This window comes from Pseudomonas sp. NPDC078700 (assembly GCF_044542375.1).
Taxonomy (GTDB): domain Bacteria; phylum Pseudomonadota; class Gammaproteobacteria; order Pseudomonadales; family Pseudomonadaceae; genus Aquipseudomonas.
This window is the reverse complement of the sequence record NZ_JBITUI010000002.1, coordinates 1-461,373: the sequence shown is the minus strand read 5'-3', so window position 1 is coordinate 461,373 and position 461,373 is coordinate 1. Positions and strand designations below refer to the sequence as shown.

The 461,373-nt window shown below is 54.4% G+C and carries 404 protein-coding genes, 5 tRNA genes, 3 rRNA genes and 4 pseudogenes (1 of these 416 only partly in view); 228 read left to right on the top strand and 188 right to left on the bottom strand.

Annotated features, from left to right (window positions below):
- From ACIGCM_RS07965 to msbA, 3 genes are all read right to left on the bottom strand, one after another.
- Positions 1-136: the beginning of an acyl-CoA dehydrogenase family protein gene (locus ACIGCM_RS07965; protein WP_397501505.1), read on the bottom strand. 1,148 nt of this gene lie to the left of the window's left edge; the window shows 136 of its 1,284 coding nt (coding positions 1-136); the start codon lies at positions 134-136; the stop codon falls past the left edge of the window.
- A 122-nt stretch (positions 137-258) separates the two neighbouring features.
- Complete coding sequence (hldE, locus tag ACIGCM_RS07960) at positions 259-1,680, bottom strand: bifunctional D-glycero-beta-D-manno-heptose-7-phosphate kinase/D-glycero-beta-D-manno-heptose 1-phosphate adenylyltransferase HldE (protein WP_397501504.1); 1,422 nt, start codon at positions 1,678-1,680, stop codon at positions 259-261.
- Positions 1,681-1,719: 39 nt separating this feature from the next.
- Positions 1,720-3,507 (bottom strand): lipid A export permease/ATP-binding protein MsbA, encoded by a 1,788-nt coding sequence (msbA, locus tag ACIGCM_RS07955; RefSeq protein ID WP_397501503.1) that lies wholly within the window; start codon positions 3,505-3,507, stop codon positions 1,720-1,722.
- Between the two features lie 113 nt (positions 3,508-3,620).
- Here msbA and ACIGCM_RS07950 point away from each other — a divergent pair, with 113 nt between their 5' ends.
- Entirely contained in the window at positions 3,621-4,250 is a 630-nt protein-coding gene (locus ACIGCM_RS07950) for a toluene tolerance protein (protein ID WP_397501502.1), read from the top strand.
- A gap of 10 nt (positions 4,251-4,260) precedes the next feature.
- Here ACIGCM_RS07950 and ACIGCM_RS07945 read toward each other — a convergent pair whose 3' ends face one another.
- The 13 genes from ACIGCM_RS07945 to glnE all read right to left on the bottom strand — a co-directional run bounded on the left by ACIGCM_RS07945 (position 4,261) and on the right by glnE (position 20,564).
- Positions 4,261-5,349 (bottom strand): O-antigen ligase family protein, encoded by a 1,089-nt coding sequence (locus tag ACIGCM_RS07945; protein WP_397501501.1) that lies wholly within the window; start codon positions 5,347-5,349, stop codon positions 4,261-4,263.
- A gap of 155 nt (positions 5,350-5,504) precedes the next feature.
- On the bottom strand, positions 5,505-6,374 hold the full coding sequence (locus ACIGCM_RS07940) for a glycosyltransferase family 2 protein (RefSeq protein ID WP_397501500.1): 870 nt from the start codon (positions 6,372-6,374) through the stop codon (positions 5,505-5,507).
- A 277-nt stretch (positions 6,375-6,651) separates the two neighbouring features.
- Positions 6,652-7,788, bottom strand: a complete 1,137-nt coding sequence (locus ACIGCM_RS07935; protein ID WP_397501499.1) for a glycosyltransferase — start codon at positions 7,786-7,788, stop codon at positions 6,652-6,654.
- Positions 7,772-9,529, bottom strand: a complete 1,758-nt coding sequence (locus ACIGCM_RS07930; protein WP_397501498.1) for a carbamoyltransferase — start codon at positions 9,527-9,529, stop codon at positions 7,772-7,774. The genes ACIGCM_RS07935 and ACIGCM_RS07930 overlap by 17 nt, the downstream gene beginning before the upstream one ends.
- 97 nt (positions 9,530-9,626) lie before the next feature.
- Positions 9,627-11,081 carry a lipopolysaccharide kinase InaA family protein gene (locus ACIGCM_RS07925; RefSeq protein WP_397501497.1) on the bottom strand — a complete coding sequence of 485 codons (1,455 nt, stop codon included), beginning with the start codon at positions 11,079-11,081 and terminating at the stop codon, positions 9,627-9,629.
- The gene (locus tag ACIGCM_RS07920; protein ID WP_397501496.1) at positions 11,078-11,824 is read right to left on the bottom strand and encodes a lipopolysaccharide kinase InaA family protein; all 747 of its coding nucleotides are present in this window, start codon (positions 11,822-11,824) and stop codon (positions 11,078-11,080) included. Before ACIGCM_RS07920 ends, ACIGCM_RS07925 begins: the two co-directional genes overlap by 4 nt.
- Positions 11,821-12,555, bottom strand: coding sequence for a lipopolysaccharide kinase InaA family protein (locus ACIGCM_RS07915; protein WP_397501495.1), 735 nt, complete (start codon positions 12,553-12,555; stop codon positions 11,821-11,823). Before ACIGCM_RS07915 ends, ACIGCM_RS07920 begins: the two co-directional genes overlap by 4 nt.
- Positions 12,555-13,376, bottom strand: coding sequence for a lipopolysaccharide core heptose(I) kinase RfaP (rfaP, locus tag ACIGCM_RS07910; protein ID WP_397501494.1), 822 nt, complete (start codon positions 13,374-13,376; stop codon positions 12,555-12,557). Before rfaP ends, ACIGCM_RS07915 begins: the two co-directional genes overlap by 1 nt.
- Positions 13,373-14,494 (bottom strand): glycosyltransferase family 4 protein, encoded by a 1,122-nt coding sequence (locus ACIGCM_RS07905; protein WP_397501493.1) that lies wholly within the window; start codon positions 14,492-14,494, stop codon positions 13,373-13,375. Before ACIGCM_RS07905 ends, rfaP begins: the two co-directional genes overlap by 4 nt.
- Complete coding sequence (gene waaC / locus ACIGCM_RS07900) at positions 14,494-15,495, bottom strand: lipopolysaccharide heptosyltransferase I (RefSeq protein WP_397501492.1); 1,002 nt, start codon at positions 15,493-15,495, stop codon at positions 14,494-14,496. Before waaC ends, ACIGCM_RS07905 begins: the two co-directional genes overlap by 1 nt.
- Complete coding sequence (gene waaF, locus ACIGCM_RS07895; RefSeq protein WP_397501491.1) at positions 15,495-16,529, bottom strand: lipopolysaccharide heptosyltransferase II; 1,035 nt, start codon at positions 16,527-16,529, stop codon at positions 15,495-15,497. The genes waaC and waaF overlap by 1 nt, the downstream gene beginning before the upstream one ends.
- 101 nt (positions 16,530-16,630) lie before the next feature.
- Positions 16,631-17,554: a branched-chain amino acid transaminase gene (locus tag ACIGCM_RS07890; RefSeq protein ID WP_087518424.1), complete on the bottom strand. Its 924-nt coding sequence runs from the start codon at positions 17,552-17,554 to the stop codon at positions 16,631-16,633.
- Between the two features lie 70 nt (positions 17,555-17,624).
- Positions 17,625-20,564, bottom strand: coding sequence for a bifunctional [glutamate--ammonia ligase]-adenylyl-L-tyrosine phosphorylase/[glutamate--ammonia-ligase] adenylyltransferase (gene glnE / locus ACIGCM_RS07885; protein WP_397501490.1), 2,940 nt, complete (start codon positions 20,562-20,564; stop codon positions 17,625-17,627).
- 264 nt (positions 20,565-20,828) lie between these two features.
- Between glnE and aceE the strand changes: the two genes are divergently transcribed.
- Complete coding sequence (gene aceE / locus ACIGCM_RS07880) at positions 20,829-23,474, top strand: pyruvate dehydrogenase (acetyl-transferring), homodimeric type (RefSeq protein WP_397501489.1); 2,646 nt, start codon at positions 20,829-20,831, stop codon at positions 23,472-23,474.
- Positions 23,475-23,485: 11 nt separating this feature from the next.
- The gene (gene aceF, locus ACIGCM_RS07875) at positions 23,486-25,420 is read left to right on the top strand and encodes a dihydrolipoyllysine-residue acetyltransferase (RefSeq protein WP_397501488.1); all 1,935 of its coding nucleotides are present in this window, start codon (positions 23,486-23,488) and stop codon (positions 25,418-25,420) included.
- Between the two features lie 86 nt (positions 25,421-25,506).
- On the opposite strand, the gene ACIGCM_RS07870 is transcribed toward aceF, so the two are convergent.
- Positions 25,507-26,037, bottom strand: a complete 531-nt coding sequence (locus tag ACIGCM_RS07870; RefSeq protein WP_397501487.1) for a hypothetical protein — start codon at positions 26,035-26,037, stop codon at positions 25,507-25,509.
- Positions 26,038-26,115: 78 nt separating this feature from the next.
- Here ACIGCM_RS07870 and ACIGCM_RS07865 point away from each other — a divergent pair.
- The 3 genes and pseudogenes from ACIGCM_RS07865 to msrA form a co-directional block, all read left to right on the top strand.
- Positions 26,116-26,500: pseudogene (locus ACIGCM_RS07865) on the top strand (diguanylate cyclase); the annotation flags it as partial.
- Between the two features lie 71 nt (positions 26,501-26,571).
- Positions 26,572-28,779, top strand: a complete 2,208-nt coding sequence (locus ACIGCM_RS07860) for a putative bifunctional diguanylate cyclase/phosphodiesterase (protein WP_397501973.1) — start codon at positions 26,572-26,574, stop codon at positions 28,777-28,779.
- A gap of 80 nt (positions 28,780-28,859) precedes the next feature.
- Positions 28,860-29,507, top strand: a complete 648-nt coding sequence (gene msrA / locus ACIGCM_RS07855) for a peptide-methionine (S)-S-oxide reductase MsrA (protein WP_397501486.1) — start codon at positions 28,860-28,862, stop codon at positions 29,505-29,507.
- A gap of 238 nt (positions 29,508-29,745) precedes the next feature.
- Here the strand turns inward: msrA and ACIGCM_RS07850 are convergent, their stop codons facing one another.
- Positions 29,746-30,588: a 23S rRNA (adenine(2030)-N(6))-methyltransferase RlmJ gene (locus tag ACIGCM_RS07850; protein WP_397501485.1), complete on the bottom strand. Its 843-nt coding sequence runs from the start codon at positions 30,586-30,588 to the stop codon at positions 29,746-29,748.
- Between the two features lie 157 nt (positions 30,589-30,745).
- Between ACIGCM_RS07850 and ACIGCM_RS07845 the strand changes: the two genes are divergently transcribed.
- From ACIGCM_RS07845 to selO, 5 genes are all read left to right on the top strand, one after another.
- The gene (locus tag ACIGCM_RS07845) at positions 30,746-31,924 is read left to right on the top strand and encodes a YbfB/YjiJ family MFS transporter (protein WP_397501484.1); all 1,179 of its coding nucleotides are present in this window, start codon (positions 30,746-30,748) and stop codon (positions 31,922-31,924) included.
- Between the two features lie 110 nt (positions 31,925-32,034).
- Positions 32,035-33,837 carry an acyl-CoA dehydrogenase gene (locus ACIGCM_RS07840; RefSeq protein ID WP_397501483.1) on the top strand — a complete coding sequence of 601 codons (1,803 nt, stop codon included), beginning with the start codon at positions 32,035-32,037 and terminating at the stop codon, positions 33,835-33,837.
- Between the two features lie 226 nt (positions 33,838-34,063).
- Entirely contained in the window at positions 34,064-35,809 is a 1,746-nt protein-coding gene (locus ACIGCM_RS07835) for a potassium/proton antiporter (protein WP_397501482.1), read from the top strand.
- Between the two features lie 33 nt (positions 35,810-35,842).
- A complete protein-coding gene (mscK, locus tag ACIGCM_RS07830) occupies positions 35,843-39,265 on the top strand; it encodes a mechanosensitive channel MscK (protein WP_397501481.1) in 3,423 nt (1,140 codons plus the stop codon).
- 236 nt (positions 39,266-39,501) lie between these two features.
- Positions 39,502-40,962, top strand: coding sequence for a protein adenylyltransferase SelO (selO, locus tag ACIGCM_RS07825; protein WP_397501480.1), 1,461 nt, complete (start codon positions 39,502-39,504; stop codon positions 40,960-40,962).
- Between the two features lie 11 nt (positions 40,963-40,973).
- Here selO and ACIGCM_RS07820 read toward each other — a convergent pair whose 3' ends face one another.
- Positions 40,974-41,681, bottom strand: a complete 708-nt coding sequence (locus tag ACIGCM_RS07820) for an aspartate/glutamate racemase family protein (RefSeq protein ID WP_397501479.1) — start codon at positions 41,679-41,681, stop codon at positions 40,974-40,976.
- 231 nt (positions 41,682-41,912) lie between these two features.
- Here ACIGCM_RS07820 and ACIGCM_RS07815 point away from each other — a divergent pair, with 231 nt between their 5' ends.
- The 4 genes from ACIGCM_RS07815 to ACIGCM_RS07800 all read left to right on the top strand — a co-directional run bounded on the left by ACIGCM_RS07815 (position 41,913) and on the right by ACIGCM_RS07800 (position 45,641).
- Positions 41,913-43,703 (top strand): SLC13 family permease, encoded by a 1,791-nt coding sequence (locus ACIGCM_RS07815; RefSeq protein WP_397501478.1) that lies wholly within the window; start codon positions 41,913-41,915, stop codon positions 43,701-43,703.
- 72 nt (positions 43,704-43,775) lie between these two features.
- On the top strand, positions 43,776-44,207 hold the full coding sequence (gene trxC / locus ACIGCM_RS07810; RefSeq protein WP_397501477.1) for a thioredoxin TrxC: 432 nt from the start codon (positions 43,776-43,778) through the stop codon (positions 44,205-44,207).
- Between the two features lie 106 nt (positions 44,208-44,313).
- Positions 44,314-44,757 (top strand): PaaI family thioesterase, encoded by a 444-nt coding sequence (locus ACIGCM_RS07805; RefSeq protein ID WP_397501476.1) that lies wholly within the window; start codon positions 44,314-44,316, stop codon positions 44,755-44,757.
- 86 nt (positions 44,758-44,843) lie between these two features.
- Positions 44,844-45,641: a universal stress protein gene (locus ACIGCM_RS07800; protein ID WP_397501475.1), complete on the top strand. Its 798-nt coding sequence runs from the start codon at positions 44,844-44,846 to the stop codon at positions 45,639-45,641.
- Positions 45,642-45,741: 100 nt separating this feature from the next.
- Here ACIGCM_RS07800 and ACIGCM_RS07795 read toward each other — a convergent pair whose 3' ends face one another.
- On the bottom strand, positions 45,742-46,512 hold the full coding sequence (locus ACIGCM_RS07795; protein ID WP_397501474.1) for a ParA family protein: 771 nt from the start codon (positions 46,510-46,512) through the stop codon (positions 45,742-45,744).
- A gap of 326 nt (positions 46,513-46,838) precedes the next feature.
- Here ACIGCM_RS07795 and ACIGCM_RS07790 point away from each other — a divergent pair, with 326 nt between their 5' ends.
- From ACIGCM_RS07790 to ACIGCM_RS07685, 22 genes are all read left to right on the top strand, one after another.
- Positions 46,839-47,549 carry a beta-ketoacyl synthase chain length factor gene (locus tag ACIGCM_RS07790; RefSeq protein WP_397501972.1) on the top strand — a complete coding sequence of 237 codons (711 nt, stop codon included), beginning with the start codon at positions 46,839-46,841 and terminating at the stop codon, positions 47,547-47,549.
- Positions 47,522-48,337, top strand: a complete 816-nt coding sequence (locus ACIGCM_RS07785) for a lysophospholipid acyltransferase family protein (RefSeq protein ID WP_397501473.1) — start codon at positions 47,522-47,524, stop codon at positions 48,335-48,337. Before ACIGCM_RS07790 ends, ACIGCM_RS07785 begins: the two co-directional genes overlap by 28 nt.
- Entirely contained in the window at positions 48,312-48,572 is a 261-nt protein-coding gene (locus ACIGCM_RS07780) for a phosphopantetheine-binding protein (protein ID WP_397501472.1), read from the top strand. The genes ACIGCM_RS07785 and ACIGCM_RS07780 overlap by 26 nt, the downstream gene beginning before the upstream one ends.
- A gap of 13 nt (positions 48,573-48,585) precedes the next feature.
- Entirely contained in the window at positions 48,586-48,843 is a 258-nt protein-coding gene (locus ACIGCM_RS07775) for an acyl carrier protein (RefSeq protein ID WP_397501471.1), read from the top strand.
- Complete coding sequence (locus ACIGCM_RS07770; RefSeq protein WP_397501470.1) at positions 48,840-49,385, top strand: hypothetical protein; 546 nt, start codon at positions 48,840-48,842, stop codon at positions 49,383-49,385. Before ACIGCM_RS07775 ends, ACIGCM_RS07770 begins: the two co-directional genes overlap by 4 nt.
- Positions 49,382-51,046 carry an AMP-binding protein gene (locus ACIGCM_RS07765; protein ID WP_397501469.1) on the top strand — a complete coding sequence of 555 codons (1,665 nt, stop codon included), beginning with the start codon at positions 49,382-49,384 and terminating at the stop codon, positions 51,044-51,046. The genes ACIGCM_RS07770 and ACIGCM_RS07765 overlap by 4 nt, the downstream gene beginning before the upstream one ends.
- A complete protein-coding gene (locus ACIGCM_RS07760) occupies positions 51,039-51,773 on the top strand; it encodes a glycosyltransferase family 2 protein (RefSeq protein WP_397501468.1) in 735 nt (244 codons plus the stop codon). The genes ACIGCM_RS07765 and ACIGCM_RS07760 overlap by 8 nt, the downstream gene beginning before the upstream one ends.
- Entirely contained in the window at positions 51,770-52,711 is a 942-nt protein-coding gene (locus ACIGCM_RS07755; RefSeq protein WP_397501467.1) for a glycosyl transferase, read from the top strand. Before ACIGCM_RS07760 ends, ACIGCM_RS07755 begins: the two co-directional genes overlap by 4 nt.
- Positions 52,692-54,236: a histidine ammonia-lyase gene (gene hutH, locus ACIGCM_RS07750; protein ID WP_397501466.1), complete on the top strand. Its 1,545-nt coding sequence runs from the start codon at positions 52,692-52,694 to the stop codon at positions 54,234-54,236. The genes ACIGCM_RS07755 and hutH overlap by 20 nt, the downstream gene beginning before the upstream one ends.
- Entirely contained in the window at positions 54,226-54,651 is a 426-nt protein-coding gene (locus ACIGCM_RS07745) for an acyl-CoA thioesterase (RefSeq protein ID WP_397501465.1), read from the top strand. Before hutH ends, ACIGCM_RS07745 begins: the two co-directional genes overlap by 11 nt.
- A complete protein-coding gene (locus ACIGCM_RS07740) occupies positions 54,648-55,253 on the top strand; it encodes an outer membrane lipoprotein carrier protein LolA (RefSeq protein ID WP_397501464.1) in 606 nt (201 codons plus the stop codon). The genes ACIGCM_RS07745 and ACIGCM_RS07740 overlap by 4 nt, the downstream gene beginning before the upstream one ends.
- Positions 55,243-57,603: an MMPL family transporter gene (locus tag ACIGCM_RS07735; protein ID WP_397501463.1), complete on the top strand. Its 2,361-nt coding sequence runs from the start codon at positions 55,243-55,245 to the stop codon at positions 57,601-57,603. Before ACIGCM_RS07740 ends, ACIGCM_RS07735 begins: the two co-directional genes overlap by 11 nt.
- Positions 57,590-58,834 (top strand): NAD(P)/FAD-dependent oxidoreductase, encoded by a 1,245-nt coding sequence (locus tag ACIGCM_RS07730; RefSeq protein WP_397501462.1) that lies wholly within the window; start codon positions 57,590-57,592, stop codon positions 58,832-58,834. The genes ACIGCM_RS07735 and ACIGCM_RS07730 overlap by 14 nt, the downstream gene beginning before the upstream one ends.
- Positions 58,835-58,845: 11 nt before the next feature.
- Positions 58,846-59,571 carry a class I SAM-dependent methyltransferase gene (locus ACIGCM_RS07725; protein WP_397501461.1) on the top strand — a complete coding sequence of 242 codons (726 nt, stop codon included), beginning with the start codon at positions 58,846-58,848 and terminating at the stop codon, positions 59,569-59,571.
- Between the two features lie 17 nt (positions 59,572-59,588).
- Complete coding sequence (locus ACIGCM_RS07720; RefSeq protein ID WP_397501971.1) at positions 59,589-60,101, top strand: DUF3261 domain-containing protein; 513 nt, start codon at positions 59,589-59,591, stop codon at positions 60,099-60,101.
- On the top strand, positions 60,101-61,300 hold the full coding sequence (locus ACIGCM_RS07715) for a beta-ketoacyl-[acyl-carrier-protein] synthase family protein (RefSeq protein ID WP_397501460.1): 1,200 nt from the start codon (positions 60,101-60,103) through the stop codon (positions 61,298-61,300). Before ACIGCM_RS07720 ends, ACIGCM_RS07715 begins: the two co-directional genes overlap by 1 nt.
- On the top strand, positions 61,297-61,764 hold the full coding sequence (locus ACIGCM_RS07710) for a hotdog family protein (RefSeq protein ID WP_397501459.1): 468 nt from the start codon (positions 61,297-61,299) through the stop codon (positions 61,762-61,764). Before ACIGCM_RS07715 ends, ACIGCM_RS07710 begins: the two co-directional genes overlap by 4 nt.
- A complete protein-coding gene (locus ACIGCM_RS07705) occupies positions 61,757-62,485 on the top strand; it encodes a 3-ketoacyl-ACP reductase FabG2 (RefSeq protein WP_397501458.1) in 729 nt (242 codons plus the stop codon). The genes ACIGCM_RS07710 and ACIGCM_RS07705 overlap by 8 nt, the downstream gene beginning before the upstream one ends.
- Positions 62,485-63,732 (top strand): beta-ketoacyl-ACP synthase, encoded by a 1,248-nt coding sequence (locus tag ACIGCM_RS07700; RefSeq protein ID WP_397501457.1) that lies wholly within the window; start codon positions 62,485-62,487, stop codon positions 63,730-63,732. The genes ACIGCM_RS07705 and ACIGCM_RS07700 overlap by 1 nt, the downstream gene beginning before the upstream one ends.
- A gap of 69 nt (positions 63,733-63,801) precedes the next feature.
- Complete coding sequence (locus tag ACIGCM_RS07695) at positions 63,802-64,242, top strand: excinuclease (RefSeq protein WP_397501456.1); 441 nt, start codon at positions 63,802-63,804, stop codon at positions 64,240-64,242.
- A 317-nt stretch (positions 64,243-64,559) separates the two neighbouring features.
- Positions 64,560-64,814, top strand: a complete 255-nt coding sequence (locus ACIGCM_RS07690) for an AbrB/MazE/SpoVT family DNA-binding domain-containing protein (RefSeq protein ID WP_397501455.1) — start codon at positions 64,560-64,562, stop codon at positions 64,812-64,814.
- Positions 64,811-65,158 (top strand): type II toxin-antitoxin system ChpB family toxin, encoded by a 348-nt coding sequence (locus tag ACIGCM_RS07685; RefSeq protein WP_397501454.1) that lies wholly within the window; start codon positions 64,811-64,813, stop codon positions 65,156-65,158. The genes ACIGCM_RS07690 and ACIGCM_RS07685 overlap by 4 nt, the downstream gene beginning before the upstream one ends.
- A gap of 156 nt (positions 65,159-65,314) precedes the next feature.
- Here the strand turns inward: ACIGCM_RS07685 and hemE are convergent, their stop codons facing one another.
- From hemE to ACIGCM_RS07630, 11 genes are all read right to left on the bottom strand, one after another.
- The gene (gene hemE, locus ACIGCM_RS07680) at positions 65,315-66,382 is read right to left on the bottom strand and encodes a uroporphyrinogen decarboxylase (RefSeq protein WP_397501453.1); all 1,068 of its coding nucleotides are present in this window, start codon (positions 66,380-66,382) and stop codon (positions 65,315-65,317) included.
- Between the two features lie 217 nt (positions 66,383-66,599).
- Positions 66,600-68,018, bottom strand: a complete 1,419-nt coding sequence (locus ACIGCM_RS07675) for an FAD-dependent oxidoreductase (protein WP_397501452.1) — start codon at positions 68,016-68,018, stop codon at positions 66,600-66,602.
- 109 nt (positions 68,019-68,127) lie between these two features.
- Positions 68,128-72,576: a glutamate synthase large subunit gene (gene gltB / locus ACIGCM_RS07670; RefSeq protein WP_397501451.1), complete on the bottom strand. Its 4,449-nt coding sequence runs from the start codon at positions 72,574-72,576 to the stop codon at positions 68,128-68,130.
- Between the two features lie 243 nt (positions 72,577-72,819).
- Positions 72,820-74,373, bottom strand: a complete 1,554-nt coding sequence (locus ACIGCM_RS07665) for an SPOR domain-containing protein (protein WP_397501450.1) — start codon at positions 74,371-74,373, stop codon at positions 72,820-72,822.
- A 10-nt stretch (positions 74,374-74,383) separates the two neighbouring features.
- Positions 74,384-75,487, bottom strand: a complete 1,104-nt coding sequence (gene aroB, locus ACIGCM_RS07660) for a 3-dehydroquinate synthase (RefSeq protein WP_397501449.1) — start codon at positions 75,485-75,487, stop codon at positions 74,384-74,386.
- A 51-nt stretch (positions 75,488-75,538) separates the two neighbouring features.
- Entirely contained in the window at positions 75,539-76,057 is a 519-nt protein-coding gene (aroK, locus tag ACIGCM_RS07655) for a shikimate kinase AroK (protein ID WP_397501448.1), read from the bottom strand.
- A 4-nt stretch (positions 76,058-76,061) separates the two neighbouring features.
- Positions 76,062-78,143 carry a type IV pilus secretin PilQ gene (gene pilQ / locus ACIGCM_RS07650; protein WP_397501447.1) on the bottom strand — a complete coding sequence of 694 codons (2,082 nt, stop codon included), beginning with the start codon at positions 78,141-78,143 and terminating at the stop codon, positions 76,062-76,064.
- 54 nt (positions 78,144-78,197) lie between these two features.
- Positions 78,198-78,722, bottom strand: a complete 525-nt coding sequence (gene pilP, locus ACIGCM_RS07645; protein WP_397501446.1) for a type 4a pilus biogenesis lipoprotein PilP — start codon at positions 78,720-78,722, stop codon at positions 78,198-78,200.
- Positions 78,719-79,342 (bottom strand): type 4a pilus biogenesis protein PilO, encoded by a 624-nt coding sequence (gene pilO / locus ACIGCM_RS07640; protein ID WP_397501445.1) that lies wholly within the window; start codon positions 79,340-79,342, stop codon positions 78,719-78,721. Before pilO ends, pilP begins: the two co-directional genes overlap by 4 nt.
- Positions 79,339-79,911 carry a type 4a pilus biogenesis protein PilN gene (pilN, locus tag ACIGCM_RS07635; protein WP_397501444.1) on the bottom strand — a complete coding sequence of 191 codons (573 nt, stop codon included), beginning with the start codon at positions 79,909-79,911 and terminating at the stop codon, positions 79,339-79,341. The genes pilO and pilN overlap by 4 nt, the downstream gene beginning before the upstream one ends.
- Positions 79,911-80,975, bottom strand: coding sequence for a pilus assembly protein PilM (locus ACIGCM_RS07630; RefSeq protein ID WP_397501443.1), 1,065 nt, complete (start codon positions 80,973-80,975; stop codon positions 79,911-79,913). The genes pilN and ACIGCM_RS07630 overlap by 1 nt, the downstream gene beginning before the upstream one ends.
- Positions 80,976-81,156: 181 nt before the next feature.
- On the opposite strand from ACIGCM_RS07630, the gene ACIGCM_RS07625 reads away from it, so the two are divergent.
- Positions 81,157-83,637, top strand: a complete 2,481-nt coding sequence (locus tag ACIGCM_RS07625) for a penicillin-binding protein 1A (protein WP_397501442.1) — start codon at positions 81,157-81,159, stop codon at positions 83,635-83,637.
- 189 nt (positions 83,638-83,826) lie between these two features.
- On the opposite strand, the gene ACIGCM_RS07620 is transcribed toward ACIGCM_RS07625, so the two are convergent.
- The 3 genes from ACIGCM_RS07620 to rpmE form a co-directional block, all read right to left on the bottom strand.
- The gene (locus ACIGCM_RS07620; protein WP_397501441.1) at positions 83,827-85,095 is read right to left on the bottom strand and encodes a malic enzyme-like NAD(P)-binding protein; all 1,269 of its coding nucleotides are present in this window, start codon (positions 85,093-85,095) and stop codon (positions 83,827-83,829) included.
- Positions 85,096-85,245: 150 nt separating this feature from the next.
- Entirely contained in the window at positions 85,246-86,049 is an 804-nt protein-coding gene (locus ACIGCM_RS07615; RefSeq protein ID WP_397501440.1) for a thermonuclease family protein, read from the bottom strand.
- Between the two features lie 26 nt (positions 86,050-86,075).
- Positions 86,076-86,288: a 50S ribosomal protein L31 gene (rpmE, locus tag ACIGCM_RS07610; protein ID WP_339487007.1), complete on the bottom strand. Its 213-nt coding sequence runs from the start codon at positions 86,286-86,288 to the stop codon at positions 86,076-86,078.
- Between the two features lie 165 nt (positions 86,289-86,453).
- Here rpmE and ACIGCM_RS07605 point away from each other — a divergent pair, with 165 nt between their 5' ends.
- The 10 genes from ACIGCM_RS07605 to ACIGCM_RS07560 all read left to right on the top strand — a co-directional run bounded on the left by ACIGCM_RS07605 (position 86,454) and on the right by ACIGCM_RS07560 (position 99,760).
- Complete coding sequence (locus tag ACIGCM_RS07605; protein WP_397501439.1) at positions 86,454-88,673, top strand: primosomal protein N'; 2,220 nt, start codon at positions 86,454-86,456, stop codon at positions 88,671-88,673.
- Between the two features lie 153 nt (positions 88,674-88,826).
- The gene (argS, locus tag ACIGCM_RS07600; protein ID WP_397501438.1) at positions 88,827-90,566 is read left to right on the top strand and encodes an arginine--tRNA ligase; all 1,740 of its coding nucleotides are present in this window, start codon (positions 88,827-88,829) and stop codon (positions 90,564-90,566) included.
- A complete protein-coding gene (locus tag ACIGCM_RS07595) occupies positions 90,567-91,235 on the top strand; it encodes an SPOR domain-containing protein (RefSeq protein WP_397501437.1) in 669 nt (222 codons plus the stop codon).
- Between the two features lie 163 nt (positions 91,236-91,398).
- Positions 91,399-91,932: an ATP-dependent protease subunit HslV gene (gene hslV / locus ACIGCM_RS07590; protein ID WP_397501436.1), complete on the top strand. Its 534-nt coding sequence runs from the start codon at positions 91,399-91,401 to the stop codon at positions 91,930-91,932.
- Between the two features lie 32 nt (positions 91,933-91,964).
- Positions 91,965-93,305, top strand: a complete 1,341-nt coding sequence (gene hslU / locus ACIGCM_RS07585) for an ATP-dependent protease ATPase subunit HslU (protein WP_397501435.1) — start codon at positions 91,965-91,967, stop codon at positions 93,303-93,305.
- 250 nt (positions 93,306-93,555) lie between these two features.
- Positions 93,556-93,930: a gamma-butyrobetaine hydroxylase-like domain-containing protein gene (locus ACIGCM_RS07580; protein ID WP_397501434.1), complete on the top strand. Its 375-nt coding sequence runs from the start codon at positions 93,556-93,558 to the stop codon at positions 93,928-93,930.
- A 342-nt stretch (positions 93,931-94,272) separates the two neighbouring features.
- Positions 94,273-95,952, top strand: a complete 1,680-nt coding sequence (phaC, locus tag ACIGCM_RS07575) for a class II poly(R)-hydroxyalkanoic acid synthase (protein ID WP_397501433.1) — start codon at positions 94,273-94,275, stop codon at positions 95,950-95,952.
- Between the two features lie 139 nt (positions 95,953-96,091).
- Entirely contained in the window at positions 96,092-96,949 is an 858-nt protein-coding gene (phaZ, locus tag ACIGCM_RS07570; RefSeq protein ID WP_397501432.1) for a poly(3-hydroxyalkanoate) depolymerase, read from the top strand.
- Between the two features lie 278 nt (positions 96,950-97,227).
- Positions 97,228-98,910 (top strand): class II poly(R)-hydroxyalkanoic acid synthase, encoded by a 1,683-nt coding sequence (gene phaC / locus ACIGCM_RS07565; protein WP_397501431.1) that lies wholly within the window; start codon positions 97,228-97,230, stop codon positions 98,908-98,910.
- Between the two features lie 235 nt (positions 98,911-99,145).
- On the top strand, positions 99,146-99,760 hold the full coding sequence (locus ACIGCM_RS07560; RefSeq protein WP_397501430.1) for a TetR/AcrR family transcriptional regulator: 615 nt from the start codon (positions 99,146-99,148) through the stop codon (positions 99,758-99,760).
- A 64-nt stretch (positions 99,761-99,824) separates the two neighbouring features.
- Here the strand turns inward: ACIGCM_RS07560 and ACIGCM_RS07555 are convergent, their stop codons facing one another.
- The 3 genes from ACIGCM_RS07555 to ACIGCM_RS07545 all read right to left on the bottom strand — a co-directional run bounded on the left by ACIGCM_RS07555 (position 99,825) and on the right by ACIGCM_RS07545 (position 101,648).
- Positions 99,825-100,664: a phasin family protein gene (locus ACIGCM_RS07555; protein ID WP_397501429.1), complete on the bottom strand. Its 840-nt coding sequence runs from the start codon at positions 100,662-100,664 to the stop codon at positions 99,825-99,827.
- Between the two features lie 10 nt (positions 100,665-100,674).
- The gene (locus ACIGCM_RS07550) at positions 100,675-101,115 is read right to left on the bottom strand and encodes a phasin family protein (protein ID WP_397501428.1); all 441 of its coding nucleotides are present in this window, start codon (positions 101,113-101,115) and stop codon (positions 100,675-100,677) included.
- Between the two features lie 254 nt (positions 101,116-101,369).
- Entirely contained in the window at positions 101,370-101,648 is a 279-nt protein-coding gene (locus ACIGCM_RS07545; RefSeq protein WP_397501427.1) for a polyhydroxyalkanoic acid system family protein, read from the bottom strand.
- 144 nt (positions 101,649-101,792) lie between these two features.
- Here ACIGCM_RS07545 and ubiE point away from each other — a divergent pair, with 144 nt between their 5' ends.
- From ubiE to ACIGCM_RS07500, 9 genes are all read left to right on the top strand, one after another.
- On the top strand, positions 101,793-102,563 hold the full coding sequence (gene ubiE / locus ACIGCM_RS07540) for a bifunctional demethylmenaquinone methyltransferase/2-methoxy-6-polyprenyl-1,4-benzoquinol methylase UbiE (protein ID WP_397501426.1): 771 nt from the start codon (positions 101,793-101,795) through the stop codon (positions 102,561-102,563).
- Positions 102,563-103,180, top strand: a complete 618-nt coding sequence (locus ACIGCM_RS07535; RefSeq protein ID WP_397501425.1) for an SCP2 domain-containing protein — start codon at positions 102,563-102,565, stop codon at positions 103,178-103,180. Before ubiE ends, ACIGCM_RS07535 begins: the two co-directional genes overlap by 1 nt.
- Positions 103,177-104,766 (top strand): ubiquinone biosynthesis regulatory protein kinase UbiB, encoded by a 1,590-nt coding sequence (ubiB, locus tag ACIGCM_RS07530; RefSeq protein WP_397501424.1) that lies wholly within the window; start codon positions 103,177-103,179, stop codon positions 104,764-104,766. Before ACIGCM_RS07535 ends, ubiB begins: the two co-directional genes overlap by 4 nt.
- 62 nt (positions 104,767-104,828) lie before the next feature.
- Entirely contained in the window at positions 104,829-105,230 is a 402-nt protein-coding gene (gene hisI, locus ACIGCM_RS07525; protein WP_397501423.1) for a phosphoribosyl-AMP cyclohydrolase, read from the top strand.
- Positions 105,223-105,555 (top strand): phosphoribosyl-ATP diphosphatase, encoded by a 333-nt coding sequence (locus tag ACIGCM_RS07520; RefSeq protein WP_397501422.1) that lies wholly within the window; start codon positions 105,223-105,225, stop codon positions 105,553-105,555. Before hisI ends, ACIGCM_RS07520 begins: the two co-directional genes overlap by 8 nt.
- Positions 105,556-105,581: 26 nt before the next feature.
- Positions 105,582-105,815: a twin-arginine translocase TatA/TatE family subunit gene (tatA, locus tag ACIGCM_RS07515; protein ID WP_397501421.1), complete on the top strand. Its 234-nt coding sequence runs from the start codon at positions 105,582-105,584 to the stop codon at positions 105,813-105,815.
- A 129-nt stretch (positions 105,816-105,944) separates the two neighbouring features.
- Positions 105,945-106,406 (top strand): Sec-independent protein translocase protein TatB, encoded by a 462-nt coding sequence (gene tatB, locus ACIGCM_RS07510; RefSeq protein ID WP_397501420.1) that lies wholly within the window; start codon positions 105,945-105,947, stop codon positions 106,404-106,406.
- Complete coding sequence (gene tatC, locus ACIGCM_RS07505; RefSeq protein ID WP_397501419.1) at positions 106,403-107,233, top strand: twin-arginine translocase subunit TatC; 831 nt, start codon at positions 106,403-106,405, stop codon at positions 107,231-107,233. Before tatB ends, tatC begins: the two co-directional genes overlap by 4 nt.
- Positions 107,230-107,937 (top strand): 16S rRNA (uracil(1498)-N(3))-methyltransferase, encoded by a 708-nt coding sequence (locus tag ACIGCM_RS07500; RefSeq protein WP_397501418.1) that lies wholly within the window; start codon positions 107,230-107,232, stop codon positions 107,935-107,937. The genes tatC and ACIGCM_RS07500 overlap by 4 nt, the downstream gene beginning before the upstream one ends.
- Before the next feature lie 15 nt (positions 107,938-107,952).
- On the opposite strand, the gene ACIGCM_RS07495 is transcribed toward ACIGCM_RS07500, so the two are convergent.
- Positions 107,953-108,450 (bottom strand): winged helix-turn-helix transcriptional regulator, encoded by a 498-nt coding sequence (locus ACIGCM_RS07495; protein WP_397501417.1) that lies wholly within the window; start codon positions 108,448-108,450, stop codon positions 107,953-107,955.
- A 102-nt stretch (positions 108,451-108,552) separates the two neighbouring features.
- Here ACIGCM_RS07495 and ACIGCM_RS07490 point away from each other — a divergent pair, with 102 nt between their 5' ends.
- The gene (locus tag ACIGCM_RS07490; protein ID WP_397501416.1) at positions 108,553-109,284 is read left to right on the top strand and encodes an SDR family oxidoreductase; all 732 of its coding nucleotides are present in this window, start codon (positions 108,553-108,555) and stop codon (positions 109,282-109,284) included.
- 36 nt (positions 109,285-109,320) lie between these two features.
- Positions 109,321-109,905: a 2-hydroxychromene-2-carboxylate isomerase gene (locus tag ACIGCM_RS07485; RefSeq protein WP_397501415.1), complete on the top strand. Its 585-nt coding sequence runs from the start codon at positions 109,321-109,323 to the stop codon at positions 109,903-109,905.
- 248 nt (positions 109,906-110,153) lie between these two features.
- Here ACIGCM_RS07485 and dtd read toward each other — a convergent pair whose 3' ends face one another.
- Together dtd and pip are read right to left on the bottom strand one after the other, a co-directional pair.
- Positions 110,154-110,591, bottom strand: a complete 438-nt coding sequence (gene dtd / locus ACIGCM_RS07480; protein WP_397501414.1) for a D-aminoacyl-tRNA deacylase — start codon at positions 110,589-110,591, stop codon at positions 110,154-110,156.
- Complete coding sequence (gene pip, locus ACIGCM_RS07475; RefSeq protein ID WP_397501413.1) at positions 110,588-111,559, bottom strand: prolyl aminopeptidase; 972 nt, start codon at positions 111,557-111,559, stop codon at positions 110,588-110,590. Before pip ends, dtd begins: the two co-directional genes overlap by 4 nt.
- 80 nt (positions 111,560-111,639) lie before the next feature.
- Here pip and ACIGCM_RS07470 point away from each other — a divergent pair, with 80 nt between their 5' ends.
- Positions 111,640-112,074, top strand: coding sequence for a hypothetical protein (locus ACIGCM_RS07470; RefSeq protein ID WP_397501412.1), 435 nt, complete (start codon positions 111,640-111,642; stop codon positions 112,072-112,074).
- Between the two features lie 36 nt (positions 112,075-112,110).
- Here the strand turns inward: ACIGCM_RS07470 and ACIGCM_RS07465 are convergent, their stop codons facing one another.
- The 6 genes from ACIGCM_RS07465 to ACIGCM_RS07440 all read right to left on the bottom strand — a co-directional run bounded on the left by ACIGCM_RS07465 (position 112,111) and on the right by ACIGCM_RS07440 (position 118,361).
- Positions 112,111-112,674 (bottom strand): lipocalin family protein, encoded by a 564-nt coding sequence (locus tag ACIGCM_RS07465; protein WP_397501410.1) that lies wholly within the window; start codon positions 112,672-112,674, stop codon positions 112,111-112,113.
- Positions 112,675-112,681: 7 nt separating this feature from the next.
- A complete protein-coding gene (bamE, locus tag ACIGCM_RS07460) occupies positions 112,682-112,936 on the bottom strand; it encodes an outer membrane protein assembly factor BamE (RefSeq protein ID WP_397501409.1) in 255 nt (84 codons plus the stop codon).
- Between the two features lie 67 nt (positions 112,937-113,003).
- Positions 113,004-113,606: a DUF924 family protein gene (locus tag ACIGCM_RS07455; protein WP_397501408.1), complete on the bottom strand. Its 603-nt coding sequence runs from the start codon at positions 113,604-113,606 to the stop codon at positions 113,004-113,006.
- Positions 113,607-113,609: 3 nt separating this feature from the next.
- The gene (locus tag ACIGCM_RS07450; protein ID WP_397501407.1) at positions 113,610-114,617 is read right to left on the bottom strand and encodes a class 1 fructose-bisphosphatase; all 1,008 of its coding nucleotides are present in this window, start codon (positions 114,615-114,617) and stop codon (positions 113,610-113,612) included.
- Between the two features lie 80 nt (positions 114,618-114,697).
- On the bottom strand, positions 114,698-116,599 hold the full coding sequence (estP, locus tag ACIGCM_RS07445) for an esterase EstP (RefSeq protein ID WP_397501406.1): 1,902 nt from the start codon (positions 116,597-116,599) through the stop codon (positions 114,698-114,700).
- Positions 116,600-116,723: 124 nt separating this feature from the next.
- A complete protein-coding gene (locus ACIGCM_RS07440) occupies positions 116,724-118,361 on the bottom strand; it encodes a histidine kinase N-terminal 7TM domain-containing protein (protein WP_397501405.1) in 1,638 nt (545 codons plus the stop codon).
- Positions 118,362-118,714: 353 nt separating this feature from the next.
- On the opposite strand from ACIGCM_RS07440, the gene ACIGCM_RS07435 reads away from it, so the two are divergent.
- Positions 118,715-119,116 carry a YkgJ family cysteine cluster protein gene (locus tag ACIGCM_RS07435; protein ID WP_397501404.1) on the top strand — a complete coding sequence of 134 codons (402 nt, stop codon included), beginning with the start codon at positions 118,715-118,717 and terminating at the stop codon, positions 119,114-119,116.
- Positions 119,117-119,163: 47 nt separating this feature from the next.
- On the opposite strand, the gene cptA is transcribed toward ACIGCM_RS07435, so the two are convergent.
- The 3 genes from cptA to thiI all read right to left on the bottom strand — a co-directional run bounded on the left by cptA (position 119,164) and on the right by thiI (position 124,588).
- Positions 119,164-120,903: a phosphoethanolamine transferase CptA gene (gene cptA, locus ACIGCM_RS07430; protein WP_397501403.1), complete on the bottom strand. Its 1,740-nt coding sequence runs from the start codon at positions 120,901-120,903 to the stop codon at positions 119,164-119,166.
- A gap of 228 nt (positions 120,904-121,131) precedes the next feature.
- Entirely contained in the window at positions 121,132-122,943 is a 1,812-nt protein-coding gene (typA, locus tag ACIGCM_RS07425) for a translational GTPase TypA (protein WP_397501402.1), read from the bottom strand.
- Positions 122,944-123,133: 190 nt separating this feature from the next.
- Entirely contained in the window at positions 123,134-124,588 is a 1,455-nt protein-coding gene (gene thiI, locus ACIGCM_RS07420; RefSeq protein WP_397501401.1) for a tRNA uracil 4-sulfurtransferase ThiI, read from the bottom strand.
- A gap of 329 nt (positions 124,589-124,917) precedes the next feature.
- Between thiI and glnA the strand changes: the two genes are divergently transcribed.
- The 6 genes from glnA (at position 124,918) to ACIGCM_RS07390 (ending at position 131,811) form a co-directional block, all read left to right on the top strand.
- Positions 124,918-126,324 carry a glutamate--ammonia ligase gene (gene glnA, locus ACIGCM_RS07415; RefSeq protein WP_397501400.1) on the top strand — a complete coding sequence of 469 codons (1,407 nt, stop codon included), beginning with the start codon at positions 124,918-124,920 and terminating at the stop codon, positions 126,322-126,324.
- Positions 126,325-126,790: 466 nt separating this feature from the next.
- Entirely contained in the window at positions 126,791-127,351 is a 561-nt protein-coding gene (locus ACIGCM_RS07410; RefSeq protein ID WP_397501399.1) for a DUF4124 domain-containing protein, read from the top strand.
- Positions 127,351-127,965 carry a DUF4124 domain-containing protein gene (locus tag ACIGCM_RS07405; protein WP_397501398.1) on the top strand — a complete coding sequence of 205 codons (615 nt, stop codon included), beginning with the start codon at positions 127,351-127,353 and terminating at the stop codon, positions 127,963-127,965. Before ACIGCM_RS07410 ends, ACIGCM_RS07405 begins: the two co-directional genes overlap by 1 nt.
- 195 nt (positions 127,966-128,160) lie before the next feature.
- Positions 128,161-129,246: a nitrogen regulation protein NR(II) gene (glnL, locus tag ACIGCM_RS07400; RefSeq protein ID WP_397501397.1), complete on the top strand. Its 1,086-nt coding sequence runs from the start codon at positions 128,161-128,163 to the stop codon at positions 129,244-129,246.
- Complete coding sequence (gene ntrC / locus ACIGCM_RS07395; protein ID WP_397501396.1) at positions 129,243-130,679, top strand: nitrogen regulation protein NR(I); 1,437 nt, start codon at positions 129,243-129,245, stop codon at positions 130,677-130,679. The genes glnL and ntrC overlap by 4 nt, the downstream gene beginning before the upstream one ends.
- Positions 130,680-130,926: 247 nt before the next feature.
- Positions 130,927-131,811, top strand: a complete 885-nt coding sequence (locus ACIGCM_RS07390) for a LysR family transcriptional regulator (RefSeq protein WP_397501395.1) — start codon at positions 130,927-130,929, stop codon at positions 131,809-131,811.
- Positions 131,812-131,848: 37 nt separating this feature from the next.
- Here ACIGCM_RS07390 and ACIGCM_RS07385 read toward each other — a convergent pair whose 3' ends face one another.
- A complete protein-coding gene (locus ACIGCM_RS07385; protein ID WP_397501394.1) occupies positions 131,849-132,949 on the bottom strand; it encodes an alkene reductase in 1,101 nt (366 codons plus the stop codon).
- Between the two features lie 450 nt (positions 132,950-133,399).
- Entirely contained in the window at positions 133,400-133,840 is a 441-nt protein-coding gene (locus ACIGCM_RS07380) for a hypothetical protein (RefSeq protein WP_397501393.1), read from the bottom strand.
- On the opposite strand from ACIGCM_RS07380, the gene trmL reads away from it, so the two are divergent.
- The gene (gene trmL / locus ACIGCM_RS07375; protein WP_397501392.1) at positions 133,839-134,318 is read left to right on the top strand and encodes a tRNA (uridine(34)/cytosine(34)/5-carboxymethylaminomethyluridine(34)-2'-O)-methyltransferase TrmL; all 480 of its coding nucleotides are present in this window, start codon (positions 133,839-133,841) and stop codon (positions 134,316-134,318) included. The genes ACIGCM_RS07380 and trmL overlap by 2 nt on opposite strands.
- Positions 134,319-134,390: 72 nt before the next feature.
- Here trmL and secB read toward each other — a convergent pair whose 3' ends face one another.
- From secB to ACIGCM_RS07360, 3 genes are read right to left on the bottom strand one after another with little or no spacing between them, the layout of a single operon-like run.
- Entirely contained in the window at positions 134,391-134,879 is a 489-nt protein-coding gene (gene secB, locus ACIGCM_RS07370; RefSeq protein WP_397501391.1) for a protein-export chaperone SecB, read from the bottom strand.
- Between the two features lie 36 nt (positions 134,880-134,915).
- A complete protein-coding gene (gene grxC / locus ACIGCM_RS07365; protein WP_397501390.1) occupies positions 134,916-135,167 on the bottom strand; it encodes a glutaredoxin 3 in 252 nt (83 codons plus the stop codon).
- A gap of 1 nt (position 135,168) precedes the next feature.
- Positions 135,169-135,582 carry a rhodanese-like domain-containing protein gene (locus tag ACIGCM_RS07360; protein ID WP_397501389.1) on the bottom strand — a complete coding sequence of 138 codons (414 nt, stop codon included), beginning with the start codon at positions 135,580-135,582 and terminating at the stop codon, positions 135,169-135,171.
- A gap of 140 nt (positions 135,583-135,722) precedes the next feature.
- On the opposite strand from ACIGCM_RS07360, the gene gpmI reads away from it, so the two are divergent.
- From gpmI to ACIGCM_RS07345, 3 genes are all read left to right on the top strand, one after another.
- Complete coding sequence (gene gpmI / locus ACIGCM_RS07355; RefSeq protein ID WP_397501388.1) at positions 135,723-137,261, top strand: 2,3-bisphosphoglycerate-independent phosphoglycerate mutase; 1,539 nt, start codon at positions 135,723-135,725, stop codon at positions 137,259-137,261.
- A gap of 112 nt (positions 137,262-137,373) precedes the next feature.
- The gene (locus tag ACIGCM_RS07350) at positions 137,374-138,630 is read left to right on the top strand and encodes a murein hydrolase activator EnvC family protein (protein ID WP_397501387.1); all 1,257 of its coding nucleotides are present in this window, start codon (positions 137,374-137,376) and stop codon (positions 138,628-138,630) included.
- Positions 138,631-138,662: 32 nt separating this feature from the next.
- Positions 138,663-139,976 (top strand): S41 family peptidase, encoded by a 1,314-nt coding sequence (locus tag ACIGCM_RS07345; RefSeq protein ID WP_397501386.1) that lies wholly within the window; start codon positions 138,663-138,665, stop codon positions 139,974-139,976.
- A 137-nt stretch (positions 139,977-140,113) separates the two neighbouring features.
- Here the strand turns inward: ACIGCM_RS07345 and ACIGCM_RS07340 are convergent, their stop codons facing one another.
- The 7 genes from ACIGCM_RS07340 to hisB all read right to left on the bottom strand — a co-directional run bounded on the left by ACIGCM_RS07340 (position 140,114) and on the right by hisB (position 145,018).
- Positions 140,114-140,869, bottom strand: coding sequence for a substrate-binding periplasmic protein (locus ACIGCM_RS07340; protein ID WP_397501385.1), 756 nt, complete (start codon positions 140,867-140,869; stop codon positions 140,114-140,116).
- A gap of 122 nt (positions 140,870-140,991) precedes the next feature.
- Complete coding sequence (locus ACIGCM_RS07335; RefSeq protein ID WP_397501384.1) at positions 140,992-141,747, bottom strand: substrate-binding periplasmic protein; 756 nt, start codon at positions 141,745-141,747, stop codon at positions 140,992-140,994.
- A 134-nt stretch (positions 141,748-141,881) separates the two neighbouring features.
- Positions 141,882-142,652, bottom strand: a complete 771-nt coding sequence (gene hisF, locus ACIGCM_RS07330; protein WP_397501383.1) for an imidazole glycerol phosphate synthase subunit HisF — start codon at positions 142,650-142,652, stop codon at positions 141,882-141,884.
- A 57-nt stretch (positions 142,653-142,709) separates the two neighbouring features.
- The gene (gene hisA, locus ACIGCM_RS07325) at positions 142,710-143,447 is read right to left on the bottom strand and encodes a 1-(5-phosphoribosyl)-5-[(5-phosphoribosylamino)methylideneamino]imidazole-4-carboxamide isomerase (RefSeq protein ID WP_397501382.1); all 738 of its coding nucleotides are present in this window, start codon (positions 143,445-143,447) and stop codon (positions 142,710-142,712) included.
- Positions 143,448-143,525: 78 nt separating this feature from the next.
- Positions 143,526-143,786 carry a DUF2164 domain-containing protein gene (locus ACIGCM_RS07320; protein ID WP_397501381.1) on the bottom strand — a complete coding sequence of 87 codons (261 nt, stop codon included), beginning with the start codon at positions 143,784-143,786 and terminating at the stop codon, positions 143,526-143,528.
- Positions 143,787-144,425 (bottom strand): imidazole glycerol phosphate synthase subunit HisH, encoded by a 639-nt coding sequence (hisH, locus tag ACIGCM_RS07315; RefSeq protein WP_339490895.1) that lies wholly within the window; start codon positions 144,423-144,425, stop codon positions 143,787-143,789.
- The gene (gene hisB, locus ACIGCM_RS07310; RefSeq protein WP_010488624.1) at positions 144,425-145,018 is read right to left on the bottom strand and encodes an imidazoleglycerol-phosphate dehydratase HisB; all 594 of its coding nucleotides are present in this window, start codon (positions 145,016-145,018) and stop codon (positions 144,425-144,427) included. The genes hisH and hisB overlap by 1 nt, the downstream gene beginning before the upstream one ends.
- A gap of 242 nt (positions 145,019-145,260) precedes the next feature.
- Here hisB and ACIGCM_RS07305 point away from each other — a divergent pair, with 242 nt between their 5' ends.
- The 13 genes from ACIGCM_RS07305 (at position 145,261) to ACIGCM_RS07245 (ending at position 157,317) form a co-directional block, all read left to right on the top strand.
- Complete coding sequence (locus ACIGCM_RS07305; RefSeq protein WP_397501380.1) at positions 145,261-146,364, top strand: NAD(P)/FAD-dependent oxidoreductase; 1,104 nt, start codon at positions 145,261-145,263, stop codon at positions 146,362-146,364.
- Between the two features lie 66 nt (positions 146,365-146,430).
- Positions 146,431-148,635, top strand: coding sequence for an AsmA family protein (locus ACIGCM_RS07300; protein WP_397501379.1), 2,205 nt, complete (start codon positions 146,431-146,433; stop codon positions 148,633-148,635).
- Positions 148,632-149,699 (top strand): A/G-specific adenine glycosylase, encoded by a 1,068-nt coding sequence (gene mutY, locus ACIGCM_RS07295; RefSeq protein WP_397501378.1) that lies wholly within the window; start codon positions 148,632-148,634, stop codon positions 149,697-149,699. Before ACIGCM_RS07300 ends, mutY begins: the two co-directional genes overlap by 4 nt.
- Positions 149,696-149,968, top strand: coding sequence for an oxidative damage protection protein (locus ACIGCM_RS07290; protein WP_339490890.1), 273 nt, complete (start codon positions 149,696-149,698; stop codon positions 149,966-149,968). Before mutY ends, ACIGCM_RS07290 begins: the two co-directional genes overlap by 4 nt.
- Positions 149,969-150,101: 133 nt before the next feature.
- A tRNA-Phe gene (locus ACIGCM_RS07285) sits at positions 150,102-150,177 on the top strand.
- Between the two features lie 433 nt (positions 150,178-150,610).
- On the top strand, positions 150,611-151,384 hold the full coding sequence (locus ACIGCM_RS07280; protein WP_397501377.1) for an ABC transporter ATP-binding protein: 774 nt from the start codon (positions 150,611-150,613) through the stop codon (positions 151,382-151,384).
- 16 nt (positions 151,385-151,400) lie between these two features.
- Entirely contained in the window at positions 151,401-152,153 is a 753-nt protein-coding gene (locus ACIGCM_RS07275; protein WP_397501376.1) for an ABC transporter substrate-binding protein, read from the top strand.
- A 53-nt stretch (positions 152,154-152,206) separates the two neighbouring features.
- Positions 152,207-152,902, top strand: a complete 696-nt coding sequence (locus ACIGCM_RS07270) for an ABC transporter permease (RefSeq protein ID WP_397501375.1) — start codon at positions 152,207-152,209, stop codon at positions 152,900-152,902.
- Complete coding sequence (locus tag ACIGCM_RS07265; protein ID WP_397501374.1) at positions 152,899-153,588, top strand: ABC transporter permease; 690 nt, start codon at positions 152,899-152,901, stop codon at positions 153,586-153,588. Before ACIGCM_RS07270 ends, ACIGCM_RS07265 begins: the two co-directional genes overlap by 4 nt.
- A gap of 48 nt (positions 153,589-153,636) precedes the next feature.
- Positions 153,637-154,854 carry a methyltransferase gene (locus tag ACIGCM_RS07260; RefSeq protein WP_397501373.1) on the top strand — a complete coding sequence of 406 codons (1,218 nt, stop codon included), beginning with the start codon at positions 153,637-153,639 and terminating at the stop codon, positions 154,852-154,854.
- Positions 154,855-155,132: 278 nt separating this feature from the next.
- A tRNA-Thr gene (locus ACIGCM_RS07255) sits at positions 155,133-155,208 on the top strand.
- 532 nt (positions 155,209-155,740) lie between these two features.
- Positions 155,741-156,904, top strand: coding sequence for a GGDEF domain-containing protein (locus ACIGCM_RS07250; RefSeq protein WP_397501372.1), 1,164 nt, complete (start codon positions 155,741-155,743; stop codon positions 156,902-156,904).
- 227 nt (positions 156,905-157,131) lie between these two features.
- The gene (locus tag ACIGCM_RS07245; RefSeq protein WP_397501371.1) at positions 157,132-157,317 is read left to right on the top strand and encodes a DUF2986 domain-containing protein; all 186 of its coding nucleotides are present in this window, start codon (positions 157,132-157,134) and stop codon (positions 157,315-157,317) included.
- Between the two features lie 215 nt (positions 157,318-157,532).
- Here ACIGCM_RS07245 and ACIGCM_RS07240 read toward each other — a convergent pair whose 3' ends face one another.
- The 3 genes from ACIGCM_RS07240 to ACIGCM_RS07230 all read right to left on the bottom strand — a co-directional run bounded on the left by ACIGCM_RS07240 (position 157,533) and on the right by ACIGCM_RS07230 (position 161,680).
- Positions 157,533-159,302: an acyl-CoA dehydrogenase C-terminal domain-containing protein gene (locus ACIGCM_RS07240; protein ID WP_397501370.1), complete on the bottom strand. Its 1,770-nt coding sequence runs from the start codon at positions 159,300-159,302 to the stop codon at positions 157,533-157,535.
- A gap of 87 nt (positions 159,303-159,389) precedes the next feature.
- Positions 159,390-160,907, bottom strand: a complete 1,518-nt coding sequence (locus ACIGCM_RS07235) for a 3-hydroxyacyl-CoA dehydrogenase (protein WP_397501369.1) — start codon at positions 160,905-160,907, stop codon at positions 159,390-159,392.
- Between the two features lie 2 nt (positions 160,908-160,909).
- Complete coding sequence (locus ACIGCM_RS07230; protein ID WP_397501368.1) at positions 160,910-161,680, bottom strand: enoyl-CoA hydratase; 771 nt, start codon at positions 161,678-161,680, stop codon at positions 160,910-160,912.
- A 282-nt stretch (positions 161,681-161,962) separates the two neighbouring features.
- Between ACIGCM_RS07230 and ACIGCM_RS07225 the strand changes: the two genes are divergently transcribed.
- From ACIGCM_RS07225 to ACIGCM_RS07210, 4 genes are all read left to right on the top strand, one after another.
- Positions 161,963-162,781, top strand: coding sequence for an IclR family transcriptional regulator (locus ACIGCM_RS07225; protein WP_397501367.1), 819 nt, complete (start codon positions 161,963-161,965; stop codon positions 162,779-162,781).
- A gap of 12 nt (positions 162,782-162,793) precedes the next feature.
- Entirely contained in the window at positions 162,794-163,948 is a 1,155-nt protein-coding gene (locus ACIGCM_RS07220) for an acyl-CoA dehydrogenase family protein (protein WP_397501366.1), read from the top strand.
- A 1-nt stretch (position 163,949) separates the two neighbouring features.
- A complete protein-coding gene (locus ACIGCM_RS07215; protein ID WP_397501365.1) occupies positions 163,950-165,491 on the top strand; it encodes a class I adenylate-forming enzyme family protein in 1,542 nt (513 codons plus the stop codon).
- A gap of 297 nt (positions 165,492-165,788) precedes the next feature.
- Positions 165,789-166,622, top strand: coding sequence for an SDR family NAD(P)-dependent oxidoreductase (locus ACIGCM_RS07210; protein ID WP_397501364.1), 834 nt, complete (start codon positions 165,789-165,791; stop codon positions 166,620-166,622).
- 45 nt (positions 166,623-166,667) lie between these two features.
- Here the strand turns inward: ACIGCM_RS07210 and ACIGCM_RS07205 are convergent, their stop codons facing one another.
- Positions 166,668-167,255, bottom strand: a complete 588-nt coding sequence (locus ACIGCM_RS07205; RefSeq protein ID WP_397501363.1) for a TetR/AcrR family transcriptional regulator — start codon at positions 167,253-167,255, stop codon at positions 166,668-166,670.
- Positions 167,256-167,575: 320 nt separating this feature from the next.
- Between ACIGCM_RS07205 and ACIGCM_RS07200 the strand changes: the two genes are divergently transcribed.
- The 4 genes from ACIGCM_RS07200 to ACIGCM_RS07185 all read left to right on the top strand — a co-directional run bounded on the left by ACIGCM_RS07200 (position 167,576) and on the right by ACIGCM_RS07185 (position 171,227).
- Positions 167,576-169,057 carry a flavin-containing monooxygenase gene (locus tag ACIGCM_RS07200; protein WP_397501362.1) on the top strand — a complete coding sequence of 494 codons (1,482 nt, stop codon included), beginning with the start codon at positions 167,576-167,578 and terminating at the stop codon, positions 169,055-169,057.
- Between the two features lie 32 nt (positions 169,058-169,089).
- On the top strand, positions 169,090-170,538 hold the full coding sequence (locus tag ACIGCM_RS07195) for an aldehyde dehydrogenase family protein (protein WP_397501361.1): 1,449 nt from the start codon (positions 169,090-169,092) through the stop codon (positions 170,536-170,538).
- 114 nt (positions 170,539-170,652) lie between these two features.
- Positions 170,653-171,027 carry a hypothetical protein gene (locus ACIGCM_RS07190; protein WP_397501360.1) on the top strand — a complete coding sequence of 125 codons (375 nt, stop codon included), beginning with the start codon at positions 170,653-170,655 and terminating at the stop codon, positions 171,025-171,027.
- Positions 171,024-171,227, top strand: a complete 204-nt coding sequence (locus tag ACIGCM_RS07185; RefSeq protein ID WP_397501359.1) for a helix-turn-helix transcriptional regulator — start codon at positions 171,024-171,026, stop codon at positions 171,225-171,227. The genes ACIGCM_RS07190 and ACIGCM_RS07185 overlap by 4 nt, the downstream gene beginning before the upstream one ends.
- Positions 171,228-171,572: 345 nt before the next feature.
- Here ACIGCM_RS07185 and ACIGCM_RS07180 read toward each other — a convergent pair whose 3' ends face one another.
- From ACIGCM_RS07180 to ACIGCM_RS07170, 3 genes are all read right to left on the bottom strand, one after another.
- Positions 171,573-173,201, bottom strand: coding sequence for a methyl-accepting chemotaxis protein (locus tag ACIGCM_RS07180; protein WP_397501358.1), 1,629 nt, complete (start codon positions 173,199-173,201; stop codon positions 171,573-171,575).
- A 276-nt stretch (positions 173,202-173,477) separates the two neighbouring features.
- Entirely contained in the window at positions 173,478-174,749 is a 1,272-nt protein-coding gene (locus tag ACIGCM_RS07175) for an SLC13 family permease (protein ID WP_397501357.1), read from the bottom strand.
- 231 nt (positions 174,750-174,980) lie between these two features.
- Positions 174,981-176,039 carry a tartrate dehydrogenase gene (locus ACIGCM_RS07170; protein ID WP_397501356.1) on the bottom strand — a complete coding sequence of 353 codons (1,059 nt, stop codon included), beginning with the start codon at positions 176,037-176,039 and terminating at the stop codon, positions 174,981-174,983.
- A 121-nt stretch (positions 176,040-176,160) separates the two neighbouring features.
- On the opposite strand from ACIGCM_RS07170, the gene ACIGCM_RS07165 reads away from it, so the two are divergent.
- The 3 genes from ACIGCM_RS07165 to ACIGCM_RS07155 all read left to right on the top strand — a co-directional run bounded on the left by ACIGCM_RS07165 (position 176,161) and on the right by ACIGCM_RS07155 (position 179,609).
- Positions 176,161-177,090, top strand: coding sequence for a LysR family transcriptional regulator (locus ACIGCM_RS07165; protein ID WP_397501355.1), 930 nt, complete (start codon positions 176,161-176,163; stop codon positions 177,088-177,090).
- A 167-nt stretch (positions 177,091-177,257) separates the two neighbouring features.
- Entirely contained in the window at positions 177,258-178,358 is a 1,101-nt protein-coding gene (locus ACIGCM_RS07160) for a sugar diacid recognition domain-containing protein (RefSeq protein ID WP_397501354.1), read from the top strand.
- Between the two features lie 111 nt (positions 178,359-178,469).
- Positions 178,470-179,609 carry a glycerate kinase gene (locus ACIGCM_RS07155; RefSeq protein WP_397501353.1) on the top strand — a complete coding sequence of 380 codons (1,140 nt, stop codon included), beginning with the start codon at positions 178,470-178,472 and terminating at the stop codon, positions 179,607-179,609.
- Positions 179,610-179,626: 17 nt separating this feature from the next.
- On the opposite strand, the gene ACIGCM_RS07150 is transcribed toward ACIGCM_RS07155, so the two are convergent.
- Positions 179,627-180,607: a LysR substrate-binding domain-containing protein gene (locus ACIGCM_RS07150; protein WP_397501352.1), complete on the bottom strand. Its 981-nt coding sequence runs from the start codon at positions 180,605-180,607 to the stop codon at positions 179,627-179,629.
- Positions 180,608-180,742: 135 nt separating this feature from the next.
- On the opposite strand from ACIGCM_RS07150, the gene ACIGCM_RS07145 reads away from it, so the two are divergent.
- Positions 180,743-181,954: a cation:dicarboxylate symporter family transporter gene (locus ACIGCM_RS07145; RefSeq protein ID WP_397501351.1), complete on the top strand. Its 1,212-nt coding sequence runs from the start codon at positions 180,743-180,745 to the stop codon at positions 181,952-181,954.
- Between the two features lie 88 nt (positions 181,955-182,042).
- On the opposite strand, the gene ACIGCM_RS07140 is transcribed toward ACIGCM_RS07145, so the two are convergent.
- The 3 genes from ACIGCM_RS07140 to ACIGCM_RS07130 all read right to left on the bottom strand — a co-directional run bounded on the left by ACIGCM_RS07140 (position 182,043) and on the right by ACIGCM_RS07130 (position 185,783).
- Complete coding sequence (locus tag ACIGCM_RS07140) at positions 182,043-183,641, bottom strand: argininosuccinate lyase (protein ID WP_397501350.1); 1,599 nt, start codon at positions 183,639-183,641, stop codon at positions 182,043-182,045.
- An 84-nt stretch (positions 183,642-183,725) separates the two neighbouring features.
- On the bottom strand, positions 183,726-184,967 hold the full coding sequence (locus tag ACIGCM_RS07135) for an OprD family porin (RefSeq protein WP_397501349.1): 1,242 nt from the start codon (positions 184,965-184,967) through the stop codon (positions 183,726-183,728).
- 213 nt (positions 184,968-185,180) lie between these two features.
- Entirely contained in the window at positions 185,181-185,783 is a 603-nt protein-coding gene (locus ACIGCM_RS07130) for a TetR/AcrR family transcriptional regulator (protein WP_397501348.1), read from the bottom strand.
- 131 nt (positions 185,784-185,914) lie between these two features.
- Here ACIGCM_RS07130 and ACIGCM_RS07125 point away from each other — a divergent pair, with 131 nt between their 5' ends.
- From ACIGCM_RS07125 to dctM, 7 genes are all read left to right on the top strand, one after another.
- Positions 185,915-186,616, top strand: coding sequence for a haloacid dehalogenase type II (locus tag ACIGCM_RS07125; protein WP_397501347.1), 702 nt, complete (start codon positions 185,915-185,917; stop codon positions 186,614-186,616).
- 49 nt (positions 186,617-186,665) lie between these two features.
- Positions 186,666-187,517, top strand: a complete 852-nt coding sequence (gene yghU / locus ACIGCM_RS07120) for a glutathione-dependent disulfide-bond oxidoreductase (protein ID WP_397501346.1) — start codon at positions 186,666-186,668, stop codon at positions 187,515-187,517.
- Positions 187,518-187,612: 95 nt separating this feature from the next.
- Positions 187,613-189,436 carry an ATP-binding protein gene (locus tag ACIGCM_RS07115; protein ID WP_397501345.1) on the top strand — a complete coding sequence of 608 codons (1,824 nt, stop codon included), beginning with the start codon at positions 187,613-187,615 and terminating at the stop codon, positions 189,434-189,436.
- Between the two features lie 108 nt (positions 189,437-189,544).
- Positions 189,545-190,930 (top strand): sigma-54-dependent transcriptional regulator, encoded by a 1,386-nt coding sequence (locus tag ACIGCM_RS07110; RefSeq protein WP_397501344.1) that lies wholly within the window; start codon positions 189,545-189,547, stop codon positions 190,928-190,930.
- A 335-nt stretch (positions 190,931-191,265) separates the two neighbouring features.
- Positions 191,266-192,252 carry a C4-dicarboxylate TRAP substrate-binding protein DctP gene (gene dctP, locus ACIGCM_RS07105; protein WP_397501343.1) on the top strand — a complete coding sequence of 329 codons (987 nt, stop codon included), beginning with the start codon at positions 191,266-191,268 and terminating at the stop codon, positions 192,250-192,252.
- 129 nt (positions 192,253-192,381) lie between these two features.
- Positions 192,382-193,011 (top strand): TRAP transporter small permease, encoded by a 630-nt coding sequence (locus ACIGCM_RS07100; RefSeq protein ID WP_397501342.1) that lies wholly within the window; start codon positions 192,382-192,384, stop codon positions 193,009-193,011.
- Positions 193,011-194,294: a C4-dicarboxylate TRAP transporter large permease protein DctM gene (gene dctM / locus ACIGCM_RS07095; protein ID WP_397501341.1), complete on the top strand. Its 1,284-nt coding sequence runs from the start codon at positions 193,011-193,013 to the stop codon at positions 194,292-194,294. The genes ACIGCM_RS07100 and dctM overlap by 1 nt, the downstream gene beginning before the upstream one ends.
- A 531-nt stretch (positions 194,295-194,825) precedes the next feature.
- Here the strand turns inward: dctM and ACIGCM_RS07090 are convergent.
- Positions 194,826-196,463, bottom strand: coding sequence for an acyl-CoA synthetase (locus tag ACIGCM_RS07090; protein WP_397501340.1), 1,638 nt, complete (start codon positions 196,461-196,463; stop codon positions 194,826-194,828).
- A 275-nt stretch (positions 196,464-196,738) separates the two neighbouring features.
- Between ACIGCM_RS07090 and ACIGCM_RS07085 the strand changes: the two genes are divergently transcribed.
- Positions 196,739-198,646 carry a beta-ketoacyl synthase gene (locus tag ACIGCM_RS07085; RefSeq protein WP_397501339.1) on the top strand — a complete coding sequence of 636 codons (1,908 nt, stop codon included), beginning with the start codon at positions 196,739-196,741 and terminating at the stop codon, positions 198,644-198,646.
- A 98-nt stretch (positions 198,647-198,744) separates the two neighbouring features.
- Here ACIGCM_RS07085 and cysQ read toward each other — a convergent pair whose 3' ends face one another.
- Both cysQ and nudE read right to left on the bottom strand, forming a co-directional pair.
- Positions 198,745-199,566 carry a 3'(2'),5'-bisphosphate nucleotidase CysQ gene (cysQ, locus tag ACIGCM_RS07080; protein ID WP_397501338.1) on the bottom strand — a complete coding sequence of 274 codons (822 nt, stop codon included), beginning with the start codon at positions 199,564-199,566 and terminating at the stop codon, positions 198,745-198,747.
- Positions 199,563-200,129 (bottom strand): ADP compounds hydrolase NudE, encoded by a 567-nt coding sequence (nudE, locus tag ACIGCM_RS07075; RefSeq protein WP_397501337.1) that lies wholly within the window; start codon positions 200,127-200,129, stop codon positions 199,563-199,565. Before nudE ends, cysQ begins: the two co-directional genes overlap by 4 nt.
- A 134-nt stretch (positions 200,130-200,263) precedes the next feature.
- Here nudE and yrfG point away from each other — a divergent pair, with 134 nt between their 5' ends.
- On the top strand, positions 200,264-200,926 hold the full coding sequence (gene yrfG / locus ACIGCM_RS07070) for a GMP/IMP nucleotidase (protein ID WP_397501336.1): 663 nt from the start codon (positions 200,264-200,266) through the stop codon (positions 200,924-200,926).
- 146 nt (positions 200,927-201,072) lie between these two features.
- Here the strand turns inward: yrfG and lysM are convergent, their stop codons facing one another.
- Positions 201,073-201,513, bottom strand: coding sequence for a peptidoglycan-binding protein LysM (gene lysM / locus ACIGCM_RS07065; protein ID WP_089360338.1), 441 nt, complete (start codon positions 201,511-201,513; stop codon positions 201,073-201,075).
- 184 nt (positions 201,514-201,697) lie between these two features.
- Between lysM and ACIGCM_RS07060 the strand changes: the two genes are divergently transcribed.
- The 5 genes from ACIGCM_RS07060 to ACIGCM_RS07040 all read left to right on the top strand — a co-directional run bounded on the left by ACIGCM_RS07060 (position 201,698) and on the right by ACIGCM_RS07040 (position 207,226).
- Positions 201,698-202,585, top strand: a complete 888-nt coding sequence (locus ACIGCM_RS07060) for a LysR family transcriptional regulator (protein WP_397501335.1) — start codon at positions 201,698-201,700, stop codon at positions 202,583-202,585.
- A 118-nt stretch (positions 202,586-202,703) separates the two neighbouring features.
- Positions 202,704-203,537, top strand: coding sequence for a formate dehydrogenase accessory sulfurtransferase FdhD (gene fdhD, locus ACIGCM_RS07055; RefSeq protein WP_397501334.1), 834 nt, complete (start codon positions 202,704-202,706; stop codon positions 203,535-203,537).
- Positions 203,534-205,870 carry an FdhF/YdeP family oxidoreductase gene (locus tag ACIGCM_RS07050; protein WP_397501333.1) on the top strand — a complete coding sequence of 779 codons (2,337 nt, stop codon included), beginning with the start codon at positions 203,534-203,536 and terminating at the stop codon, positions 205,868-205,870. Before fdhD ends, ACIGCM_RS07050 begins: the two co-directional genes overlap by 4 nt.
- A gap of 269 nt (positions 205,871-206,139) precedes the next feature.
- On the top strand, positions 206,140-206,616 hold the full coding sequence (locus tag ACIGCM_RS07045) for a hypothetical protein (RefSeq protein ID WP_397501332.1): 477 nt from the start codon (positions 206,140-206,142) through the stop codon (positions 206,614-206,616).
- A gap of 196 nt (positions 206,617-206,812) precedes the next feature.
- Complete coding sequence (locus ACIGCM_RS07040) at positions 206,813-207,226, top strand: glycine zipper domain-containing protein (protein ID WP_397501331.1); 414 nt, start codon at positions 206,813-206,815, stop codon at positions 207,224-207,226.
- Positions 207,227-207,303: 77 nt separating this feature from the next.
- Here ACIGCM_RS07040 and ACIGCM_RS07035 read toward each other — a convergent pair whose 3' ends face one another.
- The 4 genes from ACIGCM_RS07035 to ACIGCM_RS07020 form a co-directional block, all read right to left on the bottom strand.
- Positions 207,304-207,741 (bottom strand): acyl-CoA thioesterase, encoded by a 438-nt coding sequence (locus ACIGCM_RS07035; RefSeq protein ID WP_397501330.1) that lies wholly within the window; start codon positions 207,739-207,741, stop codon positions 207,304-207,306.
- Between the two features lie 39 nt (positions 207,742-207,780).
- Positions 207,781-208,944, bottom strand: a complete 1,164-nt coding sequence (locus ACIGCM_RS07030) for an iron-containing alcohol dehydrogenase (RefSeq protein ID WP_397501329.1) — start codon at positions 208,942-208,944, stop codon at positions 207,781-207,783.
- Positions 208,945-209,006: 62 nt separating this feature from the next.
- Positions 209,007-210,797, bottom strand: coding sequence for an acyl-CoA dehydrogenase C-terminal domain-containing protein (locus ACIGCM_RS07025; protein WP_397501328.1), 1,791 nt, complete (start codon positions 210,795-210,797; stop codon positions 209,007-209,009).
- Complete coding sequence (locus tag ACIGCM_RS07020; RefSeq protein WP_397501327.1) at positions 210,794-212,032, bottom strand: 3-hydroxyacyl-CoA dehydrogenase NAD-binding domain-containing protein; 1,239 nt, start codon at positions 212,030-212,032, stop codon at positions 210,794-210,796. The genes ACIGCM_RS07025 and ACIGCM_RS07020 overlap by 4 nt, the downstream gene beginning before the upstream one ends.
- Before the next feature lie 102 nt (positions 212,033-212,134).
- On the opposite strand from ACIGCM_RS07020, the gene ACIGCM_RS07015 reads away from it, so the two are divergent.
- Both ACIGCM_RS07015 and ACIGCM_RS07010 read left to right on the top strand, forming a co-directional pair.
- Entirely contained in the window at positions 212,135-213,031 is an 897-nt protein-coding gene (locus tag ACIGCM_RS07015; protein WP_397501326.1) for a LysR family transcriptional regulator, read from the top strand.
- A gap of 78 nt (positions 213,032-213,109) precedes the next feature.
- A complete protein-coding gene (locus ACIGCM_RS07010; RefSeq protein WP_397501325.1) occupies positions 213,110-213,364 on the top strand; it encodes a hypothetical protein in 255 nt (84 codons plus the stop codon).
- A gap of 6 nt (positions 213,365-213,370) precedes the next feature.
- Here the strand turns inward: ACIGCM_RS07010 and ACIGCM_RS07005 are convergent, their stop codons facing one another.
- A complete protein-coding gene (locus ACIGCM_RS07005; RefSeq protein WP_397501324.1) occupies positions 213,371-213,808 on the bottom strand; it encodes a DUF3465 domain-containing protein in 438 nt (145 codons plus the stop codon).
- Positions 213,809-213,977: 169 nt separating this feature from the next.
- Here ACIGCM_RS07005 and ACIGCM_RS07000 point away from each other — a divergent pair, with 169 nt between their 5' ends.
- The 4 genes from ACIGCM_RS07000 to ACIGCM_RS06985 are packed head-to-tail and all read left to right on the top strand — an operon-like array spanning position 213,978 to position 217,439.
- Positions 213,978-215,123, top strand: a complete 1,146-nt coding sequence (locus ACIGCM_RS07000) for an MlaE family lipid ABC transporter permease subunit (RefSeq protein ID WP_397501323.1) — start codon at positions 213,978-213,980, stop codon at positions 215,121-215,123.
- A complete protein-coding gene (locus ACIGCM_RS06995) occupies positions 215,120-215,908 on the top strand; it encodes an ABC transporter ATP-binding protein (RefSeq protein WP_397501322.1) in 789 nt (262 codons plus the stop codon). The genes ACIGCM_RS07000 and ACIGCM_RS06995 overlap by 4 nt, the downstream gene beginning before the upstream one ends.
- Positions 215,908-216,822 (top strand): MlaD family protein, encoded by a 915-nt coding sequence (locus tag ACIGCM_RS06990; RefSeq protein WP_397501321.1) that lies wholly within the window; start codon positions 215,908-215,910, stop codon positions 216,820-216,822. Before ACIGCM_RS06995 ends, ACIGCM_RS06990 begins: the two co-directional genes overlap by 1 nt.
- Positions 216,819-217,439 (top strand): ABC-type transport auxiliary lipoprotein family protein, encoded by a 621-nt coding sequence (locus tag ACIGCM_RS06985; RefSeq protein WP_397501320.1) that lies wholly within the window; start codon positions 216,819-216,821, stop codon positions 217,437-217,439. Before ACIGCM_RS06990 ends, ACIGCM_RS06985 begins: the two co-directional genes overlap by 4 nt.
- Here ACIGCM_RS06985 and ACIGCM_RS06980 read toward each other — a convergent pair.
- The 6 genes from ACIGCM_RS06980 to ACIGCM_RS06955 all read right to left on the bottom strand — a co-directional run bounded on the left by ACIGCM_RS06980 (position 217,436) and on the right by ACIGCM_RS06955 (position 224,373).
- Positions 217,436-219,364, bottom strand: a complete 1,929-nt coding sequence (locus tag ACIGCM_RS06980; protein ID WP_397501319.1) for an ATP-dependent DNA helicase RecQ — start codon at positions 219,362-219,364, stop codon at positions 217,436-217,438. The genes ACIGCM_RS06985 and ACIGCM_RS06980 overlap by 4 nt on opposite strands.
- Before the next feature lie 831 nt (positions 219,365-220,195).
- Positions 220,196-221,539, bottom strand: coding sequence for a DUF1329 domain-containing protein (locus ACIGCM_RS06975; RefSeq protein WP_397501318.1), 1,344 nt, complete (start codon positions 221,537-221,539; stop codon positions 220,196-220,198).
- 396 nt (positions 221,540-221,935) lie between these two features.
- Positions 221,936-222,607 (bottom strand): tRNA (guanosine(46)-N7)-methyltransferase TrmB, encoded by a 672-nt coding sequence (gene trmB, locus ACIGCM_RS06970; RefSeq protein WP_397501970.1) that lies wholly within the window; start codon positions 222,605-222,607, stop codon positions 221,936-221,938.
- A 162-nt stretch (positions 222,608-222,769) separates the two neighbouring features.
- Positions 222,770-223,564 carry a thiazole synthase gene (locus ACIGCM_RS06965; RefSeq protein WP_397501317.1) on the bottom strand — a complete coding sequence of 265 codons (795 nt, stop codon included), beginning with the start codon at positions 223,562-223,564 and terminating at the stop codon, positions 222,770-222,772.
- A 103-nt stretch (positions 223,565-223,667) separates the two neighbouring features.
- Positions 223,668-223,868, bottom strand: coding sequence for a sulfur carrier protein ThiS (thiS, locus tag ACIGCM_RS06960; RefSeq protein WP_397501316.1), 201 nt, complete (start codon positions 223,866-223,868; stop codon positions 223,668-223,670).
- A gap of 127 nt (positions 223,869-223,995) precedes the next feature.
- Complete coding sequence (locus ACIGCM_RS06955; protein ID WP_397501315.1) at positions 223,996-224,373, bottom strand: DUF423 domain-containing protein; 378 nt, start codon at positions 224,371-224,373, stop codon at positions 223,996-223,998.
- A gap of 67 nt (positions 224,374-224,440) precedes the next feature.
- Here ACIGCM_RS06955 and mtgA point away from each other — a divergent pair, with 67 nt between their 5' ends.
- Positions 224,441-225,175 carry a monofunctional biosynthetic peptidoglycan transglycosylase gene (gene mtgA, locus ACIGCM_RS06950; RefSeq protein ID WP_397501314.1) on the top strand — a complete coding sequence of 245 codons (735 nt, stop codon included), beginning with the start codon at positions 224,441-224,443 and terminating at the stop codon, positions 225,173-225,175.
- A gap of 12 nt (positions 225,176-225,187) precedes the next feature.
- On the opposite strand, the gene ACIGCM_RS06945 is transcribed toward mtgA, so the two are convergent.
- The 5 genes from ACIGCM_RS06945 to ftsY all read right to left on the bottom strand — a co-directional run bounded on the left by ACIGCM_RS06945 (position 225,188) and on the right by ftsY (position 229,931).
- The gene (locus ACIGCM_RS06945) at positions 225,188-225,805 is read right to left on the bottom strand and encodes a hypothetical protein (RefSeq protein WP_397501313.1); all 618 of its coding nucleotides are present in this window, start codon (positions 225,803-225,805) and stop codon (positions 225,188-225,190) included.
- Between the two features lie 57 nt (positions 225,806-225,862).
- Entirely contained in the window at positions 225,863-226,717 is an 855-nt protein-coding gene (gene rpoH / locus ACIGCM_RS06940; protein ID WP_397501312.1) for an RNA polymerase sigma factor RpoH, read from the bottom strand.
- Between the two features lie 111 nt (positions 226,718-226,828).
- Positions 226,829-227,845 carry a permease-like cell division protein FtsX gene (ftsX, locus tag ACIGCM_RS06935; protein ID WP_397501311.1) on the bottom strand — a complete coding sequence of 339 codons (1,017 nt, stop codon included), beginning with the start codon at positions 227,843-227,845 and terminating at the stop codon, positions 226,829-226,831.
- Positions 227,845-228,513, bottom strand: coding sequence for a cell division ATP-binding protein FtsE (gene ftsE, locus ACIGCM_RS06930; RefSeq protein WP_010489490.1), 669 nt, complete (start codon positions 228,511-228,513; stop codon positions 227,845-227,847). Before ftsE ends, ftsX begins: the two co-directional genes overlap by 1 nt.
- A gap of 92 nt (positions 228,514-228,605) precedes the next feature.
- Positions 228,606-229,931: a signal recognition particle-docking protein FtsY gene (ftsY, locus tag ACIGCM_RS06925; RefSeq protein WP_397501310.1), complete on the bottom strand. Its 1,326-nt coding sequence runs from the start codon at positions 229,929-229,931 to the stop codon at positions 228,606-228,608.
- Positions 229,932-230,295: 364 nt separating this feature from the next.
- Between ftsY and ACIGCM_RS06920 the strand changes: the two genes are divergently transcribed.
- The 4 genes from ACIGCM_RS06920 to ACIGCM_RS06905 are packed head-to-tail and all read left to right on the top strand — an operon-like array spanning position 230,296 to position 234,728.
- Positions 230,296-231,651, top strand: a complete 1,356-nt coding sequence (locus ACIGCM_RS06920) for a M16 family metallopeptidase (protein ID WP_397501309.1) — start codon at positions 230,296-230,298, stop codon at positions 231,649-231,651.
- Positions 231,644-233,107, top strand: coding sequence for a M16 family metallopeptidase (locus tag ACIGCM_RS06915; RefSeq protein ID WP_397501308.1), 1,464 nt, complete (start codon positions 231,644-231,646; stop codon positions 233,105-233,107). The genes ACIGCM_RS06920 and ACIGCM_RS06915 overlap by 8 nt, the downstream gene beginning before the upstream one ends.
- The gene (rsmD, locus tag ACIGCM_RS06910; RefSeq protein WP_397501307.1) at positions 233,107-233,706 is read left to right on the top strand and encodes a 16S rRNA (guanine(966)-N(2))-methyltransferase RsmD; all 600 of its coding nucleotides are present in this window, start codon (positions 233,107-233,109) and stop codon (positions 233,704-233,706) included. The genes ACIGCM_RS06915 and rsmD overlap by 1 nt, the downstream gene beginning before the upstream one ends.
- Positions 233,707-233,735: 29 nt before the next feature.
- Complete coding sequence (locus tag ACIGCM_RS06905; protein WP_397501306.1) at positions 233,736-234,728, top strand: hydrolase; 993 nt, start codon at positions 233,736-233,738, stop codon at positions 234,726-234,728.
- Here ACIGCM_RS06905 and ACIGCM_RS06900 read toward each other — a convergent pair.
- Entirely contained in the window at positions 234,725-235,384 is a 660-nt protein-coding gene (locus ACIGCM_RS06900; protein ID WP_397501305.1) for a TetR/AcrR family transcriptional regulator, read from the bottom strand. The genes ACIGCM_RS06905 and ACIGCM_RS06900 overlap by 4 nt on opposite strands.
- A gap of 257 nt (positions 235,385-235,641) precedes the next feature.
- Here ACIGCM_RS06900 and ACIGCM_RS06895 point away from each other — a divergent pair, with 257 nt between their 5' ends.
- The 6 genes from ACIGCM_RS06895 to ggt all read left to right on the top strand — a co-directional run bounded on the left by ACIGCM_RS06895 (position 235,642) and on the right by ggt (position 242,153).
- A complete protein-coding gene (locus tag ACIGCM_RS06895; RefSeq protein ID WP_397501304.1) occupies positions 235,642-237,072 on the top strand; it encodes a coniferyl aldehyde dehydrogenase in 1,431 nt (476 codons plus the stop codon).
- A 58-nt stretch (positions 237,073-237,130) separates the two neighbouring features.
- Positions 237,131-237,676, top strand: a complete 546-nt coding sequence (locus tag ACIGCM_RS06890) for a twin-arginine translocation signal domain-containing protein (RefSeq protein ID WP_397501303.1) — start codon at positions 237,131-237,133, stop codon at positions 237,674-237,676.
- Positions 237,677-237,727: 51 nt separating this feature from the next.
- On the top strand, positions 237,728-239,323 hold the full coding sequence (locus ACIGCM_RS06885; RefSeq protein WP_397501302.1) for a GMC family oxidoreductase N-terminal domain-containing protein: 1,596 nt from the start codon (positions 237,728-237,730) through the stop codon (positions 239,321-239,323).
- A 147-nt stretch (positions 239,324-239,470) separates the two neighbouring features.
- Positions 239,471-239,950, top strand: coding sequence for a pantetheine-phosphate adenylyltransferase (gene coaD / locus ACIGCM_RS06880; RefSeq protein WP_397501301.1), 480 nt, complete (start codon positions 239,471-239,473; stop codon positions 239,948-239,950).
- A gap of 153 nt (positions 239,951-240,103) precedes the next feature.
- Entirely contained in the window at positions 240,104-240,355 is a 252-nt protein-coding gene (locus ACIGCM_RS06875; protein ID WP_397501300.1) for a YfhL family 4Fe-4S dicluster ferredoxin, read from the top strand.
- A 103-nt stretch (positions 240,356-240,458) separates the two neighbouring features.
- Positions 240,459-242,153 (top strand): gamma-glutamyltransferase, encoded by a 1,695-nt coding sequence (gene ggt, locus ACIGCM_RS06870; RefSeq protein WP_397501299.1) that lies wholly within the window; start codon positions 240,459-240,461, stop codon positions 242,151-242,153.
- Positions 242,154-242,244: 91 nt separating this feature from the next.
- On the opposite strand, the gene ACIGCM_RS06865 is transcribed toward ggt, so the two are convergent.
- Positions 242,245-242,772 carry a dihydrofolate reductase gene (locus tag ACIGCM_RS06865; protein ID WP_397501298.1) on the bottom strand — a complete coding sequence of 176 codons (528 nt, stop codon included), beginning with the start codon at positions 242,770-242,772 and terminating at the stop codon, positions 242,245-242,247.
- A gap of 231 nt (positions 242,773-243,003) precedes the next feature.
- On the opposite strand from ACIGCM_RS06865, the gene ACIGCM_RS06860 reads away from it, so the two are divergent.
- From ACIGCM_RS06860 to ACIGCM_RS06850, 3 genes are all read left to right on the top strand, one after another.
- The gene (locus ACIGCM_RS06860) at positions 243,004-244,053 is read left to right on the top strand and encodes a glycerophosphodiester phosphodiesterase (protein ID WP_397501969.1); all 1,050 of its coding nucleotides are present in this window, start codon (positions 243,004-243,006) and stop codon (positions 244,051-244,053) included.
- Positions 244,054-244,142: 89 nt separating this feature from the next.
- Positions 244,143-245,516 carry a DUF2868 domain-containing protein gene (locus tag ACIGCM_RS06855; protein ID WP_397501968.1) on the top strand — a complete coding sequence of 458 codons (1,374 nt, stop codon included), beginning with the start codon at positions 244,143-244,145 and terminating at the stop codon, positions 245,514-245,516.
- Positions 245,509-246,903, top strand: a complete 1,395-nt coding sequence (locus ACIGCM_RS06850) for a GTPase/DUF3482 domain-containing protein (protein WP_397501297.1) — start codon at positions 245,509-245,511, stop codon at positions 246,901-246,903. The genes ACIGCM_RS06855 and ACIGCM_RS06850 overlap by 8 nt, the downstream gene beginning before the upstream one ends.
- 65 nt (positions 246,904-246,968) lie before the next feature.
- Here the strand turns inward: ACIGCM_RS06850 and ACIGCM_RS06845 are convergent, their stop codons facing one another.
- The 10 genes from ACIGCM_RS06845 to ACIGCM_RS06800 form a co-directional block, all read right to left on the bottom strand.
- Positions 246,969-248,033, bottom strand: coding sequence for a transporter substrate-binding domain-containing protein (locus ACIGCM_RS06845; protein WP_397501296.1), 1,065 nt, complete (start codon positions 248,031-248,033; stop codon positions 246,969-246,971).
- 144 nt (positions 248,034-248,177) lie between these two features.
- Positions 248,178-249,338 carry a TIGR03364 family FAD-dependent oxidoreductase gene (locus ACIGCM_RS06840; protein ID WP_397501295.1) on the bottom strand — a complete coding sequence of 387 codons (1,161 nt, stop codon included), beginning with the start codon at positions 249,336-249,338 and terminating at the stop codon, positions 248,178-248,180.
- 210 nt (positions 249,339-249,548) lie between these two features.
- Complete coding sequence (locus tag ACIGCM_RS06835) at positions 249,549-250,568, bottom strand: putative 2-aminoethylphosphonate ABC transporter substrate-binding protein (protein ID WP_397501294.1); 1,020 nt, start codon at positions 250,566-250,568, stop codon at positions 249,549-249,551.
- Positions 250,569-250,615: 47 nt separating this feature from the next.
- On the bottom strand, positions 250,616-251,443 hold the full coding sequence (gene phnX, locus ACIGCM_RS06830; protein WP_397501293.1) for a phosphonoacetaldehyde hydrolase: 828 nt from the start codon (positions 251,441-251,443) through the stop codon (positions 250,616-250,618).
- Positions 251,444-251,460: 17 nt separating this feature from the next.
- Positions 251,461-253,182, bottom strand: a complete 1,722-nt coding sequence (locus tag ACIGCM_RS06825; RefSeq protein ID WP_397501292.1) for a putative 2-aminoethylphosphonate ABC transporter permease subunit — start codon at positions 253,180-253,182, stop codon at positions 251,461-251,463.
- Position 253,183: 1 nt separating this feature from the next.
- On the bottom strand, positions 253,184-254,227 hold the full coding sequence (locus tag ACIGCM_RS06820; protein ID WP_397501291.1) for a putative 2-aminoethylphosphonate ABC transporter ATP-binding protein: 1,044 nt from the start codon (positions 254,225-254,227) through the stop codon (positions 253,184-253,186).
- 135 nt (positions 254,228-254,362) lie between these two features.
- Positions 254,363-255,226, bottom strand: coding sequence for a LysR family transcriptional regulator (locus ACIGCM_RS06815; protein ID WP_397501290.1), 864 nt, complete (start codon positions 255,224-255,226; stop codon positions 254,363-254,365).
- Positions 255,226-256,020, bottom strand: coding sequence for a thymidylate synthase (locus ACIGCM_RS06810; protein ID WP_397501289.1), 795 nt, complete (start codon positions 256,018-256,020; stop codon positions 255,226-255,228). Before ACIGCM_RS06810 ends, ACIGCM_RS06815 begins: the two co-directional genes overlap by 1 nt.
- Positions 256,017-256,820: a prolipoprotein diacylglyceryl transferase gene (gene lgt / locus ACIGCM_RS06805; protein WP_397501287.1), complete on the bottom strand. Its 804-nt coding sequence runs from the start codon at positions 256,818-256,820 to the stop codon at positions 256,017-256,019. Before lgt ends, ACIGCM_RS06810 begins: the two co-directional genes overlap by 4 nt.
- Before the next feature lie 21 nt (positions 256,821-256,841).
- Positions 256,842-257,624, bottom strand: coding sequence for a sulfite exporter TauE/SafE family protein (locus ACIGCM_RS06800; RefSeq protein WP_397501286.1), 783 nt, complete (start codon positions 257,622-257,624; stop codon positions 256,842-256,844).
- A gap of 123 nt (positions 257,625-257,747) precedes the next feature.
- Between ACIGCM_RS06800 and ACIGCM_RS06795 the strand changes: the two genes are divergently transcribed.
- Positions 257,748-258,113 (top strand): hypothetical protein, encoded by a 366-nt coding sequence (locus ACIGCM_RS06795; protein WP_397501285.1) that lies wholly within the window; start codon positions 257,748-257,750, stop codon positions 258,111-258,113.
- Positions 258,114-258,129: 16 nt separating this feature from the next.
- Entirely contained in the window at positions 258,130-258,876 is a 747-nt protein-coding gene (locus ACIGCM_RS06790; protein ID WP_397501284.1) for an NRDE family protein, read from the top strand.
- A 40-nt stretch (positions 258,877-258,916) separates the two neighbouring features.
- On the opposite strand, the gene ptsP is transcribed toward ACIGCM_RS06790, so the two are convergent.
- On the bottom strand, positions 258,917-261,196 hold the full coding sequence (ptsP, locus tag ACIGCM_RS06785) for a phosphoenolpyruvate--protein phosphotransferase (protein WP_397501283.1): 2,280 nt from the start codon (positions 261,194-261,196) through the stop codon (positions 258,917-258,919).
- 19 nt (positions 261,197-261,215) lie between these two features.
- Positions 261,216-261,695 (bottom strand): RNA pyrophosphohydrolase, encoded by a 480-nt coding sequence (locus ACIGCM_RS06780; RefSeq protein WP_339489764.1) that lies wholly within the window; start codon positions 261,693-261,695, stop codon positions 261,216-261,218.
- Positions 261,696-261,836: 141 nt separating this feature from the next.
- On the opposite strand from ACIGCM_RS06780, the gene ACIGCM_RS06775 reads away from it, so the two are divergent.
- Complete coding sequence (locus ACIGCM_RS06775; RefSeq protein WP_397501282.1) at positions 261,837-262,490, top strand: HAD family hydrolase; 654 nt, start codon at positions 261,837-261,839, stop codon at positions 262,488-262,490.
- 188 nt (positions 262,491-262,678) lie between these two features.
- Here ACIGCM_RS06775 and ACIGCM_RS06770 read toward each other — a convergent pair whose 3' ends face one another.
- Both ACIGCM_RS06770 and ilvA read right to left on the bottom strand, forming a co-directional pair.
- Entirely contained in the window at positions 262,679-263,119 is a 441-nt protein-coding gene (locus ACIGCM_RS06770) for a DUF2269 family protein (RefSeq protein ID WP_397501281.1), read from the bottom strand.
- A gap of 12 nt (positions 263,120-263,131) precedes the next feature.
- The gene (ilvA, locus tag ACIGCM_RS06765) at positions 263,132-264,646 is read right to left on the bottom strand and encodes a threonine ammonia-lyase, biosynthetic (RefSeq protein ID WP_397501280.1); all 1,515 of its coding nucleotides are present in this window, start codon (positions 264,644-264,646) and stop codon (positions 263,132-263,134) included.
- A 188-nt stretch (positions 264,647-264,834) separates the two neighbouring features.
- Between ilvA and rpiA the strand changes: the two genes are divergently transcribed.
- Both rpiA and ACIGCM_RS06755 read left to right on the top strand, forming a co-directional pair.
- Positions 264,835-265,506 (top strand): ribose-5-phosphate isomerase RpiA, encoded by a 672-nt coding sequence (rpiA, locus tag ACIGCM_RS06760; protein WP_397501967.1) that lies wholly within the window; start codon positions 264,835-264,837, stop codon positions 265,504-265,506.
- A gap of 72 nt (positions 265,507-265,578) precedes the next feature.
- The gene (locus ACIGCM_RS06755; RefSeq protein ID WP_397501279.1) at positions 265,579-265,911 is read left to right on the top strand and encodes a YegP family protein; all 333 of its coding nucleotides are present in this window, start codon (positions 265,579-265,581) and stop codon (positions 265,909-265,911) included.
- Between the two features lie 87 nt (positions 265,912-265,998).
- Here the strand turns inward: ACIGCM_RS06755 and ACIGCM_RS06750 are convergent, their stop codons facing one another.
- The 5 genes from ACIGCM_RS06750 to ACIGCM_RS06730 form a co-directional block, all read right to left on the bottom strand.
- A complete protein-coding gene (locus tag ACIGCM_RS06750; RefSeq protein WP_397501278.1) occupies positions 265,999-266,907 on the bottom strand; it encodes an SdiA-regulated domain-containing protein in 909 nt (302 codons plus the stop codon).
- Positions 266,908-267,044: 137 nt separating this feature from the next.
- Entirely contained in the window at positions 267,045-267,392 is a 348-nt protein-coding gene (locus ACIGCM_RS06745) for a YgiW/YdeI family stress tolerance OB fold protein (protein WP_397501277.1), read from the bottom strand.
- An 88-nt stretch (positions 267,393-267,480) separates the two neighbouring features.
- Complete coding sequence (locus ACIGCM_RS06740; RefSeq protein ID WP_397501276.1) at positions 267,481-268,338, bottom strand: SdiA-regulated domain-containing protein; 858 nt, start codon at positions 268,336-268,338, stop codon at positions 267,481-267,483.
- A gap of 169 nt (positions 268,339-268,507) precedes the next feature.
- Positions 268,508-269,173 (bottom strand): fumarylacetoacetate hydrolase family protein, encoded by a 666-nt coding sequence (locus tag ACIGCM_RS06735; protein ID WP_397501275.1) that lies wholly within the window; start codon positions 269,171-269,173, stop codon positions 268,508-268,510.
- 79 nt (positions 269,174-269,252) lie between these two features.
- Entirely contained in the window at positions 269,253-270,647 is a 1,395-nt protein-coding gene (locus tag ACIGCM_RS06730) for an FAD-binding oxidoreductase (protein ID WP_397501274.1), read from the bottom strand.
- Positions 270,648-270,834: 187 nt separating this feature from the next.
- Between ACIGCM_RS06730 and serA the strand changes: the two genes are divergently transcribed.
- Positions 270,835-272,064 (top strand): phosphoglycerate dehydrogenase, encoded by a 1,230-nt coding sequence (serA, locus tag ACIGCM_RS06725; RefSeq protein ID WP_397501273.1) that lies wholly within the window; start codon positions 270,835-270,837, stop codon positions 272,062-272,064.
- Between the two features lie 109 nt (positions 272,065-272,173).
- On the opposite strand, the gene ACIGCM_RS06720 is transcribed toward serA, so the two are convergent.
- The 3 genes from ACIGCM_RS06720 to ACIGCM_RS06710 form a co-directional block, all read right to left on the bottom strand.
- Positions 272,174-272,536, bottom strand: coding sequence for a DUF4399 domain-containing protein (locus ACIGCM_RS06720; protein ID WP_397501966.1), 363 nt, complete (start codon positions 272,534-272,536; stop codon positions 272,174-272,176).
- Positions 272,537-272,681: 145 nt separating this feature from the next.
- The gene (locus tag ACIGCM_RS06715; RefSeq protein WP_397501272.1) at positions 272,682-273,173 is read right to left on the bottom strand and encodes a DUF523 domain-containing protein; all 492 of its coding nucleotides are present in this window, start codon (positions 273,171-273,173) and stop codon (positions 272,682-272,684) included.
- 36 nt (positions 273,174-273,209) lie between these two features.
- On the bottom strand, positions 273,210-273,833 hold the full coding sequence (locus ACIGCM_RS06710; RefSeq protein ID WP_397501271.1) for a 2OG-Fe(II) oxygenase: 624 nt from the start codon (positions 273,831-273,833) through the stop codon (positions 273,210-273,212).
- A gap of 85 nt (positions 273,834-273,918) precedes the next feature.
- Here ACIGCM_RS06710 and ACIGCM_RS06705 point away from each other — a divergent pair, with 85 nt between their 5' ends.
- Positions 273,919-274,686: a hypothetical protein gene (locus ACIGCM_RS06705; protein ID WP_397501270.1), complete on the top strand. Its 768-nt coding sequence runs from the start codon at positions 273,919-273,921 to the stop codon at positions 274,684-274,686.
- A 15-nt stretch (positions 274,687-274,701) separates the two neighbouring features.
- Here ACIGCM_RS06705 and ACIGCM_RS06700 read toward each other — a convergent pair whose 3' ends face one another.
- Positions 274,702-275,637: an alpha/beta hydrolase gene (locus ACIGCM_RS06700; RefSeq protein ID WP_397501269.1), complete on the bottom strand. Its 936-nt coding sequence runs from the start codon at positions 275,635-275,637 to the stop codon at positions 274,702-274,704.
- A 120-nt stretch (positions 275,638-275,757) separates the two neighbouring features.
- On the opposite strand from ACIGCM_RS06700, the gene ACIGCM_RS06695 reads away from it, so the two are divergent.
- Positions 275,758-276,336: a DUF6436 domain-containing protein gene (locus tag ACIGCM_RS06695; protein ID WP_397501268.1), complete on the top strand. Its 579-nt coding sequence runs from the start codon at positions 275,758-275,760 to the stop codon at positions 276,334-276,336.
- Positions 276,337-276,365: 29 nt separating this feature from the next.
- Here ACIGCM_RS06695 and ACIGCM_RS06690 read toward each other — a convergent pair whose 3' ends face one another.
- Positions 276,366-277,385 carry an AraC family transcriptional regulator gene (locus ACIGCM_RS06690; protein ID WP_397501267.1) on the bottom strand — a complete coding sequence of 340 codons (1,020 nt, stop codon included), beginning with the start codon at positions 277,383-277,385 and terminating at the stop codon, positions 276,366-276,368.
- 142 nt (positions 277,386-277,527) lie between these two features.
- Here ACIGCM_RS06690 and ACIGCM_RS06685 point away from each other — a divergent pair, with 142 nt between their 5' ends.
- The 4 genes from ACIGCM_RS06685 to ACIGCM_RS06670 all read left to right on the top strand — a co-directional run bounded on the left by ACIGCM_RS06685 (position 277,528) and on the right by ACIGCM_RS06670 (position 282,048).
- Positions 277,528-279,909 carry a penicillin acylase family protein gene (locus tag ACIGCM_RS06685; RefSeq protein ID WP_397501266.1) on the top strand — a complete coding sequence of 794 codons (2,382 nt, stop codon included), beginning with the start codon at positions 277,528-277,530 and terminating at the stop codon, positions 279,907-279,909.
- 73 nt (positions 279,910-279,982) lie between these two features.
- Positions 279,983-280,423, top strand: a complete 441-nt coding sequence (locus tag ACIGCM_RS06680; RefSeq protein ID WP_397501265.1) for a YtoQ family protein — start codon at positions 279,983-279,985, stop codon at positions 280,421-280,423.
- A 142-nt stretch (positions 280,424-280,565) separates the two neighbouring features.
- Complete coding sequence (locus ACIGCM_RS06675) at positions 280,566-281,402, top strand: AraC family ligand binding domain-containing protein (RefSeq protein WP_397501264.1); 837 nt, start codon at positions 280,566-280,568, stop codon at positions 281,400-281,402.
- Positions 281,403-281,451: 49 nt separating this feature from the next.
- On the top strand, positions 281,452-282,048 hold the full coding sequence (locus ACIGCM_RS06670) for a LysE family translocator (protein WP_397501263.1): 597 nt from the start codon (positions 281,452-281,454) through the stop codon (positions 282,046-282,048).
- A gap of 14 nt (positions 282,049-282,062) precedes the next feature.
- On the opposite strand, the gene ACIGCM_RS06665 is transcribed toward ACIGCM_RS06670, so the two are convergent.
- Both ACIGCM_RS06665 and ACIGCM_RS06660 read right to left on the bottom strand, forming a co-directional pair.
- A complete protein-coding gene (locus ACIGCM_RS06665) occupies positions 282,063-282,773 on the bottom strand; it encodes a Type 1 glutamine amidotransferase-like domain-containing protein (protein ID WP_397501965.1) in 711 nt (236 codons plus the stop codon).
- 196 nt (positions 282,774-282,969) lie between these two features.
- Positions 282,970-283,848, bottom strand: coding sequence for a LysR substrate-binding domain-containing protein (locus ACIGCM_RS06660; RefSeq protein ID WP_397501262.1), 879 nt, complete (start codon positions 283,846-283,848; stop codon positions 282,970-282,972).
- Positions 283,849-284,127: 279 nt separating this feature from the next.
- Between ACIGCM_RS06660 and ACIGCM_RS06655 the strand changes: the two genes are divergently transcribed.
- The 4 genes from ACIGCM_RS06655 to ACIGCM_RS06640 all read left to right on the top strand — a co-directional run bounded on the left by ACIGCM_RS06655 (position 284,128) and on the right by ACIGCM_RS06640 (position 289,183).
- On the top strand, positions 284,128-285,651 hold the full coding sequence (locus tag ACIGCM_RS06655) for a GMC family oxidoreductase (RefSeq protein ID WP_397501261.1): 1,524 nt from the start codon (positions 284,128-284,130) through the stop codon (positions 285,649-285,651).
- Complete coding sequence (locus tag ACIGCM_RS06650) at positions 285,648-286,994, top strand: aldehyde dehydrogenase family protein (RefSeq protein WP_397501260.1); 1,347 nt, start codon at positions 285,648-285,650, stop codon at positions 286,992-286,994. The genes ACIGCM_RS06655 and ACIGCM_RS06650 overlap by 4 nt, the downstream gene beginning before the upstream one ends.
- Positions 286,995-287,137: 143 nt before the next feature.
- The gene (locus ACIGCM_RS06645) at positions 287,138-288,235 is read left to right on the top strand and encodes an extracellular solute-binding protein (protein ID WP_397501259.1); all 1,098 of its coding nucleotides are present in this window, start codon (positions 287,138-287,140) and stop codon (positions 288,233-288,235) included.
- Between the two features lie 279 nt (positions 288,236-288,514).
- On the top strand, positions 288,515-289,183 hold the full coding sequence (locus tag ACIGCM_RS06640) for an FMN-dependent NADH-azoreductase (RefSeq protein ID WP_397501258.1): 669 nt from the start codon (positions 288,515-288,517) through the stop codon (positions 289,181-289,183).
- Here the strand turns inward: ACIGCM_RS06640 and ACIGCM_RS06635 are convergent.
- The gene (locus ACIGCM_RS06635; RefSeq protein WP_397501257.1) at positions 289,180-290,100 is read right to left on the bottom strand and encodes a LysR family transcriptional regulator; all 921 of its coding nucleotides are present in this window, start codon (positions 290,098-290,100) and stop codon (positions 289,180-289,182) included. The genes ACIGCM_RS06640 and ACIGCM_RS06635 overlap by 4 nt on opposite strands.
- Before the next feature lie 266 nt (positions 290,101-290,366).
- The gene (locus tag ACIGCM_RS06630) at positions 290,367-291,401 is read right to left on the bottom strand and encodes an AraC family transcriptional regulator ligand-binding domain-containing protein (RefSeq protein WP_397501256.1); all 1,035 of its coding nucleotides are present in this window, start codon (positions 291,399-291,401) and stop codon (positions 290,367-290,369) included.
- 159 nt (positions 291,402-291,560) lie between these two features.
- Between ACIGCM_RS06630 and ACIGCM_RS06625 the strand changes: the two genes are divergently transcribed.
- From ACIGCM_RS06625 to ACIGCM_RS06610, 4 genes are read left to right on the top strand one after another with little or no spacing between them, the layout of a single operon-like run.
- On the top strand, positions 291,561-292,376 hold the full coding sequence (locus ACIGCM_RS06625; protein WP_397501255.1) for a class II aldolase/adducin family protein: 816 nt from the start codon (positions 291,561-291,563) through the stop codon (positions 292,374-292,376).
- 32 nt (positions 292,377-292,408) lie between these two features.
- Positions 292,409-294,055, top strand: a complete 1,647-nt coding sequence (locus ACIGCM_RS06620; protein ID WP_397501254.1) for a GMC family oxidoreductase — start codon at positions 292,409-292,411, stop codon at positions 294,053-294,055.
- Positions 294,052-294,528 (top strand): MaoC family dehydratase, encoded by a 477-nt coding sequence (locus ACIGCM_RS06615; protein ID WP_397501253.1) that lies wholly within the window; start codon positions 294,052-294,054, stop codon positions 294,526-294,528. The genes ACIGCM_RS06620 and ACIGCM_RS06615 overlap by 4 nt, the downstream gene beginning before the upstream one ends.
- A 35-nt stretch (positions 294,529-294,563) precedes the next feature.
- Complete coding sequence (locus tag ACIGCM_RS06610) at positions 294,564-295,163, top strand: Crp/Fnr family transcriptional regulator (RefSeq protein ID WP_397501252.1); 600 nt, start codon at positions 294,564-294,566, stop codon at positions 295,161-295,163.
- A gap of 55 nt (positions 295,164-295,218) precedes the next feature.
- Here the strand turns inward: ACIGCM_RS06610 and ACIGCM_RS06605 are convergent, their stop codons facing one another.
- Positions 295,219-296,934 (bottom strand): AMP-binding protein, encoded by a 1,716-nt coding sequence (locus tag ACIGCM_RS06605; RefSeq protein ID WP_397501251.1) that lies wholly within the window; start codon positions 296,932-296,934, stop codon positions 295,219-295,221.
- A gap of 47 nt (positions 296,935-296,981) precedes the next feature.
- On the opposite strand from ACIGCM_RS06605, the gene ACIGCM_RS06600 reads away from it, so the two are divergent.
- Both ACIGCM_RS06600 and ACIGCM_RS06595 read left to right on the top strand, forming a co-directional pair.
- A complete protein-coding gene (locus ACIGCM_RS06600; protein ID WP_397501250.1) occupies positions 296,982-297,275 on the top strand; it encodes a hypothetical protein in 294 nt (97 codons plus the stop codon).
- Between the two features lie 140 nt (positions 297,276-297,415).
- Complete coding sequence (locus ACIGCM_RS06595) at positions 297,416-298,843, top strand: coniferyl aldehyde dehydrogenase (protein WP_397501249.1); 1,428 nt, start codon at positions 297,416-297,418, stop codon at positions 298,841-298,843.
- A gap of 217 nt (positions 298,844-299,060) precedes the next feature.
- Here ACIGCM_RS06595 and ACIGCM_RS06590 read toward each other — a convergent pair whose 3' ends face one another.
- Positions 299,061-301,445 carry a sulfatase-like hydrolase/transferase gene (locus ACIGCM_RS06590; RefSeq protein ID WP_397501248.1) on the bottom strand — a complete coding sequence of 795 codons (2,385 nt, stop codon included), beginning with the start codon at positions 301,443-301,445 and terminating at the stop codon, positions 299,061-299,063.
- Between the two features lie 414 nt (positions 301,446-301,859).
- On the opposite strand from ACIGCM_RS06590, the gene ACIGCM_RS06585 reads away from it, so the two are divergent.
- The 5 genes and pseudogenes from ACIGCM_RS06585 (at position 301,860) to argE (ending at position 306,477) form a co-directional block, all read left to right on the top strand.
- A complete protein-coding gene (locus tag ACIGCM_RS06585) occupies positions 301,860-302,549 on the top strand; it encodes a GNAT family N-acetyltransferase (RefSeq protein ID WP_397501247.1) in 690 nt (229 codons plus the stop codon).
- Positions 302,550-302,836: 287 nt separating this feature from the next.
- Positions 302,837-304,199, top strand: a pseudogene (locus ACIGCM_RS06580) (flavin-containing monooxygenase).
- Positions 304,199-304,618, top strand: coding sequence for a RidA family protein (locus ACIGCM_RS06575; protein WP_397501246.1), 420 nt, complete (start codon positions 304,199-304,201; stop codon positions 304,616-304,618). The pseudogene ACIGCM_RS06580 and the gene ACIGCM_RS06575 overlap by 1 nt, the downstream one beginning before the upstream one ends.
- Positions 304,615-305,292, top strand: a complete 678-nt coding sequence (locus ACIGCM_RS06570) for a DUF1028 domain-containing protein (protein WP_397501245.1) — start codon at positions 304,615-304,617, stop codon at positions 305,290-305,292. The genes ACIGCM_RS06575 and ACIGCM_RS06570 overlap by 4 nt, the downstream gene beginning before the upstream one ends.
- Before the next feature lie 24 nt (positions 305,293-305,316).
- The gene (gene argE, locus ACIGCM_RS06565) at positions 305,317-306,477 is read left to right on the top strand and encodes an acetylornithine deacetylase (RefSeq protein WP_397501244.1); all 1,161 of its coding nucleotides are present in this window, start codon (positions 305,317-305,319) and stop codon (positions 306,475-306,477) included.
- 276 nt (positions 306,478-306,753) lie between these two features.
- Here the strand turns inward: argE and ACIGCM_RS06560 are convergent, their stop codons facing one another.
- A complete protein-coding gene (locus ACIGCM_RS06560; RefSeq protein ID WP_397501243.1) occupies positions 306,754-307,677 on the bottom strand; it encodes a LysR family transcriptional regulator in 924 nt (307 codons plus the stop codon).
- Positions 307,678-308,045: 368 nt separating this feature from the next.
- On the opposite strand from ACIGCM_RS06560, the gene ACIGCM_RS06555 reads away from it, so the two are divergent.
- From ACIGCM_RS06555 to ACIGCM_RS06535, 5 genes are all read left to right on the top strand, one after another.
- Positions 308,046-309,536, top strand: a complete 1,491-nt coding sequence (locus ACIGCM_RS06555) for an aldehyde dehydrogenase (protein WP_397501242.1) — start codon at positions 308,046-308,048, stop codon at positions 309,534-309,536.
- Between the two features lie 13 nt (positions 309,537-309,549).
- On the top strand, positions 309,550-310,932 hold the full coding sequence (locus ACIGCM_RS06550) for an aspartate aminotransferase family protein (protein WP_397501241.1): 1,383 nt from the start codon (positions 309,550-309,552) through the stop codon (positions 310,930-310,932).
- Between the two features lie 136 nt (positions 310,933-311,068).
- On the top strand, positions 311,069-312,052 hold the full coding sequence (locus ACIGCM_RS06545; RefSeq protein ID WP_397501240.1) for an ABC transporter substrate-binding protein: 984 nt from the start codon (positions 311,069-311,071) through the stop codon (positions 312,050-312,052).
- 53 nt (positions 312,053-312,105) lie between these two features.
- Entirely contained in the window at positions 312,106-312,909 is an 804-nt protein-coding gene (locus tag ACIGCM_RS06540) for an ABC transporter permease (RefSeq protein ID WP_397501239.1), read from the top strand.
- Positions 312,897-313,733, top strand: a complete 837-nt coding sequence (locus tag ACIGCM_RS06535) for an ABC transporter ATP-binding protein (protein WP_397501238.1) — start codon at positions 312,897-312,899, stop codon at positions 313,731-313,733. The genes ACIGCM_RS06540 and ACIGCM_RS06535 overlap by 13 nt, the downstream gene beginning before the upstream one ends.
- A gap of 72 nt (positions 313,734-313,805) precedes the next feature.
- Here the strand turns inward: ACIGCM_RS06535 and ACIGCM_RS06530 are convergent.
- The 10 genes and pseudogenes from ACIGCM_RS06530 to ACIGCM_RS06485 form a co-directional block, all read right to left on the bottom strand.
- Positions 313,806-314,234 (bottom strand): annotated as a pseudogene (locus tag ACIGCM_RS06530) (methyl-accepting chemotaxis protein); the annotation flags it as partial.
- 108 nt (positions 314,235-314,342) lie between these two features.
- Positions 314,343-315,125 (bottom strand): annotated as a pseudogene (locus ACIGCM_RS06525) (PAS domain-containing protein); the annotation flags it as partial.
- A gap of 388 nt (positions 315,126-315,513) precedes the next feature.
- A complete protein-coding gene (locus ACIGCM_RS06520; protein ID WP_397501237.1) occupies positions 315,514-316,392 on the bottom strand; it encodes an ABC transporter permease subunit in 879 nt (292 codons plus the stop codon).
- A complete protein-coding gene (locus ACIGCM_RS06515; RefSeq protein WP_397501964.1) occupies positions 316,389-317,270 on the bottom strand; it encodes an ABC transporter permease subunit in 882 nt (293 codons plus the stop codon). The genes ACIGCM_RS06520 and ACIGCM_RS06515 overlap by 4 nt, the downstream gene beginning before the upstream one ends.
- Positions 317,271-317,296: 26 nt before the next feature.
- The gene (potA, locus tag ACIGCM_RS06510) at positions 317,297-318,439 is read right to left on the bottom strand and encodes a polyamine ABC transporter ATP-binding protein (RefSeq protein WP_397501236.1); all 1,143 of its coding nucleotides are present in this window, start codon (positions 318,437-318,439) and stop codon (positions 317,297-317,299) included.
- 54 nt (positions 318,440-318,493) lie between these two features.
- Entirely contained in the window at positions 318,494-319,597 is a 1,104-nt protein-coding gene (locus ACIGCM_RS06505; protein ID WP_397501235.1) for a polyamine ABC transporter substrate-binding protein, read from the bottom strand.
- A 333-nt stretch (positions 319,598-319,930) separates the two neighbouring features.
- Positions 319,931-321,025, bottom strand: coding sequence for a polyamine ABC transporter substrate-binding protein (locus ACIGCM_RS06500; RefSeq protein WP_397501234.1), 1,095 nt, complete (start codon positions 321,023-321,025; stop codon positions 319,931-319,933).
- A gap of 163 nt (positions 321,026-321,188) precedes the next feature.
- Positions 321,189-322,562, bottom strand: coding sequence for an aspartate aminotransferase family protein (locus ACIGCM_RS06495; protein WP_397501233.1), 1,374 nt, complete (start codon positions 322,560-322,562; stop codon positions 321,189-321,191).
- 60 nt (positions 322,563-322,622) lie between these two features.
- Entirely contained in the window at positions 322,623-323,981 is a 1,359-nt protein-coding gene (locus tag ACIGCM_RS06490; protein ID WP_397501232.1) for a glutamine synthetase family protein, read from the bottom strand.
- 44 nt (positions 323,982-324,025) lie between these two features.
- A complete protein-coding gene (locus ACIGCM_RS06485; RefSeq protein WP_397501231.1) occupies positions 324,026-324,778 on the bottom strand; it encodes a gamma-glutamyl-gamma-aminobutyrate hydrolase family protein in 753 nt (250 codons plus the stop codon).
- Positions 324,779-325,055: 277 nt separating this feature from the next.
- Between ACIGCM_RS06485 and ACIGCM_RS06480 the strand changes: the two genes are divergently transcribed.
- The 8 genes from ACIGCM_RS06480 to aguA all read left to right on the top strand — a co-directional run bounded on the left by ACIGCM_RS06480 (position 325,056) and on the right by aguA (position 332,941).
- The gene (locus ACIGCM_RS06480; protein WP_397501230.1) at positions 325,056-326,435 is read left to right on the top strand and encodes a glutamine synthetase family protein; all 1,380 of its coding nucleotides are present in this window, start codon (positions 325,056-325,058) and stop codon (positions 326,433-326,435) included.
- Between the two features lie 296 nt (positions 326,436-326,731).
- Entirely contained in the window at positions 326,732-327,787 is a 1,056-nt protein-coding gene (locus tag ACIGCM_RS06475; RefSeq protein WP_397501229.1) for a polyamine ABC transporter substrate-binding protein, read from the top strand.
- 157 nt (positions 327,788-327,944) lie between these two features.
- Entirely contained in the window at positions 327,945-328,556 is a 612-nt protein-coding gene (locus ACIGCM_RS06470) for a LemA family protein (RefSeq protein WP_397501228.1), read from the top strand.
- A 1-nt stretch (position 328,557) separates the two neighbouring features.
- On the top strand, positions 328,558-329,418 hold the full coding sequence (locus tag ACIGCM_RS06465) for a TPM domain-containing protein (protein ID WP_397501227.1): 861 nt from the start codon (positions 328,558-328,560) through the stop codon (positions 329,416-329,418).
- On the top strand, positions 329,418-329,921 hold the full coding sequence (locus ACIGCM_RS06460) for a TPM domain-containing protein (RefSeq protein WP_397501226.1): 504 nt from the start codon (positions 329,418-329,420) through the stop codon (positions 329,919-329,921). The genes ACIGCM_RS06465 and ACIGCM_RS06460 overlap by 1 nt, the downstream gene beginning before the upstream one ends.
- Before the next feature lie 82 nt (positions 329,922-330,003).
- Entirely contained in the window at positions 330,004-330,642 is a 639-nt protein-coding gene (locus ACIGCM_RS06455; RefSeq protein ID WP_397501225.1) for a TetR/AcrR family transcriptional regulator, read from the top strand.
- Between the two features lie 233 nt (positions 330,643-330,875).
- Positions 330,876-331,754 (top strand): N-carbamoylputrescine amidase, encoded by an 879-nt coding sequence (gene aguB, locus ACIGCM_RS06450; RefSeq protein WP_397501224.1) that lies wholly within the window; start codon positions 330,876-330,878, stop codon positions 331,752-331,754.
- An 80-nt stretch (positions 331,755-331,834) separates the two neighbouring features.
- On the top strand, positions 331,835-332,941 hold the full coding sequence (gene aguA / locus ACIGCM_RS06445) for an agmatine deiminase (RefSeq protein ID WP_397501223.1): 1,107 nt from the start codon (positions 331,835-331,837) through the stop codon (positions 332,939-332,941).
- A 73-nt stretch (positions 332,942-333,014) separates the two neighbouring features.
- On the opposite strand, the gene ACIGCM_RS06440 is transcribed toward aguA, so the two are convergent.
- From ACIGCM_RS06440 to ACIGCM_RS06410, 7 genes are all read right to left on the bottom strand, one after another.
- On the bottom strand, positions 333,015-334,277 hold the full coding sequence (locus ACIGCM_RS06440; RefSeq protein WP_397501222.1) for an OprD family porin: 1,263 nt from the start codon (positions 334,275-334,277) through the stop codon (positions 333,015-333,017).
- Positions 334,278-334,751: 474 nt separating this feature from the next.
- A complete protein-coding gene (locus ACIGCM_RS06435; RefSeq protein ID WP_397501221.1) occupies positions 334,752-335,723 on the bottom strand; it encodes a diguanylate cyclase in 972 nt (323 codons plus the stop codon).
- Positions 335,724-335,845: 122 nt separating this feature from the next.
- Positions 335,846-337,033 (bottom strand): delta-9 fatty acid desaturase DesA, encoded by a 1,188-nt coding sequence (desA, locus tag ACIGCM_RS06430; RefSeq protein ID WP_397501220.1) that lies wholly within the window; start codon positions 337,031-337,033, stop codon positions 335,846-335,848.
- Between the two features lie 331 nt (positions 337,034-337,364).
- Positions 337,365-337,841, bottom strand: coding sequence for a chalcone isomerase family protein (locus tag ACIGCM_RS06425; protein ID WP_397501219.1), 477 nt, complete (start codon positions 337,839-337,841; stop codon positions 337,365-337,367).
- A 101-nt stretch (positions 337,842-337,942) separates the two neighbouring features.
- Positions 337,943-339,301, bottom strand: coding sequence for a chromate efflux transporter (chrA, locus tag ACIGCM_RS06420; RefSeq protein ID WP_397501218.1), 1,359 nt, complete (start codon positions 339,299-339,301; stop codon positions 337,943-337,945).
- Between the two features lie 107 nt (positions 339,302-339,408).
- A complete protein-coding gene (gene ppk2 / locus ACIGCM_RS06415; protein ID WP_397501217.1) occupies positions 339,409-340,332 on the bottom strand; it encodes a polyphosphate kinase 2 in 924 nt (307 codons plus the stop codon).
- A 25-nt stretch (positions 340,333-340,357) separates the two neighbouring features.
- On the bottom strand, positions 340,358-341,962 hold the full coding sequence (locus tag ACIGCM_RS06410) for an inorganic phosphate transporter (protein WP_397501216.1): 1,605 nt from the start codon (positions 341,960-341,962) through the stop codon (positions 340,358-340,360).
- A 401-nt stretch (positions 341,963-342,363) separates the two neighbouring features.
- Here ACIGCM_RS06410 and modA point away from each other — a divergent pair, with 401 nt between their 5' ends.
- From modA to ACIGCM_RS06370, 8 genes are all read left to right on the top strand, one after another.
- Positions 342,364-343,122, top strand: coding sequence for a molybdate ABC transporter substrate-binding protein (gene modA, locus ACIGCM_RS06405; RefSeq protein ID WP_397501215.1), 759 nt, complete (start codon positions 342,364-342,366; stop codon positions 343,120-343,122).
- A 16-nt stretch (positions 343,123-343,138) separates the two neighbouring features.
- Positions 343,139-343,822 carry a molybdate ABC transporter permease subunit gene (gene modB / locus ACIGCM_RS06400; RefSeq protein ID WP_397501214.1) on the top strand — a complete coding sequence of 228 codons (684 nt, stop codon included), beginning with the start codon at positions 343,139-343,141 and terminating at the stop codon, positions 343,820-343,822.
- A complete protein-coding gene (modC, locus tag ACIGCM_RS06395; protein ID WP_397501213.1) occupies positions 343,819-344,952 on the top strand; it encodes a molybdenum ABC transporter ATP-binding protein in 1,134 nt (377 codons plus the stop codon). The genes modB and modC overlap by 4 nt, the downstream gene beginning before the upstream one ends.
- Before the next feature lie 276 nt (positions 344,953-345,228).
- Positions 345,229-347,205 (top strand): biofilm regulation protein phosphatase SiaA, encoded by a 1,977-nt coding sequence (siaA, locus tag ACIGCM_RS06390; RefSeq protein WP_397501212.1) that lies wholly within the window; start codon positions 345,229-345,231, stop codon positions 347,203-347,205.
- An 85-nt stretch (positions 347,206-347,290) separates the two neighbouring features.
- A complete protein-coding gene (gene siaB / locus ACIGCM_RS06385; RefSeq protein ID WP_397501211.1) occupies positions 347,291-347,833 on the top strand; it encodes a biofilm regulation protein kinase SiaB in 543 nt (180 codons plus the stop codon).
- Positions 347,834-347,856: 23 nt separating this feature from the next.
- Positions 347,857-348,237, top strand: a complete 381-nt coding sequence (gene siaC / locus ACIGCM_RS06380) for a biofilm regulation phosphoprotein SiaC (RefSeq protein ID WP_397501210.1) — start codon at positions 347,857-347,859, stop codon at positions 348,235-348,237.
- A gap of 3 nt (positions 348,238-348,240) precedes the next feature.
- On the top strand, positions 348,241-349,065 hold the full coding sequence (gene siaD, locus ACIGCM_RS06375) for a biofilm regulation diguanylate cyclase SiaD (RefSeq protein WP_397501209.1): 825 nt from the start codon (positions 348,241-348,243) through the stop codon (positions 349,063-349,065).
- A 214-nt stretch (positions 349,066-349,279) separates the two neighbouring features.
- Complete coding sequence (locus tag ACIGCM_RS06370) at positions 349,280-350,053, top strand: hypothetical protein (protein ID WP_397501208.1); 774 nt, start codon at positions 349,280-349,282, stop codon at positions 350,051-350,053.
- Between the two features lie 64 nt (positions 350,054-350,117).
- On the opposite strand, the gene ACIGCM_RS06365 is transcribed toward ACIGCM_RS06370, so the two are convergent.
- From ACIGCM_RS06365 to ACIGCM_RS06345, 5 genes are all read right to left on the bottom strand, one after another.
- Complete coding sequence (locus ACIGCM_RS06365) at positions 350,118-350,642, bottom strand: DUF962 domain-containing protein (protein WP_397501207.1); 525 nt, start codon at positions 350,640-350,642, stop codon at positions 350,118-350,120.
- A 46-nt stretch (positions 350,643-350,688) separates the two neighbouring features.
- A complete protein-coding gene (locus ACIGCM_RS06360; protein WP_397501206.1) occupies positions 350,689-352,002 on the bottom strand; it encodes an NAD(P)/FAD-dependent oxidoreductase in 1,314 nt (437 codons plus the stop codon).
- A 52-nt stretch (positions 352,003-352,054) separates the two neighbouring features.
- Entirely contained in the window at positions 352,055-353,419 is a 1,365-nt protein-coding gene (locus ACIGCM_RS06355; RefSeq protein ID WP_397501205.1) for a glutamine synthetase family protein, read from the bottom strand.
- 477 nt (positions 353,420-353,896) lie between these two features.
- The gene (locus tag ACIGCM_RS06350) at positions 353,897-354,976 is read right to left on the bottom strand and encodes an FAD-dependent oxidoreductase (protein WP_397501204.1); all 1,080 of its coding nucleotides are present in this window, start codon (positions 354,974-354,976) and stop codon (positions 353,897-353,899) included.
- On the bottom strand, positions 354,973-355,995 hold the full coding sequence (locus ACIGCM_RS06345) for an AraC family transcriptional regulator (RefSeq protein WP_397501203.1): 1,023 nt from the start codon (positions 355,993-355,995) through the stop codon (positions 354,973-354,975). The genes ACIGCM_RS06350 and ACIGCM_RS06345 overlap by 4 nt, the downstream gene beginning before the upstream one ends.
- Before the next feature lie 138 nt (positions 355,996-356,133).
- On the opposite strand from ACIGCM_RS06345, the gene ACIGCM_RS06340 reads away from it, so the two are divergent.
- On the top strand, positions 356,134-357,204 hold the full coding sequence (locus ACIGCM_RS06340; protein ID WP_397501202.1) for a fatty acid desaturase: 1,071 nt from the start codon (positions 356,134-356,136) through the stop codon (positions 357,202-357,204).
- 35 nt (positions 357,205-357,239) lie between these two features.
- Here ACIGCM_RS06340 and ACIGCM_RS06335 read toward each other — a convergent pair whose 3' ends face one another.
- Genes ACIGCM_RS06335 through arsS form a run of 6 tightly spaced genes read right to left on the bottom strand, consistent with a single transcriptional unit; the run spans position 357,240 to position 363,977 of the window.
- Complete coding sequence (locus tag ACIGCM_RS06335; RefSeq protein WP_397501201.1) at positions 357,240-357,983, bottom strand: DUF3047 domain-containing protein; 744 nt, start codon at positions 357,981-357,983, stop codon at positions 357,240-357,242.
- Complete coding sequence (locus tag ACIGCM_RS06330) at positions 357,980-360,121, bottom strand: FAD-dependent oxidoreductase (protein ID WP_397501200.1); 2,142 nt, start codon at positions 360,119-360,121, stop codon at positions 357,980-357,982. Before ACIGCM_RS06330 ends, ACIGCM_RS06335 begins: the two co-directional genes overlap by 4 nt.
- The gene (locus tag ACIGCM_RS06325) at positions 360,118-361,083 is read right to left on the bottom strand and encodes a hypothetical protein (RefSeq protein ID WP_397501199.1); all 966 of its coding nucleotides are present in this window, start codon (positions 361,081-361,083) and stop codon (positions 360,118-360,120) included. The genes ACIGCM_RS06330 and ACIGCM_RS06325 overlap by 4 nt, the downstream gene beginning before the upstream one ends.
- Positions 361,083-361,601: a redoxin domain-containing protein gene (locus ACIGCM_RS06320; protein WP_397501198.1), complete on the bottom strand. Its 519-nt coding sequence runs from the start codon at positions 361,599-361,601 to the stop codon at positions 361,083-361,085. Before ACIGCM_RS06320 ends, ACIGCM_RS06325 begins: the two co-directional genes overlap by 1 nt.
- 2 nt (positions 361,602-361,603) lie before the next feature.
- On the bottom strand, positions 361,604-362,998 hold the full coding sequence (locus ACIGCM_RS06315) for a sodium:solute symporter (RefSeq protein ID WP_397501197.1): 1,395 nt from the start codon (positions 362,996-362,998) through the stop codon (positions 361,604-361,606).
- A 10-nt stretch (positions 362,999-363,008) separates the two neighbouring features.
- Positions 363,009-363,977 (bottom strand): arsenosugar biosynthesis radical SAM (seleno)protein ArsS, encoded by a 969-nt coding sequence (gene arsS, locus ACIGCM_RS06310; protein ID WP_397501196.1) that lies wholly within the window; start codon positions 363,975-363,977, stop codon positions 363,009-363,011.
- A 155-nt stretch (positions 363,978-364,132) separates the two neighbouring features.
- Here arsS and ACIGCM_RS06305 point away from each other — a divergent pair, with 155 nt between their 5' ends.
- Positions 364,133-364,549, top strand: coding sequence for a hypothetical protein (locus ACIGCM_RS06305; protein WP_397501195.1), 417 nt, complete (start codon positions 364,133-364,135; stop codon positions 364,547-364,549).
- Between the two features lie 308 nt (positions 364,550-364,857).
- Here ACIGCM_RS06305 and gabT read toward each other — a convergent pair whose 3' ends face one another.
- Together gabT and gabD are read right to left on the bottom strand one after the other, a co-directional pair.
- Complete coding sequence (gabT, locus tag ACIGCM_RS06300) at positions 364,858-366,138, bottom strand: 4-aminobutyrate--2-oxoglutarate transaminase (RefSeq protein WP_397501194.1); 1,281 nt, start codon at positions 366,136-366,138, stop codon at positions 364,858-364,860.
- Between the two features lie 207 nt (positions 366,139-366,345).
- A complete protein-coding gene (gene gabD, locus ACIGCM_RS06295; protein WP_397501193.1) occupies positions 366,346-367,794 on the bottom strand; it encodes an NADP-dependent succinate-semialdehyde dehydrogenase in 1,449 nt (482 codons plus the stop codon).
- A gap of 369 nt (positions 367,795-368,163) precedes the next feature.
- Here gabD and ACIGCM_RS06290 point away from each other — a divergent pair.
- The 9 genes from ACIGCM_RS06290 (at position 368,164) to ACIGCM_RS06250 (ending at position 378,295) form a co-directional block, all read left to right on the top strand.
- A tRNA-Arg gene (locus ACIGCM_RS06290) sits at positions 368,164-368,240 on the top strand.
- A gap of 166 nt (positions 368,241-368,406) precedes the next feature.
- Positions 368,407-369,642 (top strand): tyrosine-type recombinase/integrase, encoded by a 1,236-nt coding sequence (locus ACIGCM_RS06285; RefSeq protein WP_397501192.1) that lies wholly within the window; start codon positions 368,407-368,409, stop codon positions 369,640-369,642.
- A gap of 2 nt (positions 369,643-369,644) precedes the next feature.
- A complete protein-coding gene (locus ACIGCM_RS06280) occupies positions 369,645-370,808 on the top strand; it encodes a hypothetical protein (protein ID WP_397501191.1) in 1,164 nt (387 codons plus the stop codon).
- A gap of 274 nt (positions 370,809-371,082) precedes the next feature.
- On the top strand, positions 371,083-371,685 hold the full coding sequence (locus ACIGCM_RS06275; RefSeq protein ID WP_397501190.1) for a hypothetical protein: 603 nt from the start codon (positions 371,083-371,085) through the stop codon (positions 371,683-371,685).
- A 124-nt stretch (positions 371,686-371,809) separates the two neighbouring features.
- A complete protein-coding gene (locus ACIGCM_RS06270) occupies positions 371,810-371,938 on the top strand; it encodes a hypothetical protein (RefSeq protein WP_397501189.1) in 129 nt (42 codons plus the stop codon).
- Positions 371,939-372,349: 411 nt separating this feature from the next.
- Entirely contained in the window at positions 372,350-373,372 is a 1,023-nt protein-coding gene (locus tag ACIGCM_RS06265) for an AAA family ATPase (protein WP_397501188.1), read from the top strand.
- 44 nt (positions 373,373-373,416) lie between these two features.
- Positions 373,417-375,912 (top strand): S8 family peptidase, encoded by a 2,496-nt coding sequence (locus ACIGCM_RS06260; RefSeq protein ID WP_397501187.1) that lies wholly within the window; start codon positions 373,417-373,419, stop codon positions 375,910-375,912.
- A gap of 308 nt (positions 375,913-376,220) precedes the next feature.
- A complete protein-coding gene (locus ACIGCM_RS06255) occupies positions 376,221-377,540 on the top strand; it encodes an AAA family ATPase (RefSeq protein ID WP_397501186.1) in 1,320 nt (439 codons plus the stop codon).
- On the top strand, positions 377,537-378,295 hold the full coding sequence (locus ACIGCM_RS06250; protein ID WP_397501185.1) for an HNH endonuclease: 759 nt from the start codon (positions 377,537-377,539) through the stop codon (positions 378,293-378,295). The genes ACIGCM_RS06255 and ACIGCM_RS06250 overlap by 4 nt, the downstream gene beginning before the upstream one ends.
- Positions 378,296-378,496: 201 nt before the next feature.
- Here the strand turns inward: ACIGCM_RS06250 and ACIGCM_RS06245 are convergent, their stop codons facing one another.
- Positions 378,497-378,964: a hypothetical protein gene (locus ACIGCM_RS06245; protein WP_397501184.1), complete on the bottom strand. Its 468-nt coding sequence runs from the start codon at positions 378,962-378,964 to the stop codon at positions 378,497-378,499.
- A 952-nt stretch (positions 378,965-379,916) separates the two neighbouring features.
- On the opposite strand from ACIGCM_RS06245, the gene ACIGCM_RS06240 reads away from it, so the two are divergent.
- From ACIGCM_RS06240 to ACIGCM_RS06170, 15 genes are all read left to right on the top strand, one after another.
- The gene (locus ACIGCM_RS06240) at positions 379,917-380,180 is read left to right on the top strand and encodes a helix-turn-helix transcriptional regulator (RefSeq protein ID WP_397501963.1); all 264 of its coding nucleotides are present in this window, start codon (positions 379,917-379,919) and stop codon (positions 380,178-380,180) included.
- On the top strand, positions 380,177-380,509 hold the full coding sequence (locus ACIGCM_RS06235) for a hypothetical protein (protein ID WP_397501183.1): 333 nt from the start codon (positions 380,177-380,179) through the stop codon (positions 380,507-380,509). Before ACIGCM_RS06240 ends, ACIGCM_RS06235 begins: the two co-directional genes overlap by 4 nt.
- 383 nt (positions 380,510-380,892) lie before the next feature.
- Positions 380,893-381,066 carry a hypothetical protein gene (locus ACIGCM_RS06230; protein WP_397501990.1) on the top strand — a complete coding sequence of 58 codons (174 nt, stop codon included), beginning with the start codon at positions 380,893-380,895 and terminating at the stop codon, positions 381,064-381,066.
- The gene (locus ACIGCM_RS06225; protein ID WP_397501182.1) at positions 381,063-381,299 is read left to right on the top strand and encodes a hypothetical protein; all 237 of its coding nucleotides are present in this window, start codon (positions 381,063-381,065) and stop codon (positions 381,297-381,299) included. The genes ACIGCM_RS06230 and ACIGCM_RS06225 overlap by 4 nt, the downstream gene beginning before the upstream one ends.
- Entirely contained in the window at positions 381,296-381,568 is a 273-nt protein-coding gene (locus tag ACIGCM_RS06220; protein ID WP_397501181.1) for a DUF3077 domain-containing protein, read from the top strand. Before ACIGCM_RS06225 ends, ACIGCM_RS06220 begins: the two co-directional genes overlap by 4 nt.
- Positions 381,565-384,477: a DUF927 domain-containing protein gene (locus ACIGCM_RS06215; RefSeq protein WP_397501180.1), complete on the top strand. Its 2,913-nt coding sequence runs from the start codon at positions 381,565-381,567 to the stop codon at positions 384,475-384,477. Before ACIGCM_RS06220 ends, ACIGCM_RS06215 begins: the two co-directional genes overlap by 4 nt.
- A 95-nt stretch (positions 384,478-384,572) precedes the next feature.
- On the top strand, positions 384,573-385,406 hold the full coding sequence (locus ACIGCM_RS06210; protein ID WP_397501179.1) for a hypothetical protein: 834 nt from the start codon (positions 384,573-384,575) through the stop codon (positions 385,404-385,406).
- Positions 385,403-385,732: a hypothetical protein gene (locus tag ACIGCM_RS06205; protein WP_397501178.1), complete on the top strand. Its 330-nt coding sequence runs from the start codon at positions 385,403-385,405 to the stop codon at positions 385,730-385,732. Before ACIGCM_RS06210 ends, ACIGCM_RS06205 begins: the two co-directional genes overlap by 4 nt.
- A gap of 851 nt (positions 385,733-386,583) precedes the next feature.
- The gene (locus tag ACIGCM_RS06200) at positions 386,584-386,916 is read left to right on the top strand and encodes an HIRAN domain-containing protein (RefSeq protein ID WP_397501177.1); all 333 of its coding nucleotides are present in this window, start codon (positions 386,584-386,586) and stop codon (positions 386,914-386,916) included.
- Between the two features lie 426 nt (positions 386,917-387,342).
- Positions 387,343-387,606: a helix-turn-helix domain-containing protein gene (locus ACIGCM_RS06195; protein WP_397501176.1), complete on the top strand. Its 264-nt coding sequence runs from the start codon at positions 387,343-387,345 to the stop codon at positions 387,604-387,606.
- 353 nt (positions 387,607-387,959) lie between these two features.
- Complete coding sequence (locus ACIGCM_RS06190; RefSeq protein ID WP_397501175.1) at positions 387,960-390,023, top strand: N-6 DNA methylase; 2,064 nt, start codon at positions 387,960-387,962, stop codon at positions 390,021-390,023.
- Positions 390,017-391,426: a hypothetical protein gene (locus ACIGCM_RS06185; RefSeq protein ID WP_397501174.1), complete on the top strand. Its 1,410-nt coding sequence runs from the start codon at positions 390,017-390,019 to the stop codon at positions 391,424-391,426. The genes ACIGCM_RS06190 and ACIGCM_RS06185 overlap by 7 nt, the downstream gene beginning before the upstream one ends.
- Positions 391,427-392,226: 800 nt before the next feature.
- The gene (locus tag ACIGCM_RS06180) at positions 392,227-392,973 is read left to right on the top strand and encodes a gluconate 2-dehydrogenase subunit 3 family protein (protein ID WP_397501173.1); all 747 of its coding nucleotides are present in this window, start codon (positions 392,227-392,229) and stop codon (positions 392,971-392,973) included.
- A 5-nt stretch (positions 392,974-392,978) separates the two neighbouring features.
- Positions 392,979-394,742 (top strand): GMC family oxidoreductase, encoded by a 1,764-nt coding sequence (locus tag ACIGCM_RS06175; RefSeq protein ID WP_397501172.1) that lies wholly within the window; start codon positions 392,979-392,981, stop codon positions 394,740-394,742.
- On the top strand, positions 394,739-395,962 hold the full coding sequence (locus tag ACIGCM_RS06170) for a c-type cytochrome (RefSeq protein WP_397501171.1): 1,224 nt from the start codon (positions 394,739-394,741) through the stop codon (positions 395,960-395,962). Before ACIGCM_RS06175 ends, ACIGCM_RS06170 begins: the two co-directional genes overlap by 4 nt.
- A gap of 390 nt (positions 395,963-396,352) precedes the next feature.
- On the opposite strand, the gene ACIGCM_RS06165 is transcribed toward ACIGCM_RS06170, so the two are convergent.
- Positions 396,353-397,273 carry a LysR family transcriptional regulator gene (locus tag ACIGCM_RS06165; protein WP_397501170.1) on the bottom strand — a complete coding sequence of 307 codons (921 nt, stop codon included), beginning with the start codon at positions 397,271-397,273 and terminating at the stop codon, positions 396,353-396,355.
- A 120-nt stretch (positions 397,274-397,393) separates the two neighbouring features.
- Here ACIGCM_RS06165 and ACIGCM_RS06160 point away from each other — a divergent pair, with 120 nt between their 5' ends.
- The 4 genes from ACIGCM_RS06160 (at position 397,394) to ACIGCM_RS06145 (ending at position 402,598) form a co-directional block, all read left to right on the top strand.
- Positions 397,394-398,158, top strand: coding sequence for a 3-oxoacyl-ACP reductase family protein (locus tag ACIGCM_RS06160; protein WP_397501169.1), 765 nt, complete (start codon positions 397,394-397,396; stop codon positions 398,156-398,158).
- A gap of 530 nt (positions 398,159-398,688) precedes the next feature.
- Positions 398,689-399,369, top strand: coding sequence for a 2Fe-2S iron-sulfur cluster-binding protein (locus ACIGCM_RS06155; protein WP_397501168.1), 681 nt, complete (start codon positions 398,689-398,691; stop codon positions 399,367-399,369).
- Positions 399,366-400,361, top strand: coding sequence for an FAD binding domain-containing protein (locus tag ACIGCM_RS06150; RefSeq protein ID WP_397501167.1), 996 nt, complete (start codon positions 399,366-399,368; stop codon positions 400,359-400,361). Before ACIGCM_RS06155 ends, ACIGCM_RS06150 begins: the two co-directional genes overlap by 4 nt.
- Positions 400,358-402,598 carry a xanthine dehydrogenase family protein molybdopterin-binding subunit gene (locus tag ACIGCM_RS06145; protein ID WP_397501166.1) on the top strand — a complete coding sequence of 747 codons (2,241 nt, stop codon included), beginning with the start codon at positions 400,358-400,360 and terminating at the stop codon, positions 402,596-402,598. The genes ACIGCM_RS06150 and ACIGCM_RS06145 overlap by 4 nt, the downstream gene beginning before the upstream one ends.
- An 88-nt stretch (positions 402,599-402,686) precedes the next feature.
- Here the strand turns inward: ACIGCM_RS06145 and ACIGCM_RS06140 are convergent, their stop codons facing one another.
- Both ACIGCM_RS06140 and ACIGCM_RS06135 read right to left on the bottom strand, forming a co-directional pair.
- On the bottom strand, positions 402,687-403,430 hold the full coding sequence (locus tag ACIGCM_RS06140; RefSeq protein WP_397501165.1) for a MauE/DoxX family redox-associated membrane protein: 744 nt from the start codon (positions 403,428-403,430) through the stop codon (positions 402,687-402,689).
- A gap of 586 nt (positions 403,431-404,016) precedes the next feature.
- Positions 404,017-404,931, bottom strand: a complete 915-nt coding sequence (locus tag ACIGCM_RS06135; protein WP_397501164.1) for a LysR family transcriptional regulator — start codon at positions 404,929-404,931, stop codon at positions 404,017-404,019.
- 170 nt (positions 404,932-405,101) lie between these two features.
- On the opposite strand from ACIGCM_RS06135, the gene ACIGCM_RS06130 reads away from it, so the two are divergent.
- The 3 genes from ACIGCM_RS06130 (at position 405,102) to ACIGCM_RS06120 (ending at position 407,374) form a co-directional block, all read left to right on the top strand.
- Positions 405,102-406,445, top strand: a complete 1,344-nt coding sequence (locus ACIGCM_RS06130) for a nucleobase:cation symporter-2 family protein (protein ID WP_397501163.1) — start codon at positions 405,102-405,104, stop codon at positions 406,443-406,445.
- Between the two features lie 63 nt (positions 406,446-406,508).
- On the top strand, positions 406,509-407,018 hold the full coding sequence (locus ACIGCM_RS06125; RefSeq protein ID WP_397501162.1) for a deaminase: 510 nt from the start codon (positions 406,509-406,511) through the stop codon (positions 407,016-407,018).
- Positions 407,015-407,374: a hydroxyisourate hydrolase gene (locus ACIGCM_RS06120; RefSeq protein WP_397501161.1), complete on the top strand. Its 360-nt coding sequence runs from the start codon at positions 407,015-407,017 to the stop codon at positions 407,372-407,374. The genes ACIGCM_RS06125 and ACIGCM_RS06120 overlap by 4 nt, the downstream gene beginning before the upstream one ends.
- Before the next feature lie 18 nt (positions 407,375-407,392).
- Here the strand turns inward: ACIGCM_RS06120 and ACIGCM_RS06115 are convergent, their stop codons facing one another.
- The 7 genes from ACIGCM_RS06115 to urtA all read right to left on the bottom strand — a co-directional run bounded on the left by ACIGCM_RS06115 (position 407,393) and on the right by urtA (position 414,400).
- A complete protein-coding gene (locus tag ACIGCM_RS06115) occupies positions 407,393-407,740 on the bottom strand; it encodes a zinc ribbon domain-containing protein (RefSeq protein WP_397501160.1) in 348 nt (115 codons plus the stop codon).
- Positions 407,741-407,853: 113 nt separating this feature from the next.
- Entirely contained in the window at positions 407,854-409,083 is a 1,230-nt protein-coding gene (gene fmdA / locus ACIGCM_RS06110; protein WP_397501159.1) for a formamidase, read from the bottom strand.
- Positions 409,084-409,306: 223 nt separating this feature from the next.
- The gene (gene urtE, locus ACIGCM_RS06105; protein ID WP_397501158.1) at positions 409,307-409,996 is read right to left on the bottom strand and encodes an urea ABC transporter ATP-binding subunit UrtE; all 690 of its coding nucleotides are present in this window, start codon (positions 409,994-409,996) and stop codon (positions 409,307-409,309) included.
- A 95-nt stretch (positions 409,997-410,091) separates the two neighbouring features.
- Positions 410,092-410,853, bottom strand: coding sequence for an urea ABC transporter ATP-binding protein UrtD (gene urtD, locus ACIGCM_RS06100; RefSeq protein WP_397501157.1), 762 nt, complete (start codon positions 410,851-410,853; stop codon positions 410,092-410,094).
- Positions 410,850-412,034 carry an urea ABC transporter permease subunit UrtC gene (urtC, locus tag ACIGCM_RS06095; RefSeq protein ID WP_397501156.1) on the bottom strand — a complete coding sequence of 395 codons (1,185 nt, stop codon included), beginning with the start codon at positions 412,032-412,034 and terminating at the stop codon, positions 410,850-410,852. Before urtC ends, urtD begins: the two co-directional genes overlap by 4 nt.
- A 100-nt stretch (positions 412,035-412,134) precedes the next feature.
- The gene (urtB, locus tag ACIGCM_RS06090; RefSeq protein ID WP_397501155.1) at positions 412,135-413,055 is read right to left on the bottom strand and encodes an urea ABC transporter permease subunit UrtB; all 921 of its coding nucleotides are present in this window, start codon (positions 413,053-413,055) and stop codon (positions 412,135-412,137) included.
- 100 nt (positions 413,056-413,155) lie between these two features.
- On the bottom strand, positions 413,156-414,400 hold the full coding sequence (gene urtA / locus ACIGCM_RS06085) for an urea ABC transporter substrate-binding protein (protein ID WP_397501154.1): 1,245 nt from the start codon (positions 414,398-414,400) through the stop codon (positions 413,156-413,158).
- Positions 414,401-414,708: 308 nt separating this feature from the next.
- Between urtA and ACIGCM_RS06080 the strand changes: the two genes are divergently transcribed.
- The 3 genes from ACIGCM_RS06080 to ACIGCM_RS06070 all read left to right on the top strand — a co-directional run bounded on the left by ACIGCM_RS06080 (position 414,709) and on the right by ACIGCM_RS06070 (position 420,622).
- On the top strand, positions 414,709-418,107 hold the full coding sequence (locus tag ACIGCM_RS06080; RefSeq protein WP_397501153.1) for an ATP-binding protein: 3,399 nt from the start codon (positions 414,709-414,711) through the stop codon (positions 418,105-418,107).
- A complete protein-coding gene (locus tag ACIGCM_RS06075) occupies positions 418,082-418,771 on the top strand; it encodes a response regulator (RefSeq protein WP_397501152.1) in 690 nt (229 codons plus the stop codon). The genes ACIGCM_RS06080 and ACIGCM_RS06075 overlap by 26 nt, the downstream gene beginning before the upstream one ends.
- A gap of 459 nt (positions 418,772-419,230) precedes the next feature.
- Positions 419,231-420,622 carry an MFS transporter gene (locus tag ACIGCM_RS06070; RefSeq protein ID WP_397501151.1) on the top strand — a complete coding sequence of 464 codons (1,392 nt, stop codon included), beginning with the start codon at positions 419,231-419,233 and terminating at the stop codon, positions 420,620-420,622.
- Between the two features lie 17 nt (positions 420,623-420,639).
- Here the strand turns inward: ACIGCM_RS06070 and ACIGCM_RS06065 are convergent, their stop codons facing one another.
- The 3 genes from ACIGCM_RS06065 to ACIGCM_RS06055 all read right to left on the bottom strand — a co-directional run bounded on the left by ACIGCM_RS06065 (position 420,640) and on the right by ACIGCM_RS06055 (position 423,716).
- Complete coding sequence (locus tag ACIGCM_RS06065) at positions 420,640-421,119, bottom strand: GNAT family N-acetyltransferase (protein ID WP_397501150.1); 480 nt, start codon at positions 421,117-421,119, stop codon at positions 420,640-420,642.
- A 123-nt stretch (positions 421,120-421,242) separates the two neighbouring features.
- On the bottom strand, positions 421,243-422,424 hold the full coding sequence (locus tag ACIGCM_RS06060) for a M20 aminoacylase family protein (protein ID WP_397501149.1): 1,182 nt from the start codon (positions 422,422-422,424) through the stop codon (positions 421,243-421,245).
- Positions 422,424-423,716 carry an MFS transporter gene (locus ACIGCM_RS06055; protein WP_397501148.1) on the bottom strand — a complete coding sequence of 431 codons (1,293 nt, stop codon included), beginning with the start codon at positions 423,714-423,716 and terminating at the stop codon, positions 422,424-422,426. Before ACIGCM_RS06055 ends, ACIGCM_RS06060 begins: the two co-directional genes overlap by 1 nt.
- Before the next feature lie 388 nt (positions 423,717-424,104).
- On the opposite strand from ACIGCM_RS06055, the gene ACIGCM_RS06050 reads away from it, so the two are divergent.
- Complete coding sequence (locus ACIGCM_RS06050; protein ID WP_397501147.1) at positions 424,105-425,244, top strand: porin; 1,140 nt, start codon at positions 424,105-424,107, stop codon at positions 425,242-425,244.
- Positions 425,245-425,250: 6 nt separating this feature from the next.
- On the opposite strand, the gene ACIGCM_RS06045 is transcribed toward ACIGCM_RS06050, so the two are convergent.
- Entirely contained in the window at positions 425,251-426,156 is a 906-nt protein-coding gene (locus ACIGCM_RS06045) for a LysR family transcriptional regulator (protein WP_397501962.1), read from the bottom strand.
- 274 nt (positions 426,157-426,430) lie between these two features.
- On the opposite strand from ACIGCM_RS06045, the gene ACIGCM_RS06040 reads away from it, so the two are divergent.
- Together ACIGCM_RS06040 and ACIGCM_RS06035 are read left to right on the top strand one after the other, a co-directional pair.
- Positions 426,431-427,033: an HD family hydrolase gene (locus ACIGCM_RS06040; RefSeq protein WP_397501146.1), complete on the top strand. Its 603-nt coding sequence runs from the start codon at positions 426,431-426,433 to the stop codon at positions 427,031-427,033.
- Between the two features lie 253 nt (positions 427,034-427,286).
- Entirely contained in the window at positions 427,287-428,030 is a 744-nt protein-coding gene (locus ACIGCM_RS06035; protein ID WP_397501145.1) for a substrate-binding periplasmic protein, read from the top strand.
- 590 nt (positions 428,031-428,620) lie between these two features.
- Here the strand turns inward: ACIGCM_RS06035 and ACIGCM_RS06030 are convergent.
- Positions 428,621-428,884: a DUF2790 domain-containing protein gene (locus tag ACIGCM_RS06030; protein WP_397501144.1), complete on the bottom strand. Its 264-nt coding sequence runs from the start codon at positions 428,882-428,884 to the stop codon at positions 428,621-428,623.
- 822 nt (positions 428,885-429,706) lie between these two features.
- Here ACIGCM_RS06030 and ACIGCM_RS06025 point away from each other — a divergent pair.
- Genes ACIGCM_RS06025 through ACIGCM_RS06010 form a run of 4 tightly spaced genes read left to right on the top strand, consistent with a single transcriptional unit; the run spans position 429,707 to position 433,736 of the window.
- A complete protein-coding gene (locus ACIGCM_RS06025) occupies positions 429,707-430,675 on the top strand; it encodes a tripartite tricarboxylate transporter substrate binding protein (protein WP_397501143.1) in 969 nt (322 codons plus the stop codon).
- A gap of 50 nt (positions 430,676-430,725) precedes the next feature.
- Positions 430,726-431,220, top strand: coding sequence for a tripartite tricarboxylate transporter TctB family protein (locus ACIGCM_RS06020; RefSeq protein WP_397501142.1), 495 nt, complete (start codon positions 430,726-430,728; stop codon positions 431,218-431,220).
- Between the two features lie 12 nt (positions 431,221-431,232).
- Complete coding sequence (locus ACIGCM_RS06015) at positions 431,233-432,744, top strand: tripartite tricarboxylate transporter permease (RefSeq protein ID WP_397501141.1); 1,512 nt, start codon at positions 431,233-431,235, stop codon at positions 432,742-432,744.
- Positions 432,745-432,794: 50 nt separating this feature from the next.
- Positions 432,795-433,736: a 2-hydroxyacid dehydrogenase gene (locus tag ACIGCM_RS06010; RefSeq protein WP_397501140.1), complete on the top strand. Its 942-nt coding sequence runs from the start codon at positions 432,795-432,797 to the stop codon at positions 433,734-433,736.
- A gap of 198 nt (positions 433,737-433,934) precedes the next feature.
- On the opposite strand, the gene ACIGCM_RS06005 is transcribed toward ACIGCM_RS06010, so the two are convergent.
- The 3 genes from ACIGCM_RS06005 to ACIGCM_RS05995 are packed head-to-tail and all read right to left on the bottom strand — an operon-like array spanning position 433,935 to position 436,433.
- On the bottom strand, positions 433,935-434,891 hold the full coding sequence (locus tag ACIGCM_RS06005; RefSeq protein WP_397501139.1) for a 2-hydroxyacid dehydrogenase: 957 nt from the start codon (positions 434,889-434,891) through the stop codon (positions 433,935-433,937).
- Between the two features lie 34 nt (positions 434,892-434,925).
- Entirely contained in the window at positions 434,926-435,690 is a 765-nt protein-coding gene (locus ACIGCM_RS06000) for an SDR family oxidoreductase (RefSeq protein WP_397501138.1), read from the bottom strand.
- Positions 435,691-435,737: 47 nt separating this feature from the next.
- Entirely contained in the window at positions 435,738-436,433 is a 696-nt protein-coding gene (locus ACIGCM_RS05995) for a fumarylacetoacetate hydrolase family protein (protein ID WP_397501961.1), read from the bottom strand.
- 216 nt (positions 436,434-436,649) lie between these two features.
- Here ACIGCM_RS05995 and ACIGCM_RS05990 point away from each other — a divergent pair, with 216 nt between their 5' ends.
- Positions 436,650-437,537 (top strand): helix-turn-helix transcriptional regulator, encoded by an 888-nt coding sequence (locus ACIGCM_RS05990; RefSeq protein WP_397501960.1) that lies wholly within the window; start codon positions 436,650-436,652, stop codon positions 437,535-437,537.
- A gap of 177 nt (positions 437,538-437,714) precedes the next feature.
- On the opposite strand, the gene ACIGCM_RS05985 is transcribed toward ACIGCM_RS05990, so the two are convergent.
- From ACIGCM_RS05985 to ACIGCM_RS05970, 4 genes are all read right to left on the bottom strand, one after another.
- Positions 437,715-440,141 carry a glucose/quinate/shikimate family membrane-bound PQQ-dependent dehydrogenase gene (locus tag ACIGCM_RS05985; RefSeq protein WP_397501137.1) on the bottom strand — a complete coding sequence of 809 codons (2,427 nt, stop codon included), beginning with the start codon at positions 440,139-440,141 and terminating at the stop codon, positions 437,715-437,717.
- Positions 440,142-440,256: 115 nt separating this feature from the next.
- On the bottom strand, positions 440,257-441,003 hold the full coding sequence (locus ACIGCM_RS05980; RefSeq protein ID WP_397501136.1) for a fumarylacetoacetate hydrolase family protein: 747 nt from the start codon (positions 441,001-441,003) through the stop codon (positions 440,257-440,259).
- On the bottom strand, positions 441,000-442,121 hold the full coding sequence (hydA, locus tag ACIGCM_RS05975; RefSeq protein ID WP_397501135.1) for a dihydropyrimidinase: 1,122 nt from the start codon (positions 442,119-442,121) through the stop codon (positions 441,000-441,002). Before hydA ends, ACIGCM_RS05980 begins: the two co-directional genes overlap by 4 nt.
- Positions 442,121-443,059: a LysR family transcriptional regulator gene (locus ACIGCM_RS05970; protein WP_397501134.1), complete on the bottom strand. Its 939-nt coding sequence runs from the start codon at positions 443,057-443,059 to the stop codon at positions 442,121-442,123. Before ACIGCM_RS05970 ends, hydA begins: the two co-directional genes overlap by 1 nt.
- A 101-nt stretch (positions 443,060-443,160) precedes the next feature.
- On the opposite strand from ACIGCM_RS05970, the gene araD1 reads away from it, so the two are divergent.
- The 3 genes from araD1 (at position 443,161) to ACIGCM_RS05955 (ending at position 446,505) form a co-directional block, all read left to right on the top strand.
- Positions 443,161-444,156, top strand: a complete 996-nt coding sequence (gene araD1, locus ACIGCM_RS05965) for an AraD1 family protein (RefSeq protein ID WP_397501133.1) — start codon at positions 443,161-443,163, stop codon at positions 444,154-444,156.
- A 165-nt stretch (positions 444,157-444,321) separates the two neighbouring features.
- Entirely contained in the window at positions 444,322-445,905 is a 1,584-nt protein-coding gene (locus tag ACIGCM_RS05960) for an aldehyde dehydrogenase (NADP(+)) (RefSeq protein WP_397501132.1), read from the top strand.
- 93 nt (positions 445,906-445,998) lie between these two features.
- Positions 445,999-446,505 (top strand): AAA family ATPase, encoded by a 507-nt coding sequence (locus tag ACIGCM_RS05955; protein ID WP_397501959.1) that lies wholly within the window; start codon positions 445,999-446,001, stop codon positions 446,503-446,505.
- A gap of 36 nt (positions 446,506-446,541) precedes the next feature.
- On the opposite strand, the gene ACIGCM_RS05950 is transcribed toward ACIGCM_RS05955, so the two are convergent.
- From ACIGCM_RS05950 to ACIGCM_RS05935, 4 genes are all read right to left on the bottom strand, one after another.
- Positions 446,542-448,278: an IlvD/Edd family dehydratase gene (locus ACIGCM_RS05950; RefSeq protein WP_397501131.1), complete on the bottom strand. Its 1,737-nt coding sequence runs from the start codon at positions 448,276-448,278 to the stop codon at positions 446,542-446,544.
- A gap of 64 nt (positions 448,279-448,342) precedes the next feature.
- Entirely contained in the window at positions 448,343-449,647 is a 1,305-nt protein-coding gene (locus ACIGCM_RS05945; RefSeq protein ID WP_397501130.1) for a TRAP transporter large permease subunit, read from the bottom strand.
- Between the two features lie 15 nt (positions 449,648-449,662).
- Complete coding sequence (locus tag ACIGCM_RS05940) at positions 449,663-450,220, bottom strand: TRAP transporter small permease subunit (RefSeq protein WP_397501129.1); 558 nt, start codon at positions 450,218-450,220, stop codon at positions 449,663-449,665.
- Between the two features lie 57 nt (positions 450,221-450,277).
- Entirely contained in the window at positions 450,278-451,306 is a 1,029-nt protein-coding gene (locus ACIGCM_RS05935; protein ID WP_397501128.1) for a TRAP transporter substrate-binding protein, read from the bottom strand.
- Between the two features lie 191 nt (positions 451,307-451,497).
- On the opposite strand from ACIGCM_RS05935, the gene ACIGCM_RS05930 reads away from it, so the two are divergent.
- Positions 451,498-452,490 (top strand): LysR family transcriptional regulator, encoded by a 993-nt coding sequence (locus ACIGCM_RS05930; RefSeq protein WP_397501127.1) that lies wholly within the window; start codon positions 451,498-451,500, stop codon positions 452,488-452,490.
- 18 nt (positions 452,491-452,508) lie between these two features.
- Here ACIGCM_RS05930 and ACIGCM_RS05925 read toward each other — a convergent pair whose 3' ends face one another.
- Complete coding sequence (locus tag ACIGCM_RS05925) at positions 452,509-454,113, bottom strand: murein L,D-transpeptidase (protein ID WP_397501126.1); 1,605 nt, start codon at positions 454,111-454,113, stop codon at positions 452,509-452,511.
- A 127-nt stretch (positions 454,114-454,240) separates the two neighbouring features.
- On the opposite strand from ACIGCM_RS05925, the gene ACIGCM_RS05920 reads away from it, so the two are divergent.
- Both ACIGCM_RS05920 and ACIGCM_RS05915 read left to right on the top strand, forming a co-directional pair.
- On the top strand, positions 454,241-454,960 hold the full coding sequence (locus tag ACIGCM_RS05920) for a murein L,D-transpeptidase catalytic domain family protein (protein WP_397501125.1): 720 nt from the start codon (positions 454,241-454,243) through the stop codon (positions 454,958-454,960).
- Positions 454,961-455,139: 179 nt separating this feature from the next.
- Positions 455,140-456,027: a serine hydrolase domain-containing protein gene (locus ACIGCM_RS05915; RefSeq protein ID WP_397501124.1), complete on the top strand. Its 888-nt coding sequence runs from the start codon at positions 455,140-455,142 to the stop codon at positions 456,025-456,027.
- Positions 456,028-456,178: 151 nt separating this feature from the next.
- Here ACIGCM_RS05915 and rrf read toward each other — a convergent pair.
- The 5 genes from rrf to ACIGCM_RS05890 all read right to left on the bottom strand — a co-directional run.
- A 5S ribosomal RNA gene (gene rrf / locus ACIGCM_RS05910) occupies positions 456,179-456,294 on the bottom strand.
- A gap of 126 nt (positions 456,295-456,420) precedes the next feature.
- Positions 456,421-459,312: ribosomal RNA gene (locus ACIGCM_RS05905) — 23S ribosomal RNA — on the bottom strand.
- 265 nt (positions 459,313-459,577) lie between these two features.
- Positions 459,578-459,653 (bottom strand) — tRNA-Ala (locus ACIGCM_RS05900).
- 79 nt (positions 459,654-459,732) lie between these two features.
- Positions 459,733-459,809: transfer RNA gene (locus tag ACIGCM_RS05895), tRNA-Ile, on the bottom strand.
- Positions 459,810-459,906: 97 nt separating this feature from the next.
- A 16S ribosomal RNA gene (locus ACIGCM_RS05890) occupies positions 459,907-461,373 on the bottom strand; the annotation flags it as partial.

The following is a 461,373-nucleotide window of genomic DNA, read 5'->3' as shown; positions in this document are numbered from 1 at the left end:
CAAGCTTAAAGCCGGTTCGCGCACCGCTGTAAACCAAGTGTTCGAAGGGTTTACGCAGCTTTAGGTAATCAGGCCAATCTGCCTGCGCAAAGCGGTTGAGCAAAGTCAGGGCATGGCCATTAACATTCGAAGGCATGGCATCTCGCTCCTTGAGCGATTAATGATGCCAAAGATCATGCCGTCAGGCCTTGAGTCAGACCATGACCACTTAGCCGCTGGCCTGTGGCGATGAAGCCAGTGGCCAGCATTCAGGAAGGGTTAACGGTTGCGAATTTTGTCGACTATGGCTGTGGTCGAACTATTTTCGACCAAGCCCAGCACTTTAACTTCGCCACCGTAGGCAGTGACGATATCAGCGCCAACTACTTTATCAATCGAGTAGTCGCCGCCCTTGACCAGCACATCTGGCTGCACCATTTTGAGCAGGTTTTCGGGGGTGTCCTCAGTGAAGCTTACCACCCAGTCAACTGCGCCCAAGCCGGCCAAAACAGCCATGCGCCGGTCTACCGAGTTGATCGGTCGCCCCGGCCCTTTCAGGCGACTGACAGAGGCATCGTCATTTACCGCCAGCACCAGACGATCTCCCTGAGCCCGTGCCTGCTCGAGGTAAGTCACGTGGCCTGCGTGAAGAATGTCGAAGCAGCCGTTAGTGAAGACAATTTTCTCGCCATGGGCGCGCGCATCTTCAATCGCCACCAGCAATTGATCTGGACTCATCACGCCGCGCTCAGAGCCTTGCTCGCGCTGCACCGCGCGGCGCAGCTCAGGCGCGCTAATCGCCGCAGTACCCAGCTTGCCCACAACAATACCTGCGGCCAAGTTTGCCAGCGCCACAGCTTGAGGCAAATCTTCGCCAGCAGCAATTGAGGCGGCCAGCGTTGAAATAACCGTATCGCCAGCACCCGTGACATCGAACACTTCACGGGCGCGAGCCGGTAGATGCAGCGGCGCAAACTGCGGGCGTAACAAGGTCATTCCGTGCTCACCACGCGTCACCAGTAAAGCACCCAGCTCAAGCTCTTGCATCAGCTTGGCACCTTTACTGACAAGCTGCGCCTCATCGGTACAGATGCCGACAATGGCCTCGAACTCACTGAGGTTGGGCGTAATCAGGCTTGCGCCACGGTAAATCGAAAAATCCTTGCCTTTAGGGTCAGCCAACACTGGAATACCTCGCTTACGTGCGAGCTGGACCAAGGCCTGATGATTCTTTAGTGCGCCTTTGCCATAGTCAGACAGCACCAAGACTTTCACCCCGTCGAGCAGCGACTCAACATCCTTGGCCAGCGCCTCTGGATCGGTGTTGAAAGGCTCCTCAAAGTCCATCCGCAACAGTTGTTGGTGACGGCTCATGACCCTGAGCTTGACAGTAGTCGGCTGGTCATTAATTCGTTGAAAACTCGTTTTGACACCGACGCAGTGCAGGCTGTTGCCGAGACTGTCGGCCGCTTCGTCTTCGCCGGTGACCCCCACCAGAGTCGCTGGTGCACCCAGCGCAGCGATATTCAAGGCCACGTTAGCGGCACCGCCTGGACGGTCTTCAATTTGATCAACCTTGACCACCGGCACCGGTGCTTCGGGAGATATCCGCGAAGTACCGCCATGCCAATAACGGTCGAGCATGACATCGCCCACAACTAAAACCGGGGCTTGTTCAAAACGTGGCATGGACAACTTCATGTGGACTCCGAGGGCCTTAGGTGGCGGTCGAGTAGTTTATCAGGCGTGATCAAGCGATGCGTTCTCATCCATGCCCAGGGCATGTAAACGTGCGTAATAGCCGTTTAACGCCAAGAGTTCGGCATGAGTGCCCCGCTCTACAATCTGCCCCTGATCCATAACCAGAATAAGGTCTGCTTTTTCAATCGTCGACAATCGGTGAGCAATTACCAAGGTTGTACGCCCTTTCATCACGCGATCAAGCGCGGCCTGAATGTGCCGCTCGGACTCGGTATCCAGCGCAGAAGTGGCCTCATCAAGCACCAGCACCGGAGAATCCTTAAGCAAAGCACGGGCAATCGCCAAGCGCTGACGTTGACCGCCAGAAAGCAGAACACCATTTTCACCCACTTCAGTGTCGAGCCCTTGCGGAAGTTTGTCGACAAACTCCTTGGCGTACGCCGCTTCAACGGCCTTTTCAATTGCTTCACGGGGCGCACCCGCCAAATCACCATAGGCGATATTGTTTGCTACCGTGTCGTTAAATAAAGTGGTCTGCTGGGTCACCAAGCCAATATGGCGACGCAAATTGCGTAATTTGTAGTCTTCAACATCGACACCGTCGAGCAAGATCTGTCCGCTTTCATGGTGATAGAAGCGCGGAATCAGGTTTGCCAGAGTCGACTTACCGCTGCCTGAACGTCCGACCAAGGCGATCATTTGCCCGGGTTTGGCTGAGAAGTTGATATCAGCCAGTACGGCTTTGTCCGTACCCGGATACTGAAAATTCAGATTACGTACTTCAAGCTCGCCGGTTAACCGCTCTTTCTCGACAGTGCCCTTGTCGACCTCAACGGGTTCATCGAGTTGTGCAAAGATGCTGTCAGCAGCAGCCAAGCCTTTCTGAATTGTCGCACTGACCTCAGAAAGCTGACGAATTGGCTTAGGCAACAAGCCGGCCGCCGTGATGTAAGCCACCAAGTCACCCGCAGATGCATCGCCGCGCATATACAAAACCAGATACATCAGAAATGCCATGCCGATGTAGATCACCAACTGCAACATGGGGGTATAGATCGCTTGGGTGCGCGTCATTCTGAGACTGCGGTCCATATTATCGGCGCTAGCAGCGTGGAAACGCTTCTGCTCATAGGCTTCACCGCCGAAGCTGCGAACCACTCTATACCCTTGAATGGTTTCAGAAGACACATGAGTCACATCACCCATAGCCTCTTGAATTTTCTTGCTTTGCTTGCGGAATTTTTTGCTTGCACTGGAGACCATAACCCCGATGAACGGCATGATGACCAACAACACCATGGTCAGTTTCCAGTTCATATACAGCAAGTAGCCGAACAGGAATATCACCGACAACCCTTCGCGAATCACGACTTTGATCGCGTCCGTAGCAGCACCTGTCACCATAGTCACGTTGTAGGTGATACGTGAAATCAGGTGGCCTGAATTATTGTTATCAAAATAGCGATTAGGCAGCAGTAGCAAATTGTCGAAAAGCGCGCAGCGCAAATCGTGTACGACACCACGGGCAACTTTGGCCAAATAGTAGTTGCCCAAAAATGAACCTATACCCTGATAGAGGGCAATGAGTACAATTAGAATCGGCACGCCTAGAATGACTGAAACCCCAAGTAGCATTGCGCCTTCGGGATGTTGCAGACCATCAAGAAAGAGTTTCAGCATGTGCGCGAGCATCGGTTGACTGGACGCGAACAGCACAAAACCGATAATGCTGACGGCGAAGACACCCCAATACGGCAGCACATACGTCAATAATCGCAGGTAAACTTTCAAACTCGACGGCGAGTCGTCTTTTGGCGCAGCTTTCATTGTTGTCTCAGGCTGTCGTGGCAAAGTTTGAATTTTAACACAGGCAAAACCAGAACAATGGCAATAACCTAGCTATTTGCTTGGGCTTGTAACTGATCAAAATGAGGATTTACATGTCGATCCCTAAAACGCGAATTAGCGATGAGCAATTCGTGAAAATGGTCGCAAACGCCAAAATCCTAGAGTCCGATACATATGGGCCAAAGGTGTTTTTGCTGGAAGATGGCCGCTTTATAAAGATTTTTCGACGTAAACGCTTGGTTTCGTCTGCCTTGGTCGTTCCTTACTCTCAACGCTTTATTGATAACGCCGAAGCATTAAAACGCAAGAACATTGCGACCCTGACCCCTCTGCAGCATTACCTCCTTCCTGATAGCCGCTTCAGAGCCGTGCATTATGACCCACTGCAGGGCAAAACGCTGCGTGCTGTCAGTGCTGAAACAGGCTTCAATTGGCAGAGCCGCATCGATCAACTAGCGCAGTTTATACGCCTGCTACATGACAAGGGCGTGTACTTCAGATCACTGCATTTGGGCAACATCGTTGAATGCGCAACAGGGGGGCTCGGACTCATCGATATTTCCGACATGCGTATTTATCGCCGCGCGCTTCCTGATTCGCTAAGAAGGCGCAATCTGCTGCACTTCAGCAGTTACCTACAACGTGAAAACTTGCTCGACACTTTCCCTTTCGACGAACTGCAAAGCCGGGTTATTCGCGATTCAGCAGCCATAAAGTCCTGAGCAGCAGTAGTCAGGTGGTTTTTTGTACCGGTGTACGGGACAACTTGAACGCATCAGCCTGGTTGGCTTCCAGACCCGCGATCAATATCAAGGGTATCCATACCTCAAGCCATACTGCCCGCGAACGCCCAAATAGGACAAATACGTCGAACTGCAATGCCACCGAGGCAAAAACCCAAGTCAGGAGCGGGACTGCACCCAATGGCCCCTTGCGCATACACCAGGCAAGCCAGCCTATGTAGAGCCACATTGCCGCCCAAAGTACGAACCCGACCACGCCATATTGAATAAGCGTATCGACAATAAAGTTATGGCAATGCTGAAGCACAGCTGCGCCCGCCGTTACCCCGTACTCTGTGCCCATCCCCAAGCCAAACCACAGATTCTGTTTCGCGACTTCAAGCCCATCCATTATGAGTTTAAGGCGATACGAATCACCGCGCGCAACCAGCTGGGGGTCCAGCACGATTACCGCAATAACCACTACCACCAACGAGCTGAGGGCCGTTAGGCGTCTAGCGGTTTGTTCACCGACTATGGTGAAGATGAAACAGGCTGCAGCCAATGAAAGCAGTGCACCACGACTTCCGGTAGAGATTACATAGGCTAAGGAGCACAATTGCATGGCGATAAAGACCATGCGCCAACTTAACTTTGCAGGCCACGTAGCTGATGCCAGAACCATCATGAATGCGATGGTGTAACCCGCAGAGTTGGGATTATCCAGGAAGCCACCAAAGCCATTGATGCGTTCTGGGCCAAATGCATCACCTAGACACAGTGCAAGCAGAGAGTAAAGGCTTGCAATGACACCCAGCAAGACGAGCGTCGGACGCACGACCTCCGGATACTTGCGCACACAAAGTACGCCCGCCACGATCAACATCGTGAACAGTAGCTCGCGTTTAATCGCAACCCCTATGCGCTCAACGCCATGACTCCAGCTTAGGGAGAGTATGGCCCATCCCACAATCACAGCCAGCAACCACAGCGCTTTTGATGAGCAAAATAAAGCCACCAACTGCCGGGGATACCGACACAGCAAATAAAGGCTCGGCAGATAAACCAGCGCAATAAGAATTTGGTTATACAGCTTCATAGTAGGGGTAAAAATGACCCCTACTACACTCCAAAATATGCCTAACCCTAACAAAACCCCGGCGAAACTCAGTTGTTTACAGGTACTTTTAAATTGATGAATCACACTAAATATCCGCACACAAAGGCAATAAGGTCGGGCGATTAGGCCGCCACTTAAAAAAAACGTTTGGTTAAGAAACGACGAAACCGCTTCCAGGTAACCAGATTCCATTTGTGAATCGGTAGGCCCTTGAAAAGCTTCCAAGCGAACGCAGGGTCATCAACCACTGCCTCCTTTAGCGCCTTATTAATCACGCTAACCTTTGCAGAGGCATAGCCCGCATGGTCCTGATAAGCGTCAATAACAGCCATGTCATAATCGAGCTGGCTTTTGTAAGCGGTCTTGGAAATGTTTGTATCGTGACGTCGATATAACATCACGAACCCCGGAAGCATATCAACCCGATAACCTAGATGGGCAATTTTCAAAGTTATTTGGAAATCTTGAATTTTGATAGCGGGATCGTAGCCACCCGCCCTATCAATCGCTTCACGCCGATAAACCGCCACAGGCCCACCAACGGCGAATGCGAGCTCGAGTAATTCGGAAAAATCGAAACGTTTAATCTTCTGCGTTTTTACCTTAGGCGCCTTGCACTGCTCGCCTTTTGAATTAACCATGATGGCACGGGCACCCACGCAACCTACGTCAGGGTTATCAAGCAAATAACCCACCTGGTAGCGCAGCTTGCCGGGTAGCATTATGTCGTCTGAGTCATGGGTAACAATAAATTCACCCCGCGCATGCGCTAGCGCGTTGTTCAGTGCGGCGCTTACCCCTTGATTGCTTTGTGAGTAAAACTGAAAGTCGTATCGTTGCCGCAGCCCATTGATCACATCGGCACTGCCATCCGTTGAGCCATCATTGACGACGATCAACTCTATATTGTCGTAGTCGTGCTGCAAAATACTTAGCAGGCTCTCTTCTATGTATTTCTCATGGTTGTAACATGGCACTAAAACCGAGACCAAAGGCCACTGCATAGAATCATCCTGCGGATTGACAGACTGCGTCATCGGCTAAACAGCCCAAAACGCTTAGTGCTGAGCAGCGACACCCATCCCGTAGGCAGGAGGTTACCCGTCACTGACTGGATATCATGCTTACAGCTCAAACCTTGATCAAGCGTGTGCTCGAGGCCTCTCACCACAAAAAGCGAATTACGTCTCCTCTGGGCAATTTTATTACCGGCGGGCATGGGCGATTGGCTGATGTGTACAGTGGCAACAGCATAGAGCCTGTAGACTTCACACCGCCTGTTCAGGTAATTGAGCATCTAGCCTCCGAGCTTACTTGCGCAAGGTTCCAGAAGGTTTCACGCACTGCCTGGTCGGAAAATCGCTGGTGCAGTCGCTCAAGCATCAGGTCCGCACAGATGCGTTTCTGCGACTCATCGAATTGAGCCAAGGATTGCAAACCTTCACCGAGCAACTCGGCGTTGCCCAATGGGAATAGCAAACCAACGCCTTCAACGACTTCTTTAGCCCCACCACAATTTGTTGCCAGCAGCGGCACGCCTGCGACCATCGCCTCAAGCAAGACCATTCCAAACGGCTCAAAGTCTGAGCTAAGGACAAACGCATCAAATGCCTTGAACAAGCGTTTGGCATTCGCTACTTGGCCGACAAAGCGGACTTGCGAGGCAATACCCAACTCACGGGCAAGGTCCTTTAACGATTGCTCAAGGCGTCCTGTACCCAATATAACCAACTCGGCATCGCTGGGTAACTGCGGCAAAGCCAAAGCGAACCCGCGCAGCAGTGTCGCTTGGTCTTTGTCCGGGTGTAGACGTCCGACATTCGCCACAACCCAAGCATTATTTGGCAGATTTAATTCTGCACGGGCAGCTTCACGCGAGAGCTGCTGAGCTTGCAGTGCACTAATATCTATGCGGTTGTACAAGGTCTGAATACGCTGCTCTGGCCAGCCAGGTAGGTATTGTCGAATATCATCACGAACAGCATCAGATACTGCGAGCAAGCTCAGGCGCTTGCGAAATAGACCTGCAAAAACGCGGCGCGATTTGCGCTGGTAATCACTAAACGCGTGGTGCACCCCTATAACGGGTAGGTCAGTTGCCAACAAAGCGATGTAAATAGGCTTGGCTCGGTGCGCGATACAAAAGCTGAAGTTCCGTGAAGCAGCAATCTTACGAAACTGCTTAATTGCTTTCAGCTTGAGCCCACGTACTGATTTAGAGCTGCGCTCAAGAAACAGCACCTCATCTGAAGCGCAACCTTCGACGACAGCTGGATCTGCAGCGCCGGTCAAAAATACGGTCACAACCTTGTAGTCTGTACCGGCAAACAGGCTTGCATATTGACGGGCACAGTCGAGGAACGGCCCGTCATAACCGTGACAAAATTGCAGAATATGACGTTCAGGCAAGCGCGTCATAGCTGTCCACACCATCTTTGACCACCAGAATATCTTCCATGATCAGATACTGCAGGTCTGAGCCATAAAACATATTGAGTGCATCAGTTGGTGAGCAGATCATCGCTTCACCGCGGCGGTTTAATGAGGTGTTCAGAGAAACGCCGTTGCCGGTGAGGTTCTCAAGTTCTTTCATCATGTCGTAGTAACGCGGGTTGTACTCACGTTTCAGCACTTGTGCGCGCGAGGTTCCGTCTTCGTGAACGACTTCCGAAACGCGGGTTTTCCACTCTTCATTGACTTCAAAGGTGAAGGTCATAAAAGGTGACGGATGATCGACCTTAAGCATTTGCGTGCCCACGGTATCGAGCATTGACGGGCAGAATGGACGCCAGCGCTCGCGGAACTTGATCTGCTCGTTAATCCGATTAGCCACACCAGGAATACTTGGACAGCCCACGATAGAACGACCACCCAGCGCACGCGGACCAAACTCCATACGGCCTTGGAACCAGGCAACGGGGTTACCGTCGACCATGATTTTGGCAATACGCTGTGGCATGTTGTCGATTTGCTTGAACACCGGCTTGCTTGGGTGACGTGCGCATGCAGCAATCACGTCCTCATTGGAGAATGAAGGGCCGAGGTAAACGTGCTCCATCTTCTCCACCGGTACGCCGCGCTGAGTCGATACGTAAGCGGCGGCGCCCACTGCAGTGCCAGCATCGCCTGCAGCCGGCTGCACGAATAATTCCTTGACCTCTGGACGGGCGATGATTTTCTGGTTGAGCTTAACATTCAAGGCACTGCCGCCTGCATAGGCGATCTTGCCTGTCTCCTTGATGATGTCACCCAGGTAGTAATCCATCATTTGCAGCGCAAGCTTCTCAAACAACGCTTGAATGCTAGCGGCATAGTGGATGTAAGGGTCATCGGCGATATCACCCTCACGCTTTGGGCCGAGCCAGTCGATCAGTTTTTGCGAGAAGTAGAAGCCCTTGCCGTTCTCTTTGTAACGACGCAAGCCGATCACGTTGGCGTATTCCGTATTGATCACCAACTCGCCGTTCTCAAACGAGGCCAGACGTGACAAGTCATACTTGGACGCATCACCGTATGGCGCCATGCCCATAACTTTGAACTCGCCATCGAGCATCTCGAACCCGAGGAACTCAGTCATCGCGCCATACAGGCCACCGAGCGAGTCAGGGTCATAGAACTCTTTGATCTTGTGAATCTTGCCGTTCTCGCCGTAGCCAAAGAAGGTCGTGGCGTACTCACCCTTGCCATCAATGCCCAGGATCGCGGTTTTTTCGGTGAAACCAGAGCAGTGATAAGCGCTAGATGCATGGGCCAGATGGTGCTCAACGGCTTCGATCTTGACCTTTTTCAAGTCAAATCCAAGCTGCTCCAAACACCACTTGATCTTGTTGCGGTAGCGTTTGTAGCGACGGTTGCCAGTCAAGATGGCATCCAGTGCACGATCCGGCGCGTACCAGTAGCGCTTGGCATAATGCCACCGAGCTTTATCAAAAATGCTGATTGGCGCGAACGGAATCGCGACTACATCGACATCCGACGGCTTAATACCCGCTTGTTCAAGGCAGAACTTTGCCGATTCATAGGGCATGCGGTTTTTCGCATGCTTGTCTCGCACAAAGCGTTCCTCTTCAGCCGCTGCAATCAACTTACCGTCGATATACAGTGCCGCAGAAGGGTCATGGCTCAGTGCGCCAGATAATCCAAGAATCGTCAGTGCCACAGGTTAAACCTCTTGAAATCTGCCGCACCGCTCAAGGTACGACACTTATTTATTTACATAGCCCAAGTGGCTACTTACACCCGGCAAGCCTCAGCTTTTAGCCTTCTCCAGCTACACCGGATTTAGGTAAACGTTGATCAAGTAGTTGGTACAAGCCGCTGCTCGTTGGCCAATTACGTAAAAACCGAGCCCGGTCACGGGCAAACGCCGGTGCAAAACTGCGTTCAGATGCGTGTTGCTGCATGGCGTCGAGATCAATCAATGCCCAACGGTTATCCTGCCACAGCAGGTTAGTGCCCTTGAGATCACCATGACTGATGCGCTCGCGCTTAAGCGCCGCAAACAACTCATCCAATGCTTCAAGCTCAGACTCTGCAGGCATCGTCTGCGAATCTGAAGCAGCATACGGCTTAAATCGGCAGATTATATCCTCACCCGCAACATGTTCGGTAATCAGATATGCCCGACGTCGTAACCAAAAGCTGCGCAGCTCCAGCATGGCCAAGGGTTGAGGGGTGGCAATACCCAAAAAAGCCAAGCGATTGCCTTCACACCAACTGTGCCAGGCACGGCTTGGACGCCAACAGCGCTTTAGCCAGTGCACGAGATCCTTGATGTTATAGCGTTTGACCACCAACCTGCGTTCACCCAACTGCACCTCGGCGACTGTTGATGAGCCTCCAAGCTTCAGTGCTTTGCCTGCGTCAATTGCCTCATCTGCGCGGGCTAACAACGGTTCGAGTTGCGCTTGCTCATCGCGTTTGAAAATACGCAGTACGGATGCGCCGCGCTGCACACTAAATAAACTGCAGTCTCGACCAACTTTTTTTAAGAAATCACTCAAACGCCAACGTCGGACTTTGTTGATTTCTTTCTGCAAGGCCTCGAGCGGCAAAGCATGCTCAGCATTGACCAACAAATAGCTGACCAACAATTCCTCAAGCTGAGCATCGACACTGGCCGGCAACTGAGCAAAAAACACCGCTAAATTAGCAATGACCTTATCGCGACTCAGGGGGGTGGATGGCGCTTGAGCGCAGACGCCACCGCCATCAACCAGATACAGTTGGCCAGCATGACGCATCAGATTATCGAGGTGTAAGTCGTCCTGCCAAAGGCCTCGGCTGTGCATCAGCGCAATGACTGCAAGTGCTTCGCCCAGCAGAGCACTCTGAGCCTCGCTGAGTACTGATTGCGGCGGCAACTCACGCCATGCATCAGCAAGACTCGCGGCGCCCTCAAGAAACTCAAAAAGCAGCCAGCCACCCTGCCCCGGTTGGCTTCCATACTCAAGCAACTTAGGGGTCAACAAACCCTGAGCAGCTAACAAACGAGCGCCTTCAAGTTCACGCTGATAGTGCCGCTCGGCGTTGTTGCCCACTAGAATTTTCGCCAATACCGCCTGTTCTGCCCACAATGCCTTGCCGACATAACGCTGCCCCGGAAGCACCCGCAACAAGCTTTGCAGCTGTATGCCTGACCCGGCAACGCCCTCGACCATCACAGGTAGGCTGGGTGTGCGACCTTGGAGCTGAAGCTGGGACAGATTCATGCACTCACCGACTTGGATTTGCGACGCTTGGTCAAGCGTTCAAGCCATTGGTCCATGTTTGCACTGGAGCCTAAATATGCACTCAGGAAGCGCTGGACATCAGCGCCCGTCCACACCTGCGCGCGGCGAAGCAAAGGCTCGATATCCTTAATCCGGTCACGCTCACCCAGTAAGGCCGGTCGGGTTTTCTCAAGATCAATCAGCTGAGCAGCATAGCCGTCCCCACGTGCCTGCAAGAAAATATGCTTCGGGTAAAAGCAACCATGAACCTGACCACTTGAATGCACCCGACGCGCCAGCAGACCACAGGCGTCGAGCACCGCATTTCGTTGCCCTGCGGGCATCAGGTCCCAGCCCTGCAGGACGTCATGGAGATCCTGCCACTCATCCAACGCCCGGGTCAGCAATAACGCCCGCTGCTCACCCTCAACTTTACGCTGCGCATAAAACACCGCCTGCAGAGCAGGAATGCCCAGTTCGGCATAGCGTTGAATATTGCGAAATTCGCGAGAAAAACTGGGCTCGCCAAAAGGATGGGTCAGTGTATGGGTCAGGTAATTGCTCTGGCGCTTTAGATAGAAAGCCTTATCCTCCAGCTCGAGCCGAAAAACCGTACTCCAGCCTCGGCCTTCAGTGTTCGGCTCATCCACAGCTTCAAGCTGGAGCGCCCACAAGGCATCAAAATTGTCTAAACCATGACGTGCAAGGAGCCGCTGTTCCTCGCCGGCGATAAAATCTTTCACTCTCGCCCCTCGAAGAATTTCAGGATTTGTTGAATATGTTTCTTATCACGCTTATCCAGCCGCTGATGCCTAGCGTATTGCAGATAAAAACGTAACCGCTGAGTGCGCGACAAGGTGTACTTGGCAACTTTATCAAGGCACGCCAAATCTTTGATTATCCGGTATTGCAGGAACACGCCCCACCAGAAGCTACCGGTTGGACAATCGATCAGAAACACCTTGGCCTGCCCGTCAACCAACAAATTGCGCCACTTTAGATCGTTATGCGTGAAGTTATTGTCATGCAAGCGACGCGTCATCTCAGCGATCTGCTCGCTCACCTGGTTCACCCACTCAGCGCTCAGTAAACGCTGATCATTGGCTTTGGCCATGGCCGCCAAGTCTTGAGTGTCTGACAACTCTTGAGTGATCAAGGCACCGCGCACAAACGCACCCTTATTACGCTCAAGACCGCAAGCAACCACTTGAGAGGTCGGCACCCCCCACTTGGCAAAGCGCTTTAGATTCCGGCATTCAGTGCGTACCCGCGTACGCCCGATATAACGCCTGAAACTTTTGCCTGCACTTTTGTAGCGTTTAACGTAATAACGCACACCACCACGCTCAACCCGAATCACTTCAGAGATTGCATCGCGCGTAATTTTATCGCCTTGCAGCGCGAAAACGGCGTCCAAACTGCCAAAATCATCGGCTAAACCACTGTAGGCAGCCTCCAGTTTCCAACCCGCCATTACAACGCGCCTCCATAACGCACCTTACGCGCATATAGCTTTGTCACCTGACGCTCAAGCTGAGCCAGTAAAGGCTGCTCTTCAGCAAGAATCTGACGCAAGGGACGGGCACGACCCACTGCTTGAAAATAGGCACTGAGAAATCGGTACTTATCGCGCTGGGTCAGGCCTATTTCCAGTGCCGAATAGTACAACGCACTGAGGTCTTTATCACGCCAGCGACGCGGCACGGCGTCACGAAGCTGAGCACGGTGCAGATCAATGACCGAGAGCCTGAAATCATCTGCCTTAACGGTTTTATCGGTGTGCAGCAAGAAATGGCAAATGTAACAGTCGCGGTGATTAACGCCTGCGCGATGCATTTCGCCAACCATCCGTGCCACACGCTCGACTAATGCACGCTTGAGCTTTGGTTGTGGTGGCTGCTTAGGCCAGTCAACAGCGTAATCCTCAAGGCTAATGGTCGGTGCCAGCTCGTCGGTGATGATGAAGGAATGCTGTTGCGCTGGATTGCTGCCTCGCTCACCGAACGCCACGCAGGTCATGGTTTCAACGCCGACCTTTTGCAAGCGCTCAATCGCTTCATACTCTTGCCGAGCCCCCAGCACGGGCAGCTTGGCCACGAGCAGGTTTTTGACAATCTCACCCCAGCCGATACCACGGTGAATCTTCACAAAATAGCCACGACCGTCGACCACAGTACGCAGAGTACGACGACCGTCTAGCTCACGGTATACCTCGCCTTGCAGCTGCTCGACCTCAACAAAGGGATCTTTGCCAGCCCACAAGGTTTTAAAGGGTTCGCTCAAAATCACACTCATGGGCGCTCCGCCAATATCACATCGGCTGCATGTTGCGGCATGCTATAGAGATCAGCGCGCTCGGCGTAAGCCAAGCCATTTTGCTGCCACTCAGCGCGCCGCTGATCATCCGCCAACATTTCGGCCAGTAGGGTATTCAAACGCTCTTGATTAAAGGGGCTCGACAACACCCTGCCAGCATCTGCATCACTGATGTAATGGGCATAACCGCAGACATCAGTTACCAACACAGGCAAGCCAGCGACCAGCGCTTCAAGCAATACCGTTCCCGTATTTTCGTTATAGGCCGGATGAATCAGCAAATCAGCCCCCAACAAGAAGCGTGGTATATCGCTGCGGCCTTTGAGTATCTGCACCTGATCGGACAGGCCAAGCGCCTTAACCTGCAGCAGGAACGACCTCGGGTCGTCCTGGCCAATGGCAATCAAACGGGCGCGCTTTTTCAGATCCCGCGGCAATGCTGCCAGTGCTTTGAGGCTTCGGTCGAGGCCCTTGGTCTTAAATCCGGAACCAATCTGCACCAGCAATAAATCATCGTCGGCCAGTTGGAACTCGCGGCGAAATTCAGCACGTATTTCAGCGGCATTAGCCGGAGCCCGGCGATCAACTGCGATACCAGGAGGTAACAGGTGAAAGCGCTCTAACGGGGTGTTGTAGTGCTTGATAAACAAGGGTTGCTGTACTTCGGAGATCATCAAAATCTCCGTTTTCGACTCTGGAGCAAACACCGCTCGTTCGTAGTCGGCGAAGTGCTTGTAGCGCCCCCATTTGCGGTAAATCGAGTTGCGCAAATTTTGCGCTTTGTCTTCAAAACAACCGTCAGCCGCGTAGTAGACATCAAGCCCAGGCATCTTGTTGAAACCGATCACGCGATCAACCGGACGCTTGCCCAAATCAGCTTTGATCCAGGCGGTAAGCTTCTCGTTACGACGATGGTTGAACAGCGCCTTGACCGGCACCACAATGACATCGAAACCTTCGGGCACCTCGCCTTCCCAAATCGGTGTGTAGACGCGAATACTGTGCCCACGCTGCTGGCACTCAAGGGCGATGCGCATAAAGTCGCGCTGCAATCCGCCAAAGGGGAAGTATTTGTAGAGGATAAAAGCCAAACGCATTACACCGCCTCCTGGGTTGAAAGCAATGAATCGAGCGCTGCTGCCACCTCAGTGGCTGGTAAATTTTCAAAGCAGGGTTTGTTCCGGTCGCCCAATCCTGCATTCGGGCCGGTTGCGCAAAGATGCACTTGTGAACGGCCGTAAGCACCCACTCGACCTGGCAGGGTCGGCCCATACAGGGAGATGCTCGGCACATCGAGCGCGGCAGCCAAATGGCCGAGCCCGGTATCAACCGCTACGCAGGCTTGAGCACCGGCTATGACTTTTGCCATCCCAGCCAGATTCAGCTTAGGCAAAACCTCTGCGCGCTCAATACCACTGACCATCTGCTCGGCGCGGGCTTTTTCGGCCTCATTACCCCAGGGCACGCGCACGGCCCATCCTTGCTGGGTCATCAAGCCGACCAATTCACGCCAATTGCTTTGTGGCCAATGCTTGCTGGGCCACGTAGTGCCATGAAGGAACACCAGGTATGGCTCACTCACCTCACCTGCCATTGCCGTACGATCAAGGCCGTAATCGGCTACGGTATCGGGTAGCGGATAACCCAAAGCCTGAGCAAACAGTTGGCGCACCCGCTCCAAGGCATGCTGCTCACGCGGCACTGCATAGAGCCGATCATAAAAACGACAGGCAATGGGTTCACGTGCTGAGTCACGGTCAAGCCCGGCAATAGGTGCATCGACGTAGCGAGTCGCCACAGCACTTTTGAGCAAACCCTGAGCATCAATAACCAAGTCATAGCGAGTCGCACGCAGGCTCGCTTTAAAGCGACCCCACTCGCCACTTTTCAAGGTTTTTAATAAGTTTTTGCGCCAGCGGCGGATCGCTACTGGAATCACAGTTGCCACCGCTGGATGCCAAGCCGGAATCTCAGCAAAGCCTTCCTCAACCACCCAGTCAAACTGGATACCAGGAATGGCTCGCGCAGCGTCAGTCAGCGCAGGCAAGGTATGAACCACATCGCCCAGCGAAGATGTTTTGATTACCAGAACCCGCACTATTCCACCTCAGCCGGGTCAGCCACCAAGCGATTCAAGGCTTCGATGACCGGACGAGGTTTAAGTTGACGCAGGCAATTGTAGTGGCCGAATCGACATGTGCGGTCAAAGCATGGGCTGCACTCAATTCCCAGGCGAACAATCTCAACCTGCTCAGCCAGCGGCGGCGTGAACTGCGGCGACGTTGAGCCGTACACCGAGACCAACGGACGATCCAAGGCAGCAGCGACGTGCATCAAGCCTGAGTCGTTAGAAACCACAGCTCCGGCGCATGAAAGCAGGTCAATAGCCTCCGCCAAGCTGGTGTCGCCCGAGAGGTTAGTCACCTCTTCGCGCAAACCGGGAATCAAGCGCTCGCGAATATCCTCACCCACCGCATGATCATTCTTCGATCCGAACAACCAAACCTGCCAGCCGGCACGAATCTTCATTTCGGCCACTTTGGCGTAGTGCTCGCTCGGCCAGCGTTTAGCCTCGCCAAACTCAGCACCCGGGCACAGCGCCAATACCGGACGGTCCAGAGACAGGCCAAACTTAGCCAGCGCTGCCTCGCGGCTGACCGGGTCAATCTCAAGCAAGGGCTTTGGATAAGGTTTGGGCAGCTCCGCTCCAGGCTCAAATGCCAGCGCCATAAAGCGCTCAATCATCAATGGATAGCGTTCTTTATCCAGCGTACGCACATCATTGAGCAGACCGTAACGCATCTCGCCCTTCCAGCCTGTGCGTACAGGGATACCTGCAAAAAACGGCACCAATGCCGACTTCAGCGAATTAGGCAGCAAAATAGCCTGATCGTACTGGCCCTTGAGCGACTTGCCGATTTTGCGCCGCGTCGCCAGTTGCAACACGCCATGGCCCAATGGAAAGCTCAATGCATTGCGCACTTCAGGCATGCGCTCAAGAATCGGCCGACTCCAATCGGGTGCCAGAACGTCGATTTCGCAGCCGGGGTGACGCACTTTAAGACACTGAAACAGTGTCTGCGCCATCACCATGTCTCCCACCCAACTAGGGCCTACGATCAGTATTTTCATGCTCATTCCAGAAACGACCAAGGAGGCAGACCGGTCGGCAAACGTTGCGAACAACGCTCAACCGGCCGAAATGCCTCCTTGTTTCAGGTTAACTCCAGACTTTACTTAACCAGTGTGCGCCATTGCGCGTGTGCACTGGTTTGGCCGGTAACCAGGTCAAAATAAGCCTTCTGCAACACTTCTGTGACAGGACCGCGACGACCTTCACCAATCTTGCGGCCATCGACCTCACGAATCGGCGTGACCTCAGCGGCGGTACCGGTGAAGAACGCCTCATCAGCGATATACACTTCATCGCGGGTGATGCGCTTCTCGATCACTTTGATGCCGTGCTCTTCAGCCAATGTCAGAATAGTGTCGCGGGTAATGCCGTTGAGGCACGAAGTCACTTCCGGGGTGTAAACCACACCATTCTTGACCAGGAAGATATTCTCGCCCGAACCTTCGGCAACGTAGCCTTCTGGATCCAGCAACATGGCTTCATCAGCGCCGCCGGAGATCGCCTCTTGCAGCGCCAGCATCGAGTTGATGTAGTTACCATTCGCCTTGGCGCGGGTCATCGAAATGTTGACGTGATGACGGGTAAAGGAGCTGGTACGCACCTTGATACCCACCTGAAGGGCTTCATCACCCATGTAAGCGCCCCAGTTCCAGGCCGCAACTATGACTTGGGTTTTCAAGCCGTGAGCACGCAGACCCATGGCTTCTGATCCGTAAAACACCATTGGGCGGATATAAGCGCTCTCAAGGTTGTTCTCACGTACCGCAGCGCGGGTGGCTTCATTGATCTGTTCTTTGCTGAACGGAATCGTCATGCCCATGATATGAGCCGAATCAAACAGACGGTCGGTGTGCGCTTCCAAACGGAAGATCGCTGTGCCTTCTGGGGTGTTATAAGCACGAACGCCTTCAAAAACACCCATGCCGTAATGCAGCGTGTGGGTCAGCACATGCGTGGTCGCGTTGCGCCACGGAACCAGTTCGCCGTCATACCAAATCACGCCATCACGGTCGGCCATCGACATAATTACCAGTCCTCAAATTTGATTCAAACACACCAGCCAGAGCGCCTTGCGCCACACAGCCGAGCTAAATTCAGGTTAAACCCAGCACCTGCCAGATTCGCAGAACACTGCGTCTTTGTTCATGAAACTGATCACCACTGACCACCCCGGGCTGCTTCTGTAGCGCCTGACGGTGAGCAGCTGAACGGTAAGCCTTATAGACATCCTGCAACAACAGAACATCATCCCCAGCCAGGGCACCAACCTGCTCCAATCCCTCTAATATGCGGATATTGTCGGTAAATTCAAGGAGCTCAGGGTGCTCATGCGACCAAGCAAGGGCCGCGTATTGCACCATAAATTCAATATCGACGATACCTCCAGCGTCTTGCTTGAGGTCAAACTCGGAATCCGCACTGAAGGCATTTTCAGCCGTTCCTGCTGCCGTTTTACGGGTTCCAAGATTGTCGCGCATCTTCGCACGCATCTCGCTGACCTCCGCGCGCAGCTTGTCCAAATCACGCTTGCGCCCCAGAACAGAGGCTCTGACGCGCTCAAACTCGGACGCCACCAGCTTACAACCGACCACCATGCGTGCACGCACCAAGGCTTGATGCTCCCAGGTCCAAGCCTCGTTTTCCTGATAGCGTTCGAACGCCCCAAGCGAGCTGACCAGTAGGCCCGAAGCACCGGATGGCCGCAGACGCATATCCACCTCGTAAAGCTGGCCGGAGTTAGTCTGCGTGGTCAGCAAATGAATGATTCGCTGACCCAGACGCGTGTAGAACTGCGCAGTGTCGATGGATTTCGGCCCGTCGGTCTCAGCCTGCGGATCACCGTCGTGGATAAAGACTAAATCGAGATCAGAGGTGTGCCCCATCTCGATTCCACCGACCTTGCCATAGCCGACGATGATGAAGCCCGGGTCACAATCGCTACCATCCACACGCTTGGGCGTGCCGTATTTAGTGCAGGTGTGTCGCCATGACAATGCCAGCACCTGATCCAGAATCGCCTCAGCCAACCAGGTTAAATAGTCGCTGACCTTCATTAATGGCAAGGTGCCAGTTATTTCCGAAGCTGCCACCCGCAATCGATGCGCCAGCTTAAAGTGACGCAGCGCTTCCATTTGCTGCTCAAGGTCATCTTCAGGAATCCGTGCCAGTCGCTCACGCAACTCAGCCGCAAGCTCAGGTGCCAGCGGGGGATTAAACAGACGCCCTTCATTGAGCAACTCATCGAGCAACAGTGGAAAGCGAGTGATTTGTTCAGCGATCCACGGGCTGCCAGCACATAGGATCAATAAGCGCTCAAGGGCACCTGGATTCTCAGTGAGCAGCACTAAATAAGCTGACCGTCGCGCAACAGCCTCAATCAGTGGCAACACCCGTTCCATCACCAAGTCGGGGTTGTCGTGCTCAACCGCCTGGGCCAACAGCCTGGGAATGAAGGCATCAAGGCGCTCACGCCCGAGTCGCTGCATCGCACGAACCTGATTACCGGTGCGTAAATCGACTAAACGCCGCCACGCCGCCTGAGCATCACTGAAGCCCGCCTCGGCGAGCTGCCGACAGGCTGACTCCTCATCTTGCACGTCGTCCCACAGCGGCATCCATTCACAGCCGACCACCTCATCGGAGTCAGCCGCGCATTCGTCCTCATCGGGGTCTGCAATAACCTGACGAAAGTGCCAGTCAACCCGGCCACGCCAATACATTAACTGCTGATGAAAGGCATCCCAATCGTCAAAGCCCAGCATCAGCGCCACTCGCTGTTTGTCTTGCGGGTTATCCGGCAGCATTTGCGTTTGCCGGTCATCAATCGCCTGCAACGCATGCTCGGTATAGCGCAAGAACTCGTAGCCCTGGCGCAGTTCATCTGTCACGGCCGCTGGCAAATAGCCCTGGCCTTCAAGGGTAGAAAGCACCTTCAACAACGGCCGCTGCTGCAGGCTCAAGTCACGCCCGCCATGAATAAGCTGAAACGCCTGAGCGATAAACTCAACTTCGCGGATACCGCCAGACCCCAGCTTGATGTTCTCCGCCATGCCTTTGCGGCGCACTTCCTGCTGGATTAGCTGCTTCATATTGCGCAGCGCTTCAATCGCCGAGAAGTCCAGGTAACGCCGGTAGACAAAGGGACGGAGCATTTCCAATAACTCGGCACCTTTGGCTTGATCACCGCCGACTACGCGCGCCTTGATCATCGCATAGCGTTCCCAGTCACGGCCCTGATCTTGGTAATACTGCTCCAGCGCATTGAAACTGAAGACCAGCGAACCTGAAGACCCGTACGGACGCAGGCGCATATCAGTGCGGAACACAAAACCATCGACGGTGATCACGTCCAAGGCTTTGATCAAGCGCTGACCCAAGCGTATGAAGAACTCCTGATTGTCCAGCGGCCGCTTGACCCCTTCAGTCTCACCGCCCTCGGGGTAGCCAAAGATCAGATCGATGTCGGAAGACAAGTTGAGCTCATGGGCGCCGAGCTTGCCCATGCCAAGAATAACCATGTGCTGCGCTTCGCCTGTGCGCCGCCCGACCGGGGTGCCGAACTGCTCGCAATGCCGCGGGTACAACCAGTGGTACGCCAGATCGATGCTTGAATCGGCCAACTCAGACAGATCGGTGCAGGTCTCTCGCAAATCCGCCAAGCGGTTAATGTCACGCCAGATGATGCGCACCTGCTGGCGATTGCGAAAACGCCGCAAACTACTGGCCATGGCATCTTCGTCACTGCAACCTTCGAGCTCAGCAGCCAACTGGCGGCGCATTTCACCGGAGCCCAGGCTGCGCTCCAACTCGCCACTGGCCGCCAGATCAAGCAGCATCTGCGGATCACGTAAAGATTGCTGCAAAACGAAATCACTGCAGGCACAAACGCGCGACAGCGCTTCATGGCGCTCGCTCGGCCAAGCGTCGAATTGCTTTCGCACCTCGACACTGAGAGCACTACACAGTGATTGATTTGCACTGCTCGCCAGAACTTGCAAGTTAGCGGGTAATGGGACCAGCATGGGCAAACTCATGGTCTATCCTTTTGGCAAGCTGCAATCTTGTGAAAATGCTGAACCCCTGATCTAGAGGGGCTTACACAGGATGCAACTAAATAAATTGTAGTTTTGCTACTAAAGATTGTATCCAAAGTGCTGAAATCGACGTCCAAATGTAGTAAAACTACACGGCGCCGGTCCTACCTCCGGTACATCCAAGAATTTTAAATGGCCAGTTTACAAAACCGGCTGTGAATCCTGGCCTCCGATTCTGGAAGCCTTTCCGCCCTGGAGCAAGCCATGCAAGACCTCGATCCCGTCGAAACCCAGGAATGGCTGGACGCACTTGAGTCTGTACTCGACAAAGAAGGCGAAGACCGCGCTCACTACCTGATGACTCGCTTAGGCGAGCTGGCCACCCGCAGCGGTGCCCAACTGCCTTATGCCATCACTACACCGTACCGCAATACTATTCCAGTAACCCACGAAGCACGCATGCCTGGCGACCTGTTTATGGAACGCCGCATTCGCTCGCTGGTACGCTGGAACGCCATGGCGATGGTAATGCGTACCAACTTGTCCGACCCGGACTTGGGTGGCCATATTTCCAGCTTCGCCTCCAGCGCGACGCTGTACGACATCGGCTTCAACTACTTCTTCCAAGCCCCGACCGACGAACACGGCGGCGACCTGATCTACTTCCAGGGCCATGTAGCCCCCGGCATCTATGCCCGTGCCTTTATGGAAGGTCGAATCAGCGAAGAGCAGATGATCAACTTCCGTCAGGAAGTCGATGGCAAAGGTTTGTCTTCTTATCCGCACCCTTGGTTGATGCCTGATTTCTGGCAGTTCCCGACTGTATCCATGGGCCTTGGCCCGATTCAGGCGATTTACCAAGCGCGCTTTATGAAGTATCTGGAAGACCGCGGCTTTATCCCAGCAGGCAAGCAAAAAGTTTGGTGCTTCCTCGGTGACGGCGAATGTGACGAGCCAGAATCGCTCGGCGCAATTTCTCTGGCGGGCCGCGAAAAACTCGACAACCTGATCTTTGTCATCAACTGCAACCTGCAGCGCCTCGACGGCCCGGTTCGCGGTAACGGCAAAATCATTCAGGAACTCGAAGGCGTATTCCGTGGCGCCCAGTGGAATGTAAACAAGGTAGTTTGGGGCCGTTTCTGGGACCCGCTGCTGGCTAAAGACACCGACGGCATTCTGCAGCGCCGTATGGATGAAGTGATCGACGGTGAATACCAGAACTACAAGGCCAAAGACGGCGCCTTCGTTCGCGAACACTTCTTCAACTCGCCAGAACTCAAGGCGATGGTTGCCGACTTGTCTGATGACGAAATCTGGAAGCTCAACCGCGGCGGTCACGACCCGTACAAGGTCTATGCGGCTTACCACGATGCAGTCAACCACAAGGGTCAGCCGACCGTGGTTCTGGCCAAGACCATCAAAGGTTATGGCACCGGTGCTGGCGAAGCCAAAAACACCGCGCACAACACCAAGAAAGTTGATGTTGATAGCCTGAAGAAATTCCGTGACCGTTTTGACATCCCAGTCAACGACGACCAGTTGGAAAACCTGCCATTCTTCAAACCTGAAGACGGCAGCGCTGAAGCCAAGTACCTGCACAAGCGTCGCGAAGCACTGGGCGGTTTCGTACCCCAGCGCCGCGCTAACAGCTTCAATATCCCAACGCCACCACTGGACACGCTCAAAGCGATCCTTGACGGCTCGGGTGACCGTGAAATCTCCACCACCATGGCCTTCGTGCGGATTCTCGCGCAACTGGTGAAAGACAAAGAGCTTGGCCAGCGCATCGTTCCGATCATTCCGGACGAAGCCCGTACCTTTGGTATGGAAGGCATGTTCCGTCAGCTTGGCATCTACTCATCCGTAGGCCAACTGTATGAGCCGGTCGATAAAGACCAGGTGATGTTCTACCGCGAAGACAAGAAAGGTCAGATTCTCGAAGAAGGTATCAACGAAGCAGGCGCGATGTCCTCGTTCATCGCCGCAGGCACCAGCTACAGCTGCCACAACCAGCCAATGCTGCCGTTCTACATCTTCTATTCGATGTTTGGCTTCCAGCGTATTGGTGACCTGGCATGGGCCGCAGGCGACAGCCGCACCCGTGGCTTCCTGATCGGCGGTACAGCTGGCCGTACTACACTGAACGGCGAAGGCCTGCAGCACGAAGACGGTCACAGTCACATCATGGCGGCGACCATTCCGAACTGCCGCACGTTTGACCCAACCTACGGCTACGAGCTGGCGGTAATCATTCGTGAAGGCACGCGCCTGATGATGGAAGAACAACAGAACATCTTCTATTACATCACCGTGATGAACGAAGCCTACCAGCAGCCAGCCATGCCGAAAGGTGCCGAAGAAGGCATCATCAAAGGCATGTACCTGCTTGAAGAAGACACCAAAGAAGCCGCCCATCACGTGCAGCTTCTGGGTTCTGGCACCATCCTGCGCGAAGTTCGCGAAGCCGCGAAGATCCTGCGTGATGAGTTCAACGTCGCCTCTGACGTCTGGAGCGTAACCAGCTTCAACGAACTACGCCGCGACGGTCTGGCTGTTGAGCGTCGCAACCGCCTGCACCCAGAGCAGAAGCCTGAGCAAACTTTCGTTGAGCAGTGCCTGACTGGCCGTAAAGGCCCAGTGATTGCCAGCACTGACTACATGAAGCTGTTTGCTGATCAGATCCGCCAGTGGGTTCCAAGCAAAGAGTACAAAGTACTGGGTACTGACGGCTTTGGCCGCAGTGACAGCCGCAAGAAGCTGCGTCACTTCTTTGAAGTTGACCGTCACTTCGTCGTCCTGGCCGCACTTGAGGCTTTGGCTGACCGTGGTGATATCGAACCTAAAGTAGTGGCTGAAGCCATTGCCAAGTTCGGCATCAACCCAGAAAAACTCAACCCACTGGACTGCTAAGGAGCGAAACGATGAGTGAATTGATTCGCGTACCCGACATCGGCAGTGGTGAGGGTGAAGTAATTGAGTTGTTCGTTAAGGTTGGCGACAGCATTGAAGCCGAGCAGAGCCTGCTGACCCTTGAGTCTGACAAAGCCAGCATGGAGATTCCGGCCCCCAAAGCCGGGATTGTCAAAAGCATCAAGGTCAAACTGGGCGACACCTTGAAAGAAGGTGACGAACTGCTTGAGCTCGAAGTTGAAGGCGAAAGCGCTGCAGCCGAGCCCGAGAAAAAGCCCGAGCCTGCACCTGAAAAAGCCGAAGCGCCAAAAGCCGAAGCGGCTTCAGCTCCAGCTGAGAACGCCGCTTCAAGCATTGAAGAAGTGCGCATTCCAGACACCGGCTCTGATGCCAAAGGCAAGATCATTGAGATCTTCGTCAAGGCAGGCGACACCATCGAAGTTGATCAATCCTTGATCACCCTCGAATCGGACAAAGCCAGTTTTGAAGTACCGTCTCCTTCAGCAGGCGTGGTTGAAAGCGTTGAAGTTAAGCTCGACGACGAAGCCGGCACCGGCGATCTGCTACTCAAGCTCAAGGTTCCAGGTTCAGCACCTGCGGCCAAGGAAGAGTCAGCACCTGCGCCTGAGAAAGAAGCGCCAACGGCAGCTGCCGCTCCAGCACCGGCCAAGGGTTCCTCGATTGAAGAAGTACGCATCCCGGACACTGGCTCCGATGCAAAAGGCAAAGTTATTGAGCTGTTCGTCAAGGCCGGCGATACCATTGAAGTTGATCAGTCCTTGCTCACCCTTGAGTCGGACAAAGCCAGCTTTGAAGTGCCATCGCCAGCTGCTGGCGTGGTTGAAAGCGTCGAAATCAAACTGGATGACGAAGCTGGTACCGGCGACCTGATTCTGAAATTGAAAGTGGCTGGCAGTGCACCGGCCGAAGCGGCACCTGCTCAAGCTCCGGCCAAAGCAGAAGCGGCTAAAGCTCCGGAAAAAGCTGAAGCACCGGCTGCGGCAAGCAGTGCGAAATCAGCAACCAGTGGCAAGGTTCACGCAGGCCCGGCTGTTCGCCAATTGGCCCGCGAGTTTGGTGTTGATTTGGCCGACGTTCCTGGCAGCGGCCCTAAAGGCCGAATCGTCAAAGAAGACGTACAGGTTTACGTCAAATCAATGATGAACAAGGCCAAGCAAGCCCCGGCAGCCGCTGGAGCAACAGGCGGCGCAGGTATTCCGCCAGTTCCGGCAATCGATTTCAGCAAGTTTGGTGAAATCGAAGAAGTGGCAATGACCCGTCTGATGCAGATTGGCGCTGCCAACCTGCACCGCAGCTGGTTGAACGTGCCTCACGTGACCCAGTTCGACTCAGCCGACATCACTGAGCTGGAAGCCTTCCGGGTCGCGCAGAAAGCCGTAGCTGAGAAAGCTGGGGTCAAACTGACCGTACTGCCTCTGTTGCTTAAAGCCTGTGCATTCCTGCTCAAGGAAATGCCGGACTTCTGCAGCTCGCTGGCACCTAGCGGCAAGGCCTTCATTCGCAAGAAGTATGTGCACATTGGCTTCGCCGTGGACACCCCGGACGGCTTGCTGGTCCCGGTTATCCGTGACGTCGACAAGAAGAGCCTGCTGCAATTAGCGGCTGAAGCGGCTGAACTGGCGGAAAAAGCGCGCAACAAAAAGCTTTCTCCAGACGCCATGCAAGGCGCTTGCTTCACCATCTCCAGCCTCGGTCACATTGGCGGCACCGGCTTCACGCCGATCGTCAACGCGCCAGAAGTTGCGATCCTCGGTGTCAGCAAAGCGACCATGCAGCCGGTTTGGGATGGCAAAGCCTTCCAGCCAAAACTGATGCTGCCTCTGTCGCTGTCTTACGATCACCGCGTGATCAACGGCGCTTCTGCTGCTCGCTTCACCAAGCGTTTAGGGGATGTATTGGGCGATATTCGCACCATGCTCCTGTAACGACTTAGCAATACGTTTCGAGCACGCCACGCTCGCATCCTCAACCCCGCCATTGGCGGGGTTTTTTTATCTGCGCTAAATGCGACCTAACCTTTCTGCAGGTTACGGATCAAAAAGCTCATGGCCTTGGCCAACTCAGCAGCACCGTTGTTGTCGCGCACAATGCTCAACATAGAGCTGCCAGTGACTGGGTTATTTAGGGTGCAGCTTATTCCACTGGTCGGGCAGTCGTAACGGATATAGGGGTCGACACCAAACACCTCGATCCGCTGATTGCGCACCGCGATGTCATTGGTGGTTTCACCACGCGTCTCTTCGCGTAACAACAATTCGCCCTGTGCGCCTAGTGCCACGCTGTATATGAGATCACTTCGATCCGCTTGGCCAACCTGATAACCTGCCCGCAGTGCATAAGTCATCAGCAATTTATTGACATGAGCCAGTAGCGCTTTGCGCTCGTCTTGAGTTTTGTACAGGCGTTTGAGCTCATGTAGATAACTTGCTTGCTCAGGACTGCTCAAGCCGGTGGCAGGGTCGGCCGATACAGGGGCTACAGAAACCAAACCACTGCTAATCAAAAAGGCAAAAATTAGTTTTCTTGTCAGTCGCATTTGCATAATGCACCCTTACTTGACGCTATAGTGAATTGGGCAGATTTTCTCGCCCTGCGCAGCATACTGGATGCAAACCATTTGATGAGAAGCCATCCCACAGTTGCCAACCAACTGGCGGCCGAGGTTGTGACGCAGTTGCCAGTCCCATCACGACTGGGCATGCTGCGTTTCGAGCGGATGAATGAGGCAAGTTGGGCCTTACTGTTTCTTGACCCTTCTTGTGAGCGTCAATTGGGCATTGCTGCGAGCGATTTATGTGCATTGGTTGAATCACCCTATGCCAGTTTGATGGAGCCCGAGGCACGCCACTCGCTGCACGATCAGATCCAACAGCAATTGAGCCAGCAACCTCATTATTTGGTGCATTACACCCTGCACACCCCCTTTGGTGCGCTCAACCTGATGGAAATGGGTGAACCATTTAAACAACGCGGCCACAACCTGCTGCGCGGCTATCTGCTGGTGACCGCGACATCTCAAGCGGAGCTACCCAAGGGTGCCCAACCTAGCCTTTCAGGCAACGCCCATGCAGAGCCCATGGCGCAGGTTGAAGACCCCCTGCAACAGAAAAAGCGCACCCTTGCCCAGCAAAAGCTAATCCTGCGTCTGGCAAGCCATATCTACCAAGGTAACGCCCTACAGGATGCCGCCAAGCTGATTACACAAACAGCCTGTGACGCTTACGCGGTTGAGCGGGCCTGTATTTGGTTGATTAATGGCGAACACCTTGAATCGGTGACTGTGTATCAAGCTCAAAGCCAGCAACACCATCAAGAAGACTCGCTAAGCCTCAAGCTTTATTCGAACTACATGAACATCATGCGTGCAGGGCGTTCACTGCATATCGAAGACGCATTGAATGACCCCCGTACTATCGAATTACAGCATTACTTAAAGCCACTGAATATTGGCGCCATGCTGGATGCTGGCATTCGGGTAGACGGCGAAGTGGTCGGCCTGCTGTGCCTTGAGCACGTTGGAGGGCCGCGCCAGTGGAAGACCGACGAGATAGCGTTCTGCGGTGAGCTGGCGGATCAGTATGCCCAAGTGCTGTCCAATCAAGAGCGGCGCACCGCAACTCAAGCCCTTTACCTTTTTCAACGTGCAGTCGAGCAAAGCGCCAGCGCGTTTATCTTGCTCAATCGCGACGGTCTGGTTGAGTACGTAAACCCCAGTTTTACGGCCATCACCCTGTACAGCGCGGAAGAGGTGCAAGGCCGACGAATTTCCGAACTGCCTGCCCTGGAGAACCTTAGCGAGTTGCTGTTTAACAGCCAGTCTGGGTTGTCGGGGCACAATAGCTGGCAAGGCGAATTCAAAAGCCGGCGCAAAAACCTTGAGCCCTACTGGAGCCAGTTGTCGATCTCCAAGGTGCATGCCGATGACGGCACGCTAACCCATTACATCGGCATCTACGAAGACATCACCGAAAGCAAAAGCGCGTTGCAGCGCATTGAACGCCTGGCTTTTCACGATAACCTGACAGGCCTAGGCAATCGTTATTCATTTATCCGGGCCTTGGAAAAACGCTTCGCGGTACCGGACAACACCGGTATCAGCCTGTTATTGGTGGATATCGATAACTTCAAGCGGATCAACGACAGCCTCGGCCATCAAACTGGCGACAAGCTGCTTTCCAGCCTGGCTAAACGCCTGCGTAACACCCTGACGCCGACAGCTATTTTGGCGCGTTTTGCCAGCAACGAGTTTGCAATCTTGCTTGATCATCACGACCTTGATGCAGGCCAAGTGGTCGCCTCGCAGGTTTTGCAAACGCTGGACAAGCCACTGTTTGTCGACAATCAGTTAATCAGTATTACCGGCTCTATTGGCCTGGCCTGCGCGCCAGCACACGGCACTGACCCACAAATACTGACTAAACACGCCGGGCTGGCGCTGCATAAGGCCAAGGCTAACGGTAAGCATCAGGTTTGCGTGTTCACCGAGGCGTTAAATGCCGAGGCCGATCATAAGCTGTTCGTCGAAAACAACTTGCGCCGCGCCCTCACTCAGAATGAGCTTGAGGTGTTTTATCAGCCCAAGCTGTGCCTGAAAACTGGAGCATTGGTCGGCATTGAGGCGCTATTACGCTGGCATCATCCACAAAAAGGCATGATCAGCCCTGATCATTTTATTGGTGTAGCGGAAGAAACCGGACTGATTATCCCCATTGGCAAGTGGGTCTTCCGCCAAGCCTGCCGAATGAGCGTACAACTCGCCGCTGTTGGTATGGGATCAATACAGGTGGCAATCAATGTGTCGCCCAAACAGTTCACCGACCCAGATCTGGTCGGTGCGATTCGTACAATCATTGAAGAAGAACAGCTTCCGCCTGAACGCGTAGAGCTTGAACTGACCGAAAGCCTGTTGTTAGAAGCAACAGACGACACCCGCAGCCAGCTTATAAACTTGAAGAAGCTCGGCCTGAGTTTAGCCATGGATGACTTCGGCACGGGTTACTCGTCACTCAGCTATTTGAAGAAATTCCCGATCGATGTAATCAAAATCGATCGCAGCTTTATTAAGGATATTCCAGAAAATCAGGACGATATGGAGATCACCTCCGCGGTAATCGCCATGGCGCACAACCTGAAAATCAAAGTGGTAGCGGAAGGCATTGAAACCAGCGCTCAGTTGAAGTTCTTACGACGCCAACACTGCGATATCGGCCAAGGCTTTTTGTTCGACCAGGCAATTGCCGGTCGCAACCTGATTGACAGCTTAAAGCGCTACATTCGTAGCTAAACCACGTATGGCTAGCTGATTTTGTAACGCCATCGCACAATGGTGGTCTACCCATTACAACGATGTTGAGGAAATGGCTAATGGCTCTGCGCTCGCAAATTCTTGTAAACAAACTCGAACTCCCAACGGCTGGGCAGGCATTACCAGGCCGTGACGTGGCGATGACTGTCCCTGAGGCTCACTTCGTCAACGGCAATGCCCTGCAAGGTCCTTTCCCACAAGGTCTGGAAACTGCTGTATTTGGCTTGGGCTGCTTCTGGGGTGCCGAACGGCGCTTCTGGCAACAACCCGGCGTGTGGAGCACTGCTGTCGGCTATGCGGGGGGGATTACACCTAACCCAACCTACGAAGAAGCCTGCTCAGGTTTAACCGGTCATGCGGAAGTTGTGCTCGTGGTGTTTGACCCCAAAGTCACCAGCTATGCAGCGCTGTTAAAAGTCTTTTGGGAAGCCCACAACCCAACTCAGGGCATGCGTCAGGGTAATGATCAGGGCAGCCAGTACCGCTCAACGATCTACGCCACCAGCGACGAACAATTGGCTCAAGCACTTGAGAGCCAAGCCATGTTCCAGGCTGAACTGGACAAAGCCGGCTTAGGCTCGATTACTACTGAGATTGGCAAAGCCGGCGAGTTCTATTACGCCGAGGCCTATCACCAGCAGTATCTGGCGAAAAATCCTAGCGGCTACTGCGGTTTGGGCGGCACCGGCGTGTGCCTGCCAGCGTAAATCTCCAAGGTAAAAAAATGGCGACCTGCTGTACGCGGGTCGCCTTTTTATGACTGCCAATATCCGCAAAAGCTGTGCGCTGCCACACTGAGGTCGCGTTTGTAGGGTGTATGACGCTTATTTCATACAGCCTTGCAGCCAGAGCATTCAGGATATTTGCTGAACCCTTGATGGGCACAACTCTACACACTGATAGATGGTGAGCCTGCATGCTGCGCATCGCCACACCCAAATAACCCTAGGCTTTTTCTTCGATCAGCCAATCCATGCGCCAGCCACCCTGAGTCAAGCCCAACCGCTCGGCCAGCCACGGCAACAACTGCTTGAGTTCGTCTTCCAGCCCCCAAGGCGGATTACTGATAACCAGCCCTGAGCCGTTTAAACGCTGCGATTCATCGGTTGGGTGAACATACAACTCAACCCTCAATAACTTGGGCGCGGCGCTCTTTTCAAGATCGCGGTAAAACTTTCGCAACTGACGCAGATCCTTGATCGGATACCAAATCGCGACTATAGCTTGGCGCATACGGCCAATAGCATCGTTAAGGGAGTCAACACAGCGATCGAGCTCATCGTCCTTTTCAAACGGTGGATCAATCAGCATCAGCACACGCTTTTCCTGGGTCGGCAATAACGCCCGGGGCACATGCCAGCCTTCACCAAGGTGGACTGCAACACGCCGGTCGCCCTTCATATTTTCTTTGAGTAAACGGCCGTCTTCAGGATGCTTTTCATTGAGTTGCAGCCGATCCTGCTCACGGGTAAGCATCCGCGCCAACTCCGGTGAGCCCGGATAATGGCGCATTTCGCCATCCGGGTTCATGGCCCGAATCACATCCAGGTAATCGGCAAATTGCTCCGGCACATCATCGGCCTGCCAAAGCTTGGCAATGCCTTCAAGCCACTCACCCGTGCGCGTGGCTTGATCCCCGCGCAGGTCATACAAGCCCACACCAGCATGGCTGTCGAGATAGGCAAAGGGTGCCTCCTTTCGCGACAGCAGGGCAATCATCCGGCATAGCAGCAGATGTTTAAGGACGTCGGCGTGATTACCAGCGTGATAGGCGTGACGGTAGTTCATGGCAATAGGCTCCTTGAAGCCCTACAGTTTAACTGCTTAGGTAGTGGTTGTTTACATACCTCGCTGCAGAAGAGCGACGCTAAGCAGTAATATTTCGCTAACGGGCTGCTAGCGACAACGGCTATGGTTTGGCCCCACATAAGAATTAAGTCGCTCAATGAACACTCTGCCCCAGCGCCACCTGATACTTGCCATACTCGCTGGCGCTAGCGCGCTGGTCGTCGTTCATGGTTTGGGCCGGTTTGCCTACACGCCGCTGCTGCCCTATTTGATAAGCGATGGCATGTTGACCCTTGAGCAAGGTGCCAGAGTCGCCACCTGGAATTATATTGGTTATCTGATTGGCGCATTGTTAGCGCTGGCGCTGCATGCTCCAGCACGCATGCGTATCGCCCTGCCCTTGGCACTTCTAAGCAATGCCCTGCTGACGCTCGCGCAAGTTTATGCAACCTCAGTTGATAGCCTCACATGGCTGCGCCTAGCTAATGGCATCAGCAATGGCGTGGTCTTCGTACAAGCCCCCGCACTGGTGCTGGAATGGCTCGCCCAGCACCAGCGCACCCGGCTCAGCGGTTTGATCTACTTGGGGCTGGGCGGCGGTTTACTGGTTTCCAGTGCGACAGCGACCCTGCCTGCACCATGGCTCAGCGGCGCAGATCGCTGGTGGCCAATGGCAATACTTAGCTTGCCGCTGGCACTGTTGAGTATTGGCTTGCTGCGGCGCCTGAAGCTGGACAGCCCGGCAGTACAGGTGCAGCACAAACACAGCCGGTTGTTTGATCGGGCCAGCACACCATTATTCCTTGCTTACACCGGTGCAGGACTGGGCTACATCCTGCCGATGACATTTTTACCCTCACTGGCCGAACAACAGCTTGAACCAAGCAACCCGCTCGTCAGTGGCGCGTGGTTGTGGACTGCCAGCGCCAGCCTGATTTCGATTGCCCTGTGGAATAGCTTAGGCGCGCGCATTGGTGATCGCCGTGCCCTGCTCTGCAACTATGCAGCTCAAGGCTTGGGGGCTGCAGCCCCCATGCTGTGGCCGGGCGCTGTGGGAATTCTGCTGTGCGCCGTGTTGGTCGGCGGCAGTTTTATCGGAACGGTGTTTCTGACTCAACGACTTGCCCGCCATCTCCATCCGCATCAGGGCCCACGCCTGTCCGCAGCACTTATCGCCTTGTATGGGGCCAGCCAGTTACTCGGCCCTTGGCTGGCGGAGCAAGCCTTGCAAATGGGTGCAACGCTCACCCAATGCTTTGCGATTGGTGCCGGAGCACTGCTCTGGGGTATGTGCTGGACGTTTTTGATTCCACGTGGCAACCGCCAGACAAGCTAAGCAACACAGCTCCCCCGCCGGTACATGTGGTGCTTTATCACGCCGATGGATAATACTGGGCAGTGCGGCGACGCCTGCCTAGACTCGGCGCGACTAACAGGAGGTCAACCATGTCCGAGACTCTGCTTAACGCCCGCAATCTTGCTTTCGAACTTTACGAAGTGCTCGATGCCGAGGCATTGACCCAGCGCGAGCGCTTCGCCGAGCACAGCCGTGAAACCTTCGATGCGGCAATTGATACGGCGCGCAGCATTGCAGAAAACCTGTTCGCACCGCACAACCGCAAAAATGATGAAAACGAGCCTGAATATGTTGATGGCGCAGCCAAGCTGATTCCGGAAATCAAACCGGCTGTCGACGCCTTCCTCGAGGCCGGATTTCTCAACGCCACTCGCGAGTTCGATGTTGGCGGTATGCAGCTACCTAACCTGCTTTCACAGGCTTGCTTTGCTCACTTTCAGTCAGCCAACATCGCCACATCATCCTATGCAATGCTGACCATGGGCGCTGCCAATCTAATTGAAGCCTTTGGTGACGAAGAACAAAAGCAGCGCTTTCTCGAACCCATGATCAACGGCCGTTTCTTCGGCACCATGGCCCTGACCGAACCCCATGCAGGCTCCTCGCTTTCCGATATTCGCACCCGTGCCGAGCCAGCAGCAGATGGCACTTATCGGCTAAAGGGCAACAAGATCTTCATTTCTGGCGGCGACCATCCTTTATCGGAAAATATCGTGCACATGGTTTTGGCCAAGCTGCCCGATGCTCCGCCCGGCGTTAAAGGCATTTCGCTATTTATCGTGCCCAAGTTTCTGGTTAACGACGACGGTTCGCTGGGTAAGCGCAATGATGTATTGCTGGCCGGCTTGTTCCACAAAATGGGCTGGCGCGGCACAACCTCAACGGCATTGAATTTCGGCGATAACGGTGAATGTATCGGTTACTTGGTCGGCAAACCGCACCAAGGCCTGGCCTATATGTTCCAGATGATGAATGAGGCGCGAATTGGCGTCGGCATGGGCGCAGTAATGCTCGGCTACGCTGGCTACCTGTACTCTCTGGAATATGCCCGGCAACGCCCGCAAGGCCGCTTGCCAGATGGCAAAAACCCAACGTCATCCCAGGTCGCAATTATTGAGCACGCGGACGTACGGCGCATGCTTCTGACCCAGAAAGCCTATGTCGAAGGCGCATTTGACCTCGGCTTGTACGCCGCACGCCTATTTGATGACACCCAAACCCTTGAAACCGAAGAACAGCGACGCAGCGCACTGGAGTTGCTGGATCTGCTGACGCCAATTGTTAAGTCATGGCCGTCGGAGTTTTGCCTCAAGGCCAATGAGTTGGCGATCCAGATACTCGGTGGTCACGGTTACACCCGTGAATACCCGGTGGAGCAGTACTACCGCGACAATCGCCTTAACCCGATTCACGAAGGCACCCACGGTATTCAGTCACTCGACCTGCTGGGCCGTAAGGTGTCGATGAATAACGGCGCAGCACTCAAGCAACTGGTCAAGCTGATCCAGCAATGCTGTGAGCGTGCCAGCGCTTTCGAGTCATTGAATAACCTGCGCCTGCCCCTTGAGCAGCTATTGGCGCGACTTTCCAGCGTAACCCTAACCCTGCTCGGTGATTTGATGAGCGGCAAGGTTAATCAGAGCCTGGCAAACTCGGCTCTGTATCTGAAAGTGTTCGGCCATGCGGTGATTGGTTGGCGCTGGCTAGAGCAAGCAATCCGCGCCGAAGAAGGACTGGCAAAAGGCCATGCTGCTGATCAGGATTTCTATCAAGGCAAACTACAAGCTGCGCGTTACTTCCTGACTTGGGAAGTGCCAAGTTGCCATCACGAATTGGCAATCCTTGAGAGTCGCGATGACACTTGCCTGAATATGCAAGACAACTGGTTCTAGCCTCAGGCTTTAACTTTGCCCTTGTGCATGCAACGTGCACAAGGGCTCATCAACTCCTGAGCCTGCCCCGGCATGCGCGTGAAACACTGCCAATCAAAACCCGCCTTCAGCGCTTTATACATATAACGCCATGTGTTTTTTTAACCACAGAGCAAACTCACAGGTTATTATCTATGGCACGCGCCATGCATAGGTGCGCTGCCAGTTAATAAAGGAGTATGCCACTTTGGATGCAAGTACCATCAACAGTCTCTTTTTGATCGGTGCATTGCTGGTAGGCATGAGCATTCTGGTTAGCGCATTTGGCTCGCGCTTTGGCATCCCGATTCTGGTCATTTTCCTCGGCGTTGGCATGCTAGCTGGCGTCGACGGCCCTGGTGGCATCAGCTTCTCCAATTACCCGCTGGCCTACTTGGTCGGCAACCTTGCGCTGGCTATTATTTTGCTTGATGGCGGCATGCGCACCCGTGTGTCCAGCTTCCGTGTGGCGCTATGGCCGTCGCTGTCGATGGCCACTATTGGGGTCATGATTACCGCCGGGTTAACCGGCGTGGCAGCAGCATGGCTGTTCAAACTGAGCTGGATGGAGGGCCTGCTAATTGGTGCGATTGTCGGCTCAACCGATGCTGCTGCGGTGTTCAGCCTGCTCGGCGGTCGCGGCCTCAACGAGCGGGTGAGTTCGACCCTGGAGATCGAGTCGGGCAGTAACGACCCGATGGCGGTATTCCTGACAGTGACCCTGATTGCCATGCTGCAAGCCGGGCAAACTGGATTTAGCTGGGATTTGCTCATCCACCTTGGTTTGCAGTTTGGTCTGGGCGCATTTCTTGGCTTGGTCGGTGGCTGGTTGCTGCTAAACCTGATTAACCGCATTACCTTGGCCAACGGCCTGTACCCACTACTGGTGGTCAGCGGCGGCCTGATCATATTTGCGATCACCAACGCCTTTGGCGGCAGCGGTATTCTTGCGGTCTACCTGTGCGGCTTGTTACTCGGCAACAAAGCCATCCGGTCGCGCCATGGCATTTTGCACATGCTCGACGGCCTGACATGGCTCGCGCAAATAGGCATGTTCTTGGTCCTCGGCTTGCTGGTAACCCCCCACGAACTACTCAAAATCGCGGTGCCCGCATTGGGCTTGGCGTTGTGGATGATTTTCATTGCACGGCCACTTTCGGTATTTCTCGGGCTATTGCCTTTCCATGCGTTCCATGACCGCGAGCGAGCGTTTATCGCCTGGGTCGGTCTACGCGGCGCAGTGCCCATTATTCTTGCCGTATTCCCGCTGATGGCAGGCCTGGAAAATGCTCAACTGTTTTTCAACGTCGCCTTCTTCATCGTTATCGTCTCGCTGCTATTACAGGGCACCAGCTTGCCGCTAGCTGCGAAATTCTTAAGGGTCACAGTCCCGCCCCAGCCCGCGCCATTTTCACGCTCAGGTCTGGAGATCTATCCCACCAGCCAGTGGGAGTTATTCATCTATCGCTTGGGCGCAGAAAAATGGTGCATCGGCTCGCCTCTGCGTGATCTGAAAATGCCCGAGGGCACGCGGGTCGCCGCGCTGTTCCGTGGCAACGAACTGCTCCACCCCTCAGGCAGCACCAAACTCGATGCGGGTGATTTGCTTTGCGTGATCGGCCATGCGTACGACTTAGAAGCGCTCGGCAAGCTGTTCAGCCAGGCACCGACACGCGGCCAGGACCTGCGTTTCTTTGGTGACTTTGTACTTGAAGGCGATGCTGAAGTGGGTGCCGTTGCCGCACTTTATGGTCTGAAACTGAGCGACACCCAAAGCGACATGCTACTGGGTCGTTTTATCGCCCATAAAATTGGTGGTGAACCAGTAATAGGCGACCAGGTCGAATGGCAAGGTTTGACCTGGACGGTCGCCTCGATGGAAGGCAACAAGATCCGCAAGGTTGGCGTTAAATTTCCAGAAGGCAGTCGCCCCGGCCCCGGCCTATTCCTCTAAACTCTGTTAACTTCGAGCCGCACGTACGCGACCATGCCCTCTCTCCGTAATTACATCGCTTTACTATTCATCAGCTTGCTGTTGGGCAGCTCTCTGGCATTTGCAAATGAGCCGCCATCAGCCAGCGATGTGCAAAACCAGCTATCAACACTGGCAGACAGCAAGTTACCTGAAGCAGAGGTCACCCAGCTAAAACAAACGCTGGAGAAGACCCTCAGCCTGCTGCGCCTCAAAGAACAAAGCGAGAAAGACCTCGAAGACCTGAATAAGCAGATAAACGCTGCCCCCCGCCTAATTGGCGAAGCGCAGCGTGAGCTGGCACGCCTCAAGGCCAGCCAACCGACCCCAGTTGCCGAACGCTATGGCAAAACCAAGGTGTCTGACCTCGAGCAGATGCTCAGTGATCGCAACAACCAGCTGAGCGAATGGCAAAAACAGATTATCGATGCCAACAGCCTGATCATTACCTCACAAACCCGCCCAGAACGTGCGCAGGCGGAGATCAGTAGCAATCAAGCGCGCCTGCGTGAAATTGCCGAGGCACTTAAGAACGGCAAACTCGACGGCCTACCACTCACCAACGAAGCCCGTGACCGTCTCAATGCTGAAGTGGCTCAGCTGAATGCACAGATCCAATTGCGTCGCCAGGAATTAAGTGGCAACAGCTTGCTGCAAGACTTGGGCTCAAGCCAGCGCGCGCTATTAGATGAGCGTATCAAGCGCCTTGAGCAGGAACTGACTGCGCTGCAACAGTTGATCAACCAGAAACGTCGTGAGCTGTCAGAAATGACAGTTGCCGAGCAAGCACAAAGTGCCGAAAAGTTGGGCACCGACGGTGTGCTAAGCCGCGAAAGCGCTCTTAATGTCAAATACTCTGATTACCTGCTCAAAGCCACTAACCGGCTCAACCTCATCACCCAGAAAAACTTACAAACCAAACAGCAATTGGACGCGGTCAATCAGAGCGACCAAGCACTTGATCAACAAATCAGCGTGCTGCAAGGCAGTATTTTACTTTCGAAAATCCTCTACCAACAGAAGCAAGCACTGCCGATGCTGGATATCGATAAGGATTTGCCGAATGACATTGCCGACATACGCCTCTATCAATTTGAGCTCAACCAGCAGCGCGACCTGATCACCAACCCGTCGGCTTACATCGACAGCTTGGTGCAGGAGCAACCCGATGACCACATAAGCCCAGAGCTGCGCAAATCGTTGCTGACCATCATAGAGACGCGTCGTGACCTCCTTGATCGGGTCAACAATGAGCTGGGGCAACTACTCAGCGAATCAATCAACCTGCAACTCACCCAAAAACAGCTGCAAACTACAGCCCAGACGCTGAGCGATACCCTTGAAGAGCAGATGTTCTGGATTCCAAGCAATAAACCACTCAACTTTGAATGGTTTAAAGATATGCCGGCCAAGCTTCAGCGCCAGCTTGATAGCTTGGACTGGACCTCAAGCGCCAAGGAGTTCACGGCTGGGTTGGTCGGTAAGCCGCTGCTGTTCTTGCCACTGCTACTGGTAATAGGCCTGCTGCTGTGGCGACGTAAAGCGATCACGCGCAAACTCTCAGACATCCATCAAGATATCGGCCACTACAAAAACGACAGCCAACTGCATACGCCGATGGCCATTTTGCTGAATGTCCTGCTGGCATTGCCGGGCACGTTGTTCTTTGCTCTCTGCGGCTTTGCTTTGCAGATGGATGCTCGCGGCCAAAATGCCAGCCTCGGCTCCGCTTTTTTTAGCATGGCCCAAGCCTGGATGGTGCTCTATACCATTTACAGAATCTTATCGCCCAGTGGCGTCGCTGAGCTGCATTTCCGCTGGACACGCCCGCATGTCACTTACCTGCGTCGCTATGTCCGCTACCTCGGCTCGGTTATTATGGCTCTTGTGGCCATTGTAACCATTGCCGGCTACCAGCCAGAAAGACTGGCCGATGACGTACTCGGTATCTCCATATCCGTGACCTGTTACGCGCTGATGGCCTGGTTGCTCAGTCGTGTTCTGCTGACTGGGCCAGCGCGAGAAAACACCTCACTCTTCCGGACCTTCGTCGCCTGTATCATCTGCATGTTGCCGCTGGTACTGATCGTGATGGTCGGCATGGGCTACTTTTACACCGCGATAAAACTTACCGACCGCTTACTCGATACCCTCGGGTTGATGATGATTGGTTTAATCGTCGAAGCAGCTTTTGTTCGTGGGCTTTCAGTTGCGGCGCGTCGCCTGGCTTACCAGCGTGCAATCGCCAAACGCCAAGCCACACAGGCCGCAGAGGAATCCGAGACTGGCGAAGTCGTGGTAGAAGAGCCGACACTGGATATCGACCAGGTTAATCAGCAATCGCTAAGACTGGTGCGCTTGGCCTTGCTTGGGGTCTTTATCAGCCTGCTCTGGCTGGTCTGGGCTGACCTGATTTCAGTGTTTTCCTACCTCGATAACTTCACGCTGTACGAATATGTCAGTGGTACCGGCACAATGGCCAGCATGGTGCCCATCAGCCTTAGCGACGTGTTGGGGGCATTGGTTATCATTGGTATAACCATCGCACTCGGGCGCAACCTGCCGGGCTTACTAGAAGTCTTTGTACTGTCGCGAATGAAGCTTGCCCAAGGCAGCTCGTACGCCACGACCACCCTGCTGTCCTACACCATCGTTGCAGTCGGTTCGGTTGTCACGCTGTCGACCCTTGGTTTGAGCTGGGACAAATTACAGTGGTTGGTTGCAGCCCTCTCCGTCGGTCTGGGTTTTGGCTTGCAAGAGATTTTCGCCAACTTTATTTCTGGCTTGATCATTCTGTTTGAGCGCCCGGTGCGTATCGGTGATGTGGTGACCATCGGCAACCTTTCTGGAACCGTCAGTAAAATCCGCATTCGGGCAACGACCATTACCGACTTTGATCGTAAAGAAATCATTGTGCCAAACAAAACCTTTGTCACCGACCAACTGGTCAACTGGTCACTGAATGACACCATCACCCGAATCACCATCATGATTGGTCTGGCCTATGAGTCCGACCTTGAACTGGCCCGCAAGCTGATGATGCAAGCCGCTATGGAAAACCCGCGCGTACTGCGTGATCCAGAGCCATTGCTGTTCTTCCTCTCGGTTGGCGCTAGCACCTTTAATTATGAGTTGCGGGTGCATGTACGTGAACTGGGTGACCGCAATGCTGCCACCGACGAGTTACTGACCCGTATCGCCATGAGCTTCCGCGAAAACAACATCGAGATGGCCTTCAATCAATTGGACGTCATGGTCAAAAACCTTAATGGTGCCGAGCTAAACCTCAAGGCAACCAGCCCGGTAATTGTCCAGAGCAGCCCGATGCCGGAGGCAAAACCAGAATCAGAGCAAGAGCCAGTGATCGGCACAGAAATCGGCACCCAACAGCCTGTGTCACTGAGCAAAGGAACGCCGCCTGCGGTCGACCCCAACTGAACGGCGCGTTATTGTAATGCTTCACCCTGACGGCTGAGCTAAGGAACCTCTGAAAAACTACTGCGCTAGGTATTACCGCGTTAAAAAAATGCTCAAAATGCTCATTTAGGACAACTAAAGTCGAGCGCGACCCCGGTCGCTTTTTCGCAGCTTTTTGCCTTGTACTCCCGTCGCTCGCTACCTTTTTCAGAAGCTCCCTAAACACTCAGCCGTCTTTGCTTTACCGGAGTAGCGCCTTGAAACAACTCAGCGAGCTGACCTTTGATAATCGCTTTGCCCGCCTGGGGGATAAATTTTCCACCCATGTCCTGCCAGAGCCGATTGCCGAGCCGCACCTTGTGGTTGCCAGCCAATCAGCCATGGCGCTGCTGGACCTAGACCCTACCGAGGCAGAGACCGACGTTTTTGCGCAGATATTCTCGGGGCATAAGCTTTGGAGCGACGCCGAACCACGGGCAATGGTTTACTCCGGTCACCAGTTTGGTGGCTATACACCAAGGCTCGGTGACGGCCGAGGTTTACTCTTGGGCGAGGTCATTAATGAAGCGGGCGAACATTGGGATCTGCACCTCAAAGGTGCCGGGCAAACCCCCTACTCGCGCATGGGTGATGGCCGCGCCGTACTGCGCAGTTCGATCCGTGAGTTTCTTGCCAGCGAGCACCTTCATGCACTGGGTATCGCCAGCTCCCGCGCACTCTGCGTAACAGGCTCAAGCACTCCGGTGTGGCGCGAAAAGAAAGAAACCGCCGCCATGGTCCTGCGCCTTGCGCCAAGCCATGTCCGCTTTGGCCACTTTGAGTATTTCTATTACACCCAACAACACGAGCTGCTAAAACAACTGGCCGAACACGTACTGCACAACCACTTCGAAAGTTGTATGGCAGAGCAAGACCCTTATTTAATGATGTTTCGCCAGATCGTTGAGCGCAACGCTGAAATGATTGCCTACTGGCAGGCTTATGGCTTCTGCCACGGGGTGATGAATACTGACAACATGTCGATCCTTGGGATTACATTCGACTACGGCCCCTACGCCTTTCTTGATGATTTTGATGCCAAGCACATCTGCAACCACTCCGACGACACGGGGCGTTATAGCTTTAGCAATCAAGTGCCCATCGCCCAATGGAACCTTGCAGCGCTCGGTCAGGCGTTAACTCCACTGATCAGCGTTGAAGCACTTCGCGCCAGCTTGGATCTGTTCCTGCCGCTGTACCAAAGTCATTATCTGGATTTGATGCGCCGGCGCTTAGGCTTCACCAGCGCCGATGAAGGCGACGAGGCATTGGTCCAGCGCCTGCTGCAATTAATGCAAAACAGCGCAATCGACTACAGCCTGTTCTTCCGTGAGCTGGGCGAAAGCGATCCGCAAGCTGCATTGGCACGCCTGCGCGATGACTTTACTGATCTAGCCGGATTCGATGCTTGGTCCGCGCAATACATGGCCCGTGACCCGCTACAAGGGCAATCACAAGCGCAGCGCCGAGAACGCATGCATGCTGTAAACCCCAAATTCATCCTGCGTAACTATCTCGCTCAGGAGGCAATCGAGGCGGCTGAAAAAGGCGATTACAGCATTGTGCGCGAGCTGCATCAGGTGCTCAGCCAGCCCTTTGCCGAGCAGCCGGGCAAAGAACGCTTCGCCCAACGTCCGCCAGATTGGGGTAAGCACCTGGAAATCAGCTGTTCATCCTGATTCGCCCTACTTTACCGGGGCTGAACATCCGCGAGTATCCAGTTGAGCCCCATTTCTACATGCAACTCGGTGCTGTCGAGCATGTCCACAGCGGCTTGAGTGTTCTCAAGCAGCAAGCCAATCTCGGTGCAGCCAAGTATTGCCACCTGCGCGCCACGCTCGCGAAGTTGCGCGAGGCATTGCAAGTAGTAGTCACGTGAACTGGACTCAAAGCGGCCTTGGCACAATTCGGCAAAGATCACCCGGTCAACTTCATCGACCTGCTCGCCTGGCGGAATCAACACCTCTATCGCAAAGCGCTCAGCCAGGCGCTGGCGATAAAAATCTTCGAGCATGGTGAAGCGTGTACCTAGCAATGCAGCACGCTTGATGCCGCGCTGCTGCAACGCGTGACCAACAGCGTCGCCTATGTGCAGCAGCGGGATATCCACAGCCGCCTCAATCGCTGGGGCAACTTTGTGCATGGTGTTGGTGGCTAATAACAGGGCCGTTGCACCGGCGTCTTGCAGGCGTCGAGCAATGTCTGCCAGCACCACTCCTGCAGTCTCCCAGTCGCCTTGTTTTTGCAGCGCGGCAATATCCGCGAAATCAACAGAGTGCAGCAACAATGGCGCCGAATGCAGGCCACCTAGACGTTCGCGAACACCTTGGTTCAGCAGCCGGTAATAACTGCTGGTCGACTCCCAACTCATACCACCGAGAATGCCTAACTGACGCATCGTCTGCTCCTTATCGCCATGTGCCTGGATCAACGAGGAGCCTATCGCGCATCAACTGCAAGACATAGTCACAGTGGCGAACGGGCTGATGGGTACAGCTTATCTATTAAACCGAAAAGGCATATAAACCTTATCAAACATTCTTAGACTATCTAAGCAAACGCCACTATCTTGACGACCACGAGCACATGGCAACACTGCCCTCGATAGATTCAACGTTTAAGGACACCCATGTTCGGGGACTCACTACCACTGTTATTTGTTGGCGCGCTGCTCATCTGGGTACTGGTTGCCTTCATCAGAGAAAAGTGGAGCCCAGACATCGTCGCCGCCATTGCGGTCGCCGCACTACTTGTTACGCAACTGCTGAGCCCGGCGGAAGTACTCAGCGTGCTGTCCAACTCAGCGCCAGTCACGATCGCCTGTATGTTCGTGCTCTCCGCAGCACTTGAACGAACAGGCTGCATCGATGCATTAGGTAATTGGCTGGGCAACCTTGTTGGCACCAGCCCGATACGCGTGCTGACCGGTTTGACCTTGACTGCGCTGGTGATCTCCGCCTGTTTGAACAACACCCCAGTTGTGGCGATTTTAACCCCGGTTGCTATATCACTGGCGCGCCGTGCAGGGACCATGCCCTCGAAGCTGTTAATCCCACTGTCATACGCAACAATTCTGGGGGGCACCCTGACCATGATCGGCACCTCGACCAATATTCTGGTCGACGGTGTGGCCCGTAAAGCCGGGCTGGCTCCCTTCGGCATTTTTGAAATTACCGGTGCCGGCTTGATTCTGGCATCTGCTGGCATGATCTATCTGCTCTTGGTCGGCCGTCACCTACTGCCGAACCGCGACACCCTATCGCGCCAGTTACGCCCGGATCTCGATCGCACCTTTATGACCGAACTGCTGGTCCCCCATGACTCGCCAGTGATCGGTAAATCCCTTAGCGAAGCCAATCTCAATGGTGGCAGCGGCCTGCAAGTGTTGAAGCTGTTTCGCGCAGACCTTGAGCTGACTGCACCTGGCCATGACACCCTGCTGGCCAGTGGCGACCGCCTGGTACTGCATGGCCAAGTCAAAAACGTAGTCGAGCTGCGTGAAAGTGGTCATTTATCATTCAATCGCAGCGATGCCTTTGAAACCATCAGCAGTCACGATGTAATTCTTGCTGAAGCCATAGTCGGTCGCAATTCGCGATACAGCCACCGACCAATGCGCGACCTCGACTTGACCGCCCGATACGGCATTGCCGTCTTAGCGGTGCATCGTCAGGACGAAAACGTCCAGGGCAACCTGGATGATTTCGAGCTGCAGTTTGGCGACGTGATGCTGGTGGAAGGCACGCCCGCACAGATCAAACGTTTCGCCGACAACGGCGAGCTGATCAGCCTCAACGCCGTACAAGAGCGCGCGTTTCGCCGCGACAAAGCGCCGATCGCGATCGTTGCGACGCTTGCCGTGATGATCCTTGCTGCATTTGGCGTTATGCCCATTGAAGGTCTGGCAATTATTGGAGCCGTCAGCGTCCTGGCGACGCGCTGCTTAGATGTTGAGGATGCATACAAAGCCGTTGACTGGAAAATCCTCAGCCTGATTTTCGGCATGCTTGCTATCAGCATCGCCATGGACAAGGTCGGCCTGGTCAAAATATTGGTTGAGAACATGATGGGCTGGTTGCCATGGGCCGGACCATTGCTGATGCTTTCCATGCTGTACCTGTTTACCTCCGTGCTGACTGAAATGCTCTCCAACAACGCCGTTGCAGTCTTGGTCACACCCATTGCAATTGGCTTGGCCCAACACTTGGGAGTGGACCCCCGCGCCTTTGTAGTTGCGGTTATGTTTGCCGCCAGCGCCAGCTTCGCGACGCCAATCGGCTATCAGACCAACACCTTTGTATACAACGCCGGCGGCTATCGCTTTACCGATTTCATGAAAGTGGGTATCCCGCTCAACTTGCTGTTGTGGGTGGTGGCAACCATCGTCATTCCATTGTTCTGGCCATTGGTTCCAGTCTAAGGCTTGGGTTCTGGCTACCTTGAAAACAGCCTGCGGTGACCGCAAATCTAAGCAATAGACCTGGAGTCCATCATGCCCGATCCACTGCTCATACCCTGCCCCAGCTGTAATGCCCTAAACCGCATCCAAAATGAGCGCCTCAGTGACAAACCCAACTGTGGCCGTTGCAAGGAAAGCCTGCTGACCAGCACGCCAATTGAACTGACCCAAGCCAACTTTGCCAGCCAGACCAAAGGCGACCTGCCATTACTCGTTGATGTATGGGCCAGTTGGTGTGGGCCATGCCAAGCTTTTGCACCAACGTTCAGGCAGGCAGCAACCCAACTGCAGGGGCAATACCGCTTGGGAAAACTCGACAGCGAGGCCCATCAGCAATTAGCCGGACAGCTGGGCATTCGCTCAATCCCGAGTTTGATTTTGTTTCGTCAGGGCAAAGAAATCGCGCGCCAGAGCGGCGCCATGGCGCTACCGCAATTAATGGCCTGGCTTAAGAGCCAGGCTTAACCTGAGCACTGCGGTCAAGCGCAGCGGCACATATAGTCAATTGCAGCCTTTAGGCCTGGGGTTAAGCTAGGGAGCCTAAGTGGAATAATAAGCATAAGGCCTAGCCATGTCCCTGCCATTTGAGATCGCCCGCCAATTGACTGAAGAACAAATTGCCTTTGTGAAACGCAGCGGCCTCAAAGCCGAAGCGCTTGAACCTGGCTTTGTCTGCCTGCGCATGCCCATGTCGGGCAATGAAAACCATATAGGTAGCATGTATGCAGGTGCATTGTTCACCCTCGCAGAAATTCCTGGCGGTGCATTGTTTCTCACCAGCTTCGATGTGAAGCGGTTTTATCCAGTCGTTAAAGAAATGAACCTTCGCTTTCGGCGTCCCGCCAAAGGTGATATCACTGTCGAGGCAGGATTAAGCTCAACTGAAATACAACGCTTGGAAGATGAAGCTCAACGTCTGGGAAAAGCGGAGTACATACTGGAACTTCAGCTAAAGGATGCTAGCGGGGAAGTGGTTGCCGAAAGTCGTGGTTATTATCAGTTACGAATGCACTGACACATGACCTTGCTATAGCGCAAAAGACCAGCTAATTGATGGGTGATAATAAACGTGTCGACAGGGGTCGGCCGGAGAGATCTTCAATGACTGCACATATTCTTATCGCCCACGATTTAAGAGACACAGCCGATCTCGCGTTGAGCAGGGCCGCTCAACTTGCCAGCCAACATGACGCCAAGCTGACTGTCCTGCACGTGCTTGACCCAACGCAAAGCAGAGAGCAGCACGATGCTGCCAAGCGCTCCTTAGATCGTAGCTTGAGCACACTCGCACCGAAAACGGCGACCCTGCGAATTCTTAGCGGCAAACCGTCTGAGATAGTTTTGCAGCAAATCAACGCGCTCGGTTGCGACTTACTGGTGCTAGGCGCGCATCATTCTCGCCATGACTATTTCTCCGGCACCAGCCTCGACCGCATAGCCCGACGCAGCAGCGTTCCGATGCTGATTGTCGCCCGCAATGATGCCAAGCCCTATAAACGCTCCCTTGCGGCTATCGACTTTTCAGTCTGTGCTTGCTGTGCGTTGAACAAAGCCTATGACCTACTGCCCAGCTCAGCTGAGTTGCATGCCTTGCACGTATTCGAGCCTGACAAGGGCAACGCCAAACAGGTTGAACTGCAACTGCAAACCCAGAGCGCGTTAATCGACCAGTTGATGGAAGATGAGGCCCTAAAGCTATCGAAAAACGGTCCTAAGCTAAGCCATTCAGTGCAGCAAGGCAGCATTTTAAGGGCACTGCAAGAGCAACTTAATAGCCGCCGGACAGACTTGATGGTGCTCGGCAGTCACGGTCGCAGCGCACTGTCGCAAGCGCTGCTCGGCAGCCTTGCCCAGCACTTTCTGCACAAAGCGCCCTGCGATATTTTTGTCGTGCGCTGAGTTCAATCGCAGGGCTGCTGTAGGGCGTAACAACGCGAAGCTCGTCCACCAAGGCTGCAAAAACTGCGGCTATTGGTGGCCGAAAAGAGCGTCGACCACCCTACCGCTGATTGAGCAAGTCGTGCAATTCAACAAACTGTTGAGTCAATTTATGCCGAGGCTCCAGGTAGATAAGTGGCATGCAGGCTTGATGCGACTCTCGCATTTTTACCGAGCTCATCAAGTTAACTGGCAGCACTGGCAACCCCTCAGCCACTAGCTCATCCAGCAACTGCTGGGGCAACGTCGCACGCGGCTGGAATTGGTTGACCACAATACCTTCTACTTCAAGACCCTCGTTGTGATCTTCCTTCAACTCTTCAATTTCTTGCAGCAAGCCATACAGGGCATTGCGCGAGAAACTATCGCAATCAAAAGGAATAAGCACCCGATCAGCCGCAATAAGTGCTGAAACCGTATAGAAGTTCAAGGCAGGCGGAGTGTCGAGGTAAATCCGCTCATAATCTTCAGACAAGTCTTCCAGCAGCTTTCGCAGCTTATTAATTTTGTGCTTGGCTTCAAGTTTGGGCTGCAAGTCTGCAAGCTCAGCCGTGGCAGTAATGACATGCAAGTTATCGAATGGGGTCTCATAGATATCAACCTTTCCCTTCTTGGCAAAGGGGCCGCCAGACAAGGTTTGATTGAAGAATTCGGAAATCCCCAATGGGATCTCGTTCCCCGTTAATCCCGTAAGGTAATGGGTTGAGTTTGCTTGCGCATCAAGGTCAATCAATAACGTTCGGTAGCCCTGTGAAGCACTCACAGCCGCTAGATTGCACGCAATACTGGATTTACCAACACCGCCCTTCTGGTTAAAAACCACACGCCGCATTTTATTTGCTCCCAATCCCTGAAAAGACATGAACGTTAGCGAAAGTACATGACAAGGCCAATGCAACCTAGCATCTCCGACCCTTCACTTATGCATATCAGCTTGATCATTCTAAAATATGAGCTGAATCGCTCAAAATTAATCAAGAACAACGTTTGCGCAAAACTCATGCCACTTAGATAATGCCACTCTTGAGCCACAAGCTCATCGAGCTCAAACTGTATGTTCCCCTGACAATGATTGGCTTTGCCCTCACACTATTGGCCAAATAGCGGGACTGCTGCAACAGTCAAAAATGTCCCAAGGGCCAGGTAATATCTTCCGTGATGCGATTCAACATAGAACAATGGCGTGCCTGGGCTCCCGGCCTGGAAAGCACGCAACAGTGGCATAACTGGAGCAAGGCACCAGTGCGCGTGCTTGATGAGCAGCAACAGCCTGATGTCAGCTTTATTGCACCGATGCAGCGCAGGCGTCTAAGCCGCTTGGCGCGGATGGTCTTCAATGTTGCCTGGCCATTAGCTGAAACACTACCTGCCCTACCCTTTATTTTTGCTTCACGCCACGGCGAAACCCCACGCACACTGGCTTTGCTTAATGACCTTGCGCGCAATGAGCCATTGTCCCCTACCCAATTTAGCTTATCGGTGCATAACGCAATTATCGGCCAATGGTCGATCCTGCGCGGTGACACCAGTGAGATGACAGCGCTCGCTGCCGCCAGAGACAGCCTCGAACACGCCATACAAGAAGCCTGCTTATTGCTCAATGAAGGCGCACCCGCCGTATTAGTGGTGATTGCTGAAGAGTCCCCGGCTGCCATCTATACCCCCTACATTGATGACGTACCTTTTCCCTATGCCGTAGGGCTTTTACTCACGCCCGGCGACGACTGGCAGTTACAACTGAACGCTGGAAATGGCCCAATTAGCGAATGGCCGCACCCTTTAAATTTGCTCAAGGCGCTTTGCCGTGACCACCCCCTCATCCACTACTGGAGCCGACGGCAATGGACGTGGTCACGCACGCTAAATTAAGCCCGTACAGCCCGCCATACCTCTGGCGTTTGCTGGCTACGGCGCTGTGTTTTAGCCTATTTGGGATAGGTGGAGTGTTACTCAGAGCGGTGGTTTTTCCATTATTGACACTCATCCCCGGCGATGCGAAAGCACACCGGCTAAGAGCACGCAAAGTCATCAGCCTGAGTTTCAACGGGTTCGTTCAGTTAATGTTCCGCAGTGGCATCCTGACTTACAGCATAGAAGGCGCAGACCGTCTGGGTAAGCCCGGGCAAATGATCATCGCCAACCACCCTTCACTGATTGATGTGGTGGTGCTTATCTCGTTGATTCGCGATGCCAACTGCGTGGTTAAACAAAGCCTTTGGAGCAACCCCTGCATGCGCGGCCCGATCCGGGCGGCTGATTACATCAGCAACAGCGGCAGCATGGAAATGCTTGATGAAGCGGCGGCGGCGCTGCAAAGCGGGCAATGCTTGATCGTATTCCCCGAAGGTACACGAAGCACTCCAGGTGAGCCCCCAAGCTTCCACCGGGGCGCTGCGGCCATCGCTATTCGCGGAGCACAGTGCATCACGCCGGTTACAATAAGCGTTACGCCCAGCACGCTAACCAAGGCTGAGCCTTGGTACAGCATTCCTGCCCGGCGCTTTCACTTTCAATTGCGCGTTGGCCCGGATATCGACCCCGCTCAATTCAAGGCTTCTGCCTCTGCGCCGATAGCTTCACGCAAGCTCAATGAGTACTTGCACCAATACTTCATCAAGGAGCTCGCAACAGATGAGCGAACTACAACTCGAAATTAAGAATTTGATCATTGATTCACTGGGCCTTGAGGACATGTCTGCAGATGACATCGCAGCCGATCAACCCCTGTTTGGAGATGGCCTCGGGCTCGACTCCGTTGATGCACTTGAATTGGGGCTGGCCATTCAAAAGCGCTTCGGTATCAAAATAGACGCGGAAGACAAAGACACCCGCCAACACTTCGCCAACGTTGCCAACTTGGCGGCCTTTGTATCTGCACGTCAGGTTGTTTGAGAGCGTTAATAGCATGCAAAATCGTGATGAAATTTTTAATACACTGCGCGACTCACTTGTCGAGTTGTTCGAGCTCAACGCCGCGGACATCAGCCTCAATGCCAACCTGTATCAAGACCTGGAAATCGACAGCATTGATGCAGTTGACTTGATTGACCACATCAAGCGTAAAACCGGCAAAAAAATAGCTGCCGATGAGTTCAAATCTGTACGCACTGTGGGTGATGTGGTCGAGGCCGTATTCAAGCTGGTCAACCCAGAACCCATATGAGCCGCCTGCTTGGTCTGGTTTTATTACTCGCTGGACTGGCATATCCGTTTGCGGTGTATTTCGGCATTGAGCATTTATCGCCACGTGTATTTGCGGCGCTGCTCGGTGGTTTGTGGCTGGCCCGGTTGCTGCTGCGCGAAAAGCGTCCAGGTGGCCGCTGGATGGCATTGGCCGCGCTGATGTTCTGCGCATTACTCGGCGTCGCAGGTGAGCCCGCTTTATTGCGCTGGTACCCGGTGCTGTTGAATACCATGCTTCTTTGCTTGTTTGCCTTGAGCCTAAAATTCGGGCCACCGCTGATTGAGCGCCTGGCGCGTTTGCGTGAGCCTGAGCTACCGGCTGTGGCTGTGCGTTATACCCGTGCCGTTACGCAGGTGTGGGCTGGGTTCTTTTTTTGTAATGGGTTGATCGCAACAGCCCTGACGTTATGGGCACCCCTGTCATGGTGGACGCTCTATAACGGTTTGATTGCCTATTTATTGATGGGGCTACTGTTCGCTGTTGAATGGTTAGTTCGCCAACGCGTAAGAAGATTCGCATGAAATGGATTTCCCTTGAGGCCTTGTTACTTGAGCCACAGGCTCTACGCAGCGTTAGCCTTGAACCAGCGCTTAACCATGAGCGGTTTTGCCAACAGGCGCTGTTGCTGGCGGGCTACTTCAACGCCCAGAAAGTTCAGCGCATCGCCCTGTATCTCGACGATGCAAGCGATCTGGCAATTGCTTTGTTTGCCGCGTGGCAGGCAGGCGTGACCGTATTACTCGCCGCTGATGCACAGCAACAAACCCGCTCAAAGCTGACGGCACAGGTTGATCTATGGCTCGACGCCTTGCCAGAAACCTGCCATTGCACGCCTGCGCTTGCAACGCGCTTAGACACTGAGACGTGCCGCCTGACCTTGTGCACATCCGGCTCAAGTGGCGAGCCCAAGCTGATCGAAAAGAGCCTCAAGCAACTCGCCAACGAAGTCACCGCACTGGAGCAGCTCTGGGGTAATGCGATTGGCGCAGCAGTGGTGGTCTCCAGTGTCTCGGCACAGCATATCTATGGCCTTCTTTTCCGGGTGTTATGGCCCCTGTGCGCAGGCCGGGTTTTCCTGCGACGCGCCCTACCCTTCAGTGAAGACATACAACGCGCCAGCCTCGCACATCCAGAGTTCATCTGGGTCGCCAGCCCAGCGTTGCTTAAACGCATGAGCGACAACCTGAACTGGCCAGCCTTGAGCAGGGCGCGCAAGGTGTTCTCATCTGGCGGCGCATTACCCGTTGAGGCCGCGCAAAATCTACATGCGCATTTGCAGCAATATCCGACCGAAATTTATGGCAGCTCTGAAACCGGCGGTATCGCTTGGCGGCAAGGCGGGGAATACTGGCAGCCCTTCAATGGCGTCGAAGTGTGCCAAACGCCTGAAGGGGCTCTATCACTGACCTCCCCCTATCTGCCAACCGGCCAACGCGAAGAAACCGCCGATGCGATTGAAATTGCAGCCGATGGGCGATTTTTGCTGCGCGCACGGCTAGACCGCATTATCAAACTGGAAGAAAAGCGCGTATCGCTGCCCATGCTTGAACACGCGCTAAATAGTCATGCATGGGTTAGCGATTCGCGTGTAGGTGCGCTGCACAAGGGGCGGGCATTTCTCGGCGCACTGATTGCGCTCAGCCCAGAAGGCCTTTATGCACTGCGTAATCAAGGGCGGCGCACCATCACCCAGGGTTTGCGTAACCATCTCAGCGAACATGTTGAGCCTATAGCACTGCCTCGACGCTGGCGACTCGCTTCCGAGCTGCCCTACAACAGCCAGGGAAAGCTGGCACAGACTGAGATTGAGCAGCTTCTGGACACAGCAAGGCCTACACAGATCAAGCCTGACAGCCTCACTGAAGACAATGGCGTGTTCGTGCTGCAACTTCAGGTGCCGATCGACCTTGCCCACTTCAGCGGCCACTTCGCCACAACCCCAGTGGTGCCAGGCGTTGTTCAGATTGGCTGGGTGATGGCTTTAGCCCGTCAACTGTTCACCGAGCTACCGCCACGCTTCGCCGGCATGGAAGTCCTCAAATTTCAGCAACTGATGCGCCCCGGTGACGCCATCGAGCTGTCGCTGCGTTTCGATACAGACCGCAGCAAACTGTATTTTAACTTCAGCCATAACCATGCGCCGTGCTCATCCGGCCGTATCTTGCTGACCGGCCATGCATAACGTCTGCGCCGTCATTCCTGTGTTTAATCACGAACACGCCCTGGTGCATGTGGTCGCGGCATTACGCCGAGCCAAGCTGCCGTGCATTCTGGTCAACGATGCCTCCAGTCCGGCTTGCACTGCCGTGATCGAAGAGCTTGCCGCGCAGGCGGATTGTTATGCGGTGCATCTGCTGCAAAATCAAGGTAAAGGCGGTGCCGTAATGGCCGGCCTGCGTGAGGCACAGATGCTCGGTTTCAGCCATGCCCTGCAAGTGGACGCTGACGGCCAACATAACCTGAGTGATATAAGCGCATTTCTCGACTGCTCACGCCTGCATCCTGACTCACTTATCTGCGGCTACCCCGAATACGACAACAGTGTGCCCAAAGGCCGTTTATATGCGCGCTACCTGACGCATGTTTGGGTGTGGATAAATAGCCTGTCGCTGCAGATTCGCGACTCCATGTGCGGTTTCAGGGTTTACCCCTTGGCCAGCACTGTAGCGCTAATCAACCGAGTTAAACTGGGCAAGCGCATGGATTTCGACCCGGAAATTCTGGTGCGCATGACGTGGCAGAACCAACCAATCCAGTGGCTACCCACCCACGTGAACTATCCCTTGGACGGCCTCTCGCATTTTCGTCTGGTCCACGACAATCTGCTCATTTCGAAAATGCACGCCAAATTATTTTTTGGCATGTTGCTGCGGGCACCGTTGATTGTCTGGCGCAGGTGGCGTCAATGAGCCAGACGGAAAAGCGCCAGCATTGGGCTTCTCAGCAAGAGCGCGGCAGCCTACTGCTGATGAAGTTCACCGTATCCGCCGCGCGCATTCTTGGTCGTCGTCTGATTAGCCCTCTGCTCTATCTGATCGTTCTCTACTTCTTTGTGTTCGGCGGCAAAGCCCGACGCAGTATTGCCGAGTATCAATACAACTTGATGCAGTGGAGCGGCAAAACTGCCGCGCCGACGTTGCGCTCGGTGTTTGCCCAGTTCAAGGCCTTTGCTGACGCCTTGCTCGACAAGCTGGATATCTGGCGCGGGAAATTAACCTTTAACGATATTGAGCTGATTGACCCCCACCAACTACGCCAACAGATGCACAGCCCGCGCGGGCAAATGCTGGTTGGCGCGCACCTGGGCAATCTTGAAGTCTGCCGCGCCCTGGCGGAGCTGGGTGACAAGGTCACCATGAATGTCTTGGTCCACACCAAACACGCCGAGCAATTTAACCGGCTACTCGCAGAGGCGGGCGCCAGTAACATGCGCCTGATCCAAGTCAGCGAGCTCAATCCTGCGGTTATGCTGCAATTATCAGAGCGTCTTGAGCAAGGCGAGTGGCTGGCAATAGCAGGCGACCGTGTTGCCTTGCACGGCGCACGCCAGGTAAGCGTCGACTTTCTCGGTCAACCGGCCGCATTCCCCCAAGGCCCCTGGTTATTGGCTGGGCTGCTTAAATGCCCGGTTAACTTCTTGAGCTGTATCAAAGTAGCGGGCAGGTATCAGATCCTGCTTGAGCCTTTCGCCGCCAGCGTGCAATGGAAGCGCAACAATCGCGACAGCGTGATACATGAGTGGACGCAACGCTTTGCCAACCGTCTAGCTCAGCGCTGCCTGGATGCCCCCGATCAGTGGTTCAACTTTTATCCGTTTTGGAATACCGATGACGACACACCAGCCTGAGCCGGTCATTTTTGGCGAAACTCACCTGTCGATTGAGCAGGTTGTCGCGCTGTCGCAGCAACGCGCCAAAGCGCACTTGCAGCACGACGCCGCCTACCGTGAAAAAATAGCCAAAGGGGCGCGCTTTCTCGACACCCTATTGGATAAAGAAGGCGTGATTTACGGCGTGACCACAGGTTATGGCGACTCCTGTGTGGTCGCCGTGCCGCTGCATCAGGTCGAAGCCCTGCCACGCCATTTATATACCTTTCACGGCTGCGGCCTGGGCAAGCTGCTGGAACCTGAAGCAACCCGTGCGGTGTTGGCTGCGCGCCTGCAATCGCTGTGTTTTGGTGTCTCTGGCGTACGCATTGAATTGCTTGAGCGTTTACAGGCGTTCCTTGAGCACGACATTCTGCCGTTAATTCCTGAAGAAGGATCGGTGGGTGCCAGCGGCGACCTGACCCCGCTGTCATACGTTGCGGCGACCCTAAGCGGTGAACGCGAAGTGTTTTACAAAGGCCAGCAGCGCAGCGCCCAAGAGGTGCATAAAGAATTGGGTTGGACACCGCTGACCTTACGCCCCAAAGAAGCCTTGGCCTTGATGAATGGGACAGCAGTGATGACCGCATTGGCGTGCCTGGCCTACTCACGTGCCGACTATTTACTGCAGCTCGCTACCCGCATCACCGCACTAAATGTGATCGCACTGGAAGGCAACCCGGAACACTTTGACCAACGCCTATTTGCCGCAAAACCGCACCCGGGGCAAATGCAGGTTGCCGCCTGGCTACGCGAAGACCTGGCGATAACCGGGCCGACAGCCGCGCTTCATCGCCTGCAGGATCGCTACTCGCTACGCTGCGCACCACACGTGCTAGGGGTCATGGCTGACAGCCTGGGGTTGTTACGTCAATTTATTGAAACCGAGCTCAATAGCGCCAATGACAATCCGCTGATTGATGGCGAAACCGAACGCGTCATGCACGGCGGGCACTTCTATGGCGGCCATATTGCCTTTGCCATGGACAGCCTGAAAAATCTGGTCGGCAACGTCGCAGACCTACTCGACCGACAGCTCGCCTTGCTGGTTGATGTCCGCTACAACCACGGCCTGCCGAGCAACTTATCCGGCGCACCGGCTAGCAGCGCGATGATTAATCATGGCTTTAAAGCCGTGCAGATTGGTGCCAGCGCCTGGACCGCCGAGGCACTTAAAAACACCCTGCCAGCCAGTGTATTTTCGCGTTCAACCGAGTGCCATAACCAAGATAAGGTCAGCATGGGTACTATTGCCGCTCGCGATGCCTTGCGCAGCCTTGAGCTGACAGAACAAGTGGCCGCTGCCACCCTGCTTGCTGCCAATCAGGGTGTCTGGTTACGCTTGCAAAGCAGTCCACGGCAACTGCCTGAGGCGCTACTGAAAATGCGCGAACAACTGGCGCAAGAATTCCCGCCCGTTATAGAAGACCGAGGCCTGGAAGCTGAGTTGCGGCTCTGCCTGCAGCGTATTCGTCAACAACACTGGAGGCTTTATGCGCAGTAGTGGCGTGTTGCAGGTTGAGAGTGAAATTCTCGTGCCCTTTTTCGATGTCGACATGATGGAAGTGGTCTGGCACGGCCATTATGTCAAATACCTCGAAATTGCCCGCTGCGCCCTGCTCGATAAAATCGGCCACAACTACTCACACATGCGTGATGCAGGTTTTGCCTGGCCAATTATTGATCTGCAACTGCGCTACATCCGCGGTGCCGCATTCGGCCAGAAGCTCATCGTCCGAGCGGACCTTGTCGAGTGGGAAAATCGCTTAAAAATTCATTACCTGATCAGCGATGCTGCAACCGGGGAACGCATGACCCGTGCCAGCAGTGTACAAGTCGCCGTTGATATTGCCAGCCGGGAAATGCAACTGGCGTCGCCGCGGGTATTTGTAAATGCTGTAGAGCGGGCGCTGGCATGAGTCGCTCAATACGCCGTATGGCGCTTGCACTGTGCTGTCTATTGATGACGCCCATTGCCAGCGCATTCGACCTGACCGCACTTGGCAACCAACTCGCTAAAAACGCCGTTGTACGGGGCCCATTTATCCAAGAAAAACACCTGAAGGCCATGGCTCAGCCCCTGACCAGTCGCGGCCAGTTTGTTCTTGCGGCTGACAAAGGACTGTTGTGGCAGTTACAAAGCCCAATCAAACAAGATTACCGAATCAACAGTGCAGGCATCGCCAAACGCACGGCCTCTGGCTGGCAGGCGCAATCCGGCAACAACGCAGCCGCGCAACAAAGCCGCTTGTTTCTGGCGTTGTTACGGGGCGACAGCTCAGGACTGAAGAGCGACTTTGACCTGCAGCTACAAGGAACCAAAGATGACTGGGCGCTGACGCTGACGCCGCGCGCATTGTTGCTCAAGCAGATTTTCAGCCGTATAGAGATTCATGGCGCGCAGCTGGTGCAACGCATTGAGCTGTTTGAAACCCAAGGCGATCGCACCCTCTTGAAGCTGCCAGACAGCCAGGGCGCAACCGCACTGAATCAAACCGAGCGAACCGACTTTGCCGACTGAGCGCACCTTACCGCGCCTGTTTGGCGTATTGCTTGTGGCGCTCCTCTGCCTGGTGGCCTGGCAATGGCGCAATGGCCCGCCAATAGCGGCGAGCTTACTTGCCCTGCTACCACAGAGTCATGCCGACGCAGAGGTTCAAGCCGCAGAAAAGCGCATGCAGGAACCGCTCAACCGTGAACTTTTGCTGCTGGTCGGTCACCCGAAGCGTGCACAAGCTATCCAGCTAGCAGAACAAATAGGCCAACAACTGCAGGCCAGCAAACACTTCGAGAATGTGCAGTGGCACTTGCAAAGTGATGTGCCGAGCCTTCGGCAGCAACTTCTGGCCCGGCGTTTGGCATTGCTCCCGAGTGCTGACAAACAACTGCTGATACATCAGCCTCAGGCATTCATTCAGCGCCGCTTGGCCGAATTGTTCGACACCTTCGCCAATACAACACTGGTGCCCACCGAACAAGACTGGCTGGGCTTAACTGCACGGGCACAAACCACCTTGGCCCCGCACAGCAAGGTGCAAGCTGATCTCGGTAGCGGCGCGCTCGTCATCGCCGAAAAGAACATGACGTGGGTGCTGCTACGGGCGCAAAGTCACGGCAACGCATTTGACCTGCAAGCGCCGGCGTTAGTCGCGGCAGATGTGGCCAACGCACGGCGTATCGCCGAAGCTTCGGGCGGCCAAGTCCTCGCAAGCGGTGGCGTGCTCTATGCCAATGCCGGACAAACCCAAGCCAGCCGTGAGATCAGCCTGTTGGGTGGTAGCGCCATCATGGCGCTGATCGCGCTGCTGTATTTCGCTTACCGTCGAGCCCGAGTATTGCTAAGCCTGCTGCCTGTGGCGGTGGCGCTTTTGGCGGGCAGTGCTGCGTGCGTCATGGCCTTTGGCCAAATCAATGCCATAACCCTGATTCTCGGTGCCAGCCTAATCGGCGTAGCCATTGATTACCCGCAACACTACCTGAGCAAATGCTGGGCGCAACAGGACTGGCAAAGCTGGTCATCGATGCGTGCAACCCTCCCCGGTTTAAGCTTGAGCCTGGCAACCAACTTGCTTGGCTACATCGCGCTGGCATTCACGCCCTTTCAAGCATTGACCCAAATTGCAGTATTTTCCGCAGCGGGGCTGATTGGCGCGTATTTATGCGCGATTTGCCTGTTACCTGCGTGGTTTAAAGGCATGCGTCTGCAACCTGCTCCGGGCTTACTCAAGCTGGCACAGCGGATGCTGCAATGGCGCAGGCGCCTGATTAAAAACGCACCGTGGCCACTAATGATTGGCGTGGCGCTATTTTGCCTGGGTGGCATTATGCAGTTAGAGACCCAGAATGATCTGCGTCAGTGGCTGGGTAAAGAGCCCGGTCTTGCTAGCCAAGCACAACGCATTGCCGAGCTGACAGGTCAACAACCCACCAGCCAGTTTTATTTAGTCCACGCAGCGGATGAACAACAACTGCTGCAACGCCAAGCGGCGCTCAGCACTCGCCTCGACAGCTTGATCGCTGACAAAGCATTACGCGGCTACCGCTCACTCAATCAACTGGTTCTAGCAACGCCACAACTAAGTGAACTGCAGGTGGCGCTTAAAGCGCTGAAACAGCATTGGCAGCCACTGCTAGATGCCGGTATTTCACCAGCAGCGCTCACTGCTGAAGTGGACGCACTGGTGCAGCAGCCGGCCAGGTCACTTGATGCAGTGCTCGCCACCCCACTGGCAGAACCATGGCGCCCCTTGTGGATGGGAGCCACCTCACAAGGGGTCAGCGGCTTAATCAGCCTCGATGGGCAAACCAGCACAGCACGTTTGCAAGACGCCGCCAAAGGTATTGAGGGGGTTGAATTGGTTGACCGTTTGGGTGAGCTGAATGCCTTATTCAGCCAGACCCAGATTAGCGCGGCCACTCTGAAACTGATTTCCTGTGCAGCAATTGTTGTATTGCTGTGCCTGCCCTTTGGCCTGCGCGGCGCACTTCGCGTGGTCAGTTTGCCGCTACTGGCTGCACTGACGACCTTGGCTTGCTTAGGTTGGCTTGGGCAGCCACTGACCTTGTTTAGTGTTTTCGGTTTGCTGCTGATCACCGCCATCGGTATCGACTATGCGATCCTCATGCGTGAGTCTGTCGGCGGTGAGGCCGTGAGCCTGATTGGCACATTGCTTTCGGCGCTCACCAGTTGGCTCTCGTTCGGCCTGTTGATGTTCAGCAGTACACCCGCCATTGCCAACTTTGGCCTGACGGTCAGCCTCGGCTTGTTATTCAGTTTTATCTATTCACCTTGGGCCAGCCCTAACGCCTCAACGGTCACCTCAGGGCCAGGGAAAACCACTCTTACAGGGACGCACAGTGAAGCCCGCTGAAACCGAAGATAGAACAGTCGTAGTGATTGGCGCAGGCCCAGCAGGCGCAATCGCCAGCGCCCTGCTAAAACGCAATGGCCATGATGTTTTAGTGCTCGAACGCCAGCAGTTTCCGCGCTTCTCGATTGGCGAAAGCCTGCTTTCGCACTGCCTCGATTTTGTCGAAGAGGCGGGCATGCTCGATGCCATCGAGAACGCTGGCTTCCAAGTTAAGCATGGCGCTGCATTTGCCTATGGCGAGCGCTATACCGACATCGATTTTCGCGACGGCTTCACCGTTGGCAAGGGCTCGACCTTTCAGGTTGAACGGGCCAAATTCGACAAGATCCTCGCCGACGAAGCGCAGCGCCAAGGCGTTGAGGTTCGCTATGAACAACAGGTGATAGCGGCTGACTTTGACGCCAAGCGCCCGCAGTTGAAGGTCAAACGCTTAAGCGACAATGAAGAGTACTTAGTCAACTGCAGCTTCGTCCTGGATGCCAGTGGCTTTGGCCGCGTACTCCCACGCTTGCTTGACCTTGAGCTGCCGTCGACCTTTCCGGTACGCAAGGCACTGTTCAGCCACATCGAAGACCGCATCCACAGCCCTGCATTCAACCGTGAGCGCATCCTTATTACCACCCATCCGCAACTGCGCGATATTTGGTACTGGACCATCCCATTCAGCAATGGCCGCAGTTCAGTTGGGGTTGTCGCTGATGCTAAACGCTTCGAAGGCTTGAGTGATGACCCCGAAGCTTGCTTGCGTGAACTGATAAGACAGGCGCCCTCGCTAGCGCGTGTTTTGGCCAACGCCGTCTGGGATACACCGGTCAACACGCTGGGCGGCTACTCGGCAAACGTAAAACAGCTGCACGGTCCCGGCTATGCATTACTGGGCAATGCTGCCGAATTTCTCGACCCGGTGTTTTCTTCCGGCGTGACTATTGCCATGCGCTCAGCGAGCATGGCAGCCAAGGTGCTGCACCTTCAGCTGAGTGGCGAACAGGTTGATTGGCAAACCCAGTTTGCCGAGCCATTGAAACGTGGTGTGGATACCTTCCGCGCCTATGTTGAAGGTTGGTACGACGGCACGTTCCAAGATGTCATTTTCTTCGAAAATGCTGCACCGCCTATCCGCCGCATGATCAGCTCAATTCTCGCTGGCTATGCCTGGGACCAAAGCAACCCCTATGTTGCGGAGCCTAAACGCCGCCTGAGCGTGCTTGCACAACTTTGCTCGCCAACCTGACAAGGACTGTTATGAACCCTGCTGCAAATACCTATGTTGATGAAACCGGATTTGGTATCTGGTTCCTGCAAAGCCATGTCTGGCAGCACCACGTGTTACGTGTCGCGATCAATGACCTCAAGGCACTCGCAGGCTCAGCGCTGCCAAAGGCTCCGGTGGTACTGGATGCAGGCTGCGGGCAAGGCAAGTCTTTCAAACTCTTGCACCAGGCTTTTGCCCCAAGCCAGCTGATCGGCTTAGACGCCGACCCGCACAGCTTGCAATGCTCGCAGACGGAAGCCCGCAACGCAGGCATTGAGGTGCAGTTAGTCAGCAGCGATTGCGCGGCAATAAAACTGGCAGATGCAAGCGTCGACATCTTGTTTTGCCACCAGACCTTCCATCATCTGGTGGAGCAAGATCAGGCGCTGGCCGAGTTCTACCGAGTGCTCAAACCCGGCGGGCTGTTACTCTTTGCCGAATCAACCCGTTTCTATATCGATACCTGGGTAATCCGTTGGTTGTTCCGCCACCCCATGCACGTGCAAAAAACGGCCGAACAATACTTGCACATGCTGCATAAGCAAGGCTTCGAGTTCAGTCCTGAGCAGGTGTCATATCCTTACTTGTGGTGGAGCCGTGCCAAGGATTTCGGCCTGCTGGAACGCTTGGGTTTACATAAACCAAAACCGTCTGGGGAGCGCGATGAAACCCTGGTCAATGTCGTGGCGCGCAAGCCTTTGCAGGTAGACTCTTGATCTATCGCCACTTGATTATGCTCAGCCAGCGAGTACGCGGCCTGACAATCAGCCTGTGCCTGCTGCTGACCGCTTGCGCCGCCCATACGCCAGTGCCGCAGACAGCGCCAAAGCTGCCAAGCCAATTACCACTGACCTTGCAGATTGAGCGCCAAGCTACAGATGGCCCACAAACTTGGCTGCTGGTCATTCAGGCGCAGCGCTCAGCATTACGCTGGTCATTGTTTGATCCGATGGGCACGCCGTTATCTCGCCAAAATCTGATCGCTGGTGTCTGGCATGACGAAGGGCTTCTACCGCCGAACCCGCCGGCACGCGAACTCTTTGCAGCTATTTTATTTGCGCTCAGCCCAGCCGCCAGCCTTGCCGAGAGTTACCCGGCACACAGCTGGAAGCTGATCAATGACAGACAACGAGAACTGAGCCCCGACTGGCGGATCAGTTACAGTGAACCTCTTGATTTCACCCTTGAGACGAACGCCCAGGTGCGTTATCACGTCACTCGTATCGCCTCAGACGAGAAACCTTGATGCCCAGTTACATTAATCATCTTGGGCTGATTTGCGCGCTCGGCGCAGACACCCAAACGGTCGCCCACGCACTGTTCAGTGGGGATACCTCAGGTATGCGCAAGCAAAGTGGCTGGCTCAATGATCGAGACCTCACCCTTGGCACAGTGACCAGCCAGCTACCCGAGATGCCCGCCGGGATGGAAGCATCCCTGAGCCGCAACAATCAGTTGTTGCTTGCGGCGGCACGGCAAATCGAGCCGCAAATCCGCCAAGCCATTGAACGTGTAGGCAGTCATCGAGTGGCGGTAGTCATCGGCACCAGCACATCGGGCATTGATGAAGCAGCACAAAGTATTGCCCTGCATGACGCCCACGGCGCGCTGCCTGCCGACTATTCATACGCTCAGCAAGAGATCTCAGCCCCCGCCACCTTTCTAAGCGACTGGCTCGGCCTCAGCGGACCCACCTACTGCATCTCAACGGCCTGCACCTCAAGTGCGCGGGCATTGCTTAGCGCTCATCGACTGCTGGAGCAAGGCGTCTGTGATGCAGTGCTCTGCGGCGGAGCCGACAGCTTATGTGGCCTAACCATCAATGGCTTCAGCTCACTCGAAGCGGTGAGCGAAGAACGCTGCCAGCCATTTTCGCGCAATCGCCAGGGCATCAATATTGGCGAAGGCGCTGCGTTGTTTCTAATGTCCCGTGACCCAAACAGCAATGCCCCCAAAGCCATTGCACTGCTCGGTGGCGGTGCAACCTCAGACGCCCATCATATTTCCGCCCCTGAGCCCAATGGACTGGGCGCACAGCAGGCCATGCGCACGGCCCTGAGCGCAGCCAAACTTGAGGCTGAAGATATCGATTACCTGAACCTGCACGGCACCGCGACTCAGCATAATGACGCCATGGAATCCCTAGCCGTACAGGCCGTGTTTCCTCAAGGTGTTTTGTGTTCGTCAACTAAAGCGCTTAGCGGCCATACCCTGGGGGCGGCTGGAGCACTGGAAGCAGCGTTTTGCTGGCTAACGCTTAGCGAACACAACCCCAGTCATTGGGTGCCGCCACATAGATGGGATGGCGCGCCTGATCCGCAACTTGCGCCCATCAAACTGGCGGAACCCGGCACTCGATTTGAGACGCCTGCGCGTTACGCCATGAGCAATTCATTTGCCTTTGGCGGCAGTAACCTCAGCCTGATCTTTGGAGTGATGCCATGAGTCTTTTTTCAATGGCAGAACTTGTCCCTCATTCAGGCGATATGATCTTGCTGGATGAAGTTGTCAGCTACGGCGAAGACGATGTCGAGACCCGCGTGCAGGTTAAGGCCGGTGGACTGTTCAACCAGGCGGACGGCAGTTACCCCGCATGGTTAGGTGTAGAGCTTATGGCCCAGAGCATCGCCGCTTTTGCAGGCAGTCATGCGCGGGCAGCAAATAAACCTGTGGCGCTGGGCTTTTTGCTCGGCACCCGCAAGTTCGAGTGCGATGTCGAATCGTTCCCCTTGGGAGCAGTGCTGCAGATCAAGGCCCTGCGCACATTACAAGATGACAATGGCATGGCGGTGTTCGAATGCCACCTCAACGGCCCGGGCATTTACGCAACAGCCCGCCTCAATGTATTTCAACCGCCTAACATAACCCAGTTTATACAAGAATCCGGCGAGGCCCCAAAGCATGTCTGACCCTATATTGGTAACCGGTTCCAGTCGCGGTATTGGCCGGGCCATTGCCTTACGCTTGGCCAGCGCCGGTCATGATCTGGTGTTGCATTGCCGAACCCGGCGTGAAGATGCGCAAGCGGTACAAGCTGAAGTTACCGCCCTGGGGCAAAGCGCACGCATCCTTCAGTTTGACGTTGCCGACCGCGCCGCCTGCCGCGAGCAACTTGAGGCCGACATCGAGCAGCACGGCGCCTATTACGGAGTGGTCTGCAATGCCGGGCTCACCCGTGACGGCGCTTTCCCGGCCCTCAGCGAAGATGACTGGGATCAAGTCTTACGCACCAACCTGGACGGTTTTTACAATGTCCTGCAACCGCTGACCATGCCAATGATTCGCCGGCGAAAGCCTGGTCGTATCGTTTGCATTACCTCGGTTTCCGGGCTCATTGGCAACCGCGGCCAAGTCAATTACAGCGCCTCCAAGGCCGGTGTTATTGGTGCAGCCAAAGCCCTCGCCATTGAACTGGGCAAGCGCAAGATTACGGTTAACTGCGTGGCCCCCGGGCTGATCGATACCGACATGCTTGATGAGCATGTACCCGTGGATGAGTTACTTAAGATGATCCCTGTGCAGCGCCTTGGCACACCCGAGGAAGTAGCAGGCGCGGTGAATTTTCTGATGTCTGAAGAAGCCGGCTACATCACCCGCCAAGTCCTCGCTGTGAACGGAGGGCTGTGCTGATGAAAGCTTGTAAACGCGTGGTAGTCACCGGCATGGCGGGCGTTACCTCTTTGGGTGATGACTGGCCAAGCATCGCAGCCAACTTCCGCGCCAACCGTAGCGGCATTCGCCGCATGGATGAGTGGGACCGTTATTCCGAGTTGAACACGCGTCTTGGCGGGCCAATTGATAATTTCAGCGTGCCCAAGCATTGGACGCGCAAGCAATTGCGCAGCATGGGGCGTGTCTCCAAATTGGCGGTCTATGCCGCCGAGCGAGCCCTTGCAGATGCCAATCTTTTGGGCGACCCATGCATTCAAGATGGCCGCATGGGCGTTGCCTGCGGCTCCTCCACTGGTAGCACTGAAGAAATCAAAGCCTTCGGCAATATGCTGCTGAACTCGGTCGCCGATGGCCTTAATGCCAACTCCTATATCCGCATGATGCCCCATACCACAGCGGCCAATATCAGCATTTTCTTCGGTCTGAAGGGTCGGCTGATTCCGACTTCAAGTGCCTGTACCAGCGGTAGCCAAGGAATAGGCTACGCCTTTGAAGCAATCAAGTTTGGACGTTTACCCTTGATGCTCGCAGGCGGCGCCGAAGAACTCTGCCCGACCGAGGCGATGGTGTTTGATGCACTCTATGCCACCAGCCTGCAGAACGATGCCCCGCAAAGCTCACCACGCCCATACGACAGTTCGCGTGATGGTCTTGTCATCGGTGAAGGTGCAGGGATGTTAGTGCTCGAAGAACTTGAGCATGCCCTCGCCCGAGGTGCACGCATTCATGCTGAGATTGTTGGCTTCGGCTGCAATGCTGATGGCCTGCACATTACCAAACCGGAACAAGCAACCATGCGCCAAGCCATGCAGTTGGCCTTGGACGATGCCGAGCTTGAGCCCCATGCAATTGGCTATGTGAATGGGCATGGCACCGCTACAGAGCAAGGCGATATCGCAGAAACATTGGCCACCAGCAGCCTGTTTGGCGAGCAGATGCCAATCAGCTCACAGAAAAGCTTTCTCGGTCATACCTTGGGCGCATGCGGCGCACTGGAGTCCTGGTTTTGCATCGAGATGATGAACAGTGATCAGTACGTGCCCACCCTCAATCTCAATCACATCGACCCCCGCTGTGGTCCGCTCGACTATCTGCATGGGGCGTTTCGGCAGATGAGTAATGAATACGTGATGAATAACAACTTCGCCTTTGGCGGGGTTAATACTTCGCTGATTTTTAAGCGCTGGGGGCTTAACGAGCAATAACCCATTAGCCGTTTTACAACAAAAACAGCCACAGATAGGCTGAACACAACCACCATGGAGAGAACAATAATGCAGCTTAAACACTGGAGTTTTGCCCTGGCTATCCTAGCCGCCGTTCCTGGGCTGAGTCAGGCCCGTGATACCAAACTAATGCTCGATTTTCACACCGTTGTCGTCGATGCAACAGAAGAAGGCCGCTTGGATGGCAGCGTCAAATTTTATCTAGCAGGTGAAAAGCTGCCGGCTAAATCCAACACGCTAAATGAAGTGGTCACCAACAAAAAAACCAACGCCTTCAACAAGTCTGACCAAGAGGCCTGCTCTTGGGTATTAAAGTCTGCGTTGATTACGCTGCAAGACGCGGCCAAAAAAGCTGGGGCGAATGCCGTGGTGGATATCAGTAGTTTCTACAAGCGCAATGAGATGCGCGACAGCAAGAACTATGAATGCCATGCCGGCGCATTCGTGGCAGGCGTCGCACTTAAAGGCAAGCTGGCCAAGATCAAGTGATCGCACCTTTGGCAAGTACGCTTGGGTTGAGCGAAGGCCTAAGAGTACTTGCCAATAGTTGTCGATAAAGCCGCCGGTAAGCCGACTTCAGGCTTAAACCACGGAGCTCAACTGCGCTGCTATTCGATCCTTACGAATCAATATCAGGTTGCAAGTCAAGCCTACCGACCGCATACACTTCGAATACAGAAGACATCGCCCAGAGGCCGGAGGACAAGCACTGTTTTGCTTACCCTTTGCCTATGCGCTGGGTCTAAACTTTTGCTTGCGTTTATCTCGCTGGTTTCTACAATGTATCTACTTCATGAGGTGATCATATGGAAGTCAAAATTCAGCAATGGGGCAATAGCGCAGCGATTCGACTACCGGCAACTGTGCTCAAACAAATGAGTCTCTCCAGCGGCGATGTGCTGACACTGGATGCATCTGCAGATGTGATGACGCTTAAACCGGCTAAAACCAAACTGCACTATCGGCTAGCTGATCTAATGGCCAAATGTGACTTGAATGCACCTGAACCCGTAGAGCTGAGCGAGTGGAACAGCATGACGCCGACAGGACGTGAGGTTTGAAGCGAGGCACATTTAATCGGGCAGATATTGTCCGCCTGAACTTGAGCCCAACGGCTGGGCGTGAACAGCAGGGAGATTTTCGTCGGGCGTTGGTTCTTACGCCTGCAGCTTATAACGCATCTGGGCTGGCCATAATCGCGCCCATCACGCAGGGCGGTGACTTTGCCCGTTATGCGGGTTTCGCAGTACCACTAAGTGGTTCTGGTACTGAAACCCAAGGCGTTGTTCTGTGTAACCAGATTCGCACCGTAGACCTTGTGGCTCGTAGCGCAAAACGCATTGAGTCAGTGCCTGATGTGGTAATTGACGATGTGCTGGCCCGGGTCCAAGCACTCTTCGAGTAAACCCTCTAAGCGAGCATGAAACTCACCCGCGATGCTCAATCAATACGTAACTGCTGCGTAGACTTCGCATCGTTTCCATTGGACAACTCTGTGCCCTATAGCAAGCACTGCGAATACCATAACGCTGCGCGGCTTTTTCGCCGCGCAGCAATAGGCTTACGGTTGATACTGCGCCGACAACTCATGCACCGCTTCAAGAAATGCACCGGCATGGGCAGGGTCTACTTCAGGCGTGATGCCATGGCCCAGGTTGAATACATGGCCTGTGCCGGTGCCGTAGCTGGCGAGAATGCGTGCAACCTCTTTACGAATTGCCTCTGGCTTGGCGTACAGCACCGTCGGGTCCATGTTGCCCTGTAGCGCAACCTGATTACCCACGCGCTTACGCGCCTCGCCGATATCGCAGCTCCAATCCAGGCCCAGTGCATCTGCACCGGTCGCCGCCATCGACTCAAGCCAAAGGCCGCCGTTCTTGGTGAACAAGATCACCGGGACTTTACGTCCGTCGTGCTCACGGATCAGCCCCTTAACGATCTTCTGCATATAAGCCAGCGAGAACTCTTGGTACGCAGCAGATGACAGATTACCGCCCCAGGTATCGAAAATCTGTACTGCCTGAGCACCCGCGAGAATCTGCCCATTGAGGTAAGCGGTGACCGACTGTGCCAGCTTGTCCAGCAAGTTGTGCATGGCTTGCGGATTGTCATAGAGCATGGCTTTGGACTTGCGGAAATCCTTGGAAGAACCGCCTTCAACCATGTAAGTGGCCAAGGTCCATGGGCTGCCAGAGAAACCAATCAGCGGCACGCGACCATTAAGCTCACGACGGATGGTGCGCACGGCATCCATGACATAACCGAGATCTTTCTCAGGATCGGTCACTTGCAGCGCATCTACATCGGCAGCTGAGCTGATGACTTTTTTGAAGCGCGGGCCCTCGCCTGTTTCAAAATACAGACCCTGACCCATGGCGTGGGGAATGGTCAGAATGTCTGAGAACAGAATTGCGGCGTCCAACTGTGGATAGCGATCCAAGGGTTGCATGGTCACTTCACAGGCGAACTCTGGGTTCATCATCAAGCTCATGAAGTCGCCCGCCTTAGCCCGGCTCGCACGGTATTCCGGCAAGTAACGGCCAGCCTGACGCATCATCCACACCGGGGTGACATCTACAGGCTGCTTGAGCAGGGCGCGCAGGAAACGGTCGTTCTTCAAGGCAGTCATCTTCACAATTCTCTGTAAGTCATAGAATTCTCAGCTCTCGCAGTTCGCCGCATGACACTCACATCAGTCAGCAGTGGCCAGCACGAGAAAAAGTGCGGGTATTTTCGCAGACCACAATGCAAAAGGCACGGCGAGTGCCGTGCCTTTTGTCTATCGTGACGATTTGCCGCGTTCAATCACGGCTTTTTAGGAGCCATGAAGTTACGGCAATAGCGTTTTAGACGCCCAGATAGTCGAGAATACCTTCAGCGGCGTTACGGCCTTCGAAGATTGCCGTCACCACCAGATCGGAACCACGGACCATATCGCCACCGGCGAAGATCTTCGGGTTGCTGGTCTGGTGCTTGAACTGGCTCTGCTCCGGTGCAACCACACGGCCCTGGCTGTCAGTTTCGATTTCAAACTGGCTAAACCAAGGTGCAGGGCTTGGACGGAAACCAAACGCGATCAGCACAGCTTCCGCCGGGATGATCTCTTCCGAACCAGGAATCGGCTCTGGGCTGCGACGGCCACGGGCATCAGGCTCACCCAGGCGGGTTTCAACAACCTTGACACCTTCAACCTTGTCTTCACCGACAATGGCGATTGGCTGACGGTTGAACAGGAAGCGAACACCTTCTTCTTTGGCGTTCTTAACTTCCTTGCGCGAACCCGGCATGTTCTCTTCGTCACGACGGTAGGCGCAGGTCACGGACTTGGCGCTCTGACGAATCGAGGTGCGGTTGCAGTCCATGGCCGTATCACCACCGCCAAGTACGACAATGCGCTTGCCCTTCATGTCGATAAAGTCTTCTGGCGACTTCTCGAAACCCAGGTTGCGATTAACGTTGGCGATCAAGAAATCCAACGCATCGTGTACACCCGGCAAGTCTTCGCCCGGGAAACCACCTTTCATGTAGGTGTAGGTGCCCATACCCATGAACACGGCATCGTATTCAGCGAGCAGTTCATCCATGCTGATGTCTTTACCGATTTCGGTATTGAGACGGAACTCAATACCCATGCCAGTGAAAACCTCACGGCGATGGCTCAGGACAGTTTTTTCGAGCTTGAACTCAGGAATACCAAATGTCAGCAGGCCGCCGATTTCTGGGTTCTTATCGAACACCACCGGCGTCACACCACTGCGCACCAATACATCAGCGCAACCCAAGCCCGCAGGACCTGCTCCGATCACAGCCACACGCTTGCCAGTCGGTTTAACACCCGACATATCAGGCCGCCAGCCCATGGCGAAAGCCGTGTCGGTGATGTACTTCTCGACCGAACCGATAGTCACCGCACCGAAACCATCGTTAAGGGTACAAGCCCCTTCACAGAGGCGGTCTTGCGGGCACACACGGCCACAGACTTCCGGCAGCGTATTGGTCTGGTGCGACAGCTCGGCTGCAGCCAGGATGTTGCCTTCAGAGACCAACTTCAACCAGTTAGGTATGAAGTTGTGCACCGGGCACTTCCATTCGCAATAGGGATTACCGCAACCCAGGCAACGGTGCGCCTGATCGGCGGCAACAGCCGGTTTGAAGTTGTCGTAAATCTCAACAAATTCTTTTTTGCGTTGACGCAACAGCTTCTTTTTTGGGTCTTTACGCCCAACTTCGATGAACTGGAAGTCGTTATTCAGACGTTCAGTCATTTCAAAACCTCTCAACAGCGTGCGCAGCTTATAAATCGGCGCAGCAAGACAATCACGGTGAGCATGCTGCCCTGAGCATTAAGGCCCAGGACAGCCGCTTGAAGCTGTTCTATTGCGGGTTAGCGCGCATGCTCGACAGCAAGGATTTGAGGCTGGCAGCCTTCGGCTTGACCAACCAGAACTTACGCAAGTAATCGTCCAGGTTCTCAAGCAGATTAGCGCCCCACTCACTGGCTGTTTCAGCAACATATTCAGCCAACACAGCTTGCAGATGGCTGCGGTAAGCCTCCATCGCCTCACTGTTGATGCGCTGAATCTCGACCAGTTCATGGTTAACTTTGTCGTAGAAGCTGTTGTCCAGATCAAGCACATAGGCGAAACCGCCAGTCATGCCTGAGCCGAAGTTATAGCCCGTCTTACCCAGCACACAAATGAAACCGCCAGTCATGTATTCGCAGCAATGGTCGCCCGTGCCCTCAACAACCGCATGAGCACCCGAGTTACGTACACCAAAACGCTCGCCAGCAGTGCCGGCTGCAAACAGCTTACCGCCGGTTGCACCGTACAAGCAGGTGTTACCGATGATGGCGCTGTCCTGAGTGGCAAATGGGCTGCCCTGCGGCGGCGTAATCACCAATTTACCGGCGGTCATGCCTTTACCGACGTAGTCGTTAGCGTCGCCTTGCAGGTACATGTTCAAGCCACCGGCGTTCCACACCCCAAAGCTCTGCCCAGCAGTGCCTTTGAAGCGGAACGTGATCGGCGCTTTAGCCATGCCCTGGTTACCGTGTTTACGGGCAATTTCACCGGATACACGGGCACCAATCGAACGGTCGCAGTTGCAAATGTCGAGTTCAAACTCACCGCCACTTGCTGAAGCGATGGCTTCACTCGCCAGTTCAACCATTTTCTCTGCAAGCAGACCTTGGTCAAATGGCGGGTTGCGATCAACTGTACAGAACTGCGGCTTGTCAGCCGGAATCAGGTCACTGCCAAGCAGCGGGCTGATGTCCAGGTTGTTCTGCTTGGCTGTTTCGCCCGGCAGGATTTCAAGCAAATCGGTACGGCCAATCAGCTCCTCCAGACTGCTCACACCCACCAGCGCCAACCATTCACGGGTTTCTTCAGCCACGAACTTGAAGAAGTTCATGACCATTTCAACCGTACCGATGAAGTGGTCTTTACGCAGTTTGTCGTTCTGGGTTGCAACACCGGTTGCGCAGTTGTTGAGGTGGCAAATACGCAGGTATTTACAGCCCAACGCAATCATCGGTGCAGTACCAAAGCCAAAGCTTTCAGCCCCGAGAATTGCTGCCTTGATCACATCAAGACCAGTCTTCAAGCCGCCGTCAGTCTGCACTCGAACCTTGCCGCGCAAGTCGTTGCCGCGCAGGGTTTGGTGCGTTTCAGCCAGACCCAACTCCCACGGAGCACCCGCATACTTGATCGAGGTCAGTGGTGATGCACCGGTACCGCCGTCGTAACCTGAAATGGTGATCAGGTCAGCGTAGGCTTTGGCCACACCTGCCGCGATCGTACCCACACCTGCTTCTGCAACCAACTTGACCGAAACCAGCGCAGCCGGGTTGACCTGCTTGAGGTCATAGATCAGCTGAGCCAAATCCTCAATCGAGTAGATGTCGTGGTGCGGCGGTGGCGAAATCAGGGTGACGCCCGGCACTGCGTAACGCAGGCGTGCAATCAAACCGTTAACTTTACCGCCCGGCAACTGACCGCCCTCGCCCGGCTTAGCGCCCTGAGCGACTTTGATCTGCAGCACTTCAGCATTGACTAGATATTCCGGAGTGACACCGAAACGACCTGTGGCCACCTGCTTGATTTTCGAGGTGCGAATGGTGCCGTAGCGCGATGGATCTTCGCCGCCTTCACCGGAGTTAGAACGCGCACCCAGGCGGTTCATCGCTTCGGCGATAGCTTCGTGAGCTTCAGGCGACAAGGCACCCAGCGAGATACCCGCCGAGTCAAAGCGCTTGAAGATCGATTCCAACGGCTCAACCTGATCAAGACTCAATGGCTTGTCAGCCTGTTTGAGTTTGAGCAGGTCACGGATCATCGACACCGGCCGGGTATCAACCAGCGCGCTGTATTCTTTGTATTTTTCGTAGTTACCCTGCTGCACGGCAACCTGAAGGGTGTTAACCACATCAGGGTTGTAAGCATGGTATTCGCCGCCATGGACAAACTTCAGCAAGCCACCTTGTTGAATCGGCTTACGGTTGCTCCAGGCTTCATTGGCCAGCAGTTTCTGCTCAGCTTCAATATCAACAAAGCGTGCGCCTTTGATGCGGCTGGCAACACCACGGAAGCTGACATTAACAACTTCATCGGACAAACCAACGGCTTCAAACAGTTGCGCGCCACGATACGAGGCAACTGTCGAGATACCCATCTTCGAAAGGATCTTCAACAGGCCTTTGGAGATGCCTTTGCGGTAGTGCTTGAACACTTCATAGAGGTCGCCAAGCACTTCCCCGGTACGGATCAGGTCACCGAGCACTTCATAGGCCAGGAACGGATATACCGCCGAGGCGCCGAAGCCGAGCAAGACTGCGTAGTGATGTGGATCACGTGCAGTCGCGGTTTCGACCAGAATATTACAGTCGCAACGCAGGCCTTTTTCGGTCAACCGGTGATGCACTGCACCCACAACCAATGACGCATGGGCCGGTAGCTTGCCCTGTTCAATGTTGCGGTCACTGAGTACCAGCAACACTTTACCGGAGCGTACTGCTTCCTCTGCCTGGTCAGCCATATTGGTGACAGCAGCTTGCAGGCCGATGCTTTCGTCATAGTTCATGTCGATGAAATGACGTTCAAAGCCTGGGCTTTCCAGGTTCATCAAGGTGCGCCATTTGGCTGGCGAGATGACTGGCGAGCTGAGGATTACGCGCGTGGCATGTTCTGGCGACTCTTCGAAGATGTTGCGCTCGGCACCGAGGCAGATCTCCAGCGACATAACAATGGCTTCACGCAGCGGGTCGATTGGCGGGTTGGTAACCTGCGCAAACTGCTGGCGGAAGTAGTCATAAGTCGAGCGTACACGCTGCGACAACACCGCCATTGGCGTGTCGTCACCCATCGAGCCAACGGCTTCCTGACCTTGCTCACCCAGTGGGCGCAGCACTTGGTCGCGCTCCTCGAAGGTCACCTGATACATCTTCATGTATTGCTTCAGGCGGTCTGCTGAATAGAAGTCGGAACCGTGGTCGTGGTCGTCCATGGTCGCCTGAATACGCATACCGCTCTTGCGCAGCCATTGCTTGTAAGGGTGGCGCGACTTCAAACGGTTGTCGATGTCTTCGGCGTTAAGCACTTGCCCGGTTTCAGTGTCGACAGCCAGAACCTGACCTGGTCCGACACGGCCTTTGGCGATGACTTCTTCTGGCTTGTAATCCCAAACGCCGATTTCCGATGCAAGGGTGATATAGCCATTGGTGGTGGTCACCCAGCGCGCTGGACGCAAGCCGTTACGGTCAAGCAGGCACACGGCATAGCGGCCATCGGTTAGCACGACGCCAGCCGGACCATCCCAAGGCTCCATGTGCATGGAGTTGTATTCGTAGAACGCGCGCAAATCGGCGTCCATGGTTTCAACGTTCTGCCAGGCCGGTGGAATGATCATACGCACGCCACGGAACAGGTCGATACCGCCGGTGACCATCAGCTCAAGCATGTTGTCCATGCTCGATGAGTCCGAACCCACGCGGTTAACCAACGGGCCTAGCTCGTCGAGATCAGGGATCAGGCCGTTGGCGAACTTGGTGCGACGCGCCTGCGCCCAGTTACGGTTACCGGTAATGGTGTTGATCTCACCATTGTGCGCCAAGAAACGGAACGGCTGCGCCAACGGCCACTTCGGCAGTGTGTTGGTCGAGAAACGCTGGTGGAACACACAAATAGCGGTTTGCAGGCGTTCGTCACCCAGATCCGGGTAGAACTGCTGCAGGTCCGCCGGCATCATCAAACCTTTGTAGATGATGGTCTTGTGCGAAAAGCTGCAAATGTAATGCTCAGCATCCACCGCATTGCTCACCGAAGAACGGCGACGCGCGCAGAATAACTTGATCGCGAACTGTTGGTCGCTAAGGCCTTCACCACCAATAAACACCTGCTCAATCTGCGGCAAACGCTCAAGCGCCAGTCTGCCCAGTACGCTGGTGTCGATTGGCACTTTACGCCAGCCGATCAGACTCAGGCCAGCGGCCAGAATCTCTTTATTCATGTTCTCACGAGCAGCTTGGGCTTTGACCGGGTCTTGGTTGAAAAAAACCATACCCACGGCGTATTGCTCAGGCAACTCGACAGACAACTGCTCCTGGGCAATTGCCCTCAGGAATGCATCAGGCTTCTGCATCAGCAGACCACAGCCATCGCCAGTCTTACCGTCAGCGTTGATCCCACCACGGTGGGTCATGCATGTCAGGGCTTCGATAGCGGTCTGCAGCAGGTGATGGCTAGCCTCGCCCTGCATATGGGCAATCAGGCCGAAGCCGCAGTTATCCTTGAACTCATCAGGACGGTACAAACCTGCTTTCATAGGGACTCTCACCAGGCTGCCTCCTTTTCTAGGGAGGTAATTACTTTCTAATTCAATAACTTACCGTGCGCGCAGGGCATCGCCCCAGCTTTGCGCAGGCAAAAGGGTGGTCATTGTACATATCCACTCGGGACGTCACAAATTTTAGTGACGACCTAATGCAATCATATGTCGCGAAAACGATATTTTAGACCAGATAGTCGTGCTAACGACCATCTGGTCATATCAGTCTAAGCGGCGTGATTACCGAGCTTGAGCGATTTCCAACTTGATGCTTGCAAAGGTGCGCGGCCAAGGCTTACCGGCCTGAACCTTCGCTGGCATTTTAGTGATGGCGGCTTTTGCAGCATCCGCAGTAGCAAAACTACCATAGGTTACAACGTACAGTGGCTTACCGTTGTACATCTTCTTGAAGTAATGGTACTCGCTGCCATTCTGACTCACAAAAGCCTTGGCATTGCTTTCGGCACTGGTGCCCACAACTTGCAAGGTGTAACGCGAGCCCGCCTGGTCTGCATACCACCCAGTGATATTTTCCGGCTTTGCAGCAGGCGCTGCAGTTTCTGGTTTCGCGGCCTGCGGCTTGGCAGCTGGCTTGGCGGCTTCAGGTGTTTTCACCGGCGTAACAGGCACTTCAGCTGGCACTTGCTCACGGGTATCAACCAGCAAACGCGAATTAGCGTCCGGAGCGGGCTTAGCCTGTGTATCGGCTTGCGGCTCCGTCGCTTCTTGCGCCTGATTATTGCTGACTTCGGTGTCACGAATAACAGGTTGCGACTCCCCAACCAATGGCAAAGGCATTGGTTGGTCAGAACCCGCGAACTCAATTGCCGGGGCGCCAGGATCGCTGCTTTGATTAGCCGTATCGGTTGTGGCCTCGGCAGCAGGTGCCTGCGGCTGAGCATTTTCCACCGGCGCTTGAGACTGTCCCTCAGGCATTGCAGGCTTGTCACGCCCCTGCATCATCCAAGCAACCGCGACACCGACAACCACCACAGCCAATGCCAGCAAGTGCTTGCGCGGTATATTGAACGCGAACCCCGAGCTTTTGCCCGCTGCACGCTTGGCCTGCATGGCATCAACCAGCACTTCACGGGCAGCTAGGTTGATCGCGCCCGGCCAACCTTCGGAGCGCTCATAGATAGTCTCGAGCTGCTCTTCAGTGAAGACTTCCAGCCCTTGCGCTGCACCCTCAAGACGCTGCGCCAGATACTCACGCATGTCCTCTTCGGTGTACGGCTCTAATTCGATGACATGGAAGTGCTCTTCACCGTCAGATACTTGATCAAAGCGAGGCAGCATCGCCGTTTCAGCGAACAGGAATACATGCGGACGCCCCTCAGGGCCGCCTGCTGCCAAAGTCACCAAATTGCGCAAATCGCTGTCACTGAGCTGTTCGGCATCATCAACCAGGACATAAACCTCCTGCCCGGTGATAGCCAACTGACCGACTTGAGCCAATATAGATTGCATATCCGGCTGAGCCACTTGCAGGCCTTGGGCGACCTGGCGTAACACGCCCATGCCTTCACCGGCATTTTGCGTGACGACAACGCTCTGTACCGCCTGCTTATTGGTGCTGGCAACAAGGGCTTGACGCAAAAGCGTCTTACCACTGCCTTGCGGGCCACTCACCGCCAGCAGCAACTGACTGTAACGGGCCAAGTGGTGGAGTTGCCCCAGCACTGGTTTGCGCTGAGCAGGGAAGAACTTGAAACCTGGTACCCGAGCAGCAAATGGGTCATGGCTAAATTGGTAATGGTCGAGGAACGCCTCGTCAGCGTGCAAACTAGTCATGGGACACTCTTTAATTTTTTAGCTGTTCGGCCATCGCTGCATAATCAGCGCTCAGCGTGGCATTTAAAATCTCACGTGGGTACTCACTGGTCACCACCGCTTCGCCCATCTGACGGAGCAGTACTAACCTTAGCTGACCATCAAGCACCTTCTTATCGACAGCCATATGTTCAAGAAAGTGCTCAGGAGTCATCACTTCTGGCGGCACTACGGGCAAACCCGCCGCGATAAACAGACGAATGGCGCGATCACGCTCTGCAGGCTCGATCCACCCCAAGCGCGTCGACATCTCCAGCGCCATGACAGTACCTGCGGCAACAGCCTCACCATGCAACCACACACCATAGCCCATATGGGTCTCTATCGCATGGCCGAAGGTATGCCCAAGGTTAAGCGTCGCCCGTACACCGGACTCTCGCTCATCGGCGGCGACTATACGCGCTTTGGCTGCGCAAGATCGCTCAATTGCTTGCGTCAATGCGCCTTGATCCAATTCCCGCAGTGCACCCATGTTCACCTCAAGCCACTGCAGAAACGGCTCATCGCAAATCAAGCCATACTTGATGACTTCAGCCAAACCTGCGGAAAGCTCGCGCTCGGGCAAAGTCACCAGGCTTTTGGTATCAATCAATACCGCTTGTGGCTGATAGAACGCGCCGACCATATTCTTGCCAAGCGGGTGGTTTATCCCGGTTTTACCGCCCACTGAGGAATCAACCTGCGACAACAAGGTGGTTGGGATTTGAACAAAGTTCACCCCACGCTGGTAACAGGCGGCAGCAAAGCCTGCCATATCACCCACAACCCCTCCACCCAGCGCAACGACGGTCGTACGCCGATCATGCCGCGCCGTTAATAACCCATCAAAAATCTGCTGCAGCACTTCCCAGGTTTTAAAGACTTCGCCGTCCGGCAGAACAACAGCTGTCACGTTAAAACCACTGAGCGCATCCTGCAATGCCTGCAAATATAAGGGCGCAACAGTTTCATTGGTGACGATTGCCACCTGTCGACCTGCAATGTGCTGGGCCAGCAACTGTGGCTGGGCGAGCAGATCTGCACCGATATAAATAGGGTAACTACGCTCACCGAGCTCGACTTGAAGAATTTGCATGCAGCCCCCTGTCAGAAAAGGGCTCTAGGATAGCGCAGTTCTTGCTGCGCTTTAACGGGGAGGAAGCGCTTCTAGTCGATCAAGTATCTCTTGCACAACCATTCGCGGGGGGCGCTCATCGGTTTCGATCACAATATCGGCGATTTCACGGTACAGCGGATCACGTAATGCCAACAAATCGCGCAGGACTTTACCCGGGTCAGGTGCACGCAACAGGGGGCGGTTACGGTCTCGTGCAGTTCGATTGATTTGCTGCTCAACAGAAGCATGCAAATAAACCACCCTACCGCCCTTATACAAGGCAGCACGATTCTCAGGACGCATCACCGCACCACCACCTGTGGCCAGCACCATGCCCTGAGACTCGCATAATTCAACGATTACCGACTGTTCACGCTCACGAAAGCCTTGCTCACCTTCAACATCAAAGATCCAGGGGATATCTGCCCCGGTCCGGTGCTCGATTTCTTTGTCAGAATCTTTAAAGGGTAAACGCAACTCTTTAGCTAACAACCGCCCGATGGTGCTTTTTCCAGCGCCCATCGGGCCAACAAGTATCAGATTTTGCACTTAATCAACGGCTCACCGCGACAGCTTGGGTGTTCATGATGCGCGGCGTGAGGAAGATCAGCAACTCAGATTTTGAATCTTCAACAATATCGCGACGGAACATACGCCCCAAATATGGCAGATCCCCTAAGAAAGGCACCTTATCCACACCTTTGCGTTGCTCATTGGAGAACACACCACCGATCACAATAGTCTCGCCATCCGAGACAAGAACCTTGGCATTCACCTCATTCTTACGGATGGTTGGCGTGCCGTTTACTTGGTTAGCGAAGTCGGGTTCATCCTTGTTCACTTTGACTTCTATAATAATGCGGTTGTCAGGCGTGATCTGCGGGGTCACTTCGAGTGACAGGGCGGCCTCGACGAACTCAGTAGTGGTTGCACCACTTGAACTGGCCTCTTGGTAAGGGATTGAAGACCCTTTCAGGATTTTGGCCGTTTCTTTATCAGCAGTAACTACTTTTGGCTGCGATACCACTTCACCGTTACCGGTCTTTTCCATCGCCGAAAGCTCAAGATCAAGGATTGTATTATCGGTAATAAAACCAATACCAATACCTGCAGTCCGGTTGGCAACACCTAAATCAACAAACGGAAAGTTACCGCTAGCATCCTCTCCAGAGTTTCCGCCTTCGTCACCTTGATCATCGTTTCCGTAGAGATTCCACTTTCCACCGCCAATCACTTTCGCCCCCCCCCAGCGCACACCAAGGCTCTTATCGTAGTCAACATTTGCCTCGACAATTCGTGCCTCAATCATTACCTGGCGTACCGCAACGTCCAACTGAGTGACTACACGACGCAGCTCATCAAGACGCTCTTGGGTTTGATAGGCGATGATGCTATTGGTGCGGTCATCGACGGTAATCGAACCCCGCTCATCTGCACTGCCGTCGGCACTGGTGACCGACTGGAACAACTTGGCCATGTCCGAGGCTTTGGCGTAGTTAACCTGAATCAACTCGCGGCGCAGCGGAGCAAGCTCAGCAATCTGCCTTTGCGATTCCAGCTCTTGACGCTCACGGGCCGCAATTTCGTCAGCAGGCGCTACCAACAACACGTTACCGACTTTGCGCTTGTCCAAGCCTTTGGTTTTCAGTACCAGATCCAGGGCTTGGTCCCATGGCACATTCTGCAAGCGCAGGGTGATATTGCCGGCAACGGTGTCACTGGCTACCAAGTTGAGGTCAGTGAAGTCAGCAATCAGCTGCAGCACTGAACGCACGTCGATGTCCTGGAAGTTCAGCGACAGTTTTTCACCACTGTAGGCAAAGCGCTCAGTCTTGCGCTTTTCAGCGTCATCCTTGGTCAGCGGCTTAATGCTAAGCGTCAGCTTGTTATCGGTTTGAAACGCCAGGTAGTCGTAAAAGCCTGTCGGCTCAATGACGATGCTGGCTTTATCAGCCGAGCCCGTAGCACTGACAAACTGCACAGGGGTAGCAAAGTCTTTTACGTCCAAACGCACGCGCAGGGCTTCAGGCAGCTGGGTTTTGGCGAAATCCAAACGAATCTTGCCACCCTGCTCTTGAATGTCCGGGCTTACAGTTGGGTCAGATAAGGTAATGACCACATTGCCTTCGCCCTGCTCACCGCGCTGGAAGTCGATATTGCTAATCGCTTTGGATTGAGCAACATAGCTTCTGGTTGGCGGTTTTTTATAAGTAGAAGGCACCGGGGCTGGCGCGGCTGCGGTTGTTGCTGCACCTGCGTTAGCACCAACCAGCACAAACAGGTTATTGCCATCAACGCGTGTGCTGTACGGAGCCAAATCTGCCAAATTGATTATCAGGCGCGTGCGATCCTTAGCTTCGACCACCGTCACACTGCGCGCATTACCGACACCCAGCTCGCGGTTTTTAGTCCCCAGCTTGTTGGTCACACCAGGCAGGTCCAGCGCAATCCGCGCGGGCTGCTCGATGGTATAACCACGTGGAGCCGCAACCGGCTCGTCGAAAGTCATTTTCAGTTCAACGCGATCGCCTGGCAACGCATCGACATCAAGCGCTTCGAGATTAGCTGCCATCAGCACAGGCGAAAGCAGAACTCCCAATAAGGAGATACTTAGACGTGTAAGGGAGCTATTCATTCTCAGGTTCCGTTTGGCAGACAGATTATTTTTTTTCATGTTCTCTCCGCTCATTTAAGAGCGCTCCTTGAGGGAGAGGCTTCGCGGCCGTTCAAGCCAGCCACCTTCACCATCTGGAACGATTTCAATCACATCAATTTGCGACTCATTGATAGCGGTGATGCGTCCGTTATTTCGACCGAGGTAATCCCCTACCTTGATTCGATGAACGCCCCCTGCACCACTAACCAAGGCAAACGTGCCGCGATCATTGGACAATGTACCGACCATCTCGAAGACTTCGATATTGAAGCCTTCAAGGAACTGTTTAACTCGCGTCTCGTCAGGCTTGATTTCTTTCGAGCCCTTGGCGCGCTGTACCATTTCAATCTTCACCGGCGGCTGGAATGGACTTCTCAGTGACGCGGCGCTGTAGGTAAAGCTTTCATATGGCTGAAACTTAGGCAGCGGCTCAATAGACCCTTTAGGCCGAGCGCGCACCTCATCCATGTAGGCCTGCAAGTCAGCGAAGTCACTGCTTGAGCCACAGCCACTAAGCGTCAACACCGTTAGGAAAACTGCTAAATGGGTGCGTTTCATTTCTGCACCCCCTTATCGTTATAACGGTAGGTTTTGGCAAGAATCGACATACGCAGCTTGCTCGTTGAGTCTTTGCTCGCTGGGACAAGATCAAAATCATGCAGCGTGACAATACGCGGCAAACTGGCCACACCACTGACAAAGGTGGCCAAGTCGTGATAACTCCCCACTACTTTGATCTGTATCGGCAACTCGATATAAAACTGTTGCGCGACTTCAGGTAGGAGCTTGATTTCTTCGAATTCAAGACCGCTGCCCAAACCGGTGCGGGTAATATCCTCAAGCAAACCCGGCACTTCAGTATCACTTGGCAGCTGTTTGAGCAGCGCACCAAATGAAACCTCCATTTCCTTCATTTGCTCTTTGTAGGCCTCGAGGTTAGCCGCCTGAAAAGCCTTGGATGAAAACTGCTCTTTGAGCGTGACTTCTTCTTGCTGCTTACCCGTAAGCTGGGTTTGCAGGTCTTCCAGGTGGAATTTATAACCGAGCGCCAACACCAACACTAACAACAAGGCGCCAGCAATCACTTTGACTGCAGCCGGCCAAGAGCCAACGTTGTTCAAGTCAAGATCGTTAATATCGATCTGCTTCAAACCATCCAACGATTCTCTCAGGCTCATTTTTTAACTTCCTCGCCATCAAGCTTCGGTTGCGTTTGTTGCACCGTCAGCTGAAATACGTTGGCCTGATCTACCGCACCTGCAGTCACCGCTTTAACTTCAGTCAAGTTCGGCTGGGTTAACCACTCTGAGGCATCGAGATTGCGCATTAAATTCGAGACACGGTTATTGGATTCAGCCGCACCGACAATTGCGATGTTCTTGCCGGTCATTTTAAGCCCGGTAAAGAAAACGCCATCGGGCAGAGTTCTCACTAACTGATCAAAAACCCGGCCAATAATCGGCCGATTGCCTTGCAAGTCCTGAATGATTTTCATCCGCTCAAGTAGTTGCTCGCGGCGCTTTTTTAGCTCACTGATTTCTTTAATCCGGGTATCGAGCACTGCAATCTCTTTGCGCACAAATTCATTACGCGCATTTTGTTGCTCAATCGCACTGCTAAAGTACTGATCACCCAAAAACACTAAGCCTGCAGAAACCGCCAGCACACCGCCGAGCGCAACGAGGAAACGCTGCTTGCGCTCCTCGCGTAACTGCTCTCGCCACGGAAGTAAGTTGATCCGTGCCATTAGTCGAAACTCCTCATCGCCAGACCACAAGCAATCATCAAGGCTGGCGCATCACTCGCAAGCGCCCCCGCATTGACCTTGCTACTTAACGCCATTTCAGCGAATGGATTAGCAACCAAAGTCTGGGTGCCGATCTTCTGCTGAATCAAGCGGTCGAGATCAGGAATCGAAGCCGTGCCTCCGGCTAACAAGATGTAATCAACGTCGTTGTACTGACCCGCAGCGAAGAAGAACTGCAGCGAGCGTGACACTTGCTGCACTACCGCCTGCTTGAACGGCTGCAACACCTCGCTGTCATAGTCGTCTGGAAGGCCGCCTTGCTTTTTCGCAAGACCCGCTTCCTCAACCGACAAACCATAACGGCGCTGAATCTCTTCAGTCAGCTGCTTGCCACCGAACATTTGCTCACGGGTATAAATAGTCTTGCCGTTATGCAAAACACTCAACGTGGTCATTGTTGCGCCGATATCGACAACCGCGACGGTCAGGTCATCATCGCCAGCACCCAATTGCTCCGCGAGCAGGGCAAAAGAACGCTCGAGCGCATACGCCTCAACGTCCACCACCTTGGCGGTCAGACCAGCAAGCGCCAACGCTGCTTCACGCACCTCGACATTCTCTTTGCGGCATGCCGCCAGCAAGACTTCGACACGCTCAGCATTACGCGGCGACAGCCCTTGCACCTCGAAGTCGATAGCAACTTCTTCGAGTGGATAAGGAATGTACTGGTCCGCTTCAATCTTCAACTGATTCTCAAGATCATCATCAGAAAGCCCGGCTTCCATCTCGATGGTCTTGGTAATCACCGCAGAGCCTGCGACGGCAACCGCCACAGTTTTAACGCCCGTCTTGGCTTTAGAAAGTACGCGCGTAAGTGCTTGGCCGACCCCTTCCATCTCGGCGATGTTTTTTTCAACTACAGCATTAGGTGGGAGCGGCTCAACAGCGTAGGCCTCTACTTTGTAGCGGCCTCCTGAGCAACTCAACTCGAGGAGCTTTACTGAAGTCGAACTGATATCAATCCCCAGCAGCGTATTCGCTTTCTTATTGAAGAGCCCTAGCACGACCGATTTCCTATTGGCATCCGTTACTTACGGACTATTTATGTTTTTCTACATTAAATAACAGTCTTGACAGAAGCGCAAATGGCTCCCAGTGGAAAAAAACGCTTATAATGTGATCGGTTTTTTCCTTTTTGCTTTGTCTTGTTCTTAACTCATTCTTTTATCTGGAAATCCAAAAATCTTGATGCGTTTGCTGAAATTCTTTGCATGGTCCTGTGTCGCCATTTTTTGTGGCCTATTACTCAGTTTAAGTGGGGCTTTCCTCTACCTAAGCCCGAGCCTGCCCTCTGTCGACTCCTTGCGTAGCATCCAGCTGCAAATACCTTTAAGAGTATTTAGCAGCGACGGAAAGCTGATCGCCGAGTTTGGTGAGATGCGTCGCTCCCCCATCGAATTCAAAGATATTCCGCCGGACTTTATCAATGCCCTGTTGGCGGCTGAAGACGACAACTTCGAGAACCATTATGGCGTTGACCCGAGTAGTTTGATGCGCGCTGCCACGCAAATTTTAAAAAGTGGCCAAATTCAAACGGGTGGTAGCACTATCACCATGCAGGTAGCCAAGAACTACTTCCTCACTAATGAGCGTAGCTTTTCGCGGAAAATCACCGAAATCCTCTTGGCCCTGCAAATAGAACGCGAACTGAGCAAAAACGAAATTCTCGAACTGTACGTCAATAAAATTTACCTTGGCCAACGCGCGTACGGTATCGAAGCCGCATCACAGGTTTATTACGGCAAACCGATTGGCGAGCTGACGCTCTCACAACTGGCGATGATTGCCGGACTCCCCAAAGCCCCGTCGCGCTACAACCCCCTGGTTAACCCAACCCGCGCCAAGGAACGCCGCGACTGGATCCTTGGTCGCCTGCGCCTGCTCGGAAAAATCGATGAAGAACGCTATCAAGCGGCACTCGCAGAGCCGGTAAATGCAAGCTATCACGTCGCCACCCCAGACCTTGCCGCACCTTATATTGCAGAGATGGCCCGCGCCGAGATGGTCGGACGCTACGGCAGTGAGGCTTACACCGAAGGCTTTAACGTCTACACCACAGTCCCTAGCGACCTCCAATTAACAGCCAACGATGCCGTGCGCAGCGGTTTGCTGTCTTACGACCAACGCCACGGCTATCGCGGCCCAGAAAGCCGCCTGCCAGGCATGACCAAAGAAACCTGGATCGCCGAGCTGGCAAAGAAGCCATCCCTTGGCGGACTTGAACCCGCAATTGTCACGCAAGTTGAGAAAAGCGGAATTCTGGTGCTGACCCGCGACGGCAAAGAAGAAGCCGTCAACTGGGAAAGCATGAAGTGGGCGCGCCCCTTCCTTAATACCAACAGCATGGGTCCACGCCCTAAACAACCAAGTGACGTTGCTCAGGTTGGCGATCTTATCCGCGTACAACGCGCCGAAGACGGCAATCTCAACTTTGTACAACTACCTGCGGCCCAAGGCGCACTGGTTTCTCTTGATCCCAAAAACGGTGCCATCCTCGCATTGGTAGGCGGCTTCTCATTTGAGCAAAGCAACTACAACCGCGCAGTGCAGGCCAAACGTCAGCCGGGTTCGAGCTTCAAACCTTTTGTTTACAGCGCCGCATTAGACAAAGGCTATACCGCTGCAACCCTGGTCAATGACGCGCCAATTGTCTTCGCCAACAGTAATACCGATGAAGTCTGGCGCCCAAAGAACGACAACAACACCTTCCTCGGCCCAATACGCTTGCGCGTCGCACTGTATAAGTCACGCAATCTGGTTTCGATCCGCTTACTCCAGGCGATTGGTGTCGAGTACGCCCGCAACTACGCCACCAAGTTCGGTTTCAACAAACAAGACCTGCCGCCCAACTTGTCCCTGGCCCTTGGCACCGCCGACTTAACGCCAATGGAAATCGCCACAGGCTGGACGACATTCGCCAATGGCGGCTACAAGACCCAACCCTACTTGATCCAGAAGATCGATGACCGCCACGGCAAAACCGTTTTTCTCGCCAACCCACCGTCAGTCCCGAGCGTAGAGCCCACTGAAGAAGAGCAAAAACAAGAGCTCGCCGAAGACACCGCAACACAGGCAGCACCTGAAGCCCCGGCATTGGACACAGGCCTTGTGGCGCAAGCCGGAACCACCGACCCGGAGCAGCCTGTCGAGCCTGCAGTCGCTAAGCGGATCATTGATGCACGCACCGCTTACATCATGACCAGCATGCTCCAGGACGTGATCAAACGCGGAACCGGGCGTCGCGCACTGGCACTGGGTCGTGATGATCTTTCTGGAAAAACCGGTACAACTAACGAGTCGAAAGACAGCTGGTTCTCAGGCTACAACGCCGATTACGTAACGACTGTATGGACTGGCTTTGATCAGCCCGAAAGCCTTGGCCGCCACGAGTTTGGTGGCACAGTGGCCCTGCCGATTTGGATGAAATACATGGGCGCAGTGCTTAAGGACAAGCCAAGCCACCCGCCAAAAGAGCCACCGGGCATATTGACGCTGCGCATCGACCCATTCAGTGGCCGAACCGCTGCACCCGGCACGCCTGACGCTTACTTTGAGCTGTTCAAGAATGAAGATACGCCGCCATCAATGGGCGAGATTGATCCTAACCTTGGCGTACCAGGCAGCCCACTGCCCGCTGACGACTCAGCACCGATGGACCTGTTCTAGCGAGGTGCGTGATGGGTGATCGCCCCCACCCAAAACGCAATCTCTCGCAGGGTGCGGCAACGCGATGCTTGCCCACCGCGACTGACTCGGCCATTCGCAGCAGTCCCAATGGGTGGATGATAAAAGCGCCATCCCCTTACACTGGACACAAAAAACCCGCCGAAGCGGGTTTTTTTTAATGCCACAGGCTTAGCCTTTGAACACGTCATCCACTGATTGCAGCGGATAATGCGCCGGGTAAGGCAGTGTCGCCACACCGCTCTCGATTGCAGCCTTAGCGACAGCATCAGAGATCAGGGTGATCAAGCGAGCGTCCATTGGCTTCGGAATGATGTATTCGCGACCAAAGGACAGCTCGATACCGCCGTAGGCATCGCAGACTTCCTGAGGCACCGGCAGCTTGGCAATTTCACGCAATGCATTGGCAGCGGCGATCTTCATTTCTTCGTTGATGCGTGTGGCGCGAACGTCCAGAGCACCGCGGAAGATGAATGGGAAGCCCAGCACGTTGTTGACCTGGTTTGGATAATCCGAACGACCCGTCGCCATGATTACGTCGCTACGAGTAGCGTGGGCCAACTCAGGCTTAATTTCGGGGTCTGGGTTCGAACATGCAAAGACGATCGGGTTAGGCGCCATACGGAGCAAACCTTCAGGGCTGAGCAGGTTAGCACCGGAGAGACCGACAAATACGTCAGCACCGTCTAGCGCGTCATCCAGGGTACGCTTGTCAGTTTCGCTGGCGAAAACAGCCTTGTACTGATTGAGGTCGTCACGGCCTGCGTGGATAACCCCTTTACGGTCGATCATGTAGATGTTTTCGACCTTAGCACCCATGCTCACCAGCAACTTCATGCAGGAAATCGCAGCAGCACCACCGCCGAGGCAAACAATTTTTGCGTCCTCAACAGTCTTGCCAGCAATTTCCAGCGCATTGAGCATGCCAGCAGCCGTTACGATTGCGGTGCCGTGCTGATCATCGTGGAAAACTGGAATGTCGCACTGTTCGATCAACGCACGCTCAATCTCAAAGCACTCAGGGGCTTTAATGTCTTCGAGGTTGATACCGCCGAAGGTGATAGAGATGCGCTTAACAGTGTCGATAAATGCTTGTGGGCTTTCAGAATCGACTTCGATATCGAATACATCGATACCGGCGAAACGCTTGAACAGTACGCCCTTACCTTCCATCACAGGCTTGGAAGCCAATGGCCCCAGGTTACCAAGGCCAAGAATTGCGGTGCCATCAGAGATGACCGCAACCAGATTGCCCTTACCGGTGTACTGGTAAGCCAGTTCAGGGTCGCGGGCAATTTCACGTACAGGCTCGGCAACACCGGGACTGTAGGCGAGGGACAAATCACGGGCTGTTGCAGTTGGCTTAGTCAGCTCTACGCTCAGCTTACCCGGACGTGGTTGGGCATGATATTCGAGAGCGGCAGTTTTCAAATCAGACATATCGGCGTTCCGCTTTTTTGGACTGTTAATGCAGACCGCCGAGGATACGCAAATTGTATACAGGTGCACAAGACTGTTCGGTCAGCCTTGGCACTCAATACCCATAGACTGCCTATTCGCAGCGGTTCAATAGCCCATTGAACCCCATCGTTAGTGAGGCAGCACCCGCAACATCGATTCATGCCCCAAGGTCAGCATCCATCGTGCTTGTTGCCGGGCAGATGTCGAATGCCTCGCACGATCGACCACCCAACCTCGCGCCTCAACAGAACGCCCGACTAACGCTTGCCCATGGGCTCGGATAAATTCATCGGCCTGATCCAGCGGCACTCTCAGCACCAGCGATCCATCCATCTCCAGCCACAGCCCGCCACGATTGCGCTGCACGCGCTTAACAACCCCACGCAGCAATGCGAAACCGCCAGCATTCAGTGCCTGCACGGCAATGACCGGGGAAGTACGCCAGAGACCAAGCTTAGCCATTCGGGCTGACTGCTCGGCGGATTGCAGGCAGTGACGCAACGCCAGGTTAGGGGCCACGGCCACCCAATAACCGAGCCCCTCAGCCAGCAACTGCGCCTCCAGACTCCGGCCCCGGGCATCAAAAACATGGGCCAGTGTACGCCCATAGCGATCCTTGGCATCGACACCCAGTTGCACACTGACCTTGCCGTCATTGGCTGCGACCAAAGCACTGAGACGGCGTTTGGCCTGCTCAGCATAGGCTTGAATGGGGCGTCCTTTGGTGGCCATCTCAGGCGCATTGATGCCAACCAAGCGCACCCGACGACCATCAACCAGGCGCAGCGTGTCACCATCGACAACCCGACTGACTGCCACCACCGATCCCGCAACCGGAGCAGAGCACAGCGCCTGCGCGGGCAAAAGGTAAAACCCAGAAACAAAAAAGGCGCCCACTAGGGACGCCTTTTTTAGTTTCGACAAGAGTGCCATCTGGCGGCCCTTGAAGATTCGGCCACTTACTTGGCGCCGAAAACACCGAAACGCTGCTTGAAGCGGTCGATACGGCCGCCAGCGTCGAGGACTTTCTGCTTACCAGTGTAGAACGGGTGGCACTCAGAGCAAACGTCCAGGCTCAGTGGCTTAGCCAGAGTCGAACGAGTCTTGATAACGTTACCGCAGCTGCAAGTAGCTTCGATAGCGACGTATTCTGGATGGATATCGGCTTTCATCGTGTATTCCTCAATAATGTGTGCCGCCACCTAACCGGATGTCAGGTACCGCACGAACGGGTTGCGGACTATACCAGACCTTGAAACCCACGCAAGCAGTGTAAAGTACCGGCTGTCGTTTGATCACATGCTAATATTCGCCTCCTTCTCACCGGGAGCCTGTGTGTGACCGACGCTATTTTGCGCCTCGCATTGCCTTCGCCACTGCGCCGACTATTCGACTACCTGCCGCCTGCAGGCATCCCCCTTGATGCTTTGCAGCCGGGTGCTCGGCTACGGGTGCCATTCGGTCGGCGCGAGATGGTGGGCATTCTGGTTGAAATCACACGCCATAGCGACGTCCCTGCCGACAAGCTGAAACCGGCTCTGGAACTGCTCGACCCTCAATCACCGCTACCGGCTCCATTTTTCAAGTTTTGCCTGTGGACCGCACAATATTATCAGCACAGCTTGGGCGACACCTTTAGCTGGGCGCTGCCGATTTTACTGCGTCAAGGTGAACCGGCTCAGGCGCGACAGGAGCGCTTTTGGCTGGCCAATGAAGGCGCCAGCGTCGACGACCCACGCCTCAGTCGCGCGCCGCGCCAGCGCGACGCATTAAAGACCATCGCCCAACACCCCCATGGCGTAGCGCACGGTTTACTCAGCCAACTGCAACTGAATAAAGACAGCCTTGAGTTGCTCCGTGAAAAGGACTTGGTGCGCCTCGAGGTGCGTCGCCACGCGGCCCATCCACGACCAAGCAACTGGTTGGCACAACCTGAGCTGACCTTAAACCCAGAACAAAGCGCAGCCACCACCACGATTCGTTCTGGGCTCGGCAGCTTCAATACCTATTTGCTAGCAGGCGTGACCGGCAGTGGAAAGACCGAAGTCTATTTACAGCTTATTCGCGAAACCTTGGAAGCAGGAAAGCAAGCACTGATACTGATCCCAGAGATCAATTTAGGCCCGCAAACCCTGGAGCGCTTCGAGCGTCGTTTTAACGCCCGCATCGCGTTACTGCACTCGGCTGTCAACGACCGCGACCGGCTCGATGCATGGCTGGCGGCGCGCGATGGTGAGGCCGACATCATCATTGGCACTCGCTCAGCGCTATTCACTCCGATGAAAAACCCCGGACTGATCATCATCGATGAAGAGCACGACGCCTCCTATAAACAGCAAGAAGGCCTGCGCTACCACGCCCGCGACTTAGCCATCGTCCGCGCCCACCAAGAGAACATCCCGATAGTGCTCGGCTCCGCCACGCCATCGCTGGAAAGCCTGCACAATGCCAACATGGGCCGCTATGCCCTGCTGCGCCTCAACCAGCGCGCAGGAGGAGCCAAAGCGCCGAAGTTTCTACGCCTGGATGTAAAGAGCTTGCCGCTGGACTCGGGAATTTCCGGCCCCATGCAGCAAGCCATCCGTAAAACCCTGGAGGCCGGCCAGCAGGTTTTGGTGTTTCTCAATCGCCGTGGCTTTGCCCCGACCTTGCTCTGCCATGACTGCGGCTGGCTTAGCGAGTGCCCGCGCTGCGATGCCCGCATGACAGTCCATCAACGCTCACGAGAACTTCGCTGTCACCACTGCGGCCATAGCGAGCGCCAGCCGCACAACTGTCCGAAATGCAAAAGCGTTGATTTACGCCCGGTCGGCGCTGGCACTGAACGTGCCGAAGAGCGTTTAGAAATCCTCTTCCCTGATGTACCCGTCTTGCGGGTCGACCGCGATAGCACCTCGCGCAAAGATGCCATGAGCAACCTATTCAATACCGTACAAAAAGGTGAGCCCTGTATTCTGGTCGGCACCCAGATGCTCGCCAAAGGACATCACTTCCCACGCGTGACCTTGGTTGCCATTCTTGACGCCGACGGCGGGTTGTTCTCGGCAGACTTCCGCGCCAGCGAGCGCATGGCCCAGTTGATCGTTCAGGTTGCAGGTCGTGCAGGTCGCGCCGAAGAACCAGGCAAGGTGATTATCCAAAGCCATCTTGCCGACCACCCGCTATTGGTACAACTCACCGAACAGGGCTACTTCGCCTTCGCCGAACAAGCCCTTAGTGAACGCCGCAGCGCTGGCTTACCTCCCTTTTGTCACTTGGCACTGCTGCGCGCCGAGGCGCATAAACCAGGCCAGGCAGAAGGGTTTCTCGATCAGGCGTGCACCGAGGCAGAGTTGCAACTTGAAGAACTGCAACTGGGAGGTATCGAGTTACTTGGCCCGGTGCCTGCGCCGATGGAGCGCCGTGCTGGACGATATCGCGCTCAACTGCTGATTCAAAGTAATGCCCGCGCTCCGCTACACCGCTTGCTTAATAGCTGGCTCAATGCACTTGAGCAAATGCCCAGTGGCCGTTCAGTACGCTGGTCACTGGATGTCGACCCAATCGACTTGTTTTAATCGGCAAGCCTTAGGTTTCAGGGCAGTAGAGTGAGGTTTTAACCACCATTCAGAGCTTTGCTCTTGATGCGGCCCCCTCAAGCTGCCGATAATGTACAGTTTTCAACCAGTGCCCCACGCGCAGCCGCGCCAGATCGGCCGACAGAGCAGACCATGAAAGACAGCATTCGCCACCTGATCCAACAAGCCCTGACCGTCCTCACTGCTGAAGGCGTGCTGCCTGAAGGCTTGACCCCGACGATTCAGGTGGAGAACACCAAAGACAAAAGCAACGGTGACTTCGCCAGCAATATCGCCATGATGCTGGCCAAACCTGCGCGCATGAAACCGCGTGACCTGGCCGAAAAACTGGTTGCAGCGCTTCCTGCTGACCCGCAAATCAACAAGGTCGAAATCGCCGGTCCCGGCTTTCTGAACTTTTATCAGAACAACGCCGCATTGGCTCAGCGCCTTGAAGCTGCACTGGCCGACCCTCGCCTGAATGTACGTAAAGCCGGTGCAAGCCAGCGGGTTGTCATTGACCTGTCCTCGCCGAACCTGGCCAAAGAGATGCACGTCGGGCACCTGCGCTCGACCATTATTGGTGACGCGGTTGCACGGGTGCTTGAGTTCCTTGGCGATGACGTCATCCGGCAAAACCATGTGGGCGACTGGGGCACCCAGTTCGGCATGCTGCTGGCCTATATGGAAGAAAACCCAGAGGCTGCGAAAAGTGAATTATCCGACCTCGAAGTGTTCTACCGCGCGGCGAAAAAACGCTTCGATGACTCTGAAGACTTTGCCAGCCGGGCCCGTGAGTTAGTGGTTGCACTGCAAGCGGGTGAGCCCGAGTGCATGCGCCTGTGGCACCGCTTCAATGAGATCTCTCTGAGCCATTGCCAGAAGGCCTATGATCGCCTAAACGTTAAACTGACGCCTGCCGATGTGCGCGGCGAGAGCGCTTACAACGACGATCTCGCTCAGGTTGTAACAGACCTGCACGCTAAAGGCCTGCTCAGTGAGAGCGAAGGTGCTAAGTGCGTGTTTCTCGATGAGTTCAAAAACGCTGAAGGCAATCCTCTGCCAGTAATTGTGCAAAAAGCCGGTGGCGGCTACCTGTATTCAACCACTGACCTTGCGGCCATGCGGTATCGCAGCCAAACCTTGAAGGCCGATCGTGCGCTGTACTTTGTTGATCAACGTCAAGCACTGCACTTTCAGATGACCTTTGAAGTGGCACGCCGCGCCGAATTCGTTGCCCCACAGATGCAACTCGAACACATGGGCTTTGGCACCATGAACGGCGCTGACGGCCGCCCATTCAAAACCCGCGATGGCGGCACGGTAAAGCTGATCGACCTGCTCGACGAGGCCGAGGAACGCGCCTATCAACTGGTCAAAGCGAAAAACCCGGACATCGGCGAGGATGAACTGCGCAGCATCGCCCACGCAGTTGGCATTGGCGCAGTCAAATATGCTGACCTGTCGAAGCACCGCACCAGCGACTACAGCTTCAATTTCGAGCTCATGCTCAGCTTCGAAGGCAACACCGCCCCTTATTTGCTCTACGCCTATACGCGGGTCGCCAGCGTGTTGCGCAAGCTGGGTAAATCCTTCGAGGAAATCAAAGGCCCGCTGGATCTCCAAGCGCCACAAGAAATTGAACTGGCAGGCAAACTTGCCCAGTTCGCAGAAGTGCTCAACAGCGTCGCAGACAAAGGCACTCCGCATATTCTGTGCACCTACCTTTATGATGTCGCCGGTTTGTTCTCAAGCTTCTACGAGCACTGCCCGATCATCAACGCTGAAAATCCGCAACTTCAGCAAAGCCGTCTGCGATTAGCAGCGCTGAGCGGTCGCACACTCAAACAAGGTCTGCAATTGCTCGGCCTGGAAACATTGGAGCGTATGTAAGTGGCAGCCCGTAAAAAACCGGCCCCTAAACGCGGAGCCAGTCGTTACAAAGCACCTGCTAAAAAGCCTATTCCAGGATGGATCTGGCTTGCCTGTGGCTTGGCCATTGGCGTATTTGTGATGCTGCTGATGAACCTTAAGCCCGGCAGTGGCGAGGTGCAACGTGATCGCATGGAGCAAGCACGCGACACAAAAACGGCTAAACCTGCGACCAAGCCTGAAGCCAACAAGCCTAAGTATGACTTCTATACCTTGCTACCTGAGTCAGAAGTCATAGTCCCGCCTGAAGCCGTGCCGCCAGGCAAGCCTGAGCAGAAACCGGTAACCCCAGCAGAAGCGGCAAAGATAGATGCAGCACGTGCCGAGGCGGCATTGAAAGGCGAAACACCGCCACCGCCACCGGTTGTTGCGCAAGTTGCGCCGGTGACCACTCAGTTCTTCTTGCAGGCGGGCTCGTTCCGGCGCAAGGACGACGCTGAAAGCGTTCGTGCGCAAATCACCCTGCTCGGCCAGAGCGTGCGCGTCGAGGCTGGCACAGTCAAAGACGAAACCTGGCACCGGGTGCTGGTTGGCCCGTTTTCGACACGCGAGCAACTGGCTGCGTCGCAAAAAACCTTGGCCGCCAACGGTTTTAGTAACCTGTTACTGCAACAGCGTCAGACTAACTAAGACGGCTTATGACCGGCTCGCACCGAGCCGGTCAGCAATTTTCTGTAACGCCCTCAACACCCATTTCAACGAAAATCCCCCCGCCTCGGTTGAAAACCACGCATCGCCCCCCCATTTGTTTCTACATTGGGCATTTTCGCCCCGCAGCGTGGAGACTCTCCCCTTGACCACAATCGTATCAGTGCGCCGCCACGGCAAAGTCGTCATGGGCGGCGACGGCCAGGTTTCTTTGGGCAACACCGTGATGAAAGGCAACGCGAAAAAAGTTCGCCGCCTGTACCACGGCCAAGTGCTCGCAGGGTTTGCTGGCGCAACTGCTGACGCCTTCACCCTGTTTGAACGCTTTGAAGGCAAGCTGGAAAAACACCAGGGCCATTTGGTCCGTGCCGCCGTTGAGCTGGCTAAAGACTGGCGAACCGATCGCTCACTGAGCCGCCTCGAGGCCATGCTCGCGGTCGCCAACAAAGATGCATCGCTGATTATTACCGGCAATGGCGATGTGGTTGAACCTGAGCACGGCTTGATCGCCATGGGCTCCGGCGGTGGCTTCGCCCAAGCCGCAGCACTGGCCTTGCTGCAAAACGCCGAGCAAATGTCCGCTCGCGAAGTCGCTGAAAGCTCACTGAATATTGCCGCCTCTATTTGTGTATTCACCAATCAGAATTTGACTATCGAGGAACTGGACTCGGCGGTTTAATCCGCCTGAGCGCCGTTTGGAGCCTATTACCCATGTCCATGACACCCCGTGAGATTGTCCACGAACTGAACCGCCACATCATTGGCCAAGACGATGCCAAACGTGCCGTCGCCATTGCCCTGCGTAATCGCTGGAGACGCATGCAACTGCCCGCTGAGTTGCGTGCAGAAGTCACACCCAAGAACATTCTAATGATCGGCCCAACCGGCGTGGGTAAAACCGAAATCGCCCGTCGCTTGGCCAAACTGGCCAACGCGCCATTCCTCAAGGTTGAGGCGACTAAATTCACCGAAGTGGGTTACGTCGGCCGCGATGTTGAGTCGATTATCCGCGATCTGGCAGATGCTGCACTGAAGATGCTCCGCGAGCAGGAAATCGTCCGCGTGCGCCACCGCGCAGAGGACGCCGCCGAAGACCGCATCCTTGATGCATTGCTGCCGCCTGCCCGCTCAGGCTTCCAGGAAGAGGCCGCACCGAGCACTGATTCCAACACCCGCCAACTGTTTCGCAAACGTTTGCGTGAAGGTGAGCTGGACGAAAAAGAGATTGAAATCGAAGTCGCTGACAGCCCAGCCGGTATCGAAATCATGACCCCTCCGGGCATGGAAGAAATGACCAACCAGTTGCAGAGCCTGTTCTCCAACATGGGCAAAGGCAAAACCAAGAGCCGCAAGCTCAAGGTCAAAGATGCCTTGAAGATGGTGCGCGAAGAAGAAGCCGCGCGCCTGGTCAATGAAGAAGAACTGAAAACTCGCGCTCTGGAAGCCGTTGAACAGCACGGCATTGTGTTTATCGACGAAATCGACAAAGTCGCCAAGCGCGGTAACACCGGCGGTGCTGACGTTTCACGCGAAGGCGTACAGCGCGACTTGCTCCCGCTGATCGAAGGCTGCACAGTCAATACGAAACTGGGCATGGTCAAAACCGACCACATCCTGTTTATTGCCTCGGGTGCCTTCCACCTAAGCAAGCCGAGCGATCTGGTGCCAGAGCTGCAGGGTCGCCTGCCCATTCGCGTCGAGCTAAAAGCCCTGAGCCCGGAAGACTTTGAACGTATTCTCACCGAGCCCCACGCGTCACTGACCGAACAATACGCCGCCCTGCTCAACACTGAAGGTCTGGGCATTGAGTTTGTCGGCGATGGCATCAAGCGCATCGCGGAGATTGCCTGGCAGGTCAACGAAAAGACCGAAAACATTGGTGCCCGTCGTCTGCACACCTTGCTTGAGCGCTTGCTCGAAGAGGTTTCATTCAGTGCAGGGGATCTAGCCGCCGAACATACCGGCAAGCCCATTCAGATCGACGCTGACTACGTAAACAGCCATTTGGGCGAATTGGCTGAAGACGAAGATCTGTCGCGCTATATCCTCTAACGCGATGGCCGATACCTGAGGTGGGTAACGCTTTTTACCCACCAATCCAGGTGCGTAGTAGGGTGGATGACGCCTTTTTCGTCCACCATTGCTCTGACAGACAATAGTGTTCCGACAGACAATTAAGTGAGTTACCAACACTTGGCTATTTTGATCCTCATCAAATGGTGAAAAAGCTTCGCGTTGGCAAATCCTACGCAACAAAAGCAGCTACTGTTATTTAACCCTTTGCACGGCGTAAGCATTGACCATGGCCAAGATCCCCAGCGCAATCGAATTGCATAAGGCGTCGAAGACTTTGACACTCAAGTACGCCGAGGGCAGCTACACCCTGCCCGCCGAATTTTTACGCGTTCACTCCCCCTCCGCCGAGGTCCAGGGCCACGGCAATCCAATCCTGCAAACTGGCAAACTCAATGTTGGCTTGAGCAGCATCGAACCGGCGGGTAATTACGCACTAAAACTGTGCTTCGACGACGGCCATGACAGCGGCCTATTCAGTTGGGACTACCTGTACCAGCTTGCCACTCGTCAGGATCAGCTCTGGTCAGACTACCTCGCCGAGTTGCAAACCGCCGGAAAGTCTCGCGACCCCAGCGAGTCAGTTGTCCGGCTTATGCAGTAAAGGTTTCAGCCGCTTATCTGTGCACGGGCCTTGCACCGTGCCCATCTGCCATGCACCAAAGCTGTCACCTCATCGCCGTGACCCGCTTGATGTGCACAGTTAGAACGCATTTTCTAATATCTCCCGTCATACTGCTTTAATCAGAAGCTGCACACGCATGCCTTGCGTAAAGGTAAAAACTCGGGTAACCAAGTAACTGGCAAGTTACCTGCATCTGGAATATCCAGTTGCACACAGTAGTTACGTTGATAACACACGGTAACCCGAGTAATGCCGAGCCCTTGATTATGTCCGCGCGCATAATGCAATTGAGGTAGGTGTCTCAGGACAATGGAGCGTCAAATGGCTGATAAAAATAATGATGCCCTGAAGCATCAAGCTTCAGAAAACACCCTCGGCCTTAATCCCGTTGTTGGGATCCGCGGTAAAGATCTGCTGACTTCCGCGCGAATGGTGATGTCGCTTGCGCTGAGGCAACCTCTGCACAGTGCCAAGCATGTCGCGCATTTCGGTCTTGAACTGAAGAACGTGATGTTTGGTCAATCGGAGTTACAGGCTGACCCAACAGACAAGCGCTTTAGTGACCCTGCCTGGAGCCAGAACCCGCTGTATCGGCGTTACCTACAGACCTATCTGGCGTGGCGCAAAGAGCTGCACCAGTGGATCGACGAAAGCACTTTATCGCCACAAGATGCCAGCCGCGGTCATTTTGTGGTCAACCTCATGACTGAGGCCATGGCGCCAAGCAATACGCTGGCGAATCCAATGGCAGTCAAACGCTTTTTCGAGACTGGCGGCAAAAGCCTGCTTGACGGTCTCTCCCATCTCGCCAAAGACATGGTTAATAACGGCGGCATGCCAAGCCAGGTAAATATGTCCGCCTTCGAGGTGGGCAAGAATCTGGCAACCACTGAAGGCGCCGTCGTTTTTCGTAATGACCTGCTGGAGCTGATTCAGTACTCACCTGTCACTGAGCAAGTGCACGAGCGACCACTGCTGGTCGTACCGCCGCAAATCAACAAGTACTACGTGTTCGATTTGTCGGCAGAAAAAAGCGTGGCGCGCTTTCTCTTGCGCAGCAGCGTACAGACATTTGTCGTCAGTTGGCGTAACCCAACTAAAGCCCAGCGCGAATGGGGCCTAAGTTCCTATATCGAAGCACTCAAGGAAGCAATTGATGTGGTCTGCGCCATTACCGGCAGCAAAGACATCAACATGCTGGGGGCCTGCTCCGGCGGCCTAACCACCACCTCGCTGCTCGGTCATTACGCCGCATCGGGCGAGCAGAAAGTCCATGCCCTTACCCTGTTGGTAAGTGTGCTCGACACCCAGATGGACACGCAGGTCGCGCTGTTTGCCGATGAGAAAACCCTTGAAGCCGCCAAGCGCCGCTCCTACCAAGCCGGTGTGCTCGAAGGCAGCGACATGGCTAAGGTTTTTGCCTGGATGCGGCCCAACGACTTGATCTGGAACTATTGGGTCAACAACTACCTATTGGGTAACGAGCCGCCCGTTTTCGATATCCTGTACTGGAACAATGACACCACCCGATTGCCTGCAGCCCTGCATGGCGAATTCATTGATATGTTCGTGACCAACCCACTGACGCGTGCAGGTGCACTTGAAGTCTGCGGCACGCCGATTGATCTGAAACAGGTTAAGAGCGATTTGTTTTGCGTCGCGGGCACCACTGACCACATCACGCCTTGGGAGTCGTGCTACAAGTCAGCCAAGCTGTTTGGCGGCAACTGCGAGTTCGTTCTGTCCAACAGTGGCCACATCCAAAGCATTCTCAACCCGCCTGGCAACCCCAAGTCACGCTACATGACCAACTCTGAAATGCATGACGACCCTAAAGAGTGGCAGGCAAACGCAACCAAACACACCGATTCATGGTGGCTGCACTGGCAGCAATGGTTGGCAGAGCGCTCAGGTAAAACCAAACCGGCGAAAGCCCAGCTTGGCAATAAAAAATACCCGGCAGGTGAAGCCGCACCGGGAACCTATGTACACGAACGCTAATGAACTGCGCACTGCGCACTGATGCCCGCAGCGCAAGAATGGCGCTGCTCGCTGAAACTCAGCGGACCAGAATTATCTGGAGGCTATGGATACAGCCAGGACCGTCCATCTCAACGGTTTAACTGATAGGGCTATGCGTATGTCGCTACCATTTATATTTCGCACCATCGAACTGGATGGCCAGACGATCCGAACCGCGGTCCGCCCCGGTAACAGCAAGATAGCGCCACTGCTCATCTTCAACGGCATCGGTGCCAACCTTGAGCTGGTCATGCCGTTCGTGAAAGCACTTGACCCAGAGCTCGAAGTCATTGCTTTTGACGTGCCTGGAGTTGGCGGCTCTTCAACCCCAAGCACACCCTATCGTTTCCCCGGACTGGCCAAACTGGCTGCACGGATGCTCGACTACCTCGACTACGGTCAAGTCAATGTTATCGGCGTATCCTGGGGCGGTGCATTAGCCCAGCAATTTGCTCACGACTACCCTGAGCGCTGCAAAAAACTGGTATTGGCGGCCACCGCCGCGGGTGCATTTATGGTGCCTGGCAAACCTAAGGTGTTGCTACGCATGGCCAGCCCCCGACGCTATATCCAGCCTTCGTATGGTGTGCAGATTGCGCCCATTATCTATGGCGGAGCCTTTCGCCGTGACCCAAAGTTGGCCATGTCCCATGCCAGCAAAGTGCGTTCATCCGGCAAGGTTGGGTACTACTGGCAACTTTTCGCAGGCCTGGGTTGGACCAGTATTCACTGGCTACACAAGATTCATCAACCGACGCTGGTACTGGCCGGAGATGACGATCCGATTATCCCTCTGATCAACATGCGTCTGCTGGCTTGGCGCATTCCAAATGCTGAACTGCATGTGATTGATGACGGCCATCTATTCCTGGTGACCCGCGCTGAAACAGTTGCCCCCATTATCATGAAGTTCCTTGATGAAGAGCGCCAACGCGCAGTGATGCATCCCGTTCCCGTCGCAGCAGCGTCCCATTAACCAAGGTGTGACAGTCATCAGACTGTCGCACACTTGTAGTGCTTGGCACCTATAGTTGACTCATTTAAGGGCTGCCGGTTTTTCGCCTGCAAGCCCCGCAGGCTCTGCAATGCAGGTTTAGCCATATTGGTACAAGCCTTGCTGCTTAATATAAAACAATGAGTCCTCGCGACCTGATATGCACTCACCTTGAGTTTTGATGCGGCATAGACCCAGCAGCAAAGCGTAAGGAAATTGCACTGAAGACTCGCAGCGTAATAACGACGGAGTGTTATTTCATGCCAGATAAAATCAGCAAAAGCAGCTTGCCAAGTACTGCCAGAGCTATGAACGCGCAAAACGCTATTTCAGGGCTTCGCGGTCGCGATGTTATCTCCACATTCCGTGTATTGGCGCTGCAGGGCCTTAAGCAGCCGGTACACAGCGCCAAGCATTTGCTGGCTTTTGGTGGCCAATTAGGCCGCGTGCTGGTGGGTGATACTCCGCACAAGGTCAACCCTCAAGACAGCCGTTTCAGCGATCCGACGTGGCACCATAACCCATTCTATCGGCGCAGCTTACAAGCCTATTTGGCCTGGCAAAAACAACTCAACAACTGGATAGATGAAAGCACGCTGTCAGCCGATGACCGCACCCGCGCGCGCTTTGTTTCGTCGCTATTGAGTGATGCGTTATCGCCTTCAAACTCGTTGCTTAACCCACTGGCCCTGAAAGAACTTTTCAACAGCGGCGGCACCAGTGTCTTCAAAGGGCTCAATCATCTATTCGATGACTTGATGAATAACGGGGGCATGCCCAGCCAAGTCAGCAAGCATGCATTCGAGGTGGGCCGGAATCTGGCCACTACGCCCGGCTCAGTGATCTTCCGCAATGAAATGCTTGAGCTGATTCAGTACAAGCCGATGAGCGAAAAACAGTACGCCAAGCCTCTGTTGATCGTACCGCCGCAAATCAACAAGTTTTACATTTTTGACCTCTCGCCCGAGAAAAGCTTCATCCAGTACGCCTTGAAAAACAACCTGCAAACCTTTGTCGTCAGTTGGCGTAACCCTGACCCTCAACATCGCGAGTGGGGCCTTTCCAGCTATGTGCAAGCACTCGAAGAAGCCGTCGATGTGTGCCGTGCAATTACTGGCAGTAAAGACGTTAACTTGCTTGGTGCATGTGCGGGCGGCTTGACCATCGCGGCATTGCAAGGGCATTTGCAAGCCAAGCGCCAGCTGCGCAAGATTGCCAGCTCAACCTATATGGTCAGCCTGCTCGACAGCCAAATAGAAAGTCCGGCAATGCTATTTGCCGACGAGAAGACCCTTGAGGCTGCAAAGCGGCGCTCTTACCAGCAAGGCGTTCTCGATGGCCGTGATATGGCCAAGGTCTTTGCTTGGATGCGACCCAATGACTTGATCTGGAATTACTGGGTCAACAACTACTTAATGGGCAAGCTACCACCCGCTTTCGACATCCTGTACTGGAACAACGACAACACCCGTTTGCCAGCTGCACTGCATGGTGACCTGATCGAGTTTTTCAAGTACAACCCATTGACCCGACCCGGAGCTCTGGAGATTTGCGGGACACCGATTGATATGCAGAAAGTGAACATTGACAGCTTCCATGTCGCGGGGATCAATGACCACATTACGCCTTGGGATGCGGTGTATCGCTCAACCTTGCTAGTCGGTGGCGACCGGCGCTTTATTTTGTCCAATAGCGGGCATATCCAAAGCATCCTCAACCCCCCTGGCAACCCTAAAGCCAACTTCTTTGAGAGCGCCAAACTCACCTCAGATCCGCGGGCTTGGTATCACGACGCAAAAAATCAGCAGGGCAGTTGGTGGCCGCTTTGGCTGGAGTGGATTCAAGCCCGCTCAGGTACTCAGCGAGAAACCATTATGGCCATTGGCGACCAAAATCATCCTGCGTTGGCAGAGGCGCCCGGGCATTACGTACACGCACGCTAGGCAATGCATCAGGCAGGCGCTAGTGACGAATGAAGACACCTCACCCCAATCAATATTGGTGGGTAAAAAACGTTACCCACCCCTCGCAGACAATTGGGTGCAACAGCCTGAAGCTTGTCCACAAATATCCAACAGCAAAACACTCGCTTATTCAGTGCCAGCGCAATCTGCTACTGGCCGAAATGGCGTGACACAGTTATCTTCACGCCATGTGCATCAACAATAAGAAATCAGCATGAAAACTCGTGAACGGATTCTCGAATGCGCCCTGATGCTGTTCAATCAGGAGGGTGAACCAAATGTTTCAACCTTGGAAATCGCCAACGAGCTAGGGATTAGCCCGGGCAACCTCTATTACCATTTCCATGGTAAGGAACCCCTAATCACGGGGCTCTTCGAACGCTTCCAAGCCGAGCTTGTACCTTTACTCGACCCGCCCGAAGATGCCCAACTGGATGTCGAAGATTACTGGCTGTTCCTGCACTTGATCGCCGAGCGCATGGCTCACTACCGTTTTCTGTTCCAGGACTTGTCCAACCTGACCGGGCGTCTGCCCAAAATAGCCAGAGGCATGCGTCACTGGCTTAACGCGCTAAAGCGCACGCTGGCAGCCCTGCTTGCAAGGCTCAAAGCTGAAGATCAATTGCTGAGCGATACCCAGTCCCTTGGCCAGTTAGTTGAACAGATCACCCTGACACTGCTGTTCTCTCTCGACTACCAACGCATCATCGGCAGTGAAGGTGAAAGTCGGTTGGTGGTGTATCAAGTGATGATGCTGGTTGCCCCGCACCTGAATGCTGAATCACGTTTTGCCGCCGAGCTTCTGGCTCAGCGTTACCTGGAAGACTAAATCACAGACAGCAAAAAGCCCGGACAGCGAACTGTTCCGGGCTTTTTGTGTAGCAGCTAAACGCTTAGGACTGTGTAGTCGGTGTCGTTGGTGCTGCCGGTGCAGTAGCTGCTGGTGCAACTGGTGTGGCTGCAGTAGCAGGTGCAGCCGGTGTCGCAGCAGGCTTGGCCGCAGCGGGTTTAGCGACGGGTTTCGCCGCAGGCTTGCGCACTGCTGGTTTCTTAGCCGCTGGTTTTGCGGCTGGCTTAGCCGCCGGTTTGGCTGCCGCTTTCGCCGCAGGTTTGGCGGCTGGTTTAGCAGCAGCCTTAGGTGCTGGCTTAGCTGCAGCCTTTACCGCAGGTTTAGCCGCAGGTTTAGCCGCAGCCTTGGCCACTGGCTTTTTCGGCGCTGGTTTTGCAGCAGGTTTAGCCGCTGCTTTTGGAGCAGGCTTAGCAGCAGTTTTAGGTGCTGGCTTGGCTGCAGGCTTAACTGATTTAACCGAAACACCGGTGAGCTTTTCGATCTGCTTGGTCAGGCCTTCAACTTTTGCATTAAGCGCTTTGACTTCATTGCGGCTCGGCACACCCAGACGCGAAATGGCATTGTTCAAGCGCTTATCAAAAGCCTCTTCCAACTCGCCCCACTTACCGATTGCTCGGCCACGCACTTCGTCGACTTTCGATCGGGCAGAGCCCACACGTGCATCAACTGAGGACTTAGCAGCATCGACTTGTTTGTCGACTTCTGTCTTGGCTTGCTTCTCAGCTTTCTCGCCATCCTTGACCAGCGTATCGAACAGCTTGGTGCCGTCCTTGCTGACTTTGGAGTAAGCGCCCAAACCGGCCAGCCAAATCTGGCGTGAGTATTTCTCTACGCCCCCAATCCACGAACTAGCTTCTTTTTCTACCTTCTTCTTAACAGCCATTCGACTCTCCTTATTTGGTACGCGAGACGTGATCAAGCAAAGCACTCAACTCATCCAGCTTAGCAGAGAGAACTTCGATGTCCTGCTTAGACGGAATACCAATACGGTTTAGAGCCGAGGCAACACGAGTGTCGAATGCCTTCTCGATTTTGTCGAGTTGCAATTCAACTTTGCCTTTAACACTGCTGACATTGCTACGCACGCTGCTCTTAGCGCTGTCGATCTGGCTGTTCGCTGCATCGAGTTGTTGATCAACGATTTTTTTGCCCTTCTGCTCAACACCTTCACCGGTCTTGATCAGGTCTTTCAAATAATCAGCGCCTTCCTGACCCGCTTTGACGTAAGCACCCAAACCTGCCAACCAGATTTTACGTGCGTAGACTTTTGCGTCGCTCAATACAGTGGCTTTGTCTTCAACCACGACTTTCTTTTTGATCGCAACTTTTGACATGGTGCACCTCACTCAAAGTATTTAAGAGGAAACGCCCACAAAGTGCAGGCTTGAGATACACCCTATAGAGGAAAATTAGAATCTACATACTAAGGAACCACTGAAAAACTACGGCGCTAGGTATTACGGCGTTAAAAAGCGGCTCTAAATGCTCATAGACGCCGCTTTTTCACATCTTTTTGCCTTGTACTTTCGTCGCTCGCTACCTTTTTCAGAGGCTCCCTAAGCACATAAAAGCTGCAAAAAGTACGGTGCTAGGCTTTGAGGTGCTTATCCAGAACCTGTTCAATTTCACGTTTGATAGTCCCGCTCAGTGCCGAGAGCATCAAACCCAGGCTGAGCTGTACCCGAACTTGATCTTCGCCAACTTCAATTCGACCGTCCGCACCACTGCGTTTGAACTCAAGCACATCGCCGTTCCACTGATAGCGCACGCCATACTCGTTGGACAAGCGCTCAGCGAGATATTCTGCTTTCTCACGTGCGCCCTCGCGCCCCAGTGAGTGAGGGCGTTGAATGTCGATTTTGGCCATTGGGTTCCTCGAGTTTGCGAGCTAAATTCGCCTGACTATAGCAGGCTCGCTGGTCGCTCTGCTCACAGCCACTAAGCACATGCCAAGACATAAGCCACGTCGCAGGTTTAGAATGTCGCTCACTATGATTCAAGTGAGCGCAACATGAACGATCCGCGCAAGAACAGCGACAGCGAACCGACCACACACTTTGGCTTCACCGACGTGCCGGAAAGCCAGAAGGCTGAAAAAGTCGCAGAAGTGTTCCACTCGGTGGCCGCCAAGTACGATGTCATGAATGACCTGCTTTCCGGCGGTATGCACCGTTTGTGGAAGCGTTTCACCATTGAGCTGTCCGGTGTGCGTGTCGGCAACAAGGTGCTCGACATTGCCGGCGGCACTGGCGATCTCACGCGTCAGTTCTCTCGCCTGGTCGGCCCAACGGGCGAAGTGGTGCTGGCTGATATCAACGACTCGATGCTCAAAGTTGGCCGTGATCGTCTTCTCGATCGTGGCGTAGCCGGTAATGTCCAGTTTGTTCAGGCCGATGCCGAAAAACTGCCATTCCCTGACAACCACTTTGACTGTGTGACCATCGCCTTTGGTCTGCGCAACGTAACCCACAAAGAAGACGCCATTCGCTCGATGCTGCGGGTACTCAAGCCCGGTGGACGCCTGTTGATTCTTGAATTTTCCAAGCCATCAAGCGCCCTGCTGTCGAAAGTCTACGACCGCTACTCATTCACCTTTATGCCGCTGATGGGCAAGCTGATCACCAATGACGCCGAAAGCTACCGCTATTTGGCTGAGTCGATTCGCATGCACCCGGATCAAGACACTTTGAAGGCAATGATGGTTGAAGCCGGTTTTGAGCGCACCACCTATCACAATATGACTGGCGGTATTGTTGCGCTGCACCGGGGTATCAAACCCTGATGTTGCTGAGCGGGCTATTGGCCGGAGTCGAAACCGGCCTCAACCGTGTGCTGACGATGGACAGCACTGCGCTGCCTCGCCTTGAGCCATTGGCTGGCAAAGTCATTGCCGTTGATTGCCTGTCTCCAGCCATAAGCCTGTTTATCATGCCCGACGGTGAAGGTCTGATGCTCGCGGCACACTGGGAAGGTGATGTCGATTGTCGACTTCGTGCGCCCGCTTCGAGCCTGATTCGTCTCGCCACCAGCAGCGACAAAACCGCAGTGCTGCACAGTCCCGAAGTTGAGCTTGAAGGTGACAGCGCCGTGCTGCTGGACTTCGCCGCGGTACTGCAAGACCTCGAACTCGACTGGGAATACGAGGTGTCATGCTGGCTCGGCCCGGTAGGCAGCCAGCTAGTAAGCAGCCACCTGCGCAGCCGTGTTGGCTGGACGACGCAAACACTTGAAACACTGCGTTTAAACCTCGCCGACTATCTCAGCGAAGAGTCACGCACCTTGGTTGGCCAACGTGAAGCCAATGCGCGCTTTACCGAACTGGATGACCTGAAGTTAGCCCTCGACCGTCTCGATGCCCGCATCGAACGTCTCGCCCAACGTAATAAGCCCACCGAATGAAGCTACTCGCCGCACGTCGCTTGTTCCGAATTCTGCGCGTAGTCATCCGCTACCAACTGGATGATTTGCTCTTTGCCATGCCGCTGCCGCTGTGGATGCGCATGCTCAGCTACACCTTGCCGTGGCGCTGGCTACCACGCAAAGACCTCAAACTCAGTCGCGGCGAGCGCTTGCGCCTGGCCCTTGAAGAGCTAGGCCCGATTTTTATCAAATTTGGCCAACTGCTCTCCACTCGCCGCGATTTGATGCCACTCGACGTCGCCGACGAACTGACCCGACTGCAAGACCAAGTGCCGCCATTTGACCCGGCTCAATCGTTGGCCCTGATTGAGCAACAGCTCGGTGCCAAAGTGGCCGACCTCTTTGCCCGGTTTGACCCTCAGCCACTGGCATCCGCTTCAGTTGCGCAGGTGCATGCAGCCAAGCTGAAAACCGGCGAAGAAGTGGTGATCAAGGTTATCCGCCCCGGTCTGCGGCCGGTGATTCGCCAAGACATTGCCTGGTTGTTCATCATTGCCAAGGTGGCCGAGAAAGCCTCGACAGACGCACGGCGTCTACGCCCAGTCGAAGTTGTCAGCGATTATGAGAAAACCATTTACGACGAACTCGACCTGCTGCGCGAGGCGGCGAACGCCAGTCAGCTTCGCCGTAACTTTGAAGGCTCGCCACTGCTCTACGTGCCGCAAGTTTACTGGGACTATTGCCGACCTAAAGTGCTGGTAATGGAGCGCATATACGGCATTCCTGTGACCGATTTAGCGACACTGGCCGATCAACGCACGGACATGAAACTACTGGCAGAGCGTGGTGTAGAGATCTTCTTTACCCAAGTGTTCGACCACAGCTTTTTTCACGCTGACATGCACCCCGGCAACATCTTTGTCAGCACCAGCCAGCCCTGGAATCCCAAGTACATCGCCATCGATTGCGGCATCATCGGCAGCCTGACCCCAGAAGACCAGGACTACTTGGCGCGCAACCTGTTGGCCTTCTTTAAACGCGACTACCGCCGTGTCGCCCAGTTGCACATCGACTCAGGCTGGGTACCGGCACAGACCAAAGTGAATGATTTCGAGGCAGCAATTCGGACTGTCTGCGAACCCATTTTCGAGCGACCTCTGAAGGACATTTCCTTTGGCCAACTTCTGATGCGCCTGTTTCAAACGGCGCGACGCTTCAATATGGAAGTCCAGCCACAGTTGGTGCTGCTGCAGAAGACCTTGCTCAATATTGAAGGGTTGGGCCGCCAACTCTACCCAGACCTTGATTTATGGAGTACCGCCCAGCCATTTTTGGAGCGCTGGATGCGTGAACGCTATAGCCCGAAGCACTTGCTGCGCAACCTGCAACAACAAGCCGAGCAGGTTCCACACCTGTCGCAGATTGCCCGCGATACACTGGAAAAACTCAATCAGCAACAGCTCACGGTCAAAACCGTCGAGCAAAGCCACTCAAACTGGCCGGCCCGATTGCTTGGTGGCGTATTGATTGCTGGAGCGGTTAGCCAAGGCTTAATCCTTGAATTAACAGCGTGGCCAATTTGGACAATGCTCGCTGGCGGTATTTATCTGGTGCTGCGCCGATAGCCACACTCGATCCGTACTGGCAAACTAGAGACTTGAAAAGCCCGAAATGGGCGGAATCTGCAATGAACGATTGGCTTAACGAAATAAAGTGGAACAGTGACGGCTTAGTTCCGGCTATAGCTCAAGACCACCAGACTGGCCGAGTGCTGATGATGGCGTGGATGAACCGCGAATCACTGGCCCTGACCGCCGCCGAGAACCGTGCCATTTACTGGTCGCGCTCACGTGGCAAACTGTGGCGCAAAGGCGAAGAGTCCGGGCACGTACAGAAGCTTCACGAGCTGCGCCTGGATTGCGACGCCGATGTGATCATCCTTAAAGTCGAGCAACTGGGTGGCATTGCCTGCCACACGGGTCGAGAGAGCTGCTTCTACCGCGTATTTGAAAATGACGCGTGGAAAACAGTCGACGCCGTGATCAAAGACCCAAAAGCAATTTATGCCGAAGGACACAGCCATGACTGATACCCTGACCCGCCTGGCTGAAGTACTTGAGTCACGCAAAGGCGCGGCGGCAGACTCATCCTACGTGGCGAGCCTGTATCACAAAGGCTTGAACAAGATTTTAGAGAAAGTCGGTGAAGAATCGGTTGAAACCATCATCGCCGCAAAGGATGCTGCAAGCACTGGTGATTGCAGTGACGTGATATACGAAACAGCCGATCTGTGGTTTCACAGCATGGTCATGCTGGCCGCGCTGGGTCAGCATCCGCAAGCGGTGCTGGACGAGCTGGATCGACGCTTTGGATTGAGTGGGCATGCTGAAAAAGCTGCACGCTCAGAGTCCTAACCCTTATTTAAATCGGAGAACACATCATGGGTTTCGGTGGAATTAGCATTTGGCAGCTTCTGATCATCCTGCTGATCGTGGTTATGTTGTTCGGCACCAAGCGCCTCAAGGGTGTCGGTTCGGACCTCGGTGACGCGATCAAAGGGTTCCGTAAGTCGATGGGCAATGACGACGCGGACAAGCCGCCGGTTGAAGACGAAAAAGGCCAGACCTTTGACGCCCAGGCGCGCAAGGTTGAAGACCCTGCGAAGAAAGACTGAGCCCGCGTTAACAACTCGCTCTATTGAAACGGCCAAGCCGATACTGCGCAACAGTAATGCGTAGCCTCTGCTGGCCGCTTACCCGTTCTATTGTAGGCCCTGTGTTACAGGTCCAAAGAGTCAGCTCTCATGTTTGATATCGGATTCACCGAACTGCTTTTGTGCGGACTAGTAGCCCTTGTCGTGCTCGGTCCCGAGCGCCTGCCGGGAGCAGTGCGTACAGCGGGCTTATGGATTGGCCGGATTAAACGTAGCTTCAACGCAATCAAAGCTGATGTTGAACGCGAGATCGGCGCTGATGAAATTCGCCGACAACTGCACAACGAGCAGATTCTCGACCTTGAGCGTGAAATGAAAGCGATGAAGAATGACATTCTGCCATCAAGCAAACGCTCAGCCGAACCAGCCACGCAAACGCCAAAAACCGCCATCGACGCGGAACCCAGCAGCTCAGCTCAAGCCCCCTTTGGTGAAACACCAAGCCCAGCGCCTGAAGTCAGCACGCCCAGTGAACCACTGCAGCCAGCCACAGGTTTGCCTGCCGCAGAGCAAAGCCCTGCTGCCAGCCAGGATAAAACCCAACAACCATGAGCCGACTACCTGAGCAACACGATGAAGAGATGCCGCTTATCTCGCACCTGACCGAACTGCGCTCGCGCCTGCTGCGCTGCGTGTTTGCAATATTTGTACTCTTCGCTGGGCTGTTTTACTTCTCACAAGACATCTACGCCCTCGTGGCCGCTCCGCTGCGCACTTACCTGCCCGCTGGCGCGACAATGATTGCAACGGGCGTGGCGTCGCCATTCCTGACGCCATTCAAGCTGACCATGATGGTCGCGCTGTTCCTGGCGATCCCGGTGATCTTGCATCAAATCTGGGGGTTTATTGCACCCGGCTTGTACAAGCACGAAAAACGCATCGCCGTGCCTTTGCTGATCTCCAGTATCCTGCTGTTCTACGGCGGTATGGCCTTTGCCTACTTCGTGGTCTTCCCGATCATGTTCGGCTTCTTCGCCAGCGTCACCCCGGAAGGGGTTGAGATGATGACGGACATTGGCCAATACCTCGACTTCGTATTGACCCTGTTTTTCGCCTTTGGCGTAGCCTTCGAGATCCCCGTAGCCACCTTTCTGCTGATCTGGGTTGGCGTCGTTGATGTTGCCACCCTGCGCAAAAGTCGCCCTTATGTGATAGTTGGCTGCTTCGCTATCGGCATGGTCCTGACACCGCCCGATATCTTCTCGCAAACCTTGCTCGCCGTGCCCATGTGGATGCTGTTTGAAGCAGGCTTGCTCTGCGGTGCGATGGTCAAGCGCCGTGAGCGACTAGAAGCCCAACAAGCTGAAGAGCAAGAAGCGGCGGATGAAGCGACCGAACTGGCCGAACGCAACGACCAGAACCCTGCTGCTAAGCCGTGAACCTGCTGCTGCTCGAAGACAGCGACTGCATCAGCGCCGACCAGGCCATACTCAGCGGTCGGCGGCTGAAGCACATGCAGGAAGTGCATCGCGCTGAGGCAGGAGACAGTTTACGGGTCGGCCGCTTAGGTGGGCTAATGGGCAATGCCCAGATCCTGCACATGGATGCGCAGCAGGCGCATATCCGGTTCGAACTGAATCAAGCGCCCCCAGCAAAGCTGCCACTGACCCTGCTACTCGCACTGCCGCGCCCGAAAATGCTCCGCCGTGTGCTGCAAACCGTCAGCTCGATGGGTGTGGCTCACGTGGTGCTGCTCAACAGCTACCGGGTTGAAAAGAGCTTTTGGCAGACGCCTTTTTTGCAGCCAGAAGCGATACGTGAGCAGCTAATCCTGGGCTTGGAACAAGCTCGCGACACGGTGCTGCCAGAGATCCGTATCGAGAAGCGCTTCAAACCCTTTGTCGAAGACCATCTGACACAGTTGATTGGCGACAGCCTCGGTCTGGTCGGACACCCCGGTGAGTACCCGGCGTGCCCGCGTGCGGTCGAGGGTCCGGTGACCCTGGCGATTGGCCCAGAAGGCGGCTGGATCCCTTACGAAGTCGACAAGCTACATGAAGCAGGGTTGACCCCGGTGCAGCTTGGTGAACGTATTCTGCGTGTCGAGACGGCCGTTACAGCCCTGCTCGCTCGCCTGTTTTGAGCATTTAACCAAGCACTAATCAACAGCCGCTCGCTGCGCCCAATGGGCAGGCAGCAGTTGGCCACTGTACTTAGGCGACTCCTCCAACTGCACCGCTTGCGGCACCAGCGGCTCTGCGCAATGGGAGCACACCATCAGCCCATGCATCTGCTCGCCGCAATTCGTGTGCCGATGCAGAATTGGCGCTTCGCCACCCTCGCTCATATGCACATCCCCCCAATGCACCAACGCCATAATTGCTGGATAAAGGTCGCGCCCCTTCCCAGTCAGGCGATACTCCTCACGCACAGGGCGCTGTTGATACGCGTGCTTGCTCAACACCTGGGCCTCAACCAGCTTTTTTAAGCGATCGCTCAACAGGTGCCGGGTCACGCCAAGACGTTGCTCAAAGTCGTCAAAACGACGAATGCCCATGAAACATTCGCGCAGCACCAACAACGTCCATCGGTCACCGACCACCGACAGGGTTCGGGCCAAGGAGCACGGTTGTTGGTCAAGTTCTTCCCAGCGCATAGATCGCCTCCACAGATTCTTGAATAAGAATAACTTGACAGGTTCCAAATTGGAACCGACTATCATTGTAAGTTCCAAAACAGAACTCAACACGGAGAAACTATGACAATTCAAAACAAAGCGGTTTTAGTCGTGGGAGCTGGAGACGCCACCGGCGGCGAGATCGCTAAGCGATTTGCCCGTGAGGGCTACGTTGCCTGCGTCGCCCGGCGTAATGCAGAAAAATTGCAGCCTTTGATCGATAGCATTGAGCAAGATGGCGGCAAGGCCCGGGCTTTCGGCTGTGACGCCCGTGTTGAAGAACAGGTAATTGAGCTGTTCGCGACCATCGAACGTGAAGTCGGCCCACTGCATGCGGTGATTTTCAATATCGGCGCCAACGTACATTTTTCCATCACCGAAACCACCGAGCGGGTTTACCGCAAAGTCTGGGAAATGGCGACCTTAGCCGGCTTCCTGACCGGCCGCGAAGCAGCCAAAGTCATGCTGCCACGTGGTCAAGGGACGATCATTTTTACCGGTGCTACGGCTTCATTGCGCGGTGGCAAAGGGTTTTGCGCATTCGCCGGTGCCAAGTTTGCTTTACGCGCGCTAGCCCAAAGCATGGCTCGCGAACTTGGCCCCCAAGGCATTCATGTCGCCCACCCGATTATCGACGGTGCCATCGACACTGCGTTTATCCGCGAAACATTTCCTGAGCGCTACGCCCTTAAAGAACAAGACGGCATCCTCAACCCCGAGCATATTGCCGACAGCTACTGGCAACTGCATTGCCAACCACGGGATAGCTGGACTCACGAAATGGATTTACGGCCGTGGATGGAAACCTTTTAGGCCCATGTCCGTCACGCAACTGCGAGGAATGATTTGATGAGCAAATCGGTAGAGTTTTTCTTTGATTTCGGCAGCCCCACCAGCTATCTGGCCTGGACTCAACTGCCCAAGATTGCAGCCAATGCAGATGCGCAAATCATCTGGCGTCCCATGCTACTGGGCGGTGTGTTCAAAGCCACCGGCAACAGTTCACCGGTGCAAATCCCGGCAAAAGGGCGCTACATGCTGCAAGACCTTGCGCGGTTCGCGGAGCGTTACGGGGTGCCGCTGGCCTTCAACCCCAGCTTCCCGATCAACACCCTGACCTTGATGCGCGGTGCCGCCGGTTATCTTGATGACGAGCGTTTCGAGCTCTTTGTTAAAACCGTGTTTGAAGCCATGTGGGTGCACAAGAAGAATATGGGTGACCTGCAGCAAGTGGCGCAGGTTTTGACAGCAGCAGGTTTTGAGCCTGAAGAATTCGCCCGGCTGACCGCCGATGAGGCGGTCAAAGAGCGCTTGAAAGCCAACACTGAAGAAGCCATCAAACGGGGTGTATTTGGTGCCCCGAGCTTTTTTGTCGGCGATGAATTGCACTTCGGCCAAGACCGCCTCGACTTTGTTGCCGAGGCATTGGCGTAGGGCGTACAGCGCCTGCTAGGCGCCTTTTTCGCACCCGTTTTTGCCCACAAAAATCCGCCTGACTTACCAAATGCCGGTGGCCAAGCTTCGCGTTGACCACCCTACAACGGTGATCATTAGCAGGCGTAAGTGCAGTCTGTGGTTGAAGCTATTGTAGGGTGGTTGATGCTCTTTTCAGCCACCATTAGCCGCCATAAATATCTGCGTTTTTTCAAAGCCACAACGGCCACCATTGGTAGCCGCGAAGATCATGTTTCTAACAAAAAAGTAACCGGCCCATCGTTGGTAAGCTGCACTTGCATGTCAGCGCCAAAGCGCCCGGTGGCCACAATGGGGTGCTGAAGACGCGCTTGCTCAAGCAGTAAATCAAATAACTCAGTCGCTAAGGCTGGCGGCGCAGCAGTCGAGAAACTTGGGCGCAGGCCACTTTTGGTGTCCGCTGCCAACGTAAACTGCGACACCAGTAACAGCCCACCAGCCACATCGGTCAATGAGCAGTTCATCTTGCCGGCTGCATCACTAAAAACCCGGTACTTGAGCAATCGTTGCAGCATCTTGCTGACACTGGCGGCGGTGTCGTGCGGCTCAACACCGACGAGCGCCAACAGGCCCTGATCAATAGCACCAACCACTTCACCTTCAACCGACACCTGCGCACTGCTTACCCGCTGAATAAGTGCCTTCATGCTTCATCAGGTGCCAGGTCGAGGAGACGCCGGGCCATTTGATCGGCTGCACGGACCAATGCGTCGGTAATCCCCACCTCAGCGGCCGCATGGCCAGCCTCACGGATGATTTGCAATTCACTGTTGGGCCAGTTCTGATGCAGTTCCCAGGCGTTGTCTAGCGGGCAAATGACATCATAACGACCGTGCACGATAACCCCGGGAAGATGGGCGATCTTACTCATATCACGGATAAGTTGATCCGGCTCAAGAAAGCCCTTGTTAACGAAGTAGTGGCACTCGATTCGAGCGATTGATAAGGCTCGGTGTGAGTCTGTAAAACGATCAACGACTTGCGGGTTCGGCCGCAGTGTCGCCGTTCGGCCCTCCCAGGTAGACCATGCTTTTGCGGCATGCATCTGGGCGATCTGGTCGCTCCCGGTCAGGCGCTTGTGGAAGGCAGCGACCAGGTCGCCCCGCTCCTCCTGCGGAATCGGCGCAATGTAGTCTTGCCAATAATCCGGGAACATGCGGCTGGCGCCTTCTTGGTAAAACCATTGCAACTCTTGCGTGCGGCAGAGGAATATCCCGCGCAAGATCAAACCATGAACCCGCTCGGGGTGCGCCTGAGCGTAGGCCAGACCGAGCGTCGAACCCCAGGAGCCACCAAAAACAACCCACTTGTCTATGCCTAGCTGCTGGCGAATAGTTTCCAGGTCAGCGACCAGGTCCCACGTGGTGTTATTCTCAACACTGGCATGGGGGGTTGAGCGTCCACAACCACGCTGATCAAAGGTGACGATGCGATACAGGTTCGGATCAAAGAAACGCCGGCTCAGCGCATCACAGCCCGCCCCCGGCCCCCCATGAATAAACACCACAGGCAAACCATCCGGCGATCCGCTTTCATCCACATAAAGTACATGCGGCGCATCCACGGCCAGCTCATGGCGGGCGTAGGGCTTAATCTCCGGATACAAGGTTTGCATGGTCAGCTCCTTTAATTTTTTTATACAGTGTCATCAGCACTGCTGGCACTGTCATCATACCCATGGAGTAGGCTTCGCGTATGCCAGTAAAACCCATTGGATTAGCTCTGTTGCTGAGTTTCGCCCTACTCTCAGGCTGCGGCGTCAAGGACACCCCACAGGCTGCACTAGACAAGGAAGTACAGCAACTCCAAGACAATCTTGAAGCGAAAAAAACGTCTGCGGTGATGGACCAACTGCACCCAGAGTTCGCAGCGCAGCAGCAGTTTGATCATGACTGGGCCAAGCGCACCATGACTTTAATGTTCTTACGTTACAAGAACGTCAAAGTCATTGCCCTGACTAAAGACAATAAAATAGACCCCACATACAGCTCTAAAGGCTACACCGATGCCCAAGTCGCCATGACCGGCGCTGAAGGCTTGATTCCCGATAGCGCTCGCCATTATGCCGTCAGGCTTGAGTGGTGGCGTGACGGCGATGACTGGAAGCTGGCACGGCTTAGTTGGCAATAGCGCGTCTGCATTGCATGCAATGCAGACGCCGCATGTTTATTGCTTGGGCATCTCAGCGTCCGGCGTGCGCCAAATCAAATCCTCGGTCTCGAAACCCTGGCCATGAGCCACCTCAAGCATTTTGGCGCGTGGTTCTTTAGCCAGTTCAGTGCTGCGCGAAAGCATCCACAGGTACTTATGGTTAGGACTGCCAACCAGCGCATGCTGGTAGTCATCATCAAGATACAGCACCCAGTATTCGCCCTTGGCTACGCCAGGCAGGATATCGCTGAACCAATTATCAAAGCTGACCCAAAGTTTATCGGTCTTACCCTCGACCTGAGGCACCGCCTGCCCCACCGCTTCCTGCCACTTGCCTTCAGCGTCGCGGCATTTGTTAACTACACTGACGCTGCCATCAGCCTGCAGTGCGTAATGCGCCTCTGACTGCTTGCAATTGCGCTGGAAGAACATCGGCAAGCGTGCCTGCTCATACCAAGTCCCCTGGTAACGCTCCAGATCAACCTTATCAACGGTTTTAGGCGGCACTGCTCCAGTGCCCGAATTGGCACAACCTGCCAGCATTGCCGCGGCACAGACACCTAAAAAAATGCGTTTCATAGTTTCCTCAGTTCAGACCTTCGCCCGAAAACATCATGACTTTCTCGCCGGCATATTGAACGCTGATAAATTGTTTTCTATCACCCCAAGTGCAACTCGACAGGCCCATAGCTCCCGAGCAATCAGTCGGATCACCGAGCAGTGATTCCACTTCGGCTTTAGTCATTCCGGTTTTGAGTTTGGAATAGTTTTCTTGTGTGACCTTGCTGCACGCAGCCAGCAGTACACAAAAACTTAATAACGCGAATTTACCCAGCGACATAATTAAAGCTCCCTATTTTCGATGAGCTAAGCTTGGCACAGTCGCTCACCGTCTGCCGCATATGACGTCAGAAACGCGAGCCGGGTTCCTGCAAAAACAACAGTTCTTGATCACTTGAGGGGCGCGACAGAACCTTGTTGCGGTGGGGAAAGCGTTGAAAGCGCGCGATAACGCGCTGATGACGCTCGGCGTAATCGAGATAATCAGCGAACAGGGATTGCTCAGACGCAGAGGCCTGATTGAGGAGCTCAGTAAAAGCCGCCACCGCTTGATCTTGTAAGCGAAGATCTTCGGAGTGCTCCAGCACTAAGTAAATAAATACCCGTTGGATAGGGGCTAACTGCTGGTCTTTGCCTTGCGCAATGCCAGTTTGAACATACTGTTGAGCGAGTGCGTCGCCAGAGAACCCTCGCGGATCATCACGAAAGATCATGCGCGGCAACTGATCAAGCAAGAGAATCAGCGCCAACCAACCCTCTGGCTGCTCTTGCCACTCAAGCAGTTGGCCCGCCAATGCCTGCTCAACCCAATCACCGAAGCGCTCACGCGCCTCGGCATCCTGGCTGTCACGCTTGCCAAACCAAAGCTTGGTGCGTGCATTCGCAGCCTCGGCGGCCTGTACCGAAGGTCCAAACCACCATTCAAGCAATGACTGCCAAGGCTGGCTCACGTTTTACTTCTTATGGTAAGAGGTGACGCGCTCAACTTCTTCTTTCGAGCCCAGGTAAACCGCAACACGCTGGTGCAAAGAAGTCGGCTGGATATCCATAATGCGCTGTTCACCATTGGTCGAAACGCCACCAGCCTGTTCGATAATGAACGACATGGGGTTGGCCTCGTACATCAAACGCAGCTTGCCTGGCTTCTCAGGTTCACGGCTATCACGTGGGTACATAAACAAGCCGCCACGCGTCAGGATGCGATGAACGTCTGCAACCATGGCAGCAATCCAGCGCATGTTGTAATTCTTTTTCAGTGGACCTTCTTCACCGGCCAGCAACTCACCCACATAACGCTTAACTGGCTCTTCCCAGTGGCGCTGGTTGGACATATTGATGGCAAATTCCTGGGTGGTTTCAGGCACTTTGATGTTGTCATGGGTCAGTACAAAGCTGCCCAGTTCACGGTCCAGGGTAAAGCCTTTAACGCCGTTACCCAGGGTCAACATCAACATGGTTTGTGGGCCGTAGATTGCGTAACCTGCAGCCACTTGCTCGGTACCCGGCTGAAGGAAAGCTTCTTCACCCAAATCCCCTTCGTCACCGTTACGATCGGGACAGCGCAGTACCGAGAAGATGGTGCCAACAGAAACGTTTACATCGATGTTCGAGCTGCCATCAAGCGGATCAAACACCAACAGGTAGGCACCTTTCGGATAGCGGCCAGGAATCTGATAGGCATTGTCCATTTCCTCGGACGCCATGCCAGCCAAGTGGCCACCCCATTCGTTGGCTTCAAGTAGAATCTCGTTGGAAATAACATCGAGCTTCTTCTGCACTTCACCCTGTACGTTCTCGGTTTCCATGCTGCCTAGCACGCCGCCAAGGGCGCCCTTGGATACCTGATGGCTGATCGCCTTGCAGGCCCGTGCAACAACTTCAATCAGGAAGCGAAGATCAGCCGGGGTATTGTGGCTGCGGGTTTGCTCGATCAGATAACGGCTCAAGGTAACGCGGGACATATGTGGCTCCGAAGGTAGGGAATCGCGCGCAGTTTAACCGGTTATGGGCGCCAGCGTCTCCTGCTGCCGCCCATCGGTCGTTACCAGTCCCAAGCCAGCGACAGTGCGACGCCTTGCTGCTTGTTGTCGTCGCTCTTACTTAAGCTGTACACCCCGCGAAGCGCAAGGTCGCTAGTCAATTGTTGGCTAAAGCCGAGGCTGGCACGATCGAGGTTGTCGTCCGGAGTGTAGCCCTGCAGTTTGTAGTCGATGCCGGGCAAGCTATTGAGGGAAACCCGCACATCGGTACTGTCATCATCGTATTCAGTTTCATGGGCGACCTCGGCAAACACCTGCGTGGCGTGTGTAATAGCCCATCGCCCCTGCATACCGATACCAAGGCGTTTTGATGTGCGGTCCTGGTCACCGAAGCTCAATGCAGTTGAGCTCGCCCCACTCTCGTCATAGCCGTCGACCTCTACCTTGGCGTAGTCAGCACTCACAAATGGGCTCAGGTGCCAGGTGCTACCCGGCTGGGCGATGTCATAACCGACCCGACCCGAAAGCGCCCATAAAGTGCCGTCGGTATCACCCTTCTCGGAACGCTCAACACGGCCCAGTTCTATCTTGCGTTTGAGGTCGTGATAATCCAAGTAACCGGCCGATACGGACGCATCCGCCCACCAGCGATTGTGTTGATACTGAGCAAACGCGCTGCCTAAGTAGCTGCGCATGTCATAGTCGGAATCAGCACTGCCGACTTCAAGGTTTTGTTCATAAAGCCCCATGACCAGGCCGAATCGCCAACTATCGTCAACTCGATAGCTACCGCCCACATTCAGGCTGTAACCATCGCCGTCACCACTTGGCGAAGCGGATTGACTGTCAAAGTCAAGGTGCTGACCCGCGCCGGAAACGATTGCACGCCACTGGCCAACAGGCTGCCAGGATTCCCAATCGGCAACATACTGGTTGCGTAACTGATCTTGGTGCGCGCGCAGGGTGCCGTGAGCCATTTCAGGCAACAAGCTGAGCTCCCAAGGTGCCGCGAGCAGCGAATAGGCGTAGTCGGCGAAAATTTCCTGAACCGCTGTTGTCGGATGCACGCTGTCGTTATAGAGCAACTTGCTGGGGTCTGGCGTTGCACTGTTGATGCCCCAGGTAGCGTTGATGTTGCCACAGTCAGCAAAGCAACTGCCGGTCAGGTCTTGCGTGGTATCAAAGCCATAGGCCGCCGCATTCTGCAGCACTTCAGTGAATAGCACGGGCACGTTGAGTGGAATAATTTGCGCATCGATCTGCGACAACTGACTCACAAGCTCAGTATTAAAATCTTGCCCAATCGAGGTGATGGTCGGTGCCAAAGCCGTACCGGAAATAGCCGGCGTGGTGCCCACATTTGGCAACAACGAAACCATGATGTAACGCGCGCCAGCGCCCTGCAATGCCCGCACACCATCGGCCAACTGGGTTGCCGCCGCTTGCGGGCCGGAGCTGAAAATGGTGCCTTGGAGGAAGTCGTTACCACCGCCATTGACGTAGAACAGCGCATTGCGGTCAACACTCAAACCACGATTCGCCAGGTCAACCAAATAGCCATCGCGGGTACGGGTCCCCGCTACCGAGCCGCCCGGTTGAGTAATAGAGGCGTAAATTTGATCGGTGCGATAGCCGCCTACTGCCCAGTTATTGCCATCGACTAAACCCTGGTCCGCATACACCTGCGAAGTCGAAGGTGCTTGAGGCCCCAGTCCGAGTTGCTCGCCGAGCAGCATGGGCGAAGTCGAACCAAACACTTCACCGCTGCCATTTTGGTAGGTCGGGCCAACCCGGTTGGTAAAACGTCTGGTCGCGCCAGCAGGACCCTCTGCATCTGCGAATTGCCCGGCATCACTTAAACTGTCGCCGAACACAATTAAGCTGCTGAAAGGGCCTGCATTGCTGAAGGTTGAATAGCTTGCGAGCATGCACGCTACAGCGAGCGGAGTTAGGGTGCGTTTCACTGGGCATTCCTTATTTTATTGTTATAGGCAGTACCAACAGCTCAAATCTAGCTAGTTTTCGAATTGATTGCATCCGAAAATCTGACTGAATACTCCTCTCCAGTCATGATAAAAACAGTACTCATCACAGTGTTACCACCTGATTGCGGCCGCCACGCTTAGCTTGATACAGCGCGGCATCGGCAATATCGAGCAACTCATCCAAACTTGCGCCCTGTATTGGCCAGCACGCAACCCCGGCCGATAAGGTGACCTGACGTAAGCCCCCACGGGTTTCCAAAGGCTGCTCGGCCAGCTGTTTACAGATAATATTCAAGCGCTTGGACGCTTCCTCAAGGTCAGCGCCCGGCAGCACCAGAAGAAATTCCTCTCCGCCAATTCGAAAAGCGGCATCGGAGCTGCGCACATTACGCCGCAGATTATCAGCCAACGCTTTGAGCACATCGTCACCTTCGAGGTGGCCGTGCTTGTCGTTGAGCAGCTTGAAATGATCAAGGTCTATCAGCGCCAGTGATAATGGCTTTTCCTCACGCCTTGCCCGAGCGATTTCCAAAGCAAAAAACTCTTCGAGATAGCGTCGGTTGTAGAGGCCGGTTAACGGGTCGCGCAGGGCTTGCTCGCGCAGTAGCTCGTGCAAGTTGGAGATTGTGAGCAGCCGTTGCTCGCTGACAGCCAATGCTTCTGCCAGCTCTAGCTCACTTATATGCCGCTGAGACACATCTCGCAGATAGATCATCTGCCCTAGCTCATGACTGGCGCGCTCAATCGGTCGAATGTTGAGCTCGAAGTAGCGACTGAACTGCGGGAGTGACAACAACTGATTGGGCTCGTAGCTATCACCCTGGCAAAGCAGCTCATGGAGCTTTTCCCCTACGACTGGCCAACGCTGCAGATGACGCCCTTGCCAGCCACGTTCAAGCCCTGAAAGTTTCAGCGCAGCTGGGTTAGCCTCGACCACACGCAACTGCGAGTCCACCACCAGCACCGGGTCAAACAGCGCTTCAAGCAACAGGTTTCTCGCCACCGGCAACAGGTCAAACAGGCGCACCCCAATAATAAGCCAAGCAAAAGCCATGAGCGTAAAGGCAAAAATAAATGGCGTTGGGTCAAAACCAAAAAGCGAAACCCCGAAAAACACATAGCTGGCATTTGTCGCCCATGGCACCAAGGTAAGCACTAAAAAGGCCAGGTGGTGGCGTCGATAAAGACCGCGACTCTGCAGCACCGCACGCAGCACAATACCGAAACAGAACGCCATGCAAAGATAACCGTAAGCTGCAGCGAGGTAGTACGCACTGCCATGTACATACTTAACCGGCGAACCGTAGTCGCTGCTGAACGGTGCTGTTTGCTCGGTATACATCAAGTGATGCCAGGGGTTCGATAGCGCCAGTATCCAGCACAACGCAGGAGCGACGCTAAGCAGCAACAGCACAGGACGGCTCAAACGGTGATGGTTGCTAAAGAGGTACTGCCAGAGGAACACCGCCCAGAAAGTCGGGGTCAGGAGGATTCCGGGCCAGGCCATGGACGCCCAAAACACTTTGCACTCAGCGCCCTGTGCAGCCATCTCAAGGCTTGCAGCAAGCATCCACCACAGACTGGCCAAGTGCAGCCAAATGAAGTTGCGCTGCCCCGGAAAGTATCGCTGCTGCGACACCCAGCGCGACAATAAAATCACCCCAAAGCAGACTGCGCTGGTGATCAACAACTGCGCAGGAAATGCCCAGCCGGACTGACTGCATGAGCTGAAAAAACTCAACGCAGCGCACTCCGATGCAGTGGCCAAGCATCAACGGTCGTAAACACGTCGCGAATAGAGCATGGCCACGCCCCACAACCGAAGATGCGCAAAAATCACCCCAATCTAAACCAGAAGAAAATATGGGCTATTAATAGCCGTAAAATACTGCCTACCAACTAGTTCAAGATCGCAAAAAAGACCGCTAAAACGCTCTATCTGGCGCAGTTTAGCAGTTCGATCAAGTACCAACACCCTGTGTACTGCTAAACTTGTTGTCGATGCAGGCTAACCGATCAGCAGATACCGCTTCACAAAACCCCTGACATGGTTATTATCGCCCGCCGCAACTCCCTCCTACGCTTAGCAGACCGATGAAAAACAACCTGATTGCCGCCGCTGAAATCGACCGCCTGGATACGTGGGCCAAATACACCAGTGACATGTGCCACAGTTGCAACTCCAGTTGCTGCCAGTTGCCCGTCGAAGTGCGCCTAAGCGATTTAATTCGCATGGGTGTAGCCGACGAATTTGAAAAAGGTGACCCACTGAAGAACGTCGCCAAGCGCCTGCAAAAGGAAGGAATTGTCGAGCGCTTCAACCAGAAGTCAGGCATTTTCACCCTGACGCGCCTATCGAATAATGATTGCATGTACCTAGACCGCAAATCGCGCCTGTGCACAATCTACGATGTACGCCCGGAAACCTGCCGCAACCACCCCAAAATTGGTCCACGCCCTGGTTACTGCGCTTATATCCCCAAGCCGACTCGCTAAACTGCAAAACCCTGCCATCAGCAGGGTTTTTGCAATACCTGCATTGGCTAATTGGTTGCCAGGTCGCCTTCACTCAACTGCGCTTTCTTTGGCTTAATCAAGCTGAAATCAATCAATGATTTAGGCTCGTAAGGATTGCCAATAATTTGCGGCCGCACAATAAAGTTGTTGCTCACCAAGCTCTTACTCTTATCCAGTTCACCAAAGTTCAGCCCAGCCAAATCAGCCCAGGTGTAAATCAGGTTCGAACTGCTGTATGGCCGATCGAGCATGGTGCTGAAGTCGAATGAAGCATGGGCTTTCCATTTTTCAGACGCCCAAAGCATAAAGGGAATGGTGTACATCGGCGAGGTTGGTTTGCCTTCGTTGCGACCAATCACGCCGCCCTTTGGGGTGTCGAACACGGCCTCACCGTGATCGGACAGATACAGCAGAAAGCCGTCAGGCTGAGTGGCCGAGAATTTCTTGATCAGGCTAGAGACCACAAAATCGTTATACAGCACCGCATTGTCATAGCTGTTATAGGTGGCTAGCTGATCTTCAGTCACCCACTTAGGAGCACCCGTGTTATCGGTGAATTTTTCAAAAGATTCCGGGTAGCGGTACTTGTAGCGCATATGGGTGCCAAGCAGGTGCACCACAATCAACTTGCGCGGTGCTTTGTCGGCCAACACCTTGGCAAAGGGTTCAAGCACATCACCGTCGTACTGACGAGCATTCTGACTAAGGTTATTGTTCAGGTAATATTGTTCATCGGTCTGCTCAGAGAACGTGGTGAGCATGGTGTTACGCTTGGTCATGGTCTGCTGGTTGGTAATCCAGAAGGTTTTATAACCGGCCTGCTTCATCATATTGACCAGCGATGGCGTGGTCATATAACCATCAGGGTTTTTCTCGTCGGCGAACGTCAAAACCTGCTGCAGCGCTTCAATCGTGTAGGGGCGCGGCGTGACAACATTATCAAACACCTGCAATTGGTCGCGCAGCTTATCCAACTCGGGAGTGGTTTCACGCGGGTAGCCATAGAGACTCATCCGCTGGCGGTTAGTTGACTCACCAATCACCAACACTAGGGTTGTTGGCTTGTCCGCCCGCGCATCAGTCATGCCTTTGAGTGGTGCTAACTTGGCGTTACCGGCCAGCAGCTTTTCCATGCTGGCAAGCTGCGCACGGTATTTGCGAAAGCCCACTACCAACTGCCAAGGAACTGCAGGCTCGATACGCTCTTCAAATTTTTCAACGGCCAGACCAAGCGTGGCGCGCTTATTAATTTCTTTACCCAGCGGGTAACCAATCAAGCAGATCAGCAAGACAACGCTGAGCACGCGCGCTTGATTAACGCCGAACTCAAGCGGTCGAATTTTGCGCCACAGCAGCCAAGCTCCGAAGCTGTATGCCAGATAAACCGGGATCATCCACCAAACAAAGTAGTGACCGAAATACTCCATACTTTCTGCCATGTTTGATTCAAACATGATGAAAATAACGCTCTGCGAAAACTGCTGGCCGTAGATACAGAAGTAACCCAAGCCCACCAACGAGCATGCCCACAGCACGACACCCACCACAGCGGCGATTGCTTTAGCTTTCTTAGGAAACAGCAGGACGGGTATCAGCCAGATACCACTGATCAAGAACGCTTGGCGAAAGCTGACAAAACCCGTGGTGTCAGTCAGTTGGATAAGTAATTGAGTGACGCCGGAGAAGTACCAGAAAAACAAGAACAGCCAACCCAGCCCCGCCCAATCCCAGCCGGACTCACCTTTACCACTTGCCGCTGTTTGCATCTTCAACCCCTAATCATCATCTAGAAGCTCGGACAACAGGCAAATCGCATAAATACAGGTGCCGAGACTTCAAAGCCGATCACGCTAGCAGAAACATTGTGAAAAGAATGTTGTTTGATATGCGCATATCCCGCTGAATCAATTAACTATTTCCCGTCAATCAATAGGCATAAAAAAACCCCTGACAGCCAAGCTGCCAGGGGTTTTAGGCGCAGCGAAAACTAAGACTTAGTTTTTGCTAGCGCGCTTACGGTCAGTCTCAAGCAGGAACTTCTTACGCAGACGGATCGACTTAGGCGTGATTTCAGCCAGTTCGTCGTCTTCGATGAATTCCAGAGCCTGTTCCAAGGTGTAACGGATTGGCGGAACCAGCGCGATGGTTTCGTCTTTACCGGAAGCGCGCATGTTGTCGAGCTTCTTACCTTTGGTTGGGTTAACAACCAGGTCGTTGTCACGGCTGTTGATACCAACCAGCATGCCTTCGTACACGTCATCACCGTGGCCCAGGAACAACTTACCGCGAGCCTGCAGGGTTTCCAGGGAGTAAGTCAGTGCCTTACCAGTAGCGCTAGAAACCAGAACGCCCTGAACACGACCGCCCATGTCGCCCGACTTCATCGGACCATAGTGGCTGAAGATGCTTGTCAGGATGCCCGAACCCGAAGTCAGGGTCAGGAACTGGTTACGGAAGCCGATCAGGCCGCGCGCAGGAATGGTGTACTCAAGACGTACACGGCCCTTGCCGTCTGGAACCATGTTGGTCAGGTCGCCTTTACGGTTACCCATCTGTTCCATCATCGGACCCTGGTGTTGCTCTTCCAGGTCGATTGTGACGTTTTCAAAAGGTTCGTTTTTAACGCCATCAACCACACGAATGATCACTTCAGGACGGCCTACAGCCAGTTCGAAGCCTTCGCGACGCATGGTTTCGATCAGTACCGAGAGGTGCAACTCGCCGCGGCCAGAAACCTTGAATTTATCAGCGCTGTCGCCTTCTTCAACACGTAGAGCAACGTTGTACAGCAGCTCTTTTTCCAGACGCTCTTTGATGTTACGGCTGGTGACGAACTTGCCTTCCTTACCGCAGAACGGCGAGTCGTTAACCTGGAAGGTCATGCTCACGGTAGGCTCATCAACAGTCAGCGGCTCAAGCGCTTCAACGGTCAATGGATCGCAAAGGGTGTCGGAAATGAACAGCTCGTCCATGCCGCTAACGCAAACGATGTCGCCAGCTTGGGCTTCGTTTACTTCAACGCGCTGCAGACCCGAGTGGCCCATGATCTTGAGGATACGGCCGTTACGCTTCTTGCCGTCAGTGCCGATCGCGGTCACAGGGGTGTTGGTTTTGACCTTACCGCGAGCGATACGGCCGATACCGATAACACCGAGGAAGCTGTTGTAGTCCAGTTGCGAGATTTGCATCTGGAATGCGCCATCAACGTCTACAGCTGGAGCTGGAACGTGGTCGATGATCGCTTGGAACAGCGGGTCCATGGTTTCTTCGAGCTTATCGTGCTCAAGACCTGCAATCCCGTTCAGGGCGCTGCAATAAACGATAGGGAAGTCGAGCTGCTCTTCGGTAGCACCGAGGTTATCGAACAGGTCGAAAATCTGGTCAACAACCCAGTCAGGACGTGCGCCTGGACGGTCGATTTTGTTGATCACAACGATTGGACGCAGGCCAGCTTTAAACGCTTTCTGCGTTACGAAGCGAGTCTGTGGCATTGGGCCGTCTTGGGCATCAACCACCAGCAACACGGAGTCAACCATGCTCATTACACGCTCAACCTCACCACCGAAGTCGGCGTGGCCAGGGGTGTCTACGATGTTGATGTCGTAGTCGTGCCATTTCAGCGCGGTGTTTTTAGCCAGGATGGTAATACCACGTTCTTTTTCCTGGTCGTTGCTGTCCATTACGCGCTCGTTTTCAAGCTCTTTACGGTCAAGCGTGCCGGACTGGCGCAGGAGTTTGTCTACCAGGGTGGTTTTACCATGGTCAACGTGGGCGATGATTGCGATGTTACGTAGATTATCGATCACTTGTGTATCTCGATCAGAGGATTCGGTTTGCCGCATAGTTTAGGCGGCGAGTATTAACTAATTATAAATTCTGCCAGACGGCGTAAAAACGCTTAGAGCAATGGCCGTTAATGCCGGGCTCAGCAGCTTTTACGCCGCCTGTATGTCGGGAGGGCGATGGCGGATGCTACCGCCATTCAACCCAGGCGTCTTATGTCGGACGATAAACGCGCACATTGGCATGCCCCTCATTTAGCAAGTGGTGGGCATGCAGGCGACTCATGACACCCTTGTCGCAATACAACAAATACTGGCGACTAGGATCCAACTCTTTGAAACGACTGTTGAGAGCGTAGAACGGCAGCGCCTGCACCTCAGTGCCAGGCAGCTTTAGCGGTTCATCTTCGGCAGCATCCGGGTGACGGATATCAATCACCACCTGACCGGCCAGAACTTCGCTGATTTCCTCAACGTGGATATCTTTACCCAGCTCATCGATGACCTTGTCAATCGGCAGCTGTGTAGCACTCTTCACTGCTCGCTCAAGCACTGCCATATCGAATTGCTTTTCTTCATAAGCAATGCGGTCGGGCTTGGCTTTGGTGGTCGGATTCACCGAAATCACACCGCAGTACTCAGGCATATGCTTGGCAAAATCGGCGGTACCGATCTGCGTCGCGGTATTAATAATGTCCTGCTTGTGACTGGCCAATAAAGGACGCAACACCAGCTTTTCAGTGGCCGCATCAATCACCGTCAAGTTCGGCAGGGTCTGGCTCGACACCTGAGAAATGGCCTCACCGGTCACCAATGCATCAATTTGCAGCCGATCACTGATCTGCGTAGCGGCGCGCAACATCATGCGCTTCAACACCACACCCATCTGGCTGTTATCGACCTTACCGAGGATTTCGCCGAGCACCTCTTCAAACGGCACGCTAATAAAAAGCACCCGTTGCGAGCTGCCGAACTTCTTCCACAAATAGTGCGCAACTTCCATCACGCCCAATTCATGAGCGCGGCCGCCCAAGTTGAAGAAGCAAAAGTGAGTCACCAAACCGCGACGCATCATTTGATAAGCGGCAACGGTTGAATCAAAGCCGCCGGACATCAATACCAATGTCTGCTCCAGCGAACCCAGTGGGTAGCCACCCAGACCTTCATGCTGGTTATGGATAACGAACAGGCGCTGGTCACGAATTTCCATGCGCACAACAACGTCTGGGTCTTTTAGCGAGATACCGGCAGCGCCACACTGCTGACGCAATTGGCTGCCAACATAACGCTCAACATCCATGGAGCTGAAAGCATGCTTACCTGCACGCTTACAACGCACAGCAAAGATCTTGCCCGGCAATTGGTCGGCGAAATGCAGTTTGCACTTTTCCAGCACATCATCGAAATCGCCTAATGGGTATTCATGCACTTCAAGAAAATGAGTGATCCCCGGGGTGCAGCCAAGACGATCGGTCAGCTCGCCGAGAAGCTTGGCATCGGTTAAGGTTGTTTCCAGTTCCAAGTTATCCCAGACACCGGTAACCGAGAGCTGCGGATCAAGATCGCGCAACACGGAGCGGATGTTCTTCGCCAACTGACGGATGAAGTTCTTGCGAACCGGCCGACTCTTGATGGTGATTTCTGGGAAAACTTTAACTATTAGTTTCATGGAAGCAACGCGCGCCAAGCTCGCGAAAAAACAGGGGCGCGGATTATAGCGGAAATTGTGCAAGGTTTGATCAAAAACCTTACGCAAACATTTTACCGCACCACATTGGTGCTTAATTGTTTTGATTAGCACTCACTTGGTGCGTAGCTTTGCTCGTAATAGGCAATAAACCCCCGCCGCTCCTGCGTTTGCGGGTTTTAGCCCATCACAGTGCACTGGCATGCAAATTGCTCCCTTGTGAGGCAGGTATGTAGTGGCGGAATATCCGCCGAGCTTTTTTCGAATTTTGTGGGCTCAACAGATTGAGCCTTATCCGCCTGGAGGACAGCATGTCGAAGTCGATTCAACTTATTAAAGAACACGACGTGAAGTGGGTTGACCTGCGCTTCACTGATACCAAGGGTAAGCAGCACCACGTAACCATGCCAGCCCGTGACGCGCTGGACGAAGACTTCTTCGAACACGGTAAAATGTTCGACGGTTCCTCCATTCATGGCTGGAAAGGCATCGAAGCCTCCGACATGATCCTGATGCCAGTTGACGAAACTGCCGTACTGGATCCGTTCACCGAAGAGCCAACCCTGATTCTGGTTTGCGACATCGTTGAGCCAAGCACCATGCAAGGCTACGACCGCGACCCACGCTCCATCGCCAAGCGCGCTGAAGAATTCCTAAAGTCGACCGGTATCGGTGACACTGTATTTGTTGGCCCAGAGCCAGAGTTCTTCATCTTCGACGAAGTGAAGTTCAAGTCGGACATCTCCGGCTCGATGTTCAAAATCTACTCTGAGCAGGGTTCCTGGAACACTGACGGCGACATCGAAGGCGGCAACAAAGGCCACCGTCCAGCCGTTAAAGGTGGTTACTTCCCGGTTCCGCCATGCGACCACGACCACGAAATCCGTACTGCCATGTGTAATGCCATGGAAGATATGGGCCTGGTGATCGAAGTTCACCACCACGAAGTGGCGACTGCTGGCCAGAACGAAATCGGCGTTAAGTTCAACACGCTGGTAGCCAAGGCTGACGAAGTTCAGACCCTGAAATACTGCGTACACAACGTTGCTGACGCCTACGGCAAAACGGCTACCTTCATGCCTAAGCCACTGTACGGCGACAACGGCTCAGGTATGCACGTGCACATGTCGATCTCCAAAGACGGCAAGAACACCTTCTCTGGCGAAGGCTATGCCGGCCTGTCTGACATCGCCCTGTACTTCATCGGCGGTATCATCAAGCACGGTAAAGCACTGAACGGCTTCACCAACCCGGCAACCAACTCGTACAAGCGTCTGGTTCCTGGCTTCGAAGCTCCAGTAATGCTGGCCTACTCGGCTCGCAACCGTTCGGCCTCGATCCGTATTCCTTATGTTGCCAGCCCTAAGGCTCGCCGTATCGAAGCGCGCTTCCCGGATCCAGCTGCCAACCCATACCTGGCTTTCGCAGCACTGCTGATGGCCGGTATCGACGGCATCCAGAACAAGATCCACCCTGGCGATGCAGCTGACAAAAACCTGTACGACCTGCCACCAGAAGAAGGCAAGTTGATCCCACAGGTTTGCGGCAGCCTGAAAGAAGCCCTGGAAGAGCTCGACAAAGGTCGCGCGTTCCTGACCAAAGGCGGCGTATTCAGCGACGACTTCATCGATGCTTACCTTGAGCTCAAGCACGAAGAAGAAATCAAAGTACGTACCTTCGTACACCCACTGGAATACGACCTGTACTACAGCGTCTAATCCAGCCGGTATGACAAAAGGCCACCTTCGGGTGGCCTTTTTTATCAGCGAAAAATGCGTTAATGGCTGACGCTGCCGAGCGGTCAACACCTTACTCAGCCACCATTTCACCTAAGTAAATACGGCTGACTTGCCGAGAGCCGGTGGCCAAGCTTCGCGTTGACCACCCTACAACGACCCTCACTCGCGGCGGTACTTGCGCCCCTGTGGCTGACGCTCCCGCAGGGTGGTCGACGCTCTTTTCGGCCACCATTTTCGCAGACAAGTTCGATTATTAATTGACCCACGCTGACCAAGCTGCGAATGCCGTATCAGACGCGCACCTGTCATTTGCCTACAAAACCAGCACCCGAAGCGCCGCTCAGCCTGATAATTTATGCGCCCGCACACACTGCAACATGCCGACACTTGCCAGCAACGCCGAGCAATGCAATCTTAATCAATTAGCCAAGTTGAGGGATCGCTCATGCGTGCACTATTTGCCTGCCTTTTACTCGCCGCCGCCCTACCGGCCAGCGCACAAATTTACAAATACACTGACGCTAACGGCAATACGGTTTTCACCAATGAGCCACCCGAAGGCACCAAGACTGAAACCATCAACCTGCCAAAGACCAACACGGTAGAGATGCAAACACCCAAACAGCCTTTAAGCGACGAGAGCGACAACGCCCCCGCGCAGGTTCAGGCGTCCTACCAAGTACTGGAACTGACCGGCCTGCCAGATGAAGCCGCGCTGCGGGCAAACAACGGTACATTCAGCGTTGGGGTTAATATCCAGCCGCGCTTGGCGCCGGCACATCGCTTGCAACTGCTATTGGACGGCCAACCTTATGGTGAGCCAACGAACGTACCACGCCTGCAAGTAAGCAATGCTGACCGCGGCGAACACTCGTTAGCCGTACAAGTGATCAGCACCAGTGGTGCCGTACAGCAAAGCGAGACCAGCACCTTCACCGTGCAACGGGTCAACACCAACAACAGCCCGGCATTCGCCCCTAAACCCAAACCTAAGCCAGCCCCTTGATGCGCGCACTTTTAACTTGTTTATTACTGCTGTTTAGCCTGTCCATCTCAGCACAGGTCTACACCTATATAGATGCAGATGGGAATCGGGTATTTACCGACCAACCTCGAGGCGGCAATGCCAAGCCGGTCAAGATGGCACCGACCAACAGCATGACGCCGACCATCAAGCTCAAGCCTGAAGTTGAAGATACCCAGCCCGTGGTGTTGTCCTATCAAATGCTGCGCATTTTGGTGCCACAACCGGATGCGACGATTCGCGACAACGCGGGTGATCTGATTGTTAGCGCCACCAGCGAACCTGAATTGCTCCCCGGGCATCGCTTCCGCCTGATTCTCGACGGCAATACGGTTGGCGAGACCGGTCGAAGCCCCGTGTTCCCGCTGGACAATATTGATCGTGGCACACATCAGTTAGCGGTTGAGATCATTGATGAAAACGAGCGAATTATTGAGCGCACGCCCAGTCAGCCATTTCACCTGTTGCGTACATCGCTGGCACAGAAGCGTCAGGTTAACCCCTGCAAAATTAAAGACTATGGTGTGCGCCCCGAATGCCCACTAAAGGATAAACCCGAAAAAGAAAGCGACATCCCTTTCGTGCCCTTTATGTAGCCTTTCCGCCGAGCGCACCACTTAGGTGCGCGTATGCATAACCCCTTCTATACTCTCCCTGTTTTGGGTCGCCGCAAACTAAGCGGCCTATACCTATTTGCGGGCGTTGTCGCTTTATTTGCTGATTAAACGCTACTTTTCAGTGCTTTGGTTTGCTTCTTGCATTTTCATAACCACTGCCGGAAGCCGATGCCTATGATCATTAACGACGCACTGCACCGCCTGCTACTCGACAACCTGACAACAGCCACATTATTGCTTGATGCAGAACTGCGTCTTGAATACATGAACCCGGCTGCCGAAATGCTTTTAGCCATAAGTGGCCAGCGCAGCCATGGCCAATTTATCAGTGAACTTTTTACTGAGTCGGCCGAGGCAGTCAGCTCCTTGCGCCAAGCAGTCGAAGAAGCCCACCCGTTCAATAAGCGGGAAGCGGTACTGACCTCGGTAACAGGGCAAAATCTCACCGTAGACTACGCCGTTACCCCGGTGATCAGCCGCGGTAAAACCTTACTGCTTCTCGAAGTATTCCCCCGCGACCGCATGCTGCGCATTACCAAAGAAGAAGCGCAGCTCTCCAAGCAAGAGACCACCAAATTATTGGTGCGCGGCTTGGCTCATGAGATCAAAAACCCTCTTGGCGGCATTCGCGGTGCAGCGCAATTGCTAGCACGCGAACTGCCGGAAGAAAACCTCAAGGATTACACCAACGTGATCATTGAAGAAGCTGACCGTCTACGTAATTTGGTTGACCGTATGCTCGGCTCAAACAAGCTGCCATCGCTGTCGATGACCAATGTTCACGAAGTGCTGGAGCGCGTCAGCAGCCTCGTTGAAGCCGAGAGCCAAGGCTGCATCACATTGGTGCGCGACTACGACCCAAGTATTCCGGATGTGTTGATCGACCGCGAACAAATGATCCAAGCCATGCTCAATATAGTGCGCAACGCCATGCAAGCGCTCTTCCCGTTGAACGATATGCGCCTGGGGCGCATCACCTTGCGTACTCGCGCATTGCGCCAATTCACCATTGGCCATGTGCGGCATCGCTTGGTGACCAAAATAGAAATTATCGACAACGGCCCCGGCATACCTGCCGACCTACAAGAAACCATCTTCTTCCCAATGGTCAGTGGCCGTGCCGACGGCACTGGTCTTGGCCTAGCAATCACCCAGAACATCATTAGTCAGCACCAAGGTCTGATCGAATGCGAAAGCCATCCGGGCCACACCGTATTCTCGATCTTTCTGCCGCTGGAACAAGGAGCAACTCAGCCATGACCCGTAGTGAAACCGTCTGGATTGTCGACGACGACCGCTCCATCCGCTGGGTACTGGAAAAAGCCTTGCAACAAGAAGGCATGACCACGCAAACCTTTGATAACGCCGACAGCATGCTCACCCGGCTGTCACGGCAACAGCCTGATGTGATTATCTCTGATATCCGCATGCCGGGCGTCAGTGGTCTCGACTTGCTTGCGCGCATCCAAGAGCAACACCCGCGCCTGCCGGTTATTATCATGACTGCACATTCCGACCTCGACAGCGCCGTCGCGTCTTATCAGGGCGGAGCATTCGAATATTTACCCAAGCCATTTGACGTTGATGAAGCGGTCTCTCTGGTCAAGCGCGCCAACCAACATGCGCAAGAGCAACAGAACCTCAGTGCACCCGTTGTGGAAACACAAACCCCTGAAATCATCGGTGAAGCGCCGGCGATGCAGGAAGTGTTTCGCGCCATCGGCCGGTTATCGCACTCCAACATCACCGTACTGATCAACGGCGAGTCCGGTACCGGTAAAGAACTGGTCGCCCACGCCCTACATCGCCACAGCCCACGTGCGTCATCCCCGTTCATCGCCCTGAACATGGCAGCGATTCCAAAAGACCTGATGGAATCCGAGCTGTTTGGCCATGAAAAAGGCGCATTCACCGGTGCCGCTAACCAGCGCCGTGGACGTTTTGAACAAGCCGATGGCGGCACCCTGTTTCTCGATGAAATCGGCGACATGCCAGCCGACACTCAAACGCGCTTGCTACGCGTACTGGCGGATGGCGAGTTCTATCGCGTTGGCGGTCACACCCCGGTCAAGGTTGATGTCCGGATTATTGCCGCAACTCACCAAAACCTTGAAAGCCTGGTCCACGCTGGCAAGTTTCGTGAAGACTTGTTCCATCGCCTCAATGTCATTCGCATCCACATTCCGCGTCTGTCTGACCGCCGCGAAGACATCCCAACGCTGGCGCGCCACTTCCTAAGCCGAGCGGCACTGGAACTGTCGGTCGAGCCAAAGCTGCTTAAAAGCGAAACCGAAGACTACCTGCAGCAGTTGTCCTGGCCGGGCAATGTGCGCCAGCTGGAAAACACCTGCCGCTGGATCACCGTCATGGCCTCTGGCCGTGAAGTGCATATCGACGACCTACCGCCCGAGCTACTATCACAACCGCAAGACAGCGCCCCAGTCAGTAATTGGGAGCAAGCGTTACGGCAATGGGCGGATCAATCACTTGGTCGCGGCCAGTCGAACCTGCTCGACACCGCAGTGCCAGCGTTTGAGCGGATCATGATAGAAACCGCACTCAAACACACCGCGGGCCGGCGCCGCGATGCCTCGATACTGCTCGGCTGGGGCCGCAACACCCTGACCCGCAAAATCAAAGAGCTGGGCATGAACATCGACGGCGGTGACGATGACGACGGTGATGACAGCTAAACCAGTCATCAACATTTGAGCAGCACAAAAAACGGGCCTTGATTTAAGGCCCGTTTTTTATGCCTGCGCGCTCGACCTTACAGCTGACGATCAGGTTCTCAGCCGTTATCAGCCCTCTTACGGCAAGCACTAAGCGACTATCCTAACGGTCGATGGCCAAGGTTTAGAAATCAATTTGAGTGCTTCGGTGATATGGCATAACGTAGAAATTAAATAAACCCGAATCATATTCTGGGACAACCGAATAATGCTCTTCGAGAACTTAAGCCTGTTCCTATTAATTGTTGAAAAAGGAGGGCTCTCTGCCGCAGGTCGTGAGGCAGGACTTTCGCCCACATCTGTATCGGAAAGACTTGGCGCTCTAGAAAAGCATTACGGTGCGACGCTGCTTAGCCGAACCACACGGTCGATCAGTTTGACTGATGAAGGGCGCGTTCTGGTCGAAGGGGCTCGCCGACTACTAGCAGATGCCGAGTCCATCAAAAGCACTATTAAACTAGGCAGTGAGCAAATATCTGGCCTCGTACGTCTAAGCGCCCCAGTTGATCTCGGACGAAATCGCCTCGTACCCATTCTTGATCAATTCCTGGAGGCTAATCCAAACATCAGCATTGACCTAAACCTGACAGATGGCTTTTTAGACCTGACGGGGCTCGGCATAGACATCGCTATTCGCTATGGCGCGCTGCCAGACAGTACACTCAAGGTAAGAAAACTTAGCGAGGGACGCCGCGTGGTCTGCGCATCACCGTCCTACCTCAGTGCCCATGAAATACCTGAGCATCCCTCGGAGCTGGTTCACCAACAATGCATCCTGATGCGCTTTGGCAACAGTATCCACCGTGAATGGCAGTTTCACTCTCAAGGCCGCACCTTCAAAGTTCTGGTATCAGGAAGACGAATCGCTAATGACGGTGATCAAGTACGCCAGTGGTGCCTGGCTGGCCATGGCATCTGTATTAAGTCATATATCGATGTGAGAGAAGATCTGGAAGCAGGCCGGCTGGTAGAGTTGCTGGGAGATTACTCACTACCGGGTGTAGACCTGCAAATGGTCTACCCTTCCGGCCATGCAACGCCGCACCGGGTCAAAATACTGATGAATGAAATCTCCTCGAAGCTGGCTGTATGAGCAGCACTCAAGGAGATTTTAGGGATAGCAGCACAACCTAACCTTGTGACGACCACGCTGGGAAGTCCGAGTAGCCGCGCTCGGTGCCACCAAATAACTCGGCCCCTTCAATTCCAGCCAGTGGATACCCCTTCTCCAGCCTAAGTGGCAGATCAGGGTTTGCGACAAACTTGCGTCCAAAGGCAACAAAGTCAGCATACCCTCGACCGAGCACCCATTCAGCCAACTCAAGATCGTACTTACCTGCAACCACAATGGCATTACGGAACCGCTCACGCACCGCTTGGCGGAAGTCCTCTGGAAACTTGGGCGCATCATCCCAGTCGGCCTCGACCAGATGCAGGTATGAAATACCTTTATCCTGTAAATAACTCGCCGCTTCCAATATTGTCGGCAGAATATCGGGGCACTCCATACCCCGCGCCGTCAAAAATGGCGCAACACGGATGGCAGCACGATCAGCACCGACTTCCTCAACCACTGCATCCATCACCTCCTTGAGAAAGCGCAGACGGTTACTCCTTGAACCACCATACTCATCGGTACGAATGTTAGAAGTGGTACGCAAAAACTGATCAATCAAATAGCCATTGGCAGCATGCACTTCAACGCCGTCAAAACCTGCGGCCATGGCATTACTTGCCGCTCGACGGTAGTCTTCAACAATTGCCTTTATCTCGTCGCGGCTTAATGCTCGTGGCGTTGGGCATTTGACCATACTGCCAACACCAGTCTGGGGATCGACCTTCCAGATACTTCCCTCGAACGGCACCGCTGACGGTGCAACCGGCAATGCACCGTTATGAAAGTCGGGGTGAGACATGCGCCCGACATGCCAAAGCTGCAAAAAAATACGTCCTCCGGCTTTATGCACCGCATGCGTAACCAAGCGCCAGCCTTCAACCTGTTCGTCGCTGTATATGCCTGGCGTAAATGAATAGCCCTTACCCTGAGGCGAAATCTGTGTGGCTTCAGTGACGATAAACGCAGCCGATGCCCGCTGTGCGTAATAGGCCGCGTTCATTTCATTGGCAACGTCGCCTGGCTGAGTACTTCTGGAGCGGGTCATGGGAGCCATCACCACACGGTTTGGGGTAGGCAAGCTCCCAACGGTTCCCGGGGTAAAAAGTTTGCGCATAAAGATCTCCTCGAATAAGTCTGTGAATCGCTTGAACACAGATTAGTCCGAAAGAGTATTTTGATAATCACCTCATCACGGGAAAGATATTACGCTTAATCCGTAAAATCGATTCGCGCAAATACAGCCTCAACCTGTCCGTGCACCTCCCCTCAGCGCTCATTGGCACCTAAAAGAAGTACTGATAATCAGCAATCGCGATAAACCAACCACCACCAATTACACAGCCGCATAAACAATGCCCAATAAAAGCGCTCAAAAAGGTGCGAGTGCACTCATCAGAGACACTTTTAAGGATTAAAAATCCGAACAAATAGGCGTTGAGTCGCGCAAACAGCCTGTTATTGCTGACATTAAGCCGAAATCAGAAAGTTGGCACACTGCCTGCATATACCTAAGTAACTCCAGTTTCGGGGACCTTGGTACAGGCAGGCCGGGGATTCCCCTCTTTTATTGCTCCATCAGGCTGACAGTCAGCCGCCATTGCCCGTCTACCTCATCAGCGCGCCATTCGCCGCGCAGGGGACGGGCCGCAAGTACAGTCAGTAACAATTCCCGCTTATCTCTTTGCAATCGCCAGTTAGCTGCTCGCCCGTTGAGTTGCAACTGGCCTTGTTGTTCACGCCCCAGTGTTTCCAAACGCAGCAGGTACGCGCCGTTATACTCACGGGCTTGTGGGGTTGGCTGTTCGTTGAACCACAGTTGCAATTGGTCTTCCTGCACCTCGACGCGATCTAGACGTAATGCGTCAGGATGAAATAGATCACCAAACATTAAACCGATTAAAAAGCCAAAAATGGCCAATGAGCCAATAACTCGCAACCAAGGACGAGGCCTATCATCAATATCGGGAGTAGAATACTGCCCGCCTTCACGCTCGGAGCCGCGCATGTTTCACGTCATCCTTTTTCAACCAGAAATACCGCCCAATACTGGCAACATTATCAGGCTCTGTGCCAATAGCGGATGCAGTCTGCATTTGATCGAGCCAATTGGCTTTGAATTGGATGATAAACGCCTGCGTCGAGCAGGGCTGGATTATCACGAATATGCCACTCTACAGCGCCATGCAGACCTTGAAAGCTGCTTGGCCAGCCTCGGACAGCCACGTGTGTTTGCCTTCACCACTAAGGGCACCCAAGGCTTTCATGAAGTGAACTACCAAGCCGGTGATGCATTTTTATTTGGCCCAGAAAGCCGTGGTTTGCCACAAGAGGTGCGTGACGCCCTGCCCGTGGAGCAATGTGTACGTTTGCCAATGCGCGAAGGTTGCCGCAGCTTAAACCTGTCCAATACTGTTGCCGTGGCCGTTTACGAGGCATGGCGTCAGCAAGACTTTGCGATGCCTGCATCCAACCAAGCAGAGTAAAATCCAGACTTTGCGCTAACCGCCAGCCACAAAAAACGCCCCGAGGGGCGTTTTTTATAAGACGCACTCAACTTAGTGAGTTGCAGTCTCTGGTGTAGTTTGCTGCATGCGCTGAAGCTCTTGGGCGTACAGTGCATCGAAATTCACTGGCGCCAGCATCAAGGCTGGGAACGAACCGCGAACAACCAGGCTGTCCAGTGTTTCACGGGCGTACGGGAACAGGATGTTCGGGCAGAAAGCACCGAGCGTGTGGCTCATGGACGCTGGATCCAAACCTTTGATCAGGAAGATACCCGCCTGCTGAACCTCAGCAATAAAGGCAACTTCGTCACCGTTCTTAACGGTCACCGACAGGCTCAGCACGATTTCATGAAAGTCGCCATCGAGGGGCTTCTGACGCGTGTTCAGGTCCATCTCAACCGCTGGAGTCCATTCCTTACGGAAAATTTCTGGGCTCTTTGGTGCTTCAAAGGAAAGGTCACGTACGTAGATGCGCTGCAGCGAAAACTGTGGAGTTTGTTCTTCAGTTGCGCCAGCGTCAGTGTTTGCTTGTTCAGTCATGCCAAAGCCTTTTTATTAGTTAACAGAGTACTGATGTTATGCCTTGAGCAATGCGTCGAGCTTTCCAGCGCGCTCCAGGGCATAAAGTTCGTCGCAACCACCCACATGGGTATCGCCGATCCAAATCTGTGGAACCGAGGTCTTGCCTGCTTTACGGGTCATTTCTGACCTTAACGCAGAGTTGCCGTCGACTCGCATTTCAGTGAATGCAACACCCTTTTTCGTGAGCAGTTGCTTTGCACGTATGCAGTAAGGGCAATAGTCACTTGAGTAAATTACGACTTCCATATCACTTCACCACAGGTAGGTTATCACCACGCCAAGTAGCCATCCCACCTGACAGTTTTGCAGCGGTGAAGCCTGCTTTTTGCAGATCACGCGCTACAGTACCGGCATGCTGGCCGGCCGCATCAATCACCACAATGGTTTTAGCCTTATGTTTCTCTAGTTCGGCCATGCGTGTCGCTAGCTTATCGTTTGGAATGTGCAGCGAACCAACGATATGACCGGCAGAGAAATCTTTTTGCGATCGCACATCCAGTGCAATCCCCTGTTCGTTATTAAGCAACGCTGTCAGCTCACGGCTGCTCAAGCTCTTACCGCCTTTTTGCAGCTCAGTGACCAGCAGCAACACAAGCAGAATGACGAAAGCACCGGCTAGCAAATAGTGGTTAGTGACAAATTCAATCGCGTGAGCAAGCATCAGTGAAATTCCAGGACGGTAAAATGCCGGCCAGTATACACAGCCCCACAAGTCGGCCAAACCCCGTCTGGCGGTGACTTGATAGCTTCTAGGCCTTAAAATGGTCAATCTTTATGCCTACAGCAGAGCGAGCAAGCTTTATGAGCGTCACGCCAAAACCTTTGGTTCTGATCATTCTTGATGGTTTCGGGCACAGTGACAGCCCCGAATACAACGCCATTTTTGCCGCCAATACACCGGTTTACGATCACCTACGTGCGACACAACCGCACGGGCTGATCTCTGGAAGCGGTATGGACGTCGGTCTGCCAGACGGGCAGATGGGTAACTCTGAAGTCGGCCACATGAATCTCGGCGCTGGCCGGGTGGTCTATCAAGACTTCACCCGCGTGACCAAGTCCATTCGTGATGGCGAGTTTTTTGAAAACCCGACCATCACCCAAGCTGTTGATAGCGCCGTAAGCAATGCTAAAGCCGTGCATATTCTTGGCCTGCTGTCTGACGGCGGCGTGCATAGCCATCAAGATCACATTGCCGCCATGGTTGAGTTGGCGGTAAAGCGTGGCGCTGAAAAAGTCTACCTGCACGCTTTTCTAGATGGCCGCGATACGCCGCCAAAGAGTGCCCAATCGTCGATTGATCTGCTCGACAGCACCTTCGCCAAGCTCGGCAAGGGCCGAATCGCCAGCCTCATTGGCCGCTACTTCGCCATGGACCGCGACAACCGCTGGGACAGGGTTGAACAAGCCTACAACTTGATCGTAGGTGGCCAAGGCCAATTCAATGCCGCAAATGCCAGTGCTGGCCTTGAAGCCGCCTATGCACGCGGCGAAAGCGATGAGTTCGTTAAAGCCACCACCTTGGGCGATGCCGTATCCGTTGAAGACGGCGACGCTGTTATCTTCATGAACTTCCGCGCCGACCGCGCCCGTGAGCTAACGCGCAGCTTCGTTGAGCCAGACTTCAGCGAGTTCAGCCGCGCCCGCGCACCGCAACTTGCGGGTTTCATTATGCTCACGCAGTACGCTGCGAGTATCGATACGCCGAGCGCCTTTAAACCGACACCGCTGACCAATGTGCTCGGCGAGTACCTGGCCAATAACGGCAAGACTCAACTGCGTATCGCTGAAACCGAAAAATACGCTCACGTAACCTTCTTTTTCTCTGGCGGCCGCGAAGAACCATTCGCCGGCGAAGAACGCATTCTGATCCCATCACCGAATGTCGCGACTTATGACTTACAGCCACAAATGAGCGCGCCTGAAGTCACGGATAAAATCGTCGATGCAATCGACAACCAGCGTTACGACGTGATTGTGGTCAACTACGCCAATGGCGACATGGTCGGCCATACCGGCGTATTCGACGCTGCAGTTGCCGCCGTTGAATGCCTGGATGGCTGTGTTGGCCGCATCGTCAGCGCACTTGAGAAAGTCGGTGGCGAGGCGCTCATTACCGCCGACCACGGCAACGTTGAGCAAATGGAAGATGAGTGCACCGGCCAGGCGCACACCGCACATACCTGCGAGCCAGTGCCATTTATTTATGTTGGCAAGCGCGATGCCCAAGTACGTGATGGCGCTGTACTGGCAGATATTGCCCCGACCATGCTCACGCTGCTCGGTATGCCAGTGCCAAGCGAGATGACCGGCACCAGCATCCTGACCTTCAACAAGTGAGTATTGGTTAATAAAAAGCACAAATGCCTCAGCCCGCTGGTCTGGGGCATTTTTTTTGCTCCAGAGCACGGGCATACTAGGGTCACTTTATGCACAGGTATGCCTTCACCCCATGTTTCGCGCCCTAATCCTGATATTGATGACGTGCCTGCTCTCCCCTGCATTTGCAGATGAGAAAAGTGACGCGCAAAAAAAGCTCAATGCCGCTCAGTCAGACGTCGTCGAGCTAAAAAAACTGCTGGGAAAAATTCAGCAGGAAAAGTCCGGCGTCCAGAAATCGCTGAAACAGACCGAAACCGAGATGGGCGAGCTGGAAAAACAGGTTAAAGACCTGCAAGACCAGCTCAACGAAGGCGAAGAACAGATCAAGGACCTGGAAACAGAGAAAAAAAAACTCCAGAGCGCGCGAATTGAACAGCAGCGACTGATCGGAATTCAAGCCCGGGCGGCTTACCAAAGTGGCCGTCAGGAGTACATCAAGCTGTTGCTCAACCAGCAGAACCCAGAAAAATTCTCGCGCACCATGACCTACTATGACTACGTCAGTAAGGCACGCATGGAGCAATTGAATACCTTCAACGAAACCCTGCGCCAACTGGCCAACGTCGAAAATGAAATCACCGCCCAGCAACACCAACTGCTTGAGCGCAAAAGTACCCTCGACACTCAGACTGCAAAGCTAGAGCAGGTTCGCAAACAACGTCAGGTGGCGCTGGCCAAGCTCAACACTGACTACTCGGCGCGCGACAAAAAGCTCAAAGCCCGTCAGCGTGATCAGGCCCAGTTGGCCAAAGTCATCAAAACCATCGATGAAACCCTTGCCCGTCAGGCCCGTGAAGCAGAGGCCGCACGCCAGCGAGCCATTGCCGCCGCGAATGAGGCCAAGCGCCAAAATAAGTCATCCGGGTCTGCAGCCAGCATCCCGAGCGGGCCACTTGTCAGCTCTGGCGCGGTCTACGGCGGCCAATTTGCCAATGCCCGCGGGAAACTACCCTGGCCGGTAAATGGCCGTCTACTGGCACGCTATGGAACCCCGCGCGGCGGAGACGCTCGAACCAAGTGGGATGGCGTACTGATTAGCGCAGCAGCCGGCAGCCAAGTCCGCGCCGTACATGGCGGGCGTGTTGTTTTTGCTGACTGGTTGCGCGGAGCAGGACTTCTGGTCATTCTCGACCATGGCAATGGTTATTTGAGCCTGTATGGGCACAATCAGAGCCTGCTAAAGAACGCTGGTGATGTGGTTAAAGCTGGCGACCCAATTGCAACAGTGGGTACCAGCGGCGGGCAAGATACGCCTGCATTGTATTTTGCGATTCGCCAAAAGGGTCGCCCAAGTGACCCGGCACAATGGTGCCGCGCGCAAGGATAAGCGCTTCTTTATTCCGTAGGAGTCAGTTCGACATGCCGCATTTGTCCCGCCTTACCTCTCTGGCCTTAGCGATCGCCCTACTTAGCGGCGTATCACTGTCTCATGCAGCAGAGGTCGTCGCTCCAGCAACCGCTCCCGCCACTGATAAAGCGCCATTGCCGCTGGATGAGCTGCGCACCTTCGTTGAGGTGATGGACCGCATCAAAAGCTCTTACGTCGAGCCGGTTACCGATAAAGAACTGCTGGAAAATGCCATCAAAGGCATGATCAGTAACCTTGACCCCCATTCTGCCTACCTCGGCCCCGAGGATTTCGCTGAGCTGCAAGAAAGCACCAGCGGAGAGTTCGGCGGGCTCGGCATTGAAGTGGGCATGGAAGACGGCTTCGTCAAAGTTGTCTCGCCCATTGATGACACCCCAGCGTCAAAAGCGGGTATTCAGCCGGGCGACTTGATTATCAAAATCGACGACCAGCCAACCAAGGGCCTGTCGATGCTCGATGCCGTCGACAAAATGCGCGGCAAAGCGGGCAGCAAAATCAAATTGACTATCGTGCGTGACGGCTCAAAGCCTTTTGTTGTCGAGCTGACTCGCGCGGCCATCAAGGTTAAGAGCGTCAAGAGCCAGATGCTGGAGGCCAACTACGGTTACATCCGCATCTCGCAGTTTCAGGTCAACACCGGCGAAGAAGTCGGCAAAGCCTTGAACAAACTGCGCAAGGACAACGGCAAGAAACTCAGTGGTCTGGTACTTGACCTGCGCAACAACCCAGGCGGCGTGCTGCAAGCAGCCGTTGAAGTAACCGATCACTTCCTCAAGAAAGGTTTGATCGTTTACACCAAAGGCCGCATCGCCAATTCTGAGCTGCGTTTCTCCGCAGACCCAGCTGACGCCAGCGAAGGCGTACCGCTAGTGGTATTGATCAACGGCGGTAGCGCTTCGGCATCAGAAATTGTTGCTGGCGCGCTGCAAGATCACAAACGTGGCGTGCTCATGGGCACCGACAGCTTTGGTAAAGGCTCAGTGCAAACGGTCCTGCCGCTGAGCAGCGACCGTGCGTTGAAGCTCACCACTGCACTTTACTTCACCCCGAATGGCCGCTCGATCCAGGCTCAGGGCATCGTCCCGGACATAGAAGTCAATCGCGCCAAGCTCACCCGTGAAGGCCCGGCTTCAAGCCTCAATTACCGAGAGGCCGATCTACAGGGCCACTTGGGCAACGGTAACGGCGGTGCCGATAAGCCAAGCAGCAGTGAAAGAGCCGCCCAAGAACGCCCGCAAGATGATGACTTCCAATTGAGCCAAGCGCTGAATCTGCTCAAAGGGCTGAACATCACCCGCAACTGAAGAATCCGCGCGAACGGTAGAATGGATGACGCTTTTTCATCCACCATTGGCCGCAAATATTCGAGTTACTTGCACAAGCAGCAGCCACAAAAAAACCGGTTTGGCTTATCACCAAACCGGTTTTTTATGAGCCGCAGTTACAGGTAACTGTTTGTCATATCATCAATAAAGCCTTCAGCGCGCAGCTCATCCAGAGCCTTCTGCAAACGCTGCACGACCTCATCCGGCGTATCTTTATTCAGGGCCAGATACAGCTCAGCTTCTTTGAAGCGCAGCACTGTATTGAGCCCACTGACGCCTTCTTGCTTGGCAATGTAACGACCAACAGGGTCAGTCGTTGCCCATAGATCAATCTTGCCAGAGGTCAGCTTCTTAACGTTCTCTTGATCACGCAGCGCATTGATTGGCTGCATGCCCTCGCTCTCCAGAGCCTGACTGACCGCATCATTTTTGTAAGCGCCAATCTTGTACTTCGCAGAGTCTTTAAGGCTGGTAACTTTGATATCGCTGCCGGGCGCTGCCAACAACACCCAACCGGTTTTAGCCAATGGCCCAACCCACTTGAACAGCGGCTTACGCTCTTCGGTGTAGGTGGTTGAGAACAAGCCGTAGTTAGGCTTATCCAGAGTCAGGCGATACAGGCGATCCCATGGGAAGCGCAGGGTCAGGCTGTACTTAATGCCAGCACGTTTGAACATCTCGCGCACGATGTCCGCGCTAATGCCATCAATACCGTCATCACGCGCAAAGTTTTTATCGTCCACCGCCATGTTAAAGGGTGGAAAGTTCTCAGTCAGTAACACTACTTTGTAGTCTTCTGGTAACTCGGCATGCGCTGCACTCGCCATCAGTACCAGTGCGAATAACAGACCGTTCTTCACTTTCTTTAGCATCTTGATTTCCCCGCCCCGCGTGTATTGTGATTATTGGCTTACGACACCCCTATTCATCTGGGCTGTAGCGCCCCTCGACAAATCCCTGTTATGCAAACGGGCCTTATAAGGCCCGTTTGGTGTCACAGATAGCTATTGAGCGTGTCGTCGACAAAGCCCTCTTTGCGCATCTTGTCCAACTCTGCCTGCAGCTTCTGTACCACCTCGTCTGGCACCTCGTTATTGAGCGCCAGATAAAGCTCAGCAGTATCAAACCGCAAGATGGTTTTTAACCCCGAGATACCTTCTTGCTTGGCCAGGTAACGCCCCGCTGGGTCACCCGTTGCCCACAAATCAATCTGTCCGGACATCAACTTGCTGGCATTGAGCTGATCGCGCAATGCCGTAACTGGAGACAGCCCTTGCTTCTCCAGATGCTCAGCAATGGCATCACCCTTGTAAGCGCCAATTTTGTACTGCTTGGCTTCCTCAAGATTCTTTACCGTGATGGTGCTGTCGCCACGCCCCAGGAGAACCCAGTCATCCGGCCCAATTGGCCCAACCCACTTGAACAGCTTCTCACGCTCAGGCAAACGCGCCGTCACAAAAACGCCGTAGTTTGGCTTCTCTAGCGCCAACTTGTAGATCCGATCCCACGGGAAGCGCAGGGTCAGGCTGTACTGAATACCCGCACGTTTGAACATTTCACGGACGATATCCACAGCAATGCCGTCGAGATTATCTTCCTGCGCGAAGTTTTTACCGTTGATTGCCATGTTGTATGGCGGAAAGTTCTCGGTCAGCAAGACCATGCGGTAACTTTCATCGATCTCGGCCCGCACCACCCCAGACATCAATAGCAGTGCCCCAGCACTTGCCAACAGCAGACGCTTCAACATCAATTACGACCCTATTTCAAAACTTATAATTTTAGGTGGGCAAGACTAGCCCTGTTTTTAAGCAGACAACAATCGGATCTCTATAGCTGCGACTCAGGTCACTCCCCGTGACCTGAGATAGCGCATGCATAACACTAACGCACAACAATGCCGCGGCTAGCCATATAGGCTTTCGCCTCAGGCACAGTGTATTCACCAAAGTGAAAAATACTCGCGGCAAGAACCGCAGCCGCTTTACCTTCAAGAATCCCATCAGCCAGATGATCGAGATTACCCACGCCACCCGAAGCGATGACCGGAATCCCCACGCTCTCGCTAATTGCCCGAGTAACGCCCAGGTCAAAACCGCTCTTCATGCCGTCTTGATCCATGCTGGTCAGAAGGATCTCACCCGCGCCAAGGTCTTCCATTTTTTTCGCCCACAGCACGGCATCCAGCCCGGTAGGCTTACGCCCGCCATGGGTGAAGATTTCCCAACGCGGCGTTTCGCCAGGGCCAGAGACCCGCTTGGCATCAATAGCCACAACGATGCACTGCGAACCAAAGCGCTGCGCGGCCTCACCGACAAACTCCGGGTTGAATACCGCGGCCGTGTTGATCGAGACCTTGTCAGCGCCTGCATTGAGCAGGTTGCGGATGTCCATCACCGTACGCACACCACCGCCGACAGTCAGCGGGATAAACACCTGACTGGCCATGCGTTCAACGGTGTGAAGCGTGGTATCGCGACCATCAACGCTGGCGGTGATGTCGAGAAAAGTAATCTCGTCAGCACCCTGCTCGTCATAGCGACGGGCGATCTCTACCGGATCACCGGCGTCGCGAATGTTCTCGAATTTAACGCCTTTAACCACGCGGCCATTGTCGACGTCGAGGCAGGGAATGATACGTTTTGCCAGTGCCATGATGGAGTCCTGTTGAGGGCAGACAACCCTGAGTTGTCTGCCGACTGAAGCGGGAAATCAGCCTTTGAAGCTGTCGCAAAACGCCTGCGCTTCGGCAACATCCAAGGTGCCTTCGTAGATAGCCCGGCCAGTGATAGCGCCAATAATGCCGGGTGCCTTGGCGGCCATCAGGTTTTTAATATCGCCGAGGTTGTGAATACCGCCCGAGGCAATAACCGGAATCGAGGTGGCTGCTGCCAGCGCCGCGGTGAAGGGAATATTGCACCCTTGCATCATGCCGTCTTTGGCGATGTCGGTATAAACGATGGCCGAGACACCGTCAGCCTCAAAGCGCTTTGCCAGGTCGATAACCTGCACAGTGCTGACCTCAGCCCAGCCGTCGGTGGCGACGAAGCCGTCTTTGGCATCCAGACCAACAATCACTTTCCCGGGAAAGGCTTTGCAGGCCTCGGCCACGAACTCTGGCTGCTTGACTGCTTTGGTGCCGATGATGACGTAGCTAACGCCCGCCTTGACGTAATGCTCGATGGTTTCCAGCGAACGGATACCGCCGCCAATCTGGATCGGCAGATTCGGGTAGCGCTTGGCGATTGCAGTGACCACGTCACCATTGACTGGCTGGCCTTCAAATGCGCCGTTCAGGTCAACCAAATGCAGGCGGCGGCAACCACCTTCAACCCACTTGGCCGCCATGCTCACCGGATCATCGGAGAACACTGTTGAGTCTTCCATACGGCCTTGGCGCAGACGCACACAGGCGCCGTCTTTGAGGTCGATTGCAGGGATAATCAGCATCGGTTGAACCTACTCAAGTCTTATCATTAATCCGAGAAAACCCTTGAACCCCTGTCCAGCAGACGCTCAAGCGGCTCATTAACTTTTTTCCAGCGCCCACAAGTCGCTTTCGATACTCTCAAACCGGTCTCTGAGCACAGTTTGCACATCATCGACAGCCTTGTTGTAGTAGAGCGGAGCGATCTCGCGGTTGAACAGCTCAAGAATTTCCTGCACTTCAAACGAGCCCAGCTCAAGCTCGAAGCGCTGATCAAGAAACCTCTGTAGGCTTGCAACAGCAGCCGCTTCCTGAGCCGGTTCAAGGCTAAGAATGGCGGCTTTCTCCTTGCCCCGAGCCATTTACCAGCGCCCGTCCCACGCCGCAAAATTCTGCAGCAACTGCAAGCCATGGGTATGGCTTTTTTCCGGGTGGAATTGCACCGCAAAACGCGAACCATCAGCCAAGGCGGCGGCGAAATCGTTGCCGTAATGACCACGACCGACCACCTGCTTCGGGTTGCCGGCTTCGACGTAATAGCTGTGCACGAAGTAGAAACGCGCCATGTCAGGAATGTTATGCCACAGCGGGTGCTTAACTGTTTGTGCGACTTCATTCCAGCCCATGTGCGGGACTTTCAGCGCTTCGCCGTCTTCAACTTGGCCTTTGCCAAAGAAGCGCACAGAGCCTGGAAACTGACCAATGCACTCAACGCCGCCGTTTTCTTCACTGCGGTTCATCAGCGCCTGCATACCCACGCAGATGCCGAGGAACGGACGATCCTGACTGACTTCACGCACCAACTGATCAAAGCCCAAACGGCGGATTTCAGCCATGCAGTCACGGATTGCGCCAACGCCGGGGAACACCACGCGATCAGCTTCGCGAATCACTTGTGCATCGCTGGTGACCAGCACACGGCCAGCCCCCACATGTTCAAGTGCCTTGGAGACCGAGTGCAAGTTGCCCATGCCGTAGTCGATAACGGCTACCGTTTGCATCAGAGCACGCCCTTAGTCGACGGCATCTGTCCGGCCATACGCGGGTCAAGCTCTACAGCCATGCGCAGTGCGCGGCCGAAGGCCTTGAACACGGTTTCGATCTGGTGGTGAGTGTTGGTGCCACGCAGGTTGTCGATGTGCAGACTGACCAGGGCATGGTTGACGAAGCCCTGAAAGAACTCTTGGAACAGGTCAACGTCAAAGCCGCCAACCACCGCACGGGTGAATGGCACGTGCATCTGCAAGCCCGGACGACCCGAGAAGTCGATAACTACGCGCGACAGCGCTTCGTCCAACGGCACATAGGAGTGACCGTAACGAGTCATGCCTTTTTTGTCGCCAATGGCCTTGGTAAACGCCTGACCGAGGGTGATCCCCACATCTTCGACGGTGTGGTGATCGTCAATGTGCAGGTCGCCTTTACACTCGATATCGAGGTCAATCAGGCCATGGCGGGCAATCTGGTCAAGCATGTGCTCAAGAAATGGCACGCCAATATCAAAGCGAGCCTTGCCAGTGCCATCCAGGTTGATCGAGACCTTGATTTGGGTCTCCAGTGTATTGCGCTCGACGAATGCCGTACGTTCGGCCATCACCTGCTCCACTCAATCGTTATGCAAAAGGGTAGCCATTATAGGCAGGCTTATCCGAGGCGGCTACCGGCGATAGCCAATGCTGACGCCCCGCTAATTACCGTTAGTAAGAAATCCCCCTCTAGAAGGGGTCTGCATGGCCTATCTGCAGGCACTTTTGCCATCGTATAAATACGTTGCTGACTGACATCCATCACCACTTTGCGGCACTATCCTAATGACAACTCAGCAGGCTCTCGCCCATGGACACAATTGACCGCTTGATCATTGGCGCTGGCGCACTCGGCCTTGCATGCGCCGCCCGGCTCGCCAAACCCAACGAAAGCACCTTGATAGTCGAGGCCGAAAAGCTCATCGGCAGCCACACATCAAGTCGCAATTCCGAGGTCATCCATGCGGGCATTTACTACGCCGCAGACTCACTCAAAGCCGAGTTGTGCATAGAGGGCCGGGACCGCTTGTATGCGTGGTGCGCCGAGCACCAGGTGCCACATCAACGCATCAGCAAGTTGCTGGTGGCTGTCAGTGATGAGCAGCGGAGCAAACTTACGGCCATTGCCGAGAACGCCGAAGCCTGCGGCGTTAATGATCTACAGGCCATCAGCCAGCAACAACTCCATACACTTGAACCTGCGGTGCAGGGCATTGAGGCATTGCTGTCGCCAAGCACCGGAATTATCGACAGCCATGCTTATTTGCAGTCATTACTCACCCAGGCAGAGCGCAATGGGGCACAGCTTGTACTCGATACACGGATAGAACGGCTTGAGCCCACAGTTAATGGTTGGGTTGTACAGGGTTATAGCTGTGGTGAAGCATTCAGCCTCAAGGCGCAGCACGTTATAAACGCTGGAGGCTTGTTTGCTCAGCAACTGGCGCACAACACAAAGGGTCTCAATCCGGATTTGATCCCCGCACTGCACCTGTGCCAAGGTCGTTACTTTAGTTACAGTGGCCGCTCACCTTTTAGCCGCCTGATATACCCGATGCCTGAAGCCAACGCGACCGGGCTCGGTATTCATGCCACGCTAGACATGGGTGGCCAGTTGCGTTTTGGTCCTGATAGCCGCTACGTTGAACGACTCGACTACAGCGTAGAGAGCGGCTTGCTTGAACCTTTTGCCCAGGCAATCCGCCGATATTTTCCAAAACTCGACAGCTCACGCCTTGTGCCGGGTTACAGTGGCGTCCGTCCAAAGCTGTCGGGTCCAGGGGAACCGGCTGCCGACTTCGTCATCCAAACCCCTGCAGACCACGGCTTGGAAGGGCTGATCAACCTATTCGGGATCGAGTCGCCGGGCCTGACTGCCAGCCTTGCAATCGCTGAGCGAATTGCCAGGCATTAATATGTAACGCGCGCGACGCTATACTTACCCGTTTATATTTATGCTAATGCACACAAGGAATCGTTCATGAAATCGCTCGGCAAAATCCTGGGTTTATTCTTCCTCGGACTGCTGCTGATCATTGTGGCTCTGGGCTTTGCCCTGACCCACTTGTTCGATCCCAACGACTATAAAGACGAGATCCGCGATCTCGCCCGCGAGAAAGCCAACCTTGAGCTGACACTCAATGGCGATATTGGCTGGAGCCTGTTTCCTTGGCTGGGCCTTGAGCTGACCGACGCCACCTTGGCCAGCGCTGACACCCCGGACAAGCCATTCGCGGATTTACGCCTGCTTGGTTTGTCGGTCCGCGTCTTGCCGCTGCTGCGTAAAGAAATCCAGATGAGTGATATCCGCGTTGATGGCCTCAACCTCAATCTGGATATTGACGACAAAGGGCACAGCAACTGGGAAAACGTCGGCCACCCAAGAAAAGTGGCCAATGCATCCAATGACCCTGCAACCAAGCCAGAGCCAAGCACTCCGACCGCACCGGCGAAGGGAGGCGACCCGGTCAAGCTCGATATTGACAGCCTGATCGTCAACAGCGCTCGCGTTGACTACCACAACGCCCAGAAAGGCCAGCAATTCAGCGCTGAAAGCATCCAGTTGACCACCGGCGCGATCCAGGAAGGTGCCAGCGTACCGATCAAGCTCAGCGCTTTCTTTGGTATCAACAAACCTGTCCTGCGCGCCCGCACTGAGCTGCAAGGCGACCTGCGCTTTGATCAAGTGTTAAAGCGCTATGAACTTGAGAACGCAAAAATCTCCGGCGAAGCATCCGGCGAACCCCTTAACGGCCAAACCCTGACTTATGCCCTGCAAGGCCAGCTCACCGCTGATATGGCCGCCAATACGGCCCAGTGGAGCAGCCTGAAACTATCTGCCAACCAACTGCGCGCCATTGGTGACATCAAGGTAACCGACCTGCGCGACAAGCCAAAAATAAGTGGTGGCCTGTCTGTTGCCGAAGTGAACCTGCGCCAGTTCCTTAAAGGCATTGGTCAGGAAATCCCGCCTATGGCCGATGAGACCACCCTGAACAAACTTGAGCTGGTGACGCGCCTCAGCGGCAGTCCAAACAGCATCAAACTCGATGAAATGACCCTCAAGCTTGATGACACCACCTTCACCGGCGAGCTTGCAGTCGACGACTTCGCCAAACAAGCGCTGCGGGTAAAGCTCAAAGGCGACACGCTTGACCTTGACCGCTACCTGCCGCCGAAATCGAAAGAAGCAAACGCACGTGATGCTGAAGTCAAACAGAGCGTAGCCAAAGTCGGAGCAGGCACTTCAGAGCTGCCCAATGCACCGACCCAGCAAGCTTGGAGCACTGAGCAAGTGCTGCCAATCGAACGCCTGCGCAAACTCGACATGCAGGTCGCACTGAACCTTGCTCAATTAACCTACGACAAACAACACTTCAGCAATGTCGACCTGCAAGCCAAAAGCACAAGCGGCCTGCTGACACTCGACAACGCCAGCGGCAATCTCGGTAACGGCAGTTTTCAGGCCAAAGCCAAGGTTGATGTGCGCCCGGCCACACCCGTTTTAAGCCTGCAAAGCACCATTAAGCGCCTGCCGGTTGAGCCATTTCTGACTACGGCCAAGAACAAAGCACCAGTCAAAGGCCTGCTTGATCTGCAAGCCAACCTAACCTCCAGTGGCAACAGCCAAAAAGCTTGGGTTGACGCACTCAATGGCACCAGCAGCTTCGCCCTGGAAAACGGCGTGCTGGTTGACGCCAACCTAGAGCAGCAAATCTGCCAAGGCATTGCCACCCTTAACCGTAAGCAACTGACCCGTGAAATTACCGGCAAGGACACCCCATTCAAAACCCTCCACGGCAACCTGACGTTCCGCAATGGCGTGGCCAGTAATCCAGACCTGAAAGTCGCAGTACCGGGCTTGGATGTAGCTGGCGATGGTGATCTGGACCTGCGTGTGCTCGGCCTGGACTACCGCATCGGCGTCACCCTGCTCGGCGACACCCGCGAAATGCCGGACCCGGCCTGCCAAGTGAACGAACGCTACGTGGGTCTTGAATGGCCAATCCGCTGCCGCGGCCCACTTGAACTTGGTGCAAAAGCCTGCCGCCTGGACAAAGCCGGCATGGGCAAAGTCGCGGCAAAACTGGCTGGCGATAAAATCAATGAAAAGCTTGAAGAAAAACTCGGCGACAAAGTCAGCCCGGAATTGAAAGACGCACTTAAGGGCCTGTTCAAACGATGAGCCCCGAGCAGTTCTCAACAGCTGTTCTGCAATGGTATGACGCGCACGGTCGCAAAGACCTGCCCTGGCAACAGGGCATCACGCCCTACCGGGTCTGGGTGTCAGAAATCATGCTGCAACAGACACAGGTCAGCACTGTTCTGGGTTACTTCGACCGGTTTATGGACGCCCTGCCAACGGTACGCGATCTCGCTGAAGCGCCCGAGGATGAAGTGCTGCACCTGTGGACCGGGCTGGGCTACTACACCCGCGCCCGCAATCTGCAAAAAACCGCCAGGCTTGTGATGTCTGAGCATGCCGGCGAGTTCCCCCGTGACCTGGAAGCCCTTATCGCCCTGCCCGGCATTGGCCGCTCAACCGCAGGTGCTATCGCCAGCCTGAGCATGAGCCTGCGCGCACCGATTCTCGACGGCAACGTCAAACGCGTGCTGGCTCGCTACGTCGCCCAAGAGGGCTATCCGGGCGAACCCAAAGTAGCCAAGCAGCTCTGGGATGTTGCCGAGCGTTTCACCCCGCAGCAGCGCGTGAATAACTACACCCAAGCGATGATGGATCTGGGTGCAACACTCTGCACGCGAAGCAAGCCGAGCTGCCTGCTGTGCCCGCTAAAAGCAGGCTGCCAGGCACATTTGCTTGGACTGGAGATACGCTACCCCATCCCCAAGCCGCGCAAAGCCCTGCCACAAAAGCGCACACTGATGCCGATACTGGCCAACCGTGAAGGCGACATTCTGCTTTATCGCCGACCGTCCAGCGGCCTTTGGGGAGGCTTATGGAGCCTGCCCGAGCTATCCGACCTGGACGAGCTAGAATTACTCGCCAATAGCCATCAACTGAATTTAGGCGCGCGCCAGCCGCTGGCCGAGCTCACGCACACCTTCAGCCACTTCCAACTCGCTATCGAACCCTGGCTGATCAACGTCACCACAGCACCGACGAGCGTGGCCGAGGCCGACTGGCTCTGGTATAACCTCGCCCAACCGCCACGCTTGGGCCTTGCTGCCCCAGTCAAAAAATTACTGAAACGCGCGGCAGACGCTTTGAATGCAGGAGAACTGTCATGACCCGTACCGTAATGTGCCGCAAGCACAAACAAGAACTTCCAGCCCTTGAACGCCCGCCGTACCCAGGAGCCAAGGGTGAAGACATCTTCAACAATGTCTCCAAACAAGCTTGGGATGAGTGGCAGAAACACCAAACCCTGCTGATCAATGAGCGTCGCCTGAACATGATGAACGCCGAGGACCGTAAATTCCTCCAAGCCGAGATGGACAAATTCTTGTCGGGCGAGGATTACGCTCAAGCTGAAGGTTACGTACCGCCCAGCGAATAATTCCGGCCAAGGGTGAAACTGATCAAAACTTAATCGATTTCACCCTTATTAACCGTAAGCGCCCGTTATCTTTAAATATTTTTCAAACCGGCGCTTGACATGACCTCGCCAAATCCGTCTAATACGCCCCGTTGCCCAGATAGCTCAGTCGGTAGAGCAGGGGATTGAAAATCCCCGTGTCGGCGGTTCGATTCCGTCTCTGGGCACCACTAATACCGAAAACCCCAAGCGAAGTTAAATTCCTTGGGGTTTTTTATTGCCTGCTATTCAAGCAATACAGCACTTAAACAAGTGCTGCCTGCCAGCCCATCGCCTTTGGCTAGCATTGATCGCTATTGCTCGGGCATAATTTGTCTACTTTTGCAGCTTATTCAGCTGTTTAGCCCACATTTGCGCGCAGAAGCGTACAAATTGTTATAGCTTGACCCAGCCTTTAGCCAGTTAGATAAAAACCCAGCAACATGCTTGGCGTTTTTTGTATCTGCGCGACAGGCAACTGCAGTGATGCGACACCCTTGCGCACTCAGACTCGATACCGCCCCCGGCCTGCTTGGCGCTCCACAAGACGCTGTGCTAGCTTGGCGCTTTAGATAGGATGGCCAATTGATACTTGGCAATCATCCAATAACAAGAGGACAACCCATGGCCGATGCAGCTGCCGCGCTGGAAATCCGCAACCTGCACAAGCGCTACGGCGACCTCGAGGTGCTTAAAGGCATTTCCCTCACCGCTCGCGATGGGGATGTGATCTCGATTCTTGGCTCTTCCGGCTCAGGCAAGTCAACCTTTCTGCGTTGCATCAACCTGCTGGAAAACCCGCACCAGGGACAAATCATTGTCTCCGGCGAAGAACTCAAACTGAAATCGGCCAAAAATGGCGAGCTGATTGCGGCTGATGGCAAGCAGATCAACCGCCTGCGCAGTGAAATCGGTTTTGTGTTCCAGAACTTCAATTTGTGGCCGCATATGAGCGTGCTCGATAACATCATCGAGGCGCCGCGCCGCGTACTGGGTCAAAGCAAAGCAGAAGCCATTGAAACGGCGGAAGCGCTGCTGGCAAAAGTGGGTATTGCCGACAAACGCCACGTTTACCCCAACCAACTTTCTGGTGGCCAGCAACAACGCGCAGCAATCGCTCGTACGCTGGCAATGCAGCCGAAAGTAATTCTCTTCGATGAACCGACTTCGGCGCTCGACCCGGAGATGGTACAAGAAGTGCTTAATGTGATCCGCGCACTCGCAGACGAAGGCCGCACTATGTTACTGGTCACCCATGAGATGAATTTCGCTCGTCAGGTTTCCAGTGAAGTGGTCTTCCTGCATCAGGGCCTGGTAGAAGAACAAGGAACGCCCGAGCAGGTGTTTGATAACCCTGACTCAGCGCGTTGCAAACAATTCATGTCAAGCAATCGCTAACACGGAGCAACACTGAATGCAGAACTACAAAAAGATTTTACTGGTTGCAGCCGCCACTCTGGCTTTCGGCACCAGCGCAGTCGCCGCAGACAAACTGAAGTTGGGTACCGAGGGCGCTTACCCTCCGTTCAACCTGATTGACGCAAGCGGCAAAGTTGGCGGCTTCGACGTCGAAATCGGTCAAGCACTGTGCGCCAAACTGAAAACCGAATGCGAAGTCGTGACCTCCGACTGGGACGGCATCATTCCAGCATTGAACGCTAAGAAGTTCGACTTCCTGATCGCTTCTATGTCGATCACCGAAGAGCGTAAGCAAGCGGTTGACTTCACCGACCCGTACTACACCAACAAGCTGCAATTCATTGCACCAAAAGACAAAACTTTCACCACTGATAAAGCCAGCCTCAAAGGCAAAGTGATTGGTGCTCAGCGCGCGACCATCGCCGGTACTTGGTTGGAAGACAACATGAATGACGTTGTCGACATCAAGCTGTACGACACCCAGGAAAACGCATACCTGGACTTGGCATCAGGCCGTCTTGATGGCGTACTGGCTGACACCTTCGTCAACTGGGAATGGCTGAAGAGCGATGCGGGTAAGAACTTTGAATTCAAAGGCGACCCAGTGTTCGACAACGACAAGATCGGTATTGCCGTGCGCAAGAACGACCCTCTGCGCGAGAAGCTTAATGCTGCTCTGAAAGAGATCGTTGCTGACGGCACCTACAAGAAGATCAACGACAAGTATTTCCCTTTCAGCATTTACTAAGCTGCTAGCTTTGCGCCGCCCCTAAACCGGGCGGCGCAAGCATCTGAGCCCCCATGACTTTCGACCTTTACGGATTCGGCCCTGCACTCGCTGCCGGTACCTTGATGACCATTAAGCTGGCGCTTTCTGCGCTGGTATTGGGCTTGGTGCTTGGATTGCTTGGCGCGCTGGCCAAAACATCGCCTTACAAGCCGCTGCAGTGGCTGGGCGGGACTTATTCAACCATTGTGCGCGGCATCCCTGAGTTACTTTGGGTCCTGCTGATTTATTTCGGCACCGTTAGCATGATGCGAACTCTGGCTGATTTTCTGGGTTTAGAAAGCCTGGAACTGAGCCCTTTTGCTGCTGGCGTAATCGCCCTCGGCATGTGCTTCGGTTCCTACGCGACTGAAGTGTTTCGTGGCGCTATTTTGGCAATCCCCAAAGGCCACCGCGAGGCGGGTCAAGCGCTGGGCATGTCAAAACCACGCATTTTCTGGCGTTTGGTCCTGCCGCAAATGTGGCGCATCGCCCTGCCCGGCCTTGGCAACCTGTTTATGATTCTGATGAAAGACACAGCTTTGGTTTCGGTTATTGGCCTCAATGAAATCATGCGGCGCTCGCAAATTGCCGTCACCGCAAGCAAAGAACCCTTCACCTTCTTTATGGTTGCCGCATTTATCTATCTTGGCCTGACAGTCATTGCCATGACCGGTATGTACTTCCTTGAGAAACGCGCAGGTCGCGGATTTAGCAGGAGCGCCGCATGAACTGGGAAGTCATCATCAAATGGCTACCGCGCCTGGCTGAAGGTGCCGTCCTGACCCTTGAGCTGGTCGCTATCGCGGTCGTTGCCGGCTTGATTCTGGCAATACCGATGGGCATCGCCCGCTCGTCAAAGAACCTGCTGGTTCGCGGCATTCCTTACGGCTATATCTTTTTCTTTCGTGGCACGCCACTGCTGGTCCAACTGTTCTTGGTCTATTACGGCCTTGCCCAGTTTGACGCAGTGCGCAACGGGCCGCTGTGGCCGATCTTGCGCGACCCATTTTGGTGCGCAGTGATCACCATGACGTTGCACACCACCGCCTATATTGCGGAAATCTTGCGGGGCGCAATCCAAGCTGTGCCACAAGGTGAAGTCGAAGCGGCACGCGCCTTGGGCATGTCCCGAAGCCAGGCCATGCTGCGCATCATTCTGCCCCGCGCTGCACGCATCGGCCTGCCAGCGTACAGCAACGAAGTCATCCTGATGCTCAAGGCAAGCGCCCTGGCCAGCACCGTAACCCTGCTAGAGTTGACGGGTATGGCGCGTACGATCATCGCCCGGACTTATCTGCCTGTGGAGATATTCTTTGCGGCCGGCTTGTTCTATCTGGTTATTGCATACGTCTTGGTTCAAGCATTCAGGTTGCTTGAGCGCTGGCTGCGTGTAGACGCCTGCCAGGGCCGCTAAGAGAATGCAGGCCGCAATGGCCTGCAGATCCCCGTTGAGACCTCACAAATGCCATCACATAGCGATTTAGCCGAGCACTTCGTTGCGCTAGATCGCTTCCTCAGCGATCATCAAGTCCTCTGGCGACCCCGCCCATTCAGCGACAGGCCCATGGCATGGGAACAGGCCCATCCGCAATTAGCCGCTTGGTTGAAATCACGCACCCTTGCAGACGCCGAACTCGCACACCAACAGCCGCACCAGCTAAATGCACCAGAGCCCTTTGGTAGCTTGGCCAAACAGGCCGAAGTGCTGTGCCAAATTGCACCTCTGCCGCAAATAAGCTGCCCTGAATTGCCCAATCGCTTGAGCAACGAGATCCCGGGGCGCAAGTGGCTGCAAATCCAGGCATTCGCCAACAGCTTGAGCTTTACCAAGCCGACCCAACACTGGCTCGACTGGTGCTCAGGCAAGGGCCATCTCGGACGCTTACTGGCTCGCCAAGGGCAGCCATTGAGCTGTTTTGAGCATGACCCTGAGCTTGTGGATAAAGGTGCGCAGCTAAGTATAAAACTAGGCATTAATGCCCAGCATATTCAGCAGGATGTGCTGGCCGAAGATGCTGCAAAACGACTCACAGCCGAGCACACTCCCGTGGCATTACATGCCTGCGGCAACCTGCATATTCGGTTAATTAAACTGGCCAACGAGGTAGGCTGCCAGCAGTTGGCGATCGCCCCTTGTTGCTACAACCGCATCAGCACCAGCCACTATCTACCGCTGTCAAAACTCGCCCAAGCATCCACGCTTGAACTGTCCATCCAAGACCTCGGCTTACCTCTCAGCGAGACCGTAACGGCTGGTGCCAGAGAGCGTAAGCAGCGCGATACATCCATGGCCAGGCGGTTGGCCTTCGACGCTCTACAGCGCGAAATACGTGGCCTTGACGAATATTTGCCAACACCATCACTCGCGTCTGCTTGGTTTAAAAAGCCTTTCTCCGAGTTCTGCACCGACTTAGCCGAGCTGAAACACATTGCACCTCCACCTGCCTCAACCGACTGGCTGAAACTTGAAGCAAAAGGCTGGGAGCTACTCGCCCAAGTGCGCAATCTGGAGCTGCTGCGCGGGTTGTTTCGCCGCCCCTTAGAAGTCTGGCTGCTGCTCGATCGCGCCCTGTATTTGCGCGAGCACGGCTACGCCGTCCAGCTTGGTACGTTCTGCTCGCGCGAACTCACTCCTCGCAACCTTATGCTGCTCGCAGAGCGCATCGCCGTTACCCACTGAACCTGTGGATAACTTTGTTGATAGATTCTGCAAAAGCCGCCCCAAAGGCCCTGCCTGCCATCAGGCAAAATTCAGTGCTATTTTGGCTAGTAACTAATTGCTAACAAAAACATAAGCTTGCATGACAATGTGATGACAATCACATTTATCCTGTACCAATTGATTAATTACTGATCAATTGTGCATAAGGATTTTGCTGCTCATAGCCAGACAAACAAAAAACTCAGCGAAAACCCCTTGTCAGGTACAAAGTTATCTATATAATGCGCCCCACAAATGCCGGTATAGCTCAGTTGGTAGAGCAACTGACTTGTAATCAGTAGGTCCCGAGTTCGACTCTTGGTGCCGGCACCATACAAAGAAAGCCTCGCAGCGATGCGAGGCTTTTTTTTGCCTGTGAAACGTAAAACCCACCAGCCGTCCTCCCACCCACCCGCAATAGCACTGCCCACAATGGGTAGCCCGGTATTTAATGAAAGTCGCGCCAAACGGCAGGATGTTTGCGCCGAATTTGGCCACGGAACCAACACTGGCCCCAATAGGCGTTGGCCAAGAAGACGGAAGCACAATGAGGCCTTGAGTAAGCCGTGGGGCGAACCATAGGAAGATCGGTATACGCTCCAAGTTCACCTTAGCCCCAGCGAGCACTGCCTTTCTAAACGGATGTCAGTCGTCACCCTGCAACCGATCGGTAGCACTAATAAAGTGCTCGCGCCCTGTTATTCCCTATCTAGCCTGCCTCGGGGGCTCAATGGTTTGTCTTTCTGTGCTACATGTGGCTATGATTCAAGCCATTAAATAGCGATGCCAAACACGCTGGGAGCCGCGCTTCCATCACTTCTTCAGTGCTCGGCTCCTGTTGTTAGCCTCCCACTTGCGCGAACCCATGGTCACCACCGTCATCCTCGGCATGCTCTGCATGCATTTGCTTTGTTTTTGCGTGATGTTCCTGCTGATCAGCACACGACTGAATGGCAAGAAGATGGGCATGGAAGTCTTTGCATTGGGCAATCTGCTGCTCGGACTTGCCTACATCCTGCAGTTGCTTGGTGGCCCTGCAGGCTGGGGATTGGTGAGTGTCATCAACCACACAATGACGCTCTGCGCACCCGTCGCGTATGTCATTGGAGCACTGCGGTTTTTTGATCGCCCAACCTCCGTTTGGCGACCACTGCTGACTCTAGCAGCTAGCTACACGGCGGCACAGGTACTGGTGCAATTCACGCTCGGTAACGAAGCTCGTTATGCGATGTTGGCCGGGGCGTGCGCGGCGCTTTTCTTGGCCATGACAGTGGCCGTGCTCTATGCCAGGCAAAACGTTGCCAAGCACCTGCGTGTTGAGATGGTGGTGTTTGCCGTCTTGATCGGTGGCATCTGCATCCTCAACGCCGCGAAGCTGGGGATGATCCTCTCCGGTGGCCTTGAGGCGCTTGATTTGAATACCCGCTTCCAAAGGACTTTCTACATCTATATGTCGTTCTTGGGGACCGTACTTCCCCCTTCTGTGGTCTGGCTGGTTCTACGCCGCCTGAATGAAGAACTGCGCACAATGGCGACCCATGACCCCCTTACTTTGTTGCTGAACCGGCGCGGGCTGATGGATGGACTGGAGGCACACTTCCGCTCTAGGACCGCCGGGCCTATATACCTGTTGATCGTGGATATCGATCATTTCAAAAGCATCAACGACACCCACGGTCACAAGATGGGGGATCTGGTGATATGCCATGTTGCCCAACTCCTCAAAGCCAACGCCCGCCAAGGCGATCTCATTTGCCGATTGGGCGGAGAGGAGTTCGTTATCGTCAGCATGGACACAGACAAGACCGGTGCACTGCAATTGGCAGAGCGAACGCGGGCGGCAATCGAACACAGTGAAGTCTCCGGAGGCAATCCGATGCGACCCGTTCGGTGTACCGTGACCATCGGCGTATCAGATAATTTCACAAGCACAGAAGCCCTCGACAGCTCCATGCAGCAAGCGGATGCCGCTCTGTACCGAGGCAAAGCATCAGGCCGCAACCGCGTCGAATGGGTTAACGCGCAGTAGATCAATTCACAGGGTTCAGGCCGCGGCCATTACCCCATCGCCAAATGGCCCGGCAGCGTAGGTTATTGGACGAAACACCCGGCCAAGCGATAACGCAGACGCCAATCAATGCCTCGGTTCAACCGAACGAATCCCGATGGTTGCAGTTTTAAGGCCGATGCCGCCGGGGAAAGGGATCTGGTTTACTATTCACTATTTTTGAAAAATTTACTGGCTGAGTCACAACCATGAATCGTCGCAAAAAAATAAAGCAGTTACTGGCTGCCCACGCCAAAAAAGCCAGTGCTAAAAAGGCTCCGCGCAAGAAGTCGACCTACGTCAGTAAAGCCGACCGTTTGAAGCTGGCAGCCGAAGCCAATCAAGAGCCGAGCTCTCCCGTGGAGGATTCATCGACGGAGGCAAATTTACCCTGACCCTCTTCTCGGTCCGTACGCTCAACGTCTTCCCATGTTAGATAGCGTCACGAAGCAAGCCCACCGCAAAGTAGCTCATAGCTTGGCCGTTTGACTTGGTTAGATCAGAACCTGGGGAAGGCGGTAGGCTGCAGCTCAGAACTCAAGCCATACCGGTCTACCCCGTTTCTCTATTACTCCCGAGTCAGCGATAGCCCAGCAGACGACAACGCCCTCTAAAACTGCTCGTCAGCGAACGCCAGCAGGCTTTCGCTGCCTGCCAGAATGCGCTGTAGGTGCACAGCAGTTTCCGGCAGTTGCTGTTGGTAGAAGAAACGTGCGGTGTGCAGTTTGGCCTGGTAGAAGTCGGTATCCGTAGAATTTTGTTGCAGGCGCTTCTGGGCCACGGAGGCCATTTTTGCCCACTGCAGCGCGAAGGCCACAAGCGCAGTCAGTTGCAGATAATCCACTGCCGCGGCGGCGGTATCGGCTGGGCTGGCATCAACCAGCAAATGATCCGTGGCTTGGCGCAAGTGTTCTAGCGCTTGAGTGAGTGAGGCCTTGAACTCACTCGGCTCGCTGCTGCAAAAATCTTCGACCAACGCCATAAAGCGGCGCAGTGCCCGGCCGTCATTGAGCCTTAGTTTGCGCGTGACCAGGTCCATCGCTTGGACACCATTAGTGCCTTCATATAGCGGTGTGATGCGCGCATCGCGCAGGTACTGCTCCATGCCCGACTCACGGATGTACCCATGGCCACCGAAGCACTGCATTGCCAGGCTAGTGCTTTCCACACCCTTATCCGTGCAATAAGCCTTGATCATCGGCGTGAGTAGGCCCAGCAAATCATTAGCCGCCTCGCGTACTTCGGCGTCCGGGTGTTTATGCACCAGATCGACCTGCACGCCCGCCCAATAGGCCAGTGCGCGCCCGCCTTCGATAAAGGCGCGCTGGGTCAGCAACATACGACGCACGTCAGGATGCGCGATGATCGGGTCTGCCGGTTGATCCGGTGCCTGAGCGCCACCGGGTGCCCGGCCCTGCAAGCGCTCGCGGGCATAGCGTGCGGCGTTTTGGTAGGCCGCAGAGGCTAAGCTCAGGCCCTGCACACCGACGGCAAGACGGGCACTGTTCATCATCACAAACATCACTCGCAGGCCCTGATGTGGCTCGCCGAGCAGGTAACCTGTAGCGCCGTCGTAGTTCATGACGCAAGTCGGGTTGCCATGGATGCCCATTTTTTCTTCAAGTGATCCGCACTGCACGCCATTACGCGCACCGAGCGAACCCTCGGCATTGATCAAGAACTTGGGCACGATAAACAGGCTGATGCCCTTCACGCCCGCTGGCGCATCCGGCAAGCGCGCCAGCACTAGATGAATGATGTTCTCGGCAAGGTCATGCTCGCCTGCGGAGATAAATATCTTGGTGCCGCTGATGCTATAACTGCCATCGTCTTGCGGTTGGGCCCGGCTTCGTAGCAAGCCTAAGTCGGTGCCGCAGTGGGGTTCGGTGAGGTTCATGGTGCCGGTCCAGCGGCCTTCGATCATCGGCGGTAAAAACAGCGCTTTCTGCGCGTCAGTCCCTCCGTTGACTATGGCATTGGCCGCCCCATGGCTGAGCCCCGCGAACATCGAGAATGCCATGTTGGCGCTGCTGGTGATTTCGCGCACAACGATACCGAGCACATGGGGCAGGCCCTGGCCGCCGTATTCCGGCAGCGCAGTCAAACCGCTCCAGCCGCCTTCGGTGTAAGTCCGAAACGCCTCACGAAAACCGGCGGCCGTATGCACTTCACCTTCGCTCAGCTGGCAGCCTTGGTGGTCACCTACTGCATTGAGTGGCGCCAGCACTTCGCTGGCGAGCCTGGCGCTTTCTTGCAGAATCGCAGCCACCACATCCGGACTGGCATCAGAAAAGCCAGGCAAATCACGGTATTGCTCCAGTTCGAGCAACTCGTCGAGTACAAACTGCATATCCCGCAAAGGGGCTTGATAGCTCGCCATGCTTTTTATTCCTTACACGTGCTCAATAACAACCACCAGATCTGGCCAACAGACCCACAACCTGACCGGCTGATGGTAAATGCGCGATCATGATTCGCAGGTCAACAACGACAGGCCCAGCCATGCACGCCGCATCAACCAAGGGCTTGGCCGATAACGCGGGTCGCGATAGAAGGCATGCAATTGATTAAGCACATACAGAATGTTGTCCGCGCCCAATGCATCACCCCAACTCAGCGGGCCATTGGGATAACCCAACCCCAAGCGAATCGCCCGGTCGATGTCTTCAGGGCTGGCCACCTGCTGTTGCGCCATGTCGCAGGCGATATTGACCACCTGAGCCAGCACCCGCTGCGAGACAAAACCGGCGCTGTCACGGATCACGCTCACCGCCATACCATCGCCAGCAAACAAACAGTGAGCCGCATCGCGCCAGTGCGCTTGTGTGGCAATCGTGGTCATCAGCACCCGACGACGATCCAGCGGCAATAAGGTGTCCAGCGCCACTGTACGTTGTGGATCGAGCCCCTCTTTGATGGCGCTAGTGGTGGCATCATCACCCAACGGCAAAACCAAGCACAACGCGCCATCACTGGGCTGCGAACCCATTTCAACGCTCGCCCCAAGCGTGCCCAGCAATTGTAAAACTCGCTCCCGCGCGTGCGGCCTGGCCTGGCTAATCCAGACAGGTGGTAACTCGACCTGCGGAGCGGGAAGCTCCTGCGGAACTTGCGCCACGCCATCAACATAACGGTAGAAACCCTGCCCAGTCTTGCGCCCCAGCAGCCCGGCATCCAGGCGCTGACGGGTGATGACCGTCGGCCTATAACGCGGCTCTTGGTAGTACTGGGCATAGATCGATTCTGTGACCGGGTGCGACACATCCAACCCCGTCAGGTCGAACAACTCACAAGGCCCCATTCGAAAACCAGCCTGCTCGCGCAGGATACTATCCAGTCCCGCTTCATCGACAACCGATTCAGTAAGCACACGCATGGCTTCAGTGCCAAAACCGCGACTACCATGGTTAACGATAAAGCCCGGCGTATCCTTGGCGCGCACAGCCACATGGCCAAAACGCTCACCCAAGGCCAGCAGCGTGGCACCAACCCAAGGCTCGCTCTGCAAACCGTCAACCACTTCGACGATCTTCATCAGCGGCACGGGGTTAAAGAAATGGAAACCACCGACTCGACCTGGCAGACGGCACTGGGCGGCAATCGCCGTTACCGATAGCGACGAGGTATTGCTGGCCAGTAAGCAGTCATCGGCCACCACGGCTTCCAACTCAGCGAACAGCGCCCGCTTGGCTTCGAGGTTCTCGACGATGGCTTCGACCACCAACTGACAATCACGCAACTCGGCCAGGTCTGTCACCGGCTTGAGCAACGCACCTGCGGCCTGCGCAGCCTCTTCACTGATACGGCCCTTGGCGAGCAGCTTGGTGAAGGTCGCGATTATGCTTTCGCGGCCGTTATCCGCTGCACCTTCGCGCTGGTCAAACAGCAAAACCTGCACCCCCGCCTGGGCCGCAATCTGCGCGATACCCGCGCCCATCACCCCGGCACCCACCACCGCCATACGGTTTATTTCACGCGCAGCCATGTTTATTTCCCCTGATACACCGGTTTGCGCTTATCCAGAAAGGCTTGCATGCCCTCTTTCTGGTCAGCGGAATCGAACAACAGTTGGAAAGCCTTGCGCTCCAGCATTAGCGCCGTCTCCAGTGAAGTATCCTGACCGGCCAGCAATACCTCTTTAATTTGCATGACTGCCAGCGGCGGCATGTTGGCGATCAACTCCGCCAGCTCAAGCGCCCGCTGCTGCACCTGGTCATCGGCCACCACCTCACTGACCAGACCCATACGCAGGGCTTCATCGGCCGTGACCGACAACCCCGTCAGGAGCATTCTCATCGCCTGAAATTTACCGACCGCACGGGTGAGTCGTTGAGTGCCACCGGCACCGGGCATCACCCCCACGCGCACTTCCGGCTGGGCAAAACTGGCGCTCTGGCCCGCCACGATCAAATCCGCATGCATGGCTAACTCACAGCCACCCCCTAGAGCAAAACCATTCACAGCGGCAATCACAGGTTTCGGGCATTGAGCAATTGCCGCCCACAGACGATGGGTTTGGCGCAAATGCATTTCCATTGCACCGCGCTCAGCCATGTCGCGAATATCCGCCCCGGCAGCGAACACCTGCTCGCCCCCCGTCAAGACAATACAGCGCACATCAGGGTCATTCCCCAAGGCCGTGAAGTGCGCCGCCAACTGCTCGCGCACCACCTGATTCAGTGCATTACGGACCTCGGGCCGGTTGAGGCGGACCAAGGCGACAGCCGTGGAAGGTCGTTCAACTAGGGTCTCGCTCAAAACGATCTCCTTATGTTCCGCTATGCGGAATCTTATTTTGAAATTACAATCAGCCTACGTCTGTGCACCTGTGATTGGAAATAGTTTACGAACACCCCTTGTTCGGTAAATACCAGGGTATAAGCAAACTCTCAGTGAATTGGCCTAAACCCAGCAAAGACGTGCCCTTCAGTTAAATTCCGCCCTGCGGAATGATGTTTTGAATTATTGACTCGCCGAATTTGCCTGTGCCAGCATCTGCCAGGCATTCGGGCAGTATTGCCTGAGGCATAAGGAATCCCCATGAGTATGCGCGACCCGATCGACAACGAACTGGATAACCAGACACTTGAGCAGGACCGGCAGTTCGTGACCGCTCTGGCACGGGGCTTGGAATTATTGCGCTGCTTCCGCCCCGGCGAACAGTTGTTAGGTAACCAGGAGTTGGCGAAGCGCAGCGGCTTACCCAAGGCCACGGTTTCACGTCTGACCCACACCCTGACACGTCTCGGCTACCTGCAACACATCGACAGTTTGGGTAAGTACGCGCTGGATACCGGTGTGCTTGCACTCGGTTACGCTCACCTCAACGGCTTGGATATCCGGCGTCAGGCACGCCCGCTGATGCAGGAAATGGCCGAGCAGTCGCAAAGCTCTGTGTCCATGGGCGCACGTGATCGCCTGAGCATGGTTTATACCGAAAACTGCCAAGGGCCTGGCCCGCTGACGCTGAAACTGGATGTTGGCTCGCGCATCCCGCTAGCCAGCACCGCCATGGGCCGCGCCTATCTGGCAGCGCTGCCGGATAACGAGCGCGATTTGCTACTCGACCAATTACGTTTGCGCGCAGGGGAGCAATGGCCTGTCACCTGCGAACAATTGGAAAAAGCCTTTCGCCAATATCAGGATCAAGGGTTTTGCCTGTCCTGCAGCGGATGGCAGAAAGATATCAACGCCGTCGGCGTTCCACTGCGTAAACCGGACGGCTCCGGCGTTGTTGCCTTCAGCGCAGGAGGGCCAGCATTCGTGCTGCGCCAGCACATGCTTGAAGATGACCTCGGGCCTCGTCTTGTCCACCTGGTGCGTAGCGTCGAAATTAACCTCGGTCGCCAATTCCAATAAATAGAGGTCTGCATGATCAACGATCAGGAAACGCTCAATCTGCTGCTCGATAACCTGTCACGCTTTGTTCGTGAACGCTTGGTGCCTCGCGAGGCTGAAGTCGCTGAGAACGATTGCATTCCTCAGGACATTGTCGAAGAAATGAAAGCCCTCGGCCTGTTCGGCCTGTGCATTCCGCAAGACTTTGGCGGCCTGGGCTTGAGCATGGAAGAGGAAGTGTTAGTCGCTTTCGAGCTAGGCCGCACCTCCCCGGCATTCCGTTCGTTGTTCGGCACCAACAATGGCATCGGCTCACAGGGCCTGATCATTGACGGCAGTGAAGAACAAAAGCAGCGTTACTTGCCGCGCATGGCTGCGGGTGAGTTGATCGGCTCATTCGCCCTGACCGAACCGGGTTCTGGCTCCGATGCAGCATCGCTGAGCACCCGCGCCGTGCGTGAGGGCGATGTGTATGTGCTCAACGGCAGTAAGCGCTTTATCACCAACGCCCCCCAGGCCGGGATCTTCACCGTGATGGCGCGTACCAACCCTGAGATCAAGGGCGCAGGTGGCATTTCCGCGTTTATTGTTGAAGCTGGCACGCCGGGGCTGTCACTGGGCAAAGTCGACCAGAAAATGGGGCAGAAAGGCGCGCATACCTGCGATGTGATATTCGAGAACTGCCGTGTGCCGGCCGCCAATTTGATTGGTGACGTCGAAGGTGTCGGCTTCAAGACCGCCATGAAGGTGCTCGACAAGGGCCGTCTGCATATCGCAGCAGTCTGTGTGGGTGCTGCCGAACGCATGCTGGGGGATGCGCTGACCTACGCCATGGAGCGAAAGCAATTCGGCCAACCCCTGGCTGAGTTCCAGCTGATTCAGGCCATGCTTGCTGACAGCCAGGCCGATATTTATGCCGCACGTTGCATGATCATTGATGCCGCGCGCAAACGTGATCAACTGCAGGACGTCTCAATGGAGGCCTCCTGCTGCAAAATGTTCGCCTCAGAAATGTGTGGCCGTGTCGCCGACCGCGCCGTGCAAATTTTCGGGGGTGCCGGTTACATCAGCGAATATGGCATTGAGCGCTTTTACCGCGACGTGCGTCTGTTTCGTATTTATGAAGGCACCACCCAAATTCAACAGTTGGTTATCGCGCGCAACCTGATTCGCCGTGCTGGTCAGTGACATGCAGACGCCACTCGCCGAGCTGCCTCAACGCCTGCATCAACTCCTTGATCGCCACTGCGACCAGCAACCGAGTTGGCCCGCACTGTACGAAGGGGACTCCAGCCTAAGTTACAGCCAGTTGCGTCAGGCCAGCATCTCGCTAGCCGAACAATTCAGTGATGACGGCGTGCGCGCAGGTGACCGGGTCATGCTGGTGGCCGAAAACTGCTGCTTGTTGGTTGCCGCCCTGCTCGCCCTGAGCCGATTAAACGCCTGGGCCGTGGTCATCAACGCTCGCCTATCGCCAGCTGAAATCGAAAACATCCGCCAGCATTGCGGCGCACGACGGCTGTTATTCAGTAGCGCAGTCTCCATCGATGCAGCCCAACATGCGGCCCTGGCCAACGCCGAACCCCGCGAGCATGCGCTGCTTGGCAGCTATCATTTGGGCCCACTCAACCTCGATTGCCAGCCTGAACCCGTGCATGCCGATAATGCCGAACAAGTGGCGGCGATGATCTACACCACCGGCACCACCGGCACGCCCAAGGGCGTAATGCTGACGCATCGCAACCTGCTATTTGTGGCCAGCATGGGCTGCCATATGCGCAAGCTAACCTGCGCCGATCGGATCTACGCCGTGTTGCCTATATCCCATGTATTCGGCTTGGCCTCAGTCTGTTTGGCCACCTTGTATAGCGGCTCATCACTGCAACTGGCCGCGCGCTTCGATGCGCAAGAAGTGATACGTGCCTTGCGCGAAGATCACATCAGCATTCTGCTCGGGGTTCCGGCAATGTTTGCGCGGATGCTCGAAGTCGCAACCCAGCAAAACATTGAGTTGCTGGCACCTGCGCTACGCTTTATGTATGCAGGCGGTGCACCCCTTGATCTGACGCTGAAAAACACCGTGGAAGACCGCCTTAACAGCACGCTGCATAACGGCTATGGCCTGACCGAAAGTTCACCCACTATCAGCCAGACGCGCATCGACGAAAAACGCGATGACACCTCGGTTGGCAAACCCATTCCGGGTATTGAAATACGCCTGCTCAACAAGCAGAGCACAGCCGTCGCCCAGGGTGAAATTGGCGAATTATGGGTGCGTGGGCCCAATGTGATGAAGGGTTACTACCGCGCCGCTGAACAGACTGCGCTGGTGCTCAGTGCCGATGGCTGGCTGAACACCGGCGATCTGGCTCGTGAAGACAGCGACGGCGCGTTATTCATTGTCGGGCGCAGCAAGGAGCTGATCATCCGCTCGGGTTTTAACGTCTACCCACCGGAAGTCGAAGCAGTGCTCAACAGTTTTCCGGGCGTCGTACTGTCTGCAGTAGTCGGCCTGAATGTAGAAGGCAACGAAGCCGTTATCGCTTTTATACAGGCGAGTGATCCAAGCACTTTTGATACAGATGCACTGCAAGCATATGTCGCCAAGCACCTCTCCCCTTACAAACGCCCCAGCCAAACCCATGTGCTTTCCAGTTTGCCAGCAGCAGCCAGCGGCAAAATCCTCAAGCACAAGCTCAAAGCCATGGCGGCAGATTTGGCAGAGCGATAGCGGCTAATCTTCCGCGCTTAAGCCACCTGATCTACAGGCTGTGCATAGGGCCAAGTCTCCCCATGCGCAACACACCCGCCATCATCTTGCTGGATGAGCCGATATCAGCAGCGCCTAGAACAACAGGTGATTATGGCGCGCGGGTTTGCCTGCGGCTAAGATGCAAAAATAAGGTATATACCTTACGCATTATTGAATAAAAATGTTCACCACAAACCAGTGTTTTGGTGCTTGAGCCCTTGCCCCTTATGACGATTAAGGGCACGCAGGCCCAAATTCACTTAAGGAGCATAAACCTTGTCAAAACTGGCCTATTACAACAACAAGATTGCCGTAGTCACAGGTGCTGGCTCAGGTATCGGCCGCGCCATCGCTCACGGCCTTAGCGCCAACGGCTGCAAGGTTTACTGCACCGATATCGACCTCGCTGCAGCGACCACAGTCGCAAGTGAGCTCAGCAATGCGAGCGCTCACCGCCTCGACGTGGCAGATGCTGCGGCTGTCAGCGCCTTGGCCGATGAAGTTTTTGCTCGCGAAGGCCGTGTTGATCTGTTGTTCAACAACGCAGGTGTAGGCCATGCCGGTGCGGTGATCGATACCGAGTTGACCGACTGGAAGTGGGTCATGGACATCAATGTGATGGGGGTTGTGCATGGCATTCACTACTTTCTGCCACGCATGCTCAAGCAGAATGGCCCTGCCCATATCATCAACACTGCCTCCGGCGCTGGCATTATTCCGATGCCACGCACTGCGCCGTATTGCGCGTCGAAACATGCCGTGGTCGGCTTGTCACAGTCGTTGGCGGGAGAGCTGCATGGCACCAATGTAGGGCTGACTATTCTTTGCCCCGGCACCATCAACACAGCGATTATCAAGAACACCAAGATGAGCGGCAGCACCGCCCAAAACCGGCAGGCCCAGGCAGTCGAGCATTACGCCAAGAAAGGCACATCGCCCGATCAGGTGGCGGCGGATGTGCTTGAAGCGGTCGTAAAAGACAAGCTGTTCTGCGTAACCCCGCGCAAGGAAGTTGGCCTCGGCTGGTTCCTTGTGCGTTTATCGCCTGGGTTGATGCAGCGAATCATGCGCGCCCGGATGGACCATGTCGAAGGTGTCAAAACCCACTAGATTGAGCCAGGCCTGTATCGCACGCGGGTAATACAGGCCCCGCAATCATTTCTGCCCCGCGAATAGGCTGGCACCTTGACCAGTCAAGTAAGGTCGGTACAGCGCCAGCATTTGCTGATAACCCCACTCCAGGTGCTTGCGGGTGATGCGGGTGATGCCGTGGCGCGAATGCAGGTACTCGATCCAGTAGGTCGAAATGATCCAACTGTTTTCCAACAGCACCTTTAGCTCGTCTTCACTGGCCCGTAGTTGTCCTTCCTCAACCAACTCCAACAGCCGCACCAAGGCGCGCTCCTGCACCCTGTTGGACATGTCTTGCAAGCGCTGGCGTAGCATGGGCTCCAAGGTGAACAACGCCATGCTGTCGCGATAGAAAAACCGCCAGTCCCACATGAGCTGGAACCACAAATGCATATCCTGTTCGCCGTCGAGCAACTGCATTTGCTCTTCGGTGAATTGCTCGAACAACACGTTTATCAGATCGGCTTTCTTCTTGAAGTAGTAATACAGATTACCTTCGTTAATCCCAACAGCCTCGGCGATCCCGGCCGTGGTAACCACGGATATACCCTTAGCATTGAACAGCTTGCGACAGGTCGCGAGAATTTTTTCGCGCGTGTTCCGTGGCTTCATGTATGTGCCTTCTAACGATGGAATTGCCTGAGGTTATGACCCTATATTTTATTAAGGTATAAACCTTAACCTTTGAAGCTGACAACGAACATCATAGCCATGTTAAGGCCGTTTATACAGCCTACTGACGCCCTGCTCGGCAGGACAACACTGCCGAATTCCCAGGCCGTGTTGAACACATGGGATGCGGTATTTGACTTGCCTACCGATTAAGGTTTTCACCTTATTCTGTTACACGGTAACCAGCCAATAAGCTGGGCAAAAATAATAATAGCGCAGGCATATCCGTAGCGATCGCGACACTATGAGGACAGCTGATCATGTCAGTCGAACACTTTGATGTACTGGTATTGGGTGCAGGTTTATCCGGCATTGGCGCGGCCTATCACTTACAAAAAAACTGTCCCGGCAAAAGCTATGCGCTGCTTGAGGCACGCGAAGATCTTGGCGGCACATGGGATCTGTTCCGCTATCCCGGCATTCGTTCCGACTCAGACATGTTCACCTTGGGTTACTCGTTTCGACCTTGGGCCTCGGAAAAGTCGATCGCCGACGGCGCAGAAATTTTGCAATACCTGCGCGACACCGCCAGCGAATTCGGCATTGACCAGCACATCCGCTATAGCCATCGGGTAATTCGCGCTGCATGGTCATCAGAAGATGCGCGCTGGACCTTAGATATAGAGGTCGGAGCGGAACGCCAGCCCGTGCGCTACAGCTGCAATTTTTTCTATTTGTGCAGCGGCTATTACAGCTATGAGGCCGGTTACCTGCCGGACTTCCCGGGCGTTGAAAACTATCAGGGCACGCTCGTGCACCCCCAGCATTGGCCGCAAGATCTGGATTACAGCAACAAGCGTGTCGTGGTTATTGGCAGCGGTGCGACTGCCGTGACTCTAGTGCCGACGCTGGCACGCAAAGCCGCCCATGTCACCATGCTTCAGCGCTCGCCTAGCTATGTTATGTCGCTGCCGGACAACGATACGGTCGCCCTGGGCTTGGGCAAGTTTCTACCGCAAAAGTGGGTACACAAAATCGTTCGCGGCAAGAACGTGCTGATCAGCATGTTCATGTATCGCCTCTGCCGTCACCGCCCGGAATTTGCCAAACGCATGCTGCGCAAAGGCATCGCCAATCGACTGCCAGAAGGTTACCCGGTCGATACGCACTTCAAGCCCAGCTACAACCCATGGGACCAGCGCCTGTGTCTGGTGCCTAACGGCGACCTGTTCAAGGCGCTGCGCAAGGAAACCGCATCAGTGGTCACCGATCGCATTGCCAGCTTCACGGCACAAGGCGTACGCCTTGAGTCGGGCCAACAGCTTGAGGCTGATATTGTGGTCACCGCGACCGGCCTTAACCTAGTGCCATGTGGCGGCGTTCAGTTTGAAGTCGATGGCCAACCTAAAAACCCGGGGCAAACCTTCTCATACAAAGGGCTGATGATGTCGGGCCTGCCAAATGTAGCCGTCTGCGTTGGCTATACCCATGCCTCATGGACCTTACGAGCCGACCTGTCGTCAATCTTCGTTTGCCGTTTGATCAATCACATGGCGCAAAAAGGCTACAGCCAGTGCATGCCCGTGATTGACGATTCGGACATAGACCAACGTCCGCTGCTGGACATGAGTTCTGGCTACATCCTGCGCGCCGTCGACAAGTTCCCCAAACAGGGCAAGAACGCACCTTGGCAGCAGAATCAAAACTACCTGCATGATTTGGTTGATATGAAGTTTGGGGCCATCAGCAATCGCGGCCTGAAGTTCTCTCGCCCAGACCAAGACCTGAAACGCAGCGCTTAGTGCTGCTCCAGAAGCAGAGCGGAGATTACAACATGACATTTATCCAACGCGAACAACAGGCAAGCTCTGACGACGCAGCTATCGCGCAATTGCGTGAGGTATTTGCCCTGCAGAAAAAAGCCTTTCTTGAGCAGCCATTACCTGACCTAAAGCAGCGTCTGGAGTTGCTCGGTGCGCTGGCCAATATGATGGTGACCAATCGGGTAAAAATTCAAGATGCAGTCGCCGCCGACTTTTCGTCGCATCCACGCCAATTTGCAGACTTGGTGGAGTGTTTGGGTGTCGCGGGTCGAGCACAGTATGTAGCCGAGCATCTGGAGGGCTGGATGCAAGCGCAACAACGCAGTCCCGATGCGGCCCTGTACGGCAACGGGCGCGCCTGTGTACTGGCACAACCCAAAGGCGTGATTGGCAATATGGCGCCGTGGAATTTCCCATTTGATATAGGCATCGGCCCGGCAGTGGAAATGTTGGCGGCGGGTAACCGAGTGATCATCAAACCATCCGACCTGACCCTGGCGTGCAGCGAGCTAACCCTGGAGATGATCCGTCACACCTTCGACCCCGACCAGGTCGCAGCAGTCGCGGGCGGTCTGGAACTGGCCAAGGTTTTCCCAACCCTGAACTGGGACCATTTGATGTACACCGGCAGCACCGAAGTCGGGCGCAGCATCGCAGTGGCGGCGGCGCAGAATCTGGTGCCCGTCACACTTGAGTTGGGCGGCAAGTGCCCGGCGCTCATTGCCGATGATGGCCTCAACCCACGCACCATCGAACAGATCGTCGGCTGCAAGACCATCAAAAACGGACAGATGTGCGTCACCGTGGATTACGCCTTGGTCAGCCATGCACAACGCGATGCGTTTGTTCGCATGCTCAGCGACCACATGCATACCAACCTGCCGGATTACACCGAGCGCCAAGACACCACTGGCATCATCAATCAGCGTCACCTACAGCGCCTGCAGAGTTATCTGGAGGACGCAACAGCCAAAGGTGCGACCCTGGTTCAACTGGGCGGCGAGATGGCGCAAGGCAGCCGCCGCATGCCACTAACCCTGGTGCTTGATACCCGCGATGACATGTTGCTGATGCAGAATGAAATCTTCGGTCCGATCTTGCCGATCAAGACTTATGACGACATCGCCGAGGCCATTGATTTCATCAACGCAGGTGAGCGCCCGCTGGGCATTTATGTATTCACCGAAACAGCGGACATCGCCGAGCAGGTGTTGGCGCGGACTGTGTCTGGAGGTGCCTGCGTAAACTCGGCCGCATTACAAGCCGCCATGCCATGCTTGCCATTTGGTGGTATCGGCAAAAGCGGTAACGGTCGTCATCATGGCCATGAAGGCTTCCTCGAATTCTCCAACCTGCGCTCAATATTCTATCGCGGAGAAAACGATCTGGTAGCCGCCATGTTCGCGCCCTACGGCGAACTGGCTGATGCAGTGATTGCCGGCGCACTGGGCCACGACTGAAACACCGCTGCCTGCCCAGGGAGAGGACTACGTCGGCGACAACAATGTAAAGCATGCTTTACATTGTTGAAACCTCATGCCAAAGTAAAGCTACCTTTACATGAGGTGCATGCAATGAAGTCATATTTTTACGAGCTAGGTGCGGCGCTAGCCCTCTATATGCTGGTACTGACAGCGTCACTGTTACTGCTCATACAGCATCAGGACTCAGGACTGTTCTTGCGTGTGGTTATCACCCTCGCCCCAGTCATTCCAGCAGGTTTGATGTGCTGGGCGATTGTTCGGCAACTCCGGCGGCTGGATGAAATGCATCTGCGGATTCAATTTGAAGCGCTTGGTTTTGCTTTTGCCGCCTCAGCATTACTGACCTTCAGCTATGGTTTTCTGGAAAATATTGGCGCTCCACACATCCCTTGGCTTTGGGTTTGGCCAGTCATGGCGGTGATGTGGATGATTGGACTGCTGATAGCAAGAACTCGCTATCAATGAAAAATAATCTGAAAGAGCTGCGCGCCCAACTCAAATGGTCCCAACAGGATTTGGCCACCCGGTTGAATGTTTCACGACAAACCATCAATGCGATAGAAAATGGCCGGTACGACCCAAGCCTGCCTTTGGCATTTCAAATAGCACGTATTTTTCAGCAGCCCATTGAAAGCATCTTTGATGATGAGATCACAGATTCATAAAACGACTTTATATTCATAACAGACTTCGAATAAACGCAGATACTCGCCCTAAAAAGCTGTTTGAAGAGGCTTGAGAATAAACCGTTGGGAATGTCGCCTTGCATTGCGGACATCGCCCAAGCGCTCGACAGCCGGGAAGCACAATGGCAAGCAGGTCATCTTTAAGTGATCTGCATAGAGTGAAACCCTGATAGGTAAATCAGTCACACGGTCCCGTGTGACTGATTACTCCCACAGAGATCTTGCTCGCGCCACAGCCCAAAACCTCGAGTAGCCAAGTCCATCAGAATGAGCGTTCTTCTGGGCTGGTCAACTACATCATGCTGAAATGAACTTACGCGCTCCTCAGACTTTAAATCGACCGGTTAACTGATTCAGGTCAGAGGCCAAGGTTGATAGTTCGGCGGTGGCCAGTGCGGTCTGGCTCGCGCCTTCCGATGTCTCGCTGGATAAGTCACGGATACTCACCAGATTCCGGTCAACTTCACGGGATACCTGTGCCTGCTCTTCCGCAGCCGTGGCCATCATAAAGTTGCGCTCATTTATCTGGGTTAATGACTCGGTAATTTCCACCAACGCCTTACCGGCGCTGTAAGCCAGTTCAAGCGTTCTCTGCGCCTGCACGCTGGTTTGGCTCATTGAGGCAACAGCATTACTCGTGCCTGCCTGAATCGAACTGACCATTTGTTCGATTTCTTGAGTGGACTGCTGTGTGCGATAGGCCAGCGCCCGAACCTCATCGGCGACCACGGCAAAACCGCGGCCTGCTTCACCGGCCCTTGCGGCTTCAATCGCAGCGTTCAATGCAAGCAAGTTTGTTTGCTCGGCAATTGCTCTTATCACGTCAAGCACTTTGCTAATGTCGGTCGCCATCACAACCAGTGCTTGCACCTCACTTGAAGTTGTCTCGACACTGGCAACCATCAGGTTAATCGCGTTAACGGTTTCATCCACTTGGGTCCTGCCATCGGCAGCAGCCTCACTGGACTGCGCGGTCATCTGCGAAGTCGAAGTGGCATTATTGGCAACCTCTTCAACGGCAGCACTCATTTCAGTCACCGCAGTTGCTGCCATTTCTATTTCGTGGCCTTGGCGTTGAATAGTCTGCGCAGCATCCTCGGTCACAGCATGCATTTCTTCCGAGGTCGCGGCCAACTTAGTGGATGAGTCGCCAATCAATGTAAGGGCATCTCGTAGTTGGTTCTGCATGGCGGCAAGTGCTGCGACCAACCGCGCGGCCTCATCAGAGCCTTCGATCTTGATATCCTGGCTCAAATCGTTTTTTGCAATGCGTTCAGCGATGGCCAGTGAAGCACCAATCGGCGCGGTTATGCTGCGGGTGAAAAGTAAGGCAAGCAGCAAGGACGCGACAAAACTTATTGCAACCGAAGTCCAGACCACAAGGTGAGTTTGCCTATACACCTCATCAGCCTCTACGCCGGCTTCTGCGGCTTTTTCTTCATTGATTTCAGTCAGTTTAGTCAGCGTCTCTTGAACCAGCCCAGTAGCGGGCTTCATCTCGTCACCGGCGAAATGAACCGCTTCTTCCAGGTTTGCGGATGCAATAATTTCCAAGTATTGGTTTTGGACGGTGATATAGGCGTTGCGCGCCTCGACAAACGCGTCGTAAGCCATCCGGCCATCTTGAGTGACGATTAAGCTTTCCAGGGCCTTGATAAGGTTTTCTATTCTTGGTCTAGCTTGCAAGATGTCGTTACGTGCTTGAGCGCGGCGCTCTTCAGACTCAATCGGATTTCTTACCAGAGCACTGTTGCGACGGATCCCCACAAACTCTTTACTCAGGTCACCAACCAACCTGATGGTGCCGACCACGTTAACTTCTACATAAGTCTCTGAATCATTAAGTTTGTCTGCTTGACGCAGCGAAAGCAGACCGACGCAGACAATCATTAGACAAAAAAAGCCAAAGCAAAGCGCTGCGCGAGGCGCCAAATTCAGTTTTCGTAATAGCATCAGGGTACCCTCCATGGTTGATACTTACCTATCGCTATGCACCCGGAAAACTTGACGCCACAACAGGTTTAACCACGCCTCCCCCAACAAAAGTTGGCTCTCTCTATCTGCCCTACCTTGAGAAAGCGTCGGGCACAATAATTCGATTGCAGTTCAACACCGCAGACCGCCTTAAATGTTGGGGCTGGAGGATTGTTGAGATGGCCCTCCTGCGCATTCATACACAGGCAAGAGGACACTAGATAACAGCCGAAAACTTGAGCCTAATCGCAATGATTAACTCGGGAAAAATGGGAAAAAGATCAACAAAAGAGGTATCGATATAGCGCCAGCTACCAAAATAAGTGGCAAACCACACTTTACGTAGTCGAAGAATTTATACCCTCCCGCAGAGAGCACCATCAGGTTTGCAGGCATACCGATTGGCGTCGCATAAGCGCAAGAGCCACCAATTACGATACACATGAGAACTGCTCTTGGATCGGCACCAAGGTTGGTCGCAATGGACATACCTATCGGAACCAAAAGTGCCGTTGTAGCAGTGTTAGACATGAAATTGGTGAGCGCACAGGATATAGAGAATATGGTAACTAGAAGCACAATCGGTGATGCATTTTCACCGAGCATACCCATGATATAGCTAGCGGTTTCTGCCCCAGCCCCTGTCTTATCCAACGCACCTGCCAATGCCAATGTTCCACCAAATATGAATATGGTTTGGGTATCGATGGATTGGTAAGCCTGCCTCTCTGTTAATACGCCGACTAAGACTAAAACCGCCGCACCAATACATGCAGTGATGTGCAGCGGGATACCGATTACGCTTTCAAATACCATACCTAGAATGGTGCCTATCATCACCACCAAGGAAGTGACTTGCTTCCATTTTGGAACCATCGAGAAATCGGGTGAGGCATGCTCAGCCGTTCTGCTGTCGCTGCCATTCGCTTCTGGCAAAAGACGGTAGCCGAAAAAAGCGAAATAAATAATTCCACAAACGAGCAGCGGAAGGCCGATTTTTGCGTACTCAAAAAATGAAAACTCTAAACCCACCTTTTGCAGCGCACTTTGTGCAATTAAATTACCGGGGGCACCGATAAGTGAGAGATTGCCACCCATCGCAGCAGCAAAGACGAGAGGCATCAACAAACGCGAACGCGCGAACCCTGATTTTGAGGCGATACCAATAACAACAGGGATCAGCACCGCTGCAGTACCGGTATTGGAAAGTACGCCAGAGAGCAGCCCGACTATAACCATAACCGCCACAATTAACTGGCGCTCAGTCTTGGCAAATCGAGTCACCAGGCCACCAATATTGTTGGCCATACCCGTCTGAAATAAAGCGCCGCCGACGATGAACATTGCAACAAAAAGGATAACGTTTGTGTTGATGAACCCGTTGAAGGCACTTTTTGCATCAAGTACGCCAGTCAGAACAAGGCCCAAACAAACGATGATAGAGGTGAGTGCGAGAGGGATTCGCTCCCAGACGAACATAACTGTGGCGAATAGCAAGAAAAGCAACGTAATTTCTATGTGGCTCATGCAATTCACTCCCTGAGTCGGGAGGCTCCATATATTATTTTTGTTTAGGAATGTCTGCTCGCTGCTCAAGGCAGCTAACAGGCGGAGCAATAAAACCCCGGCTACGGTATTTCGGTCTTTATTTCTTCTGCAGATTCACAGCGTTAACACATCGCTACACCGACAAGATGCAACGGTTGTTAACAACACATAGAAAGTACCGACAGACATGCCGGTACTTTTAGGCGTGTCTTAACGATTAATGACTTCAAGAACTGCATCAGTCACTTGACGGGTGGTGGCTGTACCCCCGAGGTCTGGTGTGTGCAAACCACTTGCAGTGACATCCTCAATCGCACGCATAAGGTGCTCGCTTGCAGCTTTTTCACCCAGATGATCAAGCATCATGGCTGCGGTCCAGAACGTGGCAATTGGATTAGCGACACCTTTACCCGTGATATCAAATGCCGAGCCATGGATAGGCTCAAACATGGATGGGAACGTTCTATCTGGGTTGAGGTTCGCGGTCGGTGCAATGCCTAAACTTCCAGAGAGCGCTGCTGCCAAATCAGACAAAATGTCGGCGTGAAGATTAGTGGCAACGACCACATCCAAACGCTCTGGCTTGAGTACCATGGTGGTCGTGACCGCATCGACTAATTCACGCGTGGTGCGAACGTCAGGGAAATCCTTGGCAACCTCAGCAAAGACTTCATCCCACAGCACCATGCCGTGCCGCTGAGCATTAGATTTGGTTACCAGGGTCAGGTGTTTGGCTGGACGACTGCGGGCCAGTTCGAAAGCAAAACGGTGGATGCGCTCTACACCAACGCGGGTGAAAGTTGACACTTCAGTTGCAACTTCGATCGGCAGACCTTGGTGTACACGACCACCGCTACCTGAATACTCACCCTCTGAGTTCTCACGCACGATAACCCAGTCAATAGCTTGGCCATTAGTCAGTGGGCTTTTTACCCCAGGCAGAACCCGAGCAGGACGAACATTTGCATATTGATCAAAGCCCTGGCATATCGGCAAGCGGAGACCCCAAAGGGAAATATGATCCGGTACTTTCTGACTGCCTACAGCGCCAAAGAAAATAGCATCAGATTGCTTGATCTCAGCCAAGCCGCCTTCAGGAATATAGTAACCATGCTTGAGATAATACTCAGAGTCCCATGGGTAATGAGTGACATCAAACTTGAAGCCCCCTAGGCGATTCGAAAGCCCTTGTAACACTTCTAAACCCGCAGCAATAACTTCGGTTCCGATTCCATCACCTGGAATAGCAGCAATCTTGTAAGTGTTCATAAAGCGCTCCGTTTTTTGTTTTTAGCGGGTAGCCCGCCAGACAGTGATGGCCCGAGTATATGTGGTGAAATAAACGAATAGATTGAGTTAAAATAACTACTTTAGTGAATTCAGGTTAATAATGAGCCGACCTCAAGATCTAACGTTTTTTCACGTCCTTGCATTGCAAGGAAACCTTGCAGCAGCTGCCCGTGAGCTGGGAATCACACCGTCTGCCGTGAGTAAACGTTTGGCTGCGCTTGAGCAGCGCTTAGGCGTACGACTGGTCAATCGCACGACACGCTCACTGAGCTTGACGCCCGAAGGTGAAATCTATTTTCGTCACGCCAGCCGGATCATTGGCGATATTGATGCGGTAGAAGAACTGGTAACCAGCAGTCGTCGCCAGCCTAAAGGGCTGCTGCGAGTCAATGCATCGATGGGCTTTGGGCGGCGCTATATTGGTCCGGCCTTGGCTGCGTTTATTGATCGATACCCAGACGTTGAAGCACAGTTGATCTTGTCAGATAGACCAATGGATTTGGCTGCTAACGGATTGGATATTGTTATCCGTTTTGGTGCCTTGCCGGATGCCGGATTTCACGCGAGAAGAATCGCCAGTAACCGCAGAATGCTATGCGCTTCGCCGCTCTATCTGGAACGTTTCGGTACACCAGAGAGACTTCATGACCTTGCCAATCACAACTGTATTTTTCTACGGCAGAACGACGGTACACATGGTGTGTGGGATTTTGTCGAAGGCTCACGTACGCGGGGAGTCAAAGTACGCAGTAATCTGAGCTGCAACGATGGTGAGGTAGTGTTGAATTGGGCACTCGAGGGACGTGGCATTCTGCTGCGAGCCGAGTGGGACATTGCCCGATATGTCCGCAGTGGACGATTACGCTTAGTTCTGGATGACCTGCAACCCGCCCCCGCAGACGTCTACGCGATCTACTCTGAGCAGCATCAGTTATCTGCAAAAATCCGTCATTTCATTGATTTTTTGGTTGAGCGCTTTAAGCACATTGACCACCTAGAACCCAATGTTGGTATGGAAGCAACCGACTAACCTCCAAACCAACCCCCGTTTTAATGACATACACCTGAGCGGCTAAAAGCACGGTGAATTGGTCAAGCTCACAATAAAAAAACAAATCATTGTCTTTTTGAACAAGCGCGCCACGGCTAAATCTGTGAATATGCTTAAACCAGAACGCCGCACTGGAAGACCGCACTATGTTTGAACTTAACCACGAACTTGCCCAAGACATTGTTGATCGCGCGATGGCAATACTGCCGTGCAACGTCAATGTCATGGACAGCCAAGGTCTGATTTTAGGCAGTGGGGAAGCGGATCGAATCAATACGCGGCATGAAGGCGCACAGTTGGTTCTGACCAACAAACGTATTGTTGAGATTGATGAGCAAGCCGCCTTGAGCCTCAAAGGCGTGCAGCAAGGTATTAATTTACCGCTGATGCATGATGACCAATTAATTGGCGTGCTGGGCCTTTCGGGTAATCCGCTTGAGTTGCGCACCTTTGCTCAACTGGTTCGTATGACGGCAGAGATGCTGGTTGATCAGAGCCACATGCAAACAGAGCGACAATGGCGTCGCCAGCGTTGTGATGACCTGATCGCAGCCCTGCTTGCAGAGGATGGCGGCAGCAAGCGCCAAGTTGAGGAAGCCCATCAGCTTGGGCTCAAACCCAACCTGTCACGCACACCCTATATCATTGAGGCTGGCGATGAGGCCGATATTCAGGCTAAAACCGAATACCTGCGCACTCGTTACCCCGACAGTTGGTGCACCACGCTTTCTCCTTGTACGTTGTTATGGTGCTGCCCTGCCAGTTTAAAGGTCGAGTTGCCAGGGTTGATCGACCGGTTGAACGCACAAGACTGGCATGTCGCCCGACTGGTTGCAGGGGCTTCAGCGCAAGACCTTCGACACCTGCGTGAAGGCTGCCAGCACGTCATCAACTTACTTGATTACGGCCAGACGATAAAACCCGCAGCACAGCTGCTGACCCTTGACCAATATCGCTTGCAAACCCTGCTCTGGGCACGTCGTGACGATGATGTAGTGGCAGCTTTGCTAGCACCATTGCGCTGCATTCAGGCCAAGGACAGCAATGGCCAACTGCTGCTGACCCTGCGCAGTTGGTGTGAACACGATGGCCAACCCCAGGCCTGTGCAGATGCCCTGGGCATCCATCGCAATAGCTTGCGTTACCGGTTGGAGCGCATTGCCGAATTGAGCGGCAAGGATGTGAATCGCTTGAGCGAGTTGGTCGAGCTCTACCTGGGCGTTGAGCTGCTGCGCTGCGATCAGTAACCAACTACTTGTCCAGTTGCACAGATAACTTGCAACTCATTTGTACACTTTACCAAAGCGACGCCCTTGCATGCGTGGCAGCATGGCGGCTCGCCTGAGTTGGAGTTACCCATGAAAATAATAATCGCCCCCGATTCCTTCAAAGACAGCCTCAGCGCCGCCGAAGTTGCCGCGGCTATCGAGCTTGGTCTGCAAGAAGTCTACCCTGACGCCGAACTGGTCAAATGCCCCATGGCCGACGGTGGCGAAGGTACAGTTGATGCCATTCTTGCGGCCATGCAAGGGGAACTTCGCATCAGTTCCGTGACCGGTCCCTTGGGCAATAGCGTTGAGGCGCGCTGGGGTTGGCTGCCAGAGATGCATACGGCGATTATCGAAATGGCAGAAGCCAGTGGCCTGCAACTGGTTCCCGTAGACCAGCGCAATGCCTGCATCACCACAACCAGAGGCACCGGTGAGCTGATTAGCGAAGCGCTTGATCTAGGCGCTCAACACATCATTCTCACTGTGGGCGGTAGTGCGACCAATGATGCGGGTGCCGGCATGCTGGAAGCACTGGGTGCACGCTTGCTTGATGCCCAAGGCGTAGCGCTTGCACCGGGTGGATTAGCCCTCGCATCGTTGCAGAAAATTGACCTGCAAAGCCTGGACGCTCGCTTGTCTGAGGTGAGTTTCGAGCTGGCAGCCGATGTCGATAACCCACTCTGCGGCCCCAAGGGTGCGTCATATATTTTCGGCGGCCAAAAAGGTGCCAGTGATGAGCAGATTCAAAGCCTTGATCATGCCCTCGCGCATTTTGCAGATTGTATCGAGGCCCATCTTGGCGAAGACCATCGCGACTTCCCCGGCAGCGGTGCAGCAGGTGGTATTGGCTTTGCAGCCCGGGCCTTGCTCAAGGCCAGGTTCAGGCCCGGTATAGAGGTGGTGGCGCAACTGACCAAGCTCGCTGAGCATGTTGTCGGTGCCGACCTGGTTATCACGGGCGAAGGCCGCTTTGATGCTCAAACCCTGCATGGCAAAACCCCACTGGGTGTAGCGCGCGTTGCACGCCAGCAACAGGTCCCCGTAATCGTACTGGCAGGCACCCTTGGAGCAGGCTATGCCGACATTTACGCTCAAGGTTTCGAAGCCGCATTTTCGATCACATCGGGGCCCATGTCCCTGGCAGAAGCTTGCAGCCAGGCACCGCAACTGTTGCGCGAGCGCGCGCGGGATATAGCTCGGGTGCTCAAGCTCTCAGGGCGATTTTAGTAACGCTGCAGCGGAGCTTACTGGGTAGGCTCTGCGCGCGATGCATTAACCTGACTCCGCGCTCCGCCTGCTGGGCGCTTACGGTATTGGCTGCTGAGTTGTTGGGCCAATTCAATAAAGTTAGTGATGGGCGGCGACTGGTTGAAACTGCGGCACAGCAATGTAATAGGCGCGACCAGTCGGGGCTTGGCGTCATGAATTCGACAATAGACCACACTGCCCTCATGAAAACCCTGCATGGAAGCAGGCACCACCGAGACACCTGCACCGGCAGCCACCAGGCTGACGTTAGTCAGCATCCGCTCGACTTCAAAGGCGATAGTCGGTTCAAAACCAGCATTACGACAGGCCTGTACAAGGTTGGCGTACATACCGGGAGCCCCCGGGCGACGAACCAGAATAAAGCGCTCGTTAACCAACTCACCTAACGACACACTGATTTCATTTGCAGGCTGTCGCCCGTTGAGCAGTGGGTGGCCCGTCGGCAGCGCGAGCAATAACTCTTCATTGAGCAAACGGTGATACTCAGCAGCCTTGGGATGCGCCACCGGAGCACGAACAATACCTATATCGGTATGCTCAGCCATGACGTTATCAGTGAGTTCGCTGGCGTTACCTTCATGCAAACGGATATCAACCCCCGGATAGCGTTCTCGATAACTGCGGATAATCTGCGGGATCAGCGGATGTGACGCTGCCGAACTGGTGAAACCGACACTCAGCGTGCCCTCGATACCCTGCGCGGTGCGTGCAGCCTTGAGTGAGCCGAGCTCGACTTTACGCAGAATCTCTTTGGCCTCATTCAGAAAAACCTTGCCGCCAGCAGTTAAAACCACGCCCTTGGGATGGCGCACGAAGAGGTCAAATCCCAGCTCCTGCTCCAATGCGCGGACCTGTTGGCTCAACGGTGGCTGCTGCATGTTCAGCCGGGCAGCGGCGCGCGTGAAGTGTTGCTCCTCGGCGACCATGACGAAGTAACGAAGATGACGCAATTCCATGACCAGTTCACCAAGTGTCGAGTGAGTTGCTGCGCTGCATGTGCGCCACACCATACCGAATCCGCCAGTGATGGGATAGGATAGGGAGCTCCGTGCGAGGCGGGTTTTAAAACTAATAATAATTAAGAAGTACTGATGTTCAGAGTCGCTCGATCAGGTCTTACTCAATTGATGCTAGCGGTGTTGCTTGGCAGTTTTTTGGGTGTCTACAAGCCCTCCCTTGCGATCGAAATGAAAGCATTCAGTGATCTGTTCATTGCCGCCGTGCGGTTAATCACGCCAATCGTGATGTTCGTCCTTATCGCTTCAAGCGTTGCAGGCTTGCGTGGTTACAGCGCCAGCCTGAGGCTTAGCCTGACGACACTCGGTTACTGGCAGTTGATGTCGCTGCTTTCGCTTGTTTGTGGCTTATCGGTCGCCCTGCTACTGCGGCCTGGCGCTGATATGCCAATGGCGGATGAAGGCAGTCTGCCAACTGCAACAGCGATAGACAGCGTCTCTATAACGCAAATCCCGAACTTACTCGCAGCCGCATTCGGTCACAGTATTATCTTCAAAGTACTACTCGCGGCCTTGGTTGTAGGGCTAGCGCTGGGGCTTTCAGGCGATAAGGGCTTTCGGCTCAGGCAGGCACTCGATGACTCTGTTGGCCTGGTATTTCGGCTGATGCAATTTATTATTCGCTTTGCCCCTCTGGCTGCTTTTGGCGCCATTGCATTTACCATCAGCGTATACGGCACCGCTGCAACAATTCCGCTGGCAAAATTCGTCGCTACAGCCTATGCCGCAAGCCTGGTTTATGTACTTGTGGTTCTGGCACTGGCGCTTAAATTCAGCGGTGTCAGCATGTGGAGGCTCGTTGGCTATATCAAAGAGGAGCTCTTTCTGGTCGCATCCACAGGCTCTTCCGTGGCGGCGCTCCCGCGTTTAATTGACAAACTGGAGGCCGCAGGATGCAACAGCAAACTTGCGCGCCTCACGCTCACGACCGGCTATAGCTTTAATCTCAATGGCTCGAATATTTACCTGATAGTCGCCGTGATATTTCTCGCGCAAATCGTGCATATCGAACTCAGTTGGCAACTGCTCCTAAGTATCCTGCTGGTCAGTTTGCTGACCTCAATTAGCGCAACATCTGTCGCGGGTTCGGCCTTTATTACCCTGACCGCAACCCTCAGCGTGCTGCAGATACTGCCGCTTGAAAGCATTGGTATCCTGATTGGTGTAGAACGCATGATGAAGTGCCGATCACTGACCAATGTGCTGGGCAATTGTGTAGCCTGTTTGGCGATAGCCAGTTGGCACAACGAGTTGGATCGACAAAAGCTTGCGCAGGTACTGAGCTAGTGGCTTGGCAATGTAGTTAGTGCGGCGTAGACGACGTATAAAAAAGCGACCGGCACTTGGCCGGTCGCACAATGGTTTAGCTGGCCGCTTAGTTAGCCGCGTTAACCAGCTTGGCAAACGCCTTGTCCAATGCGGCATCGGCATCCAGTAGATGTTGACGATGATCCTTCATCCAAGCGCGATCAGCCTTAAGGGTTTTCTGTGATTCAGCCAGCATGCGTTTAACTTCTGCGGGCTGAGGACCACCTGTGCCTTTACGTGATTCAACCATAGCGCGCGGCGACAAAGTCGCACGGAAAGCGGCTTCATCCAGAGGCAACTTTTCCAGCTCCCACTTGTACTTTTTGGCCGCTTTGGTAAAGAGTTTTTGCGCATCGTCGTAAGGGAAGTTTTTCGGGTAATAACCCTCTTGGCGCGCTTCTTCGACAATCAGCGAAGCAAAACTGTGGCCAATGCGGAACGGCACCTTGTATTCACGCTCAAGGGTATCGGCCAACTCCATTGACGTGGTCCAGTCGGCATCCAGTTCTTCCATTGCACGCTCAGGATTAATCACCAGCGCAGCCAGAACGCTGTCCAAACGCTTGTACATCTGCACCGCGGAGGTAAATAAACCGAGCGAGTCGAATGCGGCTTTATAGTCAGTCATACCCGTGGTCACGTTGTGCGCACGAATAGTCGTGGCGTTAGCCAAGCCGACCACATCTGATGCAGATTCGCGGGTGCGCATCAGCAAACCTGGATTACGTTTTTGCGGCATTGCGCTGCTGGTGTAGGTTGAGCCTTCATCAAGCAGCAACCAAGGCCGCGTTTGATGATATTGGGTGTGGATATCACCAATCATGGCACCCACACGGATCGCTGAGGATGACGCAATGCCGGCCGCTTCCAAGGGAATGTCATAGGTCGAAACCTGCCCCGCATCAAGGGAGTTTTCACGCAGCCCATCAAAGCCCAGGAGATCGGCAAGACGCTCACGGTTCAAAGGCCAACCCGAGTTGGCCAATACCGCGGTGCCCATCGGGCTTAGATTCAAACGCGCATAAAGTTCGTGAATACGTTGCGCATCGCGCTCAAACGAGGCCTCAAATGCCAGCAAGTAATGCGCATAGCTAATGGGCATCGCCTGCACGCCGTTGGTGTAGGCCGGGACCAAGGTATCGACATTCTTCTCAGCGATTTTCAGTATCCGCTCGCGCACCTTGTTCAAGGCATCGCTGTAGTCCAAGACTTGAGCACGCAGTACCGCCAAACGATAGGTGGCGTACATATCCTGACGGCTACGCCCGGAGTGAATCAGTGAGGCCTCAGGGCCGATTTTATCGACCATGATCTTTTCAACCTGCAGCACATCGCTCGGCCGCTTACCGTTGGGCTGCTTGGCTTGATCAATCACATGCTGCACACCACCGGCAATCTTATGCCCAAGCGCTGGGGTGACAATACCTTCTTCAGTGAGCATCACAATCGAGGCCTTGTTGATGCGGTTCATCCAACTGAACTGCTCTTCATAGGCACCACCCTTAGCACTGTGCTTATCCACGGTTGCGCCGATTTTCTCGGCTTGCGCCGCACACTCAGCGGTGGTCCGGCAAGGCAGGTCAGCGGTATTGGCAGCTTGAGCGCCGTATGAGAAGAAAAGCGAATAGGCGATAGCAAGGTGAATCAGATTCTTTCTGAATTTCATGGTGCGTTCCTTCCGGAAAAATCAGCTTTGATCAGCGCCAGTTGACTGGCGGCGTTTAAAAAACGGAGTCAATACAAGCGCGGTCTAAAGGAGTGCGAGGGTGTAACTGAATATCAAACGGTTCTGGTCAATGTCGTTGCCGCCGTTGCTGCGGTAAGTGCCGTTGCGCCACTTGATGCCGAAATCTTTGAGTGGGCCGCTCTGCACGACATAGCCAATATCAGTATTGCGTTCCCACTCTTTGCCCTCTCGGCCCGGTGAGCGAACGAAGTTGTCGCCACTGGTATAGCGAGTCATAAAGGTCAGACCGGGAATGCCAACTGCAGCGAAGTTGTAGTCATAGCGCGCCTGCCAGGAGCGCTCTTCGGGGCTGGCGAAGTCAGCAGAAATCATCACGTAGTTGACCAGATATGAATTGGTTCCATCGATATGCGGAAATCCGGTTTTACCATTCATTTCCTGATAGTTAACGCCGAAAGAGTGACCGCCAAGGTTGTATATCAACTTAGCGCCGAAGGCCTTGTTATCAACGTTGGTGTTGCCGTCATTGCTGGAGTAGGCATAGCGAATATCGGTCTCGACAGACTGGTCATCGCTGAGGGGGTATGTGTATTTAATATTGGCAATATGCTGGCGGTAGTTTTTGTCCATGTGGGCATAGTTGTAGCCCGTGGTCAGGTTTTTGCCCCACTTGTAATTGGCACCCGCAAAGTTGAACTCGTCACTGTCTTGCCCACCCTTGATGCCCTTACCGGCGACGGTCATGTCATCATTAGCACTGGAGTTACGCAGACTGTTTTGTGTCAGGCGACCGAGATCCACAGTCAAGTTGTCGATCTCTTTGGACTGCACCTGTGCACCTTGGAATGTCTGGGGTAACAGTCGCGAATCGTTGGGCAACACAGTGGGCAATTTCGGGATCAAGGTACCTACACGCAACACGCTCTTGGAGATGCGAGCTTTAGCCGCTGCACCTAGTTTGCTGTAATCATCGGGGGCTTTGTCATCGCCCACAGGTAGCAAGCCGGTGTTCTGTCGGTCCGGCCCGGAATCCAGCTTGAGCCCAAGCAAACCAATGGCGTCAACGCCAAACCCCACGGTGCCTTCGGTAAACCCCGAGCTGTAGTTAAGGATAAACCCTTGAGCCCACTCGTCACGCAAGGACTGACTGGCATCAGGCTGGTGGTAATCACTGTTGAGATAAAAATTGCGCAGTTCAACGGAGGCTTTGCTGTCTTCAAAGAAAGCGGCATTGGCAGTCAGTGGAATCGCAAAGGCCGTACTGGCGGCGAGCGCGGTTTGCAAACGCGATTGGCATCTCGTCATGGTGTTGCCTCGTTCTTGATTGTTTTTATTTGAGCTGCCAGGCAAGTGACAGCGAACGAGATGCTAGAGGCAATCAATCGATATTAAAAATATATGTAAAATATCAACTCAATACTTATTAAGTATTCAATAATTTATGGCAATACCCTGCATGCCGAGCAGACGTGATGCCCTTGCCAATTTCGCACCCAAGGCCGGCTACAGCGCGTTCAATCAAACCTGCCGGTATGAATCCACCAGGCTCGCCATATCTTCGGCAAGCTGATTGATTTCGGCGTCAGGTACGTCGCGCTCGGCAAACACTCGCAGGCCGATAATCTGCGCTTGAAGCAAGCGCGCCAGCCTTGGGCAGTCAACTTCGGGACGCAGCTCAGCGGCTGCTTTAGCCTGCTCAAGCGCCGTGCAGATTCGTTGCTCGACCAGCGCCAGTACAGTGTCGACTTTTTCCAGCAGCTCGGCATCCTCTGGGTTGACTTCAAGCAGGGTCTTAACCAAGAAACAGGCCTGAGCTGGCGCTTGAGTAATCTCATCGCATGGGCGCACCATAGAGCGTAAATAACCCTTTAAGCCATCGACCACGGTCGGTGCCCCGGCAATCATTAAGCGAAAGTTCTCACCCGTGCGCGCCACATAGGCATCCAGCGCTTCGATAAACAGGCCGCTCTTACTGCCGAAAGTCGCGTAGAGGCTGCCGGGCCGCATATCCAGCGCCTGCTCAATATGCTTCATGGAGGACGCGTAATAGCCCCGCGACCAGAACAGCTCGACAGCACGATCCAGAGCGACTTGACGATCAAAGCGAGCAGCACGGGGCATGACATTCCTTGGAGTTGCGATAAATTGATTTTGAGCGATCGTTCAATTATAGCTTGATCGACTGGAAGCTCTCAATTAACGTGACGGTATATTTGAACGATCCTTCAAAAAGGATTCGCCAGGAAATTTCAATGCCTGAACTCAAACCTACACCGATCATCGTCTTTGATGTGAACGAAACACTGCTTGATATCACCACGCTGAACCCACTGTTCGAGCGTATTTTCGGTGATGCAGCAGCACTCAGAGAATGGTTTGCGCAGTTGATTCTGTATTCGCAAACCATGACCCTCAGCGGCCTCTACACGCCGTTCGGCGAGTTAGCCGCAGGCAGCCTTAAGATGCTTGCGTCAACGCAGGGCAAAACAATCGCAGACACAGACCTCACCGAGCTGAAACAGCTTATGGCCAGCATGCCTGCTCATGCTGATGTAGCGCCGGCACTTGAGCGGTTGCGCGATGCGGGCCTGCGAATGGTGACACTGACCAACTCAGCCAGCAGCCCAGCGCCTACAGCGCTTGATTTAGCAGGGCTGAGCCAGTTTTTTGAGCGCTCATTCAGTGTTGAGTCAGTGAAAAAATTCAAACCTGCCGCGCAAACCTATCAGTGGGTAGCGGATCAGATGGCGGTACAGCCAAGCGAGTTAATCATGGTCGCCTGCCATCTTTGGGACACCATTGGCGCCCAAGCTGCTGGCTGTAAAGGTGCCCTGCTGACGCGACCGCACAATGCGCTGCTGCCCGCTGCAAACGTGCCACAACCGAATTTCATGGCCAGCCATTTAGCTGACCTGGCCGAGCAGATCATCGCCCAGACATCGCCAGCTCAATAGGGTTAGCCCACTTGCTCAATCCACTTATTGCCCTGTAGAGGAACCCGCAATGGACGACAATTCAGCGTATATGCCACCCGCCGTTTGGACTTGGGATAAAGAAAGTGGCGGTAAATTTGCGAGTATCAACCGGCCGATTGCCGGTCCGACCCATGACAAGGTGCTACCTGTGGGCAAGCACCCATTCCAACTCTACTCGCTGGCAACGCCTAATGGCGTCAAAGTCACAATCATGCTTGAAGAGCTGTTGGCACTGGGGCATTCAGGTGCGGAATACGACGCCTGGCTGATCGATATTTCCGAAGGCGATCAATTCTCCAGCGGCTTCGTTGAGGTCAATCCCAACTCGAAGATTCCTGCACTGATGGATCATAGCGGTGCGTCCCCAACACGGCTCTTTGAATCAGGTTCGATTTTGCTGCACCTGGCCGAAAAATTCGGGGCACTGTTGCCAGAAGATGCGAAAGATCGCACCGAGGCACTTAACTGGCTGTTTTGGCAGATGGGCAGCGCACCCTTTCTGGGTGGTGGGTTTGGTCATTTCTATGCCTATGCGCCGAGCAAGCAGCAATACCCAATCGATCGCTTCGCCATGGAAGCCAAGCGCCAACTCGACGTACTTGACCGGCAACTTGCCAATAACCGCTACATTGCTGGCGACCAATACAGCATTGCTGATATCGCCATTTGGCCATGGTACGGCGTTCTCGCACTGGGCGGCTTGTATGACGCCGCCGAGTTTTTGCAGGTAGCAGGTTATGAGCATGTACAGCGCTGGGCAAAAGAGATTGCCAGCCGCCCTGCGGTAAAACGTGGCCGCATGGTTAACCGCACGTGGGGCGAACCCCATGAACAATTGCGCGAGCGTCATGACGCCAGCGACTTCGATAACATCGCTTAAACACAGGCTTGTTTGCGCCAACTCAGGCGGGGCTTTATACCCCGCCTGAGTGCTCGAGCAAGCGCTTTTAATTCGCTCTGTGCATAATGCGCAGCATGAGCCGAACGTCAAACCAACCCACTGTCCCCCGCCGCCTACGTTGGCGCAGCTTGCTGCTGCTTGGACTGGTGCTTGCTCCGTTGCTGTGGCCGCTGCAAATCGTCATTGAACGCTATTACCGCGAACAACTGGCTGATCAGCGGGTACAAATTCTCGACCTTTACGTTGCCAACCTGCTTGGCACCCTCAATCGCTATGAAGTGTTGCCGCCGATTCTCGGGCAACTTCCCACATTACGTCAGTTATTGGGACACAGTGACTCAACGGCCAAGCGTGATAGTGCCAACCGGTTGCTCAACGACCTGAAAGAACAAACGGGCGCAGACGTTATTTACCTGATGGCACCCAATGGTCAAACCCTGGCAGCCTCCAACTGGCAGCAAGACGACTCATTTGTCGACCGTAACTTCTCGTACCGGCCGTATTTTCGTGAGGCCTTGCAGGGTCGCCCGGGACGCTTCTTTGGTTTAGGCACCACATCCGGCAAGCGCGGCTACTTCTTTGCCGCTGCAGTGCGTGACGCAAACAATGTGATAGGCGTGTTGGTGGTTAAGGTTGATCTCGACCACACCGAAACACTGTGGGGTGACCGCCCAGAGCGATTACTGGTGACGGACAATTACGGCGTCGTAATCCTGACCTCGCACCCGGGCTGGCGCTTCCATTCAACGCGGCCACTGGATAACGCCGAGCGCGCAGCGATTGCCGATACTCAGCCTTATCAAATTCAGTCTCCACCGCCAATCAACCTCAAGCCAGACGCCTGGATGCAGCAATCGCGCAAACTCGACAACATCGGTTGGACCGTCAGTATTCTTGCACCTCGCGCCCTCCTCGACCGCCCTGTACGCAGCGCCGTTGCCGTTGGCGGAGCTGCACTATTGATGCTGATACTGCTGCTCGGCTTGATGATGCAACGGCGTCGCCACTATCTGGAACGCATTGCCCTTGACGCCCATGCGCGCCAGCAGCTGGAGCAACGCGTACTTGAACGCACCCAAGACCTTGAGCAGCTCAACAGCCGGTTGCGCCTTGAAGTACTTGAGCGTGAGAACGCCCAACAGGAGTTGGTCCGCGCACAGGATGAGCTGGTCCAGGCCAGTAAGTTGTCGGCACTCGGCACCATGTCGGCAAGTATTAGCCACGAGCTTAATCAACCGCTCGCCGCCATCCGCAGTTACGCAGAAAATGCCGGGGTTTTACTTGATCACCAGCGCAACGATGACGCCCGCCACAACCTCAAGTTAATCAGCCAACTCACAGAACGCATGGCCTCGATCATCTCGCACTTGCGTGCCTTTGCTCGTCGTGACCGGCATGCGCCGGAAACAGTCGCCCTGCAACCGGCCATTGATGACGCCTTGGCACTGCTGGCCAAGCGACGCCGGGCGATGGATGTCGAACTGATTCGCGACCTGCCAGACGCGACCTTATGGGTACAAGCCGGAGAGACACGCCTGCGCCAATTACTCGGCAACTTACTGGCCAACGCCTTGGATGCCCTGAGCGAGCGCCCGCAACCGCGACGCATCTGGATCAGCGCAGAGATAAACGAAACCACCCTCGACCTGCACCTGCGTGATAATGGCCCCGGCTTTAGCGAAGAATCCCTGCAGCGAGCGCTGGAGCCATTTTTCACCACTAAAACCAGCGCTCAAGGCTTAGGCCTTGGTTTAGCCATTTGCGAAACCTTGATCCGTGCCCTGGGAGGTGAGTTACGCTTGGCCAACCATAAAGAGGGCGGCGCAGTGCTAACCCTGCATTTGCTACGCAGTGACAATTCAATGAACAGGCAACATCTGCCCGATAACGAAAGCTAAGCAAGCCCCAAAAAGCTAGTGCTCTAGATATTGCGGCCAGGCTTCGTAAACATTTTTATCTGCCATTTAACACGGATCGTTAACGGCCCACTCCTGAGGTTTTGCTCCATGACCACCCTCGACGCCCGCACTCAGGTTTTGCTGATCGACGATGATCCTCACCTGCGCCAAGCCCTCAGCCAGACCCTTGATCTTGCTGGCTTGCAGGTCACCAGTCTGGCCAGTGCCCAGGACATTGCCACCCATATTGCCCGCGATTGGCCCGGCGTTGTGGTCAGCGATATCCGCATGCCTGGCATCGACGGCCTGCAACTGCTCAAGCAACTGCAAGAGCAAGATCCAGAGCTGCCCATACTGCTGATAACCGGCCACGGCGACGTACCACTCGCCGTGCAAGCCATGCGCGCGGGCGCTTATGACTTTCTGGAAAAACCATTTGCCAGCGAAGACCTGCTAGACAGTGTGCGCCGTGCACTGGCTCTGCGCCGCTTAGTGCTGGATAACCGCAGCTTGCGCCTGGCACTGACTGACCGGCATCAGTTGACGGCGCGTTTGGTCGGCCAATCAACGGCCATGCAACGCCTGCGTGAACAGATCGGCGCGCTCGCCAGCATCAGCACTGATGTCTTGATTTTGGGTGAAACCGGCGCAGGTAAAGAAGTGGTCGCTCGCGCCCTGCATGACCTGTCCAACCGGCGCGACGGGCCTTTTGTTGCGATCAACGCCGGGGCGCTAGCCGAGTCGGTGGTTGAGAGCGAGCTGTTTGGCCACGAACCCGGCGCGTTCACCGGTGCGCAAAAACGTCGAATCGGCAAGTTTGAATTTGCCAATGGCGGTACGCTGTTTCTGGATGAAATCGAAAGCATGAGCCTGGATGTGCAGGTCAAACTTCTTCGATTGTTGCAAGAGCGCGTGGTTGAGCGCCTGGGCGGCAATCAGTTAATCCCCTTGGACATCCGCATCATCGCCGCCACCAAGGAAGACCTGCGCCAAGCCTCCGACCAAGGTCGTTTCCGCGCCGACCTGTATTACCGCCTCAATGTCGCGCCGCTAAGCATTCCGCCGCTGCGCGAACGTGGCGACGATACCCTGCTGTTATTCCAACACTTTGCCGACAATGCCAGCGCTCGCCACTCACTGGCCAGCCGCGCACTGCAGCCCGCTCAGTCGGCGCAGTTACTGCGCCACAGTTGGCCGGGAAATGTTCGCGAATTGCAGAACGCCGCTGAGCGTTTTGCCTTGGGACTTGGTCTTGGCCTTGAACACGTGCTCGATGAATCGCCAGCAATCGACTCACAAAATGAATCTCTCAGCGAACAAGTCGAGCGTTTCGAACGCTCAATCATCGCTGCCGAACTCAATCGCTCGCACAGCTCAATGCGCAGCCTGGCCGAAGCCTTGGGTGTGCCGCGCAAAACCCTGCACGACAAGTTGCGCAAACACGGCCTGAGTTTCGCTGACACTGGCGAAAGCTCGCCAGATACCCCCGAGTAGCTGGCGGAAAACCGCCACTTATATTTAGCAAGCATTTGTTGTTATGCACAATTCGCATAGCAACAAATGCCACTCCCCCGCTTAAAAATAGACAAAACCCTGCTTTTACGAGGCCAAACAGATAATCTCGGCATATTTGCTAACTGTTTTTCGCATAACCAAGACACTGGCATGAGCGTTGCTCTACCCTTTGCAGGCGATACAACAAATACAAGCCAGGTAATCTCTGCCATGCGCCCGTCATTTTCTGACAAGCAGCCTAGACTTGTTGTTGTTCGCCCGTTTTTCGCGCTACGGCGCTCAACGCTATAAACACAACAAGAGGAAGTATTCGCATGTTCAAAATGACTGCCAAGGCGCTCGCATGCGCCCTGTCGCTGAGCATCGCCGGTATGGCACAAGCGGCCGACCCGATCGTGATCAAATTCTCCCACGTCGTAGCCGACAACACGCCTAAAGGCCAGGGTGCCAACCTGTTCAAAAAACTGGTTGAAGAACGCCTGCCAGGCAAAGTAAAGGTAGAGGTTTACCCGAACTCGTCACTCTTCGGTGACGGTAAAGAAATGGAAGCCCTGCTGCTCGGTGACGTGCAACTGATCGCTCCATCGCTGGCCAAGTTCGAGCAATACACCAAGAAACTGCAGATTTTCGATCTGCCGTTCCTGTTCAACGATATTCACGCAGTCGACAAATTCCAGCAAAGCCCGCAAGGCCAGGAACTGCTGACTTCGATGGAATCGAAAAACATCACTGGCCTTGGCTACTGGCACAACGGCATGAAGCAGCTGTCGGCTAACAAGCCACTGCACGAACCAAAAGACGCTCGCGGCTTGAAGTTCCGTGTACAGGCATCTGCTGTGCTTGAAGAGCAATTCAAAGCCGTACGCGCTAACCCACGTAAGATGAGCTTTGCCGAGGTTTACCAAGGCCTGCAGACTGGCGTAGTAAACGGTGCGGAAAACCCGTACTCGAACATCTACAGCCAGAAGTTCAACGAAGTTCAGAAGTACATCACCGAATCCAATCACGGTGTACTGGACTACATGCTGATCACCAACACCAAGTTCTGGAACGGCCTGCCTGAAGATGTACGCACCGAACTGGATAAGATCCTGGTTGAAGTAACAGCTGAAGTGAACAAGCAAGCTGAGATCCTCAACGAAGGTGACAAACAGCGCATCATCGACGCTAAAACCAGCGAAATCATCACCCTGACTCCAGAGCAACGTGCTGAGTGGCGCGATGCCATGAAGCCTGTTTGGAAGAAGTTTGAAGGCGACATCGGCGCTGACCTGATCAAAGCCGCTGAAGCATCCAACTAATAAGGTGACTTAGCCGCATCTGCGGCTCGGAACCCGGTGGCGCACTGCTGACTATGGGTGCGCTGCTAGGTATTAACGCAAGATCGCGACTGCCACGGTCTTCGCCCCTCACCTTTGGAGATCTTATTGATGAACGCCTTGCGGCGCGTTTGGGACCACTTTGAAGAAGGCTTTATTGCCTTTTTATTAGGGGCGATGACGCTAGTAACTTTTACCTACGTAATCCTCAACAACCTCTACACCTTCTTCTACAGCTGGGCTGACCACTGGGAAGGCGGGAGCGAGACCCTGTTCTGGATCGGTGATCACATTCTCGACATGGCTCAGTCCATGACCTGGAGTATCGCCCTGACCAAGGCCCTATTTGCCTGGTTGATATTTTTCGGTTTGGCCTACGGTGTGCGTACCGCAGGGCATATCGGTGTGGATGCGCTGGTCAAACTGGCCCCACGCCCAATTCAACGTGTTATCGGTCTGATCGCCTGCGCGGCCTGCCTGACTTACGCCGGGATGATCGCAGTGGGCAGCTTTGACTGGGTCAGAACCCTGTTTATTGCCGGCATCGGTGCTGAAGACCTCGGCCATTACGGCATCAAGCAATGGCATATCACCGCCATCGTGCCATTTGGCTACGCCATGGTGTTTATTCGTTTTCTGGAAATCTTCGTGCGCATTCTGAGTAACAAGCAAACCGGTCTTGGTTTGGCCGATGAAGCTGCAGATGCATTGAAACTGAAAGAGCACGGAGAGCATAACTAATGACTATTTTGTTCCTCTTCGTCGCACTCTTTGTGCTGATGTTTATCGGCGTGCCGATTGCCGTTTCGCTGGGCCTGGCGGGCTCGGTGACCATCATGCTGTTCAGCCCGGATTCGGTCCGTTCGCTGGCCATCAAACTGTTTGAAACCTCCGAGCACTACACCCTGCTGGCGATTCCGTTCTTCTTGCTGTCAGGTGCGTTTATGACCACCGGCGGCGTGGCCAAGCGTTTGATCGACTTCGCGAACGCCTGTGTCGGGCACATTCGTGGCGGCCTGGCGATCTCGGCGGTCATGGCCTGCATGTTGTTTGCTGCGCTGTCGGGTTCATCGCCTGCCACCGTTGCAGCGGTCGGCTCGATTGCCATCGCCGGCATGGTTCGCTCGGGTTATCCGCAGGCGTTTGGTGCCGGTATCGTGTGTAACGCCGGTACGCTGGGCATTTTGATTCCGCCTTCAATCGTCATGGTTGTGTATGCGGCCGCCACTGAGCAATCGGTCGGCAAGCTGTTTATGGCCGGTGTGATTCCGGGCCTGCTACTCGGCGTTGCGTTGATGCTGGCGATCTACATCGTCGCGCGCAAAATGAATCTGCCTGCCCAGCCACGCGCTACGTTCCGCGAATTTCTGACCGCTGCTCGCAAAGCCGTTTGGGGCTTGCTGCTGATGGTGGTGATTCTTGGCGGTATCTACTCGGGTATGTTCACCCCGACTGAAGCGGCAGCCGTAGCGGCGGTGTATGCAGGTTTTGTGGCGCTGTTCGTCTACAAAGACCTGACCTTCCGCGACTGCCCGAAAGTGCTGCTCGACTCCGGCAAGCTGACCATCATGCTGATGTTCATCATTGCCAACGCCATGCTGTTCGCCCACGTGCTGACCACTGAGCAAATCCCGCAAACCATCACCGCCTGGGTGATCGAAGCGGGCTTGCAGCCTTGGCAGTTCCTGTTGGTGGTGAACATCGTGTTGCTGGTGGCCGGTGCCTTTATGGAGCCGTCGGCAATCATCCTGATTCTGGCACCGATCCTGTTCCCAATTGCCGTGCAACTGGGCATCGACCCGATCCACTTGGGCATCATCATGGTGGTCAACATGGAGATCGGCTTGATAACCCCACCAGTGGGCTTGAACCTGTTCGTCACCTCAGCAGTGACCGGCATGCCACTGACTCAGGTGATCCGCGCTGCATGGCCTTGGCTGATGCTGTTGCTGGGCTTCCTAATGGTGATTACCTACATCCCGGCGGTGTCCATGGCCCTGCCGAACTGGCTGGGTATGAACTAAGCCACAGGTATCGATGAGCGGCTTTTGACTCACGTAGGGTGGTTGACGCTTTTTTCAGCCACCATTTGCGCGACCGGATATTTGGATAACTGGCTGCAAATGGTGGCCAAGCTTCGCGTTGACCACCCTACGGATTGGACCATTTACGCCGCTGGATAGACCATAGGCGGACAACGCTTTTTTGTCCGCCATTCTCTGGCGCAAATATTTGAATAAACCGCTCAACCTTGGTGGACAAACTCCGTTTATCACTCGGATTGAACTGTTGGCTCATTGCATGGATATTGGGTTATCGGCTTTTGACTCACGTAGGGTGGTTGACGCTTTTTTCAGCCACCATTTGCGCAATCGGATATTTGGATAATTGCCTGCAAATGGTGGCCAAGCTTCGCGTTGACCACCCTACAAATTAGATCATTTACGCCGTTGGATAGCCCATAGGCGGACAACGCTTTTTTTGTCCGCCATGCTCTGGCGAAAATATTTGAATAAACCGCTCAACCTTGGTGGATAAGCTGCGCTTATCGTACCCTACGGATTTTTTAAGCTGCGTGCCTGCTCACGCAAGACGAACTTCTGCACCTTGCCGGTCGAGGTTTTCGGCAGCTCACAAAACACCACTTTGCCCGGCACTTTGAAGCGCGCCATATGGGTCTGGCAAAACTTCAGCATCGACTCTTCAGTGGATTCGGTGCCAGGCTTCAACGTGATAAAGGCACAAGGTGTCTCGCCCCACTTGTCACTCTCCATTGCCACTACAGCCGCTTCCAGCACATAGGGATGGCGGTACAAAACCCCTTCAAGCTCAATGGATGAAATATTCTCGCCGCCAGAGATGATGATGTCTTTGGAGCGATCCTTGATCTCGACATAACCATCCTCATGCCACACAGCCAAGTCCCCAGAGTGAAACCAGCCGCCAGCAAAAGCATCAGCCGTTGCCGTGGGGTTTTTCAGGTAGCCCTTCATCACCACGTTACCGCGCATGAATATCTCACCGATGGTTTCACCATCTTTAGGGACCGGCTGCAGGGTTTCCGGGTCAGCCACCATTAATGCATCAAGCAACGGCGCACGCACACCCTGGCGCGACTTCAGTTTGGCTTGCTGCTCTGGCGATTGCTCATTCCACTCAGACTTCCACTCACACGCCACACTGGGGCCATAGGTTTCAGTCAGGCCATAAACATGAGTGACTTTGAAGTCGAGAGACTCCATCGCCTCAATCACTGCAGCAGGCGGTGCAGCGCCCGCTGTGAGCACTTTTACCGGTTGAGTTTTCAATGCTTTGAGTTCTTCTGAGGCATTTGCAAGCATGTTTAAGACAATTGGCGCACCGCAAAAATGATCAACCCCGTATTCAGCCAGTGCCGGGTAAATTGCATCAGCACGGACATGGCGCAAACACACATTAGTGCCGACATAGGCCGCCAATGCCCATGGGAAACACCAGCCGTTGCAATGGAACATCGGCAAGGTCCACAGGTACACCGGAAAGCGCGTCATGTCCCAGCACATGGCGTTTGAGAGTGCATTAAGGTGAGCGCCACGGTGGTGATAAACCACGCCCTTTGGGTTGCCAGTAGTGCCAGAGGTGTAATTGAGTGCAATGGCCTGCCATTCGTCCTCAGGCAAGCTCCAGGCATAGTCAGAATCACCCTCGGCTAACAGCGCTTCGTAATCGAACTCACCAATCAGCGAACCCTCAAGGTACTCGGCATCATCAATCCCAATAACCAATGGTCGCTTGGCCATCTGCCCAAGCGCACGCTCAACGGTCTCACTGAACTCCTTGTCGACCAGCAGCACTTTTGCTTCGCCGTGCTGAAGGATGAAGGCAATGGTTTCAGCATCGAGCCGGGTATTGATGGCGTTCAATACTGCGCCACACATGGGCACGCCAAAATGTGCTTCAAACATGGCCTGACCATTAGGCGCAATAACCGCAACCGTGTCGCCCAAGCCGATGCCACGCTTGGCCAGCGCTGAAGCAAAGCGCACACACCGACTGTAGGTTTCACCCCAGCTTTGGCGCAGAGTACCGTTAATCAGGGCGAGCTTTTGCGGGTAGACGAATGCGGCGCGCTCAAGAAAACTCAACGGACTCAAGGCCTGAAAATTTGCCGCGTCACGCGGCATACCGAACTCGTAAGGATTGCTGCTGTTCATTATTGTTCTCCAGCGAAACCAGAAATAGCGCCTACTTACACAACACCTAGCCACAGAGGCAGAATAGAGTATGGGTCGAGTATTAACCCTAACAGGGGTAAGGTAATGGTGAACCGCTACCTTGGTCGAAAACAGTGACTTATAAGTCACCAAATGCGTCAGCATAGGCATCCGAAAATTTAAACGCTGCTGCGCGTTGTTCGCGCATTCAAGACAGACTTCATATCTTCAGCTGTGTCGGTCTTGGTTTACCTATTCAAGGAGTTACCTGCGCCATGTCTCGCTTACCCGTTATTGTTGGTTTTGGTGGTTATAACGCCGCAGGCCGTAGCTCGTTCCACCATGGTTTCCGTCGTACCGTGATCGAGTCGATGGACCTGGCTAGCCGTCAGGCCACTATCGCTGGCCTAGCCGTACTGATGAAGCTGATCAAGGTGGTTGAGGGTCAGTATCAGACTGAAGAAGGTGAGACCCTGAGTCTTGGCCAGATTGACGAGCAGTTCTCGGCCTACATCTTTGCCTCGACATTGGTGCGACGCATCGAGAAAAAGTACCTCGATGTCGATGCCGCACATTGGCAAAAAAGCATCACCATTGACGCCACTGCCGGTAATCCGCTGAGCTTTATCACTCTGCGCAAACAGTTGCCAGAGCCGCTGCCGTCCGACTGGGCAGTTGAAGACCTGAGCCCTAGCGAAGTGCGAGTCACCCTGTATGACAGCTGTGATTTTAAAATCGACAGCTACCGCGCACTGCCCGTGAAATCGGCAGGCCAATTGCCAAATGGCTTTGAGCCAAGCGAACTCTACAATGCCCGCTTTCACCCGCGCGGCCTGGCCATGACCGTGGTTGGCGCAACCGATGCGCTGCGTTCCACCGGTATCGACTGGCAAGTGATAAGCAAGCATGTCGCACCCGATGAAGTCGCGGTGTTCTCTGGCAGCATCATGAGCCAGCTCGATGAAAATGGTTATGGCGGCTTGATGCAGTCACGCCTCAAAGGCGGCCGAGTCACCGCAAAACAGCTGCCGCTGGGCTTCAATAGCATGCCGACTGACTTTATCAATGCCTACGTACTTGGCAGTGTTGGCACCACCGGCAGCATAACCGGCGCTTGCGCTACCTTCCTTTACAACTTGCAAAAAGGCATCGAACACATCCAGTCGGGCAAAGCGCGCGTTGCATTAATTGGCAACAGCGAAGCGCCGATCACTCAGGAATGTATCGAGGGTTACGGTGCCATGGGCGCATTGGCCACCGAGGAAGGCTTGCGTCAGATCCAAGGCACTGAGGATGTCGATTTCCAGCGCGCCAGCCGTCCGTTTGGCAAAAACTGCGGCTTCACCCTGGCTGAGTCGTGCCAGTACATCATGCTGATGGATGATGAGCTGGCGATGGAGCTGGGCGCAGATATTCACGGCGCTGTTCCAGACGTCTTTATCAATGCCGACGGCTTTAAAAAATCCATTTCCGCGCCGGGGCCGGGCAATTATCTGACCATGGCCAAGGCCGTCGCCTGTGCACGTCAGTTGCTCGGCAATGAAGCGGTGCAAAAACGCAGTTTCGTCCACGCCCATGGTTCAAGCACACCAGCAAACCGCACCACTGAGTCGGACTTGCTTAACCGCATAGCCGAGGCATTCGGCATCGAAAGTTGGCCGATCACCGCCGTCAAGGCGTTCGTCGGACACTCGCTGGCAACCGCCAGTGGCGACCAAGTGATCTCGGCGTTGGGCACCTTCAAATATGGAATCTTGCCAGGCATCAAGACCATCGATGAAGTCGCTGAAGATGTACATCAGCAGCACCTGAGCCTCTCTACCAAAGACCGCGAGCTCGGTTCACAGGCGATGGATGTGTGCTTTATCAACTCCAAAGGCTTTGGCGGCAACAATGCCAGCGGCGTACTGCTGGCCCCGCATGTCGCTGAACGGATGATGCGCAAGCGTTATGGCGAAGCCGCATTCAATGCCTACTTGCAACGTCGCGAGCAGACCCGCGCCGCTGCCGCCGAATACGACCGCAAGGCCCTGCTTGGTGAGCTGGACATCATCTATAACTTCGGCAAGGACTTGATCGACGACCGCGAGATCGAGCTCGGCACCGAGCGCATCGTAATTCCCGGCTTCGAACAGCCACTGGTGTTCAAGCAAGATGATCGCTACGGGGATATGCTCGACTAGGTGAGAGCAAGTGGATGACGCTTTTTTTATCCACCATCTTCACAGGCACATTCGATTACCGGTTGACCCTTGGTGGACAAGCTTGGGGTTGTCACAGCCTACGCGAGTTCGCGGGCCAAGCTTAAAAGCTGCCCACGCCACTGTGCAGAAGCGGGCAAGGCCAAGAAGAACGGATTGAGCAGCGACTCGCGCGCCTCATAGGTCAACGCATCACCTTGCAAGGTCAGCACCTCGCCACCGGCACCTTCAAGCACGCCTTGAGCCGCCGCGGTATCCCACTGCGAGGTTGGCGCAAGCCGTGGATAACAATCGGCAAACCCTTGAGCCAACTGACAAAACTTCAGTGAACTGCCGACATTAACCAGATCCAAATCACCCACCCGCTCGGCTAATCCGGCCAGCAGGCTTTCTTGCGCCGGGCTGGAGTGGCGACGACTTGCGACCACAGTAAAGGCACTGGCTGGGGCTACGCGCACATGAATGCCTTGTGCTTCGCCCTGTTCACCTTCAAGCCATGCGCCCAGACCCGAACCGCCGTAGAAGCACCGGCCGCTGACCGGCAGACCGACCACGCCGAAAACCACCTCGCCCTTATCAATCAGCGCCACGTTAACGGTGAACTCTTCACTGCCGGCAATAAACTCTTTGGTGCCATCGAGCGGGTCAACCAACCACCAGCGAGTCCATTGCGAACGCTCGCTAAATGGAATATTGGCGGCCTCCTCCGAGAGCACTGGAATGCTCGGCTCTAGCGCTTGCAAACCATCATTAAGGATGTGATGAGCCGCCAAGTCTGCCGCTGTGACGGGAGAGGCGTCAGCCTTTTGCGTGACTTCAACATCGGCACGCCAATGTGGCAAGGTGGCCTTTCCAGCCTCACGCACCAGCTTAACGACCGCTGCAATCAAAGCATCATTCACTGCGAGAACTCCCCACGCTGAATCAAAATATCGCGCGCCAAATACAGCGCTGCAAGCGCCCTGCCTTCACTGAACAGCGGCTGCTGAACCAAGCTCGACAACTCACGCAGGCTGACTTTATCCACACGCATTGGCTCGGGCTCATCACCTGGCAGGCGTTCTTCATACAAGTCAGAGGCCAGTACCACTTGGATTTTCTGACTCATATAGCCCGGAGAAAGGCTTAGTTCAGCGAGCAATTCAAGTTTGCGCGCGCCATAACCGGCTTCTTCTTTAAGCTCGCGATTGGCTGCATCCAGCACATCCTCACCCGGCTCAATCAGGCCCTTGGGCAGTGAGACCTGATAATCATCTGTGCCGCCGCAATACTCTTCAACCAACACCGCATGCTCTTCATCAAGCATGGCCACAATCATCACCGCGCCATAGCCAGAGCCTTTGCCAACCAGCCGCTCGTAGGTGCGCTCAACGCCATTAGTGAAGCGCAATTGCAGCTCTTCAATACGAAACAAGCGACTGCTGGCGACGATTTCGCGGGCGAGTACGGTGGGCTTCTGACGCATGAAGAGAGCTCCTTAACTATTCTTGCGAGTTATCATACCGTGCTTGGTCGAATTATCAGCTTTGAGATTGCCTGATCACGGCCGAGGATGACCATCCTAACCGACAAAACACACCGACTGACGATGAGCCGCATATGACTGCACTGCCTTGGCGCGATATCGACACCGTTCTGCTGGATATGGACGGCACCCTGCTCGACCTGCATTTCGATAATCACTTCTGGCTGGAGCATCTGCCTCAACGCTACGCCGAACATCACAAAATCAGCCGTGAACACGCCGATGCAGAGTTGATGCCGCTGTTCAAAGAGCACGCCGGACAACTTAACTGGTATTGCACAGATTTCTGGAGCCGCGAGCTTAAACTGTCGATTCGCGACCTCAAGCGTGAAGTCGCAGAGCTCATTGCCCTGCGCCCAGATGCCGACACCTTTCTGGAGGCCATTCGTGCTGCCGGGAAAAGAGTGATATTGATCACCAACGCGCACCGGGACTCACTGTCACTTAAACTTGAGCGCATAGAGCTGGCCAGCTATTTCGAGCGGATGATCAGTTCCCACGACTATGGCTTCGCCAAGGAAAACCAGCAGTTCTGGTTCGCACTCAAACAGGACTTGGCCTTTGACCCGGCGCGCAGCCTGTTTATCGACGACAGCTTGTCTGTATTACGCAGCGCGGCACAATTTGGTATCGCCCACCTGCTCGCCGTGCGCGAACCAGACAGCCGCCAAGGGCCACGTGACACCGCAGAATTTGCCGCTGTTGAGGATTACCGGGCGATATTGCAGGATTTGTAATTTTTGGGCTAAACCCACTTTGCGTGGATGTAGATCGAGCCAAACAACAGAGCACGCTTGAATGATTGAACACCCAAGCGTGCGATTTGCTTCAAACTATGCCCAAGGCTGTCTGAATTAAGCCAAACCTTGGAAGCCTCGACGGCTTACTCCTGCGGAATGCGCAGTACTTGCCCCGGATAAATTTTGTCCGGATGGCTAAGCATTGGCTTGTTGGCCTCAAAAATCTTGTTGTAGGCGTTGGCATTGCCGTATTCAGCTTTGGCAATTGCACTCAGGGTGTCACCTTTCTTAACCGTTACAAAGCGAGCTTCTGGAGCAGGTGTAGCAACGGTGATCTTGTCTTCAACTTCAGATACACCTTCAACGTTACCCAGCGCCAAGAGAATTTTTTCTTTCTCCTCCTGACTGGCAACCTCTCCGCTGGCTATCACCTTTTCGCCTTCAACACTGAGTTGAATAGCTGGATTGCCCAGGCCGACCTTAGCCACGTGCGCTTGGAGTGATTCAGCAGCTTGCGCCTCCTGGCCAACCACTGACTCCCAGAGTTTTACCCCGGCTTCTTTGACGAAACTGAAAATACTCATCGCTTATATTCCTCTCAATCCTTGGGAAATTCCCGAGCCCATCATGCTCGGACTTACCAGTCTAGTCTGAAATCAGAACAGACCAGCACCGCTCATCCCTGATATATAGTTTTAGCGAAATAATTAACGCCGACGACTGTACCCATCTCCGCGCACTCGAACTCAGCCCAAGCGAACGGCCCTAATGGACATCAAACAACTTAAATTCCTTATCGCGCTGGATGAAACCCGTCACTTCGGACAAGCGGCAGCACGTTGCCATATCACCCAGCCCACCTTATCCATGCGTTTGCGCAACCTTGAGCAAGAACTGGGGTTGGAGTTGGTGCAGCGTGGTCAGCGTTTTGAGGGTTTCAGCGAAGACGGCAAGCGGATTCTGGCTTGGGCACGTACGGTAATCGCCGCCCATGACGGGCTTTATGCGGAAGCCGCAGCCTGTCGTGGCCAGTTGCTTGGCACCTTGCGCTTGGGTGTGGTGCCGCTCGCAGGTTTTGACCCGATGCGTTTGATCAAGCTATTTGCCAAACAGCATCCGGGCTTGCGCTTTCAGCTGTTCTCACTGAGCAGTGAGCAAATACTTGAGCGTTTAAGTCGTAACCAGATCGACCTCGGCCTGTCTTATGTTGAACGCCTTGATCGCGATCACTATCAAAGCCTTGAATTAGCTGAGTCGCGCATGGGACTGCTGTATGACCAGCGTTATTTTCAATTTCCCACTGCACAACTGAAGTGGGATGACCTCGCAGAATTGCCATTGGGCTTGCTCTCCAGCGGCATGCACTTTCGGCAATCCATCGACCATAACCTGCGTTCGCGAGGCATCACACCCATTCCACGGCTTGAAACAGATGCTGTTCACCAACTGCTACAAGCCGTCAGCGCCGGTATCTGCTGCGCAGTGATGCCTTTAAACAGTGGGCTCAGTGACTTCACCGAACACCTTGCACTGACACCGATAGAGGCGGCCCACACGTTAGCCCCGTTTGGCTTAATAATGCGGGCTGTCGGTCTGCGTTCAGCCCTGGCTCAAGCGTGCTTTGATGAAGCTAAAGGCTTGTTATTAAAGCTATAAGGCGGATTATTTACGCCGATAGAGCGTATCGATCAATGAATCAGTATTAGCGATTAGACGTGCCCTACTTAAAGCAATAGGCTTGGTAAACACCAACGCGCAAATGTGGGGAACGTGCATGCCCAGCTCTGACTCAGCCAAACCGGGCACACAGACCACCGGCCCAACAGACTACAGCTACGCCGAGCTGACCCAAGCCTGCGCCACTGACGCTGTAATATTGGCCGATGAGTGTGCATTGGCCATCAGTTACAACGGAATCAACCATGCTGTGATGATGGTTTCACCCTCGTTCGTTGAAGACTTTATTGCGGGTTTCAGCCTGAGCAATGCCCTTGTAGAAGGCGTCGATGAAATTTATGACATCCAGCTTGAACGCAGCGGTGATGCCCTAAGCGCCCAGGTCACCCTGAGTAATCGCGCATTTTGGGCACTCAAGGAGCACCGTCGACAGCTGGCGGGCACCAGTGGTTGTGGCCTTTGCGGCGTGGAAGCACTGGATCAAGCCTTACCCGAGCTTGAGGCGTTACCGAACAGCCCGCTACCGCCAGCCGAACACCTTGTTGAGCTGCGCCAGCGCATCGCTGCCCAGCAGCGGCTAGCACGCTCCAGCGGCGCATTACATGCAGCACTGATGGTTGATGCCCAAGGCGAGATAAGCCTCTGCCGCGAAGACATCGGACGACACAATGCGCTGGATAAATTGATCGGTGCCTTGAGTCACAACCCACTGGATGCCCAGCAAGGCTTCGCAGTGATCACCAGCCGCTGCAGCCTGGAACTCATCCAGAAAGCCATTCGCGCAGGCATTAGCACCTTAGTCAGCTTGTCTGCTCCAACCGCACTCAGTGTGCAGTGGGCACGGCGGTATAACCTCAACTTGATTCATCTCCCCCATCACAGTTCGCCAAGGGTTTTCAGCCCGGCACCAACAAGGGCGCCCAAGCAATGAACATGCAAGTCGTTAACCCACGCTACCAACATTACAAGGGGCCTGCTGCGGGTTGGGGCGCGCTGCGCAGCGTAACGCGCTTCTGGCTCGACAGTAAGCAGCCACTCAAGAACCTGCGTGCCCTGCTCAAGACTAATCAGAATGGAGGTTTCGACTGCCCCGGCTGTGCATGGGGTGATTCGCCCGGAAGTGACCGCGTGAAGTTCTGCGAAAACGGCGCCAAGGCAGTGAATTGGGAAGCCACCAGTCGCTCAGTCAACGCCGCTTTTTTTGCGCGTTACAGCGTCACTCAACTGCGTGAACAAAGCGACTATTGGTTGGAATACCAAGGCCGCCTGACCGAGCCAATGCGCTATGACAGAGCAACCGATCACTATGTGCCAACCAGTTGGGACGACGCCTTTGGCTTAATCGCCAAACACCTCAAGGGCCTCGACAGCCCCAATCAGGCAGATTTCTACACCTCAGGCCGCGCCAGCAATGAGGCTGCCTACCTGTATCAGCTGTTTGGCCGTGCGCTGGGCACCAATAATTTTCCCGACTGCTCGAACATGTGTCACGAAGCCAGCGGCGTAGCCATGAGCCAAAGCATTGGTATTGGCAAAGGCACAGTCACCTTTAGTGACTTCGACAAGGCCGATGCGATTTTTGTCTTGGGCCAGAACCCAGGGACTAACCATCCGCGCATGCTGGAACCGCTGCGTGAGGCAGTCAAGCGCGGCGCCCAGGTGGTTTGCTTCAACCCCTTGAAAGAGCGTGGGCTTGAGCGTTTTCAGCATCCCCAACATCCCATAGAAATGCTGACCAATGGCTCTGAGCCAATCAACACCCGTTTCTTTCGCCCAGCACTGGGTGGCGACATGGCTGCGATGCGCGCCATCGCCAAGTTCCTGCTGCAGTGGGAGCGCGAGGCAGTGAGCAGCAATCAGCCCAGCGTCTTCGATCATGCCTTTATCGCGGCGCATACCCAAGGGATCGACGAGTACCTGAACCTGCTTGATAACAGCTCCTGGCAATCGCTAGTTGAACAATCTGGCCTGACCTTGCAAGAGCTGGAGCATGCTGCACAGCTATATCGTGAGGCACAGCGGGTAATCATGTGCTGGGCCATGGGTATCACTCAGCATCAGCATTCGGTTGCGATTATTCAGGAGATCACCAACCTGCAATTGCTGCGCGGCAATATTGGTCGCCCCGGCGCTGGCTTGTGCCCAGTGCGCGGCCATAGCAACGTGCAGGGCGACCGCACCATGGGCATCAACGAACGCCCGTCAGCAGAGTTGCTGGATGCGCTGCAACAACGCTTCAAATTCAGCGTACCGCGTGAAGAAGGCCACAATGTGGTGGAAGCTATCAACGCCATGCTGGCAGGCGAGACCCGCGTATTTGTCGCCTTGGGTGGTAACTTTGCCCAGGCAACACCGGACACACCACTGAGCCACAAGGCCCTGCAGAACTGCGAGCTGACTGTGCAAATCAGCACCAAACTCAACCGCAGCCACCTGACCACCGGGACTAATGCGTTGATTCTGCCGTGCTTGGGCAGGACCGATATCGACGAGCAAGCCGGAGGGCCGCAAGCGGTCACTGTTGAAGACTCATTCAGCATGATCCACGCCTCTTACGGCCAACTCACCCCGTTATCAACACAGATGCGTTCAGAGCCAGCAATTATCGCGGGCATGGCCAAAACGACATTGGGTGATACCCCCGTCAACTGGGATGCACTGATTGCCGATTACCGGGAGATTCGCAAGCTGATTGCCGACACCATTCCCGGATTCACTGATTTCAATCAGAGACTGCTGCAACCCGGTGGTTTCTATCTGGGCAACTCAGCCGCCGAGCGTCAGTGGCAAACTGCGTCGGGAAAAGCCAACTTCAAGGCCAACCCGCTGCTTGAAGACTTAATCCCCGAGCAGGCAAAACGCAGCGGCCAGCAGGCCGATTTAATCATGCAAACCTTGCGCTCGCATGATCAGTACAACACCACCATTTATGGTTTGGATGATCGCTATCGGGGTGTCACCGGCCAGCGCAAAGTGATTTTTGCCAATGGGGCAGACATCATCCGCCTGGGCTTTAAAACCGGGCAAAAAGTCGATGCTGTGTCGCTTTGGGATGACGGCCTTGAGCGCAAGATTGTGGGCTTTACCCTGCTTGCATTCGACATTCCAGCGGGTCAGGCTGCCGCCTACTACCCGGAAGCAAACCCACTGGTGCCCTTGCAGAGCTTCGGCAGCGGTAGCTTTACCCCAACCTCGAAATTTATCGCCATCCGCTTGTTTGCAAGTGAGACCGACAAGCAGATGATCGAAGCCAAAAGCGCATAGTGCGTTGCTGGAGAGACACTGCGCAGCGTGTCAACGTGCCGGAAATATCAGCCTGCCATAGTGGCGGGTTGATCTCAAAATCAGCCCAAAAGAGCTAAAACCGGATCTAGCCAATCAGTCTCAGACATCGCCATATTTAATATAGTTCTCCTTTAAAAACATATATTTAAGAAATATGAATAACTCGGGTTACTGGTCGGATTAAGCTTGCGCAGGGGGCTAGACAACAAGAGGATCGCGGCATCAACTTTCATTGAGTGATTGAAGCCATGAAGTACTCCTCAATTGTATTTATTGCCCTGAGCCTGGGCAGCGCCAACGTTTTCGCCGGTGGCACTGAAGCCGGTTTAGGTGGCGCGCTAGGTGGCGTATTAGGTGCCGCCGTTGGCCAGCAACTTGGCGGCAGCACAGGCGCGACAATTGGCGCAGGTGTGGGCGGAGCAGCTGGTGGTGCAGCCGGGGCAGATCGCCGCAACCGCACTGAAGCCGCCATTGGCGGCGGCCTTGGTGGTGCAGGCGGCAACGTTGCCGGACGCTATGTCGGCGGCACCAACGGCGGCTTGGTTGGCGCAGCGTTGGGAGGTGGTGCAGGCGGCGCACTGGGTAACTACTACGCCAACGAAAGCCGCTCTGATGACCATAAGAGCTATCACGAGGACCGCCATCACCACGATCGCCACCGCCGCGACTGGAAACACAAGAAACATCACAAAAAGCATTGGGACAGAAGCTGGCATCGCCGCTAGCCCCTTGCCTTAGGCCCAGCCCAGTGACTGTGGCATCCAACGCAATGCCACACAAAATAAAGGGGAACTCTGAAGGCTTTTTGCTATCGAACTAATCAGTAGCGCTGTGTGCAAATTGCATCACAGTCAGGTGCCGCCCAGCTGAGTCTAACCCTAGGTAAATAGCCGGCTGGGGGTGTTTATAAGGAGATTTTTTATGCGCAAATTAATCACTGCTTTGGCCTTTAGCGCCCTGACAGTCCCCATGGCTTTTGCTGATGACGGAAAAGTCGCCATCGGCAGTGGCGTGGGCGGTGCGCTGGGCAATGTTATCGGCCAGCAAGTCGGCGGCAGTACTGGCGCGGCAGTGGGCGCAGGTGTCGGTGGCGCAGCGGGTGGTGCCATGAGCTCACGCGATGGCAATAAGACCGAATCTGCCGTAGGCGGCGGTCTGGGTGCAGCAGGCGGTTCAGTGCTGGGCAATCAGCTTGGCGGCAGCACCGGTTCGGCCATTGGCGCAGGGCTTGGCGGCGCAGCAGGTGGCGCGCTGGGTAACAACCTTGCCGACGATAACGACCATGATAATCATCATGGTAAGAACAAACACAAGAAACACAAAAAGCATCACTGATTAACGACTCGTTTTACACAGAAGCCCGCATTCGTTGCGGGCTTTTTGTTGGTTGCAAAAGCACAAGCTTGCTCGGTTTATTGCCCGACAACTAGCTCAGCCAACGCACTGCGCAACTGATCAGGAATGGCAACCGGCCTGTTCGTTTGCCGGTCAACAAAGACATGCACAAACCGCCCAGCTGCGCAGGCCAACTCCTCGCCCTGCTTAAACACCGCCAGCTCGTATTGCACTGAACTGTTGCCCAGTTTTCCAACTCGCAGCCCAAGCTCGATCTGATCCGGGAATGCAATCGAGGCAAAGTAATCGCAACTTGAGCTGACCACGAAGCCAACCACCTCGCCATTGTGAATATCCAGCCCCCCAACCTCAATAAGATAGCTGTTAACTGCGCTGTCAAAGTAGCTGTAATAGGTGACGTTGTTTACGTGCCCATAGATGTCATTGTCATGCCAGCGCGTGGTGACAGCTTGCAGGTGGCGGTAATCGGTACGCAGGTGTTGGGCTTGGTTCATGCAAAATCCTTGTTTGAAATAGCCATGCAAGGCGGCTTATCAATAGGCTGATTGATAGATCGCCAAGGCGTGTTGTTCAGTCATTTCACAGGGGTTGTTGATCAGCAAGCGCTGTTGCAGCATTGCATCACGCGCCAGCTGCCCAAGCATGTGTTGCTCAACACCTGCGTCACGCAATCGGGTTGGCAAACCGCTGCGTTCACTGAAGTCTGCCAACTCCATAATGAACTGCTCGGTTTGGTCCATCGCCGCGCCCGCGCGCAACTTCTCACCCAGCACCAGGGGTGCCAACTCAGCGTATAACGGTGCCGCGGCGCTGGCATTGAAGCCCAATACATGGGGCAGAACCAAAGCATTGCTCAAGCCATGGGGAATGTGAAAGTGCCCACCCAGTGGATATGCCAGCGCATGGACCGCAGCGACAGGCGAGTTGGCGAACGCCTGCCCAGCCAAACAGGCACCCAGCAGCATTGCCTGGCGCGCTTCGCGATTACTGCCGTTATGCACAACTTCATCGAGGTTAGCCGCCAATAGACGCAGGGCTTCCCGCGCCAGCATGTCCGATAATGGGTTTTTCTTGTGCACGCTGGTGTAGGCCTCAATCGCGTGCACCATGGCGTCAATGCCAGTGGCGGCAGTTACCGCAGGCGGCAGACCCAAGGTCAAATCAGCATCAAGCAGGGCCAAGTCAGGGAGTAAAAGCGGTGAAACAGCGCCCATCTTGGTGGTTTCGCCCGTGGTAACAATCGCCACAGGAGTGACCTCTGAACCGGTACCTGCCGTCGTCGGTACTTGAATCAACGGTAGACGCTGGCCTGTCGCATTACCCACACCGTAGATATCAGCCAGTTTTTGGCTGCTTTGTGGATGCGCAAGCAAGGCGATCAGCTTGGCAACGTCCATCGAACTGCCGCCACCGAAACCAACAACTAACTCGGCTTGCATCTCTCGCGCTTGGAAAAGCGCCGCCTCAACGATTGCCTCTGGCGGGTCGGCGACGACCTGATCAAACACCTCATACGCCACCTGTTCGGCAGCAAAGCCCGGCAATACCGAGCGCAGCAATCCCAACTGGGTAATTCCGGGATCGGTAACAATCAGCACACGTTTGGCACCACGCTCGCGGCATAACGCGGCCAGGCGATTAGAAGAGCCGGACTCGCAGATAATCTGTGCGGTTGTGGCAAAGCTGAATGGGCGCATGAGCTATGTCCTCTTATTATCTTTTCTCGGTGTGCAGCGCCGCTAAACGGCGCTGGTGACCATTAAAACGCAAAGCTGGCCTCTGGCATGGCCATCAGGCAGTCAGCACCGCCCAATAGGGCTTCACGGTGCATGCTGGCACGCGGCAGTACGCGCTGCAGGTAGAAATTCGCACTGTGTAATTTGGCCTGATAGAACGCCGAATCGGCATTGCCAGCATCAAGCTGGTCTTGTGCACGAGCAGCAGCCTGCAACCAAAAGCCTGCTAACAACACATAGGCCGAATACTGTAAGAAGTCCACCGAGCACGCACCAATCTCTTGCGGATCACGCTGACATGCAGCAATGACATCAGCCGTCAGCTTGCCCCATTGATCTAAACGCGCTTGCACAATTGCAGCCATGACCTTTAGTGCGGGGCGCTGAGATTGGGCCGCACACAACTGGCTAAATTCAGCACACAACTCAGTCAACTGTTGGCCGCCATCGCCCAACAATTTACGGCGGATATAATCCAACGCCTGAATACCGTTAGTGCCTTCATAAAGCTGGGTAATGCGACTGTCGCGCATTAGCTGCTCAATGCCCCACTCGCGAATGTAGCCGTGCCCGCCATAGACCTGCACCGCATGGCTGGCGACTTCCTGGCCCATGTCGGTGAAAAACGCTTTGACGATAGGGATCAGCAACGCCACACGCTTAGCTGATGCTTTACGTGCGTCGGCATCGGGATGGCCGTGCTCTAAGTCGAGCAGACGCGCGGTGTAGCCGGCCAGCATCCGTGAGCCTTCGACCAGGGCTTTTTGCGTCAACAACATACGCCGTACATCAGGATGAACGATGATCGGGTCTGCGGCTTTCTCAGGTGCAGCAGGGCCCGTCAACGCGCGTGACTGTAAACGCTCGCGGGCATAACTCAGCGCGCCCTGAAATGCCGCTTCGGCAACGCCTAAGCCCTGCAAGCCAACTTGGAAGCGCGCATCGTTCATCATGGTGAACATGCCCGCCAAACCTTGATTTGCCTCACCGACAAGCCAGCCAGTCGCGCCGTCAAAGTTCATGACGCAGGTCGCCGCGCCTTTGATCCCCATTTTGTGCTCTAGCGCACCACAGCTCAGCGAGTTGCGCGGGCCCAGGCTGCCATCAGCATTAACGGTGAACTTGGGCACCAATAACAAACTGATGCCTTTGACACCAGCAGGCGCATCGGGCAAGCGCGCCAAGACCAGATGGACGATATTCTCGCTGAGATCCTGCTCGCCACCGCTGATAAAAATCTTATTGCCGCTGATTCGGTAGCTACCGTCAGCTTGTGGCTCTGCTTTGGTCCTTAGCAAGGCCAGGTCAGTACCGGCCTGGGGTTCGGTCAGGCACATGGTACCGGTCCATTCACCGCTGACCAGTTTATGCAGGTAAGCCTGCTTTAGTTCTTCACTGCCGTGGGCATTGAGCGCGAGCACAGCGCCTTCGGTGAGCCCTGAATAGACCCGAAACGATAAGCTAGCCCCCATCAGCATCTCGTGGAAGTTACAGGCCAGCAATTGTGGCAATGCCTGTCCGCCAAAGTCAGATGGGCCGGTCATGCTCGCCCAGCCGTTATCAACATATTGCTGATAGGCTTCAGTGAAACCATCAGGCGTAGTCACGTTTCCATTTACAAGACTGGCGCCCTGCTCGTCGCTATTGCGATTGAGCGGGGCAACCACTTCACTGGCATAGCGTGCGGCTTCTTCCAGCACGCCATCAATCAGCTCAGGATCCAGACCGTTACCTAAGATTTGGCAATGGCCGCTGATATCGAATAACTCATGGATGACAAAACGCATATCGCGCAGCGGTGCCTGATAGCTCATAGCGAACCCTCCTGCACATCAGCAAAGCGCTTGTTACTCGCGGCCAGCTGGGTAATCAACTGCGCTGGTTTCCAATGTTCGCCCTGGTTTTCTTGTAAATAGTGCAGCCGCGCCAAAATGTCTGCCGCGCCTTGAGTATCGGCCCAGCTCATTGGGCCACCTTTGTCAGCCGGGAAGCCATAGCCATTGAGATAGACCAGATCGACATCCTGGCTATTGGCGGCAATATTTTCCTGAAGGATTTTCGCACCTTCATTGACCAGCGCCAGCAAGCAACGCTCAAGAATTTCCTCTGGGCCAATATCGCGGCGTTTGAAACCAAGCTGCTCAGAAACGCCAAGCACCAGCGCATCAACCTCGGGGTCATGCTCGGCCTGACGACTGCCCTCGGCGTAACGGTAATAACCCATACCGGATTTCTGACCGAAGCGGCCGAGTTCACATAGGCGATTGTCAATTTGCACCACTGGCTCGTCCTGACCTTTACCCGCCAACTCACGAGCACGCCATTCCAAGTCGATTCCGACCACGTCGTACATACGAAACGGTCCCATGGCGAAGCCAAAACTTTGCAGCGCAGCGTCTATCTGATGGGGATACGCACCTTCGAGCAACATCATCCGCGCTTCCCGCACGTAGGTGCTGAGCATGCGATTGCCAATAAAACCATCGCAATTGCCCGCAACCACACTGACTTTACCAATCCGATTACCCAGCGCTAAGGCCGCATCCAGCACGGCTTTTGAGGTGTTCTCACCACGCACAATTTCCAGCAGTTTCATGATGTGGGCCGGGCTGAAGAAGTGCAGCCCCAGTACGTGATCCGGCCGCTGGGTAACAGCAGCAATGGCGTCTATATCCAGCGCCGACGTGTTGCTCGCCAGAATCGCACCAGGCTTGAGCGTTTCATCTAAAGTGCGAAAGATTTGCTGTTTAAGCTCAAGATTTTCATAAACCGCCTCAATCACCAGATCGACATCGGCCAGGGCGGCGTAATCATTGACGGGAGTGATGCAGGCATAGCGGGCAGCCGACTGCTCAGCGCTGATGCGTTGCAATTCAACATTGCGGGCGTTGGTCTTGGCGACAACGGCCATCGCCTGCTCAAGCATTTGCGCATTACTGTCCAACCAAAGGACCTCAATACCCGCATTCGCCAGACTCATGACAATCCCACGGCCCATGGTCCCGGCACCAATAACGGCGGCCTGCTGAATATCAAAAAAACTGCTCATGGTTATCCCTCTTGTAGTTGAGCGGGCAAAAGATCGCCCATCACCATAAGCAACGCGCTACTATTTTTGAAATTTAGTCTTGTGATACTTCCTATTCAGCCCATGAATATACAAAGCTTCGACCTCAACCTACTGCGCGTGCTTGATGCACTCATGCGTGAACAAAATGTTTCCCGCGCGGCTGACCGCCTGGCGTTGAGCCAACCAGCAGTGAGCAATGCGCTGAATCGCCTGCGAGTATTACTTGATGATCCGCTGTTGGTCCGCACCGGTCGCAGCATGCAGCCAACACCTCGCGCATTGGCACTGGCCGGGCCAATTCGTCTGGCCTTACAGCAAATCGAGCAAAGCTTAACGGCCGGGCAGACCTTTGACCCAGCCCGTAGCAGCCAGCATTTCAGCATTGCCCTGACGGACTACGTCGAGTTGATTTGCATGCCACAGTTAATGCGCAAACTCAGTGAAACAGCGCCAGGGATACGCATTGATATTCATCATCTGAATCCACGCTTGCCGGCAGAAGCACTGGATAATGGCGACCTTGATCTGGTGCTAGGCCGTTTCCATGACATTCCCGCCCGATTTAGCCGCCAGCATTGGGCCAGTGAAACCCTGCAATTCGCAGTGCGTAAAAACCATCCGCTGGTCAACAATGGCGTTGACCTTGCGCTGTTCCTCAAACTGCGCCAACTGTGGGTCCACGGCGGGCAAACACGGGGCATGGTTGATCAGTGGTTGAACGAGCAGGGTTTGCAGCGCGAAGTGGTCTACACCACACCGAACTACCTGCAAGCTGCACATATCGTCGCCAGCAGCGACCTCGGAGCCGTGTTGCCAGACCAGTTGGCCCAGCATTTCGCCACCTTGTTACCCCTGCAATTGTTTGATTTACCTTTCGAGTTGGAACCCTTTCACCTTGAAGTGGTTAGCCTTAGCCAGCGCCAACGTGACCCGGCACTACAGTGGTTGATCGAGCAGCTTCTGTGTGTCGCCGCATAGCCGTGCTGCCCGAGCGCAACTCAATTACAGCGTCTAGGCTTGGTGTACAGCAAAGTACTTTCCCTTGGAGTTGCCCGAATGACGCCGATCAAACACCTGTATCTGTACTTCCAAGACGGCCAGCGTTTGGCGCTGCGTTTTCCCCAGCAAAGTAACGACCCGGTGGAGGTGGCCCGCGGCCTGCGCAAACAGCTTGAGTCGCCGTTTCTATCAATCGAGGTCGATGGTGACTTACTGATGATTCCCCGTGAGAGCATCAAATACCTGCAAATCACCCCGTCTCCTGTGGCCCTGCCAGACGGTGTTATTGCGGGCGCAGAGATGATCGAATAACCATCATTACTCGAACGTTTGCCCCTGATGTTTGAGCCAGCCATCGACATGTCGACGCCCCGGGTCGCGGTGCGTCCAATGCACGACGCCGCCTTTGTTGTTCCATTCGTATTCACCGTAAAACTCGACGCTGTCGCCAGCGCGCAAGCCGTCAATACGTGGAGCCAAGTCAATATTGTGGGCAACCAATATGCTCGGACCATCGGCAATTTGAAGGATAAATTTCTGATGCCGCGAGCCTTTCAAATCATCGCGTAACACCTTAGCGACAACACCCTGACCTGCAACCTGAACATTACTTTGCTGGCGGCTGTAGGCCTGCAACAGTTCGGCATTGGCGCTTGAGCCCGGGTTTTGGGTAACGCCTGGCAGGGAAATCCCCTGCTCTTTGGCAAAGCCATAAGCCAGGACTAAGGCAACAATCAAGTAGGCGAATTTTTTCATCGTTATCTGCTATCCATAAGCGCTGCCATGCACGGCGGAGATCCATTTACATTTAAGCGATTCTAGCTTGCATGCCGGATGCTGCGCTGCAATTAGCGAGCAGATCAGTTATGACAAGGCGCTGACTCTGTTACTGTTATCGGCAAAGCGAGCAGGTTAAATCAGGCACATGACCACAGCACCCTTTATTAACGCGCACCCATTAGACCGCAAGGATGCAGGCTCTGGCTTGCACGTTGGCGGTGATTGGACCTTGACCCACTTCGCCACGCTCGAACCGCAAGTGATGCGCGCCCGTGAAGATGTACCTGCTGATGCGACTATCGACCTCAACGATATAAACCAATTGGATACAGCTGGCGCAGCCTTATTGGTCGACCTGCTCGGCGCAGCGCGGCTTGAGAGCCTAGCAGCCGACTCGCCGCAACTGAGCTCCGAACGGCGGCTACTGCTACAGAGCGTAGGCCATGCGATTACGGAGTCACGCCGAACGCCACCGGCGAAAAGTCCTTCCGCCATTTCTGAGTTTTTTGGCCACATCGGCATGGCGGTCGATGATGTCTTTTGCAAAGCCCGTGAGCTGCTTGGGTTCTTTGGCTTAACTGTCAGCACCATGCTCAGCGTGATGTTCAAACCCAAGCGCTGGCGTATTACTTCGTTGACGTCACACCTTGAACAAACCGGGCTCAATGCCGTACCAATTGTGGCGCTGCTGACCTTTCTGGTCGGCGCAGTTGTGGCATTTCTAGGGGCCACAATTCTCGCTGATTTTGGTGCAAGCATTTACACCATCAACCTAGTGGCGTTCTCGTTCCTGCGTGAATTTGGCGTGCTGCTCACGGCCATCTTGATGGCGGGCCGCACAGCGAGTGCCTTCACGGCACAGATCGGCTCAATGAAGGCCAACGAGGAGATTGACGCAATTCGCACCCTCGGCCTCAGCCCGATTGAGTTGCTCGTGGTGCCGCGGGTCTACGCCATGTTGATTGCCCTGCCCATACTGACGTTTATCGCAATGGTCTGCGGCATTGTCGGCGGCGCCATGGTCTGTGCACTAACCCTGAATATCTCAGTCACCAGCTTTATCAGCATTTTCCATGAAAGCATTGAGCTTAAGCACTTTCTGGTGGGCATGATCAAAGCGCCGATCTTTGCCTTTCTGATTGCAATCATTGGCTGCCTTGAAGGGTTTAAAGTCACCGGCAGCGCCCAATCTGTAGGCGAGCGCACAACCTCCAGCGTGGTTCAGTCAATTTTCGTGGTGATCCTGCTCGATGCCATCTTTGCGTTATTTATGCTGGAGATGGGCTGGTGACTCAGGATGCCGTGATTGAAGTGCGAGGCCTGTGTAACCGCTTTGGGGCGCAGAGCGTGCATGAAAACCTCGACCTCGATTTATACCGTGGTGAAGTGCTTGGTGTGGTCGGCGGTTCTGGTACGGGCAAGTCTGTGTTGCTGCGTTCAATTGTCGGCTTGCGTGAGCCAAATGAAGGCACGATCAATGTCTTTGGGCAAACCTTGCTTGAGCTAAATGAACAACAACGCTCCTTGATCGAACGGCGATTCGGCGTGCTATATCAGCGTGGAGCTTTGTTTTCATCCCTCACGGTCACCGAAAACATTGCGCTACCGCTGATTGAACATGCCAAGCTCAGCCGCGCCTCGGCTGAGCGACTGGCGAGAGTCAAAATTGCCATGGTCGGCTTACCCTGCGTAACCGGTGATAAATACCCGGCTGAGTTATCCGGCGGCATGATCAAACGCGCAGCCCTAGCCCGTGCCTTGGCGCTTGAGCCCGACATTCTGTTCCTCGATGAACCCACCGCCGGGCTCGACCCGATTGGGGCTGCCGACTTCGATCAGCTCATTCTGACCCTACGCGATGCACTCGGTCTCAGCGTATTTCTGGTGACCCACGACCTCGATACGCTCTACACCATCTGCGACCGTATCGCCGTGCTCTCACAAAAACGCGTACTGGTCGCCGACACGCTGGAAAACGTCGCTGCAACAGACGACCCATGGATTCAGCAGTATTTTCACGGCCCGCGTGGACGCGCGGCCAAGCAGGCGGCGGATAACGCGCCACGGAGAGCTTAATGGAACCTCGCGCACATCATGTTTTGATCGGCCTGTTTACCGTCATAGTGGTTAGCGCTGCGCTGGTATTTGCCATCTGGTTGAGCAAGCACTCTGCCGACCAGCAGTACAATGAATACAGCGTGGTTTTCAATGAAACCGTTAGCGGCCTCTCACGCGGCAGCGCTGTGCAATACAGCGGCATCACTGTTGGCGATGTGCAGCGGTTGTTTCTGGATAAAAAAGACCCGCGCAAAGTCATCGCCTGGATTCGTATCGCCAGCAATACGCCGATCAAAACGGACACCCGTGCCCGCTTGTCGATCACCGGTATTACCGGAACAGCCGTGATCCAAATGCACGGCGGCACCCCGCAAAGCCCTCGACTGTTAAGCGAAGAAGGTGAACGCCCGGAAATCATTGCAGACCGCTCCCCCCTGGCCAAACTGCTCGCCAATGGCGATGACTTGGTATTCAACGTCAATCACTTGATCAACCAAGCCAATCACCTGCTCAACGATGAAAATCTGGAGCATGTATCGAAGACCCTGAAAAACCTTGAAGATGTCACCGCAATGGTCGCCGAGCAACGCGATACCCTGAACAAAACCGCAAATCAAATCAGCATCGCCAGCGCTGAAACCGCCACACTGATGCGCAATGCAAATAGCTTGCTCAATGATTCCGGGCGCAAGAGCTTCGACAATATTGAGCGCATCAGCGCATCACTGGAGCGCAGCAGCAACAATATCGAACGTATTCTCAGCGAGAATCGCGACGCGCTTCGCCAAGGCATGCAGGGCGTCAGTAACCTTGGGCCTGCGCTTAATGAGCTGCGCGACACCATGGGCGCGATCCGCTCGTTCTCACGCCGCGTTGAGGACGATCCAGCCTCGCTGTTGCGCAGCGATAGCATTAAGGAGTTTCAACCATGAAGCGGTTTATCAGCGTCAGTGCACTGGCCTTCAGCACGCTTATGCTCAGTGCCTGCTCTATCTTGCCGGAGCCTGAGCAACTGCATGTTTATCGCCTGCCAAGCACTCTGTCCAGCACCAGTTCGGCAGCAACGCGCAGCCCGATGACCTTGCAAATCAACCGCCCAAACAGCAACCAGATTCTCGATAGCTCACGGATTGTCGTGCTGCCAGATGGCAATCAGGTGAGCACCTATCAAGGCGTACGCTGGAGCGATCGTGCACCGAGTATCTTGCGTGATCGCTTGATCGACGGCTTCGTCAACGCTAATCGCTTTGCTGCCGTGAGCAGTGACGACAACCATCTGCACACCGACCTGCAACTGGTCAGCAGCCTTCGCGCATTTCAAAGCGAATACCAGAATGGCGCACCGCAGGTGCAGATCCAACTTGATGCGCAACTGGTCGGCAGCCAGCAACAGATAATTGCCAGCAAACGCTTCAGCATCAGCCAAGCAGCAGCGGACGCCTCTGTCGACAACGTAGTTGCAGCCTTTGGCAACGCAGCGGATGCTCTCTCAGCGCAAGTGCTTGAATGGACCGTCAGCCAAAGCTCGCGCGCAGTTAAGCAGCCCTAAACAGCTTCGACCCATGCCCGCACTTGGGCGTATGGGTATTCCTGCAGCGCCGCGAACCCCGCCATGTTGCGCGCTTTGAGCGTGGTAAACAGAGGCACGCTGATTCCACACAAAAACCGGGTTAAGCATTCACTACTCGGTGCGCCCGCCTTTATGCCTTGGTAGCGCTGAATAAACTCAGCGCCCAAGGTGGCCACCGACTGCTGGCTGAGCGGCGCTAATGCGGGCACTTCAGGCAGGTGTGCAACCCGGCCCTGACAGACAGAACAATGACCGCACTGCAAAGGCGCCTGGGTATCACCAAAGTAATTGGCCAGTCGTTGGCTCAAGCATCTATCGCTTGCAAACAAGTCGAGCATGGCATGAATGCGTTTGATTTCGCTGGCCTCTTGCTGCTTGAAATAGTCATACAACTCAGCACATAACTGGGCGCAATCAAAGCCGCTATCAAGCACGCTATACACGTCTGTCATCTGCTTGCTTTCAAGCTCTATCCAGGCGTTTTCCTGAAAATAATCCAAGGCTTTTATCACCCGGGCGCGCTCGGCTTTGTATTGCTGGTAGAGCTGATCAAAGTCGACCGTACACCAGGTTCTTGCCCGCTTCGATGATGCCACCAACGCCTCAACAAACTCACGCCGCTCGCCCGTGAACTTCGCGAGCAACTGCTCAGGTTCAATCAAGTACTTAAAACGATACTCGGCAAAATAAGCGTATTTCGGCGCAATAATGCTTTTGAGCTCTAACTGCACCAACAGTGTCTTCAACGCCAGCACGCGAATGTTGCTCTGCTCAGAAAGCGCATTAAAGGTCAGCTCCCACTGGCCATCGGCGCGACTGGCGAGCAGCTCACCCAGCACATAACTGATCCCTTCCCGCTCGGGCGTATCGCCGTAGACGAAGTTTTCCAACACATTCAGGCTGTCGCGATTGGCCATCACCCAGCAGTCTGAAGGCTGGCCGTCACGTCCGGCGCGCCCGATTTCCTGACTGTAGTTCTCAACTGATTTGGGTAAGTCATAGTGCACAACGTTACGGATATCACTTTTATCGATGCCCATACCGAAGGCGATAGTGGCGACGATGCAGTTCAACTCACCGCCCATAAACTGGCGCTGGATCGACTCGCGGCGTTCATGGGGCATGCCGGCATGGTAGGCACTGGCAGGGAAGCCCTTGGACGCCAGTAAGTCGGCTACCTGCTCGGCGGTTTTCTGCTGGGTGACATAGACAATGCTAGGCTGCCCTGTCTTTGCAGACAGCCATTGAACCAAGCGCCGCTGCTTGTCTGCCCCGCTAACAGGTTCGACCAGCAGATTCAGGTTGGGCCGGTAAAAACCGGTGGTCACCACATCGGTTTCAGCAATCTCGAACTTGCGCTGCATATCCGCGATAACTGGCGGTGTTGCTGTCGCGGTGAGCAGTAATACCTGGGCAATATTGAACTGCCGACGGTACGCCGGCAGCTTCAAGTAATCGGGTCGGAAGTTGTGCCCCCACTCAGAGATACAGTGCGCCTCATCGACCACCAGCAAGGAAATTGGCACCTGCTGGATAAAGTGACGAAAGCGCTCATTCTTTAAACGCTCGACTGAAATCATTAGAACTTTTAGCTCGCCACTTTTGGCGTCGCGCATGACCTGTGCCGTCTCCTCCCGACTCTGGGCTGAATCGATACTGGCTGCTTTTATCGAGTGACGCTGTAAAAAGGCCAGTTGGTCCTGCATCAAAGCCAGCAGTGGCGAGACAACCAATGTCAGGTGCGGCAGGTGCATGGCCGGCAACTGATAACACATCGACTTGCCAGAGCCCGTCGGAAAGATTGCCGCAACCGACCGACCCGCCATGACCGCATTGATTGCCGCCTCCTGACCGGGGCGGAACTGCTGGTAGCCAAATGTGTGTTGCAAGCTTTGGTAAATCAACACTCTCTCCTAAAGGGCGTGCGGCTAAGCGCGGATAAGGAATGTGACAGCTTGATGGCCGAGTGAGTACCCTCTCGACGACTGGTCAGTTGATTTTACCTGTTTAATTTCGAGCAGATCGCCCGTATTTACTGGCCCCGCCAGCACGTCCAGTTTTAAGGAAATATTAATTCGCTGGCTATGACCAATCCATCTAACGGGAGCGCTGAGCTTGGAGTAGATTAAGTCCATGCGCAGTTACACAGGAGCTTGGTATGAAGGAATCGGTTTTTACGGCAGCTTGTCTGCTTTGAACTAAACCATCAACAAAGCAGGCCGAACACCCTACGCACCACATGCTCTTGCCTAGCAGGAGTTGGTACACGAGGCTCACGACCTTGCCACTGGTTAAGTATCAAAACCCTCAAGTTAGCCGACAACTGGGCCTGAAAACTCCACGTGATGTGGTTATTTCAATGTTCAGCACCAGCAGTCCGTAGCGGCAAACCGGCATATGTCTGATGACAACCAGAAAATCTGGAGCTGGCAGCGCACAGACGAGTTGGATCCACTGTAGAACAGCGAATGACGATATCACTCAGTGATCAGAGCACAGCACATAGGCGACATATATAGCCGTGATGAGCGGCCCCTGTTTCATCCGTATCTCCATTGCAACACCCGCGTAACGTGTCGTAACTGTATCAGCAGTCACACACAAAAAGCCGCCTTAAGGCGGCTTTTCCGCGTCTGGCCCCGGCACAAATGAGGATCTTAGTGAACGTTTAACGGGCACCTAACGCACCCGATCTACAGGGGCGCCCTGGGTCAATCGTCTAGACCAGCACGCTATCAATTGCCCGAGCGACGCAACGCTTGTGGGGTGAAATCACGCGGAGTGAGGTCAACGTTGAAGTTGTACATGGGCTCATTGTTATCAAGACCATCGACAAAATAACGCTCGCCGTTGAAGTCGTAGATAGTTTCCAAGGTGCTGCCAAACATCGGCACATCGTAATAGCTGATCGGATGGCTTTCCTGCAGGCCGCTCAACGCACCCTCTTTGTTGTACAAATCAACCGCCAAGATTTGCCAGCTGTCTTCATCGATATAAAACCGGCGTTTGGCATAGGGGTGACTAAAGCCCTTGCGCAGGTCTGCTTCGACGATCCATACGCGGTGCAACTCATAACGCAGCAACTCAGGGCTGAGCGTGTTGCGTTTAAGGATGCTCTCGTATGGGATGCCCTGTTGATGCACCGCATAACTGTTGTACGGCACAATCATTTCCTGCTTGCCGAGCAACTTCCACTCGTAGCGGTTAGGCGCGCCATTGTAGGAGTCAACAACGTCTGCGGTGGCCATACCATTGGTATCTGGCTGCAGGGTGTCATACGCCAGCATTGGCAACCGGCGCACGCGGCGTTCACCCCGGTTAAAACGCCAGGCTTTGCGAATCGCCAAGACTTGATCAAGGGTTTCCTGCACAACCAGCGCAGAGCCGGCGAGTTTAGATGGCGCTATGACCTTGTACTTGTAGTAGAACAAGGTGTTATTGAGGTCTTTTGGCGTCACGCCTTCACGGCCGTATAGGAAGTACACATCACGCTCAAGCTTGAGCAAGTTGTATGAGCCGTTTGAGAGCACCGCGGCCTGATTCGTCACAAAGCTGATCTGGTCGCCACGGTAACGCATGATGTGGTTCCAGATGGCTTCTTGGCCATTTTGCGGCAATGGAAAGGGTATGCCTGAGGCAACGCCTTCCACTCCATTGCCACCAGAAATCAGCTGCGCATTAACCGCATTGTAGCGAGTGGCATCGTAAATGCGTTGCGGGGCTGCAGCGCTACGATGGGTCGGGAAAACCCGTAGATAATAATCGGGGTTTTTCTCCAACAAGGCCTTCAAGCCCAAGGGCAACTGCGCTTGATACTGGCTTATGTTTTGACTGTTGACCTGATACAGCGGCTGCTCACCCGCATAGGGATCGGGGTGATGCATACCCGGGGAATAGTTGGCAGGCGGCTTGGCTAAACCGCCTTCCCAGCGCGGTATGGTGCCAGCGGCATTACCGGCCATTTCACCGCCCAGTGGCGTCAGATCCTGGCCAAGCCGGGCGGCCTGAGCAGGATCAACCTTGGCGTGCGCATGCAGCGCTACTGTAGCCAATAACAGAATCGAAAATTTACGCAACACAGTACTCCCCACAGCGCAGACTTCTTTCATGCACCGCTGTTTTTTATGCGCAAGCAGATGCTTGGCTTTATTGGTCAGTCTTGGTGAGAAGCCATCCTGGCACCGAGTTCTTTCGGTCTAGTGTTTCGTCCTTGAAGTGGGCCGACTAGCGTGGCGTACAGACGCCTTAATTCCTTGCTGCAAAGGCATTAGCAAGGGATCACGGCTAAAAGGCCGGGCGCAGTCTACTCTTTCAAACAAGCATTTGCTTTGGGTCAGTCACAAATTTGTTGTGCAACACGCACGCAGCCGCTCATGCAGTGCAAGCAAGGCTTGAATCACGGGCGATTGGCGCAGGCCAAGCAATTGCAGCTTTTTGTAACCGCCACTGGCTGTGGCGGCGCAATGAGTGACGTTTTAGTCTTGTCGCTCGAACTTAAGGTCCCAGACACCATGACCCAGACGTTCACCGCGGCGTTCAAACTTGGTGATTGGCCGCTCTGCAGGACGCGGAACCCAGGTGCCGTCTTCAGCTAGGTTTTTGTAGCCGGGCGCAGCATTCATAACCTCCAGCATGTACTCAGCATAAGGTTCCCAGTCAGTGGCCATGTGCAGCACACCGCCGACTTTAAGCTTCTGGCGAACCAGCTCAGCAAACTCGAGTTGAACGATACGTCGTTTGTGATGACGTGCCTTGTGCCATGGGTCCGGAAAGAACAGCATCAGTCGATCAAGGCTGTTGTCGGCGACGCAGTTACGCAGTACTTCCAAGGCATCACAGCTGTAAACGCGGACGTTGTTGAGGTTCTGTGTCAGCAGACCATTGAGTAGCGCTCCGACGCCTGGACGGTGCACTTCAACCCCAATGAAGTCGTGCTCAGGTGCCGCAGCCGCCATTTCAAGCAAGGAGTGACCCATGCCAAAGCCGATTTCAAAGGTGCGGGGGGCGTGACGCCCAAACACCGCATCGAAATCTTGCGGGCCGTCCTCAAGCGATAGACCGAACTTGCTCAAGCCCTGATCCAGCCCCCGCTGTTGCCCTTCAGTCATGCGCCCAGCGCGCATAACAAAGCTCTTGATGGTGCGCAGCTTAGGCGAAGTGTCAGGCTTGGCCTGTGGAGAATCAGTCATTTCGTACTCTTTACTCGGTCAAACCGCACCATCCAGCGTCAAGGCAAAGGCCAACACCGGATGGCAAATAATTAAAAATGAAACCCGGAAACCCTAGCGCAGTAGTTTTTCCGTGACTTATCAGCGAATCATACCTTCAAGCGGCGATGACGCACTGGCATAAAGCTTCTTCGGCATACGCCCCGCCAAGTAAGCCAGACGACCGGCTTCAATGGCGTACTTCATCGCTTCAGCCATCATCACAGGGTTTTGTGCATGGGCAATGGCGCTGTTCATCAGCACGGCTTCGCAGCCCAGTTCCATGGCGATGGTGGCATCTGATGCGGTCCCCACACCGGCATCAACCAGTACGGGGACGGTGGCTTCTTCGAGGATAATGCGCAGGTTGTATGGGTTGCAGATGCCTAAGCCAGTGCCGATCAGTCCAGCCAGAGGCATTACTGCAATGCAGCCCATCTCAGCCAGTTGGCGGGCGATAATCGGATCATCGCTGGTGTAGACCATCACATCAAAGCCATCTTTGACCAGAATTTCAGCCGCTTTGATGGTCTCGATCACGTTAGGGAACAAGGTTTTCTGATCGGCCAGTACTTCAAGCTTGACCAAGTTGTGGCCATCGAGCAGTTCGCGAGCCAAGCGGCAGGTACGCACCGCCTCGGCGGCGTCATAGCAACCTGCAGTATTTGGCAAAATGGTATAGCGATCGGGTGAGATCACATCGAGCAAGTTAGGCTCGTCCGGATTCTGGCCGATATTGGTACGGCGCACCGCGACGGTGACGATCTCTGCTCCAGAAGCCTCGATGGCAACACGGGTTTGTTCCAGATCCTGGTACTTACCTGTCCCTACCAACAAACGCGATTGATAGGTACGACCGGCGAGCGTGAAAGGTTTATCGTTACGAACTTGGCTCATCGAAAACTCCTGGTGCGGGTTGCGCTCCTAAAGCCTGGCGAACGGCTTTAGCTTGAGTTGGCGGGATGCAACACTTACTGATATTCAGGGATGGCTGAATACCTCAGCCGCCACCGATTGCGTGGACAACCTCTATCCGATCACCTTCAGACAACACTGTGCTGACGTGCTGGCTGCGAGGCACAATATCAAGATTGAGCTCGACCGCAACGCGGCGGCCCGTCAGATCTAGCTGAGCAATCAGCCCAGCGACAGTCTGGCCATCGGCAAGCTCAAGAGGCTCACCATTGAGTTGAATGCGCATGACGTAGCGGTCCCAAATTCAAAGGGGTCAGCATTCTAGCCCGATCACCCGCTATGACCAAGGCCAAAGCGCATCATTCTCGCTGTTTTCTGACGCACGAGTCAGCTAACAATCACGGGCGGGTCGATCAGTTCGGGGTTAAGCGCCACGCGGCGACACCCAGGCACAACCAGCCCAGTAAAAACGCCAAACCGCCAAAGGGGGTGATGATCCCTAACTTGCCGATGCCACTGAGGCTCAAGGCATATAAGCTGCCAGAAAACAGCACGATGCCTGCCGCAAAGAACGCACCTGCCAAGTTAACCCAGCGCCCCGGCACATAGAGCGCAAGCAGCCCAACACCAAAGAGGGCCAACGCATGGATCAGTTGATAATGGGTACCTGTTTGAAATACCGCCAAATAGTCGCTGCTGAGGGTCTTCTTGAGACCATGGGCAGCGAATGCACCCAGGCCCACCCCGGTAAAACCGGCAACAGCCGACAAGATTAACCACAAACGAGCCATCGATCACTCCAGACAATGCCAGTACGATCGTTATAATGGCTCGCAAACTCCGCCGGGCCAAGCACGCATGTTCCAAACCATCCGCCGCATTCTATTCAAATCCCTGCTCTGGTTTATGGCTGGCTCTGCCTTGCTGGTGCTGGTGTTGCGTTGGGTGCCACCGCCGGGTAGCGCACTCATGGTCGAGCGCAAAGTGCAATCGTGGATGGACGGCAAGCCTATTGACCTGCAGCGCACGTGGCGGCCATGGAAAGAGCTGCCTGATGACCTGAAAATCGCAGTGATCGCCGGGGAAGACCAGAAATTCGCTGAACATTGGGGCTTTGACGTTGCCGCGATCCGCGCAGCGATTGAGCACAATCAGGAAGGTGGCAGCGTGCGTGGTGCCAGCACCCTGAGCCAGCAAGTGGCAAAAAACCTGTTTCTTTGGTCCGGCCGCAGTTGGCTGCGTAAAGGCATTGAGGTCTGGTTCACTGGCTTGCTTGAGTTACTTTGGCCGAAGCAGCGAATTCTCGAAGTCTATTTGAACACGGCTGAATGGGGCGAAGGCGTATTTGGCGCTCAGGCTGCAGCAGAGCATCACTTCGGCACGGGTGCATCCTATCTGTCAGCTCATCAATCCAGTCTACTGGCGGCGGTGCTGCCGAATCCACGCGAGTGGAGTGCCAGTCGGCCAACTGCTTATATCAATCGCCGAGCCAGTTGGATTCGCCGACAAATGCGCCAACTCGGCGGCAGTCATTACCTGAACCAACTCAGCCCATCAAAGCCGCAATGGCTGGCAGACGCGATGGGCAGGTAGCCCAGCCCAACGTTAGGGGGTGAGCATACGCTGAGGCACTGCAAACAGCAGATCAACATCGTCATCAAGGGTGTGCACCGTCAGACCAAGCGAGGGGTAAACCAGTGCTTGGCCCCCTTCTTTGAGCTCAAGGCGTAGTTTCGGCTGACCGACGCTGCTGATGATCTGCTCAGTAGTGACAGCATCAAGGGGCTTGAGGCTCAGGTAGACAACCTCGTAATGACCAAGCTGCCTGACCAACTGCGCGCTCAGCGGCTGCTCTTCGCCTTTTTCGTCAACGCCCGCAGCCGCCATCAGGCTGACCAACTCATCATTGCTCAGGGCAATTCTAGCCTCGACACTCCAGACCTGATCATCTGCCTGCAACTCGCTGCGGTAGAGAAGTCGAGAGCCATCGAGGCGGGGCTGCAACCAAAGTTCACCGTCGTCTTCAACTTCACTGCTCAGGCGCATTAGGCTGAGTTGATCAGCGGCCAGTGGGTTGAAAATTTCAGTCTGCCACTTTTGCAGCCAAGCCAGCGGCTCCAGGGTTTGCGAACCGCGCATCAACCATGCACCCCAGCTAAAAAAGATAACCGCGACACCTGCAAAAATGAACCAATGCTGAACTCGCAACGGCGCTAACTTCATATTTTCCCTCAGGCAGAAAAAAGCCGCACTGATGTGCGGCTTCTTGAATCGCTAGGCTCATGCAGCAATAGAGCCTTTGAGCTTACTCATCGCGTTTTTCTCTAACTGGCGAATTCGCTCAGCAGAAACATTGTACTTAGCCGCCAGGTCATGCAGCGTGGCTTTCTCTTCAGACAACCAGCGCTGATAGAGAATGTCACGACTGCGCTCGTCCAGGCCGTCCAGTGCTTCGTGCAGGTTCGCCGTAGAACTGTCGCTCCAGTCAGCATCTTCAAGCTGTACAGCCGGATCGTAACGATGATCCTCAAGGTACTGCGCTGGCGTCTGGAACGCACGGTCGTCATCGTCGTCCGCAGCGGGATCGAAGGCCATGTCGTGGCCCGTCAGACGGCTTTCCATTTCGCGTACTTCGCGCGGCTCAACACCGAGGCTTTCAGCCACTGCCTTGACTTCATCATTATTCAGCCAAGCCAGACGCTTCTTTTGGCTACGCAGGTTAAAGAACAGCTTACGTTGAGCTTTGGTGGTCGCCACTTTAACGATACGCCAGTTGCGCAGGATGAACTCGTGAATCTCTGCACGAATCCAGTGCACAGCAAACGACACCAAGCGCACACCCATTTCCGGGTTGAAGCGCTTAACCGCTTTCATGAGGCCGACGTTGCCCTCTTGGATCAGATCAGCTTGCGCCAAACCATAACCCGAGTAGCTACGTGCGATATGCACGACAAAGCGCAGGTGAGCGAGCACCATTTGCCGAGCAGACTCTAAATTCTGTTGGTAGAAGAGGCTTTCGGCCAGCTCGCGCTCCTGCTCTGGAGTCAGCAGCGGAATGCTATTGACCGCATGCACATAAGCCTCCAGGTTGGCGCCTGGAACTAAAGCATGAACAGGTTGCAAGGAATTGGACATTTGTATCCTCCAAACGACTTAACACGTGCAGTTTAGCACTGCTCGATATGACTTAGAACGTCTCTACAAGTTCCGCTACTAATAGTCAATATCAATCAAATCAATAACTTGTCACTTAGGTGCCAGCTCGCGCAGATGTCGCGCTACCGCCAGCCAGGCGCCAATATAACCGAGCAATACCGCGCCGAGTAGTAGTGATAGACCATCGGCTACTGCAACACCGCCCAAACTGAAGTCACTGCCGTACAAATCCGCCAGCCTCACCACTGCCCCGTCGAGCCAATGCAAGCCGTACGCAAGGACCAGCCAAGCCAGAACGCCGGCACCGAAACCATAGAGCGCGCCCATATACAGGAAAGGCCTGCGCACGTAGCTGTCTGTACCGCCAACCAGCTTGATGACCTCAATTTCCGTGCGACGATTTTCAATGTGCAGGCGGATGGTGTTACCGATAACCAGCAACAACGCCATGATCAACAACAGCGTAAGGCCGAAGATAAACCGCTCACCGAGCTTAAGAATGGCTGTTAAGCGCTCAACCCAAAGCAAATCCAACTGCGCCTGCTGCACTTTCGGTAGCGCGGCAAGGCGCTCGCGCAGCGCCTCAAGGCCGACCTTGTCGACCTCTTTCGGGGTTACCAGCACCACGCCAGGCAGCGGGTTTTCCGGTAGTTCTTTGAGCGCCTGGCCTAAACCGGATTGCTCCTGAAACTCCGACAGGGCTTGTTCACGACTGACCCAGTCGGTCTGCGCGACATCGTCCATCTTGTCGATTTGCTCGCGCAACGCCTGACCATCAGCATCGTTCGCATCAATTTGCAGAAATAACGAGATCTGTGCAGCGCGCTGCCACGAACCACCCAAGCGCTCAACATTGTTAAGCAACAGGGACAGCCCCATGGGCAAGCTCAGCGCAACCGCCATCACCAAACAAGTAAAGAAGCTGCCAATCGGCTGCTTGGCCAGACGGCGCAAGCTATCAGCCAGACTGGCGCGGTGGTTCTCTAGCCAGGAGTGCAGCTGGGTTTTGAAATCCGGGCCATCTTCAAGGCTGTTGTGTTCCGCTTTTTTCGGCGCGGCTCCAACACGTTGTGCTGGCTGCGGGGGTGGCATACGGGTCGCACTCATTAGACGGCGTCTCCATCACCAATCAACCGACCGCGCTGCAATGTCAGCATGCGGTGACGCATGCGTGCGATCAAGGCCAAATCATGGCTGGCAATCAGCACGCTGGTGCCCAGCCGGTTAATGTCTTCAAATACACCCATGATCTCTGCCGCCAAACGCGGGTCAAGGTTACCGGTTGGCTCATCGGCCAAAAGCAAGGCCGGACGGTGAACAATGGCCCGGGCAATCCCCACACGCTGTTGCTGACCGGTGGAAAGGTCCCCGGGAAACTGTTCGGCTTTATCGGACAGGGCCACACGCTCTAGCGCTGAGCCCACCCGCTCGCCAATCTCAGCCTTGGACAAACCGAGGATCTGCAGCGGCAGCGCGACGTTGTCGAACACGCTACGGTCGAACAGCAGTTGGTGATTCTGGAATACCACACCAATCTGGCGACGCAGAAAAGGAATTTGTGCATTGGTGATCTGGCCCAGATCCTGGCCCGCCAGCAACAGCTTGCCGCTGGTTGGTCGCTCCATCGCCAAGATCAGGCGCAGCAAAGTACTTTTGCCCGCGCCAGAGTGGCCGGTGACGAATAAAAACTCGCCACGACGCACACGAAAGCTGAGTTCGTGGAGTCCGACATGTCCATTCGGGTAACGCTTACCGACCTGCTCGAATCGAATCATCGAGGGTGTGTCCTAATTATTTTGCCAAAAACAGTTGAGCATCCTTCGAATAACGACGGTGATGCCTGCTTCGAAGGATCCTAGGCCGAGAACTAACGCTCGGCAAACAGCGCCTTTACGAAGTCATCTGCAACAAAGGTGCGCAAATCATCAATCCCTTCGCCGACACCAATATAGCGAATCGGCAGGCCGAACTGCTTGGCCAGTGCGAAGATCACACCGCCTTTCGCGGTGCCATCCAGCTTGGTCAAAACTAAACCGCTCAAGTTCACGGTCTGATTGAATTGTTTAGCTTGATTGATCGCGTTCTGCCCGGTTCCGGCGTCTAGCACCAGCAATACTTCGTGGGGCGCCGTGTCATCCAGTTTACCCATCACCCGACGGACCTTTTTAAGCTCTTCCATCAGGTTGTCTTTGGTGTGCAGCCGGCCTGCTGTATCAGCGATCAAGACGTCGACACCGCGAGATTTGGCAGCCTGTACCGCATCGAATATCACCGAGGCAGAATCAGCCCCGGTGTGCTGAGCAATAACGGGAATGCTGTTACGCTCGCCCCAAACCTGCAACTGCTCAACAGCAGCCGCGCGGAAGGTGTCGCCCGCTGCGAGCATGACTTTCTTACCGTCTTGCTGAAGCTTTTTCGCCAGTTTGCCAATAGTGGTGGTTTTACCTGCACCATTCACGCCCACCACCAAAATCACGTAGGGGGTCTTGCTGCTGTCGATTTTCAGCGGCTGCTCAACCGGCTTTAACAGCGCCGCCAACTCGTCTTGCAGGGACTTGTACAGTGCATCGACCTTGGTCAGCTGCTTACGGGCAACTTTTTGCGTAAGGTTCTCGATAATCAGCGTCGTCGCCTCTACACCGACGTCAGCCACGAGCAAACGTGTCTCAATTTCGTCGATCAGGTCGTCATCAATGGTCTTCTGACCGAGAAATAGCCCGGCCATGCCCTCACCGAGACCGGCACTGGTCTTCGACAGGCCCTGTTTGAGGCGATTGAACCAACCGGACTTCTCTTGCTCAACCGCCGCCACTGCCGGCTCAGCCGCAGAGGCAGCAACAATTGGTTGGGCCACACTTGGTTGGGCGATACTTGGAGGGGCCGTGTCCTGCTGTACGGGTGCAGGCTCGATTACCGGCGACGCAACTACCTCAACGGGTTCAGGTGCTACAGGCTCGTCGGTCACAGGTGCAGGTGCTGGCTCTGCTGGCTCAACTGTTGGCGCGCTCGGCTCGGCAGGCTCTACCGCAGGCGGCAAGGTTTCAGGCTGAACCGGAACAGGTGTCGGCTCTTGCGGCTTTTTGCGCAACCAGCCAAACAGGCCTTTCTTTTCAGCAGTTTTATCAGCAGTTTGCACGGGCGTATTCGTGTCAGACGCTGCTGGGGTCTTCTTATCGTCGTTGGAACCAAACATGGAGGCCGGCTATCTCAAAGAAGCGACGCGCCAGTATCAGCCCTAAAAACCCAACAGTTGCAGGACAAATAGTCGCAGCTGACTGTTCGATGGTAGTTTTTAGTCACTTTTACAGGCATGGTCGGCAGTAAAACGGATGAGTATCCTAGCACCTCAGGACCTGCAGACGCTAAGCCCTCGTGACCAGTAGCTATTCGTAGCTGTTTAACCAATGCTCCATGTGTGATGATCTACCAAGGCGCAGGATTGAGCTGGAGAAGACCCACTTGCAGGCGGACCATCAACCTCAAACGCTTCAGGCGCGCAGATTTGCGCTCCAGTCATCCTTGTCTGGCGAACCTTTATCTTCGGTGACCACCTCCTTATGAATACGATTGCCCGCCGCGCTTCCGGCTTGCTGATTGGCATGCTTTGCATACCGCTCACAGCATTCGCCGCCGAACCCCAAGCCACCCATGAATTCAGCCTCGACAATGGCCTCAAGGTCATTGTCCGAGAGGATCATCGTGCCCCAGTGGTGGTTTCTCAGCTCTGGTACAAGGTTGGCTCCAGCTTTGAGACACCAGGTCGCACCGGACTTTCCCACGCCCTTGAGCACATGATGTTTAAAGGCAGCAGTAAGCTCGGTCCTGGCGAGGCTTCACATGTCTTGCGAGACCTCGGCGCAGAAGAAAACGCCTTTACCAGCGATGACTACACCGCCTACTACCAAGTCCTTGCACGTGACCGCCTGAGTGTCGCGATGGAGCTTGAAGCCGACCGCATGGCCACATTGAAATTGCCTGCCGAAGAGTTCAAGCGCGAAATCGAAGTGATCAAAGAAGAACGGCGCTTGCGTACTGACGACAAGCCAACCAGCTTGGCCTACGAGCGCTTCAAGGCGATGGCCTACCCTGCCAGCGGCTATCACAACCCGACCATCGGATGGATGGCAGACCTGCAACGCATGAGCGTCGATGAACTGCGCCAGTGGTATGAGTCTTGGTACGCACCGAATAACGCCACGCTGGTGGTGGTTGGTGACGTCAGCGAGGCGGAAGTCAAAACGCTCGCGCAGAAATACTTTGGTTCAATTCCAAAACGGGCCGTGCCTGCAGTCAAGGTTCCTAAAGACCTCGATGAACCCGGCGAACGCCGCCTGACCCTGCACCTCAAGACCCAACTGCCAAGCCTGATGATGGGCTTCAACGTACCCGGCCTGGCAACCGCTGAAAAACCGCGTAACGTGCATGCCCTGCGCTTAATTGCAGCCTTGCTCGACGGTGGTTATAGCGCACGCTTGCCGACTCATCTTGAGCGCGCCCAAGAGTTGGTTTCAGGTGCCTCCGCTTGGTATGACCCCTACCCGCGTGGCGATAGCCTGTTCATGCTGACGGCCACGCCTAACACGCAAAAAGGTAAGACCATCGAGGAGACCGAAGCAGGTCTTTGGAAGGAGTTGAAAGACCTGCAGAACAATCCGCCATCGGCTGAAGAAGTTGCCCGCGTGCGCGCACAAGTGATCGCCGGCTTGGTTTATGAGCGCGATTCAATCACTAGCCAGGCCACCTCAATTGGCCAACTTGAAACAGTCGGCCTGTCCTGGAAGCTAATGGATAAAGAGCTCAGCGAGCTAGAAGCCGTGACGCCTGCGGACATCCAAGAAGCTGCGAAAAAATTCTTTATTCCCGAGCGCCTCAGCGTCGCCTATGTTCTGCCAGAGGAGAAGAGCGATGAATAAGCCCAACTACCTGCGCCCAGGCCTGTTGAGCTTGGCCCTGCTGTCAACGCTCTCGTTCAGCAGCCTCAGTGCCCACGCTGAATCCGCCGATGCCAAAAGTGGCAGCAAGCTGCAATCACTGAGCGAAATGAGTGAGACTGTCAGCCACCGCCAACTGGACATCCAGACATGGAAAACCAGTGAAGGCGCAAAGGTCTTGTTCGTGGAAGCACACGAACTGCCGATGTTTGACCTACGCCTAACCTTTGCTGCGGGCAGCAGCCAAGATGGCGATGCTCAAGGCCTGGCCATGCTGACCAACGCCATGCTCAATGAAGGTGTGCCAGGCAAGGATGTCGGTCAAATTGCTTCCGGCTTTGAAGACCTCGGCGCAGACTTCAGCAACGGTTCATACCGTGACATGGCGGTAGTAGGCTTGCGCAGCCTGAGTGCGAAAAAAGAACGCGAACCTGCCTTGGCCCTGTTTGATCAGGTCATTGGCCAGCCGACATTCCCGAAAGACTCATTCGCCCGGATCAAAAACCAAGTACTGGCGGGCTTCGAATATCAGAAGCAGAACCCGGGCAGCCTCGCTGGAATAGAGTTGTTTGATAAGCTCTATGGCAAGCACCCTTACGCCCACCCAAGTGATGGCACCGAGAAATCAATTCCGCCCATTACTATTGAGCAGCTCAAAGCATTCCACGCCAAGGCCTACAGTGCCGGTAACACGGTAATTGCACTGGTCGGTGACCTGAGCCGCAGTGAAGCGCAAGCCATCACTGCAAAAGTCTCTGCGGCGCTGCCAAAAGGCCCTGCATTACCGGCTATTGCTGAACCGCAAAAGCCAGTTGCAAGCAGTAACCACATTGAGTTCCCATCCAAACAAACGCACCTGATGTTGGCGCAACTGGGCATCGACCGTGCCGACCCGGACTACGCTGCGCTGTATATGGGTAACCAAATTTTTGGTGGCGGTGGCTTCGGTACACGCCTGATGGAGGAGGTTCGCGAGAAGCGGGGTCTGACCTACGGCGTTTATTCTGGCTTCACGGCAATGCAAGTGCGTGGCCCGTTTATGATCAACCTGCAAACCCGAGCAGAGCTCAGCGAAGGCACGCTTAAGCTGGTTAAAGGCTTGCTACGCGACTACCTGAAGAACGGCCCAACCGAGAAGGAGCTGGATAACGCCAAGCGCGAAATGGCGGGTAGCTTCCCGCTTTCGACCGCGAGCAACTCAGCGATTGTCGGCCAGTTAGGTGCTATCGGCTTCTATAATCTGCCGCTGGATTACCTCGAAACCTTTATGCAGAAGATTCAGGCGCTCACCGTCGAGCAAGTCAAAGCCGCCATGGCCAAGCACCTTGATCCAGATGCATTGGTCATCGTCACCGCGGGCCCGACAGTTGCGCAGAAAGAATTGCCACCCCCCACAGACACCCCTGCCGAACAACCGCTGGGCGTTCCGGAGCATTAATGAGCAAACAAGCTAGCAGAACAGGTGCCCACGGCGGGCTGGGCCATGTGCGTATTATCGGTGGAGAGTGGGGCTCACGACGCTTCACGTTCCCTGATGCACAGGGCCTTCGCCCAACGCCAGACCGTGTGCGAGAAACCCTGTTCAACTGGTTGGCTCCATACATCGAGGGCGCGCGCGTACTCGATCCCTTTACCGGTAGCGGTGCGCTGTACCTGGAAGCTCTCTCGCGCGGAGCGGCGAGTGCATTGGCGCTCGACTTGAACCCGGACTCAGTTGCATCGCTGCGCGGTCACTTGCAAACCCTGCGCTGTGAAAATGGTCAGTTACTGCAAAGTGATGCACTAAATTATCTGCAAAATCAGGCGGCGACTGCATTCGACTTAGTTTTCCTGGACCCGCCATTCCATCAGGATTTGCTAGTCCCGGCCTGCGAGTTGCTCGAATCTCGCGGCTGGCTTAGCGATGATGCTTGGGTCTATTGTGAAAGTGAGAAAGCGCCATCAAAGCTGGGCTTGCCAGGTAACTGGCGGTTACATCGTGAGAAGAAATCCGGACAAGTGTATTACTCATTATGGGAACGTTCACCCGCGTCCTAGCGTCCTGTGCCCATCCACTGGCAACCCATATGAACACATCCTTTAAACCTGCATGGTGGCTACCTGGCGCGCACTTACAGACGCTCTGGAGCTCTATGTGTCGCACGCCACCCAAACTCGAACGCCGACGCGAACGGATGTGGCTGGTTGACGGTGATTTTCTTGATATGGACTGGTATGGACCCCATCAGGCCGACACCCCTGTAGTCCTGCTGCTGCACGGTTTAACCGGCTCATCTGACTCGCTGTACATTCTGGGCGTGCAACAAACCCTCGCCGCTCAGGGGTGGGCCAGTGTCGCCCTGAATTGGCGTGGATGTTCAGGGGAACCCAACCTATTGCCCCGTGGCTATCATTCCGGTGCCAGTGAAGACCTGGCTGAGACCGTTAGCCACCTGCGTGCGCAACGGCCCATGGCCCCGCTCTATGCAGCCGGTTATTCCCTCGGCGGCAACGTATTGCTCAAGTACCTCGGAGAATCCGGCGAAGACAGCCAACTGCAAGGCGCCATTGCGGTTTCTGTGCCGTTTCGCCTTGATCAGTGCGCAGACCGCATCGGCATGGGCTTCTCAAAGGTATACCAGGCGCACTTCATGCGTGAGATGGTCGCTTACATCCGTGACAAGCAGCGCCTGTTCAGCCACAGCGGTCAGGCCGACCAGTTGTCAATCATAGAAAAACTCGGCCCACTGGACGGCATGCGGACATTTTGGGATTTCGATGGCAAAGTCACCGCCCCACTGCACGGCTTCAGCGATGCGCAGGATTATTACAAGCGCTCTTCGAGCCGCTACTTTCTTGGAAAGATTTGCACACCGACCCTGCTGATCCACGCCAAGGACGACCCATTTGTGTTTGAGCACAGCCTGCCGGAACCTGATGAACTGGCAAACTGCATCGAATTTGAGCTGCACTCAAAAGGCGGCCACGTGGGTTTTATTGAAGGCTCACCCAAGCGACCCAGCTATTACCTTGAGCGGCGCATTCCGCAATGGTTTAGCCAACAAGCGAGTCGCCGCTAAACCACCGCATCGAGTGGCACATGGTAGGTCTGGTGCAAGGCATCGACCTCAGCCCGCGCTTGCGGGGCAACAAACCCAACCTCAAGCGCCAAGACCTGAAAAATACCGCGCCGCAACATCTCCTCATTAAGATCGCCAGGGGTGCGTTGCGAGGTGCACAGAAAACGCACCCACGACGTCAGGATGATCCAGCCATTAAGGGTCAATGCCTCAACCTGCTGAGCGGTCATTATCAGAATGCCGGCATCACAAAAGCCTTTATAAATAGCCTGAGCGCTGAGCAGGCAGCGCTGCGAGAAGAGTCGGTAGCCCTCAGACAGCACGGGGTCGCTGCCAAGTAAGTGCTCAAGGTCGCGGTGTAAGAAGCGATAACGCCACATCGCCTCCAACAGCGACTCTAGGTAGAAGTTTTTGTCTTTAATACTGGGCTCACGGCCTTCTGGCAGGCGCAAGAAGCTGTCGACATCTGCCTCATAACGACCAAACAGCTCGGCAATAATCGCCTGCTTGTTGCGGAAGTGGTAGTACAGGTTGCCAGGTGAAATGCCCAAAAACTCAGCAATATGATTAGTCGTAACGCTACGCTCGCCCTGGCTATTAAACAGCTCAAGGCTCGCCAGAATGATACGTTCGCGGGTTTTCTGCGGAGCTGCCATAAGCCACAAAATCTCAGTGCATTACTTGGGTCGAAGATTCTAAGAGTTACTCGACTTACGCGAAAGGCCTAGGTACGGGGTGCAAACGTGTTACCACACGGCATTACCCAACTTTTTACCTAGCTACATCACGGCCACTATAGCGCTAAGCTATTTGACATTGTAGAGCAATTACTCTAAATATTCAGTTCAGCATTTATTACCCTTGTGCTACTGCCCAAACAAGGTCCCACGCCTAACCGCAGAGAACTTACATCATGGTCGCCAACGTCGCTTACCTAGAACAAAACCAAGAACAGATTAACCAGTTGGACAGCACCCTCGCACTGCAACGCCAGGCTTATCAAGCCAACCCAATGCCGTCTGCCGAGCAGCGTATTCAGTGGTTAAATGCATTGTGCGACCTGATTAAAAATGAGCAGCAAGCGCTCATTACGGCAATCTCGACAGATTTCAGTAACCGCTCGGCAGATGAAACCCTGCTTGCTGAAATAATGCCCAGCCTGCACAACATTCATTACGCAACCAAACGCATCAAAAAGTGGATGAAACCTTCACGACGCAGCGTCGGCCTGCAGTTTATGCCCGCAGCCGCCAAGGTTATCTATCAACCACTGGGTGTGGTCGGCGTGATAGTGCCCTGGAATTACCCTCTGTTTCTGGCCATCGGCCCTTTGGTGGGCGCATTGGCTGCTGGCAACCGGGTCATGATCAAGATGAGCGAGTCGACCCCCGCCACCTCACAACTGGTCAAAGACCTGCTCGCCAAAGTGTTCCCAGAAGATTTGGTCAGCGTTGCGCTGGGCGAAGCCGAAGTGGGTATGGCGTTCTCTAAGCTGCCGTTCGATCACTTGCTGTTCACCGGCGCGACCAGCATCGGTAAACATGTCATGCGCGCCGCCGCGGAAAACCTGACGCCAGTAACCCTGGAGTTAGGCGGTAAATCACCGGCAATCATCGCCAAAGATGCATCACTTGATGACGCAGCCGAGCGCATCGCCTTCGGTAAAACCATGAATGCCGGCCAGACCTGCGTTGCGCCTGACTATGTGCTGGTGCCGAAAGATCAGGTTGATGGCTTCGTTGAGGCCTACCGCAACGTGGTGCTGAAGTTTTACCCGACGCTGGAAAATAACCCTGACTACACAGCCATTATCAATGAGCGTCAGCAAGCACGTCTCAATGGCTACCTCAGCGACGCCGAAAACAAAGGCGCTAAACTGATTCCGTTATATGCCAACGCTCAAGGTCGGCGTATGCCGCAAACCTTGCTGCTCAATGTCAATGACGACATGAAAATCATGCAAGACGAAATCTTCGGCCCTCTGCTGCCCATCGTGCCTTATGAACGCATCGAAGACGCATTCACCTATGTAAACCAACGCCCACGGCCTTTGGCCTTGTATTACTTTGGTTATGACAAGCGCGAACAGCAGCGGGTAATGCATGAAACCCACTCAGGCGGTGCCTGCATCAACGATACCTTGCTCCACGTTGCCCAAGACGATATGCCGTTTGGCGGTATAGGGCCGTCGGGCATGGGCCATTATCACGGTCATGAAGGCTTCCTGACATTCAGCAAGGCCAAAGGGATACTGATCAAGCAGCGACTGAACGCCGCCAAGACCATCTATCCGCCTTATGGCAAGTCGATTCAGAAGCTGATTTACAAGATGTTCGTACGCTAATACAACAATCGCCGCTCGCAGCTACACTGCGAGCGGTGTCAAAAGGTAATAATAAAAAATGTCAGAAACCACTCTGAATGCTGCCGAATTGAGCCGCAGAGGCTTTTTAAAAAACGGCCTGATTGGTACCGCTTTATTAGCAACAGCAGGAATTACTGTCACCCTTAGCGGCTGCTCGGCCAGCACGCCCGCCAAGGGTTATCGCGTTGTGCGCGCCGATGATGTTGCCCTGCTAAGCGTGATCATCCCAGTGATACTGGAAGGCGCTGTGCCACTTGCACAGATGCCCCAAGCCGTGAAAGGCACCCTCAAAAGCCTCGACAACAGCCTCAGCTACCTTTCGCCAGAGCTGCTCAAACTTACTACCCAGTTGTTCGATGTACTTGCATCGCCGCTAACCCGTGGCCCGCTTACGGGCGTTTGGGGTAGCTGGGAAAATGCCAGCGCACAAGATGTGCGTAACTTTTTGGAGCGCTGGCAGAACAGCTCTATCGGCCTGTTAAAAATGGGGCATGACTCGCTTATAAAGCTGGTTTTGATGAACTGGTATGGCCGCCCCGAATCCTGGGCCAATTGTGGCTACCCGGGACCACCCACTGTTTAACCAGACTTATTGCCAGTACTTCCTAGAAGAATAAATTGAGAGTTGCCTGATATGCCTGTACCTGATCTATTTGCCGAAGGCTTAGCCCGCGGCTGGAAAACCTACAACGGTTCACGCCTTGAGCAAGACCTGACGCTAGAAGCCGATGTGGTCATTGTCGGCACCGGCGCAGGCGGCGGCACCAGTGCCGAGATTCTCAGCGCCGCAGGCTACAAAGTCCTGCTGGTAGAAGAAGGCCCGCTCAAAACCAGCAGCGACTTCAAGATGCAAGAAGCCGAGGCCTACCCGACGCTCTATCAGGAAGGTATCGGGCGCATGAGCAAGGATGGCGCCATCATCATTTTGCAGGGCCGTGCCGTCGGAGGCACAACGCTGGTTAACTGGACATCCAGTTTTCGCACGCCACACCAAACCCTTGAGCATTGGGCCAAAGAGCACAACGTCAAAGGCCATAGCGAGAGCGAAATGGCCCCCTGGTTCGAGCAAATGGAGCAGCGCCTGGGTGTCGCACCCTGGGCAGTACCCCCTAACGCCAACAATGATGTCATTCGCAGTGGCTGCGAAAAGCTCGGCTACCACTGGAAGGTCATTCCGCGTAACGTCCGTGGCTGTTGGAATCTGGGTTACTGCGGCATGGGCTGCCCGACCAATGCCAAACAATCAATGCTGGTGACGACTATTCCGGCCACCCTGGAAAAAGGCGGAGAGCTGCTTTACCTGGCACGCGCCGAACGACTGATCCATGACGGCAACAAGGTTAGCGGGCTTGAATGTGTGGCAATGGACGAGCATTGCGTGGCTCCCACAGGACGTAAAATAAAGATCAAAGCGCGCCACTATATTCTCGCCGGTGGCGGCATCAACACCCCTGCCATTCTGATGCGATCTGAAGCACCAGACCCCCATGAACGGGCAGGCAAACGCACCTTTATCCATGTGGTTAATTTCTCGACGGCCTTATTCGATAAGGTCATCAACCCCTTCTATGGTGCGCCGCAATCAATCTACTCCGACCATTTCCAGTGGAATCAAGGCACCGCAGGCCCGCTCTCCTACAAACTTGAGGTGCCACCTCTGCACCCAGCGCTTAGCAGCACGCTGCTAGGTGAGTTTGGCGTCGAGAACAACCTGCGCATGGAGCAATTGCCCCACACCAATATGCTGCTGGCGCTTATGCGTGACGGTTTCCACCCTGAGAGCGCCGAGGGTACTGTCGAACTGCGGGGTGACGGCAGCCCAATACTCGATTACCAAATGACCGACTACACTTGGGATGGTATTCGCCGTGCATTTCATACCATGGCCGAGATTCAATTTGCCGCGGGTGCGAAATCGGTGATGCCAATGCACGCTGATGCCCAATCCGCTACCTCGCTGGCACAAGCGCGCAGTCAGATTGACAACCTGAGCATGGAGCTTTACCGCACTCGCCTCGGCAGCGCACATGTCATGGGCGGTTGCGCGATGGGTGAAGACCCGAAGCAGGCAGTGACTGACAGCCTTGGCCGCCATCACCAACTGAGCAATCTATCGATCCATGACGGTTCGCTATTTCCAACCAGTATTGGTGCCAACCCACAGCTGTCTGTTTACGGGCTAACCGCCAAACTTTCGAGCCTGCTTGCCGAGCGTCTAAAAACCAGTTGAAGCCTCTGGAGCGCATCCGTAAAGTTTTTTTGTCGGATCGCTCCCTCTAGAGTAGGGTTTTAGCGCAACATCTGTGCACTCAGACTTGGCCGCTGCGGACTGCTGCGCTACCATCCGACTCCCAAACGGACTCGCCAGGACGTCACGATGAATCGAGTGTTATACCCAGGCACCTTCGACCCCATCACCAAAGGTCACGGTGATTTGGTTGAACGCGCCTCGAAATTGTTCGACAGCGTGGTCATTGCCGTTGCAGCCAGCCCTAAGAAAAACCCGCTGTTTCCGCTGGAGCAGCGCGTGGCTCTGGCGCAAGAAGTCACCAAACACTTGCCAAATGTTGAAGTGGTAGGCTTTTCCAGCCTGCTCGCGCATTTCGCCAAAGAACAAGGTGCCAATGTATTCCTACGTGGCCTGCGTGCAGTGTCTGACTTCGAGTACGAGTTTCAGTTGGCCAATATGAATCGCCAACTGGCACCGGATGTCGAAAGCCTATTTTTGACACCGTCGGAGAAATACTCGTTTATTTCCTCTACGCTGGTCCGCGAGATTGCTGCCTTGGATGGGGACATCAGCAAGTTTGTCCATCCAGCGGTTGCCGAAGCGCTGAACCAACGTTTCAACAAGTAGCCCGTACCCAGCTACACTTGAGTAAGCTGCCGAACCCAAGCTAGCAGCGCTAGCTTGGCATGAACCATAGCGCCCATCGCGACAATCCGGCACAATTCGCCTCTCGAAGTTAGAAATCGTCGAAGCCTCGCGCCTCGACAGGAGCCGTACCGCATGTCCCTGATCATCACCGACGATTGCATCAATTGCGACGTCTGCGAACCTGAGTGCCCGAACGCAGCTATCTCGCAAGGCGAAGAGATCTACGTTATCGACCCGAACCTGTGTACCGAGTGCGTTGGCCATTACGACGAACCGCAGTGCCAACAAGTGTGCCCGGTTGATTGCATTCCACTCGACGAAAGCAACGTTGAGAGCAAAGATGAACTGATGCAGAAATACATGATCATTACCGGTAAGGCGTGATTAATCGCGGTATCTTGTCGCCCTGCCCCGTAACGGCTGATCTCAGGTAATCATGCCTTAGATTCCAGTCAGACCTTCGCTGCGACAACAACCGATGGTTACCATGACTCGACAGCTCCTTCTCTGCGCACTACTCCTTCTTAGCTCTTTGAGCCTGCAAGCCGCCACCCGACCAGGTCAAGCTGCGGTGGCCAGCGCTCACCCTGCCGCCACAGTTGCAGGCGAAGAAACCTTAGCCCATGGCGGCAACGCTTTTGACGCAGCCGTTGCGGTCAGTGCGGCACTGGCGGTGGTTGAGCCATATAGCTCGGGCTTGGGCGGTGGCGGTTTCTTCCTGCTGCGTCAGGCTGGCGAGCAGCCGACCTATCGGTTTCTCGATGCCCGCGAACGCGCACCTCTTGCTGCGCACTCCAACCTGTATCGACGCGACGGTAAAATCCAACCAGAGCTGTCCCTTAATGGCCCGCTTGCTGCTGCGATCCCCGGCTTACCTGCCGCACTAGTTGAGCTTGCCCAGCGCTATGGTCGCCTCCCACTCAAAGACACACTGTTGCCAGCCATTCGCCTGGCTCGTGACGGCGTCTCCTATGACCGCGTTTACCGTGAGCGAGCGAGCTGGCGTTTAGCAGCAATGCGTGACGACCCGGAAACAGCGCGAATCTTTTTGCACAACGGCGAAATTCCAAGCGAGTTTGGCCTGCTCCGCCAACCCGACCTGGTACGCACCCTTGAACGCATCGCCCGCGACGGCAAGGCTGGCTTCTACAGCGGTGAAACTGCAAACAAACTGGTGAATGGCGTCCGTAAAGCGGGCGGCATCTGGACTTTGCGCGACCTCAGCGAATACAAGGTGGTGGAACGTGCCCCGCTGCGTTTCCCATTGTCTGACGGCCGCGAGCTGATCACTGCGCCACCTCCGTCTGCAGGCGGGATTGCCATCGCTCAAAGCTTGGCGATGCTGCAACAACTGCCATGGCAGAAGGCCGAGCCGGTTCAGCGCACACACTTTGTGGTCGAAGCCCTACGACGTGCTTATCGAGACCGCGGTCTAATTGGTGACCCTGACTTTGTCAGCAACCCGGCCGCTAGGTTGCTCAACCCCGACTACCTGAAACAACTCGCCAACAGCATTGACCCGCAACGCGCGACGCCAAGCTCAAGCCTGCCCCCTGCGGGCAAACTGCACGAAGGCAATCACACCACCCACTTCACCGTCCTTGATGCCGATGGCAACGCGGTTTCAGCAACGCTGTCGATCAACCTGCCCTTCGGTGCAGCATTCGTTGCCCCCGGAACCGGTGTGCTTCTCAACGACGAGATGGACGACTTTGCTGCAGATATCGACGGCTCAAATGCCTATGGCTTGACTGGCAGCCGCGCGAACGCGGTGGATGCAGGCAAGCGTCCGCTGTCGAGCATGAGCCCAACATTTATTGAGAGCGGTGACGACTTCGCCAGCTTTGGCACCCCGGGCGGCAGCCGGATTCCGAGCATGGTGCTGCTCTCTATCCTGCAGTATCTGGACGGTAAGCCCATTGCCACCTGGCCGAGTGTGGCGCGCTATCACCATCAGTATTTGCCGGATGTAATCGAGCATGAACCGAACACCTTCAGCGCCAGACAAATTTCTGAGCTCAAGGCCCGCGGCTACCAGCTCAAAGCGCTAGAGCGCCAGTATGGCAATCAACAGGTGTTGTTTTGGCATAAGCGCAGCAATCTGGTTGAAGCAGCCAGCGACCCGCGCGGTATTGGCACCGCGCAAATTATCAAAGAGGTACCCACCACAGCGAACCCGTGAAGCGAAATCGCACACCTGGCGGCATTCTTAGGGTACGGCAACGCGCAGCCTACCCACCAGGCCTTGCACGCAAGAGGCAAACACCCGGTTTTTAAGCCCTGCGCTGCCAGCTTTCGAATACATAGGGCGGGGTTGTTTCTGTTGCCGGATGCGCTTCGCTTGATGACTGCTGCCATGCATCCGCAGCAAACTCAGGAAACCAAGCATCACCGTCCGGATTCAGGTTGATCCGCGTCAGGTACATGCGCTGCGCTTGGTCAAGCCCTTGGGTATAGAGTTGCGCGCCGCCAATTAACATCAGCTCATCCACGCCCTGTTCACGAGCCCAGGCATCGGCACGAAGCACCGCCGCCTCCAATGAAGCAAATACTTCGGCGCCGTCCAGTTGCAAACCGCTCTGGCGGCTGACCACTATGTTAAGCCGGCCCGGCAACGGTCGCCCAAGCGAGTCCCAGGTTTTGCGCCCCATGATGATCGGCTTGCCCAGCGTCAGCGCCTTGAAGTGCTTGAGGTCCGCCGGCAAGTGCCAAGGCATTTGGTTATCGAGGCCAATCACGCGGTTATCCGCGAGCGCCGCAATCAGACAAAGAGGAAGAGTATTTTTCATGCTGGCGAGCATAGCAAAGCTTCGGTGTAAGGCGCGACAAGGTGAAGCTTGCCCAGCATGGTTCAAACTCAGTTAAAACCCTTGAATCAGATCGCTGTAACAAAAGGTCAGCAAAGCCAATGCAGACTATTCTCTCAGCGACCATTTCGCACAGGGACGACGCGCATGCCTGCACTCAATAAGCTAATCACTGGACACTGCTCTCGCATGAGCGCTTTAACCTGCTTGCTGTGCTTACCCTTTATGCTGAGCGCAGCACCTGCGGACTTTGAGCCAGGCACCAAGCTGCAAACCCATCCACTGATTATTGGCCACCGGGGCGCCAGCGGTTATGTACCCGAGCACACCCTTGGCGCTTACGCACTTGCGGTGACGCTGGGGGCCGACTATATCGAGCCCGATCTGGTCATGACCAAGGATGGCCAACTGATTGCTCGGCACGACAATGAATTGGGTCTGACCACCGATGTGGCGGCACATCCTGAGTTTGCTCAGCGCAAACGCAGTAAGAGCATCGACGGGATCGAGCTCAATGGCTGGTTCAGTGAGGACTTCACACTGGCCGAACTCAAGACCCTGCGCGCCATTGAACGAATTCCCACTGTCCGCCCCGGCAACGCGCGGCTCAATGGCAGCATGCAGATTCCAACGCTGCAAGAAATCATCGACCTGAGCAAAGACCTGCAACGCAGCCAAGGTCGGCAGATTGGTCTGTATATCGAAACCAAACACCCCACATACTTTCAGCAACAGGGGTTGAGCATGGAAAAACCGCTGCTGAAAATCCTCAAGGAAAATGGCCTGGATAGCGCCAAAGCGCCGATTTATATCCAGTCATTCGAGGTCAATAACCTTAAACAGCTGAGCCGTGCCAGCGATGTGCGCTTGATTCAGCTATACGGCGAAGGCCAGCCTTTTGATCAACTCAGCAGTGGCACCAGCCTGACCTACGAGCAGATGGCAACGCCACAGGGTTTCAAGCGCGTTGCCAAATACGCCGTCGGGGTTGGCCCACATAAAAGCGCGATTATTGCCTTGGACAGCACGGGCGCTCTCAACCTGGCTAACGCCACTCGTTTTGTCGCAGACGCCCATGCCGCCGAGTTGAAAGTACATCCCTATACCTTTCGTGCGGAAAACAGCTTTCTGCCGACTAATCTGCGCAAAGGCGATGATCCAAACGCCCGTGGCGACATTGAGCAGGAAGTAAAAATTTTCCTCGAGGCCGGTATCGATGGCTTATTCATGGACCAGCCAGACATTGGCATCACCCTCAGAAACCCGCGCAAATAATTTGCCGGCATAGTTGAAACAGCGTTCAGCGGTTATGCTTAGCACACAGTACTGATACGAGATACCGCGTGACTGCAGCTTCCAATACCCTGAGCAAACTGCAAAAGCTCTGGCTTACAGAGACTATTCGCCTGCGCGAAGAGCACACCGGACCACTTGAAGACAGCGAAACCAATCGCCGTGTGCAAATGGCCGGGGGTGACTTTGCCCAGCGCCTGCAACATCGCGCCTTATTGCTGGCTGAACGTGATGGTCAGTTACAGGCCTTGACCCATTGGCGTCAAGGCTCGCGTCTGGCATTACTGGCCATGCTGGTATTTGCGGTGTTCAGCGGTATTGGCCTGAGTGTCGCCGCGCTGGGTGACGGCCTGCGTCCGGTCAATGTGTTCTGGGCGCTGGGCAGCATGCTTGGACTCAATCTTTTGATGCTACTTGCGTGGCTGCTCGGCCTAATTTTCGCAGGCAATAGCGCAGGTGCTTTGGGCCGTTTATGGCTATGGCTCAGTGAAAAGCTGGCGCGTGATGCTCAGGTCGCCCAGCTCGCCCCGGCATTACTTATTCTTCTGCAGCGCAAGCGCCTTAGCCGCTGGGCGCTGGGCGTGATGAGCAACGGTTTCTGGCTCGTTGCCCTGCTTAGCGCGCTGGTGAGCATGCTGCTGCTCTTGGCAACTCGACGCTACGGTTTTGTCTGGGAAAGCACCATTCTTAGCGGCGAGACCTTTACCTTACTGACCCAAAGCATTGGTGCCCTGCCCGCCCTCTTTGGCTTCAGCCTGCCAGACGCTGAACTGATCCGCATCAGTGGCGACAGTGCCATGCTCAGCGAAGCCGCGCGCCAGAGTTGGGCTGGCTGGTTGGTCGGAGTGCTGCTGGTTTACGGCATTATTCCGCGCCTGGTGCTGACAGTCGCCTGCTGGCTGCTGTGGAGCACAGGCCGCGCCGCACTTAAGCTCGACACCAGCTTACCCGGCTACAGCCTGCTGCGTGAGCGCTTGCAACCGAGCAGTGAACGCTTAGGGGTAAACGACAGTGCCCCGGACTTCCTGCATCAGCCTGCTGCAGGTCACAACGCCAACCCGAGCGAAGATGCAGTGTTGATGGCTATTGAACTGGACGCGCAATACCAGTGGCCACCCAGCCAACTTCCCCCAGGCGTGCTCGACGCTGGGGTTATCGACAACCGTGAGCAGCGCCAGCGTTTGCTCGAACAACTGACCCGTTTCCCCCCGGCGCGCCTTTTGATTGCCTGCGACCCACGCCGCTCACCCGACCGTGGCGCCCTGAGCTTACTCGGCGAATTGAGTCGCTGTGCTGGCGCAACACGTATCTGGCTATTGCCGCCACCAGTTGGCGAACCACTCGACAGTAACCGGTTAAGCGACTGGCACACTGCACTCGACGCCTTGCAACTGCCACACAGCAACACCGCGCCGTTAACCTGGCTGGAGAGCGGTCATGACTAAACCCCAAGCGCTGCGACTGGCCGTGGTCGGCCATACCAATGTCGGCAAGACCTCGCTGCTGCGCACCCTGACTCGCGACGTTGGTTTTGGTGAGGTTTCGCCCCGCCACAGCACCACCCGGCATGTTGAAGGCGCACGCTTATCGGTCGAGGGTGAAGCACTGCTGGAGCTTTACGACACCCCGGGACTGGAGGATGCAATCGCCCTACTCGATTATCTGGAGCGTCTTGACCACCCCGGCGAACGCCTTGATGGTCCAGCCAGGCTGGAGCGTTTTCTACAAAGCAGTGAGGCCCATCAGCGCTTCGAGCAAGAGGCCAAAGTGCTGCGTCAACTGCAAGCCTGCGACGCGGGCTTGTATGTGATTGATGCCCGTGAGCCGGTACTGGCCAAGTATCGCGATGAGCTGGAAGTGCTGAGCATGTGCGGGCGACCGTTGCTGCCAATACTCAACTTTGTAGCCAGCACAGCGCATCGCGAAGAAGAGTGGCGCGAAGCCCTGGCCCGTATTGGTTTACATGCACTGGTGCGCTTTGACAGCGTGGCACCTCCCGTGGACGGTGAGCGGCGCTTGTATGAAAGCTTGAGCCTGTTACTGGAAAAAGCCGCGCCACAGCTGCAACGCCTGATCATGGATCACCAGACACAACGCGAAGCCCGAGCCAAAGCGGGCGTGCAACTAATTGCTGATTTGTTAATTGACTGTGCCGCTTACCGGCGCAGCGTTGCAGCGGACCCCGAGCGTGAGAAAGTGGCGATCAATGCGCTACGCGAACATATTTGCAAACGCGAACAACGCTGCGTTGAAGACCTGCTCAAGCTGTATGCCTTTCGCAAAGATGACGCCAAGGCTGAAGACTTACCCCTGCTCGATGGGCGCTGGGGCGATGACCTGTTCAATCCGGAAACGCTTAAGCAACTGGGGATCAAAGTGGGCGGCGGCATGGCTGCAGGGGCGGCAACAGGCGCGGGGATCGACTTACTGGTTGGCGGCGTTACCCTTGGCGCAGCGGCCGCACTCGGTGCCTTGATCGGCGGGAGCGCGCAAACCTTACGCGGTTATGGCGAACGCCTGAAAAGCAAGATCAAGGGTGAGCGCGAACTCACCGTCGATGACGCGGTATTGCGCCTCTTGGCCCTGCGCCAGCAACTGCTGTTGAGCGCACTGGATGAGCGCGGCCATGCGGCAATGGATGCAATAAAACTCGCGGAGCCACAAGACAGCACCTGGCGCAAAGGCAAACTACCCGAAGCGCTACGTGATGCCCGCGCCTATCCACAATGGTCAAGTATCGACAAGCGTGGTTGGCGCAGCAGCAGTGAGCGCCGCGAAAGGGTTGAAGAGCTGACCCGGGAACTGCTCAAGCACCGAATCAGCAAAGGCTGAAGCAGCTCACCGGGACACGTCAGACCCAGCTTATGCAGCCGGTGAGGTGGAAATCCACACCAGGCTTATTTGCCCAAGTAAAGATCCTTGAGTTTCGGCCAGTCATCGCTATTGGTGATACGCAGGATTTCTTGGCTAATCGGCTCACGCAACGCACTGCCACTGGCAACTGCAAAGGCGTAGGACTGATTGTCAAAAGTGCCCGGCATGATATCCAAACCGCCATGATCCAGCTCGGTATTGCGGTACTGCAAAATAGGCAGGTCATAGACAACCGCATCGGTCTCACCCTGTTGCACCGAGCGCATGGCACTTAATACATCGGGATAGACAGTGTTACGAATACGTTGACCGGTCAGGTATTTCTCGCCGACGGTCCCGCCAATAGTTGCAACATGGGCACGCTTGAGATCTTCGGTGCCTTGAATACCACTTCTCAGGTTGCCGACGGTTAAGGCACTGGTAACCGCTGCAGTAAAGGTCGAAACCATGATCAAGGCACTGAACATCCAGACAATCGCGATCAAGCGCCCGCCCAGTGTCACCGGTGATTTATCGCCATAACCAACCGTCGTCATGGTCACCGCCGCCCACCAGAAGCTGTTGCCCAGGCCTTCCGCCGGATTACCACCGAATTGATCCTTGTTACGCCGCCGCTCAAAGGCCCACAGCAGTGCACCAACCATCAGAAGCAAACCCGCCAGACCGATCACCAGGCTGGCAAACTGCCAAGACAACAACCCCTTCAAAGCCGACCAACCATTGTTATCAGTGCCCCTGGGCACTGCAATGGCCAGACCGGTTTGATAAATGGGGTGGGTGAAATCGAATTTGCTTTCTCGCTCGGCGGTCATGGTTAACGCACCAATCACCACATCGAGATTCCCGGCCTCAAGGCTGGGTAGTAACTCGCCAAATTGCATGGGCTCAAATTCAAACTGGTAGCCCAGTTGCTTAGCGATGTCTTGCCATAGATCAACGCTGATCCCACGCCAGTCACCATTTTTATCATGAATGACAAAAGGTGGGACCTCGCTCAGCCCCACGCGCAGTACTGGTTTTTCGGACTCATCCGCCACGGCTGAAAAGCCAAACAGACAGAGCAAAAACACCGTAATAATCCTATACACACCAACGCTCCATGCTCGCTAACAAAGTCACAGCCTAACAAACTTTGTCTGCTTACTTGGAGCGGTGAAGGCTTTGAAGGCCGGATAGACCGCTCCAACTAGAGCGCTAACCGCTCCGAAACAACTGTGCCAGAGCGGTTAAATCTATGCGACCTGAAGGTTCGGCCAAGCGCTTTCACCGAGCATTGCGGCAATAGTAGATTCGCCCAAGCCCAGCCCAACACTCATGCCAAGGCCGGTGTGCATCAGCACTGCAGTCACGCTTTCATCGCAGCGAAGCACACTGAATGGCCCCGGACCACGTGCGCCATAAACGCCCTGCCAGCGCTCAACCACCTCAATTGGCGAACCCAATGTATGCTCCGCCAAATCGATCATTATTTGATCGACCGCCTCGCTATTGAAGGGCGCGATATCGCTGCCATACACATGCGAATCACCAATGATCAGTTCACCGTAGGGTGTTGGGCTGATCAGTAAGTGAATGCCATTGGCTTCCAGCTCCGGCTGCTGCTGCCGAATCTGCTGGCGGATAGCCTCTGCTTCTGGCAAGTCGGAAAAGGCCCCGTAATGCACACAACTCAATCCGGTCAACAAGGCGTGCTGCAATTGAAGAGGTTGGCGTAAACGCGCACGAAGCATTTGCAAGCCACAAACCTGAGGCTGCAATGCGCTGATTTGCTCAACCAGCAAGGTTTGATAATCATGACCCGAACACACCACGACCCTGTTAGTGCGAAACAGCCCTGCTGTGGTTTTAACCTTGCCCGGCTGAATATCCTGAACCAAGGTTGAAAAATGAAACTCCACGGCATAACGCCGTTGCAGATAGCTGACCAACTGCGGGATAGCTTCACGGGAGTAGATCTGCTGATCATCAACACCGTGCAGAGCCGCGCGGTGATGGGCGAAGCGGCCCTCATACAAGTTGCTCAGAGGCGCACCGCGCAAGAGCTCAACATTGTATTGATGCTCATGTGCCCGGCCTTGGCAGAATGCCTCAAGAAGGGCTTCTTCAGCTTCAGTACGGGCAAATAGCAGCGAGCCTTTCTGCTTGATTGACACCCCCGCATCAGCGGCCAGACCAGCCCACAACCCACGACTCAAGCGCGCCAGATCAAGCATCGGCCCTGGCGCCTGACCGGTCACTAAGGCTTGGCCAAAGTTGCGCACTGAAGCACCCAAAGGGGTATTACTGCGCTCAAAAACCTTGACCTTAAGCCCGCGCTTAGCCGCCGCATAAGCATGGGCCAACCCCAAAATACCCGCACCGACGACCAGCAAATCACAGTCTTGCTGACTCATAAAAACCTCATGTTCGTTGTTTCATCGTCACATCGATGAAAAGTCAAACCCTTCGCTTTTGCCCTTATTGAGGCATTGCTTTTGACCTCATCAGCCGCACCACAAATCGAGCGGCAGGCAGCGGCGTTCTGGGTAGGCGCGCGGGCGCAGAAGAGTGCGAATAGCACGGCAAGCCCGCGCAACACCGCCAGGGTGTCGCTGCCGGCTGCGTCACTGAGCCACAGGCTCTGATTTGCCGTCATAACGCTTGCGCCATTCGGCGAGGATCTTGTCGCGATTCTCGGCCGCCCAAGCAAAGTCGTTCTTGATCAAGCGCTGCTCATAATCCGCCGGTAGCTCCTGAAAACGCTCAGCAATGCCAGGCTGGGCCAGTACCGCGAAGTTGGCCTTGTACAGCTGCATGGCGTCGCTGCTGGCGGAGAAATCGGCCAGCTTCTTTGCGGCCTCAAGGTGTGCGGTGCCTTTGATGATGCCCGTCGCTTCAATATCCCAACCCAAGCCTTCCTTCGGCAGAACGATGTCCAGCGGAGCACCTTTGCGTTGCAACTGAACGGCTGGGTATTCGAATGAAATACCTATGGGGAACTCGCCCGCAGCGGCGAGCTTGCATGGCTTAGAACCCGAATGGGTGTACTGGCCAATGTTCTGATGCAAGCGGTCCATGTAGGCCCAGCCTTGCGGTTCACCGAAGGTTTGTAGCCAGGAGCTGACATCCAGATAACCGGTGCCAGATGATGCCGGGTTAGGCATCACAATCTTGTCTTTGTAGATCGGTTTGGTCAGGTCCTCCCAGCTCACCGGCTTAGGCAGGTTCTGCTTTTCTGCTTCGACAGTATTGAAGCAGACAGTCGCGGCCCAAACGTCCATGCCAACCCAGGCAGGCGGGTTGGCTGCATCACGGTAGTTCGCGCTGATTTTATTCAGTTGCTCTGGCGCGTAGGCCTCAAGCATTTGTTGCTTATCAAGTACTGCTAAGCTGGACGCGGCCAAGCCCCAAACGGCGTCGGCTTGAGGGCGCGCTTTTTCAGCCAGCAATTTAGCGGTGATGATGCCGGTTGAGTCACGTACCCATTTAATTTCGATATCCGGATTTTTCTTCTCAAATGCCTCTTTGTAGGCCTTGAGTTGCTCTACTTCGAGCGCGGTGTAAACAGTCAGCTCAGTCGCAGCGTTGGCGTGCAGACTAAAACCGGCAATTAAAGCGGTTGCCAGAGCAGTACGTTTGAACATGTGGAGCTCCATTATCGTAGGTTTTTGTCAGTTGGCAGAACGAGATTTCACAGCGATTGCGGAGTTTCGCCACGGGCCAGGCGCGCATTGATCTGTTCGATCACACCTGGCAACTGGTTGATGGTGTCAATGAGGTAATGCGGGCGACTCGCTGCAAACAGACCGTCGATACGTTGACGTTCTGCCGCGAGCTGTTCGCTGGACAAGGCACTGTATTGATCCCAGCTGAGGCCAAGAAAATTGCCGGAGAAACGCAGCGCTACCGTCCACATCCCGGCAGCGCGACCTTCAAGAATGCCCGGCTCGGTGTCATCGACTTTCACGCAGGCAGCCACATCATCGATGCCCAACGCGATCACGTTAGCCAATGCCTGGGCAGGGCTTGGGCGGCCCTTTGGCACTTCATCGCTAGCAACCACGTGGTCAGGCGTATAACCCGCAACAGCGGCCAGCTCGACCACTTTGTCCATGACCTGCTTGGGGTAGCCAGAGCAGGTGCCAATTTTCAGTTGCTGGGCACGCAGCGCTGCAATAGTCTCCAGCGCACCGGGGATGACCGCGGAGTGCTCGCCGACTTTGGCAATTTGCAGCGGCATAAAGCGCTCGTAGATTGCCGTCACATCATCATCGCTGGGCAAACGTGCGAAACGTTTCTGATAGCGCTCGGCAATTTGCGGCTGATTGCACAGGGTGCGGATATGGTCCCACTTACCCATGCCCATCGGGCCACGGGCTTCTTCGAGGCTGATCTGCAGGTCAAAACTGGCGAAGGCGTCGACAAATATTTTGGTCGGCGCAAAGGAGCCAAAATCTACGACCGTGCCGGCCCAATCGAGAATCACTGCGTGCAAACGCTTTGGGGTGTCATATTGCATGTCTATCTCCAGAGTAATTAATGGCTGGGAGCCGCTTGGCGCCAGGCTTGGGAACGCTTTAACAAGCCGCGAGAGGCGGTTGCCAAAAGCACCGAAACACCTGCCGAGGTCAGTAAAATAAGGGTCGACATCGCGGCTGCACCGCCAACGTTGCCCGCGTCATCCATGTTCAACACGGCGACGGCAGCGAGCATGCTGTCTGGGCTATAAAGGAAAATCGCTGCGGACACTGTGGTCATCGCCGAGACGAACAAATAGCGAATAATGTCGAGCAGTGCGGGCAGGCAAATGGGCAGTGTCACCCGGACAAAATGGCGCGCCAGCGGCATCTTCAGCGACAAGGCTGCGGCTTCAAATTCGCCGTCCAGCTGACGCAAGGCCGTGCTGGCGGTCATCTGCGCAGTGGTCAAAAAATGCGCAATGGTGCACACCACGAGCAGGGTCAAAGTGCCGTATAAGCCGCTCAGCGGATTACTCGGCAAATTGAAGAAAAACACGTAACCCAAGCCCAATACCAACCCCGGTACAGCCATAGGTATAAAGCTGAGCATGCGTAGGATTTGGGTCAGCGCGCTCTGCCGGGTTTTCTCCAGCAGATAAGCACCAGTGAAAATCAGCAGGCTGCCAAATAGCGCACTGCACGTGGCCAGGATCAAACTGTTGCGGTAGGCCGACCAACCTCCTGGCAAATCAGAAAAGCTGTAGTGATCAAGCACCAGCGACAAGTTGTATGGCCAGAATTTGACCAAGGATGAGAAAATCGCCATGCCGAATACCAGCAGCAGCGCGGCGCACAGCAGCATGACCAGACCCAGGAAGATGGCATCGCGCAGGCGTGATGGCTGCGGGTGGTAAACCTGAGCACGACCGCTCATGGCATCTCGCGAACGGCGGCGCAACCACATATCGACGCCAAAACTTAGCAGCGCCGGGATCAGCAAGACCATGCCGATCAATGCACCACGGCCAAACTGTTGCTGGCCAACCACTGCTTTGTAAGCCTCCAGCGCCAGTACCTGATAATCGCCGCCCACAACAACTGGTACACCAAAGTCGGTAATAGTCAGGGTGAATACCAGACAAAATGCGGCAAATACGCCCTGACGGCTGCCCGGCCAGGTGATACTGCGAAATGCCCGCCACGGTGAAGCGCCCATGCTCGATGCCGCATCAAACAAACGTGCATCGGCAAGGGAAAGTGCGGAGATAAGGATCATCAATGCATGGGGAAAGGTATAAATCACCTCGCCAAGGACGATCCCCCAGAAACCGTAGATGTTGTCGGCGAACAAACCGCGCAAGATGCCCTGATTACCAAACAGATAGATCAAGGCGATGCCCGGCAGCATTGATGGCGCCATCAGCGGCAACAGTGAAATAGCCCGCCACACGCCCTTGCCCGCAATCAGCGTGCGCTGCAATGCATAGGCAAACAGATACGCCAGCGGCACCACTATCAACGCTGCGGTGGTCGAAACCTTCAAACTGTTGGCCACCAGCCAGAGAAAATTGTCACTGGTAAACAGTTCATGTGCAGCGCTTAGGCCGCCGCCTTCGCCGCTGAAGCCACGCCAGAGCATAGCCAGCAACGGCAACAACACGGCACCGACCAGCAGCATCAGCAACAAACCTTTACCGCCTACAACAAACAGCCGGTCAGCCCAGCCTGCATGGCTTTTGCCTTGCCCAAACTGGCGTTGCCCAGGTTGCTGCAAGGTGATGTGCTGTTGCGCAGTCATATCAGGCAAACACCTGCAGACTGGAGGACGGTAACGCAACCCAAATATCTGAACTGGACAAGCGCGGCATAACTTCTGGAGCGAGCTCTGCCTGCAGCGTCACTCCCGGCAATTCAGTCAGTTCGAAATTCATCCGGCAGCGATTGCCAAGAAAGGTGACGTCACGCATCTGGGCACGGAATTTATTATCGACACCCTCTTGCGGGTTAATCACCACCGCTTCAGGGCGGCAGAACAAGCGCCCTTGCTGCAACGCCTGAACGTTCGCCAAATGTAATTGCAGACCGCCAACCCGAGCGCTGCCATCTTGACCGCAGGCAAATGGTAACCAGTTACCCTGCCCCACAAACTCAGCAACGAAAGGTGTTGCAGGCCGGTTATAAATTTCTTGCGGGGTGGCATATTGCTCGACATGACCGTGATTCATCACCGCAATACGATCTGCCATTAACATGGCTTCGTCCTGGTTGTGCGTCACCATCAAGGTGGTGACGCCCAGATTCTTCTGCAGTTGACGCAACTCGCCACACAGATGCTCACGCACCCGCGCATCCAGCGCCGACATCGGCTCATCAAGCAGCAGGAGTGAAGGCGCGGGTGCCAATGCACGTGCCAGCGCCACACGTTGTTGCTGGCCACCCGAGAGCTGGCCGGGGTACTTTTTCTCACTGCCGAGCAAGCCAACCAGCTCAAGCATTTCATTGACCCGCGCCCGCACGACTTCACGGCTATCGCCGCTCAAGCCATAGGCAATATTCTGCGCCACGCTGAGATTGGGGAAGAGCGCGTAAGACTGGAACAGAATGCCGTAGTCACGCGCTTGCGGCGGCAAGTTGGAGACATCACGCGAACCGATCATGATGCTGCCGCGATCCTGCTGCTCCAGCCCGGCAATGCAACGCAACAAGGTGGTTTTGCCGCAACCCGATGGCCCGAGCAAACAGACCAGTTCACCGGCTTCGACATCCAGAGACACGCCATCAAGCGCTTGAAAAGCACCGAAGCCTTTGTGGATACCGCGAACCTGCATGTTGTGTTGAGTCATAAGCCACCTCACTGAGCAATTGCTCGAATGAGGTTGATGCTAAACAGCCCGTGCTAAGGCTTTATGGCAGTTACCCAAAAACTGCCGATAGTGGCATCAGTATATTTGGCAGTGACGTGCAGCAAAGGCGTGCTTTCAATCGCCGGCGTTAGCGTGGGCCAATGCGAGAAAAGCTGCAGGCAGACGCGCTTGGCGGCGCTCTTTAAGGCAGTACAGGTACTCACTGATCAGCGGGGCTTGTTCCAATTCAATAACCCGCAAATCCGGATGATCCGGAACCTCCTGACGGGCAATGACACTGATGCCAATGTTGCGCACCACCGCTTCTCGAATCGACTCACGACTACCAATCTCAAGGAGTTTGGCGACAGTCACGCCGGTGTCGTTGAGCATTTTTTCGGTTAACACCCGAGTCGTAGAGCCTTGCTCACGCATCAGCAAACAATGCCCGGCCAACGCCGCGACACTGACCCGCTGCTGAGCAGCCAACGGATGCTCACGGTGGACAGCCAACACCAAGGGATCCTGGCCCAGCGTTAGATGGATGAGTCGGGCATCCGGATTGAGATAGGAAGAGGCTGCCAAATCGACACGGTAATCTTCCAGCGCCTCTATCACCTGCTGCGAGTTGCCGATTTCCATACTGACTTGGATCGCGGGGTACTGCTGATTAAAGCGTTTGATCAGGTCTAGCATGTAATACGGCGCGGTGGCCGCGATGCGCAAAGTGCCTTGCGCCTGCCCGCTATTACGCAGAAAGAACTCAATACCGGCTTCTTCCTGCATTAACCTTTTGACCATCGGCAGCAGCTCAACACCTGCATCGGTCAGGGTTAAGCGTCGCCCACCACGGTAGAACAACTCGACGTTGTACTGACTCTCAAGATTGCGGACTTGAGTGGTGATGGTTGGCTGACTTAAGCCGAGCTTCTTCGCCGCCTGAGTAATGCTGCCCAGGCGAGCGACCATGTAAAAGGCCTTAAGCTCGGCGTTTTGCATCAGACCGCAACAGGCGCTTTGATATGCGGATGCGCTTCGTAGCCGACCAATTCAAAGTCCTCAAACTTGAAGGCGAACAGGTCCGTCACCGCTGGATTAAGCTTCATCTGCGGCAGCGGCAACGGCTCGCGCGTCAGTTGCAAATCAGCCTGTTCGATATGGTTGGCGTACAGGTGGCAGTCGCCGCCAGTCCATATGAACTCGCCCGGCTGTAAGCCGCAGACCTGAGCAACCATCAATGTCAGCAGCGCATAGCTGGCGATATTGAATGGCACTCCGAGAAAGATATCCGCCGAGCGCTGATACAGCTGGCAGCTGAGCTTGCCGTCGGCAACGTAAAACTGGAACAGCGCATGGCAAGGAGGCAAGGCCATCTGCTCAACCAGTGCGGGGTTCCAGGCAGAGACGATCAAGCGCCGTGAGTCGGGATTTTTCTTGATCATTTCGATCAGCTTGCTGATCTGGTCAACCGATTCACCGTTAGGTGCTGGCCAGTTGCGCCATTGATAACCATAAACCGGACCGAGATCGCCATTTTCATCGGCCCACTCGTCCCAAATACGCACGCCGTTTTCCTTGAGATAACGGATATTGGTATCGCCCTGCAAAAACCACAGCAACTCATGAATGATCGACTTCAGGTGACACTTCTTGGTGGTCACCAGCGGGAAACCTTCGGCCAAATCAAAGCGCATCTGATGAGCAAATAAACTGTAAGTGCCCGTGCCTGTGCGGTCGCTTTTGAAAGTGCCGGTGTCACGCACCAAGCGCATCATGTCCAAATACTGTTTCATTGCACGGCTCCTTGGACAGTTTGGCGACGGTAGGCGTACGCAATCAACGCCATGCCGCCAAGAATCATTGGCAGCGACAGGATCTGGCCCATGGTCAGCCAACCCCATGCGATATAGCCCAACTGAGCATCCGGCACCCGTACGAACTCAACCACAAAGCGGAAGATGCCGTAGCACATGGCAAACATCCCGGAGACCGCCATTGTCGGGCGCGGTTTGCGCGAATAAATCCACAATATGACGAAGAGCGCTACACCCTCAAGCGCGAACTGATAGAGCTGCGACGGGTGACGCGCCAGTTGTTGTGGATCGGTAGGGAACACCATGGCCCAAGGCACATCGCTGGCCTTACCCCAGAGCTCGGCATTGATAAAGTTGCCAATACGTCCCGCACCCAAACCAATCGGTACCAGAGGCGCAATAAAGTCCATCAGCTCAAAGAAAGTCTTGTTGTTGCGCTTGCCAAACCACCACGAAGCCAACATCACGCCGATAAAACCACCGTGGAATGACATACCGCCTTTCCACACTTCAAGGATCAACAGTGGGTTGGCAATATAAGCCGGCAAATCGTAAAACAATACGTAGCCTAAGCGCCCGCCGAGTATCACCCCCATGGCACACCAGAACACTAAGTCCGAGAGTTTCTCTTTGGTCCAGGCTGGCGCAAAGCTATGCAAGCGGCGCGAGGCAAGCAGCCATGCACCGCCAATGCCGACAAGATACATCAGCCCGTACCAATGGATTTGCAGCGGGCCAAGGGAAATCGCAACCGGGTCGATCTGGGGGTAAGCCAGCATCTAAAAACTCCTAAGAACGCGTTAAATCAGAAAATTCAAGCCCACACAAAATAGCAGCAGGGCAAATAAGCGCTTGAGTACAAGTGGCGATAAACGATGCGCCAAGCGCGCGCCAACTCGAGCAAAAAACATACTACTGATGGCAATCCCAGCTAACGCAGGCAGGTAAACAAAACCTGCACTCCATTGCGGCAACTGCGGCTCATTCCAGCCGATCCACATAAAGCTTATGGCACCCGCAAGCGCAATTGGCAGCCCACATGCTGCCGAGGTGGCTACGGCCTGTTGCATCGGCACACTGCGCCACATTAAAAACGGCACGCTTAGCGAACCACCACCGATACCAAAAATGGCCGAAGCCCAACCAACCACCACCCCGGCAACTGTTAATCCGGGCTTGCCTGGGACACCATGACTGGCTTTGGGTTTCAAACCCAAAATCATCTGCAGCGCAACGCTGATCGCAAACACACCAATAATTTTCTGCAACAGCGGGCCCTGAATCTTACTCGCTGTCAGCGCGCCTAGCGCTGCGCCAAGTAATATACCTAGCGCCATCCAGATAAACACCGGCCAACGCACAGCTCCCAAGCGATGGTGCTCACGTACCGAGTCGATCGAGGTGAAGATAATAGTGGCCAGTGAGGTACCCACGGCAAGATGGGTCATGATTTCAGGGGCAAAACCATGGGCAGTAAAGCTGGCGACTAGCACCGGTACGATGATCAGACCGCCACCGACACCAAACAAGCCCGCCATCACTCCAGCAGCAGCGCCAAGCATTAGATACAGCAGCAACTCCATCACCACCCCCAAAAATAAAGGCGCATGGTAACGGATGCAGCAGTTTGCCTCTACTTTAGAGCGATGGATACCACGCTTGGCATTGCGTAAAGTTGCCGGAAGTTATTTTAAAAGCACATTGCCATGGCTAATACCCTGTACCTGCAACTTATGAAAAACCGCATGCGCTTGCTGCATATAGAGAGCGGCAAGACGATTGAGCTTGCGGCCGACAGCCCGATCAGCAACAACCGTTTACTGGTAGCCGACTTTTTGGCAACTGAGGCGCTACTCAAGCAAGCAATTGCGCAGCTAGAAACCAAGCGCTGGTTTCAGCTGCAAATGCCTGCGCAGATGGTAATCCAACCACTGGAATTGATTGAAGGCGGGCTCGCCCCGGTAGAAGAGCGCATTTTGTTGGAACTCGGGCATGGTAGCGGCGCTCGGAAAGTACAGATTCATGTTGGTGAGCAGTTGAGCCCCGAGGCGGTGCTCTCATTACTCCGCTAAGAATAAGGAATAGTCGATGTGCCTAATAACGTTGGCCTGGCAGCCGGGCCATGCACAACCACTTGTGGTTGCAGCCAATCGCGATGAATTCTATGCCCGCCCCAGCGCTGCACTGAGCGAGTGGCAAGATGCGCCGGGGATATTCGCTGGGCGCGACCTTGAAGCTGGGGGCACTTGGCTAGGCATTACCGCAAGCGGGCGCTTTGCCGCGCTGACCAATATCCGCAACCTAGAGCTGCCTGCTGGCCTGCGTTCACGCGGCGAGCTGCCCGCGAACTTTCTGCGCAGCAACTTGAGTGCACTGGACTATATCGAGGCGCTAAAAGCCAATGCGTCCGATTACTCAGGGTTTAATCTGCTGGTCGGTGACGGCCAGCAACTGTGCTATTTCAACTCGCAAAGCGGTGAAGCCCACACCCTCAGCGCTGGGGTCTACGGTTTATCTAACGCGGGCTTGGACAGTTCTTGGCCAAAAGTTGACTACGCCAAGCAGGCACTGACTCAACTGCTTGAGTCACCAGAGCCATCTTCATTGCTGGCGCTACTCAGCGACAACCATGTGCCGGAAGACAGTGCCTTGCCTGACACTGGCGTCGGCATTGCCACAGAACGATTGCTTGGCAGCGCCTTTATCGCCAGCCAAACCTATGGCACCCGCGCCAGCACCGCCTTGGTCTTTTCTGCTGACGGCCACTGGCAGCTGCTGGAGCGCAGCTTTGGCCCCAATGGTGCCGTTTTGGGGGATGTCAGCCTGCAAGGCTAGGCTTGCAGCTTGGGCCACTGTTCGGGGCTTGAGCTGCGGCTTATGCCTGAATATCCGATGCGGGGTTGATCATCCGGCCAAGGCCAAGGTTACGCAGGGCCAAGTGCAGGGTGCTGTCGATCACCTGCGGATTGTCGATAGTCATCACTTGCGCCAACAACTCGCGAGCCTTGCTCATGGTGATCTGCCTGAGCAGCCACTTAACTTTCGGCAAGTTAGTGGCGTTCATCGACAAACTATCAAAACCCATCGCCATCAGTAGCACGGCCGCCGCAGGATCACCGGCCATCTCGCCACAAATACTTACCGGCTTGCCCTCGGCATGGGAGTCGTCGACCACTTTGCGCAGCGCTTGCAGCACCGCAGGGTGGAAGAAGTCATAAAGGTCAGCAACCCGTGGATTGTTGCGGTCTACCGCCAACAAATATTGGGTCAAGTCGTTAGAGCCGACCGAAAGGAAGTCTACCTGCCGTGCCAGATCACGAGTCTGGTACACCGCAGCGGGGATCTCGATCATCATGCCGATCGGTGGCAAGGGCACATCGGTGCCTTCATCACGCACTTCACCCCACGCCCGGTGAATCAGGTGCAAGGCTTCTTCAAGCTCCTGAATACCTGAGATCATCGGCAGCAAGATCCGCAGGTTATTCAGGCCTTCGCTGGCTTTAAGCATGGCACGGGTTTGCACCAAGAAGATTTCCGGGTGATCGAGGGTCACGCGGATGCCGCGCCAGCCAAGGAATGGGTTGTCTTCTTTAATCGGGAAATACGACAGGCACTTATCGCCGCCAATATCCAAGCTGCGCATGGTCACCGGCAGCGGATGGAAGGCTTCAAGCTGCTCGCGGTAAATCGCAAGTTGTTCTTTCTCGCTGGGGAAGCGCTCTTTCATCATAAAAGGCACTTCTGTGCGATACAGTCCAACGCCTTCTGCACCGCGCTCCTGGGCGCGGGTTACGTCAGCCAGCAGGCCGGTATTAACCCACAACGGCATGCGGTGGCCATCGAGCGTTTCGCAGGGCAATGCACGTAAGGCGTCAAGACCCTGGCTCAGTTGGCGTTCTTCCTCAACCACATCAGCGTATTGCTTGCGCAGTATTTCACTGGGGTTGGTGAACACTTCACCATGATAACCATCGACGATTAACTGAATGCCGTCGATCTTCGAGTAAGGTAAATCAACAGCGCCCATGACCGTTGGGATGCCCATGGCGCGGGCAAAAATAGCCACATGCGAGTTGCCCGAGCCCAGGACCGAAATCAGGCCGACCAACTTACCTTCGGGGACTTCACCCAGCATCGACGGCGACAGCTCTTCACTGACCAGAATGGTGTTATCCGGGTAGGTCAGGTTTTGCTGCCGGGCTTTCTGTAGATACGCCAGCAAGCGCCGACCGAGGTCCTTGATGTCCGAAGCCCGCTCACGCAGGTACGCATCGTCCATCAATTCGAAGCGGTTAACGTGATCAGTCACCACCTGACGCAAGGCACCTTGCGCCCACTGGCCTGTTTTGATGACTTTGACCACCTCATTACCCAAGGAGGCGTCTTCAAGCATCATCAGGTAGACATCAAACAGCGCGCACTCTTCAGGACGCAACTGAGTGGCCATCTTCGCCGAAAGCGCGCGCATATCGGCACGAACGCTTTCAAGGGCAGAGCTAAACAGCTCAAGTTCAGCTTCGACGTTTTCAATGGCTTTATCGGGTACGACTTCAAGGTCAGCCGGTGGCAGCACCACAACAGCAGTACCTACCGCCGCACCCGGAGAACCCGGCACGCCGATGAACTTAGCCTCTTGAATACCTTTGCCTTGCTTACCCAAGCCACGAATCGAGCCGGTCGCTTCGGCGTGAGCAATAACCCCGGCAAGCTGGGCGCTCATTGTGACCAGGAAGGCCTCTTCACCTTCGTCGAACTGGCGGCGTTCTTTTTGCTGGATAACCAGAACACCCATCACTCGGCGGTGGTGAATGATCGGTGAGCCCAGGAATGAGGCGTAACGCTCTTCACCGGTTTCGGCAAAGTAGCGATAACGCGGATGCGCTGCGGCGTTCTCAAGGTTAAGTGGTTCTTCGCGCGTGCCAACCAAGCCCACCAGGCCCTCATTGGGGGCCATGCTGACCTTGCCAATCGAACGTTTGAGCAGGCCATCTGTGGCCATCAGTACGAAACGGTTGGTTTCCGAGTCAAGCAGGTAAACCGAGCACACCTGACTGCCCATGGCTTCTTTTACGCGCTGCACAATAATGCCCAACGCCGCCTTGAGATCCTTGGCGGCATTAACTTCCTGGACGATCTTGCGCAGCGTATTGAGCATGGCTCGACTCTAGTCTATGTCAGTCCCGCGTCAACAAACGCGGTGCGAGTTCTTTCAGGGCGCGACGATACACTTCGCGCTTAAATGTAACGACTTGGCCGAGAGGATACCAATAACTGACCCACTTCCAGCCATCAAACTCAGGTTTATTAGTCAGGTCCATGCGCACGCGCTGCTCATCCGAGGTCAGGCGCAGCAAAAACCATTTCTGTTTCTGACCGATACACAGCGGCTGACTGTGCGTGCGCACCAACCGCTGGGGCAAACGATACCTTAACCAGCCCCGGGTACAGGCGAGAATTTTAACGTCGCGCTGTTCGAGCCCAACTTCTTCGTTGAGCTCACGATAAAGTGCGTCTTCTGGCGACTCATTATCGTTGATGCCACCTTGGGGAAACTGCCAAGCGTCCTGGTTAATCCGGCGCGCCCATAGCACCTGTCCGGCATCATTCGTCAAAATGATGCCGACGTTGGGGCGAAAACCATCGGAGTCAATCACGGCGCACAACCTCGTAAACGCATGAATTGGCATTGTTCCACAAAGGCTGTGACAGCGGCAACGCGCTAGAAGGTGGAATAGGAATGACTCACAAAAGCAGCTATTCTGCTGACCCCTAGGCTAAACCGGTAAAGGTGACGTGTGCGCTTGGCTTTATTTGACCTCGACAATACCCTGCTTGGCGGCGACAGCGACCATGCATGGGGCGACTATTTGTGTGAGCGCGGCATCCTTGATGGCGTGGCTTATAAGAACCGCAATGACGAGTTCTATCAGGACTACCTGGCCGGCACACTGAATATTACCGACTACCTGAATTTCACCTTGGATATCCTCGGGCGCACCGAAATGAGCCAGCTTAAGCAGTGGCACGATGACTTTATGCGTGATTGCGTAGAGCCCATTATTCTGGCCAAAGCCGAGGCCCTGCTTGAGCAACACCGCCAGGCAGGCGACAAGCTGGTGATCATTACCGCAACAAATCGCTTTGTAACCGGGCCGATTGCTGAGCGCCTTGGCGTGGACACCTTGCTGGCGACCGAATGTGAAATGGCGGATGGCCGTTACACCGGACGCACCACAGATATCCCCTGCTTTAAAGAGGGCAAAGTCACGCGACTTAATCGCTGGTTGGAAGAAACCGGTTACAGCTTGGAAGACAGCTATTTCTATAGCGACTCAATGAATGACCTGCCACTGCTTGAACAGGTGGCTCACGCCTTCGCCGTTGACCCTGACCCACGCTTACAGGCCGAAGCTGAAAAGCGCGGCTGGCCGGTGATTTCACTACGCTGAAGCCAGGGAATAGATCGCGGATGAAAAAAAACCGTCCGCCCTACCGTGTGGACTTTCCACACGAAGCTTGGCCACCCTGGTGTTAAATCGGCGGCCGAAAAAGCGTCGGCCACGTCCCCGTGAAACATATAAGACATAAAAAATGGGTTACGGCATTCGCCAGTAACCCATTTTTTATGGCGCTACCGTTAAACCGGCTTTGCGCCCATCAACCCCATGATCGCTATCAGCACGATAATAATCAGTGCCGCGTAGGCCATGCAGAAACGCTTCAAACCTGCAGATGCAGGCGTCTCGCCCAGTGCCAGCCAGACCCGCAAGCGCCCGGAGAGCAGCAAGCCCAGAATCACCAACACGGCAAACAATACACTGCTGGCCAACAACCACATCTGGCTCAGTGGCAGGCCAGTCATGTCGACCATCCAATAACCACTGAATGGCAATGTCAGCGCCAGCAGCCCCAGCACGGGCATGCTAATAAAGCGCGTGCGTTTGAGTTTGCGTTGCAACACTGCCGCATCACCGCTGCGCTGGGCTTTCCAGAGCATAAACACATGCGCCAGCAGACCGAGTAGCAGAAGCACGCCCACGGCGCTGTGGACAATCTTTACCAGCTGATAATGTTCCATAGTGTTTAGGGCCTATCCAAGAAAAAGTCTGTACGCCGGATTCTCGCTCTCATCCCAGTAGGGATAGCCGATCGCATCCAGAGCTGCCGGAACTAGGTGGCGCTCGTGTTGAGGAACCTGCAACCCCGCGACCACACGGCCATCCGCAGCACCGTGATTACGGTAGTGGAACATCGAGATATTCCAGCGACCGCCCAGCTTATTGAGGAAGTTGAACAATGCACCCGGACGCTCAGGAAACTCAAAGCGCAGCACTATTTCGTCACTGACCTGTTCAGCTCGGCCACCCACCATGTGGCGTATGTGCAGCTTAGCCAGTTCATTGTCGGTCAGGTCAATAACCGGAAAGCCCTTGCTCTGCAGGCCTTCAACCAAGGCCTTGCGCGGGTCAGTTTCGGGATGAGTCTGTACCCCAACAAAGATATGCGCCTCTTTGGCGGCATGGTAGCGATAGTTGAATTCGGTGATCTGCCGCTTACCCAGCGCCTCGCAGAATGCCTTGAAGCTGCCCGGCTGCTCGGGAATGGTCACGGCGATAATCGCCTCACGCTTCTCGCCCAGCTCAGAGCGCTCAGCCACATGACGCAAGCGGTCAAAATTAACATTCGCCCCCGAATCGATCCCCACCAGCACCTGGCCACGAGCGCCTTCGCGCTCAACGTATTTTTTGATGCCGGCCACGCTCAGCGCGCCAGCAGGCTCAGTGATGGAACGGGTGTCATCGTAGATATCTTTGATTGCTGCACAGATCTCATCGGTGCTGACGGTGACGACTTCATCGACATAATCTTTGCAGATGTCAAAGGTGTGCTGGCCGATTTGGGCCACGGCAACACCATCGGCGAACAGCCCAACTTGCCCCAGCACCACACGCTCACCCGCAGCCATGGCTGCTTGCAGGCAGTTTGAATCATCCGGCTCCACACCGATGACCTTGGTTTCCGGGCACAGGTATTTAACGTAGGCCGCAATACCCGCGATCAAACCACCGCCGCCAACCGGGACGAACACCGCGTCAATCTTGCCCTGATATTGGCGCAAGATTTCCATCGCCACAGTGCCTTGGCCAGCAATGGTGTCGGGATCATCATATGGATGAACGTAGGTGAAGCCTTGCTCCTCGACCAACTTCAGCGAGTGCGCCAGTGCTTCAGGAAAGCTATCACCGTGCAACACAACAATGCCGCCACGTGAGCGCACACCATGCACCTTGATCTCTGGGGTGGTCTTGGGCATCACGATGGTCGCCTTAACCCCAAGGTGTTTGGCCGCCATGGCCAAGCCTTGCGCATGGTTACCTGCCGAGGCTGTAACCACGCCACGCTCGCGCTCGCTGTCGCTGAGCTGAACCAGCTTGTTGTAGGCGCCACGAATCTTGAACGAGTACACCGGCTGCAAATCTTCACGCTTAAGCAAAATCTTGTTGCCCAGACGCTCTGAAAGTTGAGGAGCGACTTGCAACGGCGTTTCCACCGCTACGTCATAGACGCGCGAGGTCAGGATTTTCTTAACGTAATGTTCGAGCATGGTCTCTATCGCAGGCGGGTTTCAATTGAGCCCACGAGTCTACCCCACGGCGACCGTGCGAGACCACACAGAATCGGGGTGTTGCCTGCAGCGTCATGACTCAACAGCTACAGATTTGAGGCAGGGTTTTATTACACATGCCGCTATAATCAGCAGCTATCCACTCTTCAACTCAGGCTTAAACCGTGATGACCCAGGACCAACTCAAGCAAGCTGTGGCGCAGGCAGCTGTCGATTACATCCTTCCCAAGCTCGACGCCAAAAGCGTTGTAGGCGTGGGCACGGGCTCTACCGCCAACTGTTTTATTGATGCATTGGCCAAGCACAAGATGGAATTCGATGGTGCCGTTGCCAGTTCCGAAGCCACCGCTGCTCGTCTTAAAGGCCACGGCATTCCGGTTTATGAACTCAATACCGTCAGCGACTTAGAGTTTTACGTTGATGGCGCAGATGAAAGTGACGAGCGTCTGAACCTGATCAAAGGCGGCGGTGCAGCCCTGACCCGCGAAAAAATTGTCGCGGCGGTGGCCAAAACCTTTATCTGTATTGCGGATGCCAGCAAGCTGGTGCCGGTGCTTGGCGCATTCCCTTTGCCGGTCGAAGTCATCCCGATGGCGCGCAGCCATGTTGCCCGCGAACTGGTCAAGCTCGGCGGTGACCCGGTCTATCGCGAAGGCGTGGTCACCGATAACGGCAACGTAATTCTTGACGTGTTCAACATGCAAATCGTCAACCCAAGCGAGCTGGAAACCCAAATCAACGCCATTGTCGGCGTTGTCACCAATGGTTTGTTTGCTGCGCGCGGGGCCGACTTATTGCTGCTGGGAACCCCAGAAGGGGTCAAAAGCCTGACTCGCTAAGCGCTTTAAGCTGGCCGGATGGCAAAGACCAGCTAGGCTTGGATTGTCCCTATCAAGCCCTAGGAGGTCGCAATGGCCAGCAAATTTCATCTGAAAAAAGCTAAAGACGGTCAGTTTCACTTCAATCTGCTTGCAGGTAACGGTGAGATCATCCTCACCAGTGAGATGTATAAAGCCAAGGATTCGGCGCTCAACGGCATTGAATCAGTGAAAAAGAACTCCGCGCGCGAAGGTGCTTTTGAGGTCAAAGCTTCGAGCAACGACAAACATTACTTCGTGCTCAAGTCGACCAACGGTCAAGTCGTCGGCCAGAGCCAGATGTATGCCAGCGCCGCGAGTTGTAAAGCTGGCATCGAGTCGGTGCAAAAAAATGCGCCTACAGCGGTACTTAACGACGAAAGTTAAGCGTTCGCCAAATAAAAAGCCCGGCGCAGTTAAACACTGAACCGGGCATTTTTACATGCGGATGGCAGACAAAAAACGTTGTCCTCACTACGGGGCTTTCTCGAACACATAAAAAAGATTCGGCTCGCTGATCAGATACAGCACGCCATTATCATCCATGGCGATGCCTTCGGCCTGTGGCACCGTTTTTTTCAAGCCATTCTGGCCGCGCAACAACGACAAGGTACTGATCGGCTTGCCATCGACATCCAGCTCAAGCACCAAACGCGACTCATCAGACAACGCCAGTAAATGCCCGGTGCGCTCATCAAACTGCAAGCTGGATAAATCACGAACAAATAAACCCTTATCGCGCTTGGCATTATCGACCACATGCACCGAGTAGGTTTGCTTGGTATTGTTCTCAGCAAAGCCGGTAATCTCAAGGATTCTTACCGGGTCACGCTCTTTGGCTACATACAAGCGTTTGCCAACCGAGTCGTAGGCCAAGCCTTCAAACCCCTTATTACCGCCTGCCCCAACGCTAAGTGAAAGTTGCTCGGCCTGTTCAGCATTAAGCTGCTGGGTGCTGTCGTCAATTTTGACTTTTAACAGCAACTGACGACGCTCGTCGGTGATAACAAAAACATTTGGGCTGATGTACTCAACCGCCTCGGCATCACCAAAACCCTTTAAGCCAATGCGGCGTAAGACTCGCCCATCGAGGGATAGCTCAATCAGCTGGGCATCCTGATTGGTGACGGTAAACAGCGTGCGTCTGTCCGGGTCGAAAGTCAGGGCGGAGATGTCTTCATCTAGGCCCTCAATTTTTTTGGCTTCAATGCTTACACGGTAATCTGGTAGCCAGACCGCATCGACCTCAACACTGCTCGCAGATGTTGCGTTAAACCAAATCCGTTCAAACAAGCGAAACTGCTGAGCGGCGACCGCCAGCATTATCACCAGCAGCACGAATATAGTCAGCAACACACGTTTAACTGAAAACAAAGAACGCATGTTTAAGTTACTCAGAAATAACGCATAAAAAAACGCCGCCCAAGCTCCACTTGCAGCAGCGCATCACCTCGTGGGCTGACTCCGGGTACACCTTTTCAAGTGCACCCAGAACGCCAATCACAGAAAGCTAACCCACTTTATTTAACAAGTTCTACGCGGTCGACTTCAACTTCAACACCGCTACGACCCTGATCAACCTCACCAAACAATTTGACGGTCGACTTGTCGTCAACGTTCTGGCTTGGCCAGTCTTCATCATCGATTTCAATTTCGACGGTGCCGGTGGAATCTTTGAAGGTGTAGTGTTCGCCACGCAGGCGCTCAACAATCTGGCCCTGCAACACAACTTGAGTATCATCAGTGGCCTTAAGTGCTTCTGCGACTGTGGTCACTTGAACATTGGCGCTAGGACCATTGTAGCTTTGAGCCAAAACAGCGGTCGAAAACAGCGGAGCAATAAGCAGTGCAAGAGTAGTGCGTTTCATAATCTGAATCTCTAATCAGTGAATGACAGGGTCAGATTAACGAGCGTAGCTGAAGCCTTGCTGAATTTTGCCTTAAGCCAAGCTTAAATTAATCGACCTCACCTTCCGACTTGCTCAGCACATAGAACAGGTTGGGCTCACTGATTACATAGATGCTGCCATCAGCGCCAATGGCCACACCCTCAGGTTGCTTGATTCCCCAACCCAAGCCATTGAATCCGCTGGCCAGACTAATAAAGCTGCGCGGCTTTGAATCGGCATCCAGTTCGACCAGTACACGTGACTCGTCGGACAGCATCAATGTGTGGCCCGTGTGCGGATCAAAACTGACGGATGAAATATCGCGGACAAATACATCATCGATATTCAGCTCTTTCATACCCTCAGCGGGGCCACTTTTGTCTGGCAGCGGCATCGTAAAAAAACCGCGCGGATCTCGCTCCTTAGCCAGCAGTAAACGGTGATGATGGCTGTCCCAGCCTAGCCCCTCAAAGCCTTTATTTCCCGCGTTGGGGAAACCCAGATCAACTTGAATCTGCTTTCTGGCATCAACTTCGGTAGTGGCGTCCGTTAATGAGAAGATCGTCAGGGTACGCTGACGCTCATCAATAATACCCATCAGGTTGCCACTGAGTACTTCAACACCTTCAGGGTTTTTAAGGCCAGTCACCGGGATACGCCGCAGCACATCACCGGTTAAGGACAGCTCAACCAATTCAGTATGCTTACCCAATATGGTGAATAAGGTATTGCTGCTAGGCCGATACGTCAGTCCAGAAATCTCACCCTTTTTAAGCTCTGGAATTTCCTTGCCGGCCAGGGTCACACGATAGCTGGGCAGCCAGATGCTCTTGGCTTGAACCTCGACTGGGGTTTGCAACTCGCTGAGCCAAAACAGCGCGCGCTCATCCCAGCGCTGGTAGAGCCCAGCACTGGCAAAGCTCACCAGGATTAAAACCAGCAGACTGCGACAAGCAGTGCTGAACAATGTTGAGCCTCGAAGCACCGCTACTACTCAATAAAACGATACCGCTCAGGCTAGGCGTATCCTTGGGTTCAAATACCGCTCAACGTGCATCCCTGCACGGATTAAGAATGGTTATATCAACCGCACCTCAGATGACGCGGCTGTTAAAACTGCTCAAGCCTACTAACTCAAGCTGCAATTCATCACCCCTGCTCAGAGCACCTACGCCAACTGGAGTTCCAGTGAGGATGACATCCCCAGGTTGCAAATTGAAGTGCCCGGCCATGTTTTGAATCATTGGCACGATTGGATTGAGCATGTCGCTGCTGATGCCGTCTTGGCGAACTTCACCATTGATGCTTAAGCGAATGCCAATATTGGTCAAATCAGCAATTGCATCGCCGCTTACAAAAGGGGCCAATACGCAGGCACCGTCAAAAGACTTGGCAATCTCCCATGGGTAACCTTTTTCTTTGAGCTTGGCTTGAACATCACGCAGGGTCAGGTCCAAGGCCGGGGCGAATCCTGAAATCGCATCACGCACTTCTTCATCGCTCGGTGAGCGGGACAAAGGCTTGCCAATTAACACCGCAATCTCGGCTTCGTAATGCACCGAACCCCGGTCATCAGGAATACTGAAGCCCGTATTGAGCGGCACCACACAACTGCCCGGCTTGATAAATAGCAAGGGTTCGGTGGGAACCGGGTTATTCAATTCTTTGGCGTGCTCGGCATAGTTACGGCCGATACACACCACTTTACCCAGTGGAAAATGAATAGACGTACCGTCGGCATACTGATGTTGGTAGCTCATAAACACTCCTCAAAAGGCAATACAGACCAAGCGACAGCACCCAGCAATCTTGGCTGTCGCCCAGCATGTTGCTAAACAATCACACAGGAAAAATCTTACCGGGGTTCATGATGCCATTCGGATCAAATACCGCTTTGATGGCCTTCATATAGCTGATTTCAGCAGGGGAACGGCTGTACTCCAGGTAATCGCGCTTGGTCATACCGACGCCGTGCTCAGCGGAAATCGAACCGTTGTATCTCTGCACGATCTCGAACACCCACTTATTAACAGTGGCGCACTTGGCGAAAAATTCATCTTTGGTCAAATTTTCCGGCTTGAGGATGTTCAAGTGCAGGTTGCCGTCACCGATATGACCAAACCAGACAATTTCAAAATCCGGATAATGTTCGCCGACGATCTCGTCTACTTCAGCCAAAAATGCTGGGACTTTCGAGACCGTTACCGAGATATCGTTTTTGTACGGCGTCCAATGGGAGATAGTTTCAGAGATGTATTCGCGCAGTTTCCACAGGTTTTGCAGTTGCTGCTCGCTCTGACTCATCACGCCGTCAAGCACCCAGCCTTGCTCGACACAATGCTCAAAGGTTTCAAGCGCCGCATTGGCAACGTCTTCGGTGCTGGCCTCAAACTCCAGCAGCGCATAGAAGGGGCAGTCAGTCTCGAATGCTGGCGGCACATCACCACGCGCCATAACCTTGGCCAAGGCTTTATCCGAGAAAAACTCGAACGCCGTCAAATCAAGCTTGTTCTGGAAGGCATGCAGCACCGGCATGATGGAGGCGAAATCTGCAGCGCCAAGCACCATCGCAGTCAGGTTCTGCGGAGCGCGATCAAGGCGCATAGTCGCCTCAACAACGAACCCCAAAGTCCCCTCAGCGCCGATAAACAACTGACGCAGGTCGTAACCCGTGGCGTTTTTGATCAGGTCTTTGTTCAGCTCCAGCAAATCACCGGTACCGGTCACAACTTTAAGCCCAGCCACCCAATTACGGGTCATCCCGTAGCGAATTACCTTGATTCCGCCGGCATTGGTGCCGATATTGCCGCCAATTTGGCTTGAACCTGCGGAAGCGAAATCCACGGGGTAATACAAACTTTTCTCTTCAGCGAAATCCTGCAGCTGCTCGGTGATAACACCTGGCTGGCAGACCACAGTGCGGTCAAATTCGTTAAAGCCAAGAATTTGATTCATGTAGTCAAAAGAAACCACGACCTCGCCATTGGCCGCGACAGCCGCAGCAGATAAGCCTGTGCGGCCGCCTGATGGAACCAGCGCAACCTTGTTCTGGTTCGCCCAACGGACAATGGCCTGCACCTGCTCAACGCTCTTGGGGAAGGCGATAGCCAGCGGGGCTGGGGCAAAGTGCTTGGTCCAGTCCTTACCGTACGCTTCAAGGGAGTCGGCGTCCGTCAGGACTTTTCCGGCTTCAACTAAGGTCTTCAACTCATCAATCAGGGCAGGACTGGTCATCTACAGAACTCTCAAACGATTCATGGTCACCCTGAGCACGCTTCATCTGTCAGGGTAGGTGTTTCGCGGGGTACGTATGCTAGCATACGCACCCCGTTAATCAGTGCCCAGCACTAACCGGCGGGCCTATCAGCAGTCACTGCTGAGAACTTTCCTGACACTCTATTGTGGGACAACAGGTACTCCGATGAGCAAGACCTCTCTCGACAAGAGCAAGATCAAGTTCCTTCTTCTCGAAGGCGTCCACCAAAATGCCGTGGACACCCTGAAGGCTGCCGGCTACAGCAATATCGAGTACCTCACCGGCTCGTTACCTGAGGCTGAATTAAAGGAAAAGATCGCCGAGGCGCATTTTATCGGCATCCGCTCACGCACACAGCTGACCGCTGAGGTGTTTGATTGCGCAAACAAACTGGTTGCAGTGGGCTGCTTCTGCATCGGCACCAACCAGGTGGACCTCGACGCGGCACGTGAGCGCGGTATCGCCGTGTTCAATGCACCCTTCTCAAATACTCGCTCGGTTGCCGAACTGGTATTGGCCCAGGCAATTTTGTTGCTACGCGGCATTCCAGAGAAAAACGCCTCTTGTCACCGTGGTGGCTGGATCAAAAGTGCAGCTAACTCCTTCGAAATCCGAGGCAAGAAGCTGGGTATCGTCGGCTACGGTTCGATTGGCACACAGCTTTCGGTTCTTGCAGAAGCGCTGGGCATGCAGGTGTTTTTCTACGACGTAGTGACCAAGCTGCCGCTGGGCAACGCGACTCAGGTTGGCAAACTGCATGATTTACTGGGCATGTGCGACATCATTTCGCTGCACGTACCTGAGTTGCCATCGACTCAGTGGATGATCGGCGAAGAGGAAATCCGCGCCATCAAGCACGGCGGTATTCTGATCAACGCGGCGCGTGGCACTGTGGTCGAGTTGGATCACCTGGCAGCGGCGATTAAAGAAGAACGTTTGATTGGTGCTGCCATCGACGTGTTCCCGGTTGAGCCACGCTCGAACACTGAAGAGTTTGAAAGCCCGCTGCGTGGCCTGGATCGTGTAATCCTGACCCCGCACATCGGTGGTTCAACTGCTGAAGCGCAGGCGAACATCGGCCTGGAAGTAGCGGAAAAACTGGTCAAGTACAGTGACAACGGTACTTCGGTATCCTCGGTCAACTTCCCGGAAGTGGCGCTGCCGTCACACCCTGGCAAGCACCGTTTGCTGCATATCCACGAAAACATCCCGGGTGTGATGAGCGAAATCAACCGCGTATTCGCCGAAAACGGCATCAACATCTCCGGTCAGTTCCTGCAGACCAACGATAAAGTTGGCTACGTGGTCATCGACGTCGACGCGGAATACTCCGATCTCGCATTGGAAAAACTGCAGCATGTAAACGGCACCATCCGCAGCCGCGTTCTGTTCTAAACCGGAACACTATAGCGCTGCACAAAAATGGGAGGCCTCGGCCTCCCATTTTTATTGTTCACGGCTTCGGGTGGGCGAACTTCGCGTAGACCACCTGGCGGGCGGACAACTACTTAACCGTTACGGTGATCTTTTTAGACATCACTGGCGGGTCCAATGGCACGTGGTTTTTATCACCTACAAGCAATTGCAGGGTGTGTTTACCCGGCTTAAGTGTCAATTCGGTTTCGGTCTGGCCTTTACCAAAATGGACGAGGTTCTCGGTTGCAGGCAGCGGCGCATTCATTGCTGGCATCTTATCGAGATCGATCAACAAATGGTGGTGGCCAGTATCCGGGGCATCAACACCAGCAGGCGCAACACCCATACCTTTCAAACCAAAACGCACCGTGAAGGTTTTATCGACCGTAGCGCCGTCCTTCGGCTCAATAATATAGACCGAAGCATTCGCCGGAGCGGCTGTACGTGGCATTTCAGCAATGGCTGCAAAGCTTGCCCCAAGTACGGCAACACTAAGCGCGAAAGCAGGTACTAACTTATTCATCATGAACACCTTGTGGATTGATTCATGGGATTGACGCTGCTTTAGACAGGTTTGTTCCCTGCAAAGAGCAGCCTTAGTCTAGTTCAAGCTCAGCAAGCGCCTGACTCGCCGCGCCCAATTGCTCCTCGTTAAACACTGCAACCCCCGCACGCCGTAGCAACGCCGCAGTTACGCCCTCGCCTGCGACCTTGGTACCACTGAAGCTGCCATCATAATTCTCAATATTTCCGCACGAAGGGCTACGCGCCTTTAGCAGTGCCAAACGAATGCCGTGTTGTTTTACCAACGCCAGCGCCTGCTCTGCACCTGAAACAAACTGAGCGGTAAAATCCTCCCCCTCAATACTCACCACCTGCAGCAAGCCATCAAGCACTTGGCTGCCTTGGCCGGTAGGAATTTCAGCGGCCGGACGTGGCGTTGGCAAACCACCAGCAACCTCAGGGCAAATAGCGATTACGCGGCCTTCTGCTTGCCAACGCGCAAGTAAGTCATAGGGCCCATGGGCACCACCGTCATAACGAACGCGATGACCCAACAAGCATCGACTGACCAGAATCTTTTGCATACCCAACTCCAGTATTGATTGGCAGCGAGAGCCAGCCTAAAGCACAGACTCGCCACGTCGACGGAACCAACCCGTTAACGACAAGCGCTCACGCTGGGCGGGTAAAACTTCGTGGGGCATATCGGCAGAGAGAAATACCACCAGCGTGGCGGCTTGCGGTGGCACATCGCGTACCTGGCCATCGGGCAGGTGCAAACGCAGCTCACCGCCCTCCTCGGCTTGCCAGTCAGGGTTGAGGTATAGCACCACCGAAACGGCCCGCCGGTCATCGTCACGAAAACGATCAAGGTGCTTTTTATAGAATGCACCCGGCGGATACAGAGCAAAATGGCTTTCGTAATCCTCAAGGCCGAGGTAGAGCCCCTGGTTAATGACCGAACGCAGCGCGTCAAGCGTGCTTAAATATTGATCACAGGCCGGTGACTGCCCCGGCTCAAGCCACTGAATATGGTCTCCGCGAATGCCTTCCTGCACCGCCTGGCCTTGACCACGACCTATACTCGCAGGCACTAATGCGCCTTGCGCCGCACGTTTACGGCACTCTTGCGCTAGTTCGAGGGTCAGACACTGTGTAATAAACCCAGGCTGGAGTGACCAGCCTTGTTCTGCCAGGTCGTCGACAATGCTCGATAGCTGCTCTAGGGAAGGATGTTCAGACATGCAGATATTCTATCAGCGCCGCTTCTGCTTCTCGACAAGCATCGACAGGCCAATGAAAATAGCCGCACGTCAGACAGGAGTCTTTATGCGCGCTCTATATGCTGCACTTTTTATGATTATCAGCCTGCCAAGCTTGGCAGCGTCATCAGTCGAGTTGTATCAAGTGGCCGGTTGGCCAGAACAACGCGCGCATTTCAACGATGCCCTGAACGCGGCGCAAGCGCGCTATCGCAGCACGCTGCCGCCTGCGGTTTATCAAGCATTGGTCGACAACAGCAACAAGCGTTTCGCCCCAACGGCAATGGATCAACGTGCGCAAAAGGCCCTGCAAGATAACCTTGCAGACCCTGCGCCCGCGGTGACCTTCTTTAACTCAGCGCTGGGTAAGAAGATCGTCGCGGCAGAAACCATCGCAACCGATAAAGCGCAACTGGCAAAGTACGCCAATGGCCTGCCGCAAGTTGAGGCCTCGGATACCCGCCGCCTGCTGATCGGTCATCTGGCCCAAGCCCTGCCAGCCAAGGAAGCAGGCGCCGAAGTCAGCCTCGCGTTGGCTGGTGTTGCGGCTGACAGCCTTAGCCAGATGATTCCGGGCTTACTGGGTGGCGGCACAGCCCAAGCGCTGCTCAGCTCACAACGGCAAAACCTGATGAGCCAGATTGGCGCCGAGCTGGATAACACCTTGCTATTTGTCTATCGCGACCTCAGCGATGCTGAACTGGAAGAGTTTGTTAGTTTCGCTCAGTCGGATGCGGGTAAAGCCTATTACCAAGCGGCACTGGCCGCGATGCGCGCAGGCTTAGCCGTTGGGCAAAATACCTCGGACCTTGCCCCAGCCCCGCAAGGCATATAAGTTGCGCGCTGCCACCTAGCTGCGCAGCTGCTCGGTCAAGAAGGCGAAATACTGATCCCGGTAGTGTTTCGACTCATTGGCCATGTGGTGCCGGGCTTCAGGCAACAGTAATACCTTCGGCGCCGCAAACTTCTCTTTGAGCACCCGCAGATTGTGCTGCCAGTCGACCGTCATATCGCTTTCACCCTGAACAATCAGCGGGCTTCGCGGGCTAGGTGGCGCCATTTCAATGTGCATCACCCAGCGCGCCAATGAGCCAACCCAAGCAGTGGGCAAGCACTGAGGCTGAAGCGAGTCGCGGTTATGCAGAAAGTCGATAAACTCAGCATCGTGAGAATTTTCAGTGAAACGTCTGGAGATCTGGCGCACAAACGGCTTGAGTAGGCGATAGCTCAATTTCGACCAGCCCCATGCACGCGGCCTGACCAGAGGCGAAAACAGAATACTCTGACCAATTTCAGGGCCGGGGTTACCGGTCAACAGGTAATCGATAACTATCGCCCCTCCGGTACTCTGGCCAAACAGATGCAAAGGCTGCGGCAATGCTAACTGCTTAGCCAGCTCCAGCGCGCCCTTGAGTACGGCCTGATACTCAGCAAAATCACTGATACTGGCGCGGGCACCGCTGGATAGGCCATGGCCCGGCAGGTCAAATGCCAATACGACGAAGTCCATGCCCAACGCCCATTCGATCACATGACGATAGAGTGCCAGGTGATCGTAATAGCCATGCAGCAACACCAGTGTCGCCCTAGGAGCTTTGGGCCACCAGACCTGAGCGGCAATGCGATAACCCGCCGCATCAAAAAAACCCAGACGCACCTGCTCTGCCGAGATTTTTTCGAGCCCATAGTAGGTCCGATACGCTTGCTCGTGAGGCAGGCTCATGGCGGCTGCGGCCAAGGGTCGCAATCCAGCGACTACGCTGTCAGGGATGAAACGCTCTGGCATTGGGTTTCCCATGATTAATAGAGCTGAGCCGGGATTATTTCACGTCACTGGTTACACTGCGGATATTTTGCTGCCGGACGCAACGTGGCAAGCTATGCAGCCTTGAGTAGATGCCTAACCATGCCAGCAACCCGTCGTAAAATCATCATTGCCAGCACTGCTACCCTCGCAGTGATCATTGCGCTATGGTGGGCGTTCCTGTGGTTTGAGGCACGTTACCTGCGCCCGTTCAGTGAACGAACGGCGATTTTCACCGGTGCAGATATCGCCTTGCCTGCTGAAATCGCAGGGCCAGGACCGATTCGACTGGTGCATTTCTGGGACCCGGCGTGCCCCTGTAACGTGGGCAACCAGCAGCACCTAAGTGAACTGGTCGAACATTTCGCACCGCTCGGGGTGGCCTTTTATGCAGTACATAAGCCAGGAAGCAGCGGCCACCTGCCGGAAACGCTCAGCACCCTAAAGCCTCTGCAACAGTTACCGGGCGGTGAAAAACTACCCGCAAGCCCAGCGGTCGCTATTTGGGATAGCGCGGGCAAGCTTGCCTACTTTGGCCCTTACAGTTCGGGGCTTACTTGCAATTCGAGCAATAGCTTTATCGAGCCGATTCTCAATGCATTGGTGAGCGGGCGCTCAGTCAATGCCAGCAATAACATGGCGGTCGGCTGCTTTTGCGACTGGAAATCAGCCGTTAAATAACCGCGGCAAACGCTGCATGTATTTAGCCGTTACGCCTTATGTTTAGGCGTCCCACCTTGCCAGCGCCTGAACGCTCGATAAAAGGGTGATAACTCAGCAAATCCGCATGCCCGAGCAATATCACGCGTTGCCATGCCTTGCTCCAACAGCTTCAGCGCACGTAGCCGGCGAACCTCATCGTGCAGCCGACGAAAACTACTGCCTTGCGCTGCCAGATCCCGCTGCAATACGCCGCGCTTTAGGTTTAACGCCATGGCGCAAGCCGGTAAAACGCATAACCGTTGCCCCAGGTTCGCTTCCAGCCAGTTGCGTACCCGGTCTAGCAGCAGATTCTCGCTTAACTCCGCCAGCTCTATGGTTGCCTGCTCACTCAATAATTTGAACAAGCGCGGGTTAGCACTGCGCGAGGGCCTGGCAAGCAGTGCCAGGGGAAAAATCAGGGCATCATGGCGCTGGCCAAATTGCGGCGTAACGCCAAACAGCCGTTTATGTTCACTGATGCGCCGCGGCGGCAAATGACGAAATTCAACGCCGCTCAAGCTGAACTCATTGTCAGTAACGCTGCTCAGTTGCTTCTGCCAGAGCAGCGCCAGACACTCAATTTGCTGACGCAACGAGCCAACACCGCGGTAGTTGAGGTCGATGATCAACCGTACACTGTCGCGCCGTTCTTCAAGCCGTGCGGCAAAGCCTCCAGATAAAATGTGCTGGAAGCGCACAAAGCTGTCCAGCGCTTGACGCAAATCACGGCTGGCCAAGAGCAAGTAGCCCACCACATCCATCGGTCGTGGTTTCATCACCTCCCCCAAATGCAGGCCGATATCCACATCGCCGGTGAGCTGTTCCAGCGCCTGCCAAAAGCGCGGCGCGCTGTCATGCTCCTGACGGGACTCGATCGATGGTGGCTGCAAGCGCGCACCGTCATAGGCGCGCCGATAGGTATCGGTCGGATCGAAACCGAGACTGTTCAAGCCCTCATATAACAACCGGCGCATGGTCGCCGAGTGAGTCAGGCTGACGGCGGCTGGCAACTGCAGATCAGGTGTCATCTTTATCCTGTGCATAAGCACGACTTAATTGACCAAATAATTTCAGGCCACATGCATTTGGTCAATGCCGTTTACCTGTCTAGCCCGCACAATAGCCCCATAAAGCACGGCCAAAGCGCCAGACAATAATAAGGATAATTGAATGAAGCGTTCCCTCACTGCACTCGCCGTCATTGTTGCGCTAGCCGCTGCTGGCGGCGGTTGGTATTACACCAGCAAGCAACCTCAGCGCGGGGGAGAAGTCGCCTTGCAACATTTGCAAGCGCCTGTCAGCGTGCGCTACGACGAACGCGGCGTGCCGCATATCAAAGCTGAAAACGAAGACGATATGTATCGCGCACTGGGTTTTGTTCATGCCCAGGACCGACTGTTCCAAATGGAGTTGATGCGTCGGCTGGCACGCGGGGAACTGGCCGAGGTGTTAGGCAGCAAACTGGTGGAAACCGACCGTTTATTCCGCACCCTGGAGATCCGTCAGCACGCCGACCAATACGTGCAAAAGATGGACAAGAACAGCGCATCATACAAGGCACTCGAAGCCTATCTCGACGGGATCAACCAGTATCAGGCCAACCACCCGGCACCGGTTGAGTTTGATCTGCTGGGCATTAACACGCGACCATTCACTGTCGCCGACACCATCAGCGTCGCCGGTTATATGGCCTACAGCTTTGCCGCCGCATTTCGTACCGAGCCAGTGCTGAGCTACGTGCGCGACCAACTTGGCGCTGACTATCTCAAGGTGTTCGACCTTGATTGGCACCCCCAAGGTGTCATGCAGCAAGGGCTGGCCGGCAACGACTGGAAAGACCTCAACAGCATTGCCCGCCTCAGCAATGACGCCCTCGCCGAAGCCGGCTTACCGCAGTTTGAAGGCAGTAACGCCTGGGCGGTATCGGGCAGTCGCACAGCCAGTGGCAAGCCATTACTGGCAGGTGATCCACATATTCGCTTCTCAGTGCCAGCGGTGTGGTACGAAGCGCAGCTGAGCTACCCCGGCTTTGACCTGTACGGCCACCATCAGGCGCTTAACCCGGTTGCATCATTGGGTCATAACAAAGACTTCGCCTGGAGCATCACCATGTTCCAAAACGATGACCTCGATTTAATCGCTGAAAAAGTTAATCCGGATAACCCTAATCAGGTTTGGTATCACGGCCAATGGGCAGACCTGAAAACCCGTACCGAGACGATTAAAGTCAAGGATGCCGACCCCGTCACCCTCACACTGCGTCGCTCACCCCATGGTCCCATCATCAACGACGCGCTGGGCGAGTCCGTAGGCAAAACACCTATCGCCATGTGGTGGGCATTTCTGGAAACCGACAACCCCATTCTCGAAGGCTTTTATCAGCTTAACCGCGCCAATACACTGGAGAAAGCCCGCACAGCTGCAGAGAAAATTGAGGCCCCCGGGCTTAACGTGATCTGGGCCAATGCCAAGGGCGACATCGGCTGGTGGGCGGCGGCAAAACTGCCGAAGCGGCCAGCGGGTGTGAACCCGAGCTTTATTCTTGACGGTGCCACGGGCGATGCAGACAAACTCGGTTATTACCCCTTCAGCGATAACCCGCAGGAAGAAAATCCAGAGCGCGGTTATATCGTCTCGGCCAACTTCCAACCGGTTTCGCCCAAAGGTATCGAAATCCCGGGTTACTACAACTTGCCGGATCGCGGCCAACGTTTAAATAAACGCTTGGCCGATAACGCCGTGAAGTGGGATCTGAAAAATAGCCAAGCCCTTCAGCTTGACCCCGGCACTGGCTATGCTCCACGCCTGCTGGCACCGATCATCGACGATCTACGCAATGCCGCCAGCGATGATCAGGAGCGCGCACTGGTTAAACAGCTGGAGACTTGGAATGGCGACCATACGCTCGATGCAACCACCCCCACAGTGTTTAACCAACTTGTATATGAATTGGCCAAGCAGGCCATGGGCGATGAACTGCAAGGGCCATTTTTCGACAACTTGCTGACCACCCGCGTGCTGGATGTTGCGCTGCCACGCCTGACTGCAGATGCGAACTCGCCTTGGTGGGATAACCGCAGCACTGATGCCGTTGAGACGCGCGCGCAAACCGTCAAAGCGGCGTGGCAGGCCAGTATTGCTCACCTCAAGCAAACCCTTGGCGACGACCCTGCAAGCTGGAAATGGGGCACGGCGCACACCCTCACTCACAACCACCCACTGGGCCAGAAAAAACCGCTGGACCGTATCTTTAACGTCGGCCCTTTTGCCGCACCTGGCGGCCATGAAACACCGAACAACCTGTCGCACCGCGTAGGTCCTGCGCCATGGTCAGTGGTGTATGGCCCATCGACACGTCGCCTGGTCGACTTGGCCGATGCCAACACAGCACTGGGGATCAATCCAGTTGGCCAAAGTGGCGTGCCTTTCGACAGCCATTACAGCGACCAAGCTGAGCGTTATATGCAAGGCGTTTACCTGCCCATGCACCTAAGCGACAGCGACGTCGACGCACATACCAGCAGCACGCTGACCTTAGCGCCTGCACCTTGATCCAACTGGCGCGCCGTCATCGGCGCGCCAGGCTTGGTATAGTGGTGGTTTTCCACAAAGCATTGAGGTTCTGATGACTTGGACAGTCTACCTATCCGGTGAAATTCACAGCGACTGGCGTGAGCGCATTATCAACGGTGCCGCCCAAGCGCAGCTCGATATCCGTTTTACTTCCGCCAACACCGACCATGAAAGCAGCGACGCTGCAGGTGATGTACTCGGCGCAGAAAGCCAAAGCTTCTGGCGCGATCATAAATCATCCAAGGTCAACGCTATTCGCACCAAGACCCTGCTTGAACAGTGCGACGTGGCAATCATCCGCTTCGGCGACAAATACAAGCAGTGGAATGCCGCCTTTGATGCCGGTTTCTGTGCTGCGCTCGGCAAGCCCTATATCACCCTTCACGCGGATGACATCATCCACCCGCTAAAAGAAGTCGACGCCGCTGCAATGGCCTGGGCACAAACCCCTGAACAAGTGGTAGAGCTGCTTAAGTACGTCACTCAGCAGTAAATCATGAAGCTGATCAAGCCTTGCTCTGCAGGGCTTTTCCCAGCTCATGGCGCGCACTCACTGCACAAATCTTCTAAACACGACTTGGCTTTAGCGGTAATTTAGCTGTGTGCGCAGCTACTACACGCCCTCGGAGTCGATGATGGATAAACGCAATTGGCTAGAGCTGTCCCAAGATGCAGAGACCGGGATTGAGTCAATTCGCGCCCATTTTCAAGGCCACGCCTACGACCCGCACTGGCATGACAGCTTTCTGCTCGGCGTGACGGAACAGGGTGTGCAGCAATTCAATTGCCGACGCGTTCGTCATGTCAGCACCCCGGGTAAAGTCATCATGCTTGAGCCGGGGGACATCCATGACGGGCATGCACCTACCGACGAAGGCTTCACCTACTCCATGCTGTACATCGATCCCCACTGGCTGGAGCGAGAGCTGCATGCCCTCTTCGAGCATGTCCCGGCCAACAGCCAGTTAGGGTTTTGCGCGACACTGAGTCAGGATGCGGGCCTGTCCATGGCCATCAATCAAGCGTTTCGCGGGCTCCATGAGGCTGATCTGCGCATCGTCCGGCAAAATGGCATCGACCAATTGCTCGACGCCCTGACCAATCATCTTGATTGGCGCAAGCGTCAAGACCGCGACCCACGCCTGCCGCTGGTGGCTCAACGTGCCCGCGACTACTTGCATGGGAATTTCGCAGAAGACATCGGTCTGGATGATCTGGCTCAGGCGTGTTCAGTTGACCGTTTTCGCCTGACCCGAGCATTCAAAGCAGCCTTTGGGCTGGCACCCCACGCCTACTTGATCCAACTCCGGCTAGCCAAGGCCCGGCAACTGCTGGCCAAAGGCGAGCTGCCCGCACAGGTTGCAACAACGCTTGGCTTTGCCGACCAAAGCCACTTAGGTCGCTGGTTTCGTCGCGCCTACCAACTGACGCCAGCCGATTACCGCAAACGCTGCTCAAACCTTCCAGACTGACAAGCGCCCGCTTGTAACCATGGACTTCTTTGATCTTGGAGTCCGTACCATGGAATCAACATTACCCTTCTTACTTTTTGCCTTCGTTGCCGCCATCACCCCTGGCCCGACCAATATTCTGGTGTTGAGTTTTTGCTCACGGCGTGGACTGAGCGCCACCGTACCGGTGATCATAAGTGCCTGCATCGCAGCCGCTGCGATAGTGTTAGCTGTGGGGCTTGGCGTTGGCGAAACACTGCTGCGTTTTCCACTTGTCCAGCAAATCATGGCGTGGACCGCAGTGCTGTGGCTGACATGGCTCGCGTGGCAAATATTCCAAAGCCCACCGCCGTCCTTAGACGCACCCGCACTGCCGGATAAAGGATTAACCCCCCTAAGCGCCGCCTTCTTGCAAGTGGTGAACCCCAAGGTGTGGATGATGGCCGTCGCAGTCGTCAGCGTCTTTGTTGGTGAGGGCGACAAGAGGATGCAAGTGATGCTGCTATCGCTGATTTTTTTGCTGACGTCCCTACCCTGCATGACACTCTGGGCACTGCTGGGCCAAGGCAGCGCCCGAGTTTTTCGCTCGCCACAAGGGCTTAAGCGCATGAACCAAATACTCGCCTTGATGCTGCTGGCCTCAGCGTGGATGCCGATGATGATCTGACTTGGCGAGACAGCCTAAAGGGGCAAATGCTGTCCTGGACCAAAACGTTCAACGCTTACCTCGCCCGCCTGCTCGGTGTAGAGGTAGGCATAGGCATCAGGCAATGAAGTCAAGACTTGAGCGATGCCATTATCCCAATAGACACCAGCACCGTTATCGCAAGCGAGCGCCCTTTCCCCGGATGAGCGCACCAGCTCCAACAGCGGAGCGTGACGTTGCTCTTTGTCGAGATGCGGGCAAAAAATACCTGGCACAAAGCCCAATGCATCGACCCGGCGCAGCCGCCAATCTGCCCCTGGCTCAGCCGTAAACCGCTCCAAATCACTCAGCCCAGCCTCGTACCAGCAAATAGCACCGGCACTTAACCCTGAAAGAACAGTGCCGTTCTGCGCAGCCTGGCGTAGAGCGGGAACAACCCCACGCTCATGCCAGATGCTCAGCATCTTCTGGGTGTTACCGCCACCGACATAAACCAGATCAGCACTGATAATTTTCTGCTGGATTTGTTGATGCGTACAGCCAGAACCGGCAAGCAAAAGGAAATCAACCTCACAGCCGAGACGGTCAGCGTAGACATGCTTAAAGGTCTTGCAGTAGCCGTCTGCATCGCCACTGGCGGTGGGGATAAATAAAGCTTTTGGGCGGCGCTTTCCTGTTTGACTGCAAATAAAACTGTCCAGCGCCAAGGTTTCGAGTTGAGAAATCTCACCCCCACCCATTGTCATAATCTTCACGGACGCGACCTTAACTCAAGGATAGTGCACAACGAAAAAATGCAGCCCAAGCAAGTAGAACGCAAATAACCCAGCCACGCACCCTAGCGTTTTGTATCGAATTGAAATTAGCGCATAAGCCGAAACAGCTACCCGTTTAAACGACAAGCTCTGACTCTATACGGCAGATCAAACTGCAGTTAAATGCTTAGCGGCACTCCGCAACAATCCAGTCATGGATAATTTCGACCGAGTGGTTGCGGGCGGGCTTGGAAGATTTCATCAGCCAGATGGGCGACAATGCATAACCAGGGACCTGACTTAGCAGTTGGACCCGTCCTTGGCGCAACGCGACCTCGGCGAAGTAACGCGGGACCAGTGCAATACCAGCTTCCTGCTCGGCGGCAGCCACAACCAGACGATCATCATCAATAGTCATGGCCCGGTTGATCTTCAGCCCTGAGCGGCGAAGTTCAGGCAACCAGGGTGCCCAATCCGGGCGTAGCTCTGAAATCAACAGCGGCGCTTGCCCCAGAACCTCAGGAAAAGCCACGTCTTTGAGCAAGGATGCAGTTTGCGCACCGCAGATGGCGACAACGGTGTCAGCAGGCAATTGTGTGCGGATAACCTCTGTGCCGAAAATAGGGTTTTCGGAGATCACCAAGTCCACATCCAAACGATCAATCTCTTTGGGCTCCCAGCCAACGGTCAACCACACCTCAATATTTGGCAAGGAGCGGCGAAGCTCTTGCAACCTCGGCACTAACCAGCCTGTGGCGAATTGCGGTGTGCAACAAAGCACCACCGAGTCAGGGTTGCCATAGGCATCAATGCGATCGCGACCGTCACTGAGTATGGTCAGCGCATTAGCAACGGTTTTCGCATACAGCTCACCCGCGGCTGTCAACACCACCCCCCGCCCCACACGGCGAAACAGCGGCTGACCGGTCCACTCCTCAAGCTGAAGAATCTGATGACTGATGGCTGACTGTGTCAGAGCCAATTCCACAGCCGCTCGGGTAAAGCTGCCAAGCCGTGAAGCCGCTTCAAATGCCAACAATGCTTGCAGAGGGGGGAACTTTCTCATCAGGTATTAGTTTTTCAAATAGTTGTATGAAAACACATCGCTATTCGTTGTGCCCCCCATCAAGCAATATTGCGCTTAAGGGCGAACAACATCATGCCTAGCGCTCAATGGATTCAGCAAGTCCGCATAGAAAAGACAGACAAAAAGCATCCATTGCATAAGTCCTTAGGCGCAACAAAAAGCCCACTGATCTTCTTATATTTCAAACACTCAGTACATGCCATTAATTTTTGTCATGCCTTTTGCTGCCTGAGAATTGGCCTGACCAAGGAGATAGCGTTGCCAACAGCTAAACCAGAAGGAGAAATCATTGTTATTGGTGGAGGCTCCGCAGGCTGCGTTATTGCTGCACGGCTGGCAGCGGCCGGACACTTGGTCACACTGATTGAGGCCGGACCTGACTACGGCGCCCAAAGCTCAGGTGACTGGCCGCAGGATCTGCTGGATGCACGCTCCCTGCCGACATCCCACGACTGGGGCTATGAAGGCGAAGGCAGCGGTGGACAGTTGCTGGCATTTGATCGCTGCCAAGCCATTGGCGGATGTTCATCGCACAACGGCACCACTCAAAATGTGGGCTGGGCAGGCGACTACGACGCCTGGGCCGCTGCCGGGAGCCCCGGCTGGGATGCCCAGTCATTGCGCCCCTTATTCACCCGCGCATTGGCGGCCTATCAGGCACGCCGCTATGAGCCCCATGAAATTCAGCCCTTTCACCAAGCATTGCTGGCTGCAGCCGTTGCACAAGGTATTGAGTGCGTGGATGACTTCGACCAGTTGGACGGTTTGGCGGGGGCGGGCTGCTCTCCGGTGAGTAACACCGTCGACGGTGTACGCATAAATGCAGCATTTGCCTATCTGGATGACCTGCGTAGTTGCAATAGCAATCTGACCATTGTGGCAAACAGTCTCGTTGAACGCATTGTATTCGACGGCAAACAGGTCACTGGTGTTGAGTTTAGCCGCGAGGGTGTCCGCCAACGGATCAACAGCAAACGAATCATTATAAGCAGCGGTGCCTATGGCAGCCCCGAGTTGCTGCTGCGCTCCGGGGTTGGCTCAGCGCAAGAATTGTCCCGTCTGGGTATCGCAAGCGTACATGACATACCCGGCGTGGGCCGAAACCTGCACGATCAACCCACGGCTCAATTGGAATTCGCGGGCACGGCACAGTTGGCTGCCGAACTGGCTGAATTTGGTCGTGATGCCGTGGTGATGGATGAGCAAACCATCATCAAGCTGCGTTCACCGTTCTCCGAGGACGCGCCCTATGACCTGCACATCTACCCCTGGGTAGAGCGCGATGCCAGCCAACCCCATGGTTGGCGTTGCATTGTGCCAGTTGGTCTGCTGCGCCCGCGCTCACGTGGCCAGCTAATGCTGAAATCCTCAGACCCACAGGTCAGGCCCCATATAGACACCGGCTATCTTCAGGATGAAGACGATCTGCAACGGCTGCTTTATGGCCTCGATTGGGCCCAGCAACTGGTCAGTTCAGGGCCACTGGCAGCCTATGTCGGCTCGCCACTTATCACACCTGCTGACTCAGTAACGCAGGAGCAAAAGACTGCATGGATACGCGCCAATCACACCCATTACTGGCACCCAGCAGGTACCTGCAAGATGGGTCCGGCCAGCGACCCTGATGCCGTGGTCGAGCACACCGGTAAGGTCCATGGCCTGGACGGTTTGTATGTGGCCGATGCTTCTGTTTTCCCAGATGTTCCCCGTGGCACAACTGCGCTGGCTTCAGCCGTGGTAGGGGAGCGTATTGCCCTGTTTTTGATGGATGAATTCAAATGAATAATTACACCCGCCTACTAGACCCACGCACTGGAGAAGAATGCGGCCAAGCTCCCATCGCCGATGAAGCCCAAGTCAACCACGCTGTCACAACAGCTCAACAAGCCTTTTCCAACTGGCGTCAAAGCACTGCGCAGGAACGCCATGATTGCCTGTTGGCACTGGCTGATGAAATCAATACCCACGCCGAACAAATCGCGGACGCTGAAGCACTCAATACTGGAAAAACCCCTGAGCAGGTCTTAGAAGCAGAAATTCCATCGGCGATCAATGAACTGCGCTTTATGGCGGGAGCACTACGGGCGCAAACGAGCCCAGGCGCTGGAGAGTATGTGACCGGGCATTTTTCCTATGCGCTGCGCGAGCCTGTTGGCGTCTGTGTATTAATTGCTCCTTGGAACTACCCCTTTGCCATGGCCGTATCCAAGCTGGCACCTGCCTTGGCGATGGGCAATACCGTGGTGCTCAAACCAGCTGAAACCACGCCATTGAGCGCACAACTGCTGGTGGAGTTGTGCGCCAAGGTGTTACCGGCAGGTGTGGTGAATATTGTTTGCGGTGATCGCGAAACCGGCCGTGCACTGGTTCGTCATCCGCTGCCAGCACTGGTGTCCATTACCGGCAGTACCGTTGCGGGCAAACAAGTCGCCAGTGATGCAGCCGCAACACTCAAGCGCCTGCACCTAGAACTGGGTGGCAAGGCACCAGCCATGGTCTTTGCCGATGCGGATCTGGAACTCGCTGCCGCGGGTATCGCCGGTTCGGCTTTCTACAACGCCGGGCAAGATTGCACCGCCTCTTGCCGTGTATTAGTAGCGACATCCTGCTATGAACATTTCGTTACCCTACTGCTAGAGCAAGCCAAGGCCTGCGAACTCGATCCACTCAATAGTCCAGAGCAACTGGCCCGCGTCGAGGGTTTTGTTAAGCGCTTACCCGGCCACGCAAAAGTGCTCTGCGGCGGGCAAGTCAGAGCAGGTCGCGGTTTCTTTTATGAGCCGACAGTCATCGTTGATGTTCAGCAGAATGACGAAGTGGTTCAAGAGGAAATTTTCGGCCCTGTCATCACCGTGCAAGCCTTTGAATCCGAGCAGCAAGCGGTGGAGCTGGCCAATGCCGTGCCCTTTGGGCTGGCAGCTTCAATCTGGACCCGCGACCTCAGCCGCGCCCAGCGACTCCCCGGCCGCATTGATGCGGGCACAGTTTGGCTCAACTGCCATAGCGTTGTGGCTGCCGAAATGCCCTTTGGAGGCGTTAAAGGTTCTGGTTACGGCAAGGACCTTTCTGTTCTAGCGCTTGATGCCTATAGCCGAATCAAACACGTCATGAGTTACGCCTACTAAGCAATGCGCTTTAGGTCCGGGCACAGAATTAAAACTATTGGATCGAACCACGCGGCTCATCGGGCTATCTCTGAGCCGCGTATTTATCAGGCATTTTGCTTGCTGCCCTAGTTTTTTGTCCCTTTGAAATTTAGGAGCACACAATGAGAAGAATCGTTCAAAAGCTGCCGTGTCTTGCATTATCAATGGCCGTTTGTGCAGGTGCGCACGCCGATGTAAAAGCGCTTCATGTCTACAACTGGTCCGACTATATCGGTGCCCATACCTTGGAAGATTTCACCCAAAACAGCGGAATCAAGGTCGTCTACGACGTCTATGACAGCAGTGAAACCCTTGAAGCCAAACTACTGGCAGGTAAATCGGGCTATGACACCGTTGTTCCAGCAAATGCTTTTCTGGCCAAACAAATCAAGGCAGGCATCTACCAGCCTCTGGATAAGTCCAAGCTGCCCAACTGGAAGAACCTCGACCCTGATATTTTGCGCATTCTTGAAACCAGTGACCCGGGTAATAAGTACGCCATTCCCTATTTGTGGGGGACTGTTGGCATCGGCTACAACGTCGATAAAGTCAAAGCCGTATTGGGTGATGACGCGCCGGTAAATTCTTGGGACTTGGTCTTCAACGAAGAAAATCTGGCCAAGTTGAAAAGCTGTGGCGTGAGCTTTCTCGACTCGCCAACGGAGATGTTGCCTGCGGCGCTAATGTACCTTGGTTATGACCCACTCAGCGAAGACCCGAAAGCGCTAGAAGCCGCGGCAGAGCTGTTTACCAAGTTGCGTGCCTCGACCACCTACTTTCACTCATCGAAATACATTGGCGACCTCGCCAACGGCAACATTTGCGTAGCTGTTGGGTATTCAGGTGATGTGTATCAAGCCAAAGACCGGGCGCTGGAGGCCAGCAACGGGATAAAGGTTGCATATAGCATTCCTAAAGAGGGTGCTGGTGCCTTTGTTGATACTGTGGCCATTCCTAAAGATGCCGGTAATACCGAAGGCGCTTTGCAGTTCATTAACTTTTTGATGAAGCCAGACGTCATCGCCGCCGTCAGTAATGATGTGGTTTTCCCCAACGGCAACGCAGCTGCTACCGAACTTGTCGACGCCGAACTGCGCAATGACCCAGGCGTCTATCCACCGGCTGAGGTGATGAAAAAACTGTATTCCTTTCCCGACTTGCCCGCCAAAGTCCAACGCACTATGACGCGGCTTTGGACCACCATCAAAACCGGTAGATAAACCTCTGCCTGAGAGCCCGCAGGCGCCACAGTGGTGCCTGCGCTCTAATTTGATCGTTAGCGACCGAGGGCAAGCGTTTTGTAGCATATCTCGTTTGAATCCTACGCAACCCTACCAGCCGCATAACCCTCACAGAACCCAGCACCACAGCCCCTAACTTCAGCGTTTTAGTTTTGCTTAACTCACATCAATCAAAACTCAATAGTCAGCCTGCGGACGTTATGGCCCACTTAGTTACGCCTTGAGGTAATCCAATCTCATGCTAAATAGGATCTAGCCATGACGACTCTTTTGCACATTGATGCCAGCGTACGTTCTGATCGCTCTCTGAGCCGTAAACTCTCTCAAGCCTTTGTCGATGCCTGGGTTGCGCAGGATGAGGAAGCACAGGTTATCGTCCGTGACATTGGCCGCACGCCACCGCCGTTTATTACCGAAGCCTGGATCACTGCAGTGTTCACCCCCGAAGCGCAAATGACCGCCGAAAAGCGCGAGGCGTTGCGCCTGTCCGATGAGCTAATCGAAGAATTAAATCGCGCTGAAGTCATCGTTATTGGCACGCCGATGTACAACTACGGCATGCCTGCTCAACTCAAATCCTGGTTTGATAATGTGATCCGTATTGGCAAGACATTCAGCTTCGATTTGGCCCGTGGTGACTACCCCCTGGAGCCCGTCATGCAAGGAAAAAAGCTGGTCATTCTGTCTTCACGCGGAGAGTTTGGTTTTGGCCCCGGTGGCATTCGCGAAGCCATGAACCATCTGGACACCCATATCCAGACCTGCGCGCACTACCTGGGTGTGAACGAAACTCACGGCATCTCTATTGATTATCAGGAGTTCGGCGATGCCCGCCATGAGGCCTCGATTGAACAGGCTTTCGCTACTGCCCCGAGGCTGGCGAAACAGATGATCAGCGAGATGAACACACAGCTTGTTCCAGCTTAAGCGCCCGCCTCATTCAGGGTGCTCTCGCGAAATAGCTTGGCCTCACTGAGCAACCATTTTCTGAACAATAAAAGATTGTGCTGTGAGGCTGAGCGCGGGCTTTCGACCAGATGGTAAGTAAAGCCAGCCAGACTCGGCCCTTCCACTCGGCGCATCTGCCCACTGCGAAGTTCATCGTCAACCAACACTGTGCTGCACAAAAGCGGACCCAACCCCTGCTTTGCTGCATGCAGCGCAAGGGTTTCCTCGCTGTACCAGGAGGTACGCATATCTCCAGCGCCAGCCTGTTGTGCTTGAGCAAGCCAGGCAGACCAAGACGGTACATTCAGCGATTGATTCTTCCATTTGAACGCCAGCAACGAGCGATTGCGGAAGTCGTCAATTCGCGGGCTGCGGTCGTCTGGGCAGATGCTTTTATCTGCCACCGCAATGTACCTGTCCTCGAACAACACAGGCCCGCGCACATCGGCCTCAACCGGACCATACCGGATGGCCAAGTCTGCTGTTGCGGACCGCAAATCTATGACCTTCTCCGAGGCATGAATAGACACCACCACGTTGGGATAGATGGCGTTGAATTTGGTTAAGCGCGGCATCAACCAGCGCTCGGCAAATGCGCGGGTGGTGGATACCTCAATGCTATCCCCTTGCGTTGGTCCGGCGAGCAAGGCAAAGGCTTGGGCGATTTGATCAAAGCCGTCACGCAATAAGGGATAGATCGCTTTGCCTGCGGGTGTAAGACTTACCGCCCGGCCTCTTTCAAGCAGCTTTTGCCCCAGACCGTCTTCAAGTTGCCGGACTTGATGGCTCACAGCCGCAACCGTCACAGAAAGCTCGTTGGCAGCAGCAGAAAAGCTCTGGTGACGCGCGACAGCCTCAAATGCCCGCACGGAATTCAACGGTGGTATTTTGCGCATCGCCTTCTCCTGACACCTGACTGCAACTCGCTAGCGATCAGCCCACGATTCCTACCAATGACAGCCTCTGGATGCTTCGAGTTGATTGGAACAGGTTGCTTCAGACCGACTCTTTTCTGTAATGCGTAGCATAACCCTGCCTAAGGCGATCACTCATCATGGCCTTCAAGGCATGTGCAGTCGTGGCACCAAGTGCTGGGTTAAATCTTTCAAGCAAGTAACATAACGCTCGTGTTTTATGGCCGGAATGCTCAACAGCTTGGTGTTTACAAATCCGGATTAAATGCCTCGGCTGTTGCTGGATCCTCAGCGAGTTGCCGCCATTTGCGTGGTGCCATGCCGGTCCACTGTTTAAATGCACGGCTGAACGCACTGAGGTCGGCAAAGCCCAAACTTAAGGCCAAGGTTGTCAGGTCAATTGAACTGCTGGTGAGGTGGTGTTTGGCGAGCCTCAGACGTGCCGACATCAGGGTGGTACCAAAGCTGCTGTTCTGGGCTTGAAGTCGCTGCTGCAAGATTCGGGGGTGCATTTCAACCAGCTTTGCCACCATGGCCAGATTGCATTCACCGGTTGGCAAAAGCGCATCGATGGCGCTTTCCACTTGGCGAGCGAGGCTGACCGGCACTGAGCGTTGCCAACCGCTGCGCCATTGCTGTGTCAGGTGGTTTCGCCAGCGCTGCTCAACCTGCATAGGCTGCAGTAACAGGCTAGCTGGGTAGCTCAAGGTGTTGGCACTATGGTCGAAATGCACCTTACCGGGCAACGCCTGTTCGTAGGCGGTTGTGACGGCCGGCTTTTTGATCTGAAGCCAAGACTCAACAGGTGGTAAGTTGGCATTGTGCATTTGCGCGATGCCTTGAGTGAAAACCGCCATGGTCAGGGCGCTCAGTTGCTCGCAATCAACCTCGTCAGCGAACAAGAACTGAAAGTGAATATCGAATCTCGACTCATGGCTGCTGGTTTCTAAGATCAGACCTCGCGCATGGAAATCCATATTCTTCTGCATCACCTGCATGGCTTCAGCCATGGAGGCCTGCAGACACAGATATGAACCGAGTGCGCCAAGCACTTCCAAACCCTGTTTGTTGCCCAGGCGCACACCAAAGTCTGGGGTTTTACAGCGCAGTGCCGCTAGTCGCAGAAGATCTGCCATTGCCACATAGGGTATGTACAGGTCAGTGGAGTGCATAACGGCATGGCTCAAGCCCGCTTCGCGTAAAAGCCGGTCAGGTTCTTGACCCAGCTCGCGGACCAGTTCTGAAAACTTCAACAGCGAACCGCTGCGAACAAAATAATTCATAGATGCATCGCCAGTAGACGCCTTGCAACAGCTAAACGGACTCGCAAATAGTCAAGTTTAAGCTCGTGAATAGTCAAGTTATTTGGCTGTTTTTTGTATATTTTTGCTAACTGAATCTTTACCGATTGAATTAGCAATAAAGCGCCGGAGCCAATAACAATGACAACAAAACTACCTATGGCATTAGCCGAGTCCCTGTTTGGTCCACGCCCTGAAGGGGTTGTGATTCCGGAGCCGCCGAGCTTTGAGTCGATTGCCGAGGAACGCCAATATCGCAAGGAACAACTGGCTGCAGGCTTCAGACTCTTTGGGCGCTTTGGCTTCTCCGAAGGCGTTGCCGGGCACATTACCGTCCGCGACCCGGAACGCCCATCCGAGTGGTTTTGGGTCAACCCGTTCGGCATGAGTTTTAGCCGGATTCGGGCTTCTGACCTCGTATTGGTCGACCACGAAGGCCGGGTCATCCAAGGGCAGTCACCGGTCAATCGTGCCGCCCTGGTCATTCACTCCCATGTCCATGCTGCACGTCCCGATGCATTAGCTGCTGCTCACTCACATTCTCTGCACGGCAAGGCGTTTTCCAGCTTGGGAATCAAGCTGGACCCGATCACTCAAGATGCCTGCGCGTTCTATGAAGACCATGGCCTGTATAGCGACTTTGGCGGCGTTGCCACTGCTGACGATGAAGGTGTTCGCATTGGCCAGGCGCTGGGATCGCATAAAGCTGTAATTTTGCAGAACCATGGCCTGCTTACAGTCGGTCAAACCGTTGCCGAAGCCATCTGGTGGTTCATCACCCTGGAGCGTTCCTGCCAGGCTCAGTTGCTGGCCATGGCGGCCGGCACACCAAAGTTGATTGATCACGAAACAGCACTTGGGGTGCGCGCCCAAGTGGGTTCGTCCTATGCCGGATGGTTCCAGGCGCGGCCACTGTGGGATCAAATCATCCACAGCGATCCTGATCTGTTCGATTGATCTGCCCACCAATAACAATAAGGAGACGCCAGGTGAGTGACAGCAAGTGGAACTACATCATTGTCGGTGGTGGGTCTGCCGGTTCAGTGCTAGCCAATCGTTTGAGTGAAAACGCAAGCAATCGTGTACTGCTTTTAGAGGCGGGTCCCAGTGGTCGTTGGAATCCGCTGATTGCTATCCCGGCGGGCGCTGTGGCGTTGATGAAAAGCCGCCGTTATAACTGGTTGTTTGAAACCGAGCCTCAGGCTGAGCTAGGCAATCGCCGGATGTTTCAACCACGGGGCCGTTGCCTGGGTGGTTCGAGCAGTATCAATATGGCAATCAATACCCGTGGCCAGCCATGGGACTACGACGAATGGGAGCGCTTGGGCTGTGAAGGCTGGGGCTTTCGCGATGTGCTGCCTTTCTTTAAAAAATCAGAGAACTTCCAGCCTGCCAGCAAGCCTGCCGATGCGCCCTTTCATGGCAAGGGCGGACCGCTGAATGTATCTGAACGGCGTTGGACCAGTGTCTATGGGCATGCCTTTCTGGAAGCCTGCACTCAGGCTGGATTGCCGCGCAGCTCCGATCCTAATGGTGCTGAGCAAGAAGGTGCCTGCCTGCAGCGCACCTATCAAAAAGACGGACGTCGTTGCAGCAATGCACGGGCCTATCTGACTCCGGCCCGTGACCGCGAAAACCTGCACATCATCACCGGGGCTCATGCCACCCGTGTGTTGTTGGAGGGCAAGCGTGCCGTGGGTGTGGAGTACATGCGCAATGGCACGCTTTGCAAGGTAAAGGCTACCCATGAAGTGATTCTTTGCGGGGGGGCCTACCAGTCCCCTCAGCTTATGTTGCTGTCGGGCATCGGCCCGCGCGAGGAGCTGGAAAAGCACGGTATTGAGGTCAACCATGCGCTTGATGGTGTTGGGCAGAACTTGCAGGACCATCTCGCTGTAGTCATCAACATGCGCACCCATACGCGCCAGGGGATGTCGTTGCATCCTTCGTCACTGCTCAAGGGTGTAATGGCTTTGTTTCAATTCGTTCTTGGCCGCCGGGGCATGCTGACCACCAGCGTGATCGAGGCCGGTGCATTTACGCGCTCCTTGCCCGATGAATTGATCCCCGACATGCAATTGCACTGCGCGCCGATTATGTATCGGGATCACGGCCGTGATTTGAAGTTGTCGGCATCAGGTTATGGCTATTCAATTGCGATCAACGATGGGCGACCGTTGTCTCGTGGTCGTGTGGGGCTGCGCAGCAGTGACCCTCTGGCAGCACCCTTGATTGACCCGAATTACCTGAGCCAGGAACGCGACCTGCAGCGGCTGGTATTGGGCCTCAAGCTGATGCGCAAGATCATCGCCCAGCCTGCACTCGCTGTACACAACAACGCTGAGGTTCACCCCAGCGCGAACGTTCAGAGCGATGAGGAATTGGCCGCTTGGGTGCGACAAAACACTGAAACGGCTTACCACCCGGTTGGCAGTTGCAAGATGGGGCCGGCCAGCGATGCGCTTGCTGTCGTCGATGCCCGCTTGCGAGTGCACGGCCTTGAGGGCTTGCGGGTGATTGATGCGTCCATCATGCCAACCTTGGTCAACGGCAATACCAACCAGCCCGTTACCATGATTGGCGAGAAGGGTGCGAGCATGATTCTTGAAGATGCTGTCTCAGAGGCCAGGCTATGAATACCGAGTATCACTACAACAATCTGGATCAGTTTGTTGGCAAGGAGTTGGGCACCTCACAATGGGCCACTGTCGACCAAGCCCGCATCGATGAGTTTGCTCATTGCACCGAAGACCACCAGTGGATTCATGTCGACCCCGCCCGCTGCGAAACCGAAAGCCCTTTCGGTACCACTATCGCCCATGGCTTCCTCAATCTGTCTTTGCTGGGCGGTTTGATGATGAAAATGGGGGTTATGCCCAGCGGGGTCAGCAGCCTGGTCAACGCCGGCGTCAACAACGTACGTTTCTCTAGGCCGGTTCGTGCCGGCTCACAGGTACGAGCGCGGGTATGGGTGCAGTCGGTCGAAGCCAAGGGAGAGGGGCGCAGCATGCTGACTTTGTTTGCCCAGCTTGAGCTGGAGGGCGAAGCTGATCCTGTGCTCACCGCCGATTGCGTGGCATTTCTTTATGCTCAGACGGCAGATCAATAATCGGCAACAACGTCTCCTGACCCAGCCTAAGAACAGTGAAAAAACCGATAACCGCGAGTTCTCTGGAGCTGCTTAACACTGTTCTGCGTCGCTACGGCGTAGACGAAACCGCGCAGGTCGAGCATCTGATAAAGGTGGTCGACCTGCGTGAGTACGCCCGTGAGCAGCAGGTCATCCGTGTCGGTGAAACCCCGACGCACTTCTTTGTCATTTTGTCCGGCCTTGTTCGTTACTACTATTCGTCCCCGGACGGTAAGCAGTGGAACAAGGCTTTTTTTCGCGAAGGGGAAATGATCGGTTCATTGAGTGCCTTTCTCACGCAGCAGCCCTGCACCTACAGCATTGAAGTCCTGGAGGACACGCAACTGGTGGCGGTGCCACTGCAAAGCCTGGCCGCTGAGCAAGCGCAGTTCCAACAATTGCAACAGATGCTCAACACCGTCACCCGGGAAATCATGCTGCGCAATGAAAACCGGGAGGCGCTGTTGCTGTCCTGTAACAGCGAAGCTCGCTATCGCTGGCTGGTGGAGAATGAAGCCTGGCTGCTGGAGCGTGTTCCCCAATATCAGCTGGCAAGTTATTTAAGTATGGATGCCGTGTCATTCTCGCGAATCAAGCGTAAATGCAGCGGCTGACGCTCAAGCACCAGAACGGGCCTTGGCTGAGACCCGCTGGTTGTTGCCCTACTTGCTACTGAGGTGCGACACACAAACCTAATTGCTTAGCCTGTTCTGTACACCAATTGAGATGTTCTTGCGGCACGGCATCGAGATTGAGCAAGAGGCTGCCATCGGCTTGTTGTCGCACCTCAACGGCGAGCTGACCGCACTGCGGTCTGACGCGTTCACTGTAGGCATGCTCTGCCGCCAGCTCACGCAGGCGCAACTTGATAATTTTGCCCACAGCAGTCACTGGCAGGGCTTTAATCAGAAAAACCTGCTTAGGGCAGGCCGGTCGCTCCGCAATATGGGCAAAGGCGTATTCGCGTAACTCATCAACACTGACTTGGCTGTCCGGGTAGAGCTGGACGAAGACCACCGGAAGTTCGCCTGCGTATTCATCGGGCATGCCGACAGCAGCAGCCAGCGACACTGCTGGATGGGATTCGAGGCAGTTCTCAATCATTGCCGGGTCGATATTGTGGCCACTACGGATGATTAAATCCTTAGCCCGGCCGGTGATGAACAGGTTGCCAAGATCATCCAGACGGCCCAAGTCCCCTGTGCGCAGCCAACCATTATCAAGGGGGCTTTGGTTATCGCCCAAGTAGCCCGGAAAGGTGGTAGGGCCGCGTACACAAATCTCGCCGTTGCTGTCTATGCGCACTTCCATCTGCCCGCTAACGTGCCCAGCGCTGCCGGGAATCGAGGGGTGTTGCAAATTGGGCATGGTGATAACGCCCGCTGTTTCAGTCATTCCATAGGCTTGGTACAGGTCCAGGCCGGTGACTTTACGCAGTTGCTCGCACAGTGCCGCAGGCACCGGCGCGCCACCTGAAAGCATAAAGCGCAAGGAGCTGATGTCATGGCCGTTCAACGGAACTTCGACCATCGCTGCAACCGAGGTTGGGATACCGCTGCTGATAGTAATGCCAAAGTGTTCAACCAGTTGCCAGTGCCGCTTGATCACCTCTGGATTGCGAAAACCGGAAAGCGTAGGCAAAAGCATATTCAAGCCACTTGCCAAGCCACCCAAACTGTTCACTAAGGCCCCTGCAACGTGGAATATGGGCAGTCCATTGAGCGCGATGTCTTTAGGGCTTGTTGCCAGGCAGCGTAGATAGGTTTGCGCAGCAGCTACCTGATTAGCATGGGTATGACGCGCCAGCTTGGGCATGCCGGTAGTGCCGCCGGTGTGAAAGTAGGCAGCAATATCATCCGCTTTGGGTTGAAGCTCAACGTCCAGTTCGGCAGCGCTGTAGCCTTGAATCAACTCATCGAAAAAGTAGTCGCCCGCCGGCGACAACACAGAGACACACTTGGGCTGATTGGGCAGGCACTGGGCAACTTTTAGGGCTTTCTGCCAAAGGTCTGAGCCAGGCATTGGGCCAAGTACAACAATCAAGTCGGTCTGCGCCTTGAGCATCAAGCTGTACAGCGCCTCTTCATTGAGCAGCGGGTTTATAGGATTGGCAATCCCCACACTGGCCGCGGCCCAAAGTAGATACTGACTCTGCGGGATGTTGGGCAGTAGCAAAGACACCACAGGTTTCGGCTTGTTAGACAACTCCAAAATCAACCGCGCCGAACGATTAATGTTGCCCATTAATTCGGCATAAGTGGTCGGCTGACTTTCAAGTGGGTCGAGGTCGGCAATGTAAGTCAGAGCAGTCTTTTCGCCATGGACACTGGCTGAAGCATGGAGAAGCTCATAGACGGTTTTCGCGCGATGAGGAAGTGTGAACATAGTGAAACCCTGCAGATTGTCGTTATTTTCACGATTTTGGGCAGGTCATGCGCCAGCAAGCATTAACAATTGTTAATACGCCTTGGGATGGTTTTTCTGCACTCCACGGCTTTAAACCGAGCGTGGGCCAGCAGAGTTCAGCGCAAGCAGCTTTGGCTTGGCTGAAAAAGCTCGCAAATAGTCAAGTTTTCATTCGTGAATGGTCAAGTATGTTTGCGGGCATTTGTATATTTTATGCTCAACCAAACCTGACTGTTCATCACGCTGGAGCCCATAAAAATGACAACAAAATGCGTTACGGCACTGGTCAAATCCAGATTGGGGCCTGTTTGCGCCTTTAGTTGCTCTGCGTAACTCCACTGCCATTGACTGGGCTTTGAGAGCTTGAGTCAGGCAACTCCAGCGCGTTTGAACAAGCATCCTGCGCTTCACGGCGGCGACTCAACGTCGTTGTTCCGCAAACCAATCAAGTGAGACCCCAATGAACGCTCAAGCTGATATCCCTGCCGAGTTTATTCAGTGCCTTGAGGGCCAGCGTGCCCACTTCGAGGCTAACCGCTATCCTGATCACAGCCAGCGTGTGGCTGATCTTAAAGCGCTCGTGCGTCTTGTTGCGGATAACCGTGAGGCGCTGATTGAGGCAGTTAACAAGGATTACGGTTGCCGTTCTCGCTTTGAAACGACCTTCGCTGAAATCGCGGTAACCCTTGATGGTTTGCAAGACACCATCAAACGGGTAAAAAAATGGATGAAGCCGCAAAAGCGCCATGTTGACCCCATGCAATTGCCATTGGCGCGTGCCCGCTTGATCCCACAACCCATCGGTGTGGTAGGTATTGTGGTGCCGTGGAACTTTCCGATTGCCATGGCGTTTCACCCACTGACTTGCATCTTCGCCGCTGGCAACAGCGCAATGGTGAAAATGTCTGAAAACTCCAATCATCTGGCGCGCCTGCTTCGTGAACTGACGCCCCGCTATTTCCCTGAAGGCAAATTAGCCTTTTTTGAGGATGGCGGCGGTCGTGGTCCGGCATTTACTGCACTGCAGTTCGACCACCTGTTCTTCACCGGTTCGCCAGCGACGGGCAAAGCTGTAATGGCCAATGCTGCACGCAACCTGACACCGGTCACCCTAGAACTCGGTGGTAAGTCGCCTGCGGTGGTGGCACCTGACTTCTCAATGAAGACGGCTGCACAACGCATTATGTGGGCCAAGACCTTCAATGCCGGGCAAATATGCACCAACGTTGACTATTTGTTTGTGCCTGAAGGTGAGGTCAATAATTTCGTCAAAGAGGCGAAGGCTTATTGCGCCAAGCATTACCCGAATATCAACAACGGTGACTACACCGCCGTGATTGATCAGCGCTCCTATGATCGCCTCCAAGCTGCTCTGGAGGATGCCAAAGCCAAGGGCGCGACACTGGTTAACTTGATTGACTCGCAAACCCCGGATGCGGGCAAGCGCATCATGGCCCCGGTCATCGTCCTTAACCCTACAGATGACATGGACCTGATGCAGCGCGAGATCTTTGGTCCTATCCTGCCGATCAAAAGCTACCGCAGCCGCGAAGAAGTCACTCAGTACATCAACAGTCGTCCGCGTCCGCTGGCCTTCTACGCCTACACCCATGAGCGCAGTCTGGCAGATTGGTATATCTACAATACCTTGTCAGGCGGTGTGACCATCAACGACAGCCTGTTGCATGTCAGCGTGCACAGCTTGCCATTTGGCGGTATCGGCAACAGCGGCATGGGCCATTACCATGGCTATGAAGGCTTTCAAACCTTCTCCAAGCTAAGGCCCGTGTTGTACCAAGGCCCGATCCGCGCGATCAACATGATGCTGCCGCCGTACGGCGTCAAGGTCGAGAAAATGCTTAACATGATGATCCGCATGAAGAGCTGACACTCACGCTTTATACCCACCAAGAGCAAGCCCGCTTGCCCGCGCTCTATGGCGTCAGACCAACCTTATGGGTGCCGCTGACCGCGGGCGTCAGCGGGCCTGAGCGAAAGATATGGCCGCTCTCTGCCGGTGGCGACAAGCAGGAGGCGGCCAGAAGCGATCGATCAAGATAGAAAATAAATCCGTCCTCATTCTCCGGTTTCATTTGCACGCCAGATTAAGGTGCCAAATCAACCACAACCTCTTTAAGTTTGCCCTCAAATTTAAATGGGGTTTGATAGTCCTCCGTTACCGGCGTCCCGGTGTCTATCCCGATGTCTTGATTTTCAGACAACGAATACTTAAACGGTGAGGTTTGTTCGATCTTGCCTGATCCAACACTCTTCCCATCCACTGAAAGGGCGATGGTTCCACTCTTGCCTGTTTCCTTTCCGCCGTCATAGGTAAACAGCATGCGAAGCTCGTGATCGCCCGCCTCAACCGCGCTATCACTGGTGACCGAATAACGGGCAATGTCGATAAAGTTATGCGCGGCCACCAACTTTCCATCCTTCAAATAAAAGGCCCATCCGCCGGTGTTGCCACCTTGGGTAAAGATCATGCCGTTAGCGCTATTTTCCACGTTAACCTTGGCACTGACTGCGAACGACTTGTTTTTTAGGTCTGGTGCCGAAGCCTCAGGCAATCCCACCACAGGCACTGGATAGACAAACTTAGAGCGTCCTGCCGCCAGATTTGGTTTACCTGTCAGCTCTGAGCTGAAACGCTCCGCACCTCGCCAATCCAGCGGCAATGCCTTGTTGGCAGAAGCCTCTGCCCACCAAAGGGCAACCAATGTTTGCAACTTCTCAGGGTTCTTCTCAGCCAGATCATTTGCCTGACTAAAGTCCTCATTGAGGTTATACAGCTCCCACTTCGCAGTTATTGGGTCGAATTTACCCCGTGTCGACTGCCAAGGTTCAAACGCCATAGAACCAGCCCACCAGCCGTCTTTATATATTCCACGGTTAGCGAACATCTCAAAGTATTGGCTGGTACGAAACTCCTTAGCATCGGGGTTATCCAGTGCTGCCAAGAAGCTGCGCCCTTCAATTGGTGTCTGTACCGTTCCGTTGACACTGCGAGGTTCAGGAATGCCTGCCGCAGCCAGAATGGTTGGCCCTATATCGATGACATGAGTGAACTGCGAGCGAACTCCGCCAATATGTTTGAGCTTGGCTGGCCACTTCACCAGCATCGCATTACGGGTGCCACCGAGGTGGCTTGCCACTTGTTTGGTCCACTGGAAAGGTGTGTCCATGGCCAACGCCCAACCGGCTGGGAAGTGATTGAAATGCACTTGGGTACCGATCTCATCGATCTTGCCCATCATCTGCTCGTAGGTCATCTGATGGCCGTTAAAGAAAGCGTTCTCGTTCAATGTGCCATCGAACCCGCCCTCGGCTGACGCGCCGTTATCGCCGATGATATAAACGATCATCGTGTTTTCGGCATCTGGCAGTGTCGCAACGTAATCCAGCACACGTCCGACTTGTTGATCGACGTGATAGCCATAAGCTGCGAAGACTTCCATCATGCGGCTATAAAGACGCTTCTGATCAGCATTCAAGCTATCCCAGGCCGGCATACTGTCAGGGCGCTTGGTCAGCACAGTGTTCTGAGGGACCAGCCCCATTTTTTTCTGCCGCTCCAGCGTCTGCTTGCGGTATTCGTCCCATCCCATGTCGAATTGACCCTTGAACTTATCGATAAGCTCCTTGGGTGCCTGATGCGGCGCATGGGTGGCGGCTGGAGCAAAGTAAGTCATCCACGGACGATCTGGCTGAATAGCTTCAGCCTGTTGCAGCCAGGAAATAGTGTGGTCGGCCAGATCGACACTGAGAAAGTAGTCTTTGTCTTCTGGAGTGCCAATAGCCGTTTGGTTCTCGTACAAATAAGGTCGAACCTGATTGGTATCGCCCGCCATGAATCCATAGAAATAGTCAAAACCCAGATTGTTAGGCCAATGATCAAAAGGCCCCATCGGGCTGGTTTCATAAATCGGGGTGTTGTGGTTTTTGCCGATCCACGACGTGATATAGCCGTTCTGGCGCATGACTTCGGCAAAAGTTGCCGTATCCTTGGGAATGATGCCGGTATAACCGTCATAGCCGGTGGCAACTTCGGTGATGTTGCCAGTACCCGCAACGTGGTGATTGCGACCGGTTAGCAGCGCGGCCCTAGTTGAAGAACACACGGCTGTAGTATGAAACCGATTAAAGAAGGTGCCTTCTTTCGCCAAGGTTTCCATGTGTGGCGCTGGAACCCCGCCACCGGAGACTGAAAACTGACCAAAGCCCACGTCATCCAATAGCACTAAAAGCACATTAGGTGCTCCATCAGGGGCTTTACGAGGTGCAGGAAATTGCGCGGGGTCAGAGTCAAGATAACTCGTACCAACGCTGCCTCTGAACTTCTGCTCAGCATACGGCAGCACCGCCTGACCACTGCCATCAATGGCCTTCGTCTCAGTGGATTCTGCACTGACGACTGAACTGCTGAATGCAGCAATGGCCAACACACTGAATGTCATCAGTGCATGGAAAGGGGGGGAGACTCTCATGGTGTTATCGTCCTGATATGGCGAAACGAGTTCTTGAGGGCAGGCCTCAAACTAAGTTACCAAGTTAAGTTCAGAACTCGCCCTTCGGCAAACATCTATCTGTCTAGAGCAGGCTTTGTAGCCTGAGCGTGGAATGCTTTATCAGTCCTCAATGATGTCGAAGACACCTCGGGTAACGGCTACCGCTCGCCGCCACTCATGCCACGGATATGGATCGCCAAAGACTTGAGACAAACAATAATCACCAAGCAGAAATCGCCAAAAAACAACTAAAAGCAGGTTCCCCTTGCCCACAGACCCGCAGATCACGCTGAGCATTGTCTGAGCTAAGGGGCAATGCGGGTAATGGCTATGGGCGTTACAATGGTTTGATCACCGATTATTAGATCGGGCATGCCCGGAGCTAGCGTCTAGATGTTCACCCTTATGCACCTGGATACATCACCGCCAGAGGCCCTGAATACCCAGGTTCTGCAAATGGTGGTGGACTACTTCAGCGACATCAGCCCTGTGTCGTTAACGCCCAGTAATCCGCTTTATCAGCTGTACCAGTACGTGATTGGCTACGAGGTACACATGTATTTTCAAGCCATGAACAGCACGCTGGATAGCGCCCCGAAATTGATCCTGGCCCTGGATGATGAAGACCCCTCACTGGTGCTGGGCTTTGCCCTGTACCTGCCGAGCCAGGACGATGAAGAAGCCTGCACCTTGGCCTATTTGGCGGTAAAGGCCAGCCACCGCCGACGGGGTATTGCCAACGCCTTGTTGCAGCGAATGGTTGCAGAGCGCCCCCACGCTGAACTGGCTTGCTCGGTGAGCAAGGTGCCAACCTTCGAGTCACTGGGGTTTCAAGTACTGGCAGCGCAAGGACCGCATGTGGTGCTGAGCACGCGGGACCATCGTTCAAGCGGCATGGTGGCCGTGCAGGATCTGGCCCCTATCTTTCATTCCAAGGAAGTGCGGCAGATTCACGCCTATCTGGTGCAGCAACACGGCAAGAAAGCCATGAGCGATGCCGAAAGCAAACGCGACCGCCTGCTGGACCAGATGGCCTATCAGGCGCAGGCATTGGTGAAAGAGCGCTTCCCTACGATTCACTGATGATGGGTGCGACCAATTTAGGCCATAGAAGCTATCTAAGCGCTAACCAGGCCGAAATCAGCGCATAGGCAGGGTCATTTTGCTGAATCAATCATATTCCTAAACGCTAAAAGCCCTGCGCGCAGGCACGAGGCTGCCGTTGATGAAGGTCGCTCAGCCCGCGCAGTCATTGCCCTTGAGCCTATCGACTCAAGGCAAAGCAGCTTTTAGATAAGCAACAACGACAAAAAACATAATTTCGCTAATCAGCCCCTGTGGACAGAATGCAGATGTAGGCAGCTCGATGACTGCGTCTCGACCTGAATCAACCCCGCCTTCCACATGGGCTCAGATATGACAGTTGAAAGCATTCAAATCGATACGCTTGTCGTTGGCGCAGGCCAGGCAGGTGTGGCCATGAGCGAACACCTGAGCAAACTTGGGGTGCCCCACCTTGTTCTGGAACGCAATCGCATTGCTGAAGCCTGGCGCACAGGCCGCTGGGATTCATTGGTCGCCAATGGCCCGGCTTGGCACGACCGTTTTCCGGGGCTGGAATTTGACCTCGACCCCGATGCCTTTGCGCCCAAGGAACAGGTGGCGGATTACTTCGTCGAGTACGCGAAAAACTTCAACGCACCGATCCGCACTGGTGTTGAGGTCAAGCAGGTGGTGCGCAATAGCGACCGGCCAGGCTTTACCGTTGAAACCTCAATCGGAGTGATCGAAGCCAACCGTGTAGTCGCCGCGACCGGCCCTTTCCAGCGCCCGGTAATTCCTGCGATTGCACCAACAGATAGCGCAGTTACCCAGCTGCATTCAGCGGCCTATCGCAACCCGCAACAGCTGCCAGAAGGCGCGGTGTTGGTGGTGGGTGCAGGTTCATCCGGAGTGCAAATTGCCGATGAACTGATGCGTGCGGGTAAGCAGGTATACCTTTCGGTGGGTGCCCATGACCGGCCACCCCGCGCTTACCGCAACCGTGATTTCTGCTGGTGGTTAGGGGTACTTGGCCAGTGGGATGCAGAAGCGGCGCAGCCGGGCAAAGAGCATGTGACCATCGCCGTGAGTGGTGCCCGAGGCGGCCAGACCATTGATTTTCGCAACCTGGCGCATCAAGGCATGACCCTGGTTGGCCTGACAAAGGCGTTCAACAATGGCGTGGTCAGTTTTCAAGCCGACCTCGCCGACAATCTGGCCCGTGGCGATGAAAACTACCTCGCCCTGCTGGATGCAGCCGACGCCTATATCGAGCGTAATCAGCTCGATTTGCCGGAAGAACCCGAGGCTCGCCATAAATACCCGGACCCGGCATGCGTCACCGAGCCTATTCTTGAGCTGGATTTGGCCGCCGCTGGCGTGACTTCGATCATCTGGGCAACTGGCTACGCGGTCGATTTCAGTTGGCTCAAAGTTAATGCCTTCGATGCACAGGGCAAGCCGCAGCACCAGCGCGGTGTGTCCAGTGAGCCGGGCGTTTATTTTCTGGGGCTGCCTTGGCTGTCGCGCCGTGGTTCCACCTTTATCTGGGGCGTATGGCACGACGCCAAACACATTGCCGATCACATCGTCACCCAGCACAAATACCGCGACTATCGCGATGCCAGTCAACGTCAGGCTGACGCTGATGACGCGCCACCACAAACACTTCGTATGATGGGAGCCAGCTGATGCCGACACACACTCGCATCCGCATGTTCAACACCAAAGACACCTACCCCAATCAGTCTCTGGATAATGACTTGTGCCAAGCCGTTCGCGCAGGCAATACCGTGTATGTGCGCGGTCAGGTCGGCACCGATTTTGAAGGTAATCTGGTTGGCCTCGGCGACCCGCGCGCTCAGGCCGAGCAGGCGATGAAGAACGTCAAACAGCTGCTGGAAGAAGCCGGCAGCGACATGAGCCACATCGTTAAAACCACCACTTACCTGACCGACCCGCGTTTTCGTGAGGCGGTTTATCAGGAGGTTGGCAAGTGGCTCAAAGGCGTGTTCCCGATTTCGACCGGCCTGGTGGTGTCTGCGCTGGGCCAGCCCCAGTGGTTGATGGAAATTGACGTAATCGCAGTTATTCCCGAGGAGCAAGCATGACCTTTTCAATCGTCGGTCGGTGCCCGGAAACCGGTCAGCTGGGTATTGCCATCAGCTCATCAAGCATTGCGGTTGGCGCACGCTGCCCATGGCTGAAAAGCTCAGTGGGTGCAGTCTCAACCCAGAACATCACCTTGCCTGCATTAGGCCCGGAGATTCTCCAGTTGCTCGAAGCCGGGGAGTCGCCAGCCAGCGCGCTGGATACCGCATTATCGCGCCATGGCTACAGCCAATACCGGCAAGTAACTGTGATCGACATGCAGGGTGAAACCGCGCATTTCACAGGCAACCAAGCACTGGGGATAAACCATGCATTGGCTGGTGAGAACTGCGTTGCTGCGGGTAACTTGCTCAGCAATCAAGCGGTTATCGACGCCATGGTCAGTGCTTTTGAAGCAAGCGCGGGTGAAGCCCTTGCCGACCGTTTGCTCAGCGCCATGAACGCAGCCATGAAGGCCGGCGGCGAAGCTGGGCCGGTACACTCTGCCGCGCTCTCGGTTGTCAGCGATCTGTTGTGGCCCATAATTGACCTGCGTGTCGATTGGTCAGAACACGACCCTATTGCTGAGCTGGACAAGCTCTGGCAAGCCTATCGCCCACAGATGCAGGATTACGTAATCCGCGCGCTGGACCCGACCAAGGCCCCGACTTACGGCGTGCCCGGCGACGAATAGCGCAACGCCACAAAGAGAAGAGTCATGCACAGCAGCCGTCAGTTATTGGGCAAGTTGATTGAATTCAATACCGTTAGCCGCGAGTCAAACCTGGCACTGATCGAGTTTATCAGCGTCTATTTGAAACGCTTTGATATCCCCTGTCAGTTGTTCTTCAACGCCGAGGGTAGCAAGGCAAATTTGTTCGCGACTATCGGCCCGGATATCCCCGGCGGCGTAGTGCTTTCAGGGCATACCGACGTGGTGCCGGTTGAGGGTCAGGCTTGGACTTTGCCGCCCTTCTCGATGACCGAGCGCGATGACCATTTATTTGGTCGCGGTACTGCCGACATGAAAGGCTTCATCGCCTGCGTGCTCGCAGCGGTACCGCAGTTTTTAGCTGCGCCACTGAAACGGCCTGTGCATTTGGCCTTCTCTTACGATGAGGAAGTGGGCTGTTTAGGTGTGCGCTCTTTGCTCGCCGATTTGCAACAACGGCCGCACAAACCCGGCATCTGCATCATTGGTGAGCCGACCCTGATGAAGCCGGTATTGGGGCACAAAGGCAAGCTGGCCATGCGCTGTAATATCCAAGGCGCCGCCTGCCATTCGGCCTACGCGCCACAAGGGGTGAATGCCATCGAATGTGCCGCCCAACTGATTGGCAAACTCGGTGAGATTGGCCAGCTTTTGCGCGCACCAAAATTACATGACAAGCGTTTTGACCCGCCCTACACAACCGTACAAACCGGCGTTATCAGTGGCGGGCGGGCGTTAAACATCGTCCCGGCTGAATGCCAGTTTGATTTCGAAGTGCGTGCCCTGCCCTCGGACAATCCGCAGACTGTCGCTGATCAGCTTGAGCAATTTGCCAACGACGAACTGCTGCCAAAGATGCATGCGGTCAACAAGCAAACGGCTATCGAGTTCAGCCAGCTATCGGCTTATCCGGGCCTAGCCACAGAGGCTCAAAGCCAAGCGGCGCAATTGATTGCCATGCTGAGCCAATGCGATGAATTCAGCACAGTCGCCTTCGGCACAGAAGGCGGCTTGTTTGATCAAGCCGGTATTGCCACAGTGGTCTGCGGCCCAGGTAGCATCGAGCAAGCTCACAAGCCCGACGAGTTCATCAGCATTGAGCAGCTAGAGCAATGCGATGCCATGCTCAGCCGCCTGGCGCAGTGGTTAACAGCATCGGACAGGTGATGCATTTTTACCCGCAATTGCGATCGTAAACATTCTAGATATTTGCGTGAACCACGGTGGGCAAGCTAGGGCTTGGCCACCCTCCGCGAGCCATTGTGTGCTCGAATTTACAGATCAAAATGTAGGGTGGGTGACGCTTTTTCCACCCACCATTGCGGTCACGAATATTTCGTGTTCTTTGCATGACCCACGGTGGGCAAGCTAGAGCTCCGCCACCCTACGCGAGCCATTGTATGCTCGAATTTACAGATCGACTTGTAGGGTGAACGTCGCCTTTCATACACCAGCTTTCTCAGTCGGTAACGCCAGATGCTCTTTGCAGTAATCGACAAACAACTGCGCCGGTTTGGTGAGTTGTGCGCGTTTGAGCCACGCGGCAACCAAACCTGAACCGGTGACGGCTTCGCTGATGTCCACCATCACCACTTTCTGCCCGTCGTAGGTGCATTCCGATCGTGGCCGGGTGACCAGCACCGAGAAACCAAACCCCTGCCCCACCATACCGCGCACCATCTCGATTGAGGGCGAACTGAAACCAATATTCGGGCTCAGACCAAGCTCTTCAAACAAGCTGACAAAATAGGTGCGACTCGGCTGCACATCGAGCAAAATCATTGGTTCCAGCACCAAGTCACGCAATGAAACCTGAGCCTGTTGAGCAAACCGGTGGTTTTCAGGAAGCAGTGCATAGGGTGGCTGCGGCGGCATTAACGGTTCGACCTCGATGGTGCCATCAAGGTCGTGATCATAGAGAATTGCCAGATCAAAGCGGCCACCGGTCAAACCCTGCACCAAATCTTGCTGCTCACCATCAAAGATGCGGATTTCAACCCCCGGATAAAGCGTCCGAAAACCCGCAATCAAACCTGGTAAATACAGCGGTGCTACCGTTTCAAAGCAGCCGATATCTATCTGTCCGCACACCACATCGTTATCGGCCAGCGCGTTCTGCTCGAACTCATGGGACATGCGCAACAGCTCTTGAGCCTTACGATAAAAGCGTGCCCCACTTGGCGTTAGCGATACACCCTGAGCGTGGTGACGGATAAATAACTGCACACCAAAGCTTTCTTCCAAGCCTTTAATCGCCGTCGAAATCGACGGTTGTGCGATATACAGCTTGCGCGATGCTTCCGCCACGCTGCCGCACTCAACAGTGGTTACAAAGTACTTCAATTGACGCAGGGTATAAGCCGCCACGGTAAACCTCGTCTGGCCATCCTGGCGATCCAGGATGGGGCATTGCAGTGCCAATTCAATTCACTGGAAGGGCAAGCAAGTTACGCGCCCCACTGCCCAGCCACCTCAAATAAACCACTGCTTTCATTGAAATTGTTGGCCGTGACAAGCACCGCAAGTGCTTCGCCACATGGCAAAAAATACCGAGTCTTAACCTTACTGCACAATCATCACCCATGGCGCTTCTTATTGGTGCTGGCTTAACCAGCTTTTTCATATACCCCGATGACATATTTAATAATTTTCCTTCTGGCCCGCTTAAGCCACCATCGACCCTAGTGCAATTAACAACGCCTATTCAGCTTAGGCCGCGAGTGAGGGTTAATCCGGTGTTTGAACTCAGTGACTGGCAGCAACGTGCGCAACAGCAGCGCTTTATCACCACCGCGCTGATCGCAGGGCAACCGGTAACACCGGCGTCGGGCGCAACGTTCTCGGCCATTAACCCCGCCACTCAGCAAGTGCTCGCCGAAGTCAGTGCCTGTGGCGAGGCAGAAATTGATCTCGCCGTAAGCGCAGCCCGTGAGGCCTTCGAGAATGGCCCCTGGGCGCAGATGGCACCCGCGGAACGCAAAGCCGTGCTGCAAAGGCTGGCAGCATTGATGCTGGAAAATCGAGAAGAACTGGCACTGCTTGACTCGTTGAACATGGGTAAACCAGTGATGGATGCTTGGAATATCGATGTTCCGGGTGCAGCTAACGTCTTCGCCTGGTACGCCGAAAGTATCGACAAACTTTATGATCAGGTCGCACCAACCGCCGCCAATACGCTGGCAACCATCACCCGTGAGCCGCTCGGCGTAATCGGTGCGGTGGTGCCGTGGAACTTCCCGCTGGACATGGCCGCATGGAAACTTGCACCGGCTTTGGCAGCTGGCAATAGTGTGGTGCTAAAACCTGCTGAACAGTCACCGTTCTCGGCGTTACGCTTGGCTGAGCTGGCCCTAGAAGCGGGTATCCCTGCCGGAGTATTTAACGTGGTGCCGGGCATGGGTGAAACGGCAGGTAAAGCCTTGGGCTTGCATGCTGATGTCGACAGCCTGGTCTTCACGGGCTCCACCGAGGTGGGCAAGTATTTTATGCAATACGCTGCGCAGTCCAACCTCAAGCAAGTGTGGCTGGAGTGCGGCGGCAAGAGTGCAAACTTGGTGTTTGCTGACTGCCAAGACCTTGAGCTGGCAGCGGAGAAAGCTGCGTTCGGTATTTTCTTCAATCAGGGTGAAGTGTGCTCTGCCAACTCTCGACTGCTGGTAGAACGCTCCATCCATGATCAGTTCGTTGAGCTGCTGATCGAAAAGGCACGCGCCTGGCTGCCGGGAGACCCGCTAAACCCTGCGAGCACCGCAGGCGCTATTGTTGACTCACGCCAGACCCAGCGCGTCCTTGGTTATATTGAACAAGCACGCAGCCAGGGCGCGCAGGTCGTCTGCGGTGCCAAGCAGCTTGAGTTCAATAGTTCATCTAACTTCGTTGAGCCCACCATTTTATGCAATGTCAGCCCTGATATGCAGATTGCTCAAGAAGAAGTCTTTGGCCCTGTGTTGGCGGTGATCGCTTTCGACACTGAAGAAGAGGCGGTCAAGCTGGCCAACGCCAGTATTTACGGCCTCGCCGCATCGGTGTGGACAGATGACTTGAACCGCGCGCACCGCGTCGCCAAACGACTCAAAGCAGGCACCGTTTCGGTAAACACAGTGGACGCACTGGATGTCACCGTGCCTTTTGGCGGTGGCAAACAATCTGGTTTTGGCCGCGACTTGTCGCTGCATGCATTCGATAAATTTACCCAACTAAAAACAACTTGGTTTCAGTTGCGCTAAGAGGAGTTTTGTCATGACTGCCCCCTTCACCCCAAAACGCACAACCGAGGATTACCAGGCGCTGGATGCGGCTCACCACATTCATGCCTTCCTCGACCAAAAAGCGCTCAACGCAGAGGGCGCGCGCGTAATGGTCAGAGGCGAGGGCCTTAACCTGTGGGACAACGACGGCAAACGCTACCTCGACGGCATGTCCGGGCTGTGGTGCACCAACCTCGGTTACGGCCGCAAAGACCTCACCGCCGCCGCCACCCAGCAGCTTGAACAGCTGCCTTACTACAATATGTTCTTCCACACCACGCACCCGGCGGTGATCGAGCTTTCAGAGCTGTTGTTCAGCTTGCTGCCCACCCACTACAGCCACGCGATTTACACCAACTCAGGCTCTGAAGCCAATGAGGTGTTGATCCGTACTGTGCGTCGTTACTGGCAGATTCTGGGCAAACCGCAAAAGAAGGTCATGATTGGCCGCTGGAACGGTTACCACGGATCGACCCTTGCCAGCACCGCGTTGGGTGGCATGGGCTTTATGCATGAAATGGGCGGCATGCTGCCTGACTTCGCCCACATTGGTGAGCCTTATTGGTACGCCGAAGGTGGCGACCTGAGCCCTGCCGAGTTTGGCTTGAAGGCGGCAGGCGAACTGGAAGCGAAAATCCTCGAATTAGGCGCTGAAAACGTCGCCGCATTTGTTGCTGAACCCTTCCAGGGCGCTGGCGGCATGATCTTCCCGCCGGAATCTTACTGGCCAGAGATCCAACGCATCTGCCGCAAATACGACGTGCTGCTGTGCGCCGATGAAGTGATTGGTGGTTTCGGCCGCACTGGTGAATGGTTCGCCCATGAGTACTTCGGCTTTGAACCCGACACCCTGAGCATCGCCAAAGGCCTGACCTCGGGTTACATCCCAATGGGCGGCCTGGTACTGAGCAAACGCATGGCACAGGTGTTGGTTGAGCAAGGCGGGGTGTTCGCCCACGGCCTGACCTACTCAGGCCACCCGGTCGCCGCCGCTGTTGCCATCGCCAACCTCAAGGCATTGCGCGATGAGCAGATTGTCAGTCAGGTCAAAAATGACACCGGTCCTTACTTGCAAAAAGCCTTGCGTGAGGTGTTTACCGACCATCCGTTGATCGGTGAAATCCAAGGCACCGGTTTGGTTGCAGCGCTGCAGTTTTGCCAAGACAAAACCACGCGCAAACGCTTCACCAATGAAGGCGATATCACCTGGCAGTGCCGCACCTTCGGTTTTGAAGAGGGCGTCATTATCCGCTCAACGCTAGGACGCATGATCATGGCACCCGCACTGGTTGCCGACCACGCAACACTGGATGAGCTGGTCGAAAAAACCCGCCGAGCTGTTGATCGAACAGCCCAGCAACTGGGTCTGCTTTAAGCCTTAAAACCCCGTAGAGGGTAAAGAAATACGCCAGCGCCAGTCACCCGTGACTGGCGTAACAGGATCCTTTTGGTCACTGACCAGCCCTGCCACTACATACCAACAATAAGCCGAGAGGCTGTGGGAGTGCTCTATGAACAAGTCTTTGCACAAATACTTCGCCCCAACTCTGCTCTGCGCTGCCTTGGCAGCCGGCGCTACAACCGCCCAAGCCGGTACGTTGTCGATTGGCCACACCACCTGGGTGGGCTACGGCACCTTGTATCTGGCCCGTGACCTTGGCTACTTCAAGGAGCAGGGTTTGGATGTTGAGTTGACCACCATAGAGGAAGCGGCCATGTACATGGCCGCTCAGGCGTCTGGGCAACTGTCTGGCTCGGCTTCGACTATCGATGAAGTACTCAAGTATCGCTCCAAAGACTTCTGCTTCAAGGCCGTTGCGGCACTGGATGAAAGCGCCGGTGGTGATGGCGTGCTGGTCGGCAATGACGTTTCCAGCTTGAGCGATTTGAAAGGTAAGTCGATAGCGGTCAACGAAGGCTCTGTGTCGCAGTTCTGGCTGTCGTATTTGCTTAAGCAAAAGGGCATGCACATGGCTGATCTGGATATCCAGAACATGACAGCCGACGACGCTGCCACTGCGTTTATTGCTGGGCGTATTCCTGCAGCTGTGACATGGGAGCCGCATTTGTCGATGGTGCGGGCCAAAGGTCAGGGCAAGGTGTTGATCGACAGCAGCCAGACGCCCGGCGTGATTGTTGATGTTGTTGCCCTGAGCTGCGATGTGATCGACAAGCAGCCAGAGGATGTGAAGGCTTTGGTCAGCGGTTTGTACAAAGCCGTTGAATACACCAAGACGCATCCAAGCGAAGCCTACAAAATCATGGCCAAAGGTGTTGGCGGCTACCTTTCAGACCCTGCTGAGCTGGCCGAGGCGGCAAAAGGTGTGCGCTTCTATGACCAAGCCATGAGCGAAAAACTGCTCGGCACCTCTGAGTCTCAAGGCGACATCGCTCAGATTATTTCCCTGGCCAACGAGACCTGGAGTGAGCTGCAAGGCAAGCCGTACAACGTCAGCTACAGCGACCTTGTCGATACCCGTTTCGTCAAACCATAGCCTTGTGGCCCGCCGCCACTGTAGCGGCGGGCCTTCTGTTTAGGAGACGCCACATGGCTACTCAAAAATCCACCCTGCAGCGATGCCTGACGCCTAAGGTCGAGCTCCCTGCATCACTGACGCTAACCACCAGCATCCTCTGCTGGGTGCTGGTCTTTGGCTTATGGGCACTGCTGTCCTATGGCGGCCTGGTTCCAACCATGTTCCTGCCAACCCCCGGCGCGGTGCTGGACGCCGCTGTGCGCTTAAGCGCCGATGGCACGTTAAGCAAACACGTAGTAGCCAGCGTTGAAGTCGTGGTCATTGGCTTTGTGGTTTCTTCATTGGTCGCAGTCCCGCTGGGGTTGCTGATGGGCAGCTTTCGCATCGTTCAGGCGCTGCTGGAACCGCTGGTGAACTTCATCCGCTATTTGCCGGTGACCTCTTTCGTACCCTTGTTTATTTTGTGGATTGGCATTGGCCTGGAGCAGCGGGTCACGGTGATTATCTTTGGTGTGTTTTTCCAGCAACTGGTCATGATCGCCGACGTTTCAAAAGGCGTGTCCAAGGACCTGATAAATGCCAGCTACACCCTCGGCTCCAGCCGCCGCGATGTAGTGATGCATGTGCTCGGCCCAGCATCTCTGCCCGGGATACTCGACACCCTGCGCGTAACCATGGGCTGGGCCTGGACCTACCTGGTGGTTGCCGAGCTGGTCGCCGCCTCCAGCGGCTTGGGTTACATGAGCCTTAAAGCCATGCGGGGTTTTCAGGTCGACGTGATATTTCTGGCGATCGCAATCATCGGCCTTCTAGGCTTGATGACCGATCAACTGTTCAGACTCTTACGCTTAAAGGTGGCTTCATGGGCGCAGTAGCAGCGGTGCGAAGCGAAATTCAAACACCTGCAAAGGTGCCAGACAACTCTCCAGCGCGGCTCTGTGTGAACAACGTCAGCCTGCGTTATAACACGCCTTCCGGTGGTGTTTTCACGGCATTGGATAATGTCTCGCTGGAAGTCCCCGACCAACAGTTCGCGGTGATTGTCGGCCCATCAGGCTGTGGTAAATCCAGCCTGCTGTACCTCACAGCCGGCCTCGCTGAGCCCAGTGATGGCGAGATTTACGTCGGTGGCGAACGTGTGGATGGCCCGGGCGCTGACCGCGGTATGGTGTTTCAAAGCTATACCCTGTTTCCATGGTTGACCGTACGCCAGAACATTGAGTTTGGTCTCAAGCGTAAAGGCATGCCCGCTGCCCAGCGCAAGGAGATTGTCGACTTCTACCTCAACGAGGTCGGCCTGACGCCCTTTGCAGATAATTATCCCAAGCAGTTATCCGGCGGCATGATGCAGCGCGTTGCCATTGCCCGTGCACTGGCCAACGACCCACAGATTCTGTTGATGGACGAACCCTTCGGCGCACTCGACAGCCAGACTCGCATGCAAATGCAAAAGTTGCTGCTGCGCATTTGGGAGCACAGCAAGAAGACCGTGGTGTTTGTCACCCACGACATCGACGAAGCTATTCTGCTAGGTGACCGGGTTTACGTAATGGGCGCACGGCCGGGCCGCATCAAGCAGATTCTCGATGTGCCGATAACACGTCCACGTGACCTCGACATGGTCATGGATCATCAGTTCATCGACATGAAACGCCAGATCCTCGGCTTGCTGCATGATGAGCTGGAGGAGGCACACTAGGCTCAGAACCTAGGCCTGCGGATACTAAGAAGCCGCTGCATCTGTCACTTCAGATGCAGCGGTTTTTTTGCATTACTGAAGCCGCAACGAACTGCTGAACTGGCTTATGGCATCAACCACATGCCGCGAGCCTTGCTGAATCTCCAGAATCACCTCGCCCGCCTCATTGGCCAGTTCAACGCCATGCTCTGTTCGGCCCAAACTTGAGCGCATACTTTCAACCGCACTGAGCGATAGCTCGTTGTTCTGGCGCACAACCTCGACAATCTCAAGGGTTGCTTTGCTGGTGCGCGCCGCCAAGCTTCTGACCTCATCGGCCACCACCGCAAAGCCTCGCCCATGCTCGCCTGCCCGTGCAGCTTCAATGGCCGCATTCAGTGCGAGCAGGTTAGTCTGGTCGGCAATGCCACGAATAGTCTGAACAATATTGCCGATCAACTCCGACTGCTTGTTCACTGCATCAATGCTTTTGGCCGCATCATTCAAGTCTTTGGAAATATCCTCAATCACCTTGACCGTTTGCTGGACGACTGAGGAGCCTTTTTGCGCGCAGGTATCGGTTTGCAATGAAGTGGCATGGGCAGCATCGGCAGCGCTTTGCTGGCTGTTCATTTGCTCGGTGATATCACTGGCGAATTTAACCACTTTGTACAAGCGACCTTTGGCATCAAAGATCGGGTTATACGAGGCTTCGAGAAAGATCCGCTGACCGCGACTGTCGACCCGCTGAAAACGGCCTGAGTGGAACTCTCCACGGTTGAGCGAGGCCCAGAAATTCCTGTATTCAACTGACTCACTGTCGCTGCGATCACAGAAAATACGGTGATGCTGCCCCTTAACCTGCTCAAGTGAGTAATGGGTCGTTTTCAGGAAATTCTCATTGGCATTGAGGATGATCCCTTCCGGGGAGAACTCAATCACCGCCATTGAACGGCTCAAGGCATTCATCAGGCTTTTGCCTTCGCGCTCGCGGTGGATTTGCTGGGTGACATCAGACGCAATCTTAATCACGCTGACAACTTGATTATTCCCATCCTTGACCGGCATGTAGCTGGCTTCCAACCAAAGCTCACGACCGGACTTATCAAAACGCATAAAGGTGTCGCTGATTGGCTCCCCTCTTGCCAGGTCGGCCCATAGCTTGGCATAGGCATCACTGCGGTAATACGCCTCCTCACAGAAAATCCGGTGATGCTTGCCCCGTATCTCTTCAGCGCTATACCCCATAGCCTGACAAAAGTTGGAATTAGCATCGAGGATAATGCCGTCAGGGCGAAACTCGATCATGACCATGGAGCGACTGATAGCGGCTAATTTGGCGTTGACTTCAGCCAAGGCAAAGCTTGCGCGCTCTTGTTCTAAGCGATCTGTTTTACGCAATGAGTTAAACATGAGATGGCCCTCGCCGGTCCTGCATTCAATTGAACGTTATTTACCTGTATTGCACGACCGAAACGCACTACTTAAGAATTAATACCGAGTGGTTAATCCTTTAATCGGCACTTCGACATGAGTCCGCATGCGTATAAAACTTATACAAAACTTGCATTTAAACTTATACAACTTGCATAACCGTTGGCCTTCAGCTGCCAGCTATTATTTAGCCACTACTGTTAAATAACTATGCAGCCAGAATTAACATTCGTCAGCAGTCGGATAGTATTAGTCTGCCGTAGTATTTTGCCGTAACGGTTTATTAATCGACGCTTACGGCCAAATCTTTAAATTGAATGCATAAAAAACGGGCCATTAAGGCCCGTTTTTATATACCGCTTATCGATTAGCTTTTAGCGCTGGTCGGCGCTTGTTGCCATGTCGTTTTAGTCCCTTCATCAATGGCTTGTTGGACTGCTTTTTTGCGTGCATTTTCGGCGCGACGCGTAAACACCCAGGCCAAGAAGGTAACCAGCGAAACCGAGAGCAGGATCAAACTGGCAATCGCGTTGATCTCAGGTTTGACCCCAAGGCGCACAGCCGAGAACACTTCCATTGGCAAGGTGGTTGAACCAGGTCCAGACACAAAGCTCGCCAGTACCAGGTCGTCCAGTGACAGGGCAAAGGACATCATTGCACCTGCCGCCAGTGAAGGCGCGATCATTGGAATGGTGATCAAGAAGAACACCTTCAATGGGCGAGCGCCAAGGTCCATAGCCGCTTCTTCGATCGACAGATCCAGCTCACGTAAGCGCGATGACACGACCACAGCCACATAGGCCGTACAGAACGTGGTGTGTGCGATCCAGATGGTGACGATGCCACGCTCCGAAGGCCAGCCCAACAGCTGCGCCATTGCCACAAACAACAGCAACAATGACAGACCGGTAATCACCTCAGGCATTACCAGCGGCGCAGTGACCAGGCCACCGAACATGGTGCGACCTTTGAAGCGAGTAACACGGGTCAGCACAAAAGCGGCCATGGTTCCCAATATCACCGCAGCAATCGCAGTGTAGAAGGCGATTTCCAACGAGCGCAGAACTGCACTGATTAACTGGGTGTTGTCGAGCAAGCCGACATACCATTTCACCGACCAGCCACCCCAAACGGTCACCAGACGCGAACCATTGAATGAGTAGATGACCAAGATGACCATCGGCAGGTAGATAAACAAAAAGCCCAGCCACAGCATCATGTTGGAGAAACTAAAGCGCTTATTCATGCTCTGCCCTCCATCTCTTTGGCTTGGTTACGGTTGAACAGGATGATTGGCACAATCAACAACGCCAGCATCACCACTGCCAGAGCCGAAGCCACCGGCCAGTCACGGTTGTTAAAGAACTCTTGCCAGAGCACCTTACCAATCATCAGTGTTTCCGGGCCACCTAGCAGCTCAGGAATCACGAACTCTCCCACCGCCGGAATAAACACCAGCATGCAGCCCGCAATAATGCCGTTCTTAGACAGCGGCACGGTAATTTTCCAGAAGCTGTTAAAGGTGCTTGAACCGAGGTCCGAGGCGGCTTCCAGCAAACTGTTATCGTGCTTAACCAAGTTGGCAAACAGCGGCAGAATCATAAATGGCAAGTATGAATAAACAATACCGATGTACACCGCAAAGTTGGTATTGAGTATCTGCAATGGCTCACTGATAACGCCAATGGACATCAGGAAGCCGTTGAGCAAACCGTTATTACTGAGAATCCCCATCCAGGCGTATACCCGGATCAAAATTGCAGTCCACGTCGGCATCATCACCAACAACAGAAATACCGTCTGCATTTCCTTGTTGGCACGGGCAATTGCATAGGCCATTGGATAGCCGATGAACAGGCAGATAAGCGTGCTGATAAAGGCCATCTTCAGCGAGCCCAGATAGGCCGCCAAATACAGTTCATCTTCGGTCAGGAAGATGTAGTTACCTAAGTTGAGAATGATCGACAACTGGCCTTCAGCCCAGGTGTATATCTCGGTGTATGGCGGAATCGCAACGTCTGCTTCGGCAAAGCTGATTTTCATCACGATAATGAAAGGCAGCAAGAAGAACAGGAACAGCCAAATGAACGGAATGCCAATTACGGCATGCCGGCCAGTGGGCATTCGGCGACTGATGCTTCGGGATATGTTCATGAGCGCAATGCCACCCCGCTATCGTCCTCCCACCAGACGAAGACTTGGTCATCCCAAGTAGGCCGTGCACCGCGTCGCTCAGCGTTAGCAACGAAGGACTGAACGATCTTGCCACTTGGCAGTTGGACGTGGAATACCGAGTGACCGCCAAGGTAGGCGATGTCGTGAACAATGCCCCGCGACCAGTTGTATTCGAAAGCTGGCTGTTCGGTGGTGACAATTAGCTTCTCAGGGCGAATGGCATAGGTAATGCTCTTGTCCTGAACCGAGGTGCTGACGCCGTGACCAACAAAAATATTACGCTCAAGGTCTGGGGTGTCGATCAGCGCATGGGCTTCATGATCTTCAACCACCTGACCTTCGAACAGGTTGACGTTACCAATGAATTCACACACCAGGCGGCTGGTTGGGGTTTCATAGATATCAATCGGACTGCCGATCTGGGCGATCCAACCCAAGTGCATAATGGCAATGCGCTGGGCCATGGTCATGGCTTCTTCCTGGTCGTGGGTCACCATGACGCACGTCACGCCCACGCGCTCGATGATCTCAACCAGCTCCAGCTGCATTTCTGAACGCAGCTTTTTATCCAGCGCGCCCATTGGCTCATCGAGCAACAGCAGCTTCGGGCTTTTTGCCAGAGAGCGAGCCAGGGCCACACGCTGACGTTGACCACCTGACAATTGATGCGGCTTACGCTTGGCGTACTGAGTCATGTGCACCAGCTTGAGCATCTCGGCAACACGCGCCTCGATGTCAGCTTTGGGCATCTTGTCTTGCTTGAGGCCGAAGGCGATGTTTTCTGCCACAGTCATGTGCGGAAACAATGCATACGACTGAAACATCATGTTGATCGGACGCTCGTAAGGCGGCATATCGGTGATGTCTTCACCGTCGAGGAAGATGCGCCCCTCGGTCGGCCGCTCAAACCCTGCAAGCATGCGCAGCAGGGTTGATTTGCCTGAGCCAGAGCCGCCCAGCAAGGCGAAGATTTCGCCTTTGTTAATCGTCAGAGAGACGTCATCAACGGCGACCGTTTCATCAAACTTCTTGGTCACACGTTCGATTTTAACCAGCACCTCTTTCGGTTGCTGATCGCCCTCAAGGACCTTTTTATAGGTACTAGAAGCAACTGCCATTACCAAAACTCCCGCGAAATCGCGCCCGCCGACCAAGCAGCGGGCAACTTAAAATTATTGTCCTGACTTAACTTTGGTCCAGCTGCGTGTCATCAGACGCTGGATCTTGTGAGGCATTTCCTGCTGGATATACAAACGATCCAGCACCTCTTGAGGGGGGTAAACCGATGGATTGGTGCTCACTTCCTCGTCCATAAACTTGCCGGACTTAAGGTTAGGGTTGGCGTAGCCCACGTAGTCACTTACACCGGCAATCACTTCAGGTTGCAGCAGGTAATTGATGAACGCGTGCGCTTCTTTAACATTTTTCGAGTCTGCTGGAATGGCCAGCATGTCGAACCACAGGTTGCCACCTTCTTTTGGGATAGCGTATGCGATATCAATGCCCTTGCCTGCCTCTTCAGCACGGTCTGCGGCTTGCAGTACGTCGCCAGAGAAACCCGCAGCAACGCAGATATTGCCGTTAGCCAGGTCACTGATGAATTTGGATGAGTGGAAGTAAGTCACGTAGGGACGCACTGCCAACAGCTTCTCTTCAGCTTTTTTATAGTCTTCAGGGTTCTTGCTGTTTGGATCAAGGCCCATGTAATTGAGAACGGCCGGGATCATCTCGTCTGGTGAATCCAAGAAGGATACGCCGCAGGCGGTGAGCTTCTTCATGTTCTCAGGCTCGAATAACACCGCCCATGAATCAATGTGGTCTACACCCAGTACTTCTTTAACTTTCTCGACGTTATAGCCGATACCGTTGGTGCCCCACAGATAAGGCACTGCGTATAGGTTGCCTGGATCATTGGTCTCCAGCTGCTTGAGCAGACGCGGATCCAGGTTTTTCCAGTTGCTGAGTTGGCTGCGGTCCAGTTTCTGGAAGGCGCCAGCACGAATTTGTTTACCCAGAAAGTTATTCGACGGCACCACAATGTCATAGCCGGTGTGGCCAGACAGCAGCTTACCTTCAAGGGTTTCGTTGGAGTCGAATACGTCGTAAACCGGCTTGATGCCAGTGGCTTTCTGGAAATCGGCCAACGTGCTCTCGCCGATGTAATCACTCCAGTTGTAGATGTGTACGGTCGGCTCAGCAGCTTGGGCTGCGGTCGCTACACCAAGTGCTAGTAAGCTGGCTGTCAGAGTTTTGCTTATTGAGAATCGCACACGCATGTCCTCTTATTATTGAGCGGCCCAAAAAAGGCGGGCACTGTATCGACTAAGATTGCTTCTGTTCAGTGGTCCATTGCTTGTCAGGCTGAACAACACGGTGTTAACCGCGCTCCCTGGCGACCAAACGACTGATCGCGAGACCTCAAACTGAACGCACTTAATGGCGAACAGAAGAATTGAACAATACATGCAAGCTTCCATTTCCCAGTCGACCGGGCACAGAAAAGGCCAGGACAACTGTCTCCATTTTTTGATACCACCAGCGGGTTACAACTTCTGCACCAGGCGGATAAATCCGCCTGACACAGAACTACAGCCTTACATCAGCAAGGCTTAACGGCCCGACTTAACCTTGGTCCAGCTACGTGTCATCGCCCGTTGTACTTTCGGCGACAACTCGGAGAAGGTGTACAACTTCTTCGAAGCTTCCTCGGTTGGGTAGATCCCTGGGTTGTTGCGGATTTCTTCCGATACCAGGTGCGTCGCCGCAGCGTTGCCGTTCGGATAAGCCACGTAATCAGAAATTGGCGCAATCACCTCAGGCTTGAGGATGTAGTTAAGGAAGGTATAGGCCTCATCAGCGTTTTTCGCATCTGCCGGAATGGCCATCATGTCGAAGAATGCTGCGGCACCCTCTTTAGGAATGACGTAGCTAACCGGCACGCCATTTTTGGCTTCTTCAGCACGCGACTCCGCCTGAAAGACGTCACCGGACCAACCCAGCGCTACGCAGATATTGCCGTTAGCCAGGTCAGAGATGTACTTGGATGAGTGGAAGTAGGTGACGTCAGGACGGATTTTGAGCAGCAGCTCTTCAGCCTTTTTAACGTCCTCAACACTTTGTGCAATGGGGTTCAGGCCAAGGTAGTGCAGCGCGGCTGCGTAAACTTCCTCAGGTGCATCAAGCATTGCAACGCCGCAGGACTTGAGCTTATCCATGTTCTCTGGTTTGAACATGATGTCCCACGAGTCGACTTTGTCGGTGCCCAGTGCAGCCTTAACCTTTTCTGGGTTGTAACCGATGCCCGTGGTGCCCCACAGGTAAGGGAAGGCGTACTGATTGCCCGGGTCAGCTGCTTCCAGCGACTTCATCAGGTCTGGGTTAAGGTTTTTCCAGTTTGGCAGCTTGGACTTATCCAGCTTCTGGAAAACACCCGCCTTGATTTGCTTCGCCAAGAACTGGTTAGACGGCACTACAACGTCATAGCCCGAAGTACCCGCAAGCAGCTTGGCTTCCAGGGTTTCATTGCTATCGAACACGTCATAGACCACTTTGATGCCGGTTTCTTTCTGGAAATTTTCCAGGGTGTCTTCAGCGATGTAATCGGACCAGTTGTAAACGTGTAGAACTTTATCCTCTGCGTGTGCTGCTCCCGCTACAGCACCCGCCAAAGACAACGCGAGAAGGGTTTTACCGAAAAATTTCATGCGTAAAGCTCCTGTTGTTTTATAAGTTATTCCAGAAGATGGCGCAGCCTATTTGCACCACCTTCCGGCGAGCCTGGCCAACGCACTGGCGCAGTCTGGCAATTTCATCGACTTTTTTAAACACTCAACTGATTACAGTTTCAAGTTTAATCACTGCGATGCTTTAACCCAGTACCTCCGCAGCCGTCAGATCGAGACATTGACGGGCCTTGGTAACCAGTTCATCAATCTCTGCCTTACTGATAACCAGTGGTGGCGAAATAATCATGGTGTCGCCTACGGCACGCATGATCAAACCATTACTGAAACAGTGTGTGCGGCAAATCATGCCAACACCTTTATCACTTGGATAACGTTCACGCGTCGCTTTGTTCTTCACCAATTCAATGGCGCCGAGCATGCCAACACCGCGAACTTCACCTACCAATGGGTGGTCAGCCAGCTCACGTAAACGTTTCTGCAAATACGGTGCCGTTTCTTCTTTAACCCGCTCAACAATTTTTTCTTCGCGCAATATACGCAGGTTTTCCAAGCCTACTGCGGCTGCAACCGGGTGTCCGGAATAGGTGAAGCCATGGTTGAAATCACCGCCTTGATTGAGCACTTCAACGATGTCGTCACGCACGATCAGGCCACCCATTGGGATGTAGCCAGAAGTCAGGCCCTTGGCGATGGTCATCATGTCCGGGGCGTTGCCGTATAGGTCGCTTCCGAACCACTCACCGGTACGACCAAACCCACAAATCACTTCGTCGGCGACAAACAAGATCTCGTACTTGGCGAGGATTTCACGCACTTTCGGCCAGTAAGTATCTGGCGGGATGATCACACCGCCCGCACCCTGAATAGGTTCAGCGATAAATGCACCGACATTGTCGGCACCGACTTCCAGAATTTTCTTTTCCAGCTCTTCTGCCGCCCAGATACCGAACTCGTCAGGCGTCATGTCACCGCCTTCAGCGAACCAGTAGGGCTGAGCGATGTGGACAATACCTGGAATTGGCAGGTCGCCCTGCTCGTGCATATAAGTCATACCACCGAGGCTCGCTCCGGCCACGGTTGAACCGTGATAGCCGTTGAGGCGACTGATGATAACTTTCTTATTTGGCTTGCCCTTGATCGCCCAGTAGTGGCGAACCATACGCAGCATGGTGTCATTGCCTTCAGAACCAGAGCCAGTAAAGAACACGTGGTTCATGCCTTCTGGCGCAATCTCTGCGATCGCTTTGGCCAACTCAAGCGCTGGCGGCGTCGCCGTCATAAAGAACATGTTGTAGTAGGGTAATTCCTGCATCTGCTTATAAGCGGCTTCGGCCAGCTCTTTACGACCATACCCCACCGCCACACACCACAGACCCGCCATGGCATCGAGGATTTTATTGCCCTCGCTATCCCATAAATAAACGCCGTCTGCGTTGGTGATAATGCGCGGCCCTACTTCCGCCAGTTGCTTGAAGTCGCTGAACGGCGCGAGATGGTGCTCGCGGCTCATCGCCTGCCATTCACGGGTTTTCGGGTTAGTCGCTTGGTTAGTCATATCCACCTCTAAAAATGCATGTAGCGAGCGCCGGGCGGGTTATGCCCGGCGCGCGTTCAATTACACAGACAGCAGCAGGAATTCACGCTCCCATGAGCTGATCACCCGCTTGTAGTTCTCATGCTCTGCACGCTTCACCGCGACATAGCCGCTGATGAATTTACGGCCAAGATACTCCTCAGCCAGCTTGCAGTTTTCCATACGCTCCAATGCAGCTTCCAGTGTCAGCGGCAAACGCAGGTTACGGCGCTCATAGCCTCGCCCGACAACTGGCGCACTGGGCTCAATGCCTTCAACCATACCGATATAACCGCACAACAGACTGGCTGCCAAGGCTAGATATGGGTTGGCGTCAGCACCAGCCAAACGGTTTTCAACACGGCGGTTTTGTGGATCTGCATCAGGCACGCGCAGGCCCACGGTGCGGTTCTCTTCACCCCACTCGACGTTTACTGGTGCCGAAGTGTCCGGCAGGAAGCGGCGGAACGAGTTAACGTTCGGCGCGAACAGCGGCAACAATTCAGGAATCAGCTTCTGCAAACCACCGATGTGGTGCAGGAACAGTTCACTCATCGTGCCGTCTTCATTAGAGAAGAGGTTCTTGCCGGTGGCTTTATCAATAATGCTCTGGTGCACGTGCATCGCGCTGCCAGGCTGATCGGTAATCGGCTTGGCCATAAAGGTAGCCGTTACATCGTGCTTGAGCGCCGCTTCACGCATGGTGCGTTTAAACACCAATACCTGGTCGGCCAGGTGCAACGGTTCGCCATGACGGAAGTTGATTTCCATCTGCGCGGGACCTTCTTCGTGGATCAGCGTATCAAGGTCCAGACCCTGAATCTCACACCAGTCATACATGTCTTCAAACAGTGGGTCGAATTCGTTCGCAGCATCAATCGAGAACGACTGACGGCCCGTCTCCGGGCGACCGGAACGGCCCAGTGGCGCTTCCAGCGGGAAGTCTGGATCGGCGTTGCGCTTGGTCAGGTAAAACTCCATTTCTGGTGCCATGATCGGCTGCCAGCCTTTATCGGAGTACAACTTGAGCACTTTCTTAAGAATATTGCGCGGCGACAACTCAATTGGGTTGCCTTGTTTGTCGTAAGTGTCATGGATCACCTGCGCTGTTGGCTCAATGGCCCAAGGCACCAGGAACACTGCGGTCTCGTCAGGGCGACAGACCATATCGATGTCCGCCGCATCGAGCAGGTCGTAATAGATGTCGTCTTCGACATAGTCGCCCGTCACGGTTTGCAGCAGCACACTCTCTGGGAGGCGCATGCCTTTTTCCGCGATGAACTTGTTGGTTGGCGAAATCTTGCCGCGGGCGATGCCGGTAAGGTCGCTAACCAGACACTCAACTTCGGTGATTTTGCGTTCTTTCAGCCAGCTGGATAGCTGGTCTATTTTGGTACTCATAGAGACCTCAGGGTTGGTTGAGCCGACTATTAACTAAGTCGACCTCAGCGTTGCCCCGCCCTCTTCCTGCAAGCCTCACCAAAGGCCTGGAAGATGGCGAGATAATTCGGATTAGATCGTACCTGCCATTCGGGGTGCCATTGCACCCCTAAAGCAAAGCTTTTAGCACCTTCGACGGAAAAAGCTTCGACTAACCCGTCAGGCGCCAGCGCTTCAACTCGAAGGCCCGGCGCCAGACGCTGAACGCCCTGGCCATGAATAGAATTGACTTCAATCTCTGCTGGCAAGCCGATGCCAGCGAGAATGCCACCCGGCTGCACATGCAGCGCGTGGCTAGGTGCATATTGCACCTCGAGCGGTTGATCTTGCGGCTCGCGATGGTCCATAAAACCTGGGACTTCGTGCACTTTCTGGTGCAGCGTACCGCCGAAGACCACATTCATTTCCTGAAAACCGCGACATACACCAAGTACCGGCACACCCGCCTCAATGGCTGCCTTCAATAAAGGCAGTGTCGTACTGTCACGTGCAGGATCATGCAGGGTTCCGGGTTCACTTGCCGGCCCCGCATAGTGATGAGGTTCAACATTGGACGGTGAGCCGGTAAACAACAAACCGTGCAGATTATTGAGCAGAGCAGGCTGGTCGAGCAGCTCGCCAATTGAAGGAATAATCACTGGCAGACCACCGGCACCCAGGACCACCGCACGGACGTATTTGTCGCCGGTAACGTGGTAAGGATGAGGGCCAATCTGTTTTGTATCAGAGGTAACGCCGATTATCGGCAGGCGTGACATGGGACACCCGTTTTATTGCTGTTAGTGGGTTTGAGCCGAGCTTAGCCTTGTTCATTTTTTTTCACAATAGCCATGTAAAAAATTAAACACACAGCGCTGAGCACCGCACAGGCCAAGGGTTACACTCCCCCTGAAATGCCCCGAAACGCCCTAAAATTGGCCGCACGGCCTCTTTTTGGTGCAAAATACGCCTCTCTTGACAGCGTCAGGTGTTTAAGATTGACTCACACCTGTGCATTCGCATGATTGATATTTTTAACAAGAAAGGTGTTGCATCATGTCGGTACCCCCGCGTGCCGTTCAGCTTAATGAAGCGAACGCGTTCCTTAAGGAACATCCTGAGGTCCAGTTCGTCGACCTTCTTATTGCAGATATGAATGGCGTGGTGCGTGGCAAACGCATCGAACGCGCCAGTCTTCATAAAGTGTACGAGAAAGGTATTAACCTTCCCGCGTCTTTATTCGCACTCGATATCAATGGCTCAACGGTAGAAAGTACCGGTCTGGGTCTGGATATTGGTGATGCGGACCGTATCTGCTTCCCGATTCCCGACACCCTGTGTAATGAGCCGTGGCAGAAGCGCCCAACTGCGCAACTGTTAATGACCATGCACGAACTCGATGGCAAGCCATTCTTTGCCGACCCACGAGAAGTGTTGCGACAGGTAGTACAGAAGTTCGACGAACTAGGCCTGACCATCTGCGCCGCTTTCGAATTAGAGTTTTACCTGATTGATCAGGAGAACGTAAACGGCCGTCCACAGCCGCCACGCTCGCCTATTTCAGGTAAGCGTCCACATTCAACTCAGGTTTACCTGATTGATGACCTCGACGAATACGTTGATTGCCTGCAAGACATGCTCGAAGCTGCAAAAGAGCAAGACTTGCCTGCCGACGCCATCGTCAAGGAAAGCGCTCCGGCTCAGTTCGAAGTTAACCTCCACCACACCAAAGACGCGATCAAGGCCTGCGACTATGCGTTGCTGCTCAAGCGCCTGATCAAGAACATTGCCTACGACCACGAAATGGACTCGACCTTTATGGCCAAGCCCTATCCAGGTCAGGCGGGCAATGGTCTGCATGTGCATATTTCCCTGCTCGACAAGAAGACTGGCGAAAACATCTTTACCTCGGAAGACCCGCTGGAAAACGATGCGCTGCGCCACTCCATTGGCGGTATTCTGGAAACCATGCCAGCGTCGATGGCGTTCCTGTGCCCTAACGTCAACTCTTACCGCCGCTTTGGCGCACAGTTCTATGTGCCGAATGCGCCGAGCTGGGGGATTGATAACCGTACAGTCGCCGTCCGCGTGCCAACAGGCAGCCCGGATTCTGTACGTATTGAGCAGCGGGTTGCGGGGGCAGATGCCAACCCATACCTGATGATGGCCTCGATTCTGGCCGGTATTCACCATGGTCTGACCAACAAAATTGATCCGGGCGAGCCGATTGAAGGCAACTCCTACGAGCAGTTGGAACAGAGCCTGCCGAACAACCTGCGTGATGCACTGCGCGAGTTAGACGACAGTGAAATCATGGCCAAGTACATCAGCCCTGAATACATCGACATCTTTGTCGCTTGTAAAGAAAGTGAGCTGGCTGAATTCGAGCATTCGATTTCAGACCTGGAGTACAACTGGTACCTCCATACGGTATAAGTTCAGGTAACACCCGACGCCGGCCTAGTGCCGGCGTCTTTTTGCGCCGTCCACAAGAGGCGCTCAAAGCCAGAGCCAAAACCATAAAAAACTCGGCACTGGTTATTTTCATTGCCGACGCCTAAACCCAACGGCCCCGGCAACTCAAGTAAGTTCAGTTGAAGGCTGTGAGTAGCGTCTCAACATAGCGATGCATAGCGTAGTAGTTTTCAGTGTTTTCTTAGCTCGACCTGCCAAGTACCCACTTTCCAGCCGTTGCTCTTGATACGGCTGATCATGTTTACAGGAACAGATCTATGCCCCGCTTGTACGCTCTACTTTTATTTGTATTGACGCCATTGACCGTCAATGCCCAAGAGATGATTCGCGTCTACAACTGGAACGACTACATAGCGCCGAAAGTGCTAGAACAATTCGAAGCAGAGACTGGCATCAAGGTCGAATACCACACCTTCAGCACCGCTGAAGAGTTGAGCAAAATCATGGCCAGCGGCGAGCCCATCGACGTTGCCGTACCCTCCAATGACACCCTTCCCGAACTGATCAAAACCAAGGCCATCATGCCCTTGGATATGACCCGCTTGCCTAACCGCACCCACCTCGACAAGCAGCTCCTAAGTAAATTGGCAGCGGTGGACCCCGATAACCGTTACGCCGTTCCTTACTTGTGGGGCTCAGTCGGCTTGGCGATTAACACTCCGCAAGCGGAAGCGGCTTATGGCGGCCCGCTTCCAGACAGCTGGAGCGTTTTGTTTGATCCACAGAACAGCGCCCGCCTGAGCGGCTGTGGCATCAGTGTTCTCGATGCGCCAGATGAAGCGCTGTCACTGGTCCTTAACTACCAGGGCCGTGATTTTTCACGCAGTGCGCCCAGCCGGATTCGCCGCGCTGGCGAGGTACTGAAGAGCATCCGCCCCAACCTGCGTTATGTCGACAGCGAGCGTTATATCGAAGACCTCAATAACGGCAAACTGTGCATGGCCATGGCGTGGGTCGGCGACGCACTGGCCGCCAAACAGGCTGGCCAGCCGATCAACTTCATGGTGCCGTCTGAAGGGTCGGTGTTGTTTATCGACAACTTGGTCATTCCGAGCACTGCACGTCGCGCCGATTTAGCCCATCGCTTCATCAACTACTTGATGCAACCAGAAATCGCTGCCCAGATCACCACTGAAACCCTTTACCCGAACGCCAACAGCGATTCTAAAAAGTTCTTGGACGCCTCATTGCAGGCAATGCCTGACCTTTACCCTAGTCGCGACACTAAACGCCGCCTGTACACGCTCAAAACGCTTTCTGATGAACAAAAATCGGTTCGCGATGAAGTCTGGCAGCAATTCAACGCCCAGTAGCCGCTGCTTTCATCAGCTGAAACGTGTCGGGCAAACGCGCCCCCTTGGGCGTTACCCGACAACTGGCCATTAAAAAGCCGATTTATTGACGCAACTAACCTACCCAACCTAAGATTGACGGCTAATATCCTCCACAATGGATTGATCTGGAGCGCTTATGAAGACGACACATCTACTGCTGCTCATGCTGCTGACAACTGTGCTCAGTGGTTGCGGCTACAACGACATGCAACGTCAGGATGAAGCCGTCAAGGCCGCATGGTCTGAAGTTATCAACCAGTACCAACGCCGTGCTGACCTGGTCCCCAATCTGGTAAATACCGTTAAGGGTTATGCCCAGCACGAAGAAAAAGTCTTGGTTGAAGTGACCAATGCCCGCGCCAAAGTCGGCAGCGTGCAGGTCACAGCGGACTCACTTAACGACCCGCAAAAACTCCAGCAATTCCAAGCCGCTCAAGGCGAGTTGTCCAGCGCCCTGTCGCGTTTGATGGTAGTCAGTGAGCGCTACCCGGATTTGAAAGCCGATGGTTTGTTCCAGAATCTTCAAGCCCAACTTGAAGGCACTGAAAACCGTGTCACCGTGGCGCGCAACCGCTACGTGCAAGCCGTTCAACAATACAACACCTTGATTCGTACCTTTCCGAACAACCTTACGGCCATGGTACTGAGCTATTCGGTGAAGCCGAATTTCAGTGTTGAAAACGAGAAAGAAATTTCTACTGCGCCAAAGGTCGATTTTGGCAATAGCAACGCGCCTGCAACGCAATAGCATGAACCGTTTTTTCAGCTGGTTTCAGCGCATAAGCCTGGCGCTGGTATTACTCGCGCCGGTTTTAGCCCACGCCGCCGAAGTGCCAATGCTCAAGCGCCATGTCACCGACCAAACCGGCACCCTGACGACCGAGCAGATCGACCGGCTCGATCAGCAGCTTGTTGAGCTGGAAAAACGCAAAGGCGCGCAGCTTGTAGTCCTGATCGTCAGCACGACTGCACCACAAGATATAGAGAGTTATTCATTGGCGGTTGCCGAAGCGAACAAGATTGGTCGCAAGGGTACTGATGACGGCTTATTGCTGCTGGTGGCCAAAGATGACCGCCGTGACCGCATCGAAGTCGGTTACGGCCTTGAAGGTGCGATACCCGATGCCGCTGCCGCACGCATTCAGCGTGAGTACATTGAATCGCGCTTTAAACAGGGCGACTTTTTTGGCGGTATCAGCGCGGGGGTTGATGCACTGACCCAGTTAATTGATGGCGAAGCACTGCCTGAACCGTCTCGTGAACAAAATCAGTCCAACGTCGACTTTTCACAGATCGGCGTGTTTGGCCTGGTCATTGCCATGTTCTTAAGATCCATGGCCAGAAGCTTCCCGGTGTGGCTGCGCATGGGGTTGGGCGGGGTTATCACTGGCATCCTTTGTGCGTTTATTATCGGCACCCTGGGCGCCGCGCTAATCGGCGCGTTGATTGGTGCAATGATCATGTTGCTGCCCTTCGGTGCAATTAGCATGGGTGGCGGCTCCGGGCACGGTGGGGGTGGCTTTGGTGGCGGCGGTTTCGGTGGAGGGGGCGGCGGCTTTAGTGGCGGTGGTGGTAGTTTCGGAGGCGGCGGTTCGTCGGGTAGCTGGTGATGACAGTGATAAAACGAGTATTCGCCAATCTATTCTCCGGCTGGTTTCAACTGGGCCGCAGCTTTCCCAAGCCCCTGCTGGATGAAATCGGTAAAGCCATAGGCTCGGGTGAGGCGCAGCATATTGGCGAAGTGCGCTTTGCCATAGAGGCGCGGCTTTCCTTTGTCGATGTGCTGGCTGGCATGTCTTCACGCTCGCGTGCTGAGCACGTTTTCGCCGCGCAGGGCGTATGGGATACCGAGCATAACAGCGGGATTTTGATTTATTTGCTGCTGGCCGAACAGCGGGTCGAAATTGTCGCCGATCGTGGTATTTCACGCTATGTCGAACAAGCACAGTGGGATGCCATCTGCTCACGAATGTGCGAGCACTATGCCCAGGGCTTGTGGCGTCAAGGCAGCCTGGAAGCCATCGACCAAGTGCACAGTTTGCTCAGGCAATTCTTTGCAGACCCAAGCGCAAGCAACCCAAATGAGCTGCCCGACAAGCCGATTATTCTGTAATCTGCCCCTGCATACTCAGGGCTGGGCAGCTTAAATGCCTGCCTGGCCGATTCATATCCAACATTCTAGACCTGAGCACACCATGCCGCGCCCCACGACTGCCCGTAAACCTCGTGCCAGCAGCCAAGCCCGCATTTCTGCGATTCTTGGGGTTGCCCGTGAGTTGCTTGCCGAACAAGGCGTTTCCAGCCTCTCGATCTATAGCGTTGCAGAGCGTGCGCAGATCCCGCCCTCTTCGGTCTACCACTTCTTCACCAGCGTCCCCGCTTTGCTTGAAGCGCTAACTGCAGATATTCATGCAGCCTTCAGGGCCTGCTTGCAAGCGCCTGTTGATCATCAGCAACTGCGCACCTGGCACGACCTTTCGGCCATCGTCGAACAACGTATGCTGGCGATTTACGCCGAGGATGCTGCCGCCCGCCAACTGATTCTCGCGCAGCATGGACTCAGCGAGATTACCCAAGCCGACCGCCAGCATGACATCGAGTTAGGCCAATTGATGCAACAGCTGTTCGAAAAGCACTTTGCCCTGCCGCCCCTACCTCAAGATATTGACGTGTTCGCGCTGGCCATGGAGTTGGGGGATCGCGTGTATGCGCGCTCTGTTCAGTTAAAGGGTCATATCAGCCCGCGCCTTGCCGAAGAAGGCATGCGTGTCTTCGATGCTTATCTGGGCCTGTACCTGCCTAGCTGCCTGCCTAAACGATCCACCGCCCTGTAGCCCCTCGCTACCTGAAAAAAGGCCAAACGTGAGCCGTTGGGCTGGTTATTTATACCGATATTTATCTGGAAAAATTACGGATAAACATAAATATTCAGATTAAATAACTTCTAATACGGATATTTATCGACTATAAATAGTTCATCCAAAACCAACCGACGCTGCTCCGACCTGCGAATAGATCGCCCATTAGGGTTGCAATGACAACGTTGAATGTTTTCCCGAGGTGTTAAATGTCACGTACCGTTACCGTCGCTGCCACACAAATGGCTTGCTCGTGGGATCGCTCAGCCAACCTCGCCAACGCTGAAAAGCTGGTGCGCGAAGCTGCCGCAAAAGGTGCGCAGATCATCCTGATTCAGGAGCTGTTCGAAACGCCATACTTCTGCCAGAAACCCAACGCCGACTACCTGCAACTGGCAACCAGCGTTGAGGCCAACCCAGCGATTGCTCACTTTCAGAAGCTGGCCAAAGAGCTGCAAGTGGTATTGCCAATCAGCTTTTATGAATTGGCTGGACGTGCGCGTTTCAATAGCATCGCGATTATCGATGCCGATGGCAGCAACTTGGGCATCTACCGTAAAAGCCACATTCCAGATGGCCCCGGCTATCATGAAAAATATTATTTCAACCCCGGCGACACAGGTTTCAAAGTCTGGAATACCCGCTATGCAAAAATCGGTGTGGGTATTTGCTGGGATCAGTGGTTCCCTGAGTGCGCGCGCAGCATGGCGTTGCTCGGAGCCGAAATTTTGTTTTATCCAACGGCGATCGGCAGTGAACCACAGGACCCAAGCATTATTTCGCGTGATCACTGGCAGCGGGTGCAACAAGGCCACGCCGGTGCCAACTTGATGCCCCTGGTTGCCAGCAACCGTATTGGTCGCGAAGAACAAGGCGACTATGACATCAGGTTTTACGGCTCATCGTTTATTGCCGATCAATTTGGCGCTAAAGTTGAAGAGCTCGACGAAAGCGAAGAAGGTGTATTGGTTCACAGCTTCGATCTCGACAAACTTGAACACACTCGCAGCGCCTGGGGCTCCTTCCGTGATCGCCGTCCAAACCTGTACGGCCCACTGAAAACCCTAGACGGTGTACTTGAGTCTTAAACAATTCACTCTAACCTTTGCCCAGCGCTGCTTAAGGCCAGGCAGAGGTGTTTTCTACGGTTTATTTGCAGGTACTTGTGATGAGCACATTAAGCAGCAACCCTCGCGCGGATGGCTTTCGTATGCCTGCCGAGTGGGAAACCCACAGCAAAACCTGGATGGTCTGGCCACAGCGCCCAGACAACTGGCGCTTAGGTGGAAAGCCTGCGCAACAGGCATTCAGCGTGGTGGCAAAAGCGATTGCTGAGTTTGAGCCGGTAACAGTTTGCGTATCGGCGCAGCAATATGAAAACGCCTGCGCACGCTTGAATCACCGTAATATCCGCGTGGTTGAAATCAGCACCGATGATGCCTGGGTGCGCGATACCGGTCCTACTTTTGTCACCAACACCAGTGGCGAAGTGCGTGGTGTCGACTGGCAGTTCAACGCCTGGGGCGGCTTTGATGGGGGTCTGTATTCCCCGTGGAACCGTGACGACCAAGTTGCCAGTAAAGTTCTGCAGATCGAAGGCTGCGCCCGCTATCGCACCGAAGGTTTTGTGTTGGAAGGTGGCTCGATTCACGTCGATGGCGAAGGCACGCTGATCACCACTGAAGAATGCCTACTCAACCACAATCGCAACCCACATATGACCCGTGAACAGATTGAGTCGGTGCTTGGCCAGCACCTCGCAATCGACAAGGTCATCTGGTTGCCAGATGGCCTGTACAACGACGAAACCGATGGCCACGTCGACAACTTTTGCTGCTATGTGCGTCCCGGCGAAGTCATGCTCGCCTGGACCGACGATGAGCAGAATCCGAACTACTCACGTTGCCAAAAAGCCATGCACGTCTTAGAAACCACGCCAGACGCCAAAGGCCGCAAGCTGGTTGTGCACAAGATGCCGATTCCGGGCCCAATGTACGCAACCGATGAAGAGTGTGCGGGTGTTGATTTGGCTGATGGCTCGCAGGATCGTCACCCGGAATCACGCCTTGCCGGCTCCTACGTGAACTTCCTGATCGTTAACGGCGGCATCATAGCCCCGAGCTTTGACGACCCCCGTGACGAAGAAGCCCATGGGATTCTTGCCCGGGTCTTCCCGGAACACCGCGTGGTGATGGTGCCTGGCCGCGAGATCCTCCTCGGCGGCGGCAACATCCATTGCATCACCCAGCAGCAGCCTGCCCCTCAGAAGCGCTAAGAACAGGCCATAAAAAGCCCGGCATCTGCTTCCAGAGCCGGGCTTTGTTGTTGCTGACTACCGCTGCAGATGCTTAGAGCAATGGCAGTGTGTAGCTGACGATCAGACGGTTTTCGTCGAGGTCTTTAGCAAAGTTCGAACGCACAGTCGCATTACGCCAGCGCACGCCCAGGTTTTTCAGAGCGCCGTCCTGGAAAACGTACATCAACTCGGTGTCGCGCTCCCACTCTTTGCCTTCCGAAGCACCAGCAACGCCTTGATCCACATTGTCACCGTTCAGGTAACGGGTCATGAATGTCAGGCCAGGAACGCCGATCGAGGCGAAGTTGTAGTCATAACGCGCTTGCCAGGACTTTTCGTCCTTGTTGGCAAAATCGCTGATCTGTACATAGTTGACGAGGAACGGATCGGTATTGCCAACATAAGCAAAGCCGCTGTCGCCAGTCATGCTCTGATAGCCCAGACCGAAACTGTGACCGCTAACGCTGTAGGTGGTCATGATGCCGTAAGCATCGTTATCGATGGTGCTACGACCGTCGTCAGTCGAGTGTGCATAACGCACGTCAGTTTTCAGCGTCTGACCTTCAGCAACTGGCCAGACATGCACCAGGTTGAAAGAGTTCTGCTTGTAGAAATCTTCCAGGTTGGAATAGTAGTAGCCTGCAGTCAGCTCTTTAGTGACCTTGTAAGTACCGCCGATGTAATCAAAGGAATCGGTCGTGTTGCCACCGGTCACCGCGATACCACGGGTTCCGCCGCTGGTTACGCTGATGTCTTCGTAATCGTTGGAGTTACGGTTGTTAACTTCACGAATGTGCGCAGCATCAAGGGTCAGACCTTCGATTTCCTGGGAAACCAGCTGACCACCACTGAATACCTGAGGCAACAGACGGCCATCGCTCGAAGCGATTGCCTGGTTTTTGTACTGCAGGCTGCCGACTTTCAATACAGTCTTGGAGATCTTGGCTTTACCAGCAACCGCCAGACCTGAATAGTTATCTTGTGAGCCACCCGAAGAGCGATCAGGTACCAGCAAACCGCTCCCCGCGGTGCCGTCACCGGAATCAAGCTTGAAACCGAAGGTACCAATCGCATCAACACCAAAACCTACAGTGCCATCGGTATAGCCCGAGTTCGCGCGCAGAATAAAGCCTTGAGCCCACTCTTCAGACTTCGACTGAGGAGCACCTGAGTCACGGAAATCACGGTTGAAGTAGAAGTTGCGCGCCTCAAGAGTCGCCGTGCTGTCTTTCAGAAATTCAGCATGGGCAGTTTGGCTCAAGGACAAGCCCAAAGTGCTGGCAGTAACAGCCAGCGCCAAGGAGGTCTTTCTCATTATGATTTACTCCAGCGTTATAGGGACACATCAACACGCGCACACCATTCAAGGACGAAGACGTCACACATGCCGAATTCTTCACAAGGCCCAAACAGCAACGCCCAGGCAGCCGAACGGGCGCCAATCAAGCGTCAGTGATGGGTCTAGAAATCAGGGAATTAGGGGTGTGGGCCTGAGCACTAATGTGTTGCAGAGCATTTTTTGTGAACGGCAGGAAGTCTTCATGGCACAGGTCTCTTCATTTTTTATTGTCAGCCGATCGCAGGTCGCCGACTCACTTATGAGACTTTCATTACAGATTTTATGCCAAATAATTTAAATTTAATTAAATCCTTAAAAAACAGGTAGTTATCGTGATTTTTCTTACAGCATGAGGTTAACAAGATACATTTATGGGCAATTTTTCGCCGAGTCTATACACCCAGTAGGCGGAATACCGCCAACGGACGGTGTTTGTTATCGGTTTGATGGTTAACCCAGAACGATCCGGTCTTTACCCTGGTTTTTGGCTGCGTACATTGCTTCGTCTGCGCGCGCAAACAAGGTGTCCAGACTCATGTCCGCGCTGTTGATACTGGTCAACCCCTGGCTGACCGTTACACCAAACTGGGTATCACCCTGGCCGAATTTCAGTTGTTTGATCTCGCGCTGCAGACGCTCGGCAATCTGCTTAGCCAAGGCGGTTTCACAGCCTGGGAAAAGTGCCGCAAACTCTTCGCCTCCGATGCGGCCAAACAAATCACCGCGGCGCAATACCGAGACGCCACAAGCAGCCATCTTACGCAGCACTTGGTCACCAACCTGATGACCGTACTGGTCGTTGATTTGCTTGAAGTTATCGATATCGAGTAACAAGAACGATAGGGGCGTCCCGAACTTACGGGCATGCTCGAACTCTTGCTGAGCACACTCGAAGAAGTGTCGACGATTACTGCTTTCGGTCAGCACATCGGTGGTCGCCAAGCGCTGCAGCTCGCCTTCAAGCTGCTTCTTTTCAGTGATGTCCTCGGCGATGCCAACAACGATTTTTGCGTCACCTTCGTGACTCAGGCGGCCCATAAAACACTTGTCGCTGAGCCAGCGCAGTTGCCCATCCGCACGAATGATGCGGTACTCGCGAGACTCTACAGCACCGGTCTGCAACACTTTGGCCAGGCTATTGGCGGCGTACTCGACATCATCGGGGTAGATCGAATTGCGCCATTCGCCATAATCCGCCATCAGCGAGGCGGCCGGACGCCCAAATACGCGCTCGTAGGCCGGGCTGACATAAATCACTTTCTGCGTGTGCCAATCAAGCGCCCAGACCACGGCATTGATGCTGCCCAACAGCGAGCTGATCAATTGCTCGCGCTCACGCAAGCGCGTGACCTCTGAACGGCTATGCAACAACGCAAGCGTTAACTCTTCAAGCTCTGACGGTAGCGGACTCTGCTCATCCATGGGTAATTCCTAGCATGGGTTGGTACTAGTAAATGCTTAGATAAGAGATGACACATAGTATTTAGTTCTAATAAATCGAAAAAAGCCCGCAACTTTGCGGGCTTTTTCGACGAACGTGCTACTTAAACGCTTGCGGTAGGTCGCAATGAATACGTTTTAAGTTGCGCAGCAAAATCACGCAGCGATTGAATACCACTGGCCTCTGCATCATGAACCCAGTGCTTGATGGCTTCGAGCATTTCGTGGCCATTAGAACTGGTTTTGGCCCAGATCATTTGCAACGCCAAACGCTTTTCATAAATGACTTTCAGTGCCTGACTCTGCTCAAGCATTGCATCAATGCGTACTTGGTGATGATCATTGAGCAAGCTGGTCTCACGCGAAAGTAGGCGCTTGGCCCGGTGAAAGCGATCACGCACGGAGGCATCAGCCTTAGCAAGCTCTTGCTTAACCAGCGGAGCGATCACCAACTTGCGGTACTGCGCCATGATCTGGAAGCGATTATTGAGAATCGCCATCGCGGTATCCATATCAAGGCTGTGCTTACCTTCAACACGGTGCGCAATCGGTGCAACACGTTGAACCTTAGCCAGACCGAAAAAGCTAAACAGCTTGATCCACGCCCAGCCCATGTCGAACTCCCACTTGCGCACCGATAGCTTGGCTGAGTTCGGGTAGGTGTGATGGTTGTTATGCAGTTCTTCGCCACCAATCAAAATACCCCAAGGCACCAGATTGGTCGCAGCGTCGCGGCATTCAAAGTTACGGTAACCAACAGCATGGCCGAGACCGTTGATCACGCCTGCCGCCCAAACCGGGATCCACATCATCTGTACAGCCCAAACGGTAATACCGGCCGCACCAAACAGCGCGAGGTCAATGATCGCCATAATCGCCACGCCGCCTAGGCGGAAGCGTGAATAGAGATTGCGCTCGATCCAGTCTTCCGGGCAGTTCTTACCGTAAATACGCAGAGTTTCCGGGTTCTTGGCTTCTTCAGCGTATAACTCAGCACCTGTGCGCAATACGGTACTCAGGCCTTTGATTACTGGGCTGTGCGGATCATCCTTGGTTTCACACTTGGCATGATGTTTACGGTGAATAGCCGTCCACTCGCGGGTGTTTTGCGCTGTAGTCAGCCACAGCCAAAAACGGAAAAAATGCTTAAGCGCCGGGTGCAGCTCAAGTGCACGGTGCGCGGAGTAACGGTGGAGATACACCGTTACGCTGACGATCGTAATATGCGTCATCAGCAGGGTGACCGCGATCAGTTGCCAGACCGACAAGTCGAGAATACCGTTGTACCACATGCGTTAGAGAACCTCTCTGAAGGTAAATACACGGTGTCATTGGAATTATCACCGTGCTGCATTATGTCTATCTTAATGCAGAAAACCAGACGGACTTTTGCATATGAATGTTACGAGACAGCTAGCCGCGCCGCTGCTTGGCTTGCCCAGGCCGTAAACCTGTCTGAAACCACCGGTTTAGAAGCCTTTTAGCCAAGCTTGCAGGCAGCCCCTAAGTAGACAGCCGGTCATATTGATATGCGGTTTAATTCTGAGAAAACAAGGCTTATAGGGCTGTTTAGGTCGAACTGGGCATCGATCGTGCGAAAACCAGCGCTTTGTCGAATATTGCTCAACCGTTGCCGAGCAACTGCTCTCGCAGCCCTGAATCACGGGTTTTCGGGTCTAACCATATGGCGAAAAATGCCTTGGCAAATGCGCGATCGCGCACCTCATAGTGCAGACGGCCGTCGACATAGAACTGACAGCGCTCACCCAGGTTCACTCCGGTTATGCGCTGCCCCGCTTTTATATCAACAAATGCCCGCTGCATCTCATCGCCCCATGCCTGCAACTGCGCCTTGCTGACCTGCTCGCCTGATGTACGACGGATTTCATCGAGACTGGCATCGACAAATTGATCACGACTGATATCGCGGTGATAAGTCAACTCGAGCGCAAAGGGTCTACTGCTATCAAAGGGCTGATAAGCACTCCACAGCCGAGCGGTGTAGATGCGAAACCCCCAAATGCGCAAATCCCCTTGGCCAACCAGCTTGGTATCGGCCAACACACTGCGCCAATCGGCTGTTGCGGTGAACGGAATCATGGATAGACAGCAGACTAGCCATAGAACCCGACAGGGGTGGGCAATCGTCATGAACATCCTCGTGATGAATTTAACCGCTGAGAAACCTAGCGCAATAGTTTTCAGAGGTTACTGAGCCGAAGTAAATAGATCAGCAAACCACAGCAGGCGCTCAGCGCAATGACCTGGATGACACCACGCTTATAACGCAGTAACGCCACAGAGGCAGCAAAGGCGATTAATGCCGATGGCCAGTCAAACGCGGCATTCAAGCCCTGTGGCCAAAGTACGTGATAGGCAAAAAACAGCGCAAGGTTGAGGATCACCCCAACCACTGCGGCTGTAATTGCAGTGAGTGGCGCGGTAAAACCCAGTTGATTGTGGGTCGACTCTACCAAGGGTCCACCGGCAAGAATAAATATAAATGAGGGCAGAAAGGTAAACCAACTGACCAATATCGCCGCCACAGCCCCGCCCAGGAACAACTGCTGCGCGCCGAATACCTGCTGCACATAGGCCCCGACAAAACCGACGAAAGCAACCACCATAATCAATGGCCCCGGTGTGGTTTCACCCAGCGCCAGCCCGTCGATCATCTGCGCGGGAGTCAACCAGCCATACTGCGCAATGGCACCTTGATAGACATAAGGCAACACCGCGTAGGCGCCACCGAAGGTCAGCAGTGCGGCCTTGGTGAAAAACCACGCCATTTGCGTCAATGTGCCGTCCCAACCATATAGGGTGGTCAGCAGCGTAATCGGAAGCAGCCACAGCAAGGCGCCAATAACAGCCAGCTTGATTAAACCCGCCAGTCGAAAGCGCGCATGCAGCGGTGTGGGAGTGTGATCATCAATCAACGCACTCAAACCCTCCGGCTGAGTCTTGTTATCACTGCGCTTGCCACTAAACCAGTGCGGCCAATTGCGCCCCGCAAAATAGCCAACAATCGCCGCGCCTAAAATGATCACCGGGAACGCAACATTCAGCGCAAAAATCGCCACAAACGCCGCGACAGCGATCAACCAAAGTGCTGGATTTGTCAGGGTTCTCGAACCGATCCGATAGGTCGCCTGGATCACTATCGCAGTAACTGCAGGCTTGATCCCGTAGAACAACCCCGCAATCAACGGCAAGTCGCCAAAGGCAATGTATAACCAGGACAACAGGATCAAAACAACGAGCGACGGCAGAAGAAACAGTGCGCCCGCAATTACCCCGCCCCAGGTGCGATGCATTAACCAGCCGATATAGGTCGCCAACTGTTGCGCCTCTGGCCCCGGCAGCATCATGCAGTAGTTAAGGGCATGCAAAAAACGCCGCTCAGACAGCCAGCGACGGCGCACCACCAGTTCTTCATGCATGATTGAAATCTGCCCGGCTGGACCACCAAAGCTAATCAACCCTAGCTTCAGCCAGAAGCCGAACGCCTCAAGCAGGCTTACAGATTTGGGCGCATGTGTTGTTCGGGATGTGGAGGACATAGGGCCACTGATGAAATGCATTCGCTGATCAAGGCAAAAAATAAAACCACTGCAGTACGCCGTGGTTTTATCAGTCAATGCCAATGGCTTAAAGCACAAGGAGCAGCTTAGTAGACCTGTGGTACGAGCATCTCTTGCGGAACCGGGGCACGCAGATAGTCGGCATTAAAGACCCGGGCTGGTAGTACGACCGCTGGCTGTTTGGTTTGGCCGTAGGGAATTTGCGTCAGCAGATGTTGAATGCAGTTGAGCCGGGCGCGTTTTTTGTCGTCCGCCTCGACGATCCACCAAGGCGCTTGTTCAGTATGGGTACGGCTGAGCATTTCTTCCTTGGCTCGGGTGTAGTCTTCCCAGCGGCGGCGTGACTCCAAGTCCATGGGCGACAACTTCCACTGTTTAAGCGGGTCATGGATACGCATCAAGAACCGTCGGTATTGCTCGTCATCGGTGATAGAGAACCAGTATTTAACTAAGATGATTCCCGAGCGAATCAGCATGCGCTCAAACTCAGGAACACTGCGGTAGAACTCCTCATACTCGGCGTCATTACAAAAACCCATCACCCGCTCAACACCTGCGCGGTTATACCAACTGCGGTCGAACAGAACCATTTCACCGGCGGCGGGCAAATGCGCTGTGTAACGCTGGAAATACCATTGACTGCGTTCGCGCTCACTCGGCGCTGGCAAGGCTGCAACGCGGCATACCCGCGGATTCAGGCGCTGGGTAATGCGTTTGATCGCCCCACCCTTGCCTGCTGCATCACGGCCTTCAAACAGCACCACAACCTTGAGTTTTTGCTCGACAACCCACTCCTGCAACTTGACCAGTTCTGACTGCAAGCGCAGCAGTTCGCGCAGGTACACTCGTCGGTCCATGCCGGCCGGTGCCTCGTGTCCCAGCTCTTTGAGCAACGGGTCGAGACGCACATCGTCAAACTCCAATTCAAGCTCTTCATCAAAGCTATCAAGGATATCGGCATGTAAGCGCGCCGCTTGCTCAGCGAATTCCAGATTGGCGTTGTCGGTCATGACAGATCCTCAGGTTTGGCCAGCATCAGAAGATGCTGCGCAGGGCAATGAAGGCCACTGCGGCAAGCACAGCAGCGGCAGGCAAGGTGATCACCCAAGCCAGCGCGATAGGCTTCATGAGCCCCCAGTTGGTTTGCCGGTTTACCAAGCCAATGCCCAGCACCGCACCAATCAATATGTGTGTGCTCGATACCGGCAAGCCCATTACCGATGCCAGCATCACCACGGCTGCGGCAGCCAACTCAGCGGAAAAGCCCGAGGCAGGATGCAACGCGGTGAGATTGTGGCCGACGGTTTGGATCACTTCTTTGCCGATAAACCACAAGCCTGCAATCAAAGCGACACCGAAGGTGATCATTGCCGCTGGCGGAATCGCGGCTTCAGAACCAATGGCTCCCGTGCGCAGCACTTCCAGGATCGCCACGAAAGGGCCGATGGCATTGGCAATGTCGTTGGAGCCATGGCTAAAGGCAAAGCCGCAGGCGGTAAACACCTGCATCCAACTGAACATGACGAAGGTTGCCCGGCCCAGCGATTGCGCCTTGAGGGTTTTGGCAAAGATAAAGGTGGCCAGCCAAACCAGTGCACCAATCATCACCATGATGAGGTAACTGTTAAGCGTACTGAGCCCCAGGTGCATGTTCTTCAAGCCCTTGAACAGCAGCATCGAAGAGATAACCACCGCGCCGACCGCAGCAATCATCGGCACCCAGGTTTCCAGGGCATTATGGGTACGCAACTGACCGCGCTTGTTCTCGATTTCCTGCAGGTCACGGTAGTAATCTGACTCTAGATCTTCCGCTTGAAAATCTCGGTCATTGACCACTTGCATGTCACGCGCCATTGACTGGGTATAGGAGATCTTCTGGATCTCTGAGAGGCGTTCAAACGCTTCCTTGTGGCGGCGTTTGTGGTCACGCTTCTCCTCGCGGATCTGCTTTATCTGGCTTTCAGCTTCATCGTTGTATGTGAGGATGTATTTTGTAATCTGCGAGTACAGCAGATACGCCACAGCGCCACCCAGTAGCGGCGAAAGCACCCAAGAAATGGCGATCTGACCGATTTTGTCCCACTGCACCAGAGCCAGAGCCGACGCTGTGCCATTCATCAAAACGCCCAAGGCAATCGAGCTACCGACAATTGCACCGATAATTGAATGCGTAGTTGAAACTGGGTAGCCCTTCTTAGTGGCATACAGTAGCCAAACGCCTGCCGCGATTAACGCCGACATCATGATGTAGACGAAATCCATCGGCGATACCGCCATCGCGCCCAAATCCACGATGCCGCCGCGGATGGTTGAGGTCACTTCACCGCCCGCGATGACCGCACCGCTGACCTCAAATACCGCCGCTACCAGCAATGCCTGACGAATCGTCAGAGTACCCGCACCGACACTGGTACCAAAGGAGTTGGCGACATCGTTACCGCCGATGTTGAAGGCCATAAAGATGCCGAACAACGTCGCCAGAATAAATAAAAACGCGTAATTACTGTGGGTGTACTCAAGTCCCCAGACCATAAAGTACAAGGTTACAGCCACCAGCATGGCGGCGAAGACCAAACTGATTTTCGAGATACCACCTGCCGGAGTAGCGATAACGCTACTTGATGTTGAAGAGCCAGCCATTTGTATCCCTCCAGACTGAAGCGCCTGAGCCCCATTATGGGGAGGTCGTTGTGGCTGATAATTTATTCACCTTGAGATGACAAACTGATGAAGCATAGAGAATAACGATGCGTTGAAAACGCCCAACGGGGCGTACTTTCACTTGAAATAATCTGAGGTTCAGCTTGAAAATCGCTGTATATTTTTAAATATAGCGATATATCCTAAGCCACGGCCATCTAGCGTTTTCCCAAGCTCAATGACTGCCGGTTAGGTGTAAAATTATTTATTGACTTGAAAGTCAGCTTTTACCACTATGCAGTCGCCTGCTAATTCCGAAAGAACTTTGGGTAAAAATCCATTTAGCGCTATATACAAAAAAATATACCGATAGCTACAGCTAACCCATCAAGGAGAGATCCATGTTCTGCCATCACCTCAAAGCGCTCTGCGCCATCCTTGTTACTGGCGCATTCAGCACACACGCCCTCGCCGGGGAGGTCAATGTCGCTGTAGCCGCTAACTTCACTGCACCGCTGAAAGCCATCGCAGTAGCATTTGAGCAAGACACAGGCAACACCGTTGTGCCTTCCTTCGGGGCGACCGGACAATTGTTCGCGCAGATCAATAACGGCGCGCCATTTGAAGTATTTTTCAGCGCCGATGACACCACCCCAGCCAAGCTGGAACAAGCGGGCAATAGCGTCGCGGGCTCACGTTTCACCTACGCCACCGGCGCCTTGGTGCTGTGGTCAGCCAAACCGGGTTACGTGGATGATCAAGGCGCGGTACTCAAGAAAAATGAGTTCAAACACCTGTCGATGGCCAACCCCAAGGCTGCGCCCTATGGTCGTGCAGCATCTGAGACCATGGATAAACTTGGGCTGACCGATCGCCTCAAAGGCAAGATTGTTGAAGGCCAAAGCATCACCCAAGCCCTGCAATTCGTTTCCACTGGCAATGCTGAGCTAGGTTTTGTTGCGCTGTCGCAAGTGTATAAAGATGGCAAAATCACCGGTGGGTCAGCTTGGCTGGTGCCAGAGTCTTACTACCAACCGATTAAGCAAGACGCATTGATCCTTAAGAAAGGTGCAAATAACCCAGCAGCCAAAGCCCTGACAGATTACCTGAAAGGCCCTAAAGCCCAGGCGATCATCAAGTCTTATGGCTATAAAATTTAACGGCTGAGCCTACGTAATGCCCCTGAGCAAAGACGACTTAAGCGCCATTTGGCTAACCCTTGAACTGGCATCGCTCACCACTGTGATATTGCTGCTTATCGGCACGCCCATCGCTTGGTGGCTAGCCCGTACAAGCTCATGGCTCAAGCGCCCCATTGGCGCCATCGTCGCTTTGCCGCTGGTATTACCACCCACCGTTATAGGTTTTTACTTACTGATTATGCTTGGCCCTAATGGTTTTATTGGCCAAGTAACCGAAAGCCTGGGACTGGGAATTTTGACATTCAGCTTCACCGGCCTGGTGATCGGCTCGGCGTTCTACTCCCTGCCCTTTGTTGTACAGCCGCTGCAGAATGCCTTTGAGGCGATTGGCAACGCTCCCCTTGAAGCCGCTGCAACATTGCGGGCAAGCAAGTTGGATACATTTTTCTCTGTGGTCATACCCTTGGCTCGCCCCGGTTTTATCACCGCATCGATTCTGGGCTTTGCCCACACCGTCGGTGAGTTTGGCGTGGTGCTGATGATTGGCGGCAATATCCCAGGCAAGACTCAGGTTGTTTCGGTGCAAATTTACAATCACGTCGAAATCCTTCAATACACCCAAGCGCATTGGCTGGCAGGCGGCATGCTGCTGTTCTCCTTTGTGGTACTGCTCGCGCTGTACTCGAGTCGCCAGACAAAACAAGGCTGGCAATCATGAGCCGTCATTCGGCGTTGGGTGAATCCGAACATTCAGGCTTCCCACCTATCGAGGCACGTTTCAAACTTACCCACAGCAGCTTTAACCTGGAAGTTGACCTGCAACTGCCCGGCAAAGGCATTAGCGGCTTTTTTGGTCACTCAGGTTCAGGTAAAACCAGTTGTTTGCGCTGCTTTGCCGGGTTGGAGAAACCTGAGGTCGGTTACCTGAAGGTCAACGGCGAGGTCTGGCAAGACAGCCAGACCGGTGTGTTCGTACCGCCCCATAAACGGGCAATTGGCTATGTATTTCAAGAGGCTAATTTGTTCCCGCACCTGAGTGTGCAAGGCAATCTTCTATACGGTTTAAAACGCATACCACGGGAACAACGCAAGGTGCCACTGCAGCAGGCGGTTGACTTGCTCGGAATCGGCCACTTACTCGAGCGCATGCCTGACAGGCTTTCAGGCGGCGAACGTCAACGCGTGGCAATCGCCCGCGCACTGCTGTGTAGCCCCAAGTTGCTATTGATGGATGAACCCTTGGCTGCACTTGACCCCAAGCGTAAATCTGAAGTGCTGCCGTACCTGGAACGCCTGCATGCTGAACTGCAGATTCCAGTCATCTACGTGAGCCATAGTGCAGATGAAATTGGCCGCCTGGCTGATCACTTGGTGGTTCTCGAAGAGGGCCAAGTGCAAGCTGCAGGACCGCTCAAGCAAACACTGATTCGTGACGACTTACCCTTTATTTTTGAAGCCGACGCCGAAGCGGTGGTTGATGGCCTCGTCAGCGACTATGATGACAAGTACAAGCTGCTGAGCATTCGTTTAAACGGCAGTGACAGCACCCTCAAGTTACCTCATTCGATGCTGCGCAATGGTCAGCCAGTCAGGGTTAAGATCAAAGCGCGAGATGTCAGCATCAACTTAGAAAAAGCCCATGACAGCAGCATCCTTAACCTGATCTCTGCGCAAATAATCAGCACTGTTGCCGCCCTGGATCACGCTCAGGTGCTGGTCCATGCAGCGGTGGGTAATGAACAGATTGTGGCGCGAATTACCCGCTACTCGTTCGACAAACTAAAGCTCATGGCAGGTCAGCAGGTTTGGCTGCAAATCAAATCGGTATCGTTGCTCAGCAACGAGTAGCGACACTGCCAGCTACGCGCATTTTTATCCGTACTCATGGCTGACAGCCCAAGATAGTGGCACTTTGCATTCACCGAGTAAGGCTAAGCACAAGGAATCCAATCCTTGTTTTGCCTGAATTCTGCCAAACTACATCGTTTATCTGTGAACCACGTCACTTAGGCAGGCATAATCGGCCAACGGGCCGTCTCTATAATTGCCTGTCGACTGCCATACAGAACACACTACTAAAAATACGTAAGGCCAGGCAGGCCTCGTAGCTAAAGGGCATAGGGTATGGCTGTAAAATGGGGATTACGGGGTAAGTCTGCGCTCGCAGTTTTGCTGGCCTGTGCAATCGCATTAGTTCCAGCAGCCCTTTTCGGCTGGCGTGCGCTTGGCGACATACGCGGGCATTTTGGCGATGCCTACGCTCGGAACTTCACCCTCCTCCATCGCCAGCAGATCGCCGCACCGTTGAGCCGTGAGTTGGCGCTATCAAAGCGCTTGGCTAACTCCCTAGGCACACGTCAATGGCTGCAAAACGAAGGCAGCTCGGTACAACGAACCCGTTTTTTTGATGAAGCGGAAGGCTTTCGCAGTGATTTTCTGGATAAATCCTACTTCGTCATTGCCGACTCATCACTGCACCTTTATCGCAATGATGAAGGCAGCCCTGTCAGTCAGATTCGCCGTTATACCCTCAGCAAAAACGACCCTAAAGATGCGTGGTACTTTGCCCTGCGTGATGACCCCACGGACTACAGCTTAAGCATTGAGCTCGACGAAAAGCATAATGCCAACAAGATCCGTTTCAACGTGCGTGTTCGCAATGCACAGAACAAACTCCTCGGTATCACTGGCAGCGAATTAAGCCTCAAACCCTTCATCGATGAACTGTTTGCCAGAACTGAACCCGGCATCACGCCCATGCTGTTTAACCACGACGGCATAATTCAGGCGCAACCCACCAACGACACGGCATCAAACGGCACCGATATATTCGAATACCTGAGCAATCGAGACGACCGTCAATTGTTGCGCCAAATGATGCTACAGGCGCAAACCGAGCCCAACCGGGTCAAAACCATGGATGCCATGGTGAAAGGCAAACCGCGGCTATTGGCACTGGCCTACATCGAACCCCTTAAGTGGTATGTCATGACCTCGGTTGACCTCCAGGCCGCCAATGTCGTCGACAGCCGCTGGCTGTGGCTGCTGCTGATCAGTTTTGTCGCCCTGCTGGGTGTGTTGTTGCTGGGGTTCGCCTACGCGGTGGAAAGCCTGGTAGTGAGGCCGATCATGGGGCTACGCCGATCAGCCTTGGCCATTGCTGCGGGCCACTATGAAGAGCCAATGCCCGAGGCCCGCGACGATGAAATTGGCGAGCTGACACAAGCCTTTTCGAGCATGGCTGACCAAGTACGCCAACACACTCGCCAACTTGAAGGCAAAGTCCAGGAGCGCACCCAGGCGCTGGAACAGGCCAACCGGGAGATGGTTGCTGCGCATAAGAAAATTGATGACTCAATCGACTACGCCAGCTTGATCCAGCGCGCAATTCTGCCAGACCGGCAACTTAATGCAGCGCTGGGCCAGCAGCAGTTTGTTCTTTGGCAACCTCGCGATACGGTCGGCGGTGACTTCTATGTCTACCGCGAACACTCCGAAGGCTATCTGCTCGGCGTCTTCGACTGTGCCGGCCATGGTGTGCCAGGCGCATTAATGACCATGCTCGCCCGGGCCGCAATTGACCACGCAATTGGCGTTGCGGGTGCGGATGACCCGGCTGCTATTTTGCGAGAAACCGACCTCGCACTGCGGGGCATGCTCGGAGACGCGCAGCTGTCGCGGGCACTGGCCACCAATACTGATGCAGGTTTGGTCTGGGTTTGCCCTGGCCACAACAAACTATTATTTGCTGGGGCCAAGATTGGGCTGTTTGCAACCGATGGCATGGCCATTGAAGAGTTGCACGGTGGCCGCAGAGCCCTGGGTGACAAGCGCCAAGGTGAATACCAAAACACCGAGCTGACCTTGATGCCCGGCTGGACCTATTACATGTGCACCGACGGCTTCCTCGACCAAGCGGGCGGCGAACACGGATTCGGCTTTGGCAACAGGCGTTTCACCGCTATGCTGAAAAAGCATGCGCAATTACCACTGGCAGAGCAGGCGGCGCTTTTTGCGACAAAACTCGCAGAATACCAAGGCGAACAACCGCAACGCGATGACATAACCGTGCTGTCTTTTCGCGTCGATCAGAACAGCTAACGGGAACATTGAAAAGCTGGGTAGACAGGGGTGGGTCGATAAGCGCCCCTTATGTTCACAAGCACAGACAAGAACAAGGGCGCTTATGGAATCGCTAGACCTACTTGCAATGCGGGAAATCTACAATCGCCAACGGGTGATGCTTTGCTTCAACGGCCCGATATCACGCAGCCTGATCGAAGAGATTGGCAACGCCCTGCGTAATTACATGCAGGCCGAGCAAGCCAAGCCTTCGGCAGCCATGGATGTATTTGCGGTTTACATCGAGATGACGCAAAACATCAGGCATTATGCAACTCAGAAAGGGTTTAGTGACCAAGACGCCTCTGCTACCGTAGCTATTTCGCGGGACGATGAGGGCCGCTATGTAGTATCGGCAGGCAACTTAGTGGCGCATGAAGATGGTCAAGAGCTAGTCGACTTTGTCGCTCGGTTATCTACGCTAGACAAAGCTCAGCTCAAAGTGGCTTATAAAGAGCAACTACGTAAACCGCGTGAAGAAGGCGCCAGTAGTGGCGCTGGCCTTGGTTTGTTGGATATTGCCCGTAAATCCAGCGCGCCAATGCGTACCAGCTTGCGAGAACAAGAAGATGGTAGAGCCTTTTTCAGCCTTAGTGCGGTCATTTAAATAAGGACATTGAGAGTAAAACCATGAGCGAACTAAATATCGCTAGCACACAATCTACACCGGCCATCCAAGGTGACTGGCAAACTGGCGTGCTGGCAATGCAAGGCGATTCCTATCCTGAGAACTCGTTTGAGCTGTACGACCAGGTCATTCAGTGGGTCGAGCGCTTTCTTGAACAAGAACCTCGCCCTCTGGCCCTGCAACTCAAGCTGCTGTACCTCAATACCAGCTCGATCAAAGCCATGATGGACATCTTTGATCTGCTTGAAGATGCGCATAATCAGGGCCGGGAAGTCAGTGTCACCTGGCTCTATGACAGCCGTAATGAGCGGGTTGCAGAACTCGCCGAAGAGTTCCGGGAAGACTGCACATTTGCGTTCACTATCAGCACGTTAGACGAGTAGGATATGAACCGCGAGCGCGACTTAGACACTCTGGTAGAAGGCTTGTTGGCTGACCCTGAATACACGGATCATCCATTAAGAGAAGCCTTGCAGCGTTTGCATCAGCAGAATGTGGAACACCTAGGTCGCATCGAACGCATTGCGCGTATCTCCGATGGCTATCAATCCCTGGCTCGCGAACAGAACCTCTCGCTGTCCGAGCGCTATAACAAGCAGCTGCGTAAGCTAGAAAAAGTCGCCCGTATCTCTGACCGCTATCAACAAATGATGCGCGACCTGAACCTTGCCCTCAAAGAAGCTTCCAACCGTGACCCTTTGACCTCTCTGGCTAACCGCCGGATGCTAATTGAGCGGCTCAAGGAAGAAGTTGCCCGGTCCACTCGTCAGAACAAGACCTTCGTCCTGGCGATGGTTGATGTTGACCACTTCAAACAGATTAACGACACCTGGGGACACGATATCGGTGATCGCATGCTCGAAGAAATCGCCCGGGTTTTGCAGGCCGAGGTTCGCGGCTACGACCTTTGCGGACGCTGGGGCGGTGAGGAGTTTCTGATTTTATTGCCCGACACCGACCTGGTCGCGGCAGAGCAAGTGATCGAGCGCGTGCGCATTGGCCTACGTACGCTGGCAGTACGAGTCAGCACGGAGTTGCTTAGCGTCTCTGCCAGTTTCGGTGTTGCCAAGCATCGGATGGATGAAAGCTACTCACAAACTCTTAACCGAGCTGATGCAGCGCTGTTACAGGCCAAGCGCGATGGCCGCGACCGCTGTATCTACGCAACTGAAGACACTGCCAGCAACCTCTTGCCGACAGCATTGCCGTAACAGTCAACGCATGCTCGGCCGTGCAATCGAAGTCATTAGCGACAAAAGCCCCATGATGACCGCTAAATCTTCGACGAAATCACTCTTTCGGTTAATTTCATAACAGTCTCAGAAAAGTAATCTATACCTAGGGCCTGCTGCCGCGTTCAGGCAACGGTCCTTAGTGTATTGCTGTATCCGCACTGCTCACAAAAATAATAAGGAGCACCTCGGAATGCCTTCTAAGCGTCTGATTAATAGAGTTTTTGCATGCATCATCGGGCTTATGTCGAGCCTCCCCGCTATCACCTTTGCCATGGCGCTAAGCCCTGCTGAGCAAGCTCAGGTGTTTGCCTGTCGCGCAACCAGCAGCTTGCTTTTGTTACGGGGCGAAGGCTTCCAAAAAAACCACCAGCAGCGCCTAGAAAGTGATCTACAAGCTCTAAATGGCGCTATCCAAGGCATTCCACAGCCCAGCGAAAGCCTGATAACCACCCACACCGAACTTGTTACCCAGTTGCGCAACGGTGTTTCGTATGGCCCCAGCGAGGACAATGTGCCCTGGCGTTATCCTCAGGAGCTGAGCAAAGCGCTGCGCGATTTCCTGCACGAAGCCCGGCAAATGCCCCAAGGCAGCGACAACGAACTGCCTGCCGAGGTCGAGTATCTCGCGGTGCAATACCTCAGCCGCGCTTATATCGGCACGTTTGAGATCGCCCGCGAACAGCCCGATACCTATCTGGGTCAAGACGAACGTATTTTGCTGCCAAACATCGACCAGCAACTCAATACGCTAGGTTCAAATGATGACCCGGCGATAAGCAAGCTCAGATCACGCTGGGGATACCTCAAAAGCGCGCTCGCCGACATGAACAGCAAGAGCAACACCCTGCAGAGCGTTTCAGGCAGGCCGTTTGCACCCATTACGGTTGACCGCCACTCACGTACCTTGACGCAAAACTGGATGGACCGGCAACTGGGCAGCAGTGCTGTCGCCGTCCAACAGTAAGGGTTACAAACTGCGAGACCCGGTGCTGTCGATTGTGGAGGATGCCGCTCATGCACCGTAAAATTTAGATCGGCTGCTGGTCGCTCCGGTGCCTTACCGGGCCGGAGCGCTCAACAACTTGTTGTTCGACTTCAGCACGCATCCCGAGCAGGAACGCTGCTTCTGCCACAACAAACAGAGGGCCGACCGCCAAGCCCATGACATCGTCGACGAATGCCGGCTTGCGGCCTTCGTAGTAATGGCCGACGAACTGAATCACCCAGCCGATCACAAACAGACCTACACCTGAACTCAACCACAGCGCTGTGCTTTGTTGCGCCAGCAGCGCTCCAACCCAGATGCAGAGAAACAACCCCACACTCATGGCGAGGCCAAAGCGCAGGTCAAGGCGCAAATAAAACACGGCAGCAGCCAAACTCACCACTGCAGCGCCCGACCACCAAAGCCCGAGCCACTCAACACCGGGGCGCGACAGCAACACTGCCACGGCCAACACAATCATCGGAATACCAACAAAGTGGCTGATGATATTTCGTTGATCACGGTGATAAGCCGCATATTGCGCCAGATGGTCGACCAGGGTTTTCATTATTATTCTCCGCAGTAAGTGCACTCGCTACAGAGATAATAACCAGTCAACGCAGCTTCTCAAGCAGTTGGTAATACCACATGCCAACAGCCAGCATTGGGTTACCGAAAACATCACCCATGGGGACCTTGATGTGCGAGCAACCGGCAAATGTATCGAACTTCTCCAAACTGCCGGTCAGGGCATTGGCCATGACCTCACCCATGATGTGGGTCGTGGCAATACCGTGGCCTGAGTAGCCCTGACAATACCAAACGTTGTCTGAAAGCTTGCCCAACTGAGGAATGCGGTTAATCACGATGCCCATGGCGCAACTCCACTGAAAGTCGATATCAACGCCTTTCAGTTTCGGGAATGTACGTTCAATACCTGGCCGCAACTCGGATGCAATATCACGTGAGTCACGGCCTGAGTAATTGGCGCCACCACCAAACAGCAGACGCTTGTCAGCGGTCAGGCGAAAGTAATCCAGGACAAAGCGGCAGTCATACACAGCCAAATCCTGTGGATTGATTTGCTCCGCCAATTCACCAAGCGGCTCGGTCGTGACGATGCCGCCCATTGCCGGGAAAATCATGCCCTTGAGCTTTTTCGGCTCCAGCTTGTGATACACATCCCCCGCAAGCAGTACTTGCTTGGCATCAATGCGCCCTTTTGCAGTGACCACCGCCGGTTTATCACCATGGATAATTTCGAGCACCTCCGAATGCTCGAAGATCAAAGCGCCAAGGCTCTCAGCAGCTTTCGCCTCCCCAATACACAGATTAAGCGGATGCAGGTGCATGTTGCGCATGTTCTTGATCGCGCCATGGTACAGATTGCTGTCGAGGTGATTGACCATGGCCCTGCGGTCCAACAGCGTCAGCTCATCACCCATTCCACGGCGCACTGCATCATCATAATCTTGCTTCAAGTCATCCATGTGACTCGGCTTGTAGGCCGCATGCAGATGCCCATGCTTGAGATCACAGTTGATCGAATACTTCTCGACACGCTGCTTGATGATCTCGTGACCGCGCCAACGCAAGCCCCATATAAAATCATCAACCTCGCTGCCGAGCTTGTTGCGCATTTGTTTGCGCATAGCCCCATCGCCAGACAGGCTACCGGTGACTTGACCGCCGTTGCGCCCAGTTGCGCCCCAGCCGATTTTCTTGGCTTCAACAATGGCGACTTTCAGCCCGCGCTCAGCCAGTTCAACGGCACTGGCAACGCCAGTAAAGCCGCCGCCGATAATCACCACATCAACACTGACCTGACCTTCCAAGCTTGGATAGTCGGTTTCTTGATTAAGCGTGGCGGTGTAATACGACTTGCAGCGCTCAGCCGCCGGTGTCACAACATCTACATGAGCATTCATAAACAATCCTTTCTAAAACCGTCTGCCAGCAGGCTTCAAGCTGCAGCCAAAATTAAGCGTTGCTGAGGTACCAGCGCCAATCTTGCTCGCCCACTTCGGCCATAAACTGGCGGTATTCTTCGCGCTTAACGGCGAGGTACACATCGAGAAACTCGCCGCCCAACGCCTCACGGGCCCAGCTTGAGTTTTCCAGCGCACGCAGCGATGTAAGCCAGTCAGTGGGTAACAATTCAGTGGCTTGCGCGTAACCATTGCCGGTGACCGGAGCACCCGGATCAAGCTCCTGATGAATGCCGTGATGAATGGCGGCAAGAATTGCTGCAGCGGCCAGATAAGGATTGGCATCAGCGCCGCAGATACGGTGCTCAACGTGACGCGTGTTTGCAGGGCCACCCGGTACGCGCAAACTGACGGTACGGTTATCCACACCCCAGGTCGGCGCTAATGGCGCATAACTATTGGCCTGGAAGCGCCGGTAAGAATTGGCGTTAGGACAGAACAGAAGCAGCGAATCAAGCAAGGCGCTCAACATGCCCGCCACCGACATCGCCAGCAATGGAGTACCCGCCGGATCTTCGCTGGCATATAGGTTATTGCCTTCAGCATCTGCCAGGCTGACATGCATGTGCATGCCGGTTCCAGCCAGGTGGTCATAGGGCTTGGCCATGAAACAGGCCTGCATGCCGTGCTTGTGGGCAACGCCTTTGACGATACGCTTGTAGCGTACCGCTTGGTCCATGGCCTCTAGCGCATCGCCATGCTCCAAGGTGATTTCGACTTGCCCCGGCGCATATTCAGAAATCGCCGTACGCGCGGGAATGCCTTGCGCTTTGCAGGCACTGTAAAGATCCGCCAGAAACGGCTCAATTTGCTCCAACTCACGCAAGCCGTAGACCTGCGTGCTGCGCGGGCGGCTACCATCTGCATCCAGCGCCGGCTGCGGACGACCTTGGGCATCGCGCTTCTGGTCGAGCAAATAGAACTCCAGCTCACAGGCCATGACCGGGTAATAACCGTCTGCTTTCAGGCGATCTATCACCTGCACCAGCAGATGCCGTGGATCGGCGACAGTGGCCGGCAAGCCTTGAGTGGGATGCATACTGACTTGCACTGCAGCAGTTGGGATCTGCCGCCATGGCATAGGCGTTAAGCTGCCAGTCAGCGGATAAGCGCGGCAATCAATATCACCCACTTCCCAGACCAAACCTGAATCCTCAACGTCATCACCGTTCATGGTCAAACCCAGAATGGTGCTCGGCAGTGGCCGCCCTGTCTGGTACACCGCGAGTAACTCATCGCGGTGCAGCAGCTTGCCGCGTGGCACACCGTTAGCGTCAAGAATGAATAGCTCGAACATCTCGATATCAGGATTTTCAACTAGAAATTTTTCAGCTTCTTGCACAGGAGCAAATTGCATGGGATCTCGATAGCGCAGCAGTGCGCATAAATCAGCTGCCAATGGGCCAGCAGAATAAGCAATAGAACAGCAGTACGGTGCAACTGCTGAAGATAGACAACCGAACGATGCGCAAAGAATGCACAGCGATCAGTCAAAGGCGCGGGAAGTTCCATCTGGAGGGCGCGCATGGCGACAGTGCCAAAGCGCCCAGAAGGCCAGAATTTTTGGGAAGAGCGGGTTCACCCGGTTTGCAGCAAAACAAAGCGGTTCCCGTAACAACGGAACTTGGGCGGTTTGGCTGGAAAGAAGCGCTGGCGAACTCATAGCGCTCAAGACTCGCACAGCGCACAATGTTTGTTAAAGAAAAATCTTTACATGTTCAGATTGTTTTTTACTAAACAATCAAGCAATCAGCGTCCCCCACCCCAACAACGCCTTTGGCAAGTGCACAGCGCTACGACGGACGGCGTATTCGTGGTCAGGCTTGGCATTGTCTCAGCCTGAAAATCGGTGCCGACGTATAAAGCTCTGATCAAGGTAATCCTTCCAGCGGCCGTATAGTTGCCCACTCGCACTTAGTCCGCGCCATGCCAGCAAGGCTCCACCGTCGCCTGTGGCCAACAGCGCCAGGCTGTTTTTTTGCGCACGGTAGGGTTTCAACGGTTGGTCGCGCAGAGCGGCCATTAGATTGCTGGCTAATACCGGCCCCTGACGCACGGAGTAAACCCCGCTTTTAAGTGCGCCGGGTAGGCTTGCGCAGTCGCCCACCGCAAAGATATGCGAATGTGAATGACTCTGTAGCGTTGGCAAAATCTGTACAAAGCCGCGTGCGTCGCACTGCAAGCCGCTTTGTTCAAGCCAGGGTAAGGCTTGTGCACCCGTTGCCAGCAACACCCGCTCGCCACGCCACACTATATCGTTCTCGCTGAATAACTGATCGCCGTCTATGCGGCTTACCGGACTGTACTCGCGCACCCTTACCCGGCGTTGGCGCAGCGCACCTATCGCCCGCAAGTGCAGCCCAGGGTTATGCCCCGCGAGCAATTTACCGGCACAAAATAGCGATAATTGCGGGACTTTATCAGCCAAGGCGAGCGCCAGCTCAACGCCGGCAGCCCCACCGCCAATAATGGCCAGCGGCTTTGGCGTCTGCTGCCATCGTTGCCAACCCGATAAGAACTCAGAGAAGGGCTTCACCGCCAAGCAGTCCACGGCATCACCTTGTTGCGGTAAGGGGCTGACCTTGCCACCCACATTGAGCGACAACCAATCGGCAGTTAACTGGCGACCATCGACGAGCTGCACGCTGCGTTGTTCCGCTGAGAACGACGTGGCTTGTGCAACGATCAAGTCAACCTTGGCCGCTCGGCAGATCGGTTGCAGTTCAACAACACAATCCGAGGCGGTGAAGCGCCCCGCCAGCAGACCGGGAAGCATGCCTGAATACCAAGCATTATGATCAGCCGAAACCAAGGCGATACGCCCCGGCGGGCGCTCAAGCATCGCCCAGCGACGCAGCACCCCAAGGTGCGCATGGCCAGCACCTATCAAAATCAAATCATAGTCATTTGTCATGCGAGCGGTTCATCCTTGAGCGTTTCCCGGTATTGGCTCGGGCTTTGTCCAGTCCAGCGTTTGAAGGCGCGACTAAAGCTACTGACATCTGAAAATCCGAGCAAATAGGCCGTCTCACTGATCGAGCAAGCGGCTTCGCTCATATGTCGCAAAGCCAGCGCTTGGCGCGTTTCAGCCAGAACTCGTTCGTAGCTGGTGCCCTCGTCAGCCAAGTGGCGCTGTAGGCTGCGCAAGCTCAGGTGCAAGGCTTGAGCGACGCGCTCCGCCGAAGGCTCACCATCGGGCAGTTGTGTTTGCAGACGGGCGCGCACCTTACGCACCCAGCTAGGGGCCTGCAATTGCTCAAGATTGAGTTTGAGCACCGCCTCATTGTGTTCTGCCAACTCAGGATTACCATCATCAAGCTGTTGCTCAAACGCAGGCTTGGCGAAGCGCAGTAGATTTTCGGCGGCAGAAAATATCAAAGGGGCACGAAATACCGCATGCCAGGGCTGTGGATCTGCTGGCTCTGGGCGCTGCAAGTACACCGCCAATGGCGCAAAGTCGCGGCCCAATCGATTACGACAACTGCGCACGTAGATTGCTGCAAATGCATCCAGCGCTTCGGGCGCGGGCAGTAACTTGCCAGGCGCGTTACGAAAGCGAAACTCATAACAGTCTGCGCATTCGCGCAGCTCTAACTCCATCGCATCGCTGACAACCTGGTGATACCTGACAGTGCGCTCAAACACCTCACGCAGGCTGCAACTAGCCGCCAAGGCATAACCGAGCGCATGGAAGGTTGTCGGGCTGACAAATTGTGAGGTTTTAAGCCCCAGGGCCGGGTCACCACTCGCCACTACTGCCAACTGCCACAGCCGCGTGGTGACCGACAGCGGGCAACGCCCATTGGGATCATCCAATGCCCCGGGCTCAAGCCCTGCTTGCGCACACAGTTGCTCGCTATCGAGGCCAAGGGCATCCAGTTGCTTACGCAGCGCGCGAGTCCAACTGGCTAAGGTCGTCGCTTCATTGGTCATGCAGGTTGGCGTATCCAGTCAACAGGTTGGCGTACTCGGTTGGGCGCAGCCGCAATAAATGGCGCAAGGTTAAAACCACTAAATTTGCTGGATTCACAATAAGTCATTTTTGCGGCTGATGATTAAGAGGATGGGGTGATGTCGAACGATTCTGCAAGTGTTGCGCCGATGAATGATCAGCAGCGATCAGTGCATATTCGCCAAAAAGTTATGGCCCATGGTACTGAGTTACGCCTGCGCTTTCCGATCCTCCTGCACCAAGACGCTTTAGGCGCAGGGATTCTGACCTTCGCGCTGCTCGGTATGATCGGCTCGGCGGCTTTGTATATGAGCGGCTATATGGCGTGGTGGCTGTGCTTGTTACTGAATGCATTTTTTGCATCCTTGAGCCATGAACTTGAGCACGACCTGATTCACTCCATGTATTTTCGCAAACAACGCATTCCTCATAACCTGATGCTGGCACTGGTTTGGCTGGCACGCCCAAGCACGATTAACCCTTGGGTTCGACGGCACTTGCACTTGAATCACCACAAAGTCTCCGGCACCGAACATGACTTGGAAGAGCGCGCCATCACCAACGGTGAACCTTGGGGTTTTGCGCGTTTGCTGATGGTGGGCGATAACGTCATGTCGACCTTAATTCGTGTGCTGCGCGCACCAACAGCGAAGCTACGCTGGCACATGGTAAAGCGCTCCCTGATGGTTTATGCACCGTTGGCGCTGCTCAATTGGAGCGCTTGGTACTTGTTTCTTGGCTTCCATGCTCTTGATCTTCTCAGCAGCGGTTTAGGCGCGCCTATCAACTGGTCGGCCAGCACCTTGCAATTCATGCATGGGGTGGACATTGCAGTGGTGGTATTGGTCGGGCCTAACGTACTGCGCACTTTCTGCCTGCATTTTGTCAGCTCCAACATGCACTATTACGGCGACGTTGAACCGGGTAATGTGATTCAGCAAACTCAGGTACTAAACCCATGGTGGCTGTGGCCGCTGCAAGCATTCTGCTTCAACTTTGGCAGCAGCCATGCGATCCATCATTTCGTGGTCAAAGAGCCCTTTTATATTCGCCAATTGAGCGTGCCTTTCGCCCATAAAGTGATGCGTGACGCGGGTGTACGCTTTAATGACTTTGGCACCTTTAGCCGCGCTAATCGCTGGCAGCGCACCGAGCAGACTCAAGCCAGCGAACAGGCGCAGACGGCATAACGCGTATTGGCGCGGCGGGTAATACCCGCTGCGCACTAGTGCGCTTTCAGGGTTAAGGTCGGCGCTGCAAAATAACTCTCAGCTGAGGCCTCGGTATTATCGCTATCGGCGGCAAACACCACACCGATAATCCGGCGCGGGGCACTGCCAAAAGCGGCTATAGCATCCGCCCGCAGGTCGATTTTCTCGTCCAGCCACTCCTCCAAAGGTGCTTCAGGTCCGCGCAGCACCTTCATCTCAACTTGGTCGGTATAAGCGCTGCGCGCATGGGTGCCCGGCGATTTTTTGTTATCCCATACATAGCTGAGGGTTGCTGCTGGCAAATCTGGGTCATAAAAGGTTCGCGCCAAGCGAACTTTCTGCCGGGTTAGAAAAGGCAGTGTATCCAACGGATAGTCCAGCAATACATAGACCCGTGCGGCGTAATCATCACCGTCTCGGGTGGCAAATTCTGCATTTTTTAAGCGCTTTTCAGTACGCCATTGCCAGCTTAATACCCAGGGTTTGTCGCCAGCCAGATCCAGCGGATGCAGTAAGCCGCCTGCCGCCGCATCCGCCTTAATATGCAATGCCTGACGCCCGTCTTGGGTTTCCAGTGTGCGGGTCGAGGGCTTGAGTTTAGGGATATCGGCTAAACGCCAAGGTGATGACCACTCACCCACTGGCGGGCCAGACGTCCATGCCCGCAAGTGGTTATCTGCCTGACTCTGCGCCGCATAAGCTAAAGGCGTCTGGGTCAATGCGCAGGCAATCAATACACCGCTAAGTGTGATTTTCAACCGCGCCTCCAGCCATGAAATTTCTCAACCCAGCGCAACAGTCGTTGCGGCGCGTGGGCACGCTTCCACTCACCTGCGGCGTATTTATTGGCTTCTGCCAGCGTTGGATAGCTGTGGGTGGTGCCGAGAATCTTGTTCAGCCCTAAGTTGTGCTTCATGGCCAACACATATTCAGCGAGCAACTCACCAGCATGTTCGCCCACAATGCTTACACCCAGGATGCGGTCTTTACCCGGCTCGGTGAGCACTTTGACAAACCCATGTGCCGCTTCATCGGCAATCGCCCGGTCGAGATCATCAATCCCGTAACGGGTGACTTCGTAAGCGACATCTTGCGCCTTGGCTTCAGCCTCGGATAAACCAACCCGAGCAACCTCAGGCGAGGTAAAGGTGCAATACGGAATCACTCTATAATCCACTTTGAATCGCTTAAAGCCGCTAAACAATGCGTTAACTGCTGCGTACCATGCCTGATGCGCCGCCACGTGAGTAAATTGATAAGGCCCGGTTACATCGCCCACCGCGTAGATATTCGGGAAGCGCGTGGCCAGGTATTCGTCAGTTTCCAGCGTGCCATTTTTACGCACCGTTAACTCGAGCTCTTCAGCGCCGTAACCACTGACATTGGCCACCCGCCCCAAAGCCATCAGCAGGCAGTCGAAGGCAATGGTGACCTCTTCATCGGTGTCCATGCGCCGGGCAACCATACGCTGTTCGCCGTCGACCATTTCAAAGCGCTCAGCTTTGTGCAGCAAGCGAACATCCACGCCATCACCACGCAGGCCGTTCAGTACCTGCTCACTGGCATCTGCATCTTCACGGGGCAACAAACGGTCAGCCAACTCAACCTGAATAACTTGGCTGCCCAAACGCTGAAACGCTTGCGCCAGTTCGCAGCCAATGGGGCCACCACCCAGCACCAGCATCCAGCGCGGTTGCTTGCGCAAACCCCAGATGGTGTCAGAGGTGTACATCTGCACCTGATCAAGCCCCGGAATATTCGGCACCAAAGGTCGTGCACCTGCGGCAATAATCAAGCTGCGCGCACTGATCGTTTGACCGTTGACCTCAACCGTCCAAGGCGATGTGATTTTCGCCTCGCCAGTAATCACTTCAACGCCCAAATCGGTGTAGCGCTCAACCGAGTCGTGGGGTTCGATATCACCGATCACCCGCTGCACCCGCTCCATCACTGCCGGGAAATCAATCTCGGCATGGGCCGCGCGAAAACCCAGGGCATCTGCTTTTTTCAGCTCACCCACAAACTTGGCAGAACGCAGCAAAGCTTTCGAGGGTACGCAGCCGGTATTGAGGCAGTCGCCGCCCATTTTGTGTTTTTCAATCAGGCTGACCTTGGCTTTAACCGCGGCGGCAATATAAGCGCTGACCAAACCACCAGATCCTGCGCCCACAACCACTAAATTGCGATCAAAGCTGTCCGGGCGAATCCAGTTTTTGTAGATCCGTCGGGCCTGAATCAAGCCCAGCAACTTACGCGCAATAATTGGGAAAATCCCCAACAGCACAAAGGCACCAATCAAGCCAGGCGAGAGAATCCCGCTCAATGATTCAAGCTGGCCCAGCTCACGCCCCGCATTCACATACACCAGCGTGCCCGGCAGCATACCCAACTGGCTGACCCACCAAAAAGTACGCACAGGCAAGCGTGTCAGGCCCATGGCCAGGTTGATAAGAAAGAACGGAAACAGTGGTACCAGACGCAGTGCAAACAGGTAAAACGCACCTTCTCGTTCCACACCTTGGTCAATACTGGCCAAGCGTTTTCCGAAGCGTTTTTGCACCCAGTCACGCAGCAGGAAGCGGCTGCTAAGCATGGCCAGCGTTGCCCCCATGACCGAGGCAAAGGAAACCAGCAAAAGGCCTTCGCCAAGGCCGAAAAGCGCCCCTCCGAGCAAGGTCATTAGCGCCGCACCCGGCAACGACAAGGCCGTGACCGTGACATAGATGACAAAGAAAACCCCAGCCGCCAACAACGGTTGCGCCGAAACCTGAGCATTTAGCGAGGCTTGCTGAGCTTTAAGGGCCTCCAGATTCAGGTATTGGCCCAAGTCGAAGACAAAGAAGCTGCCAAGCAGCGCCAGAATCACGCCCATTAACAGTATTTTGCGGGTATTCATTCAGTAAGCGCCTCCATGGCGCATAGGCTCTGGCATAAGCTGAAGCCCGTGAGAAGAGCGCTCGAAACCGGGAACAATGCCTGCCCCTGGATGCGTGAGCGATACGACAACTCCGCAGGGCTTGATGGCGGCCACTGGCGGTCGAAGTCACTGATAAATTGTTGATGGTCGTAATTCAACGCCAAGGCTTCGATAAACAAACCGTTGCGTTCGGCGCGATACAACGCAGCCGCATGCGGTGTGGTTGCGATACGCGTAATCACGCCATAACGACCACCGCTGAAGTTCGGCATCCCTGCCGCCCCATTATTGATCAGAGCACCATGTTCCAAGTTAAGGGCAACCGCCGCGCAGCTATGGCTAGTGGCCAAGACCTCGCACTCATGCTGCTGCATCCAGAAATCCAACTCCCGCTGGCGGGCAGGCTCACTCAGTGCCTCGCGCGAACACTGCCAACCGGCCAGCGATTGCTCATCGCCATGGCTAACCGCTACGCGCCGCCCGGCGACCTCAACCACAGCAGTGGTTGGCCGAGCCGCTAATTGCCCGGCTACGCCTGGCAGGCTTTGCACGGTTTGGTTAAGTTGTTGCTGGATGGCGTTAGAGCGCTCAACCACGCTGTCATCAACCGACATCGGGTAAGCGCATCCACAACCTGCACCGCTATCATTTGCGCGACCGAGTTCGGTTTCAACATTGCCACGCAGCAAGGTGTATTCGCGCAAGCCCTGCTCAACCTGCAAGAACACCTGTGGATCACAATCAAACCAGTGCGCATCGCCATTAACGATGACCCGCGCGCTCGACTCCGACTGGACCCGGCGCTGCAACGCGGCCAAGGCCTGACGATTGCCATATAGGCCACCGACCACATACAAGGTATCGCAGCTAAACAGCGGCTGTGCAGCAAACGCATCTGCAGGCAGGCGGTAATCGAGTGGGCAATCGCGACCTGCGCGCATCAGGCTTCGCCGCGGGCCGGGTAGTTGTTGTTAATCACATACTCGACCGCCCCCAATAGCTCGTCAAAATGCGGGCGGGCGAACGGCATGGTGTTAACCGAGGACATATACAGACTGCCATCTGGGCGCACCAAGAACACACCAGGCTCAGCAAATATTTCAGGCTCTTGCGAATCTGGTCTGCCGGCAGAAACGAACAACCCCCAATTACGCGCCGTCTCAATGCTTACTCCGTAACCCAGGGGTACATTGGCGATTGTCCAGCTGGCTTGGGTCTTGGCTGCACGCTCTTGGTCGTCGGTTGACAACGCAATCACCTCCACACCCAGCGCAGCAAAACGCTCAACCAAACCGTTTAACTCTTGCAGCGACTTGCGACACAACGGGCAATGCAACCCACGGTAGAACACCAACAAGGTAAAGTTTTTTGGCGCATTGGCATTCAAGGCCCACTGGCCTTCAGGCATCAGTGCAACACTCAGCGTGGGGACAGGTTGGCGGGGAATCAACTGGCTCATGCTCAACTCCTGGTCGTAACGGGTGAAGCAGACAATAGACCGGGCAATGCATAGCCCAAGGTACAGAGAATAAGCCCATAGAGATTGGTGCCCAGCAATAACGCATAATTGCCGTCGCCAATCGCCCAGCTTTGCGGTATCCAGTCGAGGCTCAGGGCAAGGCCCAATAACAAACCGCACCAGAAGCTCAGGTGAAAACCCAGCCGGGTCGGCCTGAATATGCCGTGGAGAATAAATACCGGTGCCAGACCAATTACCATAGTGCCACTGATGGTGGTGGCTTTAAGGATGTCAGTGCCGGCCAGCATTGGCAGGTTACCCAACAAAGCAAACACCACCATGACCGCCATCCCGACGCCAATCGCTTTCTGGCCCAGGTCGCGGCCAGCCAAATGTGGCAGCTCACGCCCGGCCAGCTTGGCCAGGCTGGAGAAGGTGGAGTCCAGAGTGGAACCAGCGGCAGAGACCATCACTACCGTCATCACCATTAATGCTGCGACGCCCATGGTTTTGGCCAAGTCAGCCGGCACATTGCTGGATGCCGCCAACCCAGACAGCTGCGCGTGAACGCCAATCAGGCTGAACGCGAGAATCGCGAAAAAGCCCAGAACCCCAGCGATCACGAACGCCCGGCGCATGGTTTTCTCTTCGCTGATAAAGCCGCGGTCAGTCAATACCGGGTCATGGAAGCCGTAACTGAAGACTTGCAAGCCCGCAACCAGAAGTAGGTCCACCCCGCCACTGAAAGCCCAATGACTGGTACTGGAAAGCTCAGCCGCAGAATGCTGCGGTAATACCAGCCCAAGCACCCAAACCAGCGCGACAACGAAAATGGCCGCTTGAGCGGCATCTGTCAGGATCGAGCTGCGCAAGCCGCCACGCAGGCTGTACGCCAGTGTGACAGCCGTAAACAACAATGCAGCGGTGATAAACCCGGTACTGCCTGAGTCACCGTAATAGCCGCCCACCACTGCGGTATTACTCCAAACCTCATTGAACAGGCGAATTAAAATTGCAGCGGTAAAAGCCAGCGCAGCAGCGCGACCGTAATGGCTACTGAGGAAACTGACTAACCCTGTGGCGGCAAACTTACGGCGCAACCGGTAAATCACAAAACCGGTCAGGGGAATTGCCAACCAATATGTGGCGTAGGCCAAGCCGCCGACTAGGCCGTAACTGGCACCCAGGTTGGCAGCATTGGTCACCGATTTGGCGAAGATCCAACTGATAAAGATACTGGAAGTCAGCAGCCAAGGCGCTGCGCTACGACCTTGATTATCCTCTCCGTGAAAAAAGCCGCCGAGGGTAACGGCGCGCGGTGACAGCATCACCATCAACACACCGTACAGCACCAGAAACCCCCAGAAAAACAGCCCAAGAGCACTGTTGGGTTGCATAAGTTATTCCTTAGGAATTGAGCGCGCCGCCACAGCTGGACCCCTGTCCAGCGGTACAAGCGAAGCAATGATCACGGGTTACGATCCTGTTGCCAGCCAGCGTCGCTTTGAGCAGATCACTCAGGTGCGTACGCTCACGGCTGATAACCTGGTGTTGCAACTGCAGGGGTAAATCAAGCATCTGGTTGAAGTCGCAGTCATACAAATAGCCTTGCCAGTCAACGCTAACCAGCGAGCGACACATCAAACCTTCGACGTTCTCGGGGCGATAACTGTCGCGCAACAACTGCATGTAATTATTGAACTGACCTTTACTGACCAAGGTGCTGCCAAAGCGTGCGATTGGCTGGTTGGTGATCGTCAGCAGGTGGTTAAAAACAATACCGAAATCCTCAACCAAATGACGCTTGTAGTCAGCCTCAAGTGCTTGCTGGGGTGGCGGTAGGCTCGCGCCTTGCGGGTTGTACACCAGATTCAGGATCAGACCACTGCATTCTTGGCCATAACCGAGCGCATTGAGTTTTTGCAGGCCAATGATGCTGGCATCGAAGACGCCATCGCCACGCTGCTTGTCGACATTGTCACGGGAGTAACAGGGCATCGAGGCACTGATTTCGACCTGATGTGCAGCCAAAAACTGGGCGAGGTCTTCATAACCCGGCTCGCTGAGAATGGTCAGATTGCAGCGATCAATAACCCGCAAACCTTCACGGCGCGCATGCACGACAATCTCGCGAAAACGCGGATGCATTTCCGGCGCACCACCGGTCAGGTCAAGCGTATGGACAGGATGTGCGTCAATCACCTGATGCAACAGCGCAAGGCTTTCATCGGTCATTGACTCAGTACGTGTCGGGCCTGCATTTACATGGCAATGCAGGCAGCGCTGGTTACACACATACGTTAGGTTGACCTGCAAAGCCTCAAGCTCACCGCGCGTTATCGCGGGAAAGGCTAAGGCGTTGAGGAGCGGTAACATCGCGTGCACAGGAAGACCCCAATGAAAAGTATGAGTGTTAGAGCTTTTTGCCCAGCCTTTGTTACAGTCAGCCCAGGCTTTTAACTTACTCTAGTGTTATACAAAGCTTGGACACATTCCGCACTGGTTAATCACGCTACTCCGAGGAGACACCTATGCTGCGCATTACCTTGTTCTTTCTTGCAGGTTTTCTCGCCGTACCTTTTTTCCATCAACCGATTCTCGGCATGTTGCACGCCACCGGTATTGTGCCGTTTGCGCCGTTTAATATGGCAGCGACCCAACCGCTGGGTATTCCGGCGCTGATATCCGCTTCATTCTGGGGTGGCGTTTGGGCGATCGTGATGCTCAGCGTGTTGCGTTGGGATGCACGGCAACCACAGCCATGGATCAAAGGCCTGTTATTCGGCGGTATTGCGTTAACTCTAGTCGCTCTGCTGGTGGTTTTCCCACTCAAAGGCATGGGCTTCGACATGGCCCAGTTGCCGGGACGTTTTATCATCGGTTTCCTAGTCAATGCCGCGTGGGGCGTGGGCACCCTGGTCTTTGCGAAGACCTTTATCAGTCGTTGAAAACTTACACGCAAGGCAATGCGAAGCGTGGACCACGGGTTAGCAGATAAGCGAATGTGCCGGTGAAGATGGTGGCTTTGGTAGGGTGCGGCAACGCGAAGCTTGCCCACCATGGCTTTGACGGTCGCAGATATTTGTGGCCGTTGATGGTGGCTTTTGTGTGACCACGCGCGCGACTCGTAACCGGAATTTTGACCCATACAATGGCGGACAGATGAAGCGTTGCCCTCCCTACAGATGCAAAAAAGCCCGCCTTGGCGACCCGCCGAGCGGGTCGCCAAAACGAGCCTTTTAATTTCAGCTATGGCTTATGCCAGCTCGTCAAAACACTCAGCGATAATCGCCAAGCCTTTGTCCAGCAGTGCATCCTCAGCAGTCAGCGGTACCAGCACGCGCAACACGTTGCCGTAGGTACCGCATGACAGCAGGATCAAACCTTTGTCGCGGGCCTTGGCAACGACTTGACCAACCAGCGCAGCGGCCGGTTTATGGTGATCGCCGTCTTCAAACAACTCAACTGCGATCATCGAACCCAGAGCACGCACATCACCGATAGCCTTGTGCTTGGCCTGAATGGCTTTGAGGCCAGTCACCAGACGCTCGCCCACAGCTTTGCTGCGGTCCAGCAGGTTCTCTTCTTCAAACACTTCAATGACAGCCAGAGCGGCAGCGCAAGCAATCGGGCTACCGGCATAAGTGCCGCCCAGACCGCCTGGAGCGATAGCGTCCATGTATTCAGCTTTACCGCACACGCCTGCCAGCGGGAAACCACCGGCAATCGACTTGGCGAAAGTGGTCAGGTCAGGGGTAACGCCCATCTGCTCCATCGCAAAGAAAGTACCGGTACGGCCAGCGCCGGTTTGGACTTCGTCAGCAATCAATAGAATGCCGTGCTGATCGCACAGGGCACGCAGACGCTTCATGAAATCCTTCGGCGCAACGTAGAAGCCACCTTCGCCTTGTACCGGCTCAATGATGATCGCGGCAATGTCTGCTGGCTCAGCATCGTTCTTGAAGATGCGTTCAATGCTGGCGATCGCATCATCGGTGCTCACACCATGCATTTCACACGGGTATTGAGCGCGGAAAACACCGCCCGGCATCAAACCCATGCCAGCGGAGTAAGGTACGACCTTACCGGTCAGGCCCAGGGTCATCATGGTGCGACCGTGGTAACCGCCAGTGAAGGCAATCACGCCAGCGCGACCCGTGGCAGCGCGAGCGATCTTCACCGCGTTTTCTACGGCTTCTGAACCGGTGGTGACCAGCAGGGTTTTCTTGTCGAAATCACCCGGCACCTTGGCGTTGATTTTCTCGCACACTTCAACGTAAGGCTCGTAGGCCAGTACCTGGAAGCAGGTGTGGGACAGCTTGGTCAGCTGTTCTTGCACAGCGGCAACGATTTTTGGATGCAGGTGGCCGGTGTTCAACACGGCAATACCGCCAGCGAAGTCGATAAACTCGCGGCCTTCAACGTCGGTTACCGTCGCGTTTTCAGCTTTTTCAGCAAAAATCGGGTGGATCTGGCCAACGCCACGTGGAACAGCAGCGGTACGGCGTTGCATCAATGATTCGTTTGTCTTGCTCATGTCTTCCTCATTCGCCGCTCATCGCGCGGCGTGGTTCAAGGACTGCGCAACCGGAGACAAACGCAGCAGCATACGATGATCGACTGCTACGCCCTCCCCGGTTACAGGGTTGTTTAATGCAAATAGTGAATGGCTAAAGAATCCGGCTGACTCTTGTCAGTTAACTCTTCGGCCACCACCCGCGCCATCAAACGGCACGCTTAAGGATTAGACGCTCAGGCACAGGTATTTGATTTCCAGATAGTCTTCAATACCGTACTTGGAACCTTCGCGACCCAGACCGGAAGCCTTGATGCCTCCGAAAGGTGCAACCTCGTTCGAGATCAAACCGGTGTTGACGCCGACCATGCCATATTCCAGCGCCTCAGCAACACGGAACACACGGCTCAAATCACGGGCATAGAAATATGAAGCCAGACCAAACTCGGTATCGTTGGACATGGCGATCACTTCAGCTTCATCTTTAAAGCGGAACAGAGGTGCCAACGGACCGAAGGTTTCTTCTTTGGCGACAGCAGCATTTAGCGGCACATCAACCAAAATAGTCGGCTCGAAGAAGGTGCCACCTTTGCTGTGCGGCTTACCGCCAGTCAGCACCTTGGCCCCTTTGCTCACTGCATCTTCAATGTGCTCTTGCACCTTGGCCACTGCTTTATCATCAATCAGCGGGCCTGTGGTGGTGCCTTCAGTCAGGCCATCACCAATATTGAGCTTGGCAACAGCTGCCTTGAGCTTGTCAGCGAAGGCATCGTAAACGCTGTCTTGCACATACAGACGGTTGGCGCAAACACAGGTCTGACCGTTGTTGCGGTACTTGGAAACGATTGCACCTTCAACAGCTGCGTCGAGATCAGCATCATCAAACACGATAAATGGTGCGTTTCCGCCCAGTTCCAGCGACACCTTTTTGATGTCTTTGGCGCACTCAGCCATCAGCTGACGACCAATTTCGGTCGAGCCCGTGAACGACAGCTTGCGTACGATTGGGTTGCTGGTCAGCTCGCCACCGATATCGCCGGCGCTGCCGGTCACAACACTCAGCACGCCTTTTGGAATACCTGCGCGCTCAGCCAATTCAACCAGCGCCAATGCCGAGAATGGCGTCTGCGAAGCCGGTTTGATCACCATAGTGCAGCCTGCAGCCAGCGCCGGGCCTGCTTTACGGGTAATCATCGCCGCCGGGAAGTTCCACGGCGTAATCGCAGCGGTCACACCAATCGGCTGCTTCATCACGATCAGACGTTTGTCTGGCTGATGGCCAGGAATCACATCGCCATAAACGCGCTTGGCTTCTTCAGCAAACCACTCGATAAACGACGCTGCATAGGCAATCTCACCTTTGGCTTCAGCCAGTGGCTTGCCCTGCTCTAGCGTCATCAGACGGCCCAGGTCGTCCTGATTCTCGATCAGCAACTCGAACCAACGGCGCAGCTTGTTGGCGCGCTCCTTGGCGGTGAGTGCACGCCAAGCCGGCAATGCTTTCTCAGCGGCTTCGATCGCACGACGGGTTTCGGCTGCGCCCATTTTTGGCACAGTGCCCAACGTCTCGCCGGTCGCAGGGTTAGTCACCTTAATGGTCTGGCCGCTATCCGCGTCCAGCCAGGCACCATCGATATAAGCCTGCTGACGAAATAGCTGAGTGTCTTGCAATTGCATGGCAGTCTCCTTCGTACCGGCACTAAAGGCCGGAAGGTTGTTATGGGAGCCTGGGCGTGTGCCCAATACGAAAATATGGCGGTCGAATGGCCGCGCGGACCAAGCATAACCCTGACCTATAAAAGGTTTCGAACGACATCCTGTTGTCGAGTTCCGATTGGATTCAGGGTTTGCGTTTGAAATCTCAAACGAATCCTAGGGTCGTAAGGGGTAAAGGGCAATAGTCTGTTCGAAAAAATTAACGATTTAGGCAAATTTTTATCAGTTAATCGACAAAGCACTACCGGTCGCTCAGAATTTGTTCAGAATCACGAACAAACCAAGGCAATGGACGCCCGCGAGCTAGATGCGTATCATTGCGCCCGCAACGCACCAGTAGCTCAGCTGGATAGAGTACTGCCCTCCGAAGGCAGGGGTCGTGGGTTCGAATCCCGCCTGGTGCGCCAAATAGCTGTTTCAACCTGTCTCTGACGGTCTACGAAACACCCTGAAAAGCCCGCCCTGTGCGGGCTTTCTTGTTTCTGGCTTTATATGCCTGTCTACCCCTATAACTTCCCTTCATGTATGCCGCCTTGTATGCTGGCAAAAAAATCGAACCAGAGGCATACAAGCATGAAGCGCTGCGATATTAAGCGTCGACCACTGGCAGACACCACGCTGTCTGGGCTAGAGCCAGAAAAGACGGCTTACAGGGAGCATGACGGCCAAGGACTTTATTTCCGAGTTAAACCTAACGGCGGCAAGTCTTGGGAACTGCGTTACAAAAAACCAGACGGTAAATGGTCATGGCTTGGCTTGGGTAGCTATCCCGAAGTAAGCGGAGCAGGTGCCAGGCAGAAAGCTGCCGATCTGCGAGCCGATGCAGCCGATGGAGTCAGCCCACTAACAGCTAAGCACGCTCGTAAAGCCTCAGAGCAAGAAGCAGCCAACAGTACTTTTGAAGCACTCGCCCTTGAGTGGATTGAGATTCGCCGGAAACGCTGGGCGCCTAGTACCGCTACACGCACCATTGGCGCCCTAAAGCTTCATGTACTCCCAGTGTTTGGCCGACGCTTGTATGCCAGTATCCTCCCTATTGAGTGGATGGAGCTTCTTCAAGGCATGGAAAGGCAAGGCATCATTGAACAGATGGGGCGAGTACGCGCTTCCTGTAAAGAAATTTATGACCTTGCTCGCGCCACCGGGCGCACCGTACATAATCCAGTTGAAGGACTTGCCCGCTTTCTTCAGTCGAAGCCTGCTGAGAACTATGCACACGTCACAGCCCACGAACTACCCACACTACTTCGGGCCATTGCAGCTTACCCTCATGCACTAGATGTGCGCCTTGGTCTACGCATACTGATGCTTACCGGTGTAAGACCCAGTGAACTACGCGAGGCCCGCTGGAATGAGTTCAATCTAAAGACAAAGCTATGGCTGATACCTGCCGAGCGGATGAAAAAACGTCGACCACACACAGTGCCACTCTCTCGCCAAGTTCTGGTGGCACTAGAGCAACTACACAAGATTACCGGTGCCTATTCCCTATTGTTCCCCGGCCGTAACGACAATACTCAACCCCGCAGCAATATGACTTTTAATATGGCCCTTCGACGCATGGGGTATGCAGGCAGGCAGACGGGACATGGTTTCCGTCATATTGCGTCCACCACGCTGCGTGAAAATGGTTTTGAAAAAGATCACGTTGAGGCTCAACTCTCCCACGTTGAGGATGGCGTATCCGGCGTTTACAACAAAGCTATCTACATAGAACAACGCCGAACAATGATGCAATGGTATGCCGACTATCTGGATGAGCTTGAGCAAGGTAACGTCGTGCAAGGCCAATTCAATAAGGCGCTTTAGTGATGGATAACCTACCTCCCCAAAAAACCGGTGTAATTAGTGTAAAAGGTGTAATCGAAACGCTAGAACCCAGCAATGACGGGGCCTCCAGCAAAACTACACAGTCACCAAAAGAGCCATACACCAACTCAGATATACACCAATGGTGTAATTCATCAGATCCAGAACCACTGCCCCTGACTTCACCTGAAGGCAAGGTATTGAGCGGCCATAAACTGCACTTGGTCGCGGATACACTTGATGACACCGGGACGCAGGGGCAGAGTTCTGATGAGCACGATGAATGGATATTTGTCGCCGGGATGTACCTGGACCCCACACTTGTAAACCTTGAAGACTTCGAGCTACACCTTGTAAAACTGCCTGTCCATGACGAGCTGGCTTTCACAATTGCATCAAGCATTGACTTGATGAGGGCGGCTCTAGCTTTCTGGTGGCAAGACTACGACTGCGTCTACCATGAGCGTACCCGCGAAGTCTGCCGCAAAGTATGGGAAAAACTGGACTCAATAATTCAAACCGCTGAATTTAGCGACCAAGATGCAATCGCCTCCACCGTCCGCAATGCTTGCGGTTACTACGACACAGAGCTGAGCGATTCTCTACTACTTGCCAGCTATGCTCTACTGCTCGCAATGGAAGGATTGAATGAACTTTATGGTTGGCAAAACAGCTTAGCTGACGCACTGACCATGGACCTGCGTGACAGAATGCTGATTACACCCACTGAGCGAAACCTTAGATTCGAAGCAATACGGTTTGAACAAAGGTACATAGAAACGGACGCTCGCCTTACGCACGCTGAATATATGAGTAAGGCTTCAGAACTGCTATTTATTGCAGCAGCTCACAAGAAGATTGAGAGCTTGGACAGCGCTGCCAGTGGCTACAGATTTACTGACAAGCAACAGGCTGCGATAAAAGCACCGCTGATCAAAAACGCTAGCAAGGGTGGCACTAAAGGGGGCGCTACTAAAAAAAGTGAGGCTGCCGAAGACGCGCTAAAAACATGCAACGCTGCTAGAAAAATCCGGCAGTCAGAACCTGAAATATCGTACTCTGATTTAGTTACTCGACTAATAGAGTCCTTAGGCAGGTCAGCGCCTACAGTTAGAAAGCAGTTACGTACTGAAGGCTTATACCCAGCAGCAAAAAAAGAAGAGTAAAGCTTTTACCTGTACCTAGCTGGGCTTAACACCGCGACCTGCCTTTCCTTACCCCTGCTCTCGGCTTGACTGTCACCTCTTCTACCCGATGTTGGCCAGTGGCAACTAGACCAATACACACAAAGCCCCAGCGTGCCAAAGTGCTTATCACCAACATATTAGTGACAGAGAAATCACATGGAAGCGATCGCCGACAAAATCCGCTATTACCGAAAAACGTTTCGCACAGCTGTCTTCTACGCGCTTTCTTCCCTAGCTATGGCTGACTATTGGATTGGCAATACTCATTTTGGGGTTGCTGTTCTTCGACCTGTACCTGCGTTTAACTCAAAGCACATATCTACTCGGTACGAGCGATCAGGCTTGGCTGCTGGTTTACGAGGTGCCGATGATGTTCAGCCTTATACAGGTCTACTTCCAAGGCGCTGAACGTCGGTATCGCATACTTCACCCGGCCGCCAAGCGTGTGCACTTCAGGACACCGCACGTCACCTTAGCCAAAGAAAAGCATGCCCATCTACGTACTACCTTCGCTCATGAGGGTGATTTGCGTGCTTTGGCCAAGCACCTCATTGAGGAGTGGGAGTGGCGACGAGAGCTTAAGATCAGGGCACAGGAGCCTTTGATGCTCCGGGCCAAAGGTTTCTTCAAACTACCCTCACCTGGTAACTTCGCCGCATACCTGACAGGCTTTGTAGCTATCTTGGTCGGTATCGTCATCGCGCCTTTCCAGAGAAACGATTTTTGCAGACCTGGAGCAGTTTCTAGTAGATACATGGGACTTAATCGTTCAGCTATGGCTCTCTATCGTGCTGCCATTCGCCGTTTGCGTACTACCCGGCGCAGTCATACTCGTTGGAGTAAAGCAGATTTGTGAGGCACTGTTAGAGTGGATGGACGACCAGTTCCTGAGCAATATAGCGTTCTACCGCTTCATCACAGAGCTGCTGGAATTACACGATAGGGGCGAGCGACTTCTGTTACGCAATACAAGAGCATGTGTGTATTGGTCGGTCCGTCTAGGCATCGCCCCGCTTGAGGAGCTTCCAAAAGTATGGCGTCGTATCCGCCGAGCAAAAGCCTTGGCACGGCGTAATGCCAGAGCCCAGCGTACTGGCGCACTGCAATGAAGCCACGATAGAGATAGGCAAACCGCCCTGCTATGTCTATCGTGAACAACGGATAACGGCCGATTGTGTTGAAAAAGTCAGTCCTTCCTGACTGCCCGCATATTGGCTGCTGCCCCCCTGTTCTGCTCGCAGCTATGCGAAATCTGAGCTCGGAACCCTCTCTGCACAAAGTAAAGACTTCAATCTCCAGCGCGTACTTTTTTGCTGTGAAGCTCAAAGCTGACTTTTCAACAGAATCGGCCAATAGCTGCCTGTCGTAACCTGCTGAAATCGACACTCTGCAGACGCTCGGATTGATGGAGCAGCTTTAAGAGGGTAATCAGATGGGCGTAAGTAGGCCAAGCAAGGGTGAATAGACTAGAATGCTAACGAACGCAGTGGCCCGCTGACTAGGATAGGGAAATCGCTCAAATGGCTACGGCCCAACAAATCATTGCTCTTCTGAGCAGCCACAACCAAGGTGATGAGGAGCAATTCCTCTCGATAGCCTTGCAGGTTGCCGCCGCTGAAGCTAGACGCGGTAGGAGTGATATTGCGGCTGAGCTGAAAACCCTCGTTGATACTGCACGTAAACGTGGTCAGAACAAATCTAATCAGGCGCTTCGCTCTGAGCCGGTCGCGATTCCGATCTCTAAACCGCGCGGTGACTTGGAAAACCTTCTATCGGTTGCCTACCCCAGAACTCAGCTCCAAGAGTTGATTCTAGATGAGTCAAAGAGCAACCGTCTCAAGAGATTGATCCACCAACAGCGCCAGCGGGACAAGCTGAGAGCACATGGCATGCCCCCTAGCTCGCGCATATTGCTAGTAGGGCCACCCGGCGCCGGTAAAACTTTAACTGCGTCCGTATTAGCAGGCGAGCTCCAACTGCCTCTATTTACCATTCGCCTAGAAACACTGATCACCAGGTACATGGGCGAAACAGCGTCCAAGCTCCGTTTGATTTTTGATCATCTCAACACAGTAAGGGCCGTTTACCTTTTCGATGAATTTGATGCGATTGGGGGGCGGCGTAACGCCGACAATGATGTCGGCGAAATGCGCCGCGTTCTGAACTCTTTTCTTCAGTTTTTAGAAGAGCCTAACAGTACGGATAGTCTAGTGGTGGCAACCACTAATCATCCAGAGTTGCTTGATAAAGCGCTTTTTCGACGTTTTGACGAAGTGATTGAATATGCTCTGCCGGATGCTAAAGGCGTAAAAGCCGTCATAGAGATGTGTATGCATACATATCTGCCGAAGAGATTACCATGGGTCAAGATCGGCACCGTAGCCTCCGGCCTGAGTCAAGCCGAGATCAGCCGGGCCATGTCTGAAGTCATTAAGGATTTGATTCTCCGCGATGCTAAGCAGGCAACTCTAGAACAAATAATGGCTGCGCTTCAGCAAAGGCATGTACTCAAAGATACTCTTGTAGGTATAAGCCCTGGCTAATACCTTAAGCGTCTTGGGCACTGGATTTATGGAAAAACTCCAACATGGCGTCGTACGAACTCCCACACTTCAGATTTGAGAAATTTAAATCCGGCCAGCCTTATAAAAAAAGGCAGATGGACATGAGTTCTGCTTCCAATGAGCGAGAGGCAGGACATGGGCGATACCTTCGTGAGAGGTTTGACCTCTCTATCACGGCTCATTCGGGGCAGAACGGCTATTTCAGTAATGAAATTAGCGAAAGCTCGCGTGCTATCTACATTGATGTAGAGATTGAGGCGGGTGCTAATCCGCCTGACTTGAATTGGAAAACTCAAAACATCCGGCTGTCAGCTCTGCGTGTCCTAGAGGACGGTGTCACCGTTGGGGCACTGTACCTCCCTGAAAACTCGGTATCTTTTTTTGATCAAAAACTCGTTGAGTATGCCGAGGAGAGAACACCTGGAGGCAAACCGAAGAATGATTCGAGATTTTCTTCACTCAACTATTTTTCTCTTGGCTCCGTGCAGAGCCTATGGACTGATTCTCGACCCTTCCCCAATAGTACGCAACAGCTATGGTGGGAGTGTTGGTGCAACTCCACTCAAGTCGACCTCGTACGACGCATAGCGGCCAAGCTTAAGCTGAGAATTAATGAGAACACGCTCATTTTTCCCGACGCTGTGGTATTGCTAATTTATGCGAACGCGGTTGAGGTTTCGATGTTGGTGGATAATTCTTGCGGCATCCAAGAGCTGCGCCGCGCTTCTGATAGCCCGCACTTCTTTACAAGGTTAGCGCCTCGAGACCAACAGGATTGGAGTAGGGATTTACTCAGACGAATTCTCGCGCCCAGCAGTAATAGCCCCGCAGTCTGCATTTTAGATAATGGAGTAAGCTCCGCTCATCCATTGTTGCAACCAGCATTGCACGCAGATGATTGCCAAGCAATAAACGAAGAATGGGGGAGCGATGATCATAACGGGCATGGCACTAATATGGCGGGTGCAGCTTTGTTTGGTGACATGACCTATGCGATGGCTGATCTGAGAGACTTAGTACTTAATTATAAGCTGGAGTCTATAAAATTCTTACCCCCACCTGGATGGGCGCGTAATACCCCTGCAAGTTATGGAATTATTACTCAGTCAGCCGTCAGTCTAGCAGAGACCAAAGCTCCAAATAGAAGCCGAGTGTTCTGTATGGCTGTGTCGAATGAGGATGTCTCCGGCGAACGCCCGACAACTTGGAGCTCAGCGATCGACCAGGTATGTTCTGGCACCATGATCGGTGATATCGATGATGCAGGTCATCCAGGCCCAAAACGCCTTTTTATTCTTTCGGCAGGCAACATTCCCGACACAACAAATCCTGAGGACGTAGCCGACCCATACGATTTTCCAATCGAAGATCCTGCGCAATCTTGGAACGCGATAGCGGTAGGCGGCTTCACCAATAAAACTGACTTGGATGGGCAGCCTGGATATGAGGGATGGGGTACATTTGCGGAGGCTGGTGACCATAGTCCTTATAGCCGATCATCGGTAGATTGGGAACACAGCCGCTGCCCAATAAAACCTGAGGTTGTTTTCGAAGCTGGTAATAAAGCTTTGAGCCCCGATGGCCAACAGTTCTACTCAGGTGTTCCAGCACTGTCGATCTTGACAACTGGTAAGCACTTCACCCGAAATCTGATTGAAGAGTTTTGGGCTACTAGCTCCGCAACTGCCCAAGCAGCGGGGATGGCCGCTGCTATCATGGCAGAGCACCCTTACTTTTGGCCAGAAACAGTTCGAGCGCTGATGATCCATAGTGCGCAATGGACACCGGCTATGCTTGGAAAGCTACGGGGTAAGACTAAAAAGGAGCGGATCTTGCTTGCTCGGCATTTTGGTTATGGAGTTCCGCAATTAGCACGTGCCCTCGCGTCGGCTGAGCAAGACTTGGCTCTCATTTCCGAGGCTCATATCCAGCCCTTTATGAAGGGCTGTGATGCCCGAGGAAAAGAAAGCGGTGACCCTCATTTCAATGAAGTCCACTATTATGATCTGCCTTGGCCAAAAGCAGAGCTGGAGCGTCTTGAGAATCGTATTGTTCAGTTGAAAATAACCTTGTCGTACTTTGTAGAGCCGAGCCCCAGCGAGTTAGCACAGGTCGTACCCGCTCGATACCAATCGTTTGGACTGCGGTTCGATTTGAAGCGAAAATCAGAAACGGAGCCCGCATTCCGCCACCGAATAAACAAGCTAGAATCTCTTGAGCAAAAACCTCCAAAGACAGAGAGTGATGATAACTGGACGTTTGGCTCGAAGCATGTTTCTGCGGGATCAGTTCACAGCGATGTCTGGGTGGGCCCCGCGATCGACTTGGCGGCGAGAGATAAAATTGCAATATCACCGGTTTCCGGTTGGTGGCGCTATCGTCATCATCTAGGAAAATACAACTCTCAAGCTAGGTATAGTCTAGTGGTATCTATCTCATCCGAGGGCGAAGATGTGCGGCTTTACACGGAAATTTCCAACTTGATAGCGGCTTCCATTGAGCCTGATATCTTGGTCTAACTCATTTTAAACTGCGCGTGGCTGCCGTTAATAAAATTAGTGGATGAAAGTCGAGAAGTTGAATGGCTTCAAATTGACCAGAAGCGGTCATTGAGTGTCTAGCAAATTAGGCGCGATTCAGAGTTTTCCAACGCCATTAAGCAGAAACACGGGTAGCCCTAGCCAGAGTTATAAATGGAGCGCGCAGCATGGGATGAGGACCCTTGTGCCGTGGGGCGAAGAATTGTATTTGCATAAAGGCACGGTGATATCATCGATATTTCCGCTCTGCGCCAGTCATGCGTAGTGTCCAAGGAGAGGTAACAGACGTGCTGATAAAATCGTTCGACTTGCCGTCAGGCGCAAAGGTAAAAATTCCATACAAGGCTGGAAAAGGGAACCGGCTGACTATGCTCCTAGGAGTCAACGGCACTCAGAAAAGCACCTTGTTGCGTGGTTTTTTAGATACGGCTCTCGACGAAATCAATGCTTCTAACTTTACCCCCCTGAAAAGCTTGCCGCAGGTGAAGTTTGACCGTACACCCGTCGGTGTGATTGCACTATCGGCCATTCCCAATGACCGTTTCCCTACCAAATCTCGAACGAATATCAGGTCGCGTTCGCGTTATGAAATCGATGAATACGAATATATCGGTCCGCGACATAACCAGAACATTATCAGCCGCAATCAAAGCCTCAGCGCACTGGTAACCGCCGCCTTAACGAACAGGCAACGCACTTCCAGCCTGAGTCACTTCATCGAACAAATGAGTTCACGCACTTCCATTCCCAGTCGATTCGCAATTGTTCTACGCCCGGATATAGGAAGCGGAAGGCGCGGTGCATTATTAAATGATTTCCTAAATGAAGAGGGCGCCAATAAAACCAAGCTGGCAGATATTGAATATCTACGCAGTAATGGGTTGCTGGAAGAGCTTGAAAAGCTGCTTGAGAGAGGCGGGAAAAATCTTTGGACTTTTGAAGTCGATCTACTAACCGGTGATTGCATTCCCGAGACCCCATTAATCGATATCGCTATACGACATAGATTGTTACAGGTTCGCCGACATAATTCGCGCGCAGAGCGAGCGCTTAACCCCGAGGACTATAGTGCAGGGCAATGGGGATTGTTCTCTTCGCTCGTCACCCTCGCTTTGAAAGTAAGGGATGATGCACTAGTTCTCATTGACGAGCCGGAAAGTGCCTTGCATCCTTCCTGGCAGCGGGATTATGTGGATTGTCTCAGTCAGGCCATGGCCGATGTGTCGGGTTGCCATGTATTGCTCGCCACTCATTCTCCCTTGCTATGCGGCTCATCTGCCGAGTTTTCCTCAGAATTGATTGTGCTGCGCCGCCATCCTGCCACGGGTGAGCTTTCAGCAGAATTCGAAGAAATTCCGGAGGGGTGGCAATCGAACGACATCCTTGAGCGCAAATTTGAATTGCATAGTACCCGCGGATCCGCCTTTGTGGGGCAAATGGACAATCTGCTGAAACTGGTAGCGCAAGGTATCAAGCAACACACCCAACCGATCAAGCGATTACTCAAGGAAATCGAGCCGACCGTGGCCAAGCTTCCGGAGGGGGATCCGGTACGCGCCATCTTTACATCAGTGCAGGAGTTGGTCAGTAAAAAGGTTGGTCCATGACTGGGTTCGACATCTTAAAGCGCAAACGCTGGAGCGCTTCTGAGCAGACGTTGATCAGCAAATATTTCAAGGGCAAGCATACCGAATGGTCCAAGGCCAATTTAAAGCTGGTTCGCGATTCTGTGAGGAACTACCTCCTGCGCGTACAGGCCTACCGCTGCGCCTATTGTCGGCGACAACTGGCCACTGAACTGGGCCGAAATGAGATTGATCATGTCGTCGCCAAGGCACAGCCTGGAATGGCGCGTTTTACCTACGAGCACGTGAATCTTGTAGCAGCCTGCAAACGTTGTAACTGGCTGAAAAAGAACCATGACGTGCTTGCACGCGGCTTGCAGCCTGCAGAAAGTTATCCACTGTTGGCACAGGACTTCCTCTGGATTCACCCTTACATTCACCGGTACAGCGATCATATCGAACAGGTCGCTGGCTTTCTGTTCCGAGAAAAAGGCGATGCTGCCGCGCAGGCCAGAGGCAAAGCCGTGATCGATGTATGTAGGCTCAACATGCTAGCTACGGTTGAGGCCAGGCGCTTGTATGAAGTCGCTCATGCTTCGAAAAACCACCACGCTGCGATCATGAGTCTGATCAGCGATAACACACAGCTTGATATACCTGCGCTTGCGAAGATTATCCGCCGTGCACGTCCCGCATTTCGCCAACTGACCGAGGCACAGATCATTGTGATTATTGATGCAGTGAAGCAAGGTGCCTTTGAAAACTACCGGCGTATAACTGTGCAATTTGGCTTGTAGCGACTTGATATGGTGAACTTGTAGTTACTTCGATGCTGCCGATTACCCTTTCTTCGTCAAGGAGCCGGATGTCTCACTGAGCCCATCACTTGTCGGGTCAGGTCGTAAATACAATGCGCGTTGGCCAAGTCAAAGGCAACGCGCGGTCAGTTGGAATGCAATTGACTAGTCAACTCAGTGCCATTTCACATTTGAATAGACCTACTTGAAAACCTCAACCAACTGCTGCTCTGTCAAGCCACTAAGTAGTGAGAAGTAGCTCGCCCTAGAGCCCGCATCAAGCAGTTTCAAGTCGCCCAGATCCCCCAGTACCATCGCCGCATGCTCTGGTGAAAGAGCCTTGGTAAGTGGCGCCCTCTCCCCACTGAAGTAGACATTCCCGGCGGCCACAGCGACATCCAGAAGATCACGCACCTCCAAGTAACGCGGATAGCGGACAGCGGTCAGGAACTCGCCATCAAAAACCACCTGGATCTGATCGATACCTGGGATTGAGTAAACCACAGTAGCTGCCACCAATGGCATATTCGGGTCTTGCTCACCAGGAGCGGGAACCTCTCGAACTGTACCGAACAAGGTAACCCTGTCACACTTAGGATCTCTAATAATGTCCAAGAGAACGCGCACATTGTCAGAGGTAGAGCTGTTCGAATAACGCAGTGCAACCATTGATCACTAACCTTCTTGTGGTAGACGTAAAACATCGTATATGGATGGCCTCATGCGGCCAGAAGAAGCTCACCCGCGAGCATTTCAGTTACAGCTAATGACCCTTGCAGGGCAACTGCTCCACCTGAGAGCAGGCGGGGATTTTTTTCTTATTCGAGCCAAATATGCCCTTAATTGCACTATTTGGCCAAGTCGCCCTCAAGCTCATCTGCATAGTCATCGCCAAAGACGAAAGCGATCGGCAGGCAGGCAGGCAGGCAGGCAGGCAGCAAGATGCTCTGTGAGTTCTGCAGCATTATTGTTCCGCATTTGGCTGTAGATAAGCTCGCAGATGGATTTCTCGCTCAGCTGCGCAAATCAATACCCTTTACAGAATCACCGCAAGCCGCGATGGTTATTTTAGCTGTCGCGGCCACGCTACGCAAAGCTACTACAGAGTTGTGCATTACCCTGTTGACTATCCCTTGCTCATCATATGGAAGAGTAGCTTGACCTACACAGGCTGCTTTTAACCTAGGCAGTGTAAACGTTTTCATAGGCATCAAAGACCAAAAGTCGGTCTAAAAATGCGTTTCTACGCAAAATCCGTATCTACTGATTTACCGATAAATTCAGATTTGGCGTAGACGTGCACACTTAGATTTTGGCTTAGCGTTTTACACCCTTTGAGCCGATAGATGCCACGGTTCGGCGGGGCACATTTCACCGGTTGCGCACTGACGACCTCACGACCACCACCGGAATTTATTCGCGACCTCAAGAAAAAGTACTGAGTCTGCTTTTTTTTCGATCCGTAACCTTTGTCCTGTCTCAATCACGAGCAGGACCACTACTGATGACCACCAAGACTCGACCTCTAGAGAGAGCCCCTCTCTCCCTCAACCCCCAAGACGCAACCGCCACGTCCTCGGCCAACAGCCTGTCATATCCTCCAGTCGCACTTGTCTGCAATATCAAACCGCTCCGTGCCGACTCTGTAGCACCGCCTCAATTTGACCCGGCTACAACCCTGATTCGTATTAATGACGTAGTCGCTATCGTCGGGCTCGCCCGGCCAACGATTTACAAGCTGATGAGCCAGCCTGAGAGCGACTTTCCCCTACCGGTAAAGTTGAGCAACAGCACTGCACGCGGCGCTCCTGTTGCTTGGGTGCTGGGGGAAGTTCAGGAGTGGATACGGACGCGGATTGCAGCGCGCGGGAGAAACGCAGCATGACGCCTCTCTTTCTTCCGCATACCGCTTTAGATCGCCTTCATGAGTTGGGCCCGGCGGCACCTGCGAGGAAACGACTTAGTCACCTGCAGACGTTACGCGTCCAAGCCGGGAATCGCGGGGCTCATGTATTGCTGTTGATCTGGCCAACGCTTGATTGGGGAATGCTGGCGATTGAGGTTCCGGCTGACGTGCATATCAACGATGCGAGGCAGCTCATTCCCAATGTGATGGCCAACCCTGAGCTCATCGAGCAAATGCACCGAAAAGCTGCCGCTGGCAAGCATTTGACCTGGCTCAAGCTTGAGCACCCGCCTGCCGTCGTCCACTAACAAAAACGCCCCCGGCTGCAACCGGAGGCGTTTAGAGGTGAAGCAATATGTGCGTCCAATTTATGCTCACAACAGCGATTAAACAACCCCTGCCTGCTCGATCCGGTCTTGCGCAACGAGAAATGCTGCGCTATGGTCGTGTCGTCGCTGCAAAATCAGCGACCGGGTTTGGCGACCCGAACTTCAGTAGGCGCACAAGCGCCCCATATACAGCAGCAGGCGCTTTTTTTGTGCCCGCAGCGACGTGTTATGGCGGCTGTGCGTGGGATACCTTCGGGTATGCCGGGTGCCTACTGTCCCGGTTCGCCAACCTGCGCACAGCTGCCACCCATAATCGTTTGGCGACGGTTCGTGGCAGCTCCACAACAGTAGGAGCACCACTTATGAAGCATTTGCACGCCCCAAATCCGCCTTCATTTCAACAACACATCGCCGCACTGAAAGCCCGCGCTATTTCCGCGCTACACGCTGACTCATCTCTATCTGTTCGCCTCGCCCGTTACAACGAAGCCATGCGTCGAGCTCGCGCCTTGGAAGCCAAAGGGGGTGCGCAATGAATCCGCACCTCAAAACAATCCAAGACTGCGAATCAGAACTTACTGGTGCCAGTGACGCGCTGGCCATTTTGACCGGACTCTTTTCAGCGATTTCAAAACTCGATCAAGTCAACGCTGCAGCAGTTGCCCGAGCCGGACGTTACATCGCCGAAGACTGGGCGAACATGCTTGACGTTGATGCTGAGCAACTGCGTGCTGAAGCCTCCGCTCTCAACGGCGAGGTGCAATCATGAGTTCGCTTTTAGCTGTTACCACTCGCCAAGAACTTTTCTGCCAACTGCCTACAGGCCCTTTGCTCTCAGTCAATGAAGGCGTATCGGTCACTGATGCCCTTGAGCATGCGTCCTGCATTCTTGCCTGTGTAGATAGCCTCAGCGCATCCATCGGCGATGGCAACGCGCAGCCAGTGGATGCATACGCCATTCAGTACCTGAACGAATTGGCTAAGGGTTTGATTGATGCCTGCGTGTCCGGCACGCTTCGCAAGGAGGCCAGCCAATGACTACCTCTAAAAAGCGTCCAAGCTTCGCCGAGGTAAAGGCGGCGGCATTACGCTCAATTGATCGCGTGTTAGCGCACTGGTTGCCCGGTGGTAAGCGCGTAGACAGAAACCGGGAATACACCGCACCCAATCCACTGCGCGCTGATAAGCATGCAGGGTCATTCAAAGTTAACCTGGCCAAAGGCACGTGGTCGGACTTCGCCACCGGAGACAAGGGAGGCGACTTAATTGACCTGGTGCGCTACCTCGACGGCGGCACGGATATCGAAGCCTGTAACAAGCTGGCTGACTTCCTGAATGTCACCGCTGGCAGTGAACCTGCACCTGCTGCAAAGCAAGCTAAAACGCCCGAGTGGATGCCAGTTCAGCCCATACCTGATGAGGCGATGAGCAAGTGTCCACACAAGCATCGCCAGCACGGTAAGCCGTCAAAGGTATGGGTCTATAAAGACGCTGATTCACGCCCGCTGTTTGTGCTGTATCGCTTCGACGTTGGACCGGATGAAAGCGGTACGACGCGCAAGGTGTTTGCGCCTTTGACTTGGTGCAAAAAAGCTGACAGCGACGTACACCAATGGCGCTGGCAGGGCGTGCCCGACCCTCGTCCTTTACTGCGCCTCGATGAGCTGGCCAAGCGCCCTTCTGACCCTGTTGTGATGTGTGAAGGTGAGAAGGCTGCCGACGCCGCTGCTGAACTGATGCCACACTACGTCGCTACTTGCTGGCCCAACGGCACGAACTCTTGGCACAAAGCTAACTTTACGCCGCTCGCTGGGCGTGAGGTGTTGTTGTGGCCTGACAATGATGCACCGGGCCTTAAGTGCATGGACGCATTGGCTGAGCACTTACTTAAGCTTGGAGCAGCATCTGTAAACACAGTTGCGCTGACAGCACTGCAGCAGCGCCCCGGCCTTAAGGGTGATAAACCGACCTTCTCAAAAGGGGATCATTGGGCCGAAGGGAACGATGCTGCCGACGCGGCGGCCAGCGGTTGGACCATTGCTCATTTGGCAGAGCTTGAACGCACCGGGGAGCTGTTCGCCTTGGTGCCTGATGCGCAATGTGTTGTACCTGTTGAAACTGGCGAAAAGCACGTAGCCAAAACACCTGTCAGTGCTCGCAAAGCGCCACGCAAACCAAAGTCAGAAACCTTGCCAAGTGGCTTTCGTGTCACAGCAGACGGTGTGGTTTATGCCGGTGAAGATGGCGAATCACGCCCGGTGTGTTCTCGCCTGGTTATCCTTGCCAGAACCCGCGACAACAAGGGCCAGAACTGGGGCTTACTGGTTGAGTTTGAAGATCCTGACGGCGACAAAAAACGCTTTAACATTTCAGCCAGCAGCATGGCTGGTGACTTTGGCAAAGAAGTACTCGGACCACTGGTCAACATGGGCCTTCGGCTCGCACCTGCCCGCGCCGCTCGTAACTCGCGCAATGACTTGCAGAGCTATTTGCAAGGTTATGACAGCACCGAGCGGGCCCGCTTAGTCACACGTTTAGGCTGGCATGGTGATGCGTATTTACTGCCAGACCGACAGATCGGCCACAGCAACGAACACCTGCATTTTTATGAGGCAGGTGCGGCGCTACCGCCGATCAGCCAAGCGGGCACATTGGAGCAATGGCAACAGCAGATAGGTGCCCTGTGCATTGGTAACCACCGCCTCGCCTTTGCAGCCAGCACAGCGTTTGCCGGGCCACTGCTGCACCTGATGGGGCAAGAATCAGGCGGCTTTCACTTTCACGGTGTCAGCTCCAGCGGTAAGAGCACCACAGGGCGTGTTGCCTGCTCGGTGTACGGCCCGCCCGCCTTCGAACGCTCATGGAGATCCACCGACAACGCTTTGGAATCGATCGCATCTGCGCACTCTGATGGGTTGTTGGTACTCGATGAAATCAGCCAGTGCGACCCGCGCATTGTTGGCGAAACGGTGTACATGCTTGGCAACGGCACCGGTAAGGCTCGCGCCAATGACCGTGGCCAGTCAGGCAAGCCGGTGCAGGAATGGCGACTACTGTTTGTGTCGAGCGGTGAAAAGACTTTAGCCGAAACTATGGCTGAAGCAGGTCGGGAACTCAAAGCCGGTATGGATGTACGCATGCTCGCCATGCACGCGGATGCAGGCCAAGGCTTTGGACTGTTCGACACACTGCATCACTTTGAAAGTGGTGCGGCGCTTTCGGACGCTCTGCAGGCAAGGGTTAAACGGTTCTACGGCACACCCTTGTTAGCCTTTCTCAATGCGCTGTGCATGCCCGGTGAGCTACTGGGTTACACCGCGATTCTGCGCAGCACCGTTGAACGCTTTGCTACAGAAGCTTTGCCCGCCAGTTCCAGCGGACAGGCTCACCGTGCAGCCGCTCGCTTCGCACTGGTAGCCGCGGCTGGCGAGTTGGCCACCGCATTAGGGGTGACGGATTGGCCGGACGGCACAGCGATAGCTTCAGCCAAGGTGTGCTTTGCCGCGTGGCTCGCTGAGCGTGGTGGAGCAGGCAACTTGGAAGGTGACGCCATCGTCGCACGCCTGCGCCTGGTTGTTGAGCGCTACGGCGAAAGCCGCTTTACCCGGTGGGATGGTGTTGCTGCAAAGACGGATGATCACGCACCGCGCACCACAGATCGCTTGGGCTTTCGGCGCACGCTCGATCACAGCTACGGCGATGCGCTGTACACCACAGTTACTTATTACTTCCTATCGACGGCATGGCGTGACGATGTGTTCAAGGGCATGAACCTGCGCACCGTTAACCGGGAGCTAATCGCCCGGGGCATTTTGCAGCCGGACCCAAAGGGCAAGGCTGCACAGGTTGTGACTATGCCGGGTATGTCCAGCGTGCGCGCCTATGTGGTGGCAGCGGCCGCGCTTCTCTCTGACAAGCATGAAGCCTTAAACGCCGAGGTTGCCTAGCGGCTTGGCTCATACAGGAGAGCAGCCGGCACCTTCGGGTCTGGCCAGCCCATGGATATACCAACCCTATTATGTTATCGAATTGGAGTAACACCATGAAAGACCTTAACGCTATGCAGCAAACCCGTACTGCCCTTCTCGCGGAGCAAGAAGAGCTGAATGCGCAACTTCCAGAATTGCTGGAGATTGAACGTACCGCACCTCTGAATTGGAATTTTCTGGGCAACCCTGTTTCCACACCAGAAGGCGATAGAGCGACTCAAATCCGAATGGATGCAGAGGGGCGCGTGGACAGCATTATCAGTGAAGTTAAAAGCCTCGATCAAAAGATTGCCTATCTCGAGTTGCTCGCGGTGACGGAGCAAAATATCGATCAAGCCAACTTAAAAAAGCAGGAGGCGCACGAACGTGTGGAGCGTTTACTCACCAGCACTCAACGCATTGCTGAAAGGCTTGAACAGATTCATCACGATGAAGAGCTGGCTGATGAGCAAGCACGCTTGGCTGAGCAGGAAGCCGCTGAGCTCATGGCTAAAGCAACTGCCAGCGGTGATAACAAAGCCAGCAAGGCGGCTCAGGTCAAAATGGATGAGGCCATCATGTCGGCTCGCCTGGCCACAGAAAAGCGCGAGCATAACCAGCCACTGATTCGTGCACTGGAATCGGAGTCCGCTGCCTTAGAGGAACTGCTGACGACGGCGCGCCAAGAAGAAAGTGAGGCGTCGAGTGCTGAGCGCAGTGCGATTTGCACCAAGCTAGGCGCTCAATGGGATGAAGCATCTGAAGCCCTTCAAGCCATTGGTGTGGAGTTGGCAAAACAAAATGTACAGTGGCCGCTGACTCGGCTGAACATCCCAACCTTCGCGCCGGGTAATCGCTCCATTACACATGATGCCCTTCTTAGGGTCGCCAGAAGTAAAGCGGCGTGAGACGCCAGAGCACCATTGGCAGCGGCAAACGACTAAACGGCGGCTTTGGTAAGTCTGCAGGTTTGGTTGTGTATTACGTTGTTGTGGCATGGGTGCACATCCACGAGAAGCGCGGGATCATCCAACCACTGGCTAATGCAGAACGTGCCAGTTGGGCTGTACGTGTACTCGGTCATCACTACCCTGAGCGCACATACGAAACGATGAAGATGTACGCTCATGAGGGTGTAACCACCCAGCAGATGGAAGCATTTGAAACACCTGTAGTGGACGACCTCGGCAAGCTTGAGGTCGCTCATAACCTAGGGCTGGACTGGTACGTGTAACCCAACGCAACCGCTGCAAACTCAACCGCTGGTGTAAGTCGCCAGCGGTTTTTTATTGCCCATGCAAATGCCAGGCGCATTACACCTTTGGTGTATTTTTACACTGGTGTATGGGGCTATAAGCAATTGTGTAATATCGCTACAAGTCCCGTATCCATTGGCCTGTAGCGATTCGATTACACTTTACACACCACTTACACCAGACTTTAGAGGGATACGGTTACGCACTCCCCCAACGCCCCGTTGGAGTGAGGGCGATCAGCGGAGAGTATCTCGCCGCCGTCGGGTAGTCAGACAGGTCTGTGCTTGGGTGGTAGCCGGCCAAATGCACCGGGGGCCCCTAGAGAGATATCCGAGTTAAGGGTAATTCGAACCGTGTTTCTGAGTTAGTGGCTGGGTCTGAAAGTTAGTGAACTGGTTAACTGGGTTAACCCGGTTAACTCCATCATCAAACCTTGAGGTACACACACTCGAATCAGTGTATCGAATGCCCCTACCCTCAGATCATCTGATGGGCTCAACTCAATAGCTGAAGCCGTGAAAAGATCACCGACAGTACCCATCCGGTAATTACCTTAAATAACCAAAAAGCACCGCAGCAGCCAGCACCGTGTATGCCAGCTTGTATGCCAGATCTAAAATCTATTTGAGATTTCCTTACTATACAGCCACTTACAGTTCTAGTTTGAAGAACGCCTGGTGCGCCATATATTGACGAAAGCCCCGCACTGAATCATCAGGCGGGGCTTTTTTTGTATTTACCGAAAACCCCTCTCAATCAGCAATGACCTTACCTACTTGAGTTTGTGTCTATCCTGCTATTTCTGGCCGTCGATATCTTGGGGCACTTTATGGAATATAGCGTGATCGTGGCCGGCACTGGGTTCGAGGGACGGGCCGCGCGGATAAGACTTGCAGTCAAACCTGGGATGCCAATCAGGTTAGTTCCAGAGCCGAACAATCAGTATGACGAAAATGCTATTGCTGTTTATATCGATGTTCGCGCTTGGTTCACCCTCTTCATGAAAACGGAGGTGCAGATTGGTTACATTAAACGTGATAAGGCTGCATTTTTTAGACGCAAGATGCATGAGGGCGGCCGCATCGTATCTGCAAAAGTCAAAAGTATGTATACGGATAGAGAGCACCCAAGAGTTTCTGTACAGGTTGTGACTGACTGGTGAGCGCCGGACTAACTCAGAAGAAAAGCCCCTACTAATACCTCTCATCTTCGCAAACGCCTCGACCTGCGGTCTGAAGCCTTGAGCCTGGAACCCTGCGGCTAGGCGTTTCAGCTTGCCCCCATAGCGCTGATCGACCCACACAAACAGCCAACCCCCGCAGACGAAATACAAGACCAATGCCCAGAACAACCAGCGCACAGCCGGATCAGTACCGCTGCTGATACCTAGAAAGAACGCTAGGTTGAACCCACACAGCACCAAGACAATCAGCAAAAGCGCCGCTCCCGACAGCACACATCGCTCGCAACAGCTCCCATACAGGCCTCATTTTTCACCCTCTCTCAATACTTAAGGCAAATTATCTGAAAATCAGATATCTTAAAAGCAGATATAGCTTGGCAGCCCGTTCTGATCTGACGCGCGGCTATGACCAAAGCTATTTATCGACGTGAGCACGAGATTTTTCTTCAAGAGCTAAAGCGCTTGCGCCTCGAATCTGGAATGACTCAGGCTCAGTGCTCTGAAGCACTGGGTCGACCGCAGTCCTTTATGAGCGATGTGGAGCGTGGTGTGAGGCGGCTAGATATCGTCCAACTACGGGATCTTTGTATCGCTCTTAAAACAGATCTTGCGAGTTTCACAAGAGCCTACGAGCAAGCTATAAACGACAAAGTCAATGCTCAAAACTGATATTGGATTAAGTGCTATCTCACCGACGCATCTTGCTGGGGCTTTCACATCGCAATGCTGACAACCACATTCAACGGTACTCCGCATTTCTTGCATGCTGAGCAGAGACCGCGGCTAGGATCGCAGCCCGGTCTAATGCAAGTACCTCGAATGGTCTCAGGATCCCCTTACAACAAAATTTGCGCCTGTGAATTATCAACCAGTCGCTTAGGGGCGATAGTGTAGAAAACAAGAAAAGTCACGCGATAAGCTTGAGACCTCTCGGGCTGGGATCATAGATACGCTGATCTGACTCTTAGTGAATAGAAACAATGCGGCATTATTTGCGGCATCAAAAATCAAATAGGTATGCCATGACAGATTTAACTATTAGCCAAAACCACGATCAAGGAAATGTCAGGCTTGCGATTCCGGATGACAAGATTCTCGACTTCATAGACGGTAAGACACTACGAGCTGATAAGCCTGAAGAGCATGTGCGTCAAAATATTGCGAAACGTTTGGTTAATTCAATGGGCTATCCAAAAGGCAGACTCAAGGTTGAATTTGGGATTAAGTCCGGATCAAGTAAGCCTCGCCTTGATATAGCGGTATTTGATGATGGCGTTGCCCACATCCAAGAGAATGTTTACGGGATAATTGAGTGTAAAAAGGAAACGACCTCACCTTCTGACAAAAAAGAAGGTGTTGAGCAGTTGAAGAGCTACATGTCGGTTTGTCCAAATGCAAAGTGGGGGCTTTGGACCAATGGCAAACACCGCGAAGTATGGCTCCGAACGGAGAAAAACGGGCGTGTGGAGTTTGTTGAAGACACCGATATGCCGTTGGCAAGCGGTAAAAAGGCTGGACTAAGCCGTCAAAAGCTTGAAAAAGCACTAGGAGATGTTTTGTTGTATGCCTTTAAGGCTTGTCACAATCATATCCATGTGACAGATGGGTTTCAGAAAGAAAAATCATTCTTTGAGCTTCTGAAAATCATTTTTTGCAAGATTGAGGATGAAAAAGGCGTAAAGGCTCTGCAGTTCTATGTGGATGCTGCAGAACTGAACGACCCGGACGGGCAAATTGCCTGCAAGAAACGTATCTTGGATATTTTTGCGCGTGTAAAAGTCAAATTCCCAACGATTTTTCCAGTATCAGAGGGGATAGACTTGAAACCCACGAGCTTGGTCCGCGTCGTGTCAGAGCTTCATAGCTATAGTTTGCTTAAAACGAATATCGATATAAAAGGGAAAGCCTACGAAGAAATTGTGGGCAGCAACCTCAAAGGGGACCGGGGACAGTTTTTTACTCCCCGCAACTTTATGGAAATGACTGTTCATATGGTTAATCCCCGCATGATTTCGGAAGGGGTTTGGGAGCGTGTACTTGATCCTTCCTGCGGGACGGGCGGTTTTGTTGTTTCAGCACTCCTGCATGCTATAAAAGCAATCGACACTTTACATTTTGAATCAACTGGATTGTCAAAAGACGAATGGGATCAAGATCACTGGAATGCCTATCGTGATGGGATTAAGGAAATTGCAGAACGATGTTTTTTTGGATTTGATATCGCGCCAGAATTGGCTAAAGCCGCAAAAATGAACATGGTTATGAACAATGACGGCAGCGGCAACATGCTGTCCGAAAATTCATTGTTACCACCTCATCAGTGGTCTATAGATTTTCGTGAGGCACTTGCAAAGTCGTTAAATCTTGGAAGGCGTCATGAAGAGTCAGACATCAAGGCGGATGACCTGTCATCGTGGAAGGACCTTGCGAAGTTTGATGTGATTGTTACCAACCCTCCATTTGGCAGCAAGATTCCTGTTATGGATCAATCCATACTTGGACAGTACGACTTGGCGCGTATTTGGGATAAGCCCAGCACCAAAGGCGGGAAATGGACGATTACGGATCGCCTCCAAAAAAGCGTTCCGCCTGAACAGCTTTTCATCGAGCGTTGCATTCAATTCTTGCGCCCGGGTGGACGTATGGGGATTGTTCTTCCGGACAGTATTTTGGGTTCACCAGGGCTGGGCTATATCCGGCAATGGATTCGTCAGGAGACCACCGTTTATGCCAGCGTTGATCTGCACCAAGATGCTTTTCAGCCGCATACGGGCGTTCAAACATCCATTCTGATAGTGCAGAAGAAAACCGATGCAGAGAAACTACAAGCCTTGCAAGATGGCATTGTTTCTCAAAAAACCTTCATGGCAATTGCCGATAAAGTGGGCCATGACAAACGTGGCAATACTATCTTTAAGCGAGATGATCACGGTAACGACATCCTTGTGAATGTCGAAGAAGTTGTAAAGGATGAAGATGGGGGAACTAGAGTGGAGGCTCGCATGGAACGAGTCATCGATGATCAAGCTCCCCTTATTGCTCTAGCATTTGACAAGTGGAAGGAGAAGGAGGGGTTGTCATGGTGACTCCCTTTTCCTTTCCAGGCTTGCGTGTTACCGAGGTGTCAGATCGACAAATTTATCAGGCTGGTGGCAGGCTTGATGCCGGTTCCTATTTTTGTGGAATTGGGAGCACACAACTTTGGCCGACACTCCCTCTGGCTGGCGCTGGCGGTTTAACCAAATCCGGACATAAGCCACGTTTTAAAAGGCCATACGTGGATTTCGACGGATTACCGTTCTACCAGCCGTCACAAATATGCGAAATCAATCCAGAGCCGGCACGCCTTCTGGCAAAAAGTAGTGCATCTCAAATGGCCCCTCTTTGCGTCAAGAAAGGGCAGATTCTCCTAACATGTTCCGGAACCGTTGGAGACGCTTCAATAGTTGGAAAAACCTTAGATGGAGCTGTCTTTAGCCATGATTTGATTCGTATGGATACTCACGAATCTAGCCCGGTTGGATCAGGTTATATCTATGCTTTTCTTAAAACTAAGCGAGGTAAACAGGCTGTGGTCTCCCACAGTTACGGCGCAGTGATCAAACACATTGAGCCGGAACACCTTGCCGATGTTGAAGTGCCCATCGCTGAAGCATCAATTGTGGAGTCCATTAATGAGGCGATTCTGAAGTCGTTCAAGCTTCGTGACGATTCCAATGAATTGATGGTGTCGGCCCGCAAGAAACTTCTGAATGTATTGGATTTGCCACCCATTGATGATTTACGTAAAAAGAGAGCCGGCGAACTCACAAATGGTTTTGATGTTTTTTGCTTCGAAGTTACGCTTGATGATCGAATAGACGCATCCCGTTATAACCCTATTGCTACAACCATTGAGCTATTGCTTTCAAAGCACACGAAAGAAGTTACAACCGTTGGTGCTGCCAGGGTTAGCAAGAAGATTATTTTGCCGGGACAATTCAAACGAATTTATGTTGAAGAGGGTTATGGTGTTCCTTTTTTTAGCGGGAAAGATATTGGCGAACTAAACCCGACCGACAAAAAATATATTTCCTCTGACTGTCATGCTGACAGAATTGATGAGCTAACAATCCATGAGAATATGGTTCTTTTAACGTGTAGTGGTACAGTGGGTAACGCTAACATTGTTCCTAAGCACTGGGATGGTTGGACGATGACTCACGATATTATTCGAGTTATTGCAACTGACAAGTGGATGGCTGGTTATCTGTACGCATGGCTGTCATGCGATTATGGCCGCACACTGGTTAAGTCCTATGCATATGGTGCGGTTGTTCAGCATATTGAAGATCATCATTTGGCAGAAGTCGTCCTACCTATTCTTGATGAATCCTTCATGAAAGAAATCGGCAGTTTAGTGCTCGAAGCCAACGAAAAGCGGTATCAGGCTTTCTTACTGGAAGAGCATGCGATGAATGACTTCAACACCAAAGTCTGGGGGGCATAGGTGGTTGGCAAGTAGGGCAGCTATAAAAGTTGTGACTATCTGTTCAATACAGTGTTTCTCACCTGGTTTCGCACCTCGCTTTCCGCAGCTATTAAAGGTTCCAAGGATGGACCAAGTCCCCTCCTAGGAATGCACGAAGCGTCTATCTGCCACACTCACCCTGCGGCCCTGAGCGAAAACCCGCTAACCTCAGCTATCACAACCCTTTGATTTCCCAGCTAACCCGCGCTAACGTATTGATTCTAAACGCCGACTTTTAGGACTCCGAAGGCAGGGGTCGTGGGTTCGAATCCCGCCTGCTGCGCCATATATTGACGAAAGCCCCGCACTGAATCATCAGGCGGGGCTTTTTTTGTGCTTGGCGTAATCATCTCTGAATCTGTGCCTTTACCCATTTGAGGCTCAAATCTCCATACAGCCCCACTCTTGCCCTTCACAACCTCAACTCCACACCTGACAGCCGACACGCATTGGCGCCTTTTCACCCTCGCTTCGATTTGCTCTTCACCGGCCAGGTTTTCCTGCGCAGACGCCTCAATCTCGCGATTTTAAAGGTTGAAACATTTTGTAACCTAGCTATTATATAAAAGGTAGCTAGCTAACGATTAGCACATCAGTCCGTCGTTTGCTGCACTGCACAGTGGCCGTCAGAGCCAAGGCTATTAAAACCGTACCTATCCCATCACTCGAATTTACCGTTGGTAACGAGCGCCAATTCGCACGCTGCCCAACGAGCGAAGCACGCTAGGCAGAGTGCTGAGCGCATACCCCTGAGGCGTATACCCCGCCTGGAGTCCCGCATGACTGAAAAACCCAAAGGCTTAACCCGACGCCAATTGTTGGTTTCATCAGTAACCACCTTGGCCGCAGGCGCCGCCGCGACCGCACAGGCCGCCACCCTCACCGGCACACCTAAATGGTTGCCCTTCGACCACAACGGTCCGATGCACTACGACACGCCTGGCTGGCAGTTCTTTACCGCTGAAGAGGCCAAGGAGATCGAGGCGATTGTTGAGCAACTGATCCCGGCTGATGACCTCAGCGTCAGCGGCAAAGACGCAGGCTGCGCTGTGTTTATCGACCGCCAACTGGCCGGTGAATACGGCGATTTTTCCCGTTTGTACATGCAGGGCCCCTTCACCCCCGGCACCGCACCGCAAGCTGACCAGTCGCCCTTGGTGCCCCGCGAGCGTTATCGCTTAGGCATCGCCGGGCTGGGTAAGTACTGCCAGGCGCAATTCCACAAGCCCTTCAGCGCCCTGCCCGCAGAGCAGCGTGACAAGGTGCTGACCGATCTGGAAAACGGTGCGATTGCGCTCGAAGGTATCGACGCCAAATTGTTCTTCCAGCAGGTGTTGGACAACACCATGGAAGGCTTCTTCGCGGACCCCATCTACGGCGGTAACCGCGACATGGTCTCGTGGAAAATGATCGGTTTTCCCGGCGCCCGTTATGACTACCGCGACTACATCGCGATGCATAACCAGAAGCTAAACCTCACGCCGATTTCGATCATCGGCAGCTCCGCATGGAACAGGAAGGGTTAAACAACATGGCTAAAAAACTACCTGCCACCGATGTCGTGGTGGTTGGCCTTGGTTGGGCGGGCTCGATCATCGCTAATCAACTGGCTGAAACCGGTCTCAATGTTATTGGTTTCGAACGTGGCCCATGGCGCGACACTGCCAGTGATTTCAACCTGGCCTCAGCGACTGACGAATTACGTTACAGCCGCCGCCAGGAACTGATGCTGCGCACCAAACAGAACACCTGCACCATGCGCAACAGCTCAGCAGAAACTGCCCTGCCGATGCGCACCTGGGGCTCGTTCCACCCGGGTAATGGTGTCGGCGGCGCAGGCAACCACTGGGCTGGGATTACTTTTCGTTTCCAACCCAGCGAGTTCCGCCTGCACAGTCATTTAACTGAGCGTTATGGCAAAGAGCTTCCCGAGGAGTTGACCCTGCAAGACTGGGGCACCACATGGGAAGAGATGGAGCCACACTACGACTCGTTCGAGCGCTTAGCCGGTGTTTCCGGTAAGGCCGGTAACATCAAAGGCACCATTGTCGAGGGCGGTAATCCATTTGAAGGCGCCCGTGCCAACGAATACCCTAACCCGCCAACCGAACAAACCTTCGCACCCACCCTGTTCGCAGAAGCAGCACGCAACCTTGGCTACAAGCCGTTCCCGGTGCCATCATCCTTGGCATCACAGGCCTATACCAACCAGCTTGGCGTAACCATGGGGCCTTGCACCTTCTGTGGTTTCTGCACCAACTACGGGTGTGGCAACTACTCCAAAGCCAGCGCCATTGTTAGCGTGATGCCGGCCTTGATGCGCAAGCCCAACTTCACCGCCAAGACCAACTCTGAAGTGCTGAAAGTCAACATGGACAGCACCGGCAAGCGCGCCACCGGGATCAACTACGTCGACGCCAACGGCGTTGAGTGGGAGCAACCGGCGGAAATCGTCGTAGTGGCGGCGTTCATCTTCGAAAACGTGCGCCTGATGCTCCTCTCCGGCGTGGGTGAGCCCTACAACCCGATCACCAATACCGGCACCACCGGCCGCAACTATGCGTACCAGACCGCCAACAGCGTGAAGCTGTATTTCGATGACAAGAACTTCAACCCATTCATTGGTGGCGGTGCTATTGGCATGGGCATCGATGAATTCAATAACGACAATTTCGACCACTCCGGTTTGGGTTTTGTCGGCGGCGGCAGCACCCGCGTAACGCCAATAGGCGCTGCACCGATCGACTCACGCCCCGTGCCACCGGGCACGCCTAGATGGGGCTCGAAATGGAAAAAAGCCACGGTCGACAACTACCTCAGCACCATGTCTATCGGCTGTGAAGCCACTAGCTACTCGAAGCGCACCAACTACTTGTCGCTCGACCCTAACTACAACGATCCGCATGGTCGACCGCTGCTTAGGATCACCTTCGACTTTCCGGAAAACGACCTGAGAATGGCGCAGTACTGCACGAACAAAGTCGCCGAAATTGCTAAATCAATGAATCCACGTGAGATCGTCGCAGCGCCCCGCAAAGGCCCGTGGGGCAATCTCACCTATCAGTCTTCGCATATCGTTGGCGGTTTCATCATGGGTTCAGATCCGAAGAACAGCTCGGTCAACAAGCACCTGCAAGTCTGGGGCGTACCGAACTTGTTCGTCGTCGGCTCATCAGCGTTCCCGCAGAACCCCGGCTATAACCCGACCGGCACAGTAGGTGCCTTGGCCTTCAAGGCGGCGGATGCTATTCGTCGACTGTATCTACAACGTCCCGGGGAGATGATCAGCGTATGAAAAAATCCCTCTGGCTGTGCTTCGGTCTAATCGGCCTGAGCCTCAATGTGGCGCATGCAGCAAGCGGCGCTGATTCTTACAATATGGTGGAAAAAGGCCGCTATCTAGCCACAGTCGGCGACTGCGCCGCCTGCCACACTGTACCGGGCAAGCAACCGTTTGCCGGTGGCGTGCCGATTGAAACCCCGTTCGGCACGTTGCTGGGTGCCAACATCACCCCGGACCCACAAACAGGCATTGGCCGCTGGAATTTCGAAGACTTCCAAAACACTATGTCCGCTGGCCATGCACGTGGCGGCAAGCGGCTGTACGGCGCAATGCCGTTCACCGCTTACACCAAGGTTAGTCGCGCCGATAACCAAGCCATCTGGGCGTACTTACAAACGTTGCAACCCGTTAACCACGCAGTCGAGAGCAACCAGTTGCCCTTTCCGTTCAATGTGCGCACCAGCTTGATTGGCTGGAACCTGCTGAATTTCGAGCAGGGCGAGTTCAAAGCGCACCCGGACAAGACTGCTCAATGGAACCGTGGCGCTTATATCGTTGAAGGGCTGGGGCACTGCGGCACGTGCCACACACCGAAGAACCTGATTGGCGGTGACAACAACGATGAGTTTCTCGCGGGTGCCAACCTGCAAGGTTGGGTCGCGCCAGATATCACCGCCAACGCCCATACCGGTATTGGCAAGTGGACCAATGAAGATCTTATTCAATACCTGAAAACCGGGGCCAATCGTTACGATATCGCTTCAGGGCCTATGGCTGAAGAGATTGAAAACTCCTCGCAACACTGGAGCGATGCAGACCTGATGGCGGTTGCCGTGTACCTCAAGGGTGAAGCACAACCCGCCAGTTCTGCCAAGCCATTGGCCGCAGACTCGCCCGCAATGGTAGCCGGTAAGGCGGTGTATGCGGATCGCTGTGCGGCATGCCACATTGGCTCAGGCGAAGGCATCACCCACCTGTTCCCAAAACTTGCGAGTGCCCCGTTGGTTAATAGCAGCGATGCCACCTCGTTGATCCATGTGGTGTTGGCCGGTAGCCGTGCAGGCGCAACCGAAGACGCACCGACAGCGCCGGCAATGCCATCGTTCGCCTGGAATCTAAGTGATGAGAATATCGCCGACGTACTGACCTACATCCGCAACACGTGGGGCAACGCAGCGCCTGCGGTATCAAGTTCTGACGTGAAAAGCTTACGCGCAGATTTAGCCGAGTAAGTGCGCTGAGTCCTGACCCCGCAATGGGGGCAGGACTCAAGCCAGACATTGTATCGTTGGGCAAGATGCCGAGTGCCTGACTACAAAGCGGCGATGAAATAGGCGCAACGATTGGGTGCGTGATAAGCCGGCTGGTCTGCTTAACCCGACATTGAACATGATAAATAATAAGCCCCGTATTGTTCACTCAGGCGGGGCTGTTTTGCGCTTGCTACAAGCTGTTCTCAACCCACGAATACCCTGAGCACTAATGCTTTGCATCCATCCTGATATTTCTGTCTGTTGATAACTTCGGGCAAATTACCAAGTACAGTGTGATCCTCTTTTTTGCTGAAGATCTCTTTCGCTTTAACTCTTGCCTAAGCATCACTTGGCGCAGGTGCATCGGGCTTAACAGGAAAACCGCTCGGCCAGATGCTGCGATTTGAAATGCTCGACCAGGCAATCCACAAAGACGCGGGTTTTCGCCGGCAGTAATTTATGCGCGGAAAAGTACACCGCTATATGACCCGCATCCACATACCAATCGGGCAGCACCCGTAACAGTCTGCCTTGCTCCAGATAAGGCAGGGCGTGCGGCAAGCTGACCAAGGCGATGCCCAGTCCCATTTCTGCGGCTCTGCAAGCCGCATCTGGATCGGTCATGGTAATGCGTACCGGCAGTTCGATAGCCGCTTCTGCATTGCTGCGATTGCGTAGTGTCCAGGGGCGGACCCGCCCCGTCTGCGGCGAGCGAAGCAGAATGCCGGCATGTTGTATCAGGTCACTCGGTACCGCCACAGACGGATGAGCATCCAGATAGCCGGCTGAGGCCACTAGGGCCCGGCGGGCCGGAGCCAACTTGCGAGCCACCACCCCAGGCGATAGCTCCATTGCACCGCTGATGGCAGCATCGAAACCTTGAGCGATCAGGTCGACCGGGCTGTTATCAAAATGCCAATCGGGGATTATCGCCGGATAGCGCTGCAGAAAAGTATCCAGCATCGGCACGACGTAATCGCGACCAAAGGTGACGCCCATGCTGACCTTGAGCGAACCGGCAGGCTGCCCAGCGGAGCTGGCCAGATTGGCAACGGCGTGCTGAATGCTGCTCAGGCCACCGCGGACCTCGAGCAGAAAGCGCTCGCCGGCTTCCGTCAGGGTCAGGCTGCGGGTACTGCGCTGAAACAGGCGCACACCGACACTGGCCTCCAACTTGGCCACGTTCTTACCCACTGCGGCGGGGGTTATACCCAAGCGGCGTGCGGCCTCGGCAAAACTACCGGCCTCGGCGCTGCGCACAAAACAGTCGAGACCTACGAGCGTTTCCATGGCGTCACCATAAACCAAAAGGATCGAGTGAATAGAGTGATTGATGGCTTATCAATATGCAATCAGCGGCAGATACTCGTTTCACCCGGGCAAGTCGCCCGTTCTATCGGAGCAACGAGCATGTCGAACATTACTTCTCCAAGCAGCAACAACCTCACTGGCAAAGTCGCCCTAATCCAAGGCGGCTCACGGGGCATCGGTGCCGCCATCGCCAAGCGCCTGGCTCACGAAGGTGCCGCTGTGGTCATCACCTATGTAAGCGCGGCGGACAAAGCTGCCGAGCTGGTACGCGGCATCGAAGCAGCCGGCGGCCGTGCCCTTGCCATCAAGGCAGATAGCGGCGACGCTGATGCAGTACGTGATGCCGTCAGCCAGACGTTGAGCCACTTCGAACGCATCGACATCTTGGTAAACAATGCCGGTGTGCTGGCGATTGCTCCGATTGAAGATTTCAGCCTGGAAGATTTCGACCGGACCCTGGCCGTCAACGTACGCAGCGTCTTCGTTGCCAGCCAGGAAGCCGCGCGGCACATGACCGAAGGTGGCCGCATCATCACCATCGGCAGCACCAATGCCGACCGCATGCCCTTCGCAGGCGGCAGTGTCTACGCCATGAGCAAGTCGGCCATTGTCGGGCTGACGCGTGGGATGGCGCGCGACTTAGGCCCTCGCGGCATCACGGTCAACAATGTGCAGCCGGGGCCGGTGGATACCGACATGAACCCGGAAAACGGTGACTTCGCGGAAACCATGAAGGGTCTGATGGCGATTGAGCGTTACGGCCGCGCCGAAGAAATCGCCGCATTCGTGGCCTACCTTGCCGGTCCTGAGGCGGGTTATGTCACCGGTGCCAGCCTCTCGATTGACGGTGGCTTCGCCGCTTAAACCATCGCGATCAGAAAGCCCTGCAGAGTTGTACCAGCAGGGCTTGGCTTTTTGGATGAACGCCTGAGCGTGGTCGGGTTGGAAACACGCTGCACGGCGTGCCTTCGGCACAAGGCAGTCTCTGCATATGTTGCAGCGAGTGTTAACAACGCCTCAGTGATAGACCACATTTAACCGAATCCGACCCTTGTCAAATCGCCCTCCTCCCAACCGATTCGCCGAAACAGGCACCCACTCGCCACGACTGTAAAAGAGTGAACACTCGCCCGAATCTAAACTCACATATAGACGTGCAGCCTATTTTGCTTGCTCGCTGAGGCTCAGCGGCTTTGGTTTTAACCGCCCGCCACTGGCTACCTTGCGCCACAGAGATGCCCTGAATATCAAGCCAACCTCTAACTAAGCGGTTGACGCCGTATCTGGACAGAAAAAACGCGACGCAGGCAGGACTCAAGAGGTTCGGCCCGCTGTCCGCTTAATGCAAAGCCACACCGTGATTTACAACCTAAATACCGATGAGGACCGAAGCAATGACTGATCCGACGATAAGAAACACGCCTGAACCCGGTAAGCCTGGCCAATTATTCAAAGAGTTGGCAACGCCCTCGAGGCGCAGTTTTCTTCGTACTGTCGGCATATCAAGCATGGCTGCGGCGACAGCGCCAATGTGGGCTCAAGCGGCACAGCTGGAATCCCCCATCGACGACAGCGAAAAGCCTCTGGCAAAAGGTGAGCAGCGCATCAGTCTGAATGTGAATGGCCAGAAACATACGCTTAACGTGCCAGGCAACGCCGTGTTGCTTGACGTGCTGCGCGACCGCTTACAACTGACCGGCACCAAAAAAGGCTGCGACCACGGCCAATGCGGGGCTTGTACCTTGCACATCAACGGCCAGCCGGTAAACAGCTGCCTGTCGTTAGCGGCCATGCATACCGAGGATGAAATCACCACCATTGAGGGGCTTGAGCAAAACGGCCAATTGCACCCGATCCAAGAAGCCTTTTGGAAGCATGATGCGTTTCAGTGTGGCTACTGCACCTCAGGGCAGATGATGACTGCCGCCGCGATTATCCAAGACCCCAATATCGGAGCCGACGACGCCAGCGTGCGCGAGGCCATGAGTGGCAATATCTGCCGCTGTGGTGCCTACAAAAACATTCTGGCTGCCGTGCAGGATGCCCGTGAAAAAATGCAAGGAGCCCAGTCATGAGAGCCTTGGAGTACACACGCGCAACCAGCATTGATCAGGCAATCACCAGCCACGCAAAGAAGCCAGCGGCAGCCTTCCTTGCAGGAGGCACCACGCTACTGGACCTGGTCAAAATTGACATTATGCAGCCCGACCAAGTGATTGATGTGCATAGCTTGGCGCTCAATCAAATCGAGACCTTGGATGATGGCCGAACTCGAATTGGCGCGATGGTTACCAATACTCAACTGGCCAATCATCCACGCATCAAAACTGACTACGCGGTCTTGTCTGAGGCGCTGCTTTCAGGGGCAACGACCCAACTGCGCAACAAAGCGACCACCGCTGGCAATGTCATGCAGCGAGTGCGCTGTAACTATTTCCGTGATGGCGTCTCTGCCTGCAACAAGCGCGACCCCGGTTCGGGTTGTGCTGCCATAGAGGGGCATAACCGCAGCGTGCATGCGGTCTTGGGCACCAGCGACCAGTGCATTGCCACGCACCCTTCAGATATGTGCGTTGCCATGGCCGCAATTGGGGCCAGCGTTGAGGTGCAAGGCCCGTCCGGTAAACGAGAGATCGATTTTTTGGACTTCCATCTGTTGCCAGGAAATACACCCTGGAAAGAACATGCGCTTGAACCTGACGAGTTGATTACCCACGTCACCCTGGCCCCACCGCTGGCACACAACACTTCCGGATATTTAAAGCTGCGTGATCGCGCCTCCTATCAGTTCGCTTTGGCATCCAGTGCAGTGATCCTGACGATGGATGGCCAGACTATCCGTGAGGCGCGTATTGCATTGGGTGGATTGGGAACCAAGCCGTGGCGAGCACTTGAAGCTGAAGATGCACTGCGCGGAGCAACAGCGACACCAGAGAACTTCCGCAAAGCCGCCTCTCTTGCTCTGCAAGGCGCAATGCCCTATTCGCACAATGCCTACAAAATCCCCCTCGGGCAGCAGGCCATTGTGCGTAACCTTTCAACCCTTGGTACAGGAGCCTTGGCATGAGCGACTCAATCATGGGGGCATCACCACGGCGAGTGGACGGACGCCTTAAGGTTACCGGCCAAGCCATGTACTCGGCCGACCAGCACCCCCAAGGCATGGTTTATGCCTACGGCGTCTACAGCACCATTGCCAGCGGCACGATCAAAGCGCTGGATATCGACTCGGCGAAAAGCTCCGCAGGTGTAATCGACGTTCTCCATCACGGCAACTTTCCCCCAGCGTTCCACACACCGCCCGAGCAGTTCTCGGTGGAAAAAATACTCACGTCTTCACGTATTGATGAACAACGCCTGCCCTTTGAAGACCAGGCCATTCGCTACGCCGGGCAGTTTGTGGCACTGGTAATTGCTGACACCTTTGAACATGCTCGCGAAGCCGCTTACAAGGTTAACGTCAGCTACAGCGACAACACTGCTGTGGCCAACATCAAGCAGGGGCTGGAAAAAAGCAAACCTACCGATGCCGAGCAAGGCCACAAACGCGGCGACCCTGCAGGAGCATTTGACTCCGCTGCACAGACGCTCGATGCCACCTACACCACCCCGGTTGAGACCCACAACCCAATGGAGATGCACGCGACAGTCGCGCTCTGGGAAAACAACAAACTGGTGGTGTATGAGTCGACTCAATCAGTGGTTGTACACCGTAATACCCTTGCTCAGATTTTTGGCCTGCCCACCGAACGTGTTGAAGTCAGAGCCCCCTTTATTGGCTCGGGCTTCGGTGGCAAGTTATGGGTTTGGCCCCACTCTGTGGCTGCCTGCGCTGCCGCCAAGGTCGTGGGCCGACCCGTGCAACTGATTGTGCCGCGAGCGCAAATGTTCACCACCGTCGGTCATCGCCCCGAAACGCAACAACGCATGCGCCTTGCAGCAGACGCCAAGGGCAAGCTGCTTTCACTGCGGCACGAGTCGCTGAACAGCAGAGGATTTGGCGATCAGTATGTGGAAAATTGTGCAGGCATGAGCGCCAGCCTTTACTCATGCGCCAATGTCGAAATCAACCACGCCACGGTCAAAGTCAATCGCGGCGCGCCCACATCAATGCGTGCGCCTGGCGCGGCTCCGGGTTTATTTGCCTTGGAGTCTGCGATTGATGAGTTAGCTGAAAAGTGCCAACTGGACCCATTGGCCTTTCGCCAACTCAACTGGGCGGAGCAAAACGAGCAAGAACAACTGCCTTGGTCCAGCAATCACCTGCGAGATGCCTTGAGCCAAGGAGCCGAGCGCTTTGGCTGGGCCAAGCGTAAAGCTGAGATTGGCAGTATGCGCGATGGCCATGAGGTCATAGGCTACGGCATGGCGCAGTGCAATTGGGACGCTATGCGTACACCTTCCAAAGCCCGGGTTTCACTAAAAGCCGACGGCAGCGCCGAGGCCTTTTGCGGGGCTCAGGATATCGGCACCGGCACCTACACGGTAATCGCCCAATGCGTGAGCGAGCTCACCGGATTGCCATTGGAAAAAATCGCCGTGAACTTAGGCGACTCATCATTTCCCCCTGGCCCGGTTTCGGGCGGATCCTGGGTGACCGCCAGTGTTCTGCCCGCTGTGGCTGAGGCAACCCGCGCAGCACTAAAGCAACTCAAGGGCTTTGCTGCAACCGAAGACGGCGGGCTTGCCGGAGCCGAACCGGATGATATCAAGGTCAATAACGGCAAGCTCGAGGATGGCGGCAAAAGCATTGCATTTGCCGAGGTGCTTAACAGCTTGAAGCTCGCCAGCGCCGACGGTGAAGGCCACACCGGCATGGCCGATTCAGAGAAGCATGCATTCAGCTCCTTCGGAGCCCATTTCGTCGAGGTTCGCTGGGATCCAGGTATTTCTCGGCTGCGCGTATCCCGTGTGGTCAGCGCCATTGATGTAGGCAAGATCATCAACGCCAAAACTGCACGCAATCAAGTCGAGGGGGCTATTGTGATGGGCATCGGCATGGCGTTGTTCGAAAGCACAGATTATGACGAACGCAATGCCATGCCGGTGAACAACAACTACGCCGAATATATGGTGCCGGTGCATGCCGACCAGCCTGATATCGATGTAATTTTGCTCGACTACCCCGACTATAACCTCAACGAGTTCGGTGCTCGCGGCATTGGTGAAATCGGTATAACCGGGCTTGCTGCAGCAGTGGCTAACGCGGTCTATCACGCCACAGGCAAGCGCGTGCGCGACCTGCCAATCAGCCTTGAAAAACTGATGAGCGACGCATCACGCCAAGGCCAGACAATGTCATGAAAATGAGGTACAGAATCAGGATGCCTAAAGACCCAACAAGGGCATCTTGGTTCTGTGGATAAGATGGAATAGGCCAACCCCTACTCGGTTAATGGGCCACGAGCATCCAAAGCCCCATGCCGAGCATCATTAGGTTTTCGGTTAAGGATACAAACCCGAGCGGAACGTTGCTGTCGCCCCCGACACAAGCGCACTTGAGCTCTCGCTTATCGATATACACAGCTTTGAACACTGAATATGCGCCAACACTGCCAATAAAGATGGCAAGCGGTGCAGACAGCCAAATCAGTGAGCCAGATATCATTAACACCCCTGCGATTAACTCACCGAAAGGGTATGCGTAAGCATACCGAACCACCCGACGCGCCAATAAGTCATAGCCCAAAAACATATTCGAAAAGCTTTCCAGGTCGCGCAATTTAAGCGACGCAAGCATGCACATACTGAAGGCTACAAACCACTCGACTGCTTGAGTTGTGAAGACTTGGCTAAAGGCTAGCCAAGAGGCAGCCAACGCCATCAAAGCCGCCGTTGCAAACACTGCAATGACCGGCTGGTAGGTGACTTCATCCGGGTCTTTGACTGGTTTGCCAAGGTGTTTTTTTAAATCGTCAAAACCGCCAATTCGGTCGCTGTTGATAAAAATTTGCGGGGTTGTTTTGACCGAGTGCTTGTCCATGAATGCATCGGTTTCTTCACGGGTTCGAAGCCAATTGTCTTCCACTTCGAAACCTTCTCTTTTCAGAAGATCGAGTGCTTTCAAACCGAATGGGCACAGATGTTCTTCCATAACCATTCGATAAATCGTTGCGTGCTTTCGATTGTTGCTCATGCTTGATCCTCGCGCATCCTGGCGGCTTGTCGCATGCAGAGCGTCTGGCGGATGAGTACCCGCACGCTGCTAAAAAGCCATTGGGTGTACAAGAATGTGAGAATGGCTACAGATTAAAGTTCATTGATCAGTAAAGGGCGGGCAAAAGGGCTAACTCTATTTTCAAAGCTGGTAGGGATACTTTTATATCCGCAGCCTGCACCCTAAGCCCTCCCGCTCCTCGCATACCCTCACGGGGAGTCGCATTTGGGTATTTGCTTAAGGAACACACCTGCTTGGAGATCTCAACATGAGACCGCAAGCTCTGGTTTTCCTCGCTCTTGCTTTAACGCTAATACTGGCAACAACCGCCTGTAGCAGCGGCCCGAAGTGCCCATCCGATGATCCACAAGCGGGCTGCATGGATCAAAATAGCCGCCAGCAAATTCCCCGACAGCAGATGGAGCCTCGGATCCAGTCCACCCTTGTTATTCGGCGATAAGCCATTAGCCTGAGGCTACACCGTCAAGGGTATTTGCTCATTTATGCAGTGCAAGAACGGAGTAGGGTTATTTATCAGCTCTCATTGGTTGGCTGTAAGCTCGGCCTAAAGCGTCGTTGCCTGGCCATTGCGGTCCAGTTCAAACACCTTGCTCTTCATCAAACACTCTTTCAGCCAGCGTTCAGCCTTGCCGCGCCGCAACTGGCGCGGCCATACCAAGTCCACACCGACCAACCAGTCGGTGTGTGGATAAGCCGCAAGCTGCAACTCCACCAACTCGCCATTATTCAACTCGCGCAGGATTAGTTGACGCGGCAAAGTGGCCCAGCCTAAACCAGCGCGGGCCATTTCCAATATCGCCAGGTAACTCTCTGCCTGCCATATCTGTGTGGATCGCAGGTATTCACTGCTGGGTAATTTGTCTGCATGAGCACTGAATGCCAGCCGCCGATGGGCATGCAAGTCAGCAAAACTCACCTGCTTTTGCTTCGCCAACGGATGATCCGGGTGGGTGATATGCACCATGATCAACTTGCCCAACTGCATAAACTCCAGCCCCTTGGGGTAGTCCGGCTGTGAGAACGCCACACCAAGTGCAGCCTCTCCCTTGAGCAGCAGCTTGCTGACGTCTCCATCAACCGGGTGACGAACAATCAGATCGACCGAGGGAAAGTGCTGCTCAAACTCAGCAAGGGCAGGCATCACTGTGTTGTAAGGCACCTCAATAGCCAGGGTCAGGCTGGGTTCGACTTCCTCGGCCATACCGTCTGCATGGCTTTCCAGCGCCAGACAACGTTCGATCACTGCTTCGGCCTGCAAAAGCAGTTTCTGCCCAGCAGGCGTTAGGCTGGGAATACGGCTTGAACGATCAAACAGCAAGACCCCCAGGTCAGTTTCCAGATTGGCAATAGCCGCACTGACAGTCGATTGCGTACGGCCCATTTTGCGTGCCGCAGCGGAGAATGAGCCGGCCTGTACAACGAGGATGAAAACCTGCAACTGATCCAGTGAAAATCGCATCGCAAAGCCCAAGTGATCCATCGGAAATAACGATGGTTATTCATTTGTTCCATCGAGATCAAGAGAAGAATATTCATCCCATGTCAGCACAGATTCCCTAATCGGCCGAAGAGTCGATAGCCTGCGTTGCCTCAATAAGAACAAAGCTGCCCTCTTCTGGAGAAACGCTAATGAAACCTACCCACGTCCATCCGGTTGATGAGGTGCTTCCCATCCGCCAATTGTTCACCTTTGGTTTGCAGCATGTGCTGGTGATGTATGCAGGCGCGGTAGCCGTCCCTCTGATTCTTGGCAGTGCACTGGGCCTTACATCCGCCCAAGTGATACTGCTGATCAACGCTAACTTGCTGACCTCCGGTGTGGCGACGCTCATTCAAACCATCGGGTTCTGGAAGTTTGGTGCTCGCCTACCGCTGATTCAAGGGTGTTCATTTATCGCCCTCGCACCCATGATCATGATCGGCAAGGAGTTTGGCCTCAGTCAGATCTTCGGTGCGGTGATCGCAGCAGGCGCGATCACCATAGCCCTAGCTCCAGTTTTCAGCCGCCTGCTGCGGTTTTTCCCGCCCGTAGTTATTGGCAGTTTGATTACTATTATCGGTATCTCGCTGATGCCCGCTGCGGCCATATGGCTCGGCGGCGGCAATCCAGGTGCTGAGGATTTCGGCTCGCCTGCGAACCTGCTGCTTGGCTTAGTGACGGTGTGCATCACGCTGGTGGTTTACGCGAAGTTTTCCGGCTTGCTGGGTAATTTGAGCGTGCTGATTGGTTTGATCATGGGCAGCCTGGTTGCCGCAGCATTCGGCATGACCAATTTTAATCGCGTGGGTGAAGCCGCGTGGTTCGAGCTGAGCCCGCCGATGGCGTTCGGCGCACCAGAGTTCTCCCTGATGCCTATTCTGATCATGACCCTGGCAATGCTGGTGATCATGGCTGAAACCACAGGTAACTGCCTGGCCATTGGCAAACTGACGGGTAAACCAACCACCCAGCAAACCCTGGCCCGTGCGTTTCGCGCCGATGGCTTATCAACCATGCTCGGTGGTTTGTTCAATAGTTTTCCGTACAACGCCTTCACACAAAACACCGGTTTGATCGCCCTCTCCAATGTGAAGAGCCGCTTCGTGGTGGCGGCTGCAGGCGCGATCATGGTGTTGATGGGTTTGTTTCCCAAGCTTGGCGCCTTGATCGCTGCGGTTCCCACACCCGTGCTGGGCGGCTGCGCCATTGTCATGTTCGGCATGACCACAGTGGCTGGTATTCAAGAGCTGTCGCGGGTCAAATTCGAAGGCACCCGAAACGCCATTATCGTTGCGGTATCCATCAGCGTTGGCGTGCTGCCAATGTCTTTCCCAGCCTTGTTTGAACATGCCAGCGGCACCCTCAAGCTGATTCTGGAGAGCGGCATTTTCCTGGGGGCCGTCACCGCCATTGTGCTCAACCTGCTACTCAACAACGACCAGCAAGCGTCAGGCGATACCGCACTGGACGTTCAACCTGAGCCCATCAAGTAACCCTCAGACATCCAACCTGCTCTTGAACAAGAGCAGGTACTCACAATCAAGACAGGAGTCCACATGAGCAGTTTTACCAACCTCACCCCTGCCAATGTTTCTGCACAAGACTTACAGCTACTGCGGCAGTCGATCCAGTTGTCTGAGGAATCCAGGCAGCGCGGCCGTCACCCATTCGCCGCATTGGTTGCCGATCAGAATGGCAAGATCATTGCCAGCGCTGGTAATAACTCCATGCCACCGGAAGGTGATCCAACCCAGCACGCAGAATTGGCTGCTGCGGCCTTGGCGGCCAAATTACTGAGCCCGCAAGAGCTGGCCAAATGCACCTTGTACACCAGTGCAGAGCCTTGCTGCATGTGTTCAGGTGCGATTTATTGGACGGGTATCGGCCGTGTGGTTTACGCCCTGTCTGAGCATGCATTGCTGCGCCTGACCGGCGACCACCCGGAGAACCCAACCTTTTCCCTGCCATGCCGCGAAGTCTTTGTCCGTGGCCAGCGCCAGATTGAAGTACTGGGCCCCATGCTTGAAGAAGAAGCCGCCGAGCCACACCAAGGGTTCTGGCAGTGAGTGGTGGTGTTTCAATTCATGTGGTTGATGTTGCATCAGGCAAGGTTGCCCATGGTCTGAGCCTATCCATTGAGCGACTGGAGGGGGAAAAGCGGATGCTCGTCTGTGCCGGGCAAATTGCCGCCAATGGCCTTTTCAATGAGCTAAGCGATTGCAACTCGATGCTTAGACCCGGCCAATATGAAGTCTGTCTGGATGTCGCCGATTTCTATCGGGCGCAGGGTCAGACACTTCCCGCTGTGCCCTTTCTGGATGTACTGGTTTATCGCTTCGGTGTGGATGACTCCGAGCAACATTACCACCTGCCTTTCAAGCTCACGGCATGGGGGCTTTCGTGCTTTCGCGGCGGCGCTTAAAGAGCGTTAAAGTTCACCTCAATGGCTGATCATCCAAGGCCGGCCAGCGGGTTTTCCTTTCATTGCATGGGGGTTGGCTTTGGTTGGAGCCAGGGGTTTGTTGGGTGAGCAGCAACCGCAGCCTTTTGGGTGTTTGCGGGTTTGTTTGTATTCATCAAGGGTTTGCGGGGCATTGGCGCTACGCTCATTGGCGGCAATAGCGCGGCGCTGACTGCCGGACATGGTTGCCAGCCCCGGCGCGCTGAGAATCACCCGTTTACTCAAGGTGCCACAATAAGGGCAATCACAAGGCTGATCACGATCCGCCATGGGCCGTAGCAAGGTGAAGTCGCCGCAACTGGCGCAGTCATATTCGTAAATCGGCATGCACGACTCCTTAGGTGTCAGTGTTCACCACCCTGACAAGCCTGGCCGCCGTCCAAAGCGCCAAGCCTGCCAGGGGGAGAACTCGGTTGCCGGGGCTCAGCCACCGGCGTGGTTTAAAGGTCCGGCGCAATCGGCAGGTCAATGCTGCCGTCGAGGAACTTGGTCGGCCCATTGGCGTTCGGGTTGATGTCGAAGTCGAAAATCTCCGTCGGCAGCCACAAGGTGGCGCAGGCGTTAGGGACATCGACAATCCCGCTGATGTGCCCCTGCACCGGCGCAGAGCCGAGCAGTGCATAACCTTGGGCTGGCGAGTAACCAAACTTGGTCAGGTAGTTGATGGCATTCAAGCACGCCTGCTTGTAGGCAATGTTGACGTCGAGGTAGTGCTGCTTGCCTTCCTCATCTACCGAGATGCCCTCAAAAATCAGGTAATTGTTGTAGTTCGGCACTATCGGGCTCGGCTTGAACACCGGGTTCTTGATGCCGTACTTGGCCATGCCGCCTTTAATCAGCTCGACCTTCATGTGCACCCAGCCAGCCATTTCGATGGCACCGCAGAAGGTGATTTCACCGTCGCCTTGGCTGAAATGCAGGTCGCCAACTGATAAGCCAGCACCGTCGACGTAAACAGGAAAGAAGATTTTTGAGCCACGGGACAGATCTTTGATATCGCAGTTACCACCATGCTCACGCGGCGGTACTGTGCGCGCACCGGTCATTGCTGCGAGGTCCCGCGCCTCACCTTTCATCTTGCCCATGTGCGCAGTTGGCGCCATTGGCGGGTTAGCCAGTGCCGGAACCCGGTGCGGGTCGGTGTCGATCAATTCTTGCTCGCGCTTGTTCCAGTCAGCCAACATTTTGTGGTCAGGCAAACAGCCGATCAGGCCAGGATGGATCAGGCCTGCGAAGTTCACACCCGGAATGTGTCGGGAGCTGGTGAACATACCTTTGAAATCCCAGATCGCTTTTTGCGCCATCGGGAAATGATCGGTCAGAAAGCCGCCACCGTTTTGCTTGGAGAAAAAGCCATTGAACCCCCACATCGACTCAGCTTTGGCACCGATGTCGAGCAGATCAACCACCAGCAAGTCGCCGGGCTCAGCACCCTTTACACCCACCGGGCCCGACAGGTAATGCACAGTGGATAAATCCACATCACGCACGTCGCTGGCATCGTCATTATTCTTGATCGCGCCAGCAGTCCAGTCATAGGTTTCCAGGATGAAATCGTCGCCCGGCTTAACCCAGCACGCCATTGGAATATCCGGATGCCAGCGGTTGTGGATTTGCTCGTTTTCGGTGGCTGGCTGATTGAGGTCGACCTTGATTAGCGTTTCGGTCATGACAAAACTCCTGGGACCATAAATAGGGACTTGGCGCGACAACGCCGGGTACGGAGCTAGTCTTAAACGTGGAGGAAAATGACGAAATACGCTGAATGACGTATGGTCAAAAGCCGCGAATCACGGGGCTTTCAACACGCTATCCGCAAGCTAAAAAAGCCAGCACAGAGTACCTGTGCCAGCTCGACGCTCGACCTTATGGTTCAACACGTGCGTTCGATAATTACACCGACAAATAACGGCTAATCGTTGCCTCATCGACTTTGTCGCGGGTTTCTTCAATGACAAATTTGCCTTTCTCGATCACCAGGAAACGGTCGGCAACTTCCATGGTGAACGACAGCACCTGCTCGGACACAACAATGGTCAGGTCTCGCAGATTGCGGATCTCTTTGAGCTTGTGGGCAATATCTTTGATGATCGAAGGCTGAATACCTTCAGTTGGCTCATCCAGCAGTAACACCTTGGGGTTGGTCGCCAAGGCACGGGCAATCGCCAGCTGTTGCTGCTGCCCACCGGACAGGTTGCCCCCCTTACGTGAACGCATCTCGTGCAGCACCGGAAACAACGCATATAGGTCGTCAGGTACTTTGCCCTTAGCCGAGGCGGGCAGCCCGGTTTGAATGTTTTCCAACACCGTCATGTGCGAGAAAATCATCCGCCCTTGCGGTACATAGGCAATGCCATGCTCAACCCGCTGGTGGGTTTCCAGCTTGGATACATCCTGGCCGTCGATACTGATCTGCCCGCCCCACTGTGGCAGCACCCCCATCAGGCTCTTGAACAGCGTCGTCTTGCCCATGCCGTTGCGGCCCATCACGGCAACGATTTCCTTTTTCGCCACGTCCAGATTGAGTTCGTGAAGGATTTGGCTCTGGCCGTAACCGGACACCAGATTGCTGATCTTAAACATGGCTATCCCCTGTTGCGCTTAGCTGGATAACGCAAGAAGCATCCAGCTGAGGCATTGTTGTTCTGGTCGATTAATGGAGCGCTGGCACACAGCACTCAATGCCCGAGGTAAACCTCAATCACTTTGGGGTTGCTCTGCACCGCCTCCATGCTGCCCTCGGCCAGCACCTTGCCTTGGTGCAGCACAGTGACCCGGTTAGCGATGCTTTTAACGAACTCCATGTCATGTTCGATCACCAGCACTGAACGGCCCTGGCTGATGCGATTGAGTAACTGCGCGGTCTGCACCCGCTCACTGACGCTCATGCCGGCAACCGGCTCGTCGAGCATCAGCAGCGCCGGGTCTTGCATCAGCAACATGCCAATCTCCAGCCACTGTTTCTGACCATGGGAAAGCAGGTCCGCTTGCTTGTCGAGAAAGTCGCTGAGAAAGATCTCCGCAGCCACTTCCTCAACCCGAGCAACCACCTCTGGCGTGCGTTTAAAGAACAGCGCACTGAACACCTTGCGGCCCTTGGGGTAAGACATTTCCAGATTCTCGAATACCGTCAGATTCTCGTATATCGACGGATTCTGGAACTTGCGCCCGACTCCGGCACGCACGATGTCGTACTCGCGCATTTTGGTCAGTTCACGCCCCTCAAACTCAATGCTGCCGGCGGTTGATTTGGTCTTGCCGCAAATCAAGTCAAGCACCGTGGTTTTCCCGGCACCATTGGGCCCGATCACCACATGCACCTCGTTGCGATCGACATACAAGTTCAAGTCATTGACCGCCTTGAAGCCATCGAAGGACACCGTTAGCCCTTCGACAGCCAATACGGGTTTGGCTGCCTGAAATCCTACCGGGCTATTCATGGCGTGGTCTCCAGTTCGCGGGCGGGTTGTACTTCAGCGGGTTTGGTTAAATGCGGGCGGGCCTTGGCCACTGGCTGACCAAACAACTTGTTACCGAGCGAGGTGCGAGACATCCATTTGCGTCCGTGGCTCTCCCACAGCCCGGCAATACCGTTAGGGAAATACATAACGACGACGATAAACAAGCCGCCCATCAAATACAGCCACAGCTCAGGAAAGCTTTCAGAAAAATAGGTCTTGCCGAAGCTGACCAATAAGGTTCCGTACACCGCGCCGAGAAGTGACATACGCCCGCCCACAGCCGCGAAGATGACCATCTCAATCGAGGGCACGATGCCGACGAAGCTTGGCGACATAAAGCCCACCTGCAAGGCAAACATTGCCCCACCAATCGCCGAGAACGCAGCCGCCACGCAGAATACAAAGATTTTAAAACTGGCCACGTCATAACCCGAGAACCGCACACGCTCCTCTTTGTCACGCATGGCCATCAACAAGCGGCCTAATTTGGAGGTCAGGATAAAACGCCCCAGCAGTACGCATCCCAAGAGCAAGAATGCATTGACGAAGTAAAGGATGACTTTTGAGCTATCTGGGCGAATATCCCAGCCCAATAGCGTCTTCAAATCGGTAATGCCGTTGACCCCGCCCGTAAGACCCTGCTGACCAATAATCAGGATGGTCAGAATTGCTGCAATCGCCTGGGTGACGATAGAGAAATAAACATCACCCACCCGGCGCTTGAACATGGCAATACCAATGACCAACGCCAGTAGCGTCGGTACGGCAATCACCGCCAGCACCGTGAAGCTGAAGCTATGGAATGGCTGCCACATCGCCGGCAACTCGGTGATCTGGTTCCAATCCATAAAATCCGGAATACCCGGTGTGGACTGTATCTTGGTGCTTTCTGGGTCAGAGGCCTCAAGTTTGAGGAACATCGCCATGCAGTAACCACCAAGCCCAAAGAAAATACCTTGGCCAAGGCTCAGAATGCCGCCATACCCCCAGCACAGCACCAGCCCCACAGCGACAAATGCGTAGGTCAGGTATTTACCGACCATACTCAGGCGAAAGGTGTCCAGTATCAGCGGGAACACCAACAAAATCAGCACGGCCAGCACCAGCAGGCCAATGGCCCCCTGCTTGCCACCGAGCAGGCTTTCATATGCGTTTTTCATGGACGGCTCCTACAACTCTGCATCACGCCTGCAGTGACCCAATTGGTCACTGCACACTCCTGCGCCAGCGCACTGGCGCCTTTCAAAAGCGACACCTGCATTACTTGCGCACCTTGATCGAGAACAGCCCTTGAGGACGCAGCATCAGAATCAAAATCACTGCAGACAAAGTCAGGACTTTGGCCATTGAGCCGGAAAGGAAGAACTCCATGATTGACTGCGCTTGGGCGATGGTGAACGCCGAAGCAATAGTGCCGACCAAACTTGCTGCACCGCCAAACACCACGGTGAGGAAGGTGTCGACTATGTACAGCGAACCTGCGGTGGGTCCGGTTGAGCCGATGGTGGTGAATGCCGCGCCTGCCACGCCAGCAACCCCACAACCGAGGGCGAAAGTCATCCGATCGACCTTCTTGGTGTTGATCCCTACTGCCCGGCTCATCACCCGATTTTGCATGGTCGCGCGGACTTGCAAGCCCCAACGCGAGCGATACAACATGATGAAAATAGTGGCCGTCAGCAGCGCCGTAAGCCCCATTACAAACAAGCCGTTCTTGGGAATATCAATAGCCTCGGAGGGTGCCCAGGAGCCCATGATCCATTCCGGCATTTCTGCGCCGACTTCACGCGCACCGAAGATCGAACGAAACGCCTGCTGCATCACCAAGGACAATCCCCAAGTGGCCAACAGCGTGTCCAATGGCCGGTGATACAACTTGCTGATCATCAACCACTCGACCAACCAACCCAGTGCTCCGGCGATCAGGAACGAGGCGACAATGGCGAAGAAAAAATAGTACGGCTGCATAGCCGGGAAGTAATGCAAGGTAGCCGATGAGATCACATAGGTGGTGTAAGCACCCACGGTCAAGAACTCGCCGTGAGCCATGTTGATCACGCCCATCTGACCGAAAATAATCGCCAGACCCAAGGCCATGAGCAGCAGTACGCAGAACACCGATAGGCCGTTAAAGCCTTGCATGACGGCAATTGCGCCGAATTCGGAGAGTGATACGTCCATCTGGATGGCTCCCGCTGATGGAGAATTAAACAGGACGCCCGGCTACAGCGCCGGGCGACCTCAAGAGCGATGGCGTCACCGCTCCGCCTGCTGGTCGGACTTACTGGTAGCCTTTAGGAAACGGGTTCGGCTCAATCAGCTCGGACTCGTGGACTACTTTGAAGGTGCCGTCAGCTTGGATCTCAGCAATGCGTGCCTTGCTCCACAGGTGATGGTTTTCGTGCACTTTGACGTAGCCTTCAGGCGCGGTGGTCAGCTCAATACCTGGGGAGGCGGCAACCACTTTGTCGACATCGAAGCTACCCGCCTTCTCAACCGCCGCTTTCCACAACCACGGGCCGAGGTAGCCTGCTTGGGTTACGTCACCGATAACCGAATCCTTGCCGTACTTGGCCTTAAATTCCTCAACAAACTTCTTGTTGTTAGGGTTATCCAAGGTTTGGAAGTACTTCATGGATGAGTAAAAGCCCTTCATGTTCTCGCCACCGATGCCCAGCATTTCATCTTCGGTCACCGAGATGGTCAGCAGGGTTTGTTTGTCAGAGGTGATACCTGCCGCTTTTAGCTGCTTGTAGAACGCCACGTTAGAGCCACCTACGACCGCGGCGAAAACCACATCAGGTTTTTTCAGCTTGATCTTGTTGGTCAGCGAACCAAACTGGGTATTGCCCAGCGGGTAATACTCTTCGCCCACAACTTTGCCGCCGAGCACGTTTTCGATGTGCTTGCGGGCAATCTTCATTGAGGTGCGCGGCCAGATGTAGTCAGAGCCGAGTAAGTAGAACGTCTTGGCACCCTTCTCCTTGGCGATCCAGTCGAGGCTGGCGAGGATCTGTTGCGTCGCTTCCTGACCGGTGTAGATCACGTTCTTGGACTGCTCCAAACCTTCGTAGAAGGTTGGGTAATAGAGCAAGCCGTTGTCTTTCTCGAAAATCGGCAACACCGCTTTGCGCGATGCCGAGGTCCAGCAACCAAATACCGCGGCCACTTTGTCGCTTTCGAGCAGCTTCTTAGCTTTCTCGGCAAAGGTTGGCCAGTCAGAGGCACCGTCTTCTTGGATGATTTTGATTTGCCGGCCCAAGATACCGCCCGAAGCGTTGATCTGGTCAATGGCTAACCGCTCAGCCTGAATCGAACCGGTCTCCGAGATCGCCATGGTACCGGTGGCCGAGTGCAACTGGCCAACGGTCACAGTCGTATCAGTCACGGCCAAGCCGGTGGTGTTGGCGTCATCCGCCAGGACGGTTTGGCTGAGCATGCTTGCAGCCAGCAATGAAAGCGCTGCGGCTCCCAGGGTCAAGCGCCGGGGTAGCATTTTTTTCGCACCCGTCAGTCGTGAATCCATGGTGTTGCTCCTCTTGTGGTGTTGCCGCACCGGCTCGCCTTGCGGGTGCCGTGTCGGGTTGCAGCAAGGATGCGGCGACAGCACAAATGGCGGTATACGCAGGTTGACGTAACGGCATACGTCGTCTGACGTACAGGCAATCGCCCCGCGGTGGTGCAAGATCACGCCTGAAGCCCAGCCGGATAAAAGCTCGCGCGCGTAGGTTGGCCGCTGCAGCGCTGGGGCATGCTTGTTGCAAGCATCACCCGGCCTTTCAGGGCGGCTGCACATACCGGGCAGTTGCCGCTAAACACTCAAGGAACCTCGTCGTGCAACCAATCGGCACTCAGCGCATCGTCAAGATTCGCCGCGACTACAACAGTTGGGTTGCTGACGAAACCATGGAGGACTACGCCCTCCGTTTCACGCCGAAATCGTTCCGTAAGTGGTCTGAGCTGCGCATCGCCAACACCGCACTCAGTGCTGTTTCATTTCTCGCCCTGGAAGCCATCGGTGGTGCTCTGGCTATAAGCTATGGCTTCACCAACACCTTGTGGGCGGTGCTCGCAGTGGCCCTGGTGATTTTTCTTACTGGGCTGCCAATCAGCTACTACGCCGCTCGCTACGGTGTAGACATGGACTTACTGACCCGTGGCGCGGGCTTCGGTTATATCGGTTCAACCATCACTTCGCTGATCTACGCCAGCTTCACCTTTCTGTTTTTCGCCTTGGAGGCGGCGATCATGGCCTTGGCCTTGGAGCTGTATTTCAAGATCCCGTTGGCCTTGGCCTATGTCATCTGTTCGATCATCGTTATCCCCTTGGTGGCGTATGGGATCACCCTGATTAACCGATTACAGATGTGGACGCAGCCGTTGTGGCTGTTTTTACTGTTTTTGCCCTACCTCTTCGTGATGTGGAAAAACCCAGACGCCTTTAGCGATCTGACCAGTTTCGGCGGGCGTATGGGGGAAGGCGGAACATTCAACCTGCTGTATTTCGGCGCGGCCTGCACTGTGACCTTGGCGCTGGTGACGCAAATTGGTGAGCAGGTCGATTACTTGCGCTTTCTCCCTGAACAGACCAAAGCCAACCGCAAGCGTTGGTGGGCAGCGCTAATCATGGCGGGACCTGGCTGGATCATTCCCGGCGCGCTGAAGATGCTAGCCGGAGCGTTTCTGGCGTTTCTTGCGCTGCAGCATGAAATCCCCATTGAACGTGCAGCCGAACCGACACAAATGTATCTGGTTGCCTTCAATTACGTATTCAGCTCACCCGAATGGGCACTCGGGGCCATGGTGCTGTTCGTCATCATCTCGCAGATCAAAATCAACATGACCAATGCCTACGCCGGTTCATTGGCCTGGTCTAACTTTTTTGCCCGAGTCACCCACAGCCACCCGGGACGAGTGGTGTGGCTGGTGTTCAACGTGGCCATCGCATTAATGCTGATGGAACTTGGCGTGTTCGACGCCATCCAGCAAGTTCTGGGCCTCTACGCCAACATAGCGATTGCTTGGATTGGCGCATTAGTGGCTGACCTGATTATCAACAAACCGCTGGGCTTGTCACCCAAAGGCATTGAGTTCAAGCGTGCACATCTTTATGACATCAACCCGGTTGGTGTCGGTGCCATGCTGATCGCGTCATTGCTTTCAGGGCTGGCCTATGCGGGCTTGTTTGGTGCCATGGCGCAAGCGGCTTCGCCAATGGTTGCACTCGGCAGCGCCTGTGTTTTTGCACCACTGATTGCCTGGCTCACCCAAGGCCGCTACTACATTGCCCGCACCAGCGAACCGCAACTGCTCTACCCATGCGGGCCACAGGCGACCTTGGAATGCGGCCTGTGCAGTAATGCCTTCGAGGCTCCGGACATGGCTTTTTGTCCGGCCTATAGCACCCCTATTTGCTCGTTGTGCTGCTCACTTGATGCCCGCTGCGGCGATGCCTGCAAGCCTCAGGCACGCCTGAGCGAGCAGATGGACGACTTCGCCCGCTGGCTGCTTCCCAAGGGGGCGATTCCACGGTTACACAGCCGCTTGGCGCAGTACCTAGGCTTGCTGACAGTATTGGTGCTGGTGCTAAGCGGCGCGCTGGCCTTGATTTACGGGCAGATCTCCCACGGGCTGCTGCCCCACTCGCCGGAAATGCTTGAGGCGCTGTATCAGTCGTTTCTCAAAGCGTTGTTAACGCTCTCGCTTTTTGCGGCGATTCTGGCGTGGTGGGTGGTATTGACCCGTGAAAGTCGCCACGTTGCGCAAAAAGAGTCAGACCGCCAAACCCTATTGCTCATGCAGGAAATTGAAGCTCACCGGCGCACCGACGAAGAACTGCAAAAAGCCAAAGAAGCCAGTGAAGCCGCGAACGCTGCGAAAAGTCGTTATGTCACGGGGTTGTCCCATGAACTGCGTACACCACTGAACAGTATTTTGGGCTACACCCAGATTCTGCAACGCGACGGTGCCATGCCCAGCCAACATAAAGACGCACTCGGCACTATTTTTCGCAGCGGCTCACACCTGCTTTCGTTAATTGACGGCTTGCTCGATGTGGCCAAGATTGAAGCCGGCAAGCTCAACCTTGAGCTCTCGGAAATCCCCTTCCCTGAATTTATCCATCAGTTAGATCGCATGTTCACGCCGCAAGCCGAAGAGAAGGGTCTGCGCTTTCGTCTGGAAACCACAGGACGAATGCCTGCCGTGGTTCGCGGCGATGAAAAGCGCGTGCGGCAAATTCTGATCAATCTGCTGGGCAATGCGGTGCGCTTCACCGACAGCGGTGAGGTCTGCCTGCGAGTGAGCTACCTGCGCGAAACGGCAAACTTCGAGATTATCGACACCGGCATTGGCATTGACCCTGAACAAATCGAGCGAATATTCCAGCCCTTCGAACGCGGGGACCTAATGCGCCAAGACAATGGTGTCGGGCTCGGTTTAACCATTACCCGCATGCTCACATCACTTATGGGCGGGGAACTGTCAGTGCGCAGCGTGCTCGATCAAGGCACCAGTTTTCAGGTCAGGTTATTTCTTTCAGAAGTTCGCGTACCGCAAGCGGTAGTGCATGTAGAACATGACATCATCGGTTATCAAGGCCCACGCCGGTTAATACTGGTGGTTGATGACCATATCGAACATCGCCGCGTACTGGCGGGCATGCTCGAGCCACTGGGCTTCAATATCGCCCAGGCGGCTAGCGGCCATGAAGCCATTCGCCAAGTGGCGTTGCTGCACCCGGACTTGATCTTCATGGACCTGTCGATGCCGCAAATGGATGGCTGGGAAACCAGTCGCCTGATCCGCCGCAATGCGCTGTCGCAGGCACCAATCATTGTGCTCTCCGCCAATGCCTTTGCCGATGACCGCGAGCGCAGCGCAGCCAGTGTCTGCAACGACTACCTGGCCAAGCCGGTGTACACCCCACACCTACTTGATCGCATCCAAAAGCAACTTGATCTGCAGTGGCTACACCGCACTAACAGCCAGGCAGACAGCCAAAACGCACCGTTGCGCGTACCACCAGCCAGTGACCTGGATGCGCTGCATGAACTGGCTGCCCTCGGCTATATCCGTGGTCTTCAGGATAAATTCGATGATATCGACCGCCAATCAGCAGACTACATTGGCTTCACTGCGCCCTTAAGACTGCTGGTAAAAAACTTCCGACTCGACGAACTCACTCGCCAACTCAAGGAGGCCGACCATGAACGCGCTGACATCACCCCATGAACAAGCGGCTGCGACACGCGGCGTCATTCTGATTGTTGACGACACCCCGGATAACCTTGCGCTGCTCTCCGATGCCTTGGATGACGCGGGCTACATGGTGTTGGTGGCGCTCGACGGCCTCAGCGCTTTATCGCGGATTCAGCGCCGCCGCCCCGATTTGATTTTGCTCGACGCCATGATGCCTGGCCTTGACGGCTTTGAAACCTGCAGACGAATCAAAGCCGAAGCCAAAACCGCTGATATTCCGGTGCTGTTCATGACCGCACTGACCGATAGCGAACATGTTATTGAAGGCTTTGCAGCAGGCGGAATCGACTACGTGACCAAGCCGATTCATCCTGAACAGGTCATTGCCCGAGTGGCGTCACACTTGCGCACCGCGCAAATACTCAAGTCAGCCCGGGAAGCTGCCGCCCCTCGGGACATCAGCCTAAGCAATGAAACCGCTTACGAAACCTTGTCGGCACGGTTTGCCCTAACAGAACGTGAGGTCGAAGTGCTCAGTTGGGTTGCATGCGGCAAGACCAACCGCGACATCGGCGATATCCTCGGCCTGTCACCGCGCACGGTGAATAAACACCTTGAGCACGTCTACGTGAAGCTCGGCGTAGAAACGCGCACAGCTGCAGCCGCCGTTGCAATTTCAGCTAACGTCGGGCGTTAACTGGGGCAAGCAACTGACAACCCGTGTGACACTCAGGCCTCAGCACCGTGCACCCAGCGAGGTGCCCGTCATTAGTTTATGAAGCAGTCGGCCAAGCGCTCAACCCGTGCGGGCTTGGTTCGCGTCAGCCAGCGACGCAGCGCCACACCCATCGCTGACCGTCAATCCGTTCCCGGATGAATGTCCGCTTGAAGTCGGTGCAACCGACCTTGGCGTCATCATTGCGGCAGTCATTGGGTGAAGAATTTATAGCTAAGCGCCGCTAAAACCATGGCCCAAGAAGACGTACAATCGCATGGCCATAGACAGAGGGAGACGACTGGAAGCAGGATGTCCGTCAGACAGGACGTCAACAACCTTAGAGAGACAAACCCGCTCGCCATCTATACCTGCCACCGAGAACGTTGAAGGCCAAGGGTGCTAGCGGTGAGCGATAGTTAGCTGTTGAAGAGACTGTAGATGGATAAAAGTATTGCTGATGGCTTAGCTGGCCGACATCGCCTGGGGGCAATTTTAGCGATTGCTCTTGGCATCACAATGGCCGTGCTTGATGGTGCGATCGCTAATGTTGCCTTGCCGACGATAGCCCAAGACCTGAATGCCAGCCCCGCCGAATCTATTTGGGTGGTCAATAGCTACCAGATCGCGATTATTGTTTCGTTACTGCCCCTGTCATTTATTGGCGACTTGATGGGGTATCGACGTGTTTATCAGTTCGGTTTGCTGCTGTTCTGCTTTACGTCTTTGTTCTGCGCACTCTCCACCTCACTGGAGATGTTAACCCTCGCCCGCGTCCTGCAGGGCTTCGGAGGCGCGGCGCTAATGAGTGTCAACACGGCCCTGATACGGCTGATTTATCCACAGCGCCTGCTCGGTCGCGGCATGGGAATCAACTCCTTTATCGTGGCCGTATCTTCTGCGGCAGGCCCGACCGTTGCGGCGGCCATTCTGTCGGTCGCGTCATGGCAGTGGCTATTTCTGGTCAATGTGCCTATCGGGATTGTCTCGTTGATGCTGGCCTTGAAATTTCTTCCGCCGAATCAACAAACAGTCGCAAATCAGCGCTTTGACATTCCAAGCGCCATCATGAATGCAATCACCTTTGGTTTATTGATTTCGGCCATCAGTGGTTTTGCACAGGGACAGTCCGGCGTATTAATTGCCAGTGAACTGGCAGCGGTCGTTGTGGTTGGGTTCTTTTTTATTCGTCGTCAATTGACGCTGCCCGTGCCATTACTGCCGATCGACTTGTTACGCATTCCTATTTTTTCTTTATCGCTGTGCACCTCGGTGTGTTCATTTTGTGCACAAATGCTGGCACTGGTATCGCTGCCGTTTTTCATGCAAACGGTGTTGGACAGAACAGCAGTTGAGACTGGATTGTTATTAACCCCTTGGCCGCTGGCAACTATGGTGATGGCCCCCATTGCCGGCTATATGATTGGACGTGTCCACGCCGGTTTATTGGGGGGTGTTGGGCTGGCGGTGATGGCGCTGGGCTTATTTGGCTTAGTCCTACTTCCGCAAAGCCCAAGCGATCTCGATATTATTTGGCGCATGGCCTTATGCGGTGCCGGTTTTGGTTTATTTCAATCGCCCAATAACCACACCATTATCTCCGCCGCCCCGAAAAACCGCAGCGGTGGCGCAAGCGGCATGCTAGGAACAGCTCGTTTACTTGGGCAAAGTTTGGGGGCGGCCTTGGTGGCCTTGATGTTCAATATGTTCCATAAAAACGGCACCCACGCCTCATTGATTTTGGCAGGATGCTTTGCGGTGCTGGCAGCGATCGCGAGCAGTTTGCGAATGGCCCAAACCCGTGCTTCCTCGTCCGTGAAAGAGGGCGTTTAAAGCCGTAGGTAACCGGCTCAATCGACAGCCCACACCATGGTCTGAACCATAATATGTGGATGACTATCCAAAGGCTCCCATTCATCCATGAAAGAGAAACCCTGCTTCAGATAAAAGTTCGAGGCTCTGGCATTGCTCGGTGAGACATCCAGAAAAACGCGGTCATGGCCTTTCTCAAACGCACGAGATTTCACGGCCTCAACCAGTTGAGCGGCCAAGCCAGAGCCGCGTGCAGGGGGTTCTACCCACATGCCGATCAAGTTATAACGATTCGATGCACTGAGGGATGCGCCGATCATTCCTACCGGCTTGTCATCAATGATGGCCAACCAGAATTCCGTTCCAGCAGACGATGCGCGCGCCTGCCACTGTTCATCACTGTAACTGGCAGCAGTTTGATAACTCACCGCAAAAGCTGTCGGCATGTCTAAAAGCGCGGCAAGGCGGACTTGCTTCAATAGCATCCAGTCTTGTACTTGCGTCAGTCGAATGACCATGGCCTGCCTCAATAGTGGCAAAACCTCAACCTCTCACAGGCCTGTCGACGGAGCAACCGGCACCTGCAACAAAGCCAACGTTACCTTGGCGGGAGCCAAGGTAACGCCTGCCCCGTTTAACCGCTATGCCAAGTAGTGTTCGGTCAGTTTGACCCAGCAGTCCGCACCGAGGGCAATAAGCTCATCGTTGAAGTCGTAATGGGGGTTGTGTACCGAGCAACCGTGGAACTCGCCGGTGCCGTTACCCAGCATGAAATAACAACCCGGGCGCTCTTCGAGCATGTAGGCGAAGTCTTCAGTGCCCATGACCTTCTTCGGCATTTTCGAGAGCAACTTGCCCTCGGCGAAGAGGGGGCTGAGGCTCTGACTTAATATTTCGGTTTCCTGCTCGCTGTTGACCAGCGCCGGGGCCAGCTGCTCCATGCCGATGTCAATTTTGACGCCGAAGGTCTGCTCATGGCCTTTGACGATTTCGACTAGACGATTGTTGATTTTCTGCTGGGTTTCAGTGGTGTCGGTGCGCACGCTGATCAGCATCGATGCCTCATCAGGAATGATGTTATAGACCGTGCCTGCTTGCACCGAACCGATGCTGATCACTGCATATTCCTCAACAGCCAACACCCGCGACTTGATGGTCTGGATGGCGTTGATCAGACTTGCTAACACGGGCACCGGATCGAGGGTCAACTCAGGCATGGCACCGTGGCCGCCTTTGCCGGTGATATTGATTTTGACCCGCTCCGAAGATGCCATGGTTGGGCCAGCCTGCACCACGCAAGTGCCAACAGGGATACCGGGCATATTATGCAAGGCAAACACGGCATCGCATGGGAAACGCGTAAACAGGCCATCGTCGATCATGGCTTTGGCCCCGGCAAGCCCTTCTTCGTCAGGTTGGAAGATCAGGTTCAAGGTGCCATTGAAATTGCGTGTTTGGGCAATCTGAGCAGCGGCGGCCAACAGAATTGCAGTATGCCCATCATGACCACAGGCATGCATGCGACCCGCGATACGACTGGCGTGGGCAAAGTCATTTTTCTCGCTCATGGGCAGCGCATCCATGTCTGCACGGATGCCTATCGAGCGGGCACTATCACCATTGCGCAGCACCCCAACCAAGCCATGCCCACCCACATTGGTGTGCACTTCGTAGCCCCAACTCTTGAGCATTTCGGCAACCAACAACGCCGTGTGAGGCGTGTCGCCGCCTAATTCGGGAGCCGCATGGATCTGGCGACGAATGTCGACAAATGTCGCCGTGTCAGGGTTCGCTGTAGTTTTGGGCATGGTAAGCATATTCATCACTCGCGTCCTTTATGTTCAGGGAAGTATTTGAGGCAAATCAAGCTGATGACACCACCGACTACCAGGTAGAAAGCCGGGGCCATAGAGCTGTCGAAGGCAGCTGTCAGGGAGGCAGCAATCAGCGGCGAAAAGCCACCAAAAATCATCACCCCAAAGCTGTAGCTGACGGAGGTACCAAGGGCTCGATTTTCCTTGGAAAAGCCCTCCATGATCAGCGAGAAAAATGCGCCTGCGCCTACACAGCTAGGTAATACCAAGGCTGCAACCATTAGCATGGCCAGGGACAATTGCGTGGTATGGCCAAGCACATAGAACGCCGGAACAACCAAGACCACAGGCAGGGCAACAGTCCACACCAGCAGTTTTTTACGCAGTTGGAAGCGGTCGGCGTAGCGCCCGGCCAACGGCGTAATGATCGCGATGCAACCACTTGCAAGGCAGGCAATGGCCATGGCGCTGCTTTGTGGATAGTTAAGCGCGGTCACCAGATAGGTCGGCATATAAAACACGAACAAATACATGCCAATAGTCGCACTGGCCATCAGCCCAATACCCAGCGCAATACGCCGCCACAACACAGAGACAGTAGCGCTGGCTTGGGCTGGAGCCTGCTCATCATGGGTTTCTGGCAGACGCGTGCGGATATACCAGCCAACAGGACCGATCAGCAGGCCAAAGATGAACGGAATCCTCCAGCCCCAGCTTTCCAACGCCGAAGGCTCTAAAAACTGAGTTAAAGCAAAACCAAAACCTGCGCCCACTAACGCAGCATAGCCTTGGCTGGCTGGCTGCCAGCTCACCACTTCACAACGCCTTGAAGCAGTGGCGGACTCCATCAGAAACACTGAAGCGGTGCCAATTTCGCCGCCGGCCGAAATACCCTGAATCAGGCGTCCGCAGACCAATATAACGGTGGCCATGACGCCGATCTGCTCAAAGGTCGGGCTGAACGCGATCATCGCCGTGCCGAGCGTCATCAGGCCGATGGTCAGGCTCAAGGCAGCCTTGCGCCCTTTAACGTCAGCGAAGCGACCAATCAGCACAGCCCCCACTGGACGCATCAGAAACCCGACACCAAATGTGGAGAGTGACAACAATAATGAGGCGACTGTCGACTCAGAGGGGAAGAAGAGCTTGCCGATCAATACCGCGAAAAAACTGTAGATCGTAAAATCATACATCTCCAGCGCGTTACCCAGAGAGCAGGCAATAACCACCTTGCGCTCTCGGTGACGCGCTGGAGTGGGAGTGCTGTCGACACTCGTGACTGATAGTGTTTGCGCTTGCATAAGAGCCTATCTCCATCACCATAGTTGTTGTGAAATCACTATCTGGCAAACGGAAAAACAATACACATGCGCATTCGGCTATGAATTAGCTGTTGGTTAACTTGCTCGGCTTGAACCGCTCTAGCCTGCGTTATCAAGGCGCAGAAAAACGCCTGAATGACGCTTATGCTCCAAATTGGCACATGCTTGAAGGGCTTTAACGCGGTGATCGGTTTCCATCCTTCACGCTGGCAAATGACCAATGAGTCATATAACCCCACCCCCACTGGCAGTGCCTACGAATCAATTAACCATTGGGCATAGCATGAGCAAATAAACAATTACGTCCTGCGCGAAAGGTTCACCGACTCTAGGGGGGAACCTAACTCCCTCGCAAAAGGACAATAAAATGATCAGAGGTTATGTCGGTACAACGTCACTGGTTTTACTGCTACAAGCTGGAGGGCTGGCGACATCTGCCCATGCGGATGGCTTCCCGGCAATTGGCAGGATCGCATCAGGCTTCGGTTACTATGCGATAGACACCGGATACGACGACATGCTTAAGGTCTATGGCAGCTTGGATGCCTTCGCCAGTTACCATGATTCCGAGCACCACTCCGGCTATAAAGTCGAGGGCGGTGGTGCGTGGACCAACAAGCTCGGCGTCTATGCGCGCAAGGCTATAGCGCCCGACACAGTGCTGGAGTTCGACCTTGAAGAAGGCTTCAACCTCAACGGTGAAGCGCTCGATGGCACCTGGAAAGATGTTGGCGCATTGCGCTTGGCCGTAGCCACCTTGCGCTCCAAGCAATACGGTAAGTTAGAAGTCGGTAAAACCTACAGCATGGGAACCCCGACATACGCCGACCCCTTCTTGGCCGTCTATGGCTCGCCTTATACCTATTTGACCACTCCAGCAGCGGGCAAAGGCGCTTATTACCTGGATCTTCGCCCCAAGTACACCATGGCCTACACCACACCAAGCTACAACGGCTTCACCCTAGGCACCGCGTTAACCTTTGGCTTCGGTGATGTGGCCAGTTCAGGCAAAACTGTTCGTGGTCGCGGGGCGAGGCTGCAATACAAAAACAGCCGCACCATCCTGCTGGCCTCTTACAACCAGTATTACAGCGACCCCTGGGAGGACGCTGGGCGCACTACACAAACCCGCAATGATTACAAAAGCCTGTCGGCCTTCTATGATTTCGGCCCGCTGTCCTCCAGCTTCACTTGGCAGCGGCAAGACGTCAACGAAAGCGGCTCACCGAGCGTAACCGCCTACACCTTAGGCCTGATGATGCCCGTGGGGAAAGCCGATATAGCGCGCTTGCTGGTGGTCCAACGCGAGGTCGAGTTTGGTAGCAAAGACGCCACTGGTGTAATGCTCGGTTATGACCACTTCTTTAATCCGAACTGGGCGGTTTATGGGCGTGTGGGCATGATCAGCAACCAGAGCAAATCGTCCCTTAGCTATGCGGGAACCCCTGTCGATCAACCCGGCGATGATCCGCAAAACCTGATGCTGGGCGTGTATTACCACTTCTGAGGCATCTTAAGCTGTGGCGAATAGCCTGGCTTTCAACTCAAGAAACAACTCTTCAGCAGGGGCGGTTAGGCTATGCCGATCAATGCACACCAGGTTGATCGGGTAGTCGGGAATTAACTCTTGAATTTCCACATGGGCTAACTCCTCGCCCTGTGGATAACGGTTGAAATCCCGAATCGCCAACTCGCTGATGGTCATTAGCGAGTCAGTGTTCTTGATCAGGTTCAGCGCCAGCATAATTGATGTGCACTCAATCGCGCTCTGCGGGCGGCGCACATCGTTAACTTCAAACAATTGATGAAACTGAGAAGCGGGCTCGTCCAACTCATCCAGGCTAATCCAGTTAGCGTATTGCAATGAGCGCAAGGAGCGAGAGAACTTGTGCAGATTACTTTTATGGCAAACCACCAATCCCTTGATACTGCCTAAGGCTTCCCAGTCCAGGTTCAAACGGCTTAGGGGTTGCTGAGAGGTAATGGCGAAATCCAGCGTGCCGTCGCGCAGCCGTTGCAGGATCTGGTTAGGCCGCAAGTCAGTGATACTGATCGTCAAACGCGGGAATTTACGGCGGATGGCCAAAATGGCTTCATCTAATCCTTCAAGCATCGCCGTTAAGGAGGTCACCCCAATTGAAACCTGGCCAACCGTGGCGTCTTGGATGTGGGCAGCATCCACCTGCAAACGCCGGATACTTTCGACGACCAAGTTAGCATGACGAATCACCCGCTTGCCTTCTTCGGTCAGCGACATCCCTTTGTAGGAACGCTGCAACAGACTAAAACCCAGCTCTCGCTCCAACTCTTTGATCGAGCGGCTGAGGGCTGGTTGGGTGATATGCATGACCTTGGACGCTTCCTGAATACTTCCAGACTGGTGAATCGCCACCAGCGCCCTGAGTTGATGAAGCTTCATCTCGTTCATACCCCCACCTATGTCAGCGCAGGAATTAACCATAGGCGCAGGGCAAAAGCAAACGGCTGTAAGTACTGTTTTCACCCAGTAGCATGCTGGCTTAAGCACAGCATGCTCAGCCGTTTCAGAGAGAAACTTAGCGTTCAAAACAAGACGAAAGCGCAAACGTGAGAGACTGCCCAGTGATGGAAATCAGACCTGATCCCGGGCCAAACTGCCCAGCGGTTAACGCTTGAAACCAAGGCAGTCATCAGAGCAGAAGGAGCCTCCACCCATGGCAGATTTACCGACTGATCACATCGCCCAACAACTGGCCTTTCTCGTGGAGCTGGATAAGCTCAAATCGGTGATGCGCCAATCGCCCCTGATCAATCAAAATCGCAAGGAAAACTCGGCGGAGCACTCCTGGCACCTGAGCATGTTTGCTCTCACGCTCTCGGCCCACGCCAAGGATCAAGTCGATACACTCCACGTGGTTAAACTTCTGCTCGTCCATGACATTGTCGAGATCGATGCAGGCGATCACCCCTTACATTCTGCCAGTGAACAACATGCAGTGATTGCACAGGCTGAGCAGGAAGCTGCGGCGCGTATTTTCGGGCTTTTACCCGAACCTCAGGGGCGCGAAATGCTCGAACTCTGGCACGAATTCGAGGCCGCACAGACCCCCGAAGCGATCTTTGCTAAAACGCTGGACCGCTTGCAACCTTTGCTGATCAATACCCTGTCGAACGGCGGCACGTGGGCCGAGAATGGCGTAACCCAACAGCAGATTATGGAACGCTATGGCCCTGTAATCGCCCGTGGCTCACCAACGCTGTGGGAAGTTGCAAGCAAGCGCGTGAATGCATTTTTTGCCAAGGCAAAAAGCAACTAATTACGGCTGCAAACGCATTAAGCAATTCGAACTGCGGTCCTCGACTGTTACCCGCCCTTCTAGTTGGCTTGAGGCAACACCTGAGTCTGCGCGCGGCTCAGGTCGAATCGCCTTGCGCCAGAGGCCAACCATCCGAGTAGTTCTGAACCTTGCATGACAGCTTGAAGCGCTAGCCAGATATCAACGCTATGCTTGTTTTATGCTTGCGTTAAGCCTCCCCGCTCAAAGCTGCGCACCTCTTCAGGCCAGACATTTGAAACCTTCGAAACTCACAGCAGTCCTGTTCTGCCTGATGCTAAGCACGCTTGTCAGGGCAGAGGAGTATCAGATCGTTACCGAAGAATGGGCACCGTATAACTACCAAGAGGACAATCAGCTCGCCGGCATAGCCACGGAGATCGTTCAAGCCATAATGGCGGTCACAGGGGATGACTTTAAGATGGTGGTGCTGCCCAGCATGCGGGCCACTTACGAATTAAGGCACCGGCCTAAGACGATCATGTACTCCATGTTCCGCACGGAAGAACGCGACCCACTGTATAAGTGGGTCGGGCCGATCGCGCAAGAGTCCATCCACGCCTACCAGTTGAGTAATACTGCGCAGCCGGTGAATTCACTCGCGCAACTAATGCGTGCCCCACAGATCACCACACGTCATGCAGGCCTTGTACCGCAAGTGCTGAAGTCGCGGGGGTTCAATAATCTAGATAGAAGCGCATCGACGACTCTGCAGCTCTACCGCATGCTGCTTGCTGGTCGAACCGATATCATCATTGGCGATACTGATGCGGGTGTGGCCTATTACAGCCGCCATTTGAATATTGCCGCCGGCAGGCTGCGTAAGGTCCCGGTTGAGCTTTACCGTGCGTCACTCTATATCGCATTCAGCCTCGATTGTGACGACGATCTTGTTGCCGCTTGGGCCCGAGCTCTGGAGCACTTACGTAACACGGGAGCGATAGATCGCATTCAACGCCGATACGATTACTACCGCTAGATGCCCTGTCGCTATCGAATCTAAAGCTTGATTTGTCGCCAATTCATCACGAACTGAGCGGACCGGAAAAAAGCGATGGGTTAGCTGACACGAGATTGGTGTACTACGGCGCATAAAGAAGTCGGAAAAGTGCTCACTAACAAGGTGCTTAAATTGTGAGTTAACACAACTCAAGCGAAGTACTTAACAGGTCCGACTTAACTTTATGGCCGCGCACGTATACGACTCAGCAAAGCCTATGCCATTAATTTGCAAAACATAAATACCCTTTTTAATCAGATAGTTATGTAAATTTTCATCAACTTACAGCTTGCATTGTGCATGGTTTACGGGTTGCAGCCGTGCAAGTTGCACGAGCCGAAACCGCCCCTCTTTAATGACTGCAACTGGCAACCCTCAGCGTCTTTAACCTCTGTAAAAATGTGCGTTTGATTTTACCGATACGAGAGCCCAACCAATGCCTCAGTACGTCAACCGGATACTCGCATCGCAGCATGGATCGATCGCGCTACTGCAGATAACGGGACGATACCTTGCAAGACACAAGCACTGTTGATGAGAGGCTTTTAACCGATTCAGTAGTCGATGGCTTAATCGCTCTCCTCGCAGACTTTTGCGAGTTTCTCGTAATCGAGCACCTGCTTTTGGTCTTGCGAATCTAGGTAGGTCATCTTCGCTTGAACGACGACGCAAGTCTCGGATGGCTCCTCCGTCAAAGACAACACTTTCGCAACATCGAGATGGTCGGAATACATATAGACTGACTCAGGCAACTCAGATTGAGCCATCGCCGATAACGTGAACAGACTCAAACTGGTGAAAAGACATACAGTCGTAACTGGCTTCAGGTCCATCTTTAACTCCTCTGGATCAATGGAAAAATCGCTCGTCCCTATGCGCTTTGATAATGCCTTTTACGTCTCCTGAGGGAGTTAGGATGTGGCTGCTCATCAAGGGTATAAGATCACCGGGCATTGTCAGCCTGCTCCGATGCATCAGGTGAATTCAGGCCGGGCGGCCTGAAATAGGGTCGATTGATCGATCATCAACACGCTCCGATGCTCACAAGCGCAAGGCACGTACACGGCTGATGGAGACGAGGCTTTTAGCCGTGCCAATTGCTGGTCAATCAGTCTTTGTTTGCTGGTAATACCCCAGGATTTTCAGTAATTGAACATAGGAATTTCAGGCCCCCAGCCCCGCCATCACTGCCAGCGTCCTGCAGTACTGCTTTCAGTCATACCAACTCAAAAAACTTAAGTCATCGTATGACATAGGAAAAATGCAGAGGCAGAAACAACGTTCATTGACTGATAATTAATCCGCGTTAAAGGCATTTTAGAGGGGTGCATCGTAGTAAAAACGATGCAGCATAACTATTGACAAGCTATCGGATGGATGCATAATCGAGACAGTCATACGATGACGCACAACAACAAAAACACACCGAAACAGGTGACAAAGATGCTTAAGCCTCTTCGCTTTATGCCGTTCCGCCTTTCTCGAATTGGCTGTACGCCCTCTCCTTGTAGTTGTTCTCAGTTTTCTCTGAATCCGCGCTGTTAATGGTTATCGAACCGGCACATAAGCTCGCGTCAAAATTGCCGCCCCTGGCATGCAAACAAACAGACCAGAAACGATATTCCAGTCGAAAAATAATATATGGAGAATCACCAATGGCATCTTCATCCGTGCGCCGAATTTTCGGCACATTAGCTGCACTCAGCCTCGCCTTCGCCCCGTTGCTCGGCCACGCCGACGATAATTATCCGAAGAAACCTATTCAAGTTGTGGTGCCGGTCGCCCCAGGTGGAGATACCGACACCAACGCAAGATTGTTTAACCGTTTCCTCGAAAAGGAACTCGGTCAGTCACTGGTTTCAGTCAACATTGATGGCGGTGGCGGCACCATTGGTATGCGCCGGGTGTTGTCAGCCAAGCCCGATGGCTACACCGCGATGTTCTTTCACGGCGAAGCCATGGTGCCGAAACTCGCCGGGCTTGTGGATATCGGCATCGACTCATTGCAGATGGTGGCTATTGCCCTGACAGACAACACCACTGTTCTGGCCACCCACAAGGATGCGCCGTTCAAGACCATGAAAGAGTTGGTTGAATACGCCAAAGCCAATCCGGGGAAAGTTGACTTCGGCATGCTCACTGGCGGCTACCCACACTTGGTTGGTGTTGCCCTGCAAAAGCAGCTTGATGTTGAGATGAATCTGGTCGATGTCGGCGGCAATGCGGCGAAAATCGTGGCCCTGCGTGGCCACAAGATCAACTTGATCAATGTCCAATATGGGCTGGTCAAGGATTACATGACATCGGGCGACTTCGTAAATCTTGGTTTACTTTCGCCTGAGCGCAATCCGCTGATTCCAGATGTACCGACCACTGCTGAAGTTGGCTACCCACTGGAGTTCAACAAGTTTTTCTTCTTCGCCATGCCTAAGGGCACACCACAACCAATCGTTGAGAAATTCTCGGCGGCCGTTAAGCGCGTTGTGGATAACCCTGAATATCAGGCTGAAGCCAAAAAGTTCTTCCTGACGCCTACCTACATGGGCCCTGAGCAAGCCAGTGCTTACGCGGCCAAACAGAACGAGTACTTCAAACAGTTCCAACAACTGTTTACCAATAAGTGATAGCAGCCATGCGCCCCTGAACCGGGGCGCGTCGCTCACGGGGGTATTCCATGTCTGTATCCATAAGACTGCCAAGCCCAGACCTGATTACGGGCACATTGTTGCTGTGCTTGTCAGGGGTTCTGTTTTGGGCCTGCACCGGCATTAAAGATTTCGGCGCAGTGGGTGTCGGCTCAGCGTTTGTGCCACGCCTGACTGCGAGCCTGTTGCTGGTGATCAGCCTAGTGCTGATGTGTAATGGCTGGGCGAAGCGCTCTGAGCCGAAAAAGGCCGATGTCGCCGAAGAGAATTCGCGAGTTTTCGCAGGTGTTCCCGCCGTGGGCGTGAGCATTTTGCTGATGGCCGGCTATTTGGCTCTGCTCGAGCCGCTCGGTTACCTGTTTGCTTCCATGCTTTATGGCTTCCTGCAAATACTGGTGCTCACCAAGGACGCGAAGCGTAACTACATGATGTTCGCGGTACTCGCGGTCTGCTCGGCAGCGGCGTTTTACTACCTGTTCGTCCAACTCTTCGAGATCAGCCTGCCTTCGGGAGTTCTGGGCTGAGGAGCGATTCACATGCTTATAGATGGCATTCTTTCGGTTCTTAATCTGCAGACATTGCTGCTGATTACCGGCGGCACCTTACTCGGCATTATCATTGGCGCGATTCCCGGTTTGACTGTCACCATGGGTGTTGCCTTATTTTTACCCGTGACCTTCGTCATGTCTCCGGTAGACGGTCTATCACTGCTGATGGGCCTGTATATCGGCGGGACCTCAGGCGGTCTGATTTCAGCAGTGCTGTTGAAAATCCCCGGCACGCCCTCTTCGATTGCCACAACATTTGACGGTCATCCCATGGCCGCTCGCGGCGAGGCGGGAAAAGCCTTGTCAGTATCCATTCTGGCGTCGTTTCTAGGCGGCATGTTCAGCCTTGGCGTATTGTTTTTCATCGCCCCACGGCTGGCTGAAGTCGCACTGCAATTTGGCCCCTATGAATACTTCGCCATTGCGCTCTTTTCATTAACCCTGGTTGCAGGGCTAAGCGGCGGTTCGCTCGCACGGGGTCTGGGCGCGGCGGCAATTGGGCTGGTCATTGCCTTTGTCGGCATGGCACCCATTACCGCATTCCCACGCTTCACATTTGACTGGGCAGAACTCGACGGCGGCATCGCCCTGCTACCTGCATTGATCGGCCTATTTGCCGTGTCGCAAGTGCTGGAAGAAGCCGAATCACGCGAATGCGCCAGCACACCTAAAGTTGCCAAATACAGCCTAAAGGACATGGGATTCTCGCTGAGTGCGGGCCTGGGCCATTTCGGTAACTGGCTGCGCTCATCGGTGATTGGCACCGTCATCGGCATTTTGCCGGGGCTGGGCGGCTCGGTGTCGAATATTCTGGCCTATGGTGCCGCGAAGAAATACTCCAAGTACCCGGAGAAGTTCGGCACCGGCGTAACGGACGGCTTGGTGGCCAGCGAGTCCTCAAACAATGCGTCTACTGGCGGTGCTTTGGTGCCTCTGATGACGCTGGGTATTCCTGGCGATAACACGGCAGCCATTCTGTTGGCAGGCTTTATGATCCACGGCATTACCCCGGGACCTATGCTGTTCGAGACTCAGGGGCTATTGGTCTACGGGATCTTCACTGCGCTGGTAATTGCCAATATTGTCATGGTGCTGGGCTTGTTCACCTTTATGCGCGGCTTCGTGCGCATCCTCTCCGTACCCAAGCACATTCTGCTGCCGCTGATCATGATGATCTGCGTGATTGGTGCGTATGGCATCAACAACCGCCTATTCGATGTTGGCTGCATGCTGGCCTTCGGCGTACTCGGTTGGTTGATGAAAAAGGCCTCGATCCCAACCACGCCATTGCTGCTCGGTTTTATCCTTGGCCCCATTATTGAGGTCAATCTGCGCCGCGGCCTGATGAGCAGCCGTGGTGACTTTATGCCGTTTATTACCGAGCCGATCTCGGGTGTCATCCTTGTCGCCACTGTCATCGTGGTGCTGGTCACAACCTATCGGGCCTTGCGTAAACCTACTCCGCTAAAAACCCTTCAGCAGCCGGTCACCGGAAGCTGATTGATCCCCATTAAGCCCGCGACAATTCGCGGGCCATAAGGACTGTCGTTATGAAGCCTAAAATCCTGCAGATGTGTGCCCTTTCGCCTGAGCTCGATGCAGCGCTGGCGGAGCATTACCAAGTCATCCCTTGGTGGCAGAGCAAGAATACCGAGGCACTGCTGGCTGAACATGGCGCCGACATAGCAGGCATTGCGACTGCAGCGCCAACAGGTGTGCCAAGCAGCTTGATCGAAGTCTTACCCGCTCTGCGGGTTATCTCTTGCCGTGGTGTGGGCCTTGATAAGATCGACCTGAATCTGGCCAAAAGTCGCGACATTCAGGTCGCGGGAAGCTTCGGAACCTTGTCGGACTGCGTCGCCGATTTAGCCTTCGCGCTGCTGCTCGATGTTGCGCGCCAGGTGAGCCAGTCAGATCAGTATTTGCGTCAGGGGCAATGGCTGCAGGCGCGTTACCCACTCACTACCCGGGTTAGCGGCAAGCGCTTGGGGATTGTCGGCTTGGGCCAGATTGGTCGCGAGGTCGCCAAGCGCGCCAGCGGCTTTAATATGCAAGTGGCATACAACAATCGCCGCCCAGTGAGTGACGTGCCTTACCAGCACCAACCATCACTCAAGGCGTTGGCCGAATGGGCAGACTTTCTGGTTGTGTGCGTCTCAGGCGGCAGTGAAACGCAGGCGCTGATTGATCAGGAAATCATCGAAGCTCTAGGCCCGAAAGGCTACTTGATCAACGTTGCACGGGGCACAGTAGTAGACGAGGCGGCGTTGATCAGCGCGCTCGAAAACGGTCGTTTGGCCGGCGCAGGGCTCGATGTTTTCGCAGAAGAACCCAAGGTACCTGAAGCGCTCATTAAATTGTCGAATGTGGTGCTGACACCCCATGTTGCCAGCGGTACAGTGGAAACCCGCCAAGCCATGGAAGACCTGCTTCTAGAAAATCTGCAAGCCTACTTCTCAGAAGGCCAAGTCAAAACGCCTGCCCCAGCGTAAGACTTTCTGGCCTGAAATAGATCTTCACCCAAACGCCCGGTGCATTGCATCGGGCGTTTTGTATTCTACTCGTAGGAGGCGACGCGAAGCTTGTCCACCGTGGCGCAACAGGCAATAGCTTCGCGAGGCAATGCAAATGCCCTGTTCCATCAAAGGGTGGATGAAAAGAACATCAACCACCCTAAATTTGCCTTCAACTCAATGGCTAACGCAGCCCTTTGGGATTTTTCCGGCGAAGCTATCAACCAAGCTGGCGATCACCATTTCCCCCATGCGCGTGCGCGTCTGTACCGTTGCGCTGGCGCGATGGGGTTGCAGCACGGTGCTTTCAAGTTCAAACAAGGCTGACGGCACATTGGGTTCGTCGACAAAGACGTCGAGCGCAGCTCCAGCAATATTGCCAGCCTGTAGCGCAGCGACAAGATCGCTCTCATTAACCAATTTGCCGCGCGCCACGTTGACTAAATAACCTTCGTTGCCGAGTGCCTCTAGCACCTTGGCGTTGATGATGCCCTCAGCTTTATCGGCAGCCGCTGCCAGAATCAGCGCATCACTGTCTTGCGCCAGCGCGACTAAATCCTCAACAAAGGTGTAGGGCACATCACTGATTGGCTGCAGGTCGGTGTAGCTGATCGGGCAACCAAATGCTGCCGCGCGCGTCGCCACAGCTCGGCCTACTCGGCCAAGGCCAACAATACCAATGCGCATACCGCTAACTTGGCGCGCCAGCGGCAAAGGTGCCAATGGCGCAGGGCTGTTTGGCCACTCACCAGACCGAACATAACGGTCGCTGGTGCAGAGGCCTCGGCATGCAGCAATCAACAGGCCAATGGCCAAGTCGGCGACATCTTCAGTCAAGGCGCCAAGGGTGGCCGAGACCTTAATATTGCGATCACGGGCATAGGCAAGATCCACCGCATCAGTGCCAACACCATTGACGGTAATGATCTCTAACTTAGGCAATTGCGCCATCACCTCTTGGGTGATGCCCGTGTGGCCGCCCGTAATAACGCCTCTAATGTTGCTACCCACCTCACGCAAATACGCCGCTTTGTCAGCCTGCTTGTAATAGTGATGCACGGTGAACAACTCTTCGAGCTGATGACGAATTTGCGGGATCAAGATCGGGCTGAGTTGGAGAATTTCTGGCTTCATGTTGACCTCTTAAGATTGATAATGGCGCTATCGTTTAACCACGGCCCACAAATGGCATATTGGTCGCCATCACCGTCATGTTGAGTACGTTGGCACTCAGCGGCAGGCTGGCCATGTACTGCACCGCTTCGGCGATATGCTTAACATCAACCATGGGTTCAACGGCGGTCTCACCATTGGCCTGCCGCACGCCTTTAGTCATGCGAACCGACAGCTCGGTCAAGGCGTTGCCAATGTCAATCTGGCTGCAGGCGATGTTGAACTCGCGGCCATCCAGCGCCAGGCTTTTAGTCAGCCCCAGTACTGCATGTTTACTGGACGTATAAGGTGCGGTAAACGGGCGCGGAGTATGGGCCGAGATCGAGCCATTGTTGATGATCCGGCCACCCTGTGGCTGTTGACGACGCATCAGCGAGAACGCCCCACGGCAGCACAGAAATACCCCGGTGACATTGGTGTTAACCACATTCAGCCACTGCTCGACCGACAACTCATCCATGGGCACCGCCGGGGCATTAATGCCGGCGTTATTGAAAATCACATCGAGGCGACCATAGACCTCCTCAACGGTGGCAAATAAGGCATCGACGCTCGCTGGATCACGCACATCGGTGGGCACAGCAAGGGCTTCAAAGCCCTGTTCACGTGCCGTTTCTACCAGTTCTTGCAACGGCTCAGCGCGGCGTCCTGCCGCTACCACTTTGAAACCATCAGCGAGCAGAGCCAATGCCACGGCGCGGCCGATACCACTGCCTGCACCGGTGACCAAGGCGATTTTCTGAGAAGGATTATTCGACATTATTTTTCTCCTGTTTGCTTTGCTGCAGAACGTGATTGCTCTAACAATTAAGGACGTGCGCCTATGCGCAGTTCCAGCTGACCGACACCATCGATTCCGGCATTGATTACATCGCCCGGTTGCAACGCGGCAACACCCGGTGGAGTCCCGGTCATGATCAAATCACCGGGACGTAACGTTAGGGACTGGGAAAGCCTGCTGATCACCTCGCTGACTGACCATATCTGCGCCTCCAAGCTTGAGCGCTGGCGTTCGACGCCATTCACACTGAGCCAAATTGCGCCTGTATTCGGATGACCGCACTGGCTAACGGGCAAAATTGCAGTCATGGGTGCGGACTCATCAAACGCCTTCGCCCCATCCCACGGCATGCCGTTGGCTTTAGCGGCTTTCTGCAAATCTCGTCGGGTCATGTCCAGCCCCAACGCATAGCCCCAAACGTATTCAAGGGCCTGCTCTTGGCTGATATCGCGGCCGCCTTTACCGATAGCGATGACCAGCTCAACCTCGTGGCAGAATTCGTCAGTCATGGGCGGATAACTGAGTTCAGAACGGGCTTCAATCACCGAGCTTGCAGGCTTCATAAAAAACACCGGCGCTTGGCGAACTAAATCCTGAGCGTCGCCCCAGGGATAATTGCGACCCAGACAAAAAACTCGGCTGACAGGAAAGAGTTCATTGCATCCAGCAACGGGAAGCGTTGAAATGGGCATCGGTGCAAAAACGTAGTTGTTCATTGTTATCGTCGTTCAATGTCCGCTGAAGAACACTCAGCCTACGCCGGGCTAAACGCCTAAAGTTGGACGATAAAAGTTTTTTCTTGGAGGAAACGGGGGCATTGCACCTACGCTGCAAATCCAGCAGCCGCCAAGAGAGATTTCTTTGTGCTAGAGCGTTGCCTGGCTAGCGCCATGATGGAGTAGTCACTCATGTCTTCCTCCCGCGTGCCTACGTACGGCATGCAGCAGCGCAGCCCGCGAGCTGATTTTTATATTCGCGACCAGCTTGCCAGTAACGGCGAATCGGGCGTGCATCGCCATGAGTATTTCCAGATCCAGATTAACCTGGGCGGAGATACGGTCCAGCATATTGGTAATGTGCAGCGCCCTTTCCCGCGCAACGCGCTGGCCTTTGTCTTGCCGCACCGCATGCACATGATTACCCATCCGACCGATGGCAACTTCAGGGTGATCAATTTCGCCCAAGACTTTTTGCTGCCGCACCTCGATTGCGACCCGCTTGAGTTGGAGGATGTTTCGATCCAGTCAGCCCCGGAGCTTTCGCCCTTTCGCTTTCAGGAGCACCTCGACTTTATTCTCGAAGACAGCGACTTCGAAAACGTGTGCAACCTGCTTGAACAAATGATGGCGCATGATTACGAGCGTCAATTCGGCAGCCGCGAAGTGCTTAAAGGCTTGTTGTTGCAGTTAATCGGCACTGTCTGCAATTTATACGCAGCGCCGCTGACCCAGCTTGCCGAAAATAATGCAGCGCAAGCCAGTCGGCGCGATGCCTTGGCGAGAATGTCTGAATATGTACGCAAGCACCTTGCCGACCCAGACCTGAATCTAAAGCAGGCTGCCGCTGCGACATTCCTCTCGCCGACCTACCTGACTCACTGGTTGCGCAAGGAGATAGGCAAGTCCTTCAGCGAGTACGTGCTTGAACGACGAATGCAAATGGCCAGAACCCAACTGCTCAATGGTTCGATGCCAGTGGGTGAAGTCGCACGGCTATGCGGCTTCGCCGATGAGGCCTACTTTTCCAGACGGTTCAAACAGGTGCACGGCCAACCCCCCGGACAATTCAGACGCGACCAGTTAACCGCCCTGGGCGCGGCCGAGTAAAGCTTCAATCCTTAAGCGTCTTTCGCTTTCGATGGTCTGTGAGACTGCTTTCTCAAGCTGAAGAGTCTCCTTCACCGCCTATTTGCGCGCATGTATACGAGCCAGAATCAGTGCCACTACGCCAGGCAGAAAAAAACCGCTCATTTAATTGAGCGGTTTTTCACACCCACTTAGGCCTTAGTCATCCAACGAATAGGCAATCACGTAGTCACCACGATCTGGCGACTGACGCGCACCACCTGCTGAGATAACCACATATTGCTTACCGGTTTTCGGCGACTTGTAGCTGATCGGACCGCCTTGGCTACCGACCGGCAAACGCGCTTTCCACACCTCTTTACCGGTTGAACTGTCAAACGCACGCAGGTAGTAATCCTGAGTGCCGGCGATAAATACCAAGCCACCTTGAGTGGTCAGGGTGCCGCCTAAGGTTGGCAATCCCACCGGGATTGGCAAGTGCATGCGAATACCCATTGGCCCAGTATCTTCAACAGTGCCAACCGGGGCCTGCCAAACGATTTTCTGGGTTTTCATATCAATGGCGGTGAGCGTGCCGAACGGCGGCTTCTGGCATGGAACACCCAGCACTGACATAAAGCGGTTTTTGTTCACCGCATAAGGCGTGCCTTTCATGGGCACAACGCCCATGCCGGTGTTGACGCTTTCCCCACCCGTATTCACTGCTGTGCTTTGTGGGTCAGCCTTGACCATCTGAATCCACAAGCCTAGGCGCATGTCATTGACGAAGATGTAACCGTTAACTGGATCAGTGGAAATACTGCCCCAGTTCATGCCGCCCAAAGAGCCGGGGAAACTCAACGACAGGTCGGTGCCAGGCACCGTATACAAGCCGTCATAGCGCATGGATTTAAAGGCAATCCGGCACATGACTTGGTCAAACGGTGTTGCGCCCCACATGTCAGATTCGGTCAGGGTTTGAGCGCCAATTTGCGGCATGCCAACCGAGCGTGGCTGGGTAGCGGAATATTGCTCATTAGGGATATTGCCGCGCTTGACCGGAACCTCTTTAACCTCAGTCAGTGGCTTACCCGTTGCGCGATCAAGCACATAAATCTGCCCAGCCTTAGTGCCGATAACCAGCGCAGGGATGGATTTACCGTCTTTGCCGGTGAAGTCGATCAGCGTCGGCTGCATCGGCAAATCGAAATCCCACAGGTCGTTGTGAACGGTTTTGTAGGTCCATTTTTCTTTGCCTGTGGTGGCGTCCACCGCTAAAACTGAGGTGGCATATTTGTGGTCAAGTTCTGTGCGATTAGCGCCCCATAAGTCAACGGATGGGCTGCCCATCGGCATAAACACCGTATTTGACTGCGGATCGTATGACATAGCCGCCCACGAATTAGGGCTGCTGCGCGCATAGGACTCATCAGGACCGAGGGTTTTATTCGGGTTTTCTGCACCCGGATCAAAAGCCCAACGCATCGCACCGGTGATGACATCAAAGCCACGAATCACTCCGCCGGGCATATCGGTGCTGACGTTATCAGCCACGCGTCCACCTACTACCACTGTGGTCCCAGCCATGGTCGGCGCTGATGTCAGTACATAGCTAGGGTCCTTGGCGTCACCCAAACCTGCAAGCAAATTGACTTGCCCATTATTGCCAAAGTCAGGACAAAACTCGCCGGTATCGGCATCCAGTGCAATCAGTCGAGCATCAATGGTGTTCATCAGTATTCGGCGCATGCATGCGCCGCCGCTGGCGACTTGGGCGGCAGGCACTGGTGATGCATTGCTTGCATCGGGTTGCACCAAAGGCTTGCTGGCATCGAAATAGGCGAGGCCACGGCAACGCATCCACACCGATGACTTGGCATTGATTTCATTCTTCCAAAGCTCTTTGCCGGTGTCGGCATTCACCGCAATCACATTGTTATGCGGCGTGCAGAGGAAGACTTTGTCGTCAACTTGCAGTGGCGTCTGCTGGTCTTCTGCGCCATTGCCATCGCTTTGTGGAATATCGCCCGTGTGGTAAGTCCAGGCAACTTTCAGGTCTTTGACGTTATCGCGAGTGATCTGATCCAGCGCCACAAACCGGCTGCCGCCGGGGGTATTACCGTAGTTGTCCCAGTTCTTTTGCTCTTGCTCTGGCTTGACTGCCTGAAGCGGCAGTTGAGCAGATGCCTCGTAGGGCATATGCGGCTGAAACATCATGGCGACAGTTGCTGCCAAGCAGCCAAGGATAACCACAGATAAACCGTAAGCAGGCCCACGCAGCTCAGATCGACCTTGCAGCCTGCGCAGCATCGGAATGGACACCACCACCGCAAACAACAGCACGCCGTTGAACATCAGCCTTGAAACCAGCGGCCAGAATTCCAGCCCGGCATCCATCAAGGCCCAAATCAGCGTGCCGATAAACACCAGCACATAGAGCCACGCGCCAGCCGTTCGGCGCATAAAAAACAACAGGCCCGAGATCAACATCAAGACCCCAGCGCACAGGAAATACCAGCTACCGCCCAGAGCAATAAGCTTGCCGCCGGTGAACGTAAAAAAAGCCCCGCTCGCCAGCAACACCAAGCCAATTAAATAAAACCAGCAGTTCATGACTGCCGGAATGGATGCCTGTCTTTGGCTCATTGAGCTCACTCCTTGACTTATGTACTAAATAGTTACAAATAGGTTAAGTCACGAAGTCATCACCCGCAAGCCACAGCCTACGGGCTTTTGGTCAATAAACAGGCATGCATTTAGCTCATGTCATAAAAGTGACCGAACCCAGCCCGGCGAACTCAACTTCTACCTGCGAACCGAGCGGTGCCCAATAGATGCCTGTCCAACTGCCAGTCGCAATTAAATCACCCGCTCGCAGTGGATTACCCAGTGCAGCAAGGTGCTGGGCCAACCAAGGCAGGCCATGCAGAGGCTCGGCAAATGGGTGACCTCCCGTATTGAGGATTTGTGAGTCGCCATTAACTCGCACCTGCGCGGTAAGTTGCGACCAATCAGGTAACTCAGTCAGGGTTAGCGGCTCACCGAGAATCAGTGCGCGGTTTGATTGTTGATCAGCAAGGCGTACTAACGCCGGTGCTTTTTCAGCCTCCAGCCAGCGTGTATCGCACAACTCGATTCCGGGTAGCCATGCATCAATTGCGGCATAGGCCGCTGCCAAATCGGTCTCTGAATCAAGGTCGCGGCCAAGGCGCACAATCAACTCACCTTCAACACCAAAGCCGTGGCAATAATCCGCTGGAGCCTGCCAGCCCGAAGCATGAATAGCCGCAGCCGGTACGCCCGCCGTGCTAATGAAGCTGCTGGGCGCGCCGCCCAGTTTCCATGCCCGCGCGGGTGCCTGAGTAAACCAGCCAAGCGCTTGCGAGACTCGCTCTTGCACCTCGTAAGCTTGGGCTTGGTTATCTAGGGTCAAGCCTTCATGCGCTTGACGCTGCCCGGTACGCCACGCGCGAATTAACGCGTCAGCTACTTGTTCAACATGACTCATAAGGGTAACTCCGTCTTACGCCGCCGCGACTGCGCGGGGGTCGGTCGATCACAGACCAGAAACTGGCCACGCCCTGCTGCTCCCTGCGGCTTGCCATCCCAAACCACCTCGCCACGGGACAAGGTCATGGCTGGCCATGCACTCAGCTGCATGCCAGCGTAGGGAGTGTAATCGACGTTGTGATGCAGCAGCTCATTGCTCAGATTAATAATCTGGCCTTCATCCCAAATCACCAAGTCGGCATCGGCGCCAATCGCAATGCTGCCTTTGCGCGGATACAAACCATACATTTTTGCTGCGTTGGTTGAAGTCAGCGCAACGAAGCTTTGCGCGGTTATGCGCCCAGTGCGAACCCCTTCAGACCAAAGCAACGCCATACGTGTTTCCACTCCAGGAATACCATTGGCGACTTTGTCGAATGAGGTATCTTCCCCATGGGCTTTTTTACCGTCAGGGCCATCAAAACGGAACGGCGCATGGTCTGAGGAGAATATTTCAAACGAACCATTCTCTAGGCCATCCCAAATCACCTGTTGATTTGCCGCATCCCGAGGCGGTGGGCTGCAGATACACTTGGCCCCCTCAAAACTGTCGTCACAACCCAGTGAGTCGGCCGTCAGAAACAAATACTGTGGGCAGGTTTCGGCGTAGACCTTCAGCCCTTGGCTCTGCGCCCAGCGGATTTGTTCGACCGCTTCACGTCCGGAGACGTGCACAATAAGAATCGGCACATCAACCAACTCAGCAAGGGCGATAGCGCGGTGAGTCGCTTCACGTTCGACCAACATGGGCCGGGATGTGGCGTGATACTTGGGCGCGCTTAATCCAGCGGCCAACAAACGTTCTGTAAGCCATGCGATGCAATCACTGTTTTCCGCATGGAGCATGACCATCGCACCTTCGCGCCGCGCCACCGACAAGGTTTCGAGAATCTCGCGATCGCCCAGTTTAAGGGCGTCATAGGTCATGTAGATTTTGAAAGAGGTATAGCCTTCAGCGATCAGGGCGGGCAACTCATCACGCAAAACTTCTGGGGTCGGATCGGTCACGATCAGGTGAAAGGCGTAATCAATCACCCGCTCGATGCAGCCCCACCAGCTGACAACGCGGTCAATCATTAGCAGTACTGAGGTGCAACCTCATACTGCAACTCTTCCAGCAACAATTGCGCGGGGAATGACAGTGGGCTGGCATGACGGACGATGACGCCGTAGGGCTCTCGCCTTGATTGAATGTGCAGATTCAAACGGCGAATCATGCTGAAACCTTCACTGAACTCAGCTACTTCCCGTGGCATTAAAGCCACCGACAGAGGGTCTTGCTGCAACAGACTGAGCATGGTGAAGGTGGAGGCGGTCTCCAGTGGATAGCGCGGAAACTCCAGCCCTGCCTCACTGAACTCGTGCTCAAGCAATAGCCGCATGGGCATATTGGCCGGGTAAATAACCCAGCGACACTCGCTGAGTTGCGCCAGCTGTACGTTATCCACAGCGACCAATGGGTGCTCAGGATGAGCCACCAGCACTAATTGCTCCTCATACAGGCTCAAACAATCGTAGGCATCTGGTCGACGGCTGACGCTGGTGCGGCAGATTGCCAAGTCCAAACGGCCTTGATCAAGCAGGCTGAGCAAACGCTCGCTGGTGTCCTCGACGATTTCCACTGACAACTCGGGTTGTTTGTCACGCAGACGGGTCACGGCACGCATTAATTGCGGCACTGCGCCCATGATCACCCCAACAGACAAGCGCCCGCCGTGACCTTGAATGATGCCGATCATCTCTTCGCGCAGGTGCGCCAAGTCGCTGTGGATAAGTCGCGCATAGCGGATTACGCAGCGCCCTAAATCATTGGCTGCCAACCCCTGGCTGGTCCGTGTAAACAGGCTCGCGCCGAAGGTTGTTTCGATCTCATGCAGCGCCTTGGTGGCACCGGGCTGACTTATTGCCACCAACTCAGCGGCACGATGTAGCGAGCCTTGTTCATCAAGGGCAATAAGCAATCGCAGCTGTTTAAGCCGCAGGCGCGAAACAATGGAAGGCAAGGACGAGATCATGGGGATGACTAAAAGTTATCACTCAATCAGAAGCTTTCATTAGGCAGCATCTCCAAGGATTTTTAAAGTAGCGCCTTATTACAACACCAGGAGCCAGAATCATGCGCTTGATTCAATTCGAAAACGAACAGGGCCAACGCCACGTCGGGGTGGTCAACGGCGAGCGTGTTGAAATCGTCCGGGATACACGCAGCACCCGTGAGTTGGCCCTTACAGCCATTCGTAACGAACGCACACTTCAAGCGCAGGTCGAAGTTCAAGGGTGTGATGCCGGCCCGCTGTATCGTCAATTGCTCGATGCACAGCGCGTACTGCCCCCACTCGATCATGAGGACCCGGCGCATTGTCTCGTCAGCGGCACCGGGCTGACCCATCTGGGTAGCGCCTCGACCCGTGACAAAATGCACCAGCAGACCGAACAAACCGAAACCAAGCTGACCGACACCATGCAGATGTTCCGCTGGGGCATGCAGGGCGGGCGGCCGGAGTCGGGTACGCCTGGGGCTCAACCTGAGTGGTTTTACAAAGGCGATGGCAGCATTGTGGTGCGTCCTGGCGCAAACTTCCCAGCACCGGATTTCGCTGAAGACTTTGGTGAAGAGCCGGAGCTGACCGGACTCTACGTAATCGGCGATGACGGCCTTCCGTATCGAGTGGGTTATGCGCTGGGTAACGAGTTTTCTGACCACGTGGTTGAACGCAAGAATTACCTCTATCTGGCCCATTCGAAGTTGCGCTTCTGCGCCTTCGGCCCGGAGGTTCGTTTAGGTGAATTGCCCCGTCATTTGGCAGGCATGAGCCGTATTCGTCGAGGCGACTCGGTGCTCTGGGAGAAGGAGTTTCTGTCCGGCGAAGAGAACATGTGCCACAGCTTGGAGAACTTAGAATATCATCATTTCAAGTATGCGCAGTTCTTGCGTCCGGGCGATGTCCATGTGCATTTCTTTGGCACCGCTACACTGTCATTCGCCGATGGCGTCAAAGCACAACCCGGCGATCACTTCGAAATTAGCCTGGATGCCTTTGGTGAGCCACTGCGCAATGGCATTGAAGTAAAACCAACAGTGTGTGTCGCAGGCACAGTCAAGGCACTCTGATACAGCTATTCATGGGCATCAGGATGATGCTTTGTTAGCAATGGAACTGGCGACTCGGCGCGCTTTCAAAATACCGCGCCCCGAGCACTCCACTATTCGCGGGCTTATGCCCATCGCCTCGAGTCATTTCGGGGCCTCTGAACCCACCCGGTTAAGGAGTCGAACATGCCCGATATTCTCGGTCAAAACTACATTGCTGGCGGCCGTAGCGCCACTGGCAGCACAACCCTGAAAAGCTATGACGCCCAAAGCGGCGAAGCACTGCCCTATGCGTTTCACCAGGCCACTGCCGATGAAGTCAATGCGGCCGCCGAAGCTACGGCCACTGCCTACCCGGTTTACCGCAGCTTACCTGCCGCCAAGCGCGCTGAGTTCCTCGATGCCTGCGCTGCTGAGATTGATGCCTTAGGCGATGATTTTGTGGCATTGGTATGCAGTGAGACGGCGTTGCCAGCTGCACGTATTCAGGGTGAGCGCGGCCGCACAAGCGGGCAAATGCGTCTGTTCGCACAAGTGCTGCGTCGTGGCGATTTCTACGGCGCTCGAATCGATCAAGCATTGCCAGATCGCCAGCCAATGCCACGTGTGGACCTGCGTCAGTACCGTATCGGTGTTGGCCCGGTTGCGGTATTCGGCGCCAGCAACTTCCCATTGGCGTTCTCCACTGCCGGTGGCGACACCGCTGCTGCCTTAGCAGCCGGTTGCCCGGTAGTTTTCAAAGCGCACAGCGGCCACATGGCCACGGCTGATTGCGTAGCAGGTGCAATTACTCGCGCCGCACAGAAAACGGGGATGCCTGAAGGCGTCTTCAATATGATCTACGGCTCAGGCGTCGGCGAACTGCTGGTCAAACACCCAGCCATTCAAGCCGTTGGCTTTACCGGCTCGCTCAAAGGCGGTCGCGCCCTGTGCGACATGGCCGCTGCGCGCCCACAGCCAATCCCGGTATTTGCCGAAATGTCGAGCATCAACCCTGTGCTGATGTTGCCTGAAGCCTTGAAAGTACGTGGCGACAAAATCGCAGCTGACCTCAGCGCCTCGGTTGTAATGGGTTGCGGTCAGTTCTGCACCAGCCCTGGCTTGGTTATCGGTGTTAGCTCGCCTGAATACAGCGCGTTTATCAAAACCCTGTCCCAGCATATGGGTGATCAACCTGCCCAGACCATGCTCAATGCTGGCACCCTCAAGAGCTATGTCAGTGGTCTTGAACGCCTGCACGCCCATGCTGGCATCAGCCACTTGGCCGGTAGCGAACAAACCGGCAAGCAAGCCCAACCGCAGCTATTCAAGGCCGATGTAAGCCTGCTGCTTGAGGGTGATGAGTTGCTGCAGGAAGAAGTCTTCGGCCCAACCACTATCGTTGTTGAAGTGGCAGATCGCGCTGAACTGTTGCGTGCGCTGCACAGCCTGCATGGTCAGCTGACTGCCACCTTGATCGCCGAAGATGCAGACCTGAGCAATGCCGCCGATCTGTTGGCAGTGCTTGAACAGAAAGCCGGACGCGTGCTGCTCAACGGCTACCCAACCGGTGTTGAGGTCTGTGATTCCATGGTTCACGGCGGCCCGTACCCAGCGACGTCCGATTCGCGCGGCACCTCGGTGGGCACCTTGGCAATCGACCGCTTCTTGCGTCCGGTTTGCTACCAGAACTGCCCGGATGCCCTGCTGCCACCTGCGCTGCAAAACGCCAATCCATTAGGCCTTCAGCGCCTTGTGGACGGCAAGCCAAGCACCAACGCTCTGGTTTAACCTGTAGCGATAGTGCTAGTGCAATACACAATGCCCGGCCAAAGTGCCGGGCATTGTTTTTACAAGAGTCAGTAAAAAACTAGAGGGCAGATGATGCTTATAGTCTTTAGCGGCCTTCCCGGCACCGGAAAGACAACGATCGCCAGTATGCTGGCTCAGCAAACAGGGGCGCTGTATCTGCGAATCGACACCATTGAGCAAACTCTGCGCAATTCAGGTGTTCTGGCAGGTGAGGTTGGGGCCAGTGGTTACAAGGTCGCCAATGAGTTGGCGCAGAGTAACCTGCGCTTTGGCACAACCGTCATCGCTGACTGTGTTAATCCTGTGGCCGAAAACAGAATGGAGTGGGCTAACACGGCGGCGAGCGCTGAGGCACAGCTCGTCAATATTGAGGTGATTTGCTCCAACAAATCAGAACATCAGCGACGGGTCGAATCCCGAAGCTCAAGTATTGCTGGGCTGACGCCCCCGACGTGGCAATCCGTCATGCAACATGATTACCAAGCCTGGGACAGCGCACCATTTACTATCGATACAGCCCTGATCACGCCCGAACAGGCTGTAAACATGATCATCAGCCACATCAACTCGAAGCATTAAACCCAACGCACTCTGCGCACGCTGGGCAAGCTTTGATTAGTGCGAGTGGCGCGGTACGTCGGAACCTCGGCAGCCAACCAAGAAGTCAAAGTCACAGCCTTCATCGGCTTGCAGTACATGCTCAACATACAGACGGCGATAACCGCCATTCCAGATTAAGCCCTGTGGCGCTTGCCATGCCGCAAGGCGTGCTTGCAGTTCCGCGTCTGGAATATCCAGATGCAGGCGACCAGCATCACAGTCGAGTTCAATAAAGTCACCATTTTGCACCACGGCCAACGGGCCACCGGCTGCCGCTTCCGGAGCCACATGAAGCACCACTGTGCCATAGGCTGTGCCGCTCATGCGTGCATCAGAAATGCGCACCATGTCGGTAATGCCTTTGGCCAAGACCTTGGGCGGCAAGCCCATATTGCCGACCTCAGCCATGCCCGGATAGCCTTTGGGACCGGCATTTTTCAGCACCAATACACAGGTCTCATCGACATCTAAATCGGGGTCATTGATGCGCGCTTTGTAATCATCAAAGTCTTCGAAGACCACGGCACGGCCACGGTGCTGCATCAACTCTGGCGAAGCCGCAGAAGGTTTAAGTACCGCACCTTTAGGCGCAAGGTTGCCGCGCAAAATGCTGATCCCGCCATCGCGACGCAGTGGGTTATCCAGCTGACGAATCACTTCGTCTTCGCCATAGATAGGCGCATCGATGCAATTATCCCACAGGCTGCTGCCGTTGACCGTCAACGCATCAGGATTAGGCAGCAGGCCCTTTTCACCGAGACGACGTATCACCGCTGGCAAGCCGCCCGCGTAATAGAACTCTTCCATCAGAAAACGCCCCGATGGCTGTAAATCAACAATTGTCGGCGTGCCGCGGCCAACGCGAGTCCAGTCATCCAGCTCAAGGTCGACACTCATGCGCCCGGCAATCGCCTTGAGATGGATCACCGCATTAGTCGAACCGCCGATGGCAGCATTGACCCGAATGGCATTCTCGAACGCTTCACGGGTAAGCACCTTCGACAAGCGCAGGTCTTCACGCACCATCTCAACAATGCGCATGCCCGACATATGCGCGAGCACATAGCGGCGTGCGTCCACCGCCGGAATGGCGGCGTTATGTGGCAGTGATGTGCCTAGCGCCTCTGCCATGCAAGCCATGGTAGAAGCCGTGCCCATGGTGTTGCAGGTGCCTGCCGAGCGCGACATGCCGGCTTCAGCAGCCATGAAGTCGTGAATCGAAATCTTACCGGCTTTAACTTCTTCGCTGAGCTGCCAAACCACGGTACCCGAGCCAATGTCCTTGCCCTTGTGCTTACCATTGAGCATCGGCCCGCCAGTGACCACAATTGCCGGTACATCACAGCTGGCAGCCCCCATCAGCAGTGCCGGAGTGGTCTTGTCACAGCCGGTGAGCAGGACCACCGCATCGACGGGATTTCCGCGAATCGACTCTTCAACATCCATACTGGCCAAGTTGCGGGTGAGCATGGCGGTGGGTCGCAGGTTGGATTCTCCACTGGAGAACACCGGAAATTCCACGGGGAAGCCGCCCGCCTCAAGCACACCCTTTTTCACGTGTTCGGCGATCTTACGAAAATGCGCATTACACGGCGTCAGCTCCGACCAGGTGTTGCAGATGCCGATAATCGGCTTGCCCTGAAACTCGTGATCAGGGATGCCTTGGTTCTTCATCCAGCTGCGGTACATAAAGCCATTTTTGTCGGCAGTGCCGAACCATTGGGCCGAACGAAGCGTGCGTTTCTCAGTCATGATTGCTACCTATCAGGCAAGGGGAAGCCCGCTTGGAGCTTCCCTGGGTAATCGGAAATTCGGTTTAAAGCAGACCCGTCGAGAGGACTGGGAAGAACAACAGCAGGCTGAGTACGCACAGCTGAATGATGATGAACGGCACCATCGATTTGAAAATATCGGTGAGGGTTATGTCCGGGGGCGCCACACTTTTTAGGTAGAAAGCGGCGGGTCCGAAGGGTGGCGAGATATAGGAAACTTGCATGCTCACGGCGAACAGAATCCCGAACCACACCGGGTTGTAGCCCAGTTGAACAACAATCGGTACAAAGATCGGCAGGCACAGCATGGCAATGCCGATCCAGTCGAGAATCATGCCCAGCACCAAGAAGATCAGCATCATCACCATGATGATGACGATAGGTGCAACGTCGAGCCCGGTGATGGCCGAGGACACAAAGCGGTTGCCGCCCATCAGGTTGTAGACGCCGACTAAACACGCGGCACCAATCCCGATCCAAACGATCATGCCGCAAGTTTCCAAGGTTTGGGTCAGGCTGGTCTGCAATAGTTTCAGGCTGAACTCACGACGCAACACGATAGCCAACAGAACGCCCAGAGCGCCCATCGCAGCCGCTTCTGTGACCGATGCGATACCGCCGTAGATGCTGCCAAGCACCAAGCCAGCAATCGCCACGGGATAAAACATGCCCTTGACCGCTTCACTCACTGTCAGGCGCGGCAGGCCATCGTCCTCTTGTTTGATGTGTGCGCCGCCCATTTGTGGATAGCGAATGCACATCACCACCACATAAAGCATGTAGCAGCCCATCAGCAGTACGGCAGGAATCACTGCCGCTTTAAACAAATCGGCAATCGACACGCTGGCGATCAGACCATAAATGATCAAAACAATGGACGGCGGAACCATAGTGCCGAGCGAACCACCGGCACATACCACGCCGATAGCGATGCGTTTGTCATAACCCAGACGCAACATCTGAGGTAGCGCCAGCAAGCCAAGCAGAACGATCTCGCCGCCGATGATGCCGGAGATCGCCGCGAGAAAGAACGCAACCACCAAGGTCTGTACAGCAACCCCACCGGGCATTCTGCCAGCGAAGAAGCGCATCGAATTAAATAAGTCTCTGGCTAAACCGGACCTGTCGAGTAACCCCGCCATAAACACAAACATGGGCACGGCAACCAACGAATACTCGGTGATAAAGCCATACATGCGGCTGGCGACCAGCGGCGTGGCCATCGGACCAAACCAGCCGAGGGTAAAACCCGCCGCAACCAGGCCGGTCACAAACGCCAACGGCAGCCCCAAAATCAGCAGGCCAAAGATGGCAAAAATCATTAGATACGTAGCGATTTCAATACTCATGGCGCTAATCTCTTATTATTGCTTGTTGCGCCATTGGCGACCGATACGCACCACCTGCTGCACCGCCATAATGGCAATCGCAATCAAGATGACGATCTTGGTAAAAGCAGGAAGAGGAGGGTTCCAGGCCGAGCCAGAGGTTTCCAGACGCCAAGCACCGGTTGGCGAGTGCGTGGCATTAAAAGCCAACACCCATGCGGCGTAGCCAATTGCCAAGCAGAACACTACGCCGAGCACCAGATTGAATATCTCCAGCCAATTGCGCTTACGCGGTGACAACCGATCAAGCAGGATACGAATCTGAATATGCCGATTGGTCGCCAGCGCATAGGGGCCGCCCAAGGCAAAGATCGAGGCCACCAGAAATGTTGTGGTTTCATGAGCCCAATCGGTCGGCGCGTTGAATGCATAACGCATGATCACTTCGTAAACGCTGACCAACATCGCGAGGAACACCAACCAGGCAATGGCCTGGCCGATGCGCTGGATAAGCCGGTCAAGAGAATTGCTGGGCACCGATTCCGGCTCAGCAAAAACGAGCGGATCTTCGCTCGAAGGCGGGTTCGCTTTCACAGGTGACTCCTGATGTGCAGAGCGGCTTGTGCCAGAGTGCACAAGCCGTGCGGGGGATCAGAGCAGGTCTTTGCTCTGCAGATAGGACTTGATTGAATCCACAGCCTCTTTGGCTTCAGGGCTGCTGTTGCGCCAGGTGTCCCACTCAGTGCGGGCAATTCCACGGAATTTCTTCAGCTCTTCGGGTGACAGCGTGGTCAAGGTCACATCGCCTCGTTTTGTCGCGATTTCGACTTGCTCTTGGTCTTTCTTGTGCAGGTCGCTGATCAGCGTCGCGGTGAATTGATCAACTGAGTCCTCTAGGATTTTCTGTTGTTCAGCGCTCAAGCCATCCCAGATGGTCTTGTTGATCGAGATGTCTTTCATCGGCATCGAGTGAAAACCAGGATGCACGGCGAACGGCGCGTACTTGTAGTAACCCTGCTCATAGTTAGTGGCAAATACGGTGTAATCAGCGGCATCGATTACGCCCTTTTCCAGCGCGGTGTAGACCTCGGATGTCGGCAGGTTTACCGGCGCGGCACCGACCAACTTGAAGATATTCGATACCATGCCTTCAGGTGCACGGATCTTCATGCCCTTGAGGTCATCCAAGGTGTTGATGCGTTTTTTGCTGATCAACGCCTCAACGCCAACCGCGCCAGCGCGGATTAAATGGACGTTGTAGGGTTCGACTAGCTTGTTGTAACCCGTCTCGCCACCGCCATTGCGCATGTAGTCGAGGAAGGTTGAGGTATCACTCCAAGCCCCCACCATATTGCCGTACACAGCAAAGGCTGGGTTCTTGCCCGAGAAGTAACCAGGGTCTGTGATCTGGCCTTGAATAATGCCTGCGCCAACAGCGTCCAGCGTTTCGTTGTTGCCGACAATGGTGCCGGTGGGCATCACTTCGATAGCGATCTCACCGTTGGTTTTTGCGGCTACACCTTTCGCCCAATCTTGAGCGATTCGGTATTCATCATCGCCAGCGTTGACGTTGATCTGAAATTTCCACTCTTGTTTGGCGAAAGCAGCGGTGGAACTCATGAGCACAGCTACAGCAACGGCGCTCAGGGTCAGGCGGTGGGAAAATTTACTCGGTTGCATAGTGCCTCTCCATTTATTTTTATCAGGCATTTGGCGGCAACACCGTCTAGGGCGCTACTCGTACGCAGGTGTACCAAGTCAATAGGCAGGCTGGCACACGAATTCCAAGGCCAGAGAGTAGACAGATCACGGATAATCAACAAATATGGAATTACGCCAAATACATATACAAATGGATATACCTCGCCCGTATGAAACCCCTTAATAACAACTGGTTCGTGCGCGCCCGCCTTAAGAGCCGGCATATTCCGGTGCTGGTTGCCCTTGGTGATACCTGCAACCTTAATCGCGCCGCTGAAGGATTAGGTATTTCTCAACCAGCCATCTCCAAACTGGTCAAAGAATTAGAAGACGGGCTTGAAGTGCCATTGTTCGAACGCCATGCCCGCGGTGTGATTCCAACCGTCTACGGTGAGGCCGTGATTCGTTACGCAAGACGTGTGCAAACCAGTCTCGACAGTGCATTCGATGAAGTGACTGCCTTACGCGCCGGGCACCACGGTCATGTGCGCATCGGCACCATTCTTACGCCCTGCGCCGACCTGCTGCCGGAGTTGATACGGCAGGTAAAACAGCTGCACCCCAATTTAGAGGTGAGTATTCGCACCGGTTCCAGCCGCGACTTAATGACCATTCTTAATGATGGTGAACTGGATTTTCTGGTCGCCCGCTTCTTTGCAGATGTTGGCCTCAGTGGCATGCACTTCGAGCCGCTGCATAAAGAACCGCTGTGCGTCTGTGCCCGCGCAGGCTTGATCAATCAGCAACTATCCCGTGAGGCATTGCACAAGGCCGACTGGGTACTGCCGCCATCTGGCAGTGTATTGCGCTATGAGTTCGATGCTTTGTTCCAACAGAAAGGTATGTTGCCGCCTAGCAAAGTGGTGAACGCCGAGAACCTGCTGATGGTCACCACCTTACTCGAACATAATGACATGCTGACCGTGCTGCCACGCGAGGTGGTCGCACATTACGCACGCTACAACATGCTTGCGGTGGTCGAAGTTGAGCCAGGAATTGAGGACGATCTCAACCGCAGTCTGATGGCCTATGGAATCATCACAAAGCATGAGCACCTGCTATCGCCATCTGCTAAAAGCGTACTGTCGCAGCTCAGAAACATTGCCCAAACATTTGAGACTGCGGCTGATGAAACCCACTGCCAGCGCCCTGAACAACACTAGAGAACCAGCAAGCCGGGCTTACTTATCGAGCAGTTGTGCGGCGATGATTTTCTCGTCGTTGCTGTACATATCCGGGAAGTAATGGACAACGCCATCAGCACCGACTTCAACTGTCCAGTACGCCATAACTAAGTTGAGCTGCTGATCGAGGCGGTACTGGCTGGTCTTTCCTGAATCAAGCCGGGCTTGAACGGTGTGCAACTCCTCCTCACTGAGTATCTTGGTCAACAAGGTTTCGATTGACTCAACACGCACACAACCTGAACTGAACACCCGCGGTGAACGGTCAAATAAACGCTGGCTGGGCGTGTCATGCAGGTAGACGGAGTACGGGTTATCGAAGCGCAACACCACTCTTCCGAGTGGGTTATTCACCCCAGCCTCTTGGCGAAGCATGATTGCACCGGGTTTAGACCAGTCGATGTCATGGGGATTGAGACGCTGGCCTTGGTAGTTGTACACATTCATCTGGTGCTTATCCAGATATCCGATGTCATTGCGAATCGCAGGGATTTTATCTTCACGTAAAATAGTTGGCGGTACTGTCCAAGTCGGATTCAGCGTTATCCGATTTATGCGTGAGACCAGCAGCGGTGTCTTGCGCTCAGCGCGGCCAACCTGAGTGCGCCTACGCCATACTTCGGTACCGTCACTCATAAGCAAAACCTCTGCCCCAGCCACATTGACTGCAACCTGCGCCTGACCTAGATCATCGGCAAGCCAGCGCAAGCGTTCGAGGTTAACGGGCAACTGCTCACGTCGCTTCAGAGGCGAAACATTCAATTCGGTTAAGGTCGCAGCGCCGAGCACACCATCATCGTTAATACCGTGGCGCAGCTGGAAGGCTTTAAGTGCATCAACGGTGCCGTCATCGAACCGATTGCCTGATGGGACGCTGCCCGTGCTCGTTACAGTGTTATAGCCTTCGGCATTGAGCCGGGCACGTATGGCAGGAACACGAGGGTCTGTCTGACCGGGGTGCAAGGTTGGCCCGTCGGCAACAACCTGCCAGCTTGCTAAAGGCCTATCACGCAGCGCCGCATAGGCCGCACGCAGTTGCAGGTACTGCATGAGTTGTGGCCGCGCAGTTTTAAACGCCAACGAAGGGTCGCTCAGATTGGCGATGGCAGCAGGCATGATGGTGACATCTGCCTCTGGCCTTTTCGGCATATCGTCTGAACGCCACACGCTTTCCAGCTTATTCTGCGAGAACCGACCATAGTGCAGATCGTGCAGCGCCTGGAGATAGCTACGAGTCGTCAGGATATCAATACAAGCACGCAGCTTAGGGCTGGCATCCAGTGGCATGCTCGGAATGGGATAATCAGTGGGCGATAATCCGTCATCAGCTAATTGATTGATCTGTTCTAACAGCATCACCCGTGTGGCTTCATTTGGCCAAGCCAATTGCCCTGCAAGTGGTTTATAGAACGCGTGCAGTTGCTTTCTTGAAAAATCGTCTAGTCTTGTCGGCAGCGGTGCACAGCTCGTAGAAAGCGTATCTATAAGCACGCTCATGCCATCCGCCGGCTCTGACTCGAGTGGCGGCAAGCTCACTGCGTGACCGACAAATGGCACCAGAGAAAGCGCAAAGACCATGTAAACTGCTCGTTTTTTGATCAAGATACTGCTCCATCCTTAGCTATACAGATCCGCCACCTCTTATGTGGCCGAATAATAAGTATAAGCGAGTCATCGCAAGGTCGACGCCAGGATGCACAGAAGTAACAGTTCTAGAGGGGAAGCGTGTATGTCTGTATGGGTTCGTCGGCTCTGTTTAGCAGGGCTAATATCTTTCTGTGGCCCCGTTTTGGCGGCCTCCACTCAACCGGTAAAAAACCCGCTGGTTGCTCAGCTCACTAAAGTCGCTCCGGGCATCGATCAACAAGCTTTACGTCATGCCGTTGCCGCGATGCAATGTGCAGTCAATAACGGCGCCGCCAGCGCAAAAAGCTTGGCAGTTATCGATTATTCACAACCTTCATCCGCCAAGCGCCTATGGATATTCGACCTTAAACGTCAGAAATTAATCTTGCGTGACTATGTCGCTCACGGGCGCATGTCAGGTGAGAACATCGCCAGTCAGTTCTCCAATCGCCTAGGCAGCTTTCAAAGCAGTTTAGGGCTGTTTCGAACGGCTGAAAGCTACAGCGGCAAACACGGGCTTTCACTGCGCATGGATGGCCTAGAGCCGGGGCTGAATGACTTAGCCCGTGAGCGTGCCATTGTTATTCATGGTGCGAGCTACGTTGACCCTAATTTGATCCGTAGCCAAGGCCGTATTGGCCGTAGCTTAGGTTGCCCTGCAGTGCGCCCCGAAGTGGCGCGTATGGTGGTTAACAAGTTAAGTGGCGGCCAGTTCTTATTTGCCTGGCATCCCAAAGCGCGCTGGGCGCAACAGTCCGCCTATTTCAACTGTAAGCCACGCCAAGTCGCCGGCATTATCAGTAGTTTAGGCCCTCGCAGTTAATCTCTACGCCACAACCAAACAACAAAGGCAGACCCATGGGTCTGCCTTTGTTGTTTTAGATTAGCTTTGCCATATGGGGTTATTCGCTTACACCCATAAAGGCAGATATGCTGCCTTCCGCCCACGATATTCAGGGTTTTGTCCTACCTGTAACTGCGTGCTCTGGAAAAGGTCTGCAAATGCTTTGCTCGATAATATTGAACAGTCAGCCATTTCCAGCAGCGCAATCCCATGAAGTCGTCCCCTGGTGGAGCTTCACCAAACCAGTACTGGCTGGCGCAGCGCTCACACTCGTTCGCGATGGACTCATCCAGCTTGATGAGACTATCCCTGATACTCAGTTCAGCTTGCGACAGCTACTCAAACACCAAGCTGGGCTTGCGGACTACTCAGAGCTAACGGCGTATCACGCAGCGGTTGCCGATAGCCAATTACCTTGGTCTGCAGACGAAATGATGCGTCGTCTAGACGGTTCGAGATTGCGCTACACACCAGGGGCGGGCTGGAGATACTCCAATGTGGGCTACATGTTCGTTGCCCAACTGATCGAGCGAGTCACAGGATTGTGCATTGATGATGCACTGACCCAGCGTGTATTTACGCCCTTAGGTGTTTCCCATGTGCGGCTTGCAAAGAAGCAGGCGGATCTTGCCGGGGTATATCCGCCAACTCTCGCATCATATGACCCTGGCTGGGTCTACCACGGTTTATTGGTCGGCCCGCTTTCGCAAGCAACACTTCTGCTCGATGGGCTTTTGACTAAGGACTTGCTCCCTGATTCATTAGTGCAAGAGATGCAGGACTCAATTGTCCTTGGTGGCCCCCTATCCGGCAGACCTTGGGCCATACCTGGCTACGGACTGGGCTTGATGATTGGCAAAACTCACAGCGGACACCGCCTCGTTGGACATACCGGTGTAGGCCCTGAAGGGGTCATCGCGGTTTACCACTGCTCAAATGGCAGTAACCAGGCGACGTGCTCTGTTTTTGCTAAGGGTGGTGATGAGGGACGGGGTGAAACGCAGGTTCTCGACCAGCTCATAGCCGCTGTGGGCCCCTGCGCCTGAGGTTACATGCGAGTTGCTTGGGTGGGTGACGCTTCCCCCTCGCGCGCGTGAATATTCAGACTATTTGCGTGAACCCCGTTAAAGCTGAACTTTTCCGTGGCCCAAAGTAAAACCCCAGATCATTTACATGATCTGGGGTTTTGGTATAGGCGCTTGACGATGACCTACTCTCACATGGGGAAACCCCACACTACCATCGGCGATGCATCGTTTCACTACTGAGTTCGGGATGGGATCAGGTGGTTCCAATGCTCTATGGTCGTCAAGCAATTTGTTTGAAGCCTCGTCAGGGACGCTGCTTCGAATCGGGTATGTGATGTTTGTAGTCTTGCAAACTTTCGGTTTCATCAACTTCTGTTATGACACACAAACAGCAAATTGTTTGGGTGTTATATGGTCAAGCCTCACGGGCAATTAGTATGGGTTAGCTCAACGCCTCACAGCGCTTACACACCCCACCTATCAACGTCGTAGTCTTCGACGGCCCTTTAGGGAACTCAAGGTTCCAGTGAGATCTCATCTTAAGGCAAGTTTCCCGCTTAGATGCTTTCAGCGGTTATCTTTTCCGAACATAGCTACCCGGCAATGCCACTGGCGTGACAACCGGAACACCAGAGGTTCGTCCACTCCGGTCCTCTCGTACTAGGAGCAGCCCCTCTCAAATCTCAAACGTCCACGGCAGATAGGGACCGAACTGTCTCACGACGTTCTAAACCCAGCTCGCGTACCACTTTAAATGGCGAACAGCCATACCCTTGGGACCGGCTTCAGCCCCAGGATGTGATGAGCCGACATCGAGGTGCCAAACACCGCCGTCGATATGAACTCTTGGGCGGTATCAGCCTGTTATCCCCGGAGTACCTTTTATCCGTTGAGCGATGGCCCTTCCATACAGAACCACCGGATCACTAAGACCTACTTTCGTACCTGCTCGACGTGTCTGTCTCGCAGTCAAGCGCGCTTTTGCCTTTATACTCTACGACCGATTTCCGACCGGTCTGAGCGCACCTTCGTACTCCTCCGTTACTCTTTAGGAGGAGACCGCCCCAGTCAAACTACCCACCATACACTGTCCTCGATCCGGATGACGGACCAGAGTTAGAACCTCAAGGTTACCAGGGTGGTATTTCAAGGTTGGCTCCACGCGAACTGGCGTCCACGCTTCAAAGCCTCCCACCTATCCTACACAAGTAAACTCAAAGTCCAGTGCAAAGCTATAGTAAAGGTTCACGGGGTCTTTCCGTCTAGCCGCGGATACACTGCATCTTCACAGCGATTTCAATTTCACTGAGTCTCGGGTGGAGACAGCGCCGCCATCGTTACGCCATTCGTGCAGGTCGGAACTTACCCGACAAGGAATTTCGCTACCTTAGGACCGTTATAGTTACGGCCGCCGTTTACCGGGGCTTCGATCAAGAGCTTCGCGTTAGCTAACCCCATCAATTAACCTTCCGGCACCGGGCAGGCGTCACACCCTATACGTCCACTTTCGTGTTTGCAGAGTGCTGTGTTTTTAATAAACAGTCGCAGCGGCCTGGTATCTTCGACCGGCATGTGCTTACGGGGTAAACCCTTCACACTCACCGGCGCACCTTCTCCCGAAGTTACGGTGCCATTTTGCCTAGTTCCTTCACCCGAGTTCTCTCAAGCGCCTTGGTATTCTCTACCTAACCACCTGTGTCGGTTTGGGGTACGGTTCCTAATTACCTGAAGCTTAGAAGCTTTTCCTGGAAGCATGGCATCAACCACTTCATCGTCTAAAAGACAACTCGTCATCAGTTCTCGGCCTTAAGATCCCGGATTTACCTAAGATCTCAGCCTACCACCTTAAACACGGACAACCAACGCCGTGCTGGCCTAGCCTTCTCCGTCCCTCCATCGCAGTAATTAGAAGTACGGGAATATTAACCCGTTTCCCATCGATTACGCATTTCTGCCTCACCTTAGGGGCCGACTCACCCTGCGTCGATTAACGTTGCGCAGGAAACCTTGGTCTTTCGGCGTGCGAGTTTTTCACTCGCATTGTCGTTACTCATGTCAGCATTCGCACTTCTGATACCTCCAGCAAGCTTCTCAACTCACCTTCACAGGCTTACAGAACGCTCCTCTACCGCTCATCCAAAGGATGAACCCGTAGCTTCGGTGTATGGTTTGAGCCCCGTTACATCTTCCGCGCAGGCCGACTCGACTAGTGAGCTATTACGCTTTCTTTAAAGGGTGGCTGCTTCTAAGCCAACCTCCTAGCTGTCTAAGCCTTCCCACATCGTTTCCCACTTAACCATAACTTTGGGACCTTAGCTGACGGTCTGGGTTGTTTCCCTTTTCACGACGGACGTTAGCACCCGCCGTGTGTCTCCCGTGCTGACACTTGCTGGTATTCGGAGTTTGCATCGGTTTGGTAAGTCGGGATGACCCCCTAGCCGAAACAGTGCTCTACCCCCAGCAGTGATACACGAGGCGCTACCTAAATAGCTTTCGAGGAGAACCAGCTATCTCCGAGCTTGATTAGCCTTTCACTCCGATCCACAGGTCATCCGCTAACTTTTCAACGGTAGTCGGTTCGGTCCTCCAGTTAGTGTTACCCAACCTTCAACCTGCCCATGGATAGATCGCCCGGTTTCGGGTCTATTCCCAGCGACTAAACGCCCTATTAAGACTCGCTTTCGCTACGCCTCCCCTATTCGGTTAAGCTTGCCACTGAAAATAAGTCGCTGACCCATTATACAAAAGGTACGCAGTCACAGAACAAAGTCTGCTCCCACTGCTTGTACGCATACGGTTTCAGGATCTATTTCACTCCCCTCTCCGGGGTTCTTTTCGCCTTTCCCTCACGGTACTAGTTCACTATCGGTCAGTCAGTAGTATTTAGCCTTGGAGGATGGTCCCCCCATATTCAGACAAAGTTTCTCGTGCTCCGTCCTACTCGATTTCATTGATAAGAGATTTTCGCGTACAGGGCTATCACCCACTATGGCCGCACTTTCCAGAGCGTTCCGCTAATCTCAAATCAACTTAAGGGCTAGTCCCCGTTCGCTCGCCACTACTAAGGGAATCTCGGTTGATTTCTATTCCTCAGGGTACTTAGATGTTTCAGTTCCCCTGGTTCGCCTCTTACACCTATGTATTCAGTGCAAGATACCTAACTTATGTTAGGTGGGTTCCCCCATTCAGACATCTCCGGATCAAAGGTTATTTGCCACCTCCCCGAAGCTTTTCGCAGGCTATCACGTCTTTCATCGCCTCTGACTGCCAAGGCATCCACCGTATGCGCTTCTTCACTTGACCATATAACCCCAAGCAATCTGGTTATTGTCTATAACGTGAAGTAGACATTCGCCGAAAATTTGCAATTGAGAACTACAAATTTTACCTTGACCAAATTAATTACCAGTGAAAGTAATCAATTAGTCACTTCTATCACATACCCAAATTTTTAAAGAACGATTTTCTTTCTAGTCAAAGACCAGAAATCAACATTCAGCTACCAGCGGTAGGAATGCTCATTTCTGAACACTAACAAATCAATCAAGCAATGCTTACAGCTGTAAAGTGGTGGAGCCAAGCGGGATCGAACCGCTGACCTCCTGCGTGCAAGGCAGGCGCTCTCCCAGCTGAGCTATGGCCCCATTTTACCGACATCAAACCTTCACACTTAAGCGCTGATTTGATGACCGCTATTTCATTCAGAACAAGGCTGAAGGAAATTGGTGGGTCTGGGCAGATTCGAACTGCCGACCTCACCCTTATCAGGGGTGCGCTCTAACCAACTGAGCTACAGACCCAAATCGGGCTTCCAAAGCATAAAGCTGCTTTTAATCGTCTTCTTCAATGAATCAAGCAATTCGTGTGGGAGCTTATAAGGAAGCTGATGTCGTCGATTAAGGAGGTGATCCAGCCGCAGGTTCCCCTACGGCTACCTTGTTACGACTTCACCCCAGTCATGAATCACACCGTGGTAACCGTCCTCCCGAAGGTTAGACTAGCTACTTCTGGTGCAACCCACTCCCATGGTGTGACGGGCGGTGTGTACAAGGCCCGGGAACGTATTCACCGTGACATTCTGATTCACGATTACTAGCGATTCCGACTTCACGCAGTCGAGTTGCAGACTGCGATCCGGACTACGATCGGTTTTATGGGATTAGCTCCACCTCGCGGCTTGGCAACCCTTTGTACCGACCATTGTAGCACGTGTGTAGCCCTGGCCGTAAGGGCCATGATGACTTGACGTCATCCCCACCTTCCTCCGGTTTGTCACCGGCAGTCTCCTTAGAGTTCCCACCATAACGTGCTGGTAACTAAGGACAAGGGTTGCGCTCGTTACGGGACTTAACCCAACATCTCACGACACGAGCTGACGACAGCCATGCAGCACCTGTGTCTGAGTTCCCGAAGGCACCAATCTATCTCTAGAAAGTTCTCAGCATGTCAAGGCCAGGTAAGGTTCTTCGCGTTGCTTCGAATTAAACCACATGCTCCACCGCTTGTGCGGGCCCCCGTCAATTCATTTGAGTTTTAACCTTGCGGCCGTACTCCCCAGGCGGTCAACTTAATGCGTTAGCTGCGCCACTAAATTCTCAAGGAATCCAACGGCTAGTTGACATCGTTTACGGCGTGGACTACCAGGGTATCTAATCCTGTTTGCTCCCCACGCTTTCGCACCTCAGCGTCAGTATCAGTCCAGGTGGTCGCCTTCGCCACTGGTGTTCCTTCCTATATCTACGCATTTCACCGCTACACAGGAAATTCCACCACCCTCTACTGTACTCTAGCTTGCCAGTTTTGGATGCAGTTCCCAGGTTGAGCCCGGGGCTTTCACATCCAACTTAACAAACCGCCTACGCGCGCTTTACGCCCAGTAATTCCGATTAACGCTTGCACCCTCTGTATTACCGCGGCTGCTGGCACAGAGTTAGCCGGTGCTTATTCTGTCGGTAACGTCAAAACAGCAAAGTATTAATTTACTGCCCTTCCTCCCAACTTAAAGTGCTTTACAATCCGAAGACCTTCTTCACACACGCGGCATGGCTGGATCAGGCTTTCGCCCATTGTCCAATATTCCCCACTGCTGCCTCCCGTAGGAGTCTGGACCGTGTCTCAGTTCCAGTGTGACTGATCATCCTCTCAGACCAGTTACGGATCGTCGCCTTGGTGAGCCATTACCTCACCAACTAGCTAATCCGACCTAGGCTCATCTAATAGCGTGAGGTCCGAAGATCCCCCACTTTCTCCCGTAGGACGTATGCGGTATTAGCGTCCGTTTCCGAACGTTATCCCCCACTACTAGGCAGATTCCTAGGCATTACTCACCCGTCCGCCGCTCGTCAGCAGAGTAGCAAGCTACTC

Bases quoted from the DNA above. Each gene is read 5' to 3' on its own strand.
- ACIGCM_RS07705 (WP_397501458.1), top strand. From the start codon at position 61,757: ATGTCTGACCCTATATTGGTAACCGGTTCCAGTCGCGGTATTGGCCGG.
- ACIGCM_RS07020 (WP_397501327.1), bottom strand. From the start codon at position 212,032: ATGAGCAGTTTTTTTGATATTCAGCAGGCCGCCGTTATTGGTGCCGGG.
- ACIGCM_RS06055 (WP_397501148.1), bottom strand. From the start codon at position 423,716: ATGCAAGCGCAAACACTATCAGTCACGAGTGTCGACAGCACTCCCACT.
- ACIGCM_RS06490 (WP_397501232.1), bottom strand. From the start codon at position 323,981: ATGAGTACCAAAATAGACCAGCTATCCAGCTGGCTGAAAGAACGCAAA.
- ACIGCM_RS07380 (WP_397501393.1), bottom strand. From the start codon at position 133,840: ATGCGCGGCTCCGAGCGTGAAGGCGGGCAGTATTCTACTCCCGATATT.
- ACIGCM_RS07040 (WP_397501331.1), top strand. From the start codon at position 206,813: ATGCGCAAATTAATCACTGCTTTGGCCTTTAGCGCCCTGACAGTCCCC.
- ACIGCM_RS07715 (WP_397501460.1), top strand. From the start codon at position 60,101: ATGCCCAGTTACATTAATCATCTTGGGCTGATTTGCGCGCTCGGCGCA.
- ACIGCM_RS07560 (WP_397501430.1), top strand. From the start codon at position 99,146: ATGAAAACTCGTGAACGGATTCTCGAATGCGCCCTGATGCTGTTCAAT.
- ACIGCM_RS05970 (WP_397501134.1), bottom strand. From the start codon at position 443,059: ATGATCTCGTCCTTGCCTTCCATTGTTTCGCGCCTGCGGCTTAAACAG.
- ACIGCM_RS06150 (WP_397501167.1), top strand. From the start codon at position 399,366: ATGAGAGCCTTGGAGTACACACGCGCAACCAGCATTGATCAGGCAATC.
- ACIGCM_RS07860 (WP_397501973.1), top strand. From the start codon at position 26,572: ATGGCGCAGGTTGAAGACCCCCTGCAACAGAAAAAGCGCACCCTTGCC.
- ACIGCM_RS06585 (WP_397501247.1), top strand. From the start codon at position 301,860: ATGTTCACCCTTATGCACCTGGATACATCACCGCCAGAGGCCCTGAAT.
- ACIGCM_RS06800 (WP_397501286.1), bottom strand. From the start codon at position 257,624: ATGGAGTTGCTGCTGTATCTAATGCTTGGCGCTGCTGCTGGAGTGATG.
- secB (WP_397501391.1), bottom strand. From the start codon at position 134,879: ATGACTGAACAAGCAAACACTGACGCTGGCGCAACTGAAGAACAAACT.
- ACIGCM_RS07690 (WP_397501455.1), top strand. From the start codon at position 64,560: ATGGAAGTCAAAATTCAGCAATGGGGCAATAGCGCAGCGATTCGACTA.
- ACIGCM_RS07220 (WP_397501366.1), top strand. From the start codon at position 162,794: ATGATCAACGATCAGGAAACGCTCAATCTGCTGCTCGATAACCTGTCA.
- ACIGCM_RS07180 (WP_397501358.1), bottom strand. From the start codon at position 173,201: ATGCTATTACGAAAACTGAATTTGGCGCCTCGCGCAGCGCTTTGCTTT.
- ACIGCM_RS06795 (WP_397501285.1), top strand. From the start codon at position 257,748: ATGGCTAATACCCTGTACCTGCAACTTATGAAAAACCGCATGCGCTTG.
- ACIGCM_RS06715 (WP_397501272.1), bottom strand. From the start codon at position 273,173: ATGCAAAAGATTCTGGTCAGTCGATGCTTGTTGGGTCATCGCGTTCGT.
- ACIGCM_RS06895 (WP_397501304.1), top strand. From the start codon at position 235,642: ATGGTCGCCAACGTCGCTTACCTAGAACAAAACCAAGAACAGATTAAC.
- ACIGCM_RS06160 (WP_397501169.1), top strand. From the start codon at position 397,394: ATGTCGAACATTACTTCTCCAAGCAGCAACAACCTCACTGGCAAAGTC.
- ACIGCM_RS07130 (WP_397501348.1), bottom strand. From the start codon at position 185,783: ATGCCCCGTGCTGCTCGCTTTGATCGTCAAGTCGCTCTGGATCGTGCT.
- ACIGCM_RS06030 (WP_397501144.1), bottom strand. From the start codon at position 428,884: ATGGACCTGAAGCCAGTTACGACTGTATGTCTTTTCACCAGTTTGAGT.
- ACIGCM_RS06115 (WP_397501160.1), bottom strand. From the start codon at position 407,740: ATGCCGATTTACGAATATGACTGCGCCAGTTGCGGCGACTTCACCTTG.
- ACIGCM_RS06315 (WP_397501197.1), bottom strand. From the start codon at position 362,998: ATGCAACCCAACAGTGCTCTTGGGCTGTTTTTCTGGGGGTTTCTGGTG.
- ubiB (WP_397501424.1), top strand. From the start codon at position 103,177: ATGAAGCTACTCGCCGCACGTCGCTTGTTCCGAATTCTGCGCGTAGTC.
- ACIGCM_RS07205 (WP_397501363.1), bottom strand. From the start codon at position 167,255: ATGAAGCCACGGAACACGCGCGAAAAAATTCTCGCGACCTGTCGCAAG.
- ACIGCM_RS07615 (WP_397501440.1), bottom strand. From the start codon at position 86,049: ATGGCACTCTTGTCGAAACTAAAAAAGGCGTCCCTAGTGGGCGCCTTT.
- ACIGCM_RS06070 (WP_397501151.1), top strand. From the start codon at position 419,231: ATGGATAAAAGTATTGCTGATGGCTTAGCTGGCCGACATCGCCTGGGG.
- ACIGCM_RS06630 (WP_397501256.1), bottom strand. From the start codon at position 291,401: ATGAATTATTTTGTTCGCAGCGGTTCGCTGTTGAAGTTTTCAGAACTG.
- ACIGCM_RS05930 (WP_397501127.1), top strand. From the start codon at position 451,498: ATGAAACCCCTTAATAACAACTGGTTCGTGCGCGCCCGCCTTAAGAGC.
- ACIGCM_RS06535 (WP_397501238.1), top strand. From the start codon at position 312,897: ATGGGCGCAGTAGCAGCGGTGCGAAGCGAAATTCAAACACCTGCAAAG.
- ACIGCM_RS07170 (WP_397501356.1), bottom strand. From the start codon at position 176,039: ATGAACACTTACAAGATTGCTGCTATTCCAGGTGATGGAATCGGAACC.
- ACIGCM_RS06015 (WP_397501141.1), top strand. From the start codon at position 431,233: ATGCTTATAGATGGCATTCTTTCGGTTCTTAATCTGCAGACATTGCTG.
- ACIGCM_RS07335 (WP_397501384.1), bottom strand. From the start codon at position 141,747: ATGTTGAAGCGTCTGCTGTTGGCAAGTGCTGGGGCACTGCTATTGATG.
- ACIGCM_RS07720 (WP_397501971.1), top strand. From the start codon at position 59,589: ATGCTCAGCCAGCGAGTACGCGGCCTGACAATCAGCCTGTGCCTGCTG.
- ACIGCM_RS07850 (WP_397501485.1), bottom strand. From the start codon at position 30,588: ATGAACTACCGTCACGCCTATCACGCTGGTAATCACGCCGACGTCCTT.
- ACIGCM_RS07265 (WP_397501374.1), top strand. From the start codon at position 152,899: ATGAACTGGGAAGTCATCATCAAATGGCTACCGCGCCTGGCTGAAGGT.
- ACIGCM_RS06885 (WP_397501302.1), top strand. From the start codon at position 237,728: ATGCCTGTACCTGATCTATTTGCCGAAGGCTTAGCCCGCGGCTGGAAA.
- ACIGCM_RS07000 (WP_397501323.1), top strand. From the start codon at position 213,978: ATGACCACAGCACCCTTTATTAACGCGCACCCATTAGACCGCAAGGAT.
- ACIGCM_RS06125 (WP_397501162.1), top strand. From the start codon at position 406,509: ATGAGCAGTTTTACCAACCTCACCCCTGCCAATGTTTCTGCACAAGAC.
- ACIGCM_RS06875 (WP_397501300.1), top strand. From the start codon at position 240,104: ATGTCCCTGATCATCACCGACGATTGCATCAATTGCGACGTCTGCGAA.
- ACIGCM_RS07550 (WP_397501428.1), bottom strand. From the start codon at position 101,115: ATGTCAAAAGTTGCGATCAAAAAGAAAGTCGTGGTTGAAGACAAAGCC.
- ACIGCM_RS06700 (WP_397501269.1), bottom strand. From the start codon at position 275,637: ATGCCAGAGCGTTTCATCCCTGACAGCGTAGTCGCTGGATTGCGACCC.
- cptA (WP_397501403.1), bottom strand. From the start codon at position 120,903: ATGCAAACAGCGGCAAGTGGTAAAGGTGAGTCCGGCTGGGATTGGGCG.
- ACIGCM_RS06595 (WP_397501249.1), top strand. From the start codon at position 297,416: ATGAACGCTCAAGCTGATATCCCTGCCGAGTTTATTCAGTGCCTTGAG.
- ACIGCM_RS06200 (WP_397501177.1), top strand. From the start codon at position 386,584: ATGGAATATAGCGTGATCGTGGCCGGCACTGGGTTCGAGGGACGGGCC.
- ACIGCM_RS07950 (WP_397501502.1), top strand. From the start codon at position 3,621: ATGTCGATCCCTAAAACGCGAATTAGCGATGAGCAATTCGTGAAAATG.
- ACIGCM_RS06065 (WP_397501150.1), bottom strand. From the start codon at position 421,119: ATGGTCATTCGACTGACGCAAGTACAAGACTGGATGCTATTGAAGCAA.
- ACIGCM_RS05915 (WP_397501124.1), top strand. From the start codon at position 455,140: ATGCTTTGCTCGATAATATTGAACAGTCAGCCATTTCCAGCAGCGCAA.
- ACIGCM_RS07015 (WP_397501326.1), top strand. From the start codon at position 212,135: ATGAATATACAAAGCTTCGACCTCAACCTACTGCGCGTGCTTGATGCA.
- ACIGCM_RS07215 (WP_397501365.1), top strand. From the start codon at position 163,950: ATGCAGACGCCACTCGCCGAGCTGCCTCAACGCCTGCATCAACTCCTT.
- ilvA (WP_397501280.1), bottom strand. From the start codon at position 264,646: ATGCTCGAACATTACGTTAAGAAAATCCTGACCTCGCGCGTCTATGAC.
- ACIGCM_RS07805 (WP_397501476.1), top strand. From the start codon at position 44,314: ATGTCCCTGCCATTTGAGATCGCCCGCCAATTGACTGAAGAACAAATT.
- ACIGCM_RS07405 (WP_397501398.1), top strand. From the start codon at position 127,351: ATGCGCGCACTTTTAACTTGTTTATTACTGCTGTTTAGCCTGTCCATC.
- ACIGCM_RS07085 (WP_397501339.1), top strand. From the start codon at position 196,739: ATGTCTCGCTTACCCGTTATTGTTGGTTTTGGTGGTTATAACGCCGCA.
- ACIGCM_RS07270 (WP_397501375.1), top strand. From the start codon at position 152,207: ATGACTTTCGACCTTTACGGATTCGGCCCTGCACTCGCTGCCGGTACC.
- ACIGCM_RS06060 (WP_397501149.1), bottom strand. From the start codon at position 422,424: ATGAATATGCTTACCATGCCCAAAACTACAGCGAACCCTGACACGGCG.
- ACIGCM_RS06330 (WP_397501200.1), bottom strand. From the start codon at position 360,121: ATGAATACCCGCAAAATACTGTTAATGGGCGTGATTCTGGCGCTGCTT.
- hisB (WP_010488624.1), bottom strand. From the start codon at position 145,018: ATGGCCGAACGTACGGCATTCGTCGAGCGCAATACACTGGAGACCCAA.
- ACIGCM_RS07915 (WP_397501495.1), bottom strand. From the start codon at position 12,555: ATGGCGGGTTGGAAACTGGAGGCTGCCTACAGTGGTTTAGCCGATGAT.
- ACIGCM_RS05985 (WP_397501137.1), bottom strand. From the start codon at position 440,141: ATGAGCCAAAGACAGGCATCCATTCCGGCAGTCATGAACTGCTGGTTT.
- ACIGCM_RS06615 (WP_397501253.1), top strand. From the start codon at position 294,052: ATGAATACCGAGTATCACTACAACAATCTGGATCAGTTTGTTGGCAAG.
- ACIGCM_RS06735 (WP_397501275.1), bottom strand. From the start codon at position 269,173: ATGAGCTACCAACATCAGTATGCCGACGGTACGTCTATTCATTTTCCA.
- ACIGCM_RS07820 (WP_397501479.1), bottom strand. From the start codon at position 41,681: ATGCGTCAGTTAGGCATTCTCGGTGGTATGAGTTGGGAGTCGACCAGC.
- urtD (WP_397501157.1), bottom strand. From the start codon at position 410,853: ATGAATAGCCCGGTAGGATTTCAGGCAGCCAAACCCGTATTGGCTGTC.
- pilN (WP_397501444.1), bottom strand. From the start codon at position 79,911: ATGGCACGGATCAACTTACTTCCGTGGCGAGAGCAGTTACGCGAGGAG.
- ACIGCM_RS06340 (WP_397501202.1), top strand. From the start codon at position 356,134: ATGTCGAACGATTCTGCAAGTGTTGCGCCGATGAATGATCAGCAGCGA.
- yghU (WP_397501346.1), top strand. From the start codon at position 186,666: ATGGACGACAATTCAGCGTATATGCCACCCGCCGTTTGGACTTGGGAT.
- ACIGCM_RS07240 (WP_397501370.1), bottom strand. From the start codon at position 159,302: ATGGCGAGCTATCAAGCCCCTTTGCGGGATATGCAGTTTGTACTCGAC.
- ACIGCM_RS06220 (WP_397501181.1), top strand. From the start codon at position 381,296: ATGAGTTCGCTTTTAGCTGTTACCACTCGCCAAGAACTTTTCTGCCAA.
- ACIGCM_RS06955 (WP_397501315.1), bottom strand. From the start codon at position 224,373: ATGGCTCGTTTGTGGTTAATCTTGTCGGCTGTTGCCGGTTTTACCGGG.
- ACIGCM_RS06640 (WP_397501258.1), top strand. From the start codon at position 288,515: ATGACGACTCTTTTGCACATTGATGCCAGCGTACGTTCTGATCGCTCT.
- ACIGCM_RS06305 (WP_397501195.1), top strand. From the start codon at position 364,133: ATGCTGCGCATTACCTTGTTCTTTCTTGCAGGTTTTCTCGCCGTACCT.
- aguB (WP_397501224.1), top strand. From the start codon at position 330,876: ATGTCACGTACCGTTACCGTCGCTGCCACACAAATGGCTTGCTCGTGG.
- ACIGCM_RS07410 (WP_397501399.1), top strand. From the start codon at position 126,791: ATGCGTGCACTATTTGCCTGCCTTTTACTCGCCGCCGCCCTACCGGCC.
- siaC (WP_397501210.1), top strand. From the start codon at position 347,857: ATGAGCGAACTAAATATCGCTAGCACACAATCTACACCGGCCATCCAA.
- ACIGCM_RS06545 (WP_397501240.1), top strand. From the start codon at position 311,069: ATGAACAAGTCTTTGCACAAATACTTCGCCCCAACTCTGCTCTGCGCT.
- ACIGCM_RS06665 (WP_397501965.1), bottom strand. From the start codon at position 282,773: ATGACAATGGGTGGGGGTGAGATTTCTCAACTCGAAACCTTGGCGCTG.
- hslU (WP_397501435.1), top strand. From the start codon at position 91,965: ATGTCCATGACACCCCGTGAGATTGTCCACGAACTGAACCGCCACATC.
- ACIGCM_RS06670 (WP_397501263.1), top strand. From the start codon at position 281,452: ATGGAATCAACATTACCCTTCTTACTTTTTGCCTTCGTTGCCGCCATC.
- ACIGCM_RS05935 (WP_397501128.1), bottom strand. From the start codon at position 451,306: ATGCAACCGAGTAAATTTTCCCACCGCCTGACCCTGAGCGCCGTTGCT.
- ACIGCM_RS07495 (WP_397501417.1), bottom strand. From the start codon at position 108,450: ATGCGCTGGGAAGAACTTGACCAACAACCGTGCTCCTTGGCCCGAACC.
- ACIGCM_RS06435 (WP_397501221.1), bottom strand. From the start codon at position 335,723: ATGGATGAGCAGAGTCCGCTACCGTCAGAGCTTGAAGAGTTAACGCTT.
- ACIGCM_RS07485 (WP_397501415.1), top strand. From the start codon at position 109,321: ATGAGCAAATCGGTAGAGTTTTTCTTTGATTTCGGCAGCCCCACCAGC.
- ACIGCM_RS05990 (WP_397501960.1), top strand. From the start codon at position 436,650: ATGCAGCAGCGCAGCCCGCGAGCTGATTTTTATATTCGCGACCAGCTT.
- ACIGCM_RS06245 (WP_397501184.1), bottom strand. From the start codon at position 378,964: ATGGTTGCACTGCGTTATTCGAACAGCTCTACCTCTGACAATGTGCGC.
- hisA (WP_397501382.1), bottom strand. From the start codon at position 143,447: ATGCTGATTATCCCTGCAATCGACCTCAAAGACGGCGCCTGTGTGCGT.
- ACIGCM_RS07385 (WP_397501394.1), bottom strand. From the start codon at position 132,949: ATGCGCAAACTTTTTACCCCGGGAACCGTTGGGAGCTTGCCTACCCCA.
- ACIGCM_RS06515 (WP_397501964.1), bottom strand. From the start codon at position 317,270: ATGCCCACTGGCCGGCATGCCGTAATTGGCATTCCGTTCATTTGGCTG.
- ACIGCM_RS06230 (WP_397501990.1), top strand. From the start codon at position 380,893: ATGAAGCATTTGCACGCCCCAAATCCGCCTTCATTTCAACAACACATC.
- ACIGCM_RS07775 (WP_397501471.1), top strand. From the start codon at position 48,586: ATGCAAAATCGTGATGAAATTTTTAATACACTGCGCGACTCACTTGTC.
- ACIGCM_RS06320 (WP_397501198.1), bottom strand. From the start codon at position 361,601: ATGAGCCAGTTGATTCCCCGCCAACCTGTCCCCACGCTGAGTGTTGCA.
- lgt (WP_397501287.1), bottom strand. From the start codon at position 256,820: ATGCTGGCTTACCCCCAGATCGACCCGGTTGCGATTTCCCTTGGCCCG.
- nudE (WP_397501337.1), bottom strand. From the start codon at position 200,129: ATGCGTCAGAAGCCCACCGTACTCGCCCGCGAAATCGTCGCCAGCAGT.
- ACIGCM_RS06755 (WP_397501279.1), top strand. From the start codon at position 265,579: ATGGCCAGCAAATTTCATCTGAAAAAAGCTAAAGACGGTCAGTTTCAC.
- hisH (WP_339490895.1), bottom strand. From the start codon at position 144,425: ATGCAAACGGTAGCCGTTATCGACTACGGCATGGGCAACTTGCACTCG.
- ACIGCM_RS06520 (WP_397501237.1), bottom strand. From the start codon at position 316,392: ATGAATAAGCGCTTTAGTTTCTCCAACATGATGCTGTGGCTGGGCTTT.
- ACIGCM_RS07925 (WP_397501497.1), bottom strand. From the start codon at position 11,081: ATGAATCTGTCCCAGCTTCAGCTCCAAGGTCGCACACCCAGCCTACCT.
- ACIGCM_RS07115 (WP_397501345.1), top strand. From the start codon at position 187,613: ATGAGCCGAACGTCAAACCAACCCACTGTCCCCCGCCGCCTACGTTGG.
- aguA (WP_397501223.1), top strand. From the start codon at position 331,835: ATGAGCACATTAAGCAGCAACCCTCGCGCGGATGGCTTTCGTATGCCT.
- ACIGCM_RS06355 (WP_397501205.1), bottom strand. From the start codon at position 353,419: ATGCAATTTGCTCCTGTGCAAGAAGCTGAAAAATTTCTAGTTGAAAAT.
- ACIGCM_RS06685 (WP_397501266.1), top strand. From the start codon at position 277,528: ATGAAGCGTTCCCTCACTGCACTCGCCGTCATTGTTGCGCTAGCCGCT.
- ACIGCM_RS07700 (WP_397501457.1), top strand. From the start codon at position 62,485: ATGAAAGCTTGTAAACGCGTGGTAGTCACCGGCATGGCGGGCGTTACC.
- aceF (WP_397501488.1), top strand. From the start codon at position 23,486: ATGAGTGAATTGATTCGCGTACCCGACATCGGCAGTGGTGAGGGTGAA.
- ftsY (WP_397501310.1), bottom strand. From the start codon at position 229,931: ATGTTTGGTTCCAACGACGATAAGAAGACCCCAGCAGCGTCTGACACG.
- ACIGCM_RS06625 (WP_397501255.1), top strand. From the start codon at position 291,561: ATGACAACAAAACTACCTATGGCATTAGCCGAGTCCCTGTTTGGTCCA.
- ACIGCM_RS07465 (WP_397501410.1), bottom strand. From the start codon at position 112,674: ATGAAACGCATTTTTTTAGGTGTCTGTGCCGCGGCAATGCTGGCAGGT.
- ACIGCM_RS07545 (WP_397501427.1), bottom strand. From the start codon at position 101,648: ATGGCCAAAATCGACATTCAACGCCCTCACTCACTGGGGCGCGAGGGC.
- ACIGCM_RS07110 (WP_397501344.1), top strand. From the start codon at position 189,545: ATGACCACCCTCGACGCCCGCACTCAGGTTTTGCTGATCGACGATGAT.
- chrA (WP_397501218.1), bottom strand. From the start codon at position 339,301: ATGTCCTCCACATCCCGAACAACACATGCGCCCAAATCTGTAAGCCTG.
- siaA (WP_397501212.1), top strand. From the start codon at position 345,229: ATGGCTGTAAAATGGGGATTACGGGGTAAGTCTGCGCTCGCAGTTTTG.
- yrfG (WP_397501336.1), top strand. From the start codon at position 200,264: ATGACTGCACTGCCTTGGCGCGATATCGACACCGTTCTGCTGGATATG.
- ACIGCM_RS07845 (WP_397501484.1), top strand. From the start codon at position 30,746: ATGAACACTCTGCCCCAGCGCCACCTGATACTTGCCATACTCGCTGGC.
- ACIGCM_RS06050 (WP_397501147.1), top strand. From the start codon at position 424,105: ATGATCAGAGGTTATGTCGGTACAACGTCACTGGTTTTACTGCTACAA.
- ACIGCM_RS07470 (WP_397501412.1), top strand. From the start codon at position 111,640: ATGCCAGTAAAACCCATTGGATTAGCTCTGTTGCTGAGTTTCGCCCTA.
- ACIGCM_RS07675 (WP_397501452.1), bottom strand. From the start codon at position 68,018: ATGACTGAACGTCTGAATAACGACTTCCAGTTCATCGAAGTTGGGCGT.
- ACIGCM_RS07280 (WP_397501377.1), top strand. From the start codon at position 150,611: ATGGCCGATGCAGCTGCCGCGCTGGAAATCCGCAACCTGCACAAGCGC.
- ACIGCM_RS07150 (WP_397501352.1), bottom strand. From the start codon at position 180,607: ATGGAATTGCGTCATCTTCGTTACTTCGTCATGGTCGCCGAGGAGCAA.
- rsmD (WP_397501307.1), top strand. From the start codon at position 233,107: ATGAGCAAACAAGCTAGCAGAACAGGTGCCCACGGCGGGCTGGGCCAT.
- ACIGCM_RS05980 (WP_397501136.1), bottom strand. From the start codon at position 441,003: ATGAGTCATGTTGAACAAGTAGCTGACGCGTTAATTCGCGCGTGGCGT.
- ACIGCM_RS07725 (WP_397501461.1), top strand. From the start codon at position 58,846: ATGAACCCTGCTGCAAATACCTATGTTGATGAAACCGGATTTGGTATC.
- ACIGCM_RS06135 (WP_397501164.1), bottom strand. From the start codon at position 404,931: ATGCGATTTTCACTGGATCAGTTGCAGGTTTTCATCCTCGTTGTACAG.
- ACIGCM_RS07340 (WP_397501385.1), bottom strand. From the start codon at position 140,869: ATGCTAAAGAAAGTGAAGAACGGTCTGTTATTCGCACTGGTACTGATG.
- thiS (WP_397501316.1), bottom strand. From the start codon at position 223,868: ATGCGCATTCAACTCAATGGTGAGCCTCTTGAGCTTGCCGATGGCCAG.
- ftsE (WP_010489490.1), bottom strand. From the start codon at position 228,513: ATGATTCGATTCGAGCAGGTCGGTAAGCGTTACCCGAATGGACATGTC.
- ACIGCM_RS07765 (WP_397501469.1), top strand. From the start codon at position 49,382: ATGAAATGGATTTCCCTTGAGGCCTTGTTACTTGAGCCACAGGCTCTA.
- ACIGCM_RS06505 (WP_397501235.1), bottom strand. From the start codon at position 319,597: ATGCGTGTGCGATTCTCAATAAGCAAAACTCTGACAGCCAGCTTACTA.
- ACIGCM_RS07710 (WP_397501459.1), top strand. From the start codon at position 61,297: ATGAGTCTTTTTTCAATGGCAGAACTTGTCCCTCATTCAGGCGATATG.
- araD1 (WP_397501133.1), top strand. From the start codon at position 443,161: ATGCGCTTGATTCAATTCGAAAACGAACAGGGCCAACGCCACGTCGGG.
- ACIGCM_RS07945 (WP_397501501.1), bottom strand. From the start codon at position 5,349: ATGAAGCTGTATAACCAAATTCTTATTGCGCTGGTTTATCTGCCGAGC.
- ACIGCM_RS07275 (WP_397501376.1), top strand. From the start codon at position 151,401: ATGCAGAACTACAAAAAGATTTTACTGGTTGCAGCCGCCACTCTGGCT.
- ACIGCM_RS07620 (WP_397501441.1), bottom strand. From the start codon at position 85,095: ATGTCTGATTTGAAAACTGCCGCTCTCGAATATCATGCCCAACCACGT.
- ACIGCM_RS06605 (WP_397501251.1), bottom strand. From the start codon at position 296,934: ATGTTCACACTTCCTCATCGCGCGAAAACCGTCTATGAGCTTCTCCAT.
- rpiA (WP_397501967.1), top strand. From the start codon at position 264,835: ATGACCCAGGACCAACTCAAGCAAGCTGTGGCGCAGGCAGCTGTCGAT.
- ACIGCM_RS07035 (WP_397501330.1), bottom strand. From the start codon at position 207,741: ATGAACCAAGCCCAACACCTGCGTACCGATTACCGCCACCTGCAAGCT.
- ACIGCM_RS06840 (WP_397501295.1), bottom strand. From the start codon at position 249,338: ATGAGTCAGCAAGACTGTGATTTGCTGGTCGTCGGTGCGGGTATTTTG.
- hutH (WP_397501466.1), top strand. From the start codon at position 52,692: ATGACGACACACCAGCCTGAGCCGGTCATTTTTGGCGAAACTCACCTG.
- ACIGCM_RS07195 (WP_397501361.1), top strand. From the start codon at position 169,090: ATGACATTTATCCAACGCGAACAACAGGCAAGCTCTGACGACGCAGCT.
- urtA (WP_397501154.1), bottom strand. From the start codon at position 414,400: ATGGATTCACGACTGACGGGTGCGAAAAAAATGCTACCCCGGCGCTTG.
- ACIGCM_RS06790 (WP_397501284.1), top strand. From the start codon at position 258,130: ATGTGCCTAATAACGTTGGCCTGGCAGCCGGGCCATGCACAACCACTT.
- ACIGCM_RS07320 (WP_397501381.1), bottom strand. From the start codon at position 143,786: ATGGCTCGGGGCAAGGAGAAAGCCGCCATTCTTAGCCTTGAACCGGCT.
- ACIGCM_RS06745 (WP_397501277.1), bottom strand. From the start codon at position 267,392: ATGAAACGCACTACTCTTGCACTGCTTATTGCTCCGCTGTTTTCGACC.
- potA (WP_397501236.1), bottom strand. From the start codon at position 318,439: ATGGCAGTTGCTTCTAGTACCTATAAAAAGGTCCTTGAGGGCGATCAG.
- ACIGCM_RS07245 (WP_397501371.1), top strand. From the start codon at position 157,132: ATGAATCGTCGCAAAAAAATAAAGCAGTTACTGGCTGCCCACGCCAAA.
- ACIGCM_RS07790 (WP_397501972.1), top strand. From the start codon at position 46,839: ATGCGATTCAACATAGAACAATGGCGTGCCTGGGCTCCCGGCCTGGAA.
- ACIGCM_RS06360 (WP_397501206.1), bottom strand. From the start codon at position 352,002: ATGAATGCTCATGTAGATGTTGTGACACCGGCGGCTGAGCGCTGCAAG.
- ACIGCM_RS06170 (WP_397501171.1), top strand. From the start codon at position 394,739: ATGAAAAAATCCCTCTGGCTGTGCTTCGGTCTAATCGGCCTGAGCCTC.
- ACIGCM_RS07260 (WP_397501373.1), top strand. From the start codon at position 153,637: ATGCCATCACATAGCGATTTAGCCGAGCACTTCGTTGCGCTAGATCGC.
- ACIGCM_RS06865 (WP_397501298.1), bottom strand. From the start codon at position 242,772: ATGCTCGCCAGCATGAAAAATACTCTTCCTCTTTGTCTGATTGCGGCG.
- ppk2 (WP_397501217.1), bottom strand. From the start codon at position 340,332: ATGACCGACAACGCCAATCTGGAATTCGCTGAGCAAGCGGCGCGCTTA.
- ACIGCM_RS05955 (WP_397501959.1), top strand. From the start codon at position 445,999: ATGCTTATAGTCTTTAGCGGCCTTCCCGGCACCGGAAAGACAACGATC.
- waaF (WP_397501491.1), bottom strand. From the start codon at position 16,529: ATGAAAATACTGATCGTAGGCCCTAGTTGGGTGGGAGACATGGTGATG.
- ACIGCM_RS07740 (WP_397501464.1), top strand. From the start codon at position 54,648: ATGAGTCGCTCAATACGCCGTATGGCGCTTGCACTGTGCTGTCTATTG.
- fdhD (WP_397501334.1), top strand. From the start codon at position 202,704: ATGCCCAGCTCTGACTCAGCCAAACCGGGCACACAGACCACCGGCCCA.
- ACIGCM_RS07745 (WP_397501465.1), top strand. From the start codon at position 54,226: ATGCGCAGTAGTGGCGTGTTGCAGGTTGAGAGTGAAATTCTCGTGCCC.
- msbA (WP_397501503.1), bottom strand. From the start codon at position 3,507: ATGAAAGCTGCGCCAAAAGACGACTCGCCGTCGAGTTTGAAAGTTTAC.
- ggt (WP_397501299.1), top strand. From the start codon at position 240,459: ATGACTCGACAGCTCCTTCTCTGCGCACTACTCCTTCTTAGCTCTTTG.
- ACIGCM_RS06705 (WP_397501270.1), top strand. From the start codon at position 273,919: ATGCGCGCTCTATATGCTGCACTTTTTATGATTATCAGCCTGCCAAGC.
- phnX (WP_397501293.1), bottom strand. From the start codon at position 251,443: ATGCAATATGACACCCCAAAGCGTTTGCACGCAGTGATTCTCGATTGG.
- glnL (WP_397501397.1), top strand. From the start codon at position 128,161: ATGATCATTAACGACGCACTGCACCGCCTGCTACTCGACAACCTGACA.
- ACIGCM_RS06215 (WP_397501180.1), top strand. From the start codon at position 381,565: ATGACTACCTCTAAAAAGCGTCCAAGCTTCGCCGAGGTAAAGGCGGCG.
- ACIGCM_RS06460 (WP_397501226.1), top strand. From the start codon at position 329,418: ATGACAGTGATAAAACGAGTATTCGCCAATCTATTCTCCGGCTGGTTT.
- ACIGCM_RS06915 (WP_397501308.1), top strand. From the start codon at position 231,644: ATGAATAAGCCCAACTACCTGCGCCCAGGCCTGTTGAGCTTGGCCCTG.
- bamE (WP_397501409.1), bottom strand. From the start codon at position 112,936: ATGTCGCTGGGTAAATTCGCGTTATTAAGTTTTTGTGTACTGCTGGCT.
- ACIGCM_RS07090 (WP_397501340.1), bottom strand. From the start codon at position 196,463: ATGAACAGCAGCAATCCTTACGAGTTCGGTATGCCGCGTGACGCGGCA.
- ACIGCM_RS07390 (WP_397501395.1), top strand. From the start codon at position 130,927: ATGCTCTTCGAGAACTTAAGCCTGTTCCTATTAATTGTTGAAAAAGGA.
- ACIGCM_RS06235 (WP_397501183.1), top strand. From the start codon at position 380,177: ATGACGCCTCTCTTTCTTCCGCATACCGCTTTAGATCGCCTTCATGAG.
- ACIGCM_RS06635 (WP_397501257.1), bottom strand. From the start codon at position 290,100: ATGCGCAAAATACCACCGTTGAATTCCGTGCGGGCATTTGAGGCTGTC.
- modA (WP_397501215.1), top strand. From the start codon at position 342,364: ATGTTCTGCCATCACCTCAAAGCGCTCTGCGCCATCCTTGTTACTGGC.
- ACIGCM_RS07580 (WP_397501434.1), top strand. From the start codon at position 93,556: ATGGCCAAGATCCCCAGCGCAATCGAATTGCATAAGGCGTCGAAGACT.
- modC (WP_397501213.1), top strand. From the start codon at position 343,819: ATGAGCCGTCATTCGGCGTTGGGTGAATCCGAACATTCAGGCTTCCCA.
- pip (WP_397501413.1), bottom strand. From the start codon at position 111,559: ATGCAAACCTTGTATCCGGAGATTAAGCCCTACGCCCGCCATGAGCTG.
- ubiE (WP_397501426.1), top strand. From the start codon at position 101,793: ATGAACGATCCGCGCAAGAACAGCGACAGCGAACCGACCACACACTTT.
- ACIGCM_RS07345 (WP_397501386.1), top strand. From the start codon at position 138,663: ATGCCGCATTTGTCCCGCCTTACCTCTCTGGCCTTAGCGATCGCCCTA.
- arsS (WP_397501196.1), bottom strand. From the start codon at position 363,977: ATGTTACCGCTCCTCAACGCCTTAGCCTTTCCCGCGATAACGCGCGGT.
- ACIGCM_RS06285 (WP_397501192.1), top strand. From the start codon at position 368,407: ATGAAGCGCTGCGATATTAAGCGTCGACCACTGGCAGACACCACGCTG.
- gabT (WP_397501194.1), bottom strand. From the start codon at position 366,138: ATGAGCAAGACAAACGAATCATTGATGCAACGCCGTACCGCTGCTGTT.
- ACIGCM_RS07785 (WP_397501473.1), top strand. From the start codon at position 47,522: ATGGACGTGGTCACGCACGCTAAATTAAGCCCGTACAGCCCGCCATAC.
- ACIGCM_RS07535 (WP_397501425.1), top strand. From the start codon at position 102,563: ATGTTGCTGAGCGGGCTATTGGCCGGAGTCGAAACCGGCCTCAACCGT.
- ACIGCM_RS06005 (WP_397501139.1), bottom strand. From the start codon at position 434,891: ATGAAGCCAGAAATTCTCCAACTCAGCCCGATCTTGATCCCGCAAATT.
- ACIGCM_RS07940 (WP_397501500.1), bottom strand. From the start codon at position 6,374: ATGCAGTGGCCTTTGGTCTCGGTTTTAGTGCCATGTTACAACCATGAG.
- ACIGCM_RS06140 (WP_397501165.1), bottom strand. From the start codon at position 403,430: ATGAGCAACAATCGAAAGCACGCAACGATTTATCGAATGGTTATGGAA.
- rpmE (WP_339487007.1), bottom strand. From the start codon at position 86,288: ATGAAAGCCGATATCCATCCAGAATACGTCGCTATCGAAGCTACTTGC.
- ACIGCM_RS06720 (WP_397501966.1), bottom strand. From the start codon at position 272,536: ATGCCACGTACAGCCGCTCCGGCGAATGCTTCGGTCTATATTATTGAG.
- phaZ (WP_397501432.1), top strand. From the start codon at position 96,092: ATGTCGCTACCATTTATATTTCGCACCATCGAACTGGATGGCCAGACG.
- ACIGCM_RS07770 (WP_397501470.1), top strand. From the start codon at position 48,840: ATGAGCCGCCTGCTTGGTCTGGTTTTATTACTCGCTGGACTGGCATAT.
- ACIGCM_RS07030 (WP_397501329.1), bottom strand. From the start codon at position 208,944: ATGCGCCCATTCAGCTTTGCCACAACCGCACAGATTATCTGCGAGTCC.
- siaB (WP_397501211.1), top strand. From the start codon at position 347,291: ATGGAATCGCTAGACCTACTTGCAATGCGGGAAATCTACAATCGCCAA.
- coaD (WP_397501301.1), top strand. From the start codon at position 239,471: ATGAATCGAGTGTTATACCCAGGCACCTTCGACCCCATCACCAAAGGT.
- ACIGCM_RS06905 (WP_397501306.1), top strand. From the start codon at position 233,736: ATGAACACATCCTTTAAACCTGCATGGTGGCTACCTGGCGCGCACTTA.
- ACIGCM_RS06835 (WP_397501294.1), bottom strand. From the start codon at position 250,568: ATGTTCAAACGTACTGCTCTGGCAACCGCTTTAATTGCCGGTTTTAGT.
- ACIGCM_RS07005 (WP_397501324.1), bottom strand. From the start codon at position 213,808: ATGAAAAAATTCGCCTACTTGATTGTTGCCTTAGTCCTGGCTTATGGC.
- aroB (WP_397501449.1), bottom strand. From the start codon at position 75,487: ATGCAAATTCTTCAAGTCGAGCTCGGTGAGCGTAGTTACCCTATTTAT.
- ACIGCM_RS07010 (WP_397501325.1), top strand. From the start codon at position 213,110: ATGACGCCGATCAAACACCTGTATCTGTACTTCCAAGACGGCCAGCGT.
- ACIGCM_RS06825 (WP_397501292.1), bottom strand. From the start codon at position 253,182: ATGACTGCGCAACAGCACATCACCTTGCAGCAACCTGGGCAACGCCAG.
- ACIGCM_RS06345 (WP_397501203.1), bottom strand. From the start codon at position 355,995: ATGACCAATGAAGCGACGACCTTAGCCAGTTGGACTCGCGCGCTGCGT.
- ACIGCM_RS06075 (WP_397501152.1), top strand. From the start codon at position 418,082: ATGAACGCGCTGACATCACCCCATGAACAAGCGGCTGCGACACGCGGC.
- ACIGCM_RS07060 (WP_397501335.1), top strand. From the start codon at position 201,698: ATGGACATCAAACAACTTAAATTCCTTATCGCGCTGGATGAAACCCGT.
- ACIGCM_RS06730 (WP_397501274.1), bottom strand. From the start codon at position 270,647: ATGACCAGTCCTGCCCTGATTGATGAGTTGAAGACCTTAGTTGAAGCC.
- ACIGCM_RS06175 (WP_397501172.1), top strand. From the start codon at position 392,979: ATGGCTAAAAAACTACCTGCCACCGATGTCGTGGTGGTTGGCCTTGGT.
- ACIGCM_RS07235 (WP_397501369.1), bottom strand. From the start codon at position 160,907: ATGGCTGCGCGTGAAATAAACCGTATGGCGGTGGTGGGTGCCGGGGTG.
- ACIGCM_RS06280 (WP_397501191.1), top strand. From the start codon at position 369,645: ATGGATAACCTACCTCCCCAAAAAACCGGTGTAATTAGTGTAAAAGGT.
- dctM (WP_397501341.1), top strand. From the start codon at position 193,011: ATGACTATTTTGTTCCTCTTCGTCGCACTCTTTGTGCTGATGTTTATC.
- gltB (WP_397501451.1), bottom strand. From the start codon at position 72,576: ATGAAAGCAGGTTTGTACCGTCCTGATGAGTTCAAGGATAACTGCGGC.
- ACIGCM_RS06185 (WP_397501174.1), top strand. From the start codon at position 390,017: ATGGTGACTCCCTTTTCCTTTCCAGGCTTGCGTGTTACCGAGGTGTCA.
- ACIGCM_RS06590 (WP_397501248.1), bottom strand. From the start codon at position 301,445: ATGAGAGTCTCCCCCCCTTTCCATGCACTGATGACATTCAGTGTGTTG.
- ACIGCM_RS06350 (WP_397501204.1), bottom strand. From the start codon at position 354,976: ATGACAAATGACTATGATTTGATTTTGATAGGTGCTGGCCATGCGCAC.
- ACIGCM_RS07200 (WP_397501362.1), top strand. From the start codon at position 167,576: ATGTCAGTCGAACACTTTGATGTACTGGTATTGGGTGCAGGTTTATCC.
- ACIGCM_RS06710 (WP_397501271.1), bottom strand. From the start codon at position 273,833: ATGTCTGAACATCCTTCCCTAGAGCAGCTATCGAGCATTGTCGACGAC.
- ACIGCM_RS05960 (WP_397501132.1), top strand. From the start codon at position 444,322: ATGCCCGATATTCTCGGTCAAAACTACATTGCTGGCGGCCGTAGCGCC.
- ACIGCM_RS07695 (WP_397501456.1), top strand. From the start codon at position 63,802: ATGCAGCTTAAACACTGGAGTTTTGCCCTGGCTATCCTAGCCGCCGTT.
- ACIGCM_RS07760 (WP_397501468.1), top strand. From the start codon at position 51,039: ATGCATAACGTCTGCGCCGTCATTCCTGTGTTTAATCACGAACACGCC.
- ACIGCM_RS06810 (WP_397501289.1), bottom strand. From the start codon at position 256,020: ATGAAACAGTATTTGGACATGATGCGCTTGGTGCGTGACACCGGCACT.
- ACIGCM_RS06860 (WP_397501969.1), top strand. From the start codon at position 243,004: ATGCTGAGCGCAGCACCTGCGGACTTTGAGCCAGGCACCAAGCTGCAA.
- ACIGCM_RS06985 (WP_397501320.1), top strand. From the start codon at position 216,819: ATGAAGCGGTTTATCAGCGTCAGTGCACTGGCCTTCAGCACGCTTATG.
- tatA (WP_397501421.1), top strand. From the start codon at position 105,582: ATGGGTTTCGGTGGAATTAGCATTTGGCAGCTTCTGATCATCCTGCTG.
- ACIGCM_RS07305 (WP_397501380.1), top strand. From the start codon at position 145,261: ATGGACACAATTGACCGCTTGATCATTGGCGCTGGCGCACTCGGCCTT.
- ACIGCM_RS07490 (WP_397501416.1), top strand. From the start codon at position 108,553: ATGACAATTCAAAACAAAGCGGTTTTAGTCGTGGGAGCTGGAGACGCC.
- ACIGCM_RS06020 (WP_397501142.1), top strand. From the start codon at position 430,726: ATGTCTGTATCCATAAGACTGCCAAGCCCAGACCTGATTACGGGCACA.
- ACIGCM_RS06210 (WP_397501179.1), top strand. From the start codon at position 384,573: ATGAAAGACCTTAACGCTATGCAGCAAACCCGTACTGCCCTTCTCGCG.
- ACIGCM_RS07135 (WP_397501349.1), bottom strand. From the start codon at position 184,967: ATGACGAGATGCCAATCGCGTTTGCAAACCGCGCTCGCCGCCAGTACG.
- ACIGCM_RS06145 (WP_397501166.1), top strand. From the start codon at position 400,358: ATGAGCGACTCAATCATGGGGGCATCACCACGGCGAGTGGACGGACGC.
- ACIGCM_RS06025 (WP_397501143.1), top strand. From the start codon at position 429,707: ATGGCATCTTCATCCGTGCGCCGAATTTTCGGCACATTAGCTGCACTC.
- ACIGCM_RS06370 (WP_397501208.1), top strand. From the start codon at position 349,280: ATGCCTTCTAAGCGTCTGATTAATAGAGTTTTTGCATGCATCATCGGG.
- pilO (WP_397501445.1), bottom strand. From the start codon at position 79,342: ATGAGCCTGAGAGAATCGTTGGATGGTTTGAAGCAGATCGATATTAAC.
- ACIGCM_RS07800 (WP_397501475.1), top strand. From the start codon at position 44,844: ATGACTGCACATATTCTTATCGCCCACGATTTAAGAGACACAGCCGAT.
- ACIGCM_RS06690 (WP_397501267.1), bottom strand. From the start codon at position 277,385: ATGACACCTGATCTGCAGTTGCCAGCCGCCGTCAGCCTGACTCACTCG.
- rfaP (WP_397501494.1), bottom strand. From the start codon at position 13,376: ATGAGTGTGATTTTGAGCGAACCCTTTAAAACCTTGTGGGCTGGCAAA.
- ACIGCM_RS06750 (WP_397501278.1), bottom strand. From the start codon at position 266,907: ATGCGTTCTTTGTTTTCAGTTAAACGTGTGTTGCTGACTATATTCGTG.
- ACIGCM_RS07290 (WP_339490890.1), top strand. From the start codon at position 149,696: ATGACCCGTACCGTAATGTGCCGCAAGCACAAACAAGAACTTCCAGCC.
- glnE (WP_397501490.1), bottom strand. From the start codon at position 20,564: ATGAGTTTGCCCATGCTGGTCCCATTACCCGCTAACTTGCAAGTTCTG.
- ACIGCM_RS06410 (WP_397501216.1), bottom strand. From the start codon at position 341,962: ATGGCTGGCTCTTCAACATCAAGTAGCGTTATCGCTACTCCGGCAGGT.
- grxC (WP_397501390.1), bottom strand. From the start codon at position 135,167: ATGGAAGTCGTAATTTACTCAAGTGACTATTGCCCTTACTGCATACGT.
- ACIGCM_RS06365 (WP_397501207.1), bottom strand. From the start codon at position 350,642: ATGAAAACCCTGGTCGACCATCTGGCGCAATATGCGGCTTATCACCGT.
- ACIGCM_RS06440 (WP_397501222.1), bottom strand. From the start codon at position 334,277: ATGAGAAAGACCTCCTTGGCGCTGGCTGTTACTGCCAGCACTTTGGGC.
- ACIGCM_RS07905 (WP_397501493.1), bottom strand. From the start codon at position 14,494: ATGCGTTTGGCTTTTATCCTCTACAAATACTTCCCCTTTGGCGGATTG.
- ACIGCM_RS07155 (WP_397501353.1), top strand. From the start codon at position 178,470: ATGAAAATAATAATCGCCCCCGATTCCTTCAAAGACAGCCTCAGCGCC.
- dtd (WP_397501414.1), bottom strand. From the start codon at position 110,591: ATGAAGGCACTTATTCAGCGGGTAAGCAGTGCGCAGGTGTCGGTTGAA.
- ACIGCM_RS07815 (WP_397501478.1), top strand. From the start codon at position 41,913: ATGTTCGGGGACTCACTACCACTGTTATTTGTTGGCGCGCTGCTCATC.
- ACIGCM_RS06570 (WP_397501245.1), top strand. From the start codon at position 304,615: ATGACCTTTTCAATCGTCGGTCGGTGCCCGGAAACCGGTCAGCTGGGT.
- ACIGCM_RS06000 (WP_397501138.1), bottom strand. From the start codon at position 435,690: ATGTCGAATAATCCTTCTCAGAAAATCGCCTTGGTCACCGGTGCAGGC.
- glnA (WP_397501400.1), top strand. From the start codon at position 124,918: ATGTCGAAGTCGATTCAACTTATTAAAGAACACGACGTGAAGTGGGTT.
- ftsX (WP_397501311.1), bottom strand. From the start codon at position 227,845: ATGAGTGCGACCCGTATGCCACCCCCGCAGCCAGCACAACGTGTTGGA.
- hldE (WP_397501504.1), bottom strand. From the start codon at position 1,680: ATGAAGTTGTCCATGCCACGTTTTGAACAAGCCCCGGTTTTAGTTGTG.
- ACIGCM_RS07050 (WP_397501333.1), top strand. From the start codon at position 203,534: ATGAACATGCAAGTCGTTAACCCACGCTACCAACATTACAAGGGGCCT.
- ACIGCM_RS06680 (WP_397501265.1), top strand. From the start codon at position 279,983: ATGACTTGGACAGTCTACCTATCCGGTGAAATTCACAGCGACTGGCGT.
- desA (WP_397501220.1), bottom strand. From the start codon at position 337,033: ATGTGGTACAACGGTATTCTCGACTTGTCGGTCTGGCAACTGATCGCG.
- tatC (WP_397501419.1), top strand. From the start codon at position 106,403: ATGAGCCGACTACCTGAGCAACACGATGAAGAGATGCCGCTTATCTCG.
- pilQ (WP_397501447.1), bottom strand. From the start codon at position 78,143: ATGAATAGCTCCCTTACACGTCTAAGTATCTCCTTATTGGGAGTTCTG.
- urtB (WP_397501155.1), bottom strand. From the start codon at position 413,055: ATGGACGTATCACTCTCCGAATTCGGCGCAATTGCCGTCATGCAAGGC.
- ACIGCM_RS06260 (WP_397501187.1), top strand. From the start codon at position 373,417: ATGGCGTCGTACGAACTCCCACACTTCAGATTTGAGAAATTTAAATCC.
- ACIGCM_RS06425 (WP_397501219.1), bottom strand. From the start codon at position 337,841: ATGATTCCGTTCACCGCAACAGCCGATTGGCGCAGTGTGTTGGCCGAT.
- ACIGCM_RS06195 (WP_397501176.1), top strand. From the start codon at position 387,343: ATGACCAAAGCTATTTATCGACGTGAGCACGAGATTTTTCTTCAAGAG.
- ACIGCM_RS07140 (WP_397501350.1), bottom strand. From the start codon at position 183,641: ATGAAATTCAGAAAGAATCTGATTCACCTTGCTATCGCCTATTCGCTT.
- ACIGCM_RS07795 (WP_397501474.1), bottom strand. From the start codon at position 46,512: ATGCGGCGTGTGGTTTTTAACCAGAAGGGCGGTGTTGGTAAATCCAGT.
- ACIGCM_RS06265 (WP_397501188.1), top strand. From the start codon at position 372,350: ATGGCTACGGCCCAACAAATCATTGCTCTTCTGAGCAGCCACAACCAA.
- ACIGCM_RS06225 (WP_397501182.1), top strand. From the start codon at position 381,063: ATGAATCCGCACCTCAAAACAATCCAAGACTGCGAATCAGAACTTACT.
- ACIGCM_RS06475 (WP_397501229.1), top strand. From the start codon at position 326,732: ATGCCCCGCTTGTACGCTCTACTTTTATTTGTATTGACGCCATTGACC.
- ACIGCM_RS06890 (WP_397501303.1), top strand. From the start codon at position 237,131: ATGTCAGAAACCACTCTGAATGCTGCCGAATTGAGCCGCAGAGGCTTT.
- argS (WP_397501438.1), top strand. From the start codon at position 88,827: ATGAAAGACAGCATTCGCCACCTGATCCAACAAGCCCTGACCGTCCTC.
- ACIGCM_RS06645 (WP_397501259.1), top strand. From the start codon at position 287,138: ATGAGAAGAATCGTTCAAAAGCTGCCGTGTCTTGCATTATCAATGGCC.
- ACIGCM_RS06325 (WP_397501199.1), bottom strand. From the start codon at position 361,083: ATGCGCGCAGGTCGCGATTGCCCACTCGATTACCGCCTGCCTGCAGAT.
- ACIGCM_RS05945 (WP_397501130.1), bottom strand. From the start codon at position 449,647: ATGAGTATTGAAATCGCTACGTATCTAATGATTTTTGCCATCTTTGGC.
- ACIGCM_RS06650 (WP_397501260.1), top strand. From the start codon at position 285,648: ATGAATAATTACACCCGCCTACTAGACCCACGCACTGGAGAAGAATGC.
- aceE (WP_397501489.1), top strand. From the start codon at position 20,829: ATGCAAGACCTCGATCCCGTCGAAACCCAGGAATGGCTGGACGCACTT.
- tatB (WP_397501420.1), top strand. From the start codon at position 105,945: ATGTTTGATATCGGATTCACCGAACTGCTTTTGTGCGGACTAGTAGCC.
- ACIGCM_RS07165 (WP_397501355.1), top strand. From the start codon at position 176,161: ATGAGCCGACCTCAAGATCTAACGTTTTTTCACGTCCTTGCATTGCAA.
- ACIGCM_RS07840 (WP_397501483.1), top strand. From the start codon at position 32,035: ATGTCCGAGACTCTGCTTAACGCCCGCAATCTTGCTTTCGAACTTTAC.
- ACIGCM_RS06190 (WP_397501175.1), top strand. From the start codon at position 387,960: ATGACAGATTTAACTATTAGCCAAAACCACGATCAAGGAAATGTCAGG.
- argE (WP_397501244.1), top strand. From the start codon at position 305,317: ATGCACAGCAGCCGTCAGTTATTGGGCAAGTTGATTGAATTCAATACC.
- ACIGCM_RS07145 (WP_397501351.1), top strand. From the start codon at position 180,743: ATGTTCAGAGTCGCTCGATCAGGTCTTACTCAATTGATGCTAGCGGTG.
- ACIGCM_RS07435 (WP_397501404.1), top strand. From the start codon at position 118,715: ATGAAAAACAACCTGATTGCCGCCGCTGAAATCGACCGCCTGGATACG.
- ACIGCM_RS07890 (WP_087518424.1), bottom strand. From the start codon at position 17,554: ATGTCGATGGCCGACCGTGATGGCGTGATTTGGTATGACGGCGAACTG.
- ACIGCM_RS06660 (WP_397501262.1), bottom strand. From the start codon at position 283,848: ATGAGAAAGTTCCCCCCTCTGCAAGCATTGTTGGCATTTGAAGCGGCT.
- gabD (WP_397501193.1), bottom strand. From the start codon at position 367,794: ATGCAATTGCAAGACACTCAGCTATTTCGTCAGCAGGCTTATATCGAT.
- ACIGCM_RS06180 (WP_397501173.1), top strand. From the start codon at position 392,227: ATGACTGAAAAACCCAAAGGCTTAACCCGACGCCAATTGTTGGTTTCA.
- mtgA (WP_397501314.1), top strand. From the start codon at position 224,441: ATGTTCCAAACCATCCGCCGCATTCTATTCAAATCCCTGCTCTGGTTT.
- trxC (WP_397501477.1), top strand. From the start codon at position 43,776: ATGCCCGATCCACTGCTCATACCCTGCCCCAGCTGTAATGCCCTAAAC.
- modB (WP_397501214.1), top strand. From the start codon at position 343,139: ATGCCCCTGAGCAAAGACGACTTAAGCGCCATTTGGCTAACCCTTGAA.
- siaD (WP_397501209.1), top strand. From the start codon at position 348,241: ATGAACCGCGAGCGCGACTTAGACACTCTGGTAGAAGGCTTGTTGGCT.
- pilP (WP_397501446.1), bottom strand. From the start codon at position 78,722: ATGAAACGCACCCATTTAGCAGTTTTCCTAACGGTGTTGACGCTTAGT.
- ACIGCM_RS06900 (WP_397501305.1), bottom strand. From the start codon at position 235,384: ATGGCAGCTCCGCAGAAAACCCGCGAACGTATCATTCTGGCGAGCCTT.
- ACIGCM_RS07300 (WP_397501379.1), top strand. From the start codon at position 146,431: ATGAAATCGCTCGGCAAAATCCTGGGTTTATTCTTCCTCGGACTGCTG.
- ACIGCM_RS07520 (WP_397501422.1), top strand. From the start codon at position 105,223: ATGACTGATACCCTGACCCGCCTGGCTGAAGTACTTGAGTCACGCAAA.
- ACIGCM_RS06820 (WP_397501291.1), bottom strand. From the start codon at position 254,227: ATGACTCAACACAACATGCAGGTTCGCGGTATCCACAAAGGCTTCGGT.
- ACIGCM_RS07045 (WP_397501332.1), top strand. From the start codon at position 206,140: ATGAAGTACTCCTCAATTGTATTTATTGCCCTGAGCCTGGGCAGCGCC.
- gpmI (WP_397501388.1), top strand. From the start codon at position 135,723: ATGAGCGTCACGCCAAAACCTTTGGTTCTGATCATTCTTGATGGTTTC.
- ACIGCM_RS06500 (WP_397501234.1), bottom strand. From the start codon at position 321,025: ATGAAATTTTTCGGTAAAACCCTTCTCGCGTTGTCTTTGGCGGGTGCT.
- ACIGCM_RS06945 (WP_397501313.1), bottom strand. From the start codon at position 225,805: ATGAAGTTAGCGCCGTTGCGAGTTCAGCATTGGTTCATTTTTGCAGGT.
- mutY (WP_397501378.1), top strand. From the start codon at position 148,632: ATGAGCCCCGAGCAGTTCTCAACAGCTGTTCTGCAATGGTATGACGCG.
- ACIGCM_RS07780 (WP_397501472.1), top strand. From the start codon at position 48,312: ATGAGCGAACTACAACTCGAAATTAAGAATTTGATCATTGATTCACTG.
- ACIGCM_RS07350 (WP_397501387.1), top strand. From the start codon at position 137,374: ATGTTTCGCGCCCTAATCCTGATATTGATGACGTGCCTGCTCTCCCCT.
- ntrC (WP_397501396.1), top strand. From the start codon at position 129,243: ATGACCCGTAGTGAAACCGTCTGGATTGTCGACGACGACCGCTCCATC.
- trmL (WP_397501392.1), top strand. From the start codon at position 133,839: ATGTTTCACGTCATCCTTTTTCAACCAGAAATACCGCCCAATACTGGC.
- ACIGCM_RS06165 (WP_397501170.1), bottom strand. From the start codon at position 397,273: ATGGAAACGCTCGTAGGTCTCGACTGTTTTGTGCGCAGCGCCGAGGCC.
- ACIGCM_RS06770 (WP_397501281.1), bottom strand. From the start codon at position 263,119: ATGGAACATTATCAGCTGGTAAAGATTGTCCACAGCGCCGTGGGCGTG.
- ACIGCM_RS06480 (WP_397501230.1), top strand. From the start codon at position 325,056: ATGTCGGTACCCCCGCGTGCCGTTCAGCTTAATGAAGCGAACGCGTTC.
- ACIGCM_RS05950 (WP_397501131.1), bottom strand. From the start codon at position 448,278: ATGACTGAGAAACGCACGCTTCGTTCGGCCCAATGGTTCGGCACTGCC.
- phaC (WP_397501431.1), top strand. From the start codon at position 97,228: ATGCCAGATAAAATCAGCAAAAGCAGCTTGCCAAGTACTGCCAGAGCT.
- ACIGCM_RS07225 (WP_397501367.1), top strand. From the start codon at position 161,963: ATGAGTATGCGCGACCCGATCGACAACGAACTGGATAACCAGACACTT.
- hydA (WP_397501135.1), bottom strand. From the start codon at position 442,121: ATGATTGACCGCGTTGTCAGCTGGTGGGGCTGCATCGAGCGGGTGATT.
- mscK (WP_397501481.1), top strand. From the start codon at position 35,843: ATGCCCTCTCTCCGTAATTACATCGCTTTACTATTCATCAGCTTGCTG.
- ACIGCM_RS07185 (WP_397501359.1), top strand. From the start codon at position 171,024: ATGAAAAATAATCTGAAAGAGCTGCGCGCCCAACTCAAATGGTCCCAA.
- ACIGCM_RS06575 (WP_397501246.1), top strand. From the start codon at position 304,199: ATGCCGACACACACTCGCATCCGCATGTTCAACACCAAAGACACCTAC.
- ACIGCM_RS07935 (WP_397501499.1), bottom strand. From the start codon at position 7,788: ATGACGCGCTTGCCTGAACGTCATATTCTGCAATTTTGTCACGGTTAT.
- ACIGCM_RS06495 (WP_397501233.1), bottom strand. From the start codon at position 322,562: ATGACTAACCAAGCGACTAACCCGAAAACCCGTGAATGGCAGGCGATG.
- ACIGCM_RS06990 (WP_397501321.1), top strand. From the start codon at position 215,908: ATGGAACCTCGCGCACATCATGTTTTGATCGGCCTGTTTACCGTCATA.
- thiI (WP_397501401.1), bottom strand. From the start codon at position 124,588: ATGAAACTAATAGTTAAAGTTTTCCCAGAAATCACCATCAAGAGTCGG.
- ACIGCM_RS07360 (WP_397501389.1), bottom strand. From the start codon at position 135,582: ATGCTTGCTCACGCGATTGAATTTGTCACTAACCACTATTTGCTAGCC.
- lysM (WP_089360338.1), bottom strand. From the start codon at position 201,513: ATGAGTATTTTCAGTTTCGTCAAAGAAGCCGGGGTAAAACTCTGGGAG.
- urtE (WP_397501158.1), bottom strand. From the start codon at position 409,996: ATGTTTAAGATCAGCAATCTGGTGTCCGGTTACGGCCAGAGCCAAATC.
- ACIGCM_RS06965 (WP_397501317.1), bottom strand. From the start codon at position 223,564: ATGAGCCAAGTTCGTAACGATAAACCTTTCACGCTCGCCGGTCGTACC.
- fmdA (WP_397501159.1), bottom strand. From the start codon at position 409,083: ATGACCGAAACGCTAATCAAGGTCGACCTCAATCAGCCAGCCACCGAA.
- ACIGCM_RS07250 (WP_397501372.1), top strand. From the start codon at position 155,741: ATGGTCACCACCGTCATCCTCGGCATGCTCTGCATGCATTTGCTTTGT.
- ACIGCM_RS06130 (WP_397501163.1), top strand. From the start codon at position 405,102: ATGAAACCTACCCACGTCCATCCGGTTGATGAGGTGCTTCCCATCCGC.
- ACIGCM_RS07190 (WP_397501360.1), top strand. From the start codon at position 170,653: ATGAAGTCATATTTTTACGAGCTAGGTGCGGCGCTAGCCCTCTATATG.
- ACIGCM_RS06465 (WP_397501227.1), top strand. From the start codon at position 328,558: ATGAACCGTTTTTTCAGCTGGTTTCAGCGCATAAGCCTGGCGCTGGTA.
- ACIGCM_RS06920 (WP_397501309.1), top strand. From the start codon at position 230,296: ATGAATACGATTGCCCGCCGCGCTTCCGGCTTGCTGATTGGCATGCTT.
- urtC (WP_397501156.1), bottom strand. From the start codon at position 412,034: ATGAAAAACGCATATGAAAGCCTGCTCGGTGGCAAGCAGGGGGCCATT.
- ACIGCM_RS06815 (WP_397501290.1), bottom strand. From the start codon at position 255,226: ATGCAAAACGCCGAGCTTAAGGCCTTTTACATGGTCGCTCGCCTGGGC.
- msrA (WP_397501486.1), top strand. From the start codon at position 28,860: ATGGCTCTGCGCTCGCAAATTCTTGTAAACAAACTCGAACTCCCAACG.
- ACIGCM_RS07100 (WP_397501342.1), top strand. From the start codon at position 192,382: ATGAACGCCTTGCGGCGCGTTTGGGACCACTTTGAAGAAGGCTTTATT.
- ACIGCM_RS07160 (WP_397501354.1), top strand. From the start codon at position 177,258: ATGTTTGAACTTAACCACGAACTTGCCCAAGACATTGTTGATCGCGCG.
- ACIGCM_RS06010 (WP_397501140.1), top strand. From the start codon at position 432,795: ATGAAGCCTAAAATCCTGCAGATGTGTGCCCTTTCGCCTGAGCTCGAT.
- hemE (WP_397501453.1), bottom strand. From the start codon at position 66,382: ATGACTGCCTTGAAGAACGACCGTTTCCTGCGCGCCCTGCTCAAGCAG.
- ACIGCM_RS06155 (WP_397501168.1), top strand. From the start codon at position 398,689: ATGACTGATCCGACGATAAGAAACACGCCTGAACCCGGTAAGCCTGGC.
- hisF (WP_397501383.1), bottom strand. From the start codon at position 142,652: ATGGCACTGGCAAAACGTATCATTCCCTGCCTCGACGTCGACAATGGC.
- rpoH (WP_397501312.1), bottom strand. From the start codon at position 226,717: ATGTCCAATTCCTTGCAACCTGTTCATGCTTTAGTTCCAGGCGCCAAC.
- ptsP (WP_397501283.1), bottom strand. From the start codon at position 261,196: ATGCTCAATACGCTGCGCAAGATCGTCCAGGAAGTTAATGCCGCCAAG.
- ACIGCM_RS07755 (WP_397501467.1), top strand. From the start codon at position 51,770: ATGAGCCAGACGGAAAAGCGCCAGCATTGGGCTTCTCAGCAAGAGCGC.
- ACIGCM_RS06600 (WP_397501250.1), top strand. From the start codon at position 296,982: ATGCGCCAGCAAGCATTAACAATTGTTAATACGCCTTGGGATGGTTTT.
- dctP (WP_397501343.1), top strand. From the start codon at position 191,266: ATGTTCAAAATGACTGCCAAGGCGCTCGCATGCGCCCTGTCGCTGAGC.
- ACIGCM_RS06470 (WP_397501228.1), top strand. From the start codon at position 327,945: ATGAAGACGACACATCTACTGCTGCTCATGCTGCTGACAACTGTGCTC.
- ACIGCM_RS07555 (WP_397501429.1), bottom strand. From the start codon at position 100,664: ATGGCTGTTAAGAAGAAGGTAGAAAAAGAAGCTAGTTCGTGGATTGGG.
- ACIGCM_RS07025 (WP_397501328.1), bottom strand. From the start codon at position 210,797: ATGAGCTATCAGGCACCGCTGCGCGATATGCGTTTTGTCATCCATGAG.
- ACIGCM_RS06850 (WP_397501297.1), top strand. From the start codon at position 245,509: ATGACTAAACCCCAAGCGCTGCGACTGGCCGTGGTCGGCCATACCAAT.
- ACIGCM_RS06675 (WP_397501264.1), top strand. From the start codon at position 280,566: ATGGATAAACGCAATTGGCTAGAGCTGTCCCAAGATGCAGAGACCGGG.
- ACIGCM_RS06455 (WP_397501225.1), top strand. From the start codon at position 330,004: ATGCCGCGCCCCACGACTGCCCGTAAACCTCGTGCCAGCAGCCAAGCC.
- ACIGCM_RS06485 (WP_397501231.1), bottom strand. From the start codon at position 324,778: ATGTCACGCCTGCCGATAATCGGCGTTACCTCTGATACAAAACAGATT.
- hisI (WP_397501423.1), top strand. From the start codon at position 104,829: ATGAACGATTGGCTTAACGAAATAAAGTGGAACAGTGACGGCTTAGTT.
- ACIGCM_RS05920 (WP_397501125.1), top strand. From the start codon at position 454,241: ATGTCTGTATGGGTTCGTCGGCTCTGTTTAGCAGGGCTAATATCTTTC.
- ACIGCM_RS07175 (WP_397501357.1), bottom strand. From the start codon at position 174,749: ATGAGCCACATAGAAATTACGTTGCTTTTCTTGCTATTCGCCACAGTT.
- ACIGCM_RS07870 (WP_397501487.1), bottom strand. From the start codon at position 26,037: ATGCAAATGCGACTGACAAGAAAACTAATTTTTGCCTTTTTGATTAGC.
- ACIGCM_RS07125 (WP_397501347.1), top strand. From the start codon at position 185,915: ATGCCTGAACTCAAACCTACACCGATCATCGTCTTTGATGTGAACGAA.
- ACIGCM_RS06250 (WP_397501185.1), top strand. From the start codon at position 377,537: ATGACTGGGTTCGACATCTTAAAGCGCAAACGCTGGAGCGCTTCTGAG.
- ACIGCM_RS06540 (WP_397501239.1), top strand. From the start codon at position 312,106: ATGGCTACTCAAAAATCCACCCTGCAGCGATGCCTGACGCCTAAGGTC.
- ACIGCM_RS07665 (WP_397501450.1), bottom strand. From the start codon at position 74,373: ATGACTAGTTTGCACGCTGACGAGGCGTTCCTCGACCATTACCAATTT.
- ACIGCM_RS06550 (WP_397501241.1), top strand. From the start codon at position 309,550: ATGACTGCCCCCTTCACCCCAAAACGCACAACCGAGGATTACCAGGCG.
- ACIGCM_RS06695 (WP_397501268.1), top strand. From the start codon at position 275,758: ATGCCAGCAACCCGTCGTAAAATCATCATTGCCAGCACTGCTACCCTC.
- ACIGCM_RS07450 (WP_397501407.1), bottom strand. From the start codon at position 114,617: ATGTCCCGCGTTACCTTGAGCCGTTATCTGATCGAGCAAACCCGCAGC.
- ACIGCM_RS06045 (WP_397501962.1), bottom strand. From the start codon at position 426,156: ATGAAGCTTCATCAACTCAGGGCGCTGGTGGCGATTCACCAGTCTGGA.
- phaC (WP_397501433.1), top strand. From the start codon at position 94,273: ATGGCTGATAAAAATAATGATGCCCTGAAGCATCAAGCTTCAGAAAAC.
- serA (WP_397501273.1), top strand. From the start codon at position 270,835: ATGAGCAAGACCTCTCTCGACAAGAGCAAGATCAAGTTCCTTCTTCTC.
- ACIGCM_RS06040 (WP_397501146.1), top strand. From the start codon at position 426,431: ATGGCAGATTTACCGACTGATCACATCGCCCAACAACTGGCCTTTCTC.